This window comes from Lutimaribacter saemankumensis (assembly GCF_900100005.1).
Classification (GTDB): domain Bacteria; phylum Pseudomonadota; class Alphaproteobacteria; order Rhodobacterales; family Rhodobacteraceae; genus Lutimaribacter; species Lutimaribacter saemankumensis.
In genome coordinates this window covers 334734-784680 of the sequence record NZ_FNEB01000001.1, presented here as the reverse complement: position 1 = coordinate 784680, position 449947 = coordinate 334734, and the positions used below count along the sequence as shown (strand labels likewise).

The 449947-nt window shown below is 64.0% G+C and carries 448 protein-coding genes, 5 tRNA genes and 3 pseudogenes (2 of these 456 only partly in view); 258 read left to right on the top strand and 198 right to left on the bottom strand.

All coding sequences use genetic code 11. The annotated features are described in order from the left end of the window. Positions 1-1640, bottom strand: partial view of a glutamine--fructose-6-phosphate transaminase (isomerizing) gene (gene glmS, locus BLT50_RS03900; RefSeq protein ID WP_090026615.1) — the 5' portion only. The gene continues 184 nt to the left of window position 1, outside the view; only the first 1640 of its 1824 coding nucleotides appear in the window; it begins with the start codon at positions 1638-1640; the stop codon falls past the left edge of the window. Beyond that, on the bottom strand, positions 1640-2995 hold the full coding sequence (gene glmU / locus BLT50_RS03895; RefSeq protein WP_090026613.1) for a bifunctional UDP-N-acetylglucosamine diphosphorylase/glucosamine-1-phosphate N-acetyltransferase GlmU: 1356 nt from the start codon (positions 2993-2995) through the stop codon (positions 1640-1642). Before glmU ends, glmS begins: the two co-directional genes overlap by 1 nt. A gap of 132 nt (positions 2996-3127) precedes the next feature. Between glmU and BLT50_RS03890 the strand changes: the two genes are divergently transcribed. Further along, complete coding sequence (locus BLT50_RS03890; protein ID WP_090026610.1) at positions 3128-3793, top strand: HAD-IA family hydrolase; 666 nt, start codon at positions 3128-3130, stop codon at positions 3791-3793. Here the strand turns inward: BLT50_RS03890 and BLT50_RS03885 are convergent. Continuing rightward, complete coding sequence (locus BLT50_RS03885) at positions 3790-5091, bottom strand: MmgE/PrpD family protein (RefSeq protein ID WP_090027082.1); 1302 nt, start codon at positions 5089-5091, stop codon at positions 3790-3792. The genes BLT50_RS03890 and BLT50_RS03885 overlap by 4 nt on opposite strands. A 121-nt stretch (positions 5092-5212) precedes the next feature. Here BLT50_RS03885 and BLT50_RS03880 point away from each other — a divergent pair, with 121 nt between their 5' ends. From BLT50_RS03880 to BLT50_RS03865, 4 genes are all read left to right on the top strand, one after another. Next, positions 5213-6412 carry a DegT/DnrJ/EryC1/StrS family aminotransferase gene (locus BLT50_RS03880; RefSeq protein ID WP_090026607.1) on the top strand — a complete coding sequence of 400 codons (1200 nt, stop codon included), beginning with the start codon at positions 5213-5215 and terminating at the stop codon, positions 6410-6412. A 183-nt stretch (positions 6413-6595) separates the two neighbouring features. Then, positions 6596-7759, top strand: a complete 1164-nt coding sequence (locus BLT50_RS03875) for an isovaleryl-CoA dehydrogenase (protein ID WP_090026606.1) — start codon at positions 6596-6598, stop codon at positions 7757-7759. Positions 7760-7784: 25 nt separating this feature from the next. Next, a complete protein-coding gene (locus tag BLT50_RS03870; protein WP_090026604.1) occupies positions 7785-8087 on the top strand; it encodes a hypothetical protein in 303 nt (100 codons plus the stop codon). Next, on the top strand, positions 8081-9643 hold the full coding sequence (locus BLT50_RS03865) for an AMP-binding protein (RefSeq protein WP_090026602.1): 1563 nt from the start codon (positions 8081-8083) through the stop codon (positions 9641-9643). The genes BLT50_RS03870 and BLT50_RS03865 overlap by 7 nt, the downstream gene beginning before the upstream one ends. A 71-nt stretch (positions 9644-9714) precedes the next feature. Here BLT50_RS03865 and BLT50_RS03860 read toward each other — a convergent pair whose 3' ends face one another. Further along, complete coding sequence (locus tag BLT50_RS03860) at positions 9715-10302, bottom strand: OmpW/AlkL family protein (protein ID WP_090027080.1); 588 nt, start codon at positions 10300-10302, stop codon at positions 9715-9717. Positions 10303-10511: 209 nt separating this feature from the next. On the opposite strand from BLT50_RS03860, the gene BLT50_RS03855 reads away from it, so the two are divergent. From BLT50_RS03855 to BLT50_RS03680, 36 genes are all read left to right on the top strand, one after another. Then, a complete protein-coding gene (locus BLT50_RS03855) occupies positions 10512-12116 on the top strand; it encodes a carboxyl transferase domain-containing protein (RefSeq protein WP_090026600.1) in 1605 nt (534 codons plus the stop codon). Between the two features lie 256 nt (positions 12117-12372). After that, positions 12373-12747, top strand: coding sequence for an ASCH domain-containing protein (locus BLT50_RS19555; RefSeq protein ID WP_245723269.1), 375 nt, complete (start codon positions 12373-12375; stop codon positions 12745-12747). After that, the gene (locus tag BLT50_RS03845; protein WP_090026596.1) at positions 12744-13331 is read left to right on the top strand and encodes a thermonuclease family protein; all 588 of its coding nucleotides are present in this window, start codon (positions 12744-12746) and stop codon (positions 13329-13331) included. Before BLT50_RS19555 ends, BLT50_RS03845 begins: the two co-directional genes overlap by 4 nt. Next, positions 13324-15273: an ATP-binding protein gene (locus BLT50_RS03840; protein ID WP_090026594.1), complete on the top strand. Its 1950-nt coding sequence runs from the start codon at positions 13324-13326 to the stop codon at positions 15271-15273. The genes BLT50_RS03845 and BLT50_RS03840 overlap by 8 nt, the downstream gene beginning before the upstream one ends. After that, the gene (locus tag BLT50_RS03835) at positions 15270-15932 is read left to right on the top strand and encodes a glutathione S-transferase family protein (protein ID WP_090026592.1); all 663 of its coding nucleotides are present in this window, start codon (positions 15270-15272) and stop codon (positions 15930-15932) included. Before BLT50_RS03840 ends, BLT50_RS03835 begins: the two co-directional genes overlap by 4 nt. Further along, complete coding sequence (locus tag BLT50_RS03830; RefSeq protein WP_090026589.1) at positions 15929-16579, top strand: glutathione S-transferase family protein; 651 nt, start codon at positions 15929-15931, stop codon at positions 16577-16579. Before BLT50_RS03835 ends, BLT50_RS03830 begins: the two co-directional genes overlap by 4 nt. Next, on the top strand, positions 16572-17426 hold the full coding sequence (locus tag BLT50_RS03825; protein ID WP_090026587.1) for a hydroxymethylglutaryl-CoA lyase: 855 nt from the start codon (positions 16572-16574) through the stop codon (positions 17424-17426). The genes BLT50_RS03830 and BLT50_RS03825 overlap by 8 nt, the downstream gene beginning before the upstream one ends. Beyond that, complete coding sequence (locus BLT50_RS03820; protein ID WP_175491388.1) at positions 17423-17800, top strand: hypothetical protein; 378 nt, start codon at positions 17423-17425, stop codon at positions 17798-17800. The genes BLT50_RS03825 and BLT50_RS03820 overlap by 4 nt, the downstream gene beginning before the upstream one ends. A 19-nt stretch (positions 17801-17819) precedes the next feature. Next, positions 17820-18602, top strand: coding sequence for a crotonase/enoyl-CoA hydratase family protein (locus BLT50_RS03815; protein WP_090026585.1), 783 nt, complete (start codon positions 17820-17822; stop codon positions 18600-18602). A gap of 327 nt (positions 18603-18929) precedes the next feature. Continuing rightward, positions 18930-19295: an NADH-quinone oxidoreductase subunit A gene (locus BLT50_RS03810; RefSeq protein WP_090026583.1), complete on the top strand. Its 366-nt coding sequence runs from the start codon at positions 18930-18932 to the stop codon at positions 19293-19295. Continuing rightward, positions 19286-19903, top strand: coding sequence for a NuoB/complex I 20 kDa subunit family protein (locus BLT50_RS03805; protein WP_090026582.1), 618 nt, complete (start codon positions 19286-19288; stop codon positions 19901-19903). The genes BLT50_RS03810 and BLT50_RS03805 overlap by 10 nt, the downstream gene beginning before the upstream one ends. Then, complete coding sequence (locus BLT50_RS03800) at positions 19900-20511, top strand: NADH-quinone oxidoreductase subunit C (protein WP_090026580.1); 612 nt, start codon at positions 19900-19902, stop codon at positions 20509-20511. The genes BLT50_RS03805 and BLT50_RS03800 overlap by 4 nt, the downstream gene beginning before the upstream one ends. Further along, positions 20508-20888, top strand: coding sequence for a nuclear transport factor 2 family protein (locus tag BLT50_RS03795; RefSeq protein ID WP_090026578.1), 381 nt, complete (start codon positions 20508-20510; stop codon positions 20886-20888). Before BLT50_RS03800 ends, BLT50_RS03795 begins: the two co-directional genes overlap by 4 nt. A gap of 6 nt (positions 20889-20894) precedes the next feature. Further along, the gene (locus BLT50_RS03790; RefSeq protein ID WP_245723268.1) at positions 20895-21098 is read left to right on the top strand and encodes a hypothetical protein; all 204 of its coding nucleotides are present in this window, start codon (positions 20895-20897) and stop codon (positions 21096-21098) included. Next, on the top strand, positions 21098-22318 hold the full coding sequence (locus tag BLT50_RS03785) for an NADH-quinone oxidoreductase subunit D (RefSeq protein ID WP_090026575.1): 1221 nt from the start codon (positions 21098-21100) through the stop codon (positions 22316-22318). The genes BLT50_RS03790 and BLT50_RS03785 overlap by 1 nt, the downstream gene beginning before the upstream one ends. Continuing rightward, entirely contained in the window at positions 22318-22686 is a 369-nt protein-coding gene (locus BLT50_RS03780) for a hypothetical protein (RefSeq protein WP_090026573.1), read from the top strand. The genes BLT50_RS03785 and BLT50_RS03780 overlap by 1 nt, the downstream gene beginning before the upstream one ends. Next, on the top strand, positions 22683-22961 hold the full coding sequence (locus tag BLT50_RS03775) for a hypothetical protein (RefSeq protein ID WP_090026571.1): 279 nt from the start codon (positions 22683-22685) through the stop codon (positions 22959-22961). Before BLT50_RS03780 ends, BLT50_RS03775 begins: the two co-directional genes overlap by 4 nt. After that, complete coding sequence (locus tag BLT50_RS03770) at positions 22961-24142, top strand: NADH-quinone oxidoreductase subunit E (RefSeq protein WP_090027076.1); 1182 nt, start codon at positions 22961-22963, stop codon at positions 24140-24142. The genes BLT50_RS03775 and BLT50_RS03770 overlap by 1 nt, the downstream gene beginning before the upstream one ends. A gap of 32 nt (positions 24143-24174) precedes the next feature. Further along, the gene (locus BLT50_RS19215) at positions 24175-24873 is read left to right on the top strand and encodes an NADH-quinone oxidoreductase subunit E (RefSeq protein ID WP_175491387.1); all 699 of its coding nucleotides are present in this window, start codon (positions 24175-24177) and stop codon (positions 24871-24873) included. Between the two features lie 12 nt (positions 24874-24885). Then, positions 24886-25107 (top strand): DUF5337 domain-containing protein, encoded by a 222-nt coding sequence (locus tag BLT50_RS03760; protein WP_090026570.1) that lies wholly within the window; start codon positions 24886-24888, stop codon positions 25105-25107. Positions 25108-25111: 4 nt separating this feature from the next. Then, positions 25112-26410, top strand: coding sequence for an NADH-quinone oxidoreductase subunit NuoF (gene nuoF / locus BLT50_RS03755; RefSeq protein WP_090026568.1), 1299 nt, complete (start codon positions 25112-25114; stop codon positions 26408-26410). A gap of 14 nt (positions 26411-26424) precedes the next feature. After that, the gene (locus BLT50_RS03750) at positions 26425-26763 is read left to right on the top strand and encodes a hypothetical protein (protein ID WP_245723267.1); all 339 of its coding nucleotides are present in this window, start codon (positions 26425-26427) and stop codon (positions 26761-26763) included. A 108-nt stretch (positions 26764-26871) separates the two neighbouring features. Next, a complete protein-coding gene (locus tag BLT50_RS03745) occupies positions 26872-27273 on the top strand; it encodes a DUF5333 domain-containing protein (RefSeq protein WP_090026566.1) in 402 nt (133 codons plus the stop codon). A gap of 6 nt (positions 27274-27279) precedes the next feature. Then, on the top strand, positions 27280-29262 hold the full coding sequence (gene nuoG, locus BLT50_RS03740) for an NADH-quinone oxidoreductase subunit NuoG (RefSeq protein WP_090026564.1): 1983 nt from the start codon (positions 27280-27282) through the stop codon (positions 29260-29262). After that, entirely contained in the window at positions 29262-29672 is a 411-nt protein-coding gene (locus tag BLT50_RS03735) for a hypothetical protein (RefSeq protein ID WP_175491386.1), read from the top strand. Before nuoG ends, BLT50_RS03735 begins: the two co-directional genes overlap by 1 nt. Before the next feature lie 8 nt (positions 29673-29680). Then, positions 29681-30712, top strand: coding sequence for an NADH-quinone oxidoreductase subunit NuoH (gene nuoH / locus BLT50_RS03730; RefSeq protein ID WP_090026562.1), 1032 nt, complete (start codon positions 29681-29683; stop codon positions 30710-30712). 12 nt (positions 30713-30724) lie between these two features. Beyond that, positions 30725-31219, top strand: coding sequence for an NADH-quinone oxidoreductase subunit NuoI (gene nuoI, locus BLT50_RS03725; RefSeq protein ID WP_090026560.1), 495 nt, complete (start codon positions 30725-30727; stop codon positions 31217-31219). Further along, entirely contained in the window at positions 31216-31623 is a 408-nt protein-coding gene (locus BLT50_RS03720; RefSeq protein WP_090026558.1) for a carboxymuconolactone decarboxylase family protein, read from the top strand. Before nuoI ends, BLT50_RS03720 begins: the two co-directional genes overlap by 4 nt. Next, positions 31620-32228 (top strand): NADH-quinone oxidoreductase subunit J, encoded by a 609-nt coding sequence (locus BLT50_RS03715; protein ID WP_090026556.1) that lies wholly within the window; start codon positions 31620-31622, stop codon positions 32226-32228. The genes BLT50_RS03720 and BLT50_RS03715 overlap by 4 nt, the downstream gene beginning before the upstream one ends. A 72-nt stretch (positions 32229-32300) precedes the next feature. Next, a complete protein-coding gene (gene nuoK, locus BLT50_RS03710) occupies positions 32301-32606 on the top strand; it encodes an NADH-quinone oxidoreductase subunit NuoK (RefSeq protein WP_090026554.1) in 306 nt (101 codons plus the stop codon). A 6-nt stretch (positions 32607-32612) separates the two neighbouring features. Next, on the top strand, positions 32613-34733 hold the full coding sequence (gene nuoL, locus BLT50_RS03705; protein WP_090026552.1) for an NADH-quinone oxidoreductase subunit L: 2121 nt from the start codon (positions 32613-32615) through the stop codon (positions 34731-34733). Further along, on the top strand, positions 34733-36277 hold the full coding sequence (locus tag BLT50_RS03700; RefSeq protein ID WP_090026550.1) for an NADH-quinone oxidoreductase subunit M: 1545 nt from the start codon (positions 34733-34735) through the stop codon (positions 36275-36277). The genes nuoL and BLT50_RS03700 overlap by 1 nt, the downstream gene beginning before the upstream one ends. 12 nt (positions 36278-36289) lie before the next feature. Further along, positions 36290-37729, top strand: coding sequence for an NADH-quinone oxidoreductase subunit NuoN (gene nuoN, locus BLT50_RS03695; protein WP_090026548.1), 1440 nt, complete (start codon positions 36290-36292; stop codon positions 37727-37729). Positions 37730-37792: 63 nt separating this feature from the next. Continuing rightward, positions 37793-38566 (top strand): biotin--[acetyl-CoA-carboxylase] ligase, encoded by a 774-nt coding sequence (locus tag BLT50_RS03690; RefSeq protein WP_090026546.1) that lies wholly within the window; start codon positions 37793-37795, stop codon positions 38564-38566. Continuing rightward, on the top strand, positions 38550-39329 hold the full coding sequence (locus BLT50_RS03685; protein ID WP_090027070.1) for a type III pantothenate kinase: 780 nt from the start codon (positions 38550-38552) through the stop codon (positions 39327-39329). The genes BLT50_RS03690 and BLT50_RS03685 overlap by 17 nt, the downstream gene beginning before the upstream one ends. Next, on the top strand, positions 39326-40996 hold the full coding sequence (locus BLT50_RS03680) for a ribonuclease J (RefSeq protein WP_090026544.1): 1671 nt from the start codon (positions 39326-39328) through the stop codon (positions 40994-40996). Before BLT50_RS03685 ends, BLT50_RS03680 begins: the two co-directional genes overlap by 4 nt. Before the next feature lie 76 nt (positions 40997-41072). Here BLT50_RS03680 and BLT50_RS03675 read toward each other — a convergent pair whose 3' ends face one another. From BLT50_RS03675 to BLT50_RS03650, 6 genes are all read right to left on the bottom strand, one after another. Beyond that, the gene (locus tag BLT50_RS03675) at positions 41073-42518 is read right to left on the bottom strand and encodes a DEAD/DEAH box helicase (protein ID WP_090026542.1); all 1446 of its coding nucleotides are present in this window, start codon (positions 42516-42518) and stop codon (positions 41073-41075) included. Positions 42519-42729: 211 nt separating this feature from the next. Then, a complete protein-coding gene (locus tag BLT50_RS03670; RefSeq protein ID WP_342706690.1) occupies positions 42730-43668 on the bottom strand; it encodes a glycosyltransferase family 2 protein in 939 nt (312 codons plus the stop codon). Next, positions 43665-45419 (bottom strand): glycosyltransferase family 2 protein, encoded by a 1755-nt coding sequence (locus tag BLT50_RS03665; protein WP_090026540.1) that lies wholly within the window; start codon positions 45417-45419, stop codon positions 43665-43667. The genes BLT50_RS03670 and BLT50_RS03665 overlap by 4 nt, the downstream gene beginning before the upstream one ends. 44 nt (positions 45420-45463) lie before the next feature. Beyond that, entirely contained in the window at positions 45464-45955 is a 492-nt protein-coding gene (locus BLT50_RS03660) for a DUF6869 domain-containing protein (protein WP_090026537.1), read from the bottom strand. A 111-nt stretch (positions 45956-46066) separates the two neighbouring features. Further along, complete coding sequence (locus BLT50_RS03655; protein WP_090026536.1) at positions 46067-46675, bottom strand: hypothetical protein; 609 nt, start codon at positions 46673-46675, stop codon at positions 46067-46069. Between the two features lie 4 nt (positions 46676-46679). Next, positions 46680-48287 carry a peptide chain release factor 3 gene (locus tag BLT50_RS03650; protein ID WP_090026534.1) on the bottom strand — a complete coding sequence of 536 codons (1608 nt, stop codon included), beginning with the start codon at positions 48285-48287 and terminating at the stop codon, positions 46680-46682. Between the two features lie 134 nt (positions 48288-48421). Between BLT50_RS03650 and BLT50_RS03645 the strand changes: the two genes are divergently transcribed. Next, positions 48422-48673, top strand: a complete 252-nt coding sequence (locus BLT50_RS03645; protein ID WP_090026532.1) for a DUF7218 family protein — start codon at positions 48422-48424, stop codon at positions 48671-48673. Between the two features lie 4 nt (positions 48674-48677). On the opposite strand, the gene BLT50_RS03640 is transcribed toward BLT50_RS03645, so the two are convergent. Beyond that, positions 48678-49871, bottom strand: coding sequence for an FAD-binding domain-containing protein (locus tag BLT50_RS03640; RefSeq protein WP_090026530.1), 1194 nt, complete (start codon positions 49869-49871; stop codon positions 48678-48680). A gap of 174 nt (positions 49872-50045) precedes the next feature. Between BLT50_RS03640 and BLT50_RS03635 the strand changes: the two genes are divergently transcribed. Next, positions 50046-50675 (top strand): ATP-dependent Clp protease proteolytic subunit, encoded by a 630-nt coding sequence (locus BLT50_RS03635; RefSeq protein ID WP_090026528.1) that lies wholly within the window; start codon positions 50046-50048, stop codon positions 50673-50675. A 132-nt stretch (positions 50676-50807) separates the two neighbouring features. Beyond that, positions 50808-52073 carry an ATP-dependent Clp protease ATP-binding subunit ClpX gene (clpX, locus tag BLT50_RS03630; RefSeq protein WP_090026526.1) on the top strand — a complete coding sequence of 422 codons (1266 nt, stop codon included), beginning with the start codon at positions 50808-50810 and terminating at the stop codon, positions 52071-52073. A 63-nt stretch (positions 52074-52136) separates the two neighbouring features. Here the strand turns inward: clpX and BLT50_RS03625 are convergent, their stop codons facing one another. Further along, positions 52137-52586 (bottom strand): hypothetical protein, encoded by a 450-nt coding sequence (locus BLT50_RS03625; protein WP_090026524.1) that lies wholly within the window; start codon positions 52584-52586, stop codon positions 52137-52139. A gap of 187 nt (positions 52587-52773) precedes the next feature. On the opposite strand from BLT50_RS03625, the gene BLT50_RS03620 reads away from it, so the two are divergent. Genes BLT50_RS03620 through BLT50_RS03610 form a run of 3 tightly spaced genes read left to right on the top strand, consistent with a single transcriptional unit; the run spans position 52774 to position 53967 of the window. Next, the gene (locus tag BLT50_RS03620; RefSeq protein ID WP_090026522.1) at positions 52774-53157 is read left to right on the top strand and encodes an NADH:ubiquinone oxidoreductase subunit NDUFA12; all 384 of its coding nucleotides are present in this window, start codon (positions 52774-52776) and stop codon (positions 53155-53157) included. A gap of 4 nt (positions 53158-53161) precedes the next feature. After that, entirely contained in the window at positions 53162-53617 is a 456-nt protein-coding gene (gene mlaD, locus BLT50_RS03615; protein ID WP_090026520.1) for an outer membrane lipid asymmetry maintenance protein MlaD, read from the top strand. Further along, positions 53614-53967, top strand: a complete 354-nt coding sequence (locus tag BLT50_RS03610; protein WP_090026518.1) for a DUF2155 domain-containing protein — start codon at positions 53614-53616, stop codon at positions 53965-53967. Before mlaD ends, BLT50_RS03610 begins: the two co-directional genes overlap by 4 nt. On the opposite strand, the gene aat is transcribed toward BLT50_RS03610, so the two are convergent. The 4 genes from aat to BLT50_RS03590 form a co-directional block, all read right to left on the bottom strand. Then, positions 53931-54587, bottom strand: a complete 657-nt coding sequence (aat, locus tag BLT50_RS03605; protein ID WP_090026516.1) for a leucyl/phenylalanyl-tRNA--protein transferase — start codon at positions 54585-54587, stop codon at positions 53931-53933. The two genes, BLT50_RS03610 and aat, sit on opposite strands and share 37 nt — an antisense overlap. Positions 54588-54668: 81 nt before the next feature. Next, a complete protein-coding gene (gene accC, locus BLT50_RS03600) occupies positions 54669-56018 on the bottom strand; it encodes an acetyl-CoA carboxylase biotin carboxylase subunit (protein WP_090026514.1) in 1350 nt (449 codons plus the stop codon). Positions 56019-56028: 10 nt separating this feature from the next. Then, a complete protein-coding gene (accB, locus tag BLT50_RS03595) occupies positions 56029-56523 on the bottom strand; it encodes an acetyl-CoA carboxylase biotin carboxyl carrier protein (RefSeq protein WP_090026512.1) in 495 nt (164 codons plus the stop codon). Between the two features lie 168 nt (positions 56524-56691). Next, positions 56692-57234, bottom strand: a complete 543-nt coding sequence (locus BLT50_RS03590; RefSeq protein ID WP_175491385.1) for a LuxR C-terminal-related transcriptional regulator — start codon at positions 57232-57234, stop codon at positions 56692-56694. Positions 57235-57309: 75 nt separating this feature from the next. Between BLT50_RS03590 and BLT50_RS03585 the strand changes: the two genes are divergently transcribed. Further along, the gene (locus BLT50_RS03585) at positions 57310-58833 is read left to right on the top strand and encodes a class I adenylate-forming enzyme family protein (protein WP_090026510.1); all 1524 of its coding nucleotides are present in this window, start codon (positions 57310-57312) and stop codon (positions 58831-58833) included. After that, positions 58830-59633, top strand: coding sequence for a 3-hydroxybutyrate dehydrogenase (locus tag BLT50_RS03580; RefSeq protein WP_090026508.1), 804 nt, complete (start codon positions 58830-58832; stop codon positions 59631-59633). The genes BLT50_RS03585 and BLT50_RS03580 overlap by 4 nt, the downstream gene beginning before the upstream one ends. Before the next feature lie 12 nt (positions 59634-59645). On the opposite strand, the gene BLT50_RS03575 is transcribed toward BLT50_RS03580, so the two are convergent. The 7 genes from BLT50_RS03575 to BLT50_RS03545 form a co-directional block, all read right to left on the bottom strand. After that, positions 59646-60419 (bottom strand): lysophospholipid acyltransferase family protein, encoded by a 774-nt coding sequence (locus BLT50_RS03575; RefSeq protein ID WP_175491384.1) that lies wholly within the window; start codon positions 60417-60419, stop codon positions 59646-59648. A 180-nt stretch (positions 60420-60599) separates the two neighbouring features. Then, positions 60600-62549, bottom strand: a complete 1950-nt coding sequence (gene acs, locus BLT50_RS03570) for an acetate--CoA ligase (RefSeq protein ID WP_090026504.1) — start codon at positions 62547-62549, stop codon at positions 60600-60602. A gap of 93 nt (positions 62550-62642) precedes the next feature. Beyond that, positions 62643-63398 (bottom strand): ABC transporter ATP-binding protein, encoded by a 756-nt coding sequence (locus BLT50_RS03565; protein WP_090026502.1) that lies wholly within the window; start codon positions 63396-63398, stop codon positions 62643-62645. 12 nt (positions 63399-63410) lie between these two features. Beyond that, entirely contained in the window at positions 63411-64166 is a 756-nt protein-coding gene (locus tag BLT50_RS03560) for an ABC transporter ATP-binding protein (protein ID WP_090026499.1), read from the bottom strand. Between the two features lie 12 nt (positions 64167-64178). Next, the gene (locus tag BLT50_RS03555) at positions 64179-65381 is read right to left on the bottom strand and encodes a branched-chain amino acid ABC transporter permease (RefSeq protein WP_090026497.1); all 1203 of its coding nucleotides are present in this window, start codon (positions 65379-65381) and stop codon (positions 64179-64181) included. A gap of 4 nt (positions 65382-65385) precedes the next feature. Further along, positions 65386-66396: a branched-chain amino acid ABC transporter permease gene (locus BLT50_RS03550; RefSeq protein ID WP_090026494.1), complete on the bottom strand. Its 1011-nt coding sequence runs from the start codon at positions 66394-66396 to the stop codon at positions 65386-65388. 106 nt (positions 66397-66502) lie between these two features. Then, a complete protein-coding gene (locus BLT50_RS03545) occupies positions 66503-67849 on the bottom strand; it encodes a substrate-binding protein (RefSeq protein ID WP_090026492.1) in 1347 nt (448 codons plus the stop codon). A gap of 224 nt (positions 67850-68073) precedes the next feature. Here BLT50_RS03545 and BLT50_RS03540 point away from each other — a divergent pair, with 224 nt between their 5' ends. From BLT50_RS03540 to BLT50_RS03520, 5 genes are all read left to right on the top strand, one after another. Continuing rightward, positions 68074-69387 (top strand): XRE family transcriptional regulator, encoded by a 1314-nt coding sequence (locus tag BLT50_RS03540; RefSeq protein ID WP_090026490.1) that lies wholly within the window; start codon positions 68074-68076, stop codon positions 69385-69387. A gap of 72 nt (positions 69388-69459) precedes the next feature. After that, positions 69460-69828: a response regulator transcription factor gene (locus BLT50_RS03535; protein ID WP_090026488.1), complete on the top strand. Its 369-nt coding sequence runs from the start codon at positions 69460-69462 to the stop codon at positions 69826-69828. Next, positions 69825-70103, top strand: a complete 279-nt coding sequence (locus tag BLT50_RS03530) for a hypothetical protein (RefSeq protein ID WP_090026486.1) — start codon at positions 69825-69827, stop codon at positions 70101-70103. Before BLT50_RS03535 ends, BLT50_RS03530 begins: the two co-directional genes overlap by 4 nt. Further along, on the top strand, positions 70100-72787 hold the full coding sequence (locus tag BLT50_RS03525; RefSeq protein WP_090026484.1) for an ATP-binding protein: 2688 nt from the start codon (positions 70100-70102) through the stop codon (positions 72785-72787). Before BLT50_RS03530 ends, BLT50_RS03525 begins: the two co-directional genes overlap by 4 nt. Positions 72788-72808: 21 nt before the next feature. Next, on the top strand, positions 72809-73954 hold the full coding sequence (locus tag BLT50_RS03520; protein WP_139170464.1) for a FliM/FliN family flagellar motor C-terminal domain-containing protein: 1146 nt from the start codon (positions 72809-72811) through the stop codon (positions 73952-73954). A gap of 11 nt (positions 73955-73965) precedes the next feature. On the opposite strand, the gene BLT50_RS03515 is transcribed toward BLT50_RS03520, so the two are convergent. The 4 genes from BLT50_RS03515 to BLT50_RS03500 form a co-directional block, all read right to left on the bottom strand. Further along, entirely contained in the window at positions 73966-74400 is a 435-nt protein-coding gene (locus BLT50_RS03515; protein ID WP_090026480.1) for a protein tyrosine phosphatase family protein, read from the bottom strand. 9 nt (positions 74401-74409) lie between these two features. Then, positions 74410-74844 carry a YeeE/YedE family protein gene (locus tag BLT50_RS03510; protein ID WP_090026478.1) on the bottom strand — a complete coding sequence of 145 codons (435 nt, stop codon included), beginning with the start codon at positions 74842-74844 and terminating at the stop codon, positions 74410-74412. After that, positions 74844-75269 (bottom strand): YeeE/YedE family protein, encoded by a 426-nt coding sequence (locus tag BLT50_RS03505; RefSeq protein ID WP_090026476.1) that lies wholly within the window; start codon positions 75267-75269, stop codon positions 74844-74846. Before BLT50_RS03505 ends, BLT50_RS03510 begins: the two co-directional genes overlap by 1 nt. Positions 75270-75366: 97 nt before the next feature. Then, positions 75367-76230, bottom strand: a complete 864-nt coding sequence (locus BLT50_RS03500; RefSeq protein WP_090027064.1) for an MBL fold metallo-hydrolase — start codon at positions 76228-76230, stop codon at positions 75367-75369. 129 nt (positions 76231-76359) lie between these two features. Between BLT50_RS03500 and BLT50_RS03495 the strand changes: the two genes are divergently transcribed. The 3 genes from BLT50_RS03495 (at position 76360) to BLT50_RS03485 (ending at position 79148) form a co-directional block, all read left to right on the top strand. Further along, entirely contained in the window at positions 76360-76686 is a 327-nt protein-coding gene (locus BLT50_RS03495; protein ID WP_090026474.1) for a TraR/DksA family transcriptional regulator, read from the top strand. 13 nt (positions 76687-76699) lie between these two features. Further along, on the top strand, positions 76700-76933 hold the full coding sequence (locus tag BLT50_RS03490; protein WP_090026472.1) for a hypothetical protein: 234 nt from the start codon (positions 76700-76702) through the stop codon (positions 76931-76933). 139 nt (positions 76934-77072) lie between these two features. Further along, positions 77073-79148: a 3-hydroxyacyl-CoA dehydrogenase NAD-binding domain-containing protein gene (locus BLT50_RS03485; RefSeq protein ID WP_175491383.1), complete on the top strand. Its 2076-nt coding sequence runs from the start codon at positions 77073-77075 to the stop codon at positions 79146-79148. 19 nt (positions 79149-79167) lie between these two features. Here the strand turns inward: BLT50_RS03485 and BLT50_RS03480 are convergent, their stop codons facing one another. Further along, positions 79168-79383 (bottom strand): hypothetical protein, encoded by a 216-nt coding sequence (locus BLT50_RS03480; RefSeq protein ID WP_090027062.1) that lies wholly within the window; start codon positions 79381-79383, stop codon positions 79168-79170. 144 nt (positions 79384-79527) lie between these two features. Here BLT50_RS03480 and BLT50_RS03475 point away from each other — a divergent pair, with 144 nt between their 5' ends. Continuing rightward, the gene (locus BLT50_RS03475; RefSeq protein ID WP_090026468.1) at positions 79528-79797 is read left to right on the top strand and encodes a DUF2312 domain-containing protein; all 270 of its coding nucleotides are present in this window, start codon (positions 79528-79530) and stop codon (positions 79795-79797) included. A gap of 13 nt (positions 79798-79810) precedes the next feature. Here the strand turns inward: BLT50_RS03475 and BLT50_RS03470 are convergent, their stop codons facing one another. Continuing rightward, on the bottom strand, positions 79811-80686 hold the full coding sequence (locus BLT50_RS03470; RefSeq protein WP_090026466.1) for a hypothetical protein: 876 nt from the start codon (positions 80684-80686) through the stop codon (positions 79811-79813). Positions 80687-80772: 86 nt separating this feature from the next. On the opposite strand from BLT50_RS03470, the gene BLT50_RS03465 reads away from it, so the two are divergent. The 3 genes from BLT50_RS03465 (at position 80773) to BLT50_RS03455 (ending at position 83539) form a co-directional block, all read left to right on the top strand. Beyond that, positions 80773-82431: an ABC transporter permease gene (locus BLT50_RS03465; protein WP_090026464.1), complete on the top strand. Its 1659-nt coding sequence runs from the start codon at positions 80773-80775 to the stop codon at positions 82429-82431. A gap of 49 nt (positions 82432-82480) precedes the next feature. Then, positions 82481-82556, top strand: a tRNA-Thr gene (locus BLT50_RS03460). Between the two features lie 473 nt (positions 82557-83029). Continuing rightward, the gene (locus tag BLT50_RS03455; protein WP_090026462.1) at positions 83030-83539 is read left to right on the top strand and encodes a VPLPA-CTERM sorting domain-containing protein; all 510 of its coding nucleotides are present in this window, start codon (positions 83030-83032) and stop codon (positions 83537-83539) included. 131 nt (positions 83540-83670) lie between these two features. On the opposite strand, the gene BLT50_RS03450 is transcribed toward BLT50_RS03455, so the two are convergent. Further along, a complete protein-coding gene (locus BLT50_RS03450) occupies positions 83671-83856 on the bottom strand; it encodes a helix-turn-helix transcriptional regulator (protein WP_175491382.1) in 186 nt (61 codons plus the stop codon). 259 nt (positions 83857-84115) lie between these two features. On the opposite strand from BLT50_RS03450, the gene BLT50_RS18955 reads away from it, so the two are divergent. Then, positions 84116-84838, top strand: a complete 723-nt coding sequence (locus BLT50_RS18955) for a hypothetical protein (protein ID WP_139170463.1) — start codon at positions 84116-84118, stop codon at positions 84836-84838. A 269-nt stretch (positions 84839-85107) separates the two neighbouring features. On the opposite strand, the gene BLT50_RS03445 is transcribed toward BLT50_RS18955, so the two are convergent. The 4 genes from BLT50_RS03445 to BLT50_RS03425 form a co-directional block, all read right to left on the bottom strand. Further along, positions 85108-85659, bottom strand: coding sequence for a VPLPA-CTERM sorting domain-containing protein (locus tag BLT50_RS03445; protein WP_175491381.1), 552 nt, complete (start codon positions 85657-85659; stop codon positions 85108-85110). Between the two features lie 161 nt (positions 85660-85820). Further along, positions 85821-86216 carry a helix-turn-helix domain-containing protein gene (locus BLT50_RS03440; RefSeq protein ID WP_090026456.1) on the bottom strand — a complete coding sequence of 132 codons (396 nt, stop codon included), beginning with the start codon at positions 86214-86216 and terminating at the stop codon, positions 85821-85823. Positions 86217-86476: 260 nt separating this feature from the next. Continuing rightward, positions 86477-86761, bottom strand: coding sequence for a hypothetical protein (locus BLT50_RS03430; RefSeq protein ID WP_090026453.1), 285 nt, complete (start codon positions 86759-86761; stop codon positions 86477-86479). A gap of 109 nt (positions 86762-86870) precedes the next feature. Beyond that, entirely contained in the window at positions 86871-87041 is a 171-nt protein-coding gene (locus tag BLT50_RS03425; protein WP_090027060.1) for a helix-turn-helix transcriptional regulator, read from the bottom strand. 110 nt (positions 87042-87151) lie between these two features. Between BLT50_RS03425 and BLT50_RS03420 the strand changes: the two are divergent. Further along, positions 87152-87304: pseudogene (locus BLT50_RS03420) on the top strand (IS3 family transposase); the annotation flags it as partial. A 202-nt stretch (positions 87305-87506) separates the two neighbouring features. Here BLT50_RS03420 and BLT50_RS03415 read toward each other — a convergent pair. From BLT50_RS03415 to BLT50_RS03395, 5 genes are all read right to left on the bottom strand, one after another. Beyond that, positions 87507-88406 (bottom strand): peptidoglycan-binding domain-containing protein, encoded by a 900-nt coding sequence (locus tag BLT50_RS03415; protein ID WP_090026451.1) that lies wholly within the window; start codon positions 88404-88406, stop codon positions 87507-87509. Positions 88407-88541: 135 nt separating this feature from the next. Then, on the bottom strand, positions 88542-89384 hold the full coding sequence (locus tag BLT50_RS19210; protein ID WP_175491380.1) for a hypothetical protein: 843 nt from the start codon (positions 89382-89384) through the stop codon (positions 88542-88544). 257 nt (positions 89385-89641) lie between these two features. Beyond that, entirely contained in the window at positions 89642-90190 is a 549-nt protein-coding gene (locus BLT50_RS03405) for an amino acid synthesis family protein (RefSeq protein ID WP_090026449.1), read from the bottom strand. Next, positions 90187-91362, bottom strand: a complete 1176-nt coding sequence (locus tag BLT50_RS03400) for an MFS transporter (RefSeq protein WP_090026447.1) — start codon at positions 91360-91362, stop codon at positions 90187-90189. The genes BLT50_RS03405 and BLT50_RS03400 overlap by 4 nt, the downstream gene beginning before the upstream one ends. Next, on the bottom strand, positions 91362-91775 hold the full coding sequence (locus BLT50_RS03395) for a nuclear transport factor 2 family protein (RefSeq protein WP_090027058.1): 414 nt from the start codon (positions 91773-91775) through the stop codon (positions 91362-91364). The genes BLT50_RS03400 and BLT50_RS03395 overlap by 1 nt, the downstream gene beginning before the upstream one ends. A 186-nt stretch (positions 91776-91961) precedes the next feature. Between BLT50_RS03395 and BLT50_RS03390 the strand changes: the two genes are divergently transcribed. From BLT50_RS03390 to trhA, 5 genes are all read left to right on the top strand, one after another. Next, positions 91962-92768 (top strand): LuxR C-terminal-related transcriptional regulator, encoded by an 807-nt coding sequence (locus tag BLT50_RS03390; protein ID WP_090026445.1) that lies wholly within the window; start codon positions 91962-91964, stop codon positions 92766-92768. Between the two features lie 703 nt (positions 92769-93471). Further along, positions 93472-93678 (top strand): cold-shock protein, encoded by a 207-nt coding sequence (locus BLT50_RS03385; RefSeq protein ID WP_090026443.1) that lies wholly within the window; start codon positions 93472-93474, stop codon positions 93676-93678. Between the two features lie 112 nt (positions 93679-93790). Then, positions 93791-94063, top strand: coding sequence for a DUF982 domain-containing protein (locus tag BLT50_RS03380; RefSeq protein ID WP_090026441.1), 273 nt, complete (start codon positions 93791-93793; stop codon positions 94061-94063). Between the two features lie 33 nt (positions 94064-94096). After that, positions 94097-94324, top strand: coding sequence for a hypothetical protein (locus tag BLT50_RS03375; protein ID WP_090026439.1), 228 nt, complete (start codon positions 94097-94099; stop codon positions 94322-94324). A 6-nt stretch (positions 94325-94330) separates the two neighbouring features. Next, positions 94331-94999 carry a PAQR family membrane homeostasis protein TrhA gene (trhA, locus tag BLT50_RS03370; RefSeq protein WP_090026436.1) on the top strand — a complete coding sequence of 223 codons (669 nt, stop codon included), beginning with the start codon at positions 94331-94333 and terminating at the stop codon, positions 94997-94999. Between the two features lie 83 nt (positions 95000-95082). On the opposite strand, the gene BLT50_RS19680 is transcribed toward trhA, so the two are convergent. Further along, the gene (locus tag BLT50_RS19680; RefSeq protein ID WP_281241580.1) at positions 95083-95214 is read right to left on the bottom strand and encodes a hypothetical protein; all 132 of its coding nucleotides are present in this window, start codon (positions 95212-95214) and stop codon (positions 95083-95085) included. Positions 95215-95332: 118 nt separating this feature from the next. On the opposite strand from BLT50_RS19680, the gene BLT50_RS19765 reads away from it, so the two are divergent. Beyond that, positions 95333-95419 (top strand): VPLPA-CTERM sorting domain-containing protein, encoded by an 87-nt coding sequence (locus BLT50_RS19765; protein WP_425433934.1) that lies wholly within the window; start codon positions 95333-95335, stop codon positions 95417-95419. Positions 95420-95630: 211 nt separating this feature from the next. Next, positions 95631-96509: a hypothetical protein gene (locus BLT50_RS03360; protein WP_090026433.1), complete on the top strand. Its 879-nt coding sequence runs from the start codon at positions 95631-95633 to the stop codon at positions 96507-96509. 15 nt (positions 96510-96524) lie between these two features. Here the strand turns inward: BLT50_RS03360 and BLT50_RS03355 are convergent, their stop codons facing one another. Beyond that, complete coding sequence (locus BLT50_RS03355; protein WP_245723266.1) at positions 96525-97313, bottom strand: heparan-alpha-glucosaminide N-acetyltransferase; 789 nt, start codon at positions 97311-97313, stop codon at positions 96525-96527. Positions 97314-97525: 212 nt separating this feature from the next. Between BLT50_RS03355 and BLT50_RS03350 the strand changes: the two genes are divergently transcribed. From BLT50_RS03350 to BLT50_RS03325, 6 genes are all read left to right on the top strand, one after another. Continuing rightward, positions 97526-98950, top strand: a complete 1425-nt coding sequence (locus tag BLT50_RS03350) for a circularly permuted type 2 ATP-grasp protein (protein ID WP_090026431.1) — start codon at positions 97526-97528, stop codon at positions 98948-98950. 4 nt (positions 98951-98954) lie between these two features. Further along, positions 98955-99896, top strand: a complete 942-nt coding sequence (locus BLT50_RS03345; RefSeq protein ID WP_090026428.1) for an alpha-E domain-containing protein — start codon at positions 98955-98957, stop codon at positions 99894-99896. Between the two features lie 8 nt (positions 99897-99904). Continuing rightward, positions 99905-100705 (top strand): transglutaminase family protein, encoded by an 801-nt coding sequence (locus BLT50_RS03340; protein ID WP_090026426.1) that lies wholly within the window; start codon positions 99905-99907, stop codon positions 100703-100705. A gap of 18 nt (positions 100706-100723) precedes the next feature. Then, a complete protein-coding gene (locus BLT50_RS03335) occupies positions 100724-101461 on the top strand; it encodes a proteasome-type protease (RefSeq protein ID WP_175491379.1) in 738 nt (245 codons plus the stop codon). A gap of 71 nt (positions 101462-101532) precedes the next feature. Then, positions 101533-102951 carry a pyridoxal phosphate-dependent decarboxylase family protein gene (locus tag BLT50_RS03330; RefSeq protein ID WP_175491378.1) on the top strand — a complete coding sequence of 473 codons (1419 nt, stop codon included), beginning with the start codon at positions 101533-101535 and terminating at the stop codon, positions 102949-102951. 31 nt (positions 102952-102982) lie between these two features. Continuing rightward, on the top strand, positions 102983-103996 hold the full coding sequence (locus tag BLT50_RS03325) for an SDR family NAD(P)-dependent oxidoreductase (protein ID WP_090027054.1): 1014 nt from the start codon (positions 102983-102985) through the stop codon (positions 103994-103996). 300 nt (positions 103997-104296) lie between these two features. Here BLT50_RS03325 and BLT50_RS03320 read toward each other — a convergent pair whose 3' ends face one another. Continuing rightward, the gene (locus BLT50_RS03320; RefSeq protein WP_245723265.1) at positions 104297-104770 is read right to left on the bottom strand and encodes an Lrp/AsnC family transcriptional regulator; all 474 of its coding nucleotides are present in this window, start codon (positions 104768-104770) and stop codon (positions 104297-104299) included. Positions 104771-104896: 126 nt separating this feature from the next. Here BLT50_RS03320 and putA point away from each other — a divergent pair, with 126 nt between their 5' ends. The 4 genes from putA (at position 104897) to BLT50_RS03300 (ending at position 111653) form a co-directional block, all read left to right on the top strand. Beyond that, complete coding sequence (gene putA / locus BLT50_RS03315; RefSeq protein ID WP_090026420.1) at positions 104897-108397, top strand: bifunctional proline dehydrogenase/L-glutamate gamma-semialdehyde dehydrogenase PutA; 3501 nt, start codon at positions 104897-104899, stop codon at positions 108395-108397. 119 nt (positions 108398-108516) lie between these two features. After that, positions 108517-109533, top strand: coding sequence for a TRAP transporter substrate-binding protein DctP (dctP, locus tag BLT50_RS03310; protein ID WP_090026418.1), 1017 nt, complete (start codon positions 108517-108519; stop codon positions 109531-109533). A gap of 85 nt (positions 109534-109618) precedes the next feature. Continuing rightward, positions 109619-110248 (top strand): TRAP transporter small permease subunit, encoded by a 630-nt coding sequence (locus BLT50_RS03305; protein ID WP_090026416.1) that lies wholly within the window; start codon positions 109619-109621, stop codon positions 110246-110248. A gap of 4 nt (positions 110249-110252) precedes the next feature. Next, positions 110253-111653, top strand: a complete 1401-nt coding sequence (locus BLT50_RS03300) for a TRAP transporter large permease (protein ID WP_090026414.1) — start codon at positions 110253-110255, stop codon at positions 111651-111653. Between the two features lie 36 nt (positions 111654-111689). Here BLT50_RS03300 and BLT50_RS03295 read toward each other — a convergent pair whose 3' ends face one another. After that, complete coding sequence (locus BLT50_RS03295) at positions 111690-112736, bottom strand: ornithine cyclodeaminase (protein WP_090026413.1); 1047 nt, start codon at positions 112734-112736, stop codon at positions 111690-111692. Between the two features lie 13 nt (positions 112737-112749). Beyond that, positions 112750-113676, bottom strand: coding sequence for an arginase (gene rocF / locus BLT50_RS03290; protein WP_090026411.1), 927 nt, complete (start codon positions 113674-113676; stop codon positions 112750-112752). A 116-nt stretch (positions 113677-113792) separates the two neighbouring features. Here rocF and BLT50_RS03285 point away from each other — a divergent pair, with 116 nt between their 5' ends. After that, positions 113793-114221, top strand: coding sequence for an Lrp/AsnC family transcriptional regulator (locus tag BLT50_RS03285; protein ID WP_090026409.1), 429 nt, complete (start codon positions 113793-113795; stop codon positions 114219-114221). 3 nt (positions 114222-114224) lie between these two features. On the opposite strand, the gene BLT50_RS03280 is transcribed toward BLT50_RS03285, so the two are convergent. Next, positions 114225-115238 (bottom strand): Hint domain-containing protein, encoded by a 1014-nt coding sequence (locus tag BLT50_RS03280; RefSeq protein ID WP_090026407.1) that lies wholly within the window; start codon positions 115236-115238, stop codon positions 114225-114227. A gap of 164 nt (positions 115239-115402) precedes the next feature. Here BLT50_RS03280 and BLT50_RS03275 point away from each other — a divergent pair, with 164 nt between their 5' ends. The 6 genes from BLT50_RS03275 to BLT50_RS03250 all read left to right on the top strand — a co-directional run bounded on the left by BLT50_RS03275 (position 115403) and on the right by BLT50_RS03250 (position 120123). Next, positions 115403-116182: an SDR family oxidoreductase gene (locus BLT50_RS03275; RefSeq protein ID WP_090026404.1), complete on the top strand. Its 780-nt coding sequence runs from the start codon at positions 115403-115405 to the stop codon at positions 116180-116182. Positions 116183-116311: 129 nt separating this feature from the next. Further along, on the top strand, positions 116312-117430 hold the full coding sequence (locus BLT50_RS03270; protein ID WP_245723264.1) for an ABC transporter ATP-binding protein: 1119 nt from the start codon (positions 116312-116314) through the stop codon (positions 117428-117430). 214 nt (positions 117431-117644) lie between these two features. Beyond that, positions 117645-117869 carry a twin-arginine translocase TatA/TatE family subunit gene (locus tag BLT50_RS03265; RefSeq protein WP_090026400.1) on the top strand — a complete coding sequence of 75 codons (225 nt, stop codon included), beginning with the start codon at positions 117645-117647 and terminating at the stop codon, positions 117867-117869. A gap of 3 nt (positions 117870-117872) precedes the next feature. Next, positions 117873-118373, top strand: a complete 501-nt coding sequence (gene tatB, locus BLT50_RS03260; RefSeq protein WP_090026398.1) for a Sec-independent protein translocase protein TatB — start codon at positions 117873-117875, stop codon at positions 118371-118373. Further along, positions 118370-119281, top strand: a complete 912-nt coding sequence (tatC, locus tag BLT50_RS03255; protein WP_090026396.1) for a twin-arginine translocase subunit TatC — start codon at positions 118370-118372, stop codon at positions 119279-119281. The genes tatB and tatC overlap by 4 nt, the downstream gene beginning before the upstream one ends. After that, positions 119281-120123 (top strand): ATP-binding protein, encoded by an 843-nt coding sequence (locus tag BLT50_RS03250; protein ID WP_090026394.1) that lies wholly within the window; start codon positions 119281-119283, stop codon positions 120121-120123. Before tatC ends, BLT50_RS03250 begins: the two co-directional genes overlap by 1 nt. Positions 120124-120136: 13 nt before the next feature. Here the strand turns inward: BLT50_RS03250 and BLT50_RS03245 are convergent, their stop codons facing one another. The 22 genes from BLT50_RS03245 to BLT50_RS03140 form a co-directional block, all read right to left on the bottom strand. Beyond that, positions 120137-121351, bottom strand: a complete 1215-nt coding sequence (locus BLT50_RS03245) for a peptidoglycan DD-metalloendopeptidase family protein (protein ID WP_090026392.1) — start codon at positions 121349-121351, stop codon at positions 120137-120139. A 78-nt stretch (positions 121352-121429) separates the two neighbouring features. Beyond that, positions 121430-122083 carry a protein-L-isoaspartate(D-aspartate) O-methyltransferase gene (locus BLT50_RS03240; protein WP_090026390.1) on the bottom strand — a complete coding sequence of 218 codons (654 nt, stop codon included), beginning with the start codon at positions 122081-122083 and terminating at the stop codon, positions 121430-121432. Next, entirely contained in the window at positions 122080-122862 is a 783-nt protein-coding gene (gene surE, locus BLT50_RS03235) for a 5'/3'-nucleotidase SurE (protein WP_090026388.1), read from the bottom strand. The genes BLT50_RS03240 and surE overlap by 4 nt, the downstream gene beginning before the upstream one ends. A gap of 135 nt (positions 122863-122997) precedes the next feature. Then, on the bottom strand, positions 122998-123639 hold the full coding sequence (locus BLT50_RS03230) for an SDR family NAD(P)-dependent oxidoreductase (RefSeq protein ID WP_090026386.1): 642 nt from the start codon (positions 123637-123639) through the stop codon (positions 122998-123000). 51 nt (positions 123640-123690) lie between these two features. Next, positions 123691-123954 carry a hypothetical protein gene (locus BLT50_RS03225; protein ID WP_090026385.1) on the bottom strand — a complete coding sequence of 88 codons (264 nt, stop codon included), beginning with the start codon at positions 123952-123954 and terminating at the stop codon, positions 123691-123693. A gap of 120 nt (positions 123955-124074) precedes the next feature. Continuing rightward, positions 124075-125559, bottom strand: a complete 1485-nt coding sequence (gene purF / locus BLT50_RS03220) for an amidophosphoribosyltransferase (protein WP_090026383.1) — start codon at positions 125557-125559, stop codon at positions 124075-124077. Between the two features lie 123 nt (positions 125560-125682). Then, positions 125683-126249, bottom strand: a complete 567-nt coding sequence (locus BLT50_RS03215; RefSeq protein ID WP_090026381.1) for a CvpA family protein — start codon at positions 126247-126249, stop codon at positions 125683-125685. A 22-nt stretch (positions 126250-126271) separates the two neighbouring features. After that, the gene (gene radA, locus BLT50_RS03210) at positions 126272-127636 is read right to left on the bottom strand and encodes a DNA repair protein RadA (RefSeq protein ID WP_090026378.1); all 1365 of its coding nucleotides are present in this window, start codon (positions 127634-127636) and stop codon (positions 126272-126274) included. Positions 127637-127667: 31 nt separating this feature from the next. After that, complete coding sequence (locus BLT50_RS03205) at positions 127668-128123, bottom strand: paraquat-inducible protein A (protein WP_090026376.1); 456 nt, start codon at positions 128121-128123, stop codon at positions 127668-127670. 45 nt (positions 128124-128168) lie between these two features. Beyond that, positions 128169-128555: a hypothetical protein gene (locus tag BLT50_RS03200; RefSeq protein WP_090026374.1), complete on the bottom strand. Its 387-nt coding sequence runs from the start codon at positions 128553-128555 to the stop codon at positions 128169-128171. 12 nt (positions 128556-128567) lie between these two features. Continuing rightward, positions 128568-129314 (bottom strand): ABC transporter ATP-binding protein, encoded by a 747-nt coding sequence (locus BLT50_RS03195; protein ID WP_090026372.1) that lies wholly within the window; start codon positions 129312-129314, stop codon positions 128568-128570. A 43-nt stretch (positions 129315-129357) separates the two neighbouring features. Then, positions 129358-130083 carry an MlaE family ABC transporter permease gene (locus BLT50_RS03190; protein ID WP_425433933.1) on the bottom strand — a complete coding sequence of 242 codons (726 nt, stop codon included), beginning with the start codon at positions 130081-130083 and terminating at the stop codon, positions 129358-129360. A 56-nt stretch (positions 130084-130139) separates the two neighbouring features. Next, positions 130140-131177, bottom strand: a complete 1038-nt coding sequence (gene alr / locus BLT50_RS03185) for an alanine racemase (protein ID WP_090026368.1) — start codon at positions 131175-131177, stop codon at positions 130140-130142. A 52-nt stretch (positions 131178-131229) separates the two neighbouring features. Next, entirely contained in the window at positions 131230-132024 is a 795-nt protein-coding gene (locus tag BLT50_RS03180) for a DUF1194 domain-containing protein (protein WP_090026367.1), read from the bottom strand. Between the two features lie 56 nt (positions 132025-132080). After that, entirely contained in the window at positions 132081-133571 is a 1491-nt protein-coding gene (locus BLT50_RS03175; RefSeq protein ID WP_090026364.1) for a replicative DNA helicase, read from the bottom strand. A 182-nt stretch (positions 133572-133753) separates the two neighbouring features. Beyond that, a complete protein-coding gene (locus BLT50_RS03170) occupies positions 133754-134431 on the bottom strand; it encodes an orotate phosphoribosyltransferase (protein WP_090026362.1) in 678 nt (225 codons plus the stop codon). A 79-nt stretch (positions 134432-134510) separates the two neighbouring features. Further along, a complete protein-coding gene (pyrC, locus tag BLT50_RS03165) occupies positions 134511-135551 on the bottom strand; it encodes a dihydroorotase (RefSeq protein WP_090026360.1) in 1041 nt (346 codons plus the stop codon). A gap of 42 nt (positions 135552-135593) precedes the next feature. After that, entirely contained in the window at positions 135594-136574 is a 981-nt protein-coding gene (locus tag BLT50_RS03160) for a phosphoadenosine phosphosulfate reductase (protein ID WP_090026358.1), read from the bottom strand. Positions 136575-136689: 115 nt separating this feature from the next. Further along, complete coding sequence (locus tag BLT50_RS03155) at positions 136690-137733, bottom strand: glycosyltransferase family 2 protein (RefSeq protein WP_090026357.1); 1044 nt, start codon at positions 137731-137733, stop codon at positions 136690-136692. Between the two features lie 17 nt (positions 137734-137750). Further along, entirely contained in the window at positions 137751-140114 is a 2364-nt protein-coding gene (locus BLT50_RS03150; protein ID WP_090026355.1) for a glycosyltransferase family 2 protein, read from the bottom strand. Continuing rightward, positions 140114-140761: a sulfotransferase family protein gene (locus BLT50_RS03145; RefSeq protein WP_090026353.1), complete on the bottom strand. Its 648-nt coding sequence runs from the start codon at positions 140759-140761 to the stop codon at positions 140114-140116. The genes BLT50_RS03150 and BLT50_RS03145 overlap by 1 nt, the downstream gene beginning before the upstream one ends. After that, positions 140758-141789: a glycosyltransferase family 2 protein gene (locus BLT50_RS03140; RefSeq protein ID WP_090026351.1), complete on the bottom strand. Its 1032-nt coding sequence runs from the start codon at positions 141787-141789 to the stop codon at positions 140758-140760. Before BLT50_RS03140 ends, BLT50_RS03145 begins: the two co-directional genes overlap by 4 nt. Positions 141790-141997: 208 nt before the next feature. Between BLT50_RS03140 and BLT50_RS03135 the strand changes: the two genes are divergently transcribed. The 9 genes from BLT50_RS03135 (at position 141998) to BLT50_RS03095 (ending at position 151477) form a co-directional block, all read left to right on the top strand. Next, positions 141998-142906: an AAA family ATPase gene (locus tag BLT50_RS03135; RefSeq protein ID WP_090026349.1), complete on the top strand. Its 909-nt coding sequence runs from the start codon at positions 141998-142000 to the stop codon at positions 142904-142906. 59 nt (positions 142907-142965) lie between these two features. Continuing rightward, entirely contained in the window at positions 142966-144216 is a 1251-nt protein-coding gene (locus BLT50_RS03130) for a vWA domain-containing protein (RefSeq protein ID WP_090026347.1), read from the top strand. Positions 144217-144319: 103 nt separating this feature from the next. Beyond that, positions 144320-144871, top strand: a complete 552-nt coding sequence (locus tag BLT50_RS03125) for a YeeE/YedE thiosulfate transporter family protein (protein WP_090027050.1) — start codon at positions 144320-144322, stop codon at positions 144869-144871. A gap of 3 nt (positions 144872-144874) precedes the next feature. Continuing rightward, entirely contained in the window at positions 144875-145468 is a 594-nt protein-coding gene (locus BLT50_RS03120; RefSeq protein ID WP_090026345.1) for a YeeE/YedE thiosulfate transporter family protein, read from the top strand. Positions 145469-145567: 99 nt separating this feature from the next. Continuing rightward, positions 145568-146527 carry an XdhC family protein gene (locus tag BLT50_RS03115; protein WP_090026344.1) on the top strand — a complete coding sequence of 320 codons (960 nt, stop codon included), beginning with the start codon at positions 145568-145570 and terminating at the stop codon, positions 146525-146527. Next, positions 146524-147528 (top strand): molybdopterin-binding protein, encoded by a 1005-nt coding sequence (locus tag BLT50_RS03110; protein WP_090026342.1) that lies wholly within the window; start codon positions 146524-146526, stop codon positions 147526-147528. The genes BLT50_RS03115 and BLT50_RS03110 overlap by 4 nt, the downstream gene beginning before the upstream one ends. 120 nt (positions 147529-147648) lie before the next feature. After that, positions 147649-148134: a (2Fe-2S)-binding protein gene (locus BLT50_RS03105; RefSeq protein ID WP_090026340.1), complete on the top strand. Its 486-nt coding sequence runs from the start codon at positions 147649-147651 to the stop codon at positions 148132-148134. Positions 148135-148224: 90 nt separating this feature from the next. Beyond that, positions 148225-150588: a xanthine dehydrogenase family protein molybdopterin-binding subunit gene (locus tag BLT50_RS03100; RefSeq protein ID WP_090026338.1), complete on the top strand. Its 2364-nt coding sequence runs from the start codon at positions 148225-148227 to the stop codon at positions 150586-150588. A gap of 97 nt (positions 150589-150685) precedes the next feature. Next, positions 150686-151477 (top strand): FAD binding domain-containing protein, encoded by a 792-nt coding sequence (locus tag BLT50_RS03095; protein ID WP_090026336.1) that lies wholly within the window; start codon positions 150686-150688, stop codon positions 151475-151477. 77 nt (positions 151478-151554) lie between these two features. Here the strand turns inward: BLT50_RS03095 and BLT50_RS19735 are convergent, their stop codons facing one another. From BLT50_RS19735 to infC, 3 genes are read right to left on the bottom strand one after another with little or no spacing between them, the layout of a single operon-like run. Then, the gene (locus BLT50_RS19735) at positions 151555-151698 is read right to left on the bottom strand and encodes a hypothetical protein (RefSeq protein WP_342706688.1); all 144 of its coding nucleotides are present in this window, start codon (positions 151696-151698) and stop codon (positions 151555-151557) included. Positions 151699-151701: 3 nt separating this feature from the next. Beyond that, the gene (locus tag BLT50_RS03090) at positions 151702-152163 is read right to left on the bottom strand and encodes an SAM-dependent methyltransferase (protein ID WP_342706687.1); all 462 of its coding nucleotides are present in this window, start codon (positions 152161-152163) and stop codon (positions 151702-151704) included. Positions 152164-152211: 48 nt separating this feature from the next. Then, entirely contained in the window at positions 152212-152757 is a 546-nt protein-coding gene (infC, locus tag BLT50_RS03085; protein WP_090026334.1) for a translation initiation factor IF-3, read from the bottom strand. A gap of 198 nt (positions 152758-152955) precedes the next feature. Here infC and BLT50_RS03080 point away from each other — a divergent pair, with 198 nt between their 5' ends. Then, positions 152956-153735 carry a hypothetical protein gene (locus tag BLT50_RS03080; RefSeq protein WP_090026332.1) on the top strand — a complete coding sequence of 260 codons (780 nt, stop codon included), beginning with the start codon at positions 152956-152958 and terminating at the stop codon, positions 153733-153735. Positions 153736-153809: 74 nt separating this feature from the next. On the opposite strand, the gene BLT50_RS03075 is transcribed toward BLT50_RS03080, so the two are convergent. After that, a complete protein-coding gene (locus BLT50_RS03075; protein ID WP_090026330.1) occupies positions 153810-154637 on the bottom strand; it encodes a ferredoxin--NADP reductase in 828 nt (275 codons plus the stop codon). A 261-nt stretch (positions 154638-154898) separates the two neighbouring features. On the opposite strand from BLT50_RS03075, the gene BLT50_RS03070 reads away from it, so the two are divergent. The 8 genes from BLT50_RS03070 (at position 154899) to BLT50_RS03035 (ending at position 161293) form a co-directional block, all read left to right on the top strand. Next, entirely contained in the window at positions 154899-155360 is a 462-nt protein-coding gene (locus tag BLT50_RS03070) for an Lrp/AsnC family transcriptional regulator (RefSeq protein WP_090027048.1), read from the top strand. A gap of 77 nt (positions 155361-155437) precedes the next feature. Beyond that, complete coding sequence (locus BLT50_RS03065; RefSeq protein ID WP_090026328.1) at positions 155438-157159, top strand: sensor histidine kinase; 1722 nt, start codon at positions 155438-155440, stop codon at positions 157157-157159. Continuing rightward, positions 157156-158388, top strand: coding sequence for a sigma-54-dependent transcriptional regulator (locus BLT50_RS03060; protein WP_090026326.1), 1233 nt, complete (start codon positions 157156-157158; stop codon positions 158386-158388). Before BLT50_RS03065 ends, BLT50_RS03060 begins: the two co-directional genes overlap by 4 nt. Positions 158389-158556: 168 nt before the next feature. Further along, on the top strand, positions 158557-159174 hold the full coding sequence (gene ccmA / locus BLT50_RS03055) for a heme ABC exporter ATP-binding protein CcmA (RefSeq protein WP_090026324.1): 618 nt from the start codon (positions 158557-158559) through the stop codon (positions 159172-159174). Beyond that, positions 159171-159827, top strand: coding sequence for a heme exporter protein CcmB (ccmB, locus tag BLT50_RS03050; protein ID WP_090026322.1), 657 nt, complete (start codon positions 159171-159173; stop codon positions 159825-159827). The genes ccmA and ccmB overlap by 4 nt, the downstream gene beginning before the upstream one ends. A gap of 47 nt (positions 159828-159874) precedes the next feature. Beyond that, on the top strand, positions 159875-160606 hold the full coding sequence (locus BLT50_RS03045) for a heme ABC transporter permease (RefSeq protein WP_090026319.1): 732 nt from the start codon (positions 159875-159877) through the stop codon (positions 160604-160606). Beyond that, positions 160606-160761: a heme exporter protein CcmD gene (gene ccmD / locus BLT50_RS03040; RefSeq protein WP_090026317.1), complete on the top strand. Its 156-nt coding sequence runs from the start codon at positions 160606-160608 to the stop codon at positions 160759-160761. Before BLT50_RS03045 ends, ccmD begins: the two co-directional genes overlap by 1 nt. Next, entirely contained in the window at positions 160754-161293 is a 540-nt protein-coding gene (locus tag BLT50_RS03035; RefSeq protein WP_090026315.1) for a DsbE family thiol:disulfide interchange protein, read from the top strand. Before ccmD ends, BLT50_RS03035 begins: the two co-directional genes overlap by 8 nt. A gap of 79 nt (positions 161294-161372) precedes the next feature. Here BLT50_RS03035 and acnA read toward each other — a convergent pair whose 3' ends face one another. Then, the gene (gene acnA / locus BLT50_RS03030; protein ID WP_090027046.1) at positions 161373-164120 is read right to left on the bottom strand and encodes an aconitate hydratase AcnA; all 2748 of its coding nucleotides are present in this window, start codon (positions 164118-164120) and stop codon (positions 161373-161375) included. Positions 164121-164326: 206 nt separating this feature from the next. On the opposite strand from acnA, the gene BLT50_RS03025 reads away from it, so the two are divergent. After that, positions 164327-165028 carry a DUF1223 domain-containing protein gene (locus tag BLT50_RS03025; protein ID WP_090026314.1) on the top strand — a complete coding sequence of 234 codons (702 nt, stop codon included), beginning with the start codon at positions 164327-164329 and terminating at the stop codon, positions 165026-165028. 5 nt (positions 165029-165033) lie between these two features. On the opposite strand, the gene BLT50_RS03020 is transcribed toward BLT50_RS03025, so the two are convergent. From BLT50_RS03020 to BLT50_RS03000, 7 genes are all read right to left on the bottom strand, one after another. Continuing rightward, positions 165034-165909, bottom strand: coding sequence for a DMT family transporter (locus BLT50_RS03020; RefSeq protein WP_217629221.1), 876 nt, complete (start codon positions 165907-165909; stop codon positions 165034-165036). Between the two features lie 76 nt (positions 165910-165985). Beyond that, the gene (locus BLT50_RS19730; RefSeq protein ID WP_342706686.1) at positions 165986-166525 is read right to left on the bottom strand and encodes a FliG C-terminal domain-containing protein; all 540 of its coding nucleotides are present in this window, start codon (positions 166523-166525) and stop codon (positions 165986-165988) included. A gap of 8 nt (positions 166526-166533) precedes the next feature. Next, entirely contained in the window at positions 166534-167052 is a 519-nt protein-coding gene (locus BLT50_RS19725; RefSeq protein ID WP_342706685.1) for a hypothetical protein, read from the bottom strand. A 68-nt stretch (positions 167053-167120) separates the two neighbouring features. After that, positions 167121-167279 (bottom strand): carbohydrate-binding module family 14 protein, encoded by a 159-nt coding sequence (locus tag BLT50_RS18950; RefSeq protein ID WP_175491353.1) that lies wholly within the window; start codon positions 167277-167279, stop codon positions 167121-167123. 111 nt (positions 167280-167390) lie between these two features. After that, the gene (gene purB, locus BLT50_RS03010; protein WP_090026313.1) at positions 167391-168698 is read right to left on the bottom strand and encodes an adenylosuccinate lyase; all 1308 of its coding nucleotides are present in this window, start codon (positions 168696-168698) and stop codon (positions 167391-167393) included. A 100-nt stretch (positions 168699-168798) separates the two neighbouring features. Beyond that, positions 168799-170529 (bottom strand): type I secretion protein, encoded by a 1731-nt coding sequence (locus BLT50_RS03005; RefSeq protein WP_139170462.1) that lies wholly within the window; start codon positions 170527-170529, stop codon positions 168799-168801. A 181-nt stretch (positions 170530-170710) separates the two neighbouring features. Continuing rightward, entirely contained in the window at positions 170711-171922 is a 1212-nt protein-coding gene (locus BLT50_RS03000) for a bifunctional alpha/beta hydrolase/OsmC family protein (protein WP_090026309.1), read from the bottom strand. Between the two features lie 208 nt (positions 171923-172130). Between BLT50_RS03000 and BLT50_RS18945 the strand changes: the two genes are divergently transcribed. Continuing rightward, a complete protein-coding gene (locus BLT50_RS18945) occupies positions 172131-172391 on the top strand; it encodes a hypothetical protein (protein WP_139170461.1) in 261 nt (86 codons plus the stop codon). Here the strand turns inward: BLT50_RS18945 and dddP are convergent. Beyond that, complete coding sequence (gene dddP / locus BLT50_RS02995; RefSeq protein ID WP_090026308.1) at positions 172351-173691, bottom strand: dimethylsulfonioproprionate lyase DddP; 1341 nt, start codon at positions 173689-173691, stop codon at positions 172351-172353. The two genes, BLT50_RS18945 and dddP, sit on opposite strands and share 41 nt — an antisense overlap. Before the next feature lie 198 nt (positions 173692-173889). On the opposite strand from dddP, the gene BLT50_RS02990 reads away from it, so the two are divergent. Together BLT50_RS02990 and BLT50_RS02985 are read left to right on the top strand one after the other, a co-directional pair. Continuing rightward, the gene (locus BLT50_RS02990) at positions 173890-175107 is read left to right on the top strand and encodes a glycerophosphodiester phosphodiesterase family protein (protein WP_217629220.1); all 1218 of its coding nucleotides are present in this window, start codon (positions 173890-173892) and stop codon (positions 175105-175107) included. A gap of 72 nt (positions 175108-175179) precedes the next feature. Further along, on the top strand, positions 175180-175908 hold the full coding sequence (locus tag BLT50_RS02985; protein WP_090026306.1) for a heme-dependent oxidative N-demethylase family protein: 729 nt from the start codon (positions 175180-175182) through the stop codon (positions 175906-175908). Positions 175909-175955: 47 nt separating this feature from the next. Here BLT50_RS02985 and BLT50_RS02980 read toward each other — a convergent pair whose 3' ends face one another. The 3 genes from BLT50_RS02980 to BLT50_RS02970 form a co-directional block, all read right to left on the bottom strand. After that, positions 175956-176393, bottom strand: coding sequence for a glyoxalase superfamily protein (locus tag BLT50_RS02980; RefSeq protein WP_090026304.1), 438 nt, complete (start codon positions 176391-176393; stop codon positions 175956-175958). A gap of 188 nt (positions 176394-176581) precedes the next feature. Beyond that, the gene (locus BLT50_RS02975) at positions 176582-177373 is read right to left on the bottom strand and encodes a lytic murein transglycosylase (RefSeq protein ID WP_090026302.1); all 792 of its coding nucleotides are present in this window, start codon (positions 177371-177373) and stop codon (positions 176582-176584) included. A 94-nt stretch (positions 177374-177467) separates the two neighbouring features. After that, a complete protein-coding gene (locus BLT50_RS02970; protein WP_090026300.1) occupies positions 177468-178355 on the bottom strand; it encodes a hypothetical protein in 888 nt (295 codons plus the stop codon). 300 nt (positions 178356-178655) lie between these two features. Here BLT50_RS02970 and BLT50_RS02965 point away from each other — a divergent pair, with 300 nt between their 5' ends. Then, positions 178656-179273, top strand: a complete 618-nt coding sequence (locus tag BLT50_RS02965; RefSeq protein WP_090026298.1) for a LuxR C-terminal-related transcriptional regulator — start codon at positions 178656-178658, stop codon at positions 179271-179273. Positions 179274-179276: 3 nt separating this feature from the next. Here the strand turns inward: BLT50_RS02965 and BLT50_RS02960 are convergent, their stop codons facing one another. The 3 genes from BLT50_RS02960 to BLT50_RS02950 all read right to left on the bottom strand — a co-directional run bounded on the left by BLT50_RS02960 (position 179277) and on the right by BLT50_RS02950 (position 182333). Continuing rightward, the gene (locus BLT50_RS02960) at positions 179277-180353 is read right to left on the bottom strand and encodes a hypothetical protein (protein WP_139170460.1); all 1077 of its coding nucleotides are present in this window, start codon (positions 180351-180353) and stop codon (positions 179277-179279) included. Between the two features lie 177 nt (positions 180354-180530). Continuing rightward, entirely contained in the window at positions 180531-181934 is a 1404-nt protein-coding gene (gene glnA, locus BLT50_RS02955; protein ID WP_090026294.1) for a type I glutamate--ammonia ligase, read from the bottom strand. Positions 181935-181994: 60 nt separating this feature from the next. Next, positions 181995-182333: a P-II family nitrogen regulator gene (locus BLT50_RS02950; protein ID WP_090026292.1), complete on the bottom strand. Its 339-nt coding sequence runs from the start codon at positions 182331-182333 to the stop codon at positions 181995-181997. Between the two features lie 173 nt (positions 182334-182506). Between BLT50_RS02950 and BLT50_RS02945 the strand changes: the two genes are divergently transcribed. After that, positions 182507-184045 carry an NAD(P)H-hydrate dehydratase gene (locus BLT50_RS02945; RefSeq protein WP_090026290.1) on the top strand — a complete coding sequence of 513 codons (1539 nt, stop codon included), beginning with the start codon at positions 182507-182509 and terminating at the stop codon, positions 184043-184045. A 99-nt stretch (positions 184046-184144) separates the two neighbouring features. Here the strand turns inward: BLT50_RS02945 and BLT50_RS02940 are convergent, their stop codons facing one another. After that, positions 184145-184642: a Hint domain-containing protein gene (locus BLT50_RS02940; protein ID WP_090026288.1), complete on the bottom strand. Its 498-nt coding sequence runs from the start codon at positions 184640-184642 to the stop codon at positions 184145-184147. Between the two features lie 195 nt (positions 184643-184837). Between BLT50_RS02940 and BLT50_RS02935 the strand changes: the two genes are divergently transcribed. The 3 genes from BLT50_RS02935 (at position 184838) to BLT50_RS02925 (ending at position 187098) form a co-directional block, all read left to right on the top strand. Beyond that, positions 184838-184922: transfer RNA gene (locus BLT50_RS02935), tRNA-Leu, on the top strand. A 279-nt stretch (positions 184923-185201) separates the two neighbouring features. Then, on the top strand, positions 185202-186536 hold the full coding sequence (gene tig, locus BLT50_RS02930; RefSeq protein ID WP_090026285.1) for a trigger factor: 1335 nt from the start codon (positions 185202-185204) through the stop codon (positions 186534-186536). Positions 186537-186681: 145 nt separating this feature from the next. Continuing rightward, positions 186682-187098 carry a DUF1330 domain-containing protein gene (locus BLT50_RS02925; RefSeq protein ID WP_090026283.1) on the top strand — a complete coding sequence of 139 codons (417 nt, stop codon included), beginning with the start codon at positions 186682-186684 and terminating at the stop codon, positions 187096-187098. Between the two features lie 66 nt (positions 187099-187164). Here BLT50_RS02925 and rplI read toward each other — a convergent pair whose 3' ends face one another. The 3 genes from rplI to rpsF are packed head-to-tail and all read right to left on the bottom strand — an operon-like array spanning position 187165 to position 188410. Next, the gene (gene rplI, locus BLT50_RS02920; protein ID WP_090026281.1) at positions 187165-187788 is read right to left on the bottom strand and encodes a 50S ribosomal protein L9; all 624 of its coding nucleotides are present in this window, start codon (positions 187786-187788) and stop codon (positions 187165-187167) included. A 12-nt stretch (positions 187789-187800) separates the two neighbouring features. Then, positions 187801-188028: a 30S ribosomal protein S18 gene (gene rpsR, locus BLT50_RS02915; RefSeq protein WP_005852865.1), complete on the bottom strand. Its 228-nt coding sequence runs from the start codon at positions 188026-188028 to the stop codon at positions 187801-187803. 28 nt (positions 188029-188056) lie between these two features. Next, positions 188057-188410, bottom strand: coding sequence for a 30S ribosomal protein S6 (rpsF, locus tag BLT50_RS02910; protein WP_090026279.1), 354 nt, complete (start codon positions 188408-188410; stop codon positions 188057-188059). 258 nt (positions 188411-188668) lie between these two features. Between rpsF and BLT50_RS02905 the strand changes: the two genes are divergently transcribed. The 3 genes from BLT50_RS02905 to BLT50_RS02895 all read left to right on the top strand — a co-directional run bounded on the left by BLT50_RS02905 (position 188669) and on the right by BLT50_RS02895 (position 190467). Beyond that, positions 188669-189163 carry a hypothetical protein gene (locus BLT50_RS02905; RefSeq protein WP_139170459.1) on the top strand — a complete coding sequence of 165 codons (495 nt, stop codon included), beginning with the start codon at positions 188669-188671 and terminating at the stop codon, positions 189161-189163. 123 nt (positions 189164-189286) lie between these two features. Then, positions 189287-189868, top strand: a complete 582-nt coding sequence (locus BLT50_RS02900; RefSeq protein WP_090027040.1) for a YceI family protein — start codon at positions 189287-189289, stop codon at positions 189866-189868. 182 nt (positions 189869-190050) lie between these two features. Next, entirely contained in the window at positions 190051-190467 is a 417-nt protein-coding gene (locus BLT50_RS02895) for a VOC family protein (RefSeq protein ID WP_090026275.1), read from the top strand. Positions 190468-190485: 18 nt separating this feature from the next. On the opposite strand, the gene BLT50_RS02890 is transcribed toward BLT50_RS02895, so the two are convergent. After that, on the bottom strand, positions 190486-191898 hold the full coding sequence (locus BLT50_RS02890) for an amidase family protein (RefSeq protein WP_090026273.1): 1413 nt from the start codon (positions 191896-191898) through the stop codon (positions 190486-190488). Between the two features lie 57 nt (positions 191899-191955). Then, on the bottom strand, positions 191956-193155 hold the full coding sequence (locus BLT50_RS02885) for a cytochrome b/b6 domain-containing protein (protein WP_090026271.1): 1200 nt from the start codon (positions 193153-193155) through the stop codon (positions 191956-191958). Between the two features lie 158 nt (positions 193156-193313). Between BLT50_RS02885 and fabD the strand changes: the two genes are divergently transcribed. The 4 genes from fabD to BLT50_RS02865 all read left to right on the top strand — a co-directional run bounded on the left by fabD (position 193314) and on the right by BLT50_RS02865 (position 196634). After that, positions 193314-194255 carry an ACP S-malonyltransferase gene (fabD, locus tag BLT50_RS02880; RefSeq protein WP_090026270.1) on the top strand — a complete coding sequence of 314 codons (942 nt, stop codon included), beginning with the start codon at positions 193314-193316 and terminating at the stop codon, positions 194253-194255. Between the two features lie 76 nt (positions 194256-194331). After that, on the top strand, positions 194332-195069 hold the full coding sequence (fabG, locus tag BLT50_RS02875; RefSeq protein ID WP_090026268.1) for a 3-oxoacyl-[acyl-carrier-protein] reductase: 738 nt from the start codon (positions 194332-194334) through the stop codon (positions 195067-195069). Positions 195070-195461: 392 nt separating this feature from the next. After that, complete coding sequence (locus BLT50_RS02870; RefSeq protein WP_090026266.1) at positions 195462-195695, top strand: acyl carrier protein; 234 nt, start codon at positions 195462-195464, stop codon at positions 195693-195695. A gap of 192 nt (positions 195696-195887) precedes the next feature. After that, positions 195888-196634, top strand: a complete 747-nt coding sequence (locus BLT50_RS02865; protein WP_090026264.1) for a 1-(5-phosphoribosyl)-5-[(5-phosphoribosylamino)methylideneamino]imidazole-4-carboxamide isomerase — start codon at positions 195888-195890, stop codon at positions 196632-196634. Between the two features lie 3 nt (positions 196635-196637). Here BLT50_RS02865 and BLT50_RS02860 read toward each other — a convergent pair whose 3' ends face one another. Beyond that, the gene (locus tag BLT50_RS02860; RefSeq protein ID WP_090026262.1) at positions 196638-197810 is read right to left on the bottom strand and encodes a cation:proton antiporter; all 1173 of its coding nucleotides are present in this window, start codon (positions 197808-197810) and stop codon (positions 196638-196640) included. A gap of 158 nt (positions 197811-197968) precedes the next feature. Between BLT50_RS02860 and fabF the strand changes: the two genes are divergently transcribed. The 21 genes and pseudogenes from fabF to BLT50_RS19830 all read left to right on the top strand — a co-directional run bounded on the left by fabF (position 197969) and on the right by BLT50_RS19830 (position 216284). Then, positions 197969-199228: a beta-ketoacyl-ACP synthase II gene (fabF, locus tag BLT50_RS02855; protein WP_090026260.1), complete on the top strand. Its 1260-nt coding sequence runs from the start codon at positions 197969-197971 to the stop codon at positions 199226-199228. After that, entirely contained in the window at positions 199228-200391 is a 1164-nt protein-coding gene (gene mltG / locus BLT50_RS02850) for an endolytic transglycosylase MltG (protein ID WP_090026258.1), read from the top strand. Before fabF ends, mltG begins: the two co-directional genes overlap by 1 nt. Positions 200392-200420: 29 nt before the next feature. Beyond that, entirely contained in the window at positions 200421-201794 is a 1374-nt protein-coding gene (locus BLT50_RS02845; protein WP_090026256.1) for an SLC13 family permease, read from the top strand. 207 nt (positions 201795-202001) lie between these two features. Next, positions 202002-202352: a hypothetical protein gene (locus BLT50_RS02840; protein ID WP_090027038.1), complete on the top strand. Its 351-nt coding sequence runs from the start codon at positions 202002-202004 to the stop codon at positions 202350-202352. Further along, the gene (locus BLT50_RS02835; RefSeq protein ID WP_175491376.1) at positions 202252-203622 is read left to right on the top strand and encodes a DNA-packaging protein; all 1371 of its coding nucleotides are present in this window, start codon (positions 202252-202254) and stop codon (positions 203620-203622) included. The genes BLT50_RS02840 and BLT50_RS02835 overlap by 101 nt, the downstream gene beginning before the upstream one ends. Positions 203623-203705: 83 nt before the next feature. Further along, entirely contained in the window at positions 203706-204893 is a 1188-nt protein-coding gene (locus BLT50_RS02830; RefSeq protein ID WP_090026254.1) for a phage portal protein, read from the top strand. Further along, a complete protein-coding gene (locus tag BLT50_RS02825; RefSeq protein WP_090026252.1) occupies positions 204886-205113 on the top strand; it encodes a GTA head formation protein, RCAP_rcc01685 family in 228 nt (75 codons plus the stop codon). Before BLT50_RS02830 ends, BLT50_RS02825 begins: the two co-directional genes overlap by 8 nt. Then, entirely contained in the window at positions 205110-205682 is a 573-nt protein-coding gene (locus BLT50_RS02820) for an HK97 family phage prohead protease (RefSeq protein ID WP_245723262.1), read from the top strand. The genes BLT50_RS02825 and BLT50_RS02820 overlap by 4 nt, the downstream gene beginning before the upstream one ends. Positions 205683-205716: 34 nt before the next feature. Beyond that, on the top strand, positions 205717-206904 hold the full coding sequence (locus tag BLT50_RS02815; RefSeq protein ID WP_090026248.1) for a phage major capsid protein: 1188 nt from the start codon (positions 205717-205719) through the stop codon (positions 206902-206904). 147 nt (positions 206905-207051) lie between these two features. Beyond that, positions 207052-207651, top strand: a complete 600-nt coding sequence (locus BLT50_RS02810) for a head-tail connector protein (RefSeq protein ID WP_090026245.1) — start codon at positions 207052-207054, stop codon at positions 207649-207651. Further along, positions 207648-207989, top strand: a complete 342-nt coding sequence (locus BLT50_RS02805; protein ID WP_090026243.1) for a head-tail adaptor protein — start codon at positions 207648-207650, stop codon at positions 207987-207989. Before BLT50_RS02810 ends, BLT50_RS02805 begins: the two co-directional genes overlap by 4 nt. Continuing rightward, on the top strand, positions 207986-208396 hold the full coding sequence (locus tag BLT50_RS02800) for a DUF3168 domain-containing protein (protein WP_090026241.1): 411 nt from the start codon (positions 207986-207988) through the stop codon (positions 208394-208396). Before BLT50_RS02805 ends, BLT50_RS02800 begins: the two co-directional genes overlap by 4 nt. Positions 208397-208416: 20 nt before the next feature. Beyond that, positions 208417-208830, top strand: a complete 414-nt coding sequence (locus BLT50_RS02795; RefSeq protein ID WP_090026239.1) for a phage major tail protein, TP901-1 family — start codon at positions 208417-208419, stop codon at positions 208828-208830. Next, a complete protein-coding gene (locus BLT50_RS02790) occupies positions 208830-209156 on the top strand; it encodes a gene transfer agent family protein (protein WP_090026237.1) in 327 nt (108 codons plus the stop codon). Before BLT50_RS02795 ends, BLT50_RS02790 begins: the two co-directional genes overlap by 1 nt. Continuing rightward, positions 209153-209353: a rcc01693 family protein gene (locus BLT50_RS02785; protein ID WP_090026235.1), complete on the top strand. Its 201-nt coding sequence runs from the start codon at positions 209153-209155 to the stop codon at positions 209351-209353. The genes BLT50_RS02790 and BLT50_RS02785 overlap by 4 nt, the downstream gene beginning before the upstream one ends. Beyond that, entirely contained in the window at positions 209350-210012 is a 663-nt protein-coding gene (locus tag BLT50_RS02780; protein WP_090026233.1) for a phage tail tape measure protein, read from the top strand. The genes BLT50_RS02785 and BLT50_RS02780 overlap by 4 nt, the downstream gene beginning before the upstream one ends. A gap of 10 nt (positions 210013-210022) precedes the next feature. Further along, positions 210023-210655, top strand: a complete 633-nt coding sequence (locus BLT50_RS02775) for a DUF2460 domain-containing protein (RefSeq protein WP_090026231.1) — start codon at positions 210023-210025, stop codon at positions 210653-210655. 4 nt (positions 210656-210659) lie between these two features. Next, positions 210660-211538, top strand: coding sequence for a DUF2163 domain-containing protein (locus BLT50_RS02770; RefSeq protein WP_090026229.1), 879 nt, complete (start codon positions 210660-210662; stop codon positions 211536-211538). Then, entirely contained in the window at positions 211535-211969 is a 435-nt protein-coding gene (locus BLT50_RS02765; protein WP_090026227.1) for an NlpC/P60 family protein, read from the top strand. Before BLT50_RS02770 ends, BLT50_RS02765 begins: the two co-directional genes overlap by 4 nt. Positions 211970-211972: 3 nt before the next feature. Continuing rightward, positions 211973-215907: pseudogene (locus BLT50_RS02760) on the top strand (baseplate multidomain protein megatron). A 2-nt stretch (positions 215908-215909) separates the two neighbouring features. Then, positions 215910-216284 (top strand): DUF7742 family protein, encoded by a 375-nt coding sequence (locus BLT50_RS19830; RefSeq protein WP_483869204.1) that lies wholly within the window; start codon positions 215910-215912, stop codon positions 216282-216284. Here BLT50_RS19830 and BLT50_RS02750 read toward each other — a convergent pair. Next, positions 216188-216565: a TraR/DksA family transcriptional regulator gene (locus BLT50_RS02750; RefSeq protein WP_245723261.1), complete on the bottom strand. Its 378-nt coding sequence runs from the start codon at positions 216563-216565 to the stop codon at positions 216188-216190. The genes BLT50_RS19830 and BLT50_RS02750 overlap by 97 nt on opposite strands. A 45-nt stretch (positions 216566-216610) precedes the next feature. Here BLT50_RS02750 and cysE point away from each other — a divergent pair, with 45 nt between their 5' ends. Then, the gene (gene cysE, locus BLT50_RS02745; RefSeq protein WP_090026225.1) at positions 216611-217420 is read left to right on the top strand and encodes a serine O-acetyltransferase; all 810 of its coding nucleotides are present in this window, start codon (positions 216611-216613) and stop codon (positions 217418-217420) included. A 57-nt stretch (positions 217421-217477) separates the two neighbouring features. Then, entirely contained in the window at positions 217478-218680 is a 1203-nt protein-coding gene (locus BLT50_RS02740; RefSeq protein WP_090026223.1) for a permease, read from the top strand. 114 nt (positions 218681-218794) lie between these two features. On the opposite strand, the gene BLT50_RS02735 is transcribed toward BLT50_RS02740, so the two are convergent. From BLT50_RS02735 to BLT50_RS02720, 4 genes are all read right to left on the bottom strand, one after another. Continuing rightward, positions 218795-220126, bottom strand: coding sequence for a pyruvate dehydrogenase complex dihydrolipoamide acetyltransferase (locus tag BLT50_RS02735; protein ID WP_090026220.1), 1332 nt, complete (start codon positions 220124-220126; stop codon positions 218795-218797). Between the two features lie 12 nt (positions 220127-220138). Further along, positions 220139-221527 (bottom strand): pyruvate dehydrogenase complex E1 component subunit beta, encoded by a 1389-nt coding sequence (locus tag BLT50_RS02730; protein ID WP_090026218.1) that lies wholly within the window; start codon positions 221525-221527, stop codon positions 220139-220141. 18 nt (positions 221528-221545) lie between these two features. Further along, positions 221546-222556: a pyruvate dehydrogenase (acetyl-transferring) E1 component subunit alpha gene (gene pdhA / locus BLT50_RS02725; RefSeq protein WP_090026216.1), complete on the bottom strand. Its 1011-nt coding sequence runs from the start codon at positions 222554-222556 to the stop codon at positions 221546-221548. Positions 222557-222711: 155 nt separating this feature from the next. After that, positions 222712-223011, bottom strand: a complete 300-nt coding sequence (locus BLT50_RS02720; protein ID WP_090026214.1) for an FtsB family cell division protein — start codon at positions 223009-223011, stop codon at positions 222712-222714. A 192-nt stretch (positions 223012-223203) separates the two neighbouring features. On the opposite strand from BLT50_RS02720, the gene BLT50_RS02715 reads away from it, so the two are divergent. Further along, the gene (locus tag BLT50_RS02715) at positions 223204-224826 is read left to right on the top strand and encodes an acyl-CoA dehydrogenase family protein (RefSeq protein WP_090027032.1); all 1623 of its coding nucleotides are present in this window, start codon (positions 223204-223206) and stop codon (positions 224824-224826) included. Between the two features lie 181 nt (positions 224827-225007). On the opposite strand, the gene BLT50_RS02710 is transcribed toward BLT50_RS02715, so the two are convergent. Next, on the bottom strand, positions 225008-225262 hold the full coding sequence (locus BLT50_RS02710; protein WP_090026212.1) for an HP1242/YdcH family protein: 255 nt from the start codon (positions 225260-225262) through the stop codon (positions 225008-225010). A gap of 103 nt (positions 225263-225365) precedes the next feature. Here BLT50_RS02710 and BLT50_RS02705 point away from each other — a divergent pair, with 103 nt between their 5' ends. Further along, a complete protein-coding gene (locus BLT50_RS02705) occupies positions 225366-226316 on the top strand; it encodes a hydrogen peroxide-inducible genes activator (RefSeq protein ID WP_090026210.1) in 951 nt (316 codons plus the stop codon). 9 nt (positions 226317-226325) lie between these two features. Here the strand turns inward: BLT50_RS02705 and BLT50_RS02700 are convergent, their stop codons facing one another. Further along, positions 226326-227216, bottom strand: a complete 891-nt coding sequence (locus tag BLT50_RS02700) for a fructose bisphosphate aldolase (RefSeq protein ID WP_090027030.1) — start codon at positions 227214-227216, stop codon at positions 226326-226328. A gap of 93 nt (positions 227217-227309) precedes the next feature. Then, entirely contained in the window at positions 227310-228500 is a 1191-nt protein-coding gene (locus tag BLT50_RS02695) for a phosphoglycerate kinase (protein WP_090026208.1), read from the bottom strand. 129 nt (positions 228501-228629) lie between these two features. Between BLT50_RS02695 and BLT50_RS02690 the strand changes: the two genes are divergently transcribed. From BLT50_RS02690 to BLT50_RS02680, 3 genes are read left to right on the top strand one after another with little or no spacing between them, the layout of a single operon-like run. After that, positions 228630-229136: a peptidylprolyl isomerase gene (locus tag BLT50_RS02690; RefSeq protein ID WP_090026206.1), complete on the top strand. Its 507-nt coding sequence runs from the start codon at positions 228630-228632 to the stop codon at positions 229134-229136. Then, positions 229129-229674, top strand: a complete 546-nt coding sequence (locus BLT50_RS02685) for a peptidylprolyl isomerase (protein WP_090026203.1) — start codon at positions 229129-229131, stop codon at positions 229672-229674. The genes BLT50_RS02690 and BLT50_RS02685 overlap by 8 nt, the downstream gene beginning before the upstream one ends. Further along, positions 229671-230402: a DUF4336 domain-containing protein gene (locus tag BLT50_RS02680; RefSeq protein ID WP_090026201.1), complete on the top strand. Its 732-nt coding sequence runs from the start codon at positions 229671-229673 to the stop codon at positions 230400-230402. The genes BLT50_RS02685 and BLT50_RS02680 overlap by 4 nt, the downstream gene beginning before the upstream one ends. Positions 230403-230413: 11 nt before the next feature. Here the strand turns inward: BLT50_RS02680 and BLT50_RS02675 are convergent, their stop codons facing one another. After that, positions 230414-231586: a pyridoxal phosphate-dependent aminotransferase gene (locus BLT50_RS02675; protein ID WP_090027028.1), complete on the bottom strand. Its 1173-nt coding sequence runs from the start codon at positions 231584-231586 to the stop codon at positions 230414-230416. A gap of 221 nt (positions 231587-231807) precedes the next feature. Between BLT50_RS02675 and cysS the strand changes: the two genes are divergently transcribed. From cysS to BLT50_RS02655, 4 genes are all read left to right on the top strand, one after another. Beyond that, positions 231808-233205: a cysteine--tRNA ligase gene (cysS, locus tag BLT50_RS02670; RefSeq protein WP_090026199.1), complete on the top strand. Its 1398-nt coding sequence runs from the start codon at positions 231808-231810 to the stop codon at positions 233203-233205. Positions 233206-233275: 70 nt separating this feature from the next. Then, positions 233276-234892: a citramalate synthase gene (cimA, locus tag BLT50_RS02665; RefSeq protein ID WP_090026196.1), complete on the top strand. Its 1617-nt coding sequence runs from the start codon at positions 233276-233278 to the stop codon at positions 234890-234892. A 22-nt stretch (positions 234893-234914) separates the two neighbouring features. Next, positions 234915-235901, top strand: coding sequence for an alpha/beta hydrolase (locus BLT50_RS02660; protein WP_175491374.1), 987 nt, complete (start codon positions 234915-234917; stop codon positions 235899-235901). Beyond that, a complete protein-coding gene (locus BLT50_RS02655; RefSeq protein ID WP_245723260.1) occupies positions 235888-236670 on the top strand; it encodes a squalene/phytoene synthase family protein in 783 nt (260 codons plus the stop codon). Before BLT50_RS02660 ends, BLT50_RS02655 begins: the two co-directional genes overlap by 14 nt. Before the next feature lie 54 nt (positions 236671-236724). Here the strand turns inward: BLT50_RS02655 and BLT50_RS02650 are convergent, their stop codons facing one another. Next, entirely contained in the window at positions 236725-237378 is a 654-nt protein-coding gene (locus BLT50_RS02650; RefSeq protein WP_175491373.1) for an invasion associated locus B family protein, read from the bottom strand. A 465-nt stretch (positions 237379-237843) separates the two neighbouring features. On the opposite strand from BLT50_RS02650, the gene BLT50_RS02645 reads away from it, so the two are divergent. After that, the gene (locus tag BLT50_RS02645) at positions 237844-239397 is read left to right on the top strand and encodes a helicase HerA-like domain-containing protein (RefSeq protein WP_090027024.1); all 1554 of its coding nucleotides are present in this window, start codon (positions 237844-237846) and stop codon (positions 239395-239397) included. 102 nt (positions 239398-239499) lie between these two features. On the opposite strand, the gene BLT50_RS02640 is transcribed toward BLT50_RS02645, so the two are convergent. The 6 genes from BLT50_RS02640 to BLT50_RS02615 all read right to left on the bottom strand — a co-directional run bounded on the left by BLT50_RS02640 (position 239500) and on the right by BLT50_RS02615 (position 245127). Beyond that, positions 239500-240804, bottom strand: coding sequence for a branched-chain amino acid ABC transporter permease (locus tag BLT50_RS02640; RefSeq protein ID WP_090026190.1), 1305 nt, complete (start codon positions 240802-240804; stop codon positions 239500-239502). Beyond that, positions 240801-241811: a branched-chain amino acid ABC transporter permease gene (locus BLT50_RS02635; RefSeq protein WP_090026188.1), complete on the bottom strand. Its 1011-nt coding sequence runs from the start codon at positions 241809-241811 to the stop codon at positions 240801-240803. Before BLT50_RS02635 ends, BLT50_RS02640 begins: the two co-directional genes overlap by 4 nt. 4 nt (positions 241812-241815) lie before the next feature. Beyond that, positions 241816-242643, bottom strand: a complete 828-nt coding sequence (locus BLT50_RS02630; protein ID WP_090026186.1) for an ABC transporter ATP-binding protein — start codon at positions 242641-242643, stop codon at positions 241816-241818. Positions 242644-242737: 94 nt separating this feature from the next. Beyond that, entirely contained in the window at positions 242738-243529 is a 792-nt protein-coding gene (locus BLT50_RS02625; protein WP_090027023.1) for an ABC transporter ATP-binding protein, read from the bottom strand. 94 nt (positions 243530-243623) lie between these two features. Continuing rightward, positions 243624-244805, bottom strand: a complete 1182-nt coding sequence (locus BLT50_RS02620) for an ABC transporter substrate-binding protein (RefSeq protein WP_090026184.1) — start codon at positions 244803-244805, stop codon at positions 243624-243626. Between the two features lie 94 nt (positions 244806-244899). Beyond that, positions 244900-245127, bottom strand: coding sequence for a hypothetical protein (locus BLT50_RS02615; RefSeq protein ID WP_090026182.1), 228 nt, complete (start codon positions 245125-245127; stop codon positions 244900-244902). A 166-nt stretch (positions 245128-245293) separates the two neighbouring features. Between BLT50_RS02615 and BLT50_RS02610 the strand changes: the two genes are divergently transcribed. Next, a complete protein-coding gene (locus BLT50_RS02610; RefSeq protein ID WP_090026179.1) occupies positions 245294-246397 on the top strand; it encodes a PQQ-dependent sugar dehydrogenase in 1104 nt (367 codons plus the stop codon). Between the two features lie 34 nt (positions 246398-246431). On the opposite strand, the gene BLT50_RS02605 is transcribed toward BLT50_RS02610, so the two are convergent. Beyond that, positions 246432-247394 carry a GlxA family transcriptional regulator gene (locus BLT50_RS02605; protein WP_245723259.1) on the bottom strand — a complete coding sequence of 321 codons (963 nt, stop codon included), beginning with the start codon at positions 247392-247394 and terminating at the stop codon, positions 246432-246434. 209 nt (positions 247395-247603) lie between these two features. On the opposite strand from BLT50_RS02605, the gene BLT50_RS02600 reads away from it, so the two are divergent. Continuing rightward, positions 247604-248971, top strand: coding sequence for a class II 3-deoxy-7-phosphoheptulonate synthase (locus BLT50_RS02600; protein WP_090026175.1), 1368 nt, complete (start codon positions 247604-247606; stop codon positions 248969-248971). A gap of 59 nt (positions 248972-249030) precedes the next feature. Here BLT50_RS02600 and BLT50_RS02595 read toward each other — a convergent pair whose 3' ends face one another. Next, complete coding sequence (locus BLT50_RS02595) at positions 249031-249714, bottom strand: PAS domain-containing protein (protein ID WP_090026173.1); 684 nt, start codon at positions 249712-249714, stop codon at positions 249031-249033. Positions 249715-249939: 225 nt separating this feature from the next. Here BLT50_RS02595 and BLT50_RS02590 point away from each other — a divergent pair, with 225 nt between their 5' ends. The 11 genes from BLT50_RS02590 to phoB all read left to right on the top strand — a co-directional run bounded on the left by BLT50_RS02590 (position 249940) and on the right by phoB (position 260721). Continuing rightward, complete coding sequence (locus BLT50_RS02590) at positions 249940-250818, top strand: YicC/YloC family endoribonuclease (protein ID WP_090026171.1); 879 nt, start codon at positions 249940-249942, stop codon at positions 250816-250818. Between the two features lie 5 nt (positions 250819-250823). Continuing rightward, on the top strand, positions 250824-251468 hold the full coding sequence (gmk, locus tag BLT50_RS02585; protein ID WP_090026169.1) for a guanylate kinase: 645 nt from the start codon (positions 250824-250826) through the stop codon (positions 251466-251468). Position 251469: 1 nt separating this feature from the next. Beyond that, positions 251470-251991, top strand: coding sequence for a gamma carbonic anhydrase family protein (locus tag BLT50_RS02580; RefSeq protein WP_090026167.1), 522 nt, complete (start codon positions 251470-251472; stop codon positions 251989-251991). 127 nt (positions 251992-252118) lie between these two features. Further along, entirely contained in the window at positions 252119-253303 is a 1185-nt protein-coding gene (locus BLT50_RS02575) for a trans-sulfuration enzyme family protein (RefSeq protein WP_090026165.1), read from the top strand. After that, positions 253300-254337, top strand: a complete 1038-nt coding sequence (locus BLT50_RS02570) for a sensor histidine kinase (protein ID WP_090026163.1) — start codon at positions 253300-253302, stop codon at positions 254335-254337. Before BLT50_RS02575 ends, BLT50_RS02570 begins: the two co-directional genes overlap by 4 nt. A 198-nt stretch (positions 254338-254535) precedes the next feature. Further along, a complete protein-coding gene (locus tag BLT50_RS02565; RefSeq protein ID WP_090026161.1) occupies positions 254536-255573 on the top strand; it encodes a substrate-binding domain-containing protein in 1038 nt (345 codons plus the stop codon). 72 nt (positions 255574-255645) lie between these two features. Then, entirely contained in the window at positions 255646-257109 is a 1464-nt protein-coding gene (gene pstC / locus BLT50_RS02560; protein WP_090026158.1) for a phosphate ABC transporter permease subunit PstC, read from the top strand. Continuing rightward, positions 257106-258467, top strand: a complete 1362-nt coding sequence (pstA, locus tag BLT50_RS02555; RefSeq protein ID WP_090026156.1) for a phosphate ABC transporter permease PstA — start codon at positions 257106-257108, stop codon at positions 258465-258467. The genes pstC and pstA overlap by 4 nt, the downstream gene beginning before the upstream one ends. Before the next feature lie 18 nt (positions 258468-258485). Beyond that, positions 258486-259283, top strand: coding sequence for a phosphate ABC transporter ATP-binding protein PstB (pstB, locus tag BLT50_RS02550; RefSeq protein ID WP_090026154.1), 798 nt, complete (start codon positions 258486-258488; stop codon positions 259281-259283). Positions 259284-259296: 13 nt separating this feature from the next. After that, the gene (gene phoU, locus BLT50_RS02545; RefSeq protein ID WP_090026152.1) at positions 259297-260025 is read left to right on the top strand and encodes a phosphate signaling complex protein PhoU; all 729 of its coding nucleotides are present in this window, start codon (positions 259297-259299) and stop codon (positions 260023-260025) included. Between the two features lie 6 nt (positions 260026-260031). Further along, positions 260032-260721, top strand: a complete 690-nt coding sequence (gene phoB, locus BLT50_RS02540; RefSeq protein ID WP_090026150.1) for a phosphate regulon transcriptional regulator PhoB — start codon at positions 260032-260034, stop codon at positions 260719-260721. Between the two features lie 117 nt (positions 260722-260838). Here the strand turns inward: phoB and BLT50_RS02535 are convergent, their stop codons facing one another. Further along, complete coding sequence (locus tag BLT50_RS02535) at positions 260839-261750, bottom strand: LysR family transcriptional regulator (RefSeq protein WP_090027020.1); 912 nt, start codon at positions 261748-261750, stop codon at positions 260839-260841. A 104-nt stretch (positions 261751-261854) separates the two neighbouring features. Between BLT50_RS02535 and BLT50_RS02530 the strand changes: the two genes are divergently transcribed. The 3 genes from BLT50_RS02530 (at position 261855) to BLT50_RS02520 (ending at position 266650) form a co-directional block, all read left to right on the top strand. Next, positions 261855-263078, top strand: a complete 1224-nt coding sequence (locus BLT50_RS02530) for an acyl-CoA dehydrogenase (protein WP_175491372.1) — start codon at positions 261855-261857, stop codon at positions 263076-263078. Between the two features lie 126 nt (positions 263079-263204). Continuing rightward, positions 263205-265394: a dehydrogenase E1 component subunit alpha/beta gene (locus tag BLT50_RS02525; RefSeq protein WP_090026148.1), complete on the top strand. Its 2190-nt coding sequence runs from the start codon at positions 263205-263207 to the stop codon at positions 265392-265394. Continuing rightward, complete coding sequence (locus BLT50_RS02520; RefSeq protein ID WP_090026146.1) at positions 265391-266650, top strand: NAD(P)/FAD-dependent oxidoreductase; 1260 nt, start codon at positions 265391-265393, stop codon at positions 266648-266650. Before BLT50_RS02525 ends, BLT50_RS02520 begins: the two co-directional genes overlap by 4 nt. A 54-nt stretch (positions 266651-266704) precedes the next feature. Here BLT50_RS02520 and BLT50_RS02515 read toward each other — a convergent pair whose 3' ends face one another. From BLT50_RS02515 to BLT50_RS02500, 4 genes are all read right to left on the bottom strand, one after another. Beyond that, on the bottom strand, positions 266705-267883 hold the full coding sequence (locus BLT50_RS02515; RefSeq protein WP_090026144.1) for an ammonium transporter: 1179 nt from the start codon (positions 267881-267883) through the stop codon (positions 266705-266707). Positions 267884-268032: 149 nt separating this feature from the next. Further along, positions 268033-268518, bottom strand: coding sequence for a CinA family protein (locus tag BLT50_RS02510; RefSeq protein ID WP_090026142.1), 486 nt, complete (start codon positions 268516-268518; stop codon positions 268033-268035). Further along, positions 268515-269012, bottom strand: coding sequence for a phosphatidylglycerophosphatase A family protein (locus BLT50_RS02505; RefSeq protein ID WP_090026139.1), 498 nt, complete (start codon positions 269010-269012; stop codon positions 268515-268517). Before BLT50_RS02505 ends, BLT50_RS02510 begins: the two co-directional genes overlap by 4 nt. Further along, the gene (locus tag BLT50_RS02500) at positions 269009-270142 is read right to left on the bottom strand and encodes a bifunctional 2-C-methyl-D-erythritol 4-phosphate cytidylyltransferase/2-C-methyl-D-erythritol 2,4-cyclodiphosphate synthase (RefSeq protein ID WP_090026138.1); all 1134 of its coding nucleotides are present in this window, start codon (positions 270140-270142) and stop codon (positions 269009-269011) included. The genes BLT50_RS02505 and BLT50_RS02500 overlap by 4 nt, the downstream gene beginning before the upstream one ends. A 183-nt stretch (positions 270143-270325) precedes the next feature. Between BLT50_RS02500 and dusB the strand changes: the two genes are divergently transcribed. From dusB to ntrX, 5 genes are all read left to right on the top strand, one after another. Continuing rightward, positions 270326-271306, top strand: a complete 981-nt coding sequence (gene dusB / locus BLT50_RS02495; protein WP_090026136.1) for a tRNA dihydrouridine synthase DusB — start codon at positions 270326-270328, stop codon at positions 271304-271306. Then, positions 271303-272379 (top strand): two-component system sensor histidine kinase NtrB, encoded by a 1077-nt coding sequence (locus BLT50_RS02490; RefSeq protein WP_090027016.1) that lies wholly within the window; start codon positions 271303-271305, stop codon positions 272377-272379. The genes dusB and BLT50_RS02490 overlap by 4 nt, the downstream gene beginning before the upstream one ends. Then, positions 272379-273758, top strand: a complete 1380-nt coding sequence (locus BLT50_RS02485) for a response regulator (protein ID WP_090026134.1) — start codon at positions 272379-272381, stop codon at positions 273756-273758. The genes BLT50_RS02490 and BLT50_RS02485 overlap by 1 nt, the downstream gene beginning before the upstream one ends. Positions 273759-273935: 177 nt before the next feature. Beyond that, positions 273936-276116 carry a sensor histidine kinase NtrY-like gene (locus BLT50_RS02480; protein ID WP_245723285.1) on the top strand — a complete coding sequence of 727 codons (2181 nt, stop codon included), beginning with the start codon at positions 273936-273938 and terminating at the stop codon, positions 276114-276116. Positions 276117-276123: 7 nt separating this feature from the next. Further along, entirely contained in the window at positions 276124-277536 is a 1413-nt protein-coding gene (gene ntrX / locus BLT50_RS02475; protein WP_090026130.1) for a nitrogen assimilation response regulator NtrX, read from the top strand. Positions 277537-277547: 11 nt separating this feature from the next. On the opposite strand, the gene BLT50_RS02470 is transcribed toward ntrX, so the two are convergent. Beyond that, the gene (locus BLT50_RS02470) at positions 277548-278027 is read right to left on the bottom strand and encodes a hypothetical protein (protein WP_245723258.1); all 480 of its coding nucleotides are present in this window, start codon (positions 278025-278027) and stop codon (positions 277548-277550) included. Positions 278028-278143: 116 nt separating this feature from the next. Here BLT50_RS02470 and trkA point away from each other — a divergent pair, with 116 nt between their 5' ends. From trkA to BLT50_RS02440, 6 genes are all read left to right on the top strand, one after another. Next, positions 278144-279520, top strand: coding sequence for a Trk system potassium transporter TrkA (trkA, locus tag BLT50_RS02465; RefSeq protein WP_090026128.1), 1377 nt, complete (start codon positions 278144-278146; stop codon positions 279518-279520). A 3-nt stretch (positions 279521-279523) separates the two neighbouring features. Next, positions 279524-281035 (top strand): TrkH family potassium uptake protein, encoded by a 1512-nt coding sequence (locus BLT50_RS02460; protein ID WP_090026126.1) that lies wholly within the window; start codon positions 279524-279526, stop codon positions 281033-281035. A gap of 130 nt (positions 281036-281165) precedes the next feature. Beyond that, positions 281166-281405 (top strand): RNA chaperone Hfq, encoded by a 240-nt coding sequence (hfq, locus tag BLT50_RS02455; RefSeq protein WP_024812204.1) that lies wholly within the window; start codon positions 281166-281168, stop codon positions 281403-281405. After that, a complete protein-coding gene (hflX, locus tag BLT50_RS02450) occupies positions 281405-282679 on the top strand; it encodes a GTPase HflX (RefSeq protein ID WP_090026125.1) in 1275 nt (424 codons plus the stop codon). Before hfq ends, hflX begins: the two co-directional genes overlap by 1 nt. 23 nt (positions 282680-282702) lie before the next feature. Further along, a complete protein-coding gene (locus BLT50_RS02445; protein WP_090027012.1) occupies positions 282703-284115 on the top strand; it encodes an amidase in 1413 nt (470 codons plus the stop codon). 67 nt (positions 284116-284182) lie between these two features. Continuing rightward, positions 284183-284983 (top strand): DUF2189 domain-containing protein, encoded by an 801-nt coding sequence (locus tag BLT50_RS02440; RefSeq protein ID WP_090026123.1) that lies wholly within the window; start codon positions 284183-284185, stop codon positions 284981-284983. Positions 284984-284993: 10 nt separating this feature from the next. Here the strand turns inward: BLT50_RS02440 and BLT50_RS02435 are convergent, their stop codons facing one another. The 5 genes from BLT50_RS02435 to BLT50_RS19205 all read right to left on the bottom strand — a co-directional run bounded on the left by BLT50_RS02435 (position 284994) and on the right by BLT50_RS19205 (position 289525). Further along, positions 284994-285446 carry a YHS domain-containing (seleno)protein gene (locus BLT50_RS02435; protein ID WP_090026121.1) on the bottom strand — a complete coding sequence of 151 codons (453 nt, stop codon included), beginning with the start codon at positions 285444-285446 and terminating at the stop codon, positions 284994-284996. Between the two features lie 94 nt (positions 285447-285540). Beyond that, on the bottom strand, positions 285541-286830 hold the full coding sequence (locus BLT50_RS02430) for an HlyC/CorC family transporter (protein WP_245723257.1): 1290 nt from the start codon (positions 286828-286830) through the stop codon (positions 285541-285543). 91 nt (positions 286831-286921) lie between these two features. Then, positions 286922-287848, bottom strand: a complete 927-nt coding sequence (locus tag BLT50_RS02425; RefSeq protein ID WP_090026117.1) for a site-specific tyrosine recombinase XerD — start codon at positions 287846-287848, stop codon at positions 286922-286924. Between the two features lie 2 nt (positions 287849-287850). Beyond that, positions 287851-289386, bottom strand: a complete 1536-nt coding sequence (locus tag BLT50_RS02420) for a hypothetical protein (protein WP_090026115.1) — start codon at positions 289384-289386, stop codon at positions 287851-287853. Beyond that, the gene (locus BLT50_RS19205) at positions 289376-289525 is read right to left on the bottom strand and encodes a hypothetical protein (RefSeq protein WP_175491371.1); all 150 of its coding nucleotides are present in this window, start codon (positions 289523-289525) and stop codon (positions 289376-289378) included. The genes BLT50_RS02420 and BLT50_RS19205 overlap by 11 nt, the downstream gene beginning before the upstream one ends. 115 nt (positions 289526-289640) lie before the next feature. Between BLT50_RS19205 and BLT50_RS02410 the strand changes: the two genes are divergently transcribed. The 3 genes from BLT50_RS02410 to BLT50_RS02400 all read left to right on the top strand — a co-directional run bounded on the left by BLT50_RS02410 (position 289641) and on the right by BLT50_RS02400 (position 292707). Next, entirely contained in the window at positions 289641-290189 is a 549-nt protein-coding gene (locus BLT50_RS02410) for a shikimate kinase (RefSeq protein WP_090027010.1), read from the top strand. Next, a complete protein-coding gene (gene aroB, locus BLT50_RS02405) occupies positions 290186-291301 on the top strand; it encodes a 3-dehydroquinate synthase (RefSeq protein ID WP_090026111.1) in 1116 nt (371 codons plus the stop codon). The genes BLT50_RS02410 and aroB overlap by 4 nt, the downstream gene beginning before the upstream one ends. Before the next feature lie 86 nt (positions 291302-291387). Further along, on the top strand, positions 291388-292707 hold the full coding sequence (locus BLT50_RS02400) for a VPLPA-CTERM sorting domain-containing protein (RefSeq protein ID WP_090026109.1): 1320 nt from the start codon (positions 291388-291390) through the stop codon (positions 292705-292707). 48 nt (positions 292708-292755) lie between these two features. Here BLT50_RS02400 and tyrS read toward each other — a convergent pair whose 3' ends face one another. After that, complete coding sequence (gene tyrS / locus BLT50_RS02395; protein WP_090026107.1) at positions 292756-294009, bottom strand: tyrosine--tRNA ligase; 1254 nt, start codon at positions 294007-294009, stop codon at positions 292756-292758. Positions 294010-294072: 63 nt separating this feature from the next. Between tyrS and BLT50_RS02390 the strand changes: the two genes are divergently transcribed. Beyond that, positions 294073-295176, top strand: coding sequence for an anhydro-N-acetylmuramic acid kinase (locus BLT50_RS02390; RefSeq protein WP_090027009.1), 1104 nt, complete (start codon positions 294073-294075; stop codon positions 295174-295176). Here BLT50_RS02390 and BLT50_RS18940 read toward each other — a convergent pair. Further along, positions 295154-295342: a hypothetical protein gene (locus BLT50_RS18940; protein ID WP_139170457.1), complete on the bottom strand. Its 189-nt coding sequence runs from the start codon at positions 295340-295342 to the stop codon at positions 295154-295156. The genes BLT50_RS02390 and BLT50_RS18940 overlap by 23 nt on opposite strands. On the opposite strand from BLT50_RS18940, the gene zwf reads away from it, so the two are divergent. From zwf to pgi, 3 genes are read left to right on the top strand one after another with little or no spacing between them, the layout of a single operon-like run. Beyond that, positions 295326-296774, top strand: a complete 1449-nt coding sequence (zwf, locus tag BLT50_RS02385) for a glucose-6-phosphate dehydrogenase (RefSeq protein ID WP_090026105.1) — start codon at positions 295326-295328, stop codon at positions 296772-296774. The genes BLT50_RS18940 and zwf overlap by 17 nt on opposite strands. After that, positions 296771-297442: a 6-phosphogluconolactonase gene (gene pgl / locus BLT50_RS02380; RefSeq protein ID WP_090026103.1), complete on the top strand. Its 672-nt coding sequence runs from the start codon at positions 296771-296773 to the stop codon at positions 297440-297442. Before zwf ends, pgl begins: the two co-directional genes overlap by 4 nt. Beyond that, positions 297439-299043, top strand: a complete 1605-nt coding sequence (pgi, locus tag BLT50_RS02375; RefSeq protein WP_425433923.1) for a glucose-6-phosphate isomerase — start codon at positions 297439-297441, stop codon at positions 299041-299043. Before pgl ends, pgi begins: the two co-directional genes overlap by 4 nt. Before the next feature lie 138 nt (positions 299044-299181). On the opposite strand, the gene BLT50_RS02370 is transcribed toward pgi, so the two are convergent. Beyond that, positions 299182-299598 carry a cupin domain-containing protein gene (locus tag BLT50_RS02370; RefSeq protein WP_090026102.1) on the bottom strand — a complete coding sequence of 139 codons (417 nt, stop codon included), beginning with the start codon at positions 299596-299598 and terminating at the stop codon, positions 299182-299184. 184 nt (positions 299599-299782) lie between these two features. Here BLT50_RS02370 and BLT50_RS02365 point away from each other — a divergent pair, with 184 nt between their 5' ends. Next, the gene (locus tag BLT50_RS02365) at positions 299783-300061 is read left to right on the top strand and encodes a glycine zipper 2TM domain-containing protein (RefSeq protein ID WP_090026100.1); all 279 of its coding nucleotides are present in this window, start codon (positions 299783-299785) and stop codon (positions 300059-300061) included. Positions 300062-300099: 38 nt separating this feature from the next. Here the strand turns inward: BLT50_RS02365 and eno are convergent, their stop codons facing one another. From eno to BLT50_RS02350, 3 genes are all read right to left on the bottom strand, one after another. After that, complete coding sequence (eno, locus tag BLT50_RS02360; RefSeq protein ID WP_090026098.1) at positions 300100-301374, bottom strand: phosphopyruvate hydratase; 1275 nt, start codon at positions 301372-301374, stop codon at positions 300100-300102. An 87-nt stretch (positions 301375-301461) separates the two neighbouring features. Beyond that, positions 301462-302346, bottom strand: a complete 885-nt coding sequence (locus tag BLT50_RS02355) for a DMT family transporter (RefSeq protein ID WP_090026095.1) — start codon at positions 302344-302346, stop codon at positions 301462-301464. Between the two features lie 80 nt (positions 302347-302426). Continuing rightward, positions 302427-302837: a Fur family transcriptional regulator gene (locus BLT50_RS02350; RefSeq protein ID WP_090026093.1), complete on the bottom strand. Its 411-nt coding sequence runs from the start codon at positions 302835-302837 to the stop codon at positions 302427-302429. Positions 302838-303280: 443 nt separating this feature from the next. Between BLT50_RS02350 and BLT50_RS02345 the strand changes: the two genes are divergently transcribed. Beyond that, the gene (locus BLT50_RS02345; protein WP_090026091.1) at positions 303281-304558 is read left to right on the top strand and encodes a DEAD/DEAH box helicase; all 1278 of its coding nucleotides are present in this window, start codon (positions 303281-303283) and stop codon (positions 304556-304558) included. A 6-nt stretch (positions 304559-304564) separates the two neighbouring features. Here BLT50_RS02345 and trpE read toward each other — a convergent pair whose 3' ends face one another. The 6 genes from trpE to fabI all read right to left on the bottom strand — a co-directional run bounded on the left by trpE (position 304565) and on the right by fabI (position 311143). Next, positions 304565-306076, bottom strand: a complete 1512-nt coding sequence (trpE, locus tag BLT50_RS02340) for an anthranilate synthase component I (RefSeq protein ID WP_090026089.1) — start codon at positions 306074-306076, stop codon at positions 304565-304567. A gap of 24 nt (positions 306077-306100) precedes the next feature. Then, positions 306101-307942: a peptidyl-prolyl cis-trans isomerase gene (locus BLT50_RS02335; RefSeq protein ID WP_090026087.1), complete on the bottom strand. Its 1842-nt coding sequence runs from the start codon at positions 307940-307942 to the stop codon at positions 306101-306103. Between the two features lie 64 nt (positions 307943-308006). After that, positions 308007-309176 carry an aminotransferase gene (locus BLT50_RS02330; protein WP_090026085.1) on the bottom strand — a complete coding sequence of 390 codons (1170 nt, stop codon included), beginning with the start codon at positions 309174-309176 and terminating at the stop codon, positions 308007-308009. Positions 309177-309183: 7 nt separating this feature from the next. Beyond that, positions 309184-309690, bottom strand: a complete 507-nt coding sequence (gpt, locus tag BLT50_RS02325) for a xanthine phosphoribosyltransferase (RefSeq protein ID WP_090026083.1) — start codon at positions 309688-309690, stop codon at positions 309184-309186. Between the two features lie 11 nt (positions 309691-309701). Next, positions 309702-310313 carry a LysE family translocator gene (locus BLT50_RS02320; protein WP_175491370.1) on the bottom strand — a complete coding sequence of 204 codons (612 nt, stop codon included), beginning with the start codon at positions 310311-310313 and terminating at the stop codon, positions 309702-309704. Positions 310314-310318: 5 nt separating this feature from the next. Continuing rightward, complete coding sequence (gene fabI / locus BLT50_RS02315) at positions 310319-311143, bottom strand: enoyl-ACP reductase FabI (protein WP_090026079.1); 825 nt, start codon at positions 311141-311143, stop codon at positions 310319-310321. A gap of 170 nt (positions 311144-311313) precedes the next feature. Here fabI and pdxH point away from each other — a divergent pair, with 170 nt between their 5' ends. The 7 genes from pdxH to BLT50_RS02280 all read left to right on the top strand — a co-directional run bounded on the left by pdxH (position 311314) and on the right by BLT50_RS02280 (position 315125). After that, positions 311314-311919 carry a pyridoxamine 5'-phosphate oxidase gene (gene pdxH / locus BLT50_RS02310; RefSeq protein ID WP_090026077.1) on the top strand — a complete coding sequence of 202 codons (606 nt, stop codon included), beginning with the start codon at positions 311314-311316 and terminating at the stop codon, positions 311917-311919. Positions 311920-312070: 151 nt separating this feature from the next. After that, on the top strand, positions 312071-312580 hold the full coding sequence (locus tag BLT50_RS02305; RefSeq protein ID WP_425433922.1) for a cold-shock protein: 510 nt from the start codon (positions 312071-312073) through the stop codon (positions 312578-312580). Next, complete coding sequence (locus tag BLT50_RS02300) at positions 312580-313074, top strand: DUF192 domain-containing protein (RefSeq protein WP_090026075.1); 495 nt, start codon at positions 312580-312582, stop codon at positions 313072-313074. Before BLT50_RS02305 ends, BLT50_RS02300 begins: the two co-directional genes overlap by 1 nt. 45 nt (positions 313075-313119) lie before the next feature. Next, a tRNA-Pro gene (locus BLT50_RS02295) sits at positions 313120-313196 on the top strand. Between the two features lie 30 nt (positions 313197-313226). Then, entirely contained in the window at positions 313227-313973 is a 747-nt protein-coding gene (locus BLT50_RS02290; protein ID WP_245723256.1) for an energy-coupling factor ABC transporter ATP-binding protein, read from the top strand. Further along, complete coding sequence (locus tag BLT50_RS02285; RefSeq protein ID WP_090026071.1) at positions 313954-314553, top strand: energy-coupling factor transporter transmembrane component T family protein; 600 nt, start codon at positions 313954-313956, stop codon at positions 314551-314553. The genes BLT50_RS02290 and BLT50_RS02285 overlap by 20 nt, the downstream gene beginning before the upstream one ends. 32 nt (positions 314554-314585) lie before the next feature. Then, entirely contained in the window at positions 314586-315125 is a 540-nt protein-coding gene (locus tag BLT50_RS02280) for a biotin transporter BioY (RefSeq protein ID WP_090026069.1), read from the top strand. A gap of 6 nt (positions 315126-315131) precedes the next feature. Here the strand turns inward: BLT50_RS02280 and BLT50_RS02275 are convergent, their stop codons facing one another. Continuing rightward, the gene (locus BLT50_RS02275; RefSeq protein WP_090026066.1) at positions 315132-315368 is read right to left on the bottom strand and encodes a sulfurtransferase TusA family protein; all 237 of its coding nucleotides are present in this window, start codon (positions 315366-315368) and stop codon (positions 315132-315134) included. Positions 315369-315471: 103 nt separating this feature from the next. On the opposite strand from BLT50_RS02275, the gene BLT50_RS02270 reads away from it, so the two are divergent. The 3 genes from BLT50_RS02270 to BLT50_RS02260 all read left to right on the top strand — a co-directional run bounded on the left by BLT50_RS02270 (position 315472) and on the right by BLT50_RS02260 (position 318914). Next, complete coding sequence (locus tag BLT50_RS02270) at positions 315472-316221, top strand: cytochrome c biogenesis CcdA family protein (RefSeq protein WP_090027003.1); 750 nt, start codon at positions 315472-315474, stop codon at positions 316219-316221. A 72-nt stretch (positions 316222-316293) separates the two neighbouring features. Beyond that, positions 316294-317568, top strand: coding sequence for a hypothetical protein (locus BLT50_RS02265; protein ID WP_090026064.1), 1275 nt, complete (start codon positions 316294-316296; stop codon positions 317566-317568). Next, complete coding sequence (locus BLT50_RS02260) at positions 317565-318914, top strand: cytochrome P450 (RefSeq protein ID WP_090026062.1); 1350 nt, start codon at positions 317565-317567, stop codon at positions 318912-318914. Before BLT50_RS02265 ends, BLT50_RS02260 begins: the two co-directional genes overlap by 4 nt. Here BLT50_RS02260 and BLT50_RS02255 read toward each other — a convergent pair. After that, positions 318911-319546 carry a DUF1638 domain-containing protein gene (locus tag BLT50_RS02255; RefSeq protein WP_090026060.1) on the bottom strand — a complete coding sequence of 212 codons (636 nt, stop codon included), beginning with the start codon at positions 319544-319546 and terminating at the stop codon, positions 318911-318913. The two genes, BLT50_RS02260 and BLT50_RS02255, sit on opposite strands and share 4 nt — an antisense overlap. 116 nt (positions 319547-319662) lie before the next feature. Between BLT50_RS02255 and BLT50_RS02250 the strand changes: the two genes are divergently transcribed. Further along, entirely contained in the window at positions 319663-320127 is a 465-nt protein-coding gene (locus BLT50_RS02250) for a PaaI family thioesterase (RefSeq protein ID WP_090026058.1), read from the top strand. Positions 320128-320187: 60 nt separating this feature from the next. Here BLT50_RS02250 and BLT50_RS02245 read toward each other — a convergent pair whose 3' ends face one another. Further along, a complete protein-coding gene (locus BLT50_RS02245; RefSeq protein ID WP_090026056.1) occupies positions 320188-320895 on the bottom strand; it encodes a corrinoid protein in 708 nt (235 codons plus the stop codon). Positions 320896-321098: 203 nt separating this feature from the next. Here BLT50_RS02245 and BLT50_RS02240 point away from each other — a divergent pair, with 203 nt between their 5' ends. Next, positions 321099-322202, top strand: coding sequence for a PA0069 family radical SAM protein (locus BLT50_RS02240; RefSeq protein WP_090026054.1), 1104 nt, complete (start codon positions 321099-321101; stop codon positions 322200-322202). Between the two features lie 48 nt (positions 322203-322250). Here BLT50_RS02240 and bmt read toward each other — a convergent pair whose 3' ends face one another. Continuing rightward, positions 322251-323264 carry a betaine--homocysteine S-methyltransferase gene (gene bmt / locus BLT50_RS02235; RefSeq protein ID WP_090026052.1) on the bottom strand — a complete coding sequence of 338 codons (1014 nt, stop codon included), beginning with the start codon at positions 323262-323264 and terminating at the stop codon, positions 322251-322253. 135 nt (positions 323265-323399) lie between these two features. Beyond that, positions 323400-323714 (bottom strand): DUF1476 domain-containing protein, encoded by a 315-nt coding sequence (locus BLT50_RS02230; RefSeq protein ID WP_090026050.1) that lies wholly within the window; start codon positions 323712-323714, stop codon positions 323400-323402. A 156-nt stretch (positions 323715-323870) separates the two neighbouring features. Here BLT50_RS02230 and purC point away from each other — a divergent pair, with 156 nt between their 5' ends. The 6 genes from purC to BLT50_RS02200 all read left to right on the top strand — a co-directional run bounded on the left by purC (position 323871) and on the right by BLT50_RS02200 (position 331873). After that, the gene (gene purC, locus BLT50_RS02225; RefSeq protein WP_090026048.1) at positions 323871-324632 is read left to right on the top strand and encodes a phosphoribosylaminoimidazolesuccinocarboxamide synthase; all 762 of its coding nucleotides are present in this window, start codon (positions 323871-323873) and stop codon (positions 324630-324632) included. 58 nt (positions 324633-324690) lie between these two features. Continuing rightward, complete coding sequence (gene purS, locus BLT50_RS02220) at positions 324691-324921, top strand: phosphoribosylformylglycinamidine synthase subunit PurS (protein WP_090026046.1); 231 nt, start codon at positions 324691-324693, stop codon at positions 324919-324921. Continuing rightward, positions 324921-325589 carry a phosphoribosylformylglycinamidine synthase subunit PurQ gene (gene purQ, locus BLT50_RS02215; RefSeq protein WP_090026044.1) on the top strand — a complete coding sequence of 223 codons (669 nt, stop codon included), beginning with the start codon at positions 324921-324923 and terminating at the stop codon, positions 325587-325589. The genes purS and purQ overlap by 1 nt, the downstream gene beginning before the upstream one ends. Before the next feature lie 36 nt (positions 325590-325625). Further along, positions 325626-327392 (top strand): sensor histidine kinase, encoded by a 1767-nt coding sequence (locus BLT50_RS02210; protein ID WP_090026042.1) that lies wholly within the window; start codon positions 325626-325628, stop codon positions 327390-327392. Positions 327393-327395: 3 nt separating this feature from the next. Beyond that, positions 327396-328733 carry a sigma-54-dependent transcriptional regulator gene (locus BLT50_RS02205; protein ID WP_090026040.1) on the top strand — a complete coding sequence of 446 codons (1338 nt, stop codon included), beginning with the start codon at positions 327396-327398 and terminating at the stop codon, positions 328731-328733. Between the two features lie 428 nt (positions 328734-329161). Beyond that, positions 329162-331873, top strand: a complete 2712-nt coding sequence (locus BLT50_RS02200; RefSeq protein ID WP_090027002.1) for an Rne/Rng family ribonuclease — start codon at positions 329162-329164, stop codon at positions 331871-331873. A 60-nt stretch (positions 331874-331933) separates the two neighbouring features. Here BLT50_RS02200 and BLT50_RS02195 read toward each other — a convergent pair whose 3' ends face one another. Beyond that, positions 331934-332350, bottom strand: coding sequence for a hypothetical protein (locus tag BLT50_RS02195; protein ID WP_090026038.1), 417 nt, complete (start codon positions 332348-332350; stop codon positions 331934-331936). A 506-nt stretch (positions 332351-332856) separates the two neighbouring features. On the opposite strand from BLT50_RS02195, the gene BLT50_RS02190 reads away from it, so the two are divergent. The 7 genes from BLT50_RS02190 (at position 332857) to BLT50_RS02160 (ending at position 341004) form a co-directional block, all read left to right on the top strand. Next, positions 332857-336537 carry a vitamin B12-dependent ribonucleotide reductase gene (locus BLT50_RS02190; protein WP_090026036.1) on the top strand — a complete coding sequence of 1227 codons (3681 nt, stop codon included), beginning with the start codon at positions 332857-332859 and terminating at the stop codon, positions 336535-336537. Between the two features lie 166 nt (positions 336538-336703). Further along, on the top strand, positions 336704-338398 hold the full coding sequence (gene ade / locus BLT50_RS02185) for an adenine deaminase (protein ID WP_090026035.1): 1695 nt from the start codon (positions 336704-336706) through the stop codon (positions 338396-338398). A 96-nt stretch (positions 338399-338494) separates the two neighbouring features. After that, complete coding sequence (locus BLT50_RS02180; RefSeq protein WP_090026033.1) at positions 338495-339430, top strand: pirin family protein; 936 nt, start codon at positions 338495-338497, stop codon at positions 339428-339430. Between the two features lie 73 nt (positions 339431-339503). Continuing rightward, positions 339504-339580: transfer RNA gene (locus tag BLT50_RS02175), tRNA-Asp, on the top strand. 157 nt (positions 339581-339737) lie between these two features. Continuing rightward, positions 339738-339814 (top strand) — tRNA-Asp (locus tag BLT50_RS02170). A 26-nt stretch (positions 339815-339840) separates the two neighbouring features. Next, entirely contained in the window at positions 339841-340056 is a 216-nt protein-coding gene (locus tag BLT50_RS02165) for an RND transporter (RefSeq protein WP_090027000.1), read from the top strand. A 72-nt stretch (positions 340057-340128) separates the two neighbouring features. Beyond that, positions 340129-341004 (top strand): glycosyltransferase family 2 protein, encoded by an 876-nt coding sequence (locus tag BLT50_RS02160; RefSeq protein WP_090026031.1) that lies wholly within the window; start codon positions 340129-340131, stop codon positions 341002-341004. Positions 341005-341031: 27 nt separating this feature from the next. Here the strand turns inward: BLT50_RS02160 and BLT50_RS02155 are convergent, their stop codons facing one another. The 5 genes from BLT50_RS02155 to BLT50_RS02135 are packed head-to-tail and all read right to left on the bottom strand — an operon-like array spanning position 341032 to position 345928. Then, positions 341032-341898 carry an alpha/beta fold hydrolase gene (locus tag BLT50_RS02155; RefSeq protein WP_090026028.1) on the bottom strand — a complete coding sequence of 289 codons (867 nt, stop codon included), beginning with the start codon at positions 341896-341898 and terminating at the stop codon, positions 341032-341034. A gap of 53 nt (positions 341899-341951) precedes the next feature. Next, on the bottom strand, positions 341952-343244 hold the full coding sequence (locus BLT50_RS02150) for an ArgE/DapE family deacylase (protein ID WP_090026027.1): 1293 nt from the start codon (positions 343242-343244) through the stop codon (positions 341952-341954). 14 nt (positions 343245-343258) lie between these two features. Beyond that, the gene (locus tag BLT50_RS02145) at positions 343259-343912 is read right to left on the bottom strand and encodes a 3-oxoacid CoA-transferase subunit B (protein WP_245723255.1); all 654 of its coding nucleotides are present in this window, start codon (positions 343910-343912) and stop codon (positions 343259-343261) included. After that, positions 343899-344591 (bottom strand): CoA transferase subunit A, encoded by a 693-nt coding sequence (locus tag BLT50_RS02140; RefSeq protein WP_090026023.1) that lies wholly within the window; start codon positions 344589-344591, stop codon positions 343899-343901. The genes BLT50_RS02145 and BLT50_RS02140 overlap by 14 nt, the downstream gene beginning before the upstream one ends. After that, the gene (locus BLT50_RS02135) at positions 344588-345928 is read right to left on the bottom strand and encodes an aminotransferase family protein (RefSeq protein WP_090026021.1); all 1341 of its coding nucleotides are present in this window, start codon (positions 345926-345928) and stop codon (positions 344588-344590) included. Before BLT50_RS02135 ends, BLT50_RS02140 begins: the two co-directional genes overlap by 4 nt. A gap of 74 nt (positions 345929-346002) precedes the next feature. On the opposite strand from BLT50_RS02135, the gene BLT50_RS02130 reads away from it, so the two are divergent. Then, positions 346003-346986 (top strand): LysR family transcriptional regulator, encoded by a 984-nt coding sequence (locus tag BLT50_RS02130; RefSeq protein ID WP_090026019.1) that lies wholly within the window; start codon positions 346003-346005, stop codon positions 346984-346986. Positions 346987-347089: 103 nt separating this feature from the next. Here the strand turns inward: BLT50_RS02130 and BLT50_RS02125 are convergent, their stop codons facing one another. Further along, the gene (locus BLT50_RS02125) at positions 347090-348466 is read right to left on the bottom strand and encodes a M20/M25/M40 family metallo-hydrolase (RefSeq protein ID WP_090026016.1); all 1377 of its coding nucleotides are present in this window, start codon (positions 348464-348466) and stop codon (positions 347090-347092) included. Positions 348467-348588: 122 nt separating this feature from the next. On the opposite strand from BLT50_RS02125, the gene BLT50_RS02120 reads away from it, so the two are divergent. The 4 genes from BLT50_RS02120 to ispG all read left to right on the top strand — a co-directional run bounded on the left by BLT50_RS02120 (position 348589) and on the right by ispG (position 353242). Beyond that, entirely contained in the window at positions 348589-349311 is a 723-nt protein-coding gene (locus BLT50_RS02120) for a hypothetical protein (RefSeq protein ID WP_090026014.1), read from the top strand. Positions 349312-349475: 164 nt separating this feature from the next. After that, positions 349476-350705: a 5-aminolevulinate synthase gene (gene hemA / locus BLT50_RS02115; RefSeq protein WP_090026012.1), complete on the top strand. Its 1230-nt coding sequence runs from the start codon at positions 349476-349478 to the stop codon at positions 350703-350705. A 108-nt stretch (positions 350706-350813) separates the two neighbouring features. Then, positions 350814-352043, top strand: coding sequence for a helix-turn-helix domain-containing protein (locus BLT50_RS02110; protein WP_090026010.1), 1230 nt, complete (start codon positions 350814-350816; stop codon positions 352041-352043). A 71-nt stretch (positions 352044-352114) separates the two neighbouring features. Continuing rightward, positions 352115-353242, top strand: a complete 1128-nt coding sequence (gene ispG, locus BLT50_RS02105; RefSeq protein WP_090026009.1) for a flavodoxin-dependent (E)-4-hydroxy-3-methylbut-2-enyl-diphosphate synthase — start codon at positions 352115-352117, stop codon at positions 353240-353242. A gap of 1 nt (position 353243) precedes the next feature. Here the strand turns inward: ispG and BLT50_RS02100 are convergent, their stop codons facing one another. Genes BLT50_RS02100 through BLT50_RS02090 form a run of 3 tightly spaced genes read right to left on the bottom strand, consistent with a single transcriptional unit; the run spans position 353244 to position 355808 of the window. After that, positions 353244-353723, bottom strand: a complete 480-nt coding sequence (locus BLT50_RS02100; RefSeq protein ID WP_090026007.1) for a thioredoxin domain-containing protein — start codon at positions 353721-353723, stop codon at positions 353244-353246. Between the two features lie 4 nt (positions 353724-353727). Beyond that, complete coding sequence (locus tag BLT50_RS02095) at positions 353728-354477, bottom strand: DsbA family protein (protein WP_090026998.1); 750 nt, start codon at positions 354475-354477, stop codon at positions 353728-353730. A gap of 5 nt (positions 354478-354482) precedes the next feature. After that, positions 354483-355808 carry a M48 family metalloprotease gene (locus BLT50_RS02090; protein WP_090026005.1) on the bottom strand — a complete coding sequence of 442 codons (1326 nt, stop codon included), beginning with the start codon at positions 355806-355808 and terminating at the stop codon, positions 354483-354485. Positions 355809-355868: 60 nt separating this feature from the next. Between BLT50_RS02090 and BLT50_RS02085 the strand changes: the two genes are divergently transcribed. The 5 genes from BLT50_RS02085 to prfB all read left to right on the top strand — a co-directional run bounded on the left by BLT50_RS02085 (position 355869) and on the right by prfB (position 363019). Continuing rightward, a complete protein-coding gene (locus BLT50_RS02085; protein WP_090026003.1) occupies positions 355869-357020 on the top strand; it encodes a pyridoxal phosphate-dependent aminotransferase in 1152 nt (383 codons plus the stop codon). Continuing rightward, positions 357017-357889, top strand: coding sequence for an acyl-CoA thioester hydrolase/BAAT C-terminal domain-containing protein (locus BLT50_RS02080; protein ID WP_090026001.1), 873 nt, complete (start codon positions 357017-357019; stop codon positions 357887-357889). Before BLT50_RS02085 ends, BLT50_RS02080 begins: the two co-directional genes overlap by 4 nt. Before the next feature lie 71 nt (positions 357890-357960). Next, positions 357961-359178 carry an N-acetylmuramoyl-L-alanine amidase gene (locus BLT50_RS02075; protein ID WP_090025999.1) on the top strand — a complete coding sequence of 406 codons (1218 nt, stop codon included), beginning with the start codon at positions 357961-357963 and terminating at the stop codon, positions 359176-359178. Between the two features lie 97 nt (positions 359179-359275). Continuing rightward, positions 359276-361804 (top strand): penicillin-binding protein 1A, encoded by a 2529-nt coding sequence (locus tag BLT50_RS02070; RefSeq protein ID WP_090025997.1) that lies wholly within the window; start codon positions 359276-359278, stop codon positions 361802-361804. 90 nt (positions 361805-361894) lie between these two features. Further along, positions 361895-363019 (top strand): peptide chain release factor 2, encoded by a 1125-nt coding sequence (gene prfB / locus BLT50_RS02065; protein ID WP_090025995.1) that lies wholly within the window; start codon positions 361895-361897, stop codon positions 363017-363019. A gap of 196 nt (positions 363020-363215) precedes the next feature. Here prfB and BLT50_RS02060 read toward each other — a convergent pair whose 3' ends face one another. Beyond that, entirely contained in the window at positions 363216-365681 is a 2466-nt protein-coding gene (locus BLT50_RS02060; protein ID WP_090025993.1) for a penicillin acylase family protein, read from the bottom strand. Positions 365682-365766: 85 nt separating this feature from the next. Here BLT50_RS02060 and BLT50_RS02055 point away from each other — a divergent pair, with 85 nt between their 5' ends. Continuing rightward, positions 365767-366630 carry an NAD(P)-dependent oxidoreductase gene (locus BLT50_RS02055; RefSeq protein ID WP_090025991.1) on the top strand — a complete coding sequence of 288 codons (864 nt, stop codon included), beginning with the start codon at positions 365767-365769 and terminating at the stop codon, positions 366628-366630. 37 nt (positions 366631-366667) lie between these two features. Here BLT50_RS02055 and BLT50_RS02050 read toward each other — a convergent pair whose 3' ends face one another. The 5 genes from BLT50_RS02050 to BLT50_RS02030 form a co-directional block, all read right to left on the bottom strand. Then, a complete protein-coding gene (locus tag BLT50_RS02050) occupies positions 366668-367006 on the bottom strand; it encodes a DMT family transporter (RefSeq protein ID WP_090025989.1) in 339 nt (112 codons plus the stop codon). Between the two features lie 80 nt (positions 367007-367086). Beyond that, positions 367087-368301 carry an MFS transporter gene (locus tag BLT50_RS02045; protein WP_090025987.1) on the bottom strand — a complete coding sequence of 405 codons (1215 nt, stop codon included), beginning with the start codon at positions 368299-368301 and terminating at the stop codon, positions 367087-367089. 110 nt (positions 368302-368411) lie between these two features. Continuing rightward, positions 368412-368741 (bottom strand): potassium channel family protein, encoded by a 330-nt coding sequence (locus tag BLT50_RS02040; protein WP_090025985.1) that lies wholly within the window; start codon positions 368739-368741, stop codon positions 368412-368414. A 94-nt stretch (positions 368742-368835) separates the two neighbouring features. Next, a complete protein-coding gene (locus BLT50_RS02035) occupies positions 368836-369480 on the bottom strand; it encodes a DsbA family oxidoreductase (protein ID WP_090025982.1) in 645 nt (214 codons plus the stop codon). A gap of 64 nt (positions 369481-369544) precedes the next feature. After that, positions 369545-371056, bottom strand: coding sequence for a class I adenylate-forming enzyme family protein (locus BLT50_RS02030; protein WP_090026996.1), 1512 nt, complete (start codon positions 371054-371056; stop codon positions 369545-369547). A gap of 65 nt (positions 371057-371121) precedes the next feature. On the opposite strand from BLT50_RS02030, the gene BLT50_RS02025 reads away from it, so the two are divergent. Beyond that, positions 371122-371745: a helix-turn-helix domain-containing protein gene (locus BLT50_RS02025; RefSeq protein WP_090025980.1), complete on the top strand. Its 624-nt coding sequence runs from the start codon at positions 371122-371124 to the stop codon at positions 371743-371745. Positions 371746-371752: 7 nt separating this feature from the next. Here the strand turns inward: BLT50_RS02025 and BLT50_RS02020 are convergent, their stop codons facing one another. Together BLT50_RS02020 and BLT50_RS02015 are read right to left on the bottom strand one after the other, a co-directional pair. Next, on the bottom strand, positions 371753-371875 hold the full coding sequence (locus BLT50_RS02020; RefSeq protein ID WP_139170456.1) for an entericidin EcnA/B family protein: 123 nt from the start codon (positions 371873-371875) through the stop codon (positions 371753-371755). A gap of 24 nt (positions 371876-371899) precedes the next feature. Then, a complete protein-coding gene (locus BLT50_RS02015; RefSeq protein WP_090025976.1) occupies positions 371900-373714 on the bottom strand; it encodes an extracellular solute-binding protein in 1815 nt (604 codons plus the stop codon). Positions 373715-373987: 273 nt separating this feature from the next. On the opposite strand from BLT50_RS02015, the gene BLT50_RS02010 reads away from it, so the two are divergent. Further along, complete coding sequence (locus BLT50_RS02010; RefSeq protein WP_090026994.1) at positions 373988-374761, top strand: 3-hydroxybutyrate dehydrogenase; 774 nt, start codon at positions 373988-373990, stop codon at positions 374759-374761. 39 nt (positions 374762-374800) lie between these two features. On the opposite strand, the gene BLT50_RS02005 is transcribed toward BLT50_RS02010, so the two are convergent. Beyond that, entirely contained in the window at positions 374801-376444 is a 1644-nt protein-coding gene (locus BLT50_RS02005; RefSeq protein ID WP_090025974.1) for an NAD(P)-binding domain-containing protein, read from the bottom strand. Positions 376445-376584: 140 nt separating this feature from the next. On the opposite strand from BLT50_RS02005, the gene BLT50_RS02000 reads away from it, so the two are divergent. Further along, on the top strand, positions 376585-377625 hold the full coding sequence (locus BLT50_RS02000; protein ID WP_245723254.1) for a patatin-like phospholipase family protein: 1041 nt from the start codon (positions 376585-376587) through the stop codon (positions 377623-377625). A gap of 56 nt (positions 377626-377681) precedes the next feature. Here BLT50_RS02000 and BLT50_RS01995 read toward each other — a convergent pair whose 3' ends face one another. The 4 genes from BLT50_RS01995 to BLT50_RS01980 all read right to left on the bottom strand — a co-directional run bounded on the left by BLT50_RS01995 (position 377682) and on the right by BLT50_RS01980 (position 381190). Beyond that, the gene (locus BLT50_RS01995; protein ID WP_090025970.1) at positions 377682-378428 is read right to left on the bottom strand and encodes a DUF502 domain-containing protein; all 747 of its coding nucleotides are present in this window, start codon (positions 378426-378428) and stop codon (positions 377682-377684) included. Between the two features lie 81 nt (positions 378429-378509). After that, the gene (locus BLT50_RS01990; RefSeq protein WP_090025968.1) at positions 378510-379430 is read right to left on the bottom strand and encodes a pseudouridine-5'-phosphate glycosidase; all 921 of its coding nucleotides are present in this window, start codon (positions 379428-379430) and stop codon (positions 378510-378512) included. Continuing rightward, a complete protein-coding gene (locus BLT50_RS01985) occupies positions 379427-380323 on the bottom strand; it encodes a PfkB family carbohydrate kinase (RefSeq protein WP_090025966.1) in 897 nt (298 codons plus the stop codon). The genes BLT50_RS01990 and BLT50_RS01985 overlap by 4 nt, the downstream gene beginning before the upstream one ends. Positions 380324-380371: 48 nt before the next feature. Further along, positions 380372-381190, bottom strand: a complete 819-nt coding sequence (locus BLT50_RS01980; RefSeq protein ID WP_090025964.1) for a DUF4198 domain-containing protein — start codon at positions 381188-381190, stop codon at positions 380372-380374. Between BLT50_RS01980 and BLT50_RS01975 the strand changes: the two genes are divergently transcribed. From BLT50_RS01975 to tsf, 4 genes are all read left to right on the top strand, one after another. Next, positions 381189-382508, top strand: coding sequence for a HupE/UreJ family protein (locus BLT50_RS01975; RefSeq protein ID WP_342706684.1), 1320 nt, complete (start codon positions 381189-381191; stop codon positions 382506-382508). The two genes, BLT50_RS01980 and BLT50_RS01975, sit on opposite strands and share 2 nt — an antisense overlap. Positions 382509-382561: 53 nt before the next feature. Further along, on the top strand, positions 382562-383815 hold the full coding sequence (locus BLT50_RS01970) for a SulP family inorganic anion transporter (RefSeq protein ID WP_090025960.1): 1254 nt from the start codon (positions 382562-382564) through the stop codon (positions 383813-383815). A 170-nt stretch (positions 383816-383985) separates the two neighbouring features. Further along, positions 383986-384765, top strand: a complete 780-nt coding sequence (gene rpsB, locus BLT50_RS01965; RefSeq protein ID WP_090025958.1) for a 30S ribosomal protein S2 — start codon at positions 383986-383988, stop codon at positions 384763-384765. Between the two features lie 102 nt (positions 384766-384867). Beyond that, positions 384868-385743, top strand: coding sequence for a translation elongation factor Ts (tsf, locus tag BLT50_RS01960; protein WP_090025956.1), 876 nt, complete (start codon positions 384868-384870; stop codon positions 385741-385743). Between the two features lie 486 nt (positions 385744-386229). On the opposite strand, the gene BLT50_RS01955 is transcribed toward tsf, so the two are convergent. The 3 genes from BLT50_RS01955 to BLT50_RS01945 all read right to left on the bottom strand — a co-directional run bounded on the left by BLT50_RS01955 (position 386230) and on the right by BLT50_RS01945 (position 388896). Next, complete coding sequence (locus BLT50_RS01955; RefSeq protein ID WP_090025954.1) at positions 386230-386985, bottom strand: LuxR family transcriptional regulator; 756 nt, start codon at positions 386983-386985, stop codon at positions 386230-386232. Between the two features lie 154 nt (positions 386986-387139). Continuing rightward, positions 387140-388441, bottom strand: coding sequence for an MmgE/PrpD family protein (locus BLT50_RS01950; protein ID WP_090025952.1), 1302 nt, complete (start codon positions 388439-388441; stop codon positions 387140-387142). Beyond that, positions 388438-388896 (bottom strand): type II toxin-antitoxin system RatA family toxin, encoded by a 459-nt coding sequence (locus BLT50_RS01945; RefSeq protein WP_090025950.1) that lies wholly within the window; start codon positions 388894-388896, stop codon positions 388438-388440. Before BLT50_RS01945 ends, BLT50_RS01950 begins: the two co-directional genes overlap by 4 nt. A 69-nt stretch (positions 388897-388965) precedes the next feature. On the opposite strand from BLT50_RS01945, the gene hpt reads away from it, so the two are divergent. Then, complete coding sequence (hpt, locus tag BLT50_RS01940; protein ID WP_090025948.1) at positions 388966-389511, top strand: hypoxanthine phosphoribosyltransferase; 546 nt, start codon at positions 388966-388968, stop codon at positions 389509-389511. Here hpt and BLT50_RS01935 read toward each other — a convergent pair. Then, positions 389508-390410, bottom strand: a complete 903-nt coding sequence (locus BLT50_RS01935; RefSeq protein ID WP_090025946.1) for a tetratricopeptide repeat protein — start codon at positions 390408-390410, stop codon at positions 389508-389510. The genes hpt and BLT50_RS01935 overlap by 4 nt on opposite strands. 72 nt (positions 390411-390482) lie before the next feature. Between BLT50_RS01935 and BLT50_RS19200 the strand changes: the two genes are divergently transcribed. After that, positions 390483-390656, top strand: coding sequence for a hypothetical protein (locus BLT50_RS19200; protein WP_175491369.1), 174 nt, complete (start codon positions 390483-390485; stop codon positions 390654-390656). Here the strand turns inward: BLT50_RS19200 and BLT50_RS01930 are convergent. Continuing rightward, the gene (locus tag BLT50_RS01930; RefSeq protein ID WP_175491368.1) at positions 390653-391510 is read right to left on the bottom strand and encodes a LysR family transcriptional regulator; all 858 of its coding nucleotides are present in this window, start codon (positions 391508-391510) and stop codon (positions 390653-390655) included. The genes BLT50_RS19200 and BLT50_RS01930 overlap by 4 nt on opposite strands. A 93-nt stretch (positions 391511-391603) precedes the next feature. Here BLT50_RS01930 and BLT50_RS01925 point away from each other — a divergent pair, with 93 nt between their 5' ends. Continuing rightward, the gene (locus tag BLT50_RS01925) at positions 391604-392080 is read left to right on the top strand and encodes a c-type cytochrome (RefSeq protein WP_175491367.1); all 477 of its coding nucleotides are present in this window, start codon (positions 391604-391606) and stop codon (positions 392078-392080) included. An 8-nt stretch (positions 392081-392088) separates the two neighbouring features. Continuing rightward, positions 392089-392976: a cytochrome c gene (locus tag BLT50_RS01920; RefSeq protein WP_090025940.1), complete on the top strand. Its 888-nt coding sequence runs from the start codon at positions 392089-392091 to the stop codon at positions 392974-392976. Here the strand turns inward: BLT50_RS01920 and BLT50_RS01915 are convergent, their stop codons facing one another. Together BLT50_RS01915 and lipA are read right to left on the bottom strand one after the other, a co-directional pair. Beyond that, the gene (locus tag BLT50_RS01915) at positions 392977-394257 is read right to left on the bottom strand and encodes a tetratricopeptide repeat protein (RefSeq protein WP_090025938.1); all 1281 of its coding nucleotides are present in this window, start codon (positions 394255-394257) and stop codon (positions 392977-392979) included. It abuts the gene before it with no gap. Between the two features lie 53 nt (positions 394258-394310). Continuing rightward, complete coding sequence (lipA, locus tag BLT50_RS01910; protein ID WP_090025935.1) at positions 394311-395261, bottom strand: lipoyl synthase; 951 nt, start codon at positions 395259-395261, stop codon at positions 394311-394313. 265 nt (positions 395262-395526) lie between these two features. Between lipA and BLT50_RS01905 the strand changes: the two genes are divergently transcribed. Continuing rightward, positions 395527-396252 (top strand): VIT1/CCC1 transporter family protein, encoded by a 726-nt coding sequence (locus tag BLT50_RS01905; RefSeq protein ID WP_090025933.1) that lies wholly within the window; start codon positions 395527-395529, stop codon positions 396250-396252. Between the two features lie 30 nt (positions 396253-396282). Beyond that, a complete protein-coding gene (locus BLT50_RS01900) occupies positions 396283-396615 on the top strand; it encodes a TfoX/Sxy family DNA transformation protein (RefSeq protein ID WP_090025931.1) in 333 nt (110 codons plus the stop codon). Here BLT50_RS01900 and ndk read toward each other — a convergent pair. Both ndk and BLT50_RS01890 read right to left on the bottom strand, forming a co-directional pair. After that, complete coding sequence (ndk, locus tag BLT50_RS01895; RefSeq protein WP_090025929.1) at positions 396612-397034, bottom strand: nucleoside-diphosphate kinase; 423 nt, start codon at positions 397032-397034, stop codon at positions 396612-396614. The two genes, BLT50_RS01900 and ndk, sit on opposite strands and share 4 nt — an antisense overlap. Positions 397035-397140: 106 nt before the next feature. After that, the gene (locus BLT50_RS01890) at positions 397141-398325 is read right to left on the bottom strand and encodes a multidrug effflux MFS transporter (RefSeq protein ID WP_090025927.1); all 1185 of its coding nucleotides are present in this window, start codon (positions 398323-398325) and stop codon (positions 397141-397143) included. Between the two features lie 103 nt (positions 398326-398428). Here BLT50_RS01890 and BLT50_RS01885 point away from each other — a divergent pair, with 103 nt between their 5' ends. From BLT50_RS01885 to BLT50_RS01875, 3 genes are all read left to right on the top strand, one after another. Then, complete coding sequence (locus tag BLT50_RS01885) at positions 398429-400291, top strand: ABC-F family ATP-binding cassette domain-containing protein (protein ID WP_090025925.1); 1863 nt, start codon at positions 398429-398431, stop codon at positions 400289-400291. 38 nt (positions 400292-400329) lie between these two features. Further along, complete coding sequence (locus BLT50_RS01880) at positions 400330-400947, top strand: MarC family protein (RefSeq protein ID WP_090025923.1); 618 nt, start codon at positions 400330-400332, stop codon at positions 400945-400947. Positions 400948-401008: 61 nt separating this feature from the next. Then, a complete protein-coding gene (locus tag BLT50_RS01875; RefSeq protein ID WP_090025921.1) occupies positions 401009-401590 on the top strand; it encodes a retropepsin-like aspartic protease family protein in 582 nt (193 codons plus the stop codon). Positions 401591-401617: 27 nt separating this feature from the next. Here BLT50_RS01875 and BLT50_RS01870 read toward each other — a convergent pair whose 3' ends face one another. Together BLT50_RS01870 and BLT50_RS01865 are read right to left on the bottom strand one after the other, a co-directional pair. Beyond that, on the bottom strand, positions 401618-402079 hold the full coding sequence (locus BLT50_RS01870; protein WP_090025919.1) for a DNA polymerase III subunit chi: 462 nt from the start codon (positions 402077-402079) through the stop codon (positions 401618-401620). 7 nt (positions 402080-402086) lie between these two features. Further along, a complete protein-coding gene (locus BLT50_RS01865) occupies positions 402087-403559 on the bottom strand; it encodes a leucyl aminopeptidase (RefSeq protein ID WP_090025917.1) in 1473 nt (490 codons plus the stop codon). Between the two features lie 129 nt (positions 403560-403688). On the opposite strand from BLT50_RS01865, the gene lptF reads away from it, so the two are divergent. Genes lptF through rsmA form a run of 6 tightly spaced genes read left to right on the top strand, consistent with a single transcriptional unit; the run spans position 403689 to position 411067 of the window. Then, positions 403689-404816, top strand: a complete 1128-nt coding sequence (gene lptF, locus BLT50_RS01860; protein ID WP_090025915.1) for an LPS export ABC transporter permease LptF — start codon at positions 403689-403691, stop codon at positions 404814-404816. Beyond that, positions 404813-405907 carry an LPS export ABC transporter permease LptG gene (gene lptG, locus BLT50_RS01855; protein ID WP_090025913.1) on the top strand — a complete coding sequence of 365 codons (1095 nt, stop codon included), beginning with the start codon at positions 404813-404815 and terminating at the stop codon, positions 405905-405907. The genes lptF and lptG overlap by 4 nt, the downstream gene beginning before the upstream one ends. Next, a complete protein-coding gene (locus BLT50_RS01850) occupies positions 405907-408036 on the top strand; it encodes an LPS-assembly protein LptD (protein WP_090025911.1) in 2130 nt (709 codons plus the stop codon). The genes lptG and BLT50_RS01850 overlap by 1 nt, the downstream gene beginning before the upstream one ends. Positions 408037-408042: 6 nt before the next feature. Beyond that, the gene (locus BLT50_RS01845; RefSeq protein ID WP_090025909.1) at positions 408043-409269 is read left to right on the top strand and encodes a peptidylprolyl isomerase; all 1227 of its coding nucleotides are present in this window, start codon (positions 408043-408045) and stop codon (positions 409267-409269) included. Continuing rightward, the gene (pdxA, locus tag BLT50_RS01840) at positions 409266-410237 is read left to right on the top strand and encodes a 4-hydroxythreonine-4-phosphate dehydrogenase PdxA (protein ID WP_090025907.1); all 972 of its coding nucleotides are present in this window, start codon (positions 409266-409268) and stop codon (positions 410235-410237) included. Before BLT50_RS01845 ends, pdxA begins: the two co-directional genes overlap by 4 nt. After that, entirely contained in the window at positions 410234-411067 is an 834-nt protein-coding gene (gene rsmA / locus BLT50_RS01835) for a 16S rRNA (adenine(1518)-N(6)/adenine(1519)-N(6))-dimethyltransferase RsmA (protein WP_090025905.1), read from the top strand. Before pdxA ends, rsmA begins: the two co-directional genes overlap by 4 nt. A gap of 54 nt (positions 411068-411121) precedes the next feature. On the opposite strand, the gene BLT50_RS01830 is transcribed toward rsmA, so the two are convergent. The 6 genes from BLT50_RS01830 to BLT50_RS01805 all read right to left on the bottom strand — a co-directional run bounded on the left by BLT50_RS01830 (position 411122) and on the right by BLT50_RS01805 (position 416436). Then, positions 411122-411685: a DUF4167 domain-containing protein gene (locus BLT50_RS01830; protein WP_090025903.1), complete on the bottom strand. Its 564-nt coding sequence runs from the start codon at positions 411683-411685 to the stop codon at positions 411122-411124. 217 nt (positions 411686-411902) lie between these two features. Then, positions 411903-412757, bottom strand: a complete 855-nt coding sequence (prmC, locus tag BLT50_RS01825) for a peptide chain release factor N(5)-glutamine methyltransferase (protein ID WP_090025901.1) — start codon at positions 412755-412757, stop codon at positions 411903-411905. After that, complete coding sequence (gene prfA, locus BLT50_RS01820) at positions 412750-413802, bottom strand: peptide chain release factor 1 (RefSeq protein ID WP_090025899.1); 1053 nt, start codon at positions 413800-413802, stop codon at positions 412750-412752. Before prfA ends, prmC begins: the two co-directional genes overlap by 8 nt. A gap of 57 nt (positions 413803-413859) precedes the next feature. Next, a complete protein-coding gene (locus tag BLT50_RS01815) occupies positions 413860-414276 on the bottom strand; it encodes a DUF1499 domain-containing protein (RefSeq protein ID WP_342706683.1) in 417 nt (138 codons plus the stop codon). Positions 414277-414297: 21 nt separating this feature from the next. Continuing rightward, positions 414298-415266 (bottom strand): agmatinase, encoded by a 969-nt coding sequence (speB, locus tag BLT50_RS01810; protein ID WP_090025895.1) that lies wholly within the window; start codon positions 415264-415266, stop codon positions 414298-414300. Between the two features lie 3 nt (positions 415267-415269). Beyond that, on the bottom strand, positions 415270-416436 hold the full coding sequence (locus BLT50_RS01805) for a M20 aminoacylase family protein (RefSeq protein WP_090025894.1): 1167 nt from the start codon (positions 416434-416436) through the stop codon (positions 415270-415272). A gap of 63 nt (positions 416437-416499) precedes the next feature. Here BLT50_RS01805 and mazG point away from each other — a divergent pair, with 63 nt between their 5' ends. Both mazG and BLT50_RS01795 read left to right on the top strand, forming a co-directional pair. Then, positions 416500-417327: a nucleoside triphosphate pyrophosphohydrolase gene (gene mazG, locus BLT50_RS01800; RefSeq protein ID WP_090025892.1), complete on the top strand. Its 828-nt coding sequence runs from the start codon at positions 416500-416502 to the stop codon at positions 417325-417327. An 84-nt stretch (positions 417328-417411) separates the two neighbouring features. Then, positions 417412-418425 (top strand): Fe(3+) ABC transporter substrate-binding protein, encoded by a 1014-nt coding sequence (locus tag BLT50_RS01795; protein WP_090025890.1) that lies wholly within the window; start codon positions 417412-417414, stop codon positions 418423-418425. A gap of 169 nt (positions 418426-418594) precedes the next feature. On the opposite strand, the gene BLT50_RS01790 is transcribed toward BLT50_RS01795, so the two are convergent. After that, complete coding sequence (locus BLT50_RS01790) at positions 418595-419590, bottom strand: fatty acid desaturase (RefSeq protein WP_090025888.1); 996 nt, start codon at positions 419588-419590, stop codon at positions 418595-418597. A gap of 151 nt (positions 419591-419741) precedes the next feature. Here BLT50_RS01790 and BLT50_RS01785 point away from each other — a divergent pair, with 151 nt between their 5' ends. Next, on the top strand, positions 419742-420473 hold the full coding sequence (locus BLT50_RS01785) for a hypothetical protein (RefSeq protein WP_245723253.1): 732 nt from the start codon (positions 419742-419744) through the stop codon (positions 420471-420473). Here the strand turns inward: BLT50_RS01785 and der are convergent. The 3 genes from der to BLT50_RS01770 are packed head-to-tail and all read right to left on the bottom strand — an operon-like array spanning position 420470 to position 423999. Beyond that, positions 420470-421933, bottom strand: a complete 1464-nt coding sequence (gene der, locus BLT50_RS01780) for a ribosome biogenesis GTPase Der (protein WP_090025886.1) — start codon at positions 421931-421933, stop codon at positions 420470-420472. The genes BLT50_RS01785 and der overlap by 4 nt on opposite strands. 50 nt (positions 421934-421983) lie before the next feature. Beyond that, positions 421984-423291: a PQQ-like beta-propeller repeat protein gene (locus BLT50_RS01775; RefSeq protein WP_342706682.1), complete on the bottom strand. Its 1308-nt coding sequence runs from the start codon at positions 423289-423291 to the stop codon at positions 421984-421986. Between the two features lie 21 nt (positions 423292-423312). Continuing rightward, positions 423313-423999, bottom strand: coding sequence for a tetratricopeptide repeat protein (locus tag BLT50_RS01770; protein ID WP_090025882.1), 687 nt, complete (start codon positions 423997-423999; stop codon positions 423313-423315). Between the two features lie 234 nt (positions 424000-424233). Between BLT50_RS01770 and BLT50_RS01765 the strand changes: the two genes are divergently transcribed. Next, the gene (locus BLT50_RS01765) at positions 424234-425499 is read left to right on the top strand and encodes an efflux RND transporter periplasmic adaptor subunit (RefSeq protein ID WP_090025880.1); all 1266 of its coding nucleotides are present in this window, start codon (positions 424234-424236) and stop codon (positions 425497-425499) included. After that, positions 425496-429227, top strand: coding sequence for an efflux RND transporter permease subunit (locus BLT50_RS01760; RefSeq protein WP_090025878.1), 3732 nt, complete (start codon positions 425496-425498; stop codon positions 429225-429227). Before BLT50_RS01765 ends, BLT50_RS01760 begins: the two co-directional genes overlap by 4 nt. A 63-nt stretch (positions 429228-429290) precedes the next feature. Here BLT50_RS01760 and BLT50_RS01755 read toward each other — a convergent pair whose 3' ends face one another. The 3 genes from BLT50_RS01755 to BLT50_RS01745 form a co-directional block, all read right to left on the bottom strand. Next, positions 429291-431114, bottom strand: coding sequence for an ABCB family ABC transporter ATP-binding protein/permease (locus BLT50_RS01755; RefSeq protein WP_090025876.1), 1824 nt, complete (start codon positions 431112-431114; stop codon positions 429291-429293). 71 nt (positions 431115-431185) lie between these two features. Then, the gene (locus BLT50_RS01750; protein ID WP_090025874.1) at positions 431186-432250 is read right to left on the bottom strand and encodes a DUF2855 family protein; all 1065 of its coding nucleotides are present in this window, start codon (positions 432248-432250) and stop codon (positions 431186-431188) included. A gap of 64 nt (positions 432251-432314) precedes the next feature. Continuing rightward, entirely contained in the window at positions 432315-433544 is a 1230-nt protein-coding gene (locus BLT50_RS01745) for a LysM peptidoglycan-binding domain-containing protein (protein ID WP_090025872.1), read from the bottom strand. Between the two features lie 107 nt (positions 433545-433651). On the opposite strand from BLT50_RS01745, the gene BLT50_RS01740 reads away from it, so the two are divergent. Next, positions 433652-434206 carry an LOG family protein gene (locus tag BLT50_RS01740; RefSeq protein WP_090025871.1) on the top strand — a complete coding sequence of 185 codons (555 nt, stop codon included), beginning with the start codon at positions 433652-433654 and terminating at the stop codon, positions 434204-434206. On the opposite strand, the gene rarD is transcribed toward BLT50_RS01740, so the two are convergent. From rarD to BLT50_RS01705, 7 genes are all read right to left on the bottom strand, one after another. Beyond that, a complete protein-coding gene (rarD, locus tag BLT50_RS01735) occupies positions 434158-435069 on the bottom strand; it encodes an EamA family transporter RarD (RefSeq protein WP_090025868.1) in 912 nt (303 codons plus the stop codon). The two genes, BLT50_RS01740 and rarD, sit on opposite strands and share 49 nt — an antisense overlap. Before the next feature lie 65 nt (positions 435070-435134). Beyond that, on the bottom strand, positions 435135-435590 hold the full coding sequence (locus BLT50_RS01730; RefSeq protein WP_175491366.1) for an ester cyclase: 456 nt from the start codon (positions 435588-435590) through the stop codon (positions 435135-435137). A 169-nt stretch (positions 435591-435759) separates the two neighbouring features. Beyond that, a complete protein-coding gene (locus tag BLT50_RS01725; RefSeq protein ID WP_090025865.1) occupies positions 435760-436362 on the bottom strand; it encodes a superoxide dismutase in 603 nt (200 codons plus the stop codon). Between the two features lie 138 nt (positions 436363-436500). Then, on the bottom strand, positions 436501-437079 hold the full coding sequence (locus BLT50_RS01720) for a sarcosine oxidase subunit gamma (RefSeq protein ID WP_090025862.1): 579 nt from the start codon (positions 437077-437079) through the stop codon (positions 436501-436503). Further along, a complete protein-coding gene (locus BLT50_RS01715) occupies positions 437072-440089 on the bottom strand; it encodes a sarcosine oxidase subunit alpha family protein (RefSeq protein WP_090025860.1) in 3018 nt (1005 codons plus the stop codon). The genes BLT50_RS01720 and BLT50_RS01715 overlap by 8 nt, the downstream gene beginning before the upstream one ends. Continuing rightward, the gene (locus BLT50_RS01710) at positions 440086-440415 is read right to left on the bottom strand and encodes a sarcosine oxidase subunit delta (protein ID WP_090025859.1); all 330 of its coding nucleotides are present in this window, start codon (positions 440413-440415) and stop codon (positions 440086-440088) included. The genes BLT50_RS01715 and BLT50_RS01710 overlap by 4 nt, the downstream gene beginning before the upstream one ends. Positions 440416-440509: 94 nt before the next feature. Next, the gene (locus BLT50_RS01705; RefSeq protein WP_090025857.1) at positions 440510-441754 is read right to left on the bottom strand and encodes a sarcosine oxidase subunit beta family protein; all 1245 of its coding nucleotides are present in this window, start codon (positions 441752-441754) and stop codon (positions 440510-440512) included. Between the two features lie 183 nt (positions 441755-441937). Here BLT50_RS01705 and ccmI point away from each other — a divergent pair. From ccmI to BLT50_RS01690, 3 genes and pseudogenes are all read left to right on the top strand, one after another. Continuing rightward, a pseudogene (gene ccmI, locus BLT50_RS01700) lies at positions 441938-443155 on the top strand (c-type cytochrome biogenesis protein CcmI); the annotation flags it as partial. A 293-nt stretch (positions 443156-443448) separates the two neighbouring features. Then, a complete protein-coding gene (ruvX, locus tag BLT50_RS01695; RefSeq protein ID WP_090025853.1) occupies positions 443449-443925 on the top strand; it encodes a Holliday junction resolvase RuvX in 477 nt (158 codons plus the stop codon). Beyond that, the gene (locus BLT50_RS01690; protein ID WP_090025851.1) at positions 443922-444152 is read left to right on the top strand and encodes a DUF1289 domain-containing protein; all 231 of its coding nucleotides are present in this window, start codon (positions 443922-443924) and stop codon (positions 444150-444152) included. The genes ruvX and BLT50_RS01690 overlap by 4 nt, the downstream gene beginning before the upstream one ends. A 4-nt stretch (positions 444153-444156) precedes the next feature. Here BLT50_RS01690 and BLT50_RS01685 read toward each other — a convergent pair whose 3' ends face one another. The 3 genes from BLT50_RS01685 to dusA all read right to left on the bottom strand — a co-directional run bounded on the left by BLT50_RS01685 (position 444157) and on the right by dusA (position 446942). Beyond that, positions 444157-444936, bottom strand: a complete 780-nt coding sequence (locus BLT50_RS01685; protein WP_090025849.1) for a phytanoyl-CoA dioxygenase family protein — start codon at positions 444934-444936, stop codon at positions 444157-444159. A 3-nt stretch (positions 444937-444939) separates the two neighbouring features. Then, positions 444940-445758, bottom strand: a complete 819-nt coding sequence (locus BLT50_RS01680) for a sulfite exporter TauE/SafE family protein (protein WP_090025847.1) — start codon at positions 445756-445758, stop codon at positions 444940-444942. A gap of 179 nt (positions 445759-445937) precedes the next feature. Next, on the bottom strand, positions 445938-446942 hold the full coding sequence (gene dusA / locus BLT50_RS01675; protein ID WP_090026989.1) for a tRNA dihydrouridine(20/20a) synthase DusA: 1005 nt from the start codon (positions 446940-446942) through the stop codon (positions 445938-445940). Positions 446943-447191: 249 nt separating this feature from the next. On the opposite strand from dusA, the gene fba reads away from it, so the two are divergent. After that, the gene (gene fba, locus BLT50_RS01670) at positions 447192-448247 is read left to right on the top strand and encodes a class II fructose-bisphosphate aldolase (RefSeq protein ID WP_090025845.1); all 1056 of its coding nucleotides are present in this window, start codon (positions 447192-447194) and stop codon (positions 448245-448247) included. A gap of 43 nt (positions 448248-448290) precedes the next feature. Here fba and BLT50_RS01665 read toward each other — a convergent pair whose 3' ends face one another. Next, positions 448291-449328, bottom strand: a complete 1038-nt coding sequence (locus tag BLT50_RS01665; protein ID WP_090025843.1) for an extracellular solute-binding protein — start codon at positions 449326-449328, stop codon at positions 448291-448293. Between the two features lie 22 nt (positions 449329-449350). Then, positions 449351-449947: the 3' portion of an ABC transporter permease gene (locus tag BLT50_RS01660; RefSeq protein WP_090025842.1), read on the bottom strand. 213 nt of this gene lie beyond the right edge of the window; only the last 597 of its 810 coding nucleotides appear in the window; its start codon lies beyond the right edge, outside the window — the gene reads right to left on this strand; the stop codon is at positions 449351-449353.

Sequence of the window (449947 nt, the reverse complement as noted above, 5' to 3'; positions counted from 1 at the left end):
TCGTCGGTGATCAGCGTCACCTTTCCACCGCGGGCCATCACCTCCTGCATGTTCGAAACGGTCTTGTCGAAAAGCTTGTCCTTCGGGGCCATGACCACGACGGGCATCCGCTTGTCGATCAGGGCGATGGGGCCGTGTTTCAGTTCGCCCGATGCATAAGCTTCGGCATGTATATAGCTGATTTCCTTTAGTTTAAGGGCGCCTTCCATCGCAAGCGGATACATCAGGCCGCGCCCGAGGAACAGGATGTCGTCGGCCTCGGCCAGCTTGCGCGCGACCTTTTTCGCGCTGCGGTCCTGCGCCAGCGCATGATTGAGGATACCCGGCAACGAGCGCAGCGCGCTCAGCCGGTCGGTCAGCGCATCGGCATCCAGATGTCCGCGCTGCTGCGCCGCTTTCAGCGCCAGAAGGTAAAGCACCGTCAACTGGCAGGTGAAGGCCTTGGTCGATGCCACGCCGACTTCGACGCCGGCCAGGATCGGCAGGGCCGTGCCGCTTTCCCGTGCGATCGAGCTTTCCGGGACGTTCACGACCGACACGACATGCGCCGCCTTGTCCGCGCAATAGCGCAGCGCCGCCAGAGTGTCGGCCGTTTCGCCCGACTGGCTGACGAACAGCGCAACGGTGCCATCGGTCACGGGCGGTTCGCGATAGCGGAACTCGCTGGCGATATCGACCTCGACGGGCAGGCGGGCGATGCGTTCGAACCAGTATTTCGCGGTCACACAGGCATAGTAGGCGGTGCCGCAAGCGACCAGGACCAGCCGTTCCACACCCCGGAAATCCGGCAGGCTTTCGGGCACGTTGATGCCCGTGCCATCCGCGGTCAGATAGTGGTTCAGCGCCTCGCCGATCACATGGGGCTGTTCGGCGATTTCCTTGGCCATGAAATGCTTGTGGCCGCCCTTGTCGATGCGCGTGGCGTCCATGCGTATGGTCTTGACCGGACGGTTCGCAAGATTGCCGTGCTCGTCACGGATTTCCACGCCCGCGCGGGTGACGACGGCCCAGTCCCCTTCTTCGAGATAGGTGATGCGGTCGGTCAGCGGCGCCAGGGCGATGGCGTCCGAGCCTACATACATTTCACCCTTGCCGTGACCGATGGCCAGGGGGCTGCCTTTCCGCGCGGCGATCATCAGGTCGTCATGGCCGTCGAACAGAAACACCAGCGCGAAGGCGCCATCGAGGCGGGCAATCGTCTTGCGCGCCGCCGTGACGGGATCGTCGCCCTGATCCATGTACTGCGCGGCCAGCATCGCGATGGTTTCGGTATCCGTTTCGGTTTCCGGCTTGCGGCCGTGCGTGGCCGCTTCGGCCCGCAATTCGCGGAAGTTTTCGATGATGCCGTTATGCACGACGGCGACCGTTCCGGCGCGGTGGGGATGCGCATTGCCCACGGTCGGCGCGCCATGCGTGGCCCAGCGGGTGTGGCCGATACCGGCCTTGCCGGCCAGCGGTTCATGGACCAGCAGGTCACTGAGATTGACCAGCTTGCCCACTGCGCGGCGGCGGTCGAGCTTGCCTTCGTTCACCGTGGCGATGCCCGCGCTGTCATAGCCGCGGTATTCCAGGCGCCGCAGCGCCTCGACCAGGGTGGGGGCGACCTCGTGTGTGCCCAGGATGCCGACGATGCCGCACATTATGCCTCTCCCTTGTCGCGTTTGGCCTTCTTGGCCTTCAGGATTTCGAACAGCTTGCGCGCCATGCCGGGCTTGTTGGTTTGCTCGGCGCGGGCAAGGGCCAGGGCCTCGTCCTCGACATCGCGGGTGATGACCGAGCCCGAGGCCGTCATCGCGCCCGCGCCCACCTTGACGGGGGCCACAAGCATCGTGTTCGAGCCGATAAAGGCGCCCGCGCCGATTTCCGTGCGGTGCTTCATCACGCCGTCATAGTTGCAGGTGATCGTGCCCGCCCCGATATTGCTGCCCGCGCCGACATGCGCGTCGCCGATATAGGACAGGTGGTTTGCCTTGGCGCCTTCGTCGAGGATCGCGTTCTTGACCTCGACAAAATTGCCGACCCGAACGTCTTCGGCCAGTTCCGCACCGGGGCGCAGGCGTGCATAGGGGCCGACAACCGCGCCGCGGCTGACATGGCAACCTTCCAGATGGCTGAACGCGCGGATCGTGGCGCCGCTTTCCACGGTGACGCCGGGGCCGAAAAAGACGTGCGGCTCGACGATGCTGTCGCGGCCGATCACGGTGTCATGGGCGAAGAACACGGTTTCGGGGGCGGTCAGCGTGACGCCGTTTTCCAGCGCCTCGTCCCTGGCGCGGGCCTGAAAGGCGGCTTCGGCGCGGGCGAGCTCGGCGCGGCTGTTGATGCCCATGGTCTCGGATTCCGCGCAGGTGACGACCGTCGCGCCCAGCCCGCGGGCGCGGGCAAGGGCCACGATGTCCGTCAGGTAATATTCGCCGCTGGCATTGTCGTTGCCGATCTCGGAAACCAGGTCGAACAGTGCCTTGCAGTCGGCTGCGATAACGCCAGAATTGCAAAGGGTTATCGCGCGTTCCTTATCTGACGCGTCCTTGTATTCGACGATGCGTTCCAGCCTGTCTCCATCCATCACCAGCCGCCCGTAGCGACCGGGATCGGCCGCGTCGAACCCGAGCACGACGATATCGTGCTGCGCGCGCGCCTCTTGCATCGCCTCGAGCGTTTCGGGCCGGATAAAAGGCGTGTCGCCATAAAGCACGATCACGTCGCCGTCGAAATCGGCCAGTGCGTCACGCGCCATGTCGACGGCGTGGGCGGTGCCTTTCTGTTCTTCCTGCAGCACGATCCGCGCGGTTTCGTCCCAGGACCGCGCGGTTTTGCCCACCGCCTCCGCGCCGTGACCGGCCACGATGATCGTGTGCGCGGGGTCCAGTCCGGCGCCGGATTTCATCGCATGGATCAGAAGGGGGGCGCCGGCGACCGAATGCAGCACCTTGGGCAAGTCGGAATTCATGCGCGTCCCCATGCCTGCGGCAAGGACGATCAGGGCCGTGGTCATAATAAAACTCGTTCGTTATATCTTTGCGCCGTTATAAGGGCTTGCCGCCATGGCGCAAGCGGGGGCGGCATCACTTGAGATTGCCGATTGTGACAGGGATTCGCGGTTTTCCGCCAAAGAGCAGGGGGTGCCATGCGCACTGTGATATTCGATCTGGACGGGACGCTTGCGGATACCAGCGGCGATCTGATCGCCGCGGCGAACCATTGTTTCCGCGATATGGGCCTGGGAGATGTTCTGGATCCCGTTGGCGATATGCTAACGGCATTTCACGGCGGGCGCGCGATGCTGAAGCTGGGGTTGGAGCGTGTCGCGCACGAGGATGTCGCCGGGCAGATCGAACGCTTTTACCCTGTTCTGCTGGACGCCTACGGCGCGGCGATCGACGTGCACACGAAGCTCTATCCCGGCGCGATGGAGGCCGTGGATGCGCTTCGCGGTGCGGGTTACGCTGTCGGCATCTGCACCAACAAGCCCGAAGGTCTGGCCGAGGTGCTGTTGCAAAGGCTGGGTGTGCGGGATGCCTTTGCCTCGCTCATCGGGGCTGACACGCTGCCGGTACGCAAGCCCGACCCCGAGCCATTCCGCGAATCCGTGCGCCGTGCGGGCGGCGACCCGGCGCGCGCCTGCCTGATCGGGGACACCAATACCGACCGCGAAACTGCGCGCGCCGCGGGCGTTCCGGTTGTGCTGGTGACATTCGGCCCGGCCGGCACCGGTGTTGCCGATCTCGCGCCCGAGGCCCTGATCGGTCATTTCGACGAGTTGCCGGGCGTCGTGCGGCGGCTGATCGGCTAGATCGGCCGCGCCAGCAGCGTGCGGAGATCGTCGAGCGGGCGGGTTTCGAGCGTGTCGATGACATCCGCGATGGCCTGCGCGCGCGTCTGGCCCAGGGGGGCGGCGAGCGCGGTGAATTTCGCGTGCAGCTCGTCCGGGGTGGGCGGGGCGTCGTGATCCCAGCGCGGTTCGGTCCAGCCGCTTTGCAGCACCCGGCCGTCCACAAGGTGCAGCCGCACACGTGCCAGGCGCTTCAGCGGGAAGGGCCCGTTGGCATGGGCGCTTTCGACCATTTCCAGCCCTTCCGACAGGCGCAGGACGCGCGGATCGTCAAGCGCGGTGTCCATCAGCGCGGCGGGGGTCACATCGCCATGCACCATGGCCAGCGCGCAGGGGAAGGATGTCGAATACTGCGCCTCTTCCGTGGTGCGGGGACGGTTGGTGGCGAGGCGGACGGCTTCGTGGAAGGTTTCGACCTCGATGCGCGCCACGTCTTCCGGTGCAAGGCCGTGGGCACGGCGGAGCGACAGGATTGCCTCGACCGGGGCCTGCGCCCAGCGGCAGACCGGGTAGGGCTTGTAATATTGTTCCAGCATGTACCACCGCCGACCGAGGTCGCCCCAGACCTGCGGCGCTTCTTCGACGGTGATGGCCGGGGCGCCGGTAAACCCGCGCGCGGCCATCTGCACGGCCTGGACCGCGCACAGCGCGCCCCAGCCCGATCCGTCCTTGAGCATGGTTGGATGGTCGATCACGCGCATCATCTGGCTGCGGGGGCCGTGATATTCGGCGATCCCCAGCGCGTGCCGGGTCTGTCCGGGATCGAGTTTGCGCAGCCGTGCGCCGGCGGCGGCCCCGGTCACCGCGCCCCAACTGCCCGACGTGTGATAATCCGGCACGCTGCCATGTTGCGCGATGGCGGCGCGGGCGCCGAATTCATAACCCATCACGAGTGTTTGCAGGAAGTCGGCCCCGGTGCAGTCACCGTGCGCAAGGGCCAGCATCGCCGGCAGGAGCGGGCAGCCGATATGCCCCTTGGAGGGGTTGAACCCGTCATGCCCGTCCAGGCTGTCGATCACCATGCCCGCGGACAGTGCCGCACCGGCGGCCGTGCTGCCGCGCCCATCGAACAGGATCGGCATGGTGCCGGGCATGTCCTCGGCCGCGTGATCGCGGATGATGCCCGCGAGCCGCGTGGCGCTGCCCCCCACGGCGACGCCGATGAGGTCGCGCAGGGACAGTTTTGCCTGTGCGAGAACCGGCGCGGGGATGGCGGCGGCGTCGAGCGTGTGGATGAAGTCGATCGGATTTGTGGTCATGGCGGCCCCTTTCGGGATCAGCCTCGCCTGTTGCACAAAGGCCGAACCGGACATTCGCGACATGTGAAATGTCGCCCCGCGACATTGACGGGTGCGCGGGCTTGGCGCATCTGTTGTGCCCATGACAGAGATGTTCACCGGCAATTTCACCCAGCAGGAGCCGATCCCCGACGATGCGATCGAGGCGGCGGTGCGTGTCATGCGTTCGGGCCGACTGCATCGGTACAATGTCGCGGGCGACGACCCCGGCGAGGTGGCGCTGCTTGAGCAGGAATTCGCCGCGGCCATGGGCGTGAAATACTGCCTGGCCGTGGCCTCGGGCGGTTATGCGCTGGGCTGTGCGCTGCGGGCGCTGGGCGTCAAGCCGGGCGACAAGGTGCTGACCAACGCCTTTACGCTGGCGCCGGTGCCGGGGGCGATCGCCAGTGTCGGTGCCGTGCCGGTGTTCGTCGGCGTGACCGAGGCGCTGGTGATCGACCTTGACGATCTGGCGGCCAAGGCGGACGAGGCCGATGTCCTGATGCTGAGCCACATGCGCGGGCACCTTGCCGACATGGACCGGCTGATGGCGATCTGCGATGCGGCCGGCATCCGCGTGATCGAGGATTGCGCCCACACGATGGGGGCGCGCTGGCGCGGGCGGCTGTCGGGCACCGACGGTGTGATCGGCTGCTATTCCACGCAGACCTACAAGCACCTGAACTCGGGCGAAGGCGGGTTTCTTGTCACGGACGACGCCGAAGTGATGGCGCGGGCGGTCATGCTGTCGGGGTCTTACATGCTCTATGACCGCCACCTGGCCGCGCCGGCCCCCGACGTGTTCGACACGATCCGCTATGAAACGCCCAACGTGTCGGGGCGCATGGATCACCTGCGCGCGGCCATCCTGCGGCCGCAGCTGCGCCGCTTGTCCGAGCAGTGCGAGCGTTGGAACGAACGCTACCGCGCGGTCGAGGACGGGCTGCGCGGCACGCCGGGCCTGACGGTCGTGGAGCGGCCGGACGAGGAATACTACGTGGGCTCGTCGATCCAGTTCCTGCTGCTCGACTGGGCGGTCGAACCCGTGCAGGAGGTGATCCGCCGCTGCGCCGCGCGCGGGGTCGAGCTGAAGTGGTTCGGCGGGGCGGAGCCCGTCGGTTTCACCAGCCGCTACGATAGCTGGCGCTATGCGCCATCGCGCCCGATGCCGGCAAGCGACCGGGTGTTGCGCGGCATCATCGACATGCGCCTGCCGCTGACCTTCAGCGTCGAGGATTGCCGCCTGATCGCCCGCATCATCCGGGGCGAGGTCGGCGCAGTCTGGCAGGGCGTCGCGGGCTGAGACCGGTTTCGGATCGGCTACGCCGATCCGACCGGCTGGGGGCGCTGCCCCCAGACCCCCGGAGTATTTCCGGCAAGATGAAGATGCGGGCGGCGGACGCGCCGCGTTGCAGGCGCTTGACCCGACTCGGAGTTTCGTGTCATTTAATGAACAAGTGTTCAATAAACCCTTGGGAGGGGCCGCATGTTCCATGCAACGATGAATTTCGACCTGGGCGAGGATGTGAACGCGCTGCGCGAAACCGTGCACCGCTGGGCGCAGGAGCGGATCAAGCCGCTGGCGGCGCAGATCGACCAGACCAACGAGTTTCCCGCCGAGCTGTGGCGCGAGATGGGCGACATGGGCCTGCTGGGCATCACCGTGGACGAGGAATATGGCGGCGCGGGCATGTCGTACCTGGCGCACACGATCGCGGTCGAGGAAGTCGCGCGGGCCTCGGCCTCGGTCAGCCTGTCTTACGGGGCGCATTCCAACCTCTGCGTCAACCAGATCAAGCTGAACGGCAACGAAGAGCAGAAGAAGAAATACCTGCCCGGCCTGATCTCGGGCGAGCATGTCGGTGCGTTGGCGATGTCCGAGCCCTCGGCCGGGTCCGACGTGGTGTCGATGAAGCTGCGTGCCGACAAGCGCAACGGCTATTACGTGCTGAACGGATCGAAATACTGGATCACAAACGGCCCGGATGCCGACACGCTGGTGGTTTATGCCAAGACCGACCCGGAGGCTGGCGCCAAGGGCATGACCGCCTTCATCATCGAGAAGGGGTTCAAGGGCTTTTCGCAGGGGCCGCATTTCGACAAGATGGGCATGCGCGGATCGAACACCGGCGAGCTGATCTTCGAGGATTGCGAAGTGCCTTTCGAAAACGTGCTGGGCGAAGAGGGCCGGGGCGTCGCGGTGCTGATGTCGGGTCTGGATTACGAACGGGTGGTCCTGTCGGGTATCGGGACGGGCATCATGGCGGCCTGCATGGACGAGGTCATGCCCTACATGGTCGAGCGCAAGCAGTTCGGCCAGCCGATCGGGAATTTCCAGCTTATGCAGGGCAAGATCGCGGACATGTACACGGCGATGAATTCGGCCCGTGCCTATGTCTACGAGGTGGCGAAAAGCTGTGACCGGGGCGAGGTGACACGCCAGGACGCGGCGGCCTGCGTTTTGTACGCAAGCGAGGTCGCGATGACCGTTGCGCACCAGTCGGTGCAGGCCTTTGGTGGCGCGGGTTTCCTGAACGACAGCGTGGTGAGCCGGATTTTCCGCGATGCCAAGCTGATGGAGATCGGCGCGGGCACAAGCGAAATCCGCCGGATGCTGGTCGGACGCGAGCTGATGGCCGCGATGCAGTGATGGCACGCGGCGCGGCATTCCCGGCATGACGCCTGGCCTGCGCATATGGGCCCCCGTGGCCGCGCTGGTCGCGCTGGCCGCCCTGGTGGGCTATCTTCTGGGGGCGCGCAGTGCCGCGCCGGGCGAGACCGAGGTGATCGAGCGCATGGCCGCGCTTTACGCCGAGGAGGGCGGAAGGATCAGCGATTGCGCCGCGCGGCCGGCGGCGTCGGATGGGCTGTGGCTGGTGGTGCGCTGCGCCTGCGGCGGTGCCGTGCGGGAATATTTCGTGGACGTCTACGGCAGGCTTGCCCATCGCCGCGCCGAGGGAGTGTTGATGCAATGCTGACGCCTGCCAAAGACTACGAGACCCTGTGCGCGCGGTTCGAATGGGATCTGCCCGACCGTCTGAACATGGCCCACCAGGTCTGTGATGGCTGGGCCGTGCACGAACCCGGCCGGATCGCTCTGATCGATGTGACGGACGGGGTGCGGCGTGAGCTGAGTTATGGTGAACTCTGGCACCTTTCGCGCCGTGTGGAGAACGCGCTGATCGAACGTGGTGTTCTGCGGGGCGACCGCGTCGGCGTTTTGTTGAGCCAGTCGTTCCTGTGCGCTGCGGCGCATATTGCCGCGTGGCGGATCGGCGCGATCTCGGTGCCGCTGTTCAAGCTGTTCCGGCGTGACGCGCTGCAATCGCGGCTGGATGACAACGGCGCGGGCGTCGTCGTCACCGATGACGAGGGCGCTTCGATGCTGTCGGGCATGGGGGTGGCGGCCCTGCGGCAGGCCGATCTGCCGAATAGCACCCAGGCCAGTGGCGGTGTCGATACGACGCCCGACGACCCTGCCGTTCTGATCTATACCAGCGGCACGACGGGTGCGCCCAAGGGCGCGCTGCACGGGCACCGTGTGTTGACCGGCCATCTGCCGGGCGTCGAAATCAGTCACGATTTCCTGGGGCAGCCGGGCGATTGCCTCTGGACGCCGGCGGATTGGGCGTGGATCGGCGGGCTGTTCGACGTGCTGATGCCGGGGCTGGCGCTGGGCGTGCCGGTCGTGGCGGCCCGGATGGCGAAATTCACCCCGCGCGGCGCAGCGCGCATCGTCGAGCAGGCGGGCGTGCGCAACGTTTTCTTCCCGCCCACGGCGCTGCGCATGCTCAAGGCTGCCGATCAGGCGATACCGGGGCTGCGGTCGGTCGCGTCGGGTGGTGAGCCGCTGGGCGCCGAGATGCTGGATTGGGGGCGGCGCGCCTTCGGCGTGACGATCAATGAATTTTACGGTCAGACCGAATGCAACATGGTTGCCAGCTCTTGCGCGGCGCTGTTCGATCCGCACCCCGGCGCGATCGGGCGCGCGGTGCCCGGGCACCGCGTGGCCGTGATCGACGGGGACGGGGCCGAGACTGGCGGCGAGGGCGACATCGCCGTGCGCGCGGGCAGCCCCGCGATGCTTCTGGAATACTGGCGCAAGCCCGAAGCCACCCGCGAAAAGTTTCGCGGTCAGTGGATGTTGACCGGCGATCGTGGTGTCATCGAGGACGGGTTCATCCGTTTCGTCGGACGCGAGGACGACGTGATCACCAGCTCGGGCTATCGCATCGGTCCGGCCGAGATCGAGGATTGCCTGCTGACCCATCCGGCGGTCGCCACCGTGGGCGTCGTCGGCAAGCCCGACCCGATGCGCACCGAGATCGTCAAGGCCTATGTCGTGCTGAAGGACGGTGCGCAGGCCAGCGACGCATTGGCGGCCGAGCTGCAGGAATGGGTCAAGGAGCGGCTTGCAAGCTATTCCTACCCAAGGGAAATCGGGTTTCTGGATGCGCTTCCGATGACCGTCACGGGCAAGGTCATCCGCAAGGAACTGAAAGCCCGCGCCAACCGTGAGAGGGAAACCCCATGACGGGCGCGGGCTGCAGGTTCGCCGTTATGTGGCCGGGCGGCATGACACGCCCGGCACGACGGTATCGGATGTCAGAACTTCATGATGTAGGACACGCCCAGAACCACCGGGTTGATTTCGGCGGTGCCGATCTTGGTCCCCCCCGAGAACACGTCGGATTCGATCTGGATATAGCGGATATCGGCCCGGATCGCAGCGCTGTCGCTGATCGCGAAGTCGGCGCCCGCATGCAGCGCGAAGCCCCAGCTGTCATCGATGGAGATGCCGGTCGGTTCGTCCCAGAAGTGGGTGAAGTTCACACCTGCGCCGACGAAGGGCGTGACCTTGCCGCCCGTGGGGAAGTGGTAGTTGACCGAGATGGTCGGCGGAAGGTGCTTGGTCGTTCCGATGGACGAGCCTCCGACCACCAGCTCGTGTTCGAACGGGGTGGCCGCCAGGATTTCGAGGCCGATATTGTCGGCGATGAAGTATTCGAAGGTCAGCGTGGGGCGGACGTCTTCCTTGACGTCAAGCGCGCCACCCATGCCGTCAGCACCCGGCGGGTTCACCCAGCCGATGCCGAGGCCCAGGGTCATGTCGCCCTTGGATTGCGCATAGGCAGGCGCGCCGATGGCAAGCGCCATGGCAGCGGCGGAAGCGGCAAGCAATGTCTTCTTCATGGTCGTTCTCTCGTTGCTAACGTGTTGCGTGCGTTCGTCCTGAAATCCAGCGTGATCCGCTTTGTCCAACCCGGCAATGATCTGGATCAAAACCGAAAAATCATCGCGTCACCGTTTCGCAAAGGTCACCGCAGGGGGCTGGTGGCCCGTGGCCGAGCCGCGACCGCGCCCGGCGCGTTTCAACCTTTACTTCATCGGGTGGAAATCACATGAAACTGCATTCCCAAGCCATCCCGTCCTCGGACCAGTTCCAGACAAACCGCGCGGGCCATCTCGAAGCGCTGCGCGTGGTCGAAGAAGCGGCCGCGCTGGCCGCTGCCGGCGGCGGTCAGAAGGCGCGTGACCGCCATGTCAGCCGGGGCAAGATGCCGCCGCGCGAACGGGTGGCCAACCTTCTCGATCCGGGATCGCCGTTCCTGGAGATCGGGGCCACGGCGGCGCATGGCATGTATGACGGCGCTGCGCCATGTGCAGGCGTCATCGCCGGCATCGGGCGCGTGTCGGGACACGAATGCATGATCGTGTGCAACGACGCCACGGTGAAGGGTGGCACCTATTACCCGATGACCGTCAAGAAACACCTGCGCGCCCAGGAAATCGCGGAACAGAACCATCTGCCCTGCATCTACCTTGTGGATTCGGGCGGCGCCAACCTGCCGCAGCAGGACGAGGTGTTTCCCGACCGCGACCATTTCGGGCGGATATTCTTCAACCAGGCGAACATGTCGGCCAAGGGCATCCCGCAGATCGCAGTGGTGATGGGGTCGTGCACCGCGGGCGGGGCCTATGTGCCGGCGATGTCGGACGTGACGATCATCGTCAAGGAGCAGGGCACGATCTTTCTGGCCGGGCCGCCGCTGGTCAAGGCGGCGACGGGCGAAGTGGTCAGCGCCGAAGACCTGGGCGGCGGCGACGTGCATACCCGTCTTTCCGGCGTGGCCGACTACCTGGCCGAGGATGACGCTCACGCGCTCGCGCTGGCGCGCCGCGCGGTTTCGCACCTGAACCGCACGAAACCTGGCAGCGTGCAGTGGCAATCGCCCGAAGAGCCGGCCTATGACCCCGACGAGATTCTGGGCGTCGTTCCGTCAGATCTGCGCACGCCTTACGACATCCGCGAGGTGATCGCCCGCGTGGTGGACGGGTCGCGCTTCGACGAGTTCAAGCCGCGCTTTGGCGAAACTCTGGTTTGCGGCTTTGCCCATGTGAAGGGATGCCCGGTCGGGATCGTGGCCAACAATGGCGTGCTGTTTTCCGAATCCGCCGTGAAGGGCGCGCATTTCGTCGAACTGTGCAGCCAGCGCCGTATCCCGCTGGTTTTCCTGCAGAACATCACAGGCTTCATGGTCGGCCGCAAATACGAGAACGAAGGCATAGCGCGCCATGGCGCCAAGATGGTGACGGCGGTGGCCACCACGCAGGTGCCCAAGATCACCATGCTGGTGGGTGGCTCTTTCGGGGCGGGCAATTACGGCATGGCGGGCCGCGCCTACAGCCCGCGCTTTCTGTGGACATGGCCCAACAGCCGGATTTCCGTGATGGGCGGCGAACAGGCGGCGGGCGTGCTGGCCACGGTGAAACGCGACGGCATCGAACGCGCGGGCGGAACCTGGTCACCCGAGGAAGAGGCCGAGTTCAAGCGCCCCACGATCGAGATGTTCGAGGAACAGAGCCACCCGCTCTATGCCAGTGCGCGGCTTTGGGATGACGGCATCGTCGATCCGCGCAAGACGCGCGACGTGCTGGCGCTGTCCTTGTCCGCGTCGCTGTGCGCGCCGATTGGCGAGACGAAGTTCGGCGTGTTCCGGATGTAGGCGCGGTGAGGGCGAGTTGCACATATCAATACCGGTGGCTTGGGCTGCAACGCCTGATCCGGTCGAGCGCCTTCGGCGCGCAGGATGCGCACGTCCTCGGCCACGGGCCTCGTCGTGCGGTGCTTGGCCTGCGTCTGTGCCCCTGCCATTGGCCAGGCGGCGTGGGGATGGTTGGCCTGAGTATTTGGGGCAAGATGAAGGAATTGGCACTGTGAGCGGGGGGCTTTCACAGATACTTGCCCGCTACCCCGGGGCCGTGACCTTTCGCTATGGCGACAGTGCCCGTCTTAACGCCGACATCCTTGCCCTTGTGCGGGCCGGGCGAAAGACGATGACATGCGATGCCTTGCCCGCCTTCGAGGCGAGGGGCGAGACCTTGCCCGAAGAGGGGCGGATCGACATCGCGCTGGACTGGAGCGGGAAACCGGCGCTGGCCGTGCAAACGCTTAAGGTAGAGCATGTCCCGTTCGACCGGATGGACGAGGCGCGCGTTCCGCCGCAGGGCGAGTTTTCCGACCTCGCCGACTGGCGCGCGGGTTACGAGGCATATCTGCGCCGCGCGGGCCATTTCGCGCCGGATGTCACGATGGTGGTCGAAACCTTTCGGATGGTCGAGGATTTCGGGAAATGAGCCGGAGCAGCGACACCAGACGCAAAGTGACACGGTTCTATCGGGGCGCCCGGCGACACCCGAATTGGAATCTCGGTGATCCGCCGGGCGATCCGCGCCAGCGTGACCCGCGTTCCCGGCAGGGGCGTTTGGGATTGTCCGCGGCAGGTCTGGTCCTGGCTTTTTCGATACTTCCCAGTGTTGGCGATGCAATCAACGGATGGCGCACCGGAACCAATGGGTGCCGCATCCTGGTTGTGGTCGACGGGGACACCTTGCAGATCGCATGTCCCGGCCGCGGACGGCAGTCAGCGCGCATCATCGGTTTCGATACGCCGGAATTGAAAGCGCGCTGCGCTTCGGAATTCTTCAAGGCTATCGCTGCCAAGCAATATCTGCGCATGCAAATCTGGAGCGCGTCCGAAGTTTCGGCGGTCCGACAGGGAACGGACAGATACGATCGGGCACTTGTCCGACTTTTCGTGGACGGCGTGTCGGTTGCACCAGCCATGATTTCATCGGGCTTCGCACGACCGTATGAAGGCGGTCGAAGGTCGGGCTGGTGTGGCGCAACGCCAACAAAATATGGAGATATGGATGTTTGACACGATCCTGATTGCCAACCGGGGCGAGATCGCCTGTCGCGTGGCGCGCACGGCACGGGCGATGGGGGTGCGCGTGGTCGCGGTCTATTCCGACGCCGATGCGGCCGCGGCGCATGTGGCGGCGGCGGATGTCGCCGTGCATATCGGCGGCTCGGCGCCGGCTGACAGTTACCTGCGGGGCGATGCGATCATCGCTGCGGCGCAGGCGACCGGCGCGCAGGCCATTCATCCGGGATACGGGTTTCTGTCCGAGAACCCCGATTTCGTCGACGCGGTCGAGGCCGCGGGGCTGACATTCATCGGGCCTTCGGCAGATGCCATCCGCAAGATGGGCCTGAAGGACGCGGCCAAGGCCTTGATGGAAGAGGCGGGGGTTCCTGTCGTTCCCGGCTATCATGGTTCGAACCAGGATCCCGAGCATCTATCGGGTGCCGCCGATACCATCGGCTACCCGGTGCTGATCAAGGCCGTTGCCGGCGGTGGCGGCAAGGGCATGCGGCTGGTCGAGCGGCCGCAGGATTTCATGGACGCGCTGGAAAGCGCGAAGGGCGAGGCGCGCACCGCCTTTGGCAACGCGGATGTGCTGATCGAGAAATACATCCAGAAGCCGCGCCATATCGAGGTGCAGGTCTTTGGCGATGGCACCCGTGCGGTGCATCTGTTCGAACGCGACTGTTCGCTCCAGCGGCGGCATCAGAAGGTGATCGAAGAGGCGCCCGCGCCCGGCATGACGGCGGAAATGCGGGCCGCGATGGGCCAGGCCGCCGTGCGCGCCGCCGAGGCGATCGGCTACAACGGGGCCGGCACGGTCGAGTTCATCGTCGATGGCAGCCGGGGCCTGCGGCCCGACGGGTTCTGGTTCATGGAGATGAACACGCGCCTGCAGGTCGAACACCCGGTGACCGAGGCGATCACCGGCGTGGACCTGGTGGAATGGCAATTGCGCGTCGCGGCCGGAGAGTCTCTGCCCGCGCAGCAAGAGGATCTGACGATCGACGGTCATTCCTTCGAGGCGCGGCTTTATGCCGAGGATGTGCCCAAGGGCTTCCTGCCGGCCACCGGCACGCTGGCGCATCTGGAGTTTCCGCAGGGCGCGCGGTCGGACAGCGGCGTGCGTGCGGGCGATACGATCAGCCCGTTCTATGACCCGATGATCGCAAAGATCATCACCCACGGGCCCACCCGCGATGTGGCGCTGTCGCGGATGCGCGCGGCGCTGGCCGGGTGCCAGGTTGCGGGCACGGTGACCAATCTGGGGTTCCTGTCGGCGCTTTGTGCGCATCGCGGGTTTGCCGCGGGCGAGGTCGATACCGGGCTGATCGCGCGGGATCTGGATACGCTGGTGCAGGTGCCCGCGCCCCGTCCCGCCGATTGGGCCCAGGCTGCCATGGTCGCGTTGGGGCTGGGCGAGGACTTACCCGGAGATGCAGGTTTCAGCCTCTGGTCGCCGCTGGTGCGTAGCGTGGCCTTGCGGTTCGGAGATGATGAGCAGGTTGCGCGCGTGGCTCTGGCCGGGCCGGATGCCGCCACGGTACATGTCGCGGATGCGCAGGTCGCGGCGCGGCGCGTGGCCGGGGCTTGGACATTCGACGGGTTGCCGCCCGTACCGGCAATCCGCACGGGGGCGCTGGTCACGCTGTTCCGGGATGCGGGGCTGGGCTTTGACGTGATCGACCCGCTGGATCGGGCGGCGGCGGCCGGGGCGGGGGGCAACCTGATCGAAGCGCCGATGCCGGGCCTGGTCAAGGCGGTGTTTGCGAAAGCGGGCCAGCATGTGAGTGCCGGAGATCGTCTGGCGGTGCTGGAAGCGATGAAGATGGAGCATTCGCTGCTGGCCGCGCGCGATGGCGTGGTGGCCGAGGTTCTGGCCGAGGCCGGCGCACAGGTCGAAGCCGGTGCCGCGCTGATCCGGCTGGAGGACGAGGAGGACGCAGCGGCGTGACGGAGGCGGGCGATCTGACCCTGATCGGGTTTCGCGACAGCGTCTATACCTGGGCGGTGCGCTGGGCGCTGGCCGAGACAGGGCTGCCTGCCCGCAAGGAAGAGGCCAACCCGTTCGACCCTGAGGACGCGCCGGGCTTGCGCCTGCACCATCCGTTCGGCCTTGTGCCCGTGTTGCGGCACGGGGCGTTCGCCCTTTACGAAACGCCTGCAATCCTGCGTTATCTGGACCGGCTGCAGCGCGGGGCCGATCTGGTTCCGGCCTCTCCCAGGGCCGAGGCGCGGATGCTGCAGGTGATGTCGGTTGCAACGACGCAGGTATACTGGCCGCTTGTCCGGCAGGTGTTCTCCAACGGCTACTACCTGCCGCGCCTTGGGCAGGACGCCGATCAGGCCGCGTTTTCGTCCGGGCTGGCGCGGGCGCCGCTGGTTCTGGACGCGCTGGACCAGGTCGCGGACGAGGGGCTGGTCTTGACCGGGGAAGGGCTTACACTGGCAGACCTAATGCTTGCGCCGATGCTGGCCTATTTCAACGCAGTGCCCGAGGCCGCGCGCCTGACGGGCAAGCGCGGCGCATTGAGCGCATGGCTTGACCGGGTTACGGCCCGTCCCGCCTTTGTCGCGACGCGGCCGCCCTGTCTGACGGAGCCTACCCCATGATCACGCTGCACCATGTTCCGCAAAGCCGTTCGATGCGGGTGTTGTGGCTGTTGAACGAACTCGAAGTGGAGTTCGGCATCGCGCCGCATCCTCTGGACGGGTCGCTGCGCGATCCCGCCTTTTTGTCGCTGTCGCCTGCGGGCCGCGTGCCGGCGCTGGAAATCGAGGGCGAGCGCATGTTCGAGGCCACCGCGATCATGGAATACCTCTGCGAGAAGTTCCCCGAACGCGGGCTGGGTCGGGCGCCAACCGATCCCGACCGCATGGCCTGGCTGGTCTGGCTGCATTTCGCGGATACCGTGACGGGTTGCGTGGATGTTCTGCGGCGCGCCCACGCAGAGGGTGCGGCGGGCATGATGCGCGACGAGCTGGTCCGCTTGCGGCGCTGTTACGACGCGATAGAGGGGCGGCTTTCGACCCCGGTTGAGAACCGCGACTACTTGCTGACCAGCGGGTTTTCCGCCTGCGATATCGCGGTGGGGCAGGCCGTCTACATGGCGCGGCATTTCCTGGCGATCGAGGCGTGGCCGGAACTGACCGCCTGGTATGCGCGCATCACCGAACGCGACACGTTCGAAGCGGCCTTGCCCTCGCCGGATGCGGCAAGGATGTTCACGCAGGAATTTTACGAGGTGCCGAATGGCTGAATTCGTTGAGATATTCGAGGTCGGCCCGCGCGACGGGCTGCAGAACGAAAAGCGCCACATCCCGACGGCGGACAAGATCGCCCTGGTCGATTGTCTGAGCGCGGCGGGGTTCCGCCGGATCGAGGTGGCAAGTTTCGTCAGCCCGAAATGGGTGCCGCAGATGGCCGACAGCGCCGAAGTGCTGGCCAGGATCGCGCGGGCGGAGGGTGTGTCCTATGCAGCGCTGACGCCCAACATGAAGGGGTTGGAGCGCGCGATCGCGGCGCGCGCGGACGAGGTGGCGATATTCGGCGCCGCGTCGGAAGGGTTTTCCAAGGCCAATATCAACGCCACGATCGACGAAAGCCTTGCCCGTTTCGCACCTGTGGCCGAGGCGGCAAAGGCGGCGGGCCTGCCGGTGCGTGGCTATATCTCTTGCGTGACGGACTGCCCCTATGACGGGCCGACGCCGCCGCAGAAGGTGGCCGAGGTTGCGGCGAAGCTGGATGCGATGGGCTGTTACGAGATCAGCCTCGGGGACACGATCGGCCAGGGCACGCCCGACAGCATCGCCGCGATGCTGGACGCGGTTCTTTGCATGGTTCCGGCCGAAAGGCTGGCCGGGCATTACCACGACACGGCAGGGCGGGCGCTGGCCAATATCGAGGTGTCGCTGGAAAAGGGCCTGCGCGTGTTCGATGCCGCCGTGGGTGGCCTTGGGGGGTGTCCCTATGCGCCGGGCGCCGCGGGCAATGTCGCCACAGAAGGGGTCCATGACCGGCTTGTCGCGCTGGGTTACGACACCGGGCTGGACAGTGCCGTGCTGTTGCAGGGCGCCGCGATGGCGCGGGCGATGCGCGGGCAATGACGGTTCAGATCGCCCATCTTTACGCGTTGCTGTGCCTTGGCGTCGTGGGCTTTCAATTTGCGCTGATCGCCGGGGCGCCGCTTGGTCCATGGACGCAGGGCGGCCGCCACGAAGGGGCCTTGCCGGTGTCGGGCCGGTTGCTGGCGGCGCTGTCGGTGCCGGTCCTTGTCTTCATGGGGCTGGCCATCGTGTCGGCAGCCGGTTTCGCCGGCGGGTTCTGGCCACGCTGGACGGGATGGGTGGCGCTGGCTGTGAGCAGCGCCTCTTGCGTGTTGAACTGGATTACGCCCTCGGCGCGCGAACGCGCCGTCTGGGGGCCGGTGACCCTGATCATGGTGGCGCTGGCGGGATATGTCATGGCCGTCGGGCCGTAGGAAAACAGGAGATTTCGGGATGGAACAGTTGATCACGGTCGAACGCGATTCTCGCGGGGTCGCGCATCTGTGGATGGATCGCGCTGAAAAACACAACGCACTGTCCGGCGAGATGATCGCCCAGATGAAATCCGCGGTGGATGAACTGGCCGCCGATGGTTCGGTTCGGGTCGTCGTTCTGGGGGCGCGGGGCCGTACGTTCTGCGCGGGGGGTGATTTGGCCTGGATGCAGAAACAGATGTCCGCAACACCGAAAGAGCGCGGCGAGGAGGCCGGCAAACTGGCCTGGATGCTGCAGGCGCTGAACACGCTGCCCAAGCCGCTGATCGGCCGGGTGCAGGGCAATGCCTTTGGCGGCGGGCTGGGCATGGCCAGTGTTTGCGATGTCTGCATCGGAACGCCGGATGTGCAGATGGCGCTGACCGAAACGCGGCTTGGACTGATTCCCGCAACCATCGGCCCGTATGTCTGCGCCCGCATGGGCGAGGCCAAGGCGCGGCGCGTTTTCATGTCGGGGCGCCGGTTCGTCGCGGAAGAGGCGGTGGAACTGGGTTTGCTGGCGAGGGTCGTGCAGCCCGAGGATCTGGATTCGGCGATCGAAGCCGAAGTCGCGCCCTACCTGTCCTGTGCGCCGGGCGCCGTGGCGCGGGCCAAGGCGCTGCTGCGCCGGCTGGGCCCCGTGATCGACGAAGACACGATCCGGCACACGATCGACGAGCTGGTCGCCTGCTGGGAAGGGGACGAGGCCCCCGAAGGCATCGGCGCCTTCTTTGACAAGCGCAAGCCCGCCTGGGTCGGCTGACGGCCGGATCTTCCCGGCTGTGATTTTCTTCCTCTTCAGGCAAGGTTGCGGGCGCATGGCGCACCGTTCCCGTGGCCTGGCGACTCGCGTCTTGCTGCGCTGCCGCGAAGGCTGCGGAATTCAGGCGAAAAAAATTGTCGTAGGCGCGCTCGGGCGGTCAAGAACGTGCACGGTGTGCTGCTGAATACAAAGGTAAAAGCGCAATAGTTTCGTGTTTTTGAATGTGATCCGGCTTCGGTTGACCCGGCCAAGGGGCAGGAGTAAACCCCCCGTGATACTGTCGCCAGCAGTGAGCGCGCAGCGCGCGCGCCTGAAAGGAGCCGCTCCGTGGAAGAGATGCTGCGGGAATACCTTCCCATTCTCGTCTTCTTGGGCCTTGCAATTGCGATTGGCCTTGTCCTGATCCTTGCCGCCATCGTGCTGGCGGTGCGCAACCCCGATCCCGAAAAGGTCAGCGCCTATGAATGCGGATTCAACGCGTTCGACGATGCGCGGATGAAATTCGATGTGCGGTTCTACCTCGTGTCGATCCTGTTCATCATTTTCGACCTCGAAATCGCGATGCTGTTCCCCTGGGCGGTGGCGTTCAAGGATGTCAGCATGGTCGGTTTCTGGTCGATGATGGTCTTCCTCGGTGTGCTGACGATCGGCTTTGCATATGAGTGGAAGAAAGGGGCGCTGGAATGGGAGTGAGCGACGACAAGCCGCTTGTCACCAACGTACAGGGTGACGGCCAGCAGGGTGATCGCGTTAAATCCGGTCCGTCCGCCATGTCGCCCTATGGCGCATATGCGGCCGGCGGCGACAAGGACGTGGCCACGCAGGCGCTGAACCGCGAATTGCAGGACAAGGGCTTCCTGCTGACCGCGTCCGAGGATCTTATCAACTGGGCGCGCACCGGCAGTCTGCACTGGATGACTTTCGGTCTGGCCTGCTGCGCGGTCGAGATGATGCACACCTCGATGCCGCGCTATGACGCCGAGCGTTTCGGGATCGCGCCGCGCGCATCCCCGCGCCAGTCCGACGTGATGATCGTCGCGGGCACGTTGACCAACAAGATGGCCCCGGCGCTGCGCAAGGTCTATGACCAGATGCCCGAGCCACGTTACGTGATCTCGATGGGATCGTGTGCCAACGGCGGTGGGTATTACCATTACAGCTACAGCGTGGTGCGCGGCTGCGACCGCATCGTTCCGGTCGACATCTACGTGCCGGGCTGCCCGCCGACGGCCGAGGCGTTGCTTTATGGCATCCTGCAACTGGCCCGCAAAATCCGCCGCACGGGGACGATCGTACGATGACCGAGGCACTGACCGAACTCGCCACTCATATCGAGCTCAAGCGTCCTGACTGCGTTCTGGGCTGGAGCATCGACAATGACGAACTGACCGTCGAGGTCGCGCTGGCCAATATCGCGGGGCTTGTCGAGTTCCTGAAGAACGACCCGACCTGCAAATTCTCGACGCTGGTTGACATCACAGCGATCGACTGGCCCGAACGGCCCAAGCGGTTCGACGTGGTCTATCATTTCCTGTCGATGTACCAGAATCACCGCATCCGCCTGAAGGCGGCGCTGCGCGAGGATGAAATGGTGCCGTCGATCACCGCGGTCCATCCCAGCGCCAACTGGTTCGAGCGTGAAGTTTTCGACATGTTCGGCATCCTGTTTTCCGGCCACCCGGACCTGCGCCGTCTGCTGACGGATTACGGGTTCCGCGGGCATCCGCTGCGCAAGGATTTCCCGACCACCGGCTATACGGAGGTGCGGTATGACGAAACGCTCAAGCGCGTGGTCTATGAGCCGGTGAAGCTGGTTCAGGAATACCGCCAGTTCGACTTCATGAGCCCCTGGGAAGGGGCCGAATACATCCTGCCCGGTGACGAAAAGGGCGAGGAGGCCAAGGGATGACGCTGCCCGTTCAAGAGGTCGCCGCCCAGGCGCGCGCCTATTGCGAGGCGTTGCACCGCTCGGACGCGTCCGTGTTCGAGGCGATGTGCGACGAGGCGTTTCTGATGACCTTCGTCGCGCCCGACGGCACCTCGCGGGTGATCGACAAGGCGGCCTTTGTCGCGCGGGTCGCGGGGCGCGACCCGTTTGCGGGCGATCCGTCCTATCACATCGAAACCGTCGATGTGGCGGGGCCGGATATCGCGCATGTGAAACTGTGGGTGGATATGCCGCCGCGCAGGTATCTGGATTACCTCGGCTTCTTCCATGTGGGCGGGGAATGGAAACTGGTGACCAAGCTGTTCCGGACCGCAAGCGGCCCGGCACTGGAAGGGTAGGGCAAGATGATGGGCGGATATGGAATGGGCGGCGGCGGCCTTCTGGGCCTGTTGATCGTCGGGCTATTGATCATCGTGCCGTTCTGGCGGCTGTTGCCGCGCTTCGGCATTCCGAGCTGGGTTGCGATTTTGACCCTTTTCCCGCTTGTCGCGCTGATCCTGCTCTGGGTCATGGCCTTCAAGGACAAGATTGACGGAGGCACCGCATGATGGACGGCTCCAAAGGCTTCGACGACGCCCAGACGGGCGAACAGAAGATCCGCAATTTCAACATCAACTTCGGCCCGCAGCACCCTGCCGCGCATGGCGTTTTGCGCATGGTGATGGAGCTGGACGGCGAGATCGTGGAACGCTGCGATCCGCATATCGGGCTGCTGCACCGCGGCACCGAAAAGCTGATGGAAAGCCGGACCTATCTGCAGAACCTGCCATATTTCGACCGGCTGGATTACGTCGGTACGATGAACCAGGAACATGCCTGGGTTCTGGCCATCGAAAAGCTGACTGGGGTCGAGGTGCCGCGCCGCGCGTCGCTGATCCGGGTTCTGTATTGCGAAATCGGCCGCATCCTGAACCACCTGCTGAACGTCACGACGCAGGCGCTGGACGTGGGCGCGCTGACGCCGCCGCTCTGGGGGTTCGAAGAGCGCGAAAAGCTGATGATCTTTTACGAACGGGCCTGTGGTGCGCGTTTGCACGCGGCCTATTTCCGGCCCGGCGGCGTTCACCAGGATTTGCCGCCCGAGCTGATCGACGATATCGACGCCTGGGCGCAGGCGTTTCCGCAAGTGCTGGACGACATCTCGGAGTTGCTGACGGAGAACCGCATCTTCAAGCAGCGCAACGTGGATATCGGTGTCGTCACCGAGGAAGATATCCAGAATTTCGCATTCTCGGGCGTGATGGTGCGCGGGTCGGGGTTCGCCTGGGATCTGCGCCGCGCGCAGCCCTACGAGTGCTACGACGAGTTCGATTTCCAGATTCCCGTCGGCACCAATGGTGATTGCTACGACCGCTACCTTTGCCGCATGGAAGAGATGCGCCAGTCGACGCACATCATCCGGCAGGCCTGTGAAAAGCTGCGGATGCCGGAAAACCAGGGCGATATCCTGGCGCGCGGCAAGCTGACGCCGCCCAATCGCGGCGAGATGAAGCGCTCGATGGAGGCGCTGATCCATCACTTCAAGCTTTATACCGAGGGCTTCCACGTCCCCGAGGGCGAGATTTACGCAGCGGTCGAAGCGCCGAAGGGCGAGTTCGGCGTCTATCTGGTGGCCGACGGGACGAACAAACCCTACCGCGCCAAGATCCGGGCGCCGGGCTATCCGCATCTGCAGGCGATGGATCACCTGTGCCGTGGCCACCAGTTGGCCGATGCGTCGGCCATTCTCGGTTCCCTCGATATCGTGTTCGGGGAGATCGACCGGTAATGTCGCTGACGGGCATCGTCATAGCATTGTGCGCTGCGGGCGCGCTGGTGGTCGGTCGGCTTGCCGTGCTGTTCCTGCGCGACCCGGCGGCGGGCCTTGCCGACACGACCCACAGGGCCGAGCAACTGCCGCAGGTCATGGCGGATCGCTATGTCATGATGACGGCTCTTGCGCTGGCCGCCGCATGGTTCGGCCATCCCGGCGTTATTGCCGTCCTTTTCGCCTCGTTCGCTTACATGGGCTTTCATGACGCGGCGATCTATGCCCGCGCGGGCCATCCCGTCACCAAGCATGTAGCTGCCGGCATCGCCGCCGGTGCCGTCAGCGGCCTTGCCGCTTTTGCCCAGTTCAGGGGAGGGGCCGCATGACCCGTCATCCAATCGTTCTCGCGTCACTTGGTCTTTTGGCCGCCTGCGCCGTTCCCCCGCAAGGGGTGAGCACGCAGAACATCGCCGAATTCGACGCAGCGGTTGCGTCGATCGGCTGCCGCCTCGTGACCGAAGCCGATTACCTTCCCGTCGAGCTGCAAACGGGTCTGTCCCGTCAGCAGGTGCTCGACATCGCCAAATACAAGCTTGCCGCTGACCAGGCCGAAAGCCTGGAAAGTGGCGGGATCGTCCTGACCACCGGAGCATGTGCCTGATGTTGCGCCGTCTTTACCACGAACAGCCGGAAAGCTTTGCCTTTACGCCCGAAAACCAGAAATGGGCCGAGGCGCAGATCACCAAGTATCCCGAAGGCCGCCAGGCCAGCGCGATCATTCCGCTGCTGTGGCGCGCCCAGGAGCAGGAAGGCTGGCTGAGCCGCCCCGCAATCGAAGGCGTGGCAGACATGCTGGGCATGGCGCATATCCGTGCGCTCGAGGTGGCGACCTTCTATTTCATGTTCCAGTTGCAGCCCGTTGGCTCGGTCGCGCATATCCAGGTCTGTGGCACCACGTCCTGCATGATCTGCGGCGCCGAAGATCTGATCGCCGTCTGCCGTGAAAAGATCGCGGCGAACCCGCACGAGCTTTCCGAGGATGGCAAGCTGAGCTGGGAAGAGGTCGAATGCCTTGGCGCCTGCGCCAACGCACCGATGGCCCAGATCGGCAAGGACTACTACGAAGACCTGACGGCCGAGAAATTCGGCGAGATCATCGAGGAATTGCGCGCGGGCCGCGTTCCCGTTCCGGGGCCGCAAAACGGGCGCTACACATCCGAGCCGCTTTCGGGGCTTACCAGCCTCAAGGATTTCGACAGCGGCCACACGCAGTATAATGCCAGCGTGCAACGCGCGGTGGACCTTGGGGATACGGTCAAGCGGATCGACGGCACCGAAGTTCCGATCCTGACCCCGTGGTTGTCGTCCAAGCCCGGCAAGGCGCCGGCGAAGGGCGCCAAGGGCGTGGGCGCCGACAAGGCGGATCGCGCGAACGGACACACCGCCGACGAAACCGGCATTCAGAAACAACAGGCCCCGGCCAAGACCAAGGCCAAGCCGGCGGCCAAAGCCAAGGCTGCCTCCGCGCCCAAGCCGTCAACCGATGCGGGCGAGGGCAAGAAACCCGAAACCCTGGCCGCGGCGCGCGACGGTGGTGCCGACGATCTCAAGCAGATCAAGGGGATTGGACCAAAGCTCGAAGCGCTATTGAACAGCATGGGCTTTTTCCATTTCGACCAGATCGCGAACTGGACCGCCGACGAGATCGCCTGGGTCGATCAGAACCTCGAAGGGTTCAAGGGCCGCGTCAGCCGTGACAACTGGGTCGAGCAGGCCAAGACGCTGGCCGCTGGGGGCGAGACTGAATTCTCAAGCCGTGTTAAGAAGGGGGACGTCTACTAGGACGCGAACCTAAATGATCGGGGAGAGTTGAGATGAGTAACGGATCGAACAGTTTTGTTTGCCAGGTGGGATCCTGGGCGATGGCCGCAGCCGCGGCGGCGCTGACGCTGGTTTTGTTGATGCTGCTCGGCGGCTGGAATTTCTGGGCAGGTGTGTTGATCGCCGCGCTGGTGTTCCTGTTTCTCGGACTGGTGTTGGGCATGATCCTGTGCCGCCCGCTGGCCGGGCCGGTCGCGCCGGGCGCCGCCGGTCGCGCGCCGGGTGACATCGAACTGAGCGCACGGGCAAAGAAGGTGGCGAACGGTGGGGCGACGCCGGTTGCGACTGCTGCACCGACTGCTGCCGCTGAACCCGCGCCCACACCTGAACCCGCGCCGGCACCGCCACCCAAACCCGCGCCTGCTGCCGAAGCGGCACCAGCCGCCACCGAAGGCGAAGCGGAAGGCACCAAGCCCGAAACGCTGAGCGCGGCGCGCGGAGGCAAGGCCGACAACCTCAAGGAAATCAAGGGTGTCGGCCCGAAGCTTGAAAAGATGCTGAACGAGATGGGGTTCTACCATTTCGACCAGATTGCGAAATGGACGGCGGACGAGCTGGCCTGGGTCAACGCGAACCTGACCGGCTTCAAGGGCCGGGCAAGCCGCGACAACTGGATCGAGCAGGCCAAGATCCTGGCCGCGGGCGGCGAGACCGAGTTTTCGAAACGCGTCGAAGACGGCGACGTGTACTGACACAGGTGGGGAATGGCGGATCCGGAGCAATATCAGGCACGCAAGGGGCGGTTGACCGCCCTTGTCATAGCGGGCACTGGGGCGTTCTGGATCCTCGCCACCCTCATCGGAGCGGAAATGGGCTGGAGCAACCGCACGCGGGCGCTCTTCGACCTGATCGCGCTGGCCGGCTTCGTGCTGGCCATCGTGATGATCTATCAAATCTGGCGCGCGCGCCAAAACGACCAGAGGTAAGCGGATGCTGAAGGACGAAGACAGGATCTTTACCAATATCTACGGGATGCACGATCGCACACTGAAAGGTGCGATGGCCCGTGGTCATTGGGACGGGACCGGCGGCATCATCAAGAAAGGCCGCGACTGGATCATCGACGAGATGAAGGCCAGCGGCTTGCGTGGGCGCGGCGGGGCGGGTTTCCCGACCGGTCTGAAATGGTCGTTCATGCCCAAGGAAAGCGACGGGCGGCCGGCCTATCTGGTCGTCAACGCCGACGAATCCGAGCCGGGCACCTGCAAGGACCGCGAAATCATGCGCCACGATCCGCACACGCTGATCGAGGGTTGCCTGATCGCGTCTTTCGCGATGAACGCGCATACCTGCTACATCTACATCCGCGGGGAATACATCCGCGAGCGTGAGGCGCTGCAGGCCGCCATCGACGAGGCCTACGATGCCGGCCTTCTGGGCAAGAACGCCGCCGGATCGGGCTGGGATTTCGATCTTTTCCTGCATCACGGTGCGGGCGCCTATATCTGCGGTGAGGAAACCGCGCTGCTGGAAAGCCTTGAAGGCAAGAAGGGCATGCCCCGGATGAAGCCGCCATTCCCGGCGGGTGCGGGGCTTTATGGCTGCCCGACCACGGTGAACAACGTGGAATCCATCGCGGTCGTCCCGACGATCCTGCGCCGTGGCGCGTCGTGGTTCGCGGGCTTCGGGCGTCAGAACAACGCGGGCACAAAGCTGTTCGCGGTCTCCGGGCACGTCAATAACCCCTGCGTCGTCGAAGAGGCGATGTCGATCACCTTCGAAGAGCTGATCGAAAAGCATTGCGGCGGCATTCGCGGCGGCTGGGACAACCTCAAGGCCGTGATCCCGGGCGGTTCGTCCGTGCCTTGCGTGCGCGGCGAAAAGATGAAGGACGCGATCATGGACTTCGATTACCTGCGCGGTGAGCTGGGCTCGGGCCTGGGCACGGCAGCGGTGATCGTGATGGACAAGCAGACCGACATCATCAAGGCGATCTGGCGACTGTCGAAATTCTACAAGCACGAAAGCTGCGGTCAGTGCACGCCGTGCCGCGAAGGCACCGGCTGGATGATGCGCGTGATGGACCGCCTGGTGCGCGGAGAGGCCGAGGTCGAGGAAATCGACATGCTGTTCGACGTCACCAAGCAGGTCGAAGGTCATACGATCTGCGCCCTGGGCGATGCGGCCGCCTGGCCGATCCAGGGACTGATCCGCAATTTCCGCGACGAGATCGAGGACCGCATCAAGGCGCAGAAATCGGGCCGCGTCAGCGCGGTTGCGGCAGAGTGAAAGGGGCCGGGGGCATGACCATGCGCAACGTGATCCTTGCGATGCTGGCGGGGCTGAGCCTGACCGCCTGCGGTACGCTGTCGGACGACCGCCAGACCTTTGACGGTGTGGCGTTCCGGGCGAAACTGTCGGCCGAAAAGGAAGACAACCGCAATTTCACCGTCGAGGTGCGCGACCCCGTGCAATCGCTCGCCGGTGCGCGCGAGGCCGGCCGTTACGAGGCCGTGCAATACTGCATCGAGAGCTTTGGAAACTCCCGCATGACCTGGAGCCAGGGCCCCGATGTGGAAGATGCCGAACTGCAGATCGTCGACGATGTCCTGATCCTGAAAGGGCGCTGCGCGGGATGGTAAAAGCACTTTCATATCAATCTGTTGCCCTGGCTGATATTGCATATCATGCCGTTCAGGGCGCAGCTTTTCGCGGCGGCACGACCTGCCCGCCGGAAAAGGAGTATTGATATGAACCTGGTTCCCGTAATCGCCTTCTCGACCTCGATCATCACGACCTCGGCCGCGGCGCTGCCGCCTTTGCGTGACGTGCCGGAAATAGATGACAGCATGCTGTGGGTGGCGCTTGCCGTCGAGATCAGCGACCGCTGCGAAACCATCGAGCCGCGCACGTTCCGTGGGCTGACCTATCTGTGGCAGCTCAAATCCAGGGCGGCCGAACTGGGATATTCGGACGCCGATATCGAGGCCTATGCCGACAGCCGGACCGAGAAAGAGCGCATCCGCAACCGCGGTGAGGCCTATGTCCGCGCACGCGGGCTGAACCCGGAAATAGACCGCGACCTGTGCAAGCTGGGTCGCCGCGAAATCAAGAAAGGCAGCCAGATCGGCGCCTTGCTGAAAGCGAAGTGAAGAGCAATGACAGACCTCCGCAAGATCATCATCGACGGGCACGAAGTGGAAGTGGAAGGGGCCATGACCCTGATCCAGGCCTGCGAGGTCGCGGGCATCGAGGTGCCGCGGTTCTGCTATCATGAGCGGCTGTCGATCGCGGGCAACTGCCGCATGTGCCTGGTCGAGGTCGTGGGCGGCCCGCCCAAGCCGGCGGCCTCCTGCGCGATGCAGGTGCGCGACCTGCGCCCTGGACCCGAAGGCCAGCCGCCCGTCGTGAAAACCAACAGCCCGATGGTCAAGAAGGCCCGCGAAGGCGTGATGGAATTCCTGCTGATCAACCATCCGCTGGATTGCCCGATCTGCGACCAGGGTGGCGAATGCGACCTGCAGGACCAGGCCATGGCCTATGGCGTCGATTTCAGCCGGTACCGCGAGCCCAAGCGCGCGGTCGAGGATCTGGACCTTGGCCCGCTGGTCGAAACGCACATGACGCGCTGCATTTCCTGCACCCGTTGCGTGCGCTTTACCACCGAGGTGGCAGGCATCACCCAGATGGGCCAGACCGGACGGGGCGAGGATGCGGAAATCACCGCCTACCTGGGCGAAACGCTCGACAGCAACCTGCAGGGCAACATCATCGACCTGTGCCCGGTGGGGGCGCTGGTCAGCAAGCCCTACGCCTTTACCGCGCGTCCGTGGGAGCTGACCAAGACCGAAACCATCGACGTGATGGATGCGCTGGGTTCCAACATCCGGGTCGATACAAAGGGCCGCGAAGTCATGCGCATCCTGCCGCGCAACAATGACGGCGTGAACGAGGAATGGATTTCCGACAAGACGCGCTTTGTCTGGGACGGTCTGCGCCGCCAGCGGCTGGACAAGCCCTATGTGCGCGAGAACGGCAAGCTGCGCCCGGCAAGCTGGGCCGAGGCGCTGGGTATCGCCGCCGAGCGTATCCAGGGCGCAAGCAAGCTGGCCGGGATCGTGGGCGATCTTGCACCGGTCGAGGCGGCATTCTCTCTCAAGCAATTGATCGAAGGGCAGGGTGGCATCGTGGAATGCCGCACCGACGGCGCGAAACTGCCCGCGGGCAACCGCTCGGGCTATGTCGGCAACGTCGCGATCGAGGATATTGATACCGCGCGCCAGATCATCCTGGTCGGCACCAATCCGCGCGACGAAGCGCCGGTTCTGAACGCACGTATCCGCAAGGCCTGGATCCAGGGCGCCGAAGTGGTCGTCGTGGGCGAAGCGGTCGATCTGACCTTTGACGTGACGCATGTCGGCACCGACCGCGCGGCGCTGTCCAGGCTCAAGCCGCAGGACGATGCGATCGTCATCGTGGGCCAGGGCGCGCTGAACGAGGCCGATGGCGCCGCCGTGCTGGCCGCGGCTCAGTCGCTGACGGGCCGGGTGCTGGTTCTGCACACCGCCGCATCGCGCGTGGGGGCTATGGATGTGGACGCCACCAACGAACGCGGCATGGACGCCGTGAACGAGGCCGACGTGATCTATAACCTCGGCGCGGACGAGATCGAAATCGGTGAAGGCGCTTTTGTCATCTACCAGGGCAGCCATGGCGACCGCGGCGCGCATCGTGCCGACGTGATCCTGCCGGGTGCGGCCTATACCGAGGAACAGGGCCTGTTCGTGAACACCGAAGGCCGCCCGCAACTGGCGCTGCGCGCCGGGTTCGCGCCGGGCGAAGCCAAGGAAAACTGGGCGATCCTGCGCGCGCTCTCGGGCGAGATCGGGGCGACCCAGCCCTGGGACAGCCTTGCGCAACTGCGTCAGGCGCTGGTGGCCGCCGTGCCGCACCTGGCCCAGATCGACGAGGTGCCGGAAAACGATTGGCAGCCGCTGCCCGAGGGCAAGCTTGGCGATGCCGCGTTCCGCAACGCGATCAGGGATTTCTACCTGACGAACCCGATCGCGCGCGCCAGTGCGCTGATGGCGGAACTCAGCGCAAACGCCAAGGCGCGCAACATGGGGATGGCGGCCGAATAATGCGCGCAGCCGTCGTCATATCCCCCCTCGCCAGCGCGGTGCTGGCGGGTTGCGTGGTCTCGCAGACGCAGGGCGGCGCAGAGCATCTGGCCGCGCCGGACGGTGCGGTCTACGAGGGCGTGGATACACGGTTGCTGGACGGCGAGCTGGTGAATTTCGTCGTCGCGATGCGCGGGGCGCGCGGGCCGGACGACGTGACGGCCTATGCCGAGTGCGCGGCTGCGCAATACGCGCTGATCCGCGGCTACGGATTTGCGCGCCAGGTGCGCACGACAGTGGATGAGAAAAACGGGGCCTGGACGGGCGATGCGGTCTATACCATCTCGCCCGCGCTGCCCCGGGGTACGCGGACCATCGACGCCGAGGTGGTTGTCGCGGCCTGCAGGGAAAACGGAATACCGACGGTGTAGAGGACAAAATGGTCGAATTCTTTACCAACACCTACCTGGGCATGTTGCTCGTCATCGTCGCGCAGATCCTTCTTGTGATCGTGCCGCTGCTGGTGGCGCTGGCGTTCCTGATGTATGCCGACCGCAAGATCTGGGCGGCCGTGATGATGCGAAAGGGCCCCAACGTGGTGGGCGCCTTCGGCCTGCTGCAGAGCTTTGCGGATTTCATCAAGTATATCGTGAAAGAGGTCGTGTTCCCCGCGGGCGCGGACCGGGCGGTGTTCCTGCTGGCGCCGATGATTTCGCTGGTGATGGCCTTGATCGCCTGGGCGGTGATCCCGTTCAACGACGGCTGGGTGCTGTCGGATATCAACGTGGCGATCCTTTATGTTTTCGCGGTCTCCTCGCTCGAGGTGTACGGCGTTATCATGGGCGGCTGGGCGTCGAACTCGAAATACCCGTTCCTGGGGTCGCTTCGCTCGGCGGCGCAGATGATCTCGTACGAGGTGTCGATCGGCCTGATCATCATCGGGGTGATCATTTCGACCGGGTCGATGAACTTCGGCAACATCGTGCGCGCGCAGGACGGTGATCTGGGCCTGTTCAACTGGTACTGGCTGCCGCATTTCCCGATGCTGTTCCTGTTCTTCATCTCGGCGCTGGCCGAAACCAACCGCCCGCCCTTCGACCTGCCCGAGGCGGAGTCGGAACTGGTCGCGGGTTACCAGGTCGAATACAGCTCGACCCCGTTCCTGCTGTTCATGATCGGCGAACTGGTGGCGGTGGTGCTGATGTGCGCGCTGGTCAGCCTGCTGTTCTTCGGTGGTTGGCTGTCGCCCATTCCGGGCCTGCCCGACGGGATCTTCTGGATGATCCTCAAGATGCTGCTCGTCTTCTTCATGTTCTCGATGGTGAAGGCGATCACGCCCCGCTACCGCTATGACCAGCTGATGCGGCTGGGCTGGAAGGTCTTCCTTCCCATGAGCCTGTTCTGGGTGGTCTTCGTGGCCTTTGCGGCGAAATTCGAATGGTTCTGGGGCGCGTTCGCGCGCTGGAGCTGAGGGAGCTTGTAGATGACACAGATCGATTACAAACGTGCGGCCGGGTATTTCCTGCTGACCGACTTTCTCAAGGGCTTCAAGGTCGGGTTCAAATACTTCTTCGCGCCCAAGGTCACGATCAACTACCCGCACGAAAAGGGACCGTTGAGCCCGCGTTTCCGGGGGGAACACGCGCTGCGCCGTTATCCCAACGGCGAAGAGCGGTGCATCGCGTGCAAACTGTGCGAGGCGATCTGCCCCGCGCAGGCGATCACGATCGACGCCGAACCGCGCGAGGATGGCAGCCGCCGCACCACGCGGTATGACATCGACATGACGAAATGCATCTATTGCGGCTTCTGCCAGGAGGCCTGCCCGGTCGATGCGATCGTCGAGGGCCCGAATTTCGAATTCGCAACGGAAACCCGCGAAGAGCTGTTCTATGACAAGGCCAAGCTGCTGGAGAACGGCGAACGCTGGGAGGCCGAGATCGCCCGCAACCTCGAACTGGATGCGCCGTACCGATGAGCGATGCAAAAACCCCTTTCGAGCTGATGATGGCCCAGGCGCAGGAGATGGCGAAAGCCTTCAATCCCGCGCTTGAGACATTCAATCCGAAAGGGTTCGAAAAACTCTGGCCGACCATGCCCAAGGACATCATGGAGCTCTGGTTCGGCAAAGGCGTCAGCAAGGACGGGTTGGACGCCAAGACACGGCTGCTGCTGACGCTGGCCGGGCTGACCATGCAGGGCGCGCAGGCGGATACGCCGTTCCGCATGACGGTGCGCCACGCACGCGAAGCCGGGGCCACCAAGGATGAAATCGCCGAGACCATCGCACAGATGTCGATGTTCGCAGGCATACCCGCCATGACCCGCGCGATGGAACTTGCGCGCGAGGTGATGGACGAAGAAAAGGACGACGAGACATGACCATTGTCGCATTGGCATTCTACCTGTTCGCCATCTGCGCGATCGTCGGGGGGCTGTTCACCGTGATCAGCCGCAACCCGGTGCATTCGGTGCTTTGGCTGATCCTGGCCTTCCTGTCCTCGGCGGGGCTGTTCGTGCTGCTTGGCGCTGAATTCGTGGCGATGCTGCTGATCATCGTATACGTGGGCGCCGTGGCGGTTCTGTTCCTGTTCGTGGTGATGATGCTGGATGTGGATTTCGCGCAGCTCAAGGCCGAGATGGCGAAATACATGCCGCTGGCGCTGCTGATCGGACTGGTGTTCCTGATGCAGCTTGGCATTGCCTTCGGCGCCTGGGAAAGCGCCGCCGGGGCCGAGGCCGCGCGCGCAGCCCCCGCACCCGAAGGCATCGAGAATACCGCGGCCCTGGGTCTGCTTCTTTACGACAAGTATTTCCTGATCTTCCAACTTTCGGGGCTGATCCTTCTGGTGGCCATGATCGGAGCGATCGTGCTGACGCTGCGCCACCGCGCGGATGTCAAACGCCAGGACATCCTGGCGCAGATGTATCGCGACCCGGCCAAGGCCATGCAGTTGCGCGATGTGAAACCGGGGCAGGGCCTCTGACGACGAATTGAACCGGGCCGGGGCGCGGCCAGCGCCCGGGCACAGAACCGGACAGACGATGGGACGGACACAATGATCGGACTTGAACACTATCTCACGGTGGCGGCGACGCTGTTCGTCATCGGGATTTTCGGGCTCTTCCTGAACAGGAAGAACGTGATCATCCTGCTGATGAGCATCGAATTGATGCTGCTTTCGGTGAACATCAACCTTGTCGCCTTCTCCAGCTTCCTGGGCGACATGGTCGGGCAGGTCTTTACCCTTTTCGTTCTGACCGTGGCCGCGGCCGAAGCGGCGATCGGTCTTGCGATCCTTGTCTGTTTCTTCCGCAACCGCGGCACCATCGACGTCGAAGACGTCAACGTGATGAAAGGCTGACCGATCATGGCACAGATCATCCTATTCGCCCCCCTGATCGGGGCCCTGATCGCAGGCTTCGGCTGGCGCCTGATCGGCGAGACTGCGGCCCAATGGGTCACCACCGGGCTGCTGTTCGTCTCGTGCATCCTGTCGTGGATCGTGTTCCTGACGCTCGATGCCAGCGTCACGCAGCACATCCATATCCTGAATTTCATCCAGTCGGGCACACTGGATACCGCGTGGTCGATCCGCCTGGACCGGCTGACCGCCATCATGCTGATCGTGGTGACCAGCGTGTCGGCGCTCGTGCATCTTTATTCCTTCGGTTACATGGCGCATGACCATGCCTGGAAAGAGGACGAGAATTACAAGGCGCGGTTCTTTGCCTACCTGTCCTTCTTTACCTTCGCGATGCTGATGCTGGTGACGGCGGACAACCTGGTGCAGATGTTCTTTGGCTGGGAAGGCGTGGGTGTCGCGTCCTATCTGCTGATCGGTTTCTACTACAAGAAACCGTCGGCCAACGCGGCGGCGATCAAGGCCTTCGTGGTCAACCGGGTGGGCGATTTCGGCTTTGCCCTGGGGATTTTCGCGCTGTTCTTCCTGGTCGACTCGATCAACATGGACGACGTCTTTGCCGCCGCGCCGCAATTGGCGGAAACGCAGCTGTCGTTCCTGTGGACGGAATGGAACGCCGCCAACCTGATCGCGGTGCTGCTGTTCATCGGCGCGATGGGGAAATCGGCGCAGCTGATCCTGCACACATGGCTGCCGGACGCGATGGAAGGCCCGACGCCCGTGTCGGCGCTGATCCACGCCGCCACCATGGTGACGGCGGGTGTGTTCCTGGTCTGCCGGATGTCGCCCGTCTTCGAATATGCGCCCGAGGCAAAGACGTTCATCGTCTACCTTGGCGCGACCACGGCCTTTTTCGCGGCGACCGTGGGACTCGTGCAGAACGACATCAAGCGCGTGATCGCCTATTCGACCTGTAGCCAACTGGGTTACATGTTCGTGGCGGCGGGCGTGGGTGTCTATTCGGTCGCGATGTTCCACCTGCTGACGCACGCGTTCTTCAAGGCAATGCTGTTCCTCGGGGCCGGCTCGGTCATCCACGGGATGCATCATGAACAGGACATGCGGAACTATGGCGGCCTGCGCAAGAAGTTCCCGGTGACATTCTGGGCGATGCTGATCGGCACGCTGGCCATCACCGGTGTCGGCATCCCGCTGACCACCATCGGCTTTGCCGGGTTCCTGTCCAAGGACGCCGTGATCGAAAGCGCCTATGCCGGCACCAATGGCGGCTATGCGTTCTGGATGCTGGTCATTGCGGCGCTTTTCACCAGCTTTTACAGCTGGCGGCTGATGTTCATGACCTTCTGGGGCGAGCAGCGCGGCGACAAGCACACGCACGAGCACGCCCATGAAAGCCCCACCGTCATGCTGGTGCCGCTTGGCGTCCTGGCGATCGGTGCGATCTTTTCCGGGATGGTCTGGTACAACAGCTTCTTCGGTCACACCGACAGCGTCGGCAAGTTCTTCGGCGTGCCCTATGCCGAGGCCGGCGCCCATGGCGACGCGGCCCATGGCGAAGAGGCCGGCCACGGCGAAGAGGCCGCCGCACATGGCGAGGCCAAGGCCGAAACCAAGGCCGAGGGCGAGCATCACTATGTGCTGACCGGTGCGCCGGGCGAAGGCGCCATTCACGTGGCCGAGGGCAACACCGTGCTGGACGACGCCCACAAGGTGCCGAAATGGGTCAAGGTCAGCCCCTTCATAGCGATGATCCTGGGCCTGCTGACGGCCTATTGGTTCTACATCGTCAATCCCGAGATGCCGCGCCGCCTGGCCGAAACCCAGCGCCCGCTGTACCTGTTCCTGCTGAACAAGTGGTATTTCGACGAGATCTACGACTTCCTGTTCGTGCAGCCGGCCAAGAAACTGGGCACGCTGCTGTGGAAGCGCGGCGATGGTGACGTGATCGACGGCACGATCAACGGCGTGTCGATGGGTGTCATTCCGTTCTTCACCCGCCTCGCAGGGCGGGCGCAGTCCGGCTACATCTTTACCTATGCATTCTGGATGGTGATCGGCATCGCGGTGCTGGTGACCTGGATGTCGCTCACCGGGGGGGCGCAGTAATGGATAACCTTCTTTCCATCGTTACCTTCATCCCGGCAATCGCTGCGGCGATCCTGGCGATCTTCCTTCGGGGCGACGATCCCGCGGCACAGCGTAACGCCAAGTGGCTGGCGCTGATCGCGACCTCCGTCACCTTCCTGGTGTCGCTGTTCATCCTGGCGCAGTTCGACTCGGCGGACACCGGCTTCCAGTTCGTGGAAGAGCGGGAATGGCTGATGGGCCTGACCTACAAGATGGGCGTGGACGGTATCAGCGTGCTGTTCGTCATGCTGACCACCTTCATGATGCCGCTCGTCATTGCGGCCAGCTGGGAAGTTTCGACCCGCGTCAAGGAATACATGATCGCCTTCCTGTTGCTGGAAACGCTGATGCTGGGCGTATTCATGGCGCTGGATCTGGTGCTGTTCTACCTGTTCTTCGAGGCCGGTCTGATCCCGATGTTCCTGATCATCGGCATCTGGGGCGGCAAGAACCGCATCTATGCCAGCTTCAAGTTCTTCCTCTATACCTTCCTCGGCTCGGTGCTGATGCTGGTGGCGATGGTGGCGATGTATTCGGATGCCGGCACCACCGATATCCCGACCCTGATGCGCCACAGCTTCGGCTCGGAAAGCTTCAGCGTGCTGGGTATCCAGATCGTGGGCGGTATGCAGACGCTGCTGTTCCTGGCCTTCTTCGCCAGCTTCGCGGTCAAGATGCCGATGTGGCCGGTGCATACCTGGCTGCCGGACGCGCACGTCCAGGCGCCCACGGCGGGGTCGGTCGTTCTGGCGGCGATCCTGCTGAAGATGGGCGGATACGGCTTCCTGCGGTTCAGCCTGCCGATGTTCCCCGTGGGCGCAGAGGTGCTGACGCCGCTGGTCCTGTGGATGAGCGCGATCGCCATCGTCTATACCAGCCTTGTCGCGCTGGTGCAGGAGGACATGAAAAAGCTGATCGCCTACTCGTCGGTCGCCCATATGGGTTACGTGACGATGGGCATCTTCGCCGCCAACCAGCAGGGTATCGACGGTGCGATCTTCCAGATGCTCAGCCACGGCTTCATCTCGGGGGCGTTGTTCCTGTGCGTGGGCGTCATCTATGACCGGATGCACACGCGCGAGATCGACGCCTATGGCGGCCTGGTGAACCGGATGCCGGCCTATGCGCTGATCTTCATGTTCTTCACCATGGCGAATGTGGGCCTGCCGGGCACCAGCGGGTTCATCGGCGAATTCCTGACGCTGATGGGCATCTTCCAGGTCAACACCTGGGTGGCCGCGGTCGCCACCTCGGGCGTGATCCTGTCGGCGGCCTATGCTTTGTGGCTGTACCGCCGGGTCGTCTTTGGCGACCTGATCAAGGAAAGCCTGAGAACGATCAGCGACATGACCCGCCGGGAAAAGGCGATCTTTGCCCCGCTCGTGGTGATGACGCTGTGGCTGGGGGTCTATCCTAGCGTGGTGACCGACATCATCGGCCCCTCGGTCGAGGCGCTGATCCAGAACTATGACATGGCCCTGGCCGATGGCGCATCCGCCACCCAGGTCGCCCAAGCCGAATAAAGGACAGACGACATGATCCAGGCTGATCTGAACATTATCCTGCCGGAAATCGTCATCTCGGTCTACGCGATGGGCGCACTGGTCGGGGCGGTCTACACGGCAAAGGACCGTGTGGCCGGGCTGCTGACCTGGCTGACCGCTGGGCTGCTGACGCTGGTGGCCCTGTGGATCGCCTTTGTCGGCGGTGGCACGAACGTGGCCTTTGACGGGATGTTCCACGACGACGCGTTCTCGCGCTTTGCCAAGGTCACCATCCTGCTGAGCGCGGCGGTGGTCCTGGTGATGAGCCAGGATTACATGTCGCGGCGCGGGATGCTGCGGTTCGAATACCCGGTTCTGGTGGCGCTGGCATCGGTCGGCATGATGATGATGGTCAGCGCGGGCGATCTGATCGCGCTCTATATGGGGCTCGAACTGCAGTCGCTGGCGCTTTACGTGGTGGCCTCGCTGCGGCGGGACAGCATGAAATCGACCGAAGCGGGCCTGAAGTATTTTATCCTCGGCGCGCTCAGTTCGGGCCTTCTGCTTTATGGCGCCTCGCTGATCTACGGCTTTGCGGGCACGACGCTGTTCTCGGGCATCATCGACGCCGCGGGCGAGGGGCAGACGCCGCTTGGCCTGCTGTTCGGCCTGGTGTTCATGATCGCGGGCCTGGCGTTCAAGGTGTCGGCAGTGCCGTTCCACATGTGGACGCCGGATGTCTACGAAGGCTCGCCCACACCGGTCACGGCGTTTTTCGCTACCGCCCCCAAGGTGGCGGCGATGGGCCTGTTCGCCCGTGTGATGCATGACGCCTTCGGCGGTGTCTCCGGTGACTGGGGGCAGATCGTGTCGATGCTGGCTGTGTTGTCGATGTTCCTCGGTGCTATTGCGGCGATCGGCCAAACCAACATCAAGCGGCTGATGGCGTTCTCGTCCATCGCGCATATGGGCTATGCGCTGATCGGTCTTGCCGCCGGCACCGCGATGGGTGTCGAGGCGATGCTGATCTACATGGCGATCTACGTCACGATGAATATCGGCACCTTCGCCTTTATCCTGTCGATGGAGAAGGACGGGCAGCCGGTGACCGAGATTTCGGCGCTTAACATGTATGCCAAGCGTGAACCCGGCCGCGCGCTGGCGATGCTGGTCCTGTTGTTCAGCCTTGCGGGCGTTCCGCCGATGCTGGGCTTTTTCGCCAAGCTGGGTGTGTGGCGCGCAGCACTGGATGCCGACATGGTGTGGCTGGTCGTGGCGTCTGCCGTGGCCTCGGCAATCGGTGCGTTCTACTATCTGCGCATCGTTTATTACATGTATTTCGGCGAAGAGGGCGAGACCCTGGAAACCGGGCGCGCGCCCGTTCTGTGGGTCTGCCTGATGGGGTCGGCCGCGATCATGGTGTTGGGCATCGTGAACCTGTTCGGCATCGAAGGCGCGGCGGCCGCCGCGGCGGCGACGCTTGTCAACTAAGTGGGCCTTATATCCCACGCAGCGGCGCCCATCGGGCGCCGTTCGCATTTGCGCGCTGCGGCCATGAGCTGGCCCACAGGATACGGCCGGCGCGTGCTGGCCGAAGTGGACAGCACCAATGCCGAAGCGGCCCGCCTGGCCCCGACGCTGCAGGGCCCGGAATGGATACTCGCCTTGCGACAGACGCAAGGGCGCGGACGGCGCGGCCGGGCCTGGACGGACCCGCAGGGAAACTTTGCGGGCACTCTGGTTCTGCGCCCGGACGGGCCGCCCGATCAGGTCGCGCTTTTGTCGTTCGTGGCGGCGCTTTCACTATTCGATGCATGTGTCGCGGTGACGGGCCGGCCCGAAGTCTTTGCCTTGAAATGGCCGAACGACGTGTTGCTGAACGGCGGAAAGCTGGCGGGCATTCTGCTGGAAAGCACCGGCAGCGCGGGGGGCGTCACGTATCTGGCCATCGGGATCGGCGTCAACCTGCAGGACGCGCCGGGCGCGGCCGGGATCGAACCTGGCGCGCTGCGCCCCGTGTCGCTGCTGGCCGAAACCGGAGCACGGGTGACACCCGAAGAGTTCCTTGACGTTCTGGCCGAGGCGTTTGCCGCCTGGAAACACCGCTTTGACACCTACGGCTTTGCGCCGATCCGCGAGGCGTGGCTTGCGCGCGCGGCGCGATTGGGGCAGGAGATCACTGCCCGGACCCAGCGTCAGACCCTGACAGGCCGGTTCGAAACGGTCGATGAACGGGGCAACCTGGTTCTGGCGGCGGAAACGGGCAGGGTCGCGATACCTGCGGCGGACATATTCTTTGATGGGGGCGCGGATGCTTCTGGCAATTGATTGCGGTAATACCAACACCGTCTTTTCGATATGGGACGGCAAGTCCTTTCTGTGCACCTTGCGCACCTCGACGCATCACGCGCGCACGGCGGATGCCTATTTCACCTGGTTCACGACGCTCATCAATCACTACGGGATCGAGCCGAACATAACAGACGTGGTGATCGCCTCGACCGTGCCGCGCGTCGTGTGGAACCTGCGCGTCTTTGCCGACCGGTTCTTTGGTGTGCGACCGCTGGTGGTGGGCAAACCCGAATGCCTGCTGCCACAAACGCCGCGCGTCGATCCGGGCACGCAGGTCGGGCCGGATCGCCTTGCCAACGCGGTGGCCGCGTTCGACCGGCACGGCGGTGACGTCGTCGTGGTGGATTTCGGAACGGCCACCAATTTCGACGTCGTGGCCGAGGATGGCGCCTATGTCGGGGGGGTGATCGCGCCTGGCGTGAACCTCAGCCTCGAGGCGCTGCACATGGGCGCGGCGGCGCTGCCGCATGTCGACATCACCCAGCCCGAGCGCGTGATCGGCACAAACACGGTCGCGTGTATTCAATCCGGCGTCTTTTGGGGCTATACCGGCCTGATCGAAGGGATCACCGCGCGGATCAAGGCCGAATACGGCCGCCCGATGAAGGTGATCGGCACGGGCGGACTTGCGCCGCTCTTCGCGCAGGCCGAAGACCTGTTCGACTCGATCGAAGACGATCTGACCATGCACGGATTGACCGTGATCCATGCCTACAACAAGGAAAACGGCAGCATATGAGCAGCAAGAAACTGATTTACCTTCCCCTTGGCGGCGCCGGGGAAGTGGGGATGAATTGTTACGTTTACGGCTATGGCGCCGAAGATCAGGAACGGCTGATCGTCGTCGATCTTGGCGTCACCTTTCCCGATATGGACAGCACGCCCGGCGTTGACCTGATCCTGCCCGATATTCAGTGGCTCGAAGAGCGGCGCGACCGGATCGAGGCGATTTTCATCACCCACGCGCACGAAGATCACGTCGGTGCGGTCGGGCATCTTTTCGAACGGCTGGGCGCGCCGGTCTATGCGCGCGCCTTTACCGCGCATATCGCACGCGGAAAGCTGGCCGAGTACGGGTTGTCAGACAAGACCGTCAAAACCGTGTCCGCATGGCCGGAAACCGTCAATGCCGGGCCGTTCACGGTCGGCTTTCTGCCGGTATCGCACTCGATCCCCGAAACCAGTGCGCTGGTGATCGACACGCCGGATGGCCGGGTGGTGCATACCGGGGACTTCAAGCTCGACCCGACCCCGATCGTGGGCGAGCCATGGAACCCGGATGCCTGGGCCGAGGTGGCCAAGCCTGGGGTCAAGGCGTTGATCTGCGATTCCACCAACGTGTTCTCGCCCGATCCGGGGCGGTCGGAATCCGATATCGCCGACAACCTCGAGGCGCTGATTTCCGAGGCGCAGGGGATGGTGGTTGCCACCACCTTTGCAAGCAACGTGGCGCGGCTGAAAACGCTGGCCGATGCCGGGCATCGGGCCGGGCGGTCGATCTGCCTGATGGGACGCGCCATGCGCCGCATGATCGAGGCCTCTGTCACCACCGGCGTGCTGGCCGATTTCCCAACGGTCGTCAGCCCGGAAGAGGCGGCGCAGATCCCGCGCGAAAACGTCATGCTGCTGGTCACCGGCAGCCAGGGCGAACGCCGCGCCGCAAGCGCGCAGCTTGCGCAAGGCAAGTATAACGGGATGCGTTTGAAAGAGGGCGACCTGTTCCTGTTCTCGTCCAAGACGATCCCGGGCAACGAACGCGGCGTGATCCGCATCATCAACCAGTTTTCGGAAATGGGTGTCGATGTGATCGACGACCAGGGCGGGCGCTATCACGTTTCAGGCCACGCCAACCGCCCCGACCTTACAACGATGCACAAGCTGATGAAGCCCCAGATCGTCGTGCCCATGCATGGTGAACACCGGCATCTTCGGGAACATGCGCGGCTTGCGCAAACGAACGGCGCGCAGTCCATCGTGGCTGTCAACGGCACGATGGTGTCGCTGTCGGGCAATGCGCCGCAAATCGCGGGTTACGTCGAAACGGGCCGGACTTATCTGGACGGCTCGGTTCAGATCGGCGCACTGGACGGCATCGTCCGCGACCGTATCCGCATGGCGCTGAACGGCCATGTGGTCGTGTCGGTCGTTCTGGACGAAAACGACGAACCGCTGGGCGAACCCTGGTGCGAACTGAAAGGTTTGCCCGAAATCGGCCGCTCGAACGCACCTCTTGTGGACGTGCTGGAATCCGACCTCGATCAGTTTGTCGGGCGCGCGGGTGACAAGACGCGCGGCGATGACGACAAGCTGGAAGAGGGGATCAAGCGCATCGTGCGCAAGACCTGTCTCGACGAGATCGGCAAGAAGGCCGAGGTGACGGTCATCATCAGCCGGCTCGAGGCCTGAACGCGGCCATCGGTTCGCCCCCTGAACACAAAAGGCGGCCAGATCGGCCGCCTTTTTCATGTCTGCCTTGGCCGTATCAGCCGGTGCGACGTTCGTCGAAGCTCAGCGCGATGAAGCTGGGCAGGTGGTCGCCCATGCCGACGACCTTGTCGTCGCGCCCGCGCCCGCCGCGGCTGCGGTCGGATTTCGGCTTGTCGTCCTTGCGCTCGGGCTTTTGCGGTGCGGGCTGTGCCTGCTGTTCCTTTTCGGCGGGCTTTTCAGCCTTGGCTTCGGGCTGGTCGCGGTCGGGTTTCTTCGACCGGCTGCGCGCGCTGCGCGGCTTGCCTTCGTCCTTGCCTTTTTCATCGTCGTCCGCCTTGGCGGCGGGCTTGTCTCCAAGCGGGTTGTCGATCCGCGGGATTTCCTGCTGCACCAACCGTTCGATCGCGTCGAAGGCCTTTTCGTCGCGCGGCGTGCAGATCATCAGGGTCGTGCCCTTCTTGCCGGCGCGGCCGGTGCGGCCGATGCGGTGCACGTAATCCTCGGCATGGCCGGGAACGTCGAAGTTGAACACATGGCTCACATCAGGAATGTCGAGTCCGCGTGCCGCCACGTCCGAGGCCACGAGGAAGCGCAGGCTGCCATCGCGGAACCCGTCCAATGTGCGCATCCGCTGGCTCTGATCCAGGTCGCCATGGATCGGGGCCGCGTCATAGCCGTATTTCTTGAGCGATTTGGCGACGATATCGACATCCGTCTTGCGGTTGCAGAAAATGATCGCGTTCTTGCACTTTTCGCCTTCGGCATCGATCAGCGCGCGCAGCAGATTGCGTTTTTCGGTGCCTTCGCGGTCGCGGCGCGAGCCTTTGAACATCACCACGCCCTGCTTGATGTTCTCGCTGGTGGTGGCCTGGCGGGCGACTTCGATACGTTCGGGCGCCGACAGGAAGGTGTTGGTGATCCGCTCGATTTCGGGCGCCATCGTGGCGCTGAAGAAAAGCGTCTGGCGCGTGAACGGCGTCAGGCTGAAAATGCGTTCGATATCGGGGATGAACCCCATGTCGAGCATACGGTCGGCTTCGTCCACCACCATGATCTGAACGCCGGTCAGCAACAGCTTGCCGCGTTCGAAATGATCGAGCAGCCGGCCGGGCGTCGCGATCAGCACGTCGACACCGCGGTCGATCAGCTGTTCCTGCTCCTTGAAGCTGACGCCGCCGATCAGCAGCGCCTTGGTAAGCTTCATGTACTTGGTGTAGGTGTCGAAATTCTCGGCCACCTGCGCGGCCAGTTCGCGTGTGGGGCACAGCACCAGGCTGCGCGGCATCCGTGCCCGTGCGCGGCCCTTGGCCAGCAGCGTGATCATCGGCAGCGTGAAGCTTGCGGTCTTGCCTGTGCCGGTCTGGGCGATACCCAGAACGTCGCGGCCCTGCAGGGCTGGCGGAATGGCGCCTTCCTGAATGGGCGTGGGCGTTTCATAGCCCGCATCTTCGATGGCTTTGAGAACTTTCGGGTCGAGATTGAGGTCGGAAAACTTCGTCATGTGTATCCGTTGTTTACGGACACGTCTTGGCCCGCAGCGTCTGGTTCGGGTCAGGCCCGTATGGCCCCGCGGCTATTCGCGTAATGATCCCGTTGCGCGCACTTAGCGCAAAGGGCTGTGAGGGTCAATGCAAGGGCATGGTGAAACGCGCAGAGCGGGCGCCATAGACCGGAAATCCGCCTTGCGGTGGCGGATTGTTTCCTATCTGGCGTCAAAAATCCGGGAAATGCTGCTTGCGTTTCTCTTCAAGCTTCAACTCATGGCTGTGCAGCAAGCCATGAGTCTGCAACTTCTCCAGGGTTTCGGGCGCGGCGGTGCAGACCTGGTCGTAAAAGCGCCGGATCTCGTCCTCTCCGCCCTCGGCCATCAGCGCCTTGAAAAACTCGTGCATGGTCAGCGCGCCTTTCTGGCCGGGTTTCAGCTCGGCGCGGTAGGAGCCTTTCTCCAGCCTGTAATCCAGCGCCCGGCGAAATGACTCCCAACTTTCGGCATGCATGTGCAACAGGGCGGTGTCGGCCAGCGTCACCTCGCCGGGGTTCATGTCGTCACCGACCCAGATGTTGTGAATCTGGACCTTCAGGCCCTCCACCCCGGTGCGATAGATCATTTTCCCGGCCACATGGCTGAGGAAACCGCCATTCAGATGCGCGCCGTAATCTGGCCAGATCTCGGCGGTCTGGCGGTCTCGGGTCGCGCGGTCGGGGTTGCAGGCCTTGAAATGGGTGACGGGGCCGGGGCCTGCCAGCGCTTCGGCGGGGCGCACCCGTGCGCCCATGCAGGTGTCGGGCAGGGCGGCAAGTTGGCTGGCAAGCGGGCGCGCGGGCCACAGGAATTCGTCGACGTCGATATGGGCGAGCCAGTCAACTTGCCCCGTCGCACGGGCATAGGCATGGCGGGCATTTTCGAATTGCCGGGATTGGTGTTTCACCCGGCGCTTCATCCCCAGTTTCCGCCAATAGGCGTCATCCGTCAGGATAGGTCGGCATTTCGGGTGCCCCTTTAGCGCCTCGAACGCGGCGCGATTGTCGTCATCTAGGTAGAAGAACAGCCGATGCGCACCGATGTCCAGATGATGCGCGGCAAAGTTCAGCACGTCGCGCGCCGGCGCCTTGATGGTCGACACGATCCCCCATTTCGCCGTGTCCATCATGCGCCCTCCGGCACAGCGCCGAATTGGCGTGTCACGGCGGCATCGAGGTTCAGCGGCTGTTCGATCAGCATCCCATGGTCGCGCAGTTTGCCCACCAATTCGGGGCTGGCGGTGCAGACCTCGTCGAAAAAGGCGCGCAATCCAGGCTCTCCTTCGGTTTCAAGCAGGAAATCCAGCACGTCGCGCAGTCTGAATGCCTCTTTGTCGGCCTTGCGATACGATCCGCGCGTCATCCGAAATTCGAGGTGCGCGCGAAAACTTTTCCAGTCCGGCGCATGGGCATGACCCAAGAGCAGCCGGTCGTCGCGCAGGCGGTTGGCCACCGGCGCACCGTCATGGCTGAGTGCATGAAGACCGATGCGCAGGCCCGGAATACCGGTGCGCGTGATCAGCTTGCCTTCGAGATGGCTGACGAAACCGCCGCGCAGATGTGGGCCGAACGTTGGGTAAAGGGTGCCGAGCACCGATTTGTCCTGACCGGCCATACGCGGGGTTGTCTTGAACATCTCCGGGGCGCTTCCGGCCAGCAATTCGACCGGTGGCATCAACAGTGCGGCCTGATCGGCAGGCGCGCCAGCCAGAATATCGGGCAGGGCGGATTGCGGCAGCATGAACTCGTCGATGTCGATATGCGCCAGCCAGTCTAGGTCCGTATCGTTGTAACACTGGGTCGCCACCCAGGCCTGCCGCATCTGGTGGGCTTTCATGCGCGGTTTTTTCTGCGCCGACCACCAGGCGTCATCACATGCGATCACCTGAACGGCGGGGTTGCGCGACAGGAAGGCGGCGGTTTCGGCATCCGGCGTATCGAGGAACAGCGTGACCCGCGCGGCGCCGAGGTCGAGATGATGGGCGGCAAACCGTGCGATACGCGGCAGGGGCGCATTTGTCAGGGTGACCGTGCCCCACCGGATCGACGCCGCGTCGGTTTTGACCGCGCTTGCAGGCACGGGGGCGTCGACCGCGTCCGCCATCATGCCGGGTTTACGCTTGTGCACGCCATCCGCGGCCAGTTGCTTTGCGCGCCGTGCCCGCATGATGCGCAGGCGGCGGAATATTCCGGCCGGATCGTTGATCAGCTTGTTCAGCAGGTCATGCGCCAGCGGGGCGATCACCGGATCTTCGGAGGCATCCTGCCAAAGTCGGCCCAGCAGGTTCACGTCCAGCCCGCCGCCGGCGATGGAATACGGGTCCATCTCGAGCGGCAGGCGCTTGTGCGACTTTTTTCGGATCGCGTGGGGCTGGTCGGGTTTCGACCCGGAATAGAGGCGCTCCGTTTCATACAGCTTCATCATGCCGAAAAGGACGGTCAGCGATTGGCCGACGCGCCGTTGCGCATCGGTCATGCCGTGATCGCCGAATGTCGTGATGGCCGAGACAAGCCAGCGGGCATCGAGCCGCGCCAGAAGGAAATCGGCCTCTTCCGCCCAGAGCCGTTGGAACAGGGCCGCGCAATGGGGGGGCTGGCCGCGGCGGCGCAGGTTGGCAATCAGCAATCCATGCAGGCGCAATAGTTCAGGTAGAGAGTCAAATTCTTTCGACAAGTCCCGGAATTTGCGGGCATATGTTGTGCGTGACCCTGCCACTTCGGGCGCGCGCGCATCGACGCGGGTGGTTTTCAGCGGCGCGAAATCCACGTCCAGGGGTGGAAGCGCTTCGTCCGGGCCATAGACCAGCGGATCGCGACGGCCCTCCATCTGTTCGAGGATCGCCGGAAAGCCTCCGGGATAGGTTGGTTCGGGGTCGCTCATGGCGCGAAGATGGCCTGTGCCCTTGGATTGCGCAAGATGGCCTGTCAGGCCGGTGGAAGAGGGTCGCCCGCATCGAGATCCGGCCCGTCGGCGCGCGCGGCCTCGATCCGGGCCCAGACAAACGGGTTGGCATCGCGCTGCCAGACGCCGGACAGGGCAAATCGAAAGCGGGCGGACCCTGCGGCCTCCTGTTCGATCGCGGCGATCAGGTCGGGGCCGTGCTGCACGATCAGATCCTCGAGCGGGCCGGCCGCGACCAGCGCGATATCGTCGGGCGTGGCGCATATGCGGATCAGGTCGCGGACAAGTTCGAAAGCGATGTCGGGGTGTGTTTCGCACAGTGCATCGCTCAGCGCATAGGTCCATGCATCCGGGTGGTCGCGCAGCGCCTCTTCCGATGGGTCGTCGTCTGCGGTGTCGCGCAGATAGCCTAGCAACCTTTGCGCCAGGCGGTCCAGCGGTAGGTCTCCTGGCGGAAGGCTGTCGGCATCCACGGACAGGGCCTTGGCCACAAGATCGCGGGAAAGCATGGTCATTCGGGCATCCTTTGACTGCGTCCTGGCAGAATGGCGCGCGCGCCGCCGCCGCGCAACCGGTCAAACCCATGGGGACGAACGGAAAAAGCCCCCGTTTCGCCTTTGAAGCGGTCAGCCGGCACTGTGATGCAGGATCGGGCGAAAGCCCGCACCGAGGACCGCCACGATCGGCTTGGGTGTCAGAACCTCGACCATGCCCCGCGGTGTTTGCCGCGGGCTGCCATAGCCCGAGGGGGCATAGGGGCGGACCGCATCGGGCGTGACAAGATGCGGCACGTCATCCAGCATCATGAACGTGCCGGGCGGCAAGCTGCCGGCGGGGGCGGTTTGGCGGATTTGGTTTCTCGTGCGGGTCACGCGGTGGCGGTGCAGATGGCGGTCGATCGCCGCGGCGTTGGCGACGGGGCCGTGCACCGCTTCCCAAACCGCGCGGAATCGCAGGTAAACCGCGCGGCGGCACTCGGCGCATGGACGATGGCCGGCAGCAAGGGCGACCGCCTCGTCCAGAAAGAAAAGTTCGGTATATGCGCCCGGCTTCATCACCGGCCGGCGCCGTCCCTTGAAATCCAGCACGCAGCACACCCAATTCTGGTGCCGCCAGCGCGCTGTCCCGAGTTGGCGGTCGTCGTCATGCAGGATGCCGCGATTGCCCATGAAAAACCCGCGCGCCGGGTTTGCGACGATCTCGCCTGTGGGCAGGACGCGGTTCTGCAGGGGCATGGCCCTAGACCATCATTTCCTTGGTCGCCGACAGTTTCACGTCCGGGTAATCGCGTTCGATCCGGTCGATATCCCATTGCAGGCGGGTCAGGTACACGATGTCGCCGTCATGATCGTGGGCGATGTGCTGCTTGTTGGCGGCGGTGAACTTGTCGACCGCGTCCCTGGGGCCGGTGACCCAGCGTGCACTGGTGAATTGCGAGGATTCGAACCGGACGGGCAGGCCGTATTCCAGCTCGATCCGGCTGGCCAGAACCTCGAATTGCAGCGCGCCGACGACCCCCACGATAAAGCCCGAACCGAACGAGGGCTTGAACACCTTGGCGGCGCCTTCCTCGGCGAATTGCATGAGCGCCTTTTCAAGATGCTTGGCCTTCATCGGATCGCCCGCGCGGCAGGTTTGCAGCAGTTCCGGCGCGAAGGACGGGATGCCGGTGACGCGAAGGGCCTCGCCCTCGGTCAGGGTGTCGCCGATGCGAAGCTGACCGTGGTTCGGAATGCCGATGATGTCGCCGGCCCAGCCTTCCTCGGCCAGTTCGCGGTCGGAGGCCAGGAACATCACCGGGTTCGACACGGTCATCGGTTTCTTGCTGCGCACATGGGTCAGTTTCATTCCGCGCTTGAAATGCCCCGAGGCCAGCCGGACAAAGGCCACGCGGTCGCGGTGCTTGGGGTCCATGTTGGCCTGCACCTTGAAGACAAAGCCCGAAACCTTTGTTTCATCAGGGGAAATCTGGCGCGGTTCTGCCGATTGCGGCTGCGGCTCGGGGCCGTATTCGGCAATCCCGTCCATCAGTTCCTTGACCCCGAACGAGTTGATGGCCGAGCCGAACCAGATCGGCGTCATGTGCCCTTCGAGCACCGATTGCGGATCGAGCGCGGGCAGCAATTCGCGCGCCATTTCGACCTCTTCGCGCAGCTTTTCCAACAGGTGCGCGGGGACGTGTTCGGCCAGCGTGGGATCGTCCAACCCGTCGATCTGGATGGATTCCGCCACCTTGTTGCGGTCGGCGCGGTCCATCAGTTCCAGCCGGTCATGCAGCATGTCGTAGCAGCCCAGGAAATCGCGCCCCATGCCGATGGGCCAGCTTGCCGGGGTCACGTCGATGGCCAGCATTTCCTGGATTTCGTCGATGATTTCGAACGTGTCGCGGCTTTCGCGGTCCATCTTGTTGCAGAAGGTCAGGATCGGCAGGTCGCGCAGGCGGCAGACCTCGAACAGTTTCTGCGTCTGGCTTTCCACGCCCTTGGCGCCGTCGATCACCATGATCGCCGCGTCCACCGCCGTAAGGGTGCGATAGGTGTCTTCGCTGAAATCCGAGTGGCCGGGCGTGTCCACAAGATTGAATCGGAACGTCTTGAAATCGAACGACATTGCCGAGGCGGAGACCGAAATCCCGCGGTCCTGTTCCATCTTCATGAAGTCCGAGCGCGTGCGTCGCGCCTCGCCCTTGGCGCGGACCTGTCCGGCCATCTGGATCGCGCCACCGTAAAGCAGGAACTTTTCCGTCAAGGTCGTCTTGCCCGCATCCGGGTGCGAGATGATCGCAAAGGTGCGGCGCCGCGCGATTTCGGGCGGCAGGTCGGGGCGGTTTGAAGCGGCGTCAAGCATGTGCGCGCATATAGAGCCGCATCACCCGGCGTGCAATGACTCTTGGCAGGGTCGGGGCCACGCGCATGGACGGCTGTAGCCTTCGGACTAGTGTCATGAAGTGATCGCACCGAAACCGGAAAGGAGCGAGAGCCATGCCAAATCCCAGCATCAAGGACGAAGACACCTACGAGGCATTGCGCGACAAGGGCTATTCCAAGGAAAAATCCGCGCGTATCGCGAATGCGCAGGCATCCAGGGATCAGCACCCGTCAAGAAAGGGCGGCAAGGCCGCGCCTTACGAAGAGTGGACGAAAGACGCGCTCTATCGGCGCGCGCAGGAGCTGGATGTCGACGGCCGCAGCGACCTGACAAAGGACGAGTTGATCGCCGCCCTGCGCGGCTGACGCCCTAGCGCGCGGGGAGGTTCAAGGCGGCCAGCAGATCGGGGATGTGTTCCTTGAACCGGAAAAATCCATGCGTGGCGTGGGGCCATGCCCTGGCGTCGAAATCGCGCAGACAGCGCAAAAGGGGGCGGTCTGCCTGAACGGCACCCAGCATTTCCGAAACCGGGCCGACAGGGGCATAGGGCGTCACGACCTGTTCCGTGCCCGCCTCTTCGACCCAGGCGCGCAGGTCGGTGGCGTCCTCGATCACGCTCACCGCGCCCAGTCTTTCACCCCATCGCGCCTGCACGTCCTGCAGCGCCTGCGCGGCGAAAGCATGGACATTTTCGGACACTGCCAGCGGGCTGCGCTGCGCCGTGGCGCGCACCAGCGCCGTTGCGACGGGGCGCAGGCCGCGATCGAACAGGAAACCGGGGCTCAGATCGTCCTCGTGCAGGATCAGCGCGCTCGGGCGCGCCATGTCGGGCGTATCGCCCGTCGGCGCGGGCAGGGGCGGCGGGTTGGGCGGGCCGTCAAGCGCAGGGGCATCCGGTGCAAGGCCCTGTGGGCGGAACCGCTGCCCGGTGAATTTGGCGATGTTCGACTGCCGCGCGAGGTATGTCTTGCCCCTGGTCTGCAAGCCCTCGACCCAGCGCCAGGACAGCGTGTTCGACGCCGGATCGCCGTCCAGTAGGTGGCGCAGGAAGAAATCGGCGCCCAGTTGCCATGGCAGGCGCAGGGTGAAAACCCAGATCGACGCGAACCACATGCGCGCGTGGTTGTGCAGATAGCCGGTTTGCGCCAGTTCGCGTGCCCAGGCATCGAAGGCGTCAATGCCCGTCTGACCCAGGCAGGCCTGTTCCCAGGTGCGGCGCAAGCCGGTTTCCGATTGCACGCGGTCCCAGGCGCGCAGGACACCCGCGCGGTAATCCAGCCAGACGGACGGGCGCATTTCCAGCCAGCCCTTCCAATAGGTGCGCCAGAACACCTCGGCCACGAACTTGTCGGCCGCACGGGGGGAATGGCGGCCCAGCACCGCTGCCAGAACCTCGGGTTCGGTCAGCAGGCGATGGCGGATGTAGGGTGACAGCGTAGACACGTTTTCGTGTTTGCCCGCCCCGTGGTCATAGTTGCGCAGCCGGGCATAATCGGCCCCGGCGCGCGGAACGAAAGCGTTGAGTTTTTCAAGCGCGGCTGTGCGTGTCGCGGGAAAATCCATCTGTCCGCCCTGTTGCAACGTTACGGAAGCGGACAGCTAGGACGTGCCGGCCGGGCGACAAGCGCGGATGCAATCTGGTCCGCGCCCCCTTGCAGCCCCTTGGGCGCAACACTAAGACTCCGTTAGGAAGTGAAAGCTAATCATCAGCGACAAACCTTAAGCAGGCGGGCGGAAATGAAAGATCCTCTAGACATTTACATGAACACTCTGGTGCCCATGGTGGTCGAGCAGACGAGCCGGGGCGAGCGCGCCTATGACATCTTTTCGCGCCTCCTGAAGGAACGCATCATTTTCGTGAACGGCCCGGTTCATGACGGCATGTCGTCGCTGATCGTGGCGCAGTTGCTGCACCTTGAGGCGGAAAACCCGTCCAAGGAAATCTCGATGTACATCAACAGCCCGGGCGGCGTGGTGACCTCGGGGCTGTCGATCTATGACACGATGCAGTACATCAAGCCCAAGGTCAGCACGCTGGTGATCGGGCAGGCGGCGTCGATGGGGTCGCTGCTGCTGACGGCGGGCGAAAAGGGCATGCGGTTCAGCCTGCCCAACAGCCGGATCATGGTGCACCAGCCCTCGGGCGGCTACCAGGGCCAGGCGACCGACATCATGATCCACGCCGAGGAAACGCTGAAGCTGAAGCGCCGGCTGAACGAGATCTACGTGAAACACACCGGTCAGGATCTGGAAACGGTCGAGGCCGCGCTGGAGCGCGACAATTTCATGAGCCCCGAAGACGCCAAGGCATGGGGCCTGATCGACGAGATCGTCGCAAGCCGCAACACCGGCGAAGACGACAAGTAACACAGGTGCCGCACCCCGCCGGTGCGGTATAAATTTCGCATTGTCGGCGCTGGGCGGCTGTTCTAGGCTTGTCCCAGCGCAAGACACCGGCTTTGGCCGGCTCACTGCACGACGAGGCCCGAAAGGTACGACATGGCGACGAATTCCGGCGGCGACAGCAAGAACACCCTCTATTGCAGCTTTTGCGGCAAGAGCCAGCATGAAGTGCGCAAGCTGATCGCAGGCCCTACGGTGTTCATCTGCGACGAATGCGTCGAACTCTGCATGGACATCATCCGCGAGGAAACCAAGAGCGCGGGGCTGAAATCCACGGACGGCGTGCCGACGCCCAAGGACATCTGCGACGTGCTGGACGATTACGTGATCGGCCAGGCGATGGCCAAGCGCGTTCTGTCCGTCGCGGTTCACAACCACTACAAGCGTTTGAACCACGCCGCGAAATCCAGCGATATCGAGCTGGCGAAATCCAACATCCTGCTGATCGGTCCGACCGGTTGCGGCAAGACGCTGCTGGCGCAGACGCTGGCGCGCATCCTCGATGTGCCGTTCACCATGGCCGATGCCACCACGCTGACCGAAGCGGGCTATGTCGGCGAGGATGTCGAAAACATCATCCTCAAGCTGCTGCAGGCGTCCGAATACAACGTGGAACGCGCGCAGCGCGGCATCGTCTATATCGACGAGGTCGACAAGATCACGCGCAAGTCGGAAAACCCGTCGATCACCCGTGACGTTTCGGGCGAGGGTGTGCAGCAGGCGCTGCTGAAGCTGATGGAAGGCACGGTTGCCAGCGTTCCGCCGCAAGGTGGCCGCAAGCATCCGCAACAGGAATTCCTGCAGGTCGACACGACGAACATCCTGTTCATCTGTGGCGGTGCCTTCGCGGGCCTTGACCGGATCATCGCGCAGCGCGGCAAGGGCAGCGCCATGGGCTTTGGCGCCGATGTGAAAGACCCCGATGCGCGCCGGGTTGGGGAGCTTTTTGCCGAGCTCGAACCCGAAGACCTGCTGAAATTCGGTCTGATCCCCGAATTCGTCGGCCGTCTGCCGGTGATCGCGACCCTGGAAGACCTGGATGAGGATGCGCTTGTCACCATCCTGACCGAGCCCAAGAACGCACTGGTCAAGCAGTACCAGCGCCTGTTCGAGCTGGAAGACGTGCAGCTTACCTTTACCGACGACGCGCTGACCGCGATCGCCAAGCGCGCGATCCAGCGCAAGACAGGGGCGCGGGGCCTGCGGTCGATCCTGGAAGACATCCTTCTGGACACGATGTTCGAGCTTCCCAGCCTTTCGGATGTGCAGGAAGTCGTGGTGAACGAAGAGGCGGTGACCTCGGACGCCAAGCCCTTGCTGATCTACTCGGACAAGAAAAAGGAAGGCGCGAACGCGGGGTAAGACCGCCGCCATCGCCAAACAAGAGGGGCCGTCAGGCCCCTTTTTCGTATCCGTGATGGGGGATCAGAAATCGTTGGTGCGTATCTTGTCCTCGATATCCTTGATCATGGCGTCCATCCCGATGTCTTCGATGCCGAGTTGGCCCCTCTCGTCCTTTTGCCGCATCTTCAGGGCATCGAGGCTGTGACCCACGCGGGGGTCGGGGCCGGTGTGGATGCCCGCCGCTTGCAGAGCCATGTCGCGCTGGGATTTGTAGGCATCCCGTCGGGTGGTGGCAGGTTCTTCGCTTTCCCGGGTCGGGACCGGCACGAATTTGGCGCCCTTGCTGCCGGTGACCGACGCGGGCAAGCCGGACGTTCCGCCACCGAATCCGGCCATCAGGCTTTGTGCCTTCGACGGTTCGAACCATGCCTTGTCGACCCCGAAGTCCTGAAGTGCGCCGCTTTTCGCGGCGATCCCGCAAAGTCCAGCACCCGTTGCGCCGACCACGGCGATTGCCAACCTGAAACTCATTACGCGTCCTTTCGCATCATCAACGCCACACAATCGGATGCAGCGCGCCCTGCGTGACATTTGGATCAGGCGTAATTGGGGCGGCGCAGGGGAAAAGCCTTGTCGGCCAGGGCGCGCAACCCCGGTTTCGCACTGGACGTTGCAGCCCGAATGCGCCATATCAGGGGCGATATTTTCGGAGGCACCCATGGGCATCACCACCTTTATCAAGCGCATCTTCACTTGGTGGAACGGCCAAACCCTTGGCACGCAACTCTACACGTGGCGCAAGGGTGTGAAAGTCGGCGAAGACGAGCAGGGCAACATCTTTTACCGCTCGCGCGACGGCAAGCGCCGCTGGGTGATCTTCAACGGCGAGGTCGAGGCGAGCCGCATCAGCCCCGATTGGCACGGCTGGCTGCACCACACCTTCGACGAGGCGCCCAGTGAACGCCCCCTGCAGCACAAGCCATGGGAAAAACCGCATCAGGAAAACCTGACGGGCACACCGCTGGCCTATGCGCCGGCAGGGTCGATCCGGCGCGCGCAACCGGCCGAACGTCGCGATTACGAGGCCTGGAGCCCGGAATAAGACCATGTCGCATTCCTCCACCGAAATCCTGGTCGGCGGCGCGGTTCTGGCGGCCGCCATCGGCTTTGTGGTCTATACGGGGCAGACGACCGGGTTTGCCACCTCGACCGCGGGCTACCCGCTGTCGGCGTCCTTCCGGTCCATCGAAGGTGTCAATGTAGGGACCGACGTGCGCCTGGCCGGGGTCAAGATCGGCACCGTGACCGACATTGCGCTGAACCCGCAGACATTCCGGGCGGACACGACTTTTTCGGTCGCGAACGGGATCGAAATCCCCGACGACAGCGCGGTGATCGTGTCGTCCGAAGGGCTGCTTGGCGGGAATTTCGTGGAAATCATGCCGGGTGGCTCTCCGTTCAACCTGGAGCCCGGATCCGAGATCGAGGATACGCAAAGCTCGGTCAGCCTCGTGTCGCTGCTGCTCAAATTCGTATCGGGCAACGGGGGCGAAGGCCAATGAGGGGGCTGCTGCTGGCCGGTTTGCTGCTGGCGGCAAGCACAGGCTGGGCCGAAGCGGTAAGTCGGGGCAATGGCGCGATCCTGCGCGTGCTAGACAAGCTGACAGGCGAGTTGCGCGATGTTGAGCTGCCCAATGGCGGCGCGGCGTCGATGGGGCGTTTGCAGCTTGAACTGGGGGAATGCCGCTATCCCGAGGGCAACCCTTCGGGTGATGCCTATGCGTTCGTAACCGTGCGGGACACCGATGGCGAACCGGTCTTTTCGGGCTGGATGATCGCGTCGTCCCCTGCGCTGAACGCGCTTGACCATCCGCGCTATGACGTTTGGGTCATCCGGTGCAATACGCTGTGACCGTCGCCTGACAGGTCGTGGCCGTTGAAATCGGCATCCCCCTCCAACGCTTCGGCCAGCCGCGCGCGGTATTCGGCGCGCGGGATTTCCACGCCGCCGAGCGACGCCAGATGCGGTGTCAGGAATTGCGTGTCGAACAGGGTGAAGCCGCAGCGCCGCAGGTGATCGACCAGCCAGGCCAGCGCGATCTTCGAGGCGTCGCGCCGGCGCGAAAACATGCTTTCCCCAAAGAACGCGCGTCCCAGCGTGACGCCGTAAACACCGCCGATCAGATATGTCCCGCTTTCATCCCAAACTTCGAGCGAATGGGCACGGTTCAGATCGAACAGCGACATGTAAAGCGTACGGATACGTTCGGAAATCCAGGTTTCCTCGCGGTCGGCGCATCCGTCCACGACGCCCGCAAAGTCGCGGTCGATGCTGACGCGGTAGTCGCCGCGCCTTATGGCGCGGGCCAGGCTGCGCGAAATGTGGAACCCGTCCAGCGGAATGACCCCGCGCCGTCGCGGATCGACCCAGAACAGGTCCGGGTCGCTGCGCGTTTCGGCCATCGGAAATACCCCCGCCGCATAGGCGTGGAGCAAAAGGTCAGGGCTGATGTCGGGGTCATCGCGCGGCATGAGCCCGAGTCTGCCTGAACGCACCCGGAATGGCGAGGGGGATCGCGTCCGGGTCGATCCCTGGATGACCCGGACGGCAAATCATGCCTGCAAATTCGCCTCGAGCCAGCGTTCCAGCCAGTGGATATTGTAATTTCCACTGAGAATGTCGGCTTCTTGCAGCAGCGCGTGGAACAGCGGCACGGTGGTGTCGACGCCGTCCACGATCAATTCGCCCAATGCACGGTTGAGACGCGACAACGCCTCGGGGCGGTCGCGGCCATGCACGATCAGCTTGCCGATCAGGCTGTCGTAGTAGGGTGGGATCCGGTAGCCGTCATAGAGTGCCGAATCCATACGCACGCCCAAGCCGCCGGGGGCATGGTATTGCGTGATCGTTCCGGGACAGGGGGCGAAGTTCGGCAGCTTTTCGGCGTTGATCCGTACCTCGATTGCGTGGCCGTTGATCTGCAGATCGTCCTGGGTAAAGGACATCGGCAGCCCTTCGGCGACGCGGATCTGTTCGCGCACGAGGTCGACACCGAAAATCGCCTCGGTCACGGGGTGTTCGACCTGAAGGCGCGTGTTCATTTCGATGAAGTAGAACTCGCCGTCTTCGTAGAGGAATTCGATCGTGCCGGCGCCGCGATAGCCCATTTCGGCAATCGCGTTGGCGCAGATGCCGCCGATGCGCGCGCGTTCCTCGGCGCTGATGGCGGGGCCGGGGGCTTCTTCAAAGACTTTCTGGTGACGCCGTTGCAGAGAACAGTCGCGTTCGCCCAGATGCACCCCGCCGCCCTTGCCGTCGCCGAATACCTGGATTTCGATATGGCGCGGCTTTTGCAGGTATTTCTCGATATAGACCTCGTCATTGCCGAAAGCGGCCTTGGCCTCCGAGCGCGCGGTCTGGAAGGCGCGTTCCATCTCGGCCTCGTTGCGGGCGACCTTCATGCCGCGCCCGCCGCCACCGGCGGTCGCCTTGATGATCACCGGGTATCCGAAATCGGCGCCGATCTTTTTCGCGGCGGCCACATCGGGCACACCGCCTTCGGAGCCGGGCACTACAGGGATGCCCAGTTTCTTGGCGGTGTCCTTGGCGGTGATCTTGTCGCCCATGATGCGGATATGTTCGGCCGACGGCCCTATGAAGGTGATGCCGTGATCTTCGACGATCTGGACGAAATTGGCATTCTCGCTGAGAAAGCCGTAACCGGGATGGATCGCCTGCGCGCCCGTCACCTCGCAGGCCGAGATGATCGCCGGGATCGACAGATAGCTTTCGGTGCCCGAGGGCGGGCCGATGCAGACCGATTCGTCGGCCATGCGGACGTGCATCGCGTCGGTATCGGCCGTGGAATGCACGGCGACCGACTGGATGCCCATCTCACGGCAGGCGCGGATGACGCGGAGCGCGATCTCGCCGCGGTTGGCGATCAGGATCTTGTCGAACATGATCGCGGCCTCACTCGATGATCATCAGGGGCGCGCCATATTCCACCGCGCCGCCATCTTCGACCAGGATGCGCTTGACGGTGCCGCCGCGGGGGGCGGGGATATGGTTCATGGTCTTCATGGCCTCGATGATCAGCAGCGTGTCGCCTTCGGCCACCTTGTCGCCCACGCTGACGAATGACGGCGCGCCGGGCTCGGGCTGCAGGTAGACCGTGCCGACCATGGGCGAGGTCACGGCGCCAGGGTGGCTGGCGGGGTCCGCTTCGGCGGCTGGTGCTGCGGCGGGGGCTGCGGCTGCCGGGGCCGCTGGTGCGGCCACCGGGGCGGGCGCGGCGGCTGCGACCTGCGTCACCACTTGTGCGCCACCGCGGCTGACGCGGACATTCAGGCTGTCGTTCTCGCCGTATTCGCGCATCACCTCAAGCTCGTTGAGATCGTTTTCGCGCAGCAGTTCCGCCAGTGCCTGGATGAAAGTCACGTCGGCATCATGGGTCTTTTTGTTCATCGGTGTCCTCGCCGGTTCTGTCCGTCGGGCGCATCGTGATGGCCCGGCCTCTGGCCGCCGCTTATAGGGGATAGCTGACCCGACGAAAAGCGGCGGTTTCGGCTGAATTTGGGGGTTTTGGCCCCGGATTGCGAGGGGAAAAGCACGCGATCCGCGGCTTTTCGCGCCTCAGAGCGGCATGCCCGAAAGTTTCGCAACGAGTTCGGCCAGTTTTCTTGCGTGAAATTTCTCGAGCAATCGCGCGCGGTAGACTTCGACCGTGCGATAGCTCAGCCCGAGATCGCGGCCGATCTCTTTCGACGTCATGCCGCGGCAGGTCAGGATCGCCACTTCGCGTTCGCGCTGCGTGAGTTCGACAAGCGGGCGTTCGTCGGACAGATCGGCGAATGACCATATCCCGCGCCGGAATGGATCGTCGGGCGTCAGGCTTTGCCCGCGGACCCGGCACCAGAAAAGCTGCCCGTCCTGCCGCCGCATCACGCGTTCATCCGCATAGCGCCCGGTTTCGCGCATCACCGACAGCCCGCGCGCGCCGATGCGTTTGTAATCCTCGGGACTGGGGTAAAGATCGGCCACGGGCGTGTCGGTGTAATCGCCGGGCGCACCGCCGAACGCCTCGGCGAACAGGGCGTTGCAGCGCCGGATGATCCGGTTTTCCAGCAGGCACAGCCCGACCGGTGCGTTTTCGAAAACTGTCTCGGCGATATCCATGCCCGTATTTCTACCAATTGATTGCGGTGGGCTGCGATGGTTTTCTGAACCCGGACGAGGGAGGGAGCAAGCCCAATGAATATCGGTTTGTGGCTGCAACGCAGTGCGATCCGCTGGCCCGGACGGCCTGCGCTGTATCTCGGGACCGACCTGGTGGAAAATTATGCCGGGTTCGACGCCGCCGCGCGTGCGGTCGCGGGATGGCTGAGGGCGCAGGGCATCGCGCCCGGCGACCGGGTCGCGATCTTCATGAAGAACGTTCCCGACTATCTGATCGTGCAATATGGCATCTGGTATGCCGGCGCGGTGGTCGTGCCCATCAACGCCAAGCTGCACGGGCGCGAGGCCGCCTGGATCATCGAAAACAGCGGTGCGCGTATCGCCTTTGCCACGTCGGCCCTGGCGGAGGCCCTGTCCGAGGCTGATGCCCCGGCGCGGGTTATCGACACCGGGTCGGACATGTTCGCCCGCGCGCGCGCCCACATCCCGATCGATGGGGTGACGGAACGTGCCGCCGACGATCTGTGCTGGTTGTTCTACACATCCGGCACCACCGGCCGGCCCAAGGGCGTGATGATCACCAACCGGATGCTGATCAACATGGCGCTGGATTATCAGGTGGATGTGGATCGCGTCTCGGCCGAGGACACGGCGCTTTATGCCGCGCCGCTGTCGCACGGGGCAGGGATCTACAACCTGATGCATGTGCAGATGGGCGCGCGGCATGTCTGCCCTGTCTCGGGCGGGTTCGAACCGGGCGAGATTTTCGACCTCGCGCGGTATTTCGAGAGGGTGCACATGTTTGCCGCGCCGACGATGATCAAGCGGATGACGCTTGCCGCGCAGGAGATGGGCGAAACGGGCAAGGGCCTGCGCACCATCGTCTATGGCGGCGGGCCGATGTACGTGGCCGATATCGTCGAGGCCGTGGACCTGTTCGGCCCGATTTTCGTGCAGATCTACGGGCAGGGCGAATGCCCGATGGCGATCACCGCGCTGTCGCGCGAAGAGGTGGCGGATCGCGATCATCCGCGTTGGCGCGAACGGCTGGCCTCGGTCGGGCGGGCGCAGGCGTCGGTCATGGTGCGGATCGGCGATGCCGAGGGCCGCGAGGTGCCGCGCGGCACGCCCGGTGAAATCATGGCGCGCGGCGACACCGTCATGCCTGGCTACTGGCAGAACCCCGAGGCGACCGCCAAGACGCTGGTCGGCGGCTGGCTGAAGACCGGCGATGTCGGGTTCATGGACGAGGACGGCTATGTCACCATGCAGGACCGTTCCAAGGACATGATCATCTCGGGCGGCACGAATATCTATCCGCGCGAGGTCGAAGAGGCGCTGCTGACGCACCCGTCCGTGCAGGAGGTCGCCGTCGTCGGCCGGCCCGACCCGGAATGGGGCGAAGAGGTGGTCGCCTTCGTGGTTTGTACGCCTGGGCAACCGCTGACCGAGGCCGAGTTGGACGCGCATTGCCTTGCACAAATCGCACGTTTCAAGCGGCCAAAATCGTATTATTCGCTGTCAGAATTGCCAAAAAACAACTATGGCAAGGTTTTGAAGACAGAATTGCGCAAACGTCTGGAGGAGGGTGTGGCATGACGAATCTGAGTGGAAAAACGGCCCTTGTGACGGGCTCGGTGCAGGGGATCGGACTGGCGATTGCCGAGGCTCTGGCCGGGGCGGGCGCGCGCATCGCGGTGCATGGGCTGGCGGGCGACAGCCAGATCGACGAGGTCTGCACCCATCTGCGCGAAAAGGGCGCGCCGCAGGCCGAGTTCTTTCACGGCGACCTGCGCAATCCTGACCAGGTGGACGAGCTGATGCAGGCCGTCGCTGCGTGGGGCAGGGCGGATATCCTGGTGAACAATGCCGGTATCCAGAAAACGGCCGCATTAAAGGATGTGGGCCGGGACACCTGGGATGCGATCCTGGCGGTGAACCTGACGGCGGCGTTTCACACGATGCAGGCGGCAATGCCGTTGATGGCCGAACGCGGTTATGGCCGGGTGATCAACATCGCCAGCGTGCATGGGCTGGTCGCGTCGAGAGAAAAGGCGCCTTACGTGGCGGCCAAGCACGGGCTGGTGGGGCTGTCCAAGGTGGCGGCGCTGGAATATGCCGATGCGGGCAGCAAGCAGGCGGGCGGCGTGACGGTTAATTGCATCTGTCCGGGCTGGACGGAAACCGCGATCATCGAGCCGCAGGTCGCAGCGCGTGCCAAGGCCCATGGCGGGGATCGCGATGCCGGTATCGCCGATCTGCTGGCCGAAAAGCAGCCCAGCCGGCGCACCAGCGACCCGTCCGAAATCGGCGCGCTGGCGCTGTGGCTGTGCAGCCCGGTTGCCCACAATGTGACGGGTGTGTCCATTCCTGTGGATGGCGGCTGGACCGCGCAGTAACCAAAGCCGGGCTTAGCTGCCGTCGAAAACCGCCATCATCGCCGCGCGCAGCCGTTCGACATCCTGATCCACCGTGGCGGCGGGATCGCAGTGAAAGGGCGGCAGCACATCTATCCTGATCGTGCCGCTTTTGGGGAATACCTTGCCCCGTGGCAGCAGGGCGTCGGAATCGTGGATCACGATTGGACGGATCGTCCGCCCCGTTTCGCGCGCGACCATCACGGCGCCTGCCTTGAACGCGCCAAGCGATTGCGTGGCCGTGCGCGTGCCTTCGGGAAACAGCACGACGGATTGACGGTCGGGCATGTCCCGCACGGCGCGTGAAAGGGTTTCCATGGCCAGCTTTCCGCTTTTCCGGTCGATCTCGACCAGTCCGGCGCCCTTGAACCCGGTCCGCAGCAGCGGGGCGTCGCACAGTTCCTTCTTGGCGGCAAAGGTGAACCATTTGTTGTCGGGGACGACATCCATCAGGGCAAAGCCATCGAGATGGCTGCGGTGATTGATCACGATGATGCTGCCGGTATCCGTGCCAAGGGTCTGGCGATCTTGGTCCGACATCTCGGCGCGTATGCCGAGCAGCCACAGCAACCTGGAACAGGCCCGCTTCACCAAACGCCAGTACCACCCGCGAAACCCGCGGCGATGCACGCATAGCAGCGGCACGAAAGCGATGAACAGGAAATAGAACGGGCCAAAAAACACGAGGATCGCGCGTTTGACCAACCGGATCGGAGCCGGGTCGATGGCCACGGCATTCGATCCGCGGCGGTTATCTGGTTTTTCCATCGAAGCCTGGCAGGAATTGTCGACCCGCGGTCGCGTGAGGCCGTGGCCGCGGTGGCGGCACAACCGGCTGCCCGGGATGGGCGGCTGCGCTTCCATCGGGCATTTGTGCCGGAACCGCAATAAGAAAAGCCCCCGCCGGAAACGTATCCGGCGGGGGCCTTTAGTGCGTCAAGAATGGGGTCAGCCCCGGTTCATGCGGTTCTCGATCAGCTCGTCCACCACGCCGGGGTCGGCGAGGGTCGAGGTGTCGCCCAGGCTGCCGTAATCGTTCTCGGCGATCTTGCGCAGGATGCGGCGCATGATCTTGCCCGAACGGGTCTTTGGCAGACCGGGGGACCATTGGATCAGGTCGGGCTTGGCGATCGGGCCGATTTCCTGGCGCACCCAGTCGGACAGCTCCTTGCGCAGCTCTTCGGTCGGGGTTTCCCCGGACATCAGCGTGACATAGGCGTAGATGCCCTGGCCCTTGATGTCGTGCGGATAGCCCACCACGGCGGCTTCGGCGACCTTGGAATGGGCGACCAGCGCGCTTTCGACCTCGGCGGTGCCCATGCGGTGGCCCGACACGTTGATCACGTCGTCGACGCGGCCGGTGATCCAGTAATAGCCGTCGGCATCGCGGCGGCAGCCGTCGCCCGAGAAGTAATAGCCCTTGTATTGCTGGAAATAGGTCGCCTGGAACCGGTCGTGATCGCCCCAGACGGTGCGCATCTGCCCCGGCCAGCTGTCCTTGATGCACAGCACGCCTTCGGCCTCGGTCGTGGTGATTTCCTTGCCGCTTTCGGTTTCCAGGATGACCGGCTGCACGCCAAAGAAGGGCAGGGTGGCCGATCCCGGCTTGGCCGCGGTCGCGCCGGGCAGCGGGGTGATCAGGTGGCCACCGGTTTCTGTCTGCCACCAGGTGTCGACGATGGGGCAGTTGCCCTTGCCGACGACGTCGTTGTACCAGTTCCACGCCTCGGGGTTGATCGGCTCGCCCACGGTGCCCAGCAGCTTGAGATCGCTGAGGTCGTATCTTTCGACGAACTCGTTTCCCTGGCCCATCAGCGCGCGGATGGCGGTGGGGGCGGTGTAGAACTGGTTGACCTTGTGCTTTTCGCACACCGCCCAGAACCGGCCGGCATCGGGATAGGTCGGAACGCCCTCGAACATCAGCGTGGTCGCGCCGTTGGCGAGCGGGCCGTAGATGATGTAGCTGTGTCCGGTCACCCAACCCACATCAGCCGTGCACCAGAAGATGTCACCGTCGTGGTAATCGAACGTGTACTGGTGCGTCATCGCGGCATAGACGAGGTAGCCGCCCGACGTATGCACCACGCCCTTGGGCTGACCGGTGGATCCCGAGGTGTAGAGGATGAACAGCGGATCTTCGGCGCTCATTTCCTCGGGCGGGCAATCGGCGCTGACTTTTTCGGCCTCTTCGTGCCACCAGAAATCCAGGTCGCGGCGCCATGCGATCTGATCGCCCGTGCGTTGGACGACCAGGCATTTCACGTCCGTGGTGTCATGCAGAAGCGCCTGGTTCACGTTGTCCTTGAGCTTGGTGCGGCGGCCGCCGCGCGGGGCGGTGTCGGCGGTGATCACCAGCTTGGCGTCGCAGCCGTTCACTCGGGCGCCCAGGGCGTCGGGCGAGAAGCCCGCAAAGACGATCGAATGGATCGCGCCAATGCGCGCGCAGGCCAGCATGGCATAGGCGGCCTCGGGGATCATTGGCAGGTAGATGACGACGCGGTCGCCCTTGCCGATGCCGAGGTTCTTGAGCACGTTCGCCATCTTCGAGACTTCGGCGTGCAGTTCCTTGTAGGTGATGTGCTGCGCGTCGTCGCCCGGCTCGTCCGGTTCCCAGATGATCGCGGTCTGATCGCCGCGCGTGGCCAGGTGGCGGTCGATGCAGTTGGCCGCGACGTTCAGCGTGCCGTCCTCGAACCATTTGATCGAAACGTCACCGAAATTGTAGTTCACGTCCTTCACGCGGGTGAACGGCTTGATCCAGTCGATGCGCTTGCCGTGCTCGGCCCAGAAGGCTTCGGGATCGTCGATCGATGCCTTGTACATCTCGGCGTATCTGGCCGCGTCCACATGGGCATTCGCCGCGAATTCCGGGGCGGGGGGATAGGTCTTGTCAGACATGGTTCGTCCTTCTGTCCCTTGGTCTTTCCTGATTTTCGATTATGGGCCCGCCCGACACAAGCCTTGCGGCCGGGGGCGGGCAGGCCCTGGCCGTCAGATGGCCAGGTATTCCGCGCGCAGTTCCTCGTTTTCGAGGACTTCGGCGGCGGCTCCGTCGAACACGACCGACCCGGTGTCGAGAATGACCGAACGGTCGGCCAGCTCAAGCGCGCGAACGGCGTTCTGTTCGACGATCACCGTGGTGATGCCCTGTTCCTTGATCAGGCGCAGCGTCTTTTCGATCTCGTCCACGATCACGGGTGCCAGACCTTCGTAGGGTTCGTCAAGCAGCAGCACCTTGATGTCGCGGGCCAGCGCCCGCGCAATGGCCAGCATCTGCTGTTCGCCGCCCGAAAGGGTGACGCCTTCCTGCTTGCGGCGTTCGCCCAGGCGGGGGAACAGCTCGTACAGGCGTTCGATCGACCAGCCGATCGGTGGGGCGATCTGGGCGAGCTGCAGGTTTTCCTCGACCGTGAGGCCGGGGATGATGCGGCGATCCTCGGGCACCAGCCCGATGCCAAGCTGCGATGCCTGGTGGCTGTTCTTGAGGTGCAGCGGCTGGTGATCCAGCCAGACCTCGCCATGGCTGATCTGCGGGTCGTCCAGCCGGGCAATGGCGCGCAGGGTCGATGTCTTGCCTGCGCCGTTCCGGCCCAGAAGGGCCAGGATTTCGCCCTCGTGCACGTTGAAGCTGACGCCCTGCACGATGTAGCTTTCGCCATAATAGGCGTGGATGTCCCAGACCGAAAGGTAGGCGGGGGCGGTTTCGGCCAGGTTCTTGCCCTTCGAAAAATCGGGTTTGACGTTCATGTCCGGCCCTCCTTACGCGGTTTCGCCTAGATACGCTTCGCGCACCTTGGGGTTGCCCTTGATGTTCTCGGGCGCATCTTCGACCAGCGGCGTGCCCTGCGCCAGGACGGTGATCCGGTCGGCCAGGCTGAACACCACATGCATGTCATGTTCGATGATGCACATGGTGATGTCGCGCTTTTCCTTGATCTCCTTGAGAAGATCGATGGTGTTGTTGGTGTCGGCGCGCGCCATGCCGGCGGTCGGTTCGTCCAAAAGCAGCAGCTTCGGTTCCTGCACCAGGCACATCGCCATTTCCAGGCGGCGCTTGTCGCCCCGGCTGAGGCTGGCGGAGTGCATGTTCCGCTTGTCGGCCATGTTGAGGTCTTCCAGCATGAGCAGCGCTTTTTCCATGATCTGCTTTTCGTTCTGCACGCCCTCGATCGCGTGCATGCGGAACGCCCCGTCGCGCTTGGCAAAGCAGGGGATCATGACGTTTTCCAGCACGCTCAGGTCGCCGAAGATCTCGGGCGTCTGGAACACGCGGGAAATGCCCATCTGGTTGATTTCGAACGGCTTGCGCCCCAGCACCGACTGTCCGTTGAACATGACCGATCCGGTGTCGGGGATCAGCTTGCCCACCAGGCAGTTGAGCAGCGTGGACTTGCCCGCGCCGTTCGGGCCGATGATGGCGTGCACCGTGTTTTCCGCCACGCTGAGGTTCACATCCCCCAGCGCCTGCAGACCGCCGAAGCGCTTGTTGACGCCCTTGACTTCAAGGATACCCATTGGTCCCTCTCCTTATTCTGCAGGTTGCTTGGCTTTGGACTTGTCGTCCTTGGTCGCCTTCTTGCGGCTGAAAAGCCGCATGATGCGCTGTCCGCCTTCGACAAGGCCGCCGGGCAGGAAGATCACGACCAGCATGAACAGGATGCCCAGGGTCAGGTGCCAGCCCTTGCCGATGAAGGGATGGATGATCGCCACGGTCAGGTCTTCGATCCCGTCCGGCATCCAGGCGAACCAGCCATGCAGGACGTTGTCGTTGATCTTCGAAAAGATGTTCTCGAAGTACTTGATCATGCCGGCGCCCAGAACGGGGCCGATCAGCGTGCCGGCGCCACCGAGGATCGTCATCAGAACGACCTCGCCGCTTGCGGTCCACTGCATCCGCTCGGCGCCCGCCAGCGGGTCCATCGACGCCATCAGGCCACCGGCCAGGCCGGCATACATGCCCGAGATCACGAAGGCCGCCAATGTGTAGGGGCGCGAGTTCAGGCCGGTATAGTTCAGGCGGTTCTGGTTCGATTTGATCGCCCGCAGCATCATGCCGAAGGGCGAGCGGAAAATGCGGATCGCGAGGTAGAAGGCGACGAGCATCACGATCGCGCAGACATAGTAGCCTGCCGAGAATGTGAAGCTCCACGGGCCGATCACGAGATCGGTGGCCGAGCGCATTTCAAGCCCGAACAGGTTCGTCACCGGGATCGAGCCGTCAGCGGTGGCCGAGGTGCCCAGTATGCGCGGATCTTCCAGTGTCAGCTGAAGGCCGGTTTCGCCGTTGGTGATCGGCGTCAGAACCGAGTAGGCGAGTGCGAACGACATCTGCGCGAAGGCCAGCGTCAGGATCGAAAAGTAGATACCCGAGCGCCGCAGGCTGACATAGCCGATGACCAGAGCAAAGAGCCCGGCGATGACAACCGACAGGACGATGGCCGGGATGATGTTCATGCTGAGCAGCTTGAACATCCACACCGCCGAGTACGATCCCACACCCAGGAAGGCCGCGTGGCCGAAGGACAGATAACCGGTCAGGCCGAACAGGATGTTGAACCCGATCGCGAAGATCCCGAAGATCACGAAGCGCTGCATCAGGTCCGGGTAGCCCGCGTTGAACTGCGCAAGGCCGCTGTCGGTGGGGAACGGGTTCAGGATGAATGGGGCCAGCAGCGTCAGCAGCGCGACCACCAGAAGAAGAGTGGTGTCTTTTTTGTCGAGTCCGAACATGGGCTCAGTCCTCCATCACGCCTGCACGTCCCATCAGACCGCGCGGACGGGTCAGAAGGATGATGATGGCGACAAGGTAGATGATGATCTGGTTGATGCCGGGGATCGTGGTCGTTGCCCAGGTGGTCGAGGCAAAGCTTTCCAGGATACCGAGAACGAAACCGGCAAGCACGGCGCCGGGCAGCGAGCCCATGCCGCCCACAACCACCACGACGAAGCTGAGGACAAGGAAATCCATCCCCATGTGGTAGTTGGGCGCATTGATCGGCCCGTACATCACGCCGGCGAGGCCCGCAACGGCGGCCGCCAGCCCGAACATGATGGTAAAGCGCCTGTCGATGTCGATGCCCAGCAGCCCCACGGTTTCACGGTCGGCCATGCCGGCGCGAACGACCATCCCGAAGGTGGTGAACTGAAGGAATGCGAAGACACCGCCGATGATCAGCGCGGCAAAGCAGAAATACACGATCCGCCAGACCGGATAGACGACGCCGTCCATCAGCGTGGCCACGCCGGACAGAAGCTCGGGGGCCGGGGTCTGGATCGGGTTGGCGCCGAAATTGGCCTTGATGATCTCCTGCAGGACGATGGCAAGGCCGAAGGTCACGAGGATCTGGTCGGCATGGGGACGCTTGTAGAAATGCTTGATCAGGCCGCGTTCCATGACAAAGCCGATGACCAGCATGATCGGGATGGCGAAGAGGATCGCAAGCGGCACCGACCAGTCGATGATGGTGGCGCCGACATCGGGGCCGAACCAGCTTTCGACATAGGGTGTCTTGACCTTCAGCGGCTGGCCGAGAAAGTCGGTCTTGTCGGGGTCGATCGTCTCGAAGCTGAGATTCAGCAGGCGCTGCAGCGTGACCGCGCAGAAAGCGCCGATCATGAACAGGGCGCCATGGGCGAAATTCACCACGCCGAGCGTGCCGAAAATAAGTGTCAGACCCAGCGCGATAAGCGCATAGGCCGAGCCCTTGTCGAGCCCGTTCAGGATTTGCAGGATGATTGCGTCCATTGTCCCACCCTTAAGCCTGGGAGTGTGGATAAAGCCCAAGGCCCCGCAGGGCCGTCAGTGAGCTGTGCGAAAAGGGTGGGCGTTTCCGCCCACCCTTGTCTGGCGATCAGGCGCCGGGGTTGCAGGAGCCCAGAGCGCCGCCTGCGAACATCGGGTGATCGGGTGCGTATTCGACCTGCGCGCGGGGCGTGATCTGGACAACTTCCAGAAGGTCGAATTCCGAGGTCGGGTTTTCCTTGCCCTTCACGACCAGCACGTCCTTGAAGCACTGGTGGTCCTCGGCGCGGTAGAGCGTCGGGCCGTTGCCCAGACCGTCGAACTCGTAGCCTTCGAGGGCTTCGACGACGGCGCAGGGGTTGAACGAACCGGCACGCTGCACGGCATCCGCATAAAGCAGCGTCTGCACGTAGCAGGTATGCGCGGCCTGGCTCGGCGGGAAGCCATACTTGGTGCCGAACGACTTGACGAACGCCTTGGAGCCTTCGTCCTGCAGCGACCAGTGCCAGTTGGTCGAACCGACGATGCCCTTGATGTTCTCGCCGGCACCGCGTGCCATCAGGCGCGAGAAGAGCGGAACGACGATTTCGAAGTTCTTGCCGTTCACCTGCTTGTTGCGCAGGCCGAACTGAACCGCGTTGGTCAGCGAGTTGACCATGTTGCCGCCGTAGTGGTTCAGAACCAGCACGTCTGCGCCCGAGTTCAGAACCGGCGCGATGTAGGACGAGAAGTCCGTCGCGGCCAGCGGGGTCAGCACGTTTTCAACGGTTTCCCAGCCCAGCGCCTCGGTGGCGGCTGCGATGGATTCCTGCTGCGTCCAGCCCCAGGTGTAGTCGGCGGTCAGGTGATAGGCCTTGCGGTCATCGCCATAGAGCTCTTTCAGCACCGGCGCGAGTGCCGCGCCCGACATGTAGCCGTTGAAGAAGTGGCGGAAGCCGTTTGCCTTCTTGTCCTTGCCGGTCGTGTCGTTCGAGTGCGTCAGGCCGGCCATGAAGATCACGCCCGCCTCCTGGCAGAGGCCCTGAACGGCGATTGCCACACCGGAGGACGAACCGCCGGTGATCATGATGGCGCCGTCCTTTTCGATCATCGACTTGGCCGATGCGCGGGCTGCGTCCGACTTGGTCTGGGTGTCGCCGGTGACGTATTCCACCTTCTTGCCCAGGATGCCGGTCCCGTCGAGCGCCTTCGAGCTGAAGGTGCCCATCATGCCGCCGTCGCCGCCACCGTTCAGGTGTTCGACAGCCAGTTCATAGGCGCGCAGTTCGTCGGCGCCCTCGTCGGCATAAGGTCCGGTCTGGGGCACGTTGAAGCCCAGCGTGACCGAGCCGCCGGTCGGTTCGTTGGTAAATGCGCTGGCGGACGATGCGGTAAAGATCGTCGGCAGTGCGACACCGGCACCGACGCCGACACCGCTCTTGAGAACGCCACGACGCGTCAGATTGGTTTTGGACATGTAATCCTCCCGTTTCGTGAAAAGCGGGGGGCCTCCTCAAGCGTCCCCGCAGGCACAATTGTGCAAATGGATTATCGGGTCAGACAAGAAAACTTCGCAACAACTGCTTTTGAAGAAAGAATTTTTTTGTAAAGAATTGCACAATGCCATAGTATGCATTGTAAAGAAATTATTCCGCAGCGCAGAAAAGCGTTGATTTGTCACAAAAATGAGAGGTGCCGATCATGCCCCAGGGTCAGTTGACGGGCACGCGCATCCGCGAGCGTCGTGTGCGGCAGGGGATGCGGCAGGCCGATCTGGCCGCGCAGGTCGGAATTTCGGCCTCGTATCTCAATCTGATCGAGCACAACAAGCGCAGAATCGGCGGCAAGCTTCTGGTTGCCATCGCGCACGAGCTTTCGGTCGAGCCCGCGCAACTGACCGAAGGGGCCGAGGCGGCGCTGATCGCGACCCTGCGCGAGGCGCGGGCCGCCCATTCCGGCGCCGGCGCCGAGCAGGAGCGCGCCGAGGAATTCGCCGGGCGTTTCCCGGGTTGGGCCGAGGTTCTGGCGCGCAGCCAGAGGCGGGCCGCGTCGCTGGAGCGGACGGTCGAGACGCTCACCGACCGGCTGACGCATGACCCGCATCTCGCGGCGGCGCTGCACGAGGTGTTGTCCACGGTGACGGCGATCCGCTCGACCGCGGCGATCCTTGCCGACACCCGCGAGATCGAGCCCGAATGGCGCGACCGGTTCCAGCGCAACATCAACGAGGATGCCGCGCGGCTGGCGGAAAGTGCGCAGTCGCTTGTCACCTACCTGGACCGCGCGGGCGAAGCCGACGGAGGAGAGGCGGCCGCCCCGCAGGAAGAGCTGGACGCCTTTCTTGCGCAGATCGGGTGGCATGTGCCCGAGCTTGAAGACGGGCAGGCCGATGTCGAGGCGCTGATCGCAGGGGCGGAGACTTTGAAATCCGCGCCGGCGCGAGCGTTGGCGCGGGCGTGGCTCGAACGTTACGCCGACGAGGCGGCGCAGCTTCCGGCGCGTGACCTGATGCGCTGGTGCGAGGACAACGCCCCCGATCCGGGCCGGGTCGCGCGGGAATTCGGGGTCAGCGTACCGGTGGCCATGCGCCGGATTGCCAGCCTGGCGGCAGACGGACCCGCCGGGCGCATCGGGATGGTCAGTTGCGATGCCTCGGGCACGCTGATCTTCCGAAAGCCGGTGGATGGTTTCGCGGTTCCGCGGTTCGGGGCCGCCTGTCCGCTGTGGCCGCTTTTCGCGGCGTTGAGCCAGCCGATGACGCCCATCCGGCAGGTCGTGCAGCAGGCAGCGCGTGATGGTGGGCGGTTCCTTTGCTATGCGCTGGCATTGCCGCAGGGGGCACCTGATTTCGACGCGCTGCCCGTCCTCGAGGCGCATATGCTGATCATCCCGTTGGAGGGCGGGTCCGAGGCGCAGGCGGCGCCTGCGCGCGAGGTTGGGGTAGGTTGCCGGATCTGCCCGCGCATCTCGTGCGATGCCCGCCGAGAGCCTTCGATCCTTGCGGATGGGTTTTGACTTGGGGGCGCGCATCGCGTTTAACTGCGGGAAAACAAGTCGCTCAATGCGCATTAGGGAGGGAACGATGGCATGGGCAAACATGTCCTTGTGATCGAGGATGAACCGAACATCATCGAGGCGATCAGCTTTATCCTCAGCCGTGACGGCTGGACGGTGGATACACATTCCAACGGGCATGACGCGGTCGATGTGGTTCTGTCGAAGACGCCGGACCTGGTGATCCTGGACGTGATGCTGCCGGGGCGGTCGGGATATGACATCCTGACCGATCTGCGCGAACGGCCGGAAACCGCGGGCTTGCCCGTACTCATGCTGACCGCGCGCGGTCAGAACAAGGATCGCGAAATGGCCGAGCGGTTGGGGGCCAGCCGGTTCATGACCAAGCCGTTTTCCAACGCCGATGTGCTGGAGGCGTTGCGCGAACTGGTGCCGGCATGAACGAAAAGCCCGTACCGCTGTTTCTGGAGCGGCGCAGCTATCGCCAGCGCCGCCTGATGGATGCGGCGCGGTTGCTGCCTTTGCTGGCGGCGGTGCTTTGGGGTGTCCCGCTGCTGTGGCCGCGCGGTGGCACGGAAGGCGCGGTGTCGATGTCGACGGCGATCCTTTACCTGTTCGGCGTCTGGGTCGTCCTGGCGGTCCTGGCGTTTCTGATTTCACGCAAGCTTGCCGATGACGGCGAAGGTGCGCCCGGCGATGGAGAGGGCGGACAGTGACGGCGACGCTGAACCTGCTGGTCGTCGTGTGCCTCGGTTATGTCGCGTTTCTGTTCCTCGTGGCGTTCGCCGCCGAGCGGGCGGCCTTGCGGGGGCGTGGCGGGTGGTTGCGTTCGCCCATCGTCTATACCTTGTCGCTGTCGATCTATTGCACGGCCTGGACATTCTACGGGGCGGTCGGATACGCCGCGCGGTCGGGGTTGGAGTTCCTCACGATTTATCTCGGCCCGACGATCGTGATGGTCGGATGGTGGTGGGGGCTGCGCAAGCTTGTCCGCATCGGCCGCACCCAGCGCGTGACGTCGGTGGCCGACCTGATTTCGTCACGCTACGGGAAATCCACGTTGCTGGCGGTTTTCGTCACGCTGATCGCCGTGATCGGCACCACACCTTATATCGCGCTGCAGCTGCAGTCGGTGACAGCGTCCTTCGCCAGCATCGCACAGGCCGACCCCAACGCCGCGCCGCTGGAAGATACACGGCAGATCGCGCTTTCGGTGGCTGTGGGCCTTGCCCTGTTCACCATCCTTTTCGGAACGCGGAACCTGGATGCGAACGAACGCCACCACGGCGTGGTGATGGCGATCGCGGTCGAGGCGGTGGTCAAGCTGTTCGCGCTCATGGCGGTCGGGGTTTTCGTGGTATGGGGGCTTGGCGGCGGCGTCGGCGCGACGCTGGCCCGGATCGATGCCAGCGCGCTGGATCACTGGCAGGTGGACGGCACGCGATGGGCGGGGCTGACGTTCCTTTCGGCGGCGGCCTTTCTGACGCTGCCGCGCATGTTCCAGGTGCTGGTGGTGGAAAACGACGACGAACAGCACCTGCGCACGGCAAGCTGGGCCTTTCCGGTCTATCTGCTTCTGATCAGCCTTTTCGTGGTGCCGATTGCGGTGGTCGGGCTGGAAATCATGCCCGCGGGCGCCAATCCCGACCAGTTTGTCCTGACCGTGCCGCTGGCGCAAGGGCAGGATACGCTGGCGATGCTGAGTTTCCTTGGCGGTTTTTCCAGCGCCACGTCAATGGTGATCGTGGCCGCGATCGCGCTGGCGACCATGGTGTCGAACCACATCGTCATGCCGATCTGGCTGAACCTGACAGGCGGCGGGGCTGTCATGTCGGGCGATGTGCGCAACGTGGTGATCATGGCGCGGCGCGTGTCGATCGCGGGGGTTCTGGGGCTTGGCTATGTCTATTACCAGATGTCGGGCGGCGGCGCTGCGCTTGCGGCGATCGGCCTTGTGTCCTTTGCCGGTGTGGCGCAGTTCCTGCCGGCGCTGATGGGCGGGATATTCTGGCGCGGTGCGACGCGGGTTGGCGCGTTGGTGGGGCTGAGCCTGGGCTTCGTCCTTTGGGTGTGGTGCCTGCTGTTGCCGAGTTTCGGTGCGGGCGTCGTGATCCCCGAGGCGGTGATGGCGCAGGGGCCACTAGGCATCGGCTGGCTGCGCCCGCAGGCGCTGTTCGGAATCGAGGGGATCGACCCGCTGGTGCATGCGATCTTTTGGTCGATGCTGTTCAACACCGGCGGGTTCATCGTGGCCTCGCTGCTGAGTTTTCCCACGCCGCTGGAGCGGCTGCAGGGGGCGCAGTTCGTCAACGTGTTCCAGCATTCTGCGCGTCCGCAGAACTGGGCCGGCGGCACCGCCCAGAGCGAAGACCTGATGGTGATGGCGCAACGTATCCTAGGGCCCGGCGAGGCGCAGGCCCTGTTCCAGGACGAGGCGCAGCGCCAGGGCCTTGTCGGCTACCTTCCCGAACCGACGCCGGATTTCCTGGCCTTGCTGGAACGCGAAATGTCGGGTTCGGTCGGGGCGGCGACGGCCCATGCGATGGTGGGGCAGATCATGGGCGCGGCGACCGTGTCGGTCGAAGACCTGCTGGCCGTGGCCGACGAGACCGCGCAGATGATGGAATATTCCAGCCAGCTTGAAACCAAGTCCGAAGAACTGGCCCGCACGGCCAGGCAATTGCGCGCGGCCAACGAAAAGCTGACGCAGATTTCGGTTCAGAAGGACGCGTTCCTGTCGCAGATCAGCCATGAGTTGCGGACGCCGATGACATCGATCCGTGCCTTTTCCGAGATCCTGCGCGACGGTGGCGCGCTCGACCCGGAGGCTCAGGCCAAATACGCGGGCATCATCCATGACGAGGCGATCCGGCTGACGCGGCTTCTCGACGATCTGCTGGATCTCAGCGTGCTGGAGAACGGGCAGGTGAACCTGAACATCCGAACCGGCGTGCTGGCCGAGGTCATCGACCATGCGGTCGCGGCTACCGGGGTCGAGCATGGACCGCTCAAGCTTCATCGGCGGCGCGCGAATGAAGAGGTCATGCTTGAGACCGACATGGACCGGCTGGCGCAGGTCTTCATCAACCTGATCGCGAACGCGCAGAAATATTGCGACGCCGAGGCGCCGGAGCTTACGATTGCCGTCGGGTCGCGGGACGGGCAGTTGCTGGTCGATTTCATCGACAACGGGTCGGGTATTCCGCGGCAGGCACAATCTGTCGTGTTCGAAAAGTTCAGCCGCGTGAGCGACCAGAAAGCCGGGGGTGCGGGACTGGGTCTTGCCATCTGCCGCGAAATCATGGCGCGGCTCGACGGGACGATCTCGTACCTGCCGGGGCAGAGCGGCGCGGCCTTCCGGGTCACGCTGCCGCTTGCGCAGCGCCTTGCCGCGCAGTGACCGATCAATGAATTGGTAACCTTGCCACCGCTAAGGTGGCGCGACATCCGGTTCACGGTGGCGGAGGCGATGGAGCAGCCAGTTCGACAAACGGCTCTGCGCCGCAAGGCGCATGCGGCGCGTAACGCACACCACGCGCGCGCGATGTCGGCCGAACGCGCCATGCGGCTGGCATTGGAACGTTGTGCAAGCGGCGATCTGGGGTTCATGCTGTCGGTCGCCGGGGTCGAAACCGGTACCGAGATGGCCGAGGCGCTGGCCGCTGCCTTGCCCGACCCGGCGCTGATCCTCTTGCTGGACGGGCCTGACGGCGTGCCTGGCGCCATGATCCTGGACATGCAGATGACCGCCGCACTGATCGAGGCGCAGACGATCGGCCATGTTTCGGCGCGGCCAGCCACGGCGCGCAAACCCACCCGCACCGATGCCGCGATCGCCGTTCCGCTGGTTGACGGTGTGCTGTCGCGACTTGTTGCGCTTTTGCAGGATGCCGGCGCGTGGGCCACGGGGTTCGGGTTCGGCGCGATGATCGAGGACGGGCGCGCCCTGTCCCTAGCGCTGGGGACCGGTGGGTACCGGGTGTTTCGTGTCGGGTGCGACCTTGGCCCCGACCGGGCAGGGGAGGTGGTTCTTGCCTTGCCCGATCCGCCGGTGCCCGAGGACGTGACCGACGGGCCCGATGATGCCGCACCCGACCGGGCGGGGCGTCCGTTGCGTGACAGCCTGCTGGTGGCGCCGGCGCGGTTGGACGCGGTCTTGTGCCGGGTATCGCTGCCGCTGTCGCAACTGCGTGCGCTGCGGGAAGGAGAGGTCTTGCACCTGCCGGCTGGTGTTTTGTCGGACACCCGGCTGGAATCGGTGACCGGCCGCGAAGTCGCCCGGGCGACACTCGGCCAGATCCGCGGGCAGCGCGCCCTCAGGCTGCACGGGGGCATGTCGTCGAGGGCAGGGGCGGCAGACCGGGACAGCTCCGTGAGCCCATCAGTTGATGACGCGCCCGTTGCTCCGCCAGTGTCAGCGCCAGCGCAGGTCGACCGCGTCGATCCCGGCGCAGGCCTGCCCGACCTGTCCGAGTTCGACCTGCCGGACGATCAGGATGCGCCCCTGGCCGTCACAGGTACGCCGCTGGCAATAGGGAATGGGGGGGCAGATCCGGGCGGCGGCTGACGCCTGCCGGACTAGCCGTTCTGTTGCGCGCCGAACGCCTCGAGCGTGGGGCGCAGCTGGTCAAGCTGATACCCGGCCTGGCGCGTCGCGGCCAGAATGTCGTCGACATCCATCCGCCCGGCCTGGCCCAGCGACCATATGACCGAACACCGCGTCCCGCTGGCGCAATAGGCCAGCACCGGGCCGTCCGCGTCCTCGATCATCTGCCGCTGGCGCGCGATATTCTCGGGTGTCATCGTCTGATGCGTCAGTTCCAGGACGTGAAACGCCAGGCCTGCGGCCTCGGCCGCCTTCCGCATCTCATCCGCCTGCAGGGCAGGCGGATTCTCGATGTCGGGCCGGTTGCAGATCACCGTGGTGTAGCCCGCCGCCTTGATCGCGGGCAGATCACCCGGTTCGATTTGCGGCGCAACGGCGTAGCGGGGGGAAAGCGGTCGTATATCCATGCGTGCGATTTACGCCGTGGCGGGCTGCCTGTCCAGCATCCTGCGCACGGCCGGTGTCACGGCCATGCCAGCCAGCATCGCCAGGAAGAACACCCAATGCCCCACCCCGCCATAGCTGAGCGAGGCGACCGAAGGCCCGGGGCACAACCCGGCCAGCCCCCAGCCAAAACCGAACATGACCGACCCCAGGATCAGGTTGCGGTCGATGCGCTGCGGCGGCGCGGGTGGAAAGCTGCCGCCCAGGGCTGGGGTGCTGCGGCGATTGCGCAGAATCCAGGCGATTGCCATCGGGATCATGGCGCCGCCCATGACGAAGGCCAGTGTGGGATCCCAGTCGCCGAACACGTCGAGCCAGCCCTGCACCTTGGACGTGTCGGTCATGCCGGAAATGAACAGACCCGCACCGAACAGGCCGCCTGCGAAGAATGCGAAAAGGTTGCGCATCAGATCACCCCCAGAAGATGACGGAACAGGATCACGCCGATGCCACCGGCCATGATATACGCGATCGTCGCGACAAAGCCCCGCAGGCTCAGCCGCGACATCCCGCAGACCCCGTGCCCCGAGGTGCAGCCATTGGCGATGCGGGTGCCGACGCCCACCAGAAGGCCCGCGGCGATCAGCACCGCCCAATTGTCGGTCACATGGGTGTCGATGCTGCTGTAGACGGGGTAAATCACGATCGGAAGGAGGAACACCCCTGCCAGAAAGGCGATGCGTTCCCATTTCGTGTCGCGGCCCGAGCCGTCAACCAGCCCGCCGATGATGCCGCTGGCGCCCATGATCCGGCCATTGGCCAGCAGATACACGGCGCCTCCGGTGCCGATCAGCAACCCGCCGATCAGCCCCCAAATCCAGTCTTGTTCCATTTTGCGTTTCCTGTTGGTCCTGTAATGGTTCGTGTGGCCGGCATGCCGGCGTGTTCGCGCACGCGTCGTCCAATGCCGGCCACACGGGTGGCCCCGGTCAGAGCTTGTTGACCGGAACCTTCAGAAAGACATCGCCCTTTTCGTCGGCCGGCGGCATCTGGCCGGCGCGCATGTTCACCTGCAGCGACGGGATGATCAGCTTGGGCATGGCAAGCGTCGCATCGCGCGCGTCGCGCATCTCGACGAATTGCTCTTTCGATTTGCCTGCGCCGACATGGATGTTGCGGGCCTTCTGTTCGCCCACGGTGGTTTCCCATGCATACTCGTCGCGGCCCGGCGCCTTGTAGTCGTGGCCGACGAAGATGCGGGTGTCGTCGGGCAGCGTCAGGATTTTCTGGACCGAGTCGAACAGGGTTTCCGACGATCCGCCCGGGAAATCGCAGCGCGCGGTTCCGAAATCGGGCATGAACAGCGTGTCACCGACAAAGGCGGCATCGCCGATCACGTAGGTCAGGCAGGCGGGCGTGTGGCCCGGCGTGTGCAGGACGTCGCCGCGCAGTTGCCCGATGTGAAAGCTGTCGCCCTCGACGAACAGCTTGTCGAACTGGCTGCCGTCGCGCTGGAATTCGGTGCCTTCGTTGAACACCTTGCCGAACGTGTCCTGCACGATCTTGATGCGGTCGCCGATGCCGATCTTGCCGCCGACCTGCTCCTGGATGTAGGGCGCGGCGCTCAGATGGTCGGCGTGAACATGGGTTTCCAGCAGCCATTCCACCGTCAGGTCGTTGTCCTTGACGAACTTGACGACGGCATCGGCCGACTTTGTATCGGTGCGGCCCGACGAGTAGTCGAAATCCAGAACGCTGTCGATCACGGCACAGCTGCTGCCGGCGGGATCCTTCACCACATAGGAAATCGTGTTCGTGGCGTCGTCGAAAAAGGCGGTGACTTCGGGTTTCATGCTGGTGTCCTCCATTTCCGCAAACATATACGATTAGGCGAATATGTTTCAAGGGTTCTGGTTGACTTGTATCAAGGCATTGCGCCGCAGTGCATGCAATCATCATCTTGAACAAAAGGAGACACGCGCATGACCACGATAGACGACCGCCGCAAGGCCCTGTTGAATCGTCTGGCCGAGCTGGACAGCCGGCTGCACACGATCGAGGCCGAGCTGGACACCGAACATTCCAAGGACTGGGAAGAGGCTGCGGTCGAACATGAGGGCGACGAGGTGCTTGAGCATCTCGGGCAGGCTGGCCAGGACGAGATTCGCCGTATCCGCGCCGCCCTGCAAAGGATTCGCGATGGCGAATATGGCTATTGCGCGAAGTGCGGCGCCGAGATCGCGGCAGAGCGGCTTGACGTCTTGCCGGACACGCCGCTGTGCCGGGACTGCGCCGCCAGCGTCGGGTGAGGCGCGAAAGCAGATGGAGAAGCAGATCATGGTTAAGGATCCAAGGCTGGTGCCTATGATCGAAGAGTTGGAGCAGGCCGCGATGGCCTGCGCCCCGGAAGCCCGTGAAGAGGTGCGCAAGCGCCTGCATGACATGATCGCGCAGCTGCAGGCCGAAGGGCATCAAGTGCCGCAGCGCCTTCACGATATCGACGAGATGCTGACCGATGCCAGCGTCGAGGACCAGTTCGACAATATCCCCCTTTGAACAGTCCTGCCGCTTTCAGGTCGGGGGCTAGAAATTGTGGCGCGCCCTTTTGCATCATCTAGGGCTTGCGTTTGCCCCAGTGATTTCGGCAAAGTAACGCCAAGTCGGGGCAAGCGGGCGCGACCCGCGGGAGGTGCGTGTGGGACAGTCATCCGGGACGGTTCAAATCGACCGCAGGGGCGATATAGCCGTTGTTTCCCTCGACAACCCGCCCGCAAACCTGCTGAGCGCGCCGCTTCGGGCCGCATTGCTGGATGCGCTTGACGGGATTGCCGCCGATGACAGCCTGCACGGCGCCGTGATTTGCGGCAAGGGCGGGCTGTTTTCTCATGGTCTCGACCTCAAGGAGTTGGACGCGCCTTTCCAGGCCCCGACCCCGCGCGACCTGGCGGACAGGCTTGAGATGTTGGGCAAGCCCGTTGTGGCCGCCCTGATGGGGATGGCCACAGGGGCCGGGCTGGAACTGGCGCTGGCGGCAACAGCGCGCGTGGCGCATCCGGGCACACGCATCGCGATGGCCGATCTCGGGCTGGGACTGCCGCCCGGGGCAGGTGGCACGCAGCGCCTGCCACGCCTGATCGGCGCGAAAGCGGCGCTTGCCCTGGTCCTGTCGGCGCGCCCGGTTGCAGCGTCGGAAATCCCCGCTCTTTTCGATGATGCCGCCGCGACCGACCCCGTTGCCGCTGCCGTAGCTCTGGCGAAGGATCTTTCGGAAACGCCTCGTCCGCCGACCCGTGCGCGCCGCGACGGGTTCGGTGATCCGGCCGGCTACCAGGCCGAGATTTCGCGCCGCCGCAAGGAGGTGACCGCCAGCCCGGTGCCGGCAACCCGTGACGTGGTGGCTGCGGTCGAGGCGGCGCTGCTCTTGCCGTTCGAAGCCGGGCTTGCGCTGGAAGAGCAGGTGTTCGGCGATGCCGTTGTGTCGTCACAGTCGCGCGCGCTGCGCCATGTGACCCGCGCAGAGCGCCGGGCCGTCAACATGCCGGAAACCCAACCGGGGGCCGCCCGCCGTGTCGAAACGGTGGGCGTCGTCGGTGGCGGACCGACGGCCTGCGGCATCGCCAGCGTTTGCCTGGCCGCCGGCTTGCCGGTGATCCAGTTCGAACGCACCGATGACGCACTGGCCAAGACCCGCGAACGGATGACACGGGGAAGCGACGGCGCCCCCGTCAATCTTGCCGGTTGGCAGGGAACGACGTCGCTCGGTGATCTGTCGCAGGCCGACCTGATCGTCGAGGCGGTCGCCGACTTGTTGCACACCAAGGAACAGGTTTTCGCAGCACTGTCCGAAGTGGCCTCCGATGACGCCATCCTGGCCACCCAATCGGGGCTCTTGCCGATCGATCCCATAGCTGCGGCCGCGGCGCGTCCCGATCATGTGCTGGGGCTGCATTTCCATGCGCCGGTGGGTGCGTCGCGCCTGATCGAGGTTATCCCCGGCAAGCAGACGGATCCAAAGGCCGTGGCGACCGTCGCCGCGCTTGTGCGGGGCAAGCTGGGCCGGATTGCGGTGCGGGCGGGAACCGGTGGCGGCACGCTGCCCGAACGCATCAACGCGGCCGCGCGCGATGCCGGGCTTTCGATGCTTGGTATGGGCGTCCCGATCGAACGCATCGACCGGGTGATGGCGGAATGGGGGGTGCCGCAGGGGATCTTCCGGCAGATCGACATGATCGGCTGCGACATTGTTCTGACGCGCGGACGCCTGTTGGCACGGGCAGCCGGGTTTCCGACGGCGCATCTCGATGCCCTTGTGCGTCTGGTCGAGGCGGGGCGCAAGGGGCGTGCGTCAGGGCAGGGTTTCTATTTATGGGACGGGGCCGGGCACGCCCATGCCGACGACATGCTGGGCGAGATGCTGTTCGGGGCCGGGGCTGACAGGATGGCCATGTCCGAGGATGAAATCCGCCTGCGCGTGATCTCGGCCATGGCGAACGAAGGTGCGCGGATGCTGCGCGCCGGCTTTGCGCTGCGCCCGTCCGATATCGACGTGGCCTGCGTGCTGGGCACGCAGTTTCCGCGCTGGCGTGGTGGCCCTATGAAGGCGGCCGATCAGCTTGGCCTTTTCGACGTCCAGCGCGCGCTGACGCGGTTCGCGGTCGACTGGCCCGAGCTATACAGCCCAGATCCGGCTTTCGCGGCGCTTGTCAAGAATGGCGAAGACTTCGATGCGCTGAACAAGGTGGGCAAGAACCGCCGGCCAATCCCGGGCTAGGCGTTCGTCAACCGGCGCGTCAGCCCAGAGAGATCCCCAGGATCACCATCATGAGGCCCAGAACCGACAGCATCAGTGCGCCCATGTTCAACGGCACGACCTTTTGAACGACGGCGCGCAGCTCTTCGTCCGGCAGGCCGGATCTCTTCGCACGTGCCACACGCAGGATGCACCAGACCAGTCCGGCCAGCCCCAGAAGCGACACCACCGCCCCGATCCAGACAAGGATTTCCATCGCGTCATGTATCCTGTTTCGTTCCGTCTGCGCGCGGGTTAGCGCATTGCGCGCGGCGGCGCAACGCATCCGCCCTTGCGGGGGGCAGGGGCGGGCGCTAGGAAAGGGCCCCGGACATCCAGCAACGAGCAGGACAAAGACGCGATGATCGACGAGAATGACAAACAGGGCGATGCCACCTACCGCGTGACGGCCGATGAGCTGCGCCAGTTCATCGAACGCTTCGAGCGGCTGGAGATGGAGAAAAAGGACATCGCCGACCAGCAAAAGGAAGTCATGGCCGAAGCGAAGGCGCGCGGCTACGACACCAAGGTGATGCGCAAGGTCATCGCCCTGCGCAAGCGCGAACCGGACGACATCGCCGAAGAGGAAGCGGTGCTGGAGATGTACAAAAGCGCGCTGGGAATGGGCTGAGGGCCCCCGGCGTTCAGGGCGCCATAAGATTGACGCCCTGGATGCGTCCGATCTCGAACACGTCGTCGTCGTAGATATCGGACAGTTCGTTGACAAGGTCTTCCGTCCAGCCGGGCAGGTCCAGTTCTTCCTCGATTTCCTCTTCGATCGCGAACTTGTCGAGAAACGCCGCGATGACCCGGCGTTTCTGGATCTCGTTCATGTTCGGATACTTCTTGAGGTACTCGCGAAACCGCTTCATGCCGACCTTGGTCATGATGTCAGACAGCAGATCGAAGCCGCCGACGATCTTCTGATTGTGTTCGAGTGCCGCCATTTCACGGATGATCTGAGCCCAGATCAGGGGCGTATCCTCGTTGCACCAAACGGTGATCTGCAACCCCGGAACATGCTCGCGTATGCGTCGGACCAGTTCGGACCACCGCAGGTCGCGCGGATCGGCGCCCGCCATGAAATCCTCAAAGCTCATATCCGGCGAATTGGCATAGACCGCGGGCAGGAAACTGGCCGGGTTGCGGATGGCCAGGAACAGCTCAACCTCGTCGCGTTCGAAGATCCGGCACAGCTGCGCCAGCTTCAATTCGGCCCGGGGGTAGAACACCCTTTTCGATACGGCCAGTTTCGGAACGGAAAAGAAGTTCTCGTTGGAAAGCAAAAGCCGCTCGGGGTAGTCCTCTTCCAGGATTGCGTCCAGCAGCACCATCCGCGCATCCGGCGCCAGGTTGCCGGTGGACATCGCATTGATGGTATCGCGCAATAGCCGTCGATAGCGTGACGGACCGGGGACCGAGATACCGCGTTTGCGAAAATCGTCGCGGTTGCGCAAAAGGCATTTGATCAGCCGGTCATCGTCTGTGTTATGTGCGCCTGCATGTAGGACAACCTGCATGGGGTTTCCGGTTCTTATGGTCGTGACAGGGGCGCAATATACGCTCTTTTCTGGACAGTTAAACCGGTTTCGGGCAAGGGAATGGCATGACCGATACAGCCATCAATCCAACGCGCGCGCGACGCATTCTGCCGGGCGGCGGTGTCTGGTCCGCCGGGGCCGTTCTGATCGCGGCCGTCGTTCTGGCGCCAATCCTGTCGGTTCTTGTCATCGCGTTGACGCCCAAGGAAAACATCTGGCCGCACCTGATCTCGACGACCCTGCCCAGATATCTCGGCAACACGGCCGTGCTGATGCTGTCGGTCGGCATCCTGTCGGGGATGGTGGGCACCGGGGCCGCGTGGCTGATCACGCGGTACCGGTTCTTCTTGTCGCGCTGGCTGGAATGGTTGCTTTTGCTGCCGCTGGCGATCCCGGCCTATGTCGGGGCCTATGCGCTGGTCGATCTGCTGGAATACGCAGGGCCCGTGCAGACTGGGTTGCGCCAGGTGATGGGCTGGCAGAACGCGCGCGATTACTGGTTTCCCGAAATCCGGTCGATGGGCGCAGCCATCGTGGTGCTGACGGCGGCGCTTTACCCTTATGTCTATCTTTTGACCCGCGCGGCGTTCCGCGAACAATCGGGCGCCAGCGAAGAGGTCGCCATGAGCCTCGGGGCAGGACCGCTGGGCCGCTTTCTGCGCGTCGGCCTGCCGTTGGCGCGCCCGGCCATCGCCGCAGGCATGGCCATCGTGATGATGGAAACCGTGAACGATTTCGGCACGGTCGATTACTTTGCCGTGCAGACGCTGACCACCGGCATTTTCAGCGTCTGGCTGGAAAGCAACAATGCCGGAGGCGCGGCGCAGATCGCCAGCGTCGTGCTGGTTCTGGTGATCCTTCTTGTGACGCTCGAGAAGTTCAGCCGCCGCAGGCTGCGGTTCTTCAACATGTCCGGCCGCCACCGCCCGGTGCCGCGCCACCGGCTGACGGGGCTTGCCGGTACGCTGGCCTTTGCCGCGTGTTTCCTGCCTTTCGCGCTGGGCTTCGTTCTTCCGGCTTCGGTCATTACCTCGCACGCGCTGGGCAATGCCGACCGCTGGGCCGATCCCGAGCTTCTGCGCGCGCTCTGGAACACGCTCAGCGTCGGGGGTACGGCGGCTGTAGTGACTGTGCTGGCAGGTGTCTTCATGGTCTACGGCGTGCGGCTGTCGGGGCGCAACCTGCCAAGGCTGCTCTTGCCGCTGACGACGATCGGTTACGCCGCGCCCGGCGCCGTGCTGGGGGTCGGAATCCTGATCCCTCTGGCCAGCGTCGATCACGTTCTGGCCGATGGGGTCGAAGCGGCGACCGGCATAGATATCGGGCTGGTCCTGACCGGGTCGGCCTTTGCGCTTGTGCTGGCCTACGGGGTGCGGTTCTTCGCGATCGCGCAGGGCGCGGCGGATGCGGCGATGGGGCGCGTGTCGCCCAGCCTGCCGATGGCCGCCAGGTCGCTGGGGCGCACGCAGGGGCAGGTGCTGGGGCAGGTCTATTACCCGCTGATCCGCGCGTCTGTCGGTTCGGCGCTGCTGCTCGTGTTTGTGGATTGCGTCAAGGAGTTGCCTGCCACGCTGCTGCTGCGGCCTTTCAACTTCGACACCCTGGCCACGCGGGTGCATGACCAGGCCAGCCTCGAGAACCTCGGAGATGCCGCCCCGGCGGCCGTGCTGGTGATCCTCGTGGGGCTGGCTGCGGTGGGCCTGCTGGCACGGGCAAATCGCTGATCTTTCCCTCTTGCGCGGGCGCCCCGGTTTTCGTATTCCCGCCCGCAGTGCCCCTATAGCTCAGCTGGTAGAGCAACTGATTTGTAATCAGTAGGTCCGCGGTTCGAGTCCGTGTGGGGGCACCAGTTAATTCTTTAAATATTTGAATTAATTGAGCTATTTTATTTTATCCAAATCCAGTCCCCCCTGTCGTCCCCCTTTAATCTTTCGCAAGGCTTGGACTGACATAGGAATACTTTGCACGATGCAGACTGACTTTGGGGAGCAAAGTCCCAGTCTTATGGCTGCTCCAAAGCAGGCGAAATTCTGTGAGTTCTCTTCTGTTCAGCCCTTTGCGGCTCGTTGCTTATCTAGTGTTTCATCGTTTTGACTGTTGCCACAAAGCCCGCGCTCCAAGCTTGTTTCTAAAATTTGAACATTTGCGCTCCGAAAAGCGAAACAATGCCCGCTTTGGGGGGGGGGATTGTTTTGCTTATTCGGATAACTTTCTAGGGAAATGCATAATTCCCTGTGGAGGCTGAGAAATTTCTTTGGGAGGAATAAAAGGTAGGGTACCGTTGTTGATGCATAAGAAAAAATCTAGGGGGAAAATTACACCATGAAACTGAAAGCTCTTGCTGCAGCCGCGGCGCTCTTGGTGAGCGCGCCAGTTCATGCAGCGACAATCAACCATGTAATCTCCATGGGCACAACAGGTTCACCGAACCCAGCAGTCTTGGACATAACTCTTGATACCGATCTGCTTGCTACAGGTTCTGGCCAAAGCGCAGGATTGACAATCAACAGCATCAATTTCGCGGTTGATGGTTCGGTTCTTTACGAAAATCCCTTTGGCGTGAACACTATTCTTCTCTATGGGTCGATAGGTGGTGTTGCTGCGTCTTTTGGCACCAATGATTTCTACGTTCGCTTGGAGAACTTCGCCACTACATTCGCGACCGCTTGGGGCCCATCGATAGTTCAGGGGTCGTTTATCGATGATGGTTCGGCCAGTGTAACCTCTAGAGATATTAGCGGTGTTGTTCCATTGCCTGCAGGTGTAATATTCCTTGCGACTGGTATTGGTGCCTTAGGGTTGACTCGTCGGCGTAAGTCAAAGTTGACCTAGATCGACCTCTTAATACTATTCGAGTTGGGCGAGCTCATGCTCGCCCGATTTATTTGTGCGATTTAATGGCACGTCAATTTCAGAACTGTAACGTTGGGCTAACACATAATCCGCAGGCTTCCGCGCGCGTACTAGTCCGAAAATTCCCCACCTAAAACAGCAGCCATTTTTCCCGTTGCGTAGCCTTTCGAGTCCAGCACAGCGCGCATTTCCCAATAGCTGACTGCTTTTCTGTCGATGCCTGCGCGTTGGGCCAATTCTCTTTGGCTCCAGCCCAAGGCAATACGCGCCTGTTTCAAGTCGTTTCCTGTCTGCATCCTGCTGCTCCTATAAAACTGTCTGCTCTGAAACTCGAGCGTACACATAGACTTGCTGGTAATTCATTGGTTCAAAAATTGCTGAATTTTGACCGGATAGACCGGATTTGTTACTCTTCAACCTGAACCAGGGGGTAAAATATGAGGAATTCAAAATTTCATTTGCTGGCGTTGGCTTGTCTTTTTTTTTAACGTAGAACAGGCAAGCGCAGTTACTATCGACCTTTTTCACGGAAGCCCTACCACCATTCCCTTTATCGTGGGGCCGGGGGAAACTGCGACTCGATCCTTTGATGACCCGTCGGCGCTTGGTGGGCAGAGGGACGCGAAAATCGACGCAATCGACGGTATCGCTGAAGCGGATTTCGTGGATAATTCTCTTTCGCTAACTACCTTGCTGAAAGCCGGGTATCCCAGCCGCATGCAAAGCATAAGTACATGGACCTATGACCTGGACAACGGGCTGAATGGTGTACAGGGAGACTTGGGGGTGGACCTGACAGATGGCGGCATTTCAGATCGTTTCATTCTTCGTGGTGAAATGCTGTTCGGACAACGTCTCACGGACAATCCGTTCGTAAGGGACGTACCGTTTACTTTTGTTGCAAGAGCCTATGAAACAAATCCCTTAGAAGCGCTTTCAGGCGCTTCGAGCATTGATATTCCGCCAGTTTTGCAAAGCAATGACCCGACCCAGCCATTTACGCTTGAAGTCGCTTTCGCGGACTTGGTGGGTGGGGTAAATGTTGACCTGACCGACACTTCGGCGGTGCAGGCTACCTTTAGTTTCGCCGCTTCCAACTCTAGTTTTCGCATTTACGAATTTTGCACGGGCAACGCTTCCGGCTGTGTCGACTCCAAGTATCTTCCGCCTTCTGCGACTGTGCCGCTCCCGGCATCGTTTGTGTTTCTTGGTAGTGTGCTATTCGGAATTGGTTTCGTAGGCCGAAGAAAGTCGAGACAAACCGTACCCCATGGCTAAATGTATATATGGCACAACTATTGTGACGCCTTGCGGCGCTAATATGGCACAATTTTTGGGACGGTTTCGTCGTTCTGGGTTTCGCGCGGCGGGTCGAAAACACAATTATTGTGACGGTCAGGCACAATTTTTGTGACGGGCTTTTTTGTTCGATCCAGGTGCGGAATGCGAGGTTAGGCTGAACACCGTTACGGTTAAGCATTTTGCACGGCAGAAAAAACGGGGGCGCATTTGAGCACCCCCGTCCACTGATTTCTTTTAGGACTGTTTTAGGCCGCTTTGCGTTTGCGCCGTGCGATAAAGCCCAAACCGCCAAAGCATGTGATTAGAAGCGGCAGTGCTGCCGGGACTGGAACCGCCGCCAGCGACGCCGCGACGAAATTCGCTTTGGTGCCCGTTCCGACCAAGTTTGACCACAACAAGCTGCCTTCGCCCAAGTATGTTGTGGAAAATCCGCTGAAGGAGATGCTCTCTCCAACCGACGGAGCCCAGCCGGGCTCGGTAACATTTGCGCCAAACCCCAAAGTCGGGCCATTGTGGGCGCCGCCTGAAGACGTCGCAAGCCAGCCACTCGGGACCGAAGTGAAGAATGTGGCGCCTTCGGAGAAAGGAGATGCAGTGCTATTTGCATCACCGATAATAAACCAATCAAAGGTGTCACCAAGGTTCAAAGAACCGTCGTTGTTATCTGCGGTCAGCAAAAAGTTGTAAGCGTATCCGGCACCTTGTGCTTCAACGCTATATTCAAGATGCAGCGGCGTTGCATTCGCGCCTACTGGCGCAATCAACAAGGCGGCTGCTACCAAGCTCTTTAATTTCATTACTTTCTCCCTAGTCGAATAAAAAAACCCTACCATTCGGTCGAAATATTGCAACGCCTCCATTCGAACCAAACTGTTTTGATGCCTGTAATGCGGGTTTCGGCCAGGCCGCGTGTTCGCAAATTGCTTTAGTAAAAGCTTCACCGGTTGAATACAGAATTTTACTGGTTGGTCCTTTCCGTCCAGGTGCGGAACGCATGGTCTGCCTTTACGCCGTCGCAGGTCGGCATTTCGCAGAGCGCCCATTGCGCGGCCTTGCCGTAGCCTTCTGACCCCAGATGCGCGCCCTTGGTCATGCGGATAAAGCCGCGTTGTTCAAGCTCGCGGAAATATCCGCCTACCGTATTCTTATGCACGTTTATCGCCTCTGCGGCATCGCGGTGGCTTAGGTATATCTTGCCGTTGTTCGTGCCGTTGAAGCGGCGTTTCAGCTCGATGTAGAGCGCGCGAGGGCCGGGGGTGAGTGTGGCCCAAGCTTCGGTTTGCTGAAGCCACTCCTGGAGCTGGACATGACGCCCAGCTCCTTTCTTTTGATGCTTGTAGCGCTTAAGGCTCATTTGCGTCCCTTGTCGCCAAGCAGGGATAGCCACAGGCGAAAGGCGACCTTTGCATCGCCACAGCCGCCCAGAGACAGCCAAGCCGCCTGTGTGGCCCTCTCAGCGCTGCTACGGACGTATACCGTCCACTTGCCGCCCTCACGGTTTATCCGCGTTTCCTTAGTCGCCATGAGCGCCCCCATAGATAAGCTCTGCCAGCAGTCTCGCGCGTGTCTCAGAAAACCCGAATGCACGGCGCAGATAGGCGATACGTGCCTGCTTCATCCTTCACCCCCTTCAGCCAATGCACGGGCCGATCTGGGGAAGCGCAGGGCGGCTTTGTCGGAGCCTGGGGCCAGCGAATAATAGGCCACATGGTCAGGCCCTCGGTATTCCGTGACGATGGGCCAGCCAAACTCATGGCGCAGGCGGTGGATGATTGCCCCCAATCGCCAGCCGCGAACCTCGCGGATTTCGGTTTTGTGTGAGATTGCGCGGCCTTCCAGCAGCGCCTTGCAGGTCCAGTAGACCTGGGTGGCACCAGAGTACCATTTTTGTCGTGTCATAAGTCACCTTTCATTGAAGTTGAAAGGCGCTGGGCGTATAGTCGCGGAGTTCTTTCCAGGAACACGACTACCCCCAGCGCCACGGTTTCCCGATGGTCGGGGGTAGTTCTCATTCAGCCAACGCTTCGAGCGCGGCATCTATGTCGGATTCCTTCCAGTACACGCGAGAGCCAAACTTAATCGGTTGTGGCAGTCGACCGAGTTCCAGGTCTCGATAGAGCGAACTGCGGCTTCTGCCGCCAAGTTTCTCTTGCAGATCGCGGAAAGTTATATAGCGCATGGGGCACCTCATTGTTTCAAGGTGCCTCCCATTATTCACACAAATCGAACCTTGTGAGCCTCCCCAACTGAACTGGTCCACCACTATGTTTAGGAAACGGAGGACCGAGAATGGCAAACAGGCGACCCAAGCCCGAAGAGATTGTCTCGAAGTTACGACAGGTTGAGGTGCTGATGGGACAGGGCATGTCCCGTCTCGACGCGATCCGACAGATCGGCGTTGTTGAACAGACGTACTATCGCTGGCGCAAGCAGTATACCGGAAGCATAGATTCGACCTTCATGGCCCAGAACGGCCATTGATTTTGTCACAGCAAACATCGGCTTCGATCCCAAGACGCCCCCTCAACGGGACGAGGGGCAGGTCCATTTCTTGATCGTCAGCTACACGGCACCACGGTCGTGCCAAACACTGTTAATCCGGCAAATCAGGGTTTTTCTGCTCGAGCTGAATTGAGTTTTCAGCTTACCGATATTCATCTTTGCAGACTTTTATTCCCAGAACCCCAATGCGACGACAAACCCGCACGCGCGTTTTTCGTTCCTCGGCACCCGGATTTGTGGATTGGTACGCGTCATACTTGGCTTGGCTTTGAGCATTCAAAGCCAACAACTGAATCGCGTTCAGGTGCCCGCTGACCGGGAACCCCTTGTCTTCTTGCCAAGAAGTAATCGCGTTGCGACTGTTTTTTCCGAAAACGCCGTCGACACCCCCCGGATCAAAGTCCAACAGCTTCAGACGGCGCTGGATCTCGACACGGGCGGATCTATCGAGAGAGAGCGCATCTTCAGACGCCTGGCTCGCGGTGCTATGCACGACCCGTTTGGCCACTTGGACAGACGGTTTTTGTTCAGGCTCGGCTTTAGACAAGTCTTTCACGGAGTCGATGCCGGTGTCTGCGATCGTGGCTCTGAAAGTGCCTCGTGTTCCGCCTACGGTAAAAGGCGCACAGTTTTCCAGCGCGAGCAGACCACCCAGATAAAGGCGTCGAACATCGGGCGTCTTGTCTGGATCGTCGGTAAGCTGCGGGATGCCCACAAGTTCGCCCTGTTCATCAAGGGTGAATGCGAGTGTCACTTCGGTGTCTGGAGAAACCTTTTCGGGGTAGTCAAAGCACTCTCCAAGCGCCGTTTTCAGCTTTCCTTCGATTTCGGAAACACCGGTAGGTTCAAGGTCTTCAGGGCTTTTACCATCGCCCGGCGACTTGGTTACTGTCCGGCTATTACCGGTATCGGGCACAGTTTCAGCCTTGGCAGCGGTTGGACCGGAACCCCACGCCCCCCACGAAAGCACTAAGACTGCAGCAGCCAGCACGGCCAAGGCGGATAGTAGAACCGCAGAAAGAAATTTTCCTTGTCGAAGCACCTAAGCCGTTCCCGTAGCGTCTTTACCGCTTCATTCCGAAAGTGGGTTTTTCCCGGAAGAAATATCAGTCGGCGAATTTCAATGCGCACCGTTCATGATTTTCTCGCTTTGCAAGAGCTCTTCACCGAGATTGAGTTATTTGCCGGCCAGTTGACCATGGAACGCACTAAGCGCCTCTTCGGACAGGCTGCCAAGGCCAAGTGCTGCGCTCATGTCATCGACAGCGGTTTCTGCTTCTGCAACCGCTTCTTCCGCTGCCACTGCTGCCTCTTCGGCCTCGGCCATCGCGGCTTCTGCATCCGCCAACTCTGCTTGAGCTTCTGCAAGGCTCGCCTCTGCTTCGGCTGCGGCGGTTTCGTCTGCGGCAGTATCGACGGCCTCTTGCGCCTCTGCTACGGCCGCCTCGGCTTCGCTTATGGATGCCTGGGCCGCCGAGATAGCGGTATTGGCCTCCTCCTGGGCAATTTGTGCTTCTGACAAGCTGCTCAGAGAGTCGCTATACTGGGCAATCTGGCCAACCATACTGTTGGGCGCCGCATTTGCGAAGGCTGTTGCACTGGCATTCACGGCATTGAGCCCTTTCATCCCAGACGCGATGGATCCTTTCCCCGGGTTTGCAGAATTGTGGCCCTTCGCGTTTGACTTGCCTTTTGCATTCGCGCTTTTGCCTTTCATAGACTGGCTTGAAGACCCTTTCGCGTGGCCATTTGCGTTGCCCAGCCCATGTCCGCCGCCGTGTTGACCGCTGTGCCCGACCCCATGGCCCCCGCCTTTGCCGCCACCATGACCGCCAGCATTGCCTCCAGCGTTGCTAGCGCCATTGCCGCCGCCGTTGCCACCTCCGTTGCCGCCGCCGTTGCCGCCACCGCCACCGTTGCCCTTGGCAGAAATTTCCGTCGCAATCATCGACAAACTTGCCGCAAAACTCAGGGTCAATACTGCAAAGGCAATTGTTGATGCTTTCAGAAGGTTGGTCATGTCTCTGGTTCCGCGACTGTTCCAAGGCTTAAGAAAACTAGTTAACAACGGAGGCCAAATTGTGGCGATGCCGCTCTAACCCGCCAAGCGGGCTTACAAGCTGACCAGCCGGCTACAATGCATCGAACGGCAGTTTTGTCCCGCAAAGCAGTCGGTGGACGGGATCACAGCGAACGGCGGCACAGTGCCCACTTCGACCATTGCTGCGACTTATTTAAACGACCGCTATGCGGTACCTGTGCGAAGGATTTGAATGGTTAGGATTGGGTTGGGCCTTTTCCAACTCTTGGATTTGCACGGGTTCCGTCTGAGAGACCAATGCACAGCACGATTTCGTCTGCCCGCGGTGCATCCGGCACGCAAAGCGTCATCGTGTCGATATGATCAAACGACCAAGGCTCGTCCTTATGCCCAAGCGGCAAGTCAATGCACCCGCCCAAAGGGCCGACCTTGTGATTTGACGGCATCAGGGCCTTGCCGCCACCGATGGCTGCTCGCACGGGTTTGCCAAGGGCGGGATGAAGTACAGCGGCACCATGCTCCATCGCGCCGGACGATCCGATGAGAGCCGCCTTGCCGTAGCAAACAGGTGCCTCACTCAGCATGTTCACAAGCTCGTCTGCCAAGGATTGACCAAGTTCCGCACTTAACTCGAACAGCTGCGACAGGTCTTCTTGGTCAACTCCGGCAAAAGGGTTTCTCAAGACGGCCGCGACCGCGACGCGGGTGATCGGATCACTTGACCTGCCCATTTCATCGGCGGTGATATTCTCCCGGAAGAAAACTGTTTTGCGAACATCCGTCATCCGACTTTCCTTTCCACACCTGCGAGAGGCGTTCTTTTGAAATATTGAAACGCGAGGCCTAGCGGGACGACCGCGGTAAACAGGACGATGGCTAGCCATATCGGCCCCTGCGCGCTGCCCGTCGCATCCAGGATTGCACCAGCGGCCGGGGGCGTGACCAGCATGATCGTGTAGTAGACGGTAAAGAAGATGCCCATCCCGAAGGCGCGCACCTGTGGCCGCATGGCTTGTCCCGCCATTGCCATGATGACGCCCGCCGGTGCCATGCCGATCAGACCGAACAGCACGCTCGCGCCCAGCCCGGCCCCTTGGACGCCAAGCAGCATGAGAGAAACGACCGCGCCTGCCATACAAATGGTCAATACTACATTTCGTCCGCCGAAGCGGTCTACAACCTGCCCGCACGCGGCACCTGACAGGATCATCAACCAACTCCCGATGCTGACGATGCTTGCGGCGGCGATGGCGGATTGGCCAAGGTCTTCGAGAACCTTCGGACCAAACGATAGATAGGTGACGTAGGCGGCGTTGAACACACCCCACGCGGCAGCGGCACAAAGAACCAATCGCCATTCTTGACCTGTTAGTACAGCGCCCGAGCCACCTTTTTCTGGCGGTAGATCATGTGGCGATCTGTAGTACAGAAACACCCCGAGCGCGGCGAGCAGACAGTAAACAGAGGCCACCTGAAACGGAACCTGCCAACCGAAAGCCTGCGCAAGCCACGCGTGGCCGACCTGACCCATGGCGATTCCGAATGGCCAAGACATGACAAGGATGCTCATGGCGGTCGCGATTTCACGCCCTTCGAACCAATCCGCGACCATTTTCGTGAAATAGAGCGTGGTAAACAGAAAGCCTGCGCCGGCAAATATGCGACCCAGCCCAATAGCCCAGCTTTCTGTTGCGAAGGACGATACGGCCCCACCCAATGCCAGTGCGCCCAAACCGATCACCACCATGATGCGATCCGAAACATATCGGCCCCAATACCCGGCCGGTATGGCCAGAAACAGTCCGGGGGCCATGAAGAGACCGATCAGGAAACCGATCCCCGCGTAATCAAGCCCGAAGGCGACGATCAAATCATCGCCCACGGAGGCCACTGTCTGAAACTGAAACCCAAGTCCGATGCGGGCCAGAAACAGAAGTGCCAGTATACGCCAGCGCATTACGCCCAGCCCAGCCCGCGCAGGGCGTGCACATCATTCCAGATCTTGGTCATGTGGCTGATCTTGTCACCGTCGAAGTGCATGACATAAGCGTAGTCGGAAACGACTGATCTGCCCGTGGGCGGCACTGGCCCGCCTTCGCCGGTCTGTGTCCCGTGGAATTCGGCCGCCGCCACTGCCGTGCCATGCGTTTCGTCAAAGGCAAACGCCTTAAGCACATAGCGCCCATCGGGCACAGGCGTCAGCAGGCCTTTCATCCATTCGGCATAGTCTGCGAGGGTATTGGTGTCAGCAAGCGCATCTGCCTGACAGGAAAAAGTCGCGCCATCTTGGCAGAAAGCTTTGCACCCATCCCATCCCTTGCCGGTTTCGCAGGCTTCGAAAAAGGCTTTTGCGGCTTCAAAACGTGACATCGGAAGGTCCTCCATGCTGATGATATGCGGATTATCTTAGGTCAGGGACCGACACGCCGGGTATCGTGCAGATGCTGTAAAATGTGCATCATTCATGCAGTATCTGCGGTACAGCACTTGCAGGATTGCGTATCGCTCCGACCGTGCCCACACTGAAACCACATCATTTCCAGCGAGGCGTTATTCGTGTCAGAGCAAGTCGAACTTAGCCCACGGGAATTGGAGATCGCGCATGCCTATGCCAGTGGCGCGACCTATCAGACGATCGCCGACACCTTGTGCATTGCCCCGTCCACGGTGCGCACGCATCTGGCGACGATCTATCGAAAGCTAGAGGTGTCTTCGAAACAGGAACTGGCAACGCACCTTAGCGGAGGGTCTTCGCAACCTCGCGACCAGTCCGAAATGACAGCTGTGATGTCAGAACTGGCGCTGAGCCTCGAAGAAGCGATCAGCCGCGAAAAAGCCCTGAGCGAGGTATTGCGGATTATCAGCGCGGCGAAAGGCGACCTGGACGCCGTGATGCCCCTGATTCTGGCTTATGCGTTAGAGCTTTGCGACGCCGAGTACGGAATCCTCTTCGAATACGGGCAGAACAGGAAATTTCACGCGACATTCACGCTGGGGATACCGTCAAACTTCAAGACATGGTTCGACGATCAGGGCTGGTTCACCGTCAGCCCTCAGACAGGGCTTGGCCGCATGGATGCTCAACGCGAGGTGATAAATATCTTCGACGTCAAATCTGAGAGCATTTACAAAACCGACGATCCCTTGCGCTATGCCACCGCCGAATTGGGCGGGGCACGATCCTTTGTCGCCATCCCGATGATGGCCGCAGACGAATTGGTCGGGGCTTTCGCGCTTTACCGGCAAACGGTCCGTCCCTTTTCAGATGACGCCACCCGGCTCGCACAGATGTTCGCCGCCCAAAGCGTAATCGCCCTGGAAAACGCGCGAATGATCAGGGCCATGCATGAGGCTCGCGCGTGATCCAGAAATCCCCGCGGAGAATTGCTCAGCAGCCGTGCACGACAGATCGCAGTAGATCCGAACGCGAGGCGAAAGTTGCCGTAGGAGCGATTGCAGCGAAAGCTCACTTCGTCCCGCAATGCATCCTTTAAGCTGGGCTGCAGTGAACGTCCGCGAAGTGCCCGAGGCGTGCATGCTGAACGCCTTTTGAAGATCGGCTTTCGGAATTGAGTTGCATGGCGATCAAGTTCAGTGAATTTGACCTGCTTTCGGTGATCTGACAAAATAGAGAAGTCATTGGCCGAAACTCAGCCAATGGCAGATCCGTCCCGCAAAGCCGTCGTTCAGTCGGGCAGCGGTGTAAGGCCGCTTGAGCCCAAAGTTGTGCTCCAAGCAACCCAATCATTTGCTCCTGATTGATCTGCCCGGGACTGCTCCAGGAAAACGCCCCCACACTGCGCTGTGTCGGGAGCAATGAACCAGCCCGAACTTACGGCAAGAACAAAAGGGCTGCGGCAAGAAAACGCGTGAGGGCCGACGGCGGTTCATCTCGAGAAGAATAAAACCAACAGCACTTGTAAGTGTTACGGCGCTAACTTACCTCTAGTAGTGCAAAGCATCTTCTTTCGACCTTCTGTCTCCTAACGGCCTCAGTTGATCTTTTGACGACACTGGGCCGGGCCGCTGCATTCTGTGGGCGGCAAGAATATATGGAGACTACACGATGGCTAATGGCACCGTGAAATGGTTCAACCAAACTAAAGGCTTCGGCTTCATTGCTCCGGAAAATGGAAAGAAAGACGTCTTCGTTCATATTTCCACGCTCGAACGGGCTGGGATTGATCGTCTGGACGACGGTCAAGCCGTGACGTTCGATGTCGAGAGTGGCCGCGATGGACGTGAGGCCGCGAGTAATCTCGCTCTGGCATAATTCTTCGCTACCAAGGCATTGTGACGGGGGCAGCCACTCGGCAGCGCCCGTCTTCTTAAGCAGCCCCGATGCATTTCGCAGGGGTATGCGAACTATGATTTGAAAGAAGTCCATGATAGAAATTTACTGGGGAAGCCCCCTGACACTGGTTATCTCTGAAGATGGCGATACCAAGAAATTCACAACGATTGAGCAGGCGTATTACTGGTTGAACAAGAAATGGCCAGTGACGGATAAAGCTCGGGACCGCGCAATCGAACTTATCGATGCGGCGATGAACTGTTTGGCTCCCGTCAGTGCCGCCCGCCTGGCTTTCGTCTCTGCTGCGCGAACCGCTGGGTTCATACCAGACTACGACCTCGTAGAAGTATCGCCCGGAGTTTAACCCTGACCATCCGTTCTTTCAGGAGGCCTAACGATGTCGAAATTGTCCAAGTCTGAGCCGTTTAACCCCGGAAAACCCCGCGCGGAAACTGCGATGGAAAAAACGACGCGCGCGGCCAATGAGATCTTAAACGAAGAGAAGGCGCAGCGTGAACGCAAGACAGAGCACTTGCGTAAGGCGCGACTAGAACGCGAAGCTGGAAAATCGCTCGAGGTCGATGCAACCGCCTCCAAGGCCATTCCGAACAAGTCAGAAAACTAGGGCATTATGAAGTCTTTTGCGCATATCCGTCCTGCATATGACCGAGCTGAACGGATAAGCGACGGAATCGTGCACATTGTCGGCATCACCTTTGCGCTCGTAGCGGTCCCAGGCTTGGTAACGGCAACTGTCTCAATTCACTCTGAGCCGACCATTCTGGCAGGTGTTTCAGTGTACGGGATTACGTTGGTTCTGATGTTAACCTTTTCCGCTCTTCACAACATGATCGAGAGCGAAAAATGGTCGGAACTTTTTCGACGCCTTGATCACTCTGGAATCTACGTGAAAATCGCGGGTACCTATACGCCGTTCTTGTTGATGTCCGGAGTTCAAACGACAGGTTTGCTGGTCGGCCTATGGTCATCCGCAGCCCTTGGGTCACTCTTGAAGATGTACAACCCTCATCGCTTTAGGTGGTTCGGGCTTGCTCTTTACTTGATGATGGGTTGGGCCGTCGTATGGGCTGGCCAATCACTCTTGGCCGAGGTTGCGGAACCTGTTCTGTTTCTGATCATTGCAGGCGGTCTTGTTTATACCGTTGGCGTAGTCTTTTTCCTTCTCGATTGGCTCCCATATCACAACACGATCTGGCATGTATGCGTGTTGATTGGGAGTATCCTCTTCTTCGCCGCTGTTGCCGTACACATCGCGGATGCGCCGCGCATTATCAGTTAAATCCGGCATTCAATACTCATTAATAGACTCTCAAAGTATCAGCCTCTTTATCCGCGCGGCAGTCATTCAAACGAATTTGTGACTCAGTTCCGCAGCAAACGGCCACGCTGGATGCACAGCGCAGCTATCCCAACATCAACGATGGCGACGCAACCACCACTTTCTTTCTGTTCACGCTGGCCAATTTCGGTGCGGGCGACTTTACCGTGACGCATGATGACGGCTTTGCCATCTTCGACGATGGTGTGCGTATCGGCGGACGCCTTGGCCCTGTCGGTGAAACCGCGACACTGGTGTCCGCTTTTTCAACGGTGGTGAACTTTCGCTGCTTTGGTGCCGGTTCCGGCCTCGCCGCCGCTGTTGCTGGGTGCGCTTGGCGGCGCAGGTTTCCTGGCGCGCCGTCGCAAGAAAGCGGCCTGATCCGCTTTGGATGTCGGGCTGACGCCCTCTGCCGCATCCGCGCGACATAGATGACTTGTCTTTGAAAATGCCCGTCCGGTCCTGGGCGGGCATTTTGCCTTCTGGGCGTAGCTGCCTTGTCCCCCAGGCAAGGAAATGTCTGGCAAATCTGCGGCCTATCCTTTAACGCATCGGCCCGTTGATGGGCTTGATCTGACTACGGGGGGCACGGATGGCAGACGCTCAGGTCGCGTTCGTACTTTACGGCGACTACTATCACCCGATTTTCGTGAAAAGCCTGGTGTCGCAGATCCGCTCGAAAACCGCGCTCGATCTAGACTTCGTTTGCCTGACCGACCGGCTCGATCGTGATCTGGGGGCGGATGTCCGTCTGGTCGTGCATCCGGGTCTGGCCCAAGGCCTGGACATGGAACGCCTGCGCGAAGGCTGCAAATTCAAGCTGGGTCTGTTCCATCCCGACGTTCTGTCACCGGATCTGCCGACCTTCTTTTTCGATCTCGACACGATGATCACCGGCGATATCGCCGAGCTTCTGGCTATCTACGAAAAGAACCCCGGGATTTACCTGCTGCCGTTTCACATGGTCCAAGTCTGGAAATACCCGTGGATCGAAAGAACCTTCCGAAAGGGCAAGTACTTTTACGGCACGTCCAGCATGATGCTGTTCAAGCCGCGCGACTTTTACGGCATCTACGAGGATTTCCAGAGATATTACGACATTGTCTCGGAAAACCGCCGCCCGCTGACGCCAGGGGAAAGCCGGGCATGGAGTACGGACGAACAATTCATCTGCTGGTCGGCACAGGGGCGCACAAGGGGTTTTTCTCTGCGTAAGTTCGCGCGGTTCCGGCGCGGTTTCTCGGCGCCTTACTGGCCGTGGCTGGCGCGGTTGAAAACCCGGTTGGGGCTTAACCCTTATCGCAGCAGGGCGCTGATCGGGTTGACCTTCGACGGTGCACCGTTCAAGCCCAGCTTGCTGGCCAATTGCAAGCCGGGCGATCTGCTGCAAGAGCGCAAGCATTTCGTCTACTGGGATTTCCCCGACTACCAGGAACACTGGAAGGCGCTCGTTTCGGCTGGCGCTGGCTAAGCCCGTTGGGCCACGTCAGGCAGGCGCGACAAGCATCCACGCCTGCAAGAGCCCGATCAGAATGGGTTGGTGCACGAGGTAGACGGCCAGGCTGTGCCGTCCGGGCCAGGCAGCCAAGCGCACGAGGCGGTTTTCGTCGCTGGCGACAGAGGCGAGTGTTTCCCAGATACCGGCGTACTGTCCGATCCGCCCAAGCGCCATGCCGATCAGGAAAGGCGCGATCCAGGGGAATACCGGCTCGAAATCCATTGCGGGCTGGATTTGTTGCGACAGACCCAGCGACAGCGGCCAGTCGATGGACCATCCCCTTGCGTCGAATATGCCCGGCAGGGCGAAGGCTGCGACCGCCGCCGCAAGCGTCACGACAGCCGGAGCGCGCAGAAACGCCAGCCCGATCACGCTGGCTGCGGCGATGGAATGCAGGATGCCGAAATAGACGTAGAAGTCGGGCTGCGCGAGATAGGTCGCCGCCGTAACCAGCAGCGCGGCGGCCACAACGCGGATCAGGCGTTTCAGGTAGGCGCGCGGTCGGAAACGGGAACCGTGCGCCAGGTACAGCGACAGCCCGGCGAGGCCCAGGAAACTGCCGGCGACGAGTTTAGAAAACAAAGGCCAGCCTGCACTGCGCGCGGTGTCGGCGGGCAGAAAGCCGAACATCGCCAGATCGAATACAAGGTGGAACAGGATCATGCCCAGCAAGGCGGCGGTGCGTGCGATGTCGACGATCGCGATGCGGCGCGCCGATGCGTCCCGGGGCATCGATTTGGTCTGGCTGAATGTCACGCGTGTCTCCGGCTGTTTCAACAGGTTAGGGCCGGCAGGCCGGCGCGGCAAGCCGGCCCTATGCGGCAGTTAGGTTTTGACCTGATCGTCCATCTGCGCAAAGCTGGGCCTGAATTTTGTGCGATATGTCGGCTTTTTGTGCGGTTTTTTGGTCGGCCGTCCGGTTTCTGTCACTTCGGTGTGGCCCTGGTCATCTGCCGATGTTCTGATGGAGGCACATTCAGGATCATGCAATGACGGATACGCAGATTTTCGACGAGATGTGGGGCAGCGACGACAGCCTTCGTGCGCCTTATCAGAAATTCCATGACTGGTTCAGCGCCGAAGACGCGGCACGCCTGCGGGCCAAGCAACGCGAGGCGGAAAAGCTGTTCCGCCTCACCGGTATCACCTTCAACGTTTACGGACGGTCAGAGGCCGAAGAGCGGCTGATCCCGTTCGACATCATTCCCCGCATCATTTCGGGTGCTGAATGGCTGCGCCTGAGCCGGGGCATCGAACAGCGTGTGCGCGCGCTCAACGCCTTTCTGGCCGATATCTACGGCGGGCAGGAAATCATCAAGGCTGGCCGCCTGCCGGCCGAGATGATCGCCAGGAACGAGGCGTTCCTGCCGCATATGATCGGTGTCGCACCTCCGGGCGACGTTTACACGCATATCGTCGGGATCGACCTTGTGCGCACCGGACCGGGCGAGTTCTACGTTCTCGAAGACAACGCGCGCACGCCATCGGGCGTCAGCTACATGCTGGAAAACCGCGAAACCATGCTGCAGATGTTCCCCGAACTCTTCAGCCAGAACCGCGTTCAGCCGGTCCAGACCTATCCGGCCGACCTGCACAGGTCGCTGGGCGCCTGCGCGCCGGCGGCAACGACGGGCGACCCGGTTGTCGCGGTGCTGACGCCGGGCATCTACAACTCGGCCTATTTCGAACATGCCTTCCTTGCCGACCAGATGGGTGTCGAACTGGTCGAGGGGCACGACCTGCGCATCGTGGACGGACGCGTCGCCATGCGCACCACGCGCGGCTACAAGCCGATCGACGTGCTCTACCGCCGGGTGGATGACGATTTCCTCGATCCGCTGAACTTCAACCCCGACAGCCAGCTTGGGGTGGCGGGGATCATGGATGTCTACCGTGCGGGCGGCATCACCATCGCCAACGCGCCCGGCACCGGCATCGCGGACGACAAGGCGATCTACAGCTACATGCCCGAGATCGTCGAGTTCTACACCGGCGAACGCCCGCTTCTGGAAAACGTGCCGACCTGGCGCTGTTCCGAGCCCGAGGCGCTGGCCTATGTGCTCGACAACCTGTCCGATCTCGTGGTCAAGGAGGTGCACGGCTCGGGCGGTTACGGGATGCTGATCGGCCCGACCGCGACCAAGAAGGATCTGGCCGAGTTCCGCAAGAAACTGAAGGCCCGCCCCGGCAATTATATTGCCCAACCGACGCTGAGCCTGTCGACGGTGCCGATCTTTTCGCGCGCAGGCCTGACGCCGCGCCATGTGGACCTGCGGCCTTTCGTGCTGGTCAGCCCCGAAGGCATCCGCGTGACCCCCGGCGGGTTGACGCGTGTGGCGCTGAAGAAGGGGTCTTTGGTGGTGAACTCGTCCCAGGGCGGCGGCACCAAGGACACCTGGGTTCTGGAGGAGTAGGCACATGCTGGGCAAGACGGCGAATGGCCTGTTCTGGATGTATCGCTACCTCGAACGCGCCGAGAACACCGCGCGCCTGATCGAGGCGGGTCAAAGGATCGCGCTGACGCGCCTGGGCGACAGCGATGCGGAGTGGCGCTCGGTTCTGGAATCGGCGGCGGTTTTGCCGGGCTATCTGGAGCAGCATGACGAGCTGACCAAGGATGCCGCGATCGACTATCTGCTGCGGTCGCGCGACAACGCGTCCTCGGTGATGTCCTGCATCGCGCAGGCGCGGCAGAACGCGCGGCTGGTGCGCACGGCCATCACCGGCGAGGTGTGGGAAGCCACCAATGCCGCCTACATGACCGCGCGCGATGTGCTGGCGCGCAAGGTGTCGGAACGCGATCTTCCGGCCGCGCTGGGCACGATCCGACAGCATACCGCTCTGGTGCGTGGCATGACCCATGGCACGATGCTGCGCAACGAGATCTACGATTTCGCCCGTATCGGCACCTTCCTGGAACGTGCGGACAACACGGCGCGCATCCTGGACGTGAAATACTACGTGCTTTTGCCTTCGGCCCGCGCGGTTGGGACGTCGCTGGACAATGTGCAGTGGGAAACGATCCTGCGCTCGGTCTCGGCGCGTGGCGGGTTCCGCATGGAATACGGCGGCCGCGCCGGCCCGCGCGAGATCACGCAATTCCTGATCCTCGACAAGCGGATGCCGCGCAGCCTGGCGTTTTGCGTGTCCAAGCTCAAGGACAACCTGCGCTACCTCGGGGCGGGGGACAACGGCACTGCGCCATCGCTGCAAAAGGTCAATCACATCGAACGGATGTACCTGTCGCATGATGTCGAGGCGATTTTCGATTTCGGCCTGCACGACTTCATCCAGAAGATGCTGGACCTCATGGCCGATCTGTCACGCCAGATCGAGATCGATTACAGGTTCTACGAATAGGGCGGCCGATGCGACTGAAGATACAACATGAAACCCGCTACCGTTTTGACGCACCGGTATCCTATGGCCTGCAGCAGTTGCGCAAGACGCCGAAAACCAGCCACCAGCAATGGGTGCTGGCCTGGGAAACCCAGGTCACCGGCGGCATCAAGGAACTGAGCTTTGACGATTACCACCACAACGTGACCGAGCTGATCAGCTTTGAGCGTGGCGTGACCGAGCTGGTCGTGACCAGCCGCGGCGAGGTCGAAATAAACGACACCCACGGCGTCGTCGGCCGCCATCGCGGCCCGGCGCCGCTCTGGCTGTACCAGCGCGAAACCGACCGCACCAAGGCGCGCACCGGTGTGCGCGGGCTTGTGCGCCAGGTCGAGGGGGACGGGGATCTGGAGCAGATGCACAGCCTTCTTGCCGTGATCCGTGACGCCGTCGCCTACGAGGTGGGCGTGTCCCATCCCGACTGGACGGCCGAGGACGCGATCGAGGAAGGGCGCGGCGTCTGCCAGGATCACACGCATATCTTCATCGCCTGCGCGCGCGAGATGGGCCTGCCGGCGCGCTATGTCTCGGGCTACCTGATGCTGGAAGACCGCGTGGCGCAGGACGCCATGCATGCCTGGGCCGAAGTCCATATCGAGGCGTTAGGCTGGGTCGGGTTCGACGTGTCCAACGGCATTTCGCCCGATACGCGCTATGTCCGGGTCGCGACGGGGCTGGACTATTCCGACGCCGCGCCCGTATCTGGAACCCGGATCGGCGGAAACGCCGAGTCGCTCGATGTGCGCATCGAGGTGCAGGCGCAGCAGTAGGACACAGGCAGGCGGAAGATGACATATTGCGTTGGGATGATGCTCGACCGTGGGCTTGTCTTCATGTCCGATACCCGCACCAATGCCGGGCTGGACAACATCTCGACCTTCCGCAAGATGACCATCTGGGAAGAGCCGGGCGAACGCCTGATCACGCTGATGGCGGCGGGCAACCTGGCGACCACGCAGGCGGTCGTCAGCCTGCTGGACGAACGCAGCAAATCGCCGGCCGACCGCCAACCTTCGCTGATGGCTGCGCCGTCGATGTTCCAGGCGGCGGGCATGGTGGCCGATACCCTGCGCGAGGTCATCGCCAACCACGCCGAAACCGGCCAGCGCGCCGACAGCACGTTCAATGCCACGCTGATCCTGGGCGGTCAGATCAAGGGCGGCCCGCCACGCCTGTTCCTGATCTATCCCGAAGGCAATTTCATCGAGGCCGGGACCGACACGCCGTTTTTCCAGATCGGCGAAACCAAATACGGCCGGCCGATCCTTGTGCGGGCCTATGACCCTGAAATGCGTTTCGAGGATGCGATGAAGCTGCTGCTCGTCAGCTTCGATTCCACGCTCAAGGCCAATCTGACCGTGGGCGCACCGTTCGATTTCCATCTGTATGAAACCGACAGTTTCAAAACCGGACCGCGCGGGCGGATCGAACTGGAAGACCCGTATTTCCGGTCGATTTCGCAAGGGTGGGGCGACGCGCTGAAAGAGGCGCTCGACAGTCTCCCGGCGTTCTCTTTCGACGGCTGATCCCTGACGCTTGACCTGGAAAGTCTTGGCAAGCTCCGGGCGAAGCCTATGGTGCCGACAGGAGGATTGCCATGACCGACGGTCTCGACCCCGAAGATCCCGCCGCGTTCCGCCGCGCGGCCCATGCCCTGCTGGATGCCTGTCTCGACCGCCTGGAAGGCGCGCGCGATTATCCGTGGCAGTCCGTACCCGAGGCGGTGAAAGCCGGCTACCGGCTGGACGGCGGGGGGCAGGGCGAAACGACTCTGGCCCAAAGACTGGCCGCAGACGTGTTGCCCCATGGCACCGGAAACACCCATCCGCGCTTCTTCGGCTGGGTGCATGGAACCGGGCTGGCCTCGGGGCTGATGTCGGAAATGGTGGCCGCCACGATGAACGCCAATCTTGGCGGGCGTGACCACGGGGCGATCTATGTCGAACGCGCGGTGATCGACTGGTCGCGCGGGGTGTTCGGGTTTCCCGAAACGGCCAGCGGCGTGCTGGTCACCGGCACCAGCCAGGCCACCGTGATTGCGCTGGCGGCGGCGCGAGTGCGGGCCCTGGGGCAGCAGGTGCGCAAGACCGGGCAGGGCGCGGCGCGTCTGACTGCCTATGCCGGCGCGGGCGTGCACAATGCCACGAAGAAGGCGCTCGAACTGTTGGGGATCGGATCGGACAACCTGCGTGCCATTCCCGAAACCGACGCGGGCATGGATACCGGAGCCCTGCACGCCGCCATCGCCGCCGACCGCGCGGCAGGCGCGATGCCCTTTGCCGTGATCGGCACGGCCGGATCGGTCGACCTGGGACGGTTCGACGATCTGAACGCCCTGGCCGATATAGCGCGGGACGAGGGGCTTTGGCTGCATGTGGACGGGGCCTTTGGCGCCTGGGTGCGCATCGCGGGTGCGCCCTGGAGCGGTCTTGTCACGGGGATCGACCGGGCGGATTCGCTGGCATGCGATTTTCACAAGTGGATGTACGTGCCCTACGATTGCGGGCTTGTCCTGATCCGGGACGAGGCAGCGCATCGTGCGGCCTTCGCGGCCCGGCCGTCCTATCTGGAAGGGCAGGACAGGGGGCTGGCCGGGGGCGATCCGTGGTATTGCGATTACGGTGTCGACTTGTCGCGCGGCAACCGCGCGCTCAAGGTCTGGTCGGCGCTGGTGGCCTACGGCCCAGAAAGGCTGGGCGCGGCCATCGCCGACAATTGCGCGCGCGCCGCGCAGATGGGCGACCTGGTTGCGGCGGACCCGCATATGCGGCTCATGGCGCCGGTGGTTTCGAACCTGTGCGTCTTTACCGCCGATACCCGCTTGCCGGCAGATGGGCAAAGCGCATTGAACACGGCGATCGCGCAGGATCTGCAATTGTCCGGTGACGCGGTGTTTTCCACGGTGACGATCGACGGGATCACCGCGCTGCGGGCAGCCATCACCAACCACCGCACGCGGCCCGAAGACGTGGTGCAGGCGATCACCGCCGTTGCCCATGCCCGCGATGCCGGGTAACTCTGCGGGCAAGCAGGAAAAAGGCAGCTTCATGCGCAAGGCGTTCATCACCGGGACTTCGGGTTTCATCGGCTATCATCTGGCGCAACTCTTGCTCGACGAAGGCTGGCAGGTCGCGGGCTATGACGGGATGACGGATTACTACGACGTCACCCTGAAAGAGCGTCGCGAGGCCATGCTGCTGCAATCGCCGAATTTTTCCACCACGCGGGCGATGCTGGAGGATACGGCTGCGCTCGATGCGGCGGTGGATGCGTTCGCACCCGACGTCATCGTGCATCTCGCAGCCCAGGCCGGTGTGCGCTACAGCCTCGAAGCGCCACGCGCCTATGTCGATGCCAATGTGGTCGGCACCTTCAACGTGATGGAAGCCGCACGCCGGCACAGCGTCGATCACCTTCTCATGGCCTCGACCTCGTCGGTCTATGGGGCCAACACGGACATGCCCTATGCGGAAACCGACAAGGCCGATACCCAGCTGACGATCTATGCCGCCACCAAAAAGGCGACCGAGGCGATGGGGCACGCCTATGCGCATCTGTGGAACCTGCCGACGACGATGTTCCGGTTTTTCACCGTCTACGGGCCATGGGGGCGCCCCGACATGGCCAATTTCAAGTTTGTCGATGCGATCCTGAACGACCGGCCGATCGACATCTACAATCACGGCGAGATGTATCGCGACTTCACCTATATCTCGGACCTAGTCCGCGCGATCCGCTTGCTGATCGACGCGGTGCCCGAGCGCCCGGTCTCTCCCGATGATATTGCCGAAGGCGACAGCCTGTCGCCGGTCGCGCCTTACCGGATCGTCAATATCGGCAATTCCGAAAAGGTGAAGTTGCTCGATTTCGTCGCGGCCATCGAAGATGCCATCGGCCGCCCGGCAAAGCGCAACCTGATGGACATGCAATTGGGCGATGTGCCCGCCACTTGGGCGGATGCGACGCTGCTGCAAACGCTGACAGGCTATCGCCCTGAAACGGATGTGCGCGACGGCATCGCGCAATTCGTGACCTGGTACCGCGACTACTACGGCAAGTGACCCGCCGGCGCGCGCTTTGCGCGCACATTCCCGATATGCGCTCGGGCCGCGCAGGCCCTGGGGCTCTGCCCCAGACCCCGGGATATTTTCCGAAAGAGAAAGACACGGTTTCTTAATCTTTCGGTGGTGTCCTGCCTGCGCGGAACAGGCGGGGACGCCGATGACCGTGAAAGGGAAAGCACTCAGGCTTTTCGCGAGGGGGGCTTCGGCCCCCCTTGTTTTCTCTTTCTGCAAATATCCCGGGGGTTTGGGGGCGGAGCCCCCAATCGGGTGTCGCGACGCAGTCGCGGCACAAACCCTTTACAGCCCGCTTTCCTTGACCGCTTGCATGGACACATGGGTCGATGTCGCGCCGACATGAGGCAGGGCCGAGATCACTTCGCCCAGTACCTGGCGATAACTTTGGATATCGGCGGTGCGCACCTTGATCAGGTAGTCGAAACTGCCCGCGATCATGTGGCACTCCTCGATCTCGGGCACCTTCATGACCGCCGCGTTGAAAGCGGACAACGCCTTTTCCGTCGTGTCGGTCAGCTTGACCTCGGCAAAGGCAACATGGTCCAGCCCCAGCTTGGCGGGGTTCAGCATCGCCCGATAGCCCAGAACATAGCCATGCTCTTGCAGTTTCCTGACCCGCACCTGCGCGGGGCTTTTCGACAGCCCGACCTGACGGGCGAGATCGGCGATCGAAATCCGCCCGTCGGCCGAGAGTATGCGCAGAATCCTGTGGTCGATGCGGTCCAGTTGATCGGTTTCGATCCTAATAGGCATCATTTGTCCTTCCGTGAAGTTCCATAAAAAGGCTATCCGCCTGTCTTGGCGCAATCAACAGGACAAAAAGCTGCGATTTTCGCGGTAACATCGGACGAAGAATACGTTCCGGCTGAAAGGAGCCTGCCCATGTCCCGCCTCACGTCCCTGCGCCAGTCCATTCGCGCGGCGCATCATGCAAGCGAAGACGATGTGCTGACCGCCCTGCAAGAAGGCAGCCCGGTGGATCAGGCGACGCGCCAGGCCGCGCATACCCGCGCCGTCCGCCTGGTCGAAGGCATTCGCGGGGCCGGCCGTCCGGGGCTGATGGAGGTCTTTCTGTCCGAATACGGTCTGTCGACCAAGGAAGGTGTCGCGCTGATGTGCCTGGCCGAGGCGTTGCTGCGCGTCCCCGACCGCGAAACCATCGATGACCTGATCGAGGACAAGATCGCGCCGTCCGAATGGGGCACGCATCTGGGGCGGTCCTCGTCGTCGCTGGTCAACGCCTCGACCTGGGCGCTGATGCTGACCGGCAAGGTGCTGCGCGAGGACGAGGAACCCGGCATCGCCAGCGTCCTGCACGGCGCGGTCAAGAGGTTGGGTGAGCCGGTGATCCGGTCGGCCGTGGCGCGCGCGATGAAAGAGTTGGGGCACCAGTTCGTCCTGGGCCGCGATATCGGCGAGGCGGTCAAGCGCGGGGCCGATCGCGCGCGGCAGGGATACAGCTTTTCCTACGACATGCTGGGAGAAGCGGCGCTGACCGCGCGGGACGCGGCCAAGTATCACGCGGCCTATGCCGACGCGATCACGCGGCTGGCGGCGCAATGCAAATCCGGCGACATTCGCGACAATCCCGGCATCTCGATCAAGCTTTCGGCGCTGCATCCCCGCTACGAGGTCGGTCAGCGCGACCGTGTGATGGACGAGCTGGTCTCATCCACGCTGGAGCTGGCGCTGATGGCCCGGCAGGCGGGGATGGGGCTGAACATCGACGCGGAAGAGGCCGACAGGCTCGATCTGTCGCTGGACGTGATCGAGGCGGTTCTGCGTGACCCGCGCCTTGCCGGGTGGGATGGCTTCGGCGTGGTGGTTCAAGCCTACGGCAAGCGTGCGGCCCCGGTTCTGGACTGGCTGCATGCGCTGGCGTCCGAGCTGGAACGCAAGCTGATGGTGCGGCTGGTCAAGGGCGCCTATTGGGATACCGAGGTCAAGCGCGCCCAGGTCGAGGGGCTGGACGGGTTTCCCGTTTTCACCCGCAAGCCCGCCACGGACGTGTCCTACCTGTGCTGTGCGCAAAAACTGCTGGGGATGACCGACCGCATCTATCCGCAATTCGCCACGCACAATGCGCATACCGTTGCCGCCATCCTGGAAATGGCGGGCGACAAGGGCGCCTTCGAATTCCAGCGCCTGCACGGCATGGGCGAGGCGCTGCACGATCTGGTGTTGAAAGAGTCCGGCACCCGATGCCGCATCTACGCGCCGGTCGGCGCGCATCGCGACCTGCTGGCCTATCTGGTGCGGCGGCTGCTCGAAAACGGCGCGAATTCCAGCTTCGTCAACCAGATCGTCGATGAAGACGTGCCGCCGTCGCAGGTGGCCGCCGATCCTTTCGCGGCGCTCGCGGTTACTGAAAAATCGGCAGCGGTGCGCGATCCGGCCGATTTGTTCCGTCCCGAGCGGCCCAATTCGCGCGGCTTCGATCTGCATGAAACGCATGACCTGGAGCTTATCGAACAGGCGCGGATGCCCCATCGGGATACGCGATGGCAGGCAGGTCCGCTGATCGCGGGCGATGTCGTGGGCGGCGAGCCGCACGAGGTGCGCAATCCTGCCCGGCCCGAGGATGTTGTGGGCCAGGTCACGTTGTGTTCCGACGCCGATGTGGAAACGGCCCTTGCCGCGGCGCGGCCCTGGGGCGCGGATGCCGGGGAACGTGCGAAGGTTCTGAACCGTGTGGCCGATCTGTACGAAGAGAATTTCGGCGAGATTTTCGCCGTTGTCGCGCGCGAGGCGGGAAAGACGCCGAAGGATGCGGTGGCCGAGTTGCGCGAGGCGGTGGATTTTCTGCGCTACTACGCAGCGCGGGGGCAGGAGCTGTCGCAGGGGCCGCGCGGCGTTTTCACCTGCATCAGCCCGTGGAACTTTCCGCTGGCCATCTTCACCGGCCAGATCGCGGCGGCGCTTGCTGCCGGGAACGCGGTGCTGGCCAAGCCGGCCGAAGCCACGATGCTGACCGCGCATGTGGCGGTGGAACTGATGCACAAGGCCGGCGTGCCGCGTGATGCGATCCAGCTTTTGCCGGGTCATGGCGCGACGGTGGGCGCGCGCTTGACCGGCGATGCGCGCGTGAACGGCGTGTGCTTTACCGGCTCGACCGCGACGGCGCAGCGGATCAACAGGGTGATGGCCGAAAACGTCGCGCCCGATGCGCCGCTGATCGCCGAAACCGGGGGGCTGAACGCGATGATCGTGGACAGTACCGCGCTGCCGGAACAGGCGGTGCGCGATATCGTGGCCTCGGCGTTTCAGTCGGCCGGGCAGCGTTGCTCGGCGTTGCGCTGTCTTTACGTGCAGGAGGATATCGCAAAGCCGTTCCTCGACATGCTGTTTGGCGCGATGGATGAATTGCGGCTGGGCGATCCCTGGGATCACAGCACCGATGTTGGCCCGGTGATCGACGAACGCGCGCAAGCGGACTTTGCGGCCTATATCGACGCCGCCGAAGCCGAGGGGCGGTTGCTGAAACGGATCGATGCGCCGCATCAGGGGCATTTCATCGGGCCGGCCGCGATTCGCGTGTCGGGCATTGCCGGTCTCGAACGTGAGATTTTCGGCCCCGTGCTGCACATCGCCACGTTCCGCGCACAGGATATCGACCGGGTCGTGGATGCGGTGAACGCAAGCGGCTATGGCCTGACATTCGGTCTGCACACCCGCATCGACGGGCGGGTCGAACAGATCACCAGCCGGCTGCGCGTGGGCAACGCCTATGTGAACCGCAACCAGATCGGGGCGATCGTGGGCAGCCAGCCCTTTGGCGGCGAGGGGCTGTCAGGCACCGGGCCAAAGGCGGGCGGGCCGAACTACGTGCCGCGCTTTGCCGCCGAAACGCTGCCGAATGGCGATGTCGTGCCGGGCGGCGCGGTCGATCTGGCACAGGTGCAGGCGCGGCTCGATACGCTGGCAAAGCTGGAGCTGCCGCGCATGAGTGTCACGGACCTTCCCGGACCCACGGGGGAATCGAACCGCCTGTCGATCTATGGCCGCGGCACGGTGCTGTGCCTGGGGCCCACGGCGGCCGATGCCGCCGAGCAGCTGCGCAGTGCGCGCGATGCCGGATGTCAGGCCCTGGCCGTGGCGCCCGGTGTGCCGCCCGCGCAAGGCATCGACGGCTTTCTGCCGCGCACGGCGCTGGGAACGTTGCAGGGGATCGCCCTTGTCGCGCTGTGGTCGGGCGCCGATGACCTGCGCGCCGCACGGCAGGCCTTGGCGGGCCGCGATGGTGCGCTGATCGGGCTGGCCGCTGGCCGCGATCTTGCCCCGCGTTGCCGGCTGGAGCGTCACATCTGCATCGACACCACCGCGGCGGGAGGCAATGCCGCTTTGCTAGCAGCCGAGGCCGAGGCGCATCGCGCGGCTTCGTAACCGCGCAAAGGGCGCTCGATTGGTCATCTTTTCTGACCAGACCCCTTGGCATGTCTGGCCCTGTGGGCTAGCTTCCCGGCAATGGTTCGGCAAACGAACCGTCATCCAGGGAGTGAGACATGCAGAAAATCCTGTCGAAGGTCGCAGTGGCGGCCATTGCAACCGCATTTGCAACCGAGGCCATGGCGACCGAATGGAACGTGTCCGTCTGGGGCAAGCGCCGCGCCTTCACCGAGCACATCGAAAAGCTGGCCGAGCTGGTTTCGGAAAAGACCGGCGGCGAATTCACAATGAATGTCAGCTATGGCGGCCTGTCCAACAACCGCGAAAACCTTGACGGTATTTCGATCGGCGCGTTCGAGATGGCGCAGTTCTGCGCGGGCTACCACCCCGACAAGAACCGCGCGATCACCGTGCTGGAACTGCCGTTCCTGGGCGTCAGCGACCTGAAGGAAGAAGTGGCCGTCAGCCACGCGGTCTATGCGCATCCGGCGGTCGAAAAGGAAATGGCGCAGTGGAACGCCAAGATGCTGATGACCAGCCCGATGCCGCAGTACAACCTCGTCGGCACCGGCGAGCCGCGCGACGAGCTGAGCGAATTCGAAGGCATGCGCGTCCGCGCCACCGGCGGTCTGGGCGAAGCGTTCCGCGCCGTGGGCGGCGTGCCCACCTCGGTGACCTCGTCCGAAGCCTACCAGGCGATGGAATCGGGCGTTGTCGACACCGTGGCCTTTGCCCAGCACGCGCACCTGTCTTTCGGCACCATCAACCAGGCAACCTGGTGGACGGCGAACCTGAACCCCGGCACGGTGAACTGCCCGGTCGTGGTGAACATCGACGCCTATAACGCGCTCAGCGACGAGCACCGCAAGGTGCTGGATGAATCCGTGTCCGAGGCGATCGACTACTACCTTGAAAACTACGCCAAGCTGCTCAAGCGGTGGGATGACGTTCTGGCTGAAAAGAACGTGCAGAAAGTCATGATCTCGGACGAGGAACTGGCGAACTTCCGCGAAGTGGCCGGCAAGCCCATCCATGAAAAGTGGATTGCCGACATGTCGGCGCAGGGTATGCCCGCGCAGGAACTGTACGATCTCGTCTTCAAGACGCTCGAAGAGCATCGCGCCTCGAACTGAGGCCGCTGAAACGCCTGGGCCGCGCCGGGGATGACCCGGCGCGGCTTATTCGCATTTCTTACAAAAACAAGTCGGGGGGCAGGGTATGGCTGGTGCAGCACCCGTGTTGGAAGACGGCAGTCTTCTAAGTCGTCTTGATCGTGGCCTGTTGCGGCTGGAAAGGTTCTTCGCCCTGCTTGCAGGGTTGGCGGTTCTTTCGCTGATGTTCCTGGCCGTCCGGTCTGTCGGCGGGCGGGTTTTGTTCAACGCGCCGCTTTCAGGCTATGTCGACTGGATCATGCAGCTGATGCCGCTGATCGCGATCCTTGCGGTGTCCTTTGCGCAGCGCGATGGCACGCATATCCGCATGGACCTGCTGGTCGCGCGGCTCGGGGGCAGGGCGCTTTGGCTGTTCGAGCTGATCTCGGTCCTGTTGATCCTGTTCCTGATGATCTTTCTTCTGTGGGGCAGCTGGGCGCATTTCGTGCGCAGCTTCGATTTCGCGGCCCCGCTCTGGAGCCGCGATTCAACGATCGATATCGGCCTGCCGATCTGGCCGGCCAAACTGATCGTTCCGGTGGCGTTCTTCGTGCTGTGCCTGCGCCTGTGCGTGCAGGCCATCGGATACGGGCGCGCGATGGTGCTGGGGCTGGATAGCCCCGTTGCGGTGCCGCTGGTGCAGGACGCGGCCGCGCAGGCCGCGGCCGAGGCCGAAACCCTCAGCGAGAAAGGGTAAGCGCATGGAACCTATCGATATCGGCCTATGGGTGTCGGGTGGGATGCTCGTGCTTGTGTTGCTGGGCATGCGCGTGGCGTTCGCCGCGGCGCTGGCGGGCCTTGTGGGGCTGTTCCTGGTCTTCTGGTCGAAACGCGGCTTCGACCCCGAACAACTGGGCTGGGCGATCACGGTCGCGGCGAAAACGGCGGGGCAGGTGCCCCATTCCAAGGTGGCCAGCCACGAGCTGAGCCTGATCCCGACCTTCATCCTGATCGGCTACCTTGCCTATTACGCGGGCCTGACGCGGGCTTTGTTCGAGGCGGCCAAGCGCTGGATCGCCTGGGTGCCGGGCGGGCTGGCGGTGTCCACCGTGTTCGCAACGGCCGGTTTCGCCGCCGTGTCGGGCGCGTCGGTCGCAACGGCGGCTGTCTTTGCGCGCATCGGCATCCCCGAGATGCTGAAGATCGGCTATAACAAGCAATTCGCCGCGGGCGTCGTGGCGGCGGGCGGCACGCTTGCCTCGCTCATCCCGCCCTCGGCGATCCTCGTGATCTACGCGATCATCGTCGAACAGGATGTGGGCAAGCTGCTGCTTGCGGGTTTTGTGCCCGGCGCGTTCTCGGCGGTGATCTATGCGCTGCTGATCATCGGCATCGCGGTGATCTTCAAATCCGTGGGCCCGCCGGTGCGCGGGTTCACCTGGCGTGAACGCTTTGCCTCGTTGCCCGCGGCGATGCCGATCCTTTTCGTCGTCGTGATCATCATCTTCTTCGTCTACAACCCGTTCGGCGAGAAAGCATGGGGCACACCGACCGAGGGCGGCGCGCTGGGGGCCTTCATCGTCTTCCTGATGGCATTAGGCCGGGGCATGCGCTGGACCGAGCTTAAATCGGCACTGGTCGAAACCGCCAAGCTGACGGTCATGATCTTCACGATCATCTGGGGCGTCCTGATCTATGTGCGTTTCCTGGGCTTTGCCGAACTGCCGGATGCCTTTGCCACCTGGATCACTTCGCTGCATTTCTCGCCCTGGGTGATCCTGGTCTGCATCCTGCTGGCCTATGCCGTGCTCGGCATGTTCATGGATGCGATTGGGATGCTGCTGCTGACCTTGCCGGTGGTCTACCCGGCGGTCATGGCGCTGAACGGGGGTGAGTTCGTGTCGGCGGCAGACAGCGCCTTTGGCATGTCCGGCCCGATGTGCGCGATCTGGTTCGGCATCCTGGTGGTGAAGATGGCCGAGTTCTGCCTGATCACGCCCCCCATCGGCCTGAATTGCTTTGTCGTGGCCGGCGTGCGCGACGATCTGAGTGTGCAGGACGTGTTCAAGGGCGTCATGCCGTTCTTCCTCGCCGATGCGGTGACCATCGCGCTGCTGGTGATGTTCCCGGCCATCGTCTTGTGGCTGCCGTCACTGGCCTGATGCTTGACGGGCGGGCCAAGGCGGCCCGCCCGAACCTTACACCTTGGCGCGTTGCACCATGCCGAACAGGTCGCGCGGATCATCGGGATCGGCCAGCATGTCGAGCGGTTCGAACATGTCCGTGCCCTTGATACGGTCGCGGATGTAACGCAGGGCGCTGAAATCCTCGATTGCGAACCCCACACTGTCGAACAGGGTGATGGCGCGCGCGTCGCGCCGCCCTTTTGCCTGCCCGGTGATGACCTGCCAAAGCTCGGTCACCGGGTGATCGGCCGGCATTTGCTGTATCTCGCCCTCGATCCGCGTCTGTTCGGGGTATTCCACGAAGATGTCCGAGCGTTTCAGGATCGCGGGCGCCAGTTCGGTCTTGCCGGGGCAGTCCCCGCCGATTGCGTTGATATGCACCCCGCTGCCGACCATGTTGTCGGTCAGGATAGTGGCGTATTGCTTGTCGGCGGTGCAGGTGGTGATGATCTGCGCGCCCTCTATCGCCTCTTCGGGGCTGGTGCAGGGCACCACCGACAGCGCGGTTTTCGCCAGGTTCCGCGCGGTTTTCGCCGTGGCGGCAGGGTCGGTGTCGTAAAGCCGGACGGTCTCGACCCCACAAAGCGCGTGGAAGGCGAGGCACTGGAACTCGGACTGCGCGCCGTTGCCGATCATCGCCATGACCCGCGCGTCCCGCGGCGCCAGATAGCGCGCGGCCAGCGCCGACATTGCGGCGGTGCGCATCGCCGTGAGGATCGTCATTTCGGTCAGCAGCACCGGGTAGCCGGTGTGCACATCCGCCAGCAGGCCGAAGGCGGTCACGGTCTGCAGCCCCTCGCGGGTGTTCTTGGGGTGGCCGTTGACGTATTTGAAGCCATAAGCCTCGCCATCCGAGGTGGGCATCAGCTCGATCACGCCAACATCCGAATGGCTGGCGACGCGGGGCGTCTTGTCGAACAATTCCCAGCGCTTGAAGTCTTCTTCGATATAGCCGGCAAGCTCGCGCAGCATCGGTTCGATCCCGATGTGGTGGATGAGGCGCATCATGTTGTCGACCGAAACGAAGGGCACGAGCGCCTTGTGCGAAGGTTGTGTCATCTGGGGCGTTTCCTTATCCGAAGGCGCGGGTGGGGCGGTCGAACACGCGGCGGCCCATGGCGCTGGCGCATAGATCGACCATCAACTGCGCGGTGCGGCCGCGCTCATCCAGGAAGGGGTTCAGCTCGACAAGATCCATCGAGGTGACAAGCCCGCTGTCATGCAGCATTTCGCAGACAAGGTGCCCTTCGCGCACGGTTGCGCCGCCAGGCACCGTGGTGCCCACGGCAGGGGCCACGGCAGGGTCGAGGAAATCCACATCCAGCGAGACATGCAGCGCTCCGCCGGATGCCGCCACGCGGTCGAGGAACGCCTGCAACGGTCGTGCGATGCCGGTTTCGTCGATCTCGCGCATGTCGTGGCGGGCGACATCCGAGCTTTGCAGCGCGTCCTTTTCGGCACCATCGACCGAGCGAAGCCCGACGATGCACACGTTTTCCTGCGGGACCGTCGCGGTCAGTTCGGGAAAGCCGGAAAAACCGGGCCGGCCCGTGACATAGGCCAGCGGCGTGCCGTGCAGGTTGCCGCTTTCGGTGGTGTCGACGGTGTGAAAATCGGCGTGGGCATCGAGCCACAGAACGAATTGCGGACGCCCGGTGCGCGCGGCATGGGCGGTGACACCGGCAACCGACCCCAGCGACAACGCGTGGTCCCCGCCAAGGAATATCGGGACGCCGTGATCCATCGCGTCCTCGGCCTCTGCCATCAGGGCGCGGGTCCAGCCGATACATTCGTGCAGGCGATAGGGATGGGCAGCGGCGTCGTCGGCGGCGTGGGCTGCGGGGGCCAGGTTGCCGCGGTCGGTCACGCTGTGCCCGAGCGAGGCCAGCGCCTCGGCCAAGCCGGCGGTGCGGTAGGCATCGGGGCCCATCAGGCAGCCCCGCCGACGCTTGCCGCAATCCATCGGCGCGCCGATCAGGATACAGTTTTGCTGGGTCAATTCGGATACTCCTGTTCGCTTTGATCACGGTATGGTGCCGTTTCGGGGTGGAGTTAAGCGGCCGAATTGCCCATAAAGGATGCAAACTGGTCAAAACGACAGGATTAGGTTCCAAAATGGACGATTTGGATCACGCCCTGATCCGTGCCTTGCGGCAGGATGCCCGGGCGCCGCTTTCCTCGCTTTCGGCCTTGCTGGGGGTGTCGCGGGCCACGGTGCGCGCGCGCATCGAAAAGCTGCGCGGTTCCGGCGACATCGTCGGCTTTACCGTGTTGCTCAAAGGGGATGTCGCGCGCGATCCGGTGCGCGGACTGATGATGCTGGGCATCGAGGGGCGCGGCGCAGACCGCATCAAGCGGCAATTGTCCGGTCTGCCCGAGGTTCAGGCGATCCATGCCACCAACGGTCGCTGGGATCTGATCGTCGAGTTGGGCACCGATACGCTGGCGCAGCTTGACCGGATCCTCGACACGATCCGCCGGTTCGACGGCGTGTCGACCAGCGAAACCAGCCTGCTTTTGTCGACGATGAAATCGGGCGGCTAACCCCTATCGGGTCGAGGCGCGCCGCAGGATTTCGGCGGCATCGGGTCGGTCAAGCAGCGATTCCTGCACTTCGTAGGCGAGATGCGCCTTTTGACCGTGTGTGTTCAGGCTGGAAGACAGCGTTTCCGCCAGTTCCGCCGGCAGGGCAGGCCGCGTGCGCGGATCGACCAGCAGCGTTTCGGCGGCGATCCCTTCGGCATAGATGATCTGGTGGCTGTCGAAGAGCAGCTGGAAATAATCCACGAACCCGCCATCCTGGCGGTAGACGCTGGTGCCGTTGACCAGATGCCGGGCACGCACCAGCAATTCCGAGCGTCCCGCGCCCAGGGCATCGGAGCGCTGATAGATGAACAGGCGGTGTTCCGGGCTGACGATCAGGTCATGTTCGTTGTGCAGGGTGCCGGCCGTGATCACGATCGGCGCGTATTCCCCGACTGCGCGCACCGTGCTCTGGCCGATCCAGCGGATTTCCTGAGGGCCTTCGTCGCGGGTCAGGACGCGGTCGCCCAGTTGCAGATCCTCGATCCTTTTCTGCGCGCCGTCGGCCATGGTGATATGGGTGCCGCGGGTGAAGGACACGCAGGCCAGTTCGGCCAGTTTGGCGCGTGTGTTGTCGCGGTCGATGGTCACCAGCGCATAATCCGTCTTGGGCTGCATGGCGGCCAGCGGAAGGCCGTAGACCTCAACCACGCCGCTGGTGTCGTCCACTTCGACGAGGACAAGCATTTCGGTGGTCTGCCCGTCGGGTGACATGAAGGTCAGGCAACTGTCGAGATGCAGGACCGCGCCGATCTTTCCGACCGTGGTGTCGCGGGCAATGATCAACGTGCCGTCGGCGTGGGGCTGAACGCTGAGCCGGGCCATCCTGACCTGCGGGCTGAGCATGTAGACATCGCTATGGACCAGCTCGTCCGCGAAGGACAGCGGATCGCCCATATTCGCGCCGTTCACCACGTTCAGCGCGTCGGACCGGTAGACCGGCAGGGAAAACGTGGCGTTGGTCGGTTCGGTTGTCATACTGGCATTCTTGTCACTTCGGCCCGGTCCGGCCTGTGCAGGACCGACCTAGGATACGAATGTGGCGGGGGTCGGTCAACGAATGGGTGTTTTACTGGCAAACCGGGCCGGATTGCTCTAGCTCTTTGGCTGCAAACGCGAATTTTCGAACAGGGAGCGACAGAATGGATCTGGGGATCAAAGGCAAACGCGCGCTGGTCTGTGCCAGCAGCAAGGGGCTGGGCCGTGGCTGCGCCGAGGCGCTGGCGGCAGAGGGTGTGAACCTCGTGATGAACGCCCGCAGCGACGGGCCGTTGCAGGAAACTGCGCAGGCGATCCGCGATGCCTATGGCGTCGAGGTGACGGCGGTGGCCGCCGACATCACCAGCGAAGAGGGGCGTGGCAAGGTTCTTGAAGCGGCGGGACAGGTGGATATCCTTGTCACCAATGCGGGCGGTCCGCCGCCGGGCCTGTGGAAGGATTGGGACCGCGAGGATTTCATCAAGGCGCTCGATGCCAACATGCTGACGCCGATCGCGCTGATGAAGGCGATGCTGCCCGGCATGATGGAGCAGGGTTGGGGCCGTGTGGTCAACATCACCTCGCAGTCGGTCAAGGGGCCGATCGCTGTGCTGGGCCTGTCGAACTCGGCCCGCGCGGGGCTGACCGGCTATGTCGCGGGCACCGCACGCCAGGTTGCGGAAAAAGGTGTTGCGATCAACAACCTGCTGCCCGGCATTCACGCAACCGACAGGGCGATTTCGCTGGATACCGGCGTGTCCAAGGCACAGAGCATCACGATGGACGAGGCGCGCAAGCAGCGCGAGGCGACGATCCCTGCGCGGCGCTATGGCACGATCGAGGAATTCGGCGCGGCCTGTGCATTCCTGTGCTCGCAATATTCGGGCTTTATCATCGGGCAGAACATCCTGCTGGATGGCGGTGCCACGAACGTCACGATCTGATCCGGCAGGCCGGGGCGAAAGCCCCGGACATCCCGCCGCGTGCGCGGCGGGCTTGCCCCCGGGCGAACGAGTTGCTAGGCAAATCCCGAGCAATTTTATCAGCCAAGCCCGCCGCCGATGAAGCACGACATGCCCCAGCCCGGACCGGAAAGGACACAGGTGAACCAGACCGTTCCCCGACTGGAGATCCGCAATCTCTCGCGCGCCTTCGGTGGGCAGGTGGTGGTGGATCATGTGTCCCTGAAGGTGATGCCGGGGCAGGTGACCTGCCTGCTGGGGCCATCGGGCTGCGGCAAATCGACGACGCTGCGGATGATCGCCGGGGTCGAGATGCAGGATTCGGGCGAGATCTTCGTCGATGGCCAACTGATCTGCGACACCGTTTTCCGGGTGCCGCCGGAACGGCGCCATATCGGCCTGATGTTCCAGGATTTCGCGCTTTTTCCGCATCTGAGCGTGGGCGACAACGTGGCGTTCGGCCTGAAGGGCCCGGCGGACCGCAAGCGCGCGCGCGTTGAGGAGCTGCTGGACAAGGTCGGGCTGCGTCGGTTCATCGACGAATATCCCTATCAGTTGTCCGGGGGCGAACAGCAGCGGGTCGCGTTGGCGCGGGCCTTGGCGCCCAAGCCGCGCATCATGCTGATGGACGAGCCGTTTTCGGGCCTCGACAACCGGTTGCGCGACGATATCCGCGACGAAACGCTCGAAGTGCTCAAGGCCGAGGATGCGGCGGTTCTGCTGGTGACGCATGAGCCCGAAGAGGCGATGCGCATGGCCGACGAGATCGCGCTGATGCGCAACGGAAAGATCGTGCAGCAGGGTGCGCCCTATAACGTCTACAACGCCCCGGTCGATCGTCAGGCGGTTGCATTCTTCAGCGATATCAACGTGATCCGGGGCAAAGTTCAGGGCGCTTTGACCGATACGCCCTTTGGCCAGTTCCTTGCGCCTGGCGTGCCTGACGGTGCCGAGGTGGATATCGTGATCCGCCCGCAGCACATCAAGCTGGACCTGGACCGGGGCGGGCGCGGGCCCAACCCGACAGTTCAGGACGGCGTCGCCGCCCGGGGCGAGGTGGTGCGCGCGCGCTTCATGGGGGCCGAAAGCCTGGTCGAGATCCGCATGGATTACGACGGTTCGGTCCTCAAGGCGACGGTGCCCAACGTGTTCCTGCCCAGCTTGGGAAAGCCTCTGTGGCTAATGATCCGGCGGGACCGCTGTTTCGTGTTCCCGGCCGCGGGGGCGTAGCCGCGAATCGTGTGGCGCGGCGCTGCGCAAGCGGGGCGCCAGTCCCGCTGCACATGCGTCGTTTGAACGGCAAAGGCCCGCCAATGCGGACATTGCCGATCAAATTCCGCCCGTTGCGGCGCTTTGGTCCTTCCATGTGCCGGGCTTCACCATTAGATACGGAAAATGATTTTCGAAGGGTCCGTGCACGGACCCCCACCAAGGGAGAGATCACATGCTCAACAATATCGGCCTTCCCGGCCTTCTTCTGATCGCCGTCGTCGTGCTGGTGCTGTTCGGCCGTGGCAAGATCAGCTCGCTCATGGGTGAGGTCGGCAAGGGCATCACCTCGTTCAAGAAGGGCGTCGCCGAAGGCACCAAAGAGCTTGAGACGAACGACGACGAGGCAGCGACAGCCGCCAAGGACGTGACGCCGGAAAGCGACAAGGACAAGGCCTGATCCATGTTCGACCTTGGCTGGACCGAGCTGCTGCTGATCGGCATCGTGGCCCTTATCGTGGTGGGCCCGAAAGACCTGCCGGGTCTGTTCCGGTCGGTGGGCCGCTTTATCGGCAAGGCCAAGGGCATGGCGCGGGAATTCAGCCGCGCGATGGAAGAGGCGGCGGATGATTCCGGGATGCGCGACATCACCAAGACCATCCGCAGTGCGACCAACCCGGTCGGCACCGCGATGGACGGCGTCAAGGATGCCGCCAAGTCGTTGACCGACATCGATCCGAAAAGCGAGACCGGCAAGCTGTCGGCCGAGCGCATGGAAGCCAAGAAAAAGATCGAGGCCGCCGCCGCGCGCAAGGCGGCCGAGCGGATGCAGCGCGAGGCGCAAGAGGCCATGGACAAGGCCGAAGCGGCCGAAGCCGCGCTGAAACAGGACAGCCCCGAGCCCAAGCCGCAGCCCAAGGCTGACGTGGCGGCCGAGGCTGATACGCCCAAGGACAGCGCATGAGCGACACTGACGAGATCGACGACAGCTCGGCCCCGCTGATCGAGCATCTGGCCGAGCTGCGTACGCGGCTCATCCATTCGGTCATCGCCTTCCTGATCGGCATGGTGATCTGTTTCACCATCGCGACGCCGATCTTCAATTTCCTCACCGATCCGTTGTGCCAGGTTCTGGCCAGCCGCGGGCAGGATTGCGATCTGATCTTTATCAGCCCGCAGGAAGGTTTCTTCGTCGCGATCAAGATCTCGCTTCTGGGCGGCTTCATGCTGGCCTTTCCCTATATCGCGAACCAGATGTGGCGGTTCGTGGCGCCGGGGCTCTACAAGTCCGAGAAAGGTGCGTTCCTGCCCTTCCTGGTGGCGTCGCCCTTCATGTTCTTTCTGGGCGCGGCCTTTGCATTCTACGTGGTAACGCCGCTTGCCTATGACTTTTTCCTGGGCTTCCAGCAGTTCGGGCAGGGCGGCGAGGCCGTGGTGGGCGAAGAAGTGCGCCAGGGTCTGTCCGTCGTGTTCCAGGGTTCGGCGCAGGAATATCTCAACCTGACGATCAAGTTCATCGTGGCCTTCGGGCTGTGTTTCCAGCTGCCCGTCCTGCTGACGCTGATGGGCAAGGCCGGGCTGGTCAGTGCGCGCGGGCTGAAGGATGTGCGGAAATACGCAGTCGTCGGCATCCTGATCCTTGCCGCGCTGGTGACGCCGCCGGATGTCATCACGCAGGTGATCCTGTTCACCGTGGTCTACGGGCTTTACGAGGTGTCCATTTTCCTTGTTGGCCGGGTCGAGCGTGAACGCGAAGAAAAGCTCAAGGAAGAGGGGCTTTGGTTCGAGGATGACGAGGCAGAGTTCGACGACCCCCTGATGAAGGAATTCGATGAGGGTGACGACGATCCCGGCATGGTGAACAAGGACTGATGGACGACCAGACCCTGAAACGGATCGCCGAGGCGCTGGAACGGATCGCGCCGGCCCCGATGGCCGCCCCGGATTTCGATGCGGCGGACGCCTTTGTCTGGCACGTGACGCCCGACCGTCTGGTGCCTGTGCCACGGGTCAACCGGGTGGCGATCGAGCTGCTTGTGGGGATCAACCGCTCGCGCGACACGCTTTTGGAAAACACCCGCCAGTTCGCGCGTGGCCTGCCGGCCAACAACGCGCTGTTGTGGGGTGCGCGCGGCATGGGCAAATCCAGCCTGGTGAAGGCCGCGCATGCCGCCGTGCTGGCCGAGGGGCTGGCGCTGAAGATCGTCGAATTGCAGCGCGAGGATCTGCCAAGCGTCGGGCGGCTGCTGAATATACTGCGCGATGCGCCGCAGCACCGGTTCGTGCTGTTTTGCGACGACCTGTCGTTCAGCCATGACGACCAGCATTACAAGTCGCTCAAGGCGGTTCTTGATGGCGGGATCGAGGGGCGGCCGGACAACGTGATCTTCTACGCCACGTCGAACCGCCGCCACCTGATGCCGCGCGACATGATCGAGAACGAACGCTCGAGCGCGATCAACCCGTCCGAGGCGGTCGAGGAAAAGGTATCTCTGTCGGACCGGTTCGGTCTTTGGCTGGGCTTTCACCCCTGTGATCAGGATGAATACCTGTCCATGATCCGCGGCTATTGCGATGCGCACGGGGTCGAAATCGACGACGACACCCTGCGCGCAGAAGCGATCGAATGGCAAGCCACGCGCGGTGGCCGGTCGGGCCGGGTGGCCTGGCAGTTCTTCACCGATCTGGCGGGGCGCAAGGGCGTCGCGCTCTGACGCGCGTTGCGCGTCAGTTCAGGTAAGGTGTCGGATCGACGCTTTCGAACCCTTTGCGCACTTCGAAATGCACGTAGTTGGCGTTGCCGCCGCGGATCTTGCCGATGGATTGGCCGCGGCTGACGCTGTCGCCTTTCCTGACCTGGATACCTTCGATGTTCGCGTAGACGGTCAGCAGGTTGTCGTCGTGTTTCACCACGACGATCGGCACCTGGTCGGCATCCGATGTGATCGCCGCGACCGTGCCCGAGGCGGCGGCCTTGACCGGTGTGCCGGCGGCGGCCTGGATGTCGATGCCTTCGTTCTTGCCCTTGGCATAATCGCGGATGATCTTGCCCTGCACGGGATAGCCCATACGCGCGTTCGAGGAACTGGACTGCGTTCGCCCCAGGTTGGGGGCCGGCGTTGCGGCCGGTGCAGGGGTCGCGGCCGGGGTGGTGTCCTGTGGCAGCGGTTGCGTGGCCGATGGCGGCGTCGGCGTCGGGCTGCCGGTGCCCGGCTGCGTGGTGGTCACAACGGCCGGCGCGGCAGCGGCCGAGGCGGTGGCCGGAGCCGCCGTATCCGGTACCGGGATCAGCAGATACTGGCCTTCGCGCACGGCAAAATCGCGGCCCAGCCCGTTCCATTCGGCAAGCGAGCGGACGGACACGTTGTAAAGCCGCGCGATGGAATAGGCCGTTTCGCCACGCTTGACCTTGTGGCGCACCGGTTCGACCCCGGTTTGCGTCTGGGGCAACGTGCTGGATTGCACGGCATCCGGCTGCGCGCGGTCGATGGCGTTGCCGGCCAGCGTGGTGATGTCCACCTGCGAGGGCGGCTGGATCGGGCCCATGCCGGTGGCGCCTGTCGCCGGAGAAGGCTCGGCCACGCGGTTCGGCAGGGCGATCACTTCGCCGTCGCGCAGGCGGTCATCGACCTGCAGCCCGTTGTAGCGCGCCAATGCGGCGGGATCGGTGCCGATCCGGTTGGCCACGTCAATCACCGTGTCGCCGCGTTCGGCGATGGCGACCTGGTAGCCGGGATAGGAAATGATTCCGCGGTTGTCCGGCGCGGGGCGGTCGGCAACGGCCTGTTGGGCGGCCTCGGTCGTCGACATGGCGTTGCCGAAATTGCCGCGCAGGTCATAATCGAGTGGCTGCTGGCATGCTGCCACCAGCACGGTTGCAGCCGTGGCTAGTACCCAGCGGGGCAGGCGGGGCGGACGAAGGGCGGTGTTTTCGGCGGTCATCTCGATCTATTCCTCATTATCCGTGCCCCTTGTTCGCCGGGGCTTTGGTTCACTCGTGCGCGCGCATCCTGGCGCCTGTCATTCCTCGCGTCCGAGCCCTTCGACAAGGGGCACGAAACGCACCGGGCGCAGTTCGTCATAATCGAACCCGTCCTCGTTCCGGGTAACGCGGATCAGGCTTTGCACCGTGTCTGACTGACCCACCGGCAGAACCATGATACCCCCGATCTTGAGCTGGGCCAAGAGCGGCCCTGGGGGGTCTTCTGCGGCGGCGGTCACGAGGATGCGATCGAACGGTGCCTGGTCGGGCAACCCGAACGAACCATCGGCCGTCACCGCGGTGATATTCACCAGGCCCATTTCGTCGAAGATGGCCTGCGCCTCGCGGACAAGGCGGCGGTAGCGGTCGACGGTGTAGACGCGGCGCGCCAGTTGGCTGAGGATTGCGGCCTGATACCCCGAGCCGGTCCCGACCTCGAGAACCTTGTCACGCGGCTGCACGTTCAGCGCCTGCGTCATCAGGCCCACGACCGAGGGCTGGCTGATCGTCTGGCCGCATGCGATCGGCAGGGGCATGTCCTCGTAGGTGCGGTCGGCAAAGATGCCCCGCACGAAGGGCGCGCGGTCCACCCGCTCCATCGCGGTCAGCACACGCGCATCCGTCACCCCGCGCGAGCGGAGCGCGAACAGGAACTGCATCTTGCGTTCCGCGGTGTCGCCGTCGTCGCTCATAGCGCGTCTTTCAAGGCCTCAAGCGTGCTGTGGCAGGTCAGGTCGGCCCGCATCGGCGTGACCGAGATATAGCCGTCAAGGTTGACCGCCGCGTCCGAGCCGGGTTCGGTCTGGATATGCTGGTCGCCGCCCTTGATCCAGACAAAGCGCCGCCCCGAGGGCGACAGGTGCGGTTCGACCGTGAAGGGCGCGTTGCGGCGATAGCCCTGCCGCGCCACAACGGTGCCGCGAACATCGTCGGCGGATACAGGCGGGAAGTTGATGTTGAAGAACAGCCGGTAGTCGTCTTCGTCCTGCGGCATGGCCTTCAGCAGCTTGCGGATAAGTGCGGGCCCATGCACGCCGGCCGCTTCGAACGGGTTGTCGGCAGTGAAATTCTGCGGGCCGAGGTATTGCGACAGCGCCATTGCGGGGATGCCCTGCAAGGCGGCCTCCATCGCGCCGCCCAGAGTGCCCGAATAGAGCGCGTTCTGCGCCGAGTTGTTGCCGCGGTTGACGCCCGACAGCACGAGGTCGGGCCGTGCATCGGCCATCACGTCATGGATGCCGGCCAGCACGCAGTCGGCCGGGCTGCCTTCGGCCGCAAAGCGCCGGTCGCCCATTTTCGCCATCAGCGTCGGGTGGGTGTAGCTGATGCAATGACCCACGCCCGATTGTTCGAACGCCGGAGCGACCACCCAGACTTCGCCCCCGGGGCCGGCCAGGTCGGCGGCGATTTCTTCCATGACCCGCAGGCCGGGCGCGTTGATGCCGTCGTCATTGGTGATGAGGATGCGCATGTTCTGCCCCTGTCTTGCCCTGCCTTGTCCTTAGAGGAGCGCCGCGCGCGGGGCAAGCACCGGCAATGCCAGGGGGCGTTGCCCCCTCTTGGCCTGCGGCCAATTCACCCCCGAGTATTTGGGGCAAGATGAAGATCAGGGCAGTTCCGAAAGCAGGCGCGCGGCCACATCCATCGGCTTGGCCAGCGCATCGCGGTTTTCGCCGGGGAAGAAGCGTGCGCGCGTGGCGGTCGGCATCGGATCGGGCGTCACAACATGCACGCGCGGCCCGGTCTTTACGGTTTCGGCGGCCCAGCTGCGCGCCAGCGCCGTCTGCGCGGCCTTGGTCGCACCATAGGCGCCAAAGAACTTTTCGCCGGCGCGCGGATCGTCGAAGAACAGCGCCGTGCCGGATTCACCGAGCAGGGGGGCGATGAAGGGGATCAGAACACCGGTAGCCGTGACATTGATATCCACCGATTTCTGCCAGTCCTTCTGGTCGATGAAAAAGGCCGGGCTGAGCGGTGCGGCATGGACCGCGCAATGCGCCCAGATGTCGATCCCGCCCCAGCGGTCGAAGATCGAGCGGCAGAGCTGCGCCATCGCGTCCTTGTTGGTGACGTCCATCGGCGCGAGCGTGGCGCTGCCGCCGCGGGCCTGGATGCGGTCATCCAGTTCTTCCAATGCGCCGGTGGTGCGGGCCACGGCCACGATGTGATGGGTTTCGCAAAGCGTTTCCGCCAGCGCGGCGCCCAGCCCGCGCGATGCCCCGGTGATGAGTGCGATCTTGTCAGTCATGGCGGTGCTTTGCGCCTTTTCCCCCGGCAGGTCAAGGCGGTGCGATACGCTCTATTCGCCGGGAATAGTCAGCGTCACCGATTGTCCGCGCCGTATCGCGTGCAGCAGGCCCGGTGCGATGGCGGTGATCTGCATTCCTGCCAGCCGGTCGCCGCTGGCCACCCGTTCGATCCTGCCCGAGGGCAGGCGCAAGAGCGCCCTTGCATCCGTGTCCGGGCCGAAGGTGCCGATCAGCACCGGGTCGTGCCCCTGTGGGGGGATTTGTTGCGTGGCGAGCGCCGCCACGTTGTCGGGCGTTGCCTCGGGGGTAGCCATGTCTGAAGGGTCCGTTTCCTGATCTGTCGGACCGGGCAGATAGGCAAATGCTGCGACTGCGAAAAGGGGCGATTTCGCCCCTGCGCGCTTTGCCGCCGATGCCCTTGCGTCAGGTGCGGGTCACTCGGCCGCCTTGAGCTGGAAACCCTTTTCCAGCATATCCGTCGGCGCGACCGGGTAGTCCCCCGAAAAACACGCGTCGCAGTATTGCGGGCAGGATGCGTCGCGGCCTTTCACTTCACCCACGGCGCGGTAGAGGCCGTCGAGCGAGATGAATTTCAGGCTGTCCACCGCAAGGTGTTCGCGCATTTCTTCCTCGCTCATGGTGGCGGCGAGCAGTTTTTCGCGCTGCGGCGTGTCGACGCCATAGAAACAGGGCCATGCGGTGGGCGGGCTGGCGATGCGGAAATGCACCTCGGCGGCGCCGGCATCAAGGATCATTTCCTTGATCTTGCGGCTGGTCGTGCCGCGCACGACGCTGTCATCCACCAGGATCACGCGCTTGCCTTCGATCAGGGCGCGGTTGACGTTCAGTTTCAGGCGCACACCCATGTTGCGGATCTGTTCGGTCGGTTCGATGAAGGTCCGGCCCATATACTGGTTGCGGATGATCCCCATGCCGTAGGGGATACCGCTTTCGTGGGCAAAGCCTATGGCCGCGGGCGTCCCGCTGTCGGGCACCGGGCACACGAGGTCGGCATCGACCGGGGCCTCGCGGGCGAGTTCCACGCCGATCTGGCGGCGGGTTTCATAGACCGAGCGGCCGCCGATGATCGAATCGGGGCGCGAGAAATAGACATGCTCGAAGATGCAGAACCTCGGTTTCGCGGGCACGAAGGGGTGCAGGCTTTTGAGTTCGCCGTCTTCGATCACCACCATCTCGCCGGGTTCGACATCGCGCAAATAGTCCGCGCCGATGATGTCGAGCGCGCAGGTTTCCGACGACAGAACCCAACCTTCGTCGCCGATCCTGCCGATCACGAGCGGGCGCACGCCCAGCGGGTCACGCACGCCGATCAGTTTCGTCCGGGTCATGGCGACGACGGAAAACGCGCCTTCGACGCGGCGCAGCGCGTCCATCATGCGTTCCGGCACCTTGCGCTGCAAAGAGCGCGCCATCAGGTGGATGATGCATTCGCTGTCCGACGACGACTGAAAGATCGAGCCGCGCTCGATCAGTTCGCGGCGCAGCGCGTCGGCATTGGTGATGTTGCCGTTATGCGCGATCGCCGCGCCACCCATGCTGAACTCGCCGAAAAATGGCTGCACGTCGCGGATCTGCGTGGCGCCCTTGGACCCGGCGGTGGAATAGCGCACATGCCCGATCGCCAGCGCGCCGGGCAGGGTTTCCATCAGCGATTGCTTGGTGAAGTTGTCGCGCACATAGCCGAACCGACGTGCCGAGTTGAAGCCGCTTGCGGGATCGTAGCTGACGATGCCGCCGGCCTCTTGTCCGCGGTGCTGCAGAGCGTGCAGCCCGAGTGCCACGAAATTGGCGGCGTCGGTGACGCCCGTGACGCCGAAGACGCCACATTCCTCATGCAGCTTGTCATCACCTGCGTCCTCGGACCAGGCGTCGAAATCGAAGGGATGGGCGGGGGGCATATGCTTGGACAAGGGCAGCTCCGAATCCGTGTGGCCTGCTTACGCGCCACTCTTAAGGATTTGCGACGCGACTGTCACGGAACTATCACATACTGGCCGTGCAGCCGCGGCTATACGCCCCGGTTATTCGGTCGCCGGGGCTTCGCATACGCCGACAAGCTGTTCGTACTGGGCGGTGATCCAACCCAGGGCAGCTTCGGGGTTCTGGCTTTCGATGCTTTCGGTCATGCGGCTGAAGACGCGGGCGGAGCGCGAGTCGTCGATCATCGCGACCTCCTGGCTGGTGATCACGGTGTCGTAGACGAAATAGGCCACCGCAACCAAGAGGATGCCGCGCAGCACACCGAAGAGAAATCCGACCCCCTGGTCGATCCCGCCAAGCGCCGAACGTTGCACCACCGAGGAAAACAGCGGCGTGAACAGCGATGCGATGACCAGAGCCACGGCAAAAACGGCAGCGAAGGCCGCGATGATCGACAATTCGCAACTGTCCGAGAGCATCGAGCCGACAACCGGGACTTCCTTGACCAGCGGCTGGACCTGTGGGGCGAATATGAACGCGATGATGCCTGCGACGATCCAGCCCGCGATGGCCAGAGCCTCGCGGACGAAGCCGCGCGCATAGGCCAGCAGGGCCGACACGATGATGACCAGCGCAACGACGCCGTCGATAATGGTAAAGCCTTCCATGCTTCTCCCCGCCTGCCAGACGCTACACTGCGCCGAACAACTCACCCACGAAACTGGCCAGATCCTTCATTTGCGTCAGGGCCAGACCACCATTACCGGTCAGCTTGCCACCCGCCGGAACGATTGCGGTGTTGAAACCAAGTTTTCGGGCTTCTTTCAACCTGTTTTCGGCCTGACCGACCGGACGCAGCGCGCCGGACAGGCTGATTTCGCCGAAAACCACCGTTTCCGCGGGCAGGCTGGCATCTTCGCGCGCAGATAGTAGCGCGGCGGCCACGGCCAGGTCGGCGGCCGGTTCCGTCACCTTCAGGCCGCCCGCAACGTTGAGGTACACGTCGAGCCCCGCAAAGGGGATGCCGCACCGCGCTTCGAGCACCGCCAGGATCATCGCCAACCGCCCGCCATCCCAGCCCACGACCGTGCGGCGCGGTTGGGAATGCGGTGTTGGCGCGACCAGGGCCTGGAACTCCACCAGCAGGGGGCGGGTGCCTTCGATCCCGGCAAAAACCACCGAGCCGGGGCTGGGTTCGCCCCGTTCCGACAGGAACAACGCCGAAGGGTTGGGTACTTCGGCCAGGCCGCCGCCGGTCATTTCGAAGACACCGATTTCGTCCGCGGGGCCAAAGCGGTTCTTGACGCTGCGCAGGATTCGGAACTGGTGGCCGCGCTCGCCTTCGAAATACAGCACCGTGTCGACCATGTGCTCGACCACGCGGGGGCCGGCGATCTGGCCTTCTTTCGTGACATGTCCGACAAGCACGACGCTGACGCCGCGCCGCTTGGCGAATGTCGTCAGCTCATGCGCGGCCGCACGGACCTGAGACACGCTGCCGGGCGCGCTATCGACGTTGTCGGCCCACATGGTCTGTATCGAGTCGATGATGACAAGTTGCGGCTTTTCCGCTTCGAGCGTGGTCAGGATGTCGCGCAGGTTGGTTTCGGCGGCGAGTTGCACGGGGGCCTGCTCCAACCCGAGGCGCTGCGCGCGCATGCGGACCTGGGCGCTGGCTTCCTCGCCGCTGACATAGAGCGTCTTGAGCCCCGCCTGCGCGAAGCGCGCCGCGGCCTGCAGCAGCAAGGTGGATTTGCCGATGCCCGGATCGCCACCGACAAGGATCGCGCTGGCGGGCACCAGCCCGCCGCCCAGCACGCGGTCCAGCTCGTCCATGCCCGATTGCGTGCGCGGGGGCGGGGTTTCCTCGGTCGCGAGATCGGTGAGGGCCACCGCCCGCCCGCGCGACGCGCCGAGCGACTTGGACGCCGGTCCGGCAGAAAGCGGCGCCTCTTCGACGATGGTATTCCATTCGCCGCAGGCGTCGCAACGGCCCGACCACTTGGAATGGGACGCGCCACAAGCGGTGCAGGTGAAGCTGGGTGTTTTTGCCATGACAGTTTAGTGCCGCAAGCCGTGCAGGGCGTCAAACGTCAATTGCGGGCGCTCCGCGGGGCCTTGTCAGCATCCCGATCGCCAGGGACGCCAGGATGCAGGCGGTGAACAGGTACAGCCCCCAGGCGGTTTCGATGCGCCCGACGCCGATGCCCTTGGCCAGCGTGATATAAAGCGCGATCAGAAAAATGTCGGCCATCGCCAGTTTGCCGAGCACGCCCAGCACGGGCATCACCCGGCTGTCCAGCAACCCGAACTGCACCAGGGCAAGGCCCAGCGTTTTCAGATACGGCGCAAAAAGCGCAAAGAACGTGACGAGCAGGGCCAGGATCACATCGCTTTGCCACAGCGATTGAAGCCCGGAAATCACGCTGATTTCCGAAAGGCGGAACAGCGGCAGCAACCCGGCGCGCATGAGCGGCGCAAACCAAGCGACCGGGAAAAGTACGAGAAGGGCCAGGTTGGCCAGGCGAAGGGCGTTCTGCATCGGATATGCCTAGCCCGGAGCGCAGGGTAGCGCCAGCCCCTTGGGTTACCTGGTCAGAACCCACATCCCGACCAATGCCCCAAGCAGAAGGATGTGCAGCGCGTCGATCCAGCGCCAGCGCGTTCCGGGCAGGGTGGCCGAGACAAGCATCGGTGCGCTGGCCAGCAGCGGAAGCGCGGCGCCGCCCCCCAGATCGCCCAGCTGTATGGCCAGGCGCATCGCCTGTCCGCCCTGCATGCCCGCCAGTGACGGGCCAAGTTGGGCCACGGCGCCAAGCACGGCCAGCGCCAGCGCTAGCGCGCCAGCCCACCGCGCGGCGGAGCGTGCCGACAGCACACGCACCAGCGCCAGAACCGCGAGAACGGGCAGATAGATGAATTCCTTGAGCAGGATGAAGTTCACCAGAAGTGGATCGGGCTGAAAGGCGTTCATGGTGTCTGTGTGCTACCTTACCGCTTCGATCGGCCCCTCCGCGCGGCCGTGGATGAACTGGTCGAGGTAGGGATCGCCGCTTTTGTCGAGCTGCGACACCGGACCCGTCCACTTGATCACCCCATCATGCAGCATGGCGATATTGTCGGCAATCGCGCGCACCGAAGTCATGTCATGGGTGATCGTCATGGCGGTGGCGCCCATCTCGGTCACGATTTCGCGGATCAGGTCGTTGATGACGCCGGCCATGATCGGGTCGAGCCCGGTGGTCGGTTCGTCGAAAAAGATGATCTCGGGCTCGGCGGCGATGGCGCGGGCCAGCCCCACGCGTTTCTGCATGCCGCCGGACAGCTCGGCCGGGAACTTGTCGGCGACGTCGGGTTTCAGGCCGACCCGGCGCAGTTTTTCGATTGCGATCTCGCGCGCCTGATCTTTGGGCTTTTTCAAGCTGCCGCGCAGCAGGCGGAACGCGACGTTCTGCCAGACGGGCAGCGAATCGAACAGCGCGCCGCCCTGGAACAGCATCCCGAAACGGGCCAGAAACGCGTCGCGGTCGGCCTTGGTCACGTCCTGACCGTCCAGCGTGATGGTGCCGGTGTCATGTTTGACAAGGCCCAGGATGCATTTCAGCAGCACGGATTTTCCGGTGCCCGAGCCACCGATGATCACCATCGAGGTGCCGCTGTCGATCGTCAGGTCGACGCCGCGCAGCACCTGGTTGGTGCCGAATGTCTTGTGCACGCCGGACAGGGTGATCATGCGACGGCCCCATTGGTCGGTTGCGATATGTGGCGCGTGCGGGTCATACCGAGAAAAACAGCCCCGTCAGCAGGAAGTTGGCCGCCAGGATCAGGATCGCCGCCGCCTGGACCGAGCTTTTGGTGGCCCCACCCACGCCCATCGCGCCGCGGCCCGAATTCATGCCGTAAAAGCAGCCCATCGTGGTGGCGATCCCGCCGAACACCGCGCCCTTGACCAGCGACGAGATGATATCGAGCGGCTCAAGGAAATCGACCGTGTTCTTGAGATAGGCGGCTGCATTGAAGTTCAGGTTGTTCACGGCAACCGCATAGCCGCCGAACACGCCGATCACGTCGCCGATGCCCACCAGGGCCGGGACCACGATCAGCCCGGCCAGCACCCGCGGCACGGTCAGGTATTTCATCGGATGGGTCGACAGCGTCACCAGCGCGTCGATCTGCTCGGTGACCTTCATGGTCGCGATCTCGGCCGCGATCGAGGATGTCACGCGCGCCGCGATCATCAGGCCCACCAGCACCGGGCCAAGTTCGCGCACCATGCCGATGGCCACGATCTGCGGCACCACCGCTTCGGCGTTGAAGCGCGCGCCGCCAGCATAGATCTGCAGCGCCAGCGCGCCACCTGTGAAGATCGCCGTCAGGCCGACGACCGGCAGCGACAGCCATCCGATCTGGAACAACGCGGCCAGGAATTCCCGCGCATAGAAGGGCGGGCGCACCATGTGCGACAGCGCGTCGAACGCAAACAGCGCCACGCGCCCGATCATCGCCAGCGCCGCCAGCGTGGCGTGGCCCAGGGCGCCCAGCGGTTTGGTCAGCGCGCTCATGTGCTGTGATAGCGCCGCCTGTAGCGGCTGCCCAGCGATGTCAGGATTTCATAGCCGATCGTGCCGGCCGCATCGGCCAGCGTATCGACCGAGTTGTGGTGGCCGAGCAATTCGACCGCCCTTGGATCGGAGTCGAGGTCCGACACGTCGACTCCGATCAGGTCCATCGAGATGCGCCCGACGATCGGGCAGGGTGTGTCGCCCACCCAGACGCTGGTTTTCGGGCCCATCGCGCGGATGATCCCGTCGGCATATCCGGCGGCGATCGTGGCGATGCGGGCGGGGGACGGCGCCGTCCAGGTGTTGCCATAGCCCACGGTTTCACCGGCCTCCACGTCGCGGACCTGGATCACGGGCACGCTGACATGGGCTGCGGGCTGTGCGTCGGTGAAAGGCGCGCCGCCATAGAGGCCCACACCGGGGCGCGTGATGTCGAAGTGGTAATCAGGCCCCAGCAGAATGCCACCTGTCGCGGCAAGCGACCTGGGAACATCAAGACCATCCGTCATCTCTTTGAAAATACGCAATTGTTGTGCGTTCATCGGATGATCCGGCTCGTCCGCGCAGGCCAGGTGCGACATGACCAGGGTCATGTTCTGCTGGGTGGCGATGTCGCGTAGCGCGATCCATTCCGCCGGCTCCATGCCAAGACGGTTCATGCCACTGTCCAGCTGGATGCCGAACGGATGGCCCGGCAGCGCCTCGAGGTGGCGCAGCATCTGGTCCAGCGAATTGATCATCGGCGTCAGCGACAGGTCGTGGATCATGTCGGTGTCGCCGGGCATGTGGCCGGAAAACACGTTGATTTCGGGGCCGGGGCCAAGCGCCTCGCGCAGGGCGGCGCCTTCTTCCGCGACTGCCACAAAGAACCGGCGGGCGCCTTCGCGGGCAAGGCGGCGGGCAACCTTGCCAGCCCCGCATCCATAGCCGTCGGCCTTGACGACGGCGGCGGTTTCACACGAGGTCAGGGCGTCCAGCGCGCGCCAGTTGGCGGCGATGGCATCGAGGTCGATGGTCAGGGTCGCGGCTGTCATGAGGCGGTTTTGGCAGACGGGCAGGCGGGGTCAAGCAAAAAGCGGGCCGGGTTCAGGGCTCCATGAAGATATGCATGTTGCGTTGCCAGATTTCCTCGCCGATCAGGCAATTGAAGCTGGGCCTCTGGCGCATCTGTGCGGGGATTACACGCGGCGGCAAACCCGAGATTTCCAGCACCAGCTTGCGGCGCACCGCATCGCCGAAATCCTCCCATCGTGTCACCGGGATCAGGAATGCACCGGGGCCGCCGATCACGCAGGCCTCGTAGTAAAGGTCGAGATCCTCGATGCCCCAGCGCGAACTCAGGCCGTCGGTCGTCATCAGCGGAAGGCCGTTGATCGTGATGCCCTGCGCCAGCACCGCATCGCGGCTTTCGTCCACCGCGCTGCCCTGGTTGTTGGGCCCGTCGCCGGAAATGTCGATCACACGGCGCAAGCCCTGGAATTCATTTTTTTCAATGGCTTGCGCGCCATACCTCAGCGCACCCGAGATCGAGGTGCGGCGCATCCCGCCGCCTGATTGCGTAAGGATCTGGCCCGCGATCCATTCGGCATCTTCGGGGCCTTCCAGCAGCGTCCAGGGCACGACGACACGCTGGCTTCCGCTGCCCGCCCATTCGACATAGGTGATCGCGATCCGCCCCAACAGCCCGCCGCGCACCGCGCCCAGAACCACGTCGGATGTGAGTGCGGCGGCGTATCCCTGGCGCTGGATTTCCAGTTCTGCCGGGGTCATCGAGCGCGAAACGTCGACGGCCAGAACGAGCTCTACATCCACCTCGACAGGTGTCTGGGCTGGCAGGGCTGTGGCCAGGCAGGTCAGGCAAGCGGCGATCAGGTTACGCATACCCGCATTGCGCCACATCGGGCGGGGGGCTGTCCACTCACATCTGCGCGGGTAGATCAGAAGCTGTCGCCGCCATCGCCCTGCTGCCAGGGCTTCACGAGGTTGCCGAAGCGGGTGAACTGCGACTCAAACGCCAACTCGACTGTGCCGATCGGGCCGTGACGCTGCTTGCCGATGATGACCTCGGCCTTGCCGTGAAGGCGCGCCATCTTGTCCTGCCACTGTCCCATTTCCTCGAGCTTTTCGTCGGAGGGTTTTTCGCGTTCGACGTAATATTCCTCGCGGAACACGAACATCACGACGTCGGCGTCCTGTTCGATCGACCCCGATTCACGCAGGTCCGACAATTGCGGGCGCTTGTCGTCGCGGGATTCGACCTGACGGCTGAGCTGCGACAGCGCAACCACCGGGATGTTCAGCTCTTTTGCGATGGCTTTCAGGCCCATGGAAATCTCGCCGATTTCCTGCACCCGGTTGTCCGAGGTGCCGCGCACAAGCTGAAGGTAGTCGACGATCAGCAGGTCCAGCCCGTGGGTGCGTTTCAGACGCCGCGCGCGGGCGGCAAGCTGTGCGATCGGGATCGCGGCGGTGTCGTCGATGAACAGCGGACAGGCTTCGAGATCCTTGGCGGCCTGCACGAAGCGGCGGAACTCGGTTTCGTCCATGTCGCCCTGACGGATCTTGTGGGACGAGATCTCCGAGGCTTCGGCCAGAACACGGGCGGCCAGCTGTTCGGCGCTCATTTCAAGGCTGAAGAAACCGACAACGCCGCCATCGACAGCGCCTTCGTTGCCATCTGGCAGGGTGCCCTTGCGATAGGCCTTGGCCACGTTGAAGGCGATGTTCGTCGCAAGCGAGGTTTTGCCCATCGACGGTCGGCCTGCAAGGATCAGAAGGTCGGACTTGTGCAGCCCGCCCAGTTTCTTGTCGAGATCGATCAGCCCGGTGGAAATCCCCGCCAGCCCGCCATCGCGCTGGTAAGCGGCGTTGGCCACGTTCACGGCGTCGGTGACCGCACGCAGGAACGATTGGAACCCGGTTTCCGTCTGGCCCTGTTCGGACAGTGTATAAAGCGCCTGCTCGGCTTCGACGATCTGTTCCTTGGGGTCGGTTTCGGTTTCGACCTTGCGCGCCTTGGCGGTGATTTCCTGGCCCAGTCGGATCAGTTCGCGCCGCACCGCCAGATCATAGATCATCTGCGCGTAGTCGCGCACCGCGTAGGCCGAAATCGCAGCCCCCGCCAGCCGGGCCAGGTAGGCCGGGCCGCCCAGCTCCTTGAGCCCCTCGTCATCTTCGAAAAACGCCTTCAGCGTGACGGGGCTGGCCAGGTTGTTCTTGGCGATGCGCCCGGCGGCAACCTCGTAAATGCGGGCATGGACCGGGTCGTAGAAATGCTTGGCCGAGATGATCGAGGCCACCCGGTCGTAGACATCGTTATTGGTCAGGATCGCGCCCAGCAGTTGCTGCTCGGCCTCGATCGAGTGGGGCATCGTTTCGGCGTCCTGGACCTCGGCCCCGGTCGGATTGAAAGTCGTGATCTCGTTCATGGTCGTCCCCTGTCCCGGAACGATGTCATAGAAACACAGGCGATTCCCGGCAACTTGTATGTTTTTGTGGATAAGCTGTGGGTAGCTTGATCCACACCCGATATTGCGCCGTTGCCTGACCTTTCGTCAACATCTTGCGGCGGCGGCCCCGGCACGCGGCAAGGGCCTGCCGACCGGTTTGATCAGTTCATGCGTGCTTTTTGCCACTCGCGCGGGGCGCGCAGGAAGGATTCGACCTCGGCCAGCGTCTCTTCGGAGAAAGCGCCCTGCTCCTTTGCCTCTGCCAGCACGTCCCACCAGGTGCACAGGTAGTGGAGGCTGACGCCGTGATCGCCCAGCGTCTTTTCCGTTTGCGGGAAGATGCCATAGTAAAAGATCACCGCCGTATGCGCGCAATCCGCGCCGGTGTCGCGGATCGCATCGACGAAGGACAGCTTCGATCCGCCGTCGGTCGTCAGATCCTCGACCAGCAGCACGCGCTGGCCTTCGGTCATTTCACCTTCGATCCGGGCGTTCCTGCCATAGCCCTTGGGCTTTTTGCGCACATAGGTCATGGGCAGGGCCATGCGCTCGGCCACCATGGCGGCAAAGGGTATGCCCGCCGTTTCGCCGCCCGCGATGTTGTCGAACGCCTCGAACCCGGCTTCGCGCATGATCGTCACGGTCAGGAAATCCATCAGCGTCGACCGGATGCGCGGATAGGAAATCAGCTTGCGGCAGTCGATATAGCTGGGCGAGGGCAGGCCGGACGCAAGGGTGTAGGGTTCTTCGGTGTTGAAGTTCACCGCGCCGATTTCCAGCAGCATGCGCGCGGTCAGGCGGGCGATTTCCTCGCGTGTGGGATAGGAAGTGGGGATCATGGCCAATGTCCTTTCAAATCGGGGGCGTGTCCGGGCCTGGCGGCCCGTCCGCGAATAGGGCCGCCAGGCCCGTTGAGCGTCAGGCGGAAACGCTCCAATGCAGGGCAAAGCCGGGGTCGAAAACCGTGACCTCGCCCTCGCCGGTGATGATCTTTGCCGGATAATTCACCGCGTCGCCGCGCGTCAAAGTGATCGTGCCCTCGTTCACGGGCAGGCCGTAAAAGGCCGGGCCGTGGCGTGACGTGAACCCTTCCAGGCTGTCGAGCGCGTTCTCTTCCTCGAACACCTGCGCCAGAATCGACAGGGTGTTCGTCGCGGTGAAGCAACCCGCGCAGCCACAGGCGGTTTCCTTGTTGGCATCCGTATGCGGGGCGCTGTCGGTGCCGAGGAAAAACCGCGCGTCCCCGCTGGTTGCGGCGGCGCGCAGGGCAAGGCGGTGTTCCTCGCGCTTGGCGACGGGGAGGCAGTAGTAATGCGGCTTGATCCCGCCAACCAGGATGTGGTTGCGGTTGATCACCAGGTGATGCGTGGTGATCGTCGCGCCCAGGTCGGTATCGTTCGCCTTGACATAGTCGACCCCATCGCGCGTCGTGATGTGCTCCATCACCACCCGCAGTCCGGGCGTTGTACGGCGGATCGGGTCGAGCACGCGGTCGATGAACACGGCCTCGCGGTCGAAGATGTCGATATCGTTGTCGGTCACTTCACCATGCACACAGAGCGGCAGGCCGATCTCGGCCATTTTTTCCAGCACAGGGCGGACACGGTTGAAATCCCGGACGCCGCTGGCCGAATTGGTCGTGGCGCCCGCCGGGTAAAGCTTGACCGCCTTGACCAGACCGCTTTGCGCGGCGGCTGCCACGTCTTCGGGGTCGGTGTCTTCGGTCAGGTAAAGCGTCATCAGCGGCTCGAACGCCATGCCCGCGGGCAGGGCGGCCAGGATGCGGTCGCGGTAGGCGGCGGCCTGCGCCCCGGTGACGACGGGCGGCACCAGGTTGGGCATGATGATCGCGCGGGCGAAATGGCGCGCGGTTTCTGGCAGAACGGCCCGCAGCATCGCGCCATCGCGCAGATGCAGGTGCCAGTCGTCGGGGCGGGCGATGGTCAGCGTCTGGGTCATGCGCCCGCGATTAGCGCATCGCGCGCGCCTGCGCCAGTGCCGTTAACCGTCCTTGCGCGAGGGCGGCAATTTGACCTTGCCTTCGGCTTCGGCCTTTTCCAGTGCCTCCAGCCTGCGGCGGAAGCGCGGAACATTCATTCGGCTGGTCACGTTGCGACACAGCATCGCGGCCAGGTAGGGCCTGTCGCGGGCATCGAGCGTGCCCAGAAGGTTGCGCAGATAGCCGCCATAGTCGCGCCGCGCGCGGTGCATGTCGGCAAAACTGTGGGTGGTCAGCGTATCTTGGGCCACCTTTTCCAACAGCGGGGCGAGGATGCCCATCTTTTGCAGGTCGCCCTGCAAGGCCGCGCCAAAGAACCGCATCCTGTGTTTCGCGACATTCGAGCGTGTGAAAAGGGCGGCATGCATGGAATCGAGCGTTTCGGCAGGGTCGTAAATGACGTGGGCACTGTGCGCGGCATCCAGCATGTCCGGCGCATAGCCGTAGCGGTTGGTGAAATCCGTACGCCGCATGTCGGTGAAGCGGTCGTCCCATTCGGTGACCCGCGGGTCGAGCGTCGCCTGCGGTTGCAGCACCACGACGCGCGCGCCGGGCGCGGCCACCGAGAATGCTGCGGCGGCATAACCCGCCGGGCCGGCGCCGTAAAAGATCACGGTTTCGAATTCCTCGAAGAACCCGTCATCGACCAGCCTGTCGAAATAGCCGTAGACATGCCTGTCGCGGAACCATGTGTCGCCGTCCGAAAACAGGCCCAGGTGCGACCAGCCGTATTCCAGCACGAAATCCCAGCCAAGCGGCCGGCCCCCATCTGGATTGGCCTGGGCGCCCTGCATCGTTTCAAACGTGACCAGCAGCGTGTCGCCCTGTTCGACAAGAGCGCCAAAATGGCGATGCCCGCAGGATTGGAAATGCCCGTGTTCGTCCGCGATGGCCGCCACCTTGCGAATCCACGCGACTTTCTTCAGCCCGTCCAGGCTGTCTTCTAGGCACTCTTCCAGGCTGCGCTGGGCGTCGTCCTGCATACCACTCGTCCTCAAGTTCCGCCGCGCCCGTTGAAATCGGGCGCAGGTCATTCTTTGAGCGGCAAGCTAGGCGGAGTTTGCGGCAGGATTTGGGAGAAAGCGTGTGAATTTCGGGCTATGAGTCCTCGCCCGTGCGGGCGCGGTTGGCGTGCTGGATCATGAAGCGCGCCGCATTGACAGGCACCGGGCGGCTAGGCGGCGTCATCAGCAGACGCCCGAAGAGCGCGCGATAGGGCTCGTGCAGCATCAGCTCCTGGAACCGGGCCTTGCGCCAGGCCACCGCCGCATCGTGCAGGGCAGCAAGTTCGGGGTCGGATTTCAGGGCCACCAATTCACCCGAGCTGTCGAACGACAGGATCGAACGGTCCTCGTCGGTGCAAAAGTTCCGTTCGACCCAGTAGTCGACATCCAGCATGTGGTCGGAATGCACCGCGCGGCCGCGGTCTGCCTTGACCACAAAGCTTTCCATCGCGCCAAGCGGGTAATGATTTAGCTGCGCCAGGGCGTAATTCGAGCGGCCGTAGTTGGAGAATATCCGCGTCGTCTTGAACTTGTCGTCCAGTTCGCGCCCTTCGCCGTCGAACCAGCGCGCCTGCGCCAGGCGGTCGTCGTCCGGTTTGCGCGGGCGGTGAACACCCAGTTTCCCATACGTGCCGTCATTGCGGTAAAGCGTCTTGAACATCGCCGAGCGCCAGGGCCAGTGCATGACCACCGGCGCCGCACGGGTGAACTGGCGGGTGACGGGCGTATCTTCGAAATGCACGACATCGGCGTTTCCGAACAGCCGCCAGGTGAGCGTGATCGCCGTGGCGTCAGGCAGCGCCGCCAGCAGCGCGGGCAGGGTGCGGTCACCGGTGTGGATGTTGACGAACTCGTCCACGTCCAGCGGCAGGATCCAGTCGGCACGCTGCACGATGGGCAGTTTCTCGGCGGCTTTCAGCGCGGTGAACTGGATGCCGCCCTTGTCATAGGGGCCATCGTTGCGCTTGTGGGTGACGATGCCCATTGCATCCAGCCGGTCGAGCATCGCATCCGTGCCATCCTGGCAATCGTTCGAAAAGATCAGGAAGTCGGTAAATCCAACCGCACGGTGATGGGCCAGCCATTCCAGAAGAAAGGCGCCTTCGTTTCGGACGGTAAGAACTGCGAGAAAATTCAAACGCCTACGCGCCTTTCCTAACTTTCCATATCCAGCGCCAGGGCATAGGCCACGCGCTCCATCCCGTTCAGCCGAACCTGCAGGGCCTGCTGGTAAAGCTCTTCGAACTCGGGCATCGCGTGCAGTTCCTGCGCCTTGGCACGGTGCCATTCAAGGCCCTTTGCGTGCCATTTCGCAAGCGTCTTGTCCTGCATCAGCCGGTCGTATTCCGCGCGCAGGCGGGGAATGTTGCGCTGGATCGTCACGTCACGCGCATCGCCCCAGTCCATCCGAATCCAGTAGTTCAGCCCGATCGAGCGGTCCACATGCAGAGCACGCCCGCGCTGACGCTTGATCAGAAAGGATTCGGCCGAGCGGAGCGCATAATGATTGAGCTGCAACAGGTCGTAACCAATGGATTTTTTCGAATTGCGCCAGCCGTTCTTGGCGACTTCGCGGGTCATGTCCTGACCCGATCCGTTGACCCATTTCACCTTGGCCGCGAAATCGTCTGACAGCTTGTTCGGGCGGTGGCAGCTGATCTTGGAATAGGCGCCGATGTTGCGGAACATCGTCTTGAAGCCCCAGACGGTATGCGGCTTGGGGCAGTATTTCGGGGCGCAGGTGTCGAATTGGGCGATCACGAGGTCATCGCTCAGGTCGCGCACGCCGTTATGGCCGAAAAGCCGCCATGTCATCGCGACATTGGTGGCATCGGGCACGGCGGCCAGGAAATCGTCCAGCGTGCCGTTGCCGCAGCGGATGTTGATGAATTCGTCCACGTCGATATGGATGATCCATTCGGCGTTCTGGATGACATCTTCCTTAAGGGCCTGATCCAGCGCGTGCTGCTGGGGGGAGTTGCCCTTCCAGTTGTCGTTGTTGCGGTGATGGACGATGCCCATCGCATCCAGCCGGTCGAGGATCTCCGCCGTGCTGTCGCTGCAATCATTGGTGTAGATCAGGAAATTGTCGATCCCGATCGCCCGGTGATAGGCCACCCATTCGACGATGTAGGGGGCCTCGTTCTTCATGCAGCCGACGATCACGTTACCGGTCGATCCTTTCGGCAGGTCGCGCGGCGGCATGGGCGCGTAGGGGGGCAGAGGCTGTTCTTCGTTCAGGCGGCCCAGCTTGTTGTGCGGGCGGAACGAGCTGTCCTTGAGCTTGTGAAAATTCTGCACCGCAAGCGGCGGCATGATCGCCTTTGCCGCTTGGCTCAACCCGTCCTCGGGTTCGGCGGGCGGCGCGGCGTTGCCGTTCACCTGTTCAAGGTCGGCGATCTTGGTTTTCTTTTCTTCGCGCGTGGCCTTGTCGATCCGCCACCTGAAGGCCAGCAGGTATTGCGAGGCGCGATAGCCGTTGCCGGGATCGGCCTCGGACCAGCCGCCGGGGCGCGCGCGGTCGCGTTTCAGGCTTTCGGGCGTCAACGCCGGATGCGCCTTGAGAAGCGCCTTGTTCTGCGCCTCGAAGGTCTTGGATATTTCGGCCAGTTCGCCGGGATGGATCGGATCGCCGTCAATCGCTATTTCGCCGTGAAACTTGCGCCAAAGCTGCCGGGGCAGCACGCGGTCGGTCCGGGCAAGCAGCCGCAGGATCAGGTCATTCAACTGCCGCGACCGCGCCAGCGACGCCGCCGAGGGCTGCGCGTCGGGGCTGCCGGGCTGCGCCTTGCCCAGGGTTTCTTCGATCCCGAACATCTCGCGCAGTTCCTCGGTCGCTTCGGCACCATAAAACCGCGCCTCGTCATAGGGGCGCAATGTGACGGAACCGTTGCCGAAAACGCTTTCCCAGTGGCTGACAAGCCGTTGATAATCCAACCAGAACGCCGGGCACTGCACTTCGAGGAACTGGCCCTTGTCCGGTTCGATCACATGCCCGTCCAGCAGCGCGTCGTCCCACCAGTCTTTGCTGCCGGCCATTTCGAATTCCAGGTCGAGCGACGCCCTACGCCCTTCCAGCACCTGCTGCGCATAGTGGCGGGCCAGTGCGCGGCCCTGTTCGTCGACATGGGCGATGATGCGGATATCGTCGGACAACGGGGAAAGCAGTGCGTGCAGCCGCTCCAGCTCGGACCGCCGGGCCAATGATGGGCCAAGCTGCGATGCCGACAGGATCAGCGCCTTGGGATCGGCCGCCGCCACATCGCGGGCCAGACCAGCAGCAAGCTGATCGTAGAGCGCCTGTTGCTTTTCCGGGGTGATGTAGCCCCGGTTAAAGCGCAGCGTGTCGATATGGTCGGGGTCTGTTACGGCCATGAACAGCCGGGTGTGGTTCTTGCCGCCTGCGGCGCGCGGAAAGAGATACCCCTTTTGCGCAAGCTGTTCGCGTTTGTCGGCCAGCACGTCCTGAAGACGCGCGGCCCCCATGGCCGCAAGGCCGATATGCAGGTAGATGCGCATCAGGCGTTTTCCGTCCGTTCGGTCTTTGATGCCTTGTTGGCGTTGCGGCGGCCCCACCATTTCAGGGCGATGCCGAGATGCCCGCTGATCAGGTCGGCCGCGCCCGGATCGGCAATATCAAAGCGCAGATAGGCCTCGTCGCCTTCGAAAAGCCGGTCCAGATGGGCATAATGCGCCTCGATCCAGCGTATGCGCTCGTCCGTGGTGACGCCGAAGCCCGCAGGCAGGCCGGGGATGTGGCCGCGGGGCAGCCGTTCGGTGCCAAGGTTCGACCAGCGCAGCATGCTGTCCGACATGGCGCGCGGATCGCGCCAGCTGGCCACGAAGCGCGCGCCGGGGTGGCATCTGCGGATCGCGTCGATCAACCCCCAATCCATCTGCGGCCAAATGGAAAGATCGCCCCGCAAGACATTGATTTCCGTGAAGCAATCGAAATTTTCCATCCGGGCCAACGGGTCGCCCTGATGGAAATACCCCTCATACATCAACTGGCCCACGAATTGCCGGCGCAATGTCTCGTCGCGGGTCTGGTGCGGGCGGATCCGGTAATCGGCGGTCTTCAAGCCCGACACTTTCAGGGCATGACCCAGCGTCGTCGTGCCGGATTTCGGCAGGCCAAGGTTTATGACGCGCAGACGGTCGCTCATGACGCCAGCCCCAGTTCGATCAGAAGCGCCTCTTCGTCCGGGGGCAGCTTGCTCGCCGCCTTAAGCTGGTCGCGCATCTGGCGATAGGGTTTCTGCGTCAGCAGCTCGTCGCGCTTGGCGAGATGGAGCGCCACCGCCTCGTGATGCAATGCAGCGATTTCGGGATCTGATTTCAGCTCTTTCAGCGCTTTTTCCAACGCCGGCAGGTAACGCTGGATCGATGTGTCCAGATAGGCGGGGTCGTTGCGCTCGCGCCAATAGGTGTCGTCGAAAGCCCGGTTTTCGCGGTTCACGTCGCCGCGGTCGTTCTTGACAAGGTAGCTGTCGAGCGAACGCAAGGCATAGTGGTTGAGCGTCGCGAAATCGCGCGCGCCCGCCGCCGGAAACTTGCGGATGCGGCGCGGGTTGGCGGCCACAAGAAATTTGTGCGGCACCTTGCGCCCGGACCCGTCCGTCCACATCGGGCGCTTGCGCGGGGCCAGCGTTTTCTTGAAGAACGGCCGGTGCGCGCCGAAATACTGCAGCGGAAAATCCTTCCGCACCAGTGACTTGACCTCGATCGCGGATTGCCCGCACCACAGGTCGGGATTGTGGCTGCGGGTAAATTGCCCGATCACCGGACGGTCTTCGAACGCCTCGATATCGTCATTGGCGAAGAACTGGAACGTCACGCTGATCGCCTGCGGGTCGCCGCAGGCGTCGATCAAGGCGGGGATCGTGTGGTCGCCGGCATGGATGTTCAGGAATTCATCGACATCGGCAACCCAGACCCAGTCGGCGTCCTGCACGATCGGCTGCCTGGCGGCGTCTTTCAGCGCCTCCATCTGGTAATTGCGCCCCTCGGCGGGGTTGGGCAGGTGCTGCACGATCCCGCGCGCGGCCAGCGCATCCAGCATCCGGTCGGTCGCGTCGGTGCAGTCGTTGGAATAGAAAAGGTGGTCCGTGACCCCGATCAGCCGATTGAACGCAATCCATTCCAGCAGGAACGGGCCCTCGTTCTTTACACAGGTGACGGCGGCAATCCGCATCACGCCCGCCCCCCGGCTGTCATGTCCGATGTCATCACTCGTCTACGCCTCGTCGGCCGGTCGGGTTGGTCCCGCTTGGCCTGAAATTTGTTGCCAAAATCATGACAGGTCACGGGATTGACGTCAATCTTGGCGCCCGGCTGCGGCATTGCGGGTGTTGACCTGTTGCGCCGCAAATGCACTTCTCTTGCTGGCAGGGAGGACGACAATGAAAGATTTGCCATCGATCGACGCTGTGCAAGAGGCGCTGGCCGGGCAGGATTACGTTTGCGGGCGGGCGCTTGCCACCGTCGTGTTCCTGTCGCTGCGGCTCGGGCGGCCGCTGTTCCTGGAGGGCGAGGCCGGCACCGGCAAGACCGAGATCGCCAAGGCCATCGCATCCGCCCTCGGGCGCCGCCTGATCCGGCTGCAATGCTACGAGGGGCTGGATGCCTCTTCGGCCGTGTATGAATGGAATTTCGCCGAGCAGATGATCGCCATCCGCACCGCCGAAGCCGCAGGCGGGGCCGATCGCGATGCGCTCAAGACCGAACTTTTCACCCAGGACTACCTGATCGAACGGCCGCTCTTGCAGGCGATGCGCCCGCAGGATGGCGGCGCGCCCGTCCTGCTGATCGACGAGATCGACCGCACAGACGAGCCGTTCGAGGCTTTCCTGCTCGAGGCGCTGTCCGATTTCCAGGTCACGATCCCCGAGCTTGGCACCGTCAAGGCGCCCGAGCCGCCCATCGTGATCCTGACCTCCAACCGTACCCGCGAGGTGCATGACGCGCTGAAGCGCCGGTGCCTCTATCACTGGGTCGATTATCCCAGCTTCGAGCGCGAGATCGAAATCCTGCAGGCCCGCGCACCCGAAGCGGCCGAGGCGCTCAGCCGCGAGGTGGTGGCCTTTGTCCAGCAATTGCGCACCGAGGATCTGTTCAAGAAACCGGGCGTCGCCGAAACAATCGACTGGGCCAAGTGCCTCCTGGCGCTCGACGTGATCGATCTGTCGCCCGAGGTCATCGCCGACACGTTGGGCGCGATCCTGAAATACCAGGACGACATCGCCCGCCTGCAGGGTTCCGAGGCGAAACGCATCCTCGACGAGGCCCGCGCCAGCATGGAACCGGCCTGATGTTTTCTCTTTCAGCAAATATCCCGGGGGTCCGGGGGCAGCGCCCCCGGTTCTGACCTATGCCAGAATACCCCGCGCTCGAACTGCCCGAAAACCCGAAGCTGACCCATAACATCACCCATTTCGCCCGCGCGCTGCGCAAGGCGGGGTTGCCGATCGGGCCGGGACGGGTGATCGACGCGATCCGCGCGGTCGAGGCGGCGGGCTTTACCGAAAAGCGCGATTTCTACTGGGTGCTTCATGCCTGTTTCGTTTCGCGTCCCGAACAGGCGCGGGTGTTTTCGCAGATCTTCCGGCTCTACTGGCGCGATCCGCGCTACGTGGAGCACATGATGTCGATGATGCTGCCCGCCGTGCGCGGTGTGCAGGAAGAGCGCGCCGCGCAGGCGGCCGAAAAGCGCGCGGCCGAGGCGCTGCTCGACGGGGCCAACCGCGAGGTCGAACAGCCCGAGGCAGGCGAAGAGGAAACCCAGATCGAAATCGACGCCTCGATGACGATCAGCCGCGAAGAACGCCTCAAGACGCTCGATTTCGAACAGATGAGCACCGCCGAGGTGGCCGAGGCCAAGCGCATGATCGCACGGCTGAAATTGCCGGTGCAGCCGTTGCGGTCCCGCCGGACGCGGGCCAGCCTTTCGGGCCATGCGCTCGACTGGCGCAGGACGTTGCGCGCCAGTCTGCGGCAGGGCGGCGAGATGCGCGATCTCAGCCTCAAGGCGCATCGCACGCGCTGGCCCAATCTTGTGGTGCTTTGCGATATTTCCGGCTCGATGAGCCAGTACAGCCGGATGGTCCTGCATTTCCTTCATGCCGTCGCCAACGAAAAGGGCGCGGGATGGGCCAAGGTCCATGCCTTCACCTTCGGGACGCGGCTGACCAACATCACCCGGCATCTGGCCACGCGGGATGTCGATCAGGCGCTGGCCGCCGCCGGGGCCGAGGCGCAGGACTGGGAGGGCGGCACCCGTATCGCCGCCTGCCTGCATGCCTTCAACCGCGACTGGTCGCGCCGCGTCATGGGGCAGGGCGCGGTCGTGTTGCTGATCACTGATGGGCTGGATCGCGACACCGACCACGATCTTGCCCGCGAAATGGAGCGGCTGCACCTGTCGTCGCGCCGTCTGATCTGGCTCAATCCGCTGTTGCGATGGGATGGGTTTGCCCCCAAAGCCGAGGGCATCCGCGCGATGCTGCCGCATGTCGATGCCTTCCGTGCCGGCCACAACATTCAAAGCCTCGAAGAACTGGGCAGGGCGATTTCCGCCTCCCGCGACAGCGGCGACAAGGACCGCCTGATGGCGATGCTCTGACAGGGCGGGCCCCGCCGCGGCTGATTTGATCCATCTCAAATCAGGAATGTGTTTCCGCTGATATATTCCACCAATAGAATGTATCGCAATGGAAGGGAAACACATGCCACTCAACTGGAAAACGGGCGGGGTTCTGCTGGGCCTTGTCTTCTTCTTGGCGGTGCTGCTGGTCAAGCCGATCGGCGTCAGCACCCAGTTCGTGATCCTCGACGGGATCGTCGCGGATGTGGTGAATTCGGAATTCATCACCAAAACCGAAGAGGGCTATACCTCGACCAATGCCTACATGGCGAAATCCGGCGGCAAATACGCCAAAAGCGCTGCAAACCCGCTGAATTACAGCTTTGTCTTCGTGCTGGCGATGATGCTGGGTGCGTTTCTTTCGGCCAGGACGCGTGGCGGTATCGGCGCCTCGGAGCGTCAGAGCCCGGCGATCTGGCGGGCGAATTTCGGTGATGCCCCGATGAAACGCTATGCCGTCGCCTTTCTCGGCGGGTTCGTCGTGCTTTACGGCGCGCGCCTCGCGGGGGGCTGCACCTCGGGGCACATGATGTCCGGCATGATGCAGACTGCTCTGTCGGGCTATATCTTTGCCGCCGGTGCCTTCGCCGCCGCGGTTCCCGTGGCCATGATGATGTACAAGAAGGAGGCCTGATCCATGACCTCGATCATTCTCGCAATCGTAATCGGCGCCGCCTTCGGCGCGGTGCTTGACCGGATCGGCGCGACCGACCCCAACTGGATCGGCAAGATGCTGGCGCTCAAGCACCTGCACCTGATGAAGACGATCCTGCTGGCCATCGGTACCGGATCGGTCCTGATGTTCGCGGGGCAGATGGCGGGCATCGTCGATGTGGGCCACATGAGCGTCAAGGCGGCCTATGTCGGCGTGTTCATCGGCGGTCTGCTGCTGGGGGCCGGGTGGGCCGCGTCGGGCTATTGCCCCGGCACCGGCGTGTGCGCCGCGGCATCCGGGCGCAAGGACGCGCTCTTTTTCATCGCCGGCGGCCTTCTGGGCGCGGCGGCCTACATGGCGACCTACCCGATGTGGAAAGCCAGCGGCCTGCTGAACGACATTGCCGGCGGCAAGGTCACGCTGGGCACGGTGCCGGGGTCGAAATTCGACGGTATCTGGGCGATGCAGGGCGATATCCTGGGGATCGTTCTGGGCCTTGGATTCATCGCCGTGGCGTTCGTCCTGCCCGAGCGTCTGAGCGGCGAAGGCCGCATGGCGGACATGCCGGCCGAATAAAGCCGGAACCACTCACGCGAAACACGCGGCCATCCCCTTGGGGTGGCCGCTTTTTTCTGGCAACATCACATCGTGAGCCGGAGCAGGGAGGACCGCTTGATGGATCGCATACCGGAAATCGCGCTGGATTGGCATCGTGCCGGCAAGGGGGCCGCGCTCTGCACCGTGGTGCAGACCTGGGGCAGCGCGCCGCGCCGGGTCGGCAGTCAGCTTGTCGTTTCAGGCCTGGGCGAAATCCAGGGCAGCGTGTCGGGCGGCTGTGTCGAAGGCGCGGTGATCGTCGAGGCACTCGAAGCGCTGGATGACGGCAAGCACCGGCTGCTGGAATTCGGGGTCAGCGACGACGATGCCTTTGCCGTTGGACTGGCCTGTGGCGGCACCATCCGCGTGCTGGTCGAGCCGGTGGGCAGTGTCCTGCCCGAAGACGTGCTGGCCGAATTGGTCGAGGCGCGCGCCAATCGCCAGGCCGTTGCGGTCGAGGCCGATCTGGAGGAGGGCGCCCGCCGGATCGTGCATGACGGCTATGCCGAACGTTTCCGCATGGACCGGTCCGGCTTTGAAGAGGACGAGAGGGTTTTCGTCACCATACACAACCCGCCTTTGCGCATGCTGATCGTGGGTGCGGTGCATATCGCGCAGGCGCTGGTGCCCATCGCGCGGGTCGCGGGGTATGACCCGGTGCTGATCGACCCGCGCGAAACCTTCGGCTCGCAAGAGCGGTTCCCCGGCGAAACCATCGTCAACGAATGGCCCGACGAGGGCGTGCGTGCCTTCGGGCTCGATGCGCGCACCGCATTGGTGCTGCTGACGCACGATCCCAAGCTGGACGATCCGGCACTGACCGAGGCGCTGCGCTCGGACGTTTTCTATATCGGGGCGTTGGGCTCGACCCGGACCCATGCCAAGCGCGTCGAGCGGCTGACCGAAGCCGGGTTTGCCGAGGCCGAAATCGCGCGGATTCACGGTCCCGTCGGTCTTGATATCGGCGCAGCCAATCCCGGCGAGATCGCCGTGTCGATCATGGCCGAGATTACACAGGTGCTGAGGCGCGGCGCATGAGATTTGGCCCGGTCGAACTGGATCACGCGCAAGGCGCGGTGCTGGCCCATTCGCTGAAGCTGCCGGGCGGCAAGCTCGCCAAGGGCCGGGTACTGACGCACGACGATGTCGCGCGGCTGCGGACGGCCGGGATCGGCAAGGTGATCGTGGCGCGGCTCGATCCCGGCGACGTGCCCGAGGATGACGCCGCCCGCGCGCTGGCCGAAGCGCTGGTGCCCGATCCGGCGGCGCAGGGGTTGCGCCTGTCGGGTGCGGGTGCGGGGCGTGTCAACCTGATCGCGGGCGGGCCGGGTCTGTTGCGGGTGGACGCCGCGGCGGTGAATGCGATCAACACGGTCGACCCGATGATCACGCTGGCCACGTTGCCGCCGTTGCGGCGCGTGATCGAGGGCGCGATGGTCGGCACGGTCAAGATCATTTCCTACGCGGTGCCGAAGGGGCAACTGGATCAGGCATGCGACGCTGCGCGCTCGGCCCTTTCGCTGATCCCGCCGGTAATCGAAACGGCCACGCTGATCGAAACCCGCGTCGGCACCGGCACCATGCCCGACAAGGGCCGCCGCGCAACCGCCGACCGGCTGGCCCGCCTGGGCGCGCGCCTGACCCCGCGCGTGATCGTGGACCACGACGAACACGCGCTGTCGGCCGCGGTTTCGGCAGCCGAAGGGCAGGCGGTATTGATCCTGACGGGCTCGGCCACATCGGATGTGGCGGACGTGGCGCCATCGGCCGTGCGGCGGGCGGGCGGCGCGGTCACGCGGTTTGGCATGCCCGTCGATCCGGGCAACCTGCTGTTCATCGGGCAAATGGGCGATGGCCGTCCGGTCATCGGCCTGCCCGGATGCGCGCGCAGCCCGGCGCTCAACGGTGCCGACTGGGTGTTGGAGCGCGTTTTGTGCGGGTTGGCCGTCAGCGATGCGGACATCGCGGCCATGGGTGTGGGTGGGCTTCTCAAGGAAATGCCCACGCGCCCGCGCCCGCGCCGCGCGACAGGCACCTGAGTCCGCGCTTTGCGGGCGTTTGCCGCAAAAACCGTCAATCCGAAATTTCCTGTTCTCAACCGCAGGACAGCATGATTAACTCGACCCAACCGACAACATAGAGATTTGGGAGGATCCTCAATGACCAAGGTCACCATGACGGTGAATGGCAAAGCCGCGTCCGGCGATGTCGAAGGCCGCACCCTGCTGGTGCAGTTCCTGCGGGAAAACCTTCGGCTAACGGGCACCCATGTGGGCTGCGACACCAGCCAGTGCGGGGCTTGCGTGGTGCATGTGAACGGCAAGGCAGTAAAGGCCTGCACGATGCTGGCCGCCGAAGCGGACGGCGCCGAAGTCGTCACGATCGAAGGCATGGCAGGCGCGGATGGATCGCTGAACACGATCCAGCAGGCGTTCCAGGACCATCACGGGCTTCAGTGCGGTTTCTGCACACCGGGTATGGTGATGTCGGCTGCCGCTTTGCTGTCCGAGAATCCCAAGCCCACCGAAACCGAGGTGCGCGAATACCTCGAGGGCAATATCTGCCGCTGCACCGGCTATCACAATATTGTCAAGGCGATCATGGCGGCGTCCGGTCAGGATGTCGGTGTCATCGCGGCAGAATAACATGCGCGCGCTCATCGGCCCTGCGGGGCCTTTTCGCGAAAAGGGCCGCAAGGCCCGGTGAGCGCCTGGTATTTCAGGGAGGATAATAACATGCCGAAAGATCATGGCATCGGCGCCAGCCCGAAGCGGCGCGAAGACGTACGGTTCCTGACCGGGGCCGGAAACTATACCGACGACATCAACATCTACGGCCAGGCCTATGTGCATTTCCTGCGCTCGGACGTGGCGCATGGAAAGATCAACAGCGTGGACACATCGGCGGCCGAAGGCATGCCGGGTGTCGTGCGCATCTTTACCGGCGCCGATTTCGAAGGCGTGGGCGGTCTGCCCTGCGGTTGGCAGGTGACCGACCGCCACGGCGAGCCGATGCAGGAACCGGCACATCCCGTGCTGGCGCAGGGCAAGGTGCGGCATGTGGGCGACCCGATCGCCGCAGTCGTCGCCGACACGCCCGAACAGGCCCGCGACGCCGCCGAGGCGATCGAGGTCGATATCGAGGAACTGCCGGCCGTCGTCGACATGAAGGCGGCACTGCAGGACGGTGCGCCCAAGGTGCATGACGATCTCAAGAACAACCTCTGCTACGATTGGGGCTTTGTCGAAGAGAACAAGGCCGCCGTCGAAGAGGCGTTCGGCAAGGCCGCGCATGTGACCACGCTGGAGCTGGTGAACAACCGGCTTATCGCCAACCCGATGGAACCGCGCGTGGCGGTGGGCGACTACAGCCGCGCAACCGACGAATCGACGCTTTATACCACCAGCCAGAACCCGCATGTGATCCGGCTGCTGATGGGCGCATTCGTGCTGGGCATCCCCGAGCACAAGCTGCGCGTGGTCGCCCCCGATGTGGGCGGCGGTTTCGGCACCAAGATCTTCCACTATGCCGAAGAGGCGTTCTGCACCTTCGCGGCGCGTCAACTGGCGCGTCCGGTCAAGTGGACGGCCAGCCGCTCGGAGGCGTTCATGTCTGACGCGCATGGCCGCGACCACGTCACCAAGATCGAACTGGCGCTCGATGCGGACAACAACTTTACCGCCCTGCGCACCGAGACTTACGCCAACATGGGTGCGTATCTGTCGACCTTCGCGCCGTCGGTGCCGACATGGCTGCATGGCACGCTGATGGCCGGCAACTACAAGACGCCGCTGATCTACGTGAACGTGAAGGCGGTCTTCACCAACACCGTGCCGGTCGATGCCTATCGCGGCGCCGGGCGGCCCGAGGCGACGTATCAGCTTGAGCGCGTGATCGACAAGGCAGCGCGTGAACTTGGCGTCGACCCCGTGGAGCTGCGCCGGCAGAACTTCGTCACCGAATTCCCCTATGCCACTCCGGTGGCGGTGGAATACGACACTGGCGACTACAACGCCACGATGGACAAGCTGCTTGAGATGATCGACCGCGAAGGCTTTGACGCGCGGGCCGAAGAATCGAAAAAGCGCGGAAAGCTGCGCGGTCTTGGCGTCAACTGCTACATCGAGGCCTGCGGCATCGCGCCGTCGAACCTCGTGGGGCAGCTGGGCGCGCGGGCGGGCCTTTACGAAAGCGCCACGGTGCGCGTGAACGCCACCGGCTCGATCAGCGTGATGACGGGCAGCCACAGCCACGGGCAGGGGCATGAAACCGCCTTCCCGCAGGTCATCGCCGAGATGCTGGGCATCGATGAATCGATGGTCGATATCGTGCATGGCGACACCGCCAACACGCCGATGGGCATGGGCACCTATGGCTCGCGTTCCTTGGCCGTCGGTGGCTCGGCCATGGTGCGGGCGACCGAAAAGATCATCAACAAGGCCAAGAAGATCGCAGCCCACCTGCTGGAGGCGTCCGAGGCGGATATCGAACTGAAGGACGGCGCCTTCAGCGTCGCGGGCACCGACAAGTCGGTTGCCTGGGGGGATGTGACGCTGGCCGCGTATGTGCCGCATAACTACCCCCTGGAAGAGATCGAACCGGGGCTTGAGGAAACGGCGTTCTACGACCCGTCCAACTTCACCTACCCGGCCGGCGCCTATGCCTGCGAGGTCGAGCTTGACCCCGATACCGGTCGCGTCACGATCGAACGGTTCGCGGCGGCGGACGATTTCGGCAACGTGGTGAACCCGATGATCGTCACCGGGCAGGTCCATGGCGGTTTGGCGCAGGGAATCGGCCAGGCGCTTCTGGAAGGGGCGGCCTATGACGAAAACGGCCAGCTTCTGACCGGTTCGTACATGGACTACGCGATGCCGCGTGCCGAGGACGTGCCGTTCTTCCAGGTCGATCACTCGTGCCAGACGCCCTGCACACACAACCCGCTGGGCGTGAAGGGCTGTGGCGAGGCAGGGGCCATCGGCTCGCCCCCCGCCGTGGTCAATGCGGTGGTCGACGCGCTGCAGCGCGCCGGCAAGGACGTGACCCATATCGATATGCCCCTGTCGCCGTCGCGCGTCTGGGCGGCGATGAACGGCTGATCTGAGACCGGGACCGGGGGCCAGCCCCCGGACCCCCGGAGTATTTTGAGCAAGATGAAGGCGGGACGATCCGCCCTTGCAGAAAGGAACGACAGGAATGTACGCATTCGATTTCGAGAAACCCGGCAGCATTGCCGACGCGGTGGCGGCCCTCAAGGACGAGGACGCACAGGCGCTGGGCGGCGGTCAGACGCTTATCCCGACGCTCAAACAGCGCCTTGCGATGCCGTCGAAACTGGTCAGCCTGACCGGCATCTCCGAGATGCAGGGCGTGTGCAAGGCCGACGATGGCGCGGTCTGCATCGGCGGTGCGACGCCGCATGCGGTGGTCGCGGCGGAAGCGGCGGGCGATTATCCGGCGCTGGCCGAACTTGCCGCGCATATCGGCGACCCGGCAGTGCGCAACCGTGGCACGATCGGCGGCAGCCTTGCCAATAACGACCCGGCGGCGTGCTACCCGGCGGCGGCGCTGGGATCGGGCGCGACCATCGTCACCAACGCACGCGAGATCGCGGCCGACGATTATTTCCAGGGCATGTTCACCACCGCGCTGGACGAGGGCGAGATCGTCACCGAGGTGCGGTTCCCCGTGCCCGAAAAGGCCGCCTACATGAAGTTCGAGCAGCCTGCCTCGCGCTTTGCGTTGGTCGGTGTGTTCGTTGCGAAATATGCAGACGGTGTGCGCGTGGCGGTGACGGGTGCGTCGGAAAGCGGCGTCTTCCGCTGGTCCGAGGCCGAGGCGGCATTGTCGTCGAACTTCTCGGCCGGGGCGCTCGACGGGTTGAGCGTACCTGCGGACGGCATGATTTCGGACCTGCACGGCTCGGGCGCGTATCGCGCGCATCTCGTCGCCGTCATGACCCGACGCGCGGTCGATGCCGCCGGCTGACCGGCGACAGCCTGGAACAGCGTGGAAGGCCCCGGATCGTTCCGGGGCCTTTTCGTTGTGGCGTATGATGCGAATAATCAGCCGGGCTTGCGCGCGATGAAATCGATCAGCGCCGACATGCCGGAATGGCCGCGCCCCTCCTGAACCTCGCGGTCATAGGCGCGCAGTTCCAGCACCTCCCAGCCAGGGAAAAGCCCGCGCAACACCACTTCGGTGTACATGTTTTAGGCAAAGGGTAGCCCGCCGGTGCCATATTCCAGCTGGCGTGGCGTGTAGCCATGCAGCATGATCAGCCCGCCCTGCTTTACGCTGCGCTTCATTCCATCGAAAAGCCGGCGGCGGTCGTCCGGCCCGACGAACTGGATAAAGATCCCGACGACGATGTCGTATGTGTCGGGCCAGTCATGGGCCAGAACGTCTGTCTGACGGAAGTCGACCGTCACGCCGCGCGACGAGGCCAGTTTTCGTGCCTTGGCGATGGCTGAGGGGGCAAATTCGAGCGCGGTCACGTCCATCCCGCATTGCGCCATGAACACCGAATTGCGCCCTTCGACATCGGCAACGGAAAGCGCGGTCTTGCCCTGTGAAAGACAGGATTGGTGGTCGCGCAGGGACTGTGCGGGTTCCGTGCCGAACACATAGTCTGGCGTCTTGAACCGCTCTTCCCACATGCTGCAGTCTTGCAACGAAAACGCCCCGCCGAAAGGGCGGGGCGTATAGGGCTTACTTGGGCGTTATTTCGTCACCGGGCCGATCATCATGATCATCTGCCGGCCTTCCATCTTCGGCATGTTTTCGATCTTGCCGATTTCCTTGACGTCCTCGGCCACGCGTTCCAGCAATTCCCGGCCCAGGTTCTGGTGGGCCATTTCGCGGCCGCGGAACCGCAAGGTGACTTTCACCTTGTCGCCGTTTTCAAGGAACCGCACCACGTTGCGCATCTTGACGTCATAGTCATGGGTGTCGGTGTTGGGGCGGAACTTCACCTCCTTCACCTCGATCACCTTCTGCTTCTTGCGCGCCTCGGATTCCCGCTTTTGCTGTTCGTACTTGAACTTGCCGTAATCCATGATCTTGCACACGGGCGGCGTGGCGTTGGGTGAAATCTCGACAAGGTCGAGCCCGGCCTCTTCGGCAAGTTCCATGCCACGGGCGGGGGTGACAACGCCGACATTTTCGCCTTCTGCGCCGATAAGGCGGATTTCGGGGGCCCGGATCCGGTCGTTGACGCGGGGGCCGGTGTCGCGGGTGGGCGGCGCGTTATGGGGTCTGCGGGCTATGGTGACGATCCTTTCGGTTGTTCATACGGCTTTTTCGAAACCGGAAAGTAGCTGTGGCCGAGGTTCTCTGCAAGCGGCAATCGGCTGATATGAGCCGATTTCGCAGGGTTTCCCCTTGCAGCTTTCGGTTGCCGACGACATCTGTCACCCGTGTAACGAGCAAGGCGAGGAACCGCCTTTGTAAACGGGAGAAGTGATATGAAAAACGTGACCTGGATCGTGTTGGCGGCCATCGTCGCGGTGGCCGGCTATCTCTATGTCACCGGCCAGACGGCTGAAGAAGCGGTCGGAACTGCAGAGGAAACCGCCTCGGAGGCAGCCGAAGCCACTGAAGAAGCCGCCGAAAACGCCGCGGCCGCAACCGAGGAAGCCGCCGAAGAAACGGCCGAGTCGGCCAGCGAGAGCGCGCAGGACGCGGTGGATACGGTGACATCAGCCGCCGAAGAGGCGGCCTCAGCCGCGCAGGATACTGCCGAAACAGCGGCCGAGGCGGCCAGCGATGCCGCCCAGTCGGCCGTCGAAACCGCAACCGAGGCCGTCGAAAGCGCCAAAGAGGCCGCGGAAGAGGCGATGGACTCTGCCGCCGGTGCGGCCGGGTCCATGGCCGATAACGCGGAAAGCGCAGCCAGCGATGCTGCCGAGGCCGCAAAGGACACCGCCGAGGCGACCGTCGATGCCGCCACCGGCGCGGTCGATACGGCCACCGAAACGACCGGTGATACGACCGATATGTCCGAGCAGTCGGGCACCGGGACCGAAACCGCCGCAGACACCGCAGCGAACACCGCCGCGACCAATCCAGACGAACTGCTGACGGTCGACGGCTTCGACATGGACAAGGTGGCGGAGCTGATCGACAACTCGTCGATCAACGACATGCAGAAGGGCTTGCTCAAGTCCGGCCTCGAGAAAGCGCAGGAAAATCCCGACGCGCTCAAGGCTCTGCTCGATCAGGTGCGCGAGGCGCTGGGACTCTGATCGGCCGCCAGGAATGACAAAGGGGCCGTCCGGCATTGCCCGGGCGGCCCCTTTTCGTCCGAAATCGAAAACTCTCAGTCGAGAAACGCCTTTTCCACCACGTAATGTGCGGGTTTGGAATTCGCGCCTTCCTCCAGCCCGTAATCTTCGAGCATGTCCTTGATTTCCAGGTTGAAGGCCAGGTTCCCGCACACCATCGCGCGGTCGGTTTCAGGGTTCAGCGGCGCCACGCCCAGATCCTTGAACACCTCGCCCGAGCGCATCAGGTCGGTGATCCGGCCCATCTTGGGGCTCTCTTCGCGGGTGGTCGTGGGGTAATAGCGCAGCTTGTCGGCAAAACCTTCGCCGATCAGTTCGGCCAGCAATTCGTCTTGCCGGATACTGTCGATCAGCTCCTTGCCGTATTGCAGTTCGCCCACTTCGCGGCAGGTATGGGTGATGATGACCTCGTCGTAGTCGGTATAGGTCTGCGGATCGCGCAGCAAAGACGCAAAGGGCGCAAAGCCCGTGCCGGTGGCAAAGAACCAGATCCGCTTGCCGGGCAGCAGCGCGTCGTGCACCAGCGTGCCCACCGGCTTGGGCCGCAGGATGATCTGGTCGCCGGGCTGGATGTGCTGCAGTTTCGAGGTCAGCGGACCGTCCTGCACCTTGATCGAGTAGAACTCCAATTCCTCGTCCCACGAGGGCGAGGCGATCGAATAGGCCCGCAGCAGCGGCTTGCGGTTGTCGCCCATCAGCCCGATCATCACGAACTCGCCAGACCGGAACCGCAGCGATGCAGGGCGTGTGCAGCGGAAACTGAAAAGGCGGTCGGTCCAGTGCCGGACGTCCGTTACGGTCTGGGCGTCGGGCAGGGTCGGTGTCTTGGCGGCGGGGGCTGCGGCGTCGGTCACGTTGGGTATCCCGTTTCGATAACAATTCCGGCGGTGCTAAACCGGTATCCCGGACATAGCTTTGATCCATATCAGATTAAACCCGGATATAGCATGCCACGGCAATCCTGAAAATGTTTGTGTGCAAACATTAATTGATATGCGCTTCGCCCTTGTTCGGAATTCTCTATCGGGAATATGTTTCATGTTTCGGGTGACACTGCCTGAAACATGGAATATCTGCGTTGTGATCTTGCATCAGGAAGAACAAAGTTTTTCAGGGGCGGCGAAATGAGTCAGAAGATAGATGCCTTGGACAAGCGTATCCTGCGCGAGTTGCAGCAGGATGCCGGTCAATCCCTCGACGAGATCGCCAAGCGCGTCGGTTCGTCCAAGACGCCAGTTTGGAACCGGATTCGCAAAATGCGCGAGGCCGGGGTCATGGGGCCGCAGACAGTGATCCTCGACCCTGAAAAGCTGGGTTTCGACGCCTGTTTCTTTGTTCTCATCCGCACGTCCGAACATGACGCGGAATGGCAGACGGCGTTCTTGCACGCATTGCTGAACCGTCCCGAAGTGATGGAGGCGCACCGCCTGGCGGGGGATATCGACTATATCCTCAAGGTGCGGGTCGCCAACGCGCGGGCATATGATGCGTTCTACCAGGCGCTGATCTCCGAGGTGAAAGTGCATAACGTGACCGCCTTGCTGTCGATGGAAGAGATCAAGTCGACGACCGCACTGCCAATCTGATCCATTGCCACGGTGGCGCCGTGCGGCCCTTGCATCCGCTCTGGTCAAGGAAAGCCGGGCAGGGGTAAAGATGGGTCATGACACGCCGTTTCCTTCCTACCCTGGCCGCATTGACGGTGTTCCTTGCCGCGGTTGCCGCGCTGACGGTGGGGGTGTGGTCCTATGGATACCGGCAAGCGCTGGATCAGCTGGCACAGCGGGGCGAGGCCGACTTGACGCTGGCCGCCGACCGGCTGACCGGTCAGTTGCAACTGTATCAGCAGATGGCGGTCCTGATGTCCGATCATCCGGGTCTCGATGCGCGCGCGCCGCGCGACCTGTTGCTTGAGGCCGCCGACAAGACCGCCGCGCTGGACGTGATGCTGGTGGACGGGCAGGGCCGGGTTGTCAGCGCCGCCAATGGCACGGATTCGCCCGACCTGTCCCGCCGCGCCTTTTTCCGCCGTGCAATGCAGGGCGCATTGGGCGAAGAACACGGGCTGAACCCGATGACCGGGCAACGCGCCTATTACTTTGCCGCGCCGCGTTTCGATGCAGCGGGACGCACCGCGGGGGCGTTGGTGGTTGTCGCGAATATTGACCGGGTCGAGGCCGAATGGCGCGGCGCGCGCCCTGCGGTTTTCTTTACCGACCGCACCGGGCAGGTGTTCATCACCAACCGGTCCGAGCTGTTGTTCTGGCGGCAGGGATCGGCGGGGCTGCGGCCGCCAGGCGGCGAAGAGACCGAGTTTGCGACCCGTACTGTCGGCCGGCACACGGTCTGGATCGAAAACTGGTCGCCCTATGTGCCATCGCGCGCGCTGCACCTGTCGCGTGACCTGCCGGTGATAGGCATGACGGCGCAGGCGCTGATCGACGTGGGGCCAGCGCGCCGTCTTGCCGGGCTGCAGGCGGCCTCGCTGGCGGCGATGCTTCTGGCCTTTGGCGCGATTCTGTTCTGGCTTATCGGCCGGCGGCGGGTTCTGGCGGTGGCCAATCAGCGGCTTGAAAGCCGCGTTGCCGAACGCACCGCCGAATTGAGCACCGCGAACGAACAACTGCGCCGCGAGGTGGCCGAGCGTCTTGCCGCCGAGCAGGCGTTGAAGAAGGCGCAGGACGATCTTGTGCAGGCGGGCAAGCTGTCCGCCCTGGGCCAGATGAGCGCGGGCATCAGCCACGAACTGAACCAGCCGCTGATGGCGATCCAGCAATATGCCGAAAACGGCGCGCAATTCCTGCAGCGCGGCAAACCCGGGGTGGCCAGCGAAAACCTGGGCCGCATCAGCGAAATGGCCGCGCGCATGGCGCGGATCATCCGCAACCTGCGCGCCTTTGCGCGCAACGAAAGCGAACCGATGGGGCGGGTGGACATCGTCGCCGTGATCGACAGCGCGCTCGATCTCAGCGCGGCGCGTCTGCGTCAGGATGGCATCGTCGTCGGTTGGGCGCGCCCGCCCGCGCCCGTGCTGGTGCGCGGCGGCGAGGTGCGGCTGGGGCAGGTGATCGTGAACCTGATTGGCAACGCGGCCGACGCCATGGCCGACAGTGATGACAAAAGGCTGAGTATCTCGGTCCTGCCCGGTGCGCCGGTCTGCGTGCGCATCGCAGATACCGGCCCCGGCATAGAAGAGCCGGACCGGATCTTCGACCCGTTCTACACGACCAAGGCGGTCGGGGCGGCGCAGGGCATGGGGCTGGGGCTGTCGATCTCTTACGGGCTTGTCCAAAGCTTTGGCGGCAACATCCGCGGCGCGAACGGCCCGGACGGCGCCATCTTTACGGTCGAGCTTGACCCATGGGCCGAGGAGCGGGTGGCATGACGCGGCGGGTTCTGGTTGTCGATGACGATGCCGCGGTGCGCTCGGCCCTGGCGCAAACGCTTGAACTGGCCGATCTGTCGCCGATCACGGCAGGCTCTTTCATCGAGGCAAAGGATCATATCAGCGCCGGTTTCGAGGGGGTTGTCCTGTCGGATATCCGCATGCCCGGCCGCGATGGGTTTCACCTGCTGGGACATAGTCAATCCGTCGATGCGGAATTGCCGGTCATCCTGCTGACCGGTGAGGGCGATATCCCGATGGCGGTGCGCGCGATGGGGCAGGGGGCGTTCGGATTTCTGGAAAAACCCTGCCCGCCGGCCGAGCTGGTTTCGGTGATCGAACGGGCGCTGCAGACGCGCGCGCTGGTGCTGGAAAACCGCCGCCTCAAGGCGCAGCTCGAGGCGGGCGATGCCGCGGCACGCATGCTGTTCGGCAATTCGGCGCAAGCCGACGCGCTGCGCGCGCGCGTCCGCATCGTCGCGCAGGCCGGCGCCGAGGTGCTGGTCAGCGGCCCGCCGGGATCGGGCATATCGAAGGTCGCCGAAGTGGTGCACCTGTGTTCGGCCCACGCCAAGGGCCCGTTCGTGAAACGCGCGGCTGCCGCCCTCGACCCGGCCGGGTTCGAGGACGCCTGCGCCGAGGCCGCGGGCGGTGCGTTGTTCCTGGACGAGGTGGGAAACCTGCCCCCTGACACCCAGTTCGCCGCGTTCGACCGGATCGAGGCCGGGGTGCCGGCCCGCGTCATTGCGGGAACCAGCGCCGACTTGTCCGAGGCCGTGGCGAACGGCGCCTTCATGGCGGATCTTTTCTACCGGCTCGACGTGATGCGGGTGCGCATACCGTCACTGGCCGAACGGCCAGAGGATATCCCGGTGCTGTTCCGCCACTATGTCGCGCAAGCCAGCGAACAGGCGGGGTTGAGCCCACCCGAAATCACCGCGGATGTGATCGCCCGCCTGATGGCACAGGACTGGCCCGGAAACGCGCGCGCGCTGATGAGCGCGGCGATGCGCTTTGCGCTCGGGCTGGGCAGCGAGGAGGAGGCACGCGACACCGGGCTGGGTCTGGCCGAGCAGATGGCACAGGTGGAACGGTCGCTTCTGATCGAGGCGCTGCGCCGCACGGGCGGGCGGGCAGCGGTGGCCGCCGAGAGGCTCAAGCTGCCGCGCAAGACGTTCTACGACAAGCTGGCGCGCTACGGGCTGAAGCCCGAGGACTTTCGGCAGTAGGGCGGTATCGCGCGTGCGCGCGATGCAGGTTTTGCGCCGCCCGTTCCGGGCGTCGCCGGGCGAGGGGCGCTGCCCCTCGCGCTCCCCGGGATATTTGGGGAAAGAGAAAGCAGGGGCTGCGCGCCCTTGTCCCTTTTCGCCGTCGCGGGGATGGGGTAATCGGGCTGAATGGAACTGACTGTGACAGACCTGGCCGTCGCGCGCGGCGGAGTGCCCGTCCTGGAAGGGGTGTCCTTTACCCTTTCGGGTGGCGAGGCGCTGGTTCTGCGCGGCCCGAACGGGATCGGCAAGACGACGCTATTACGCACGGTGGCGGGCTTGCAGCCGCCGCTGGCCGGGCATGTCGGGCTGGACCGCGAGGCGATGGCCTATGCCGGGCATGCCGACGGGATCAAGGCGACGCTGAGCGTGCGCGAGAACCTGACATTCTGGGCCGATGTCTTTGCCACGGATCGCGTGGGGGAGGCGCTGGCCGCGTTCGAGCTCGAGCCGTTGGCGGACCGGTTCGCCGGCAACCTGTCGGCGGGGCAGAAACGGCGGCTTGGACTGGCGCGCATGGTGGTGACCGGGCGCCCGGTCTGGGTGCTGGATGAACCCACCGTGTCGTTGGACGTGGATGCGGTCGCGATGTTTGCGCGGGCGGTGCGCGCGCATCTGGGCGGGGGCGGCATGGCGCTGCTGGCCACGCATATCGACCTGGGGCTGGACGAGGCGCGGGTCTTGAACCTGGCGCCGTTCCGGGCGCGCGCACCCGAACCCGACGATTTCGACGGGGCGTTCCTGTGATAGCCCTGCTGATCCGCGACATGAAACTGGGCACACGCGCCGGGGGCGGCTTTGGCCTGGGCCTTGCGTTTTTCCTGATCGTCGTGGTGCTTGTGCCGTTCGGCGTCGGCCCCGAAACCGGGCGGCTGTCGCTGATTGCGCCGGGCATCCTGTGGCTGGGCGCGCTTCTGGCCTGCCTTTTGTCGCTCGACCGGATTTTCGCGCTGGACTGGGAGGATGGCAGCCTCGATCTGCTGGCGACCTCGCCCCTGCCGATGGAGGCGGCGGTCAGCGTCAAGGCGCTGGCCCATTGGCTGACCACCGGCCTGCCGCTGGTTCTGGCCGCACCTGTCCTGGGCGTCCTGCTCAGCCTTCCGGCGGCCGGTTATGCGCCGCTGGTTCTGTCGCTGCTGCTGGGCACGCCGGCCCTGAGCGTGATCGGAACCTTCGGCGCGGCGCTGACGGTGGGGTTGAAACGGGGCGGTCTGCTGCTGAGCCTGCTGGTTCTGCCGCTTTACGTTCCGACGCTGATTTTCGGGGCCGAAGTCGCACGGCGCGGGGCCGAGGGGATGGACAACACCACGCCGATGCTGATGCTGGCGGGGATCACCTGCGGCACCATCGCGCTTTTGCCTTTCGCCTCGGCTGCTGTACTGAGAGTGAACCTGCGCTGACGGAGATGTGACTTGCGTGGGCACGACCTGCGCTTAGAGGAGGGACGATGGCGTCGATCTGGCAATACGCGAACCCCAAGAAGTTCATTGATACCACGGACAGGTTCCTGCCGTGGCTTTCCGCGCTGGCGCTGATCTGCCTTGTCGTGGGGCTGGTCTGGGGCTTCTTCTTCACCCCCGAGGATTACCGGCAGGGCTCGACCGTCAAGATCATCTACCTGCATGTGCCCTCGGCGCTGATGGCGATCAACGCCTGGCTGATGATGCTGGTCGCCTCGCTGATCTGGATCGTGCGGCGCCACCACGTCAGCGCGCTGGCGGCGCGGGCGGCGGCGCCCATCGGGGCCATGATGACGGTGATCGCGCTGGTGACCGGGGCGATCTGGGGGCAGCCGATGTGGGGCACATGGTGGGCCTGGGATCCAAGGCTGACCTCGTTCCTGATCCTGTTCCTGTTCTACCTGGGCTACATGGCGCTTTGGGCCGCGATCGAAAATGACGACACGGCGGCCGACCTGACGAGCGTGCTGTGCCTTGTCGGTTCCGTCTTTGCGCTGCTCAGCCGGTATGCGGTGAATTTCTGGAACCAGGGTCTGCATCAGGGCGCGTCGCTCAGCCTCGACAAGGAAGAGAACGTGGCCGACGTGTTCTATCATCCGCTGCTGGTCAGCATCGCGGGCTTCGTTCTGCTGTTCATCGCGCTGGTGTTCCTGCGCACGCAAACCGAAATCCGCGCGCGCCGGATGCGCGCGCTCTTGGCACGCGAAAGGCTGCAATGATGCCCGAGCTTGGAAAATACGCAGATGCGGTCCTGTCGTCCTATGGCATTTCGATCGCGCTGTTGCTGGTGCTTGTGATCGCGTCGGTGCATCGCGCGCGCCGCGTGCGCCGCGAACTGGACGAGGTCGAACAGAGGATCCGGCGCAATGGCTAAGGTCAAGCCCATGATGGTCGCGCCGCCGCTGATTTTCGCGGCACTGGCTGCAATGTTCTACGTCGGCATGAGCCGCGAAAACCCCGACGAACTGCCGACTGCGCTGGCAGGCAAGGCGGCCCCGGCGGTGGTGGTCACGACGCTTGGCGACAAGACGACGTTTGCCGACGCCGATCTGCGCACGGGCGAGGTGACGCTGGTCAATTACTGGGCCAGTTGGTGCGCCCCCTGCCGGGTCGAGCATCCGAACCTTGAAAAACTGGCGGCGCAGGGCCTGACGATCTATGGCGTCAACTACAAGGACAAGCCGGAGAACGCGCTGAAATTCCTGAACGAACTGGGCGACCCCTATGCTGCGATCGGCGCGGATACCGAGGGGCGGATGGCGCTCGATTGGGGCGTTTATGGCGTGCCGGAAACCTACGTGATCGACGGCAACGGGGTGATCGTGGTACGCCATGCCGGCCCGGTGACCCAGCGCGTGATCGACAACACGCTGATGCCCGCCATCGAGAAAGCCCGCGGCAACTAAGGCGTTTGCATCCCAGGTCGGGAAACGGAAAAAGGGCGCCCCGAAAGGCGCCCTTTTGCATGTCTGCGATGTGACGGGATCAGGCGGATTTGGCCAGGTTGCGCAGCACGAAGTGCAGCACACCGCCGTTTTCCACGTATTCCTTTTCCACCGCGGTATCGATCCGGCATTTCAGCGTGATCTCGCGGGTCTTGCCATCGGCATAGGTGATCTCGCACGGGACTTCGGCCAGCGGCGTGACGTTGTCCAGCCCCTTGATGGTGACGGTTTCGTCGCCCTTCAGGCCCAGCGACGTGCGGTTGTCGCCGCCGGTGAACTCGAACGGGATCACACCCATGCCCACCAGGTTCGAGCGGTGGATACGCTCGAAATTCTCGGCGATCACGGCCTTGACGCCGAGCAGGTTGGTGCCCTTGGCCGCCCAGTCGCGGCTGGAGCCGGCGCCGTATTGTTCGCCGCCGAACACCACCAGCGGGGTGCCCTGGTCCTGATAGGCCATCGACGCGTCGAAGATCGTCGTCTGCTGCCCGTCCGGCCCCTTGGTAAAGCCGCCTTCGACACCGTCCAGCATCTCGTTCTTGATGCGGATGTTGGCAAAGGTGCCGCGCATCATGACTTCGTGGTTGCCACGGCGCGACCCGTACGAGTTGAACTCGCGCACGGGCACCTGGTGTTCGGTCAGGTATTTGCCTGCGGGCGTGTCGGCCTTGAAGCTGCCCGCGGGGCTGATGTGGTCGGTGGTGACCATGTCGCCCAGGACGGCCAGGATACGCGCGCCTTCGATATTCTGGATCGTGCCGGCATCCTTGCCCATGCCACGGAAATACGGCGGGTTCTGGATGTAGGTCGAGCTTGCCGGCCAGTCATAGGTCTCGCCCTCGGAGGTTTCGACCGCCTGCCATTTCTCGTCGCCCTTGAACACGTCGGCATATTTCGACTGGAACGCCTCGCGCGTGACGGTCTTTTCGACCAGCTCGGCGATTTCCTTTTGCGTTGGCCAGATGTCCTTGAGGTAGACGGGGTTGCCGTCCTTGTCCTCGCCCAGCGGCTGGCTGGTCAGGTCGATGTTCATGTCGCCGGCAAGCGCATAGGCCACGACCAGCGGCGGCGAGGCCAGGTAGTTTGCGCGCACGTCCGGGCTGATCCGGCCTTCGAAGTTGCGGTTGCCCGACAGGACCGAGCAGGCCACGATGTCGCCTTCTGCGATCGCTTCGGAAATTTCGGGCTGGATCGGGCCCGAGTTGCCGATGCAGGTCGTGCAGCCATAGCCCACCAGGTTGAAGCCCACGGCATCGAGGTCTTCCTGAAGGCCGGCGGCCTCGAGGTATTCGCTCACCACCTGGCTGCCCGGCGCCAGCGAGGTCTTGACCCAGGGCTTGCGGTTCAGGCCAAGCGCGCGCGCCTTGCGGGCGACAAGCCCCGCGCCGATCATCACATAGGGGTTCGAGGTGTTGGTGCACGAGGTGATCGATGCGATCACGACCGAGCCGTCCTTGATCTCGTAGTCCTCGCCCTTGACGGGGTGCGACTTGCGCGGATCGACCAGCGCGTCGGGGGCAGGGCCTTCGGCGGCCATCGCATTGGCGGCCTGGCCTTCGTCCTCGCCGCGGTATTCGGCCACGACCTTGAAGAAGCTGTCGGCCGCGTGCGTCAGCGGCGTGTGATCCTGCGGGCGCTTGGGGCCGGAAACGGCCGGCACGACGTCGCCCATGTCCAGTTCCAGCGTGTCGGTATAGACCGGATCGTAATCCGGGCCGCGCCAGAAACCGTTTTCCTTGGCGTAGGCTTCGACAAGGGCGATGCGTGTCTCATCGCGGCCGGTCTGGCTGAGATAGCGCAGGGTTTCGTCATCGACCGGGAAGAAGCCGCAGGTGGCGCCGTATTCGGGCGCCATGTTGGCGATCGTGGCACGGTCGGCCAGCGGCAGGTGATCCAGGCCGGGGCCGTAGAATTCCACGAACTTGCCCACGACGCCCTTGTCGCGCAGCATCTTGACGACCTTCAACACCAGGTCGGTGGCGGTGGTGCCCTCGACCATCGCGCCGGTCAGCTTGAAGCCCACGACCTCGGGGATCAGCATCGACACAGGCTGGCCCAGCATCGCGGCCTCGGCCTCGATGCCGCCAACGCCCCAGCCCAGAACCGCCAGGCCGTTGACCATGGTGGTGTGGCTGTCGGTGCCCACCAGCGTGTCGGGATAAGCCACGGTGTCGCCGTTCTGATCCTCGTCGGTCCAGACCGTCTGCGCCAGGTATTCCAGGTTCACCTGGTGGCAGATGCCGGTGCCCGGCGGCACCACGCGGAAATTGTTGAACGCGCCCTGGCCCCATTTCAGGAACTGGTACCGCTCCATGTTGCGTTCGTATTCGCGGTCCACGTTCATCTGGAACGCGCGCGGGTTGCCGAATTCGTCGATCATGACCGAGTGGTCGATCACCAGGTCGACGGGGTTCAGCGGGTTGATCTTTTGCGCATCGCCGCCAAGCGCCTTGATGCCGTCGCGCATCGCGGCCAGGTCCACCACGGCCGGAACGCCGGTGAAATCCTGCATCAGCACGCGGGCCGGGCGATAGGCGATTTCGCGCGGGTTCTTGCCGCCCTGCTTGGCCCATTCGGCGAATGCCTTGATGTCGTCGGTGGTGACGGTCTTGCCATCCTCGAAGCGCAGCATGTTTTCCAGCACCACCTTCAGCGCGGCGGGCAGCTTGGAAAAGTCACCCAGGCCCGCGGCCTCGGCTGCGGGGATCGAGTAGTAGGCGACGGTCTGTCCGCCGGCGCTCAGCGTCTTGCGGGTCTTGGCGGTGTCCTGTCCGACTGTGATGGGCATATGGGCCTCCGTGCTTGCGGGGATGACATGTTTGCGATGCTTCTGCCGCATCCCCGGCATCCGTTCAAGGGGGGTGTGACGAAAATGTATACCATTGCACACAATTTTTCCAGATCGCCTTCACCGGCCTCTCGCAAAGGCTTGATTGGTTATTTCAGTCCTGCTTGCCTAATGTCGGCAGCGACACGAAAGACAAAGGACCGAAAATGCGAAACCTGACCGCCTGGATCGTGGCCACTCTGCTTGCCTGGGGCGTCCCGGCCCATGCACAGTCGCAGCCTGTCGTGGTCGAGCTTTTCACCTCGCAGGGGTGTTCGTCCTGTCCGCCCGCCGACAAGTTCATGCACGAGCTTGCCGCGCGCGACGACGTGATCGCCCTGGCGCTGCACGTGGATTACTGGGACTACATCGGCTGGAAGGACAAGTTCGCCAGCCCGCGCAACACCGCCCGCCAAAAGGCCTATGCCGTGGCGGCAGGCCGGCGCAGCGTCTACACCCCGCAAATGATCATCGACGGGGGCGACCATGTTGTCGGCAACCACCCGATGGACGTCGCCGAACTGGTGCGCGCCCATTCCGAACGCCCGCGTTCCGTTTCGCTCAGCGTCACGCGGTTGGGCAACGACCGCATGCGTATCGAACTGGCGCCGCGGGGCGCTGTCAGCGGCCCGATGATGGTGCATCTCGTGCGCTACCGCCCCGAGGAAACCGTGGACATCACGCGCGGCGAAAACGCGGGCAAGCGTATCAGCTATGCCAATATCGTCAGCGAATGGACGGTTCTGGGCGAATGGGACGGCGCCGCGCCATTGCGGATCGAGGCGGATATCCCGGGCAAGATGCCGACCGTCGTGCTGGTCCAGAAAAAAGGGCCCGGCCTGATCGAGGCGGCGGCGCGCCTGCGCTGACTGCGTTACCGGGGTCTGGCAGATTTGCCGAATGTCTCGCGGTGCCAGACGTAAAGGCCGGCAACCACGATGATCGCCGCCCCCAGGATGGTCCAGATATCGGGGAACTCGCCAAAGAACAGCACACCCCAGACCGTCGCAAATATCAGCCCGGCATAGGCAAAGGGGGCCAGCATGCTGGCCTCGCCCAGCCCAAGCGCCTTGATCAGGCATAGCTGCGACAGCGTGCCGAACACCGCGATCATTCCCATCAGAACCCAGCCTTTCAGGCCGGGATCCTGCCAGTAGAACGGCACCACGGCGGTAAAGATCACCGCGCCGAACAGCGCGGTATACAGCAGCGAGGTCCAGGGGTTCTCGTTGCGGCCGACAAAGCGGGTGGTGATGTTGTAGGCCGAATAGCTGAGTGCCGCCATCAGCGGCAGGATGGCGTAGGGCGAAAACACCGCGCTGCCCGGCCGGATGATGATCAGCGCCCCAACCAGCGAGGCCGCGATCCCCAGCGCCCGTCGCAGCCCGATCCGTTCATTCAGGAAAATCGCGGCGCCCAACGTGATGAGCACGGGGTTGATATCCATGATCGCCGTCGCCTCGGCCAGGCCGATATTGGCCACCCCGAAGAAGAAAAAGGTCGTCCCGAACATCAGAAAGATCGAACGCGCCAGTTGCAGCCAGGGATATTGCGTGCGCGCGATGGTATTGAGCCGCGGGGCCACGAGGATCAGGACCATGCTGGCCTGTCCGGCATAGCGCGCCCAGATGGCGGGCACCGGCCCGGTCACCTGCGCCAGTTCCTTGGCGGTGGCGTCCATCGCCGAGAAAAAGAAGATCGCGGTGATCATCAGGGCGATGGCCTGCCCGGTCTGGCCGAGGCGGATCATCGCGACACCGTAACGGAAAGCGCGCTCATGCGCCTGCTTTAGGACCGGGCGCGCCCGGTGTCCAGCGCTGCGGCGATCAGTTGTCTTCGGGGTCTTCGGGGACGCGCAGCACGATTTCGCCGGCATCTTCAAGCAATCGGATCGCGGCAATCACGGCATTCTGCGCCTCTTCGCCGGGTTTTTCCTTGATGGCGGCAAGCTCGGCCATTTCTTCGCGCAGACCTTCGGCCATGCGTTTGGAAATGTTGCCCAGCAAGTGGTCCACGACGGTTTGCCCCGCGGCGCCGCTATCCGCCGCAAAGCGCAGGGCGACGACCAGCGTGGGCTGGTCGACCTCGCGCAGGATGCGGGGGATATCTGCCGGGGCGATCCGGGCCGGGATGTCGGCAAAGGTGAAGATCGATTTGCGAACCTGCTCGGCAAAGGCGCTGTCCTGCTCTTCCAGGCCCTCCAGCAGCGCGTCGCGCGTTGTCGAAGGCGACAGGTTCAGGATCGCACCCAAGCGCTTGTCCGAGGTGTCGGTAAAGGCCCGCGCCGGCACGTCGTCCAGTTGCGCTGCCAGCGACAAGCCGATGCGGTACACTGCGTCGGGGGTGATCGCGTCGGTTCGTGACACGGCATAGGTCAGGTGCCGGCCTGTTCGCCGGGCAGGGCGCCCAGAAGCGTCGCCGCCTTGGGTGTGTCGAGCTTTGACAGAACGACCGCCGCGATTTCCGTGGATTCGCGCCCGACGATTTCAAGCAGGGCCTCCACATCCAGCGCACGCAATCTGTCCCACGGATCGCCCAGTTGCCGCACCCCGGCCTCGCGCCGCAGCCTTGCGGCGGTCTGGGCGCTGATCTTGCCGTCGAGTTCGTTCAGCGCGCCAAGCAGACCGCGCGGAAAGCTCAGCCCGATATCTTCGAGTTCCTGGGCGAATTCGGCGACGACCTGCGCCAGCGTCGTGCGGTCGACCAGCCGCATCTGTCCGATCTGCTGGGTCAGCGCGGCTTGCAGGTCTTCGGGCATGTCGGACAAGGAAAGTGGCGCGCCTTCGTGCAGAAGGAAACGCACCACGATGGCCGCTTTCTGGCGGCGGGTCAGGTGCTGCGCTTGCGGTTCGGGCGCGCGCACCGGTCTGGTGATGGGCGTCAGTTGGGTCATGCCTGTCCTTACTGGCGGATGAGGCCAGATAACCGCTCAGGCGTAAATAAACCCTTTCGCCCTACCGATCAGCTATTGATCTGCGCGACGCAGGCCTGGCTGCCGGCATCCCAGACGGTGCCTTCGGCGCAGGACATGGCCTGATGGGTCTTGTCGGCGCACATGGCCGATGCCAGGGCCGGCAACGTGATCAGGGCCAGCGCGGCGATTGTGGTCTTGATCTTCATGAGTTCTCTCCTGTTGGCGTTTGCAACGGGAAAGAGAGTAGCACGGCCCGGCCCTAGGTCAAAACGCCGAATGCGCCCGCATCGTCACCTGAGAGGCGGGCGCACGTTAATTCAGCATTCGCCGAAGACCCGGGTAAAGATCGTGTCCACATGCTTGGTGTGATAGCCGAGGTCGAATTTCTCTTCGATTTCTTCGGGGCTCAGCGCCGCGGTCACTTCGGGATCGCCCAGCAGCTCGGTCTTGAAGTCCTTGCCTTCTTCCCAGACCTTCATCGCGTTGCGCTGCACCAGCCGATAGGCGTCTTCGCGGCTGACCCCGGCCTGCGTCAGGGCCAGCAACACCCGCTGGCTCATCACCAGGCCGCGGAACTTGTTCATGTTGGCCAGCATGTTGTCGGGATAGATCACCAGCTTGTCCACCACCTGCGCAAGGCGGTTCAGGGCGAAATCCAGCGTCACGGTGGTGTCCGGGCCGATGCCGCGCTCGACCGAGCTGTGCGAGATGTCGCGCTCGTGCCAGAGCGCCACGTTCTCCATCGCCGGGATGACCGACATGCGCACCAGCCGGGCAAGGCCGGTCAGGTTTTCGGTCAGAACCGGGTTGCGCTTGTGCGGCATGGCCGAGCTGCCTTTCTGACCCTTGGAAAAGAACTCTTCCGCTTCCAGCACCTCGGTGCGCTGCATGTGGCGCACCTCGATCGCGATATTCTCGATCGACGAAGCGATCACGCCCAGCGTGGCAAAGAACATCGCGTGGCGGTCGCGCGGGATCACCTGGGTGCTGATCGGCTCGGGCTTGAGGCCCATCATCGAACAGACATGCGCCTCGACCTGCGGGTCGATATTGGCGAAGGTTCCCACCGCGCCCGAAATCGCACCGGTGGCGATTTCCTCGCGCGCCAGTTGCAGGCGCAGGCGGTTGCGGTCCATCTCGGCGTAGAAGCGGGCGAATGTCAGGCCCATGGTCGTGGGTTCCGCGTGGATGCCGTGGCTGCGGCCGATGCGGACGGTCATCTTGTGCTCGAACGCGCGGCGCTTCAGGGCGTCCAGCAGGTTGTCCATGTCGACCAGCAGGATGTCGGCGGCGCGTGTCAGCTGGATGTTGAACGTGGTGTCCAGAACGTCCGAGCTGGTCATGCCCTGGTGCACGAAACGCGCCTCGTCGCTGCCCACATGTTCGGCCAGGTGGGTCAGGAACGCGATCACGTCATGCTTGGTCACGGCCTCGATCTCGTCGATACGGGCCACGTCGAATTCCACGTCCTTGGCTTTCCAGACGGCTTCGGCGTTTTCCTTGGGGATCACGCCCAGTTCGGCCATCGCGTCGCAGGCATGGGCCTCGATCTCGTACCAGATGCGGAACTTCGTTGCGGGTTCCCAGATGGCGGTCATGTCGGGACGGGAATAGCGGGGGATCATGGCGGCAGCCTTTTTCGTTGCTCGTTGCGTGCGCCCGCGTCTTAACGCCGGTGCCGGGCCGGGGCAAGGCGGCAGGTCGGGCCTGCGCGCAATGACGCGGTCAAATGCCGAGCAGAATGAACGGAAAAAGCCCCAGGTTGCTCAGGAACTCGACCAGCGGGTTGGCGTCGTCGTCGTCCTGGTCGGCCGCTTCGCGCTCCTGTGCGGCGGCGATGGCTTCGATCGTCGGGGTATCGCCATCGGTCAGGGGCAGGGATTCGGGGTCTGCAATCGCGGCATCCTCCGCCGGGGCAGGGACCGCTTGTGTGTCATCCTGCAGCCAGGCGGAAAGATCGCCGGAAAATGCGACGCCTTTCAACGTGACCTGCATGATTTCCCGCGCGCCCAGCGCCAACCGAAAGGTGCCGTCCGCGAAAACCTCGTCCGCGGGTACGACCGTGTGCTCGGGCGTGGCGTTCGCGCTGCCCGGTGCGTCGCCTGACGCCACACCCAGCTTTTCCACCTCGATCGTGTCGAAGCCGGTGAACAGTGCGCTGGCGTCGAATTCGGTTACGTGGCTGCCTTCGTTCTCGGTCGAAAAGACGTAGAACGCCATCCGGTCACCACCTGCGAAGGCGTGAATGTCCGCGTGTTCGGTCGCCAGCTCGGTTTCGCGGCCCTCGGCGCCGTCCAGCACGACCGGGCGCAGGCCGGGGAGGGTTTCGTTCAGCATGCTGAAGAACACCCCGGCGGTCTTTTCCTGCGGATCGTCCTCGTCGCCTGCAAGGCTGGCCGGCGAGCGCTGCTGCACGGGGTAGACATAGGCGCTGTCGGCATCGACCGAGGACATCGCTTCGAGCACGTCCATCATCTCGCGCGATTGCACCAGTCCGAAATCCTCGTCCTCGTCGCGGTCGCGGTTGCGCACGTTCCATTCGGTGACATGGATTTCAAGGTCGGGGTGAACTTCGCCCCAGGTGCTGTCCAGCGTGTTCAGTGCAAAGTACCGGCTTGCGGTGGCGTCCTCGCCGCGCGAATAGACATGCGCCACGACGCCGTCGATGGCGTCCTTCTCGGCATCCGTATCGAATTCGCGCATCACGAGGTGGTTCGAAAGGTGCGGCCACGCGACCTCGCCGTTGGCATAGATGAAATCGCCTTGGGCCTTAAGGTCGTAATCCGCCATGAACTGCGCCAGTTGGTCCTCGGCGGGGCCGTCATACAGCCCGTCGAGGCTGCCATGACCGTAATTCATGCCCATCTGCACCAGGATGTCGGTGTCCTGGAACCGGGTTTCGTATTCGGGATGTGTGGTGATCTCGTCATGAATGATGGTGGCCATCTCACTGGCGACACGGCCATATTCGACCGAGCTCATCTCGCCGCTGTCCCAGTATTCGTTGCCGATCTCGAATCCCTTGATCTCCGGGCGGCCATATACCCCGTCCAGCGTGTCGCGGATGAAGCCGCGCAGAGTATCCTCGTCAATTTCGGCGAACCGGTCGCCGTTGCCGTCGCTCGTTTCGCTCAGCGCGGTGCGCGTCGGCAGAACGATCAGGGCGGCGCGGCCCGTTGCCTCGGCGAATTCCATGAACTCGGAAAACGGCAAAAGCCCGATCATCGCGTCCGCCGAATAGTGCTGTGCGCTGGTGCGGTCGGGATCGGACAGGTCGAAATAGCGTTCGGTCAGCGACCCGCCGGGATAGCGGATCGTTTCGATGCCCAGCCTGTCGACCGCCTCGTCATATGTCCCGTCCTCGCCCAGACCGTCACGATGCGCCAGGATGTTGCCGCCGAAATGCGCGGCGCTGAAAGCCTGCTCATGTGTTGCGGTTGCCAGCAAGGAAACCATCGGGGCGCTCCGGTCAGCGGGGCGCCCCCACCCGGGTTAAACCTTAAGCTGCACCAGTTCGATACGCTATACGGCGGCGGCCGGGCAAAGGGTGAGAGGTTCGGCGCAGTTGGAGATGACCATGCCCATTCGGATAGGACCGGGCGAAAACCGCGCGGTTTCAGCCATCTGTCGCGCGGTTTCAGGCCAGTTCGGTCTGAACCTTTGCGCTGCGTTCCAACGTGCGATGCACCGGGCAGCGGTCCGCGATTTCCAGCAGCCGCGCCCGCTGCGCTTCGTCCAGATCACCTTCGAGCGTGATCCGCCGGGTGAACAGGTCGACCTTGTCGGTGCCGCGTGTCGCGGCATCCTGTGCGTGCACCTTGTCGTGGCTCACATCGACGGAGACATGCACCAATGGCCAGCCCTTGCGTCTTGCATACATGCGGATCGTCATCGACGTGCAAGCCCCGAGCCCCGCCGCAAGGAACCCGTAGGGCGACATGCCGCGGTTGGTGCCGCCATAGGCCGCAGGCTCATCGGCCAGCGCGTGGTGATGCGGACCGTCCTGCACATCCTGGAGAAAGCCCTTGGGGTCGGCCTCGGACACGCGCACGATGCCTTCGGGCGCGCCGGGTGGCGGGGCGGGCGGCTTGAGGTCCAGGTACCGGCCCGCCCAGGCGGCGATCACCTCGGCTGCGTATTCGGCGTCGGCGGGGTTCGTGATCAGATGGTCGGCCGCGTCCAGCGTGACAAAGCTTTTGGGATGCTTCTTGGCCGCAAAGATCTGCGTCGCGTTGTCGATGCCAACAACGCTGTCGCGCGGCGCGTGCATCACCAGCAGGGCGGCCTTCATGCCCGCCAGCGCATCGTCGAGTTTCGCGGTCGATACGTCCTGCACGAAATCCTCGCCGATGGTGAAGGGGCGGCCGCCCAGATCGACCCGCGCCTGACCATGCCGCCGGATTTCGGGCAGCGCGTCATCAAGATGCCGGAGCACGTGGCCGGGATCATGCGGTGCCCCCAGGGTCGCAACCGCGCGGATACCGGGGATGGCACCGGCCGCCCGGATCACCGCGGCACCGCCCAGGCTGTGACCGATCAGCAGCGTCGGCGCCATACCCCGCCCGGCCAGGTAATCCGCCGCCTTTTCGATGTCCTTCACGTTGGACAGGAACGACGTGTTGGCGAATTCCCCACCGCTATGGCCCAGCCCGGTGAAGTCGAACCGAAGCACCGCGATTCCCATCGCTGCAAGACGCGCACTGATCCGGCGCGCGGCTGGAATGTCCTTGCCGCAGGTAAAGCAATGCGCAAACACCGCGGTGGCAAGGTGCGGGCCGTCGGGCAGGTCCAGCCGGGCCGCAAGAGTCTGGCCGTCATGGCCGGGAAAGCCGATCCGTTCACTGGGCATGATGGTCCTTTCATTCTGCGCGCATACCGAAGGGTGTGCCGTCAGCCGACGTGGCGCAACCCATGTGACAGCGGCGTCACGCCTTGGTGAAAGGCGGTCAAGTTTCGTGAAAATCCGGGTGTGGTCTCGATCAAGGCGGGTATCGGGGGGGCTGCCACCGTGACTCCAACGCGCATTTCCACTGCCTGTCCCCGAAAGGATAGGCGCCATGTCGCCAACCGACCAGCACATTCCGACCGGCTTTCAGCCCGTTGCCCGGCACGATCCGCTGGCGCCGCAACCTAGCGCAGGAAAAATGGCCGGTCAGACGCTGGCCTGCGCAAAAGTGACAAAGGTGCAAAGGGCCGCGTTGGACGCGGTGATACGCGAGGACGTTCTGCCGGGATTGCTGAACAGGATGCGCGCGGCCGATCTGCCCGGCGAGCGCGTCAGTTCCCCATCAGCGCCGCATCGAACGGATATTTCGTAAGGTTCTCGAACCCGGTTTCGGTGATCAGCACCTGGTCTTCCAGCTTGATCGAGAAATCGCCGCCGACCTCGCCGACCAGCGCCTCGACGCAGAGCACCATGCCCGGTTCCAGCGCATAGTCGAAACTGCCGGGCACCGCATGATCGGGATAGGCCACAAGGGGCCATTCATCGCACAGTCCCACGCCATGCATCAGGCAGCCGTATTTCTGCGCCTGGTATTTTTCGCGCAGAACATGGGTGTTGGCCGATAGTTCGGGGATGGTGACGCCCGGACGCAGCATCTGCATGTTGGTCATGATGTGTTCGTGGGCGTGTTGCATCGCCTCGATCATGTCGGGGCGCGGGGGGCGGTCGCCGATCCACCAGGTGCGGCTGATATCGGTGCAGATGCCGTAGCTGCCCACAAGATCGGTGTCGAAGGCGACGATTTCGTTGTTCTGCACGATGCGGGCCCCGCATTCCTGGAACCATGGGTTCGTCCGGGGCCCCGATGTCAGCAGGCGGGTTTCGATCCATTCGCCACCGCGGCGGATGTTTTCGGCGTGCAGCACGGCCCAGATGTCATCCTCGCTGACGGTGCCGCCGGGCACGTTTCCGCGCGCGAATTTCTCCATTTCGGCGCAGGCCACCTCGCAGGCATGGACAGAACAGCGCATCGCCCGGATCTCGTCCGGGCCTTTGACGGAGCGCGCCTTTTCGGTGACTTCCTCGCCTTCCATCACCTCGAAGCCCTGCGCCTCGAGCGCGCGCAGCCCGTGCAGCATGATCTTGTCCACGGCCAGCCGCTTGTTGCCGGGGGCGTGTTCGGCCAGCAGGGCGCGCACCTCATTGGAAAAGACGTCGGCGGCCACGTCCACCTTGTCGCCGCGATCGAAATAGAACAGGTCCGCGCCCGAACGCGCCTCGCGCACGAGCGGGTTGAATTCGCTCAGGAAGGGCGAGTTCTTGTAGTCCCAGATCACCATGTAGCCATCGGCGCACAGCAGCACCGCACGGAACGGGTTGTGGGTGTTCCAAAGCTGCATGTTGGTGCTGTCGGTGGCGTAGCGGATGTTGAGCGGGTCGAACATCAACAGGCCCGCATAGCCGCGCTCGACCACGTGGCGCGTCAGCCTGTCCCATCGGTAACGGCGCATTTCCTGCAGGTCGGGCAGTTCCAGCCCCGCGGCCGCCCATTCGGCGAAGGCCAGCCGCGTCGGCCCGATTTCCACCCGGTTCGCATCGTTGGGCGTGTTGTCGCCCAGCCGTGCGCCGCGGGTCGGGTCGATCTTGCGGGTGTCGCTGTAATGTAGGTTCATGCCCGGTCCTCCACTGTCGGTCAGGGTGGGCGCGACGCAGGCGTGCGTCTTATCCTTTTGCGACCTGCCGAATGGTCGCTTTCTGTCCTGTCGTGGAACTGTTGCGGAACCTTCACGGCGCTGTTGCGGCCCCGTCACCGGGTTGTTGCCTGCGCTTGGGCAGGCTTGCGCCATCCGAATCCAAGCTGGAGAATTCCGATGACGATGAAACCGTTCCTGGCCCTGTGCCTCGCATCGACCGCGCTGGCAGGTGCCGCGCATGCCGATGGCGTATCCTACGGGCCGCGCCCGTTCTACCTGATCGAGCGGATGGAAGATGGTCCGCTCAAGGACAAGCTTGCCTCCTGCACCGAACAGGCGCCCGCACGGTCGAGCTTTTCGGTCGGGCACCGCGGTGCGCCGCTGCAATTCCCCGAACACACGGTGGAATCGAACATGGCCGCCGCGCGCATGGGAGCGGGCATCCTGGAATGCGACGTGACCTTTACCAAGGACAAGCAACTGGTTTGCCGCCACGCGCAGAACGACCTGCACACCACGACCAACATCCTTGCGACCGATCTTGGTGCGAAATGCACGCAAGTTTTCGTGCCCGCCAATGGCGACACGCGCGCGCAGGCGGAATGCCGCACCTCGGACATCACGCTGGCCGAGTTCCGCACCCTGACCGGCAAGATGGACGCGGCGAACGCCAGCGCCACGACGGTTGCCGAGTATCTCGACGGCACGGCAGGCTGGCGCACGGATCTTTATTCCGTGCAGAAGGGCACGCTGATGACACATGCGGAATCGATCGCGCTGTTCGACAGCCTTGGCGCAGATTTCACGCCCGAGCTGAAGGCCCCCAGTGTCGAGATGCCCTTTGACGGCTTTTCCTATCAGGATTACGCCCAGAAGATGATCGACGAATACAAGGCCGCGGGCATCGCGCCCGACCGCGTCTGGCCGCAATCCTTCGACCTGGAGATCGTGAAATACTGGGTCGATAACGAGCCCGAGTTCGGCAAGCAGGCCGTCTACCTGATGGACGAGTACGACACCGAAGGCTATTCGCCGATGGACCCGGCGACCTGGCCCAACACGATGGAAGAGCTCAAGGCGATGGGCGTCAACTACATCGCGCCGCCGATGTGGATGCTGCTGACGCTGGACGAAGCCGACAACATGGTCGCCTCGGAACTGGCGCTGGCCGCGCAGGAGGCGGGCCTTGGCATCATCACCTGGACGCTGGAACGGTCGGGCCCGCTGACCACCGGCGGCGGCTGGTATTTCCAGTCGGTCAAGGACGCAACCGATACCGATGGCGATTACTTCACCATTCTGCATGCCCTGCGCGAAGAGGCGGGCGTGGTCGGCGTCTTCAGCGACTGGCCGGCAACGGTGACATTTTACGCCAATTGCATGGGGATCGACTGATCCCGGCATGGGTGGGCGCGCTTTGTGCGCTCACCCGCTTTTCCTTTCCGATTGCCGGCGCTAAGGAAAGGCATGATCCTTCAGAAACGCCTTCCCTACGATATCGGTCCAAAGGCCCTGCCGGGCATCGCGCCGCTCGATCCGGCCGACTGGATACTGGTGGACGACGCCTTTGCCGCCCAGATGGCCGAACGCGGGCGGCTGCTGGCCGAGCGCCGCGCCGATGTCGTGGCGCTGGATGACAGCGCGCGGCCCGCCGCCCGAGAGTTGCTGGACGAGGTTCTGACGGCGCTCGGGGCGCGCGACGACTATGCCGTATCGGCTGACAGTGTGCGCCGGCCCGACAATGTGACCGTCGCGCTGGATCGCGACGATCCGCTGGGAACGCTGGGCCATCTTGTGCAGCAGGATTTCTGCATCCTAGAAAAACGCGGCGACGAACATGTGATGACGGGCGCGGTTCTGTGCTTTCCGGCAAGCTGGACGCTTGAGGAAAAGTTCATGCGCCCGCTGATCGGTATTCATATTCCGGTCGAGGTCTATGACGACAACATCGCGAAACGCGTGCAGCGCCTGTTCGACGGTATCCGGCCCGGTCGGCCCTTGTGGCGGTTCAATGCCCTGAACTATGCCGATCCCGCATTGCACCAGCCGCGCGGCGAAAACGACCGCCGCCCGGAACGGCACGGACAGGACGCGGCCTATCTGCGCAGCGAACGCCAGAGCCTTTGGCGGTTGCCGAAATCGGATGCGGTCGTGTTCGGGATTCACACATTCGTCCTGAAACGCGACGGGCTCTGATCACGAGGCACCGCCACCCGGTTGGCCCGGATGGCGGCGCTTAGGCATCAGGCGGCGCGCAGCACCACATGCGGCTGGCCGTCCGATGTGCGCTCGGCGGTGACGCCCTGCCCATTGACGGCACAGCGCACTTGCTTGCGGAAGTTGCTGAACCGGGTCGAGGCCGCGACGTCCACCGCCTCGTCGAAGACCAGCACAAGCTGCCAGAACCCGCCAGATGCCTCGGTCGCGGATTTGATCCGGCCTGCGAAGGCGTGGCCGAGATACCGCCCCGTCACGCGTTGCCCCACCTGCCAGCGGGGCGTGACCACGGTTTCGGGCGCAGCGGCGCTCAGCGTGTTCCAGTCGCGATAGCCCCATTGCCGGGCAATCGTTTCAAGCGCGGCGGAATGGCTGATCGCTGTGCCGCTGTCGGCCATGGTGGCGCGCAATCGCCTGGCCTGGTCTTTCAGTGCCGCCCTGGGCGGAAGCATGTCATGGGTCATTTCCCATCTCCCACAGGTCGTATGACGGTGAACGGGGTCCGCGATTGCCGTCCTGTCGCGACCTCTGGTCGAGAAGGGACAGTGGGGTAGTTTGCAGGGCTTCACCATGGCCAATGGCCCGCGAACGGCCGGAGCCTGCGTCCGGTGGTGTAGATGGGGGAGCGTTGGGCCCCTGTCAAGCCCCGCATCTAACGGTCGATCTGCGCGCCCATGATCGACAGTGATTCCTGATAGACCGAAGCCGCATTCCATTCCTTCAGAACGGTATAATTATGCGTGCCCTTGCCATAGGGCTGGCCCGGCCGCCAACCTTTCTGGCGCAGATAATGCGCGGTCGAGGCCAGCGCATCGGATTGATCGTAGAAATCCACGCGCCCGTCGCCGTTGGCATCGACCCCGTATGTCATCGCGTTGCCCGGCAGGAATTGCGTATGGCCCAACTCGCCATGCTTGGCGCCCTTAGTGTCCGGCGTGATCGAGCCTCGGTCGACAAGCTTCAGCGCGCCGATGGCGTGCGGGATGAAGAACTCGGACCGGCGGCAATCGAAAGCCAGCGTGACGATGGCCGAAACCACCGGGCTGTCGCCCATGAAGCGTCCGAAACCGGTTTCCATCCCGTGAATGGCGATGATCACGCCGGCGGGCACGCCGAAACGCTGTTCGAGGGCCGCATAGAACGCCGCATCGCGCGTCTTGCGCTGGCGGCCCTGATTCACGATCGTCGCGGCCCCCCGGATCTGCATGAATTTTTCCAGGCTGTAGCGAAAGCTTTTCTGGTTGCGGTCGGCGGCAATCGTTCCCGTGGAATAGCGCGCGCCCGCCAGTGCCTGAAGCCCGCGCTGCCCGACGCCGGCACGCTGGGCGGTGCGTGCGAAATCGGCTTTCCAGGCATCGAAACCGGCCGATGTGTTGCCACAGGGCGCTGCGGAAACGGGGACTGCAAGGATTAGAAAGCAAAAGGAAAAAACGAAACGGATCACGGGAAATTCCTTTTTCGCACCTTAAAAAAGAGTTTGGCGTTACCCAAGGTAACGCCAAACCCCCGCTGCATAAAGCTCGGATCGTCAGTCGGGTTCAAGATGCCCCCAGAACGCTTGCCATCGTCTCCGAGCTTTGTGTGATCGTTGTCGCCCCGGTCAGCCCCATAAGCAGCGAGGCGGCAAGGCGCAGGCCGCCGGCGGCCATGCTTTCGGTTTCCATGCGCAGTGCCTCGATTTCCTCGGGCGTGGCGTCGCGGCGCAGGTCGGCGATCTTGTACATTTCATAGTCCTGAACATGTGCGTCCTGCTGCGGCCGGTCGATATCCATCGCCACGATGCGGTCCGCCTCGGTCACTTCGGGGACGCGCGCCGTGATGCGGGCGGCTTCGTCCTGGCTCAGGCGGCGGGCCTCGGCGGGACGTTCCACCGACACGCGGCGGGGTGCGACCTTCATCGAGGGCAGCGGATCCGCGGGGCGCTCGGCGGCGCGAACGACCTTGCGCGCTTCGTCGGCGGTCAGGCGGGTCGCTGCGGGGCGGCCACGGCGGGCCACGCGGCGCGGCGTCACCTTCGTCGACAGCTTGGCCACCGGTTCCAGTGCGGCGCGGAAGCGGGCGGCGGGGATGCGCACCCCGGTATCCAGCCATTCGACCTCGGCCACGGGCAGGGCATCCAGGACATGGCGCAGGATGCGGGTCATGCGGATCTGCTGGGCGCGGTTTTCACCGAAGCTGCCGGTTTCGCTGCCGATGCTGAGGGCAAGCTGCTGTTCGCCTTCGCCGTGGTGCCAGCCGGCCCGCAGGGTCAGCGTGGCGGTTTCGATCGTCACGCCGTCCAGCATGTCGGTCTGGGTCGCGATCACCGCGTCGTCGCTTTCGTTCAGCGCGGATTTCAGAATTTCGGCCAACACATCAACGCTTACACAGTCGTCACCGGCAAAAACAAGGCTGGTCGAGATCGTCTGGGTCTGGAAGTCGAACATTGGCTTATCCTCTCTCAGGTTCGGTGTTCGTCGTTGGAACCAAATACGCGTTTGAATTGTGCAACGACTGTGGCAGCCAAACCCGCCAAAACGCGGGGCAGAGGGATAGGTTCGCCATGTTCTGGCCGTATTCTTACCCTGATCGCTATCCTTTTGGACGCAATTGCGAACGAACGGGTGCCAAACTGTTCAACCGGTCATGGAATCGTCTCCGAATTCTCACGATTCCGAACCCGCGTTGCCATGAACCGCGCGGCCCCGTAGTTTCGTCCCCAGCAAGGGGTGCAACTGGGGCATGACATGAACGAGGAGGCGATCGAGCGCAGCTATCGTGACGGCGATTTCGGCGAACTTGCCTATCTGCATGCGCCGGTTGGACTTGTCGTGACGGAAAATCGGGTGATCCGCGACTGCAACCTGATGTTCGCGCGCATGTTCGGCTATGACCGTGGCGCGCTGCGCGATCAGTTGTTCGCGATTCTGTATCCCAGCCAGGAGGAATTCGTGAATATCCGCAATCGCGGCATCAAGGATCTGCGCGAAACCAATGCCTATTGGGACGAACGGGTGATGATGCGCAGTTCCGGCGCGTTGTTCTGGTGCCGTGTGCGGGGGCACTCGTTTACCCCCGACGAACCGCTGACGCGCGCCGTGTGGTCGTTCGCGGACCTGTCGGAAACGCGTCCCTACCAGCCGCTGACCCGGCGTGAACGCGAGGTGATGTCGCTGTTGGGCGAGGGTAAGACCAGCAAGGAGATCGCCCGCGTGCTTGACCTGAGCTTTCGCACGGTCGAGGTGCATCGCGGCCGACTGATGCGCAAGTTCGGGGTCAAGAACACCGCCGGGCTGGTGCAGGCGCTTGGCGGGCTTGGCGGCGCCCACATGGTGCCGCATGGCGACGGGGCGCCGCGCGGCTGAACATCAGTTGCTTTTCGGCAGCCCCGTTGCGCCCAGCGACGACCGGATCAGGTCGCTCTGACCTTCCATCCAGTTCGCGGCCACATGGCTGAATGTCAGATAGAGCACCAGCGCCGCGATCACCGTCAGCCCGTTCGGGCTGAGCGCCAATCGCATCGCGCGGGACATCATGCTTGGCGGCAACTCGCGCGGGGCGCTTGCCTTCATGGCGTCGGGCGCCATGTCGCTGAGCGACAGCGGACGTGCCTGGGCGATGCCGGCGTCGGGCCAGTCCCCGAGGCCCACGATAATACGGCCGTTCGGCGCGCCCTCGTCTGGTGCGCCGTGACGCACGAAAACGCCGCCATGGCCAAGATCATCGAACTGCGACCCGTCTTCGAGCGCGCGAATGTTGCCGGCATGGTCACGCAACAGCCGGGCAAGCAGCGCCAGGCCCTCGCGCAGGGGCAGGGGCGAGGGCGCGAGCACCAGCAGCTTGTCGCAGAACCGCTCCGACCCGAGCGCGACGATGCCCAGAGGCGGCAGCACGCCCGAGATCACCGGGACGTCCGGCGCGGCAATCGGGATCGGGTGCAGGCACAGCGTCAGCGGCACGGTCATGTCGCGCGATGCTTCGATCTCGGAGCGGTCGAACAGCATCGCCGATGCGGGCAGGCAGGCCGCCGATGCGTCGGATATGTCGAAGAGGGTCACGATCGCGCGGTGCAGAACGACAAAGCGCAAGTGCCAGGGCAGGGGTTCTGCGCCTTCGGGCGTGAAAACGGCGATATCCGCGTGGCTGGCATGGGCACGCGCGCGTCGCGCAAGATCCGTCGCCTTGACGGCCAGGATCGGCGCGCCAAGCGCCTCATCCAGGGTTTCGGACGGGCAGGGCGACGAAACGCGGCGCAGCGCCACGCCGACGCGCGGCCCCGCAAATCGCAACCCGCCATCGTCGGCTTGCCCGTCGCTGTGCAACTCGATGCCAAAGCGCGCCAGTTCGGCGTTCAACGTGCCCAGAAACGCCGTTGCGTCGGGCAAGGCGGTATCGGGGCCATACAGGATCTGGGCGACCAGATGCGCATGCGTTTGGGTTTCCATGGACGGACTCGCTTTGCCTCGTTTTGCCGCATCCTTGCGCCAAAGCGCGGCAAGGTGATGGCATGGACAAAGCTTTTTGGTGAAACTGTGCGCCTTGCGCAGGGCGCGGAAAGCCGGCCCGGACAAAGAAAAGGCGCCCCGAAAGGCGCCTTTTGCAGTGTTGATCCGATGAGCGGATCAGCAGCTGTAGTACATCTGGAATTCGACCGGGTGCGGCGTGTGCTCGAACAGTTCGATCTCTTCCATCTTCAGCTCGATATAGCCGTCGATCTGGTCCTTGGTGAACACGTCCCCTGCCAGCAGGTAGTCGTGATCGGCCTTCAGCTCTTCGACGGCTTCGCGCAGGCTGCCACAGACGGTGGGGATGCCTTCCAGCTCTTCGGCGGGCAGATCGTAGAGGTTCTTGTCCATCGCTTCGCCCGGATCGATCTTGTTCTTGATCCCGTCCAGGCCGGCCATCAGCAGAGCTGCGAAGCACAGGTAGGGGTTTGCCGACGGATCGGGGAAGCGTGCCTCGACGCGCTTGGCCTTGGGGCTTTCGGTCCACGGAATACGCACGCAGCCCGAACGGTTGCGGGCCGAATAGGCGCGCAGAACGGGGGCTTCGAAGCCCGGGATCAGGCGCTTGTAGCTGTTGGTCGACGGGTTGGTGAAGGCATTGAGCGACTTGGCGTGCTTCAGGATGCCGCCGATGTAGTACAGCGCTTCCTGGCTCAGGTCGGCATACTTGTCACCGGCAAAGAGCGGCTTGCCGTCTTTCCAGATCGACATGTTGCAGTGCATCCCGGTGCCGTTGTCGCCGTAGATCGGCTTGGGCATGAAGGTGGCCGACTTGCCATAGGCCTGCGCCACGTTGTGGATGACGTACTTGTATTTCTGTAGTTCGTCCGCCTGCTTGGTCAGGCTGCCGAAGATCAGGCCAAGCTCGTGCTGGCACGACGCCACCTCGTGGTGGTGCTTGTCGACCTTCATGCCCATCCGCTTCATCGTGGACAGCATTTCCGAGCGGATGTCCTGGCCGTCGTCGATCGGGTTCACGGGGAAATAGCCGCCCTTGACGCCCGGACGGTGGCCGGTGTTGCCCATTTCGTATTCGGTATCGGTGTTCCACGCCGCATCCAGCGCGTCGACCTCGTAGGACACCTTGTTCATCTTGTTCGAGAACCGCACGTCGTCGAACAGGAAGAATTCGGCCTCGGGGCCCCAGAACGAGGTGTCGCCGATGCCCGACGACTTCAGGTAGGCTTCGGCCTTCTGAGCGGTGCCGCGCGGGTCGCGCTCATAGGCTTCGCCGGTGTCGGGTTCGACGACCGAGCAATGGATGCACAGGGTCTTTTCGGCGTAGAACGGATCGAGATAGGCGCTGTCCACGTCGGGCATCAGCTTCATGTCCGAGGCTTCGATCGACTTCCAGCCCGCGATGGACGAACCGTCGAACATGAAACCTTCTTCGAGGAAATCCTCGTCGACCTGGTCAGCCATCACCGTCACGTGCTGCAGCTTGCCGCGCGGGTCGGTGAAGCGGATGTCGACATATTCGACGTCCTCTTCCTTGATCATGGTGAGAACAGCGTTGCTCATACCGTTTTTTCCCTTTCTGTCAGGTTATGGGTTCCACCGCGGTTTCGCGCGGTTTGTGGATTACAGCGCGTCCGAGCCGGTTTCGCCGGTACGGATGCGGATGGCTTGTTCGACGGGGCTGACGAAAATCTTCCCGTCGCCGATCTTGTCGGTCTTGGCCGCGTCGATGATCGCCTCGATCGCGGCATCGACGAGGTCATCGTCCAGCACGACTTCGATTTTCACCTTGGGCAGGAAATCGACAACGTATTCGGCGCCACGATACAGTTCCGTGTGACCCTTCTGGCGGCCAAAGCCCTTGACCTCGATCACGCTCAGGCCCTGAATGCCGGCATCCTGCAGCGCTTCTTTCACCTCGTCCAATTTGAACGGTTTGATGATCGCTTCGATCTTTTTCATCGCGGCCTCCTCGCCCCTCGTGTCTCAGGAACCGGACAGATCACTTCCCGCGGGGGGCCACAATTGGATAAGGTCGCGGGCAGGGGATGCGTAACCATTGGGCAGATGTATTGCCTAAAAATTGATCACAGCGCCCAAGGATCGGGCGGAATTGAATCGCAGGGTGCAGGGCAATGACCGAATTGCTGACCGCAGCACAGATGCGCGCCATGGAAAAGGCCGCCATCGAGTCGGGGCAGGTGACAGGGCTGGAGCTGATGGAGCGCGCCGGGCGCGGCGTGATCGATGCGGTGTTCGCGGAATGGCCGGACCTGGCAAGGGCGCCCTGTCGCGCGCTGGTGCTGTGCGGGCCGGGAAACAATGGTGGCGACGGTTTCGTGGTGGCGCGGCTGTTGAAGGAATGGGGCTGGGAAATCGACGTTTTCCTTTATGGCGACCCGGCGAAGCTGCCGCCCGATGCAAAGGCAAATCATGACCGGTGGCAGGCGATGGGTGCGATTGCCGCCATGTCCGCGGTTCCATCGAATGACGCGCGGCATGACCTGCTGATCGATGCCGTGTTCGGCACCGGGTTGACCCGTCCGTTGCCCGCCGACGTAAGAAATGCGTTCCAGCATGTTTTCCGGTCGCAAGCCGGTATCCGCTTTGTCGGTGTCGATAGCGCTTCGGGCATTTGCATGGATTCGGGAAAACCCCTTGGGGATCGTGCGGACAACCCGTTCCAGCGATCCCTGATCGTTCAGTTTCACCGGGGAAAACTGGGGCAGTACCTGTTTCCCGAAGCGGGCGCGGCGTCGCGCGTCCGTATCGCGGATATCGGCCTTTCTGGCGGGATCGGCGCCCAAGGCGTCAAACTTGTCACCGAGCGCTGCGCCCATGCCCTGGGCAAACCGCAGGCGCATAAATATGCCCATGGCCATGCCTTCGTTCTATCCGGCGGCGCGGGTCATACCGGCGCGGCGCGGCTGGCGGCGCGCGGGGCGCTTCGCATCGGGGCGGGACTGGTGACGCTGGGCGTGCCAGGATCGGCACAGACGGAGGTGGCCGGGCAGGTGACCGCAATCATGCTGAAACGGGCCGACGGCCCCGAAGAGCTGGCCGCGGTGTTGGAGGACGGTCGCATCAATGCGCTCTGCCTCGGGCCGGGCCTGGGGATCGAGCGGGCGCGGGGCCTTGTTCGTATGGCGTGCGGCGGGGTGGAACCCCGCCCTACGGTGCTTGATGCCGATGCGCTGACCTGTTTCAGCGATGCGCCGGATGAATTCTTCGCGATGCTTCATGAAGACTGCGTGCTGACGCCCCATGCCGGGGAATTCGCGCGGCTGTTTCCCGATATCGCCGAACGGCTGAACGCAGCTGCCGAAACGGGGCCCGCCTATTCCAAGGTCGACGCCACACGCGATGCCGCTGCGCGGGCGGGTTGTGTGGTGTTGTTCAAGGGGCCGGACACGGTGATCGCCGCGCCGGATGGACGGTGTTCGATCAGCCTTGCGGCGTATGACCGTGCCGCGCCGTGGCTGGCCACCGCCGGGTCGGGCGACGTTCTGGCCGGGTTCATCACGGGGCTGCTGGCGCGCGGGGTCGATCCGATGCAGGCAGCCGAAACCGCGGCCTGGCTGCACGTGGAATCCGCGCTGAGCTTCGGACCGGGCCTGATTGCCGAAGATATTCCCGAGGAACTGCCGAGGGTCTTTCGCGCCCTTGGTCTGTGAAACCGGAGAACGGGGGCAAAGGCGGCACGGTCAAAGGAAAACCCCCGGCCGCCTGTTCGGCTGCCGGGGGCATCTGTACCTGTCACGAAGGGACGCGTATCAGGCCGCGCGTTCCAATTCTTCGGCGGTGATGTGGCTTACGACTTCGAGCCCGTCTGCATAGATCGTCTGCGCGCGGTCAAGCTCGATCTCGTAGAGCGTGACGGTGACGTCCTTTTGCAGGCGGACGAATTCGTTGTCGACCAGTGTGCGGGCGGGAATAAGCGCCTGTTTGCGGCCTGTCAGCGCCTCGGCGCGCCAGTCGCGGATCAGGATGCGCTGATCGGCGGGCAGCGACACGTCCCGGTCGGGCCGCGTATGCCCCAGCGATCCGGCCATGACCGCGATCATGTCGCAGGTGACCTCTTTCTTGCGGATATCGCGGATGACGGCCATGCCGGCCTCGCGCGTGATGATGCGATCGCCGGGCGCAAGGGCGTCGACGGGCATTTCACCTTGAAGCGTCATGACAATGCTGCCTGCAACCAGACCAGTGGATTCAACTTCGCGTGCAAGGCGCGCAACAACGCCTTCACGCCCAACCGTTTGCGGTTTCATGGGCTTAATCCTGCTACCTTACTGCCTCGTTTTTTCCATCACATTAAGGCAGGAATGTGCCCTTGTCGCGGTCTTTCTGGGGATCGGCCCGGTGTTTTTCGCGACAATTTTTTCCACTCGCATCGGCTGCGCCGGTTTGCTATGAGAGCGCGGCGCGCGGCCCTGAGCCTTTGAAACAAGGCCGCTGCGCATCGTGCGGGTGTGGCGAAATTGGTAGACGCACCAGATTTAGGTTCTGGCGCCGCAAGGCGTGGGGGTTCAAGTCCCTCCACCCGCACCAACGTCGTTTTCGCGCAGCGGAAACGACGCCCGGCAGGCGTGTTTCCCGGAAACGCGCCGAGAGGGGCGAAATCCACAAATGAGCGCAGCGGAAACGACGCCCGGCAGGCGTGTTTCCCGGAAACGCGCCGAGGGGGACGTTTCCATTCGGCGAACAAGGTCAAAATGGCGTCCCGGCGGCACAGATTCAGGGTTGATCCCCCCAACGGCGCGGCCTAGTAAGGCGCAAATTTCTTCAGGCCGCCATCCGGGCGGCCTGTCAGCTTATGCGAGGACAACAATGCAAGTCACCGAAACCCTGAATGACGGCCTCAAGCGCGGGTACGAAATCATCGTCACCGCAGCGGAACTCGACGCGAAGGTGAACGAAAAGCTGGTCGAGGCGCAGCCCGAGATCGAGATGAAGGGCTTTCGCAAGGGCAAGGTGCCGATGGCGCTGCTGAAAAAGCAGTTCGGCCAGCGCCTGCTGGGCGAGGCCATGCAGGAAGCCGTCGACGGCGCGATGTCCGAGCATTTCGAACAGACGGGCGACCGTCCCGCGCTGCAGCCGGCCGTTGAAATGGTCGATGGCGAGAACTGGAAAGAAGGCGATGACGTCAAGGTCACCATGACCTATGAGGCGCTGCCCGAAATCCCCGAGCCCGACCTGGGCAAGATCAAGCTGGAGCGGATGGTCGTCAAACCCGACGACGCGGCCGTGACCGAAGCGCTGGAAAGCCTGGCCGAGAACGTGCAGGATTTCGAAAGCCGCAAGAAGGGGTCCAAGGCCAAGGATGGCGACCAGGTCGTGATCGATTTCGTCGGCAAGGTCGACGGCGAGGCGTTCGAAGGCGGCGCAGCCGAGGATTACCCGCTGGTGTTGGGCTCGGGCTCGTTCATCCCCGGCTTCGAAGAGCAGCTTGTCGGCGTCAAGACCGGTGAGGAAAAGAATGTCGAGGTGACTTTCCCCGAGGATTACGGCGCAGAGAACCTCAAGGGCAAGGCGGCCGTGTTCGAATGCACCGTCAAGGACGTGAAGGCGCCCAAGGCCGCCGAGATCGACGACGAGCTGGCCAAGAAATACGGCGCCGAGGATCTGGACGCTCTCAAGGCGCAGATTTCCGAACGGCTCGAGGCGGAATATGCCGGTGCCGCACGCGCGGTGATCAAGCGCGCCCTGCTGGACAAGCTGGACGATGCCGTCAAGTTCGACCTGCCGCCGAGCCTGGTCGAAGCCGAGGCCAAGCAGATCGCCCACCAGTTGTGGCACGAGGAAAACCCCGAAGTGCACGATCACAACCACGGTGAGGTCGAGCCGACCGACGAGCATAACCGCCTGGCCGAGCGCCGCGTGCGCCTTGGCCTTCTGCTGGCCGAGATCGGCCGCAAGAACGAGATCGAAGTCACCGACGCCGAGATGACGCAGGCCATCATGAACCAGGCCCGCCAGTATCCCGGTCAGGAACGTCAGTTCTTTGAATTCATCCAGCAGAACCAGCAGATGCAGCAGCAACTGCGTGCGCCGATCTTCGAGGACAAGGTCGTCGATCATGTGCTGGAACAGACCGAGGTGGCCGAGAAAGAGGTGTCCAAGGACGATCTTCAAAAGGCCATCGAGGCGCTGGACGAAGAATAACGAAATCGGGAAACGCGCGTTTCCCAGTGACGGGGCCGCCCTGCCAGGCGGCCCCTTTTCATTTGCGTCGCGGCGTCAGTATTGACGCGTTGCCGGCCACTTCGCAGGCTGCGGCGGCAAGCTTTCACCGGAACAGGGAGGGGACATGTCGCACACTGCATTCACATCCGAAGGATTCAGGGAATTTCGTGACAACGACCGTCCGGGTCCGATCCACATGCTCAATCTCGTGAAGTTGCGCGCGCGCGCGGAATACGAGGACGGGCGCAGCGCAACCGGGCGCGAGGCCTATGCCGCCTATGGCCGCGAAAGCGCGCCTGTGTTCGAAAGGCTGGGCGGGCGGATCGTCTGGCGTGGCGCGATGGAGCAGATGCTGATCGGCCCGCAGGACGAAGCCTGGGATCTGTGTTTCATCGCGGAATATCCCAGCGTTCAGGCGTTTATCGAGATGATCAAGGATCCGCAGTATCGCAAGGCGATGGAACACCGGCAGGCCGGCGTCGCGGACAGCCGCCTTGTGCGCATGTCGCCGATCACCTCGGGCGGGAATTTCGCGGAATAGGCAGGGCCCAAAGAAAAACGCCGCGCGGATGGCGCGGCGTTTCCCGGTGTCTGGTGGGCGAAGGGATCAGTCTTCGTCTTCGTCCGACGCGTCGGCGGCTTCCGCAACCGGTGCGAGGTCTTCGTCGTCCGAAGCGGCCGAGCCGATGTCTTCGAACAGTTCCGCGATCTCGTATTCCGCGGCGGCCTCTTCTTCGGCGGCGGCGTCCTGGATCGACTTGCCCGATGCCTGCAGTTCGGCCTCTTCGGGCGAACGCGCGACGTTCAGGGTCATGGTGACCATCACCTCGGGGTGCAGGTGCACCTCGACTTCGTGCAGGCCCAGTTCCTTGATGGGCGTGCGGATGATGACCTGCTTGCGGTCGATCGAGAAGCCTTCGTCGGTGGCGACGCCGGCCGCGTCACGGGTGGTGACGGAGCCATACAGGTTGCCGCCGTCGGATGCCTGGCGAATCACGACGAATTGCTGGCCGTCCAGCTTTTCGCCGAGCGCTTCGGCTTCCTTGCGGGTTTCCAGGTTGCGGGCTTCAAGCTGCGCTTTCTGCGATTCGAACGACTTGATGTTCTCTTCCGAGGCGACAAGCGCCTTCTTCTGCAGCAGCAGGTAGTTGCGGGCAAAGCCGGGCTTGACGTCGACGACGTCGCCCATCTGGCCCAGCTTGGCCACGCGTTCCAGCAGGATAACTTGCATGTCAGTCTCTCCTTACTTCACGGCGTAGGGCAGAAGGGCGAGGAAGCGCGCGCGCTTGATCGCACGGGCCAGTTCACGCTGCTTCTTTGCGGACACGGCGGTGATGCGGCTGGGAACGATCTTGCCACGCTCCGAGATGTAGCGCTGCAGCAGGCGGGTGTCCTTGTAATCGATCGCGGGTGCGTTGTCGCCCGAGAAGGGGCACACCTTGCGACGACGGAAAAACGGTTTAGCGGCCATGGGTTATGTCCTTTTCTTCAGGCTGTGATCAACGGCGCTCGCGGCGTTCGCCACGATCGTCTTTCTTCTGCATCTGGACCGACGGGCCTTCTTCGTGCTCTTCGACCTTGATGGTCAGCACGCGCATCACGTCGTCATGCAGCCGCATCAGGCGTTCCATTTCCTGCACGGCCGGCGCGGGTGCGTCGGTCTTGAGGAAGGCATAGTGGCCCTTGCGGTTCTTGTTGATCTTGTAGGCCATCGTCTTGACGCCCCAGTACTCGCTGTCGACGATCTTGCCGCCGTTGTCGCTCAGTACGGTGCCGAAATGTTCGATGAGGCCCTCGGCCTGCGCGTTGGACAGATCCTGACGCGCGATGAAGACATGCTCGTAAAGCGGCATGTGCACTCCTGTCATGTTCAAGCGCATTTCATAGGAGGGCCATCTGACCTTTCCGCGACCCCCCACGAGAGACTGCGCAGTTCCGTGTTACCTGCGGAAAGGATGTGGGCGGATACACCGGATCGCGACGTGGTGCAAGCGAAACGGGGCCGGGGGCGCAGCTTCGCGGCATTTCCGCGCGAGTGCCGCATTCCTGCCCCTTTCTGGCATCACATTGCTGTCATGGCCCGAAAAATGCCGAACCCGGAGGACGCTGTCATGGTTGCACTGCCTGATCAAATCGAAAAACGCCTGCCCACGGCACAAATCCAGACCACTGGCGGTCTGTGCCCGATGGTCAGCGGCGCGATGCGGTTCGGCGGTGCGGTGCTGGTTCTGGCCTCGGTCGGAATCTGGTTCGTTCCGGTCGTGTCCGGCGACGGCATGATGGTGCTGATGAAGCTGCTGGTCTCCGTGTTCTTTGCCTGTATCGGCGTCGTTCTGCTGGAATGGGGCCGCAACGCGGCAACCGACGAAATCCACCTCGATACCAACGCGCGCCAGCTGACCCATATCCGCCGCCAGTGCGACGGCATCCCGCGCGTGCGTGCCCGGTTCGATTTCGACGAGCTGTCCGACATCCGCCTGCGCGACGGAATGCTTACGGTGATCGGTAATTCGGGCGCGGTCCTGGTGCAGCTGCCGGTCGAAAGGGTCGAGAACCTGGAAACGATCCGAAACGGCCTGGAAAAGAGCCTGGCCAAGTCCGCCTGATTACTTCCGCGCATCCTTTAACAGGAGATGTGAGTTTCTGTGGAATTGCCCCTTCGTCAGTCAGGGGCAATTTGTGGGTCACGTTTTGACACATGCCGTCGCATGACCACGAAAGGACTGACAATGACCCGTTTTCTGACCGCCGCCGCAATTGCCGGTGCGCTGCTGACAGCCCCCGCTGCCTGGGCCGCCCCTGAAAAGTATGTTCTGGATTCAAGCCACAGCCAGGTGCTGTTTTCCTATGACCACCTTGGTTATTCCACGACCTGGGGCATGTTCTCGGGTTTCGAGGGCGAGATCATGTTCGATCAGGACAGCCCCGCCAATTCGACCGTGACCGTGTCTTTCCCGGTGCGCAGCATGTTCACGGGCTGGGAAGGCCGCTTTGAACATTTCATGTCGGCCGATTTCTTCGGCGCGGACGAAGATGAAATGGTCAGCTTCACCTCGACCGCGATCGAAGTGACGGGCGACAACACGGCCATGATCACCGGCGACCTGACGCTGAACGGTGTGACGAAATCGGTGGTGCTGGATGCCGAGATGACACAGGCCGGCACCCACCCGATGGCAAACAAGCCCTGGGCCGGTTTCAACGCGACCACGACGCTCAAGCGCAGCGATTTCGACCTGGGCATGTTCGCCCCCGCCGTCAGCGACGAAGTCGAGGTTCAGATCTCGATCGAGGCGATGAAGGCCGAATAAGCCTTGGTTCGTATCGATTGAAGGGGCCGCGCGGAACACATCCGCGCGGCCCTTTCTCTTTCTTGCCGCGGTTTTCGTTTCCGGCATCGCCGATCCATGTTAGGCCGGTCCCATCCGGCGATGGTGTCCAGAACCGGGTCGTACCGTACCTGTACCCGGATCAGAGGAAAGCGCCGGAAACGATGATCGCCTATGTCACATTCGGTGCCGACGACATCGCGGCCGCAAAACGGTTCTACTCCGCTTTCTTGCCGGCACTCGGCTACGGTCTGACCGAAGGGCCCGAGGGGCTGAGTTACGTCCTGCCGGTGGATCCGGGACAAACGCCTGTATCACCCGATTTCTATGTGAAGCCGACCTTCGATGGCCGCCCGGCTTCGTCCGGTAACGGCACGATGGTCGCGTTCGAGGCCCACAGCCAGGCCGAGGTCCGCGCCCTGCATGCCGCCGGGCTTGCCGCCGGCGGCACGGATGAAGGCGCGCCGGGGTTTCGCGCGGCATACGGGCCGCATTTCTATGTCGGCTACCTGCGCGATCCACAGGGCAACAAGGTCGCCCTGTTTTCCAGCGATCCGAACGAACCCTCGCGCGACGGGTAGGCCGCGCCCGGCAGACACTTAGTCCATCTTCGCCCAGAGCCGGCCAAGCAGCGTGCCGGCGCGATCCTCGATCGCCTGTGCCGCCGCCAGCGCCGTGTCCTCGCGGAACCGGGTGGCGGTCAGTTGCACACCGACAGGATGCCCGTCGAGCGTGTCGACCGGGACCAGCGCCGAAGGCAGGCCGAGGTAGTTCATGATGCCCAGGTAACGCGCGCCGTCCTGCATCAGGCGGCGCACGGCGTCGGCGTCGTCCAGGTCGCCGCGCGGGCCTGGTGTGCGCTGCACCATCAGCGGCGTCAGGATCACCGGATAGTCCTCCAGCACCGACAGCCATTGCCGCAGATGGGTCAGCCGCTGCGCCTGCGCCAGCATGTAGGATTTCAGGTCGAGCGGGTTTGAAAACGCCTTGTAGGCGTCCATCACGCGGTTGAAATCTTCTGATCCGGCAGCGCGCATGGCGTCTTCGGACAGGGTGCACATTTCGGCGAACAGAAGATCCGTCCAGGCCTGCCAGCATCCCTTGACGTCGGGCAGGTCCACCTCGTCCACCTCATAGCCGGCGGCGCGCAGGTGGTCGGCCGCTTGTGCATAGATGTCCAGGATGCCTGTATCGGCGTGCATGTCGTCATAGACCTTGCCCATGGCCACGCGCTTGGGCTGCGGCGCGCCGGTCATCGGCATCGGCACATGCAGCGGGTCGCGCGCGTCGCGGGCCGCCATCACGCTCAGCCCAAGCACGGTGTCAGCCACGTCACGGCAGATCGGACCCTGCGTCGAGAATAGCTGCGCGACAAACGGGCGTTCCCCGGCCAGCGACGGGTTGAACGCCGGGATGCGCCCCTGCGTCGGGCGGATCGTGGCAACACCGCAGCAATAGGCGGGCCAGCGCAGGCTGCCGCCGATATCGTTGCCATGCGCCAGCGTGCCGATCCCCGCTGCCACCGCCGAGGCCGCGCCCCCGGACGAGCCGCCGCAGGTGATGGCATCGTCCCAGGGGTTCAGCGTCAGGCCATGCACCGGGTTGTCTGTAAAGGCGCGCATGGAAAATTCGGGCGTGTTGGTCTGGCCCAGGATCACGGCGCCTGCATTGCGCAGGTTGCGGGTGACGGGCGCATCGTCCGGGGCGATCAGTCCGGTGTTGGCGGGCACGCCGTTGATATTGGGCGTTCCTTCGACATCGACATTCTGCTTGACGGTGATCGGCACACCATGCAGCGGGCCGTGAATGTCGCCGGACTTGAGCGCGGCATCGGCAGCGCGGGCGGTGTCCAGCGCGTTGTCGCGCATGTCCAGCACCACGGCGTTGAGCGCCGGGTTCACCGCGTCCATCCGCGCAAGATGCGCCTCGGTCGCTTCGACCGAGGTCAGCCGGCCCTCGCGGATTGCTGCTGCGGTTTGCGTGGCGCTCAGTTGCCAGATCGGTTTGTCCATCTTGTCCCCCTGCGGTTTTGCCACAGTAGGGACAAGGCGGACGGGACTGGCAAGCCCTTATTCGGCGCGCCGTGCGGTCAGGCCGACCGAGACTTCGACGGCAAAGCCAAGCTGGCCGGGGTCGGTCATCTGCGCACCGATGCCGAAATCGCGCCGGTCCAATGTCAGGCCCCCGGTCATGGTGGCGGTGCCATCCGCGATCTCCAGATCGAAGGGCAGGGTGACGGGCACGCTCTGATCCTTGATGGTCAGCGTCCCGGTGGCGGCATAGGCGCGCGCGCCACCTTCGGACCGCGCGATTTCGGCGTTGAACCGCGCGCTTTCATGCGTGGCGGCATCGAAATAATCCGGGCCGAGCGCCTGATCGGTGACGGAACCCAGCGTCAGCGACCCAATCGCGATTGTGACGGTGACATCGCCGGTGCCGGTTTCCGGGTCGAAGGCGATATCGGCCTGCCATTGTCCGAACTGCCCCTGCACGGCGCTGCCGAATTGCTGAACGGTGATTGCCAGTTCGCCGCCCTGCACCTGCCATTCACCCGCACCCTGCGCCATGGCGGCGGGCTGTGGTGCTTCTGCCGCGGTGCCGGCGACGCCCCAGCCAATGATGCCGACCCAGACCGCAGCCGCCAGGGCGGCGGGCATTGCGTGGCCCGGCTGCACGGCGCTTGGCGCGGCTTCGGCCCGGCCCGGCAGCATCCGCCGCAGCGTGTCGTCGCGGTCGATGAAGTGGTGTTTCAGCGCACCCGCCACGTGCAGGAGGATGGCCCCGATCAGGATCTTGGTCGACAGCCAGTGTACGCTTCCCGCCGCTTCGGCCCAGGCCGCGCTTTGCGGAACGAAGGGCAGGGTTTGCCCGAACGGCCACCAGATCGGGGCAAACCCGGTCTGTGCGGCGTGATGCACCCAGCCCGACAGCGGCACGATCACCAGCGCACCGTAAAGTGCCCAGTGGATCATCGCGGCCAGGAATGCCTCGCCCTTTTTTGCTCCGTTCGGCAGGCCGGGTTTGGGCTGCACGACGGCCCAGAGAATGCGCAGCAGGGCCGTTACGAAGGCCGCGACGCCAATCGTCTTGTGCAGGGAAAACAACGTTGCCACCTGCGCGAGCGCGGCGCTGTCGCCCTGGGTGATCCCGTGGGCCATGTCCTCGGCGATAAGGCCAAGCGGGATGGCCGTCAGGATCAGCAAGGCGGTCAGCCAGTGAAAGGTCTTGGCAACGCTGCCAAATCGGGTCGCGGTGTTGCGGGTGCTCATGCGGGCGTCCTCTGGATTTCCTGCACATCACATAGGGGGAAGGGCGGGAGGCACCATGCGCCGGATCGCACACCGCCCGTGCATGGATGCGCGGGCCCCGTTGCGCCCGCGCGGCCTGCGCGCTATTCCGGGCCAAACGCGACAAGGAGGGGCACGCGATGAGCCGCGCATTCGTATTTCCCGGGCAAGGCGCCCAGACCATAGGCATGGGCCGCGACCTGGCTGACGCCTATCCGCAGGCCCGTGCCGTCTTTGACGAGGTGGATGCCGCGCTGGGCGAAAAGCTGTCGGCGCTGATCTGGGAGGGGGAGCAGGACGTGCTGACGCTGACGCAGAATGCGCAGCCCGCGCTGATGGCGACCTCGATGGCGGCGATGCGCGCGCTCGAGGCCGAGGGGGTCGACGTCACGGCGGCGGCCTTCGTGGCGGGGCACAGCCTTGGCGAATATTCCGCGCTGGCCGCAGCCGGCGCATTGAGCGTGGGCGATGCGGCGCGTCTGCTGCGCACACGCGGGCTGGCCATGCAAGAGGCCGTTCCGGTGGGCGTGGGCGCGATGGCGGCGCTGCTGGGCCTCGATTTCGACGCGGCCCGCGCCGTGGCCGAAGAGGCCGCGCAGGGCGAGATCTGCCAGGCGGCCAACGATAATGACCCCGGGCAGGTCGTGGTGTCGGGGCACAAGGCCGCGGTCGAACGCGCGGTCGAGATTGCCAAGACGCGCGGCGCGAAACGCGCGGTGATGCTGCCCGTGAGCGCGCCCTTCCATTGCGAGATGATGGCGCCCGCGGCCGAAAAGATGGCCGAGGCATTGGCCGGTGTCGAGATCGCCGCGCCCCGCGTGCCTGTCGTGGCCAACGTGTTGGCCGAGGCGGTCGACGATCCCGCGCGCATCCGCGAATTGCTGGTGCAGCAGGTGACGGGCGCCGTGCGCTGGCGCGAAAGCGTGCAGTGGATGGATGGGCAGGGCGTGACCGAAATCTGGGAAATCGGTGCGGGCAAGGCGCTGTCGGGCATGGTGCGCCGCATCGCGCGCCATATCGAGTGCCGCGCCGTCGGCACACCCGAAGATGTGAAGGCGGCCGCTGAAAGTGCCACGGCCTGAGACACGAGCGGCGGCGCCTGCCGCCGCATCAGCGCGCCGATCGGCGCGCACCCCGGACACTTGAAAGGACAGGAACATGTTTGATCTGACAGGAAAATGCGCGCTGGTCACCGGCGCATCGGGCGGTATCGGCGGTGCCATCGCCAAGGCGCTGCATGGCGCGGGCGCGACCGTGGGCCTTTCGGGCACGCGCGAGGCCCCGCTGGAGGAGCTGGCCGCCGAACTGGGCGAGCGTGCGCATGTGCTGCCCTGCAACCTGTCCGACCCCGAAGCGGTCGAGGCGCTGCCCAAGCAGGCGATCGAGGCGATGGGAGCGGTCGATATTCTGGTCAACAACGCCGGGATCACCCGCGACCAGATCTTCATGCGGATGTCGGACGAGGAATGGCAGTCGGTGATCGACGTGAACCTGACCGCCGCGATGCGGCTTTGCCGGGGTGTCATGCGCCCGATGATGAAGGCGCGTTGGGGGCGGATCGTGAATATCAGCTCGATCGTGGGGGCCACGGGCAACCCCGGGCAGGTCAACTATGCCGCCGCAAAGGCCGGCATGGTGGGCATGACGAAATCCATCGCCTACGAGGTCGCCAGCCGCGGCATCACGGCGAATGCGGTCGCACCGGGTTTCATCGCAACCGCGATGACCGACAAGCTGACCGACGACCAGAAGGGCAAGATCAACGCGCAGATTCCCGCCGCCCGCATGGGCACGCCCGAGGAAATCGCGGCCGCGGTCCTGTATCTCGCCAGCCCAGAAGCCGGCTATGTCACGGGTGCGACACTGCATGTGAACGGCGGAATGGCGATGCTTTGATATGTCAGGGCGGGACATTGATTCCCCGCCCGTGGCATGGCGGCGGTTTCGTCTCCGGGCGTCAGCGGGTTCCGCGCCGGGAATGTTGTGCCGGGCGAGCGGGTTGAAAACGTCCGTGTTATCAGTTGCTTGAGGGGGGTCATGCTGCAGCGGCAGCGAGTTTTCCCCCTTGCATCCGCCGGATTTCATCGCCATTTCTGTGGCCGTGTGAAAGCGTTTGCCTTGAGTGCGGCATGTGCTATAGGCCACGCAGTCGAACCGGGGGGTATGCCTGCGGTTCTCCCCAAGCGGGGTTTTGATAACCGTCCGGGACAACCGGGCACAGGATTGCCACCCCGCAGGGCGAGGGCAGAAACGGGCGCTGACGCCCAAGAAGTTGTGAGGACTGGACCATGAGCGATATCGCAGATCGCGTGAAGAAAATCGTTGTCGAGCATCTGGGTGTGGAAGAAGACAAGGTGACCGAGAACGCCTCGTTCATCGACGACCTGGGCGCGGACAGCCTGGACACCGTGGAACTGGTGATGGCGTTCGAAGAGGAATTCGGCATCGAAATCCCCGATGACGCGGCCGAAACCATCCAGACCTTCGGCGATGCTGTGAAGTTCATCAACGACGCGTCGTAAGAATTTCTCCACATTCGTGTGGATGGGGCCCCTGCCGGATCGGCAGGGGCCTTTTTCGTGCCGGACCGGGCACGCATGACGTGAATCGCGCCGATCGTGCCGTTCTGTGCCAAGTTTGCGATGGCGTCTTTGCGCTAATGTGTGGCTTGCGGATGTGACCTGGCATCCTGGGCCACAGCGGAGGCGACGGCGATGATCATCTACCCCACTCTCGAAGTGATGAACGGCAAATGCGTGTCGCTGACGCGCGGGCGTCTGGAAGAACCCGTGATCTGGCATCGCGACCCTGTCGCGGTGGCGCGCGAATTCGCGTCAGCGGGTGCATCGTGGATGCATGTGACGGATCTGGACGCTTTGGCGGGCAATGGTGAAAACGACGCGCTGATCGAGAGCATCATCCGTGCGGCGGGCATCCCCGTGCAGTTAGGCGGCGGGTTCCGGTCGCGGGATCGGGTGGCCCAGTGGATCGACCGGGGCGCAGGGCGTGTCGTGGTGGGGACCATGGCAGCCTATGACCCCGACCTGCTGCGCTCACTGGCCAAGTATTACCCTGACCAGATCGTGCTGGCGCTGGACATCTTCCGCGGCAAGGTCATGACCCACGGCTGGCGTGAAGAAAGCGCGTTTTCGCCGGTATCTTTCCTGGACGCGTTCGCCGACAGTCCGCTGGCCGGGATCATCGTCACGGACATCGACTCCGATATCGAGGATGGCGACGGGTCCGTGGGTCTGATCGCCGGGTTGGCCGCGCAGACGCGGCACCCGGTCATTGCGCGCGGTACGGTGTCCAGCGTCGACGACGTGGCGCTGTTGAAATACGTCCCCAATATCGCGGGTACGCTGATCGGGCGGTCGCTTTTTTCCAAGGATGTGAACTTGGCCGAAGCGCTTGCCGTTGCGCAGCCCGAGGCGGGTGAAGTGCAGGCGGAATTCATCTGACGATCAGTCGTCCGGCCCGCTGCGGCGGATCGCCCAGAGCGTAGCGGGTGGGCCGACGAGTTCGAACAGCACTGTCACACCTATGGTGAGCGCCATGATGGTTTCGCCCCATTGCGGGAGTTCCTGCGCGGCGATCAGCGCGGTGCCGACCGCGACACCCGCCTGCGGCAGGAGTGCGGGGCCGAAAAGCGGGCGCTCGTCCCGTGGCGTTTGTCCGATCGCGCCGCCGATCCAGCCGCCCGCCACGCGGGCGGCGATCCGCAGGACGGCATAGGCGATACCGATCAGCCCGAGTGCCAGCAGCGCAGAAAGCTCGAGCGCGGCACCTGCGAGAACGAAAAACAGCACCAGGAACGGCCAGCGGGCGTGTTCGATTTCATGAAACGCCCGGTCGTGGTGGCTGGCGGTGTTGACCAGCACCATCCCGGCGGTCATGCCCGCGATCAGAAAGCTGAGATCCAGCGCCAGAGCGATGCCCGACAGAAGAAAGACGAGTGCAAGCGCCTCGATCAGCAGCGGTTCGCCCTTTTCGATCCGTCCCGTGAGCCATGCACCGGGCAGCCCGACCGCGAGGCCCAGCAGGACCGAACCGAGGATGTCGCGCGCGAGATCGAACAGGACGGATGTGCCGGTGGTTGCCCCTTCGATCTGTTGAACGCCCAGCAGGACGAACGAAAACGCGACCAGCCCCCACGCGTCGTCGATGGCGACGATGCCGTTGAGCGTGCGTGTGAAGCGCGTGTCGCGGCCCGACTGGGTGATCACGTCCTGTGTGGCGGCCGGATCGGTCGCCGTTGCGATGGCGGCGAGGATCAGCGCCAGCCCCAGCGGCACGCCAATCGCCCACAGGCCCAGCGACACAAGCACCAGGGTCGCCACGACCACCGAAACCGACACCGCAAGGATGGCGCGCCCTCGGCTGCGCAGCGTTTCGAAGGACAGCGACGAGCCGAGCAGGAACGCCACCATCGTCAGTGCCGTGGTGGACAGGAAGTTCTGCAGCGCCTCACCGGGGCGCGGGAGCAGGTCGAGCCCCGCGCCGCCCAGCACCACGCCGAACAGCAAAAGCAGGCTGACGCGCGGGATCGCCGTGCGCCTTGCGACGCTGTCGGCCACCAGCCCGAGGGCGAAAATGCCCCCGAGCATCAGGAAAACCGGCGCCAGTTCCTCGGCCATGGTTGTGTCGTGTCCCTATCTTCCCTTTATTGCACCAGATACCGGCGTGGCGGGACGGTCAAGCCGGCAGGTGTGTGCCGCCCGGTCGCGCTGCCCTCTTGCCCCCATCGGGCGGGTCGGGGTATGAGCGGGCAAAGAGGATAGAGGGGGCAGACTTCATGCGTCGCGTTGTCGTTACCGGGCTTGGCCTTGTCACGCCCTTGGCCTGCGGGGTCGAGGATACCTGGAGCCGTCTTCTGGACGGGCAATCGGGCGCGGGCCCGATCACGCGTTTCAACCCCGAGAGGGTACAGACGAAATACGCCTGCGAGGTTCCGCTGGGCGATGGCAGCGACGGCACGTTCAATGCCGACGACTGGATGGAGCCGAAAGAGCGCCGCAAGGTGGACGATTTCATCCTTTACGGGATCGCAGCGGCCGAGCAGGCGGTGCGCGATGCCAACTGGATGCCCGAGGACGAGGAAGGGCAACTGCGCACGGGCGTCATGATCGGTTCCGGCATCGGCGGGTTGCAGTCGATCGAGCAGACCACGCTCATGATGGCCGAAAAGGGTCCGCGGCGTGTGTCGCCGTTCTTTATTCCCGGCGCGCTGATCAACCTGATTTCCGGGCAGGTCAGCATCAAGTACGGCTTCAAGGGCCCGAACCACGCGGTGGTGACCGCCTGCTCGACCGGGGCGCATGCCATCGGCGATGCGGCGCGGCTGATCCAGTGGGGCGATGCGGACGTGATGGTTGCGGGCGGTGCCGAGGCGGCGATCTGCGAGATCGGTATCGCCGGGTTTAACGCCTGCAAGGCGCTGAGCACCAAGCGCGAGGACGATCCGAAGGCCGCAAGCCGCCCCTATGACGCAGACCGCGACGGTTTTGTCATGGGCGAGGGCGCGGGCATCGTCGTTCTCGAGGAATACGAGCACGCAAAGGCGCGCGGCGCGAAGATCTATGCCGAGGTTCTGGGCTATGGCCTGTCGGGCGATGCCTATCACATCACTGCGCCGGCCGAGGATGGCGATGGCGGATACCGGTCGATGAAGGCCGCGCTGGAACGTGCGGGCCTGCAGCCGTCGGATATCGATTACATCAATGCGCATGGCACCAGCACAATGGCCGATGTCATCGAACTGGCGGCCGTGGAGCGCCTGCTGGGCAATGCGGCCAACAAGGCGACGATGTCCTCGACGAAGTCGGCCTGCGGGCATCTTCTGGGGGCGGCCGGCGCGATCGAGGCCATATTCTCGATCCTGGCGATCCGTGACCAGGTCGCCCCGCCGACGATCAACCTGGACAACCCGGCGGTGGAAACATCGCTGGACCTGGCGCCCAACCAGAAGCGCGAGCGTGAAATCAACGTGGCGCTGTCCAACAGCTTCGGCTTTGGCGGCACCAATGCGAGCCTGATCGTCGGAAAGGTCGTTTGATGTGGCGGGCTGTCGCCTCGAACGGGTTGACCATGCTGATCGTCCTGCTGTTCCTGATGGCGGGCGTCATCCTGTGGGGGCAGCGTGAATACACGGCCGAGGGGCCGCTGGACCAGGCCATCTGCGTTCAGGTGCCTTCGGGCAGCACGATGTCGCGGATCAGCCGGAACCTTGCCGAACAGGGGGCGATCACCAGCGACACAATCTTTCGCCTGGGTGCGGATTATTCCGACAAGACACAGGATCTGAAGGCCGGCAGTTTCCTGGTGCCGGAAGGCGCCAGCATGGCCGATATCGTGGATATCATCACCCGCGGCGGGGCATCGACCTGCGGCACCGAGGTGGTGTACCGGATCGGCGTGACGCGAGCGCAGGTGCAGGTACGTGAACTGGACCCAGCCACCAACCGCTATGTCGAGAAAGCAGAGTTCGTTCCCGGCGAGGACGAGGCACCGGAGGCCTTTGCGCAGGTGCGCGAAAAGGCCGACACGCGCTATCGCATCGCTCTGGCCGAAGGCGTGACAAGCTGGCAGGTCGTCGAAGAGCTGAAACAGGTCGACGTGCTGGAAGGCGAGGTTTCCGAGATCCCGCCCGAGGGCATGCTGGCGCCCGACAGCTACGAGGTGCGGGTGGGAGACAACCGGGCCGACGTTATCGCCGAGATGCAGGCGCGCCAGGAGGCGATCCTGACCGCCGCGTGGCAATCGCGGGCGGACGGGCTGCCGCTTGCCAGCCCGCAGGAGGCCCTGATCCTGGCCTCGATCATCGAAAAGGAAACCGGCACGCCAGAAGAGCGCGGCGTGGTGGCGAGCGTCTTTACCAACCGTCTTGAAGCGGGAATGCCGCTGCAGACCGACCCGACGGTGATCTATGGCATCACGCAGGGGCGCGGGGTTCTGGGCCGCGGGCTGCGGCGCAGCGAGTTGCGCGCCGAGACCCCCTGGAACACCTACGTGATCCGCGGACTGCCGCCGACGCCGATCGCCAATCCGGGCCGCGCCAGCATTGAGGCGGCGGTGAATCCGGACAATACGGACTTCATCTATTTCGTGGCCAAGACGCTGGATCCGGCGGATGGCCACAATTTTGCGGTGACGCTGGACGAGCACAACGAAAACGTGGCGGCCTATCGCCGGCTTGAGGCGGAGCGCGCCAACGACTGACCATCCGGCGGAGGCCGGGGGGAGGGGCGATGAAACCGGTTCATTTCATCGGTCTGGCCCTTTTGCTGGGGCCGCTTTTCCTGCCCGTGCCCGAGGGGATGGGCCCGGCTGCGTGGCGGGTCACGGGGCTGGCAGCGCTCATGGCGTTGTGGTGGCTGACCGAGGCCGTTCCGCTGGCTGTGACGGCGCTGCTGCCGCTGGCGCTGGCGCCGCTCTTGGGGACCGGGGCTGTCGCGGATGTTGCGGGCCCTTATGCCAACCCGTTGATTTTCCTGTTCCTGGGCGGGTTCCTTCTGGCGCTTGCCATCGAGAAATGGGGGCTGCATCACCGTGTGGCGCAAGCCCTTTTGCAGCGGGCGGGGACAGATCCGGCGCGGGTTCTGGCCGCGCTGATGGGGGCGACGGCCTTTCTGAGCCTCTGGATCAGCAACACCGCCTCGGCGATGGTGATGGCGCCGATTGCTGCCGGGCTGGCCGCGCAGGCCCGCGAGCCGCGCACGGGCATCGCGCTGATGCTGGGGGTGGCCTTTGGCGCGACGATCGGCGGGATGGGATCGCTGATCGGCACACCGCCAAACGCCTTGTTCGCGGCGCATATGGCCGCTGTTCATGGTGTCGAGATCGGGTTCGCGGAATGGGCCATCGTCGGCCTTCCGGTGTCTTTGAGCCTTCTGGTGCTTGCGTGGCTGCTGCTGTGCCAGCTGTCGCCCGGCGTGGGCAGAACGCCCCTTGCGCTGGAGTTGCCGGGCACGGCCGTCAGGCTGGATGCCGGGGCGCGGCGGGTTGCGGTGATCGCAGTCGTGACGGCAAGCGCGTGGATCCTGCGCCCGGTCCTGGCCGGGGTGCCGGGACTGGCGGCACTGAGCGATGCGGGCATCGCCATGCTGGCTGGTATCGTGCTGTTCCTTGTGCCTTCGGGGCAGGGTGGTGCGCTGATGGCGTGGCGGGACGTGCGTGACCTGCGCTGGGACGTGCTGATCCTGTTCGGTGGCGGGCTGGCCCTGGCGCAACTGATGCAGGACAGCGGGCTGTCGGACTGGATCGGGGCGCAGAGCGCGGTTCTGGCGGGATGGCCCTTGCCCATGGTCGTGGCCGGGTTTGCGGCGATCATTGTCTATCTTGGGGAACTGGCAAGCAACACCGCGATGGCGGCGCTGTTCCTGCCCGTGGCCGGCGCGGCTGCGGCGTCGATGGGGGTCGATCCGGTGGTGGTGCTGTTGCCTGTGGCGCTGGCCGCGTCTGTCGGGTTCATGCTGCCTGTGGCAACCCCGCCCAACGCCATCGTTTTCGGACAGGCGGGGGTGACCCGCATGGCGATGCTGCGGGCCGGCGCGGTGCTGGACGTTCTGGGGCTGATCGTGGCTGTGGGCTTTGGCCTGGTGCTGGGCGGGCTTATCGGGTGATGCCTTTCCGGGTTAATAAAGTGTAATGAAATCGGACGGTTGAGTGCCGATCCTCAGGCGGAAAACCTTGACATCAGCGCACGGTTTATCGTATAGGTTGTGACATGCTGGAAGAGGTGGGCAAGCGGCCCCGGGGTGAACCCGGGCGCCGCTTTTTTCGTCTCGCTCGTGCGGAGGGAACACGCATGGGGCAAAGCGAGCAAGTACATGAAAGCAGAACTGTCTGACATGACCGAAGGCTCTCTGAGCCGGGCCATTCGGGTCGTGGAAGAGCAACTGCTCGGGATGACCACCGAGCTACTGGAACTTCAGCAAAGGGTGCGCGCGGGCGAGGTTGAGGCGTTGAAAGACAGCGCCCGGCTGACTGCGGAAATCCGGCACTGGCTGAAGATGGCACTGGATACGGAGCAAAGATGTGAAGAGCGCCGCAAGGAACAGCAGGGCATCGTCAACGACTATGCCATCGATTTCGACAGGGCACGAACTGAGATCGGGTGCCGCCTGGCTCGCCTCCGCGCCCGAGGATGTCCAGCAAGAGTTCCTGGAAAGCCTCGATGACGAGATGGTGCTGGCGTTGCCGCACCTGTTCGAATTCTGGGCGCTGCCACACCAGTTGCCGCCGGATGGGGATTGGCGGACCTGGGTGATCCTGGGCGGACGCGGTGCGGGCAAGACCCGTGCGGGCGCGGAATGGGTGCGCGGCCTGGTCGAAGGGGCGATGCCGCTCGATCCGGGGCGGTGCGCACGGGTGGCGATCGTGGGCGAGACGCTGGACCAGGCCCGCGAGGTGATGGTGTTCGGGGACAGCGGCATCCTGGCATGTGCCCCGCCCGACCGCAAACCTGTCTGGCACGGGGGGCGGCGGATGCTGACATGGCCGAACGGCGCGACGGCGCAGGTGTTTTCCGCACACGAACCGGAAGCGTTGCGGGGGCCGCAATTCGATGCGGCCTGGGTGGACGAACTGGCCAAGTGGAAGCGCGGGCAGGAGGCCTGGGACATGCTGCAGTTCGCGTTGCGGCTGGGGGACCGCCCGCAGGTTTGCGTGACGACGACGCCGCGCAATGTCGGCGTGCTGAAGGATCTGCTTGAGCGCGAAAGCACGGTGCAGACCCATGCCGCGACCGAGGCAAACGCGGCGAACCTGGGCGAGAGCTTCATGGTCGAGATGCGCGCGCGCTATGCCGGTACGCGGCTGGGCCGCCAGGAGCTGGAGGGCATTCTGATGGAGGATGCCGAGGGGGCGTTGTGGTCGCGGGCGACGCTCGATGCGGCGCGGGTGCGCGAGGTGCCCGAACTGGACCGGATCGTCGTGGCGGTGGACCCGCCTGTCACCGGTCATTCGCGGTCGGACGAATGCGGCATCGTCGTCGCCGGTGTGCGCAGCCAGGGCGGGCCGCAGCACTGGCAGGCCTGCGTTCTGGAGGATGCGAGCGTCAGCGCCGCGAGTCCCGATGCCTGGGCGCGCGCAGCGATTGCGGCAAAGGAACGGTGGCGCGCGGATCGCATTGTCGTCGAGGTAAACCAGGGCGGTGACATGGTCGAAGCCGTGTTGCGGCAGGTCGATCCCCTTGTCCCGCTGAGCAAGGTGCGCGCCTCGGTCAACAAGCAGGCGCGGGCCGAGCCGGTCGCCGCGCTTTACGAGCAGCGCCGGGTCAACCACCTGCGCGGTTTCGGCGTTCTGGAGGACCAGATGTGCGCGATGACCACCTTGGGATTCGAGGGCACGGGCAGCCCCGACAGGCTGGATGCGCTGGTCTGGGCGATGACCGATCTGATGATCGAACCGGCGCGAAAGTGGCGGCATCCGCAGGTGCGCGCGCTCTAGTTCACTTTTCTTAAACCTTTGACGCGAGGTTGGGTTCAACGACGCGATGGCCCGGCGGCCCGCGAGGATAAGGAGCAAGACGCATGAAGCTGGATTTCTTTCGACGCAGCGCCGGGGTGGATGCCGCGCCCGAGCGCAAGGCAAGCGCCACGGGCCGTGTCATGGCATTTGGCAGCGCCGGGCGTGTGGCCTGGAGCCCGCGTGACACCGCCAGCCTGACGCGCACGGGCTATGCGGCGAACCCGGTGGTGCATCGCTGCGTCAAGATGATCGCAGAGGCCGCGGCGGCCCTGCCGCTGGTGCTGCAGGACAGCGCGCAGCGCTATGACAGCCATCCCGTGCTGCGTCTGGTGCAGCGGCCCAACCCCGCGCAGGGCAAGGCCGAGCTGTTCGAGGCGCTTTTCGGCCATCTGCTGCTGTCGGGCGACGGTTATCTGGAGGCCGTCGCGGGCGCGGACGCGGTGCCGGGAGAGCTGCATGTGCTGCGTTCGGACCGGATGCAGGTGGTGCCCGGGTCGGATGGATGGCCGGTGGCTTATGAATATGCGGTGGGCGGGCGCAGGCACCGGTTCGACGCGACGGCGGAAGTGGCGCCGATCTGCCATATCCGGGCGTTTCATCCACAGGATGATCATTATGGTTTGTCGCCCCTGCAGGCGGCGGCGCAGGCGTTGGACGTGCACAATGCGGCCAGCCGCTGGTCGAAGGCGTTGCTGGACAATGCGGCGCGGCCATCGGGCGCGATTGTCTATACCGGTGCGGATGGCGCGGGCGGGCTGAGCGCGGATCAGTATGACCGGCTGGTGTCCGAGATGGAGACCCATCACCAGGGCGCGCGCAACGCGGGCCGGCCGATGCTGCTGGAAGGCGGGCTGGACTGGAAGCCGATGGGGTTCAGCCCCTCGGACATGGAATTCCAGAAAACCAAGGAAAGCGCCGCGCGTGAGATCGCGCTGGCCTTTGGCGTGCCGCCGATGCTGCTGGGCATTCCGGGCGATGCGACCTTTGCCAACTACCAGGAGGCCAACCGCGCCTTTTACCGCCTGACCGTTCTGCCGCTGGCCACGCGCGTGACGGCGCAGGTGTCGGACTGGCTGTCGCGGTTCGCGGGGGAGGTGCTGGAGTTGAGGCCCGATCTCGACCAGGTGCCGGCGCTGGCGGCCGAGCGGTCCGAGGTGTGGCGGCGCGTGACCGAGGCGGCGTTCTTGTCGGACGCCGAAAAGCGCAGCCTGCTGGGGCTGCCGGCGCAAAGCGAGCCTGCCGATGGATGACCGGCGTTACGGGTTCGAGGCGTTCGACTGCGCGCCGGCGCTGCGGCTCGAGGCGCATGAGCGTGTGAGCACGTTGCAGATCGAGGGGCTTCAGCAGCGGGCGCTGCGGCTGGAAGCGACGATCGAAAAGCTGGAGCGGCGGCTGTGGCTGGCGGTCTACGGGATCGTGGGGATCATTCTGGCGCAGGCGGTGCAGTCGCTGCTGGCCGTGGCGCCATGAGCGGGAAAGGGAACGAGATGGAAAGCGGATTGGAAACCAAGTTCTGTCGCCTGGGCGAGGATATCGTCTTGCGCGACGGTGCGGTGATCGAAGGGTATGCCAGCCTGTTCGGCGCGAGCGATCAGGGCGGCGACGTGGTGCAGGCGGGGGCCTATGCGGCCAGCCTGGCCCGCCTGGCCGCCGAGGGCCGCCAGGTCAAGATGCTGTGGCAGCACGATCCGTCGCAGCCGATCGGGGTCTGGGACGAGGTGCGCGAGGATGAGCGGGGCCTGTTCGTGAAGGGCCGTATCCTCGACACCGTGGAAAAAGGCCGTGAGGCGGCGGCGCTTGTTGCGGCGGGCGCGATCGACGGGTTGTCGATCGGGTACCGCACGAGGCGCGCGGTGAAGAACGACAAGGGCCAGCGGCTTTTGACGGAACTGGAGCTTTGGGAAGTGTCGCTGGTGACCTTTCCGATGCAGCCCAGTGCGCGGGTGGGACGGAAGGGCGAGACGCCCGATGCCGATGCCGCCTGGCGCGAATTGGCGGCGGCATTCGACGCGGCCCGCCTTGAGATGGCGCGGGGCTGACCCCGGGCCGGGACCACGACTGAAGGAAATGCTGATGAGCACGACCGAGACCAAGTCTCGGACCGGGGATGGTGTGTCTCCGGTCGTTGAGGCGACCACCGCGATTGCGGGGTTCACAAGTGAATTCAAGGGGTTTCGTGATGAAATCCATCAACGGCTTCAACAACAGGAAGAGCGACTGACCATGCTGGATCGTAAGACTGCCACCCAAACCGCCAAGCGCCCCGCGCTGGCCACCGGCGCCGAGATCGAGGCGCCCCATCAAAAGGCGTTCGACGCCTATCTGCGCACCGGCGACGACGACGCGCTGCGGGGTATCGCGCTGGAAGGCAAGGCGATGAACACCGCCGTTGCCGCCGATGGCGGATACCTGGTGGACCCGAAAACCGCCGATAGCGTACGCAACGTGTTGCAGGGTGCGGCGTCGATCAGGGCGGTGGCCAATGTCGTCGAGGTCGAGGCCACGAGCTATGACGTGTTGGTTGATCACGGCGATGTCGGACATGGGTGGAACGCGGAAACCGGATCGGTTTCGGAAACCGGAACGCCGCAGATCGACCGGATCACCATCCCCTTGCACGAACTGTCGGCACTGCCCAAGGCCTCGCAGCGGTTGCTGGATGACGCGGCGTTCGATCTCGAAGGTTGGCTGGCCAGCCGTATCGCGGACAAGTTCGCCCGCGCCGAGGCGGCGGCCTTTGTCGGCGGCGACGGCATCGACAAACCGACCGGCTTCCTGACCCATCCGCATGTCGGCAATGCCAGCTGGAGCTGGGGCAACCTGGGATATGTCGCGACCGGCGTCGATGGCGCGTTCGGCGGGGCCGATGCGATTGTCGACCTGGTTTATGCCCTGGGCGCGCAGTATCGCGCCAATGCGGCTTTTGTCATGAACTCGAAAACCGCGGGCGCGGTGCGCAAGCTGAAGGACAATGACGGGCGGTTCCTGTGGTCCGACGGGCTGGCGGCGGGCGAACCGGCGCGGCTGCTGGGCTATCCGGTGCTGATCGCCGAGGACATGCCGGATATCGGCAGCGATGCCACAGCGATCGCGTTCGGCGATTTCGGCGCGGGCTACACCGTGGCGGAACGGCCCGATCTGCGCGTTCTGCGCGATCCGTTCTCGGCCAAGCCGCATGTTCTGTTCTACGCGACCAAGCGCGTTGGCGGGGACGTGAGCGACTTTGCCGCGATCAAGCTGCTGAAATTCTCGGTCGCGTAAGCGCCGGGAATCGGGGGCGGGCAAATCGGGCCCGTCCCCGGGGCGCGTGCCGTGTGCAACGGTGTTGTCTGGCTGCTCCCTCCGTTCGAGCAACGCTGACGGCGCGCGCCTGACCCCAGGGTGGGGGCGAGGATTGGAGATAGGTCCATGATGTTGATGGAAGAGACCGAGGTCGCGCAGGCGGCCCTGCCGCTTGCGGCGTTCAGGGCGCATCTGCGTCAGGGCACCGGGTTTGCCGAGGACGGGCTGCAGGACGTGGTTCTGGAGAGTTTCCTGCGGGCCGCCGTGTCGGCGATCGAGGCGCGGACGGGGAAAATCCTGCTGAAGCGCGATTTCCGGCTGACGCTGGCGTCTTGGCGCGATGCGACGGGGCAGGCGATGCCTGTGGCGCCGGTCGATGCGGTGACGGGGGTGGCCGTGCTGGATCGCGACGGCGTCGAAAGGGTTGTGGACCCCGCGCTTTACCGGTTGGAGCGCGACAGTCAGCGCCCGCGGCTTGTGCCTGTCGCGGCGCTGTTGCCGGTCGTTCCGCAGGGCGGCTCTGTCGTGATCGCGTTCCAGGCGGGGATGGGGGCGAATTTCGATGCCCTGCCTGCCGATATGCGCCAGGCGGTCATGCTGCTGGCGGCGCATTACTACGAGTATCGCGACGAGACCGGATTGAGCGCGGGTTGCATGCCTTTCGGCGTCACCAGCCTGATCGAGCGTTATCGCACCGTGCGTATGCTGGGCGGGGGCGCGGCATGAGCGGCCCGGTGCATCTGACCCGCCAACTGGTGCTGGAAACGCCGAGCGAACTGCCCGACGGCGCGGGTGGCGTGGTGCGGGGCTGGGATGTTCTGGGCACGCTCTGGGCCGACGTGATCGCGCGCACGGGCCGTGAACGGGACGGTGACGGGATACCCGTTTCGCTGACCGGGTATCGCATCACGGTGCGCGCGGCGCCTGTGGGCAGCACGATGCGCCCCAGGCCCGAACAGAGGTTTCGGGAGGGCGCAAGGCTGTTTCGCATAACGGCGGTGGCCGAGCGTGATCCGCGCGGGCGGTTTCTGACCTGCTTTGCCGAAGAGGAGGTGGTGGCATGAGCTATGGCATGGCGGCTGCCCTGCAGGAGGCGGTGTTTCAGCGGTTGACCGGCGACGCGGCGGTGACCGCGCTGGCCGGCAGCGCAATCTATGACGTGGTGCCGAGCGGCAGCCTGCCTGCGCTTTACGTAACGCTGGGGCAGGAAGAGGTGCGCGACGCCTCGGACAAGACGGGTGGCGGGGCGCGGCACGATTTCACGGTGTCGGTGGTGAGCGACGGCAGCGGGTTTCTTGCGGCCAAGACCATCGCTGCGGCGGTCAGCGATGCGCTGGTGGATGCTGATCTGAGCCTGTCACGCGGCCGGTTGGTCGCGCTGGATTTCCTGCGCGCGCGGGCGAGCCGCGAAGGCACCGGGCAGTTGCGCCGGATCGAGTTGCGGTTCCGCGCGCGTATCGAAGACGACTAATCCCAACCTTGGAGAGAGACATGGGTGCACAGAATGGCAAGGACCTGCTGATCAAGGTCGACCTGACCGGTGACAAGCAGTTCAGCACGATCGCGGGGCTGCGCGCCACGCGGATCAGTTTCAACGCAGAAAGCGTGGATGTGACGAGCCTGGAAAGCCAGGGCGGCTGGCGTGAATTGCTGGCGGGCGCGGGGGTCAAGACGGCCTCGATCAGCGGCTCGGGGGTGTTTCGCGATGCCGATACCGACGAACGCGCGCGGCAGATCTTTTTCGACGGAGAGATCCCGGATTTCCAGGTGGTGATCCCCGATTTCGGGATCGTGGAAGGCCCATTCCAGGTGACGGCGCTGGAATATGCGGGCAGCCACAACGGAGAGGCGACATACGAGATGGCGATGGCCTCGGCCGGGGTGCTGTCGTTTACGGTGCTGTGATGGTCAACCGCTGGCGGGGAGAGGTGGCGCTGGTTCTGGATGGCGAGACCGTCGTGATGAGGCTGACGCTTGGGGCGCTGGCCGAGCTGGAAGACGTGCTGGGCGAGGACAGCCTGGTGGCGCTGGTCGAGCGGTTCGAGGCGGGGCGGTTTTCGTCGCGCGACGTTCTGGCCCTGCTGTTGGCCGGGCTGCGTGGCGGCGGCTGGCCTGGCGATGCAGGCCAACTGGCGCGGGCCGAGATCGCGGGTGGGCCGATGGCCGGTGCGCGGGCCGCGGCAGAGTTGCTGGCGCGAGCCTTTGCCATACCGGACGAGGCGCGCACATGAACCGGTTCGACTGGGCGGGAATGATGCGGGCCGGGATGACCGGCCTGCGGCTGACGCCCGACCGGTTCTGGGCGCTGACGCCGGCAGAGCTGATGCTGATGCTGGGGCAGGGCGCGGGTGCCCCGCCGATGGCCCGCGCCCGGTTGGAAGAGATGCTGGCCGCCTTTCCCGACGATGCAGAAAGGACTGAGAGATGACCGACTACGAAGGGTTCGACCGGCTGGAAAGCCAGATCGACACGTTGGAAGCGGCGATGGACGGCGCCAGCGGAATGGCCGCCGGGTTCGAGGCCGAGTTGAGCCGCATGCGCGCGACCTTTGCCGCGGCGGGTCAGGACGTGCGCACGCTGGAGCGCGGGTTGAGCACCGGATTGCGGCGGGCCTTTGATGGGGTGCTGCTGGACGGGATGAAGCTGTCGGATGCGCTGAAAACGGTGGCGCAATCCATGATCAACACCGCCTATTCCGCTGCCGTGAAGCCCGTGACCGACCATGTGGGCGGGTTGCTGGCGCAGGGGGTCGGCTCGTTGATGGATGGGCTTTTACCCTTTGCCGATGGGGCGGGTTTTGCGCAGGGCCGCGTGATGCCCTTTGCCAAGGGCGGCGTGGTGAGCGGCCCCAGCTATTTCGCGATGCGTGGCGCGACCGGCTTGATGGGCGAAGCGGGACCAGAGGCAATCATGCCGCTGTCGCGCGGGCCGGATGGCAGCCTTGGCGTCCGCGCGCAGGGCGGTGCGGGAACGGTGAACGTGGTGATGAACATCCATACCCCCAACGCCGAGGGGTTCCGCCGCAGCCAGAGCCAGATCGCCGGGCAGGTCAGCCGCGCGCTGTCGCGCGCACAGCGCAACCGCTGAGGAGACGACAATGGAATTTCACGAGATACGGTTTCCCGCCAATCTGAGTTTCGGCTCGGTCGGTGGACCGGAGCGGCGCACCGACGTCGTGACCTTGGCCAACGGGTTCGAGGAACGCAACAGCCCCTGGGCGCATTCGCGGCGGCGGTACGATGCCGGGGTCGGATTGCGATCGCTCGACGATGTGGAAACGCTGATCGCGTTTTTCGAAGCGCGGCACGGCCAGCTTTACGCCTTTCGGTGGAAGGACTGGTCGGACTTCAAATCCTGCCGCCCGTCGGTCGCGCCGGGTTTCATGGATCAGGTGATCGCCATGGGGGACGGGGAAACCGCGGCTTTCACGCTGAAAAAGGAATACCGGTCGGGCGAACAATCCTACCTGCGGCCGATAACCAAGCCCGTTGCGGGCACCGTTCGCGTGGGCATCGAAGGGGACGAGCAGCAGGAAGGCATCCATTGGGAGCTGGATGCGACGCGGGGCATGATCACCTTCGGCCATCCGCCGAACGAAGGGATGGAGATCACGGCGGGGTTCGAATTCGACGTGCCGGTCAGGTTCGATACCGACCGGATACAGACCAGCGTCGCGAGTTTCCGGGCTGGCGATGTGCCGAGCGTTCCGGTCGTGGAAGTGAGGGTGTGACGCGATGAATGCCGAGTTTCTCGAACATGTACGCAGCGGGCTGACCACCCTGGCCAGCGCCTGGGCCATCACGCTTACGGATGGCCGCGTTCTGGGTTTTACCGATCACGACTGCCCGATGGAGTTCGACGGCATCGTCTTTGCCGCCGATAGCGGCCTGTCGGCCACCGCGTTGCAGCAGACGACGGGCCTGGCGGTGGATAACGCGGAGGCGTTGGGCGCGTTGAGCGATGCCCGCATCCGAGAGGCGGATATCGAGGCCGGGCGCTATGACGGTGCGGACCTGCGGGCCTGGATCGTGAACTGGGCAGACCCGGCGCAGCGGCATTTGCGCTTTCGCGGAAGCATCGGTGAAATCCGGCGCGCGGGCGGGGCGTTCCGGGCCGAGCTGCGCGGGTTGACCGAGGCGCTCAATCGCCCGATCGGGCGGGTGTTCCAGAAGCCCTGCACTGCGGTTCTGGGGGATCGGGCGTGCGGTTTCGATCTGGCGCGTCCGGGGTTTGCGGTCGAGGTCGCGTTGCGCGGTGTCGATGACGACGGAACGCTGCTGTTCGACAGTATGGCCGGCTACGCGCCCGGGTGGTTCCGTCGCGGCGCGCTGGAAATCCTGGATGGGGCTGCAGCCGGCTTGAAAGCGCAGATCAAGCGCGATGAGACTGTGAACGACCGCCGCGTAATCGCGCCCTGGGTGGCTCTGCGTGCGCCGTTGGCCGAAGGCGACGTGGTGCGCCTTACCGCGGGATGCGACAAGCGGTTCGAAACCTGCCGTTTCAAGTTCGACAATGCGCTGAACTTCCAGGGATTTCCCGATTTACCTGCCGAAGACTGGCTTATGGCAGTTCCGGCGCGATCCGGCGATCTGGGCGGGGGTAGCCGGCGATGAGCTCTGTTGTCGTGGAGGCCGCGCGCGGCTGGATCGGAACCCCTTACCTGCATCAGGCAAGTTGCAAGGGCGTGGGGACGGACTGCCTGGGCTTATTGCGCGGTGTCTGGCGAGAAGTCATCGGGCCCGAGCCGATGCCCGTACCGCCCTATACGCGCGACTGGTCGGAAACCCAGCGCGACGAGACCCTGTGGCGGGTGGCCCGCCGCCTGTTGCAGCCCGTCTATTTGCAGGATGCCCGTTCGGGGGACGTGCTGCTGTTTCGGATGCGCGCGGGCGCGGTGGCCAAGCATCTGGGTATCGCCGCCGAGGTGGGCGCGCGGGCGAGCTTCATTCACGCCTATTCCGGTCATGGGGTCGTTGAAAGCCCGCTGAGCCCCCCATGGGCGCGCCGCATCGTAGCGCGGTTCCGGTTCAAACAGGAGACTTGAAAGATGGCGACGATAGTTCTGTCTGCAGCCGGGGCCGCAATTGGCGGATCGGTCGGGGGGTCATTCCTTGGCCTGTCATCGGTGGTGATCGGCCGCTTTGCGGGTGCGAGCCTTGGCCGTGTGATCGATCAGCGCCTGATGGGGCAGGGATCGGACGCGGTCGAGCATCACCAGGGCCGCACCGAAAGGTTTCGGATCACCTCGGCGGGTGAAGGGGTGCCGGTTGCACAGGTGTATGGCCGGATGCGCGTGGGCGGGCACGTGATCTGGGCGAGCGCATTTCAGGAGCATGTCACGCAAACCTCGACCGGAGGCGGTGGCGGCAAGGGAGCGCCGGCCCGGCCGCAGGCGCGGTCGACGACCTACAGCTACAGCTACTCTGTCAGTCTGGCGATTGCGCTGTGCGAGGGTCAGATCGGCGGCGTTCTGCGGGTCTGGGCGGACGGGGTGGAAATGGCGCCAGAAGATCTGAACATGCGCGTCTACAACGGTTCGCGCGATCAGATGCCTGACCCGACGATCGCGGCGCTTGAAGGGGCGGGCGCGGTACCGGCCTACAGGGGGACGGCCTATGTCGTCATGGATGCCTTGCCGCTGGAGCAATTCGGCAACCGGGTGCCGCAGTTCAGTTTCGAAGTCCTCAGGCCCGAGGAAGTGAAAGGCATCGACCGCGACCCTGCGCAGAACGTGCGGGCCGTTGCCCTGATGCCCGGCACAGGTGAATACGCGCTTGCGACATCGCGGGTGGTGGCAAAATACGGGCCGGGCCAAAGCCGCAGCCTGAACGTGAACACGCCCTCGGGCCAGACCGACATGGAGACATCGCTGGACGCGCTGGAGGCAGAGCTGCCGTCCTGCGAGGCAGTGTCGCTGATCGTGAGCTGGTTCGGCGACGACCTGCGCGCGCAGGCGTGCCGTTTGCGGCCCAAGGTCGAACAAGGCGAATTCGACGGGGCGGACATGCCTTGGACCGTGTCTGGCCTGACGCGGCGGGATGCCGGTCTGGTGCCGGACGAACACGGGCGGGTCGTCTATGGCGGTACACCGGCGGATGAGGCTGTCACCGAGGCGATCCGGGGGCTGACGACCAGGGGTAAACAGGTGATGTTCTATCCGTTCATCCTGATGGAGCAGCTGGATGGCAACGGGCTGGTCGATCCCTGGACGGGGGGGAGCATCAGCCGCGCCTGCCCTGGCGTGGGCGGATCACCGGATCGGTTGCGCCCGGCCGTGCCGGTTCCCCTGATGAAACGGTGGCTGCAGAGATCGAGGTTTCGCAATTCGTGGGAACGGTCCGTGCGTCGGATTTTACGGTGGCAAATGGCGTCGTGACGTATTCGGGCCCGGATGAATGGAGCTATAGCCGGTTCATCCTGCATTATGCGGCGCTTTGTGCGGCGGCAGGTGGGGTCGATGCGTTCTGTATCGGATCGGAAATGCGGGGTCTGACGCAACTGCGCGGTGATACGGATCGCTTTCCGTTTGTTTCCGCTTTGCGCGGGCTTGCGTCCGAGGCGCGAGCCTTGTTGGGGTCTGGCGTAAGGATCGGTTACGCGGCCGACTGGTCGGAATATTTCGGCTATCAGCCAGACGACGGCAGCGGGGACAGGTATTTTCATCTCGACCCACTATGGGCCGATCCCGAGATCGATTTCATCGGGATCGACAATTACATGCCGCTATCGGATTGGCGTGACGAAACCGGGCATGCCGATGCCGGATGGGGCAGCATCTACAACCTCGATTATCTCAAGGCGAATGTCGCGGGCGGAGAAGGGTACGACTGGTTCTATCATTCGCCCGAGGCGCGCGATGCGCAAATTCGCACACCGATCACTGACGATGAACATGGAGAACCGTGGATCTGGCGGTACAAGGATATACGGGGCTGGTGGTCGAACCATCACCATGAGCGCATAGGGGGTGTGAGGCAAGAGACACCGACAGGTTGGCAGCCACGCTCGAAACCCATCGTCTTTACCGAGCTGGGCTGTGCGGCGATCGACAAGGGCACGAACCAACCCAACAAGTTTCTCGATCCGAAATCGTCGGAATCGGCATATCCGCATTACTCGAACGGGATGCGGGACGAGCTGAATCAGATGCAATATCTGCGTGCGACCTATGCACATTGGCTGGACCCGCAAAACAACCCGGTTTCCGAGGTTTATGGCGGCCTGATGGTGGACATGTCGCGGGCTTTTGTCTGGGCCTGGGACGCGCGGCCCTATCCGTTCTTTCCCGGAAATCGCGACCTCTGGGCCGATGGTGAGAATTATGTGCGCGGGCATTGGATCAGCGGGCGGATGGCGGGGCGTTCGCTGGCTTCGATCTTCGATGAGGTCTGCGCGCGCGCGGGTCTGCATGAGGTGGATACGTCGGAACTGTATGGGTTTGTCCGAGGGTATACCGTTTCGGAGGTCGATACCGCGCGGGGTATCCTTCAGCCCTTGATGCTGGCCTATGGTGTCGATGCGCTGGAGCGGGACGGCAAGCTGGTGTTCCGAATGCGGGGGGCTGCGCCGGAAACTCGGTTAAGGCCAGAGAACACGGTCGAAACCGACGAGATCGATGGCCGGGTGGAGATCACACGGGCGGCAGAGGCGGAAATGGCGGGGCGTCTGCGTTTGCGGTTCGTCGAGACCGATGCCGATTATGGGGTGGCGGCAGAAGAGGCGGTGCTGCCCGATGAGGCGACGCATGCGGTTTCGACCTCGGATATTTCGATGGCATTGACCCGTCGCGAGGGGCGCCAGGTGCTGGAGCGCTGGCTGGCCGAAGCGCGCGTGGCGCGCGATACGTTGCGGGTGGCCTTGCCGCCATCGCTGCAGAACCTCGGCGCCGGGGACGTGCTGGAGGTTGAGGCCGGCAAGTTCAGGATCGATCGTGTCGAGCAGGGACCGTTCCAGATGATCGAAGCGGTCCGCATGGAGCGCGCGGTCTATGCGCCGGCCGAGTTGGACGAGAGCATCGCGCGGATGGCGCCGTTCGTCGCCCCGGCACCAGCAGAGGTGGAGTTCATGGATCTGCCGCTGATCCAGGGGGATGAGCAGCCGCACAGCCCGCATGTTGCAGCGACGGCCATCCCGTGGCCAGGCAGCGTGGCGGTTTATGGCAGTGCGACGGGGGCTGATTTTTCGCTCAACACCATTTTGGCGGCACAAGCCACGATGGGCACGCTTGCGACCCCCTTGCAGGCCGGGCCGGTTGGGCGGATGCATTGGGCGGGCGATGTCGATGTGCGGCTTGTGTCCGGCGAATTGCAGAGCATTTCGATGGCGGCTCTGCTTTCAGGCGGGAATCTGGCGGCGGTTGGGAACGGCACGCCCGAGGGTTGGGAGATCATCCAGTTCCAACAGGCTGAAATCGTCGATTCCGGGCTTTACCGCTTGCGCGGCTTGTTGCGCGGCCAGCTTGGAAGCGATGCGGTGATGGCCCCGATCTGGCCGGTTGGTGCGCGGTTCGTGTTGCTGGACAGTGCGCCAAGGCAGCTTGAACTGCCGTCCGTTGCGCGTGGCGTTACGCGGCACTACCGCGTCGGTCCGGCAAAGCAACCGGTGGACGATCCGTCCTTTACCCCGTTCGAGCTTGCGTTCAGCGGTGTCGGTTTGCGTCCTTACGCCCCGGCACATCTTAGGGCCAAGCGTGCACCGGATGGTGCGCTGGGCGTGTCGTGGATCAGGCGCACCCGCATCAATGGTGATAGCTGGGATGGCGTCGATGTACCGGTGGGGGAAGAGAGCGAGGCCTATCTGCTGCGCGTGCTTCAGGGCGGGGCGGTTCTGCAGGAGCGGGTTCTGAGCGATCCGTTCTGGCAGTACGATCCTGGCGACGAGTTGGCGGATACCGGTGGTGATCCTTACGAAATCGCGGTGGCCCAGATTTCGGCCGAGGTGGGGCCGGGCTATTTCGCGCGCCATGCGGTTTGGCCTGTGTGATCATGCGGCGGGTCTTGCATGGCGACGTCGTTGCCGCGGCGCGGATGCTTTTGACGCTTTCCCGCAAGGATCGCGAGGCGGCGTTCGTAAGGCTGGTCGAGCGGGCCCATGCCGCGGATCTCTACCGCCGCAGGGAGGGCCGTGCGCATCCGCATTGGGGCGACGGCACGCTGCGTTCGGCAGTTTTGCCGACCGACCTGCCACCCGAACCACCTTTGAGCAACGGCGCCTACCTGGATTGCCTGCTGGCGGTTCTGAGCGGGCTTTCGCGGCGCGCGGGCTATCCGCGCGCGCAGGAAATGCATTTCGGGGTGGCGGGGTCGAGTTCCAGCCGCTTTGCGGCGATCTCTTCCCCGCAATCGGTGCAAAAGCCATAGTCGCCTTCCTCGAGGCGCGTGAGGGCAAGGCGCAGGCGCTGGGCCTCATTCGTGCGGCGATTCTGGTTGGCCTTGGCCATCGACTGGTTCAACAGCGCGTCCTGCCGGGACAGACGACCGACCGACTGTTGATCAAGCTGAACGGTTTCCTGACCCTGTTTGCCAAGGGCATCGGCGCTTTCGATCTCGTCCAGACGCGCCCTAAGCAATGTGCGAAACTGATTCTGCGCCGTTTCATCCATGATCGCGATCCCCTTCATCACGGGTTTGCGTTTTCGCATGGGCAGCCTATCTGCTATAGTCACGCCAAGCAAAGGAGCGTCGACATGGCTGAAACGCGCAAGAGACTGGCCGAAATCGATCCGGTCTGGTCGCAAATTCGCGACGAATCGGAACAGGCCGTAAAGGATGAGCCGCTGCTTGGCGGATTGATCCATTCCTCGGTTCTGCATCACGAGTCGCTGGAATGTGCGCTTGCCTATCGCTGCGCCTTGAAGCTGGCTTCGGGTGAAATGTCCGAACAGTTGATCCGCGAGATTTGCGACGCGGCCTATCGGGATTCGCCGGGTTTGGCGCAGGATGCCCGCGCCGACATCGCGGCGGTCTACGATCGCGACCCGGCCTGCCACCGGTTCCTGCAGCCGCTCTTGTTCTTCAAGGGGTTCCAGGCGCTGCAGGCCTATCGCATCGCGCATTGGCTGTGGAAAACGGGCCGGCGTGACATGGCTTATTTCTTTCAGATGCGCACATCCGAGATTTTCGGTGTCGACATCCACCCGGCGGCCCGTATGGGGCGGGGCATCATGATCGACCATGCCCATTCCATCGTCATCGGTGAAACCGCCGTGGTTGGCGACAATGTCTCGATGCTGCATTCCGTGACCCTGGGCGGGACCGGCAAGGAAGAGGAAGACCGCCATCCGAAGATCGGCGATGGCGTTCTGATCGGGGCCGGGGCCAAGGTGCTGGGCAATATCCAGATCGGGCATTGTTCGCGGATTGCGGCGGGTTCGGTCGTGCTGCATGACGTGCCGCCCAAATCCACCGTCGCCGGCGTTCCGGCCAAGGTCGTCGGCGAGGCGGGCTGTGCGCAGCCTTCGGTCACGATGAACCAGATCCTGCGCGACGCGCTTTGATAACAGACACGAACCAGCCGCCCCCGGGCTGAGCGCGGGGAACAGGAAGGGGGAGCTATGGCATTTCTGTCCTTGTGGGCAGAGGCCGCACTGACATCTGCCGGTTTTTTCTGGATGGCGTTCTGGGCGTTTGGCCTAGGCTATGTCATCAGTGCGGCGATTCAATTGTTCGTCGGGCGGGCGCAGATGCGGCGCGCGATGGGCGAACGTGAGGGGCGCGCCGTCGCGCTGGCGACGTTTTTCGGCTTCATATCATCATCTTGCAGCTTTTCGGCGCTGGCGACGACGCGGGCGTTGTTCGCAAAGGGGGCGGGCTTTGTGCCGTCGCTGGCGTTTCTGCTGGCATCGACCAATCTGGTGATCGAACTGGGGATCGTCATTTCGGTGTTTTTAAGCTGGCAATTCGTTGTGGCCGAATATGTCGGCGGGATCGTCCTGATCCTGCTTATGTGGGGGCTGGTCCGTCTGAGCTTTCCGCGACGACTGGTCGATGACGTGCGCGCCCGTCTGGAGGCGGGCGAAGAGGCGCAAACGCTTGGGATATCGGCCCTGTTCGGATCGTTCGCGGCATGGGGGCGCCTGGCGCAGGCCTATCTTGGCGAGTGGCGCATGGTCTGGAAGGACGTGACCGTGGGCTTTGCGACGGCGGGAATCATCGCAGCCTTCGTGCCGCCGGCGTTTTTCACCTGGCTGTTCCCCGGTACGGGGGCTGACGAGCTGGGCCTTTGGCAGGTTGTCAGCCATGCGCTGATTGGCCCCGTTGCGGCGTTTTTCACCTTTATCGGGTCGATGGGGAATATCCCGCTGGCCGGGCTGCTGTTCGCCAACGGTGTCAGCATGGCCGGTATCATGGCATTCATCTTTTCCGATCTCGTGGTGTTCCCGGTGATCCGGGTGCATGCGCAATATTACGGCTGGCGCATGGCCGGGTATATCGCGGCGGTTTTCCTGGTGGCGCTGGTTGTGGCGGCTTTGATCATGCATGTCGGGTTCACGGCCCTGGGGCTGGTCCCGGAGGCCCAGGGGACCGGGCTGATCGCGCCTGGGGAGCGGTTCGCCATCGACTATACTTTTTGGCTGAACCTGTTCTTCGGTGCCGTGACATGTGGTTTCGGCTGGATTGCATGGCGCACCAACAAGGGCGGCGGCCACCATCACGACCACAGCCACGGCGGGGCGCTGGACCGTGTGCTTTTCTGGCTGGCGCTGCTGGCCTGGGGGTGGCTGATCGGGGGGCTGATGCTGAACCTGATCGTCTGAACGGCCGCAACCTTGCCCTGGCGCGATGGGTCAGGACCGCCCTGTAAGTAACTGACAGAAAACAAAACCGCCCCGCAGTACCCTGCGAGGCGGCTTTTGGATCATGTCGTTCGATCAGGCCAGCATTGCCATCGGGTTTTCCAGGTTGTCGACGATCTGCTGCAGCAGTTCCGCCCCGAGCGCGCCGTCGATTACGCGGTGATCGACGCTGAGCGTGACGCTCATCGCCGTTGCAACGGCCAGTTCACCGTCCTTGCCGACGACGGGTTTCTTCACGCCCGCACCAACCGCCAGGATCGCCCCGTGCGGCGGGTTGATCACGGCATCGAAATTGTCGATGCCGAACATGCCCAGGTTCGAGATCGCAAAACTGCCGCCCTGGTATTCATGCGGGGCCAGCTTGCGGTCGCGGGCGCGGGTGGCGAGGTCTTTCATCGCCGAAGACAGCGCAGACAGCGTCTTGGTTTCGGCGTCCTGAATGACCGGCGTGAACAACCCGCCTTCGATCGCCACGGCCACGGCCACGTCAGATGCCTTCATCTGGAGCACACGGTCGCCCGCCCAGACCGCGTTGGCGGCGGGGACGGCTTGCAGCGCCAGCGCGCAGGCCTTGATGATGAAGTCGTTGACGCTGAGCTTGACCCCGCGATGTTCCAGTTGTGCGTTCAGCTCGGAACGGAACTTCAGCAGCGCATCCAGGCGGATGTCGCGCCGCAGGTAGAAATGCGGAATGGTCTGCTTGGCCTCGGTCAGGCGCGCGGCAATGGTGCGGCGCATCCCGTCGAGCTTGATTTCCTCGTAGTCGCGGCCCTCGTACATCTTCAGCACGGTTTCGGTCGCGAGGCCGGCAGGCGCCGCAGCCGGGGCAGGGGCGCTGCCCGATGCCGCCGGGGCCGCATCGCCGCGCGCGGACGCCTGCGCGGCGCGGGCGCCCGGCGTGGCGTTTTCTACATCTGCCTTCACGATCCGGCCACGCGGGCCGCTGCCCGCAATCTGGCTTAGGTCGAGACCCTTGTCGGCCGCGATGCGGCGTGCAAGCGGAGAGGCAAATATGCGTTCGCCATCGCCGGATTTCGGCGCGGGCGGGGCACTGGCGGCCTCGGGGGCCGCAGCGGGCTTTTCATCGCTGTCGCCTTCCGCGGGCGCTGCCTTGGCTTCGGGTTTGGCGGCACCGGCATCGCCGGCGATGTCATCGGCGCTTTCGCCTTCTTCCAGCAGGACGGCGATGGCGGTGTTGACCTTTACGTTCTCGGTGCCTTCGGGCACGAGGATCTTGCCGATGGTGCCTTCGTCCACCGCCTCGAATTCCATCGTGGCCTTGTCGGTCTCGATCTCGGCCAGCAGGTCACCGGCGCTGACGGTGTCGCCTTCCTTGACCAGCCATTTCGCCAGTGTGCCTTCCTCCATCGTGGGGGACAGGGCGGGCATCAGGATTTCCGTGGGCATCGCGCGTCCTCCTTAGCGGTAGGTGACTTGGTTGACCGCCGCGATCACCTCGTCGACCGAGGTCAGGGCGTGGCGTTCGAGGTTGGCGGCATAGGGCATCGGCACGTCCTTGCCCGTCACGTTCACCACCGGCGCGTCGAGGTAGTCGAACGCGCGCTGCATGATGACCGCGCCGATATGGTTGCCGATCGACCCCACGGGCCAGCCTTCTTCGATGGTGACGCAGCGGTTGGTCTTCATCACGCTGGCCAGTACGGTGTCGTAGTCGATCGGGCGCAGCGTGCGCAGGTCGATCACCTCGGCCTCGACGCCGTCTGCGGCCAGTTTCTCGGCTGCCTCAAGCGCATAGGTCATGCCAATGCCAAAGCTGACAAGGGTCACATCGCTGCCTTCGCGCCAGATACGGGCCTTGCCGAAGGGGATGGTGAAATCGTCCAGCACCGGCACGTCGAAGGACTTGCCGTAGAGGATCTCGTTTTCCAGGAACACGACCGGGTTCGGGTCGCGGATCGCCGATTTAAGCAGGCCCTTCGCGTCCGAGGCCGAATAGGGCATCACCACCCTTAGACCGGGGATCTGCGCGTACCATGCGGCGTAATCCTGGCTGTGCTGGGCGGCGACGCGCGCCGCTGCGCCGTTGGGGCCGCGGAACACGATCGGGCTGCCCATCTGACCGCCGGACATATAGAGCGTCTTGGCCGCCGAGTTGATGATCTGGTCGATGGCCTGCATCGCGAAGTTCCATGTCATGAACTCGACGATCGGGCGCAAACCGCCCCAGGACGCGCCGACGCCGACCCCGGCAAAGCCGTGTTCGGTGATGGGCGTGTCGATCACCCGCTTGCCGCCGAATTCGTCCAGCAGACCCTGCGTTATCTTGTAGGCGCCCTGGTATTCGGCCACTTCCTCACCCATGACGAAAACAGTGTCGTCGCGGCGCATTTCCTCGGCCATGGCATCGCGCAGCGCCTCGCGCACGGTCTGTTTCTTGAGTTCCGTGCCTTCGGGCCAGTCAGGGCTGCGGTCGGGCTGGGGCGCATCGGCGGTGGAGTCGTCGCGCGGGGCGCTTTTCGCCGCGGCGGGCGCGGGTGCCGCTTCGTCTGCGGTCGCGGACGACGCCGCGGGTGCAGATGGCGCTTCGATATCGTCGGCGCTTTCGCCTTCGTCCAGCAGCATGGCGATGGCAGTGTTGACCTTCACGCCCTCGGTGCCTTCTTCGATCAGGATCTTGCCAATGGTGCCTTCATCGACCGCTTCGAACTCCATCGTGGCCTTGTCGGTTTCGATCTCGGCCAGGATGTCGCCGGCTTTGACTTCGTCGCCTTCCTTGACCAGCCACTTGGCCAATGTGCCTTCTTCCATCGTGGGCGAGAGGGCGGGCATCAGGATTTCAGTTGCCATTGTCTTTGTCTCCTCCCGTCACGCGTTCTGCGGCGCCACGTCGGCGTAAATGTCCGTCCACAACTCATCGAGCGCGGGTTCGGGGCTTTCCTTTGCGAAATCGGCGCTTTCGTTCACGATGGCCTTGATCTCCTTGTCGATCGCTTTCAGGTCATCCTCGGTCGCATGGTTGCCCTGCAGCAGCAGGTCGCGCACATGTTCGATGGCGTCCTTTTCCTCGCGGATCTTCTGCACCTCTTCGCGGGTGCGGTATTTTGCGGGGTCCGACATGGAATGGCCGCGATAGCGGTAGGTCTTGATTTCCAGGATGTAGGGGCCCTTGCCCGCGCGGCAGTGTTTCACCGCCTTGGCGCCCGCGTCGCGCACCGCCAGAACGTCCATGCCGTCGACGGCCTCGCCGGGGATGCCGAACGCCTCGCCTCGGGTGTGGATATCAGGGGTCGAGGTCGACCGCTTCTGCGAAGTGCCCATGGCGTATTGGTTGTTCTCGATCACGAACACCACCGGAAGATCCCAGAGCGCGGCCATGTTGAAGGTTTCGTAGACCTGCCCCTGGTTCGCGGCGCCGTCACCGAAATAGGTGAATGTCACGCGGTCGTTGCCCAGGTACTTGTCGGCGAAGGCAAGACCCGCCCCAAGCGGGACGTTGGCGCCCACGATGCCGTGGCCGCCATAGAAATGCTTCTCTTTCGAGAACATGTGCATCGAGCCGCCCTTGCCCTTGGAATAGCCGCCCTCGCGGCCGGTCAATTCGGCCATGACGCCCTTTGCGTCCATCCCGCAGGCCAGCATGTGACCGTGGTCGCGGTAGGTGGTGATGCGCTTGTCGCCTTCTTCGGCCACGGCTTCGAGTCCGACGACAACCGCTTCCTGACCGATATAGAGGTGGCAGAAACCGCCGATCAGCCCCATGCCGTAAAGCTGACCGGCCTTTTCTTCGAATCGGCGGATCAACAGCATGTCGCGGTAGAACTTTTTCAGCTCATCCGCCGAAACATTCGGTTTTGCTTGGGTTTTTCGTGCAGCCATGCTGCGCCTCCCTTGGCGATTGGCGATAGTTTAGCGTTAAACTATTCATATCGCATCGCGCCGCTCTTGGCGAGAAAGAATTTCCTGCGTGGGGATTGCGGGCATTCTTCGAAGGTGAAGGGGTGGGGGGACCGGCGCGTCCGGCGCCTTGGCCGTCAGCGAATGACGATTTCGTCCGAACGCAGAAGGCCCAGCACATCGCGCGCCTGCTGGTCGAGAAGATCAAGATCCAGGTAGTCGTCGGACAGGCGATGGGTGAGGTTTTCCATCCGCGTGACCTGCGCTTCGAGGCGGTCCAGCTCGGTCTGGAGGTTTGCGCTTTCGGCTTGGATTTCAGCGCGGCGGAACAAGCCGTAATCGCCCTGCACGGCTGCAAAGGTAAAGTAAGCGCCCATCGAGAACGCCACGACAAAGAATGCCAGGATGCCGATTGCCGGGGTTTTGCGCCGCGTCATGGTGTTGCCGTCACTGCCTTGTGCTGCGCCTCTTTCGGGCGCGTTTCATGCACAATGGCATAAGTGATTCGCGCTGTGAATCCCCCTTCTTTCAAAAGCGTGAAGTTTTTTGGCCGTTTGCCGCTGATACGCCGCGTAAGGCTGGTGGCGCGCCGGCGGTTTTGCCATCCTTTCCGCAAGGAGGACCAAACCATGCCCAACACCACGGCCCCGCATAGCGCGCTTTCGACACATGAGGTCATGAACCAGCCGGTGCCACGCGGAGACCGCGATCTGTGGCATGGCGATCAGGCGCTGCGGGCGGCTGCGCAATGGTCCGGCGCCGATGCCGAAGCGCTGGCGCGCGCCGGGGCGGCCTTCGGATCGGCCGAGGCGTGGGAACACGCTGAGAACGCCCGCCGCGATGCGCCGCGGCTGAAGTTGTTCGACCGGTCGGGGCGCCGCCGTGACGAGGTCGAGTTTCATCCGGGCTATCACGCGATCATGCAGATGGGGATGGAGCATGGCTATGCCGCCCATGCCTGGGAAGGTCACGCCGGCGGGCACGCAACACATGCGGCGCTGGTCTATTTCATGGCGCAGGTCGAGCCGGGCATTTCCTGCCCGCTGACCATGACCTATGCCGCTGTGCCCGCGTTAAGTGCGAATCCAGCGCTTGCCGAGACCTGGGTGCCCAAGCTGACGGCGCGGGCCTACGATCCGGCGATCGCGCCGGTGGCGGGCAAGCGTGCGGCGACGATGGGCATGGCGATGACCGAAAAGCAGGGCGGTTCGGACGTGCGCGCCAATTCGACCATCGCCACGCCCGAGGGCGATCATTACCGGCTGCGGGGGCACAAGTGGTTCTGTTCCGCGCCGATGTGCGACGGGTTCCTGACCCTGGCGCAGGCCCCTGGCGGGCTGACCTGTTTCCTGGTGCCGCGCTGGCTGGACGAGGGGCGCAACACGATGCACCTGATGCGCCTGAAGGACAAGTTGGGCAATCGGGCGAATGCCTCGTCCGAGATCGAGTATCACGATGCCATCGCCTTTCGCCTGGGCGACGAAGGGCAGGGCGTCAAGACGATCATCGAAATGGTGCATCACACCCGGCTCGATACCGCGATGGCGCCGGCAGGGCTGATGCGCGCGGCGCTGTCCGAGGCCCATTGGTGGGTGTCGGGGCGCGCGGCCTTTCAGCGCCGGCTGATCGACCAGCCGCTGATGCGCAGCGTCCTGGCCGACCTGACGCTGGAGGCCGAGGCCGCGCTTGCGCTCGGCTTCGGGGCGGCGCGCGCCTTTGACGGGCAGGCCGAGGCGGATCGCGCCTTTGCCCGCATATCCGTGGCGCTGGCCAAGTTCATTTCCAACAAGCGCGCCCCGATGATGATCGTCGAGGCGATGGAATGCCTTGGCGGCATGGGCTACATCGAGGAAACGCCGATGCCGATGCTCTATCGCGAAGCGCCGCTGAATGGCATCTGGGAAGGGTCGGGCAACGTGATCTGCCTCGACATCCTGCGTACGCTGGTCAAGGAGCCGCTGGCCGCCGAGGCGCTGATGGCGCGGCTGCAATCGAACCTTGGGCGCGATGCGCGCTATGACGCCGCGCTGAAGGCCCACCAGGACCGTTGGCCCGCACTGCCGCCCGAGGCCGAGGCGCGGTGGTTTGCGGAAAGCGCGGCCAACCTGTTGGCCGCGGCTTTCCTGCTGGAGCTGGAAAACACCCCCGTTGCCGAGGGGTTCATCGCCACGCGGCTGGACGGGCAACGTGGCCATGTGCCGGGCGCGGTATCGGGCATAGATATCGACGGAATCCTTGCGCGGCTGGCCTGACTGCCCGTAACCGGCGTTCAGGCCCTGCCGCCGTCGATCACCCGCAGGCGCGGCGGCAGTCGCGTGATCCGCTTGTCCGGTTCGGCGCGGCCGTTCGGCGCATCCTCGGTCAGAGCTTCGAACAATTCGTCGATGTCGCGGCTCTGGAACAGCGCCGCCGCGCGGGCGTAATCGTCCGGCCTTATCCCGTTGCGCCCTTTTGCCTTGCGGCGACGTGACCCGCCAGCGGCCGGAGCGTGCGCAGCACACCTTCGTAGCGGGCAAGCTGATCGCGGATCAGCAGCTTGCGCGCCTTGAGGTGGCGCAGCCGCAAAGTGTCGGGGGCGGGGCGCCCTTCTTCGGCGGCGATTTCGCCTTCAAGCTTGGATTTGCGGTTTTTCAGGGCGTTGACCCGTGCCGAAACCGATGCCACGCGCTCAAGAACCTTGGTTTTCATCGCGACCTCCCTAATCGTTGGCGACTTGCAAGGTTGATATGGGCAGGCGGAATGCAAATATTCAGCCAAAGCTTCATCTTTTATCCATAGGATTTTCCTATAAATGACGCTGCAAGCCGACCTGCCTTCGATGCGCCAGTTGCGGTATTTTGTGGCGCTGGCCGATAGCGGCCAGTATCGGCGCGCGGCGGAAAAGATCGGGATCAGCCAGCCATCGCTCAGCCTGCAAATCTCGGCGTTGGAGGAGGTGTTGCGCCTGCGCCTTGTCGAACGGCGGCGCGGCGGCATCATCCTGACGCCCGGCGGGCGTGAAGTGTTGCGGCACGCGCGCGAAATCCTGTCGCGCACCGAGGATATGACCAGCCTGGCGCGGTCGCTGCAATCGGGTATGTTGGGTACGCTGCGGCTGGGGTCGACCCCGACGATCGGGCCTTACATGCTGCCGGGCGTGGTCAAATACCTGCACGAGGCGCATCCCGATCTGAAACTGGCGGCCCGCGACGGTCCGCCCCGCGATGTAGTCGAGGATTTGCTGGCCGGTCGGCATGACGTGATCGTCACGCAATTGCCGTTGGCGGCGGCCGATCTCAGCGTGCGAAGGCTTTATCGCGAACCGCTGCTGCTGGCGGTCGCGGCCGACCACCCGTTGGCCGCGAAGGCAAAACTCGATCATGCGGATCTGTCGGGCGTCGATCTGCTGGCGTTGGACCCGTCCTTTGCCTTGCATGGCCAGGTTGCGGCGCTGTGCCGGGACACCGGCGCGCGGATGCGCGGCGAATACGAGGGCACGAGCCTCGATGCCCTGCGGCAGATGGTGGCGATGAATATGGGTGCGACGCTTTTGCCGGCGCTTTATGCCCGGTCCGAGTTGTCGCATAGCGATGGTGACGTGGTCGTCGTGCCGTTCAGGGCCGGGCTTTACCGCACGGTTGGGGCGGCGTGGCGGCGCAGCCTTGGACGGCCGCGCCTGATCGAGCAGTTCCTTGCCGCGGCCGATCACGTCGTGGCATCGGCCTACAAGGGCCGTGTCCTGCAGGACCGCGGCGCAGGATAATGCCGGGTATCAGCCCGCGACCGATGCGTCGTAGATGCCGTCGATGGCTGCCGCGATAGTGGCGTTGAATTCCTCGTCGGACTGCTGCGCGCTCAGACCCTCGGTCAGGGCGCGGCTGAAGCTGGCAATCATGCCGGTGTTCTGGGCCAGGCGGGCGTTGGCCTCGTCGCGGCTATAGCCGCCCGACAGCGCGACGACACGCATCACGCGCGGATGCTCGACCAGCGGTTTGTATAGGTTCGGCTGTTCGGGCAGGGTCAGTTTCAGCATCACCTGCGCGTCCTCGGGCAGCGCATCCAGATAGGCGCCAATATCGTTCAGAAGGATATCTTCGGCCTCGGCCTTGTCCGCGATCGAGATCGTCACCTCGGGTTCGATGATCGGCACCAGCCCATGCGCCAGGATCTGGCGGCCTATGTCGAATTGCTGTGCCACCACGGCGCGGATTCCGGGGGCCGATGCCGCGTTGATGACCGAGCGCATCTTGGTGCCGAAAATGCCGGCCGCAACCGCCCGCGTCAGCAGCGCGTCGAGATCGGGCATCGGTTTCATCAGTTGTACGCCGTCGCGTTCGTCGTCGAGCCCCTTGTCAACTTTCAGAAACGGCACGACACCCCGCTTTTCCCACATGAATTGCGGTGTGGGCATGCCGTCCATGTCGCGGTCCATGGTCATTTCGAACAGGATCGCGCCGATCACCTTGTCGCCGGTAAAGGCGGGCGCCTTGGCGATGCGGGTGCGCATTTCGTGGACGAGATCGAACATCTGTTCGTCACCGTCATAGGCATCTTCGGACACGCCATAAAGCCGCAGCGCCTTGGGCGTCGATCCGCCCGACTGGTCCAGTGCCGCGATAAAGCCCTGACCTTTGCGAATTTGCTCTGCCTGTGCCGCGTTCATGGTCATATGTCCCTATTCTTCTTCAAATTTATGCCCGCATGTGAATACGCCAGCGGTGCGGGTGATGCAAATATGCTTGATGTTTTACGGTACTCAGGCCGCCTGTTCCAGCGCGGCGACGCCGGGCAGCAGCTTGCCCTCCATCCACTCCAGGAATGCGCCGCCGGCGGTCGAGATATAGGTGAAGTCATCCGCCGCGCCGGCCTTGTTCAACGCAGCGACCGTATCGCCGCCGCCGGCCACCGATACCAGCGCGCCCTCGGCGCTCAGCTCGGCGGCGCGCTTCGCAGCGGCGTTGGTGGCCGTGTCGAAGGGCGCGATTTCGAAGGCGCCCAGCGGGCCGTTCCAGATCAGCGTCTTCGCGGCCTCCAGCGCGGTGATGATCCGTGCCACCGATTTCGGTCCGGCATCCAGGATCATCGCGTCCTCGGGGCAATCCGTGGCCGGGACGGTTTCGTTCTCGGCGCCTTCCGCGAATTCGCGGGCGACCACGACGTCGATGGGCAGGATGATCTCGCAGCCGGTGGCCTGCGCCTTGGCCATGATCTCGGATGCGGTGCCTGTCATGTCATGTTCGCACAGCGACTTGCCCACGCCGATGCCCTGCGCGGCCAGAAAGGTGTTGGCCATGCCGCCGCCGATCACCAGGCTGTCGACCTTTTCCACGAGGTTGCCCAGCAATTCCAGCTTGGTCGATACCTTGGCCCCGCCGACCACGGCCATCACGGGCCGGGCCGGGTGCCCGAGCGCGGCTTCGAGCGCCTCGAGCTCGGCCTGCATCAGGCGGCCCGCGCAGGACGGCAGCAGCCGCGCCAGTCCCTCGGTCGAGGCATGGGCGCGGTGCGCGGCGGAAAACGCGTCGTTGCAGTAGACATCGCCCAGTTTCGCCAGCCGGGCGGCGAATTCGGGGTCGTTGGCCTCTTCGCCGGGATGGAAGCGGATGTTTTCCAGCAGCAGCACATCGGCGGCACGCGCCTCTTCGGTCAGGTTCTCGGCGGCATCGAGCGTTTCGATGAAACGCACCTTGCGGCCGAGCTTCTGCTCAAGCACCGGCACGCAGACCCGCAGGGTCATGTCCAGCACGACCTTGCCCTTGGGACGGCCGAAATGCGCGATCAGCATCGGGTGGCCGCCCTTGGCCAGGATGTCGCGCACCGTGGGTACGATGCGTTCTATGCGGGTGGCGTCGGTGACGCGGCCATTTTCCACCGGTACGTTGATATCGACGCGCACGAGCACGCGCTTGCCCGCCAGATCCATGTCATCCAGTGTCTTCCAGGCCATGATCGCAATCCCTCGTACCGGTTGTTTGCGGGTTCTCATGGCGTGATGCCGCGCAGCCGTCAACCTCTGCGCTTGGCTTTCCCGGCGCGCGCGCCTAGGTTTGCGCAAACATCTGAAAAGGAGCGCCATATGGCCGAGATCAAGGACCCCGAAAACACCATCCTGATGGAATTGAAGGGTGGTACCGTCACCATCGAATTGCTGCCCGACGTGGCACCGAAGCACTGCGAGCGCATGAAGGAACTGGCGCGTTCGGGCCAGTATGACAACGTGGCCTTTCACCGGGTGATCGACGGGTTCATGGCGCAGACGGGCGACGTGGCCCATGCCAACATGGAAAACGGCTGGAACCCGGCGCGCGCGGGGACCGGCGGGTCGGACCTGCCGGACCTGCCGGCCGAGTTTTCCAAACTGCCGCACGATCGCGGCACACTGGGCGCGGCACGCTCGGCCAACCCGAATTCGGCCAACAGCCAGTTCTTCATCAACTTCAAGGACAACCATTTCCTGAACGGCCAATACACCGTCTATGGCCGCGTTATTGCAGGGATGGAACATGTCGATGCGATCACCCGCGGCGAGCCGCCGGCAAGCCCCGACCGCATGATCTCGGTCAAGGTGGCCGCCGATGCGTAAACTTGCATTCGCGCTGGCGCTGCTGGCGACGCCCGCCGCCGCGACGGGCATCGAAATCGAGGTCGAGGGCGAGGCAAACGGCACCATCGTCATCGACCTGCTGGAGGACGTGGCGCCGGCCCATGCCGAAAGGATTGCGGCACTGGCCGCCGAGGGCGCGTATGACGGGGTGGTGTTTCACCGCGTGATCGACGGTTTCATGGCGCAGACCGGCGACGTGAAGTTCGGCAGGATCGGTGAAGACATGCGCATGGCCGGAATGGGCGGGTCGGGCAAGCCCGACCTCAAGGCCGAATTCTCGGACGTGCCGTTCGATCGCGGGGTGGTGGGCATGGCCCGGTCGCAAGACCCCGACAGCGCCAACAGCCAGTTCTTCATCATGTTCGACGAAGGCTATTTCCTGAACGGTCAATATACGGTCGTCGGCCGCGTGACCGAAGGGATGGACGTGGTGGACGCCATCAAGCGCGGCAAGGGCCGCAACGGCGCTGTGATCGGCCAGCCCGACGTGATGAAAAAGGTCACCGTCACCGAATGAGCGACCCGACCTATCCGCCGCTCGATGAGCCCAAGCCCGTGGCGCGGGACATCTGGGTGGTGGATGGGCCGATCATCCGCTTTTACAAGATGCCGTTTTCCACCCGCGCCACCATCGTGCGTCTGGAGAACGGCGATATCTGGCTGCATTCGCCCACCCGTTGGTCGCGTGACTTGCAGCAGAAGATCGAGGCGCTCGGCCCGATCCGCCATCTGATCGCTCCGAACTGGATCCATTACGCCTATGTCGCCGACTGGCAGGCGGCGTTGCCGGATGCGCATGTCTGGGCGGCGCCTGGCGTGGCCGGGCGCGCGGCCTCGCACGGGGTGGATATCCGCATCGACCATGACCTGACGCAGGACGCGCCGCCAGAGTGGGCCGGGCAGATCGACCAGATGATCGTAGAGGGCAGTCGGCTCCATCGCGAGGTGGTGTTCTTTCACCGCGCGTCCGACACGCTGATCCTGACCGACCTGATCGAGAATTTCGAACCCGCGAAGCTGCCCTGGTGGTTTCGGCCGCTGGCATGGCTGGGTGGGGTCAGCGAACCGGGGGCGATGCCGCGCGACATGCGCGCCAGCTTTGCCGGGCACACGGACCAGTTGCGCGCACAGGTCCAGCGCATGATCGACTGGGCGCCGACGCGCGTGATCCTGGCCCATGGGCGCTGGTATCGCGAGGGCGGCACCGACGAGTTGCACCGCGCCTTTTCCTGGCTTCTCGACTGACCGGCCGGGCGCTATCGCGCCAGGTCGCCTGCCATGTCGACCAGCGTCTGGAACGCCTCGGCAAAGCGCGCGTCCTCGACCGTCAGCGCGACGCGGATATGACCCGCCGGCGCGCGGCCGAAACTTTCGCCGGGCATCACCGCGATCTTGTGGGTGTCGAGCAGCTTTTCGGCGAACTCGATCCCGCTCAGGCCCGTGGCGCGGATATCCAGCATCATGTACATCGCGCCCTGCGGCGGCAGCGCGCGGATCGCGTTCTGCCGGCCCAGAACGTCCAGCGCGATGGCCCGTCTGCGGGCAAAGGGGGCGGCGATCTCACGTTCCAGCCCGGCACCTTCGTTCAGGGCGAAAAGGGCGGCATCCTGGATGAAACCGGGCACGCCATAGGTGGTGTGGATGGCAAGGTTGGCGAGATAGCGGATCGCCGGCGCGGGCCCGACCAGCCAGCCGATGCGGCTGCCCGTCATGGCATGGCTTTTCGACATCGAGCCGACGACGAGCGTGCGGTCGGCCATGCCGGGCAGGGCGCGCGGGCTGACATGGGCGCCGTCCCAGACCTGGGTGTCGTAGACCTCGTCGGAAATGAGCCACAGGTCGTGGTCCAGGCAGACCTGCGCGATCCCGTCGAGCGTTGCGCGCGAATAGACCGCGCCGGTCGGATTGTTGGGTGTGTTGACCAGCAGGCTTTTCGCGCCCGGTGCGGCCGCGGCCAGATCGGCGGCGCGGGGCTGGAACGCGTCCTCGGCATGGGCGGCCACGGCAACGGGCCTTGCGCCCACGCCGCGGATGGTGCCGGGGTAGGTGGCGTAATAGGGGTCGATGAACAGGGCGCGGTCGCCCTCGTCGCAAACGGCGTGATGCGCGGCGAACAGCGCCGATTGCCCGCCGGGGGTGATCAGCACGTTGGCGCGGGTCGTTTCGACGCCGGTGCGCGCCTGCACGCGGGCGGCCACCGCATCGCGCAATTCGTCGGTGCCCGCCATCATCGCGTAACCGGTGTGACCGCCGCGGGCCGCGCGATCCATCGCGGCCAGGATCGACGGATCGGTGCGGATGTCATGTTCGCCAATCGTCAGTTCGACAACCGGTTCGCCCGCATCCACCATCGCGCGCGCCTTGAAGAACAAGTCCCAGCCGTCGCCCTCGGCGCCGACCATTCCTGTGATCCTGCTCGACAGTTTCATGGCACGGCCCCTTTCGGTTTGATCAAATTCCGTGCCGACCATGGCCGCGTCGATTCCGCTTGGCAAGGGCCGGGCAGGGGCGTAATGTCACGTCCCATGAACGGCACCTGCATCATCTGCATCTGCATTACCTGCTGAGATATCTCGGCGGGCCGTTCCTTCTTTCCCTTGCGCATCGAAGTTGCTAAGCCCGCCGCGGACGCCCGCGTGTGAGGACAGACATGACCGAAATCCGGCTCTACAACACGAAAACCCGCCAGAAAGAGCGGTTCCAGCCGATCGACCCCGACAATGTGCGCATGTATGTCTGCGGGCCAACGGTCTATGACCGCGCGCATCTGGGCAATGCACGCCCGGTGATCGTGTTCGACGTGCTCTACCGCCTGTTGCGCCATGTATATGGGCCGGATCACGTCACCTACGTGCGCAATTTCACCGACGTGGACGACAAGATCAACGCCACCGCGCTGGCCCGGAAAGAGGCTGGCGCCAAGGGAACGCTGGAAGAGCTGATCGCCGAACGGACCGAGGAAACCATTGCCTGGTATCACGCTGACATGTGCGAGCTCCGCACCCTGCGGCCCGACCGCGAGCCGCGCGCGACGCAATGGATCGGCGCGATGATCGCCATGATCGAAGATCTGATCGCAAAGGGCCACGCCTATGCCGCCGAGGGCCATGTGCTGTTCTCGGTCGACAGCTACCGCGACTACGGCAAGCTGTCGGGCCGGTCGGTCGATGACATGATCGCCGGCGCGCGGGTCGAGGTCGCGCCCTACAAGCGCAACCCGATGGATTTCGTGCTGTGGAAACCGTCTTCGGACGACCTGCCGGGCTGGGACAGCCCCTGGGGCCGGGGGCGTCCGGGCTGGCATATCGAATGCTCGGCCATGGCCTATGAGCTGCTGGGCGAGACGTTCGACATCCACGGCGGCGGGATCGACCTGCAGTTCCCGCACCACGAGAACGAGATCGCGCAAAGCTGCTGCGCCCATCCCGAGGGCGGGTTCGCGCGGTTCTGGTTGCATAACGAGATGCTGCAGGTCGAGGGCAAGAAGATGTCCAAGAGCCTGGGCAACTTCTTTACCGTGCGCGACCTGCTGGACCAGGGCGTGCCGGGCGAGGTGATCCGCTTCGTCATGCTGTCCACGCATTACCGCAAACCGATGGACTGGACCGAGAAGAAGCGGGAAGAGGCGGAACGGACGCTGCGGAAGTGGTATGCACAGGCCGCCACCGCGATCGGTAACGGCGCACCCTATCAAGGCGTCGTCGCGGCGCTTTCGGATGATCTGAACACCGCGCAGGCCATCGCGGAATTGCACCAGCTTTCACTGGCCGATGACGCGACAACCCTTCGTCACAGTCTGCAGTTTCTCGGGTTCATGGGCGGTGATGTGCCGGATTGGGCCTCGGTTCCCGCGGCGGACCTCGCGGCGCTCGCCGAAAGGTTGGCGTCGGCGCGGGCCGACGCGATGGCGACCAAGGATTTCGGCCAGGTCGACGCGATGAAATCCGCGCTTCTGGCCGCGGGTGTTGAGGTGCGCATGTCCAAGGATGGGGTCGATCTGGTGCCCGGCCCGGATTTCGACCCGGCCAAGCTGGAGGGGCTGCTGTGATGGTTTCCCTTGCTGATCAGAGGGCCGCAAGCGCCCCGGGCTTTGACCTCTCCAACCCGGAGGTTCAGGCATGACCCGCGATCGCCTCTACATCTACGACACCACGCTGCGCGACGGGCAGCAGACGCAGGGTGTGCAGTTCTCGACCGCCGAAAAGATCAAGATCGCGGCCTCGCTGGATGCCTTGGGGGTCGATTACATCGAAGGCGGCTGGCCCGGTGCGAACCCCACCGACAGCGCGTTTTTCGATGCCCGGCCCGACACGCGCGCGCGGTTCACCGCCTTCGGCATGACCAAGCGCGCGGGCCGGTCGGCGGAAAACGACGATGTGCTGGCCGCCGTGCTGAACGCGGGCACGCCCGCCGTCTGCCTTGTCGGCAAGACGCATGATTTTCACGTCACCACTGCGCTTGGCATCACGCTGGAGGAAAACCTCGAAAGCATCCGCGCCAGCGTCGCGCATGTGGTGGGCCAGGGGCGCGAGGCGCTGTTCGACGCCGAGCATTTCTTTGACGGCTGGAAGGCCAACCCGGACTATGCGCTGGATTGCCTCAATTCCGCGCTGACGTCCGGTGCGCGCTGGATCGTGCTGTGCGACACCAACGGCGGCACGCTGCCCGACGAGGTGGGCCGCATCACCGCCGATGTGATCGCCGCCGGCATCCCCGGCGACCGGCTGGGCATCCATTGCCACAACGACACCGAAAACGCGGTTGCCTGTTCGCTGGCGGCGGTCGATGCGGGTGCGCGGCAGATCCAGGGCACGCTGAATGGTCTGGGCGAACGCTGCGGCAATGCCAACCTGACCACGCTGATCCCGACGCTGCTGCTCAAGGAACCCTATGCCAGCCGCTATGACACCGGCATCACGCCCGAGGCTCTGCAGGGCCTGACACGGATCAGCCGGCAGCTTGACGACATCCTGAACCGCGTGCCGCTGCGCCAGGCGCCCTATGTCGGCGCCAGCGCCTTTGCGCACAAGGCCGGGCTGCATGCCAGTGCGATCCTGAAAGATCCCAGCACCTACGAACATATCGACCCCGCCCTTGTGGGCAACGCGCGCATCGTGCCGATGTCGAACCAGGCGGGCCAGTCGAACCTGCGCCGCCGCCTGTCCGAGGCCGGGATCGAGGTGCCAAAGGACAGCCCCGCGCTGGCCCGCATCCTCGATATCGTCAAGGACCGCGAAGCGCAGGGATACACCTATGACAGCGCGCAGGCGTCATTCGAGTTGCTGGCGCGGGGCGAGCTGGGGCAGTTGCCCGAGTATTTCGAGGTCAAGCGCTACAAGGTCACGGTCGAGCGGCGCAAGAACAAGTACAACCGCATGGTCAGCCTGTCCGAAGCGGTCGTGGTGGTGAAGGTCGACGGCGAAAAGAAACTGTCGGTCAGTGAATCGCTGGACGAGGCGGGCAGCGACCGCGGCCCGGTTAACGCACTGGCGCGCGCGCTTGCCAAGGATCTGGGGCGCTATTCCGACCTGATCGCGGATATGCGGCTTGTCGATTTCAAGGTGCGTATCACCCAAGGCGGCACCGACGCCGTGACGCGCGTGATCATCGACAGCGAAGACAGCGCCGGTCGGCGCTGGTCGACGGTTGGCGTCAGCCCCAACATCGTCGATGCATCCTTTGACGCCCTGCTGGACGCGATCGTCTGGAAGCTGTTGCGCGAAACCGGGGCCTAGGCCATGCGGGCAGGGGATCGCGATGCTGGGTAAGGTGCTGATCTTTGTCGCGGTATCCTGTGCGGTCTATCTTGCGATTGCCCTGGGACTGATCGTGTCACAGCGCCCGGGTGCCCTGCCGCAGGGCAAGTCCCTCGATTTTGGCAAGCTGATCGCCGGCCGCACGGCGTCATCGGGCGAGGCCGGGCTGCGCCGGGGCACTGTCACCACCCCCGACTGCTACGCGCATCCCATCACCTATGCGGGCGAGGGCGATGCCACCAAGCCGCTGGTCATCCTCGTGCATGGGTCCGGGTGGCACGGTGCGCAGTTCGACCGGCTGGCCTGGTCGCTGAGCGACGTTGCCGAGTTGCGCGCCGTCACGCTGCGCGGCCATGGCGCGGACCCGGAACGCCGCGGCGACGTGGGGTATATCGGCCAGTTAGAGGATGATCTTGCGCACATCATCGGCGATGCCGCCGGCCGCAAGGTGGTGCTGTTGGGGCATTCCTCGGGTGGCGGGCTGGTGGTGCGGTTTGCCGGCGGACCGCATGGCGCGAAGATCGACGCCGCGATCCTGCTGGCGCCGTTTCTGCAATACGACGCGCCCGTGACACGGCCCAATTCCGGTGGCTGGGCGCATCCGCTGACGCGCCGCGTCATCGGCCTTTCGATGCTGAACGCAGTGGGGATTCATGCGCTGGATCACCTGACGGTGATCCAGTTCGCGATGCCGCGCACGGTTCTGGACGGCCCGCTTGGGCACACCGCGACCACAGCCTATAGCTGGCGGCTCAACCAATCCTACGCGCCCCGGCGCGATTATCTTGCCGACGTCGCGTCCTTGCCGCCATTCCTGCTGATCGCCGGCCAAGCGGACGAAAGCTTTGTCGCCGAAGGGTACGAGCCGCTGATGTCTGGCGCGACCGCGAAGGGGCGCTACCATGTGCTGCCGGGTGCGGGGCATCTGGACGTGGTGGACGATCCGCGCACCGAAACGCTGATACGGGACTTTCTTGGTGATCTCTGACGACCTCAACGCTTGTGCGGGCCTTGTCGAACGGGGCGATATGGAACGGTTCATGGCCGCCATGGCGGCCCCGCCGGCCGCGCGCGACGTGCTGTTCCCGTTATATGCCTTCAATGTCGAGGTAAGCCGCGCGCCCTGGGTTACGCAAGAGCCGATGATCGCCGAAATGCGCCTGCAATGGTGGCGCGATGCGCTGGACGAGATCGCGCGCGGCGACACGCCCCGCCGGCACGAGGTCGTCAGCCCTCTGTCGGCGATCCTGGACGATCCTGCCTGCGCCGTTCTGGACCGGCTGGTTCTTGCGCGGCGCTGGGATATCTACCGCGATCCGTTCGAGGATGCCGCCGCGTTCGACACGTTCCTGGACGATACCGCGGGCGGGCTGATGTGGGTCGCGGCGCGCGCCCTTGGCGCACCGGACGCAGCCGAACAGACCGTTCGCGATATCGGTTTTGCGCATGGTCTTGTCGCCTGGTTCCGCGCGATCCCCGCGCTCGAGGCGGCGGGCCGGGTGCCGCTGGTGGATGGCCGCCCCGAGGCGGTGGCCGGGCTTGCGCGCCGCGCCCTTGACCGCTTGGGTCAGGCGCGCAAGACGCAGACCGCCTTGCCGCGCGCGTCCCGCGCAGCGCTGTTGCCGGCATGGAAATCCGCGCCGATCCTGCGCGCTGTGGCGAAAGATCCGGCGCGTGTTTCTGCGGGGGCGATGGATCTGTCCGAGGCAGGATCGCGGCTGCGGCTGATCCTTGCGGCTGGGCGCGGGCGGATATGAAAAGGCCCGGATGCTGCGGCATCCGGGCCTGTCGTGCGGGTATCGCCGATAGGATCAGTTGGCGGCGGTGACCGTCGCCATGTCGAATGCAGCGGTAAAGCCCTTGAGCGACATGTCCAGCTCCAGCGGTTTGTCCGGTGTGACAAAGGGCGTCAGGCTGACGGTAGCCTTTGCGCCGCGCTTGAACGCGCTGATGTCTTCGGCAGTAAAGCCGATGCGCGCGTAACACCCCAGCGGGTCGCAAACGGCGAAGGGATACCGTTTGGCCTGTCCGCCATCCACACGGATCGTCAACTGCGCGGTCAGCAGCGTTTCCAGAGGCACGGCAACCAGGGCGCCGGCAACAGCGCGCTGGCCTTCGGGAAGCTTGAAGATCCGCACGTTCGAAACGGTGTTGCCATTCGCATCTGCCAGCGACTGGAACAATTGACATGGCTCTTCCTGGCCTTCGGGAACGCGGATGCATTCCATCGCCCAGTCATCGACCATCTCGCGCAGGTAGGGCGTGCCGGGCGCGTTCGGATCCTGGATGTTCTCGCCCATCTGAAGTTCGCCGCCCTGCTGCGCCGCTTCGGCCCCGACGACGGATTGCGGGTTCTCTTCGGATTGCGCGGCGTCACCTTCCTGCGTGCCGGTCTGCTGTGCGATTGCGGCAAGCGGCGTGGAAAGAAGCGCGATAATGGAAAGCGTGGAAAGCAGTCTGGGCATGGTATCCCCGTTTTTCGTGTCACAAATCGTTGGGCGCGGCTTAGCATGACGCGCGGGGCTTGTCAGGCGCGAAATCGCCGCAAGCCCAAGTGTGCGTGCGAAATTCCGCCAAGGCGCAGGGCGAACCGTCCACATGAAAAAAGAGGCCCGAAAGGCCTCTTTTTCCTTGTTTTTCACTCCCCGTCGGACTGGCCGACTTAGTCATTGATCGGACGCTAGGATGTTTCCCCCGTCCGGTCAACAGCCAATAGATCACAATTTGCGCAGCGGCCGGCCGACAACCGCCGGCACATGTCGCAGATGCTGAAAAAAGCCGCATCCCGAAGGATGCGGCCAGTCTGACAGGGAGGAAGTCGGCCCGCGCCGAAAGTGGACATGTGGCAACGGGCGCAATTCACTCTGGCATGGTGGGGTTAAGATTGTATGGTCGGGTCCGAACGGTTGTGGTCGAAAGGGGCTGGTCGCGTGGAAAACGGTATTTTCATTGGTGGCGGTGGCGAGAATTACGGCGAAAAGCAGTATCTCGCGCTGGGATATGCAAACCGTCACGGGCTTGTGGCCGGGGCGACGGGGACGGGCAAGACCGTCACGCTGCAGATCCTGGCGGAAGGGTTTTCCGCGGCGGGCGTTCCGGTGATCCTGTCGGACGTGAAGGGCGATCTTTCAGGGCTTGCCGTGGCGGGCGATCCGGCCGGCAAGCTGCATGCGCCCTTCATGGAGCGCAACGCCAAGATCGGGTTCGACGATTTCACCTATGACCGGTTTCCCGTCACGTTCTGGGATCTGTTCGGTGAGCAGGGCCACCCGATCCGCACGACGGTGGCCGATATGGGGCCGCTCCTGCTGTCGCGTCTGCTGGAACTGTCAGAGGCGCAGGAGGGTATCCTGAACATCGCCTTCCGCCTGGCCGACGAGCAGGGCATGCCGCTTCTCGATCTCGAAGACCTGCAGGCGCTGCTGGTCTGGGTGGGCGAGAACCGCGAGGATCTGTCGCTGCGCTATGGCAATATCTCCGTCCAGTCGGTCGGCGCGATCCAGCGCAGGTTGCTGGTGCTGGAAAACCAGGGCGGGGCGGATTTCTTTGGCGAACCCGCGTTGGAACTGGCCGACCTGATGCGCACCGATGCCGACGGGCGGGGCATGATCAACATCCTTGCCGCCGACCGGCTGATGGGCAGCCCGCGCCTTTATGCGACGTTCCTTCTGTGGCTTCTGTCCGAGCTGTTCGAGGAACTTCCCGAAGTGGGCGATCCCGACAAGCCCAAGCTGGTCTTCTTCTTCGACGAGGCGCATCTGCTGTTCGACGACGCGCCCAAGGCGCTGGTCGACAAGGTCGAACAGGTCGCGCGTCTGATCCGGTCCAAGGGGGTGGGCGTGTATTTCATTACCCAGAACCCCGCGGACGTGCCCGAGGATATCCTCGGCCAGTTGGGCAACCGCGTGCAGCATGCGCTGCGCGCCTTCACGGCCAAGGACCGCAAGGAATTGCGCATGGCCGCCGAAACCTATCGCGACAACCCGCGCTTCGACACCGAAGAGGCGATCATGCAGGTCGGCGTAGGCGAGGCCGTCACCTCGATGCTGCAGAAAAAAGGCGTGCCCGGCATGGTCGAACGCACGCTGATCCGCCCACCAGCATCCCGCCTCGGGCCGCTCTCCGGGCCGGAACGCCGGGCTGTCATCGACGCCAGCACGCTCAAAGGCAAGTATGAAACGCGGGTGGACCGGGATTCGGCCGCCGAAATCCTCGCGCGCCGCGCAGAAGAGGCCGCCCGCGCCGCGGCTGAAGCCGAAGCCGCCGAAGAAGAGGCCGAGGACGTCACCCTGCGAGAGTTCAACGCCGGCCGCCGTTATACCGCCGACCGGGTCGGGCGGTCCTCCAGCCGCTCGACGCGCAGCAACAGCCGGGGCGACACGCTGGGCGAGGCGCTCGGCAAGGCGCTGGTCAAGGAATTGCGCGGCACCACGGGCCGCCGGATCGTGCGCGGCATCCTGGGCGGGCTGTTCAAGTCGCGCTGATCGCCAGCTCGGGCGCAACGGACGCCCGCCTGACAGCGGATGGAAAAGAAAAGGGCGGGCGCCTCGCGGCCCCGCCCTTTGTTCGTCCTGTCCTTGGGGCGTCTACTTTTCGGGCAGCAGGCCCCGTGGGCTGAACCGCAGCACCAGCAGAAGGATCAGACCCATGGTGAACAGCCGCATATGCGCGGCGCCTTCCAGCATGTGGTCGCGCAGCCAGTAGCCTTCGGACATCCCGCTTGTCAGGGTCTGCATCAGCCACAGGCCGATCGGTTCGACCTGCACCCACAGGAACCAGATCAGGAACCCGCCCAACACGGCCCCAAGGTTGTTGCCCGACCCGCCGACGATCACCATCACCCATACAAGGAAGGTAAAGCGCAGCGGCTGATAGCTGGTCGGCACAAGTTGCCCGTCCAGCGTGGTCATCATCGCGCCCGCGATGCCGCAGATGGCCGAGCCGAGCACAAAGATCTGCAGGTGACGGGCCGTCACGTCCTTGCCCATCGCCTCGGCCGCAACCTCGTTGTCGCGGATGGCGCGCATCATCCGGCCCCAGGGGCTGTGCAGCGCGCGCTGCGCCAGGATCAGTAGAACGATCAGAACCACCGCGAAAAGCGCCGAGTAGGCCAGCTTTACATAAAGCGTCGAGGCCGTGACCGGATCGACGCCAAGGTTGATGGCCCGTTCGACAAAGGCGGGATCGTTCTGCAGGTCGATCTCGTATGGCACGGGGCGGGGCAGGCCGATCACGTTCTTGACGCCCCGGCTCAGCCAGTCCTCGTTCTTCAGGACCGCGATCACGATCTCGGCAATGCCCAGCGTGGCAATCGCCAAGTAGTCGCTTCGCAGACCCAGCGCCGTCTTGCCGATGATCCATGCCGCGCCGGCTGCCAGCAGACCGCCAATGGGCCAGGCGATCAGCACCGGCAGGCCGAGCCCGCCAAGATAGCCGCTGACGGACGGGTTCACGGCCTCGATGGCTTCGACACCACCGTCAAAGACCGTGCGGAAGACGAAAAAGCCCACCAGCAGGACACCGATCAGCGTGATGTTCCTGATCTTGCCCGGCGCCATGGCCTTGTAGGTCAGGATCGTGCCGACGATGGTGGCTGCGCCCAGCAAAAGGCCCAATAGCACCCGTATGCCGCCCGCGGCCCAGGCTTCGTTGGTTGGGGGCATCGCCACGATGACGGCGGCCAGGCCGCCAAGTGCGACAAAGCCCATGATCCCGACGTTGAAAAGCCCGGCAAAGCCCCATTGCAGGTTCACACCCAGCGCCATGACCGCACTGATCAGTCCCAGGTTCAGGATCAGCAACGCCGAGTTCCAGCTTTGAACAAAGCCGGTCCCGATGATCAGCACCGCCACAAGGGCGAATAGCCCGATTGTCTTGACCTTGTCGCTCATACCGCTTTCCCCTTGAAGAGACCGGTGGGTTTGAACAGCAGAACGATCAGCAGGATCGCAAAGCTGACGGCGAATTTGTAGTCCGTGCTCAGCAACTGCACGAGGCCCGACGGTTCGAGCGATTCAGGCAGCATGTAGCCCAGCACCTTTTTCCAGGCGTAAGTCACGAAGACCTCGGAAAAGGCGATCACGAAACCGCCCGCGATCGCACCCAGAGGGCTGCCCAGCCCGCCGACGATGGCGCTGGCGAAAATCGGCAGCAGAAGTTGGAAATAGGTGAATGGCTTGAAGCTCTTGTCCAGGCCGTAAAGAACCCCTGCTATGGTCGCCAGCGCGGCCACGATCAGCCAGGTCACCAGCACGACGCGTTCGGGGTTGATGCCCGACAGCAGCGCCAGATCCTCGTTGTCGGAATAGGCGCGCATGGATTTGCCCGTGCGCGTGCGGTTTAGGAACCAGAACAACAGGGCCACGACGATCACGGCCGTGACCACGGTGATGCCCTGCGTCGATTTCAGCGCCAGACCTTCCTGCAGGCCGGTCATCTCGCGGAATTCTCGGGCGGTGATAATGAACCGTTCGCCATCCGCAAATCGCTGTTCATCGGGCCCGATGATGAAGCGCACGATGCCGTTGAAGATGAACATCACGCCAAGCGAGGCCATCACCAGGATGATCGGCTTTGCCTTTACCTCGCGGTAGAACTTGTAAACCACGCGGTCGGTTGCCAGCACCGCAAGCACACAGGCCGCAATGCCGAATGGCAGGGCCAGAAGGGCCGTCGGCAACGGGCCGAAACTGACTCCGGCGGATTGCAGGGCCCATGTGAACAGGATGGTCGCCATGGTTCCGAACGCCATTGTGTCGCCATGGGCAAAGTTGGAAAAGCGCAGGATGCCGTAGATCAGCGTGACCCCAAGCGCCCCCAGCGCCAGCTGGCTGCCATAGGCAATTGCGGGGATCAGCACGAAATTGGACAGCGCCACGATTGCGTTGAGAATATCCATCACCTCAGCCCCCCAAGAAGGATTTGCGCACTTCGGGATCGGCCAGCAGCTCTTTGCCGGTGCCCGTATAGGCGTTCGCGCCCTGCACCAGAACGTATCCCTTGTCCGCGATGGCCAGCGCCTGGCGGGCGTTCTGTTCGACCATCAGGATCGGCAGTCCGGTGCGGCTGACCTCGATGATGCGGTCGAACAATTCGTCCATCACGATGGGGCTGACGCCTGCCGTCGGTTCGTCCAGCATCAATACCTTGGGCTTGGTCATCAGCGCGCGGCCCACGGCAACCTGCTGACGCTGCCCGCCCGACAATTCGCCCGCCGCCTGGCGGCGCTTGTCGCGCAGGATCGGAAACAGCTCATAGACCTGTTCCATCGTGTCGCGGATGTCGTCGCGGCGGATGAAGGCGCCCATTTCCAGGTTCTCTTCGACCGTCATCGAGGTGAAGATGTTGTTGGTCTGCGGCACGAAGCCCATGCCCTTTTGCACCCGGTCCTGGGGGCTGAGCGCGGTGATGTCCTCACCATCCAGCAGAACCCGGCCCTGGCGCACGTCCAGCATCCCGAAAACGGCCTTCATCGCGGTCGATTTGCCCGCGCCGTTCGGCCCGACGATCACCGCGATCTCGCCCGCGTTCACCGCGATGGTGCAATCGTGCAGGATGTCGGGGCCCTTGCCATAGCCGCCGGTCATCGCCTCGCCGATCAGAAAGGGCGTGTCGCCGTCGACCGGTGTGGCCTTGCCCCCCTTGCGCGTCGGCGTCGAGCCAACCCCGTGGGTCTTGGTGATCGAGCGGTCCTTGTTGCCGCGATCGTTCTGGTACGGGTTGTCACCCATTGCCGTCCCCCGTCTTCTTGTTGCCGGAATTTTCTTGCGGGTGCGGGGTTGCCCCGCCATGCTGGGGCGGGCGTGCCTGCGGCACGCGCCCCGTTTACGCCCCGGTTTCTTCCAGCTTGTCCTTGTTTTTCAGCCCCGTGCCCAGGTAGGCCTCGATCACGTGCTCGTTTGCCTTGATCTCGGCCAGCGTACCTTCGGCCAGAACCTTGCCTTCGGCCATGCAGATCACCGGATCGCAAAGCTTTTCGATGAAATCCATGTCGTGTTCGATCACGACGAATGTATATCCGCGCTCCTTGTTGAGCTGGATGATCGCATCCCCGATCGTGTTCAGAAGCGTCCGGTTCACGCCGGCGCCGACCTCGTCCAGGAAAACGATCTTGGCATCGACCATCATCGTACGGCCCAGTTCCAGAAGCTTTTTCTGCCCGCCCGACACCTGGCCCGCCTTGTGATCGGCCAGGTGGCTGATGGTCAGGAATTCAAGAACCTCGTCGGCCTTGGCGCGCAAGGCGCGTTCTTCGTCAGCGATGCGCTTGCGGCCGAACCAGGTGTCCCACAGCCGTTCGCCCGACTGGTTGCCCGGCACCATCATCAGGTTTTCCCGGCAGCTCATCGAATGGAATTCGTGCGCGATCTGGAAGGTGCGCAGCAGGCCCTTGTGGAACAGCTCGTGCGGGGGCAGGCCGGTGATGTCCTCGCCCTGCATGGTTATGCGGCCCGATGTCGGCGGCAGAACGCCGGCGATCACGTTGAAAAGGGTGGTCTTGCCTGCGCCGTTCGGCCCGATCAGCCCGGTGATCGACCCTTCGGCGATTTCAAGCGACGCGCCATCGACGGCATGAAACCCGCCGAAATGCTTGTGCACGTCCTCGACGACGATCATCTGTCCCATATGTCCCCCGGGATAATCGTGCGATTGCGGATGCAGAATGCCGCGCCCCGGTCTGGCCGGGGCGCGGCGTCGCGTATTTGCCGATTTAGCGGTATTCGACGGTTACGAACTTGCCGTCCTTGATTTCCACAACGCGGTAGCTGCCGGCGGCTTCGCCCGGGCCGATCAGCTCGACGCCGGTGGCGCCGACCAGGTCGACATCCCCGCCATTGGCCAGGATTTCCAGTGCCTTGCCCAGCTCACCGGGGTTGATCTTTTCGCCCGGAGCGTTGGCGACCATTTCCACCTTGTCCTTGTAGACGTTGGGATCGGTCGAACCGGCGGCCTGCATGGCCAGCATGATCAGAGCTGCCGCGTCATAACCTTCGGCGGTATAGGGCGACTGGCTGTCGAACTTGTCGGCACCCATGTCCTGGAAGATCTTGGTGCCGTCGCTGTTGGAGCCCGGAGCCTGACCCTTGGAGCCTTCGATCTCGGTGCCGAACGCATCCGACAGCGACTGGCCGACCATGCCGTCAGGCAGGTGGAAACGATCGAACGCGCCAGTGTCGAGTGCCGAGCGGATGATGCCCGCGCCACCCTGGTCAAGATAACCCGCGACAACCAGCACTTCGCCGCCGGCGGCTGCCAGTGAGGCGACTTCGGCCGAATAGTCTGCCTTGCCGTCTTCGTGTGCGGCCGAGATCGTCACTTCGCCACCTTTGTCGGTGTAGGCGGCGGCGAACGCATCTGCCAGACCCTTGCCGTAGTCGTTGTTGGTATAGGTCACGGCAACCGATTTCACGCCGTCATCCAGCAGGATGTTGGCCATGACTTCGCCCTGGCGCGCATCCGACGGAGCGGTGCGGAAGAACAGGCCGTTGTCTTCGGCGGTGGTCAGCGCGGGGCTGGTGGCCGAGGGCGAGATCATCACGATGCCGTTCGGCACGGCCACGTTGGCCAGGATCGCACCGGTCACACCCGAACAGGTGCCGCCCACGATGCCTTTGACGCCATCGGCGGTGATCGCACGTTCGGCGGCTGCGGTGCCGGCCGATGCGTCGATGCAGGTCGAGTCGCCGCGGACCGGAACGACGGTCATGCCGTTCATGAACTTGCCGCTCGCGTTCACCTCTTCGATCGCCATTTCCATTGCCGAGGCCATCGGGCCGACCAGCGATTCCGTCGGGCCGGTAAAGCCCTGCAGGATGCCGATCTTGACCTCTTCGGCGGCAGCGCCCGACGCCATCAGCGCCACGGCTGCGGTCGCGGTCAGAAATTTCTTCATTGGTTTACTCCCTTGGTTGGTTTGGCCCTACTGTAACGCGGCCATGCTGAACGGACAGGGTGGCCGTTATCCCGGCGCCTTCCGTTTCATTTGCTCAGATTTTGTAACCCTTGTTCCGTTTGACCGGATAGTCGTCGCCCCGGCGTGCGGCTCGCACCGGCACCGGAATAGGGCGCGGCGCTGGCGACAGAAGGGAACGAAGCGACCGCGCCGATTGGCGCATGAGGTCACCCGGTGACGGAATACCGGTCCGGTCGGACTGCGCTGCGCCGGCCCGCAATGTGCCAAGCGCGGCGGTCACCGCCAGAATCAGTGTTTTCATTCCTCGACTCCCCGTTGGAACTTAGGTCCGTTTCGGAGCCTATTCCGACAAATTTGAAAAGAAAAGGCGTTTCGGTAATCCTGCCGCAACGCAAACGCACCGGGGTTGTCCCGGGCCTGCGGCATTCCATCTTAATATGAAACTCGCAGTCTGTCGGAGGAGTTGCATGTTTCGTGCCGCGCTTGTCGCCCTGTCTATTTGTCTTGCCGTGCCCGCCTGGGCCGAGCGTCTCGACAGTCGCGGCGGGCCGATCCAGGCCGATCTGGTGGCCGATGGGTTTTTTGCCCCCTGGTCGCTCGGGTTCCTGCCAGATGGCGGTGTGCTCGTGACCGAACGCGGCGGAACGCTGTGGCATTTGCGGGCCGATGGCAGCAGGGACGAAGTGGCCGGCTTGCCTGGCGATCTGGTCGAAATCGGGCAGGGCGGTTTGCTGGACGTGCTGATCCCGCGCGATTTCGCGACCACGCTCGAGGTTCTGTTCTCGCACGCCGCCCGCCAGCCGGGCGGTGCGGGCACGGCGATCAGCGCAGGCACGCTCAGCGCCGACGGGACGCGTTTGCAGGACGTTCGGCGCCTGTTCGAAATGGCGCCGGGCAGTTCGGGTGGGCGGCATTTCGGCGGGCGGCTGGTCGAAGGGCCCGATGGACGGATCTTCCTGTCGATCGGGGATCGCGGCGACCGGCCTTCGGCGCAGGATGTCGGGCGTCACAATGGCAGCATCATCCGCATCAACCGCGACGGCAGCGTGCCCGCCGACAATCCGTTGGTCGGCCGTGACGGCGCACGGCCGGAAATCTGGACATGGGGGCACCGCAACCCGCAGGGCATGGCGCTCGATGGACGGGGCCGTCTGTGGACCAATGCCCACGGCGCGCGCGGGGGCGACGAGGTGAACCTGATACGCAAGGGGCGCAATTATGGCTGGCCGGTGATCTCCTACGGCCGGCACTATTCCGGCGCAAAGATCGGCGAAGGCACCGCCAAGCCTGGTATGGAGCAGCCGGAATTCTACTGGGATCCGTCGATCGCGCCTTCGGGGATGGTGATCTATTCGGGCAAGCTCTGGCCGGATTGGAAAGGGGATTTCCTGGTCGGCTCGCTCAAGTTCGACATGATCAGCCGCCTGTCCGGTTCACCCCTGCGCGAAATCGAGCGGATCGAGGGCAACGCGACGCTGCGCGTCCGCGACCTGCGCGAGGCGCCCGACGGATCGATCTGGATGATCTCGGAAGCCAACGGTGCGATCTACCGCCTGACGCCGGCGCGCTGAAACCGCGCGCTTTCGACGCCAAACCGCGCGGGTTTCAGATCGACAGACGCGCGCCCTGGCTTCCGCGTTCGCGGTAGGGGGTGGTGTTGTAATGCGCCCGGTAGCATTTCGAGAAATGAGAGGGCGAGGCAAAGCCGCACGCCAACGCCACGTTGATCACGCTCATGTCGGTCTGCATCAGCAGGTTGCGGGCCTTCTGCAGCCGCAATTCCATGTAATAGCGCTTGGGGCTGCGGTTGAGGTAGCGCCGGAAAAGCCGTTCCAACTGCCGGGTCGACATGCCGACCTCTTTTGCCAGGATCGAGGGGCTGATCGGCTCCTCGATATTCTGTTCCATCTTCTGGATCACCTGGCTCAGCTTGGGGTGGCGTACGCCGATACGCGTGGGAACACTCAGGCGCTGGGTGTCCTGGTCGGTGCGGATCGAGGAATAGATCTGCTGGTCGGCCACCAGATTGGCGATTTCCTCACCATGATCGTCGGCCACCAGCTTCAGCATAAGGTCGATCGAGGACGTCCCGCCGGCGGTCGTCATCCGGTTGCCATCGATCACAAAGACCGACTTGGTCAGCGTGACCTCGTCGAACTCCTCAGCGAAGCTGTCCTGGTTTTCCCAGTGGATCGTCGCGCGCTTGCCATCCAGAAGCCCGGCCCGCGCCAGCGTGTAGGCCGCGGTGCACAGCCCGCCCAGGCGCAGGCCCTTGCGTGCCTCGCGGCGCAGCCAGCTGAGCATGCGTTTTGTCGTCGCTTTTTGTACGTTGATGCCGCCACAAACCAGAACGGTGTCGTCGCGCGACAGTTCGATCAGGTCGTCGTCCAGCTTGAATTCCGTGCCTGCCGAACAGCTTGCGGTTTCGCCACCTTCGCCGATCAGTTTCCATTCATAGGCCTGCTGCCCGATCATGCGATTGGCGATGCGCAGGCATTCCAGCGCCGATGCAAAGCTGAGCAAGGTGAAGTTATCCAGCAAAACAAAGACGAAACGCCGTTTTGTCACGGGCGTTGGCACGGTGTTTTGCGGTGGCGTTTTGGCAGACATTTTCTTCCCGCGCGCGAATGTTGTCGGGCAGTTAGCCCGCTTTGGCAGACAGGATCAAGGGGCAGGGGACGGAATCGTCAGGTGGCGTCGTGATTCTTATATGGTCACCGGCCCGTGGCTTTTGTATAGAGGCCACTCACGCAGAACTTGCATACCGGAGAAGTCAGATGAGCGAGTGGCAAAAGACCGATTGGCGCAAGAAGCCGCGGGTTCAGATGCCCGATTACACGGATCAGGAGGCGCTGGAAACCGTCGAGGCCCAGTTGTCGAAGTATCCGCCGCTCGTTTTCGCGGGCGAGGCGCGCAAGCTCAAGCGGGCGTTGGGCGAAGCGGCACAGGGCAAGGCATTTCTGCTGCAGGGCGGCGATTGTGCCGAAGCATTCGATCAGTTCAGCGCGAACGCGATCCGCGACACGTTCAAGGTGATGCTGCAGATGGCGATGGTGCTGACCTATGGCGCCAAGGTTCCCGTGGTCAAGGTGGGCCGCATGGCGGGCCAGTTCGCCAAGCCGCGTTCGGCGCCGACCGAAGTGGTCGATGGCGTGGAACTGCCAAGCTATCGCGGTGACATCATCAACGAGCTTGATTTCACGCCCGAGGCCCGTATCCCCGACCCGCGCAAGATGCTGCAGGCCTACACGCAGGCGGCGGCCACGCTGAACCTGTTGCGCGCGTTCTCGACGGGTGGCTATGCCGACGTGCATCAGGTGCACCAGTGGACGCTGGGCTTTACCGAGGGCGAAAAGGCCGAGAAATACCGCGACATGGCCAACCGCATCAGCGACACGCTCGATTTCATGACGGCTGCGGGTATCACGTCCGATCAGAACCATGCGCTGCAGACGGTGGATTTCTACACCAGCCACGAGGCGCTGCTGCTGGAATACGAAGAGGCGCTGACGCGGCTCGATTCCACCAGCGGCAAGTGGCTGGCCGGGTCTGGCCACATGGTCTGGATCGGCGACCGCACGCGCCAGCCCGACGGTGCGCATGTGGAATTCTGCCGGGGTGTGCTGAACCCGATCGGTTTGAAGTGCGGCCCGAGCATGACCGCCGAAGACCTCAAGGTGCTGATGGCCAAGCTGAACCCGGACAACGAAAACGGCCGGCTGACGCTGATCGCACGGTTCGGTGCCGGCAACGTGGCCGAGCATCTGCCGCGACTGGTCGACACCGTGCGCAAGGAAGGCGCCAACGTGCTTTGGGTCTGCGACCCGATGCACGGCAACACGATCAAATCGGCCACCGGGTTCAAGACCCGTCCGTTCGACGCGGTCCTGCGCGAAGTGCAGGAATTCTTTGCCGTGCACCGGTCCGAAGGCACGATCCCCGGTGGCGTGCATTTCGAAATGACCGGCCAGGACGTGACCGAATGCACGGGCGGCGTCCGCGCCGTCACCGAAGAGAACCTGTCGGACCGCTATCACACCGCATGCGACCCGCGCCTGAACGCCAGCCAGTCGCTGGAACTTGCGTTCCTCGTGGCCGAAGAACTGTCGTCCCTGCGCGATGCAAGGGCCGTTGCCGCGGGCTGATCCGGCGGGCAATTCGAGCATGACAGGGGCGCCGCCACGGCGCCCCTTTTCGTTTTACTTCAGTCGCTTGTGACAAGGCGCAGATGTGCCTTGTCATGAGGCGGGCGTCGAAACGGGACGACCGGTTCGGCAAGGCCGCGGGCAGGTTGACTTGCAAGCTCAGCGGGCTGCGCGAACGCAGGGCGGATGTCCGTTGCGTCGATTGCGAAACGGCGCGGGCAGCGCCCGATCGCGCCATCGCTGACAAGGCACCCAAGGGCGCGGTTGACGGCACCGTCGTCGCCGCGCAAAGGCAGCAAGAGCGCGTGTGCCCGCAGGGCCGGCTTGCCAAGGCCGGTTTCGCCGGAAAGACGCAGGCGCAGGATGGCGGGGGTGTCGAACATTGCCGCAATGGAATTGGACAAACCCCTACGCGATGCGGGCAGAAACAACGACGAGAGTGGCATGCCTCGCATCTCCATTCCCATGAGGTCCGACAGATGTGACCCCGCCACACGCAATCGCGCCTCACCCTGGGCGATCCTTTCCGCGATGAAGGCATATTCCAGCGCCGTTTCGATCCCGCGCGGGTCGATTTGCGCCCGTTTCGGCGGAACGCCCGCGTGGCACAGCGCGTTCCAGTATGCTTCGACCTGGGACAGGCGCGGCGTCATTCCGGCATCGGTGTTCGGACGCGCCTTGTGCAGCGATGTCACCCGTGCGGTGGCAGGGTTTCGATATGCGGTATCAGGGGTGTCGGTCATCTTGAGCCTCCAGCGCCCCGTGGCGCGGTTAATCTTTGCTAAACGTAGGGCAACCGAGGTTACCGGACTGTAAACCTAAGCGATTTGAACCGATTTGCGCCATAATTCGGAGGGTTTGGTTAACCCTCGCACGGCCGGGCGGCAGGCGTTACGCTTGCCCCCGGGCGGCATTGCGCGTAGGCAACGGCTGCATTCCATGACGGGAGATCGCAGGTGATCAGATCCATGACCGCCTTCGCCGCAGCCAAGGGCGGCACATCGCAACACAGCTGGGCGTGGGAACTGCGCAGCGTGAACGCCAAGGGGCTCGATATCCGGGCGCGGATGCCCGACTGGATCGAAGGGCTCGAGGCGGCGCTGCGTGCGCGGCTGGGCAAGGCACTGGCGCGCGGGTCCGTCACGCTGAACCTGCGGGTCACGCGCGAAGAAGGTGAAGCCGGGCAATCCGTCAACGAGGCGGCGCTGGGGGCGGTCCTGTCGGCGCTGGCGCGGGTCGAAGCGCGCGCAAAGCACGAGGGCCTGTCGCTCAGCCCGACATCGGCGGCCGACATCCTGGGCCTGCGTGGCGTTCTGGAAACCTCGGCGCCCGAAGACGAGGCGGCCGGGTTGAAAGCCGCGCTGATGAAGGATTTCGAACCCGTGCTGGAGGCGTTCCTGCAGATGCGGGCCAGCGAAGGCGCGGCTTTGGCTGCAATACTGGGTGGGCAGCTCGATGAAATCGCGCGTCTGACCGCTGCGGCCACGCAGGCCGCCGAGGCGCGCCGCGGCGACATGGCCGAGGCGCTGCAGGCGTCGCTTGCGCGGGTGATGGGCGTGGCCGAGGATGCCGACCCGCAGCGCATCGCGCAGGAACTGGCGCTGATCGCGGTCAAATCGGACATCACCGAAGAGCTGGACCGCCTGCGTGCCCATGTGGACGCCGCGCGCGAATTGCTGGACACGGACGGGCCTGTGGGGCGCAAGCTGGATTTCCTGATGCAGGAGTTCAATCGCGAGGCGAATACGCTCTGCTCGAAGTCGCAGAATACCGAGTTGACGCGGATCGGGCTGGACCTGAAAACGGTGATCGACCAGATGCGCGAGCAGGTCCAGAACGTGGAGTGAAGCCGATGACGACACCGAGGCGCGGCCTACTGATCATCCTTTCGTCACCTTCGGGTGCGGGCAAATCCACCCTGTCGCGGCGCCTGCTGGAGTGGGATCCGAGCCTGAGTTTCTCGGTTTCGGCCACCACGCGCACCCCGCGCCCCGGCGAGGCGGATGGCACCGATTATCATTTCCTGAGCGAAGAGGAGTTCAAGCGCCAGGTCGCGCAGGACGGGATGCTGGAACACGCCCATGTGTTCGGCAATTTCTACGGCAGCCCGCGGGCGCCCGTCGAAGAGGCGATCAATTCCGGGCGTGACGTGTTGTTCGATATCGACTGGCAGGGCGCGCAGCAGATCGTCAATTCGGCCCTCGGGCCTCACACGCTGTCGATCTTCATCCTGCCGCCCTCGATCGCGGAGCTGCGCCGCCGCCTGATCAGCCGGGGGCAGGACACGCCCGAGGTGATCGCAAAGCGGATGCAAAAAAGCTGGGACGAGATCAGCCATTGGGGGTCGTATGACTATGTGCTGGTCAATGACGACCTGGAGCGCACATTCGCCGATCTGCAGACCATCGTCACCGCCACCCGGCTGAAACGGTTGCAGCAGCCGGGCCTGGTGGAACATGTGCGCAAGCTGCAGCAGGAATTTCAGGAGGTGGAATGACATGACGATCTATGCGCTTGACGGGGTGAGCCCCGAAATCGCCGAGGATACCTGGGTCGCGGCGGATGCGAACGTGATCGGCCGTGTCGTGCTGGAGCCGGGCGCAAGCGTCTGGTTCGGCGCCACGTTGCGCGGCGACAACGAGGAAATCCGCATCGGGGCCGGCACGAACGTGCAGGAAAACACGGTGATGCACACCGACATGGGCTTTCCGCTGCTGATCGGCGCCGGCTGCACGATCGGCCACAAGGCGATGCTGCACGGCTGCACGATCGGAGAAAACAGCCTGATCGGCATGGGGGCCACCGTGCTGAACGGGGCGAAGATCGGCCGCAATTGCCTGATCGGCGCGGGCGCGCTGGTCACTGAGGGCAAGGAAATCCCGGACAACAGCCTGGTGATGGGCAGCCCCGGCAAGGTCGTGCGCGAGCTGGACGGCAAGGCCGAAGCGATGCTGCGGGCCTCGGCTGTGCATTACCAGGATAACATGCGCCGGTTCCGCGCGGGCCTGAAACCTGTCTGATTGAATCGTGCGCGCTGGCGCGCGCGCAGGATTTGCACGGGAGTTTCCTTGCGGAAAACCCGTGCGGCCGCCTCCGGCGGGAGTATTTTCGGCAAGATGAAGTGAGTGGCGCAGAAAGGAAACGCGCATGTCCAAGGACCATAAAACCCTGATCCGCCCCGAGGGGCTTCCCGGTAGCGCAAGCTGGCCGGTGGTGACGCCGATCATGCCGTCGGTGGTCTATGCCTCGGAGACGCCCGATGCGCTGGATGCGCAATACGAGGGCCGCGTCGAGGGGTACACCTATGCCCGCGAAGGCCATCCCAACGCCGAGGTTCTGGCGCGCCGGATCGACGCGCTGGAGGGCGAGGACGGCGGGTTGGTGCTGGGCTCGGGCATGGCGGCTGTGACGGCTGTTATGCTGGGCATCCTCAAGGCCGGGGATCACGTCGTGGGCGGGGATCAGCTTTATGGACGGTCGCTGCGGCTGATGACGCAGGACTTGCCGCGGATGGGCATCACGACCACGCTTGCCGATCCCTGCGATGCCGCGGCCATCGCGGCGGCGATCCGGCCGGAAACGCGGATGATCCTGGTCGAGGTGGTTTCGAACCCCACGCTGCGTGTCGCCGACATGGAGGGGATCGCCCGGGTCGCGCGCGAGAAGGGCGTTTTGCTGGTGGTCGACAACACGTTCACCACGCCGCGCGCCTACCGGCCGTTCGATCACGGCGCGGATATCGTGATCCATTCGGTGACCAAGCTGCTTGCCGGGCATTCGGACGTGACGCTGGGATATGCAGTGGCGCGCGATGCGGGGCTGCAAAAGGCGATCTACGACTTCGCGGTGACAACGGGCATGACACCCAGCCCGTTCGATTGCTGGCTGGCCGAGCGCGGGCTTGCGACGTTCGACCTGCGGTTCGACCGCGCCGAGCAGAACGCCGCGCGGCTGGCCGATCACCTTGGCACGCTGGCCGGGGTCAAGCGGGTGCTTTACCCGATGCGCGGAGATCATCCTGACGCGGCGCGCGCCCGCGCGGTGCTGGGCAACCGGGGCTGCAACATGCTGTCGTTCGAACTGCATGGCGGGCGTGAGGCGGCCAATGCCTTTGCCGCCGCTGCCGAGGGCATCGCCTTTGCGCCCACGCTGGGGGATGTGGGCACCACGCTGTCGCATCCGGCGTCAAGCTCGCACCGGGCGCTGACGCCCGAGGCGCGCGCCGCCATCGGCATCAGCGAGGGCTTTTTCCGCGTGTCCGTGGGCCTCGAGGACAGCGATGCGCTGGCCGATGTGTTCAGCCGTGCGGTCGCGGCGGCCGAAACCGCATGAGCGATGCCGCCCAGATTGTCGCGGCGGTGCCGCATGCGGCGTTGCTGGTGTCGGGCGATGACCGCATCCTTGCCGCCAATGCGCTGAGCGCGCCGCTTTTCGGCGAGACATTGACGGGCCGGCACCTGATCACCGTGGTGCGCCAGCCGTCCGTTCTGGACGCGATCGAGAACTGCCGCCGGGCGCGCGCCGCGCAGGAAACCCGGTATCTGACCAATGACGGGCAGCAGGACGTGACCTACAAGGTCAGCTGCGCCTTTTTGGATATCGCCGGGCTGACCGGGGTGCTTGCCGTATTCGAGGATGTGACCCATCTCGAACAGGCCGGGCAGATGCGGCGGGATTTCGTCGCCAATGTCAGTCATGAGCTGCGCACGCCGCTGACCGCGCTTTTGGGCTTCATCGAAACGCTTCAGGGGCCTGCGCGTGACGACGCGGGCGCGCGTGAGCGGTTCCTTGGCATCATGGCGCGCGAGGCCGACCGGATGAACCGGCTGGTGCGCGACCTGCTGTCGCTGTCGCATGTCGAGGCTCAGGAGCGGATGCGCCCCGATGACAGGGTGGACGTCGCAGAAATCGTGCGCTCGACCCGCCGATCGCTGGCACATATGGCCGAAAAGAACGCGATCACCTTTGACGAAGACCTGCCCGAAGGGCCGGTGATGGTGCCGGGGGATGCCGACCAGTTGCGCCAGGTTCTGACCAACCTGATCGAGAATGCGATCAAGTATGGCGGTCATGGCGCGCGGGTCGGCTTGCGGCTGGACGGGCCGTCCGAGGGGCTTGGCCTGCGGGGGCCGGCCGTGCGCGTGACGGTATCGGATAGCGGGCCGGGGATCGATCCGCTTCATATTCCGCGCCTGACCGAGCGGTTCTACCGTGTGGACAGCCACCGCTCGCGCGAGATGGGCGGGACGGGGCTGGGCCTCGCTATCGTGAAGCATATCGTGAATCGCCACCGCGGACGGCTTCGAATCGAGAGCGAACCGGGGCAGGGCAGCCGGTTTTCGGTCATATTGCCGGTCGCCAGCTGAGCTGCCGTATCGCCAACGGTTCAAAAGCGGGAAAAAACAATGCCTTTGAATCAGTTGGTTAGTGTTAGTTCTTGCCAAGGCCTCCCGCTGTCATAAAACTGTTACGCAACTGTCACAAAAGGTCAGCACGCCAAGCGTAGCACGGCCCGCAAGATCATCGTGGGGATGATCGGGAAAACCCCAGACAGGAGCTTATCCATGACCCTGAAACTGACCGCCTCCGCACTGGCCATCGCCGCCGTGTCGGCCTCGGCCGCCTATGCACGCGACAATGTCCAGGTTGCCGGTTCTTCGACCGTGCTGCCCTATGCCTCGATCGTGGCAGAAGCCTTCGGTGAAAACTTCGACTTCCCGACACCAGTCGTGGAATCGGGCGGCTCGTCGGCTGGCCTCAAGCGTTTCTGCGAGGGCGTGGGCGAAAACACCATCGACATCGCCAACGCATCGCGCGCCATCCGTGAAAAGGAAATCAAGGCCTGCGCGGAAAGCGGTGTGACCGACATCATCGAAGTGCGCATCGGCTATGACGGGATCGTGTTCGCCAGCCAGCTGAACGGCCCGGCCTTTACCGCGTTCGAGCCCGCCGACCTCTACAACGCCCTGGCGCCGAAGGTGCTGAAGGACGGTGCGCTGGTCGACAACCCCTACAACACCTGGGCCGAGTTCAACGCCGACCTTCCCGACGTGGAAATCGCCGCATTCATCCCCGGCACCAAGCACGGCACGCGTGAAGTGTTCGAAGAAAAGGTCCTGGCGGTCGGCTGTGAAGTCACCGGTGCCTTCCAGGCCATGATCGACGCCGGCATGTCCGAAGACGACGCCGAAGACGCCTGCATCGCAGTACGCACCGATGGCAAGTCGGTCGACATCGACGGCGACTATACCGAAACGCTTGCGCGGATCGACTCGAACGCAAATGGCGTGGGCGTGTTCGGCCTGGCATTCTATGAAAACAACACCGACAAGCTGAAAGTGGCGACGATGTCGGATGTTGCGCCTTCGACGGAAAGCATCGCTTCGGGTGAATACCCTGTGTCGCGCCCGCTGTTCTTCTACATCAAGAAGGCTCATATCGGCGTGATCCCCGGCCTGAAGGAATATGCGGAATTCTTCGTTTCCGACGAAATCGCCGGCCCCGATGGCCCGCTGGCCGAATACGGCCTGGTGTCCGACCCCGAACTGGCCGACACCCAGGCCGTCGTGGCTGACGAAAAGACCATGGGCGGCAGCATGTAAGCCGCTGTTGCAGGGCGGCGTTCCGCCGCCCTGCGCTTCCTTTTTGGTTATTTCCCCTCAATCGGAGCCCACATGCCCGTTTTCTGGCTTGCCCTCATCGTCCTTGCGCTGGCTGCAATTGGCTACGTGACCGGACGCGCGCGCGCCCTTTCATCGGGCGGTGGCAATATCCGCAACCTTCATTCGCTGCCGGCCTATTATGGCTGGCATGTTGCGCTGATGGTGCTGGTTCCGGCCTTTGCGATCATGGTGGTGTGGCTTCTGGTGCAACCGGTCATGGTGAACGGCTCGGTTTCGGGCGGGTTGCCGGAAGGCGCTGTTGCCGAGGACACGACGCTGGATCTGGTGATGAGCGACGTCCGCCGCGTGGCCGAAGGTCTGGATGCGGCCGTGGCGTCGGGCGGCATGACCCCGGAAGAGGCGCAATCGTCGACCATCGATCTTGACGGGTTGCGCGACCGGCTGGGCGCGGTTGGCGTTGCGCTCGGGTCCGAAGTCAGCCCGGAGATCCTGAACGCCGCCCAGTCCTATCGCGGTTTGACGGCGACCGGGCGTTTCTGGATGACCCTTGTCGTCCTGCTGGCGGCCATCGGCGGGTTCGTTTTCGCCATGCGCCGCACGCGCGCCGATTTCCGGGCCCGCAACGTGGTGGAGTCGGGTATCCGGGCGCTTCTTCTCGGGGCGGCGTCGATTGCGATCCTGACGACGATCGGCATCGTGCTGAGCCTTGTTTTCAATACCATCGAGTTCTTTCGTCTTTACCCGGCAGCGGACTTCTTTTTCGGGCTGACCTGGTCGCCGAGTTTCGGCGGCGGATCGGAGCTGGGCATCCTGCCGCTTTTGTGGGGCACGTTCTACATTTCGCTGATCGCACTGGCGGTGGCCGTCCCCATCGGGCTGTTCGCAGCGATTTACCTGTCGGAATATGCCGGGCCCAAGGTGCGGGCCGTCGCAAAGCCGCTGCTCGAGGTGCTAGCCGGGATCCCGACCATCGTCTACGGCCTGTTCGCGTTGCTGACCGTCGGTCCGCTGTTGCTGGGTATCTTCGGGGACGAGGGGCTTGGCTGGATGCAGGCGGGCACGGCGGTCATGACCGCAGGCGTGGTGATGGGGATCATGCTGATCCCGTTCGTGTCTTCGCTGTCCGACGACATCATCAACGCGGTGCCGCAGGCGATGCGCGACGGGTCTTACGGGCTGGGCGCGACCAGATCGGAAACCATCCGCCAGGTGGTTCTGCCCGCGGCACTGCCGGGGATCGTGGGCGCGATCTTGCTGGCCGCCAGCCGTGCCATCGGCGAAACCATGATCGTGGTTCTGGGGGCAGGGGCCGCCGCGCGGCTGAGCCTGAACCCCTTTGACGCCATGACCACCGTCACCGCCAAGATCGTGAGCCAGCTGACCGGCGATGCCGATTTCGCCAGCCCCGAAGCGCTGGTGGCCTTCGCGCTGGGGATGACGCTGTTCATCGTGACGCTGGGGCTGAACGTCCTGGCGCTCTACATCGTGCGCAAATACCGGGAGCAGTACGAATGACCGACGCAGCCAACACGCCGGCCCCGTCCGACATGACGCCTGCAAAGGGCAGCCTTCACGTCCTGGACGCGCGCACCAAAAAGCGCAACGCCGCCGAGGCGCGGTTCAGGATCTACGGCCTTTCGGCCGTGGTGATCGGGCTTGTGTTCCTGGTGGTGCTGCTGACGACCATCTTGTCCAACGGTGTGGGCGCGTTCCAGCAAACCTTCATTTCCGCGCAGGTCTATCTGGACCCCGCAAAGCTCGACAAGAAGGGCGAGCGTGACATCGAGGACATCAAGAAGGTGTCGACCTTCGGCTACACGCCGCTGATCCAGCAGGCCCTCTTTGACAAGGTGCAGGAACTGGGCGTCGAGACGCCGCTCGACAGTGCCAAGGACATGAAGGCGCTGATCTCGGCCTCGGCCGCCGCCATCGTGCGCGACGAAGTGATCGCCAACCCCGACCTGATCGGCCAGACGGTCGAGTTCCGGCTGCTCGCGGCAAGCCGCGTTGACGGCTATCTGAAAGGCCGCGTGACCCGCGAAGCGGTGGCGCGGGATAAGAACATCGACGCCGAACATCTGGATCTTGTCGATGCGCTGCGCGAGGCGGGGGTGATCGCCAAGGGCTTCAACCTGAGCTTCATCACGGGGGCCGACGCATCCGAAAGCCGCCCGGAACAGGCGGGGCTGGGCGTATCGATGCTGGGGTCGTTCTTCATGATGCTGGTGGTTCTGGCGCTGTCGCTGCCGATTGGCGTCGCGGCCTCGATCTACCTTGAAGAATTCGCCCCCAAGAACCGCCTGACCGACATCATCGAGGTGAACATTTCCAACCTCGCGGCGGTGCCTTCCATCGTGTTCGGTATCCTGGGCCTTGCGGTGTTCATCCAGTTCATGCACCTGCCGCAATCCGCGCCGCTGGTGGGCGGGCTCGTGCTGACGCTGATGACGCTGCCCACGATCATCATCTCGACGCGCGCCTCTCTCAAGGCGGTGCCGCCCTCGATCCGCGACGCGGCGCTGGGTGTGGGTGCATCGAAGATGCAGTCGGTCTTTCATCATGTGCTGCCGCTGGCGATGCCCGGCATCCTGACCGGCACCATCATCGGGTTGGCGCAGGCGCTCGGGGAAACCGCGCCGCTGCTGCTGATCGGCATGGTGGGCTACATCGCCACCAACTATCCCGACGGGCTGGCCGGCGGTTTCGTTGATCCGAACTCGGCCATGCCAGCGCAAATCTACGAATGGGCCAAGCGCGCCGATCCCGCCTATTACGAGCGGGCGTGGGGCGGCATCATCATCCTGCTGGTGTTCCTGATGACCATGAACATCATCGCCATCCTTCTGCGCCGCCGTTTCGAGCGTCGGTGGTAAGAGACAAGGGAAATCGCTATGTACGACGCAGTCAACACGGAGCAGAGCGTGCAGCAGACAGAGACCAAGATTTCGGCCCGCAACGTGCAGGTCTATTACGGCGACACCCATGCGATCAAGGATGTCGACGTGGATATCGCCGACAAGACAGTGACCGCCTTCATCGGGCCGTCGGGCTGCGGCAAGTCGACGTTCCTGCGCTGCCTGAACCGGATGAACGACACCATCGACATCTGCCGGGTCGAGGGCCGGATCGAGCTGGACGGCGAAGACATCTATGACCCCAAGGTCGACCCGGTGCAGCTACGCGCCAAGGTGGGCATGGTGTTCCAGAAACCCAACCCGTTTCCCAAGTCGATCTACGACAACATCGCCTACGGTCCCCGGATTCACGGCATGGCCCGCAACAAGGCCGAGCTGGACGAGATCGTCGAGCGCGCCCTGCGCCGCGGTGCGATCTGGGACGAGGTCAAGGACCGTCTGGACGCCCCCGGCACGGGGCTGTCGGGCGGTCAGCAGCAGCGGCTTTGCATCGCGCGGGCCGTCGCGACCGAACCCGAGGTTCTGTTGATGGACGAACCCTGTTCGGCGCTCGACCCGATCGCGACTGCGCAGGTCGAGGAACTGATCGACGAGCTTCGGCAGAACTATTCCGTGGTGATCGTCACCCACTCGATGCAGCAGGCCGCACGCGTCAGCCAGAAAACCGCCTTCTTCCACCTGGGCAACCTGGTGGAGTTCGGCGACACCAGCCAGATCTTCACCAACCCCGAAGATCCCCGCACCGAAAGCTACATCACCGGCCGGATCGGCTGAGGGAGAAACGAAGATGCACGACAGCAAGGAACATATCGTTTCGGCCTTCGACCGCGACCTGGAGGCGATCCAGGCCAAGATCCTGAAGATGGGCGGACTGGTCGAAGAGGCGATCCTGGAGGCGGCCCGGTCGCTCGAGGAACGCGACGAGGAACTGGCCGACAAGGTCCGCAAGGGCGACCGCGCCATCGACGGGCTGGAAGAGATGATCAACGAGGACGCCGCCCGCGTCATCGCGTTGCGGGCCCCCACCGCGATCGACCTGCGCGTGGTGCTGAGCGTGATGAAGATCTCGGGCAACCTCGAACGGATCGGCGACTATGCCAAGAACATGGCCAAGCGCACCGGGGTGCTGGTGCAGATGCCGCCGATCAACGGGGCGCATTCGGCGCTGCGGCGGATGGCGCGCGAGGTGCAGCTGATGCTGAAGGATGCGCTGGACGCCTATATCCAGCGCGATGCCGAACTGGCGCAGGACGTGATCAACCGCGATGCCGATGTCGACCAGATGTACAACGCGCTGTTCCGCGAATTCCTGACCTTCATGATGGAAGATCCGCGCAACATCACCGCCTGCATGCATCTGCATTTCATCGCCAAGAACACCGAACGGATGGGCGACCACGTGACCGCCATCGCAGAGCAGACGGTGTACCTGGTGACCGGCGAGATGCCCGAGGAAAACCGCCCCAAGGTGGATTCCATGCTGGACGGTTTTGACGAGACCGAGGACGAGGGATAACCTGCCATGGCAGCCGACCAGCCCACCGTCCTGCTTGTCGAGGACGAGCCCGCGCAGCGCGAAGTGCTGGCCTATAACCTCGAGGCCGAAGGGTTCCGCGTCACCAGCGCCGACAATGGCGAGGACGCGCTGATCCTCGTGGACGAAGAGCAGCCGGATATCATCGTGCTGGACTGGATGATGCCGAACCTGTCGGGGATCGAGGTATGCCGGCGGCTGAAGCTGCGCCCCGAAACCCGTGCGGTGCCGATCATCATGCTGTCGGCGCGCTCCGAAGAGGTCGACCGCGTGCGCGGCCTTGAAACCGGGGCGGATGATTACGTGGTCAAACCCTATTCGGTGGTCGAACTGATGGCGCGGGTGCGCGCGCAACTGCGCCGCACGCGTCCGGCGGCGGCGGGGCTGCGGCTGGAATACGAGGATATCGTCCTGGATTCCGAAACTCACCGGGTGACGCGTGGGGGCGAGGCGTTGAAGCTGGGGCCGACCGAGTTCCGCCTGCTGTCGACCTTCATGGAGAAGCCCGGCCGCGTCTGGAGCCGCGAACAGTTGCTGGACCGGGTCTGGGGGCGCGACATCTATGTCGACACCCGCACCGTGGACGTGCATATCGGCCGGCTGCGCAAGGCGCTGACACGCCATGGCGGCACCGATCCCCTTCGCACTGTGCGCGGCGCGGGATACGCGCTGGGATAGGCCGTTTCGGATCGGCGATGCCGATCCGACCGGGCAGGGGGCGCTGCCCCCTCTTGGGCCGTTGGCCCAATTCACCCCCGGGATATTTCGGGAAAGAGAAAACAGCGGCGTTGCGCGTCAGCGTGGCAGCGAGTCGCCGTCTTCTGCCTGGGTGGCCATCCAGTCGCGGAAGGCGATCAGTGCCGGGCTGGCGGCGCGCGCCTTCGGCCAGACAAGGTGATAGGCGCCCGCGCTTTCCACCGCGCCGCCCCAGGCCGGGATCAGGCGGCCCGTGGCGAGATCCTGTTCCGCAAGGTAGTCGGGCAGGAGCGCGACGCCCAAGCCGTGCAGCGCGGCCTGGGTGATGGTGTTGAACTGGTCATAGACCATGCCCGACTGCCCGCGAGCGGCAATGCCGTGATGCGCGAGCCATTCGGCCCAGGCATCCGGGCGCGTCTGTATGTGCAGAAGCGGCAGCGAGAGGATGTCCTGCGCGGCCGCAAGTTCGCTGCCGGACAGCAATTCGGGGGCGCAGACCGCGATCACGCTTTCGGTGCGCAGGCGCAGCGCGTGGCAGTCCGCTGGCGGCGTTTCCCCGAAAAAGATCGCTGCGTCATAAGGTTCCGCGTCGAAGTTCACGCCACGCAGGCAGGTGGACAGGTTCACCGTCACCTCGGGGTGGCGGCGGGTGAATTCGGGCAGGCGGGGCACGAGCCATCGCATCCCGAAGGTCGGCAGGATCGCAAGGCTGACGCTGCCCGCGCCCTGGGGCGTGGCATGCAGGCGCAGGCCGGCCTGTGTGATCTGCTGCAGGGCGGCGCGCACCTCGGCCACGTAGTCGCTGGCGGCGGCGGTCAGGTGCATCCGGCGACCGCTGCGCCGGATCAATTGCACGCCAAGCTGATCCTCGAGTCCCTGCAATTGCCGGCTGACGGCGCTTTGGGTCAGGTTCAGTTCGGCCGCGGCTGCCGTGGCGCTGCCAAGCCGGTCGAGCGCCTCGAGCGCGCGGAGCGCGGCGAGCGAGGGCAGGTAGCGGCGCGGCGCAAGCATGTATTCCAAAACCTCATCTAATGATGCGGAAAACGCGATATTCATGACGGTTCACGCATGGTATTACAAGAAAAATGCATAAAGCACGCGAATAGGAGATCGACATGCTGGATGACAAACCCGCCCTGCGCGCCAAGGATATGCCCGATCTGGGCCGCTTCGACTGGGAAGACCCCTTCCGTCTGGACGATCAGCTGACCGAAGACGAGCGCATGGTGCGCGACAGCGCGCGCGCCTATTGCGCCGAGAAACTGCAGCCGCGTGTGCTGGATGCGTTCCAGGACGAAAAGACCGATCCGGCGATCTTTGCCGAGATGGGTGAGATGGGCCTGCTGGGTACAACCGTGCCCGAGGAATATGGCGGCATCGGCGCTGGTTACGTTACCTATGGTCTTGTCGCCCGCGAGGTCGAGCGCGTGGATTCGGGCTATCGCTCGATGATGTCGGTGCAGTCGAGCCTGGTGATGTACCCGATCTATGCCTATGGCTCGGAAGAGCAGCGCAAGAAATACCTGCCCAAGCTGGCGAGCGGCGAATGGATCGGCTGTTTTGGCCTGACCGAACCCGATGCCGGGTCGGACCCCGCAGGCATGAAGACCCGTGCGGTCAAGACTGATGGCGGTTATGTGCTGACCGGTTCCAAGATGTGGATTTCGAACAGCCCGATCGCGGATGTGTTCGTGGTCTGGGCCAAGTCCGAGGCGCATGGCGGCAAGATCCGCGGCTTTGTCCTGGAAAAGGGCATGAAGGGCCTGAGCGCGCCGAAGATCGAAAAGAAGATGAGCCTGCGCGCCTCGATCACCGGCGAGATCGTGATGGACGGTGTCGAAGTGGGCGAAGACGCGCTGCTGCCGCATATCGAGGGGCTGAAAGGCCCGTTCGGCTGTCTGAACCGGGCGCGCTATGGGATCAGCTGGGGCGTGATGGGCGCGGCGGAATTCTGCTGGCACGCCGCGCGCCAGTACGGTCTTGACCGCCACCAGTTCAAGCGCCCGCTGGCGCAGACCCAGCTTTACCAGAAAAAGCTGGCGGACATGCAGACCGAGATCGCCCTGGGCCTTCAGGCCAGCTTGCGTGTCGGCCGCCTGATGGACGAGGCCAACGCCGCGCCCGAGATGATTTCCATCGTCAAGCGCAACAATTGCGGCAAGGCGCTGGATATCGCGCGGATGGCGCGCGACATGCATGGCGGCAACGGCATCAGCCTGGAGTTCGGCGTGATCCGTCACGCGGTGAACCTGGAAACGGTGAACACCTACGAAGGCACCCACGACGTGCATGCCCTGATCCTGGGCCGTGCGCAGACCGGGCTGCAGGCGTTCTTCTGATCCGCGGATCATGACGTGTCAGGGCCGTCCCGTTCAGGGGCGGCCTTTTTCGTTTCAAAGACCGGTGGAACGGCGGCGCGAAGGCGCGTATCACGGGGACCGGGACCACAGGGAAAGAGGCAAGCGATGGATCCGGCGACGCGTGTGCACGAGGCGTTTCTGCGCAGGGTGAAGGACGGCGACCTGCCCGATGTGACGGGACGCGCCGCCGATGCGGGGCTTGGCGCGGACGACCTGCTGGCGCTTTTCCGGGCGCAGGTCACCAGCCGGCAGCTCGACCGCGTCGCGCGGGTGCTGCAATCCAAGGGCCAGGGGTTCTACACGATCGGATCGTCGGGCCACGAAGGCAACGCCGCCATCGCCCATGCCCTGCGGGTAAGCGATCCGGCCTTTCTGCATTACCGCGATGCCGCGTTCCAGATCGCGCGCGCGGGCCAGGTGCCGGGGCAGACGCCGCTATGGGACATGCTGCTCAGCTTTACTGCCTCGTCCGACGATCCGACCAGCGGCGGGCGTCACAAGGTGCTGGGGTCGAAGGCGCTCAATATTCCTCCGCAGACCTCGACCATCGCCAGTCACCTGCCAAAGGCGGTGGGTGCGGCCTTTGCCATCGGGATGAGCCGCCGCATGCCGCCCGAAGTGGCGGAATGGCCGGCGGATTCGGTGGTGATGTGTTCGTTTGGGGATGCGTCGCTCAACCATTCCACGGCGCAGGGGGCGTTGAACACGGCGGGCTGGACGACCTACCAGGGCACGCCGTTGCCGCTGCTGTTCGTGTGCGAGGATAACGGCATCGGCATCTCGGTCAAAACGCCGAAAGGCTGGGTGGCGGATAGCCTGAAATCGCGTGCGGGGGTGGCATATTTCACCTGCGACGGGCTGGATATCGTCGACACCTACCGCACCGCGAAAGATGCCGCCGACTGGGTGCGCAAGCGGCGGAGGCCGGCGGTGCTGCACATGACCTGCGTGCGGCTGTACGGCCATGCCGGCGCGGATGTCGAAGCCAGTTACCGCCCCAAGGACGAGATCGCCGGGCAAGAGGCCAACGATCCGCTGATCCACAGCGCCGCGCGGCTGATCGCCGAGGGCGTGGCGGACGCGCAGGGGGTGCTGGATATCTACACGGGTATCTGGGCGGAAACCGAGGCATTGGCCGAAATGGCGGTGTCGCGGCCAAAGCTTGGGGATGCGGCGCAGGTGGCGGCCTCGCTCATCCCGCCGAAACGCGACGTGCCGCGCCTGAACGGGCCTGATCCGGCACTGCGGGCCGAGATGTTCGGCGCGGCGGATATGCGGGCGCTGGACGATCCGCAGCCGATGAACAAGCTTTTGAACCTCGGGCTGGCAGACCTGATGCTGGAAACCCCGTCGCTTGTGATGGCGGGCGAGGATGTGGGCAAAAAGGGCGGCGTTTACGGCATCACAAAGGGGCTGCAGGCGCGGTTCGGGCCGGGGCGGGTGATCGACACGCTGCTGGACGAGCAATCGATCCTGGGCCTTTCCATCGGCATGGCACAGCAGGGGTTCATCCCGATGCCGGAAATCCAGTTCCTGGCCTATCTGCACAATGCCGAGGACCAGTTGCGCGGCGAGGCCGCGACATTGCCGTTTTTCAGCAATGGCCAATATGCCAACCCGATGGTGCTGCGGATCGCGGGGCTTGGCTATCAGCGCGGGTTCGGCGGGCATTTCCACAACGACAATTCGCTGGCGGTTCTGCGCGACATCCCGGGCATCGTGATCGGCTGCCCCAGCACCGGGGCGGACGCCGTTGCGATGCACCGCGCCGCCGTTCGCATGGCGCGCGAGGACGGGCGCGTCGTGGTGATGGTGGAGCCCATCGCGCTCTATCCGATGCGCGACCTGCTGGCCGAGGGCGATGGCGGCTGGCTGACGCACTATCCCGATCAGGGGATCGAGATCGCGCCCGGCGATCTGGGCATTCATGGCGATGGTGCGGACCTGGCCATCGTGACCTATGGCAATGGACACTACCTGTCGCGCCAGGCGCAGGCGCGGCTGGCGGATCAAGGCGTGAACGCGCGGGTGATCGACCTGCGCTGGCTGGCGCCGCTCGATCCGGCGGCGATCATGGCGGCGGTCGAAGGCTGCGCGCGCGTGCTGATCGTGGATGAATGCCGTCGCAGCGGCAGCCAGTCCGAGGCGCTGATGGCGCTGATGCTGGAGCATGGCCGCCCGGATGCCCGCCGGGTCACCGCCGAAGATTGCTTTATCGCCACGGGTCCGGCCTATGCCGCGACGCTGCCTTCGGCAGATGGAATCCTGGCCGCCGCGAAGGAGATTTGCGCATGACCGGCAACCTTTGGGAGGCAAGCTGCACCGAAACCGTCGAGCCGGCCGCCTTGTCGGGCGATCACGGGGCCGACCTCGTGGTGATCGGCGGCGGGTTCACCGGCTGCTCCGCCGCGCTTGAGGCCGCGCAGGCCGGCGCCAGCGTTATCGTGCTCGAGGCCGAGCGCGTGGGTCATGGCGGGTCGGGGCGCAATGTCGGTTTGGTGAACGCGGGGTTATGGCTGCCGCCGGACGAGGTGGAACAGGCCATGGGGCAGGGGCCGGGTGAGCGGCTCAACGCTGCGCTGGCGGCAGGGCCCGGCGAGGTGTTCGAGCTGATCGAACGGTACGGCATCGCCTGCGAGGCGGTGCAGGCGGGCACGTTGCATTGTGCCCATGCCCCGAAAGGGTTTGCCGATCTGCGCGAAAGGCACCGCCAGCAGGCGGCCCGCAATGCGCCCGTGACCCTGCTTGATCCAGAGACCGCGCGGGGCCGGCTGGGCAGCGCGGGCATCCACGGTGCCTTGCACGACGCGCGCGCGGGAACGGTGCAGCCGATGGGCTATGTCCGTGGCCTGGCGCGTGCGGCGGCCGGGCTGGGCGCCCGGATCGTCGAAGGGGCGCCGGTGTCGACCATCCGGCGCGAAGGAACCGGCTGGCAGGTCGATTTCGCGGGCGGTCGTGTTCGGGCAGGCGCATTACTGATGGCGACGAACGCCTATCACCGCGAGACGAAAGGGGCTGACCTGCCGCCGATGACGCCGGTGCATTTCTTCCAGATGGCCACCGTTCCGCTGTCGTCGAATATCGCCGGCTCGATCCTGCCGCAGGGCGAAGGGGCCTGGGACACTGGACTTGTGATGACATCCTATCGCAAGGACGCCGCGGGGCGGATGATCCTTGGCGCGATGGGCAAGCCCGACGCGGTGGGGCTGCACAAGGCTTGGGCGGAGCGGGCGCTTGCGCGGCTGTTTCCGCAGGCCGCCGGGGCCAGCCTTGCGTATTTCTGGTCGGGCCGGATCGGGATGAGCGATGACAAGATCCCGAAAATCCTGCGTATCGGACCGGGTGGTCTGGCGGTCTTTGGCTATTCGGGGCGGGGTATCGCACCGGGCACGGTTCTGGGCCGCGCCGCGGCGCGCGCGCTGCTGTCGGGCGATGAAAGCGGCCTGCCGCTGGCCCCGGTCGATCGCCATGACGAAAGCTGGACGGCGCTGCGGGGGCTCTATTACGAAACCGGCGCGCGGTTGCTGCACGGGCTGGGTGCGCGGTTCTGACATGGAAAAGGCCCGCCGGGTTGCGGCGGGCCCTTGTGCCGGATGTGCGGCAGTTCACGAGCTGTGGTCGTAGGCGCGTTCGCCATGCACCGAGATATCGAGCCCGTTATGCTCGGTTTCCACATCCACGCGCAGCGGGGTAACGAGGCTGACCAGCTTGGCCAGAACCACGGTAACGACCAGCGTATAGGCCCCGACGATGGCAAGGCTGCCCAACTGCGCGGCCCAACTACCCGCACCGAACGCTGCGATCATGATCGTACCGAAGATGCCCCCGACGCCATGCACGGCAAAGACATCCAGTGTATCGTCGATCTTCAGCCGTTCGCGGATCATCACCACCGCTTCCTGGCACAGGATGCCTGCCACTGCGCCGATGATCAGCGCCTCGACCGGGCCAACAAAGCCGCTGGCCGGCGTGATTGAGGCAAGGCCCGCGATCGTGCCCGTTACCATGCCCACAAGCGACGCCTTTCCGAACTTGATCCGTTCCCACAAAGCCCAGGTCAGCGAGGCCGTCGCGGCCGAAATATGCGTAACGGTCAGCGCCATCGCCGCGCCGCCATCCGCGGCAAGCTGGCTGCCGCCGTTGAAGCCGAACCAGCCGACCCACAGCATCGCCGCCCCGATCATCACATAACCGGGGTTGTGCGGCGGTGTGGTCGCATTCTTGCGTGCGCCCAGCATCACGGCCAGCACCAGGGCAGCGAGGCCCGCGGTTTCATGGACGACGATGCCGCCTGCGAAGTCGCGTACACCGGTTTCACCGAAAATGCCGCCATCTGCCAGGAACCCGCCGCCCCAGATCCAATGGGTGACCGGCGCGTAGCACAGCAGCATCCAAAGGCCAGAAAACAGCAGGACGAAGCCGAACCCGATCCGCTCTACATAGGCGCCGACGATCAGGGCCGGCGTGATGATCGCGAATGTCATCTGGAAGGCGAAGAACAGCACCTCGGGCAGGCTGCCCGACAGCGTGCCGGCATCGATCCCGCCCAGGAACATCTTGCCCAGGCCGCCCCAATAGGCGCCGCCGTCGCCAAAGGCGATCGAATAGCCCAGGGCAAACCACAGCACGCTCATAAGGCAGGCGATGGCGTAGCAGTGCATGAAGACGCTCAGCACGTTGCGGGCGCGCACAAGCCCGCCATAGAACAGGGCAAGCCCCGGCAATGTCATGAATAGGACCAGCGCCGTGGCGACGATGATCCAGGCTGTATCGGCTGCGTTCATTGATTTCCCCTTCCCGTGCGATTTTTCGCTTTGGCGGGGATGAAGCGCACCAAGTTCGCCAAGGAAAGCGGCAAAACCCGATATGGGTGCGCAATTATCGTGCAATAATCGCAACGCCTAAAAAATAGGCTGAAAAGTCATGCCTTGGATTATTTTTCGGGCGCTTGTTGTGCGGCCTGAAAGAGCAGGTTCAGCGCGTGGTCGCGGGCGGATTTCCGCACTTCGGCGCGGCCGAGTGCGCCGAATTCGACCGTTTCGGTCACGGTCAGTTCACCTTCGATGGCAAGGCCGAAACAGACACGGCCCTCGGGCTTGTGGTCCGATCCGCCGGGCCCCGCAATGCCGGTGATGGCGACGGCCACTTGTGCGTTCGACCGCCACAGCGCGCCTTCGGCCATTTCGCGCGCGACCTCTTCGCTGACGGCGCCGTGGGCGGCCAGCGTGGCGCGCTCGACGCCCAGCATCTGCTCTTTGGCATCGTTGGTGTAGGTCACGAACCCGCGTTCGAACACGTCCGAGGATCCGGGGATGTCCGTGATCGCGGCGCTGACCATGCCGCCGGTGCAGGATTCGGCCGTGGCGATCATCCAGCCGCGCGCCCTGTAGGCCGCAAGTATGTCGGCGGGCAGGCTCACATCAGCAATCCGTGGCTCAGCCCGGCGGCGATCATCGTGGCGACGCCCGCGAAGACACCGGCCCACAGATCGTCCAGCATCACGCCGGTGGCATCGTGCCGGCGGTCGGCGCGGCCGACCAGCCAGGGCTTCCAGATGTCGAACAGGCGGAAAAAGACAAACGCGGCGAGCCAGCCCGGGTAAGGGAAATTCCAGCTGTCCAGCCCCATCAGCCAGAACCCGAAGGACGGGAACAGAAGCGCAACCCACTGGCCGGCCACCTCGTCGATGACGATTTCCGACGGATCCTGGCCGGGTTTCTCGAACAGTTCGACCTCGCAGGCCCAGACCCCCCAGCCGATTGCCGCAAGCGTCGCGGCCGCCAAAAGCGGGAAGTGCCCGATGCCGTGGATCAGCAGCCCCAGCGCCACCGCCACGGCCGAGCCCCATGTGCCGGGGGCGGGGCGCAGCAGACCGGCCCCGAAAAAGATGGAAACGGCGCGTGACAGCTTCATGATTTCACCAGTGTTGCAGTTGCGATTGCGGCGATGCCTTCCTCGCGGCCGGTAAAGCCTAACCGCTCGGACGTGGTGGCCTTGACCGAGATTCGGCCTGCCTCGATCCCGGTGATGTCGGACAGCGCGGCCTGCATGGCAACGGCATGCGGGCCGATCTTGGGGCGTTCGCAGACCAGCGTGCAGTCGATATTGGAAATCGCAAAACCCTGCTCTTGTGCCATGGCGACCGCGTGGCGCAGGAAGATGTGGCTTTCCGCGCCTTTCCATTGCGGATCGCTGGGCGGGAAGTGCCGGCCGATATCGCCCATCGCCAATGCGCCGTAAATCGCGTCGGTGATCGCGTGCATGCCGACATCCGCGTCCGAATGGCCCTCAAGCGCCTGGTCATGGGGCACATGCACGCCGCACAGAACCACATGGTCGCCGGGCCCGAAGCGGTGCACGTCATAGCCGTTTCCAAGCCGGATATCGGGGGCTGTCATCTGTCGTCCTTTCAGTATCGCCGCGGCGCGGGCGAAATCGCGCGGTTGCGTGATCTTGATATTGTCCTCGGAGCCTTGGGTGATCGCAACCGCAAGACCCGCCGCGCGGGCGACTTCGACATCGTCGGCGGCACCGCCCGGATGCGCGCGATGCGCGGCAAGGATCGCGTCGAACCGAAAGCCCTGCGGCGTCTGCGCGCGGAACAGGCCGTCGCGCGGTTCGGTTCCGGTGACATGCGCGTCACCCCGCCAGAGCGCGTCGGTAACCGCAAGGCCGGGCGCCGCGCCGTCCGAGTGGTCGAGGGCATCGAGAACCGCATCGATGACCGCTGTATCGACGCAGGCGCGGGCGACGTCATGGATCAGCACCCTGTCGATGTCATGCGCGGTCAGCGCTTCGAGGCCGGCCCGGACCGAGGCATCGCGCGTCGCGCCACCGGCAACCCAGTCCACCCCCGCGGGCACATGCGCCGCATCGTCAGGGTGAATGACCAGCAATACGCGATCGATGCCGCTGTGGTTTTCAAAGGCCGCGAGGGTCCACTCGGCCACGCTGTGCCCTGCCACGATCTGCCACTGCTTGGGCAGGTCGCCCCCGGCACGGGTGCCGCGTCCGGCGGCGACGATCAGGGCTGCGGTTCTCATCTCGGGCACTCCTTGCGTCTTTGAATAGGCGCTTGACGACTGGAGGGCAATCGGACAGATCGACCGGTAGGCTGTGCTTAAAAAATAGGCGAACACGCCTGATGGTGTTAAAAAGAGCCCCGGTTTTATTGTGATATCCCGGTCCCTGCTATAGCTAGATGAAAGTGCACAAGGTTTAGGCACATGGTTCTGACCCTCGACGATCGAAAGATAAATCCGCCGGTTTTGCTGGCGCCGCTTGCGGGAATCACGGATTTGCCGTTCCGCGAACTCGTGTCCTCGTTCGGCGCGGGGCTGGTCGTGAGCGAGATGGTCGCCAGCCAGGAAATGGTCGAGGCCAAGCCAGGCGTGCGCGACCGGGCCGAGCTTGGATTCGGGGTGGAAAACACCTCGGTGCAGCTTGCCGGGCGCGATCCGCGCTGGATGGCCGAAGCGGCGCGCATGGTCGCCGCGAACGGCGCGCGGGTGATCGACATCAACATGGGCTGCCCCGCGAAAAAGGTGGTCGGCGGCATGTCTGGTTCGGCCCTGATGCGCGACCTGGATCATGCGTTGCGCCTGATCGAGGCCGTTGCGGGGGCGGTCGACGTGCCGGTGACGCTGAAAACCCGGCTGGGCTGGGATGACGACAGCCTGAATGCGCCGGATCTTGCCCGCCGCGCAGAGGGCGCCGGGGTGCGCATGGTCGTCATTCACGGGCGCACGCGCTGTCAATTCTACAAGGGGCGCGCGGATTGGGCGCGAATCCGCGCGGTGAAAGAGGCCGTATCGATCCCGGTCGTGGCCAATGGCGATATCACCGATGCGGCGACCGCGCGTGAGGCGCTGGCACAATCGGGGGCCGATGGCGTCATGGTCGGACGCGGGGCGCAGGGGCGGCCCTGGATGCTGGCGCAAATAGCCCATGAGCTGGGCCAGGGCGCGGCACCTCAGGTGCCAACAGGCTGCAAGCTTATTGACATGATAACAAGGCATTACGAGTCGATGTTGACGTTCTATGGGCATGACCTGGGTTTGCGCGTCGCGCGCAAGCACCTGGGGTGGTACATGGATGACCTTGGAACATCCGCAGACCTGCGCCGCCGCATCCTGACAAGCCGCGACCCGTCCGAGGTGATCCGCATGCTGCCGGATGCCGATCAGACCGAAAGGTGCGCGGCATGATGAGCGACAGCGCACTTTGGAGTTCGTTGCCCGTGCCGGCGCTGCTGGTCGACGTCGATGATCTGATCGCCGACATCAACCCGGCGGCCGAGGGGTTCCTCAATACCTCGGCGAAATCCGCGCGCGGTCAGCCGGTCTGGGACAGGCTGGCGGTCGATGCGCCGCTGGAAGAGGCATTCGCACGGGCCCGTGTCGAAGGCACGCCGCTTTTCGTGAATGACGTCGATGTCGGGACAGGGGACCGCCCGCCGCTGCAATGCAACCTTCAGATCGCGCCGTTGCAGGGCCATCCGGGACATATGCTGTTCCTGATTGCGCCGCGGGAATTGGCCGGGCGCATGACCCAGAGCCATTCGGTGAAATCCGCGGCGAAATCGGCCATCGGCATGGCCGAGATGCTGGCGCACGAGATCAAGAACCCGCTGGCGGGAATCACTGGCGCGGCGCAGCTGATCAGCATGAACCTCGGGCCGGAAGACCTTGAATTAACGGATCTTATCGTCAACGAAACCCGGCGTATCGTGAAGCTGCTGGAACAAGTCGAGCAATTCGGCAACCTGTCCGCGCCGCATCGCAAACCGGTCAACCTGCACGACGTGCTGGACCGCGCGCGCCGTTCGGCGCAGTTGGGTTTCGGCGCTCATATGAAGATCGTCGAACAATATGACCCGTCGCTTCCGCTGGCACATGCCGACCCGGACCAGTTGCTGCAGGTGGTCCTGAACCTTCTGAAGAACGCGTCAGAGGCCGCGGGCAAGGATGGTGGCACGATCACGCTGCGCACCTTCTTCGAGCACTCGTTCCGCCTGCGGCGCAGCGACGGGACGGGACATTCGCTGCCGCTGCAGATCGAGGTGATCGATGACGGCCCCGGCCTGCCCGAAGATATCAGGGGCGACATTTTCGATCCTTTCGTTTCGGGCCGTGAAAACGGCACCGGGCTGGGACTTGCGTTGGTAAGCAAGATCATCAGCGACCATGACGGATGGATTTCGGTGAATTCCGTGCCCGGGCGCACGGTGTTCCGCATTTCGCTGCCACGCGCGCCAATGGATGAAAAGGAGACCGAGTAATGGACGGAACCGTTCTTGTTGCCGATGACGATCGTACGATCCGAACGGTCCTGACACAGGCTCTGACACGGGCGGGCTGCAAGGTGCACGCCACGTCGTCGCTGACCACGCTGATGCGCTGGGTGGGCGAGGGCAAGGGCGACGTGGTGATATCGGACGTGATGATGCCGGATGGTAACGGTCTGGAAATGCTGCCGAAAATCGCGCAGGATCGTCCGGGCCTGCCGGTGATCGTGATATCTGCGCAGAACACGATCATGACGGCGATCCAGGCGGCCGAGGCCGAAGCTTACGATTACCTGCCCAAGCCGTTCGACCTGCCGGACCTGATGAAGCGCACGGCCCGCGCGCTTGAGGCGCGCCGCCGCGTGGCGCCTGCTCGCACGACCGAAGACCCGGCCGAGCTGGAACGCCCCGAAGATCTGCCGCTTGTCGGGCGTACGCCTGCGATGCAGACGCTCTACCGTCTGGTCGCGCGGGTGATGAACACCGATCTGCCGGTGCTGATCACCGGCGAATCCGGGACGGGCAAGTCGCTGATCGCGCGGGCGATCCACGATTTTTCCGACCGCCGCACGCTGCCGTTCGTGACGGTGACGGCCTCCGACCTGTCCGATCTCGAAGGGCCGGCGCGCGTGCTGGCGCGGGTCAAGGGCGGCACGCTGCTGTTCGATGAATTGGGCGATCTGGACATGGATGCGCAGGCGCGCATCGTGCGGATGATGGACACCCCCGGCGATCATGTGCCGCGTTTCATGGCGACCAGTCAGGGCAATCTGAACGCGGCGATGGAGAATGGCCGCATGCGTCAGGATCTGTTCTACCGCATCGGCGGTGCAACGATCGACGTGCCGGCCTTGCGCGAACGGGTCGATGACATTCCTCTGCTTGCAGAGCATTTCCTGATGCGTGCCGAGCGCGACACCGGCGTTTCGCGGCGATTGTCCGCCGACGCGCTGGAACTTATGCGGGCCTATAGCTGGCCGGGCAATGTGCGGCAGTTGGAGAACGCGATCCGCCGCCTTGTCCTGACCAGCCGCGCCGATGAAATCAGCCGAACCGAGGTCGAGGGCGTGCTGGGAAGCCAGCCCGAAGTCGAACCCGTTCTGGGGGGTGTGGGAGAGGCGGACAACCTGTCGGCCAGCATCGGCCGGCATCTTCGCCGGTATTTCGATCTGCACGGGAACATGCTGCCTCCGCCCGGGCTCTATGGTCGCATCCTGCGAGAGATGGAGACGCCTCTGATCGAAATCGCGCTCGAGGCGACAGGCGGTAACCAGGCAAAATGCGCCGATCTTCTGGGGATCAACCGCAATACGTTGCGCAAGAAGATCACCGATCTGGATATTTCCGTGACACGCCGTCGCAAATTGATGTAAAACCGCAACATCTGCGTGGCATTCGGGCCGCAGGGCCGATATATGCCACAACATATCGCGGTTTCGCTCCTACGGGGCGCATCTTTTCGGGGGGTGTGCGTGACCACAAGGGCACGGCACAGAGGTTTCGGCTGGGACAGGCTGGTGCGCCTGCGGCGTCAGCGACGTGTGCAGACGATGCTGACGTTGGGGCTGGTGCTGCTGGGGCCGGTTCTCGCCCTTGCCACGTTTACCGTTCTCGGGCCGCTGGATCGTGGCGCGTCGTCGCTGTCGCTGCGCCTCGTTCTGATGGCCGATCTCGTCTATGTGCTGCTGCTGGCTGCGCTGGTGCTGCAGCGCGTCGTGGCGCTGGTCGCGGCGCGGCGGGCGCATTCCGAAGGCTCGCGCCTGCATTTGCGGCTGACAGGGGTGTTCGCGCTGATGGCGCTGCTGCCCACGGTGACGGTCGCGGTCTTCGCCATGCTGACGATCAATGTCGGGCTTGAGACATGGTTTTCCGAACGCGTCCGGCAGGTGGTGGGGGCGTCGCTCGCCGCGGCGCAATCCTATGACGAGGAAGAGCGCAAAGACCTGAACGACGACGCGCTTTTGCTGGCGCGGTTCATCACCCAGCGCCAGCGCGCAACGGGGTTCACCTCGGACGGGGATCTGCGCGTCGTGTTGAGCGAGGGGCAAAGCCTGATTCAGCGGGGCCTGAAAGAGGCTTACGTGATCGACGGCAAGGGTGGATTGCAGGCGCGCGGACAGCGGTCCTATCTGTTCGACTATGAACAACCCACGCCGCAGATGTTTGCGCAGGCGCGCCAGGACGGCATCCTGCTTATCCCGGATTGGCCGATCAACGAATTTCGCGCGCTCGTGCCGCTGCGCGGGTTCGCCGACCGGTTCCTTTACATCAGCCGGACGGTGGATGGCGATCTGCTGGCGCTGCTGGATGAGACCCAGGAAACCGCGCGGTTCTATCAGCAGCAGGAAAGCGAACGGGGCCGGCGGCTTTTCGATTTTGCGGTTCTGTATCTCGGATTTGCGGTTCTGCTTATCCTTGCCGCGGTCTGGCTGGGCCTTTGGTTCGCAGAACGGTTGAGCCGCCCCGTGGGCCGCCTGACGGGCGCGGCGCAGCGCGTGGGCGAGGGCGACCTGGATGTCCAGGTCATCGAGGAAGAAGGCGATGACGAAATCGCCATGCTGGGCCGGTATTTCAACCAGATGACCCGGCAGCTCAAGGGTCAGCGCGATACGCTGCTCGACAATACCAAGGCGATCGAGCGGCGGCGGCGGCTGTTCGACTCGGTGCTCAGCTCGGTCACGTCGGGCGTGGTCGGGGTCGATGCGAAGGGGCGCGTGACCTTCGTCAACCGTTCGGCCGAACGCCTGCTGGACTGGCAGGAGGATCAGCAATCGCTGGCGCTGGCGGTTGCCGTGCCGGAATTCGGACCGCTGTTCGACAAGGTGAAAAGCGGTCAGGCCGAAACGGCGCAGGAAGAGATCAAGGTCAGCCGCGGCGGACGGCTTGAAAACCTGCTTGTGCGGGTGTCGACCCGGCGCAATGCCGATGGCAAACGCGAGGGGTTCGTGGTGGCGTTCGACGACGTGACGAACCTCGTTGCCGCGCAGCGCATGGCGGCCTGGGGCGATGTCGCGCGGCGGATCGCGCACGAGATCAAGAACCCGCTGACCCCGATCCAGTTGTCGGCCGAGCGCATCAAGCGCAAGTTCGGCCGCCAGCTGGAGCCGGAACAGGCCGAAAGTCTGGATCAGCTGACCGAGGTGATCGTGCGCCAGACCAACGACCTGCGCCGTATCGTCGATGAGTTTTCGAAATTCGCGCGCATGCCCGAACCCGACCGCAAACCCGAAAGCGTGACCGCGATCCTGCGGGATGCGGTGCTGTTGCAGCAGGCCGGGCAACCCGACGTGGTGATTTCCGACGACCTGCCCAAGGACGCGCTGATGGCCGAGCTTGACGCCACCATGATCGGCCAGGCGCTGACCAACCTGATAAAGAACGCCGGCGAAGCGACCCAGAGCCTGCGCGAAAAAGGGGCACCCGAAGATTACCGGCCGGAAATCCGCGTCACCGCAGTTAAGGATGACGGTCACGCCGAAATCCGCATCATGGATAATGGCATCGGACTGCCCGAAGACAGGGCGCGCCTGTTCGAGCCTTATGTCACCACCCGCGAAGAGGGCACGGGCCTTGGCCTGCCCATCGTCAAGAAAATCATAGAAGAGCACGGCGGGACACTCGCCCTGGAAGATGCGCCGCCATTCCACGACGGCGCGCATCAGGGGGCGATGGCGGTCATTTGCCTTCCGCTGACGCCGGCGGCGCTTGCCGCGGCGCAAGACAACAAGTGAGGACGTTATGAGCGATATTCTGATTGTCGATGATGAGCGCGACATCCGCGAGCTGATCTCGGATATCCTGGAGGACGAGGGCTATACCACGCGGCTAGCAGGCAATTCCGACGACGCGATGAAAGAGATCAACGCCGAACCGCCGGCGCTTTTGATCCTCGATATATGGCTCAAGGACAGCCGGATGGACGGGATCGACATCCTCAAGACCGTCAAGCGTGACAATCCCGATGTTCCGATCATCATCATCTCGGGGCATGGCAACATCGAAATCGCCGTCGCCGCGATCAAGCAGGGTGCCTATGACTTCATCGAAAAGCCGTTCAATATCGACCAGCTTCTGGTGGTGATCCGGCGCGCGATGGAAACCAGCCGTCTGCGGCGCGAGAATACGGCGCTCAAGCGCAAGGATACCGGCGCGGCCGAAATGGTCGGCAGTTCGCAGGCCTTCCGTGCGCTGATCAGCCAGTTGGACAAGGTGACGAAATCCAACGGCCGCGTTATGCTGACCGGCCCGGCCGGGGCGGGCAAGGAGGTTGCGGCCCGCTATGTCCACGCCAATTCCAACCGGGCGTCCGGCCCGTTCGTGACGGTCGGCTGCGCCAGCATCGACGCCGAGCGCATGGAAGAGGTGCTGTTCGGGCGCGAAACGCCCGATCGCGGGATCGAGCCGGGCCTGCTGGAGCAGGCACATGGCGGTGTCGTCTATTTCGACGAGGTGGCCGACATGCCGCTTGGCACGCAATCCAAGATCCTGCGCGTGCTGGTCGACCAGCAATTCACCCGCGTGGGCGGGTCCGACAAGGTGCGGGTCGACATGCGGGTGATTTCGTCGACCAACCGCAACCTGGAAAACGAGATCGCGGCCGGCAATTTCCGGCAGGAGCTGTATCATCGGCTGAACGTCGTGCCGATCGAGGTGCCCAGCCTCGAAGAGCGCCGCGAAGACATCCCCGAACTGGCCCGCCATTTCATCGAGAATTTCCACCAGACCCAGGGCCTGCCGCTGCGCGAACTGAGCGAGGACGCGGTGGCGCTGATGCAGACGATGATCTGGCCTGGCAACGTGCGCCAGTTGAAGAACCTGATCGAGCGGGTGCTGATCCTCGGTGACGGCACCGGCGAGATCGACGCGCGCGAATTGCCCAGCGAAGAGGAAAAAGGGGCCGAGGACGGTCGGGTCGTGATTTCCGGCACGCTGGCCACAATGCCCCTGCGCGAAGCCCGCGAGGCGTTCGAGCGCGAATACCTGCTGACCCAGATCAACCGTTTCGGGGGCAATATCAGCCGCACCGCCAATTTCGTCGGAATGGAGCGCAGCGCGCTGCACCGCAAACTGAAAAGCCTGAATGTCGTGACGACGAACAAGGCCGGTGCGCGCGTGGCCCAGATCAGCGACGAGGAAGAGGTCGAGGGCTGATTGCCGGGCGGTTACTGCGCCGGCGTCACGATCTGCCAGGTGCCGTCGCGATTGCGGATCACGCAGGAGTTTTCCGCAAGGCGGGGCAAGACCGTGGTGCGTCCGGGCGGGGCTGCCTGCCGCACACCGTCCGAGCATACCGGAAGGCTGACCGGCGTGTAGCCGTCCTGGCGCATGCAGCGCGCAACGACCTGGTCGCGCAGCGAGTCGTTGGCGTCATAGACGATCACCTCGCCGCCGATGCGTTCATAGAACACGCGGCAGTTCTTGCCGGATGAATCGCAGATCCGCCTTGGCACGATGCTGACAGGGGTGCGCCGCACCTGGGTGCTGACGGGGACGTCCTTTGCAGCTTCGACGCGGCAGGACAGCAACCGATCCTCTGCCGCGGCGACCGTTGCGCCGGGCTTGTACCAGATATTCATGGGTGCGCAGGCCGCGACAAGGATCGCGGTCACGGCGAATGCGGCGTGGGTGGCGCGGACGGGCATCGTGTGTCTCCGGTTTGCGCATCCAGTCTGCCCAATGCGGGCGGTCATGACAATTCAATTGACCCCAAGGGACGCATCTGCCATCCAAATCCCTCGAGACATGGGAACGAATACCTATGAAAGTCATCATCTGCGGGGCAGGGCAGGTCGGCTGGCAGATCGCGCGGCACCTCTCGGGCGAACGCAACGACGTGACGGTTGTCGACAGCAATGCCGATCTTGTGCGCCGGGCCACCGACGCTTTGGACGTGCAGGGGATTGCCGGGTTCGCAAGCTATCCTGACGTGCTGGATCGTGCGGGTGCGCGCGATGCCGACATGGTGATCGCCGCCACCCATTCCGACGAGGTCAACATGGTCACCTGCCAGGTGGCGCATTCGGTCTTTTCGGTTCCGCGAAAGATCGCGCGCCTGCGGGCGCAATCCTACCTGACGGCGATCTATTCCGATCTCTACCGCCGCGATCACATGCCGATCGACGTGGTGATCAGCCCCGAACGCGAGGTGGCCGAGGCCGCGCTGCAACGCCTGGGATCGCCTTCGGCGTTCGACACCGAAGTGTTCCACGACGGCAAGGCGCAGTTGCTGGGCATCACGATCGAACATGATTGCCCTGTGGTGAATACGCCTCTGCGGCAGTTGACCGACCTGTTTTCGACGCTCCGCGCCATCGTCGTGGGTGTGCGCCGCGAGGGCACGCTTTTCGCCCCTGAACCCAATGACCAGCTTTTCGTGGGCGACGATTGCTATGTCGTGGCCGTAAACGAGGACGTGCCGCGCACGTTGGAGATTTTCGGCAAGTCCCTGAAAAAGCAGGAGCGCGTCGTGCTGGTGGGCGGCGGAAACGTCGGCCTGGCCGTGGCCACCCGCCTGGAAGAGCGCGCCGAACGCGTCCGCGTCAAGGTGATCGAGAAAAGCCGCGCGGTGGCCGAACGCGCCGCCGACCGGCTGGAACGCACCATCGTGCTGAACGGCGACGGGCTGGACAGCGCGCTGCTGAAAGAGGCCAATATCGACCGTGCGGATGCTGTCCTGTGCGTGACCGACGACGACAAGACGAACATGCTGGCGGCTGTGCGCGCAAAGGCCGAAGGCTGCCCGATGGCGATCGTTCTGGTCAACGATCCGACGATGGTTCCGCTGATGTCGCCGCTGGGTATCGACGCCTATATCAACCCGCGCGCGACGACGGTCAGCTCCATCCTGCGCCACATCCGGCATGGCCGCGTGCGCGGGGTTTACTCCATCGGCGATGCCGAGGCCGAGGTGATCGAAGCCGAGGTGCTTTCGACATCGCCCATTGCGGGGCGCAAGATCGGCGAGATCGAGTTCCCCGAAGGCGTGCTTATCGGCATGGTCCAGAAGGGCTCTAAGCTGGTGAAGCCGACCGGAAGCCTTCGCATCGACGAAGGCGATGTCATCACGATCTTTTCCATGGCCAGCGACGTGCCCGAGGTCGAGCGGCTGTTGCAGGTCTCGATCGACTTCTTCTGACGCATGCGGGCGCGGATCGCACAACAACCCTTGTTCCTGCTGATGATGGGGATCAGCGGGCTTGCGATGTATGTGCCGTCCCTGCATGCCCTTGCGCTGGATACCGAAGACGAGGCGCGTGCGTTTTTCTATTCGGGCACGCTGCTTCTGATCCTGACGGTGCTGATTGCCGTGGCGCGCGGCAGCCGGAGTCACCGGCGCGACGAGATGATGAACCTGCTTGCGTTGCTTTCGGGGTTCATCGTGCTGCCGGCGATGCTTGCCGTGCCCTTTCACGAGGCGCTGCGCACGACCAGTTTTCTCAATGCCTATGTCGAGATGGTTTCGAGCCTGACCACAACCGGCGCGTCGCTGTTCTCGCCCGAGCGGCTGTCGCCCAGCCTGCATCTGTGGCGTGCGCTGGTGGGCTGGATGGGCGGCCTGCTGATGTGGGTCGCCGCCGCGGCGATCCTGGCCCCGCTCAGCCTGGGCGGGTTCGAAGTGACGGCCAGCGGCGAACCGGGCCAGGCCGAAGCCGGCGGCCCGATGGGGCAGGCCGATCCGCAGCGCCGCATCCTGCGCGTGGCGTGGCACCTTACGCCGATCTATGCCGGGCTGACGCTGGCCTTGTGGATCATGCTGCTGGTGGGTGGCGACCGGCCGCTGGTCGCGATCAGCCACGCCATGTCGGTCATGGCGACAAGCGGGATTTCCCCGGTCGGCGGCATCGAGGGGTCAAGCTCGGGTCTGGGCGGCGAGATCGTGATGGCGCTTTTCATGCTGTTCGCCTTGTCGCGGGTCACGTTTTCTGGCGACACGCTGGTGGGCGCCAAGGTCAGCGTGCTGCGCGATTCCGAATTTCGCCTTGGGCTGGTGCTGGTCGCCGTTCTGCCGCTGGTGCTGTTCCTGCGTCACTGGAGCGGGGCGTACGAGTTCGACGAGGTGCAGGATTTCGCGCAGGCGCTGCGGGCGCTCTGGGGTGGCGTGTTCACCATCCTGTCGGTGTTGACCACGACGGGGTTCGAAAGTGCCGACTGGGCCGCGGCGCAGGACTGGTCGGGCTTGCAGACTCCGGGATTGATTTTTCTCGGGATCGCCATGATCGGTGGCGGGGTCGCGACCACCGCGGGCGGGGTCAAGCTGCTGCGGGTCTGGGCGCTCTACCTGCAGGGCTTGCGCGAGATGGAACGCCTTGTGCATCCGTCGTCGGTGGGACGTGCGGGCGCGGGCAGCCGCCGGTTGCGCCGTCAGGGGGCATACATTGCATGGATTTTTTTCATGCTTTTCGCCATTTCGGTCACGGTGTTCACGCTGGTGCTGGCATGGATCGTGGGCGATCTGGAACAGGCGCTGGTTCTGACCATCGCCGCGCTCAGCACCACCGGCCCGCTTGTCACGCTTGCGGCGGACACGCCGATTGCGCTGGCTGACATGGCGATATCGGCCAAGCTGGTATTTTGCGCGGGCATGGTTCTGGGCCGGCTCGAGACGCTTGCGATCATCGCGCTTGTCACCAGCGATCTCTTGCGCCGGTGACGCGAGGCTTGACGCGCGCACCCAAAGGTTTGATTTTGGGGCTGGAAACTCGGCTTACGGCAGGACATACTCGATCCCGAACTGGGGGAGGATGCCGGTCCGCGGCATGCGCAAGAACAAAGGTTACTTCATGGCTTCCGACAAACAGAATCTTCAGGACGCATTCCTTAATCACACGCGGAAGACCAAGATCCCGGTGACGATCTTTTTGATCAACGGCGTCAAATTGCAGGGCGTTATCACGTGGTTCGACAATTTCTGCGTGCTTCTGCGTCGCGACGGTCAAAGCCAGCTTGTCTACAAGCACGCGATCTCGACGATCATGCCCTCGCAGCCGATCAACCTCTATGATGGTGACGACTCCAATTGATGGAGCATGATCAGGAGCCGACCCGTGCATGGGTGCTCCATCCCGATATAAAATCCGACCGCGACAGGCGCCCGGCCCGTTTCGCGCTGGAAGAGGCCGTTTCGCTGGCCGCGGCCATGCCCGGACTTGTGGTTGCCGGATCGGAAATCGTGCCCCTGCAGCGCCCGCAGGCCGGGCCGTTGTTCGGCAAGGGCAAGATCGAAGAGCTGAAAGACCGGTTCAAGGCCAACGAGATCGAGCTGGTTCTGGTCGACGGCCCGGTGTCCCCGATCCAGCAGCGCAACCTTGAAAAGGCCTGGGGCGTCAAGCTGCTGGACCGGACGGGCCTGATCCTCGAGATTTTCAGCGACCGCGCTGCCACCCGCGAGGGTGTGCTGCAGGTCGAGATGGCCGCGCTGTCCTATCAGCGCACGCGGCTGGTCCGTGCCTGGACGCACCTGGAACGCCAGCGTGGCGGTCTGGGATTTGTCGGCGGTCCGGGTGAAACCCAGATCGAGGCCGACCGCCGCGCCATCGACGAACAGCTGGTGCGCCTGCGCCGTCAACTGGACAAGGTGGTCAAGACGCGCGACCTGCACCGCAAGGCGCGCGCCAAGGTGCCGTATCCCATCGTGGCATTGGTGGGCTATACCAACGCGGGCAAATCGACGCTGTTCAACCGCCTGACCGGGGCCGAAGTGATGGCGAAGGACATGTTGTTCGCCACGCTCGACCCGACGATGCGCGCGGTCAAGCTGCCCGGCGGCGGACCCGAAGTGATCCTGTCGGACACCGTGGGGTTCATCAGCGACCTGCCCACCGAACTTGTGGCCGCTTTCCGCGCCACGCTGGAAGAGGTGCTGGCGGCCGACCTGATCGTGCATGTGCGTGACATCAGCCACCCCGAAACCGAGGCGCAGGCGCAGGATGTCGAAGAGATCATGGCCTCGCTCGGCGTGGACAAGGCTGTGCCCCTGATCGAGCTGTGGAACAAGATCGACCGCCTTCCGCCCGCCGAGGCCGAGGCGATGCGCACAGCAGCCGAGCGCAAGGAAGGCGTGTTCGCCATATCCGCGCTTACCGGCGCGGGGTTGGAGCCGTTCCTGGCAGAGGTCGCCCGTCAACTGGCCTCGGAACGCCACGAAACGCGCTTGCACCTGTCCTTTGCCGATGGGCGCAAGCGCGCGTGGCTGCACGAACAGGGTGTTGTCGAAAGCGAAGAGCAGGGCGAGGACGGGTTCGATCTGCTTGTGCGCTGGACGGACCGGCAGGAACACCGATTCCGCGAAATGTGATGCAAGGCAAGGGAGGGCCGCGCATGGAACTGACCGAAAAAACCGCGCTCGAATTGTCGGGCATGCTGGAACGGCGCGAAATCAGCGCGGTCGAGTTGATGCAGGCCACGCTCGACCGGATCGCCGCCGTGAATCCGGCGGTGAATGCGGTCGTATCGCTGGGGGCGCCGGACGCGCTGCTGGATGCGGCGCGCGCGGCCGATGACAGCCCGCGCAAGGGCTGGCTGCACGGCATTCCCATCGCCGTCAAGGATCTGGCGAACGTGGCGGGCTTTCGCACGTCGTTCGGCTCGCCCGCGATGCCCGATACACCCGCCAAGTCGGACGACCTGATGGTCGCGCGGATGCGCGCGGCCGGTGCGGTGTTCATCGGCAAGACGAACACGCCCGAATTCGGCCTGGGCAGCCATACGTTCAATCCGGTGCACGGCACCACGCGGAACCCTTATTCGGCCGACCGCAGCGCGGGCGGGTCGTCAGGCGGTGCGGCGGCGGCGCTGGCCACGCGGATGCTGTCGGTTGCGGACGGGTCGGACATGATGGGCAGTTTGCGCAACCCGGCGGGCTGGAACAATGTCTATGGCATGCGCCCCAGTTGGGGCCGTGTGCCGGGCGAGCCGCTGGGCGAGATGTTCCTGCATCCGCTGGCCACCAGCGGCCCGATGGCGCGGAACCCGCGCGATCTGGCTGCGCTGCTCGAGGTGCAGGCCGGCCCCGATCCGCGCCAACCCTTCGGTTTGCCCAAGGAAAATTTCCTTGATGCGATCTCCGCTGGAATCAAGGGACGCCGCATCGGTTGGCTTGGCGACTGGGGCGGCGCCTACGAGATGGAGCCGGGGATACTGGACCTGTCCGAAGCGGCCCTGCGCATGTTCGAGGAACTGGGGGCGATCGTCGAACCCGTGGCCCCGCCGATCGAGGCGGCGCAGATCTGGGACAGCTGGCTGGGCCTGCGCGCATTCGCCAATGCCGGGCGGCTCGATCCGCTGTACCAGAACCCCGAGACGCGCGCGCGGCTGAAACCGGATGCAATCTGGGAAATCGAAACCGGGCGCGCGCTGGCAGCCACCGAGATACAGCGCCTGTCGCTGATCCGGTCCGAATGGTATCGCCGCGCGGCCGCGCTGTTCGACAGCTACGACGCACTGGTTCTGCCTTCTGCGCAGGTCTGGCCGTTCCCGGCAGATTGGGAACGCCCGCACCGCATCAACGATACCGGGATGGACACCTATCACCGCTGGATGGAGGTGGTGGTGCCGGTCAGCCTGATCGGTCTGCCCTGCGTGAACCTGCCGGCAGGCTTCGGCGCGAACGGCCTGCCGGGCGGTGTGCAGCTTTTCGGGCGGCACGGGGACGATCTGGGGCTGCTGCAACTGGCGCAAGCCTATCACGAGGCCACCGACTGGCCGGGAAATCACCCGCCGAAATTGTCCTGACGCTTGATTTGGGCGGCGTTTCCCGCTCACATATCCCCAAAACCGCATAAATGGCCGGGGGGAGATCATGGGACAGGAGCCGCAACTTGGCGTGCCGCAGCTCGGGCAGGTGACATTCGCCATGCTGGCCGAGGCGCTCAGGCGGGGTTGGCGCGACCTGAAACGCGCGCCCGGGTTCGGCTTCATCTTTGCGCTGGTCTATGTGCTGGTGGGGCTTGTCTTTGCTCTGATCACCTGGGCCACCGGGAAAAGCTATTGGCTGGTATTCGCCGCGGTCGGGTTTCCGCTGGTCGGACCGTTTGCCGCCGTCGGACTTTACGAGGTCAGCCGCAGGCTGGCCCGCGGCCGGGCGCTGGACCTTTATCAGATCTTCGGCGTGATCGCGACGCAGTCCAAGCGGCAATTGCCGTCGATCTGCGCGATCGTGCTGTTCATGTTCCTGTTCTGGTTCTTCATCGCGCACATGATCTTTGCCCTGTTCATGGGGTTTTCGACCATGACCAACGTGTCCAGTTCCTATGAGGTCTACCTGACCACCGAAGGGCTGGCGATGCTGGGTGTCGGCACGGTGGTGGGCGCGCTGTTTGCGCTGCTGCTTTACATGATCACAGTGATTTCGCTGCCGCTTCTTCTGGACCGCGAGGTGGATTTCGTCACCGCGATGATCACCAGTTTCCAGACCGTTCTGGCCAACCCTGTTCCGATGCTGGCCTGGGGGGCGTTCATCGCCGTTACCACCTTCGTCGCGATGGTGCCGTGGTTCCTCGGGCTGTTCATCGTGCTGCCGCTTTTCGGGCACGCGACATGGCATCTCTATGATCAGATCGTTGCGGCGGGAGGCGAAGAAAGCGCGCTGCAACCGGCCTGAAGGCTTGCCGTCACTCGATAATGCCGGGCCAGTTGGTTTCCGCCTTCGAGATGTTTCCGGGAATGTCCTTTTCCCATTTCCCGCGCACGCCCCTTGAATAGTTCAGGTAGAGCCTGCCATCCACGATCGTCCAGGCGTCGGCCACGGTGGGCGCGGCATAGCCGCTGGCAGCGCGATAGGCGCAATAGCCGCCGAATTGTGGGGCGTAGCGGTCCGGGTCGGCTGCAAAAACGGCCTTGTTTTCGGCACTGGCAAAGCGCCAGGTCGCCCCGTTCCAGTCAAGGCTGTGTTCGGCGCGGCCCTTGGCGGGGGCGCCGTCGCGGAAATAGCTGACCGGATCGGTCCCCCCGAGCGCCAAGCCGTCTTTCTGAAAGATGCGCGGCGTCTCGGCGCGGGCGGGCAACGCGGCGATCACGGGAAGCAGGGCAAGCGAGGTCAGGACAAGGCGGCGGGTAGGGGCCATGGGGCGTCTCCGGGTCAATTGCTCCGCCCATGCTCGTTCAAGCAAGGCCATGCTGGCAACTGCCGAAACGCGAACGTGACCGCCCGTGACACCGTCAGAGCGGGCGGATTTTCAGCTTTGTGATCCGGTTGCCGTCACGGCCCGTCACCTCGAAGCGGAACCCGTGGAAGGAAAACACCTGGCCCACTTCGGGGATCATCTGGGCCTCGTGGATGACAAGCCCGGCCACGGTGTTCGCCTCGTCGTCGGGCAGCGACCAGTCGGTCGCGCGGTTGAGGTCGCGGATGGTCATGGCCCCTTCGACAAGGAACTGGTTGTCCTTGGATCTCTGGATCGGGTGATCGGCGTCGGGGTCGAACTCGTCGGTGATTTCGCCCACGATTTCCTCAAGGATGTCTTCGAGCGTGATCAGACCTTCGAGGCTGCCATATTCATCGACCACCAGCGCGAAATGCGTCCGGCGGCGCAGGAACTGGCGCATCTGGTCGTCCAGCGTCGTGGTGTCGGGCACGAAGTACGGCGCCATTGCCACGTCGAGAATGTTGAAATCCGCCAACCCCTTGGCCGAGGCATCCGGCCCGAACATCAGCTTGTGCATGGCGCGCAGCAAATCCTTGGCATGCACGACACCCACGATGTTGTCGGGGTCGTCCTTGAAGACGGGCAGCCGTGTGTGCGAACTTTCGAGACACTGGCGCAGCAGCTCTTCGGGGTCGGTATCTGCGTCGATCATCTCGATGTTCGAGCGGTGGAGCATGATTTCCTCGACCGCGCGTTCGCCTAGGTCCAGCGCGCCCAGGATGCGGTCGCGGTCTTCCTTTTCCACCACGCCTTCGGAATGGCCCAGATACAAGGCGCCGGCGATTTCCTCGCGCACGGCAAGGATCTGGCTGTCGGGATCGGTGCGCACGCCGAACACGCGCAGAACGCCGCGCACGAACCAGCGCACGGCCGACACGACCGGGGCAAACACGGTCACGACGAACTGGATCGGCCGCGACACCAGGCTGGCGGCAGCCTCGGCGTTGGTGATGGCGTAGGTTTTCGGCAGAACCTCGGCGAAGATCAGCACCAGAAGCGTCATCACCAACGTGGCCAGCGCCACGCCGGATTCGCCAAAGACCCTTGTGAACAGGGCGGTCGCCAGCGACGCGGCCAGGATATTCACCAGGTTGTTGCCCAACAGGACCGAGCCGATAAGGCGCTCGTTGTCCTCGGTGATCTGCAGCGCGCGTTCGGCCCCGCGCGATCCCTTGTCGGCCTGTGCGCGCAGCTTGCCCCGGCTGGCGGCAGTCAGCGCGGTTTCGGAGCCGGAAAAGAAACCGGACAGGACAAGCAGAAACAGGATCGCGCCGGCGGTGATCCAGAAAGCGGCGTCAAGCATTGGGGCGGTGGCCTCGGGGGTCATTTGGGTTCTGTTCTGTGAAAGATAGATGACTTATGGGGACTGCCGCCATTTGGATCAAGGGGTTGGCTCAGTCGCGCGCCAATGGGTGGTGATCCAGCACCAGGTCGCGCAGGCGCTCTTCCAGAACATGGGTGTAGATTTCCGTGGTCGCCACGTCGGCATGGCCCAGCAGCGTCTGGATCGCGCGCAGGTCGGCACCGTTGGCCAGAAGGTGCGTGGCAAAGGCATGCCGCAAGGTGTGCGGCGTCACCTTGCCGGGGCTGACGCCCGACGCCACGGCAAGCTCTTTTATCAGCATGTAGAACCGATGCCGTGTCAGGTGGCCCAGCTTGCCGCGCGACGGGAACAGGAAACGCGACGGTGCCGCGCCCTTTTCGCGGGCGCGCTCTTCGGTTTCGTCGCGCAGGGCCAGCCAGTCTGCCAGCGCCTCACGCGCCGGTGGCGACAGCGGAACCAGCCGTTCCTTGCCGCCTTTCCCCATGACCAGCAACATGCGCGGATCGCCCCTTGCGGCGGAAACGGGCAGGGATACCAGCTCGGTCACCCGCATGCCGGTGGCATAGAGCAGCTCCATCAGGCAGGTGTTGCGCACCCTTTCCTCGGTGCTGCGGCCCACGCTGCGCGCGGACTGGAGCAGGCGGTCGACCTCTTCCTCGCTCAGGGTCTTTGGCAGCCGCTTGTCGCGGCCTGGCCCCGAGATCTGGATCGCCGGATTGTCGCCCCGCCAGCCTTCTTCAAAGGCAAAGCGGTAAAGCTGCTTGATCGCCGAAAGCCGCCGCGCGCGGGTCGATTTCGCAAGGCCCTGCGCGTCGCAATGCAACAGATAGCTTTCCACGTCCTCGCGCCGCGCGCCGTCAAAACCCTTGCCTTTGCCGGCCAACCAGTCGGCAAAATCACGCAGGTCGCGCCCATAGGCCAGTTGCGTGTTCGTTGCGGCCCCCTGTTCGGCGGCGGCCGCTTCGAGAAAGGCGGAAATCCACTGGTGATCGTTCATGCTCAGCCCCGCGTTCCCAATAGCAGTAACTGAAGCGAGGCGCGTCGCGCCGTGTCCTCTAGCCCCATGGCGCGGAACGCCGACAACGCCTTTTCAAGCGCTGCAACATCGCCGGTGTTGCCATGCTCGTACAGCGCGATGGCCGACAGGATCGCCTCTCCCAGGCGGCCTGTGTCGATCAGATCTGCGATTTCACGCGGGGGCGTTGCGCTTTCGAAGGCACGGGAAATGGCCACGCGCAACGCGTCGTTGCCGGGGGCCGGAGGCGCGCCACGCGCAACGCCGGTCGCAAAGGCGCGCGCCGGTATAGCGCTGCCGCGCGTCATCGCGGCGTTTTCATAGGCCGGGCCCAGCAAGGCTACGTCGTAAGCCAGCGCCGCGGCGGTGCCGGTCAGCGGCAGCCGCATCAGTTCGGCCCCGTAAAGTTCGGCAAACGGCACTTCGAGCCGGGCCGCCCGCATCGCCCGCCACGCGCCCGGCAGCGCGCGCGCAACCGCGCCGGGATCGCCGGTCCGCATCGCGGTGTCAAAGCGCTGGATCGCCTCGACACGGTCCCAGATACCGCCCGAGGCCGCTGGCAACCGCTCGGAATAGATGCCGAGCAGCCGGTTCACCGGCAGCGCGCCGGTGCGCGCCAGCCGTTCCGCGGCAACCAGCTCGGCCTTCCAGCCGACCGTGCTGCGCAAGTCCCCCATGGCAAAGGCGCGGGGCAGGGTGTTGGTGGGCAGCGGTTCGCCCACCGCCTCGTAGAGCCGGAACAGCAGCGGGCTGGGGCGCACGGGCGGCAGCGGCAGCGGTTCGCCTTCGAACATCTCGGGGTCAAGGAATTGCGCCAGCAACCGGTCCTCGAGGTCGGAAATGAATCCCAGGGCCCGCGCGGTATCGAGCGTCAGGGCCGCAGCCGACCAGTCTCCCCCACGCGCGGTGCAGAACACCCGCGCGGCATAGCTGGGGCTGAGATGCGGGCTGTCGCGCAAGGCGCGGCAGGCCTTGTCCTCGTCGCCCGTCAGCAGCGTTGCGTCGAACCAGCGCGCGAACAGGGCAGGCGTCCCGGCACCCGCGCGTTCAAGCAGCGCCTGCGCCGGCTCGACCGCGCCCAGTTCCATCAAGGCGTCGATCCGCGCCTGCAGGAACGGTGCGTCCGTTCCGCTGTCGGCGGGGGCGTCGGCCTCGGCCAGCAGCAACGTGTAGAGCAGCGATTGCATCGCCGGAAGGCGCGTGACGTTGCGCGCCATCAACAGCGTTCTCAATTCGGCGGCGCGGCTTTGCTGCCAAAGACTGCGCGGCAAGCCGGTGATCGACGAGGGCAACAATCCGACCGCATCGGCCTGCACCTCGCCCAACGGCGTCACGCTGACAGCCGGGATCGTGGCGCTGTCGGTCACGGGCGATTCCCCAGGAATGCCGGTTGGCGGCATGACGCGCGTTACGGGCAGGGCGGTTGGCGTGCTCAGCCAGTCGATCGCCGAAAGCGGCGCTTCCTGGGCGGAGGCGGCAAAGGGAAGGCACAGCAGGGCAAATGCCAGCCTAGTCCGCATTCAGTATCACCCGTTCACGCACCTCTTCCTGCGGGGGCGAGAAATCCGCCCCCAGAAACGGCCCGATATAGGCATAGGCCACCAACGCGATGGCCCCCAGAACGATCAGAATGAGAAGGTATTTGATTAGTCGCCCCATGTCGCCTGCCTGTTCGTCTTTGTTTTCACAAGATATAACTGGCATTTCGACAAAGATCACGTCATTCAGTCGTGAATTGGGAAAAACGGCGTCGAGACGCCGATGCGGGCAAGTGATGGGCTGGCAACTGAAAAAGACGGTCGTCATGGTCGGGATGATGGGTGCGGGCAAGACGGCCGTGGGCCGGGCGCTTGCCGCGCGGCTTGCCGTGCCGTTCCTCGATTCGGATGCCGAGATCGAGGCCGCCGCCAACATGACCATCCCCGAAATCTTTTCACGCGACGGCGAGGCGTTCTTTCGCACCAAGGAATCGCAGGTGATCGAACGCCTGCTGGAATCGGAACGCTGCATCCTGTCCACGGGCGGTGGCGCCTTCATGGCCGAGGGCAACCGCGCGATGATCAGCGAAAAGGGCGTGGCCGTCTGGCTGGATGCCGGGCTTGACCTGTTGTGGCAGCGGGTCCGACACAAGACCACGCGCCCGCTGTTGCGCACCCCCAATCCCAAGGCAACGCTGACCGATCTCTACCAGGCCCGTGTTCCGGTCTATGCGCTGGCCGATCTGCGGGTCGACGTTTCGCCAAAATTCTCGATCGAAGATACCGTCGACCGCGTGATCGAGGTTCTGAAAACCCGCCCCGACGTTCTGGAAGAGGCCGCGTGATGGAAACCGTGCATGTAGGTCTGGAAGGCCGCGAATACGACATTCACATCGGGCCTGGCCTTTTGGCACAGGCCGGCGCGCTGATCGGCCCGCTGCTGGCGCGACCGCGTGTCGCCGTCGTGACCGATGAAACGGTCGCCGCGCTCCATCTCGACGCGTTGCGCGCCGGGCTGTCCGCCGCCGGCATCGACATGGTTTCGCTTGCGCTGCCGCCGGGTGAGGGCACCAAGAGTTGGCCGCAGTTCGAGCGCACGGTCGAATGGCTGCTGGAACAAAAGGTCGAACGCCGCGACATGGTCGTGGCCTTCGGCGGCGGCGTTATCGGCGATCTTGTGGGCTTTGCCGCGTCGGTTTTGCGGCGCGGTGTGCGGTTCGTGCAGATACCCACCACATTGCTGGCGCAGGTCGACAGCTCGGTCGGGGGAAAGACTGGGATCAATGCACCACAGGGCAAGAACCTGATCGGCGCCTTCCATCAGCCAAGCCTTGTGCTGGCCGATACCGAGGTTCTGGGCACTCTGACGGAACGGGACTACCTGGCCGGCTACGGTGAGGTGGTCAAATACGGGCTTTTGGGGGATTCGGAATTCTTTCAATGGCTTGAGGGCAATGGCTCACGCGCGTCGGCGGGTGACATGACGGCCCGCATCGCGGCGGTCAAACGCTCGGTCCAGATGAAGGCCGATATCGTCGAACGCGACGAAACCGAACAAGGGGATCGCGCGCTGCTGAACCTCGGCCACACGTTCTGCCATGCGCTCGAATCCGCGACGGGGTATTCCGGCCGCCTCCTTCACGGCGAGGGCGTTGCCATCGGCTGCGCGCTGGCGTTCGAACTTTCGGCGCGGCTGGGCCTGTGCAGCCAGGAAGATCCCAGCCGTGTACGTGCCCATCTGCGCGACATGAACATGAAGGTTGATCTGTCTGATATCGAAGGGGAACTTCCCGATGCAGACGGTCTGCTTTCGCTCATGGCGCAAGACAAGAAGGTGATCGACGGCAAGCTTCGTTTCATTCTCGTGCACGGCATCGGCGATGCCTTCGTCACCTCCGACGTGCCGCCCGATGTGGTCCGCCAGGTGCTGTCCGACGCTTTGGCGTCACGCGGGTGATACGCGCATTGCGGGCAGGCGGCTGTCACGCATGTGTCATGCGATCTGGCTAGCCTCTCAGGGTGAATTAACCTTGGGGGATTTCCATGAAAAGACTTCTGCTTTTGACCGCCGCGTTCGGGTTTGCCCACGCGGTCGGTCCGGCGTTTGCCGATTGCGCACCTGACAGCATCGCTTCGGGCGAAACGGCGACTTGCACGGGCGTCGACAATGACGGGTTTTCCGATGGCTCGTCGGACATCACCGTGAATGTCCAGGCCGGTGCAACCGTCAATTCCGTGCCGGGCGATGACGCCATCGACATCGACGACGACGACACGGTTCTGAACAATTCCGGCACGCTCAATGCCGATGACGACGGTGTGCAGGGCGGTGACGGCTTTACCCTTGTCAACAACGGCACGATCAACGCAGGCGATGACGGTGTGAACGTCGAAGGACGCAGCAATGTCAACTTGATCAACAACGGCACGATCAACAGTGTCGACCGTGGCGTTCACATGGATGACGATGCCGGCGGCGGGCTGAACAACGTTCTGGTGAACACGGGCAGCATCGTTTCCACGACCGGCGAAGGTGTCGAAGGCGGCGATTTCAACACCGTCACCAATGCCGCCGGTGCTTTGATCCAGGGCTATGACGATGCGCTGCAGGTTGGACAGAATGCGACCATCACCAACCATGGGACGATCCGGTCGAACGGGATTCCCGGCGATCCGCAGGACGGTATCGACATCGACAGCGGCTCGATCGTCAACGGTGCGACGGGCCGTATCCTTTCGGATCTCGACGCCGCGATCGATTTTGACGAAAGCGCCATCGCGTCCACCATCGACAACGCGGGCGAAATTGCGGGCGAAACTGGCATCATGGTCGAAACCGATCCGGCCGAGGCCAATACCGCAGCGCAGATTGTCATAAACCGCACCGGTGCCACGATCGAAGGGCGCGCCGGGATTGCGCTGCTGTTGGGGGCGGGCATGGATAGCCTGACAAACGAGGCGGGCGGCACCATCCTGGGATCGGCGCTGTTTGGCGACGACGATGACAAGATGACCTTGCTTGGCGACTATAGCGGCCGTTTCGGCGGCTCTGGCGCGGTGTTCGACGGCGGGACCGGTACCGATGCCGTGACGTTCGTGGATTACGCCTTTTCCCAGATTGCGGGGGTGTCCCTGATCACCGACGGGTTCGCCCTGTCGCTGGACAACGGCAACGGCATGTTCGACATCGCGTTGACCGGTTGGGAAAGCTTCATTTTTTCAGGCGGCGATACGCGCGCGGCCGCCGATCTGCGTGGCCTTGCATCGGCGGCGGTACCGTTGCCCGCAGGGCTGGTGCTGTTGCTGTCGGGGATCGGCGGGCTGGCCGCCCTTCGCCGGCGGCGCGGCACCCAAGCTGCCTGAGGGCTGGCGAAAAACGATCGGGCAGGCGCCAGGCCTGCCCGTTTCCATTCAGACGTCCAGTTTGACCAGCGCGTGACGTTTCTTGCCCGCGCTCAGCTTGATCGGGCTGGACAGCGCGGCGGCGTCGATCATCAGACCGGCATCGGTCAGCGGTGCATCGTCCAGCCGCGCGCCGTTTTCCGCGATCAGACGCTTGGCGTCCTTGCCGGATTTCGCCAGACCCGATTTCACGAAAAGCTGCACGATGGAAACACCGTCGCCAAGATCAGCCGCGGACAGCGTCACCGTGGGCAGATCGTCACCCACGCCACCACGCTCGAACACCTCGCGCGCGGTCGCTTCGGCCGCGGCGGCCGCCTCGGCACCATGGCACAGGGCCGTGACGGCATTGGCCAGCACGATCTTGGCGGCGTTGATTTCGGACCCGCCAAGCGCGCCGAGCCGTTCGCATTCCCCGATATCCATCTCGGTATAAAGTTTGAGGAACCGCCCCACATCCGCGTCTGTGGTGTTGCGCCAGAACTGCCAGAATTCGTAAGGCGAACGCATGTCGGCATTCAGCCACACCGCGCCGTCTGCCGTCTTGCCCATCTTCTTGCCGTCTGACGTGGTCAGCAGGGGCGAGGTCAGTCCGTAAACTTCGTGATCCAGCACGCGGCGGGTCAGGTCGATGCCGTTGACGATATTCCCCCACTGGTCCGATCCGCCCATCTGCAACAGGCAGCCATAGCGGCGGTTCAGCTCCAGGAAGTCATAGGCCTGCAAAATCATGTAGTTGAATTCGAGGAAGGACAGAGATTGTTCCCGATCCAGACGTGACTTCACGGATTCAAAGGACAGCATCCGGTTGACGCTGAAGTGCCGGCCGATATCGCGCAGGAAATCCAGATAGTTCAGGTCGTCCAGCCATTCGTCGTTGTTAAGCATGAGCGCGCCGGTGGGGCTGTCGTCATAGCGCACGTATTTGGCAAAGACCTGCTTGATCCCGGCGATGTTGTCGTCGATCTGGGCGGGCGTCAGCAGCGGGCGTTCGTCGGCGCGAAAGCTGGGATCGCCCACCTTCGTCGTGCCGCCGCCCATCAGCGTGATCGGCTTGTGCCCGGTCTTTTGCAGCCAGCGCAGCATCATGATCTGGATCAGGCTACCCACATGCAGCGACTTGGCCGTGGCGTCGAACCCGATATAGCCCGGCACCACCCCCTTGCTCAGCGCCTCGTCGAGGCCCTGGTAATCGGTGCAGTCGGCCAGAAAGCCGCGCTCGATCATGACACGCATGAAATCCGACTTGGGGTGATAGGTCATCTGTCTTGTTCCCATAAGAATTGCGCGGCATGTATAGGCATCGAATTGGCAAAGGAAAAGGCCATGTTGAAAGGGCAGGTCGTGCGGGCGCTCGGGGCGATGTCGGGAACGTCGCTCGACGGGGTGGATGCGGCCGCGGTCGAGACCGACGGGGTAACGATTTCGGGCTTTGGCGAAAGCGCCTACCGTCCCTATTCGCGCGACGAACAGGCGGTGCTGCGCGCGGCGCTTGGCCGCTGGCCTGGCCAGGATGGGGTCGCGCCCGCCGCAAGGCTGGTCGAGGACGCGCATGCGCAGCTTTTGTCGGAATTCGACGGCATCGACCTGATCGGCTTTCACGGGCAGACCCTGGCGCACGATCCTGCGGGCGGGCGCACACATCAGGCGGGCGATGGCGCACGACTGGCCGGGCTGCTGGGCCGGCCCGTGGTCTGGGACTTTCGCAGCGCCGATATGCGGCTTGGCGGGCAGGGCGCGCCGCTGGCGCCGTTTTTCCACTTCGCCTGCGCAAAGTTCATCGGCGCCGACGCGCCTTTGGCGTTTCTGAACCTCGGCGGTGTCGGCAACCTGACCTGGATCGACCCCGCGCGGCCTGCGCCCGAGGCCGAAGGCGCGCTGCTTGCCTTCGACACAGGTCCGGCGAATGCGCCGCTCAACGACCTGATGATGGAACGGCGTGGCCTGCCGTTCGACGAGGGCGGCGCGCTGGCCGCACAGGGCAAGGTGGTCGATGGCGCGCTCGAGCTGTTCCTTGACGAAGGTTACTTTCTCAAGATGCCGCCCAAGTCGCTGGACCGGGACGATTTTTCGCTCATGCTCGATCTGGTGCGGGAACTGGACGATGCCAATGCGGCCGCCACGATGACGGCCATGGCGGCGGCTGCGGTGATGCAGGGGATGCAGTTCTGCCCGGCACCGCCCGAACGCCTGCTGGTCACCGGGGGCGGGCGCCACAATCCGGTGCTGATGGAAATGCTTGCCGTCGGGCTGGATTGCCCGGTCCAGCCGGTCGAGGCTGTCGGGTTGGATGGTGACATGCTCGAGGCGCAGGCATTTGCCTATCTCGCCGTGCGGGTGGCGCGCGGGCTGCCCACGTCCTGCCCGTCAACCACCGGCGTGCGCGCGGCCGTGGGCGGGGGTGAGATCAGCGGCAGGATCGGTTCGTGACGCTGTATCTGCCCGCAACAGTCCAGGGTCGTCCCAGCGCCGCGCTGTAAAGAACGACAACCGGGCCGTCGCAAAGCCCTGCCAGTTCTTCCTTGGGATTGTGCCCAAGTATCGGCGTGTTACTCTGCATCGCAGCAGAGAGGTTCATCATGGTTTCCAGAGTCATCCCCGTCGATCCCTTTGACCTGGTGGTGATCGGCGGTACGGGCGATCTGGCGCGGCGTAAGATTCTGCCCGCGCTCTACCGGCGTTTCTGCGCGGGCCAGATTCCCGACGATGCACAGATCATCGGCGCCGCGCGCTCCGAGATGGACGACGCCGGGTATCGCGATTTCGTCGGCGCGGCCCTGGATGAGTTCGCCGGGGCGGCCGGCTGTGACGACCGGGCCCGATTCTTGTCGATCATCGGCTATGTCACGCTCGATGCGCGCGGCGATGGCGGCTGGGCCGCGTTGGCCGGCCGGTTGGAGCCGGGTCGGGTACAGGCGTTTTATTTCTCGGTCGGACCGTCGCTTTTCATGACGATCGCAGAGCGCCTTCAGGCGCATGGCATGGCCGGGCCCGATACGCGCATCGTGGTGGAAAAACCCTTTGGCCGCGATCTGGCTTCGGCCCGGGCGCTGAATGCCGATCTCGCCAAGTATTTCGACGAGGGACAGATTTACCGCATCGACCATTACCTCGGTAAGGAAACCGTGCAGAACCTGATGGCGATCCGCTTTGGCAACATGCTGTTCGAGCCGCTCTGGAACAGCCAGTATGTCGACCACATCCAGATCACCGTTGCCGAAACCGTGGGCGTCGAGGGGCGGGGCGAATATTACGAGCGCGCCGGTGCCATGCGCGACATGGTTCAGAACCACCTGATGCAGCTTTTGTGCCTGATCGCGATGGAGCCGCCGTCGAAATTCGATCCCGACGCCGTTCGGGACGAAAAGCTCAAGGTTATCCGCGCGCTCGATCCGGTGACGCCCGACGATGTCGTGCGCGGCCAATACCTCGCCGATGGCGACAGGCCGGGATTTCGCGAACATGTGGGAAATGCGGAATCCACCACCGAAAGTTTCATCGCGCTGAAGGTGCGGATCAGCAACTGGCGGTGGGCGGGTACGCCGATCTACCTGCGCACGGGCAAACGCCTGCGCGCGCGGACCTCGGAAATCGACGTCGTGTTCAAGGACACGCCGCATTCCATTTTCGGCCCCGAAGCGGGCCGGCACCGCAATATCCTGACCATCCGGTTGCAACCCAACGAAGGGATCGACCTCGGCGTCACGATCAAGGAACCCGGGCCGGGGGGAATGCGGCTGGTTGACGTGCCGCTCGACATGACGTTCGCGCAGGCGCTGGGGCCGGACGCCAAGGATGTCCCCGACGCCTACGAGCGCCTGATCATGGACGTGATCCGGGGCAACCAGACCCTGTTCATGCGCGGCGACGAGGTCGAAGCGGCCTGGGCCTGGACGGACCCGATCATTGCCGGCTGGGAGGAGGCGGGCAAGGATCCCATCCCCTATGACACCGGCAGTGCAGGCCCCGAAGAGGCATTGGCCCTGATGCATCGCGATGGCCGCCGCTGGAGGGAGATACGGGTATGAAGCTGCTCGAATACGCCGACCCGGACATGCTGGCGATCGACCTTGCCAACAAGCTGGCGGGGGAACTGGCCGCCGCGCTGATGCACGAGGATCGCGCCACCCTGATCGTGCCCGGCGGCAGCACGCCCGGTCCGGTCTTTGACGATCTCTGTGCCGCCGATCTCGATTGGTCGCGCGTGGACGTGTTGTTGTCGGATGAACGCTGGGTGCCGCAGGACGATCCTGCATCGAACGCGGGGCTTGTGCGCAGTCGTCTGCTTGTCGACCGGGCAGCCGCCGCGCGGTTCCTTCCCTTTCATGTCGAAGGCGAGACACCCGAAAACGCGCTGACGGCGCTGCAAGACCGGGTCGAGGCGCATCTGCCCGCGGCTGTCGCTCTTTTGGGTATGGGCGATGACATGCATACGGCAAGCCTGTTTCCCCGCGCCGACAACCTGCGTCTTGCGCTCGACCCGCACGCGCCCGCGCTTGTCGAGATGCGCGCACCGGGGTTGGAGCATACCCGCGTCAGCCTGAGCGCGCGGGCGCTTGCCTCTTCGTTGTCGCTGCACGTGGTGATAACCGGGCCGGACAAGCGCGCGGCGCTGGAACGCGCGCTGAACCTGCCGCCCCAGGAGGCACCGATCGCGGCGGTGCTGGACGACGCGGTGGTTCATTGGGCGGAGTGATGACGATGTGGGACGAGCTTCATGCCTTGCAGTCCGGGGTGGCCGACCGCCGCATTCAGACGTTGTTCGACGATCCCGCGCGGTTCTACGCGTTTTCCGCGCGGTTCGACGGGATGCTGCTGGATTATTCCAAGACGAATATCGACGATGCGATCCGGGCCGCACTGATCGCGCTGGCCGAAGCCGCGGGTTTGCCCGAGGCCCGCGCGGCGATGTTCGGCGGTGAGAGGATCAACCGAACTGAGGGCCGCGCGGTTTTGCACACGGCGCTCAGGGCGCCTGCAGGATCGGTGATCGAGATCGGCGGCGAAAACGTCATGCCGGAGGTCGAGGAAACCCGCGCGCGCATGGCCCGGTTCGCCACGACCCTGCGCAGCGGCGCCTTCAAGGCACAGGGCGGACGGGTCACCGACGTGGTGAATATCGGCATCGGCGGGTCCGACCTGGGGCCGGCGATGGCTGTCGCCGCGCTCGCGCCCTATCACGACGGGCCGCGCTGCCATTTCGTATCGAACGTGGACGGTGCGCATATCCATGACACGCTGGCCGGGCTGAACCCGGAAACGACCGTGGTGATCGTGGCCTCGAAAACCTTCGCTACGGTCGAGACCATGACCAACGCCGCCACCGCGCGGGATTGGATGGCGGCCAGCGTGGCCGATCCCGGTGCGCAATTCGTGGCGCTGTCTTCGGCGGAGGACCGCGCGGCCGAATTCGGCATCGCGCCTGAACGGGTCTTCGGTTTCGCCGACTGGGTGGGTGGGCGCTATTCGGTCTGGGGGCCCATCGGTCTGAGCCTGATGATCGCCATCGGACCGGACGAATTTTCCGCTTTCCTTGACGGCGCGGCCGCGATGGACGCGCATTTCCGTGATGCGCCGCCGGAGGAAAACCTGCCGGTCCTGCTGGCGCTGACCGGGATTTGGCATCGCCAGATCTGCGGCTATCCCAGCCGCGCGGTGCTGCCCTATGACCAGCGGCTTGCGCTGTTGCCGGCCTATCTTCAGCAGTTGGAAATGGAAAGCAACGGCAAGCGCGTGGCGATGGACGGTGCCGACCTGACGCGCCCGTCCGGGCCCATCGTCTGGGGCGCGCCCGGCACCAACGGGCAGCATGCGTTTTATCAATTGCTGCACCAGGGCACCGATATCGTCCCTTGCGAATTCATGATCGCCGCCGAAGGGCATGAACCTTCGCTTGCCCATCATCATGCATTGCTGGTGGCCAATTGCCTGGCGCAATCCGAGGCGTTGATGAAGGGCCGCCCGCTGGAGTCGGCCCGCGCGATCATGGCGGCGAAGGGTGTGCATGGGGACGAGGCCGAGATCCAGGCGCGGCACCGGGTGTTTCCGGGCAACCGCCCGTCCACAACCCTGGCCTATGACAGGCTGACCCCGCGGCGTCTGGGCCAGATCATCGCACTGTACGAGCACAGGGTGTTCGTCGAAGGGGTGATCCTGGGCATAAATTCCTTCGATCAGTGGGGGGTGGAGCTGGGCAAGGAACTGGCGACGGCGCTGGGGCCGGTCCTGTCGGGCGACGAAGACGCGGAAGGCAAGGACGGCTCGACCGCCGGATTGGTAACATTCCTGCGTCGCTGACGATGCGGAAGGACATCGCGCGTGCCGCGCGATGGCAGGATTTGCGCCGCGTCCTTCGGCCGCGACGCGGTTTGGGGGCGCTGCCCCCCTTGGGCCTGCGGCCCAATTCCCCCCGGGATATTTCCTGAAAGAGAAAACCTAGACGATGTCGAAGCCGGGCGGGGCGAGGGTGAAGCCGTCGAAGCTGAAGCCCGGGCTGACAGTGCACCCCACCAGCGTCCAGTCGCCGGTGCTGCGTGCGGCCTGCCAGTGATGGGCGGGGACGATCACCTGCGGGGCTTCGCCCCTGTCGAGGCCGGGGCCGAGCGTGACGTCCCGGCGTGGGCCGCTGTCGGTCGGTGAAAGCGACAGGATCAGAGGTGCGCCGGCGTAGTGATGCCAGATCTCGGTCGCGTCGACCTTGTGCCAGTGGCTGCGTTCACCGGCCTTGAGCAGGAAGTAGATGCAGGTGCCGGAGGGACGGCCAGGCCCGTCATCGACCCATGTCTGGCGGTAGTGACCGCCCTCGGGATGTGGTGCGAGGCGCAACTGCGCGATGATGTCGTCTGCGGTCATCCCGGCAGTCTATGCCGGCAGGCAGGACGGGCCAAGAGGCCGTTATCGGCAAGACAGTGCCGAGCGGGATGCAGCAATCGGCAAGGTTCGGCGCATATAGGCGTTTGCGTGTTTTCCGGCTGTTCGCCGGTCGAGAAGACAAAAAGGATGGCCGCCGGACGTTACAACAAGAAAGGATGTTGCAATGAATGTTATCAAGATTTCCGTGACTTGTCTGGCCTTGTTCAGCCTGACGGCCTGTCAGAACCTGACCTCGGATCAGCGCACTGTGGTGGGCGTCGCGGGCGGTGCTGCCGCCGGTTTGATCGCCGCGGATATCCTGGAGGCCGATAACGACTGGCGCCTGATCGCGGGGCTCGCCGGGGCGGCCGCCGGTACGCTGGTGGCGCAGAACCGGCAGACTGGCAACTGCGCCTATGCACGGGGCGACGGCACGTATTACACCGCGCCTTGCCCGAATTGATGAGATGACGGCGGGGCCGCGATGGCCCCGCCGGTTCTTTACTTGAGGATCGCGCGGCCCGCGTATTGCGCGGTTTCGCCCAGCAGTTCCTCGATCCGGATCAATTGGTTGTACTTCGCCAACCGGTCCGAGCGCGCCAAGCTGCCCGTCTTGATCTGTCCGCAATTCGTGGCGACGGCGAGGTCGGCGATGGTGGCGTCCTCGGTTTCGCCCGAACGGTGCGACATGACATTGGTCATGCCGGCGCGGTGTGCCATATCGACGGCGCGCAGGGTTTCGGTCAGGCTGCCGATCTGGTTGACCTTGACGAGCATCGAGTTGGCACAGCCCTTTTCGATGCCCATGGCCAGCCGTTCGGGGTTGGTGACGAACAGATCGTCGCCCACAAGCTGCACCTTGCCGCCCAGCGTGTCGGTCAGCAGTTTCCAGCCGTCCCAGTCGTCTTCGGCGCAGCCGTCCTCGATCGAGATGATCGGGTAATCGGCGCAGAGCGCCTGCAGGTAGGCCACGTTTTCCTCGGAAGTCAGGGTTTTCCCTTCACCGGCAAGGACATACTTTCCGTCCTTGAAGTATTCGGTCGAGGCGCAGTCCAGTGCAAGATGGATGTCGTCGCCGGGCTTGTAGCCGGCTTTCTCGATCGATTTGAGGATGAAATCCAGCGCGTCGCGGGTCGAGTTCAGCGCGGGAGCGAAGCCGCCCTCGTCACCCACACCGGTTGCAAGTCCGGCGGCCGACAGTTCCTTTTTCAGGGTGTGAAACACCTCGGCGCCCATGCGGACGGCATCACGGATATTGCCCGCGCTGACCGGCATGATCATGAATTCCTGGATGTCGATCGGGTTGTCGGCATGTTCGCCACCGTTGATGATGTTCATCATCGGAACCGGCAGGACACGCGCCGACGTTCCGCCGATATAGCGGTAGAGCGGTTGTGCGGTGAAATCGGCGGCGGCCTTGGCCACGGCCAGCGACACGCCCAGGATGGCGTTCGCGCCCAGGCGGCCCTTGTTCGGCGTGCCGTCGAGTTCGATCAGGCCTTCGTCGATGGCGACCTGTTCCGTGGCGTCGAGGCCCAGCAGCGCCTCGGCGATCTCGCCGTTGACGGCGGCGCAGGCCTCGAGCACGCCCTTGCCCATGTAGCGCCCCTTGTCTCCGTCGCGGCGTTCGACCGCCTCGTAGGCGCCGGTCGAGGCGCCCGAGGGCACGGCTGCACGGCCCATGGTGCCGTCTTCGAGGATCACGTCCACCTCGACCGTGGGGTTGCCGCGGCTGTCGAGGATTTCGCGGGCGTGGATGTCGATAATCGTGCTCATTGGGTCGGTCCCTTACGCTAATGGCGAATTTGGCCCGCTTGTAAGGCGGGGCGGGCGCAAGGGAAAGGGGCGGGGGCGATGATAACGCTAGCGGGCGGCGCGGCGGGCGCGCCGATGCAGGCGGGCCTCGCGCAGCAGGGTGTAAAGCCCGCTGCCGACGATCAGGGCGGCGCCCGTCAGGGTCAGGCTGTCGGGGCGTTCACCGAACACGGTCACGCCGATGATGATGGCGAAGATCAGCCGCGAATAGCGGAACGGCGTGACGACCGCGACCTCGCCCAGGCGCATGGCGGCGACGATCGAATAATAGCCGACGATGCCCAGGACGAGCGCGCCCGCGAACTGGCCCCATTGCGCGGGCAGCGGTGTGGTCAGGCTGTGGCCCTGGACCAGCAGCAGGACAAGGCCGGTGGGCACCAGCAGCCCGAAGGCATAGGCCGAAAGCTGCATGGCCCCGATCTCGCGCGGGACGGCGCGGGTGGCGAGGTCGCGGATCGCGAGGCCGATCACGCCCTGAACCGCGAAAAGCGAGGCCGGTTCGAAGCCTTCAAGCCCGGGCCGGATGATCAGAAGGACACCGGCAAAGCCCACGAGGATCGCGCTCCAACGGCGCCAGCCCACGGCTTCCTGCATGAAGACCGCAGCGCCCAGTGTTACCGCGAGCGGCGTGGCCTGCAGGATCGCCGAGGCCGAGGAAAGCGGCGTCAGGGCGATAGCGGTGACAAAACCCATCGTGCCGATCACCTCGCCGAGGTTGCGCAGCAGGACGGGGCGGGTCAGCAGGACCGGGGAAAACAACCGCGCGCCACGGCGCGAGGCCAGCAACCCGAAGACCAGCGCGCCGCCGGCGCCCAGCATCATCAGGATCTGCCCGGTCGAGATGTCTACCGACAGGCGTTTGATGAACATGTCCTCGATGGCAAAAGCGGCCATCGCGGCCACCATCATGGCGGCGCCGCGCAGGTTTTCCATGGGTCGTCCTGTTCGCAGACCGGGGCGAAATTGCCCACATGACCCGGCTTAGACCCCGGCCGGGGCCGGGGCAAGGGGGCTTATTTCTTGATCGGCACGCCGTAGAGTTCGAGCCTGTGATCCTTGAGCCGATATCCAAGGCGCTCGGCGATCTTTTCCTGCAGGCGCTCGATCTCGGGGTCGCAGAATTCGATGACTTCGCCGGTGTTCATGTCGATCAGGTGGTCGTGGTGGTCACGTTCGGCGTCTTCGTAGCGGGCGCGCCCGTCGCGGAATTCGTGGCGGTCGAGAATGCCGGATTCTTCGAACAGTTTGACAGTGCGGTAGACCGTGGCGATCGAGATGCGCGAATCGCGCGCGGCGGCGCGGGCGTGCAGTTCCTCGACATCGGGGTGGTCGTCTGCCTCTTGCAGGATGGCGGCGATGGTGCGGCGCTGATCGGTCAGTCGCAGGCCCGCGGATTCGCATCTGTCGATGATGGTGTCGGACATCGCACACTCCGGCAGTCGGTTCGGTGGCGGGGGTTTAGCGAATGGCGGGCCGTGAATCCACCCCCGTTCGGCAGCGGCACGGGCACGATCCGACCGTATGCGCGCGGTTTGGCTCCGCGTTTTTCGGTGCGTGCCGCATGTTCTTGGGCTGCTTCCGGTGGGGATATTTGCGGCAAGAGGAAAGGAAATCATTGACTTTCTGCGCTGCAGCGCCCATTTCCGCCTCATCATCGTCCTTGCCGCGTGAGCAAGCCGGCGCCCAGAAGGGGCGCGATAGGGCGATGCGACAGAGTTTCCCAAGATCACGCGTGGGGATCGGTGCCGGGACGGCCGGGCGCACATGCGGTGCGCGTCGCTGAGATCCGGGCACGAACCACGATGGGCGCAAGGATGCGTCCCATGGCGTACGGGCCCGAGGGCGGCGTGCGCGCAAGGACTGATATATGACCGATACTTTTCAAGACCTGGGTTTGCCCGCGCATCTTCTGCGCGCGCTGGATGCGCAGGCAATCACCACACCGACGCCGATCCAGAGCCAGGCCATCCCGCATGCCATGAACGGGCGCGACGTGATGGGGCTGGCGCAGACCGGCACCGGCAAGACAAACGCCTTTGGCCTGCCGCTGGTGGCGCAGATGCTGGAGATGCGCGGCAAACCCGCCCCGCACACCGTGCGGGGGCTGGTGCTGGCGCCGACGCGCGAGCTGGCCAAGCAGATCCAGGACCAGCTTGCGCTGCTGATAAAGGGCACGCCGCTGAAGGTGGCCCTGGTCGTCGGCGGGGCCAGTCTGAACGCGCAGGCAAACCGCCTGGCGCGCGGCACCGATATCCTGGTGGCCACACCGGGGCGGTTGCTCGACCTGCTGGACCGCCGCGCATTGACGCTGTCCGAGGCGCGGTTCCTTGTGCTGGACGAAGCGGACCAGATGCTGGACATGGGCTTTATTCACGCGCTGCGCAAAATCGCGAGCCTTCTGCCCGAAGAGCGTCAGACCATGCTGTTTTCGGCCACGATGCCCAAGCAGATGGAAGAGATCGCCCAGAGCTACCTGGTCAAACCGGCGCGGGTGCAGGTCAACCCGCCGGGCAAACCCGCCGACAAGATCGAGCAGGAGGTCCATTTCATCGCAAAGGGTGAAAAGCTGGGCCTGCTGAAGGAACTGCTGGACAGCCACCGCGACGACCTTGCGCTGGTTTTCGGCCGCACAAAGCACGGCATGGAAAAGCTTGCCCGGATGCTTGAAAAAGCCGGGTTCTCCGTGGCCGCCATTCACGGCAACAAGAGCCAGGGCCAGCGTCAGCGCGCGCTGGAGGCATTCAAGGAAGGGCGTGTGCGGGTGCTGGTGGCGACGGATGTCGCGGCACGGGGGCTCGACATTCCCGAGGTGCGCCATGTCTACAACTACGAACTGCCGAACGTGCCCGACAACTATGTCCACCGGATCGGCCGCACCGCGCGGGCTGGCCGCGACGGCCGCGCGATCGCGTTCTGTTCGCCCGAGGAAATGGGCGAGTTGAAGGATATCCAGAAGGTGATGAAGCGCGAGATCCCGGTGGCCTCGGGCACGCCGTGGGAAAAGATCGCGCCGCCGCAGGGGCAAGGGCAGGGGCCGAAACCGCAGGGTGGCCGTGGCAAGGGCAAGCCGGGTGGTGCGCGTCGCGCCCAGCAGCGCCGCCGCAGCCGTGCGGGTCAGGGCCGCAGCAAGGGGCAGGCGGCATAAGCCGCCTTACCCGTTTCCGTTCCCCGTGAACCTGTGCGCATCCGCCGCCGCGCGGCGGATCGCATTCGATTTGTGGACGGTTTCCATGTATTCGGCATGCGGGTCGCTGTCATAGACGACGCCGCCGCCGGCCTGGATATACAGCGTCTTGTCCTTGACGATGGCGGTGCGCAGCGCGATGCACATGTCCATGTCGCCGCCCGCGCTGAAATAGCCGACGCCGCCGCCATAGACGCCACGCTTTTCCGGCTCCAGCTCGTCGATGATCTCCATCGCGCGGACCTTGGGTGCGCCTGACACGGTGCCTGCGGGCATGCCGGCAAAGAACGCGTCCAGCGCGTCGCGTCCCTCGGCCAGTTCGCCAACCACGTTCGACACGATATGCATGACGTGGCTGTAGCGCTCGATGATGAATTTCTCGGTCGGGCGCACGGTGCCGATCTTTGCCACGCGGCCGACGTCGTTTCGGCCCAGATCCAGCAGCATCAGGTGTTCTGCCAGTTCCTTCTGGTCGGCCAGCAGGTCGGCTTCGAGTGCGCGGTCCTCTTCGGGGGTAGCGCCGCGGGGGCGGGTGCCGGCAATGGGCCGGATCGTGACCTCCTGCCCGAAGACGCGCACCAGGATTTCGGGGCTGGCGCCGATCACCTGGAAGCCGCCAAAATTGAAGTAGAACATGAAGGGCGACGGGTTGGTGCGCCGCAGCGAACGATAGAGCGTGAAGGGCGGCAGTGGAAATTCCTGCGCCCAACGCTGGCTCGGCACCACCTGAAAGATATCGCCCGCGCGGATGTATTCCTTGGCGCGTTCGACGGCCTGCATGTAGCCTTCTTTGCTGAAATTCGACGTGGGCGGAGCGACGTCGCGGGCCTCGCCCATTTCGCGCGTGGCCTGCGGCAGGGCGCGTTCCAGGTCGCGCAGCGCGTCCATCACGCGCTCGGCGGCCTGGGCATAGGCCGCCCGCGCAGACTGGCCATCGCTGACCCAGGCGGGGCTGACCACCGTCACCTCGCCCTTGACCCCGTCCAGCACCGCCACGACCGTGGGGCGCATCATCACCGCATCGGGAAGGGCCAGCGGGTCGGGGTTTACGTCGGGCAGGTGCTCGACCAGGCGGATCATGTCGTAGCCCAGATAGCCGAACAGCCCCGCCGCGGCCTGCGGCAGGTCTTCGGGCATGTCGATGCGGCTTTCGGCGATCAGGGCGCGCAGGTTGTCCAGCGGGTCGCCCTGCTGATCCTCGAAGGCGTCAGGGTCGAACCTTGCGTGGCGGTTCAGCCGGCTTTGGTCGCCCTGGCATTGCCAGATCAGGTCAGGCTTCATGCCGATGATCGAATAGCGCCCGCGCACTTCGCCGCCGGTGACCGATTCCAGCATGAAGGCGTCCTTGGCCGCGCCGGACAGCTTGAGCATGAGCGAAACCGGCGTATCCAGATCGGCTGCCAGCCGGGCATAGACAAGCTGGTTCTGGCCCGCCTCGTAGGCGCGGGCAAAGGTGTCGTAACTCGGGGTCAGGTCCACTGCGCCGGTATCCTTGGCGTTGGGTTACTGGAAATTGGCATGCACCGCGTTCAGTGCTGCCTGGTCGATCTGGACGCCCGCACGCATCTGGATGTCTGTGGCGTAGGCCTGGAAGATGTCCTGCGCCAGCCCTTGCTGCGCCTGTTCGGTCAATTGCTGACGCAGGGCCGCCACTTCGGGCGTATCCATGTCGGGCGGCAGGATGTCGTCCATGCGCACGACGAAAACCGCACCCAGCCCGTCGACCGCGCGAATGTCGCCACGCTCCATGCTGAACACCTGGTCGAGGAAGTTCGCGGGCGTGCCCATGATGAACTCTCCGCGGGTGATCTCGGTTTCTTCGGTCACGTCGAACCCGAGCGCGGACATCTCCAGCCCCTCGGACAGGCGCGGGATCATTGCCTCGGCCTGGGCGCGCAGGCGCTTGTCGGTTTCCTGTGCCTGCCAGCCGGCTACGACCTCGTCGCGGACCTCGTCGAAGGGGCGCACCTGCGGCTCGACCGTGCCGTCAAGCCGGAGCGCGAAGATGCCGCCGTCTTCAAGCGTGGCGACCTGCGGGAAATCGTCTGCCGTCACGGTCTGTGCAGCCTGGCGGAAGCTTTCGTAGTTGGCCGGGCCCTGGCCGCTTTCGCGGTACCAGTCCATTTGCTTGACCTCCATGCCGGCTTCGCTTTCCAGCTCTTCCAGAGTGGCGCCACCGGCCAGAAGCCCGTCGATTTCGGTCATGCGGCCTTCGATCAGACGGCGCGCGCGGTCCAGTGCGATTTCGTCGCGCAGTTCCTGCTCCACATCTTCGAAGGCGGTCTGATGCGCTTCGAGTTTGCCGTTCACGCGGTAGAGCGCCGGGCCGATCGGGCTGTCGAACGGGCCGACCACCGCGCCGACATCCGCCGAGAACACCGCGTCCGTGCCATCGGGAATGTCACCGCGCGCGGCATCGCCCATATCCACGTCGGAAAGCGACAGGCCGCGTTCGGCGACCAGCGCATCGAAATCGACCTCGCCAGACGCGATCCGCGCCTTGGCGGCCTCGGCGGCGCCGGCATCGGCAAAGCCCAACCGTTCGACAAGGCGGCGTTCGGGCGTGTTGTATTCGTCGGCGCGCTTTTCATACTCGGTGCGAAGCTGATCCTCGGGCACGTCGATCTGGTCGACGACCATTTCGGGGCTGAGCCAGGCATAGGTGATGCGCTTCATCTCGGGCGTGGTGAACGCGGGCAGGTTTTCCTCGTAATAGGCGGTCAGCTCGGCCTCGGTCGGCTCGGGCAGCGGCGTTTCGAGATCGCCCGAAGTCAGCCGGATATAGGAAAAATTCCGGCGCTCGGCCACGAAGGTCAGGATCGTGTCGGCATAGGTGTCGGGCATCTGCATGCCGCGGACGATTGCCCCCTGCAGCAGCGTGCGGGCGGTTTCCTTGCGCAGTTGCTGTTCGAAACGGGCCTCGGTCAGGCCGGCGCGGTCCAGCGCGAACTTGTATGCCTCGCGGTCGAAGCTGCCACCGGGGCCCTGGAAGGCGGGAATTTCGGTGATCTGCCGGGCCAGGTTGTCGTCGCCGATGGACAGGCCAAGCTGTGCGGCCTCGTTGTCGAGCGCGGCCGAATTCACGAGCCGGCCCAGAACGATGCGGTCGACGCCTGCGGCCTGCGCTTCGGCAAAGGCGAGCGGGCTGCCGGTCTGTGCCTCGATCGCGTTGATTTCCTGTTGGAGCGCGCGGGCATAATCGTCGATCGCGATGTCCTCGTCGCCGACCGATCCGACCGGGCTGACGCCGCCGGACAGGTTGGTGATGCCAAAGCCGCCAAGGCCCAGGATCAGAAGTGCCAGAAGAATCCAGACCGCTGTCTTGGAAATGCTGCTGCCTGCCATGTCGCTCCCTCGGTGCAAGTTTTGCCCTGTCTACGCTGCGCTGCAGTCCCGTGCAAGCGGGGGCTTAGGCGGTGAAACCGGCAAGCCGGTCGTAAAGCCGTGCAATACCTTCGCGGTCGACATTGGCAAAGGCGATGCGCATCTGCCGGGCGCCGCCTGCATCGCCCTCGGGCATGAACATGGTGCCGGGCAGTGCCAGCACACCCGCCTCCTGAACGAGGCGCTGCGCCAGACGGTCCGAGGCGATGTCGAACGGGTGCTGGAAATACGCGAAATAGGCGCCCACACCCATCAGGTGCCAGCCACGCTCCATAAGCTGCGGCAGGCCCTCTTCGATGGCGGCGCGGCGGTCGAGGATTTCTGCCCGTTCGCCGGCCAGCCACTGGCCAAGGTTGCGCATCCCCCAAAGTGCGGCGCGCTGGCCCAGTTGGGGGGCGCAGATCGCCACGGTATCGAGGAATTTCTCGGCCTGTGCCAGCCGGTCGGGATGGGCGATCATCGCGCCCACGCGGTGCCCGGTCAGGCGGTAGGATTTCGAAAAGGAATAGAGCTGGATCAGCGTGTCGGACCAGTCCGGGTCGGTGAACAGGTCATGCGGCGCGCCCGAGCGGCTGTGGAAATCGCGGTATGTTTCGTCCACGATCAGTGCCAGCCCGTGACGCCGCGCAAGGCTTGCGAAACCGGCGACCAGGTCGGCGGGGTATTCCACGCCGCCGGGGTTGTTCGGGGTCACCAGCACGATGGCGCGGGTGCGCGGGGTGATCAGCGTCGCGGCGTGGTCGGGATCGGGCAGCAATTCGGCGTCGCAGGGCAGGGGCACCGCGGTGACGCCGGCCATGTCGAGCCACATCTTGTGATTGAAGTACCACGGGACGGGCAGGATCACCTCGTCGCCCTCGCCGGTCAGTGTGGCGATCGCGGCGCAGAATGCCTGGTTGCAGCCCGCGGTGATGGCGACGTTTTCCATGCCGATCCGCCCGCCATAGGCCGCGCCGAACTGCTGTGCCAGCTCGGCCCGAAGATCGGGCAGGCCCAGCACGGGGCCGTAAAGATGCGTTGTCGGGTCTTCCTGAACCAGGCGCGCCATTTCATCGCGCAGGCCCGCAGGCGGCGGATCGACCGGTGCGGCCTGGCTGACATTGATCAGCGGGCGGTCTGGTGGAAACTCGGCCGCCTCCAGCCAGCGGCGGGCCTCCATCACGGGCGGGGCAAAGGTGTTGGCGGTGCGGGTCATGCGCGCATCAGTCCTTGCCGCGATATGGCTCGACATATTGCAGGGCCATGTCCCATGGGAAAAAGATCCAGGTGTCCTGGCTGACCTCGGTAATGAAGGTATCGACCTGCGCGCGGCCCTTGGGCTTGGCATAGACGGTGGCGAAATGCGCCTTGGGATACATCTGGCGCACCAGTTCCAGCGTCTTGCCGCTGTCCACGAGGTCATCGACCACCAGGATGCCTTCGCCGTCGGGGCCCATCATCTCGGCGTTGGGCGCCTTGAGAACCTGCGCCTCGCCCTGGGCCTGATGGTGGTAGGACTTGACGCTGATCGTGTCGACCGTGCGGATGTCCAGTTCGCGCGCGACGATCATCGCGGGCGCCATGCCGCCGCGGGTGATCGCCACCAGCCCGCGCCATTGACCGGCATCGGGGCCCTGACCGTCCAGCCGCCAGGCCAGCGCCCGGCTGTCACGGTGTATCTGGTCCCAGCTGACGTGAAAGCCTTTTTCATGCGGCAGGCGGTCGGTCATGGCGGTCTCCTTTAGCGTGAGAAGAGAAGGCGCAGCCCAAGCGCCCCGAGAACGACCGCTGCAACGCGGTCGATGGCAGGTTTCATCCGCAGATAGCCCGCGCGGGCCGGGCCGGACGACAAGGCGAATGCAAAGAGCGTGTAGACCACCCATTCCACGGCCAGGTGATTGAGCACGATCAGCCCCTTTGCGGCAAGCGACATGTCGGGCGGAAAGATCACCACCAGGACAGAGGCGGCAAAAAGCACCGATTTCGGGTTGCCCACATTCACCAGAAAGCCGGTGCCGAACGCGCGGCGAAGGCGCGGCGCGTCCTGCGCCGGGGCCGCCACGGGCCGGCGCGCATCGCGCCACATGCCCCAGGCGATATACAGAAGGTACAGCGCGCCGCCGGTCTTGAGGATCATATAGGCCCACGGAAAAAGCGCGAACACGACGTCCAGGCCCAGCAGGCCCATGCCGGTCCAGATCGCGGCCATGGTGCCCAGCCCCATGCCGGTCGCGATGCCCGCAAGCCGCCCCGATGCCAGGGTGGTTTTCAGCGCCAGAAGCAGCGCCGGGCCGGGAGAGGCCATAGAGGCCAGAAGCACCAGGTTGAATGCGATCAGGTGCGACCACTCCATCGCGGTCAGCCGTCCTTGCGGCCGGTCACGGCATCGATGTCGGGTGCGTCCACGGCCTTCATTCCGACCACATGATAGCCCGCGTCGACATGGAGGTTTTCACCGGTCACGCCGCTGCCCAGGTCGGACAGCAGGTAAAGCGCCGATTTGCCCACATCGTCGATCGTGACGTTGCGGCGCAGGGGCGAGTTCAGCTCGTTCCATTTCAGGATATAGCGGAAATCGCCGATGCCGCTTGCGGCCAGGGTCTTGATCGGGCCCGCGCTGATGGCGTTGACGCGGATGCCGTCCTTGCCCAGATCCTCGGCCAGGTATTTCACAGACGCCTCGAGCGCGGCCTTGGCGACGCCCATCACGTTGTAATGCGGCATCACCTGTTCGGCGCCGTAATAGGTCAGCGTCATGGCGCTGCCGCCTTCGGACATCAGCTTTTCGGCGCGCTGCATGACGGCGGTGAAGCTGTAGCAGCTGATGTCCATCGTCATCAGGAAATTGTCGCGGCTGGTGTCGACATAGCGGCCGCGCAGTTCGTTCTTGTCGGAAAATCCGATGGCGTGAACGATGAAATCCAGGCGTCCCCAGGTCTTTTCGATCTCGGAAAAGGCGGCGTCGATCGACGCGGGATCGGATACGTCGCAATCGATCAGCGTTTGCACGCCCAGTTGGTCGGCCAGTGGCGCCACACGTTTGCGGAACGCATCGCCCATGTAGGTAAAGGCCATTTCCGCGCCCGCATCCGCGCAAGCCTTGGCGATGCCCCATGCGATCGACTTGTCATTTGCGAGGCCCATGATAAGGCCGCGCTTGCCGGCCATGAGGTTGTTTGACATTTCCGCTACCTTACCCAGATCCGTGGTGTTGCCAGTGTCCTTTAGGCGATGGTTTGCGCTGCATCAAGGCCGCTTGACCTTGGGGAAGACATAGGTCGTCATGGAATCGTGACGCTGGCAGGACCGTCTATGCCGATCGAAACGCACCAAGGAAAAGAAAGAAGCACACAATGACAGACCGTACCGGTATATTCGCCGGGGACTGCCCCTTCGAGATCGCCCGCCGCTGGCTGGCCGAGGCCGAGGAGACCGAAATCAACGATCCGAACGCCATCGCGCTGTCGACCGTCGATGCCGATGGATTGCCCAACGCGCGCATGGTCCTGCTCAAGGAGATCGAGGACGATGCTTTCGTTTTCTATACGAATTACGAAAGCGCGAAGGCCCGGGAAATCGACCAGGCCGGCAAGGCGGCCTTCGTGATGCACTGGAAATCGCTGCGCCGGCAGTTACGTGTGCGCGGCACCGTCACGCGTGAGGACGGGCCGCAGGCGGACGCCTATTTCAACTCGCGCTCGCTCAAAAGCCGTCTGGGGGCATGGGCGTCGCAGCAGTCGCGCCCGCTGGCGTCGCGCGCGTCGCTGATGGCCGAGGTCGCCAAGATGACGGCGCGTCACGGAACGCATCCACCCAGACCATCCTTTTGGGGGGGTTACAGAATCAATCCGGTTCAGATCGAATTTTGGGCAGACGGGGCATTCCGTTTGCACGATCGCTTCATGTGGCGCAGGATAGAAGCTGGGGAACCATGGGAAATTACCCGGCTGAACCCGTGAATTTCATGTTGCGCGAAATGCAAATGCCCGATAAAAAACACTAATTTTCCCTTGAACCATCCATGCATCTGAAGCATGACTGGAAGGGCTTGGGGTAAGGCAGATCTTGTGGGTGGCCAATTTGACCAACGAAGCTAACAGCACCCGCAGAGTGAATGGACAGGTTAAGTGGTTCGACCCTGTAAAGGGTTTTGGTTTTGTAATAGCCGATGAAGGCGGGCCGGACATTCTGCTTCATGCAAACGTCCTGAGAAACTTCGGACAAAGCTCGGTTGCCGACGGCGCCCGGGTCGAGATCGATGTTCAGGAAACGCCGCGTGGCGTGCAGGCGACAGAAGTGCTGTCGATCGAACCCCCGGAAGGTACCGGTGTGGGCACGCTTGCGGATTTCGAGGAAATCGACCCGGCGACCATCGCGGCAGCGCCGCTTGAACCCGCGCGGGTGAAATGGTTCGACAAGGGAAAGGGTTTCGGGTTCGGGAACGTGTTCGGCCGCGCCGAAGACGTGTTCATCCACATCGAAGTCCTGCGCAGGTCGGGCCTGGCGGACCTGCAGCCCGGCGAGGCCGTCTGCCTGCGCGTGATCGAAGGCAAGCGCGGCCGCATGGCCACCGAGGTGCTGGCCTGGGAAGCCGCTCTCAAGAAATCCCCGGAGGATTGATGCGATCATTGTGGCGCGGTCTTGTTTTCTCGGTTTTTTCGGTTCTGTTCACGGTTGTCGCCACATCGCATCTACAAGCCGAAACCCCGGCCTGTTCGCGCGGCAGCGTCTTGCTGCGCGGTGACTGGGGGCAGGCGCGGTTTTCCGTCGATCTGGCCGAAACGGCGCAGGACCGCGCGCGGGGGCTGATGTTCGTCGAAAGCATGCCGTCCAGCCATGGCATGCTTTTCGTCTATCCGCGGCCCGGGCGGGTGGCGTTCTGGATGAAGAACACTCTGATCCCGCTCGACATGATCTTTCTCGATGCCACGGGCACCGTGCGCAACATCCACCACAACGCCATTCCCGGCGATCTCACCCCGATTCCGGGCGGCGAGGGCATCCTTGCCGTGCTGGAAATCAATGGCGGGCTTGCCAGATCCCTGGGGCTGACCGTCGGCAGCCAGATGCGCCATCCGGCCTTTGCGGCGGATCTTGCCGCCTGGCCCTGCTAAAGGGGTTTTCAAACGCGAACGCGCAGGGTAATGGGGCGCATGGATCGGGACGTGGCGCAGTCTGGTAGCGCACCTGTTTTGGGTACAGGGGGTCGTGAGTTCGAATCTCGCCGTCCCGACCATACACACCCTGGCACTGGCGGCCTTGGGGCATGACCCGGACGAAAGCGGTTCAGACCATGGGCATTCCCGGTATCGAGATTAACGGCGTTGCGCTGTCACATGGCGGCACACGCGTTTTCGATGGCCTGACGCTCGACCTGCGCGAAGACCGCGTGGCCGTCATCGGGCGCAACGGCGCCGGCAAGACCCAGCTCGCACGGCTGATTTCAGGCTTGGGCGCCCCGGATGCGGGCACCGTGCGGGTGCACGGGGTCGACGTGGCGCACGACCGCAAGGCGGCGCTGTCGACCGTCGGCATCCTGTTTCAGAACCCCGATCACCAGATCATCTTTCCGACCGTCGAAGAAGAGCTTTCCTTCGGGTTGCGCAACCAGGGTCACGACGCGGCCGCGGCGACCCGCTCCGTTGCGTCGATCCTGTCGCGGTTCGGTCGCTCGGACTGGGCCGCGCGCCCGGTGATCGAGCTCAGCCAGGGACAGCGTCACCTGGTCTGCCTGATGGCGGTCCTGCTGATGGCGCCGCGGGTAATCGTGCTGGACGAACCCTTTGCCGGGCTCGACATGGCGACCGCGCTCAGGCTGTCGCGCTACCTCGATGCACTGGATCAGCAACTGGTGCATATCACCCACGATCTGGATGCAATTGCGGGATACGACCGGGCGATCTGGCTGGATGCGGGCGCGGTGCGGGCCGATGGCGCGCCGGATCAGGTGGTTGCCGCCTATCGTGCGGAAATGGCGGCGCTCGGGGGCAGCGATGCTTTCACTGACCTCTGACACCGGCACGCCGTGGCACAAGGCGCCCGCCGGGGCCAAGCTGCTTGCGCTGCTTGTAATCAGCGTGCTGGCGTTCTGGCTGTCCACCCCGGCGCAGGCGCTGGCGTTTCTCGGCCTTGTCACGGCGCTCTACCTGCCGGGCGGGGCGGCGTTCCTGCGCCAGGGCGCACGGCTTCTGAAACCGGTTTTGCCCTTTGTCGTGATCATCCTGGCCTGGCACTGGTTTACCGGGGCGGTGGCGGCGGGGATCGTGATCGTCGCCCGGCTGGTGGCGCTGGTCGCGCTGGCCAATCTCGTGACGATGACGACGCGGCTGCAGGACATGCTCGACCGGGTGGATGACGCCCTTGCGCTGCTGCGTCTGCCTGTCCGCTGGCGGCGGAGGCTGGCGCTGTCGGTGGCGCTGGTCATCCGGTTCACGCCGGTTCTGGTTCAGAAAGGCACGGCGCTGGGGCAGGCGTGGCGGGCGCGGTCCGTCCGCAGACCCGGCTGGCGGCTGGTGCTGCCCTTTGCGCTGGTCGCGCTAGACGATGCCGAACGCGTGGCCGAGGCCTTGCGCGCCCGTTCCGGTGACCTGTAAGAGGGGCGCCAATGCGAACGGAAGGACACGGAATGGAACGCAACATCACCCTGATCGCCCTTTTCGCGGCGCTGATCGCCGCGCTTGGCCTGGTGCCGAAATTCGACCTCGCCAGCGGTGTGCCGATCACCGCCCAAAGCATGGGGGTCATGCTGGCCGGCACCATCCTCGGGGCGCGGCGCGGTGCGCTGGCGGTGCTGCTGGTTCTGTTCCTGGTGGCGCTTGGCCTGCCGCTGCTGGCGGGCGGGCGCGGGGGCCTGGGCGTTTTCGCCGGGCCGACCGTCGGCTTCCTGATCGGCTGGCCGGTCGCGGCCTTCGTCACCGGCTGGCTGGCGGGTGCGTGGCGTGGCGGGGCGCCGGTGCTGATGACGGCCATCGCCGCCTTCATCGGCGGGGTCATCGTTCTCTATGCCTTTGGCATCGTGGGCTTTTCGCTGATCGCCGGCAAGACGCTGCTGGAATCGACTGCGATCATGTGGGTGTTCGTGCCGGGTGACATCGTCAAGGCGGTGCTGACCGGGTTCATCACCGAAGGTGTGCTGCGGGCGCGCCCCGGACTGGCCCGCGGCTGACGCCGCTCAGCCGGGTCCGCGGCGGATCAGGTGACGCTGGTGATCGCCGGCGTCTTCCAGCAAAAGGTGCTCGTGTCCGGCCTCGCCGCAGAAATGCGGAAGGTCGATGCGCGCCATGTCGTCATCGGCCAGAACCTCGACGACCGCGCCCGGCGCAATGCCCAGCAACGCCTTGCGCGCACGCAGGACGGGCAGGGGGCAGATCAGCCCGCGTGCGTCGATCTGAAGGACGGGTTCGGTCATGCGTGCGGCTTAACGCGGGGATCACGCGCTGTCCACGCGCATGTGACCTTGCGTCCCGTTCTAGGGGCGTGACGCCGCGCCGATGGCGGGCTATGCAAAGACCATGTTCGGAATCGAGATCATAGACGCGGCCCTGTTGCCGGCGATGTTCGTGGCGCTTTTCGCGGGGCTGATCTCGTTCCTGTCGCCCTGCGTGCTGCCCATCGTGCCGCCCTACCTTGCATATATGAGCGGGGTGTCCCTGAACGACCTCAACCGCGAAGACGCAAAGGCCAGTGCGCTGACCCCGGCGTTCTTTTTCGTCCTCGGGCTGTCGACGGTGTTCCTGCTGCTCGGGTTCGCCGCCAGCGCGGTGGGCACGCTGTTCCTGCAATACCAAGGCTGGTTCAACACCATCGCGGGCGTGATCGTGATGATCTTTGGCGCGCATTTTGTGGGCGTCTACCGGATCGGGTTCCTTGACCGCGAAGCGCGTCTGGACGCGGGCGACCGCGGCGGCAGCGCGTTCGGCGCCTATGTTCTGGGGCTGGCCTTTGCCTTTGGCTGGACGCCCTGCATCGGCCCGCAGCTCGGCGCGATCCTGTCGCTTGCCGCGTCCGAGGCATCGGTTGCACGCGGCACGCTGCTGCTGGCGGTCTATGCGGCGGGGCTTGGCATCCCGTTCCTGCTGGTCGCGGCTTTCCTGCCGCGCATGCAGGGCGTGATGGGCTGGATGAAACGGCACATGGAACAGATCGAGCGGGTGATGGGCCTGCTGCTCTGGACGATCGGCCTGCTGATGCTGACCGGCGGGTTCTCGGCCTTTTCCTACTGGCTGCTGGAAACCTTCCCGGCGCTTGCCGCGCTTGGCTGATCCGCACCGGGCCGCGATACTGCCTTACGCTGGACCGATTCCGCCGCTATCGTGCGGAAAAACAGGTTTGGCATGAGTGGTTCCGATTTCAACAACGTGCGGCGCCGCCGGGTGTTCTATATCCCCGGCTACGATCCGATTCATCCCCGGCGCTATCGCGAACTTTACCGCAAGGAAGGCGCCGAGCAGGCGGCGATTTCGGGCTATGCGCTGACGTTGAGCCCGGGAAAGGGCGACACCGGGCGCTATGGCTGGCATGTACAGGCGGCCATTGACGGAACCTCTGTCGAAACCGATGTCGAGGTGCTGGTCTGGTCCGACATCGTGCGCGGCAGCATGTCGAACACGATCCCCGCGACCTATCTGCAACTGCTGCGAACGGCCTGGGCCTATATCGGGTCCGGTGCGCTGTGGCGGCTGATGCAACTGCGCAAGGGGCCGCTGATTGCGGCGCTCTACCCTATCGTGATGCTTCTGGTGCAACTGTTTGTGGCGATCCTGTTGGGGCATATTGCCGGTCGCGCCCTGATATGGCTGTCGACCGCGATACCGCTCCGTGGCGACGGGGGCAGCGTTCTGGCTGCCCGCGCGGTTGTCGAAAGCCTTTGCTACTGGGGCGCTCTGATCGTGGTGGCGCCGCTTGTCCTGCGGTGGTTCAAGGCCCGCGACAACCGGCTTTTCGCCTATTACCTGATGCATGACTACGCCTATTCCGCGCAGTTCCGGGGCGCCAATCCGCCCGAGCTTGAGGCGCGGATGGCCGAATTCGCCGACGCCATCGCCGCCGCGCTGACCGGGGACGTGGACGAGGTTCTGGTCGTCGGCCATTCGTCCGGCGCGCATCTGGGTGTGTCGATCCTGGCCGATCTGATCCGCGACCGCCGGCTGCCCGCAAACGGCCCGGCGCTGTCCTTTCTCAGCCTTGGGCATGTCGTGCCGATGGTGTCGTTCCTGCCCGATGCGTGGCGGCTCAGGCGTGATCTGGCGTTTCTGGCGGCCTCGGACCGGCTGACCTGGGTGGATGTCACGGCACCGGGCGATGGCTGCGCCTTTGCGCTGTGCGACCCGGTCGCGGTGACGGGCGTGGCCCCGCCGGACAAGCGCTGGCCGCTGGTGTTTTCCGCGTCTTTCACCCAGACGCTCAGCCCCGAACGCTGGGCGGCGCTGAAACGGCGCTATTTCCGGCTTCATTTCCAGTATCTCTGCGCCTTCGACAGGCCCAAGGATTACGACTATTTCCAGATCACCGCCGGGCCGGTCACCCTGGGCGCGCGTTATCACGAACGGCCGGCCTCGATCAGCCGGATGGAAAGGGCGGTGTCGAAATACCGTTCGGTCAGCCCATGATCCCGCCCAAGCCCCCATCCCGGCCCGAAAAGGTGTCGCTGCTGCACCATGCGCGGCTGTTCCGGCGTGACATCCTGTCGGCGCAGCCGGCCAAGCTCTATCGCGCATGGATGGCCGAGTTCCGCACGCCGTTCTTCCGGTCCTACCTGGTGAACCAGCCGGAGCTGGTCCGCCGCGTGCTGAAAGAGCGGCCCGACGATTTCCCGAAATCCGACCGCATCGGCGAAGGGCTGCGCCCGCTTCTTGGCAATTCGGTGTTCCTGACCAATGGCGATGTCTGGAAACGCCAACGCCGGATCATCGACCCGGCCTTTGAAGGCGGGCGGCTGAAAGACACCTATGCCGCGATGTGGGCAGCGTCAGATGCCTGCGTGACCCGCCTGCGCGCCCGGTCGGGCGGCACGGTCGAGATCGAAGAGGTCATGAGCCACGCCGCCGCCGACGTGATCTTTCGCACGCTGTTTTCCATCCCGATCGAGCATGAAACCGCCGCGCGCGTGTTTCACGAATTCCGCGACTACCAGCGCAGCCAGCCGATCCTGAACCTTGCGGCCTTCGTGCCGCTGCCGCGCTGGATGCCCCGGTTCTTTCGCCGCCGCACACGGGCCGCGGCCCGGTCGATTCGCACGCTCATCGCCCAACTGACCGATGCGCGGATGCACGAGATCGCGGCCGGCCGCGCGCCCGACGACCTGGCGACCAAGATCATGACGACGCGCGATCCGCAGACCGGCGACCGTTTCGACACCGCTGAAATGGTCGATCAGGTGGCGATCTTTTTCCTGGCGGGCCATGAAACCAGCGCTTCGGCGCTTGCCTGGGCGCTGTATCTGCTGGCGCTTTATCCCGACTGGCAGGACAAGGTCGCGGCCGAGGCGTCGGCGCTGAAAACCGGCGATTTCTCCGAGGTCGGCCAGTTGCGAGTCAGCCGCGACGTGTTCCGCGAAACCCTGCGTCTTTACCCGCCGGTGCCGATGATGGTTCGAGAAACCCGATGCCCCGAGACAATGCGCGACCGCACGGCCCCCCAGGGCAGCCAGATCGTGATCAGCCCCTGGCACCTGCACCGCCACGAACGGCTTTGGGACCGGCCCGACGATTTCGACCCTGCGCGCTGGCATACCGAAAACGGCAAGGCCTGCGCGCGCGATGCCTATATTCCGTTTTCGGCGGGGCCGCGGGTCTGCACCGGTGCGGGGTTCGCCATGGTCGAGGGGCCGCTGTTGCTGTCACGGCTTTGCGCGGCCTTCCGGTTCGAGCCGGTCGCAGGCAAGGTGCCCACGCCCGTGGCCCATCTGACGGTGCGGGCGCGCAACGGCATCCACCTGCGCGTCACGCCACGCTAAACGCGCGACAGCGCCGTTTCGAGATCGCCATAGCCGGTAAACCGTCGCTCGAACGCCAGGCCAAGCCGGTCGGCGCAGGCGCGCGCCTTTTCGGTCAGGGCAGGGTCGTCCGTCTGCGCCTGGTAGACCAGTTTCTCGTAATGGCCGAAATACATGTCGCGCAGGTCCGGGTGCCGGTCCAGCCCGAGGGGTTTCCACACGAAGGCATCGAACTGCCGGACCAGGAAATCGGTTAGGTAGAAGGCCGTGATCTCTTCGTCGCCATGCGCGGCAAAGCGGGCGTTTCCTTCGAAAAAACTGTAGCAATGCGGGCCTTCGATCATCGCGATGCCCAGCCGGTCGCAGGCGGCCTGCAACTGCCCGCCGGTGCCGCAATCGGCATAGACGACGAATACGTCGTCATAGGCCGGGCCGCGCTTTTCTACCGCGTCCACAACGGCCTTGGTGATCTTTTCGGGGTGGTTGTGCAGGATCGCGGGCAGGCAATGCAGGTCGAGGTGATCCCAGCCATTCGCCCTTTGCAGGGCCAGGATTTCGCGCGCGAGCGCCCCGCAGGCGATCAGCAGAACCCGCCCACGGCCCGTGGGGGCCATGCCGGTCTCCGTAAGCGTGCGATCATCGGGTGCGTCCATCCCACCGGTCCTTGCGCGATCTTTCGGAACAGTCTGACGCGGCGTTCCGCGCGCATCCTGCCTGAAACCGACATAGGCTGCACCGGAAAGGGCATCAATCACAAAGGCCGCATCGCATGACAGACAGCAGCAGTTTCGCACCCCGCGCCGCGGATTTCGAAACCCGCGTTCGTGACAGTTTCGGCCGCCAGGCGATGATGCGCACGCTTGGGGCGACACTTGAGGGTGTCACGCCTGGTCATGTTGAAATTACAATGCCTTACGGGCCCGACTTCACGCAGCAGCACGGGTTTCTTCACGGTGGCACCGTCGCCACCGTCCTGGACAGCGCCTGCGGCTATGCCGGGTTTTCGTTGATGGACGAAGACAGCGCCGTGCTGACCGTGGAATTCAAGATCAATTTCCTGGCCCCGGCACAGGGCGCACGGTTTCGCTTCGTTGCCGATGTTGTCAAACCCGGCCGCACCATCGTGCTGACGCAGGGCGCGGCCCATGCCATCGGTGAAAACGGCGTCGAGAAACAGATCGCGGCGATGACCTGCACCCTTATGGCCGTGCGCGACCGCGGGATCAGCGGGTGAATGAAAAAGGCCCCGGTTCTGAACCGGGGCCTTTCCGCATGACCGGACCGTAAGGCCGGATCAGGCCGTCGCAACGCCCTGATTGTGCTTGCGCGCGACGAACTGCTTGGCGGTTTCGACCGCAACGGCGGCATCGCGGCAATAGGCGTCGGCGCCGATGGCCTTGCCGAATTCCTCGTTCAGGGGGGCGCCGCCGACCAGCACGACGTAATCGTCGCGGATACCCTGTTCCACCATCGTGTCGATCACGACCTTCATGTAGGGCATGGTGGTCGTCAGCAGGGCGGACATGCCCAGGATGTCGGGCTTATGCTCTTCCAGCGCCTCGAGATAGTTTTCGACCGGGTTGTTGATCCCGAGATCGACAACCTCGAACCCGGCGCCTTCCATCATCATGCTGACAAGGTTCTTGCCGATGTCGTGGATGTCGCCCTTGACGGTGCCGATCACCATGGACCCCATGCGCGGCGCGCCGGTTTCGGCCAGAAGCGGCTTGAGGATGGCCATGCCGCCCTTCATCGCGTTGGCGGCCAGAAGCACTTCGGGAACGAAAAGGATACCGTCGCGGAAATCGTTGCCCACGATGGTCATGCCGCCCACCAGCGCCTCGGTCAGCACGCGGTAGGGGGCCCAGCCACGCTCGAGCAGGATGTTCACACCTTCTTCGATCTCTTCCTTCAGACCGTCGTAGAGGTCGTCGAACATCTGCTGGACAAGTTCCTCGTCATCGAGTTCCGAGAGGATGATGTCGTCTTCTTCTTCCGACATGGGGTGTTCCTTTGTGGCCGCGCGCGCGGGGTTGGAAGTTATGCGCACGTTTCGTCATTTTGTCGCATTTGGACTGTCTGAATAGCGACATAAGCGCCTTCGGTTCCGACTTGTAGCCGCAAAACGCATGCCGAATTCGGAAAAATTCTCAGGATCATCTCGCGAGAATTGCAAAAGTTCTTTTTTTGTTCCAGTGTTGCGGCATGCCAAACGATGCACGCCCCCTGATCCCTGCCGATTTGCGACGCGCCCGTGGCGCTGGCCGCAACATGTCCGGCCGGTTCGAACCGTTCGAAAGGATCGAAACCGGCACCGGCTGGGAAGGTGACGGCTGGGACATTCCCGAACCGCAAAAGGGCTGGCGCACCGAAGTTTCGCTGGAACGCCCCCGCAGCGCGATCACGCGCAACAGCTCGCCCGACGTTCCGTTCGACCGCTCGATCAACCCTTATCGCGGTTGCGAACACGGCTGCATCTATTGTTTTGCCCGGCCAAGCCACGGCTATCTTGGCCTGTCGCCGGGGCTGGATTTCGAAACCCGGCTGGTGGCGCGGCCCGATATCTGGCGTGTGCTGGATCAGGAATTGCGCCGCCCGTCCTATACGGTTGCGCCGATGGCGATCGGCACAAATACCGACCCTTACCAACCTATTGAATCAACGTTCAAAGCGATGCGCAAGGTGTTGGAAGTATTGCAGGACTTCCGGCACCCTGTTGGCATCGTCACCAAGGGGACGATGGTGGCGCGGGATCTCGATATCCTCGGTCCGATGGCGGCGGCGGGTCTGGCGCATGTGGGGGTGACCATCACGACGCTCGACCCCGACCTGTCCCGCCGGATGGAGCCGCGCGTGCCTTTGCCGGCACGCCGCCTGGCGCTGATAAATGAATTGTCGCAGGCGGGTGTGCCCGTGCGCGTGATGATCAGCCCGGTCATTCCGGGCCTCACCGATCACGAGATCGAGCCGATCCTCGATGCGGCGCACAAGGCGGGCGCGCGGGCGGCAAGCTGGCTGATGCTGCGCCTGCCGCACGAGGTGGCCCCGCTGGTCAAGGACTGGCTGTGGGAACACGCGCCCGGCCGGGCGGAAAAGGTGATGCGGCGCCTGCGCGAGATGCATGGCGGCAAGGAATACGATTCGCGCTTCGGCCACCGGATGCGGGGGCAGGGGGTGCATGCCCGGATGATCGCCCGCCGGTTCGAGATCGCGGCGCGCAGGCTGGGGCTGGATGGCGGGTTGCCGCCGCTCGATTGCGCGCAATTCCGTGTCCCCCTGGGGACACAGGATCAGCCAAGCCTGTTCTGAGCGACAAGGACCGCGCGGTTCAAACGCAAAACCGCGCGGTTTGCGGCCTCAGCCGCGCCGGCGGCCGCGCCGCTGGCGTTTGGGGCCGTCATCTTCGCCGGTGCCGTCGGCTGCCGAGGAAAACCCGCCCAGTTTTTCGGCGATCTCGTCCAGCGTCGGGCGCGGACCGCGTGGCCGGGTGCTGAGCGCCTCGTGCATCTTGGCAAGGTGGTCGGGCATGGTGCCGCAGCATCCGCCGATGATCGTCGCGCCGCAATCGCGCGCCATCACGGCGTATTCGGCCATCAGTTCGGGCGTGCCGTCATAATGAATATGGCCGTCATGGTATTTGGGGATGCCGGCGTTGCCCTTGGCGATGATCGGCCGCTCGGTCCCCTGCGCGGCAAAGCCTAGGACCGTACGCAGCAGATCGGACGCGCCGACGCCGCAATTGGCGCCGAAGGCGATCGGCGGGTTGGGCAGGGCTTCGACCATGTCGACCATGTCGGCGCTGGTGACGCCCATCATGGTGCGCCCGGCGGTGTCAAAGCTCATGGTGCCGCACCATGGCATGCCGGCCAGCGCAAAGGCCTCGGCCGCGGCGCGGTATTCCTCGGGGGCGGAGATGGTTTCGAGCCACAGCACGTCGGCGCCGCCCTCTTTCAGCCCCTCGGCCTGTTCGTGAAAGATCTCGACCGCGACTTCGTGGGTCAGCGGGCCCATGGGGGCGAAAATCTCGCCCGTCGGTCCGACCGATCCGGCCACGACGACGGTCCGGCCCGACGCGTCCGCAACGTCGCGGCCCAGCTCGGCGCTGATGCGAGACAATTCGCGCGCGCGGTCGGCGGCATCGTGCAGCTTGAGGCGGCTGGCATTGCCCCCGAAAGAGTTGGTCAGGAAAATGTCGCTGCCGGCATCCACCGCGGATTTGTAGAGTTTCCTGATCCGGTCGGGATGTTCGATGTTCCACAGTTCCGGCGCGTCGCCGGAGCTGAGCCCCATGTTGAACAGGTTCGTGCCGGTGGCGCCGTCGGCCATCAGCCAGTCGCGGGTTTCAAGCAGACGCGAAAGGGCGTTCGTCATGGGAATGCTCCTGCAGGTTTTCTGCGGACCGGGATTTCAGGTCGTGGGAAATGGCGCAAGCGCAAAACACTCATCACACACATGAGGCGCCTGCATGAAAGGCGCGGTCCCTGGGGCGGGACCGCGCGGGGCACGTTAGTGCTCTTCGACGATCTGACCCTTGGCCTTGGCCAGCATCTCGACCATCTTGGCGCGGATTTCCTCGGCGGTGGTCTTGTCGCCCAGATCGCCCAGAACCTTGCGCACCACGTCCTCGTGGCCGGCCTCTTCGAAATCGGCCTTTACGACCTCTTTGGCATAGGCGTCGGCATCGTCGCCCGACTTGCCCAGTTTTTCGGCCGCCCAAAGACCCAGCAGCTTGTTCGCGCGCGCCTGCGCCTTGAACTTCATTTCTTCATCATGGGCGAATTTGTTTTCGAACGCGTTTTCGCGATCATCGAAGGTCGTCATGGAACGCTATCCCTTGTCTGACAGTAAGGTTGGCCCTGATATGCCCGCAAGGGCGGCTTGACGCAAGGGGCGGCTGCACCTTGCGAGCGTGGCCCCCATCAACTAAAGGGAAGCCAAGGCGCCGGGACTCAGCCCCGCGCGAGCGACGGAGTGGCCATGGCACGGCGCAAGAAGATTTACGAAGGCAAGGCGAAAACCCTGTATGAAGGGCCCGAACCGGGCACCATCGTGCAGTATTTCAAGGATGACGCCACCGCGTTCAACGCCGAAAAGCGCGCGACCATCGAAGGTAAGGGCGTGCTTAACAACATGCTGAGCGAGTACTTCATGCTTGGCCTGACGAATATCGGCATCCCCAACCACTTCATCAAACGGCTGAACATGCGCGAGCAGCTTGTCCGCGCCTGCGAGATCGTGCCGCTGGAAGTGATCGTGCGCAACTATGCCGCGGGGTCGATGGCCAAGCGTCTGGGGATCGAGGAAGGCATGCAACTGCCGCGTCCGGTGGTGGAATACTGCCTCAAGGACGACAAGCTGGGCGACCCGCTGGTGACCGAGGAACATATCGCCGCGTTCGGCTGGGCCAGCCAGCAGGACATGGACGACATCCTGAGCCTTGCACTGCGCGTCAACGACTTCCTGTCGGGCGTGATGTACGGCGTCGGCATCCGGCTGGTCGATTTCAAGATCGAGATCGGCCGCGTCTATGACGGCGACTACCAGCGCCTGATCGTGGCGGACGAGATCAGCCCCGACAGCTGCCGGCTGTGGGACATCGAAACCGGCCAGAAGCTGGACAAGGACGTGTTCCGCCGTGACCTGGGCAGCCTGACGGATGCCTATACCGAGGTCGCGCGGCGCCTGGGCGTTATGCCCAAGGCGAACGTGTCCGCAAGCAAGCCGACGCTCATCAACTGAGCGCAAGTCAAACCGGGGCAGGGGCTGCGTGCCCGCCCGAGATCTACCGGAGGACGCCATGAAGGCACGGGTCACGGTCATGTTGAAGAACGGGGTTCTGGATCCGCAGGGCGAGGCGGTGCGCCACGCGCTGGGATCGCTTGGGTTCGATGGCGTCGAAGGCGTGCGCCAGGGCAAGGTGATCGAACTGGATCTCGCCCCCGGCACGACCGAGGACACCGTCGTCCAGATGTGCGAAAAGCTGCTGGCGAACACGGTGATCGAAAGCTACAGCGTGGAGATGGGCTGATGCGCGCGGCGGTTCTGGTCTTTCCCGGCTCCAACTGCGACCGCGATCTTGCGGTGGCCTTTGAAAAGGCGGGCGCCAGGGTCAGCATGGTCTGGCACAAGGACACGGGCCTGCCCGAGGGCGTCGATATCGTCGCCGTGCCGGGCGGTTTTTCCTACGGCGACTACCTGCGCTGTGGGGCGATCGCGGCCAATTCCCCGATTTGCGGTGCACTGAAAAAGCATGTGGAGCGGGGCGGCTTTGCCTTGGGTATCTGCAACGGTTTCCAGGTTCTGACGGAAACGCGGTTGTTGCCCGGCGCGCTGCGCCGCAATGCCAACCTGAAATACATCTGCAAGCTCGTCGGGCTGCGCGTCGAAACCGCCGACAGCGCGTTCACCGCGGGGTATGAGCAGGGCCAGGAAATCACCATCCCGATCGCCCATCACGACGGCAACTATTATGCGGATGACGAGACACTCAGGGCGCTGAACGATCAGGACCGGGTGGCGTTCCGCTATGTCGAGAACCCCAACGGGTCGGTCGAGTCAATTGCGGGTGTGCTGTCGGAAAACCGCCGGGTGCTGGGGATGATGCCCCATCCCGAGCGCATGGCCGAGCCGTCGCATGGCGGCACCGACGGGCAGGCGATGTTCCGCGCATTGATGGATCAACTGGCCACCGCCTGACTTGAGCGGTCCGCGCGCGCGGCGTAACGTCAGACCATGGCACAGCTTCCGGCAAAAGTGATTTCGGGCGGACGCACCATCGGGTGGCGAACGCGCGTTGCCCTGATGGGGCTGCTGGTGCTTGCCGTCATTACGGTCGTGACGACAAACGTGTTGCTGACCGACCGCTTTACCGAAAACACGCGCAACCGCGCAGAACTGCGCCTGGCGCTCTATTCGGGGAACCTGCTGTCCGAGCTTCGACGCAACGCGATCGTGCCGCAATTGCTTGCGCGTGACCCGTCGCTGATCGGCGCGCTGAGTTCGGCGGATTACTCGTCATCGACGCAGCGCCTGATCTCGTTCGTCGAGGAAATCGGCGCGGCCTCTCTGATGCTGCTGGATCGTGATGGGCGCGCGGTCGCGGCGACGGACCGCAACAGGCTGGGCAGTCAGCACCGCTCCGATCCCTATTTCGTCAATGCGATCCGCGCCAGCGGGACGGTTTTCACCGTGATGCAACGCGAAAGCGGGGCGTATGTGTTCGCCTATTCGCGCCGGATCGAGGAACGCGGCGACGTTCTGGGCGTGATCCTGGTTGAGGTGGACCTGGCCAAGTTCGAACGCGCCTGGGCCGGTATTTCGGATGCGGTGGTCGTGTCGGACAGTTCGGGTTCGATCATCCTGGCGACCGAACCGCGCTGGCGCGGGCGGACCGAGGAAGAGGCGCTTGCGACGGAACCCGCGCGCAGCGCGATCCAGCGGGCGATCCAGGCGACCGCCGACTGGACCACGCTGCCGGCGGATGCCTATGTGCAGGGCGAGGCGGTGATGCGGATGCAGACCCGCATCCCGTTCCGCGGCTGGACCATGACCAGTTTCACGACCTATGCCAGCGTGCGCGAAAAGGTGAACGGCTTCCTGGCGTTGGAGATCATGGGATTCGCCATCCTTCTGGCGCTCGCCTTCTACTTCCTGAGCCGCAAGAACGCGCTGCGCATGGCGCTGTTCCAGCGTGAATCGGCAGACCTTCGCGCATTGAACGCGCGCCTGCAGCGGGAAATCGCCGAGCGTGAACGCGTGCAAAAGAACCTTGCCGTGGCCGAACAGACGCTTGCGCAAAGCTCGAAACTGGCGGCCCTTGGCGAGATGTCGGCCGCCGTCAGTCACGAGCTGAACCAGCCGCTGGCGGCGATGAAAACCTATCTGGCGGGTGCGCGGCTTCTGCTGCGCCGAAACCGCCCCGAAGAGGCGCTTTCGTCGTTCCAGCGCATCGACGATCTGATCGAACGGATGGGCGCTATCACCAAGCAGCTGAAATCCTACGCGCGCAAGGGCAGCGAGGAGTTTGCGCCTGTAAACATGGGCGATGCGCTGGCCTCGGCCCTGTCGATGATGGAGCCGCAGCTCAAGCGCAGGCAGATCAAGATCAGCCGCGCGATCCCGTCGGAAGCGGTGATGGTGATGGGTGACAGGGTGCGGATCGAACAGGTCATGATCAACCTCTTGCGCAACGCCATCGACGCCACCGGAAGTGTGGACGCGCCCGAGATCGACATCATCCTGGCCGCCGGGGAAACGGCCACCCTGACGGTGCGCGACAACGGCGTGGGCATCGACGATCTCGATAAGCTGTTCGAGCCTTTCTACACCACGAAGACCGCCGGTGACGGTGTCGGGCTGGGGCTTGCGATTTCCTCGGGGATCGTGAACGACCTTGGCGGACGTCTGACCGCACGCAATGCCGAAGGCGGGGGGGCTGTATTCGAGGTGCAGCTTCCTATCTTGAGTGACGAAGACGCCGATATCGAGGCCGCGGAGTAAACAATGTCGAAAGCCATGAAGATTGCCATCGTCGACGATGAACAGGATATGCGCCAGTCGATCAGCCAATGGTTGGCTCTGTCCGGCTATGACACCGAGACATTCGCCAGCGCGGAAGACGCGCTCAAGGTGCTGGGGCCGGATTATCCTGGCATCGTGATCTCGGATATCCGCATGCCGGGCATGGACGGGATGCAGTTCCTGAAAAAGCTGATGGGCAGCGACAGCGCGCTTCCGGTGATCATGATCACCGGGCATGGCGACGTGCCGATGGCGGTCGAGGCGATGCGCGTCGGGGCCTACGATTTCCTTGAAAAGCCGTTCAACCCGGATCGGATGACGGAACTGGCCAAGAAGGCGGCCAATGTGCGCCGGCTGACGCTGGACAACCGGGCGCTGCGCCGCGAGTTGTCGGATGGCGGGCAGATCATGAAAAAGCTGATCGGCCAGAGCCCGGTCATGGAACGGCTGCGCGAGGACATCCTGGACCTGGGACAGGCCGACGGCCATGTGCTGATCGACGGCGAAACCGGAACCGGCAAGACGCTTGTCGCGCATGCTCTGCATGCCGTGGGTGCGCGCGCGGGCAAGAAATTCGTTCTGATATCCTGTTCCGCCTATGAGGAAGACGCGCTGTCCAAGCGGCTTTTCGGGCCGATGCAGCCCGAGGACAGCCAGTTGCCCGCGATCGAAGAGGCGCGTGGCGGCACCCTGGTGCTGGAGGATATCGAGGCGCTGTCGGATGCGCTGCAGGCCCGTCTGTTGAGCGTGATGAACGATCAGGGCACGCCCGCGGAAACCCGGATCGTCGCGATTTCGAACCTGCAGCAGCAGGACAAGACGCTGGAGGACGTGCTGCGCCCCGACTTGTTCTACAGGTTGGCCGCGCTGCGTATCACCGTGCCGCCGCTGCGCCAGCGCGGCGAGGATATTTTGACGCTGTTCACGCGCCTGACCGAGCAGTTTTCGGAGGAATACGGTTGCGATGCCCCGCAAGTCAGCGCGCAGGAGGCCGCGCAGCTTTTGCAGGCGCCTTGGCCTGGCAACGTGCGGCAGTTGATCAACGTCGCCGAACGCGCTGTTTTGCAAGCGCGGCGCGGGCAGGGCACCATCGCATCGCTGCTGATGGCCGACCATGACGAGATGCAGCCCGTGATGACGACCGAGGGCAAGCCGCTCAAAGAATATGTCGAGGCGTTCGAGCGGATGCTGATCGACAACACGATGCGCCGTCACAAGGGCTCGATCCAGGCGGTGATGGACGAGCTGTGCCTGCCGCGCCGGACCCTGAACGAGAAGATGGCGAAATACGGATTGCAGCGGTCGGACTACCTGAGTTGAGAGCAACTGCCGATGCGGTCGCACTTTGCGATTGTAATTGGTAACTATCCTCCTCTATGAATGAGGAACGGCCCGCTGGTGCGACGGTGCACCATGAGGACCGGATGGATTTTCCGAAAGGGCATCGTGGAGAAAGACCCGACCCTTCCCGGACCGTGGAATATGGCCCTCCAGAAACGAGGCCATTGTGAACAGCCCGCGGGCGCGAGCAGAGATCTGACAAGCGCCGGGCCTTTTGAATGGGCGCCCGGATGCCGGGCGTCGGAGACGAAACGCGATGCTTGGCGCATGTGACAGTAGACGGATGACAGCGGCCCCAGCGGCCGGGCTGTCCCGCAACGGCACAAGCCTCGCCTCAAATAATGGACATGACGGATTGGCCGGCGCACCGCATGGTGCGGCCGGCGCACGTCATGCATACGGATTACATGGCAAAGAAGATGCTTATCGATGCCACCCACGCGGAAGAAACCCGCGTCGTGGTGGTGGACGGCAACAAGGTCGAAGAGTTCGACTTTGAATCGGAAAACAAGCGGCAGCTCGCCGGCAACATCTATCTGGCAAAGGTAACGCGGGTCGAACCCTCGCTTCAGGCGGCCTTTGTCGATTACGGCGGGAACCGTCACGGGTTCCTGGCCTTTTCGGAAATTCACCCCGACTACTACCAGATCCCCGTCGCCGACCGCGAGGCGCTGATGGAGGAAGAGCGCGCCTATGCCGAGGCGATGCGCGCCCGCGACGAGGACGAGGACAAGCCCAAGTCGCGTCGCAGGTCTCGGTCGTCCAGCAAGGCGGCGCGCTCCGATTCCGACGATGCGGTGGCCACCAAGGAACTGCCGGGCAATGGTGACATCGCCGGCATGGAAACCATCGACTTCGAAGGCGACGACCTGCCCGAAGAGGGCGCGTCGCCGATGGACACGGTCAGCGAAACCCCGGTCGAAGAGCCGATGGGCGACGATATGCCCGATGGCGCGGCCGAGGCCGTGATGGAAACCGAGACCGATTTCATCGCGGAAACCGTTGTGGATGAACCGGCCGACGAGGAAGACGACGAAGCCACCAGCGCCGCGGAAAAGGATCTGACGATCGAATCCGTGGCCGATGACGACGATGTCGAAGACATCCGCCCGCCGCGCAAACCGCGCCCGCGCCGTTACAAGATCCAGGAAGTCGTCAAGGTGCGCCAGATCATGCTGGTGCAGGTCGTCAAGGAAGAGCGCGGCAACAAGGGCGCTGCGCTGACCACCTATCTGTCGCTGGCCGGCCGCTATTGCGTTCTGATGCCCAACACCGCGCGTGGCGGCGGGATCAGCCGCAAGATCACCAATGCGGCCGACCGCAAGAAGCTCAAGGAAATCGCGACCGAGATCGACGTGCCGCAGGGCGCGGGCCTGATCATCCGCACCGCGGGCGCAAAGCGCACCAAGTCCGAGATCAAGCGCGACTACGAATACCTGCAACGCCTGTGGGAACAGATCCGCGAACTGACGCTGCAATCCATCGCGCCGGCCAAGATCTATGAAGAAGGCGACCTGATCAAACGTTCGATCCGCGATCTTTACAGCCGCGATATCGACGAGGTGCTGGTGGAAGGCGAGCGCGGGTACCGCATCGCCAAGGACTTCATGAAGATGATCATGCCGTCCCACGCCAAGAACGTGAAACATTACGCCGACGCGTTGCCCCTTTTCGCGCGCTACCAGGTGGAAAGCTACCTGTCGTCGATGTTCAACCCGACGGTTCAGCTGCGGTCGGGCGGCTACATCGTGATCGGGGTGACCGAAGCGCTGGTGGCGATCGATGTGAACTCGGGCCGGGCCACCAAGGAAGGCTCGATCGAGGAAACGGCGCTGAAGACCAACCTCGAAGCTGCCGAGGAAGTGGCCCGCCAATTGCGCCTGCGCGACCTGGCCGGGCTGATCGTGATCGATTTCATCGACATGGAAGAGCGCAAGAACAACGCCGCAGTCGAAAAGCGGCTGAAGGACCGGTTGAAAACCGACCGTGCGCGCATCCAGGTGGGACGCATCTCGGGCTTTGGCCTGCTGGAGATGAGCCGTCAGCGCCTGCGTCCCGGCATGATCGAGGCGACGACACAAGCCTGCCCTCATTGCCACGGCACGGGTCTGATCCGGTCGGACGACAACCTGGCCTTGTCGATCCTGCGCCAGATCGAAGAGGAAGGCACACGCCGCCGGTCGCGCGAGGTTCTGGTCAAGGCGCCGGTGAGCATCGCCAACTACCTCATGAATCAAAAGCGGGACCATGTCGCCCAGATCGAGGGCCGTTACGGCATGGCCGTGCGGATCGAGGGCGATCCGATGCTGATCAGCCCGGATTTCAGCCTTGAGAAATTCAAGACGGCGACGCGGATCGTGTCGGAAGTCGTGGCGCCGGTGGTGTCGGTCGATGCCTCGCTGATGGAAGATATCGACGAGGATACGGTCGAGGAAGAAACCGAAGAGGTCCGCGAGGTTTCGGAGGACGAACAAAAGCCCAAGAAACGCCGCCGCCGCCGCCGGTCGCGCCGGTCGAAATCGTCGCAGCGCGACGATCAGGAAAACGGTGCGGAAGCGGGTGCAGCGGAGGATCAGTCCGCCAAGGCCGAACCAGCGCAAGCCGCCGAGGCACCGGATGCGTCCGAGGCCGTGACGGAACCGCCTGCCGAAAAGGTGGAGGAACCTGCAGCCAAGGAAGAGCCGAAAGCCGCGAAGCCGAAATCGACCCGGTCGACCAAGGCGGCTAAGGCGGAAAAGGACGAGGCAGCGGCCGAGGAAAAGCCCAAGCCCAAGACGACACGCAGCCGCAAGAAGCCCGAGGCTGATGACGCCGACAAGGCCGAGGAAAAGCCGAAGGCCGCGCCCGCCAAAAAGGCCACCACAACGCGCAGCCGGTCGACCGCGAAAAAGACCGAAGCGCCCGCAGCCGAAGATGCGGCTGCCGAGGCCCCCAAGAAAGCGGCCGAAAAGCCCGCCAAGGCCCCGAAAGAGGCCGCGGCGAAAGCTGCGCCGGAACCGCAGCCCGAGCCTGAGCAGGAACCGGCCATGGCCGAGGCCGCGCCGCAGACCGGCACGGACAAACCCGAAGAAGACGCGTCGAAACCCAAGCGGCGCGGATGGTGGTCGTTGGGCCGATAAGGCCGCTGACCCGAATTCAGAAAGCTTCGAATGGCCCCGTGGGAAACCACGGGGCCTTTGTCATTCTGCCAGCGGCGTGCCGCCCATGCGGGTCAGCAGACCGCGCATTTTGCGCGCGACCTGCGCGTCCGGGTAGATGACATAGACCTCGCCCCCGCCTAGTTGCGGCACCGCGACATAGGCCGTTGCCTCGACGATGGTCGCGCCTTCGGTCTGGTCGGTGCGGAAACGAATGACGCTTTCGGGCAGCGCGTCGATGGTGCCGTTGTAGCGCAGGATCGCCCCGGCGGCGCCTTCGGGGGGCAGCAGGCGGCGGCATTCGATCGTGCCGTCGCTTGGGCGCAGGACGCGTTCGCCAGGGCCCGAGCAGGCAAGCGGAACCGCCGCGAATAGCTGTGACGGCGGTTGTGCGAATTGCATGCGCACCGACGGCTCCAGCGGCGGCGCGCAGGCGGCGAGCAGGGCCAGACCTGCCATCAGAAAGAATCGCCTTACCCGCAATATGTGGTGTCCTGTGCTGTTCGTGTCGCCAAATTGTTGATTGGCGCGGTCCGGTCTGTTGCATTTTTGTGCAGGGGGTGCGGCGAGGCGCCCAAGCTGAGGCAACGGGGCAAAAGTGACGGATAACAAACGTGGATACAACGGTTTTCGCGGCTTATCCCTGCGTTGCCCACAGGGTGTTCCACAGGGTGCGGTTAACCAATGAATCACCTCGTTTGGCAGAGATGCTTGCGTCAACGATTTTTTTGACGGGGAGAGTCTAAAAAATCCGTTGACCCTTTGGGCGAAATTACGCCACCTTGTGCGGGCCTTCGGCGGGGGACACAACATGTAGTGTCAGGCGGGGCGAGGACAGTGAGAACTCAAGCAAGCCGGGATATCACCCGGCGCCGTCGCGCAGCATGCGTTTGCGCGCTCACGTCCCGTCTGTGCCGCCTTCCGAGAGGCAGGGTTAACACGGCTGAATTGATGGGGCAGATCCTATGAAGATCGAAAGAAACTTCACACAGGCAGGACAGGACGCTTACGCAGAACTGAATTTCGTCACCACGACGTCGGAAATCCGCAATCCCGACGGGACGGTGGTTTTCAAACTGGACGAGGTCGAAATTCCCGACAGCTGGAGCCAGGTGGCCTCGGACGTGATCGCGCAGAAATATTTCCGCAAGGCGGGGGTTCCTGCCAAGCTGAAGAAGGTCAAGGAAAAGGACGTCCCTGAGTTCCTGTGGCGTTCGGTCCCGGCCGATGACAACACCGAATTCGGCGGAGAAACCTCGTCCAAGCAGGTGTTCGACCGTCTGGCGGGCGCCTGGGCCTACTGGGGCTGGAAGGGCGGCTATTTCTCGACCGAGGAAGACGCACGCGCCTATTTCGACGAGATGCGCTATATGCTGGCCACCCAGCGCGCCGCACCGAACAGCCCGCAGTGGTTCAACACCGGCCTGCACTGGGCCTATGGCATCGACGGTCCCAGCCAGGGCCACTATTATGTCGATTACAAGACCGGCAAGCTGACCAAGTCGTCCAGCGCCTATGAACACCCGCAGCCTCATGCCTGCTTTATCCAGTCGGTCGCCGACGACCTGGTGGGCGATGGCGGCATCATGGACCTCTGGGTGCGCGAGGCGCGCCTGTTCAAATACGGCTCGGGCACCGGCACCAACTTTTCCAGCCTGCGCGCCGAGGGCGAAAAGCTGTCGGGCGGCGGCAAGTCGTCGGGTCTGATGGGTTTCCTGAAGATCGGTGACCGCGCGGCCGGCGCGATCAAGTCGGGCGGCACCACGCGCCGCGCGGCAAAGATGGTGATCTGTGACGTCGATCACCCCGACATCGAGGAATTCGTCAACTGGAAGGTCAAGGAAGAGCAGAAAGTCGCCAGCATCGTCGCAGGCTCGAAAATGCACGAGCAGAAGCTGAACGACATCTTCGCCGCCATCCGCCAGTGGGACGGCAGCACCGAGGACGCGGTCGACCCGGCCAAGAACGAGGCGCTGAAATCGGCGATCCGCGGGGCCAAGAAATCGGCGATCCCCGAAACCTACGTCAAGCGCGTGCTGGATTACGCCAAGCAGGGCTATGACAGCATCGAATTCCCGACCTACAACACCGATTGGGACAGCGAAGCTTACGCCAGCGTGTCGGGCCAGAACTCGAACAACTCGGTCCGCGTGACCGACGCGTTCCTGCAGGCGGTCGAGGACGATGCAGATTGGGAACTGCTGCGCCGCACCGACGGGGGCGTGTCGAAAACCGTGAAGGCCCGCAAGCTGTGGGAAGACATCGGTCACGCCGCCTGGGCCTGCGCCGATCCCGGCATCCAGTATCACGACACGGTCAACGCCTGGCACACCTGCCCCGAAGACGGGCAGATCCGCGGCTCGAACCCGTGCTCGGAATACATGTTCCTCGATGACACGGCGTGCAACCTGGCCTCGATGAACCTGCTGACCTTTTACAAGAACGGCGAGTTCCAGGTCGAAGACTACATGCACGCGATCCGTCTCTGGACGCTGACGCTGGAAATCTCGGTGATGATGGCGCAGTTCCCGTCCAAGGAAATCGCGCAATTGTCCTATGATTTCCGCACGCTGGGCCTGGGCTATGCCAATATCGGCGGGCTGCTGATGAACATGGGCCTTGGCTATGACAGCGACGAGGGTCGGGCGCTGACCGGTGCGTTGACCGCGATCATGACCGGCGTGTCCTATGCCACCTCGGCCGAGGTCGCGGGCGAGCTGGGCGCGTTCTCGGGCTACGAGCGCAACGCCAAGCACATGCTGCGCGTGATCCGCAACCACCGCAACGCCGCTTATGGCGCAACGGATGGATACGACGATCTGGCGACCAAGCCGGTGCCGCTGGATCATGCCAACTGCCCCGATGCGCGTCTGGTCGAGCTGGCCATGTCGTCCTGGGACGAGGCGCTACGCCTGGGCGAGCAGCACGGCTATCGCAACGCACAGGCCACGGTGATCGCGCCCACGGGCACGATCGGGCTGGTGATGGATTGCGACACCACCGGGATCGAACCCGATTTCGCGCTGGTGAAGTTCAAGAAGCTGGCCGGCGGCGGCTATTTCAAGATCATCAACCGCTCGGTTCCCGCAGCGCTTGAAAACCTGGGCTATGGCTCGGCCGAGATCGAGGAAATCATCGCCTATGCCGTGGGTCATGGCAGCCTGGGCCAGGCGCCCGCGATCAACCACAGCTCACTCGTCGGCCACGGCTTTGGCCCCAACGAGATCGACAAGGTGGAAAACGCGCTGGCCACGGCCTTCGACATCCGGTTCGTGTTCAACCAGTGGACCCTGGGCGAAGAGTTCTGCACCAACGTGCTGGGCATTCCGGCCGAAAAGCTGAACGACCCGACCTTTGACATGCTGCGCCACCTGGGCTTTTCCCGGGCGGATATCGAGGCCGCGAACGACCATGTCTGCGGGACGATGACGCTGGAAGGTGCGCCGCATCTGCGCGAAGAGCATTACCACATCTTCGATTGCGCCAACCCCTGCGGCAAGAAGGGCAAGCGCTACCTGTCGGTCAACAGCCATATCGACATGATGGCCGCGGCACAGTCGTTCATCTCGGGCGCGATCTCGAAGACGATCAACATGCCCAACGACGCCACGATCGAAGACTGCCAGAAAGCGTATGAGCGCAGCTGGCAGATGGGCATCAAGGCGAACGCGCTCTATCGCGACGGCTCGAAGCTCAGCCAGCCGCTGGCCGCCGCCCTGGTCGAGGATGACGACGAGGCCGCCGAGATCCTGGAAACCGGCTCGGCGCAGGAAAAGGCAGCCGTTCTGGCCGAAAAGATCGTCGAAAAGGTCGTCGTCAAGGAAATCGTGCGCAGCCACCGCGAAAAGATGCCCGAGCGCCGCAAGGGTTATACCCAGAAGGCGGTTGTCGGTGGTCACAAGGTGTATCTGCGCACGGGCGAATACGAGGACGGCAGCCTTGGCGAGATCTTCATCGACATGCACAAGGAAGGCGCCGGCTTCCGTGCGATGATGAACAACTTCGCCATCGCGGTGTCGGTTGGCCTGCAATACGGTGTGCCGCTGGAAGAGTTCGTGGATGCGTTCACCTTCACCAAGTTCGAACCCGCGGGCATCGTCCAGGGCAACGACTCGATCAAGAACGCGACCTCGATCCTCGATTACATCTTCCGCGAACTGGCGGTCAGCTATCTCGACCGCACCGACCTGGCCCATGTGAAGCCCGAAGGCGCGTCCTTCGACGATCTGGGCCGCGGCGAGGAAGAGGGCGTGTCGAACGTCAAGGAGCTCAGCGACAGTGCCGCGTCGCGGTCGCTGGAGGTGCTCAAGCAGATCAGCTCGACCGGCTACCTGCGCAAGCGTCTGCCCCAGGAACTGGTGGTTCTGAATGGCGGGCAGGGTCTTGCCACGGGAACCGACCCGGTGGCCGCACTGAATACGCTGGTGCCGGAGACCGCATCGGGCGGGACGACCGCGACAATGACGGCGGCCTCGACCACGACCACCACGGTGGCAAGCGGGTCGGTATCGCTGGACGCGCGCACCAAGGCCAAGATGCAGGGCTACGAGGGCGAAGCCTGCGGCGATTGCGGCAACTACACGCTGGTGCGCAACGGCACCTGCATGAAGTGCAACACCTGCGGCGCAACGAGCGGGTGTAGCTAAACGAGACACGGGGCGGGTGCGCTCGCCCCGCGTGGATCAGGCCGCAGGCAGAAAAATTCCGAGCGGTTAACAGACAGAGCCTGATCGACGAAACTCCGGGGGCGCGGTTGCGCCCCCTTTTTCTTTGCGCGGGCGGGGGCTAGGCTTGCCCAAAAGGGGGGGGCAGATGGCCGATCTGGAAACACGTATCGCGCAGGCGCGTGGCGACACACCCGCCGATCTGGTGCTGCGCGGCGGGCGCGTTCTGGACCTTGTGACAGGCGATCTGCTGGATGGCGATGTCGCGATCTGCGGCGACCGGATCGTCGGCACCTGCGCCGAGTACGAGGGGCAGGAGGTGCTGGATGTCAGCGGTTTGATCCTTGTCCCCGGTTTCATCGACACGCATCTGCATATCGAATCCTCGCTTGTGACCCCGTTCGAATTCGACCGCTGCGTGCTGCCGCGCGGGGTGACGACGGCGATCTGCGACCCGCACGAAATCGCCAACGTGATCGGCGCCGACGGTATCCGTTATTTCCAGCAGGCCAGCGAACACACGCTGATGGATATCAAGGTGCAGCTTTCGTCCTGCGTGCCTTCCAGCCACATGGAAACCGCCGGTGCGCGGCTGACGGCTGATGATCTGCGGCCGCTGATGGGCCATCCATCCGGGTTGGGATTGGCGGAATTCATGAATTATCCCGGTGTATTGGCGGGTGATCCTGATGTGATCGAAAAGCTGATGCTGTTCGAAGGCGGGCATATCGACGGGCATTGCCCGCTATTGTCTGGCCGCGACCTGAATGCCTATGTCGCCGCCGGCATCCGCACCGAGCACGAGGCGACCAGCGCCGGAGAGGCGCGCGAAAAGCTGCAAAAAGGCATGCGGGTTCTGATCCGCGAAGGCTCGGTCTCCAAGGATCTGCACGCGCTGCAACCGCTGCTGACCGAACGCACCGCCGCCTATATGTGCCTGTGCACGGATGACAGGAACCCGCTCGACATCGCGGAGCATGGCCATCTGGATTACATGATCCGCGAACTGATCCGCCTGGGCACACCGCCGCTGGCCGCCTACCGCGCGGCCAGCCTGTCGGCGGCCGAGGCATTCGGTCTGAAGGACCGGGGGCTGATCGCGCCGGGGTTGCGGGCCGATATCGTGGCGCTGGACAGTCTGGAAGCGTGCCACGCTCAGCACGTGATCTGTGGCGGGCAAATTATTGATGACAATGCGTTTTCCGCGCGTTCGACCATCCCGCCGGTGGGGCGTGGGTCGGTTCATGCGCCGGTTGTCGCGGCGCAGCATTTCCGTGCCCGCGCCAACAAGGCCGAGACGGATGTCATCGGCATCCGCGAAGGCCAGATCCTGACCGACCACCTGCACGAGGTGATCCCGGTCGTTGACGGCGACAAGCCGCCCGATCCCGCGCGCGACCTGGCCCGTATCGCGGTGATCGAACGGCACGGAAAGAACGGCAACATCGCCACCGGTTTCGTGCGCGGCTTCGGGATGACGGCCGGTGCGATCGCCTCGACCGTGTGCCACGATCATCACAACATCGCCTGCGTGGGCGTGGACTACACCGATATGGCGTTGGCGGCCAATCGTCTGGGGGAAATCGAGGGCGGTTTCGTCGTGGTGCGCGCAGGCCGTGTCCTGGCAGAGCTGGCGCTGCCGGTGGCCGGGTTGATGAGCCTCGAGCCGTTCGAAGCCGTGCACACCCGCCTTGAGGTTTTGCGCAGCGCTGCCAGGTCGCTGGGTGTGACCTTGGAAGAACCATTCCTGCAGCTGGCTTTCCTTGCGCTGCCCGTGATCCCGGCGCTGAAAATCACGGATCGGGGCATGGTGGATGTGACGCGGTTCGAACTGATCGCTTAACTGTGCATCGGCGCGCAGGTGTGGCGCGTTGGCCGCTGTTTTGTGCAAACTTGTTCTGGCCTAGCTTGTGTATGATCTTACACAGGAGGACATGCCATGAGCTGGAACCCCGCGCTCGACCCCGATTGCCCAACCGGCGATGCCGTGGATGCCATCGACACCGTCATCGTGCCGCGTGCGCGCGATCTTGGCGATTTCGAGGTGCGCCGTGCCTTGCCTGCGCCCCGGCGGCAGATGGTCGGGCCATTCATATTCTTCGATCAGATGGGGCCGGCCGAATTCGTGACGGGGCAGGGGATCGACATCCGCCCGCACCCGCATATCGGGTTGGCGACGGTGACCTATCTCTACAAGGGGAAGTTCCATCATCGCGACTCGCTGGGGACCGATCAGTGGATCGAACCGGGCGCGGTGAACCTGATGACCGCCGGGCATGGCGTGACCCATTCCGAACGGGTGGACGGTGACATGCTCAAGGCGCCCTATGATCTTTTCGGTATCCAGACCTGGATCGCGCTGCCCGAAGAGAAAGAGGACATGCCCGCCGATTTCGTCCATGCGCCAAAGGATGCGCTGCCGCTGATGCGCGGCGAGGGCAAGGAGGTGCGGTTGATCCTCGGCCATGCCTGGGGTGAGCGTGCGCCGGTCGAAACCCCGTCCGAGATGTTCTATGCCGATGCCGTTCTGGAACCCGGTGCGCAAATTCCGTTGCCCGACGATCACGAAGACCGTGGTGTCTATGTCGTGGGCGGCATGGTCAGCGTGGCAGGGCAGGACTTCGAAGCCGGGCAGATGATGGTGTTCCGCCCAGGCGACCGGGTATCGCTGCGTGCGGGCGGGCAGGGCGCGCGGGTGCTGTTGCTGGGCGGTGCGACGTTGAACGGGCCGCGCCATATCTGGTGGAATTTCGTGGCCTCGTCGAAAGAGAGGATCGAAGCCGCGAAAGAAGCCTGGCGGGCCGGCGACTGGGAGCATGGCCGCTTTCAACTCCCGCCGACAGACCGGGACGAATTCATCCCCTTGCCGGAGTGAGAAAAAAGTTTGCCGCCCCTTGCATTCGCAGCTTGACGGGGGGCGGTGGGCCGCGTAAATCGGCCCGCACAGCGCGGTTGTAGCTCAGTTGGTTAGAGTACCGGCCTGTCACGCCGGGGGTCGCGGGTTCGAGCCCCGTCAACCGCGCCACTTTCCCTCCTTCGATAACGTGAAACGCCCCTTTGCGGGGCAAAACCGCGCGGTTTTGCGACGGAACCGCGCGATTTCCGGCAGGCGTGTATCATATGCCTGATGGGGACATTTCTGCATTGACGCCCCCGCGCGCATCGCCTATCCCACCCCTCACGCGGTTGTAGCTCAGTTGGTTAGAGTACCGGCCTGTCACGCCGGGGGTCGCGGGTTCGAGCCCCGTCAACCGCGCCACTTTCCCCATACTGCGAAGGATGGTCATGAAAGCTTTGGACAACATATCCTGGCTTGCCGTGATCGTGCTTTGCGTCCTTCTGGGTGGCGCACCTTTCACGCCCGAGCCGCATCTTGTCGAAAAGCTGCGCATGTTGATGCAGGGCACGCTTGTCCGCCCGATCGATATTTTCGATCTGGTCATGCACGGCGCGCCGTTCCTGCTGTTGCTTGCAAAGATCGCACGGTCCGTCACCCGTTGATTTTAGGGGATTCTCGTTGCCCGCGCCGCGCGCTATGGTGCGCGTCGACGAGGCAGTAACGAGAGCAGGCAGATGCAGTCCAGGGTGGCGGTCATCACCACGGTGCGCGATGACGATTTTTTCCTGAAGAAATGGGTCGATTACTACGGCGGGTTCTTCGGGCGCGATGCGCTTTACGTCATCAACCATGGCAACCAGGAGCAGGTCCGGCGGATTGCCGAGGGCTGCAACCTGTTTCCGATCCCCGACACCGACACGCAGAATTTCAACATCCGCCGCTGGCGCACCCAGAACGGCCTGCTGAGTGCGCTGCGGCAATGGTATGCCCATGTGATCGTCTGCGACGTGGACGAGTTCATCGTGGTCGACCCCGAAACCGGCCATGACCTTGGGTCGTGGCTTTTGAACGTCGCGAAACCGGGCAGGGTGCGTACGGCGCTGGGGATGGAGATCCTGCACCTGCGCGACCGTGAAAGCGAGAGCATCGAGGCATCCATTCTCGGGCCGCGGCGGCATGCGCAGTTGAACCCTTGGTATTCCAAGCCGTGCGTCATCTCGCGCGCGGCCAAGCTGTCGCGTGGCGGGCATTACGCGACCTGGGACAAGCTGGACGCGCCGGATTTTCTGTATCTCTTCCACATGAAATACTGCGATTTCGATCTTTATGTCGACATGCTCGACCGGCGCCGCGACATGGTGAAGGCGGCCGGCCTGACCGAGATGAAGGAAAAGCGCACCAAGGCCGTCTGGTTCGAGGACGAGCGCGACGACGCCGCGGTATTCGCCCCCTTCGCGGAACGTGAGGTGGACGAAAGCTGGGATTTCAGCGCCTATCGCAAGCACATGCAGGACACATGGGCGCCGCGAAACAACGCGCTTTTTCATTTCAAGCGCAAGGATTCACCCAAGCTGTTCAAGCTGCCCGAGCGGTTTTCAGGCATCGTGTGACGGCGCGGTATGCGCGGATGCGTGGCTTTAGCCGTCCAGGAATCCGTTCAGGGCGGCCAGTGTGGCGTCGGGGTTGGCATCGATGAAGAAATGCCCGCCCGGCACCGCCTGTGCCCGCATGTCGGCCAAACGGTCGGCCCAGGTGGCGGGCACGTCATAGGCCCGTGCCATCGGCCCGTCCGCACCGTACAGGACCAGCGCGGGGCAGGTGACCTGCCGCCCCAGATCGGCGCGGTCCAGCGCAAGGTCATGGTCGATGGCGGCGCGGTAGTCGTTGCACATGCCCCGGATGGTGTCGGGATCGCGCCAGGCCGCGCGATAGGCGGCCAACTGGTCGGGGGCGAAGCCCGACAGCCCGTCATCGCCCCAGCCGCCAAGGCAGGAGGCATAGTAGAAATCCGGGTCATGCCCGATCAGCGTTTCGGGCAGCGGTGCAGGCTGCGCCAGGAAGAACCAGTGGTAATAGCCCCGCGCCACGGGCGTGGTCAGCTCGTCCAGCAAAAGCTGCGTGGGAACGATGTCCATCAGCACGAGGCTGGCGATTGCATCGGGGTGATCCAGCGCCATGCGGTGCGACGTGCGGGCGCCCCGGTCATGGCCGACAAGGTCGAACCGGTCGAATCCCAGATGCGCCATCAGCGCGATCATGTCGGCGCCCATTTCGCGAAAGCTGTAGTTTTCCACGCCATGCGGCTTCGACGACGCGCCATAGCCGCGCAGATCGGCACAGATCACGGTGCGCGTCCTTGCCAGTTCGGGCGCGACCTGCGCCCACATGGCGTGTGTCTGCGGAAAGCCGTGCAAAAGCAGAACCGGCGGGCCTTCACCGCCTTTGACATAGGCGATGGTCTGGCCGTTCACGGCGGCGGTGGATTTTTCGAAACCTTCTAACATGGGCGCCCCTCCTGCGATCAGACACTAGGGTGTTCCTTGCATACGGGAAAGCCCTAGGCCTCGACCACGCCGCACCAGTCGGCGATGAACAATGCGGTGGTCTGCGTGACCCGGCGGACCGAGTCCAGATCGACCCGTTCGTTGAAGCCGTGGATCGCCTCGGCCTTGGGGCCATAGACCAGCGCGGGCGTATCGGCATAGAGGCCGAAGAACCGCGCATCGGTGGTGGCGGTGATCGCCATCTTTTCAAGCGCGGTGCCGGTGACATGGGTGTGCGCGCCTTCAAGCGCGCCGATCGCCTGCGTTGCGGTCACGCTTTTGTCTTCGCTCAGCGCGTAACCTTCGGCGGCGAAGCCGTGATAGACCACTTCGGGCGAGTTGTTGCGAAGAAAGGCGTTTGTTTGTGCAGCCTCTTGCAGGGTTGCTTCGATCTCGTCGCGCAGGGCCTCGATGTCCTGCCCCGGATAAAGCCCCATGCGCACGTCGAACACGCACCACGCGGGCACGGACGAGGCCCAGTCGCCGCCTTCGATCTTGCCCACGTTCAGGTTCAACGGGTGGTGGATATGGGCGTAATCGGGGTGTTTGCAGTCATCGGCGTTCCAGCGGTCTTCCAATTCGTGCAGGGCTGCGATCAGCGGAATGGCGGCGTCGATCGCGTTGGCGCCCGACCCGGCATAGGCCACATGCGTCGGCAGACCCTTGAGATGCACCTGGAACCACAAGACGCCGACCTGCGCGGTCACAAGCCCCTCGGCGAAGGGTTCGGGGATCAGTGCGGCGTCCGCACGGTAGCCCCGTTGCAGGCAGGCCAGCGCGCCGTTGCCGGTGCATTCCTCCTCGACCACGGACTGGAAAAAGATGTCGGCCGCGGGTTTCAGCCCCGCGCGCGACAGCGCGTCGAGGGCAAAGAGGTTCGAAGCCAGCCCCGCCTTCATGTCGCCCGCGCCGCGGCCATACATCCAGCCGTCGTCGATGCGCGGCTCGAAAGGCGGGGTGTCCCACATGTCCAGGGGGCCGACCGGCACCACGTCGATATGGCCGTTCAGGATCAACGAGCGGCCTTTGCGCTGCTCGGCGCGCTGCGTGCCGACCACGTTCACGGCGTCGTCGTAATCGCCGATCACCGGGGAAAAGCCGGGCATGTCGCGGATGTCGTCCACGTCGATCTGCCAGCGGTCGACCTCCATCCCGCGGTCGTGCAACGCGCTTGCCATGAAATCCTGCGCGCTTTGTTCGTTGCCCCGGGTTGACGGGTGCGCGGTGAGTTCCGACAGGAACGCCACCTCGTCGTCGAACACGGCGTCGACGGCGTTCATGATGCGGGTCGAAAGCTGCTGGTCCATGCGGGCCCCCGTTTTCAGAAAGTTGGAATGGCGCCGCTTGGGATATGCAGCGGCGCACCGGTGGCTTGTTTCACATCTTCGATAGTGACACCTTGGGCCAGTTCGCGCAGGGCGAACCCGGCCGGCGTCACGTCGATCACGGCCATGTCGGTAAAGATGCGGTCGACGCAGCCCGCCGCGGTCAGCGGCAGGGTGCAGCGCGTCAGAAGCTTGGGGTTGCCCGCGCGGTCGGTATGGGTGGTCAGAACGGCAACGCGGCGCGCCTTTTGCGCCAGTTCCATGCCGCCGCCCGCACCGGGCGAGAACTTGCCTGGGATCTTCCAGTTGGCCAGGTCGCCGTTCTCGGCCACCTCGAATGCGCCCAGCATCGTCAGGTCCAGACGCCCCGAGCGCACCAGCGCAAAGCTGGTGGCGCTGTCGAAGAAGGCGCTGCCGGGAATGGTCGAGACATAGGCCCCGCCGGCGTCGATCAGGTTCCGGTCGGCGCGGTCGTGGGGCAGGGTGGGTCCGATCCCGGTCAGCCCGTTTTCGGTGTGCAGGCAAACCGGAAAGTCACCGGGCAGGTGGTTGACCACCTGCGTGGGCAGCCCGATGCCGAGGTTCACGGTCATGCCCGGCGCGATGTCGCGGGCGGCGCGGGCGATCATGCGGGATTTAGCGTCGGACAACGGCGTATTCCTCGGACAGGTTCGGCACGTGCACCACGTGATCCACAAACGGGCCGGGGGTGTGCACGTCTTCGGGGGCGATGGTGCCCAAAGTCACGATTTCCTCGGCTTCGACGATGACGGTATCGGCGGCCATGGCCATCAGCGGGCTGAAATTGCGCGCGGTCGCGGCAAAGCGCAGGTTGCCGAACGTATCGGCCTGCGCGGCGTGCAGCAGCGCCACGTCGGCGCGCAAAGCGGTTTCGATCATCGCGACTTCGCCGCCGATTTCGACCCTTTGCTTGCCCCGGCCCATCTCGGTGTCGATGCCGATATCCGTGACAAACCCCTTGAGCCCCGCGCCGCCGGCGCGGATGCGTTCGGCCAGCATGCCCTGGGCGCAGAATTCGACCTCGATCGTGCCTTCGTTCATCATGCGGATCGCGTTGGCGTTCAGGCCGAGATGCGTGGTGATCAGGCGGCGCACGCAGCCCGCCACCAGCAGGTGATCGACGCCCATGCCGGTTTCGTTGGCGTCGTTCTTGATGATCGTCAGATCACGTTTGTTCTGCCTCACAAGTTCCTGAATCATAAGGAAAGGCGTTCCGGGAACGCCGAATCCCCCCAGCATGATCGTGGCGCCATCGGGAATGGCGGCGATGGCGCCTTCTATCGCGCCTGTCTTGTCGGGCAACCTCATGCGGCGGACCTGTCCAGCCCGGCCTCGGCCGCGAAATCGTCGAGCGCTGCGGTCAGCATCTCCATGATCTCGTCCACCTGGGCCTGTGTGGTGATCATTGGCGGGCACACCAGGAAATGATCGCCTGAAAGCCCGCCGCGCGTGCGGCGCGAATAGATGATAAGGCCCTTGTCATAGGCGATATCGACCAGGCGGGAATGGGCGTTCAGACCTGGCGGCAGCGGTTCCTTGGTGACGCGGTCTGCCATCAACTCGAACGCCAGCAGCAGGCCCTTGCCCCGCACATCGCCGATGAAGGGATAGCGGTTCATCAGCGCATTCAGGCGCGATTCCAGGTACTTGCCGACCGTGGCTGCGTTGTCGATCAGACCCGCACGGTGGATTTCGTCGATCACCGCCGCACCTGCCGCACAGGCCAGCGGGTTGCCGGCATAGGTGTGGCCATGGGCAAAACCGCCCGCGTCCAGAACGGTTTCGACGATATCGTCGCGGGCGATCATCGCGCCCAGCGGCACGTAGCCCCCGCCGAACCCCTTGGAGATCGAGATCAGGTCGGGTGCGGTGCCCCAGTGGTCTGCGCCCCAGAACTTTCCGGTGCGGCCGCCGCCGGACATTACCTCGTCGTGGATCAAGAGAACGCCGTAAGTGTCACAAATTTCACGGATTCTCTGCATGTAGCCTGCCGGCGGAACAAGCGCGCCGGTCGACGCTCCGCCCACCGGTTCGACGATAAAGGCAAGCACCGTGTCGGGGCCTTCGTCCACGATCTTCTGCTCCAGCATGTCGGCATAGTGGTGGCCGGTCGCCGGGTCGTCGGCGTCGAGCCCGTCCAGATAGGCGCGCGGCGCCGGTATTTTCGGCATGCGCTGCATCATCGGGTCGAAAGGCGAGGACAGCGCCGAATAGCCCGTGACGGCCAGTGCGCCGAGGGTCGAGCCATGATAGGACGGCATGCGCGAGATCACCTTGAACCGCTGGGCCTGCCCCTTGGCCAGTGCGTATTGGCGGGCCAGTTTCAGCGTGCTTTCCACCGCCTCGGACCCGCCCGACACGAAAAACACCCGGTTCATGCCGTCCGGGCAAAGTGCCGCGGTCTTTTCGGCCAGGATTTCCGAGGCGTCGGTCTGGAAATGGAGCCTGTAGCCGAAGGTCGACTTGTCCATCTGGTCGCGCATCGCCTGCAGGACGGCGAGGTTTGAATGGCCGATATTGCTGACCATCGCGCCGCTCGACCCGTCGATATAGCGTTTGCCCGACTTGTCCCACATGTAGATGCCCTCTGCGCGGTCAAGCGCGGGGCGCGGCAGGCGGGATTGGTAGAAAAGTTTGCTGGCCATTTGGGTGATCCGGTGAAAGTGAACCTGCTAAAACCCTTGCACGGCGCGCGCTTTCGTTCAAATTGATAAGTGCAATGGATCACATTAATTCAAACAATGCCAAGGCGCCGGCAGAACGCTTCGCCGCGACGCTGGACTGGAACCTGCTGCGCAGCTTCGTGGTGATCGTCGAGGCCGGCAGCATCACGGCTGCGGCGGAACGTCTGCTGCGCGGGCAGCCTGCGGTCAGCCTTGCGCTCAAGCGGCTCGAAGATGCGGTGGGCGCGCGGCTGATCGAGCGAGGGCGCGGTGTGTTCGAGCTGACGGCGGCGGGGCGCGCGCTCTACGAGGAATGCGCCGATCTGTTCGGCGGCATTGCCCGCTTGCCCGATGTCACGCGCGCGGCCGAGGCCGAGATATCGGGCCAGGTCGCCATTCATCTGGCCAGCCATGTGGTCACGCCGCTGCTGGACGATCTGTTGTCGTCCATGCACCGCGACCATCCCAGGGTCCGGTTCCGCATCCGCACCGACACCAGCGCCGGGGTGGCGCGGTCGGTGCAGGACCGCAGCGCAAGCTTCGGCATCTGTCTTGTGAACCGGCAGAACCCGGATCTGGATTACGCGGTGCTCTATCGCGAGTTCTTCGGTTTCTATTGCGGCCCCGCGCATCCGCTTTTCGGCCGCAAGGGGCTGACGCTCGACGATCTGCGCGGCCGCGAGGCGGTGGCCTTTGAAACCGACGACCTGAACGACGCGCTGCGCCCGGTGGCGCTGCTGCGCCGCCAAAGCGCGCTCGACCAGGTCGTGGTGGGCCGGTCGAGCCAGCTGGAAGAGGTACGGCGCATGATCCTGTGCGGGCTGGGGATTGGTGCCTTGCCCGTCCATGTCGTGCACGAGGACGTGTCGGCCGGCAGGTTGTGGCGCCTGCCGCCCTATGACGATCCGCCCGCGGTGGACATCTTCCTGGTCACCAACCCGCGCAAACGCCTGAACCGCGCCGAAGCGGTGATGCTGGATCACTTGCGGGCCAGGATCGAAACGCTGCCGCTTGCAGCGCGGACCTATCCGGCCGGCTGAACGCCTGCTGCTTCATCTTGCCCGAAATACTCCGGGGGTGTGGGGGCAGCGCCCCCATCATGGCGTCGCGTGCCCCGCCCGCGGCGCAACCCCTGTTCCGGCCCTATGCCAGTTTGCCCAGCATGCGCGCCCAGCTGCGGATGCCCTTGTGAAAGCAGGCGATGTCGTATTTTTCGTTCGGCGAATGGATGTTGTCGTCGTCGCGGGCGAACCCGGTCAGCAACGCGTCCATCCCCAGGATCGTCTTGAAATGCCCTGCGATCGGGATCGACCCGCCGCAGCCGATGAACGCGGCCTCTTGGCCCCATTCTTCGGTCAGGGCGTCGCGCGTCTGCTCGAAAAGCGGGTGATCCGTGACCATGCGCGACCCGCCCGCGCCGCCCGACAGCTTGAACTCGGCGGTGCAATCGGCGGGCAGTTGCGCGGTGATCCAGTCGCGGAAATTCTTTCGGATCGCCACCGGATCCTGATCTCCGACAAGCCGGAAGCTGACCTTTGCATGGGCTTCGGCGGGCAGGACCGTCTTGAAGCCTGCGCCGGTATAGCCACCCCAGATGCCGTTGATTTCCGCCGTCGGGCGCGACCAGATCATTTCGAGCGGGGTACGGTCCTGTTCGCCGGCGGGCACGGACAGGCCTACGTCGCCCAGGAATTGCGCGTGGTCGAAACCCAGCGCGTCCCATTGCGCGGCGATGTCCGGGTCGATATCGGGCACGCCATCGTAGAAATGCGGGATCGTCACGCGGCCCTGATCGTCATGCATCCCGCCCAGGATGCGGGTCAGCACGCGGATCGGGTTCATCGCGATACCGCCATACATCCCCGAATGGAGGTCGCGGGTGGCGGCATGAATGGTGACCTCTTCGGCCACCAGCCCGCGCAGCATGGTCATGATCGCCGGGGTTTTCGACTGGAACAGCCCGGTGTCGCAGATCAGCGCCAGATCGGCGCGCAATTCATCGGCGTTTTCTTCCAGGAACGGCACGAGAGAGGGCGAGGATGATTCCTCTTCCCCTTCGAACAGGATCGTCAGGCGACAGGGCAGGGCGCCGTTGACCTCTTTCCAGGCGCGGCAAGCTTCGACAAAGGTCATCAGCTGGCCCTTGTCGTCGGATGCGCCGCGCGCGCGAATGGTTTTTCCGTGCGGTCCATCCACCACTTCGGGGTCGAACGGATCGCTGTCCCACAGGTTCAGGGGATCGACCGGCTGCACGTCGTAATGGCCGTAGAACAGGATGTGCGGTGCATCCGCCGGCCCGTCCATATGCCCGACAACCATCGGGTGACCCGGGGTCGGCCGGACGCTGGCGTCGATGCCAATGGACTGCAAATCCGCCACCAGCCATTCGGCGGCGCGCTGGCAATCCCCGGCAAAGGCCGGATCGGTCGAAATCGACTTGATCCGCAGCAAGTCCTGCAGGCGCGCGATGGCGTTAGGCAGGTCTGCGTCGATCCGGTCGAGTGTCTTTTCGAGACTCATTTTCTGCTCCTGTCGCTGTTTCGGGCCGAGCCTATCGGGCGGCGCGCGGGTGTCCAGCGGGTTTGTCTTTGATCCGTATGCGCCCTTTGGTAGTATGCTACCATTTAAAGGAGATTTTTGTCATGATTACCCTCAAGGGCATTTTCCCTTCGGCAATTGCTTTGTCGCTTTGCCTCGCTTCGCCGTCCCAAGCTGCAACACTGAACCCAGGCGGGCTGATTTTCCCCACCGGCACGACCTCCGCGGCCGATCCCGACCCGGCCGGTTCCATCGTGCAGGACGATCTGGAATCCTTTGGCGCAATCGTTCCGTCGGGGTTGTTTTATTATGCGCTTGGCAATGTGCAGGACCGGGTTGTCAGATCCGCGACGACCGGCGATCTGGTATTCAACCTGCGGCTTCGGGATATGACGAGCACCTACAAGGCCGACAGCATCCGCATCACCGGCATAGAGCTTGGCAATTTCGCGGCCTATGGGCTGTTCGATACCGATGTCGATTTCCGGCTCGACGGCGATGGCGACAAAGGGCTCTTGTCGGCCAGCCGGTCCGGCGATGGCGACCGGTTGAGTTTCGTGTTCGACCCGATCTTTATCTCGGGGCTGTTCCAGGTGCCGTCGGAAGAAAGTCTGTTCGTTTCGATCAAGACCGATGCCACGCATTGGGTCAACGAGGGGCGGCTTACGATTTTTGGCGTCGATAACGAAACCGGCGAAAGGTTCCAGACCTCCATCGGCGGAATCGCGATCCCGACAATCGCCGCGATCCCCTTGCCGGCACCTGCGGGTTTGCTGTTTTTTGGCATGGTCTCTCTGGTTTTTTTGCGCCGGCGCGGCCGGCGTTGAAGCCGAAAGGACTGCCGCGCCCGGATTAAGGGCGCGGTTTGACCGAAGTCAAAGATGTATCCCCGTGTCATTTTGTAACCTGTTGCGGACACGCGAACGGGGCTATATCCGTTCTAATTCCAAAACCGCCATATGAGCGACCGACCACCGGAAGGGAGAGCCCGTTGGATTACGAAGCCCAGCTGGATCAGGCAATCAACCGTCTGCATGAAGAAGGCCGCTATCGCACCTTCATCGATATAGAGCGTGAAAAAGGGAATTTCCCGCACGCGACCTGGCACCGGCCGGACGGCGAAAAACAGCCTGTCACGATCTGGTGTGGCAACGATTACCTGGGCATGGGGCAGAACCCCGTCGTGCTGGCCGCCATGCACGAGGCGCTGGACGCCACCGGTGCCGGATCGGGCGGCACGCGCAACATTTCGGGGACGACCGTCTTTCACAAGCGGCTGGAGGCCGAGTTGGCGGACTTGCACGGCAAGGAAGCGGCGCTTTTGTTCACAAGCGCCTATATCGCCAATGACGCGACGCTTTCGACGCTGCCCAAGCTGTTTCCGGGGCTCATCATCTATTCCGACGAGTTGAACCACGCTTCGATGATCGAAGGCGTACGCCGCAATGGCGGGGCAAAGCGGGTGTTCCGTCACAACGACGTCGCGCATCTGCGCGAATTGCTGGCCGCGGACGACCCTGCCGCGCCCAAGCTGATCGCCTTTGAATCGGTGTATTCGATGGATGGCGATTTCGGTCCGATCGAGGAAATCTGCGACCTGGCAGACGAATTTGGCGCGCTGACCTATATCGACGAGGTGCATGCCGTGGGCATGTATGGCCTGCGCGGCGGTGGCGTGACCGAGCGCGATCGCCTTGCGCATCGCATCGACATCATCAACGGCACCCTGGCCAAGGCCTATGGCGTCATGGGCGGGTATATCGCCGCCAGCGAAAAGATGTGCGACGCGATCCGGTCTTATGCGCCGGGTTTCATCTTTACCACCTCGCTGCCGCCGGCGGTCGCGGCCGGTGCGGCCGCTTCGGTTGCCTATCTGAAGACCGCCGAGGGCCGCGCCTTGCGCGAAAAGCACCAGGAACAGGCGGGCGTTCTGAAGCTGCGTCTGAAAGGGCTGGGGCTGCCGATCATCGACCATGGATCGCACATCGTGCCCGTGATCGTGGGTGACCCCGTTCATACCAAGAAGCTGAGCGACATGCTGCTTGATCAGTTCGGAATCTACGTTCAGCCGATCAACTTTCCGACCGTTCCCCGCGGGACCGAAAGGCTGCGCTTTACGCCTTCGCCGGTGCACGGCCCGGATGAAATCGACAAGCTGGTTCACGCCATGGACGAGCTTTGGTCGCATTGTGCGCTGAATCGTGCCGAATTGAGTGCGTGAGCAACCCCAAGGTGCAAACGTCCTTGTATCGTGGTAACTTGCGAGTAACAAAGACGCGACTCGAATCGGGGATGAGTTCGGTCGAAGTCGGTAGAGTGGGGCAGATGCATGATCGGGCGCAAATCCCAGCGCAGTGAAAAAGTGCAAGCCGGCGAGCCCAAGGGGTTCGACGACTACGACCTGCGTCTTGGCGATGTGATGCGCGGCGAACGCGCCACGATGGGCAAGTCCCTTCTGGACGTTCAGCGTGAATTGCGCATCAAGGCGGCGTATATCGCCGCGATCGAAAATTGCGACCCTTCCGCATTCGATACGCCCGGCTTCATCGCGGGCTACGTGCGTTCCTACGCGCGGTATCTGAACATGGACCCGGACCGTGCCTTCGCGCAGTTTTGCGCCGAGAGCGGGTTTTCCACGGCGCACGGCATGTCGGCCGCGGCCAGTTCGGTGCGCAAGATCGACACGCCCAAGCAGTTGCCGCCCGAGCGTGATCCCTTTGCGTCGCCGTCGACGCCGTTCGTTCCGGCGGGCGAGGCGTTTTTCAGCCGCATCGAACCGGGCGCCATCGGATCGGTGCTGGTCCTTCTGCTTTTGATCGGGTCGATCGGCTTTGGCGGTTGGACCGTATTCAACCAGGTGCAGCAGGTGCAGGTCGTTCCGGTCGAGAACACGCCGGATGTTCTGTCCGATCTCGATCCGCTGCAAAGCGCACGTGCATCCACATCCGCGGACACCAACGATCCTGTCGCCCCGGCGCCCGAGGCCCTGGACCGGTTGTACCGCCCCCAGGCGCTGGACGTGCCGGTTCTGGTGGCGCGGGATGCGCCGATTTCGACGCTCGATCCCAGCACCGTCGGCGTTTTCGCAGCGCCCGAAGGGCCGGACCTGCCACAGGTCGACCGGTCGACCGCCATTGCGCAGGCCCTGGCCGAGGCACAGGACGGCGAAGCGCTGGCATCGCCCTTGCCGCAAGTCGTCGAAAAGCTTGGCCCCGGCGTGACCATCGTTGCGGCCCGGCCTTCGTGGGTGCGGGTGCGCGCGGCGGATGGATCGACCGTGTTCGAAGCGATCCTCGAGGCCGGGGACACCTACACGGTCGCCCAGACCGAAGAGCCGCACACGATCCGTGTGGGCGAAAGCGGCGCGATCTATTTCGCAGTCGATGGCCAGACCTATGGCCCCGCTGGCCCGCGCGGCTCCGTGACATCCGGTCTGGCCCTGTCGGCCGCCAATCTGCTAGACACCTACCAGGTTGCCGATATCGAAGCGGATGGCGATTTGGCCCGTGTCGTGGCCGAATTGCAGGGCCTTCCCGCCGCGTCCCCGACCGTCGACTGACGGATTCCACGTTGCACGAACGCCCTGTGCGGCCTAAGTCCTGTATAAGACCCGCGCAGGAGGCCTGACACATGTCGCTGAACGAAATCCGCCCGTGGCGCAACATCTATCGCCGGAACAGCCGCCAGATCATGGTGGGCAACGTGCCCGTGGGGGGCGATGCGCCGATCAGCGTGCAGACGATGACCAACACCGTGACGACGGATGTCAAAGGCACGATAGATCAGGTCGTGCGCGCGGCCGAGGCGGGCGCGGACATCGTGCGTGTTTCGGTTCCCGATCAGGACAGCAGCCGCGCGCTGAAAGAGATCGTGCGCGAAAGCCCGGTGCCGATCGTGGCGGATATTCATTTCCACTACAAACGCGGGATCGAAGCGGCCGAGGCCGGCGCGGCCTGTTTGCGCATCAATCCCGGCAATATCGGTGACGAAAGCCGTGTGCGAGAGGTGATCAAGGCGGCGCGGGATCATAATTGTTCCATCCGCATCGGGGTGAACGCGGGCAGCCTGGAAAAGCACCTGCTGGAAAAATATGGCGAGCCGACGCCGGATGCGATGGTCGAATCCGGGCTCGATCATATCAAGGTGTTGCAGGACAACGATTTTCACGAATTCAAGATCAGCTGCAAGGCCTCGGACGTGTTCATGGCTGCCGCCGCCTACCAGGCGCTGGCCGAGGCGACCGACGCGCCCATACACCTCGGGATCACCGAAGCGGGCGGGCTGATGTCCGGCACGATCAAATCGGCCATAGGTCTGGGCAACCTCTTGTGGATGGGGATCGGCGACACGATCCGCGTCAGCCTGTCGGCGGACCCGGTCGAAGAGGTCAAGGTCGGCTATGAGATTCTGAAATCGCTTGGCCTGCGCCATCGCGGCGTGAACATCATTTCCTGCCCAAGCTGTGCTCGGCAGGGGTTTGACGTGATCCGCACGGTCGAAATCCTTGAAAAGCGCCTCGAACATATCAAGACACCGATGAGCCTGTCGATCATCGGGTGCGTGGTGAACGGTCCGGGCGAGGCGCTGATGACCGATGTCGGTTTTACCGGCGGCGGGGCCGGAAGCGGCATGGTCTATCTGGCGGGCAAAGCCAGCCACAAGCTGTTGAACGAGCAGATGATCGACCACATCGTCGAGCAGGTCGAGAAGAAGGCCGCCGAAATCGACGCGCAGACCGCGGCAGAGGCCGCTGAGTGACCTATTTCTGCAGGTAGCGTTTCAGCACGATGGGTGGAACATGTCCGCGCACCATCTTGTCGGGAAAGACGTATGACGGCACGGCGTCCAGCTCTAACGCCTGTGCGATATCAGCGTGCTCGGACATGTTCAGCACATTGAAAACCATTCCATAGACTTCGGTTACGTCCCGAATCTCATCCAGGGCGCGGTCGCAGTCCGGGCAATTCCCGTCGATGAAGATCGCGACCGCCGCGCCATCCGCGAAAAGCGTTCCGGCGTATCGCTCGATCAGCCCCAGATCGCGGTCAACCGCGGCCGAATAGGGCGAGGGCCCGGCAAGCGCACGGGCCACGATATCGGGCTCGGACAGCAGCAGGGCGCGGATTTCGGCCCGCATGGCCGCGCGTTCCTGTTCGCTCAGGGCGGTGAAGTCGGTATCGGCCAAAGCCGCGCCGCCCGCGCCCAGTAGGGCGCAGGCAAATGCGATGATGGGGCGCATGGGGTCAGTTCGCGCGGATCTGGTCGACGATCTGCATCATGCCCTGCAACGGAACGTAGCCGCGCAGCAACTGATCCTCGAACACGAAGGTGGGCGTGCCGTTGATCTGCAGGCGCCCCGCAAGTTCGCGGTTCTTCTGGATGATGGCGTCGATTTCCGGGTCGTCCATGCGGGCCAGAATCGGCTCGGGGTCGATACCCAGACCTTCGGCCAGACGAGTCAGCGACCCGCGGCCGACATTGCCGTTGAAGGTGATCAGCGCGTCGTGCATCTGCTTGTAGGCATCATCGCCCGCGACCATCTTGGTCGCGATGGCAAAGCGCGACGAGATCAGGCTTTCTTCGCCGAGGATCGGAAATTCCTTGAGGATGAACTTGATATTGCCGTCGGTATCGACCAGCTGCGCCACTTCGTCATGGGCCTTGCGGCAATAGCCGCAGCGGTAGTCGACGAATTCCACGAGCGTCACATCCCCGTTGACGTTGCCGCCGACCCAGGAATAGCCGTCGTTGAAAATGTCTTCGGCATTGATCTTTACAAGATCGACATCCGCCTGCGCCTGCTGTTCGGCCTGCCGCTGTTCCAGCACGCCCACGGCTTCCATGATGATTTCCGGGTTTTCCAGAAGGTAGGCACGGATTTCGGCCCGGAAGGCGGCACGCTCATCCTCTGACATTTCGGTCAGGTCAAAGGCGCCGGCCGGTGCGGCAAGGGCCGCGATTGACAGGCTGGCGGCGGCGAGGGTGCGTTTCATATGGGTCATCTCCGTTGTCTGAGCGCGGACTCTGCCGCAGAAATCACATCTTGGGCCCGAAGGCCAGCACGAGAACCGCGCGGAACCAGTCCTTCGGCGCGCTTGGCATGAACCAGCGCATCGTCGAAGCGGCCCAGCAAGGCATAGCGTTCCGCCGTGACGACCGACGCCAGACCGGGGTCGCCGGTCTTGGCATAGGCCACGGCCAGGTCGCGCAGGATCGACGCGTCGCGAAAATCGCGGGCGCGGGCCTGTTCCAGCACGCTGCGCGCCGCGCTTGCATTGCCCGCGGCCAGCAGAGCCCGGCCGTAGCCGCCCATGACCAGCGCATTTCCGGGCGCAAGGTCGGTGGCGCGCTTGTAGGCGGCGACCGCGGCATTGGCCTGCCGGCTTTCCAGCAGGATCTGCCCGCGCAACTCATGCACGAACGGATCGCCCGGCCGCAGGGCGGCGAGCCTGTCGATCGCGGCCATGGCGCGGCGCGTGTCGGGTTTGCGGTGATAGGCGATCGCCTCGCGCATCAGGCGGATATCCTCGGTCGGGGAGTCTGCGACGCGCCGCAGCGTCCACGCGGGCGCGCGGGTAAAGGCCGACAGCTTGCCGGTCGCGCGGGCGAACCAGTAGGCCGCATCCTGCGGGGGCGTGGCGGTCTTGGCTGCATCGGCCAGGGCGCTGACCGCGCGCAACCTGTCACGCGACAGCGGGTGTGTGCGCGCGTAAGGATCTTGCCGGGTTTCCGACAGCAATTCCTGTCCGCGAAAGATGTTCAGCACGTCGATGAACGCCTTGGGATCGACGCCGGCGCGCATCATGTAGCGCAGCCCCGAGGCGTCGGCGCTGCTTTCCTCGGCGCGGGTATGGGACATGAAGACGCGGTTGGCCGATCCTGCAACGCCCAGCGCCAGGCCGCTTGCCGTGCGCCCGTCCGCCCCCGAGGCCGCCGCCGCCAGCGCCAGAGCGATGCCAAGGCCCGAGATCGAGCTGGCGGCTTGCGCGCTTTGCAGCCGCCGCGCGATATGGCCGTTCTGGATATGCGCGGCTTCGTGCGCGATCACCGCCTGGACCTGTGCGGGGCTGTCCAGTTTCAGCAGCATGCCGGAATGGATGAAGATATGGCGATTGTCGACGATGAAGGCGTTCAGGCTGGAATCGTCGATCACCATGATGCGCACCTGGCCGGGCGACAGGCCGGCGGCGTTCAGCACCGGGCGCGCCAGTTCGCCCAGCGCGTGTTCGATATCCGGGTCGCGGATCAGGCCGCGTGCCTGGGCGGGCAGGGCCAGTGTCACGGTCAGAGCCGTGGCAACCGCAATTCGCCAGATGTAAGACATTGACCCTCGTCCGGTTTCGCTGTGAATTGGCCCCTCGCGGCAAAGCATAGGAAGGAAGACATGCGGAACTCAACCCGTGGCGAGGTCGATCCCTTTATTGTGATGGACGTGATGGAGGCAGCCCGCGCCGCCGAGGACGCCGGGCGTCACATCATCCACATGGAAGTGGGCCAACCGGGCACGCCAGCCCCCGCCGCGGCGCGTGATGCGCTGGCGCGTGCAATGCAAAGCGAGCCATTGGGATACACCGTGGCACTGGGGCTGCCGGCGCTGCGGCAGCGCATCGCGCGGCTTTACGGCGAATGGTATGGCGTCGATCTCGACCCGGCCCGCGTGGTCGTCACGCCGGGTTCGTCGGGTGGCTTCATCCTGGCCTTTACAACGCTCTTCGATGCCGGTGACCGTGTGGGTATCGGGGCGCCCGGCTATCCCAGCTACCGCCAGATCCTAAGGGCTCTGGATCTGACGCCGGTCATGATCGAAACCTCGGCGGAAAACAGGCTTCAGCCCGTTGCCGCGGATCTCGAAGGGCTGGATCTTCAGGGGCTTATGGTCGCAAGCCCCGCCAACCCCAGCGGGACGATGCTTGACCGCTCGGCGCTGGCCGCGCTGATGGAGGGCGCGCAGGCGCAGGGGGCGGCCTTTATCAGCGACGAAATCTATCACGGCATCGAATACGAGGCGAAGGCCGTCACCGCGCTGGAAATCAGCGACGAGGCTTACGTCATCAATTCGTTTTCCAAGTATTTCAGCATGACGGGCTGGCGTGTGGGCTGGATGGTCGTGCCGCCCGATCACGTGCGCCGGGTCGAACGCCTGGCGCAGAACCTGTTCATCTGCCCGCCGCATGCCAGCCAGGTGGCCGCGCTGGCCGCTATGGACGCCACGGACGAGCTGGAGGCGAACATGGCGGTCTACCGCCGGAACCGTCAGTTGATGCTGGACGGGTTGCCGCGCGCCGGTTTCGACAGGATCGCGCCGCCGGACGGGGCGTTCTATGTCTATGCCGATGTCAGCCACCTGACCGATGACAGCCGTGCCTTCTGTACGGAAATCCTGGAAAAGGCCGGGGTCGCAGTGACGCCGGGGCTGGATTTCGATCCCGCGCGCGGGCACGGCACGCTGCGGTTTTCCTATGCGCGCAGCACGGCGGATATCGAAGAAGGGCTGGCGCGCCTCGAACGCTTCATGAAAGAGACCGGCCGGCTGTGAGACGGATCATCGCCCTTTTGATCATGTCGATCATCCTGATGGTGGCGGCGCTTATCTGGCGCTTGGGTCCGGCCCCTGCGGCGATCGCACCCGAGCTTGACCTGCGGGCGAACCGGTCACCCGTGGTGCTGCTTCTGGGCGGGTCCGAAGGCGGGCGCTTTGCCGCGTCCCATCCAATGGTGCAGGAATTGCGCGACGCGGGGTTTCATGTTGCGCGCGTGGCTTATTTCGGTGCGCCGGGCACTCCGGCCAAGCTCGACCGGATCGCGCTCGATCCGTTCGATGCGCTGGTGGCCAAGCTTTCGGCACGGCCGGACGTATTCGAACAGTGCGTTTTCATCGCCGGGGCGTCCAAAGGGGCAGAGCTTGCGCTTTTGCTGGCGTCCGGGAATGACGCGGTCGGCGCGGTTTCTGCCGTGGCGCCCGCGCATGTCGTCTTTCAGTCGCCGCGTGTCACGCCGATCCGGCAAAGCTCGTGGCGGCGGGGCCGAGCGCCGGTGGCGTTTGTGCCGTTCCCGCTGGACCTTTCGACGGTGCGCGGTGTGCTGAGCGGGAACCACTTTGCCGAAATGTATCTCCGGGCGTTGGAGAACGAAGAGGCGGTCCGACTGGCCACGATTCCCGTTGAGCGGATCGCGGGTCCGGTGCAGCTGATTGGCGCAGCACAGGATGAAGTCTGGCCCTCGGCGATGATGGCGCAGGCGGCCGCCGCACGTCTGGAGGAACAGGGATTTCCGCATGACATCCGTGTCCAGATCGTCGATGGCGGCCACTACCTGCTGGAACGCGCCGATATTCGAGGTTCGGTGATCGAATTCCTGATCGGCGCCGCCCAACGCGCCGGGTGCCTGCCGCCGGTGATGCGTTAGGCGCTTTCTTGCGGTGCGCTTAGCTGTTAGTTTGAGGAAAAGGCCGGGCAGACACCGGCCAGGGGCGATGTATGAGCAGGCTGTTTTCGATTATCCTATTCGTTCTGTGGGGCACATGGGCGGTCGCCGCGGATTTCAGCGCGCTGGCGCGCGTGGTGCCAGATGACAGTGGCGTCGTCGACCGGCGTGGCGGGGCCGAATTGACCCTGTCGATCAGCCAGGGGGTGCCCTGGCGGGTCTACACGCTGACAGACCCGGCACGGCTGGTTCTCGATTTCCGCGAGGTTCTTTGGGAAGGGCTGGAACGCAGTCGCTTTGACCAGGCGGACAAGGTGCAGGACGTACGGTTCGGCGGGTTCCGGCCAGGCTGGTCGCGCATGGTGCTGGATCTTGCCTCTCCGCTGGCGGTTTCGCGGGCCGAGATGAAGGTGACGCCCGACACCGGCGTGGCACGGCTGCTGGTTTCGCTGGACGATGTATCGGCCGATGCGTTTGCCGCGGTCTCCGGGTCGCCGCACGATCCGCGTTGGGATTTGCCGGAGCGCAGCACCTTCGATATCGCGCCTGCGCGTCCGATGGGCGAGGGACCGATTGTCGTGGTGCTCGATCCCGGTCATGGCGGGATAGATCCTGGCGCCGAACATGACGGGCTGACCGAGAAGGATCTCATGCTGACTTTCGCGCGCGAACTGCGCGACATCCTGCGCCGGACAGGTGGGTTCGAAGTGATCCTCACGCGGGAGGATGACAGTTTCGTGTCGCTGGAACGGCGCGTCGCCATTGCCCATGAAAAACGTGCCCATGTTTTCCTGTCGCTGCATGCCGACGCGCTGGCGCAGGGGCAGGCGCATGGTGCGACCGTGCACGTCCTGGACGATGAGGCCAGCGATGCCGCCACCCGCTTGCTGGCCGAGCGCCACGACCGTGACGACCTGCTTTCGGGCGTCGACCTGGACGGTCAGGATGACGTGGTGGCCGGTGTTCTGATGGACCTCGCCCGCCAGGAGACGAAACCGCGCACCGAACGCCTGGCCGAGGCGCTGGTCAAAGGGCTGATGGCCGCTGGCGGGCCCGTGAACCGGCGGCCGATCCGGCGCGGAGCGTTTTCCGTGCTCAAGGCCGCCGATATTCCGTCGGTTCTGATCGAGGTCGGGTTCCTGTCCAGCCCGCGGGACGCGGAAAACCTGCGCGACCCGGAGTGGCGCCAGGCGATGGCGCAGGGCATGCGCGATGCGCTGCGGGCCTGGGCCGACGACGATATCGCGCGCAATGCGCTGCGCAGGCAGTGACCCGGCGGGCAAGGTTTTGCCCATGCCCCACGCCAAGTTGTTTTGACCGCGACCGGTCGCGCGCGTATAGAGGCCGCAGACTGCAAGGGAAACGCTTTTGATACGGTTCGTTCTGTCCTTTTTCGGCGCGATCTTCACGCTGATCACGCTTGGCCTGTTCATGGTCGCGCTGAGCATCGGCGCGATCTTCTGGATGTATGGCCGCGATCTGCCGAGCCACGAAAGCCTTGCGCAATACACGCCGCCCACGATCAGCCGGATCTATTCGGCCCAGGGGCGGCTGATCGACGAATTCGCGCAGGAACGGCGTCTGTTCACGCCCGCCGACGAGATACCCGATCTTGTCAAACAGGCGTTCATCAGTGCCGAGGACAAGAATTTCTACACCCACAAGGGTTACGACGCGCGCGGCATCGCCAGTGCGGCGATCGACGCCGTTCGTTCGCGCGGACAGGATATCCGCGGTGCATCGACGATCACGCAGCAGGTCATGAAGAACTTTCTGCTGGGTGGCGAGCGCCGCGCCGAACGCAAGATCAAGGAAATCATCCTTGCGACCCGCCTGGAAGAAACCTTGTCCAAGGACAAGATCCTGGAACTGTATCTCAACGAGATCTTCCTGGGGCAGAATTCCTATGGGGTGACGGCGGCGGCGCAGACCTATTTCAACAAGACGCTGAGCCAGCTTGCCCCGCACGAGGCCGCGACGCTGGCCTCGATGCCCAAGGCGCCGTCCGATTATCACCCAGTCCGGCAGAAAGACCGCCTTCTGGCGCGGCGCAATTTCGTTCTGAAGGAAATGTTCGAAAACGGGTACCTGACCGAAGAACAGTACCTGAGCGAACGCGACATGCCGCTGCGCTCGGTGCAGAATGGCGATTTCGACAGTTTCAAGTCGGCGCTGCCGCCGCGCGACTATTTCACCGATGAAATTCGCCGCCAATTGTCGGATACCTTCGGCGAGGACGAGTTCTTTTCCGGCGGCATGACCGTGCGCGCCACGATCGACCCCGAGATGCAGAAGGTGGCAGCAAAGTCGCTGCGCCGCCAGCTTGAAGAATATGACCGCGGGGCCGGCATCTGGCGCGGCACCGAGGTGACCATCCCCGAAGACCAGTTGGGCAGCGAAGAGGCCTGGCGCGCGGCTTTGGCCTCGGCTGAGGTGCCGCGCGACATCGAACTGGACGGAACTTGGTATCCCGCGGTCGTTCTGGCGGTCGAAGATCAGCAATTGCGCATCGGTGTCGAAGGCGTCGACGAGACCGACGCCGAGCCTTTTGTTGTCCCGCGCAAGGATATCGCGTGGATGCGCGGCGATTTCTTCGACAATTTCAAGGTCGGCGATGTGGTTCTGGTGCGCCGGATGACCAGCGGCGACGATGGCGCCGGCGATTTCATCCGCTGGAGCCTGCGGCAGGTGCCCGAGGTGCAGGGCGGGTTCATGGCGATGGACGTCAATACCGGCCGCGTGATCGCGATGCAGGGCGGGTTTTCGTACCAGCATTCGGTGTTCAACCGGGCCACGCAGGCCCAGCGCCAGCCGGGGTCGTCGTTCAAGCCGTTTGTCTATGCATCGGCGCTGGACAGTGGCTACACGCCCGCAACCATCATCATCGACGCCCCGATCGAAATCGACACGCCCCAGGGCCTGTGGCGGCCCAAGAACGCGTCGAACACCTATTACGGCCCGACGCCGCTGCGCACCGGCATCGAACGGTCGCGGAACCTGATGACCATCCGCCTCGCGCAAGAGGTGGGCATGGACGTCGTGGCCGACTACGCCGAGAAATTCGGCGTTTACGACAATATGGGCCGGTTCCTGGCGAATTCGCTGGGGTCCGAGGAAACGACGCTGTTCAAGATGGTCGCCGCCTACGCGATGTTCGCCAATGGCGGGGAGCGTGTGGAACCGACGCTGGTCGACCGTATCCAGGACCGTTACGGCAACACCGTCTACCGCCATGACAAGCGGGATTGCATCGACTGCAACGATCCCACGATCCCGCCCAGCCAGAGCCCCAGCATCCTGTCGAACCGGGAGCGGGTGATGAATGCGGTCACGGCCTACCAGTTGACCTCGATGATGACAGGCGTCGTGCAGCGCGGGACCGCGTCTGGCACGGTAAACCTGCCGGTTCCCGTCGCGGGCAAGACCGGCACCACCAACGATGCCAAGGACGTGTGGTTCATCGGGTTCACCAACTCGGTCGTCGCGGGCTGCTATATCGGGTATGACCAACCGCGCAGCATGGGGCGGGGCGCGTCCGGCGGCGGGTTCTGCGGCCCGGTGTTCCAGCGGTTCATGACGCAGGCAATCGAGAAGTATGGCGGCGGCCGCTTCCGCATCCCCGACGAATGCATGTTCATCAAGATCGACCGCTTTACCGGCGCCCGGCTGAGCGATGACGCGACGGGCGACAATGTAGTGGCCGAATGTTTCCGCGAAGGCGAAGAGCCGTTGTTCGGGATTACCTTTGACGGCGGTTTCGCCATGGGGGCGAACCTGCCGCTTGTCGAAGAGGTCGGTAGCGCCACCGGCCGCGAAGTGACCACATCGACGGGCAAGAAGGCCGTCGTCGGTCCGAAAGCGAATTTCGGGACACTTAGCTCGGGCGGGCTGTACTGACGCCAGTGCCCGCCCCGCGTTCTCGCCGCTTGCCCCTTGGCAGGCGGTGGTCTATCACCCCGGTCTGAAACACCAAATCAGGACAATGCGATGCGCGCAGAGGCCCAGAATACCGTTGCCGAGATCGAAAAATCGCTGGAGCTGTTGCGCCAGCGGATGGATTGGGACACGGCCCAGCACCGGCTGGAGGAATTCAATGCGCGCGTCGAGGATCCCAATCTGTGGGACGATCCGGCCGCCGCGCAAAAGCTGATGCGCGACCGCCAGGTGCTGGTCGATTCCATCGACACCTACGAGTCCATCCGGCAGGAAATGTCGGACAATGTCGAACTGATCGAACTGGGCGAGATGGAAGGCGATGAAGAGGTCGTGTCAGAGGCCGAAACCGCGCTGAAGTCACTGGCGCAAAAGGCGGCGGCCAAGGAACTCGAGGCGCTGCTGAACGGCGAGGCGGATGGCAATGACGCCTTCCTTGAAATCAATGCCGGGGCCGGGGGCACGGAGGCCTGCGACTGGGCGCAGATGCTGGCGCGGATGTATGTCCGCTGGGCCGAGCGGCGCGGTTTCACCGTCGATCAGCAGGACATGAGCCCCGGCACCGAGGCCGGGATCAAATCGGTCGTCTACCAGATCAAGGGCCAGAACGCCTATGGCTGGCTGAAATCCGAATCCGGTGTGCATCGCCTTGTGCGTATTTCACCCTTCGGCAAGGGCACGCGCGAAACCTCGTTTGCCTCGGTCTGGGTCTATCCTGTCGTCGACGACAATATCGAGATCGAAGTGAACCCGGCCGATATCCGTATCGACACCTACCGTTCGTCCGGTGCGGGCGGTCAGCACGTCAACACCACCGACTCGGCGGTGCGGATTACCCACATTCCGACGGGGATCGTGGTGACGAGTTCGGAGAAATCCCAGCACCAGAACCGCGACATCGCCATGAAGGCGCTGAAATCGCGGCTCTACCAGTTGGAACTGGAAAAGCGCACGGCGTCGATCCAGGAGGCGCACGAAGCCAAGGGCGAGGCGGGCTGGGGTAACCAGATCCGGTCCTACGTGCTGCAGCCCTACCAGATGGTCAAGGATCTGCGCACAAGCCACGAAACCAGCGATACGCAGGGTGTGCTCGATGGCGACCTGGATGAATTCATGGCCGCGACACTGGCAATGAATGTCGCCGGGAAATCCCGCGCCGAGGCGCAGGGCGAGGACTGATCCGAGCCCGACACGCCATGCGCGTCCAGATCGCGTTCGCCAAAAAAAAGAATCAGCCCGCCGCACTATCAAGCGCGGCAGGCTGGAAATTCTCAAATCACACTCTCACGAATGACGACACTGTCGTTAAGGTATGTGTCAATTTCATGGCGGCATTCGGGTGATAATTTGATGCGGTTCCCGCCTTGCGGGATGGCTAGCGCGGTTCCAGGCGGGTCACGCCGACGGCTGCGGCCCGGGCCAGGTTCAGGTCCAGGGACATCGGGATGTATTCGCCACGCCGCCACAGTTCGCCCATGTCGTCGTAGTAGCGCGACAGCGGATGGCCGGACTGGCCCGTCGCGATGATGAAGACCGAACTGTCGGGGTCTGTGAAGTCGTAGACGCCGCGATACCCGGCGGCATGCACGTTTTCGAACGGGGCCGGACCGCTGCCGCGTGTCAGGCCACGTTGCAGCGTGTTGTCGCCGCCCGAGGTGGATTGGCGGATATTGACCACCCAGCGCAACAGCGGAACCTGGCCAAGCGTCGGATGCTGGTGCGTGGCCTGGTGCGCATCGCCCCACCTAAGCGATTCCAGCGCGGTGCCATAGTTTTCCTCAAGCCAGATGATCGCGTCATCCAGCGCAAGCCGTGCCATGTCGGTGCAGCTTTCGCGCGGCGCGCTCTGGATCACGTCGCACCAGACCCCTGCGCCATCCACGTTGCGAAAGACGCGCTCGATGAACAGCGGCTCGATATGGGTGAAGTCCTGCGCAAGCGGGCCCAGCTCATCCCGGATCAGCCGGTCCTGCAGCGCGCGAACCCATGCGGAATAGATCAGCGGTTCGGGCAGGTGTTCGTTCATTTCGCCCGTCCAGTTCGCCAGCAGGGCCAGCGCATCCTGGCGCTGGCGCTCGGGCGTACCTTCGGGCGCGGCCACTCCGGTGAACCACAGATCGGCGCCGATAAGCGGCAGCAAGGTGCGCGCTGTCGGCGACACGGTATCGAGCTGCGCCTCGATGAAGCTGTCGCGGGTGTGCACCTGGCGCGATTGCATCAGGCGCGTCCAGCGCTGCACCCGCTGCGTGTCGCCCCAGTGAAACGACATGTGGAGCGGAAAGGGCCGGTCCACGATCTTGTTGTTGGTCGTCCCGACAATTCCGCCAGGGGGCGAGATGAATTCCGGGTTGGAGGAATAGGGGCTGATCCCTTTCCAGCGGTTGCGGTCCAGCCATCCGGGCGCGGGCAGGCGCCCCTGGCTTTGGTGTTCGGCGTCGCGGCGCGGGGCGGCGCCTATCGTTTTCATGGCGATCTGCACGCCATCGACGGCGACCAGGTTCAGCGACGGCGCGACATGGGGTTCGGCCGCGGCGATGGCGTCCTGCACGGTCTTGGCCTGCATCAGGCGCAGCCAGGCCGCGATCGACCGATCCTCGGGCGACAGCCCTGTCCAGGCCAGCGCCGCGACATGACCCTGCGGGGTGATCGTCGAAAGGTCGAACTCCGAGCCGGGCAGCACGGGGCCGTTCTGCGTCCAGCGCAGGGTCAGCGTAACCGGCATTTCATCCTTGATCCGCAGGATCGAGCGGCGGGTTTCGAACGTGGCGAACCCGTCGGGTGTCTCGTATTGCTCGGGGTCGTCAGGGTTCAGCTTTTCGAAAAACACGTCCTGATCGTCCATGTAGGAGGCAGCGATCCCCCAGCCGAGGTCTTCGCTGCGGCCTGACATGACGACGGGTATGCCCGGAATCGTCGCGCCGATCACCCCGCCCGAGGCCAGTTCCAGCCGGGCGAGATACCAGATGGCGGGGGCGGTCAGCGGCAGATGCGGGTCGTTGGCCATCAGCGTCCCGCCCGAGGCCGAGCGTTTGGGGGCAGCCGCCCAGGCGTTCGAGGCGCCGGACAGGCCCGCGCGGGCGACAGGCCATAGCGGGTCATCGTTATGGCGGGTGGCCCCTGCGATCCGTGGCATCGGCGCGTCGTATAGCGCGGCATAATCGGGCAGGGCGGCCACGCCGCTGCCGGGCGCTTCGGGCAGGATGTCGGCGACCCGCGCGGTATCGGGCAACAGCAGCGACACCCGTGCGCGCCGGACCTCGGCCTGCAGGTGATCGGTGACCTGCAGGGCCATAAGCTTGACCAGCGCGATGGAATCGGCCGGCTGCCAGGGGGCGACGGCGGGGTTGAACAGGAACATTTCCGGCGCGCCACGGCCTAGGGCCCGTTCGTTGATTTCGGCGAGGCGGGCATTCACGCCATCGGCATAAGCGCGCAGGACCGCCATAGTCGCGGCATCCTGTACCTCGACCGAGGCTTGGGCGGCACCGTAGATATCCAGCCGCCGCATCAGCATGTCGGTTTCCACGGTGCGGGTGCCGAAGACCTCGCTCAGGCGGCCCTGGGCGGTGCGCCGCAGCACAACCATCTGCCACAGCCTGTCCTGGGCATGGGCATAGCCAAGGCCAAAGAACACGTCGGCATCGCTGTTGCCCAGTATGTGCGGGACGTTGGCGTTGTCGCGAACGATTTCGACCGGCGCGGACAGTCCCGTTACATCGTGCGTGGCGTCATAATCGGGCAGGGACCGGGCGGCGAGGTAATAGGTCACGAACAGCGCCAGAAGCGTCAGCACGATCAGCCCGCCCGTGATCCGCAGGAGCCATTGGAAAACCTGCACCATTGCCCTCTGTCCAGTTCATCCTTGCCTTTGCCCCGTTCCCTAGACACAAACCAAGGCGAACACAAACACTAGAAGGAGGGGTATGATGGCCAAGGTGACGTTTCTGGGGCTCGGGGTGATGGGATATCCGATGGCGGGCCACCTCGCGAAAGCGGGGCACGAGGTCTGCGTCTACAACCGGACGCCAGCAAAGGCGGAAAAGTGGGTGGCGGAGCACGGCGGCAGCAGCGCCGCGACCCCGCGCGAGGCCGCCGAGGGCGCGGAATTCGTGATGGCATGCGTCGGTAATGACGACGACCTGCGCAGCGTGGTGCTGGGCGATGACGGCGCGCTGGCCGGCATGGCCGAAGGCACGGTTTTCGTCGATCACACCACGGTGTCGGCCAAGGTCACGGCAGAGCTTTACGAGGCGGCCAAAGGGCAGGGCGTGGGTTTCGTCGATGCGCCGGTCTCCGGCGGACAGGCGGGGGCCGAGAACGGCGTGCTGTCGATCATGTGCGGCGGCGATGAAGGCCATTATGACCGTGCCGAGCCGGTGATGCAGGCCTATGGTCGGTCGATCAAACGCCTGGGTGAAAGCGGCGCGGGGCAGCTGACCAAGATGGTCAACCAGATCTGCATCGCGGGGCTTGTGCAGGGCCTGTCCGAGGGCTTGGCCTTTGCGCAAAAGGCCGGGCTCGACGGCAAGGCCGTGGTCGAGGTGATCAAAGGCGGCGCGGCGGGAAGCTGGCAAATGGAAAACCGCCACGAAACCATGCTGGACGATTTCTTTGAATACGGGTTCGCGGTGGACTGGATGCGCAAGGATCTGGGTATCTGCCTGTCCACCGGCAACGAACTGGGCGCGGCATTGCCGGTAACGGCCTTGGTCGATCAGTTCTACAAGGATGTGCAGAACATGGGCGGTGGGCGCTGGGATACCTCGTCGCTGATCAAGCGGCTGCGCTGAGGCAAGAATGGGGGCCGGGCGAACAGCCCGGCCTTTGCTAGTGCGGGGTCGCGTTCGAAAACAGATGGATGACCACGATCCCGCCCAGGATCATCGCCATGCCGGTTACCGCCGGCCAGTCGAGCGCCTGCCGGAATACCAGGTAGCCGATCAAGGCAATGAACACGATGCCCAGGCCGGACCAGATCGCATAGACGATCCCCACCGGCAGCACCTTGAGCGTGACCGAAAGCAGGTAGAAGCTGATCCCGTAGGCGACGACCACCAGGACCGAGGGCCAGAGCCGTGTGAATTGCTGGCTGGCCTGCAACGCCGATGTGCCGACGGTTTCGGCCAGGATGGCAAGGGCCAGGATCAGGTAGACATGGGTTGGCATGGGCTCTCCTTCGGGCGGGGTGTGCCTGTCTTAACGCGCCCGATCGCCGGGGTCACGCGCGATGCGTTGCCCGCGTGCGCTCAGACCGGGCCGAGGCGTCTTTCGGCCCGGCGCATGACGATCATCACGCCAAAGGCGCCTGCACATACCGTGCCCACGCCAAGGGTCAGCGGCAGGACGGTTCCGTCGAACCCGAGCCCGATCGGTACCGCCAGCAGCGCGCCTGCAAGCGTGGAAACCGATCCGATCACGCTCGCGGCCATCCCGGCGACATGGCCCATCGGCTCCATCGCGATGGCATTCAAATTGCCGATGGTCAGCCCGGTCTGGAAAAAGACGCTGGCCTGCCAGGCGATGAACAGGCCGAAGACCACCGATTGCGGAAGCGGCGACACCGAGATTGCCGTCATGCTCAGCGACAGGATGACCTGAACGCCGAAGGCCGCGGTGGCCAGTCGGCGCATGCCAAGCCGCATCACGAGCGCCGCGTTGAGGAACGAGGCGCTGGCCGCGATCAAAGACACCAGCGCGAACCAGTAGGGAAAGCTGTCGGAGGCGTCGAAGACGTGGTCATAAACCGGCTGAACAAGGCTGATCATCAGGAACAGCATCGCATAACACAGCGCTTGAGCCAGAAGGGCCAGGCTGACCGTCGGATGCCGGGCCATCTCGACCAGGGCGGCAAGCATCAGCGACAAGCGCATCGGCCGCCGGTTCTCGACCGGGAGGGATTCGGGTTGGCGCAGGGCCAGCCACAGGGCCGAGATCACGGCAAACACGATGAAGGCCACGAAAATCGCCCGCCACCCTGCGGCTGCGGCGATCCACGCACCGATCAGCGGCGACACCGCGGGCACCAAAGTAAAGGTCATCATGATGAAGGACAGGATGCGCGCCATCTGCCGTCCGCTGTAAAGGTCGCGGACGATGGCCATCGCCACGACCCGCGGTCCCGATGCGCCGATGCCCTGCAGAACCCGCGCCGCCAGCAGGAATTCCAGCGTCTGCGCGCGCCATGCCAGAACCGAGGCCGCGATATACAGCGCCGCGCCCGAAAGCAGAACGACCCTTCGGCCCAGCGCGTCGGACAACGGCCCGACAAAGAATGTGGCGATCCCCATCCCGATGACAAAGCTGGTGACGATCATCTGAACGTGGTTCGGCGCGTCTGGCGTCAACTCGCGCGCGATCTGCGGCAAGGCCGGCAACATCGCGTCTATGGAAAACGCGATGGTGGCAAAGAGCATCGCCATGAGGGCGATGAATTCGGTTCGGGACAAAGCGTTCGCGCGCATAATCAAGCAGTCACATCACAAGAGTGTGCTCGAAAGAACACCGATCTACCTTTGGTAGCAACCCTTGGCGGGTCTTTGCGGCGGTTGACGTAGCGGAAACCACCAGGGGTTCAGCCGGCCTGATCCTCGTCGGTGGCGGCGCGTTGCTTTTCACGCTCCGCCCGTCTTTTTCTAAGACGGTTGGAAATCGTGATGTTGGAAAAATGCTGGATCGCTGCGGCGAAAATTCCCAAACCGGCAAAGATCAGGACGGTGGTTGCGATCTTTCCAAGTGGCGTGACCGGCACCAGATTGCCATACCCGACGGTCGATAGGGTGACGACCGTGAAGAAATAGGAATCCAGCCAGCTCCAGCCTTCGACGAGGTGAAAGAACACCGTGCCCATTGCCACAACGGTGACGAGCGCGCCGATAATGACCTTTGCGGCTTCGGTGTTCATGGGGCCCTCCGGCTTTCCTTATGCCCGATCCATTCGCAAACCTGGCGACAAAGGTCCAGCATCGGCAAGTCCTGCGGGCGTTTTGACGCGTGGTTCAGTCGCCCTGTTGAACCTGTTCGCTGATCTCGTCCATCACCTTGAGCCACAGTTCGGTCGGTTGTGCCCCCGGCACGGCGTGCTGGCGGTTGACGATAAAAGTCGGAACCGAGTTGATGCCCATTTCGCGGGCGGCAGCATCGCGGTCGCGAATGTTCTGAACATCCGCGTCCGAGGCAAGCAGGCGCTGGATCACGCCTGCATCCATCTCGGCGCTGTCGGCGATATCGGCCAGAACCTCGTGGTCGCCGATGTCGCGGCCTTCGATGAAATAGGCCCGGAACAGCGCGCTGACGACAAAGGTCTGCCGCCCCTCGATCCCCGCCCAATGGATCAGGCGATGTGCATCGAGCGTGTTCGGCGTGCGCTGGATCGCTTCGAAATCGATCTTGAGTCCGGCTTGTTCGGCATGTTCGACCACGGGCATATACGCGCGTACGGCGCCGTCTTTCCCGCCGAACTTGGCCTCGAGATAGGCGCGCCTGTCCATCCCCTCGCGCGGCATGTCGGGATTGAGCTGGAAGGGATGCCACTCGATCGTGAAGGGATGATCCGGGCGCTGTTCCAGCGCACGGTCCAGCCGCGTCTTGCCGATATAGCACCACGGGCAGATCGGATCCGAGAATATGTCGAGCTTGATCATTCAGGGCCTCTTTCGCGTCCTGTCTGGGTATCAGGCGTGTGCCGGGAAGAAAAGCGCAGGCGCATCAGGCCAGCGGTTTCAGGGCCTTGCGCTGCAGTTTTCCGTTCGGGTTCGTCGGCAGGCTGTCGAGGCGCCGGAAGATGCGGGGCTGCTTGTAGCGGGCAAGCCGTTCTTCGCACCAGGCGCGCAGGTCTTCTTCGGGGATGTCGGCCGGCCCGGTGTAGAAGGCGGCGATCAGGCGCACGTCCTCTTTCACCTCGATATCCGTGGCGCCGGCCTCGGTGATGCCGGGATGGGCCAGCAGGGCCGCCTCGACCTCCAGCGGTGATACGCGGTAGCCGCCTGCGTTCATCATGTCGTCGTCGCGCCCGTGATAGGCGATCTGGCCATCCTTCTCCATATGGCCCTGGTCCCCGGTCAGGAACCATCCGTTGCGTATCCGGGACGCCGTTTCCGCCTCGGCGCCGAGATAGCCCAGCATCAGGCCCGGATCGGTCGTCGCGACGGCAATCGTACCGGCCGCGCCCATTTCGACGGGCTGGCCTTGCTCGTTCACGATCGCGACGCGGCGGCCCTGCTGCGGCTGGCCCAGCATGCCAGGGCGAGACGGGTGCGCGGGGCTGCCGGAAATGAAGGTCGAACATTCCGACATGCCGTAGGCTTCGTAGATTCGGGTGCCGGTGGCGTCGTTCCAGTGCTTGCGGATGCTGTCGGACAGCTTCTCTCCCGCCGCCAGACCGTGGCGCAGGCGGGGCAGGGCGATCTGGTCGTGATGGTTCAGGATCTTCCTGTAGACGCCCGGCGCGGCGGCAAAGATCGTGGCGTCATGCCGTTTCAGCAGCAAAGGCAGGGCTTCGGGGCCGACGCCCTTGGCCGGAATCAGCGCGGTGGCGCCGACGCTCCACGGGTCCATCAGGCCGGTGCCCAGGGTGAAGGTCCAGTTGAAAGCGCCCGCATGAAGCAGCCGGTCGTCCTGTCCCAGGCCATACCAGCCGTCATGCATCATCCGCCTTGCCCAGATCGCGCGGTGCGCGTGACAAACCGCGCGGGGCAGCCCCGACGTGCCCGAGGTGTAGACGATATAGGCCAGCCTGTCGGGATCGCCCATGGCGTAGTCGCAGGGCGGCAGGGTGCGCATCTGTTCCAGCGCGTCGGTGCCGATGACCGGCACGCCGGGATCGTCCGGGCAAGGCACGCCCGCATCGCGCAGGATGCCCGCAGGTTTCAGCCCGGCGATCATCTTTTTGATTTCGGGGGCGGTCAGCTGGCTAGAGGTGGGCACCGGGATCAGCCCGACGGCGATCGCGCCCAGATACGCGATGGGAAATTCCACCGTATTGCCCAGCCGCATCAGCAGGATGTCGCCCGGTGCGAACCCGGCCTGCAACAGCCCGGTGCCGGTGCCGCGCACGGCCGCCGCAAGCTTGGCATAGCTCCAGCGGTCGGCCCCGCTGGGCGACAACACCGCCAGCGCGATCTTGTCGGGCAGGTCATCGGCATGGGCCAGCACATGGGCGGCCATGTTGAACGGGTTGGGGCAGGGCGCGGGCGCGCCATTGTCGAATATGGACAGCATGGCCATTGGGTTAGGCCCGCGCGCGCGCAGTTGCAAGGCCCGTGGTGGCCGCTTATAGCAGCGCCATGACCGAAAGAGATCCCAAGGCCCTGATCCGCATCGCGCGGGCAACCGGCGAGGACGAGGCGGCAGAGCCGCTCGACCTTGGCAGCCGGGTACGCGAATTGCGCAAGGCGCGCGACTGGACACTGGAACAGGCCGCCGCGCGGGCGGGATTGGCGCGCTCGACGCTGTCCAAGATCGAGAACGGCCAGATGTCACCCACCTACGAGGCGTTGAAGAAGCTGGCCACGGGACTTGCGATTTCGGTGCCGCAGCTTTTCACTCCGCCGCAGCGCGACCAGATCAACGGGCGCATGGTGGTGACGAAATCCGATGACGGGTCCGCGCATGCCACCGCCACCTACGAGCACGAGTTGCTGGCCGAAAGCCTGACCAAGAAGAAGATGCTGCCCTACCGCGCGCGGGTGCGGGCGCGGTCGATGGATGAATTCGACGGATGGGTGCGCCACGATGGCGAAGAGTTCCTGTATGTCCTTACCGGCGTGATCCGCCTGTATACCGAGTTTTACGAACCCGTCGAAATGCGCCGGGGCGACAGCGCCTATTACGACGCTGCGATGGGTCACAACGTGATCTCGGTCAGCCAGGAAGACGCGACGATCCTGTGGGTCACGTCGCTGGTCTGACGCCGCCTCAGAACCAGGTTTGCACGGTGCGCGCGGCGCCGGAAATATCCTGACCGACACCGTCAATCGTGGCGCAGCCGGCCAACAGGGCCACGGTTGCCACAAGCGCCATTTGCCTTGCGATTTTCATCTCTGCTCTGCCTTCGTTCGCCTGTTATTCTTCGGACCACCAGACATCGGGCATCCAGCCGATCCTGTCGCCATATATCGGCGTATTTTCGGGAAATTTCAAGTTTCCGGCATGGGCCACGCGGTCGGTCAACGTGGTCCAGATCGGAATGACGAACCGGCCCGCCATCAGCACCCGATCCAGCGCACGGGCGGCGGCGGTGAAATCCGCGGGGCTTTCGGCGGTCAGCAGCGCGTCGATCATCGCGTCGAGCGCCGGGCTTTGGACGCCCATCAGGTTGCGGGTGCCGTCCCGGTCCGCGCCGTCCGAGCCCCAGTATAGACGCTGTTCGGTGCCGGGGCTGAGCGACAGGTCACGCCGGAACGGCATGATATAGAAATCGGTCGCGGCCTCGCGTTCGGTGAACTGGGCATTGTCGATGCTGCGGATCGTCAGCGAAATCCCCAACCGCTCAAGCGACTGGGTATAGATCTGCAAGACCGATTCCATGCGCTTGTCGCCCTGGCGCAGAACCGCCTCGATCTGGAAAGCGGCGCCTTCTGCATTGCGCAGGATGCCGTCCTGCACTGTCCAGCCGGCCTGTTCCAGCAGATCGACCGCCCGCCGCAGGTCACGCCGATTGCGCGGCGACGCATCGCCTTCGGGCAGGGCATAGCCGTCGAGCGCACCCGGTGGCAGCGCATCGGCAAAGGGGGCCAGAAGATCGCGGACGCGCCCCTCGGCCGGGCCGGGCCGCATGGCAAGATCGGAATTGGCGAAATACGAGGTGATGCGCGGCTGGCGGCCGCCGGTCACGGTGCCGTTGATATAGGGAAAGTTGAAGGCAAGGATCAGCGCCTCGCGCACCCGCCAGTCGGCCAGTTGCGGGCGGCGCGTGTTCATGACGAATCCTGTCATCCCGGTCGGGCGTTCGTGGCGAATTTCCGACAGGACGACCTTGCCCGACTGCACGGCGGGAAAATCATACTGCGTGGCCCATTTCTCGGCGTTCGATTCCCGGTAGAAATTCAGAACACCGGCCTTGAACGCTTCGAACATCACGTTCTCGTCGCCGAAAAACTCGATCCGTATCTCGTCGAGGTTCGCGGTGCCGCGTCGGATCGGCAGATCGGCGCCCCAGTAATCGGGATCGCGGGTCAGCGTGACGAACCGGCCCGGTTCGAAATCGGTGACGACGTAGGGCGCGGTTCCGATGGGAATGTCGTCGATCGTGCCGTCGGTGAAATCGCGGCCCGCCCATTGCGCCTTTTTCAGGATCGGCCGGAGTCCGGCGATCAAGGCCAGCTCGCGGTTGTTGCCATCGAATGTCAGGCGCACGCTGCGCGGGCCGGTCTGTTCGATCCTGTCGACCTGCGTCCAGAAGCCCAGGTAACGGGGATGCCCCACCGTGCCCAAGGTCTCGTACGACCAGATCACATCCTCGACCGTGACGGGGTTGCCATCCGAGAATCGGGCCTCGGGGCGGAGCGTGAATTCCACCCAGGACCGGTCATCGGCGATCTCGACCGATTCGGCCAAAAGGCCGTACAAAGCGAAGGGTTCGTCCCAATTTCGCGCCATCAGCGATTCATAGGCATAAAAACGCAACTGCCACGGTACCGTGCCCTTGCGCAGGAAAGGGTTGAGCGAATCGAACCCGCCGGTATTGCCCTCGATCAGGCGCCCGCCCTTGGGGGCATCCGGGTTCGCATAGGGCAAAGACACAAAATCGGGTGGTAGCTGGGGTGCGCCATACATAGCGATGCCATGGGCGGGTTCCGCGATTCCCGTTGCGGCCTGCAAAACAAAGGCTGCGGCGATAACGGCGGCCCGGGATTTACGGAAAAATATAGACCGCATTTCTGCAACAATCCTGCTCTGCCCTTGTTTTCTTGGCGGTGACCGTAGCCGTGGATTCATTGCTTTTCAAACTTTTAGCTTGGAGTCGCGCAGCGGATTGCTTATAAAGAGAGCACTGCTCGATAGGTTTCTTGCCTGTATGAAACCTGCCTCAATAACTGAACGCCGGCCTTGTGCCGGCGTTTTTTTTTTACGCGGTCGTGATCCGTGTATCGGTTCCTTTTGCAGGTGCAGAATGCCAGGATGGCGCCGAATCCAGACAAGGAGCCATTCATGAGCTTTGCAGGAAAGACTGCCATCATCACCGGATCGAACTCGGGTATCGGGCTGGGGGTCGCGCGTGAACTTGCGCGCGCCGGCGCGAATATCGTGCTGAACTCCTTCACCGACACCAAGGAAGATCACAAGCTGGCGGAAGATCTGGCCGCTGAATTCGATGTGGAGGCGCGCTACATACAGGCCGACATGTCCAAACCCGATGAATGCCGCGCGCTGATCGAAAAGGCGGGCGCCTGCGATATCCTGGTCAACAACGCGGGCATCCAGCATGTCAGCCCGATCGAGGATTTCCCCACCGCGAAGTGGGACGCGATCATCGCGATCAACATGTCGTCGGCCTTTCACTGCACCGCTGCCGCACTGCCGATGATGCGCAAGGCAGGGTGGGGCCGGATCGTGAATATCGCGTCGGCCCACGGCCTGACCGCGTCGCCCTACAAATCGGCCTATGTCGCGGCCAAGCACGGGGTTGTCGGCCTGACCAAGGTCACCGCGCTGGAAACCGCGCAGGAGGACATCACCTGCAACGCCATTTGCCCCGGCTACGTCAAGACGCCGCTGGTCGAGGCGCAGATCCCCGACACCGCCGAGAAATACGGCATGACCGAGGAAGAGGCCGTCCAGAAGGTCATCCTGGAACGGCAGCCGTCCAAGGAATTCGCCACGGTCGAACAGATCGGCGGAACGGCGGTGTTCCTGTGTTCGTCGGCAGCAGACCAGATTACCGGCACCACGATCAGCGTGGATGGCGGCTGGACCGCGCTGTGACAGGGGCGGGGCGCGACCGCCAGGCCGCGCCCGCCGGTCTTATTGCGCGGGGATCGCTTCGGGCGTTTGCGTGAATAGGCCCGCGCGCCGGAAGAACGCGTCGATCTGCCGTTTCGCCACCTCGTTGCCGGACAGGGTCTGCCCGGCATCGACATAGGTCATGCGCTGCACTGTGCCGGCGCCCTTGTCCTTGGCTTCGGGCGCGCGCCAGTCGCTGTCCAGGTGATCTGACAGATGCGCCTGGACCAGAACCTCGCCATCGCGGACAAGCCGCAGCACGGGATGGATGAAGGGATCGGCCTCGTCCCCGTCGGTGGTGTGGGCGCGCTTCACATGCATCGGGTTGGGGCCGAAATTGCCGAATTCCAGCGTCACGCGCAGAACCGTGCGGCCCTTGAACTCGTCGGCCCGGTCCGCCCAGTGCATCGGCACGTCGATGTAATGCGCGCCGGCGTCCGGGCCATCGAGCACGACCACATCGCCCAGGAAGGACGGCTGCAGGAACATGCCGGACGCCGTGCTGATCCGGTCGATCAGCGTGGCTGTCAACGATTCCTGCGCAAGCGGGGCGGTGCTGTGGGGGTAGGGTGCCCCGGTGACGCGGTTCGCCACGAACTCGGACAGGCATTTCACGTTGTGACGGAACCCGTGCACAAAGCCGGACATGGTTTTCTTGAAATCCCGGCATTGCATGATCGTGCCTGCGAAAAACAGGCCCGGTGCGGCCTCGCTTTCCCATTGCTCGGTCATGGCCGGGAACTTGCCCATGTGCCGCATCTCGGGGCGGATCGCGGGGTCGAGAATGCTGTCGTCGAACCGGAATCCGGTGCAGGCGATGACATGGTCGTAATGCAGGACGATCTCGTGACCTTCGGCCGCGGTCATGGCGACATGAACCGTCAGCCCGTCACCTTCCTTCACGATCTTCGTCACGGCCCCGTCGACCACGGCGTTTTGCGATTTGAGCTGATAGGTATCGAGGAAATTGTTGTTCACCGCGCGCAGATTGCCCACGAAATGCGTGTTCCAGGCGAACTTGACCGGGTTGGGGCTGATGACGTGGATGGCCTGCGCCTCTTCGACCAGGGAATCCGCTGTTTCGAACGCCGAATTTCCCTTGCCAAGGATCGCCACGCGCTTGTCGCGGAACCGTTCGGGCGTGGTGTCGAAATCGTAATATTGCTCGGCCAGGTCGATACCTTCGATATCGGCATCCCACGGGCGCGACACGCCGGTCGCCACGATCACCGTGCGGGCATGATGTGTCGTGCCGTCGTCGGTTTCGACAGCGAAGAGATCGCCCTCTTTGGCGATGCGTTCGACTTTGACGCCGCATGTTATGCGGTCGGCAAAACGGTCCGCGAACGCGTCGAGGTAGCCGACGTAATCGTCTGCATTGGGGAAATAGCGCCGGCTGACATCCGTGAAAAGCTGGCCTTCATCGTTCAGGAGGCTGTTCCAGTCAAACCGCAGTTTCGTGTCGGGCGAGGACAGACCGGTATTCACCTTGTTGATCGAAATCAGCATCCTGTGGCGGGGGAACTGGCGAAAGAACTGTCCGACCTTGCCGCGTTCGAGGATGTGAAAGCCGATGCCCTTTTTCTCGAGGAAATAGGCCGCCTGCAGTCCGGCAGGGCCGGCGCCGACGATCAGGCAATCGGTGATGGTCTTTGGTGTTTGCATGGATATTCCTCAGAGTCAGGTTAGATTTGATGCAAGGCACCTCTGACGATAAACAGCCAGTGCGCGTATGGAAACATAAAATGCGCGCAAAAGGCGTGCGTGCAGGCGCAAACGAGAAAAACCATCGAGGAGAAGACAGCTTGGCCAAGCCCATTCGCATTAACCTTGCGCTGCAAGGGGGCGGCGCGCATGGCGCCTTTACCTGGGGTGTGCTCGACCGCCTGCTGGATGACGAAGACATAGAAATCGCAGGGATTTCAGGCACATCGGCCGGCGCGATGAACGGGGCTGCGTTCAAATCCGGCTGGCTTGAAGGCGGGCGCGACGGGGCGCGCGCGAACCTCGACTGGCTCTGGCAGCAGCTTGGAGCCCTGCAGGAGACACCGATGACCGCGTGGTTGCTGGCCTTTGCACCGTCCACGGCCTTTCTGGGGCGCGCGATGGAATATTCGGTGGGATCTGCGCTGGCGGATGCGGCGGCGCGGTTTTCATCGCCCTATGCGCTGGGGCCGTTCTATGACAATCCGCTGCGCACGGTGGCCGAACGCTTTCATTATGACGCCGTATGTGCCGCCGACGGGCCCCGTCTTTTTATTGGCGCAACAAGCGTGCATTCGGGCAAGATACGCATTTTCACCGGCGACGATATCACGCCCGATGCGATCCTGGCCTCGGCCTGCCTGCCCACGCTGTTCCAGGCGGTCGAAATCGAGAACCCGGACACCGGCAAGACCGAAGCGTTCTGGGATGGCGGATACACCGGCAATCCGGCGCTGTTCCCGCTTTTCGACCCGGATCTTCCCGACGATATCCTGATCGTCAGCATCAACCCGCTGGAACGAAGCGAAGTGCCGATCACCCCGCAGCAGATACACAACCGCATCAACGAGATCAGCTTTAACAGTTCACTTCTGCGCGAATTGCGGGCGATCGGTTTCGTCAAACGCCTGCTTGCCGCGGGCAACATCAAACCCGGCAGCATGAAGGACGTTCTCGTTCACATGATCGCCGATGACGCCTTGATGACCGAATTGTCCGTTGCGACCAAGCTATCGCCCGGACCAGTCTTGCTCGGCCGTCTGAAATCTGCGGGCAGGGCGGCAGCCGATGCGTTTCTGGCCGCGCACAAATCCGATCTTGGGAAGCGCGCAACGCTCAACCTTCAGGCGATGTATGACTAGGTGAATGCCGCATTTTCTGCGAAAACGTATTTATGGCAATGGCTTAAGGCGCGAAGTTACGGCTTTTTGGGTGGTTTGGTCGGATCTTTGGGATTCGGATAGACAAGCCCGGCCGAGATCACCAGCTTGGCCGCGTCCTCGACAGACATCTCGAGTTCGACGACATCCTCTTCGGGAAAGAACAGCAGGAAACCGGATGTCGGGTTGGGCGTGGTCGGGACGAAGACCGACAGCAGCCCGCCGGCCGTTTCCGCGCGTCCGGCGATTTCGCCCTTGGCGGTGGTCGAAATGAACCCGATCGCCCAGATGCCCTTGCGTGGATACTGGATCAGGCAGGCCTTTTCAAAGCTGCTTTCGGACTGCGCGAACACGGTTTCCGCAAGCTGCTTGACCCCGTTATAGACCGAGCGCACCACCGGCATCCGGTCCACCAGCCCTTCGCCCCAGCGGATCAGCGAACGCCCGATGAACCCCTTGGCCAGCCAGCCGACAACGATGGTGAACAGAAGAAAGATGACCACGCCCACGCCGCGGATATGGAGCTGGGTGTCGTCGCCGATCCAGCTTGCATAACGCTCGGCGCCGATCAACGCGCGCAACACGACGTCAGGCTGATATGCCTCGGGGATGAAGGGCAGGACAAAACTGTCGACCCATCCGATGACCGTCCAGATCAGCCAGATCGTCAGGCCGACAGGTGCGATGACCACAAGGCCGGTCAGGAAAGACGACCGCAGCCGCGCGAACAGACCGGGCTTGCGCGGCGGTTCGGGATGGTCGTTGAATTCGAATGGGGTGTTCATTTGTGGCCTACATGGCTCGGCTGAGCCTTTATGTCATTTAGGCGTTAAACCGCCCGGCCACAATATCCGGCATCGTGGGCGTCAGGCCGATAACGCCGGTGTTGCCAGTTCGCGCGCAATTTCAGCACCCAGCCTCGCGTTGTTCAACACCAGAGCGATGTTGGAAGTAAGCGACCTTCCGTCGGTAAGTTCGAAAATCCGTTGCAGCAGAAAGGGCGTCACCCCTTTGCCGGATATGCCCTGCGCCTCGGCTTCGGCCTGTGCCTGAGCGATGATCGGGGCAAGGGTTTCGGCGGGGATTTCATCCCCGGCCTTGATCGGGTTCGCGACCAGCTGACCGCCGTCCAGCCCGAGATCGCCACGCAGGCGGTGCGCGGCGGCGATTTCGGCCGGGCTTTCGGCGCGCAAGGGGGCTGTCAATCCAGAGGAACGCGACCAGAACGCCGGAAAGTCGTCCTGACGATAGGCAAAGACGGGAACGCCCAGCGTTTCCAGGACCTCCAGTGTCTTGGGCAGGTCGAGAATCGCTTTCGCCCCGGCCGCGACCACCGTCACGGGCGTGCGGGCCAGCTCGTGCAGATCGGCGGATATGTCGAAACTGTCTTCGGCACCTTTGTGCACACCGCCGATGCCGCCGGTGGCGAACACGTCGATCCCGGCCAGATGCGCGCCGATCATCGTGCCGGCCACGGTCGTGGCCCCGGTGCGGCCCTGCGCCATGCAGGCCGCGATGTCGGCCCGGCTGAGTTTCGCGACGCCCTGCGCCCGTGCCAGCGCTTCAAGCTGCTCGGCAGTCAGCCCGGCGTAGAGAACCCCGTCGATCACCGCGATCGTCGCCGGCACCGCACCACCGGACCGCACGGTTTCTTCGACCAACCGCGCGGTTTCCAGGTTCTGCGGCCAGGGCATCCCGTGGGTGATGATCGTGCTTTCCAGCGCGACCACGGGGCGGCCATCTGCCAGCGCGTCGGCGACTTCGGGTGACAGGGTGGGGCGGATCATAGGCTGGTATCTCCTGATACGTACTGGGCCGCAACTTCCAACGCGCGCGACAGAGCCGCGGCGCGGTCCGCGCCTTCGCGCTCGGCGGCGATATGGGCGGCCATGAAGGTGTCGCCGGCACCGGTGACACGGGTGACCAGCACTTCGGGCGGTTGCCGGCTGAGCGTGGGCGCGTCTGCCACGGCCTCGGCGGCGGGTTTTCCGCCATCGGTCACAAGGACGCGCTTGGCCCCACGCGCCACCAGCGTTTCCGCCGCGGCCTGGCTGTCGTCGAAACTGCGTTGGGCCAACAGACCCGCCTCTTCGAGGTTGACGTAAAGCACCGCACGGGGATGGGTCAGGAACGGCATGAGCCGTTCCGCCTTTCCCGGAGAGGCGGGCGCAACCCTCAGATCGGCCTGTGCAAGGGCAGGGTCCGTCGCGATGCGCTCCAGCAGGAACTGGGTCAGGTTTCCGTCAAGCGCGACGACACCGCCGAATGGCGTTTCCGCCGTGCCGAGCCTGCCATCAAGCAACGGGCGCAGGATCTTGTCGCCCGCAGCTTCGAGCGAGTGGGCATCGGCGATGGCCGCGATCAGGCCATTCGCGCCTTCGACGGCCATGTAGCGGTCGGTCGGCAGGTCATCCGAGCGATAGAGATACCCCGTTTCGAGGTTGAGCGCGGCACAGGCGGCGACAAGTTCGTCGCCCTCCGCATCGCGCCCGACGGCGGACAGCAGGGCCGGGCGCAACCCGAACCGCGCCAGTGCCATCGCGATGTTGAGAGCGACACCACCCGGAAGCCGCGTGATCCGTCCGGGCACGTCCGATCCGGCGCGCATCACGCTGGCCGAGCGGCCGATCACGTCCCACAGCACGGAACCGATGCACAGAATATCGGGGCGGTTGGTCATGCCTCCTTGATGCACGTGGCGCGCACGGGCGGCAAGGGGGATCGCGCGTCAGCCGGGGATGCGGAACGTCATCGCCGCCCAGAGCGATTCCCAAACGGCGCCCTTGTCCTTTGCGAGATCGGGCGCGGGTTCGCGCATCCCGACGGAATCCAGCAGGTATTCATGGCCGGGCTTCACAGGGATCGTCGCCTGGCCGTTATCGTCTGTCCGAAGCGTGGAAATGGCCACAGCGCCTGTGGGCGCGCGTTCGAACACCTCGATCTGCGCATCGCGGCGCGGTTCTCCCCGATAGTTGACCTGCACCGGAAGTCCCTGGTCCATCGGATCGGTATAGGGGTTGGCGAGCGCCACGAACTCGATCTCCAATCCGAACGCCCGGTCCTGACCCTTCGCCTGGCCTGCGCCGATCAATGCCTTGCTGTAGCGGCTATACACCTCTTTGAACCCGGTCTGCGGCAGGGCGCGGGCGGCATGGGATTCAAGCGTTCCGTCCAGGTCCTTGTGCTTTGCGAAATCCGTGAACTTCTCCCATTCACTGTAGGTCAGGGTGCTGGGCGCACTTTCGTAGACAAGAACGATCAGGCCGTCACCCGCGGTTTCGATGCGGGCGGCCGGGATGTCGCCAGAGCGCCCTTCGACAGGCGTGACCGACCCGTTCTGCAGCCGGTCGAAGCGCAAGATACGCTTGTCGAACCAAGCGAGATCGATCCCTTCGAATCCTTGGCCGTTGCGCAGGTTGACCACGACAGGTGCATCTGACGAAACTTGATATTCCGACGGAGCGATCCATAACTCATGCGAAGCGGCGGGGAGCGCGAGCGCAAAAAGAACGAAGGGAACGAGAGGTATGGCGCGAAGAGTTTTCATGATGGCGAAAGTGGCGCGGTGGCTGGTTCTGTCAAGCGTCCTGATGCTTTTGGCGCTTCCTGCCCGCGCACACGAGGTGCAGCCGACGATTGGCGATCTTTCGGTGTCAGAGGGGGTGGTGACGCTTGGCCTGCGTCTGAATGCCGAGGCTTTCGTGGCCGGTATCGACCTTGACGGCCTGGAAGACACCAATGAAGCAGACAATGCGAGCGACTATGACGCGTTGCGGGCGCTGCCCGCCGAGCAAATGGCCGACAGGTTGCGCGCGGCCTGGCCCGGGATTGCCGCAGATATCACCTTGCGCGCAGGTCAGCAGCCGATTCCGCTGGCATTGCAGTCGGTCGACGTGGGCGATCCCGGCAATGTCGACCTGCCGCGCCCGTCGCAGGTGGTGCTGACAGGCGAGCTGCCTGCCGGCGCGCAATCCGTGACCTTGCAATGGGGGCAGGGCAACGGGGCGCTGATCCTGCGCCAGCAAGGGGTGGACGAGCCGTTCACGGGGTATCTGTCGGGCGGCGAAACCAGCCCGGATATTCCGTTGGCGGGGCAGGGCCCGCCGAAAGCCGGCATTGCCGTCTTTGCCGAATACATCCCCGTGGGTTTCGATCACATCCTTCCCAAGGGGCTGGATCATATCCTTTTCGTGTTGGGGCTGTTCTTTCTGTCCACGCATCTTAAGCCGCTGATCTGGCAGGTATCGGCGTTTACCCTCGCACACACCGTCACGCTGGCGCTGGGGGCGCTTGGGTGGGTCAATGTGCCCGCGTCCATCGTCGAGCCGCTGATCGCAGCCTCGATCGTCTATGTCGCGGTCGAAAACATCTTTGCGCATGGTCTGAACCCGTGGCGGCCAGCGGTGATTTTCGTCTTTGGCCTGCTGCACGGGTTGGGGTTTGCCAGCGTTCTGGGCGAGTTCGGCTTGCCCGAGGGGCAGTTCATCCCGGCGCTGATAGGGTTCAATGTCGGGGTCGAGTTCGGGCAGTTGACGGTGATCGCAATCGCTTTCCTGATTGTCGCGCTGGCGCAGCGCGTCGACCGGGGCGAGGCCGACCTGCGTCCGGCCCAAATCGGATATGGCATTGCGATGCTGGCATTCGTCGCACTCAGCTTTGCACTCGATGGGCCTGGCTTCGTCGATTACATGGGGGCCGGAGCGCCGGTATTCCTATGGCCGCTTGCGGCGCTGTGCCTGGCTTGCGTTCTGGCCGTGACCTTTGTCGACCAGTTGGAAAGCTATCGACGCTTCGTGGCGATCCCGGCCTCGGTGGCAATTGCCGGGGTCGGGGCGTTCTGGTTCGTCGAGCGGGTGTTCCTGTAAGCGCGACATTGCTGCGGCTTGCGCTGGATACGGCGCGGGTCTAACGATCTGGCATGAAGCCGCAAATCCTGTCGACATTGCCGGGTTATGGTGGCCGGGCGCTGGTATCGGACCTGGCGGCCGGGTTTACCGTCGCCATGGTCGCGATCCCGCTGTCGATCGCGATTGCCATCGCGTCGGGCGGAACGCCGGCGCAGGGTCTGGTGACGGCCGTTGTCGCGGGTTTCCTGATATCGGCGCTTGGCGGAAGCCGGGTCCAGATCGGCGGGCCGACCGGCGCCTTCATCGTCGTGGTGCATGGTGTGATCGCGGCGCACGGCTATGACGGGCTGTTGCTGGCCACGGCCATGGCGGGCGTCATCCTGCTGGCGGCGGCGCTGTTACGGGCGGGGCGGTTGATCGCCTATGTGCCGGAGCCGGTGATCAACGGGTTCACCATCGGGATCGCGGTGATCATCGCGACAAGCCAGTTGAAGGACGCGCTGGGGATGAGCCTGGCGGAGGTTCCGGCCGAATTCCTGCCGAAGCTGGCCGCCCTGTGGGAGGCGCGCGATACGCTCGGCCCCGAAGCGCTGGCCATCGCCGCGCTGACCGGCGGTCTGATCGTGGCGTTGCGCCGGCTTGCGCCGTCCTTTCCCGGCCTGATCGTGGCGGTTGGCCTTGGATCGGGGGTGGCGCTGCTGCTGGATTGGCCGGTTGAGACCATCGCCGACCGGTTCGGCGCGCTGCCTGCCGGACTGCCGGTTCCCCATTTCGAAGTGCCGGCACTGTCGAAGGTGGTCGAGATGTTGCCCTCGGCGGTTCTGATCGCATTCCTGGCCGCCATCGAGTCGCTGCTGTCCGCGATGGTCGCAGACCGCATGATCCGCGACAGCCACCGGCCCAATGCCGAACTGATGGCGCAGGGTGCGGCGAATATCGGATCGGCCCTGTTCGGCGGATTGCCTGCGACGGGCGCCATCGCGCGCACCGCCACGAATGTCAGGGCAGGGGGGCGCACACCGGTGGCCGGGATGGTTCATGCGCTCGTGGTGCTGGCAATCCTCAGCTTTGCCGCGCCGCTGGCCGGCATGCTGGCGATGCCTGCGCTGGCGGCTTTGCTGATCCTGACGGCCTGGAACATGTCCGAGCCCCACCTGTGGCGCGGCTATCTGGCCTTGCCCCGGTCCGAACTGCTGTTGCTGCTGGTCACGCTTGTGCTGACCGTGCTGGCCGATCTTGCCGTTGCCATCGCCGTTGGCGTGGCGCTGGGGCTGCTTTTGCGCGGTGCGACGCGGGTCAGATCGCGCAGGATTCGCCATCGCTAGGCTTTTTGCGCGCTTGCAGGGTTGCGCATCGGGAAATCGGCCTGTATACGCGCGCCACTTAATCCCGCAGGCGGGGTCGGGCCCTTGGGGGAGACATCCCCATACGGTCCACCGGTTGGCGCATCCGCGCTATCACCCCCGCCAAGGCGCAAACCGGAAAGGAAAAAGACATGGCTCTTCCCGAGTTCTCCATGCGTCAGCTGTTGGAAGCTGGCGTTCACTTCGGCCACCAGACGCAGCGTTGGAACCCCAAGATGGGCGAGTTCATCTATGGCGCGCGCAATGGCATCCACATTGTCGACCTGACGCAGACCGTCCCGATGCTGGACGCGGCGCTGAACGCGATCCGCGAAACCGTCGCCAAGGGTGGCCGCGTGCTGTTCGTCGGCACCAAGCGCCAGGCAGCCGGCCCGATCGCCGACGCCGCCGAGAAATGCGCGCAGTACTACATGAACCACCGCTGGCTGGGCGGCACCCTGACCAACTGGCAGACCGTTTCGCAGTCGATCAACCGCCTCAAGCAGATCGACGAGCAGATGGAAGCCGGAGCAGAAGGCCTCACCAAGAAAGAGCGCCTGAACATGGAGCGCGACCAGCAGAAGCTGCAGGCATCGCTTGGCGGCATCCGTGAAATGGGCGGCGTGCCGGACATGCTGTTCGTCATCGACGTCAAGAAAGAAGCACTGGCTGTTGCCGAAGCCAACAAGCTGGGCATCCCCGTCGTGGCCGTCGTCGACACCAACTGCAGCCCCGCCGGCGTCGATTACATCATCCCCGGCAACGATGACGCGGCCCGTGCCATCGCGCTTTATTGCGATCTGGCCGCCCGCGCCGCTCTGGACGGCATGCAGGCGCAGCTGGGTGCCGCAGGCGTCGACCTGGGCGCTCTCGAAGCCGCACCGGTCGAAGAAGCCGCTGCCGAAGCCGGCGAAGAAGCGGCCGAGGCCTGATTTTTCGCATCGGCGTGCCACGGCGCGTCGTGAAACCGACAAGGGACGCGTGGCACAACCTGCGCGTCCCGAAACCTTAATGAGATATTGGGAGATCCCGAGATGGCGATCACTGCTGCACTGGTGAAAGAACTGCGCGACAAGACGGGCGCAGGCATGATGGACGCCAAGAAGGCGCTGACCGAAACCGATGGCGACATGGAAGCCGCCGTTGACTGGCTGCGCACCAAGGGCCTGGCGAAAGCCGCGAAGAAATCGGGCCGCACCGCGGCCGAGGGCCTTGTCGCCGTCAAGGTCGAAGGTGGCAAGGGCGTTGCCGTCGAGGTGAACGCAGAAACCGACTTTGTCGCCAAGAACGCCGAATTCCAGGGCATGGTCGCCAAGATCGCCGAAGCCGCGATGGGCGCCGACGATGTCGAAGCGCTGAAATCCGCGGATATCGGTGGCAAGTCTGTGGCGGACACCATCACCGACAAGATCGCGACGATCGGTGAAAACATGTCGCTGCGCCGTATGGCCAAGATCGAAGGCGAAACCGTTGTGTCCTACATCCACAACGCCGCCGGAGAAGGCATGGGCAAGATCGGCGTGCTGGTTGCAATGACCGGCGGCGACGAAGCCTTTGGCAAGCAGGTCGCCATGCACATCGCGGCCGTGAACCCGGCGTCGCTGTCGCCCGAAGACCTGGACCCGTCCGTCGTCGAGAAAGAGCGCCAGGTCCAGATCGACATCGCGCGCGAATCCGGCAAGCCCGAGCAGGTCATCGAAAAGATGATCGAAGGCCGCATGAAGAAGTTCCTGAGCGAAGTGACGCTGCTTGGCCAGAACTTCGTCGTGAACCCTGACCTGACCGTCGAAGCCGCCGCCAAGGAAGCCGGCGCGACGATCACCGGTTTCGTCCGCCTGGAAGTGGGCGAGGGGATCGAGGTGGAAAAAGAAGACTTCGCCGCCGAGGTCGCCAAGGCTGCGCAGGGCTGATACCGCCTAACGCATTCGCGAGAAAAGAAAACGGCGTCGCCCGAAAGGGCGGCGCCGTTTCCCGTACCGAACGGCACGAAGCCGTTTTTTTACTGGTACCACACTTAGATCGAACAAACCCGGATACCCGGAACCATTTAAAAAATTACTAGTAAATACTAATACATAAGCGCCCGTAATTCAGGCGCGGTCACTCATTAATCCGACACGGTGCCATCCCCTTGCGGGAATGGCACCGGCCGAAATACCGCCGGACCCCGAGACATTGGGGATGAGAGGGCCCAACGCTATCCGAACAACGCATCGAACATAGATACGCCTTCGGAGGTGCGGGCCGGAGAGCCTTGTAATCGCAAGGATCCGGCCCGACAGTTCCAATGGCTTAACGCCACCACTCACGGAACATGGTCAGACTGTCGCTTTACCTCGCGTCATGGAAGTAGGGGATTCCCTACCTCAGCGAGTTTCACAGTTTTTTCACGGGCTTCAGGGCTCAAGCACGAACATCTGGTTCTGGAATGCAGCCTTGAGAACGGCTTGGGCCGTGGTTTCGACATTCAGCGCTTCGCGCGCCAGTCGCAGGTGTTTTTCAACCGTGGCAGGAGTCAGCCCCAGAAGCGTGGCGATATCCTGGGTCGTCTTGCCGTCGCCGACCCACTCCAGCACCTCGCGCTGGCGCTTGGTCAGGCCACGTGCGGCGCCGTAGTAGGGCAGGGTCATGATCTTGAGATGCACGATGTTGTTCATGACCGTTATGTCGGTGCCGTGCTCTTCCCAGATGGCGTCCACATCGTCCTGGACCATGTCGGGACGTGCGGTCAGAGCGATGGCGCCCTTGGACCGGGGTGAGATGGACCGGAAACTGATCGAGTATCCGGCATGCACCTTGTGCGAGAGGTTGAAGATGACGACATCGCGCTCTTCGGGGGTCAGGCTGTTCTTGGCGATGCGTTCAGCCATCGCACGCCAACTACAGCTTCCTTCGTTCTCGAGCGCCCATTTCGTCATCGGTGCGTGCTTGTAAAGTCCGCCGCCAATGAACCCTTCGGTGTAGCTGTCGGGATGGTTGGTCAGGATCACGAAGTCATCCGGATCGCCCAGCGAACTGCCAAAGCGATAGCGCGTGAAGCCGTAAAGAAGTCTGTCGAAGCCATAGCTTGCCATGCGGTTGGTGTGCAGGCTCCACAGCTCTTCGATGGACGTGGCCGTTGTAAGGGCATCAAGATAGCGGCTGCTGATCATGAAAGTTCCGCTTGTTGAACAAGTTACGGGGCAGGAAAACTGTCGGAAGAGATTAATACCGATGCCGATGGTTTGTCGAGCAACGCGGTCAGAGGCTCATTCGGTGTGATCTAATATTTACATAATACTGATTATGCGACTAATGGATTGAGGTTTAGCCGGGCTGAATGCTCGCGCCTATCGCGTCCGGCTCTGCTCCTTTTTCGATGATATCCCAGATACTTGCAGCCAGTTCTGCACCAAGCAGACTGTCGGCCTTGGCGCGCAGGCGTTCCTCGCGCGCGGTCAGGCTTATTGGTGCGTCCAGATCGTGTTCCGCCTCTACCTCGGCGTCCGTCAATGAAATGCGAACGCGCGCCTGTGTTTCGCTCAGGCTGTCATCCGAAACTACTTCGACCTTGCGGCGCAGCGCGCGCAATGCGTCGCCGGCGCAAACTTCGGCCGAATAGCTATCCAGGCGCGCGGTGTCGTGGCCGAGGATCTGCATCGGCAGCACGGTTGCATAGCTGAACTTGGCGCCCAGTCCGGTATCGGGTGCAGGCTGGTTGCACACGCTCATCCAGCGCGGATGCGTGTGCACGGTGATCCGTACGATCTGTTCCGGTGTCAGAGGCAACAGGCTGTGCTGGGCTTCCAACGCAGCATGAAGGCCGTGGCAGCAGGCATGAAACTTGTGGCTGACGTTATTGAAAAGCCATTCCTTGCCAATGCCTTGCGTGGCAGCCTTAACGCTTTCGCCGGCATGTGTCGGGCCAAACCCCTGCGCAGACTCAAGCGCCTCGGGGTTTGCCACGAACCCACGCGCCACCAACTGTGCGGCTTCGACGCCATTGGCGGCGGCCAGTCCGGCGTTATAGGGCTTTCCCATTGTGCCGAACTGCGACTTCAGGCCGCTTGCGCGGGTGGCCAGCAAGCCCAGGACCATGGCCATGTCCCCTGCCCCCAGACCCATCAGGCGCGCCGCGGCCAGGCCTGCGCCAAAGGCGCCTGCGGTCGCGGTCTGGTGAAAGCCTGTCTGGTAATGATTGCGGCCCAGCCAGACGCCGACGCGGATCGACGCTTCGATCCCTATGAGCGCGGCGTGGCGGAACGCCTCGCCGCTGGCGCCCAGATTTTGGGCAACGGCCAGTGCCGCAGGAAGGACAGCGACTGATGGATGGCCGATATGTGCGAAATGCGTATCGTCATAGTCCAGCGCGTGGCTGGTCGTGCCATTGCTCAGCGCCGCGGCGCGGGCAGGCAATTTGCGCCCCGTGCCGAAGACGGCGGCCTGTTCGGCGCCGCCCTCGGAAAGCACCATGTCACGGGTTATGCGGGAAACCGGTTCGTCAGCGCCTGCGCGCCCCACCGCGATCCAGTCGAGCAGCGACAGTTGCAACATGCGGGCCGCATCGTATGGTACGTCTTCGACTTTCGTATTTGCTGCAAAATCAGCGAGTTCCGATGTGATGTTCATGTTTTATCTGCCCCGTGCAGGGTTTGTGCACGCGCTTCGAACGCGCGCACGATCCGCTGCATTGCCTCGTAAAAGAACATGCTCGCCGCGCCTTGCAGCAGCTTGTTGCGAAATTCGAAATCGACGAAGAAAGACACATCAACGCCGCCTTCCACGTCTTTGAATTCCCAATTGGATTTCATGTATTTGAAAGGCCCGTCAAGATATTCTGTGTCGATCTTTTTCTGGTCCGGCCACAGAACGACACGGCTGCCGAAACGTTCACGGAACACCTTGAACGAGATCACCAGGTCCGCCTCCATCACCTCGCTGCCGTCAGGCCGGGGCGTGACGCTTCGTACGCGCGCCGCGGCACACCAGGGCAGGAATTGGGGATAGGCCGCCACATCGGCGACAAGGTCGTACATCTGCTGCGCGGTGTAAGGCAGCGTGCGTGTCTCGGCGTGGGTGGGCATGGTGCCTCTTTTTGTCGTGACAGTGGGGCCTCATTTCGTATTCTGCGCCACAAAAAGCAAGGGGGACAGATGCCTACGCGTCCTTATGTCATCGACGAAATGATCTCGGCCAAGCAGATCGCGGCGCGGATCGAAGAGCTTTCGCGCGAGATCGCGCATGAGTTTTCGGATACCGACAAGCTGGTGGTTGTCGGTCTGTTGCGCGGGTCGTTCGTCTTCATCGCGGATCTCGTGCGGGAACTTGACCTTGCCGTCGAGGTCGATTTTCTCGAGGCGTCCAGCTATGGGAACGCGATGGAGTCGAGCCGCGAGGTCAAGATCCTCAAGGATCTGCGCGGCGCGATCGAGGGGCGCGATGTGCTGGTGGTCGAGGATATCGTTGATACCGGGCACACGCTGTTTCACGTCATCGGCCTGCTCAAGGCGCGCAAGCCGCGCAAGCTGCGCACCATTGCGCTGCTCGACAAACCTTCGCGCCGCGAGGCGCCGATCAAGGCGGACTGGACCGGGTTCGAAATCCCCGACGAATTCGTCGTGGGTTACGGTATCGACTTTGCGCAACGCAACCGCAACCTGCCCTTTATCGGCAAGGTGCGCTTTACCGACGACGGTTAGAACCTCGCAGCAAGGCGGGCACCCTCTGTGCGTTCCTGCGCCGTCAAGCCCTCGGCCAAGGCGCCACAGCGCGTTTCATAAGGTTCCCGCAAGTTCGGCGCCGCGTTGCGGCTGCCCCAAAGGCAATAGGCATAGGCCAGGGCCGGATCGGTCCAGTAACCGTCGGTTTGCTGCATGAACAGCGCCAGGTTTACCGCTGCGCTGGCCTCGCCCAGGTTCACCGCCTCCTGGTAAAGCGTGAAGGCGGCGGCCGGGTCGGGCGGGCCGCCCTGCCCCAGTTCGTACATCACCGCCAGTTGCGCCATGGCCGGGCCGTGACCCATCTGCGCGCCTCGGCCATAGGCCGCGCGCGCCTTTGCCAGATCCTGCGCCACGCCTTCGCCGCGTGCGTAAAGATCGCCCAGGGCCATCGCCGCTTGCGGTTCGCCCAGCTCAAGCGCGGTGATCAGCAGTGCTGCTCCCGCCGCGGGGTTGGCCGGGGCACCGATACCCTCCAGCAACATCCGCGCGCGGGTCAGAAAGGCGCGTGGCTCGCCTTGCGCCATCGCGCGTTCCAGCCAGGTCACGGCTGCCACGGGATCGGCAGGCATCCCCGTGCGGCCATCCAGCGCCATCAGCGCCAGCGCAAGCTGTGCGGTGGCGTTGTCCTGCTCGGCTGCCCGCGTAAACCAGTCGCGCGCAAGCCTTGGGCTGATATCCTTGCCCTGCCCCGTGTCATAAGCGGTGCCCAGCAGAACCTGCGCCTCGGGGTCGCCGGCGCGGGCCGCGGGTTCGATCACCTTCAGCGCTTCGGCATGGTTCCCGCGGGCATACGCATCGGCCGCGCGGGCAATGGCGTCTTCCTCGGACAGGACGGGTGTGGCGGTTAACAGGATCAGGACGGTAAACAGGGCACGCATGGTTGATCTCGCCTTGGCTCGGGGCGAGACTACAGCAATCGACCGCCCCGGCAAGAAGGAGCCCGTGTGCCGATGATGATCCGTTTGCTGCGCATGGCCCGATGGGTGCGTCACCCGCCCAGCAAGGCGCGTGTCAGGCTGGTTTTCTGGGTTCTTGCGGTGTGTCTTGCGCTGGCCGCAACGGAACGCTTTGTGGGCTGGCCTGAGGCGCTGACGCCAAGCAAGCCCTGGGGGCTGCGGAACTAGCCCCCCGACAGGGCCGTGTCGTGTGCCTGGATGCGCCGGACAAGACGGCTGGCGACCATCCGTATACGCGGGCTGTCGGCAAGGTCGGCATGGGACGCGACCCACAGGGGAACGGTCATCCCGGGAAAACGACCGTCGAGACGGGTCAGACGGGGATCGGCATCACCCAGAATGCAGGGCAGGATCGCGTGTCCGACCCCTTCGCCCGCCATGTCCCGCAAGGTGACAAAGCTGTTTGCCGAGGCAGCGGTTTCGTCATGTGCGACATGCGCGGCCATCCATTCTGCTGGCACGGCACGGGACAAATGCCCCGACAATCCCAGCCAGAGATCCGGCGCATCGGGCGTGGCATATTCTGCAAACGCCATGTGCGCGGCGATGCTGCCGGTCATGTCATCGCTCAGGCGTACGGAAGGACGAACGGCGATGTCGGCCTGCATCCGGGCAAAGTCGTCATGGGCATTGCTGTTGCGTATTTCGAGTCTCAAACCCTCGGACTTGGCCATGATGCGCGCGGCGACCTGTGGCAGGATCGTGGTGCACAGCGTGTCGGTGGCGGAAATCCGCACGGTGCCCAGGAACGGTGTGCGGCTGCCCGCCATCAGCCGGGCGACGTTCTCCATCGCGCTTGCCGCGTCGCGCGCGGCGTCGATGACGCGCGCCCTGTCGGCCAGCACGGCGTAACCTTGTGGCGTCCGGTCGAAAACCGGCCCGCCATGGGCGGCTTCGAACGCATGGACATGGCGCAGGACGGTTGCGTGATTGACGCCCAACTGCCGTGCAGCGGCTGACAGAGATCCGGTTTCGGCCACCGCCAGGACGTAGCGCAGATCATCCCAGTTCGCGTTGTGCAAGAATCGACACCCCTTTTGCAGTATTGTCATATTCTTTTGAAAATCCTCACAGGTATACTAGTTTTGAGAAACAACCTAACGGGGAGAATGACGATGAATAAGGGTTTTGCATTTCTTGCCGGCGGACTTGTCGCCCTGGCGATGGCAGGCACGGCAATCGGCGGTTCGCATGAGGACAAGGCCGCCGGGGCAGCGCAAAGCGCGCGCGAGGCGCAGATGGGCCTTTATGCGTTCAACCTCGGGCTACTGGGTGACATGGCGAAGGGCACGGTTCCCTATGATGCCGCCGCCGCACAGGCTGCGGCCAGCAATCTGGCCGCGTTGACGGCGCTCGATCAGTCGCGGCTCTGGCCGGAAGGATCGGACGAGATGAGCATCGAGACCCGCGCCAAGGCCGAAATCTGGGACAACATGGATGATTTCATGACCAAGGGTGACGACCTGATGAAGGCGGCCGCCGCCATGGCAGACGTCGCGGGCAACGGGCTCGAGGCCGTCCAGGGTCAGATCGGTGCCGTTGGTGGTGCGTGCGGCGCCTGCCACAAGGCCTATCGCGCCCCTGAAAACTGATCCGCGTCATGCGCTTTCTGCGCTGGATTATTCTGCTTGGTGTTCTTGGTGCGCTTGCCGCTTGGATGGTGAGCGCGCCACGCCCCCTGCCTGATGATGCGCTCGCCGGTTTGACGGGCGATGCCGCGCGCGGCAAGGCGGTGTTCGACGCCGGGGGCTGTGCATCCTGCCACGCGGCCGAAGGCGCCGAAGGGTCGGCCCGGCTGGTTCTGTCGGGCGGCCGGGCGTTCGCGTCGCCCTTTGGCACATTCCACGCGCCCAATATCTCGTCCGACCCACAGGCCGGCATCGGGGGATGGAGCGCGCGGGATCTGGCCAACGCGATGATGCGTGGGGTTTCACCCGAAGGCGCGCACTACTATCCCGCATTCCCCTACACGTCCTACACCCGCGCCACGACGCAGGATGTGGTGGACCTGCATGCCTATCTGGCCACCCTGCCCGCCGATGCGACACCCAACCGGCTGCATGACCTGGGCTTTCCGTTCAATATCCGGCGCACGCTGGGCTTTTGGAAATGGCTTTACCTGGACGATTCCTGGATCGTCGACGGGGATCTGACCGCGCAGGAAGAGCGCGGCCGCTACCTGGCCGAGGCTTTGGGACATTGTGGCGAGTGCCATACGCCGCGCGGGCCGCTGGGCGGGCTCGACACTGCGAATTGGCTGGCCGGCGCCCCCAACCCGTCCGGGCGCGGCACGATTCCGAATATCACGCCCGGTGGGTTGGACTGGTCGGCCGTCGATATCGCCGCCTATCTGGAAACGGGGTTCACGCCCGAATACGACAGCGCGGGCGGGCATATGGCCGAGGTTGTCCAGAACTTTGCCCAGTTGACGGATGCGGACCGGCAGGCCGTGGCTGCGTATCTTAAAAGGGTTGCCGCGCGCCCCTGATCACGCGGCCAATCCCGCCACCGCGCCACGGCTGTCTGTCAATGGCCGCCGCGTCGCCAACAGGCGCCGGGCCTCGTCGGGTTTGCCTTGCCGGATCAGCGCGTGCAACAGGGTGTAGTCCAGCAGGTCACGCTGCGCCCGGCTGCCGCCCAGCCGTTCATGCTGTGCCATGACCGGAAGCAACGCCGCCTCGGCCCCGGACCAATCCTGCCGGGCGATGGCGCGGAACGCGGTGGCGCAGGGTGCGACCTGATCCGCCGCCGGCCCCCTGGCGTTTTCCAGGATACGCATCAGCGGTTCGTCCTGCCCGGCCATCGCATGGGCAAGCGCCGCATGGATATCGGCAAACCCCAGCGCCGGTTCGGGAAAGGCGCGCGCGGCATAGTCCGACAGCCGCGCCCAACGATCCGGCGCCACCGCCTGCCCCGCCAGTTCGGCCCGCCAATAGAGCGAGGCGAGATCGGTCAGGATGTTCAGCGGCGGGCTTTGCGAAGCGTCGGGCGACAGGTCGTGATCGGCGATCTGCCACATGCGGTCGATATCCCCGACGGCCAGCGACCAAAGCGCCACATGCCAGGAATTGTGACAATGCATCATGCCCGCGCGGTCGTACCCCGCCAGCCAGTCCGACAGGTAATCACGGCCCGCGGCGGTCTGGCCGGTTTCATAGAACAGATGCGCGCGGATATGCGCCCCATGCGCCGAACGCGGCCGCTGCGCCAATGCCGCATCTATTGCGCGTTCAGCCGGGGCCAGTTGGCCCGCCTCCATCTGCGCAAATGCGAGTTGGGCCAGAAACCAGCCGTCCTGCCCGTAGGCGGGCGCCAGCATTTCCGCCAGCGCCAGATGCTCGGCCTCGCGGCCGGGTTGACCGGAAAACCCGATCAGGGAAAAAACGCCAAGGCAGGTCTGCGCGACAAGCGCGTCGCGCGGATACTCCAGCAGGTGCGCACGGACAGCGGCATAGCCTTCGCGCGGGCGGCCATTGATGAGATGGTCGAAAATGTCGATCTGCGCCCGTGCCTGACCCGACAGATCGCGGCCGTTCCCGACCGCCTGCGCCATTAGCGCCCGCGCGTCGGTCATTCGCGCGAAAACCTGCGCGTTGCGGGCCTTGAGCATATAGGCCTGTGCGAAGTCCGGGTCTGCCGAAATCGCGCGGTCCAGCGCTTCGTCCACGCCGGGCAGCGCGTCGAGATAGGCCACCAATGCCTCGCAATAGGCGTCACGCGCGGTGGCGCTGGCAGTATGCAGCGGGTTTCCGTAAGGATCGGTTGGCATCGGCGAAGCTCCGGCAAGGCGTGCCGCAGCTTAGCCCAACACCAGTGATCGGCCTATACCTGGCCCAGTTTCTTCAGACGGTTTTCCCGCAGCCGGGCGAAATCGTCGCCCGCATGGTAGGACGAGCGCGTCAGCGGTGTGGCCGAAACCATCAGGAACCCCTTGCCATAGGCCGCTTTTTCGTAGGCCGCGAATTCCTCGGGCGTGACGAAACGGTCAACGGCGTGGTGTTTCGGCGTGGGCTGCAGGTACTGGCCGATGGTCAGGAAATCGATATCGGCGGCGCGCATGTCGTCCATCACCTGGTGGACGGCCTGCTTGTCCTCGCCCAGGCCCACCATGATGCCCGACTTGGTGAACATCGCCGGGTCCATTTCCTTGACCCGCTGCAACAGACGCAGCGAATGGAAATACCGCGCGCCGGGCCGGACCTCGGGGTAGAGGCCGGGCACGGTTTCCAGGTTATGGTTGAACACGTCCGGTTTCGCCGCAACCACGGTTTCCAGCGCGCCGGGCGCGGCCTTGAGGAAATCGGGCGTCAGGATTTCGATCGTGGTGTCGGGCGAGCGGTGGCGGATCGCGCGGATCGTCTGGGCGAAATGTTCGGCCCCGCCATCTTCGAGGTCGTCGCGGTCGACGCTTGTGATGACGACATGGTTCAAACCCAGCTTCTGCACGGCGTCGGCCACGCGGCCCGGTTCGAACACGTCCAGAGACTCCGGCCGCCCCGTCGCGATGTTGCAGAAGGTGCATCCACGCGTGCAGATGTCGCCCATGATCATCATCGTGGCGTGGCCCTGGCTCCAGCATTCGCCGGCATTGGGGCATCCGGCCTCTTCGCAGACGGTGACCAGCTTGTGCTCGCGCATGATCTGGTGCGTTTTGCGGTACCCGTCCGAGGTCGGCGCCTTGACCCGAATCCAGTCGGGCTTGCGGGGTTGGGCGTTGTCCGGGCGGTGTGCCTTTTCAGGGTGGCGTTGTTCTGGGATTTTCAGGTCGCGCAATGGATCGGTCCTGTGATTGGCGTGTTGGCGCGACTATAGGTGTTCCGCGCGGCTATGGCCAGAGATCGCCGATGCGGTGAAACGCAGGATTTTCCCCGCGAATTTCCCATGATGCCATGCCAATCTTCGGTTGTGGCAGGGTGGGTGCGTTACGAGGAACGCTTCGGGTTCGTGCGATAATCAGTTCCCTGCCCGTGGCCTGTTTCCGTTGCGCCGCGCGCAGGGCCGTCTATGGTTCCGCCAATTCAGGCAGCCGGAGACCCGGATGGATTGGCAAGCACACCGCCGCGACGCGCATCAGCTGGGGCGCACCCAGGAATTTCTCAAGCAGATCGTATATGGCGGCAATGACGGAATCGTGACCACTTTCGCCATCGTTGCGGGGTTTGCGGGGGCCGCAGCGGACGGCGTGGCGCAGATCGGCGGATTGGCGGTTTTGGTCTTCGGGCTGGCGAATCTCTTTGCCGACGGTGTCAGCATGGGCCTGGGCGAATTTCTGTCGGCGCGAAGCCAGGCCGATCTGTACCGCGCACGCCGCGCCAACGAACTGCGCGGGATAAAATCCGATCCTGAACAGGAACGCCTGGAGATGGTCGACATCCTGCGGCAGCGCGGGCTCGATCCCGACGAGGCGGAAACGACGTCCCGCGTTCTGGCCCGTCACCCGGAATTCATGGCCGACATGATGATGACCTACGAATTCGGCATGTCGAATCCTGACGTGGAAAACCCCGTGATCAACGGGATGTTCACCTTTGGCAGTTTCCTGGTGTTCGGGGGCATTCCGCTTGTGCCCTATTTCCTGTTCGACGCCACGCAGAGTACCTTCGTGCTGTCGGTGTTGGCCACGCTCAGCGCATTGACGGCGCTTGGCTTGCTACGCTGGAACGCAACCGGGGAACGGCTTGCCCGCTGCGTGGGCGAAACGGTGATCGTCGGCACCGTCTGTGCACTCGTCGCCTTTGTGGTCGGTTGGATCGTCGGTGGCTGACAGATGCGCAGATCGCGATAGAGTGACTGCATGAGCGCACCTGTTTCCTCGATCCGCAACCTTGGCCCCGCCTTCGAGGCGCAATGCGCCCGTGCGGGTATCCATTCCGCCGAAGAGCTGCGCGCCCTTGGCCCGGACGAGGCCTATGGCCGGATGCTGGCGGCAGGTGTACGGCCGCATTTCATCGGCTATTATGTGCTGGTCATGGCGCTGCAGGGCCGCCCCTGGAACGATTGCAAGGGCGACGAGAAAAAGGCCCTGCGCGCACGGTTCGATGCCCTGAAGGCCAGCCGGCACGACAAGGGCCGCGCCCGGCTGGACGCGGCCCTTGCGGAAATCGGGGTGATCGAACGGCGGCGTTAGCCGACCAGTTCCAGACCCGAGAAGAAGTAGGCGATTTCGACCTTGGCAGTGTCTTCGCCGTCCGAACCGTGGACCGAGTTTTCACCGATCGACAGCGCGAATTCCTTGCGGATGGTGCCTTCGGCGGCTTCTTCGGGGTTGGTGGCGCCCATCACTTCGCGGTTTTTCGCGATGGCGTCTTCGCCTTCCAGAACCTGCACGACGATCGGGCCGGAGGCCATGAATTCGCACAGTTCGTCATAGAAGGGGCGTTCCTTGTGCACTTCGTAGAACACGCCGGCCTGTGCCTTGGTCAGATGAATGCGCTTTTGCGCGATGATACGCAGGCCGGCGGCCTCGATCTTGGCGTTGATCGCGCCGGTCAGGTTGCGCTTGGTGGCGTCGGGCTTGATGATGCTAAACGTGCGCTGAATGGCCATGTCGGTTTTCCGTCCTGTTTTCGTATGCGCGCGGCCCCATGCCGCGGGCTGTATGGATCGAGGCGCGCTCTAGCATGGCTTTGGTGGCTTGAAAAGCCGCGATTGGTCAGGCTGTGCGGGCTTCGAGCCGGTAGGCATATTGCGCCGAGAACAGCGCCAGTGCCGAAACGGCGACCAGAAGCGACAGCAGCGCCAGCGCGCCCCCTGCCCCGCCCACGACGAGCCCCGACACGGCGGTCAGCGCGGCACCGCCCGCAAGTGTCAGCGCACCCGACAGCCCCGATGCGCTGCCGGCCAGATGCGGGGCGACCGACATGACGCTGGCATTCACGCCGGGAATGGTCAGCCCGTTGCCCAGCCCGATGAACAGAACGCAGCCGAACATGAAAAGCGGGTGATTTGCGCCCAGCGAAAACAGCACAACCCCAAGCGCCGGCCCGATCAGAGCAAGCCAACGCCCCGCCAGCACGATCCGCGACAGCGGCACCCGGCCCGACAGGCGCCCCGTCAGGTAGTTGCCCAGCATGAAGCCTGCCGAGATGCTGCCCATGCCCACGCCGACCCAGGCGGGCGACAGGCCGAATTGCGCCTCGGCCACCTGAGGGGCACCGCCCAGAAAGGCGTAAAAGCCGCCCACCGAAAACACCAGGCTGCCACAATGCGCCCAGAACAGCGGCACGCCCAGCAATTCGGGATAGCTGCGGAAATGGCGTGCAAAGCCTGCCCCAAGATGCGGGTTGGTTTCCGGCAGGTCGACCCAGGTCAGCGCGAACATCGCCAGTCCGATCAGAACGAAGGCCGCGAAATTCGCGCGCCAGCCGAACAGCTCATCCAGAACACCGCCCAGCACCGGACCCATGAGCGGGGCCAGCGCCATCGCTGTGCCGATCAGGCCCAGCAGACGCGCGGCCTCGGCCTGGGGCGCGATGTCGCGCACCACGGCGCGGCTGATGACCATTGCGCAGACCACCGCGCTTTGCAGCAGGCGAAAGCCCAGAAACACCCAGATATCCTGCGCCAGGTAGCATCCGACCGATGCGGCCACGAAGATGGCCAGCCCCGCCAAAAGGACCGGCCTGCGCCCGTACAGATCCGACAGCGGCCCCATGATCACCTGCAACACCGCCGACACCGCGAGGTAGCCGCCGATGGAAAGCGACACCAAAGCATAGTCTGCCTCGAACTCGGCCGCGATCCGGCTGAGCGAGGGCAGAAAGAGATTCAACGACAGCACGCTGATCGAAGTCAGCAGAACCAGCGTCAGCAGGCTGGGTTTCTTGGGAAGGGTCATGAGAAATCATGTCTTGTTGCGCGCTTATGGCTACGCCCGCTTGCCGCGCTGTGCAAGGCCGAGACCTCTGGCAGCGGCGCACACCCTCTGTTACAGGGCCATCATGTTGAAGATCTCGGATATCTCCTATTCGGTCGAAGGGCGCCCCCTGTTCGACGGCGCAAGCGCCGTCATCCCCGATGGCCACAAGGTTGGCCTTGTTGGCCGCAATGGGGCTGGTAAGACCACGCTGTTCCGCCTGATACGTGGCGAGCTTGCGCTTGAAGGCGGCGATATCTCGCTGCCATCGGGCGCGCGCGTCGGTGGCGTGGCGCAAGAGGTGCCGGGAAACGAGGTGTCGCTGCTCGATACCGTTCTCGCCGCCGATACCGAACGCGCGGCGCTCATGGCCGAGGCGGACACTGCCACGGACCCCGCCCGCATCGCGGATATCCAAACGCGTCTCGCCGATATCGACGCGTGGTCGGCCGAAGGCCGGGCGAGTTCGATCCTGCGGGGGTTGGGCTTCGACGCCGAGGAACAGCTTATGCCCTGTTCGGCTTTTTCGGGCGGCTGGCGGATGCGCGTCGCGCTGGCGGGGGTGCTGTTCGCACAGCCCGATCTGCTGCTGTTGGACGAGCCGACGAACTATCTCGACCTCGAAGGCGCGCTGTGGCTGGAAAGCTACCTGCACAAATATCCGCACACGGTCATCATCATCAGCCATGACAGGGGCCTTTTGAACCGGGCGGTCGGAGCGATCCTGCATCTCGAAGATCGCAAACTGACCTACTATTCCGGCCCCTACGACCAGTTCGCCCGCCAGCGCGCCGAACAGCGCGCCGTGCAGGCCGCGATGGCGAAAAAGCAAGAGGCCCGCCGCGCCCATCTGCAAAGTTTCGTGGACAGGTTCCGCTACAAGGCGAGCAAGGCCAAGCAGGCGCAGGCGCGTCTGAAGATGATCGAAAAGATGGATTTCATCGCCGCCCCCGAAGAGGCCGCTCGGCGGGTTTTTACCTTTCCCGAACCCGAAGAGCTTTCGCCGCCGATCCTGGCAACCGAGGGCGTCAGCGTGGGCTATGACGGCAAGCCGGTGCTGCGCAATCTGAACCTGCGCATCGACCAGGACGACCGGATCGCGCTGCTTGGCAAGAACGGTCAGGGCAAATCGACGCTCGCCAAGCTGCTGTCGGACCGTCTGACCCCGATGGAGGGCCGGATCACCCGGTCGTCCAAACTGCGCATCGGGTTTTTCGCCCAGCACCAGGTGGACGAGTTGCATCTGGACGAAACGCCGGTCCAGCACCTGCGCCGCGTTCTGCCGGATCAGGCACCGGCGCAACTGCGCGCCAGGCTGGCCGGATTCGGGCTGATGGCCGATCAGGCGGAAACCGAGGTCGGCCGCCTGTCGGGCGGACAAAAGGCGCGGCTGTCGCTGCTGCTGGCGACGCTCGATGCGCCACATCTTCTGATCTTGGACGAACCGACCAACCATCTCGATATCGAAAGCCGCGAGGCGCTGGTCGAGGCGTTGAACACCTATACCGGCGCGGTGATCCTGATCAGTCACGACATGCACCTTCTCAGCCTGGTGGCTGACCGGCTGTGGCTGGTCAAGGACGGGGCGGTCACGCCTTACCAGGACGATCTCGAAAGTTACCGCAAGATGCTCCTGGCGGTCGATACGCCAGCGAAATCGCAGAAGGCCAAGGAAAGCCCCAAGCCCAAACGCGCCAGCCGCGACGAAATCCTGGCCCTGCGCGCCGAACTGCGCAAATGCGAAGAGCGCGTAACCAAGATCGAAGAGATGCGCGAGAAACTGTCGGCCAAGCTGGCAGACCCTTCGCTTTACGAAGACGCCAAGGCCGGCGAGCTTGAGGTCTGGAACCGCAAATACGCCGAGATAATGGACGGGCTTGCGCGCGCCGAAACCCTGTGGGAGGCGGCACAGGAAAAACTGGACGCGGCCGAGACCCAGGGCGCCTGACGCTTGCGCCGGCACCCTGCATCTGCAAAGGCTCACCCATGGATACCGCGTTTTTCATCACCGCCTTTGTCACGCTCTTCGTGATCATCGACCCGATCGGCCTGACGCCGCTTTTCGTGGCGCTGACGCAGGGCATGACCGCACAGGCGCGCCGGGCCATCGGGTTGCGGGCCTGCGTTACGGCGGCGTTCATCCTGTGCCTGTTCGCGGCGTTCGGCGAGGCGGTGCTGGGGTTCGTGGGTATCTCCATGCCCGCGTTCCGCATTGCGGGCGGCGTCTTGCTGTTCCTGACCGCGCTCGACATGTTGTTCGAACGCCGCACCAAGCGCCGCGAGGATCAGGCCGACGAAGAGGACGGTCCCGACCCATCGGTGTTCCCGCTTGCGATTCCGCTGATCGCGGGGCCTGGTGCCATCGCCTCGGTCATCCTGCTGGCGGGTCAATCGCCGGGCTGGCAGGGATTGGTTGCCACGCTGGCCGTGATGGTGGCGGTATTGCTGATCGTGCTGCTGCTGTTCCTCTCGGCGGGATTGCTGGAGCGCGCGCTTGGCAAGACGGGGATCAATGTCGTCACGCGCCTGCTGGGGATGTTGCTGGCCGCGCTGTCGGTCCAGTTCGTTCTGGACGGGCTGCGCGCCTTTGGTTTTGCCAGCTAGGCGCAGGTTGCTGCCCCCTGCCCGCGTGCCTATATCGGAAAGGCGCGCCAAGGGGTCTGACATGAACGACATCGAAATCGGAAACCTGCTGTATCTCGTCGTGCTGGGCACGGCGATCACCTTTTGGTTCGTCGTTCAGAACCGCAACAATCTTGGCCGCACGATGCAGCACGCCGTTGTCTGGGGGCTGCTGTTTCTGGGGGTGATCGCGGCGGTCGGCATGTGGGGCGATATCCGAAACACGGTGATGCCGCGCCAGACCGTTCTCGCCTCGGAAGGCCGGATCGAACTGCCGCGCGCGCCTGACGGGCACTACTACGTCACCGCCGAGGTCAACGGTCAGCCCATCCGCTTCGTCGTTGACACGGGCGCGACCGAAATCGTTCTCAGCCGCGAGGATGCGGAAACCGCCGGTATCGCGATGGACGACCTTATCTTTTCAGGCCGCGCCTACAGCGCCAACGGCCCCGTGGCCACTGCGCCCGTAAGGCTTGACCGGCTGGCGATCGGCGCGATCGAGGACGATGGCGTGCGGGCCTTCGTCAATGACGGGCAGATGGACATTTCCCTTCTCGGGATGAGCTATCTCAACCGCTATGCCCGTATCGAAATCACCGACGGCGCGCTGGTTCTGACACGATAGGGGTTGGCAGGCGGGCGCGGTTTCCGCTCAGCCCTTTTCCGCCTTCTTTTCCCAGCGGCCGGATTCTTCCGACCAGTATTGCGCGGCGCAGCCAGCATCGGTCAGCGTTTTCCACTGGCCACGCGCCACCGAAACGGCACTGTCGTCCTGCCCGTCGAACAGGATGCATACGCGGTCCAGCGACTGCACTTCCTGTGGCGACACATCGGCCCCGTCGACGGCCATCAGGCATGCGGGATCGTTGGGCGCCTCGGCGGCACAGGTCAGAAGAACCGGTTGCAGCGCGTCATGCGCGCCGCCCGACAAACCGTGCGGCAGAAACTGGTCCTCTGTCCCCAGCCACAATTTCTGGTCCAGCCAATCCATCCGCGCGGGATCGTTTCCACGCACCACGACCCGCCACCCGTTGGCCAGAGAGCGCTCCAGCAGCATCTGCAACGCGCGTTCCAGCGGGCTGCGTGTCAGGTGGTAGAAAAATGCCGCCCCCAACGCGCCCCTAGCCTTCCATCGTGTCTTCGATCAGACGGTTCAGCGCCATGACGCCCCAACCCGTTGCACCCTTGGGCGCATATGCGGTGTCGGATTTCACATGCGCGACGCCCGCGATGTCGAGGTGAATCCACGGCGTGTCGTCCTTGACGAAGCGCTGCAGGAACTGCGCGGCGGTGATCGACCCGGCCGGACGCCCGCCCACGTTCTTCATGTCCGCGATGGGGCTTTTGAGCATGTCGTCATACGCCTTGCCCAGCGGCATGCGCCAGGCGCCCTCGCCCTCGGCCGCCGCGGCCTTGAGAAACTGATCGGCCAGCGTGTCGTTGTTCGAGAACACGGCCGCGTTTTCATGCCCGAGCGCTATGATGCACGCACCCGTCAGCGTGGCCAGGTCGATCATGCCCACGGGCTTGAACCGGTCCTGCGCGTACCACATCACATCGGCCAGAACGAGCCGGCCTTCGGCGTCGGTGTTGATCACCTCGATCGTGTCGCCCTTCATGGATTTCACGATGTCGCCGGGGCGCGTGGCATTGCCCGAGGGCATGTTTTCGACCAGCCCCACCAGCCCCACGACATTGGCCTTGGCCTTGCGCAGCGCGATGGCGCGCATCACGCCCGCGACAACGCCCGCGCCGCCCATGTCCATGGTCATGTCTTCCATGCCTGCGGCGGGTTTCAGGCTGATGCCGCCGGTGTCGAACACGACGCCCTTGCCGACAAGCGCCAGCGGCGCCTCGCCTTTCTTGCCGCCGTCCCAGCGCATCACCACCAGCTTGGAAGGGCTGTCGCTGCCTTGTCCGACCGACAGCAGGCTGCCCATGCCCAGCTTTTCCATGTCCTTTTCTTCCAGAACCTCGACCTTCAGGCCAAGTTTTTCCATTTCGGTCAGACGCTTGGCGAATTCCGTCGTGGTCAGGATGTTGGCAGGTTCGCTCACGAGATCGCGGGTAAAGAAGACGCCTTTGGCCACCGCCAGCAAAGGCGCGGCTGCGGTTTTCGCTTCGTCGGGCCTGGTGACCATCAACACGGCTTCGGCCGTGCCCTTGTCGTCTTCCGATGTCCGGTGATCGGCGAAATCATACGCACGCAACGCAAGACCGAGCGCAAGATGCTCGATCCGTGTCGTGCCGCCCATCAAAGCCAAAAGAGCCTTGCCGCCCTGGACCTTGGCCAGTTCCACACCGGCACGCCGCGCTTCGTCTACCGATGGGCGCCGCGGGAGGCACAGGACATCCAGCGCCTCGGCGGCCAGACCCACCGGCATCACCAGCGTCGTCACATCGCCCGCCTTGGCCTTGCCCCAACGTGCCGAGTCGGCAAGCCGGGCAACGGCGCCCTTGGTCAGGCGATTGACCCGGCGCGCGGCCGGGTCAAGCTTGCCGTCCGGGGTAACAATGATGGCAACCCGCCCCTCATGCGCCGCGATGGCGTCCAGATCGGTTTCGGCGAAACGGATGGTTTGCGGCGTGGTCATCGTGGCTCCCTTTCGTGCTTGGTTGGTCCGAGTCCTAGCGCGGCCCCGCCGGGTTGGCCAGATAGCAGTTTGCCCCCGCCGGTGGTTCCTGTAACAAAAGGGGAGTTCATCCAAGCCTCGGGGGGGCTGGTGTCGAGATTCGACCGTTATGTTCTGTCGCAGCTCCTGGTGCTGTTCGGGTTTTTCGCCCTCGTCCTGGTGTCGATCTACTGGATCAACCAGGCGGTGCGGCTGTTCGACCGCCTGATCGGTGACGGGCAATCGGCTTTCGTGTTCCTGGAATTCACCGTGCTGTCGCTGGCCAACGTGATCCGCATGGTTCTGCCGATGGCGGTGTTCGCGGCCACGGTCTATGTCACCAACCGCCTGAGCAACGAAAGCGAACTGGTCGTCATGCAGGCCACCGGTTTCAGCCCCTGGCGGCTAGCACGCCCGGTTGTCGTCTTCGGGATCGGAACGGGGCTGATGATGGCGGCGCTGACGCATTACCTAGTGCCATCGAGCTTGGCGCAACTCCAATTGCGCGAGGCCGAAGTCGCGCGCAACGTCACGGCGCGTCTGCTGACCGAGGGCACCTTTCTGCATCCCACGGACGGTGTCACTTTCTACATCCGCGAAATCGACCCCGACGGAACCCTGCGCGACGTTTTCCTGTCCGACCGCCGCGCGCCCGACCGGGCCATCACGTACACCGCCGCGCGTGCCTATCTGGTCAATGACGACGCCGGGTCGCGCATGGTGATGCTGGACGGTCTTGCACAGAACTTTTCGCTTTCCGAGAACCGCCTGTCGACCACGCATTTCACCGATTACAATTTCGATATCAGCGCCGCGGTGGAAAAGACCGTTGCCCCGGCGCTGCGTGTGCGCGACATTCCAACCATGCAGTTTCTCAGGAATTTCGATGGCATCATAGCCGAGCAGAAATTCAAACCCGGACATGTGGTCGAAGAGCTCCACAGCCGCATGTCGCAGTCGTTTCTGTGCGTCGTCGCGGCGCTTGTCGGGTTTTCCTCATTGTTGATAGGTGGTTATTCGCGCTTCGGTGTCTGGCGTCAGATCCTGGGTGCGCTGGTCCTGCTGGTGATGGTCAAGTTCATCGAGGGGCTGGTGACCGATCCCGTGCAGAAAGATCCGTCGCTCTGGCCGCTTACCTATCTGCCGATCGTCTTCGGGCTTGCAGCCTCAATGGCGATCCTGTGGTATGTCGGGCGGCCCCGGCGGCCGCGCCGGCGCCTGGTGGAGGTCGGCGCATGATTCTCCACGCCTATTTCGCCCGGAAATTCGCGATGATCTTTGCAGGCGTTTTCGGCGTTTTCATCCTGCTGCTGTTCCTGATCGACATGGTTGAGCAATTGCGGAGGTTCGGGGATACCGTCACCTTTGCCGAGGTGCTGGGCCTGACATTGCTGAACGTGCCGCAGGGGCTCTACGGCATTCTTCCGCTGATCATGATTCTTGCCACTGTGGCGATGTTTCTGGGGCTTGCGCGCTCGAGCGAACTGGTGGTGACGCAATCGGCCGGCCGGTCGTCCCTGCGCGCGCTGCTTTCGCCGCTGGTCGTGACCATATTGATCGGCGGGATCACGCTTGCGATGTTCAACCCGATCGTCGCGGCGACGACAAAGCGGTTCGAGGAACTGCAGGAAAGGTATCGCAGTGACGGACAAGAGGTGTTTTCGATATCCGCCGAGGGCCTTTGGCTGCGGCAGGGCGGCGAAACCGGGCAAACCGTGATCCGGGCGGCCCGCGCCAACCCGGATGGCACCGTTCTTTACGACGTCACGCTTTTCTCGCACGCGCCCGATGGGGAGCCGGTGCAAAGGATCGAGGCGCGTTCCGCCCGCTTGGTCGCCGGTGCCTGGGAATTGTCCGATGCTAAGGTCTGGCCGCTCGAACGTGGGATCAACCCCGAAGGCGAAGCCACGCGGCATGCAACGTACCGCGTGCCATCGTCGCTGACCGTGGAACGCATCCGCGACAGCTTCGGCGATCCCTCGGTGATATCGATCTGGGATTTGCCCGCGTATATGGCGCAACTGGAAGAGGCCGGGTTTTCGGCCCGCCGACATGCCGTCTGGTTCCAGATGGAACTGGCCCGCCCGCTGTTCCTTGTGGCGATGCTGTTGGTCGGCGCGGCGTTCACCATGCGGCATGTCCGGTTCCGCAACACCGGGCTTGCGGTGCTGGCGGCGATCATTCTCGGGTTCTCGCTGTACTACGTCAGGAACTTTGCGCAAATACTTGGTGAAAATGGACAAATACCGATTCTCATGGCCGCTTGGTCGCCGCCGGTGGCCTCTGTCCTGCTGGGTCTGGGCGTGCTGCTGATCATGGAGGACGGTTGATGCGCCTTTCCCTGATCATCGTGGTTCTTGTGGGGCTTCTTTCATGGGGCATGCCTGCGCTTGCGCAGGATGCCTCTCGCGATGCGCCTGCCGTGCTTGTGGCCGACCGGGTCGAAATAACGGACGACGACAAGCTGATCGCCGACGGCAATGTCGAGGCGCTTTATGGGGAAAGCCGGCTCAAGGCCGAAAGGATCATTTATGATGGCAAGACCGATCAGTTGATCCTGGACGGTCCGATCATGCTGATCGAAGGGCCCGACGCGATTATCCTGGCCGATGCAGGATCGCTGGACGCAGACATGCGAAACGGGCTGCTGCGCGGCGCGCGGCTGATCCTGTCGCGCCGGGTGCAATTGGCGTCACCGAGGATCGACCGCGTCGGCGGACGCTACACCCAGCTTTACAAGGTCGCGGCAACGTCCTGCCGGGTCTGCAACTCGGACACGCCGCCGATCTGGCAGATCCGTGCCCGCCGTGCCGTCCATGACCAGCAGGAAAAACAGATCTATTTCGAGAACGCGCAGTTGCGGGTACTCAACGTGCCAATCCTCTGGCTGCCCCGGCTACGGTTGCCCGACCCGTCGCTGGCCCGGTCGACCGGGTTTCTGATCCCGTCGCTCAGCCAGTCTTCGAAGTTGGGCACCGGGCTGCGCATCCCCTATTTCATCCGCATCGGCGATCACCGCGACCTGACGCTGACGCCGTTTATCGCGGGCAACACGCGGACGCTTGAATACCGGTACCGGCAGGCGTTCCGAAACGGCGACCTGTCGATCGAAGGCGCCCTGTCGCGCGACGAACTGATCGACGGAACCCGCGGATATCTGTTCGCGCGCGCAGCCTTCGATGTCGCCCGCGGGTTCAAGCTGCGCTTCAATGTCGAGGCAGTGACCGACCGCGGCTACCTGTCGGTCTACGACTACACCTCCAAGGACCGCCTGGCGAGCGCGGTCTCGCTCAGCCGGGCGCAGCGCGATGAATATATCGATGTCAGTCTGACCGGGTATCAGACGCTGCGGGCAACTGAAAACAACTCGCAAATCCCCACGATCGTCGGTGAACTGGTGTATGAAAAACGGCTGTTTCCCAAGGCAGTCGGCGGTGAATTGCGGATGTCCTACGGGGCCTTCGGGTTCCGGCGCTACTCCGATCTTGATGTTCTCGGACGCGACGGCGCGCGGGCCGAGGCGGATATCGCGTGGCTGCGCAGCTGGACCTTGCCCGCCGGTATCCGCGCCAGCCTGGAAACCGGTGTGGCCGTCGACACGTTTCGCATTCGCCAGGACAGCAATTATTCGGGCACGGAAAGCGAAGTCACCCCGCGCGCAGGGCTGACGCTGCGGTGGCCGCTGATCAAGACGGAAAAGGGCGGCGCCACACAAATCCTGGAACCCGTCGCAATGATCGGATGGGTCGGAGGCGCCAGCCCGGACGTTCCCAACGACCAAAGCACCGCGGTCGAATTCGACGAAGGCAACCTGCTGTCTCTGTCGCGGTTTCCCGCGTCGGACCGCCGCGAACGCGGGCTGAGCCTGGCCTATGGTGCCAGCTGGACACGCGAAGATCCTGATGGTTGGTCCGCGCGCCTGACCTTGGGTCATATCGTGCGCGACGAAGATCAGCCGGATTTCACCAGCACCTCGGGTCTCGACGGGTTGAATTCGAACCTGCTGGTCGCCGGGCAGTTCCGCACCGCTTCGGGGCTTTCGCTGATCGGCCGGGCCTTGGTCGATACCGGGCTGACGATCAGCAAGGCCGAAGCGCGCGCCGCCTGGATCACGCCCAAGATGGGCCTTGGCGCATCCTACATCTGGCTCGAGGACGATCCCGAGGAATTCCGCACCGACTCCGTGTCGGAATGGTCCATTGATGGCAGCTACCGGATTTCCCGGCACTGGACGGGCACCGCCAATTGGCGTTACGACATAAACGCAAGAAGATCGACCGAAGCGGGGCTGGGCATGCAATACCGGAACGAATGCGTCGATGTGAACCTTTCGCTCTCGCGCCGGTTCACCTCTTCCTCTATCGTTGATCCATCCACCGATATCGGTATTACCGTCGGGCTTCGGGGGTTTTCTGCCCAGGGCTTCAACAACAGTTACACGCGAACCTGCAGGAACTAGAACGACATGAAACGACAGATACGCCGGATCGCATTCGCCCTGATCGCCGCATCGGTTCCGCTTGCCGGCATTGGGACAGCGCAGGCACAGAACCTGTTTGCGCCGGTCATAACCGTGAACGATCAGGTCATCACAAGTTACGAGCTTGAACAGCGCGCCGAAATGCTGCGGCTCTTCCGCGCGCCGGGCAATCCTGCCGAACTGGCGCGGACCCAGCTTATCGAAGAGCGTCTCAAGGCCGAGGCCGCCGAGGAGGCCGGGATCGAGGTCACGCAAGAAGGCATCGACGCCGGGATGGAAGAGTTCGCAGCGCGCACCAACCTGACCACCGAACAGTTCATGCAGGCGCTGCAATCCGGCGGCGTGAGCCCGGAGACCTTTCGTGATTTCGTACGCAACGGCGTTTTGTGGCGTGAACTCGTGCGCACGCGGTTCGCCAACCGCGCTGAAATTTCCGAGGCCGAGGTCGACCGCGCCCTGAACGCGCTGTCCAGCGGGTCGTCGGTGCGGGTTCTTTTGTCGGAAATCATCATGCCCGCCCCGCCCGAAGAGATGCAGGCCGTGATGGCCCGTGCCGAACGCATCAGCCAGATCACCACCCTGCCCGCCTTTGCCGCCGAAGCGCGACAGTATTCGGCCTCCGGCAGCAGCGGCCGTGGCGGACGCATGGGGTGGATGCCGATTACCCAGTTGCCGCCGCAGTTGCGGCCAATCATCCTGTCGCTTGCGCCGGGTGAGGTGACCGATCCGCTGCCTCTGGAAAATGCCATCGCGCTGTTCCAGCTTCGCGCAATCGAGGAAACCGATGTGCAGGCGCCGGAATACGCGGCCATCGAATACGCCGCCTATTACATCGAAGGCGGACGCAGCGATGCCGCATTGGCGCGTGCCGCCAAGATCAAGGCCGAGGTCGACACATGCGATGATCTGTATGGTGTTGCCAAGGGCCAGCCGCCCGAGGTTCTGGAACGCGGCGCAAAGCAGCCCGGTGAAATTCCCGCCGACATTGCGGTCGAGCTGGCAAAGCTCGATCCGGGCGAAGTTTCGACCGCGCTGACCCGCGCAAACGGCCAGACCCTCGTGTTCCTGATGCTGTGCGGGCGCACCCCGCAACTGGCCGAGGACCAGGACCGCGAAACCATCCGGGTGCAATTGCGCGCGCAGCGCCTGCAATCCCTGGCCGAAGGCTACCTGGCCCAACTCCAGGCCGATGCGCGCATCATCGAGCAATGACAGCGCCAATCGCGCTGACCTGCGGTGAGCCCGCGGGCATCGGCCCTGAAATCGCGGCCCGCGCCTGGGAACGGCTGAACACTGAACTGGCGTTCTTTTGGATCGGTGACCCCCGTCATTTGCCGAAGGGCACGGTTTTTTGCGAAATCGCAACGCCGTCCGAGGCGGGTCGCGTCATGGCCGATGCCCTGCCCGTCCTGCGCCATGACTTTGCAGGCGATGCGGTTCCCGGAACGCCGGACCCCGCAAATGCCCAAGGTGTGATCGACGTGATCGCCCGCGCCGTGGATCTTGCGCAATCCGGCGAGACCAGCGCGGTCTGCACCGCGCCGATCAACAAGAAGGCGCTCAAGGATGGGGCCGGGTTCGCCTATCCGGGCCATACCGAATACCTTGCGGCGCTTGGCGGGGATGCAGATGTCGTGATGATGCTGGCCTGCCCGCAATTGCGCGTGGTGCCTGCGACGATCCACATCCCGCTGCGCGAGGTGCCCACCGCGCTGACGGCTGACGGGCTGGAAAAGGTGATCCGCATCACGCATGACGGCCTGCAGCGCGATTTCGGCATTGCAGCGCCGCGCATCGCGGTGGCCGGGCTGAACCCCCATGCCGGCGAAGGCGGCGCCATGGGCACCGAAGAGATCGACTGGATCGCCCCGCTGCTCGATCGTCTGCATGCCGAAGGCCTGGCCATCTCGGGGCCGCTGCCTGCCGACACGATGTTTCACGCCACGGCCAGGGCGCGATATGACGTGGCCGTCGCGATGTATCACGACCAGGCGCTGATACCGATCAAGACGCTGGATTTCGCAGGCGGTGTCAACGTGACGCTGGGGTTGCCATTCGTGCGGACCTCGCCGGATCATGGCACGGCCTTCGACATCGCGGGGCAAGGCGTTGCCGATCCGTCCTCTCTGATCGCGGCGCTGCGCATGGCGGCCGAGATGGCACAGGCGCGCGCGGCATGAGCGGCATCGACACCCTGCCCCCGCTGCGCGAGGTGATCGCTGCCCACGGGCTTTCCGCGAAAAAGTCGCTGGGTCAGAACTTTCTTCTGGACCTCAACCTGACGGCCAAGATTGCGCGGCAGGCGGGCGACCTGACCCAGGCAGACGTGCTCGAGATCGGCCCAGGCCCGGGCGGGCTGACGCGCGGCCTGCTTGCGCAAGGCGCGCGCAGGGTGCTGGCCATCGAAAAGGACGCCCGCTGCCTGCCCGCGCTGGAAGAGATTTCCGCCGCCTATCCGGGCCGCCTGACGGTCATCAACGGGGACGCGCTGGATATCGACCCGTTGGCGCATCTGACGCCACCGATCCGCATCGTGGCCAACCTGCCCTACAACGTGGGCACCGAATTGCTGGTGCGCTGGCTCACCCCGAAAGAGTGGCCGCCATTCTGGGACAGCCTGACGCTCATGTTCCAGCGCGAGGTGGCCGAGCGGATCGTCGCTCAGCCCGGATCGAAGGCCTATGGCCGTCTTGCTATCCTGGCGCAATGGCGCTGCGAGGCGCATATCGCCATGTCGCTGCCACCGGGGGCGTTCACCCCGCCGCCCAAGGTCAGTTCCGCCGTCGTGCATCTGACGGCGCTGCCCGCGCCGCGGTTCCCTGCAGACCCGCAGAAACTGGAACGAGTCGTCGCCCGCGCCTTCAACCAGCGCCGCAAGATGCTGCGTGCCGCGCTCAAGGGGTTTGCCCCGGATATCGAGGACAAGCTGATCGCTGCGGGCATTCAGCCCACCGACCGGGCCGAAACCGTCGATCTTGAACGGTTCTGCGCACTGGCGCGTCTGGTCTGAACGAAAAACGCCGCCCGGTGCAGGCGGCGTTTTCCAATTCCATGCAGGCGGGGGTTATTCCGCCGCGCTGTCCGTGGCCGGCGCCTGGTGCGCGCCGTCGTCGGTCTCACCGGTTTCGGCCGCGTCCTTTTTGGGAGCGCGGGGCTTGCGCGGGCGCTTGGGCTTTTCCGACTTGCTTTCCGGCGTTTCGACAAGACCGCTGTCCTGCTCGTCATCACCGGCGTTGTTGTTTTCGGTGTATTCGCTCTCGTCGCTGCGGGGCTGACCCGCTTCGGCGGATTCGCGTTCCTGACGCTGGGCGCGTTCGCGATCCCGTTCCGCCTGGCGTTCACGGTTCTGGCGCTCCTGCTCTTCGCGGCGGGCGTCCTGTTCCTTTTGCGCGGCGCTCAGCATACGCAGGTAATGTTCTGCATGCTGCTGAAAGTTTTCCGCCGCGACGCGGTCGTTGCCCAGTTGGGCATCACGCGCCAGCTGGTTGTACTTCTCGATGATTTGCTGTGGCGTACCGCGCACCTTGCCCTCGGGGCCCGAGCTGTCGAACACGCGGTTCACGATGTTTCCGACCGAGCGGTTGTTACGGTTGCCCTTAGACCGCGAGCGGGATTTAGATGATCTCATGCTTTAGATTTCCAGCCTTCGTCCGATGCGATTGCCACCAGTGGTGCGCCCTATGCGCCTGACCATTCGAAAGTGGCAGAGTTTTCTGGCTTGGTGCCGAGCGGGACCGCCCTAAGGCATCCACCGCGCTGACACGAAATGAGTAATCACTGTTTGGTGGGTCTGGCAAGAGGGCATGGCGGAAAAATGCTGAAAAACGGCAGATTTGTTGCCAATTTCATACCGCTGACAGCCATTGTCCCTGAACGACGCGGTCGCGGCCGTCCAGATCGGGCAGTACCGCGACCTTTGAAAATCCCGCATCTGCAAACAGGTCCGATACGGGTTTCCCCTGTTGCCAGCCGATTTCCACCATCAGCCATCCACCGGGCTGCAGATGCGCGGGTGCCCCGATGCAGATGGCGCGATAGGCCGTCAGCCCGTCGCCCTCGTCTGTCAGGGCCATGCGCGGCTCATGGGTCAGTTCGGGCGCAAGCGCGCCCATTTCGCCAAATGCGATGTAGGGCGGATTCGATACGATCAGATCGAAACGCCCGTCGACCTGCGAGACCCAGTCGCTTTGACGAAACTCGACCCGCTCGGCCAAGGCAAGCGACCGGGCGTTTTCCCGCGCCACCGACAGCGCGGCTTCGGACAGGTCCGTGCCCAGTCCGGTCGCCGCGGGGCGCTCTGCAAGCAGGCTCAGCAGGATCGCCCCGGAGCCCGTGCCAAGATCGAGAACCCGAAGGAAAGGCACCTGCAACGCCGCCTCGACCAGCGTTTCGGTTTCGGGCCGAGGATCAAGGACATCCCGTGTCACCTTGAAATCCCGACCGAAGAAGGCGCGCAGGCCCGTCAGGTGCGACACCGGTTCGCGGGCCAGCCGACGGGCGATCAACCGTTCGAAGTCTTCGATGTGGCGCGGATCGGCTTCGTCCGTTTCGACCAGCAGCAAGCGCGATTGCGAAATCCCCAGCACATGCGCCATCAGCATCCGCGCGTCCCGCTGCCCGCCCGCGATCCCGGCCTCGTCCAGCTTGCGCGCTGCATCGCGCAGTAACGCGCCGATCGTGGCGCGGCCAGACTCAGCCATCGCTCATCTCGGCCAGCAGCGCCGCCTGATGATCCGCGATCAGTGCGTCGATCACCTCGTCCAGATCGCCCTGCATCACCTGGTCGAGCTTGTAGAGCGTCAGCCCGATCCGGTGGTCGGTCATGCGCCCCTGCGGGAAATTGTAGGTTCGGATGCGTTCGCTGCGGTCACCCGACCCGACCTGCGCCTTTCGGTCGGCGGCCCGTTCCTGCGCCGCGCGCTGGCGTTCCATGTCGAACAGGCGCGATTTCAGAACCTGCATGGCAATGGCGCGGTTCTGGTGCTGGGACTTTTCCGAACTCGTCACCACGATCCCGGTCGGAATATGGGTGATCCGCACCGCCGAATCCGTGGTGTTCACATGCTGCCCGCCTGCCCCGCTGGCTCGCATCGTGTCGATGCGGATATCGGCGGGGTCGATATGGATGTCCACATCCTCGGCCTCGGGCAGAACGGCGACCGTGGCGGCCGATGTGTGAATGCGCCCACCGCTTTCGGTCGTGGGCACGCGCTGAACGCGATGCACGCCCGATTCGAACTTGAGCCGGGCAAAGACACCCTCGCCCTTGACCAAAGCCACGACCTCCTTGATGCCGCCCAGCTCGGTCTCCTGCAGTTCGACGATCTGGAACGACCATCCCCGCGATTCCGCGTAGCGCTGGTACATCCGCAGCAGATCGCCCGCAAAAAGCGCGGCCTCGTCCCCGCCCGTGCCGGGGCGAATCTCGATCATCGCCGGGCGCGCGTCGGCTGCGTCCTTGGGCAATAGTGCCAGTTGCAGCGCATGTTCCAGTTCAGGAAGCCGTGCCCGCAGATCGGGCAGTTCCTCTTCGGCAAGGGCCCGCATTTCAGGGTCGTCCAGCATCGCCTCGGCCTCGGCGATGTCCTCCTGCAGGCGTGTGAAGGCGGTGATTTCCTCGACCACGGGGCGCAGTTCGGCATATTCACGGCCAAGCGCCGCGATATCCCCGCCCCCTTCGGCCATGCGGGCCTCGAGATACTGGAAACGCTGGGTGATCTGTTGCAGGCGGTCTTGCGAAATCATGGGATTGCTCTTTCCCATCTGCGCGCGCGGGTCAAGGGTGCGGATGGGCGCGCGCGTTCAGTCCTGGCGCAGGCGCGACAGCCAGTCTTGGACACGCGCACGGTTCACGCCCATGTCCGATTGCCCGAAACGCAACCGCGCATGGATCAAAAGGTCATCGGCCTTTGCCTCTATCGTCGTGTAATCGGGAAAACCCCACAGCTTAGACCGTGTGACATAGGTGACGCGCCCGTCACCGACCGTTCCGGCCAATACGGACGTGCGCGGTGTCGCCCGGATGATGTCGTCAAGCTGTCCGATATCGCCTGCGCGGCCCTTCAGTACACGGATCACGCCGCCTGGCATGTCGCGGTCTTCGGCGGCGGTGATTGGAACATGCCAGCGCGCCGGATCGCTGGGCGCCATCCGCACCCAGCCCGCGAACCCCGCAACGGTGACGACAACCGCCAGTAAAAGCCAAAAGCTCCAGATCATGCGCATCCCCGCTTTTCCCGGTTACGTTCCGCCGCGCCGTGTCCAGCCCCAAAGGCTGATCAGTTCCATCGCGACATGGGCCCCCGCGATTGCGGTGGCGCCCGTCGTGTCGAAGGGCGGCGATACCTCGACCACGTCCCCGCCCAGCAAGTCAATTCCGCGGATGCCCCGCAGGATCGCCGCCGCCTGCGCACTGCTGAGCCCGCCCCAGACCGGCGTGCCCGTGCCGGGCGCAAAGGCCGGGTCGAGGCAATCGATGTCAAAGGTGACATAGGTCGGATGATCGCCCAGAACCGCGCGGATTTCGTCGCAAACCGCGCGGTTTCCGGCCTCGTGCACGCGCGGCGCGTCGATGATATGAAAGCCCATCGTGTCGGGATTGTCCGTGCGTATCCCCACCTGAACCGAGCGCGCCGGATCGACGATCCCAAGCTTGACGGCCTTGTACATGAAGGTGCCGTGGTCGATCCGGTCCATGTTGTCATCGACCCAGGTATCGGTATGGGCGTCGAATTGCAGCACCGAAAGCGGCCCGAACTTCTCGGCGTAAGCCTTTAGAATCGCAAGGGTTATCGAATGATCGCCGCCCAGGGTGACTGACGCCGCGCCGGCCTGCAGGATGCCCGCGATATGTGCCTGCAGCGCTGCCGGAAAGGCTGGAACGTCCGCGTAATCAAAGGCCAGATCGCCATAATCCGCGATGGCGAACTCGCTCAGCGGATCGTAGCCCCACCCGTAAGGGGCGTCCGGCGATTGCAGCGCGCTCGCCTCGCGGATCTCTCGCGGCCCGAACCGCGTTCCGGGCCGGTTCGTCACCGCCTGGTCGAAGGGCACGCCGGTGATGGCCAGGTCGACTCCCGTCAGATCCTTGGTATAGCGGCGGCGCAGGAACGAGGTTGCCCCGCCAAAGGTGTTCTCAAAGCTCAACCCGCGTAAATCTTGCCGTGTAAACGCCTGATCTACCTGCTTTTTCGCGTCTTCCAGTGACATGGGTCACCCCTGCGCCGGTTGTGCGCGCTCGACCAGCCGCGCAAAGAACGAGGCACCGACCGGCGCCACCGCGTCGTTGAAATTGTAACCCGCCTGATGAAGCCCGGCGCCTTCGCCCTGCCCAAGGAAAAGGAACGCGCCGGGTCGGGCCTGCAGCATGTACGAGAAATCCTCGGCCCCCATTTCACGCGTCACATCATCCTCGACATTGTCGCTTCCCACGACTTCGCGCGCGATCTCGGCGGCGAACGCGGCCTTGTCGGCGTCGTTCACGGTGGCGGGATACCAGACCTGGTAATCCAGTTCGGCGGCCACGTCATAGGCGGCAGCCGTCCCTTCGACGATCTGCGCCATGCGGCGCTGCACCATCTTTTGCACCTCCGGGTCGAACGTGCGCACGGTCCCGCCGATATAGGCCGTTTCCGGCACGATGTTTTCCGCGCTGCCCGCATGTATCTGCGTGACCGAGATCACGAGATCGTCCAGCGCATAGTGATTGCGGCTGCTGATCGTCTGGATACCCTGCGCAATGGCCAGGGCGGCCACCACCGGATCGCGGGTTTCATGCGGCATCGCGCCATGCCCGCCCAGGCCCCGGATATGGATGTTGAACGTGTCGACCGCCGCCAGCAACGGGCCGGGCGCCGTCATGAAGCAGCCCTCGAGCACGCCGGGCGTGTTGTGGATGCCGTACACCTGCGCGATGTCGAACCGGTCCATGATGCCCTCGTCCACCATCACGCCGCCGCCGCCGCCATCTTCCTCGGCGGGTTGAAAGATCAGCGCGACACGGCCCGCGAAATTGCGGGTCTCGGCGAGGTAACGGGCTGCGCCCAGCAGCATCGTCGTATGGCCGTCATGACCGCAGGCATGCATCCGCCCCGGCACGGTCGAGGCATAGGGCAGCCCGGTTTCCTCGGCGATGGGCAGCGCGTCCATATCCGCGCGCAACCCGATTGTCGGCCCCGGCGCGCAGCCTTCGATGATCGCGACGACCCCGGTCTTGGCGATGCCTGTATGAATATCGGAAATCCCGAATTCCTTGAGCCGCTCGACCACGAAAGCCGCGGTTTCATGGCACTCGAACCCCAGTTCGGGATGCGCGTGGAGGTGCTGGCGCCATTGTGCCATGTCCTCGGCATAGGCGGCGATGCGGTTGATGACAGGCATGGGTGGACTCCGGCCGGATGGTTTCGCACTGTCGCACCAAACCGCAATAACGAGAGCACCGCAATGCCCGATGACGCCCTGATCCACGACCCGAATGGCGGGATGCCGCGCCTGCTCGAGATCATGCGCCGGCTGCGCGATCCCGATTCCGGCTGCCCCTGGGACATCGAACAGACCTTTGCCACCATAGCGCCCTACACAATCGAAGAGGCCTACGAGGTCGCCGACGCGATCGAACGGCAGGCCTGGGACGAGCTGAAGGGCGAGCTGGGCGATCTGCTGTTCCAGTCGGTCTTTCATGCCCAGATGGCCGCCGAGGCCGGGCTTTTCACCTTCGACGAGGTCGCCGACACCATGTCGGACAAGATGGTCGCGCGGCATCCGCATGTGTTCGGCGACGAAAGCCGCGACAAATCCGCAGAGCAGCAGACCCGCGACTGGGAGGCGATCAAGGCCGCCGAACGCGCCGCCAGGGCGCAGACCGGCGTGCTGGACGGTGTCGCGGTCGGCCTGCCCGCCCTGCTACGCGCCTACAAGCTGCAAAAACGTGCCGCGCGCGTCGGGTTCGACTGGCCCCAGACTGAACATGTGCTGGACAAGATCGTCGAAGAGGCCCGCGAACTGGAAGAAGCGCGCGATGAACTGGGCCCCGACCAGATCGAAGAGGAAATGGGCGATCTGCTGTTTGTCATGGCCAACCTCGCCCGGCATCTCGGCGTCGAGCCCGAGGCCGCGCTGCGCCGGGCCAACGCGAAATTCACCCGCCGTTTCGCCCGCATCGAGGCGCTCCTGGCCGAGCGCGGCAAGACACCGGACCAGTCGGACCTGGCGGAAATGGATGCGCTTTGGAACCAGGCCAAGGCCGAGGACAAGGCGCGGCAAAATAACTGAGCAGAAAAATCGGGTATTGTTCCGACTAAATTAGTCAGGTAAATGCGGGTGCAGAGACAACCGCGAACCAGGACAGGAGTCACCATGTTTGCACCGTTCCGCACAATCGCCATCACCGCGCTGGCCGGGGCGATCGCCGCGCCCGCCATCGCAGAAGAGGTCAATCTCTATTCCTACCGTCAGCCCGAGCTGCTCAAGCCGCTGACGGATGCCTTCACCGAAGAAACCGGAATCCGGGTGAATGTCGCGCATCTCGATAAGGGCATGGTCGAACGCCTGCAGGCCGAAGGCGACCGTTCGCCCGCCGATCTCGTTTTTACCGTCGACATCTCGCGCCTTGCCGCCGTGGTCGAAGCGGGGCTGACCCAGCCGGTGGAAAGCGAAACGCTTCTTGCGAACGTACCCGACGCCTATCACGATCCCGACGGGCATTGGTGGGGCCTGACGACCCGCGCGCGTGTCGTCTATGCCAGCAAGGACCGTGTCGCCGATGGCGAGGTCACGACCTACGAAGACCTGGCAGATCCCAAGTGGCAAGGCCGCATCTGCACCCGGTCGGGCACGCATCCCTATAATGTCGCTCTGGTTTCGGCGATGATCCATCACCATGGCGAAGACTACACCAAGACCTGGCTGGAAGGCGTCAAATCGAACCTCGCGCGAAAGCCGCAAGGCAATGACCGCGCGCAGGTCAAGGCGATCTGGGCCGGCGAATGCGATATCAGCCTGGGCAACACCTATTACATGGGCGCGATGCTGCAGGACGACGAACAAAAGGAATGGGCCGATTCTGTCCGGCTGATCTTTCCCGTCTTCGAAAACGGCGGCGCGCATGTGAACATCTCGGGTGTGGCGATGACCAAGGCCGCCCCCAACCGCGAAAACGCCCTCAAGATGATGGAATTCCTGACTTCGCCCAAGGCGCAGAAAATCTATGCCCAGGCGAATTTCGAGTATCCGATCGCGCCGGGCACCGAAGCCGATGCATTGGTGAAAAGCTGGGGCAGTTTCACCGCGGATGACACCAACCTGATGGATCTGGCCAAGCTGCGTCCCGATGCGCTCAAGCTGATCGAAACGGTCGATTTCGACGGCTGATCGCTACACATAATGAATCAGAAAGACCCCGCAAGCCACTGGCCTGCGGGGTTTTTTCGTGTTTTCTCTTTCCTGAAATATCCCGGGGGAGCGCGAGGGGGCTGGCCCCCTCGTTTCCGAGGCCCGATAGGGGCCGAGATACAGCTTGCGGCGCAGCCGCGCCTTTGGGTCAGGCGGTGGCCACCCGTTCGTCGGTGCGGGACGGAAACGGCACAAGGCGCCCTGCCTCTTCGTCCCACAGCTTCAGCCGGAACGACGCCAGCGCTTCGGCCCAGCCGATGCGGCGCATCGGGGCGATGGCATCCATCGCGAAATGGCATTTGCGCAGGCGGTAGCTGGGAATGCGCGGGTTGAAATGGTGGATGTCGTGATAGGCGATATTGCCCGTGCCGATATCCCACCAATGGCCGAGGTTCAGGCAGGACGACCCCTGCAGCGCGGCGACCTGCGGGTTCAGGTCGGGCCGCCTGTCCCAATGCGTGTCCTCGAAATTGTGTTGCAGGTAGACGAGGAACACCCCGATCACCCCCGCCAGCACCGCCGAGGCCAGCAGCACCGACAGCCCGGCCCATCCCCCTGCCAGCCAGACCAGCGCGAACCACGCCAGCACCAGCACATTATGCGCCGCAACGCCCAGGACGCCGACATCCTGCGTGTTGCGCGGCCAGCGGTAGCGGATGAAATACGTGTAAAGCCCCCCCAGTCCCAGCATCAGCACCGGGTTGCGGTAGACGCGATAGATCAACCGTTCGACGCGCCCGGCGCGCTGCCATTCCGCAAGGGTCATGGTGTAGACCTCGCCGTCTTCGCGGTGGTCGAGGTTTCCGACATGCGCATGGTGCAGGTTGTGATTGTGCCGCATCACCGCGTAGGGCGTCAGCGTAAAGACCGACAGCCCGTAGCCCGCCCAGTCGTTCCATTGCCGTTTCGAAAACAGCGACGCGTGGCCACAATCGTGCTGGAGCACGTAAAGACGCACCGAGGCAAAGCCCAAGACCACGACGAATGGCGCGGCCAAAATCCAATGCACCGAAGCCAGCGCCCATGTTCCAAGGCCCAGTGCGGCAAAATAGACCGCGAAGGTGCCGAAATAGCTGAGCGCGGCGATCCTGTCGTCTTTTTCGGTGTACTCATGCGTAAAGGCGCGGATGCGTCTGATATCCATTTTGTGCCTCGATTCCCAAGGAACGCCGGTAAAATTCCACCCGGCACGAGATAAAATACACATATGACAGGATATTGACCGGAATGGCCTTCGATCAAGTCCCTGTGTCGGTGCCCTTTTCATTGCGGTGAAAAACACCAATCTTACTGGCATGGATGGTACGAAACCCATAACCGATACGCGCCGCATGGCGGCAGTGCTGCAGCTCTGCGCGGCCGTGTTCTTTGCCGCATCGCCGCTTGTCGTGGGCGGGTTCAGCGGCTTTGCGCCGGATCAGTTCCCGATTCCGCAAGTGGATGTGCCGGTGCAGCCGGCGGGATATGCGTTTTCGATCTGGGGGCTGATCTATCTCTGGCTTGTCGCCGGAGCCGCGTTCGGTCTTGTCAGGCGGTCGGACAGCGGCGGCTGGGCACGGATGCGCTGGCCGCTGACCGGCTCGCTGGTGATCGGCGCGGCGTGGATACCGGCGGCGCAGGCCTCGGTTCCCGTGGCGACGGTGATGATCTGGGCGATGTGGGTGCTGGCCGTCTGGGCGCTGATCGTGGCTGGGCGCGAAGATCGCTGGTGGCAGCGCGCGCCCGTTGCGCTTTATGCCGGCTGGCTGACCGCAGCTTCCTGCGTCGCGCTCGGCCTGGTCCTTGGAGGCTATGGCTGGATGGGTGAGCAAGCGGCAGCCGCGCTGATGATCGCGCTGGCCCTGATCCTTGCGCTGGCGGTTCAATGGCTGCGCCGGGACGAGCCGCTTTATGCGGTCGCGGTCATCTGGGCGCTGGTCGGGGTAATGGTCGCCAACCTGGATCCGCTGAACGCACCGATCCTGACGATTGCCGGCCCCGGCGCGGCAGTTCTGGCATGGGTCGCCGCGCGCGGGCTGCGCGCCTAGCCCTTTTTCTTTTTCAGGTGCTTGGTCAGCGCCCCCGCGTTCTTTTCGCGACGCCCCTTGTAGGGGTTCCTGTCGCCCTGCCCCCGCATGTAAAGGCGGATCGGCGTGCCGGGCATGTCGAACGATTCTCGCAGGCCATTGACCAGGTAGCGGGTATAGCTGTCAGGCATCTTGTCGGGATGGCTGCTCATCACGACGAACCCGGGTGGCCGGGTCTTGGCCTGCGTCATGTATCGCAGTTTGATCCGGCGGCCTTGCGGTGCGGGCGGCGGATGCGCCTCGACCATGCCGGTCAGCCAGCGATTGAGCTGGGCCGTGGGCACGCGCGTGTTCCAGACGGTGTAGGCGCGTTCCACCGCCTCGCGAAGGCGGTCGAGCCCGCGGCCCGTCTTGGCCGATACCGTCACCAGCGGCGCGCCGCGCAACTGCGGCAGCAGGCGGGCGAATGCCTCTTTCAGGTCGCGCAGCTTTTGCTGCTTTTCGTCCTCGACATCCCACTTGTTCACCGCCACCACGACGGCGCGGCCCTCGCGTTCGGCCAGATCGGCGATGCGCAGATCCTGCTGTTCGAACGGGATTGCCGCATCCAGCAGCACGATCACCACCTCGGCGAACTTGACCGCGCGCAGCCCGTCGGCGACGGACAGCTTTTCGACCTTGTCCTGAACGCGGGCCTTCTTGCGCATGCCGGCCGTGTCCCAGATCCGCACCGGCAGCCCGTCCCAATCGACCTGAAGCGAAATCGCATCCCGCGTGATGCCGGCCTCGGGGCCGGTCAGCAGGCGATCTTCGCCCAGCAACTTGTTGATCAGGGTGGATTTTCCCGCATTTGGGCGGCCCACCACCGCGATCTGCATCGGTTTTTCGGGGGTCGGCCAGCGCAGGTCGGCGATACCTTCCTCGGCCTCTTCCTCACTCAGGGTCACATCGGTGTCGGGGGCGGTTTCCTCGGCCTGCTCTTCGAATTCCTCGGCCAGCGGCATGAGTTCCGCCAGCAGGTCGCCCATCCCCTCGCCATGTTCGGCCGACATCCGCAGCGGTTCGCCCAGGCCCAGGCTGTAGGCCTCGATCACACCGGCATCCGCCGCGCGCCCTTCGGCCTTGTTCGCCGCCAGGATGACGTGCTTGGCGCGCTTGCGCAGGATTTCCGCGAAAATCTGGTCCGTGGGCGTGATCCCGGTGCGGGCGTCGATCATGAACAGGCAGACATCGGCCATGTCCACCGCGCGTTCCGTCAGGCGGCGCATCCGGCCCTGAAGGCTGTCGTCTGTCGCATCTTCAAGGCCCGCGGTATCGATCACGGTAAAGCGCAGGTCGCCCAGACGGGCGGCGCCTTCGCGCAGGTCGCGCGTGACGCCCGGCTGGTCATCGACCAGCGCCAGGCGTTTGCCTACCAGACGGTTGAACAGCGTGGACTTGCCCACGTTCGGGCGGCCCACGATGGCGAGTGTGAAACTCATGATCTTGTCGCTCCAGCGATGTCAGGCCGCCGCGATACAGGATTTGCCCGTCAACGGAAAGCGTGGAGTTGCCCGCGCGTGCCTACGATGTAAAGCGTGCGGTTCACCACGACAGGCGCTGTCGTCGCCCCGCCCGGGATCTCGGTTTCGTAGACCAGATCGCCCGACGCGGGATCGAAAAAGCGCAGCGCGCCGTCATTCGATGCCACGACCACGCGGCCGCCGGCCACAACGGGGCCGTAATGGGCAAAGATTTCGACCTGGCGCTTGGGCCGGTTGCGGGTGAAGTTCGGGAGTTCCTTTTTCCACACCAGCGCGCCGTCCTCGGCGTTGAGGCGGACAAGCTCGTTTCGGTCATTGACCAGGAAGACCGAGTTTCCGGCAACCCAGACGCCGCCCATGGCGCCCTCGTCGGCGGTCCAGATGCGGTCGCCGTTGCCGGCGTTCAGGCGCACGGTGCGGCCGGAATGGGTGCCGACATAGATGCTGTCGCCCACGATCATCGGATCGCCGGTGATGTCGGTGACCTTGGTCGAGGCCCGGAACCGGCGCTGGCCGGAAATCGTGGCGTTCCACATGCGTAGCCCGCCCTGACGGAAGGTCGCCTGCAAATCGCCCGCGCCAAAGGCGAAGACGACGAACTGGTCGGTCAGGGCCGGCGCGGCGCCGCCCAGCACGTTCGCGACGTCAGGCGCCCCGCCAAGCTGCCAGCGGATGCGGCCATTGTCCTTTTCGATGCCCCAGGCGGTGTCGTCGCCCGACACGAGGTAAACAAGATCGCCCGCCACGGTGGGCGTGCCGGAGCCGGTCGAATCCAGCTTTTGCTGCCAGACGATCGCACCGGTTTCGGCATCGAGCGCCGTCATCAGGCCAAAGCCGGAAGAAACGTAGACCCGGTCACCTTCATAGGCGATCCCGCCGCCGGTCGCCTGCCCTTCGCTTTCGCGTGCGGGCAGCAGGTTCGTGGCCCACAGGCGCGACCCGTCCGTGCCATGCGCCATGACCTGCGCACCGGAATCGAGCGTGAAGATGCGCCCGCCCGCAACCACTGGGTTGGCGGTAATGCGCGCGCGGCGGGTGTCGCCCGCGCCGATATTGGCGCTCCAGACGCGCACGGGCGCGGTGCCGAGCGCAGGATGGTCCGTGCGGAAGCCGGGCGAACCGGGGGCTTGCGCCCATTCGGTGTTCGCGACCTGTGCAGGCAGAGATAGTGCAACATCCGCCGGGGCTGCGGCGGTGATCTCGTCGGCGCGCAAATCCTCGCGCGGGCCGGGCAGGATCACATCTTTTTCGGCGCAGGCCGACAGGAGCAGCGCCCCCGCGATCCCTGTCATCCACCCGGTCTTAAATCTTGCCATCATCCCGTCCTGGTGCTGCTTTTACTGGTCCAGCGGCGTTTCCGCCAAGGAAGAGGCGATTTGCGGCACCTCGCCCCCCAGCGACACAATCAACTGAGAAGCGCGCCGGCGCAAGCCCGTGGTCGCCTCGGCATCCTGCACGATGCGGCCAAGCCGGTCGAGCGCGGCATCCTGCGCGCCTGTGCCGATGTCGATCAGCGCGATCTGTTCTTCGGATAGCAGACGCAGAATTCCGCCCGCTTGCGCGAAGGATTCGAACTGGCGGCGGCGTTCTTCGGCAGGCAGGTCGGTTTGCAGAACAAGTGCGCGGAAGCCTGCAAGACGGCGATAAATCTCGGGCACATCCCCGTTCGCCGCGACCTGCTGCAGCGCCTCGACCGCGGCGGCGGTGTCACCGGCTGCGGACAATTCACCCGCGCGGGCCAGCGCGATCAGCATGTCCTGCCCTGCCCCCTCTGTCGGTATATCGCCAAGCGCGGCGGCGCGTGACAACGCGCTGTCGCTTTCCAGCGCAGAAATCATGCGGTCGCCAAGCGCCTCGGCGGCTGCGCGGTCCTGCGCCTTGCGCCATTCGTTCCAGCCTGCACCGCCGACGATCAGCAGAACGGCCAGGATACCGATCCAGCCATAGCGGCGGAACAAGGCAAACAGCTTGTCCCGGCGGACTTCTTCGGTAACTTCCTCGATAAAACTGTCGGTTTCGCTCACGCCCGTGCCCCGTCTTGCTTTCCTCCCTCTTATCCGCTCGCCAAGGCCCTGCCAAGGCCCCGATCCTTTTCGCGCTTTCGTGTTGCAGGGTTTCTTGCCTAGTTGGGCGGAAAAGATTAATCTGAACCGATCAGTTTAGAGTATTCCCGTCGAGCACGTCCCGTCGAGATTGCAAAACAACCACGGGGCTGTAAGTAAACGGTCAAGTTGCGATATGCAGGCAAAGGATCCCTGATGCGCCCGATTCCCATCCTCACTGCCATTCTGGTGACAGCGACCCTTTATCTTCTGGTGATGGAGCGCGACGCGCTTTTCGCCTTCGCCACCAGCGGCGAGGTTCCGTCTGCCGAGGAACTGGCGGACCCCGGATCGCCGGCGACGGCAGAGGACGCGCCGGTTGCCGCAGCCGAAACGATGCAGGGCGAAAAGGCGGTCAAGGTCGTCGCGATCCGCTCGACGGCCCAAACGATCGACAGCGCAGTGATCCTGCGTGGTGAGACACGGGCCGCGCGGCAAGTGGAAATGCGCGCCGAAACCTCCGGGCAGATCGTGTCCGAGCCGCTGCGCAAAGGCGCGTTCGTCGATCAGGGTCAGACTTTGTGCCGCATCGATCCCGGCACACGCGAGGCCGCGCTTGCCGAAGCGCAGGCGCGGTTGGCCGAGGCCCGCGCCCGCGCGCCCGAGGCCCGCGCCCGCCTGACCCAGGCCGAAGCCCAACTGCGCGAGGCGCAATTGAACAAGACTGCCGCCGAAAAGCTGTCGCAGGACGGCTTCGCGTCGGATACGCGGGTTGCTGCAACCGAGGCCGCCGTCAGCAGCGCCGAGGCGGCTGTCGAATCCGCCCGCGCCGGGCTTGAAGCTGTCAAATCCGGTGTGCAATCGGCCGAAGCCGCGATTGCGGCGGCACAGCGTGAAATCGAACGTCTGACCATCAGCGCGCCCTTCGCGGGCCTGCTGGAAAGCGACACCGCCGAACTGGGCAGCCTTCTGCAGCCCGGCGCCTTGTGCGGAACGGTGATCCAGCTCGATCCGATCAAGGTGGCGGGCTACATCCCGGAAACCGAAATCGGCCGGGTCGAGGTCGGGGCGCTGGCGGGCGCGCGCCTGTCCGACGGGCACGAGTTGCGCGGCCGGGTGACATTCCTGTCGCGGTCTGCCGATCCGACGACGCGCACGTTTCTTGTCGAAATCGAAATGCCCAACCGCGACCTGGAAATCCGTGACGGTCAGACCGCCGAGATCATGATCCAGGCGGACGGCGCCAATGCGCATCTCTTGCCGCAATCGGCACTGACCCTGAACGATGACGGCGCGCTTGGCGTCCGGGTTGTCGGGGCGGAAAACCGCGTCGAGTTCGCGCCGCTGACGCTGATCCGCGACACCGCCGAAGGCGTCTGGGTGACCGGCCTGCCCGAAGAGGCGCAGGTGATCGTGGTCGGGCAGGAATACGTGCGCGCGGGCGTCCTTGTCGATCCGACATTCCGGGAGGCAGGCGAATGACCGGTATCGTCGACTGGGCCGCATCCCGCGTGCGGATGGTTCTGGCTTTTATCGCGCTCAGCCTTCTGGCGGGCGGGTTCGCCTATACCGGCCTGCCCAAGGAGGGTGAGCCGGATATCGAAATCCCCGCGCTTTTCGTGTCGGTCCCCTTCCCCGGCATTTCGGCCGAGGATTCCGAAAGCCTGCTGGTCAAGACGATGGAAACCGAGCTGTCGGATCTCGACGGGCTCAAGGAAATGACCTCGACCGCCGCCGAAGGTTATGCCGGCGTGGCGCTCGAGTTTGAATTCGGCTGGGACAAGACCAAGATCATGGCCGATGTCCGCGAAGCGATGAACACCGCCGAGGGGCAGTTTCCCGACGGGTTCGAGAAATATTCGATCAACGAGATCAACTTCAGCGAATTCCCGATCATCATCGTCAACCTGACCGGCGATGTGCCCGAGCGCACGATGGCGCGTGTTGCGAAAGACCTGCAGGAACGGGTCGAAGCGATCGACGCCGTGCTTGAGGCCGGGATCGCCGGCAATCGCGACGAGATGGTCGAGGTCGTGATCGATCCCCTGCGGCTCGAGGCGTATAACGTTACGGCCGGCGAATTGATCAACGTGGTGCAGAACAACAACCTGCTGGTGCCCGCGGGCGAGGTGGAAACCGCCCAGGGCGCGTTCAGCGTGAAGATCCCCAGCAGCTTCGACGAGCCGCGCGACATCTATTCGCTGCCGGTCAAGACGAATGGCGACCGCGTCGTCACGCTGGGCGATCTGGCCGAAATCCGCCTGACCTTCGAGGATCGCACCGGCACCGCGCGGTTCAACGGCGAACCGACCGTCGCCCTGCAGGTGGTCAAGCGCAAGGGGTTCAACCTGATCGACACCGCAGACGAGGTTCAGCGCGTCGTGAACGAGGCTTACGCCAACTTCCCCGAAGATTTGCGCGCCACCGTGCATGTCGGCACCTCCAACGACCAGAGCCGGATCGTCGCGTCGATGGTCGGCCAGCTTGAAGGATCGGTCCTGACGGCAATTGCGCTGGTGATGATCGTCGTGCTGGCCAGCCTTGGCAGCCGCGCCGCGCTGCTGGTCGGTTTTGCCATTCCGACATCCTTCCTGCTGTGCTTTGTGCTGCTGGCCGTCATGGGCATCACGATTTCCAACATCGTGATGTTCGGCCTGATCCTTGCCGTTGGCATGCTGGTCGATGGTGCGATCGTGGTGGTGGAATACGCCGACAAGCGCATTTCTGAAGGCGTGGGCCCGATGCACGCCTATGTCGAGGCCGCCAAGCGCATGTTCTGGCCGATCATCAGTTCGACCGCCACGACGCTGTGCGCGTTCCTGCCGATGCTGTTCTGGCCGGGTGTGCCGGGAGAGTTCATGGGCATGCTGCCCGTAACGCTGATCTTCGTGCTGTGCGCATCGCTGATCGTGGCGCTGGTCTACCTGCCTGTCATGGGCGGGGTGACGGGCCGTATCAGCCGGAATTTCAACCGCGCGTCCGACTGGCTGCGCGCCCATAGCCCCTGGGCGGTGCGTGCTGCGCTCGTGCCGGTCGCGCTTTATGCGATGTTCCTGGGCGCGATGCAGGTGATCAACCCCGATTACCTGTTCGGGGCCTTTGGCGGGCAAAACCCAATGACGGGGCCGATGGCCGCGTTTCCCGGCATCGTCCTGTTCCTGATCGCGGCCTTCTGCGCGTCGATCACGCTGGGGGCCGCGCGTGTCGAATGGCGGCGCAAGGCGATCCGGTCGGGGCCGCGGCGCACCGCTTTCGGCTGGCTGATCAAGGTCATCGCCGGCAATCCGGTCATGCCGCTTGTGACCATCGCGGCGGTGATCGGTTTCGTCGTCGGCGTGTTCATGTATTTCGGCGAGAACAGCAACGGGGTCGAGTTCTTCACCGATTCCGAACCCGAGCAGGCCATCGTCTATGTCCGCGCGCGCGGGAACCTGAGCCTCGAGGAAAAGGACGACCTGGTGGCGCAGGTCGAAAAGATCGTCCTGGCGCATCCCGGCATCCTGAACGCCTTTGCCTTTGCGGGCGACGGCGGGTTGAACAACAACACCGGCGGGGCGCAGCCGCCGCTCGACACGATCGGGCAGGTGCAGCTTGAAACCATCCCCTGGGAAGATCGCGCGGCCTATGCCGCCTCCCATCCCGAAGAGGTGACGCTTGCGCAGCTCGATGGCGACGTGATCATTTCCGATCTGACCGCAAAGCTGGAACAGATCTCCGGCATAAGGATCGAGATCCTGGCCCAGGCCCGTGGGCCCGCATCCGCCAAGCCGGTGCATCTGCGCATCAAGGGCGACGACTGGGACAAGCTGATCGAGGCCACGCAATCCGCGCGCGCGCGGTTTGACGAAACGCCGGGCCTGACCCTGATCGAAGACACCCTGCCCCTTCCCGGCATCGACTGGCAGATCGACGTGGATGTAGAAAAGGCCGGCCGTTACGGCGCGGACGTGGCGACTGTCGGCGCGATGGTGCAGCTGGTCACGCGCGGGCTGCTGCTCGATACGATGCGCGTGGACAGCTCGGACGAGGAAATCGAGATCCGCGTGCGCCTGCCCGAAACCGACCGGGTGCTGTCGACGCTCGACACGCTCAAGGTGCGCACGCAGGACGGGCTTGTGCCGCTGGCGAATTTCATCACCCGCCAGCCCGTGCCCAAACTGGCCGAGATCAAGCGCGTGGACGGCAAACGCTATTTCGACGTAAAGGCCGGGGTCGCCGGTGATCTGTTCAAGTTCGTGAACGACAGCCGCGTGACCGTCGGCTATGGCCGCGCAGATGCCGACGGGTCGCTGACGGTCAAGGACTCCAGCTATGCGATAACCGACCTGACCGAGGTCGACAGCGAAGACGCCCTGCGCGACATGACGGGGTCGCTGACGGCCGAACCCGTCACCGCAAACGAACGGATCACGCTGCTGACCGGGTGGCTGGACAGCGGCGCGCTGCCTTCGGGCATCGATTACGAATGGACCGGCGACCAGGAGGACCAGGCCGAAAGCCAGGAATTCCTGCAATCGGCCTTTGCCGCCGCGCTGGGGCTGATGTTCATCATCCTGCTGGCGCAGTTCAACAGCTTCTACAACGCCGTTCTGGTGCTGATCGCCGTGGTGCTGTCCACCACGGGCGTGCTGATCGGCATGCTGGTCATGGATCAGCCGTTTTCGATCATCATGACCGGCACGGGGATCGTGGCTTTGGCGGGGATCGTGGTGAACAACAACATTGTCCTGATCGACACCTACCAGGATTACAGCCGCTACATGCCCCGGATCGAGGCGATCATCCGCACCGCCGAGGATCGCATCCGCCCGGTGTTCCTGACCACGGTCACCACGATGGCCGGCCTTGCGCCGATGATGCTGGGGCTCAGCCTCGACTTCATCAATGGCGGCTACTCGATCGACAGCCCCACCGCGCTGTGGTGGAAGCAGCTGGCAACGGCCGTTGTCTTCGGGCTGGGGATTGCCACGGTTCTGACGCTGGTGTTCACCCCGTCGCTGCTGGCGCTTCGGGTCTGGTTCTCGACCTATATGCGTGCGTTGGGGCGGATGCTGGCGATGCTGACAAAGGGCCGGTCCAGCCGCGCCGCGCAGGATTGGGCGCTGCGCCGGGCCGCGCGCCGGATCAAGGCGCCGGAAATCGTCTGGGACGAAGACGAAGTGCCCACCGTCACCTCGCGCCCGGTGCCGCCGCTCAAAGCTGCAGAATGATGCGCGCGCGCTCGGCGCTGCGCTTCTCGCGGTGAGCGCAGCTAAGAGCGCCCGGCCCTAGGGTCAAGCGGCTTCGTCCTGTTCCGCCGCCTGGCGTTGCCACAGGCTCCAGTAGCGGCCCTTGCGCTCCAGCAGGTCGGCATGGGTGCCTTCCTCGGCGATGCGGCCATCTTCCAGCACGATGATGCGGTCGGCATCCGCGATCGTCGACAGGCGGTGCGCGATGGTCAGCACCGTGCGCCCCTCGCCCGCACGGCGCAGCGCGCCCTGGATTTCGCGTTCGGTTTCTGTATCCAGCGCCGAGGTCGCCTCGTCCAGCAGCAGGATCGGCGGGTTTTTCAGCAGCGTACGCGCGATACCCACGCGCTGTTTCTCTCCGCCCGACAGCTTCAGCCCGCGTTCGCCCACAGCCGTGTCGTATCCCTGTGGAAGGCCCAGGATAAAATCGTGTATCTGCGCTGCGCGGGCCGCTGCGATCACCTCGTCCTCGGTCGCGCCATCCCTGCCATAGGCGATGTTGTAGCGGATCGTGTCGTTGAACAGGACCGTGTCCTGGGGCACGACGCCGATCGCGTCATGAAGGCTGTCCTGGGTCACGTCGCGCAAATCCTGACCGTCGATCTTCAGCGCGCCGCCCTGCACGTCGTAGAACCTGAACAGCAACCGCCCGATCGTCGACTTGCCCGACCCAGACGGGCCGACGATGGCAACGGTCTGTCCGGGCGCCACGTCAAGCGATACGCCTTTCAGGATCGGCCGCTCGGGGTCATAGCCGAATTCCACACGGTCCAGCGTGACGCGACCGCCGGTGATTTTTAGATCGGGTGCGCCGGGTTTGTCGGAAATCTCGGCCGGTTGTTCCAGCAGGTCGAACATCTCGCCCATGTCGACCAGGCTCTGTCGGATTTCGCGATAGACAGTGCCCAGGAAGTTGAGCGGCATGGTGATCTGGATCATATAGGCGTTGACCATAACGAAATCGCCCACCGTCAGCGCCCCGCTCTGCACACCCATCGCGGCCATGACCATCACGATCACAAGCCCGCCGGTGATCAGGAAGCTTTGCCCGAAATTCAGGAATGACAGCGAATAGGATGTCATCACGGCTGCCCGTTCGTAGCCTTCCATCGCCTTGTCGTATCGCGCGGCCTCGCGCGCCTCGGCGCCGAAATATTTGACCGTTTCGAAGTTGAGCAGGCTGTCTATGGCCTTTTGGTTGGCGTCGGTGTCCTGGTCGTTCATTTCGCGGCGCAGTTTCACGCGCCACTCGGTCACCTTGAAGGTGAACCAGACATAGATCGCGATGGTGACAACGACCGTGGCCAGGTACCACGCGTCGAACAGGAAAAAGAAGATCCCCGCCACCAGCAGAAGTTCCAGCACCAGCGGCCCGACGCTGAACAGCATGAACCGCAACAGGAAATCGACGCCCTTGACCCCGCGTTCGATGATCCGGCTCAGGCCGCCGGTCTTGCGCGTGATGTGATAGCGCATTGACAGGCGGTGAATATGGGTGAAGGTTTCCAGCGCCAGTTGCCTCAGCGCGCGCTGGCCGACGGCCGCGAACACCGCGTCGCGCAATTGCTGGAACCCGTTTGTGAAAAGCCGCGCCATGCCATAGGCCACGGTCAGCCCCACCGCGCCAAGCGCCAGCATCGGGACGCCCTCGCCCGACAGCATATTCACCGCGTCGCGATAGAGCATCGGCGTGTAGACCGCGATCAGCTTTGACGCCAGAAGCGCGACCATAGCCAACACCACCCGCCTTTTGACCCATGGCTGGTCCTCGGGCCAGAGGTAGGGCGCGACCTTGCGGATCGTCCGCCAGCCGGATCGCTGCTCGGCGCGCTGCAATTCGTCTTCGCTTGCGGTGTGAAATCTGCTCATGACCGTCCCGGTATGTTCTCCTGCTTCCGGTGATATGGGGCTTTTGCCCGAATGACCAGCCAGAGCCGGGGTCAGGGACGCACGACATGCCCGTCGCGCGGGCTGGTGCGCCCTGCGGCCAGATCGGCCCAGAGCGCAGGCGCGCTGTCCATCCCGTCATGGGTCACGATGTCCAGCCATGTATCCGCATCTGCCGCTATACGCTTCCAGGCGGCGGTGATCTGGGCTTCGATCCTGCCGGGGCCCCATTCCTCGCGCCGCTTGGCGACCTGCGAGGGCGCGAAAAAGAATTGCGGTTTCGGTCCGGGCAGATCCTGCGGCGGGGCGAATTTGTCCCAATGGCTGGTGCCGACGGCGGCGGAATGGCGCAACGCATCGCCCAGATGCGTGTGCAGGCGGGCCTTTACTTCGGCATTGCCAGCCATGTCGACATAGACCGAAGGCACCCGTTCGAGTGTGGCGATCTCGTCATAGTCCAAAACGCTGTCGCAGGCGCCCAGACCTTCGACAAAGGCGCGGTTGCCCGCGCTTGTCAGGCCGACGATGCGATAGGGGCGGTCTTTCGGCTCGGTAAGGAACTTGCACAAACCCAGCCCGGTTTTCGACGACGCGCTGCCCACGATGATCTGTTCTGCGCCGAACCAGTCATTGTCCATCAGCCAGTCGAACAGCAGGTAGGATGTGGCCAGCAATGGCTGCAAAAGAGCGCGCAGATGATCCTCGTGCCGGGGGGTGCCGCGAACGACGCTGTAGGTGTTGTAGACAGCGGCCAGTTCCGCCCGGTGCGCGGCGCGGTCCAGGAACACGCCCTCTGCAACCTTCTCGGGGGCCAGGATTGCGGATTCCGCCATCGGGAAATACCCGTATAGCCGCGTGCCTTCGGGCAGGTCGTCGCACAGGCTTTCGCTGACCACGCCGGTTCCCCAGACCGGCACGATGCCCTGCCCCTCGACACCGCTGGGAAAGAAGGCCCAGTATTTCAGGACATCGCCCGTCGCGGCATAGGTCACGTTGTTGACGGTCAGTGCAAAGCTTTCCAACCGCACACGCGCCGCACCGGGACCAAGCGGATCGTTTGGTGCCTCGGTCACCCTGGCGCGGGTAATGTCCGACTGGTCGACAAGAACGGTTTTCATGCGGGCCTCCCTTTTGTCGGCAGTATGCGACCGGGCGATCCGCTGTCACAGGGGTGACTGCGCGTCACTCTTGCGGCAGGTCGAACACCTGGCCGGGATAGATCAGGTCGGGGTCGCGGATGCGGTCGCGGTTGGCCTCGAACACCTTGAGGAACGCCGTCCCTTCGCCATAGCGGTCGCGCGCGATGGCCCAAAGGGTGTTGCCGGGCTGTACGGTGATCGCCCGGACGCTGCCCTGCTCCGATGCGCCCGCCGCGGCCAGTGCCTTGGCGTCTTCGCGCTTGAACGGGGTTTCGACCCGGCTGACGACATCGCCCTCGGCGCTGACCTGATCGACACGCAAGGTATAGACGCCGGAATCCACTTCTGGCAGGTCCGTGCGCCAGCTGCCATCCGGCGCGATCCGCGATGTGGTTACCGGGGCATTGTCCAGGTAAACCCGCACGAAACCTTCGCCCGGGCTGCGACCGGCAAGTTCGACATCGCCGGACTCGGAATAGGTGATGGCGTCGATTGCGACCGATGACATGACCTCGGGCGACGCCGCGTCCGCATTGGCCGAGGGCTGCAAGACCCGCACGCCCTGCGCGTCCGAAATCAGGACAGCCGGCGCCGTGGGCTGTGCGTCGTCGGGATCGACCTGGGCGGTCTGCTCGGCCGGTTGCTCTTGCGTGGCGGGGGCTTGTGCAACGGGCGGTTGAGCGGTGGGCTGCTGCGGTGCCGAACTGGCGACGACGGGTTCGGATGCAGCGGCGGTCGGCGCGATGATCACCTCCTCGTCCGAGTCCACGTTGCCACCATCCACTGCCACACGGAGCCGCATCATGCGCGGGGTGTCGGATGGCGGCAGATCGATCAGCGCGGCAAAGCTGCCATCGGCGCCGGCGGTCGCTTCACCGACGACCTCGCCTTCGAGAAGCAACTCGACCCTGCCACCCGGCGTTGCCGTGCCCGCCACCTGCGCAAAGCCATCCGACTCGACCCTGACAAGGGCAAAACGCGGCGGTTCCGGTGTCGCGGCCTGCGCGGTGTCCTGCGGGGCGGCAGGTTCTGCGCTGTCCGTCTGAGTGGCCGTGGCCGGCGTGTCCTGATCCGGCGTGACGGTCGGCGCGGGCGCCGCTTGCGTGGTCGTGGAGTCTGACTGGCTCGATTTCGGCGCGGTCGCGACGGAAAGCGGTTCAAGCGGTTCCGACATGCTGTTCCAGATCAGGAACCCGATCGCCGCGACGACCGCCGCAGCGACACCCCCGGCCAAAACTGCCCCCGGCCCGGAGAGGTTTGCGAATTTGCTCATGTCCCGCCTTTTGCGACATTCCCCCTACACCGCGCGCGAACGCGGTTGAGCGACCTTAGCAACACAGCTATCACGGGTCAAAACCGCATTGCCGCAGGAGCACATCAATGACGACCCAACCTTCTGTCTGTGTCTTTTGTGGATCACGCGCCGGCGCCAGCCCGGCTTATGCCGAGGCGGCCGAGGCATTGGGTTACGCCCTGGCGGATAATGGCTGGCGGCTGGTCTACGGCGCGGGCGATGTCGGGCTTATGGGGCTTGTCGCGCGGGCGGCGCAATATGCCGGCGGGCAGACCTTCGGCGTGATCCCGGTTCATCTGATGCAGGCCGAGGTCGGCAAGCGCGACCTGAGCCAGTTCATCGTGACCGAGAACATGCACGAACGAAAGAAGGTCATGTTCATGAACTCGGACGCGATCGTCGTGTTGCCCGGTGGCGCGGGGTCACTCGACGAGTTCTTCGAGGTGTTAACCTGGCGCCAGCTCGGGCTTCATGCCAAGCCGATCTTCCTGCTGGATACCGACGGGTTCTGGCAGCCCCTGGTCGGGTTGATCGACCACGTCATCGAACAAGGCTTTGCCGAAGCGTCGCTCAAGGATTTCATCCGCGTGGTTCAGGATGTTCCCACGCTCAGCGCGGCCCTGCGCGCCGCCCTGTCCTGACGCCAGGTCACCAGCGTATAAAGCGCCAGCGCAATCCAGATCAGGACAAAGGCAATCGCGTGCCACTGGCCGAACGCTTCGCCGAAGATCGCGACGGCCACGAGGAATTGCAGCGTCGGGTTCAGGTACTGCACCAATCCGATCGTGCCCAGCCGCACCCGTTTCGTGGTATAGGAAAACAGGATCAGCGGCGCGCCCGTCATCACGCCCGACACCATGAGCAGCACGCTGTCGCCCAGGTCGCGTCCATAGGCGCCGCCACCGGGTGTCGCATGGGCCAGGATCAGCACCGCCGCGGCAATCGGCGCCAGCATCATCACTTCGCCCGTGACGGATACCACGGGGCCGACATCCAGCCGTTTCTTGATAACACCATAGAGTCCGAAACTGCCCGACAGGATCAGGGCGATCCAGGGCGCGACTCCCAGACCAAATGTCAGTACCAGAACCGCGAGAACCGCCAGCGCCACGGCCACCCCTTGCGCACGGGTCAGCCGTTCGGAAAAGAAGACGCGCCCCAGGGCGACGGCGACCAGCGGGAAAAGGTAGTATCCCAGACTTGCCTCGGTCACGCGGCCGATCTGGATCGACAGGATGAAGACGAACCAGTTCAGCGAGATCATGAGCGCCGCGAACCCGACGATCAGCCGCGACCGCCACGATCCCAACGCCGCGCGCAACTGCGGCAGGCGGCCCTGCCCGGCCAGCACCAACGTGAAAAACAGGGCGGACCACAACGTCCGGTGGGCCAGAATCTCGATCGGCGGGATATGTTCCAGCAGCTTGTAATAGAGCGGCGACAGCCCCCATACGGTGCAGGCCACCACCATTGCCGTAATGCCGCGTGCGGCTTCGCTTGTCATGCCTGTACCCCGGAACTGCCCCTTGGCATGGGCATAGCAATCCTTGCCGGGACAGGCCAGTGGGCTCAGTGGGCGTGGCGCGTGTTGCGCGGGCTCAGCTTCATGTCATGTCCCAGAAGGCACATGTCGCGTGTCCGCGGCGGAAGGCGGCCAGCCTGTTCGAACAGCGTCAGAAGATCCAGGAAATTGCGGCCTTCGCTTATACGGTCACCATCGTACCGGGCCATCAGAAAGGCCGACACCCCGACGGCTCGGTTACGCGTCGCATCCCGCGCCTCGACCCGGAAAGACAGCGCCACGCGTTGCCCCTGTTCGATACCCGCCACCTCGCCGATCCGAATGTTGATGAATTGCCGCGTGATCATCCGATGAAAGGCGGCGAACTCCGTGGGGCCCATCATCTCGAGATCTTCGAGGCCATAGATTCTGGCATCGGGCGTGAACATGCTGTGCAACGCGTTCTCATCCGCGTTTTCCCACACATTGCGCAACAAAGCTTCGGTTCGTGCGACCAAAGACACCGTCCCCTCCCCAACGTCAAAAGAGAACACCCAAGACGCTTGCGACCCTGTCCGCACCGGGGCGCGCGCAACCATTCACAACAACATTCCCGTCAGAGAATAGTTCTGTCCACGAAAAAGGAAAAACCCGCCCTCTTGGACGGGTTCTCCCAACAGGTTTTTGACCGGATCACGCCATGCGCGATGCGACGTTTTCCCAGTTCACCAGATTGTCCAGGAAGTTGGTCAGGTAGGCCGGGCGCTTGTTGCGGAAATCGATGTAGTAGGAATGTTCCCACACGTCGCAGCCCAACAGCGCGGTCTGGCCAAAGCACAGCGGGTTGACGCCGTTCTCGGTCTTGGTGACCTTCAGGCTACCGTCGGATTCCTGCACCAGCCAGGCCCAGCCCGAACCGAACTGACCCGCGCCAGCAGCGGCAAATTCTTCCTTGAACTTGTCGACCGAGCCGAAGTTTTCGGTCAGCGCCTTTTCCAGCGCGCCGGGCATCTTCTTTTCGCCCGGACCCATCATTTCCCAGAACTGGGCGTGGTTCCAATGCTGGCTGGCATTGTTGAAGATGCCGTTCTGCGCGACTGCGCCAGGCTGGTAGGTGCCCTTGACGATCTCTTCAATCGACTTGCCTTCCCACTCGGTGCCGGCGATCAGCTTGTTGCCGTTGTCGACATAGGCCTTGTGGTGCAGGTCGTGGTGATATTCCAGCGTTTCCTTGGACATGCCCAGGTCGGCCAGTGCGTCATGGGCATAGGGAAGATCGGGAAGTTCGAAAGACATGAGTTTTACCCCCTCGTTTTGAATTGCCGTTGGGGGATAAGTGGGCTGCGGCGCGGGCGCCGTCAACCCCACAACATACACTCGGGATGTGCATTCATGCAGCCCGCCCCGGATCAGGGTCGGGCCGCAACAAATTGATCAGGCGTCGAAAAACGCGACTTCGCTTCCGTTTGCGGCCGCTGCCGACAAAAGATCGAAGACATATGCGCCGACAGAACGGAAACAGATCACCCGCGCCTCGCCCTCGCTTTCCAGCCAGATCGCGGCGGCAACCTGCGCCATACGTGTGCGGCGCATTTCACCGGTTCCGAACCGCGCAGGATGGAGATCGACCGGCACCAGCTTGGCCAGAACTTCGCGAACGCGGGCCGCATCGCCCGTCACGCGAAAGAAGGCGCGCGCGTCCGATACCGTTTCCGCCAGGTGATGCGTTCCCGCCAACGCCTTGCGCAACTCTGCCTCGGCTGCGCGTGCTTCGGCATAGGGCAGCAGGATCAGCCATTCGTCGGGCGACATCCATGCCACGGCACGGTCGCCGTTGGCGGAAATCCCGCGCACGGGCGGCAGGTCGGCGCCGATCACGACCTTCACGGCCTGTTTCAGCTTGGCGTTCGACGCATCGCTCCGCAGCGTGATCATGCCTTGCGGACCGCAATCCTCGACCCGGACGATTCCGCTGAAAACCGCATTTTTCACTGCGCTGACAGGCTCAGACATTCTGCTTCTCCCCGTCCTTGTCAAAGAACACCGGATCGACGATCCGGGCCTTGTAGGTCTTGCCATCGGTTCCGGGGAACTCGATCACCTCGCCCATGCGGTCGGGCCCGTTCAGCACCAGCCCCATGGCGATGCCACGCCCCAGCGTCGGCGAATGATAGGTCGAGGTCACGCGCCCCTGAACGTTGCGCTGGCCGTTCGCGTTCTTGCCATCGGCCACCGCATAGGCACCGTCAGGCAGCTTCGAGCCGTCCACCGTTTCCAGGCCCACCAGTTTCCAGCGGCGCGGATCGGTCATGTGGCTGCGTTCCTGCGCGCGCTTGCCGATGTAGTCCTCTTTCTTCTTCGAAATCGCCCAGTCGAGGCCCAGATCCTGCGGGATCACCGTACCGTCGGTTTCATCCCCGATCATGATAAAGCCCTTTTCGGCCCGCATCACGTGCAGCGCCTCGGTGCCATAGGGCATGACGTTGAATTCGGCCCCGGACTCCAGCAGCTTGTCCCACAGCGCACGGGCATGGCCCGCGTCTACCGCGATTTCATAAGACAACTCGCCCGAGAACGAGATTCGATAGACACGGCAGGCAATCCCGCCAAGCTCGCCATCCGCCCACGCCATGAAAGGCAGCGTGTCTTTCGACACGTCCATGCCGCCCAGCTTTTCCAGGACTTTGCGCGCATCCGGGCCGACAACGGCGATCTGGCCGTATTGTTCTGTCACGTTGGCGACATAAACCTGCCAGTCCCACCATTCGGTCTGCAGCCACTCTTCCATATGGGCGTGGATACGGTCGGCCCCGCCTGTCGTCGTGTGGCACAGGAAGGTGTCGTCGTGGATCCGCGCGACCACGCCGTCATCCATCAGAAAGCCGTTCTCGCTGCACATCAGGCCATAGCGGCAGCGCCCCGGCTTCAGCGTGCTCATCATGTTGGTGTAGAGCATGTCGAGGAATTTCCCCGCGTCCGGCCCCTTGACGATCAGCTTGCCAAGCGTCGAGGCATCGAGCATCCCCAGCGACCCGCGCGTCTGGTTGATCTCGCGCGCAACAGCCTGCGCATGGGATTCTTCCCCGCGCGGATAGCAATAGGGCCGCCGCCAGTGGCCCACCGGCTCGAAATAGGCGCCCTGCCCTTCGTGCCAGTCCTGCAACGGCGTGCGGCGGATCGGCTGGAACACCTTGCCACGCGCCTCACCCGCAATCGCGCCCATCGAAATCGGCGTATACGGCGGGCGGAAGGTCGTGGTCCCGGTTTGCGGGATCGGCTGGCCCAACGCATCCGACAGGATCGCCAGGCCGTTGATGTTGCTCAGCTTGCCCTGGTCGGTCGCCATGCCCAGCGTGGTATAGCGCTTGGCGTGTTCGACGGATTCGAACCCTTCGCGCGCGGCAAGCTGGACGTCGCTGACCTTGACGTCGTTCTGGAAATCCAGCCACGCCTTCATCCGCAGCTTGATGTCGGCGCCCTGCGGCATCAGCCAGACCGGTTCGATCGGCGCCTCATCAGGCGTCGACGCCTGCGGCGCCTCGGCCTTTTTCGGCTTGGCGCCCACGGCCTTGGCCGCCGCCACGCCGGCCGCTGCCGCATCCGCCAGAACCTCGGCCAGGCCCATATACCCGTTCGCGGTGCCCGCTGGGATCACGAACGCCTCGCCCGCTGCGCCCGTGGGTGCCAGATCGGCATTGGGGCGGAACATCGCCTGCGCGTCGTCCCAAGTCAGCTTGCCCCCGCAATGCGACCACAGATGCACCACCGGCGACCAGCCACCCGACATGGCGACAGCATCGCACTTGATTTCCTCCAGCACGGCGCCTTCGCCGGCCTGCGCGCAGATCGCCACGCCCTCGACGCGTTTCGCGCCCTTGACCTTGGCGATGGCCTTGCCGGTTTCCACGCGGATTCCCAGCGCGCGCGCCTCGTCGGCCAGCGCACCGCCGCCACCGGCGCGGGCGTCGATGATCGCCGGCACTTCGAGCCCAAGCCCCTTGAGCGTGATCGCCGTGCGATAGGCATCGTCGTTGTTGGTCACGACGACCGTGCGGTCACCGATGGACACGCCGTAGTTCACGGCGTAGTCGCGCACGGCGCTGGCCAGCATCACGCCGGGGATATCGTTGCCCGCAAAGGACAGCGGCCGTTCGATTGCGCCCGTGGCTGTCACCACCTGCTTGCAACGCAGACGCCACAACCGGTGGCGCGGCCCGGCCGGCCCCGGCGCGTGATCGCTGATGCGCTCATAGGCCAGCACATAGCCGTGATCGTAAACGCCCGCCCCCATGCAGCGGTCGCGAAGCACAACGTTCTTCATGCCGCGCAGCTCGGCCAGGGCGGCATCCACGAACTCGGCCGCGGGCTTGCCATCGACGGTGCCGCCATCGACGGGCGCCCGCCCGCCCCAATGGGCGGTCTGCTCGATCAGCAGAACCTGCGCGCCTGCACGGCCTGCCGTCAGCGCAGCCTGCAGACCCGCGACGCCGCCGCCGATGACCAAAACGTCCACGAAGGCGTAGAAATGTTCATAGGTGTCTTCGTCGCGCACATGCGGCTCGGGCGCGCGGCCAAGGCCCGCCGACTGCCGGATGAAGGGTTCGTAAACGTGCTTCCAGAAGGCGCGCGGATACATGAACATCTTGTAGTAGAACCCCGCCGGCAGGAACCGGCTGAAATAGGTGTTCACTGCGCCCACGTCGAATTCCAGGCTGGGCCAGTGGTTCTGGCTGGTGGCGGTCAGCCCATCGAACAGCTCGGTCGTGGTGGCCCGCTGGTTCGGCTCCAGCCGGTTGCCGCTGCCGAGATTGACCAGCGCGTTGGGTTCTTCCGCACCGCTGGCGACCATGCCGCGCGGACGGTGATACTTGAAGCTGCGGCCAACCATCATCTGCCCCTGGGCCAGCAGGGCCGAGGCGAGCGTGTCGCCCTCGTGCCCGGTCAGGTGCTGACCGTTGAAGGTGAAATTGACCTTCCGGGCGCGGTTCAGGAACCGGCCGCCCTGTGCAAGACGCGTGCTCATGCGAATTCTCTCCACGTCCAGCCCGGCCGCCTGGCCGAGATCTTGTCCTTGATGTCCTGTGGCGGTTCGGTGGTCTGCGCCGAGTACGTGCCGAACACTTCGAGCGTGTTGGTGTCGCGCGCCGCGTGGAACCACTTGCCGCAGCCATTGGCATGCCGCCAGCGTTCAAAATGAACGCCCTTGGGGTTTTCGCGCATGAACAGGTAGCCTTCGAAATCGTCATCGGACGATCCCGGGCCGAACCGTTTCAGATGCGCCTCGCCGCCGGGGGCAAGCTCGGTTTCGTCGGCATGCAGGCCGCAATAGGGGCATTCGAGGATCAGCATTGCGCGCTCTCCTTGACCGGATGCCGGGGGCGCTGCCCCCGGACCCCCGGGATATTTGCAGAAAGAGAAAACAACCGGGTGCGAGGTTCAGTCATCAGTGCGCCACCCCTGCGGCCACGCTTTCGTCGATGAACTTGCCTTCGCGGAAGCGGAACATCGAGAACTCGTCGCAAAGCGGGCTGCTGCCCTTGGCCATAAGCTCGGCAAAACCCCAGCCCGAGCCGGGGATCGCCTTGAACCCGCCAGTGCCCCAGCCGCAGTTGATGAAGCAGTTTTCCAGCGGCGTTTTCGACAGGATGGGCGAGCGGTCGCCGGTCATGTCGACGATGCCGCCCCATTGCCGCAGCATCTTCAGCCGCGAGATCATCGGGAAGGTCTCGATCAGTGCGCGCACGGTTTCCTCGATATGGTGGAAACTGCCGCGCTGGGTGTAGTTGTTGTAGCCGTCGGCCCCGCCGCCGATCACCATTTCGCCCTTGTCCGATTGCGACATGTAGCCGTGCACCGTGTTGGCCATCACCACCACGTCCATGCAGGGTTTTATCGGCTCGGACACCAGCGCCTGCAGCGCCACGGATTCGATGGGCAGACGGAAGCCCGCCATTTCGGCCAGAACACCCGAATGGCCCGCCACGACGATGCCCAGCTTGTCGCAATCGATCGCGCCGCGATTGGTGTCGACACCGACCACGCGGCCGCCCTCCTGACGAACGCCGGTGACTTCGCATTTCTGGATCACGTCCATGCCCATGTCCGAGCATGCCCGCGCATAGCCCCAGGCCACCGCATCGTGGCGCGCGGTGCCGCCGCGCGGTTGCCAAAGCGCCCCCAGAACCGGATAGCGCGGTCCGTCGATATTGATGATCGGCACCAGCTTTTTCACTTCGTCAGGCTTGATAAACCGCGTCTCTACCCCCTGCAGGGCGTTCGCATGTGCCGTGCGCAGGTAGCCGCGCACCTCGTGTTCGGTCTGGGCCAGCATCATCACGCCGCGCGGGCTGAACATGATGTTGTAGTTCAGATCCTGGCTCAGGTCTTCGTACAGGCTGCGGGACTTTTCGTAGATCGCCGCCGAGGGATCCTGCAGATAGTTCGATCGGATGATAGTCGTGTTCCGGCCCGTGTTGCCGCCGCCGAGCCAACCCTTTTCCAGGATCGCCACGTTGCGGATGCCGAAATTCTTGCCGAGGTAATAGGCCGTGGCCAGGCCGTGCCCGCCCGCCCCGATGATGATGACATCATACTTCTTCTTTGGTTCGGGGCTTTTCCAGGCCCGTTCCCACCCGGTGTGATAGCGCGCAGCCTCACGCGCGACGGCAAAGACGGAATATCTTTTCATGCGGGCCCCATTCTCGCGGCGAACGAATCCATGACGGATTGCTTGCGTGTTTACTTACCCTTCAGGCGGTTTTGCCCACGTTTCGAAACGTCACAATACGGCGTGGTTGCGACATGCGTCAGTTTACCCCTTTTTTGCCCGCCCCCGCACCTATACATGAATGGCCAATCTAAGGGAGGCGAGATGCTGTTCTGGATCATCATCGGTGTGCTGGCCGTGGCAGTTGCCGCGCTGTTGGCGGTGGCGCTTGTCCGGGGGCGGCGCGATGCCGAACACCCCGCCGCCTATGACCTTCGCGTCTATCGCGACCAGTTGAAAGAGGTCGACCGCGACCTTGCCCGTGGCGTGATCGGGGCAGACGACGCAGAACGCATCCGCGCAGAGATTTCGCGCCGCATCCTTGCCGCCGACGCGCAATTGCACGAGGCCCGCGACAGCGGCGACCAGCCCGCGGGCGTGTCGCGCGCCGTGGCGGGCGGCACCGCGGCCGTTCTGGTGGCTGGCGCGATCGGCATCTACTGGCAACTCGGGGCGCCGGGCTATGGTGATCTCGGGCTCAAGGACAGGATCGAAACCGCCCGCGAATTCCGTGAGAACCGCCCCAGCCAGGAACAGGCCGAGGCACAGGTGGCCCTGCCCGACCTGCCGCAAACCCCGTCCGAGCAATATATCGAACTGGTCAAGCGCCTGCGCGAGGCCGTGGCCCAACGTCCGGGCGACCTGCAGGGCCAGACCCTGCTGGCCCGCAACGAGGCGGCGCTCGGCAATTTCAAGGCCGCCTACGAGGCGCAGCAAGCGGTGCTGTCGATCAAGGGGGCCGAGGCGACCGCTTCGGATTATGCCGATTACGCCGACATGATGATCCTTGCCGCCGGCGGTTATGTCTCGCCGCAGGCCGAAACCGCGCTGCGCGCAGCCTTGGCGCGCGATCCGGGCAATGGCACCGCACGCTATTACATGGGGTTGATGGCCGCGCAGACCGGCCGCCCCGACCAGGCGTTCCGCGTCTGGGACGCACTGCTCAAGGAAGGGCCGTCCGACGCGCCCTGGGTGGCGCCCATTCGCGGCCAGATCGAAGAGATGGCCGCCCGCGCCGGGGTGAACTATACCCTGCCCGCGATGGACAGCCTACCCGGCCCCACCGCCGCAGACATGGCCAACGCCGCCAACATGACGCCTGCCGAACGCCAGGAAATGGTGCGCGGAATGGTCGACCGGCTGATGAACCGGCTTGCGACCCAGGGCGGTTCGGCCGAGGAATGGGCCCGCCTGATCGTGGCGCTTGGCCAGTTGGGCGACACTGCCCGCGCCACGGCCATCTTCAACGAGGCGCAACAGGTGTTTGCCGAACGGCCGCAAATGCTGGCCACCGTGCGCGCCGCTGCTGCCCAGGCAGGGCTGACCGGCGCCGCCACCCTGCCCGGCCCCACCGCCGAAGACATGGAAAACGCAGCCGAAATGGCCCCTGACGACCGCCAGGACATGATCCGCAATATGGTCGCGCGCCTGGCCGAGCGTCTGAACGCCGATGGCGGCAGCCCGCAGGAATGGGCCCGCCTGATCAGCTCTTACGGGGTGCTGGGCGATGCCGAAGGCGCGAAAATCGCCTATCAGACCGCACGCGCCGCGTTCGAGGACGATCAGGCCGCGCTTGGCCTGATCGACGACGCGGCCCGCGCCGCAGGCCTGTCGGAATGATCTTCGACGATATCGACGGTTTCGCGGGCGCATTGGCGCCTATGCAGGCGGTGGCTGGCCTCGATCTTGGGGAACGCACCATCGGGGTGGCCGTGTCCGATACTTTCCTGTCGGTAGCGACCCCGCTGGAAACCATCCGCCGCAAGAAGTTCGGGCTGGATGCTGAAAAGCTTCTGGCCATCGTGGCCGCGCGCAATATCGGCGGGCTGATCCTGGGGTTGCCGCGCAACATGGACGGCACCGAGGGGCCGCGCTGCCAGTCGACACGCGCATTCGCGCGAAACCTGGCGCGGCTCACGGACCTTCCCATCACCTTCTGGGACGAGCGTCTTTCGACCGTAGCCGCCGAAAAAGCCCTGCTCGAGGCGGATACGACACGAAAACGTCGCGCCGAGGTTATAGATCACGTGGCCGCGTCTTATATCCTGCAAGGGGCGCTCGACCGCCTGCGACATCTGAGGGCAGAGCTGTGAAAGACGACATCTGGCAAAGAAAAGAGATCGAGTCGCCCTGCGTGAAGATCTGCGTCGTGCACCCCGAGGAACGCATCTGCACCGGCTGCTACCGCACGATCGACGAAATCACCCGCTGGTCGAAAATGGCGCCCGAGGAGCGGCAAACCATCATGGCAGAGCTTCCCGAACGCGCGCCGCGCCTGGCCAAGCGGCGCGGTGGACGCGCGGCACGGCTGAAACGCTGATCGCTCAGTCCGCGCGCAGCCAGTCTCCGATCCGCGGCAATTCCGGTCGGAAATAGGCGATCATGCGCCCTTCTGCATGTTCGTCGGCCGCGTTCCAGGGTGCGACCCCGTGCAGCGCCATCCGGTGCAGCAGATAGGCCTCGCCCGGTTGGGCGGGCAGTTCCAGCCGCTCGCATGTCTCGAACACTTCGGCACGCGCCGTTTGATACACATCCGTCACGTCGATATCGGGCCATTGTTCGGGCGGCACACCATCGAACGCCTGCACAAAGGCACGCCGCATGACATGGTGGCTGCCCGGCCAGACCACCAGCGGCGCGGCGCCCTCGGGTACGGGGTTGAGGGGCAGCCCCAGAATCCAGGCATGGGGTTCCTTCAGCATCCGCCGCCGTTGCGGGCCGGTCGCCAGTAACCCGTCCACATGCGCGGCATCGCGCCTCTGGCGATAGCGGAACGCGCCTGCGCTTTCGCCCCCGCGCGGACGCGGATAGCCCGGCCATATCACCGACACCTGCGCAGGATGCATGGGCAGCGGTCCGAACAGGCTGTCTGCGAAATCGCGGGCCACACCCGTCAAGGGCGTTGCGTCCAGCGTTCCCGACGCGTCGTTCGGCAAGGCATCCACACCGACGAACCATGTCCCTTCGCAGACCAGCCCGTTGGCGCGCTGCGCCGGATCTTCGACCGCCTCGCGCGCGCGGCGCAAAGCGGCGGAAAGCCAATCACGCAGCGCCGCGTCGGCGTCGAACGCCACCCAGCCGTCGCGCGTGTAATTCCCCCGCATGGATCAGTAACCGAGCGCCTTACGCAGCATGTTGAGCGCAACAAGCGTCAGGAACACCGCGAAGATGCGCCGCAACCGGGCGCCATCCATGCCGTGGGCCAGCTTGACCCCGATGGGTGTCGTCAGCAGCGTCATGGTGATCACGACCAGAAAGGCGGGGCCGTTCACCGCACCCAGCGTCAGCGGCGGCGCGTCCTCGACCGACAGGAACAGGAAGCCCACCACCGCCGGAACCGCGATGATCACGCCGAACCCGGCGGCCGTGGCGACCGCGCGATGAATCGGCGTGTTGTAAAGGCTCATCAACGGCACGCCGAAACTGCCGCCACCAATCCCCATCAGCGCAGACAGGAAACCCACCATCGGCGAAACGATTGCACGGGCCAGCCCCTTTGGCATCTCAGACCCCAGCCGCCAACTGGACTTTCCCAGGCCCAGATAGGCGCCGATCACCAGCCCGAGCCCGCCGAAGATGCCCTGCAGCACGACCGAGCGCAAAGAAGCCGCGACCAGCACACCGACAAGCGCGCCGATTGCGATCCCCGGTCCCCAGCCGCGCAGTATGCCCCAATCGACGGCCCCGCGCTTGTTGTGGGTCAGGACGGACCGAACGGATGTTACGACAATCGTCGCCAGCGATGTGGCAAGGCAGACCTGCATAAGCTGTGGCCCGTCATAGCCGAGCGTCTTGAACGCATAGAAATAGGCGGGCACCAGCACGATCCCGCCGCCGACGCCCAAAAGGCCCGCAAGCACTCCGGCAAACCCGCCGATCACAACGAGCAACAAAAGCATTTCCAGCAACAGCATGGTGTCAGGCATCAGAAAGTCCCCTCGTTCGCGCGCGCTTGGCCTACACCGCCGCGCCGCCGAAGGCCAGAGCGTCCGGTCCGATCCGAGATGATGGTTGTGGCTTTCCCGCAAACGGAACGAAACCGCGCGGTTGCGGTCCGAAACTGCGCGGTTTCTGCATATTTATCCGGCGCCTGCGTAGACCTGGCTCAGGCCGCCTGAGCGGTCTCCACGGCCAGAAGCGCGCGCTCGACCACCTCGAGCCCCGCACCGTCCGCTGTCGCGTTTTCCGACAACACGCGCCGCCATTGCCGCGCGCCGGGCCGCCCGTGAAACAGCCCCAGCATGTGCCGGGTAATCTGGTGGAGGCGTCCGCCCTCCCGCAGGTGCGTCTCGATATAGGGCATCATCGTCGCGACGATATCGGATGGACCTTGTGCTGCGGATGCTGCACCGAATACACTGGCATCGGCCTGCGCAAGCATGTCCCAAGGGCGGTGATAAGCCGCGCGCCCGACCATCACGCCATCAAGCCCGCTTTCCAGAAAATGCACTGCGTCTTCAATGCTTTCCACGCCGCCATTGATCGAAATATGAAGGTTCGGGAACAGCATCTTCATCCGCTGGACAAGATCGTAGTCGAGCGGCGGAATATCGCGGTTCTCCTTTGGTGACAGGCCCTGAAGCCATGCCTTGCGGGCGTGGATCGTCACCCGTTCGCAGCCTGCCGCCACGATCTGCGACAGGAATTCGGGCAGCACCTCTTCGGGGTCCTGGTCATCCACGCCGATGCGGCATTTGACCGTCACGTCGATATCGACCGCATCGCGCATCGCGCGCACGCAATCGGCCACCAGCGCCGGGCTTTTCATCAAGATCGCGCCGAAGGTGCCCGATTGCACCCGGTCGCTCGGACAGCCGCAATTGAGGTTGATTTCATCATACCCACGCTCAGCCCCCAACTTTGCCGCAACCGCCAGCTCACGAGGCTCGGAACCGCCAAGCTGCAGCGCGACGGGGTGTTCCTCGTCGTTGAAATCCAGCAGGTGCAGGGCATTCCCCCGCACCAGTGCGGGCGCCGTCACCATCTCGGTATAGAGCAGGGCCTGACCGCTGATCAGACGGTGGAAGAACCGGCAATGCCGGTCGGTCCAGTCCATCATGGGGGCGACGGACAGGCGGGCGGCGTCTGATATGCGGGCACTTTTCAGCATGCGGTGCAGATAGCCCATGCAACCGCCTTGTTCCAGTGCCCAATCCAGCGCGGTTTCACGTCGCAACCCGGTATCGACGTCACCAAACCGCTTGCACAAACCGCTGCTGATCTGACACGACAGGATATGGCATCGCCCGTCACGGGCGTCGTCCAATAACGTACCGATGCCTTCTCCGCCGGAGGGGCGTTTCTGGAATGGCCGGGGGCGGACGCTCTCCGGCGTGGCCAAGCCGCCTGAGAGGTTCACATGGCACTTATCACCCTTCGTCAATTGCTCGATCACGCGGCTGAACATGGCTATGGCGTGCCGGCGTTCAACATCAACAACATGGAACAGGGGCTTGCGATCATGAAGGCGGCCGCGAAATGCGACTCGCCCGTGATCATGCAGGCCAGCCGTGGCGCGCGGTCCTATGCAGGCGACATCATGCTGCGCCACATGATCCAGGCGCTTGCCGAGATGTATCCGCATATCCCGCTTTGCATGCATCAGGACCACGGCAACAACGAACAGACCTGCCTGTCGGCGATCCGGCACGGGTTCACCAGCGTGATGATGGACGGATCGCTCGAGGCGGACATGAAAACGCCGGCCTCGTACGACTACAATGTCGACATCACCGACCGCGTCAGCCGCATGGCGCATTGGGTCGGCGCCTCGGTCGAGGGGGAGCTTGGCGTCCTTGGTTCGCTCGAAACCGGAGAAGCCGGCGAAGAGGACGGATCGGGTGCAGAAGGCAAGCTGACGGCCGAACAATTGCTGACCGATCCCGATCAGGCAAAGGATTTCGTGGCAAAGACACAGGTCGATGCGCTGGCCATCGCCTGCGGCACCAGCCACGGCGCTTACAAGTTCAGCCGCAAGCCGACGGGCGACATTCTGGCGATCAGCCAGATCGAAGCGATTCACGCCAAGATCCCCAACGTGCATCTGGTGATGCATGGGTCGTCGTCGGTTCCGCAATACCTACAGGATCTGATCAACGAATACGGTGGCGAGATGCCCCAGACCTATGGCGTGCCGGTAGAAGAGATCGAGCGCGGCATCAAGTCTGGCGTGCGCAAGGTCAATATCGACACCGACAACCGCATGGCGATCACCGGGCAGTTCCGCAAGGTGGCTATGGAGAAAAAGACCGAGTTCGACCCGCGCAAGTTCATGATCCCGGCGATGGAAGAGATGGAAAAGCTGTGCCTCGACCGGTTCGAGCGGTTCGGGACGGCCGGCAACGCGTCAAAGATCTCCCCGCTTGACCTGGACGAGATGGCCAAACGCTATGCCGACGGGTCTTTGAAGGTCTGAAAACGCGGGCGGCGCCAAAACACCATGGCGCCGCCCTGCCCCGTCATTTCTTGAGGTTGGTCCAGATCTGGTCATAGACCTCTTGCGTGGCCTGATCGCAGACCTCGATGAAGACGCCCGCACCCGCATCCGCCGGCGGGTTCGATTCCGGCTGGGTGGCCAGCGTCGGATCGAGGTACGGCTCGACCCCCGACACACCCGCGTTGTAGCGCGCATAGTTGGTTACGGCGGCGATATTTTCAGGCTCGAGCAGGAAATCCATGAACTTGATCGCGTTGTCGCGGTTCGGCGCGTCCTTGAGCAGCACGACGTTGTCCATCCACACGATGTAGCCCTGCTTGGGGAAGGCGTATTCGATATTGGCGCCCTCGGCGCGGGCCTTGGCGGCGAACCCGTCATAGATCTGGCCAACTGCCGCGTCACCCGACACCAGCACTTCTTTTGCTGTGTCCGAGTTGAACGACGCCCAATGCGCCTTGGCGTCCTGCAGCATGGCGTTCAGAGCCTTGAGCTGTTCACGGTCTTGGCTGCATTGCGGGATGCCCATATGCAGCGCCGCCATCGCCAGAACCTCGCCCTGGCTGTCGAGCATGTTGATCTTGCCCGACAGTTCGGCGGGCGGGTTGAACAGGATGTCGGTGGTGCCGATATCGCCCTTGTAGGCATCGCGATTGACCGCGAACGAGGTCGAACCCCACTGATACGGGATCGAATGCGCGCGGCCCGGATCAAACGACGGATCGGCCCATTCGGGCTGGATGTTGCCCTTGTTGGCAAGCTCGCCTTCGGCGATGGTGTCCAGCAGGCCCTCGCCGGCCATGATCTTGACCATGTAGTCGCCGGGCACCGCAACGTCGTAGGTGCCGATGGCCCCGGCCTTAAGGGCAGCCAGAAGCGCCTCGTTGCTGTCATAGGTGTCCATGACGATTTCGACATCATTCTCGGCGGCGAACTTGTCCAGCAGCTCCTGCGGGATGTATTCGAACCAGTGATAGATCACCAGCTTGCCTTCGGCCATGACGGCGCCCGCGGTCAGTCCAAGCGCCGCGGCCAGCGCCGTTGTGTGCAGCAGTTTCTTCATGATCTTCTCTCCGTCTGTTGGGTTATTTGGTGTTGTCCCTGCGGCTGATCAGCCAGGACAGGGCGACCATCACCACCGACACGCCCAGAAGCATGGTGGATATGGCCATGATATTGGGCTTTATGCCCTGTTTCACCGCGCCGAAGATCGCCGTGGGCAGGGTTTCCACGCCCGCGCCCTTGACGAAATTGGTGATGATGAAATCGTCCAGCGATACGATGAACGCGAGGATGAACCCCGAGATGATGCCGGGCATCATCAGCGGCAAAAGCACCCGGGTGAATGCCTGGCGCCGCGTGGCATAGAGATCCTGCGCGGCCTGTTCGTAACTGGCCTCGATCCCCTGCATCCGGGCCGAAATCGGCAGGTAGGCAAAGGGAATGCAGAACGCGATATGCGCCAGCAGGATCGTCAGCAGGCCGCGATCGAACCCGATGGCGTTGAAAAAGATCAGCGTCGCCACGGCGGTCACGATTTCCGGCACCATCAAGGGCAACGAAATCAGCCCGAAGGACCACGTGCGCAGGCGGAACCGCCCGCCGCGAATGATCGCCGTCGCCGCAAGCGTGGCGATCGTGGTGGCGACGCTTGCCGCGATCAGCGCGATCACGAAGGAATT

Excerpts from the sequence above, each read along its gene's own strand:
- BLT50_RS03790 (WP_245723268.1), top strand. The coding sequence starts at position 20,895 with ATGATGGGCGGATATGGAATGGGCGGCGGCGGCCTTCTGGGCCTGTTG.
- BLT50_RS02120 (WP_090026014.1), top strand. The coding sequence starts at position 348,589 with ATGATTACCCTCAAGGGCATTTTCCCTTCGGCAATTGCTTTGTCGCTT.
- pgl (WP_090026103.1), top strand. The coding sequence starts at position 296,771 with ATGAAGCTGCTCGAATACGCCGACCCGGACATGCTGGCGATCGACCTT.
- BLT50_RS19830 (WP_483869204.1), top strand. The coding sequence starts at position 215,910 with ATGCGGCGGGTCTTGCATGGCGACGTCGTTGCCGCGGCGCGGATGCTT.
- BLT50_RS03545 (WP_090026492.1), bottom strand. The coding sequence starts at position 67,849 with ATGTCCAAAACCAATCTGACGCGTCGTGGCGTTCTCAAGAGCGGTGTC.
- BLT50_RS03440 (WP_090026456.1), bottom strand. The coding sequence starts at position 86,216 with ATGAGCCTTAAGCGCTACAAGCATCAAAAGAAAGGAGCTGGGCGTCAT.
- BLT50_RS01900 (WP_090025931.1), top strand. The coding sequence starts at position 396,283 with ATGAGCGCACCTGTTTCCTCGATCCGCAACCTTGGCCCCGCCTTCGAG.
- BLT50_RS02615 (WP_090026182.1), bottom strand. The coding sequence starts at position 245,127 with ATGAAAACACTGATTCTGGCGGTGACCGCCGCGCTTGGCACATTGCGG.
- BLT50_RS03620 (WP_090026522.1), top strand. The coding sequence starts at position 52,774 with ATGGGCATCACCACCTTTATCAAGCGCATCTTCACTTGGTGGAACGGC.
- clpX (WP_090026526.1), top strand. The coding sequence starts at position 50,808 with ATGGCGACGAATTCCGGCGGCGACAGCAAGAACACCCTCTATTGCAGC.
- radA (WP_090026378.1), bottom strand. The coding sequence starts at position 127,636 with ATGGCAAAAACACCCAGCTTCACCTGCACCGCTTGTGGCGCGTCCCAT.
- BLT50_RS03780 (WP_090026573.1), top strand. The coding sequence starts at position 22,318 with ATGTCGCTGACGGGCATCGTCATAGCATTGTGCGCTGCGGGCGCGCTG.
- nuoG (WP_090026564.1), top strand. The coding sequence starts at position 27,280 with ATGACAGACCTCCGCAAGATCATCATCGACGGGCACGAAGTGGAAGTG.
- BLT50_RS02660 (WP_175491374.1), top strand. The coding sequence starts at position 234,915 with ATGCTGGGTAAGGTGCTGATCTTTGTCGCGGTATCCTGTGCGGTCTAT.
- BLT50_RS03230 (WP_090026386.1), bottom strand. The coding sequence starts at position 123,639 with ATGACTGACAAGATCGCACTCATCACCGGGGCATCGCGCGGGCTGGGC.
- BLT50_RS03480 (WP_090027062.1), bottom strand. The coding sequence starts at position 79,383 with ATGGAAATCCTTGTCTGGATCGGGGCGGTGGTGTCGCTTCTGGGGCTG.
- BLT50_RS03005 (WP_139170462.1), bottom strand. The coding sequence starts at position 170,529 with ATGGTTTCCTTGCTGGCAACCGCAACACATGAGCAGGCTTTCAGCGCC.
- BLT50_RS01885 (WP_090025925.1), top strand. The coding sequence starts at position 398,429 with ATGTTGAAGATCTCGGATATCTCCTATTCGGTCGAAGGGCGCCCCCTG.
- BLT50_RS03065 (WP_090026328.1), top strand. The coding sequence starts at position 155,438 with ATGACACGCCGTTTCCTTCCTACCCTGGCCGCATTGACGGTGTTCCTT.
- phoB (WP_090026150.1), top strand. The coding sequence starts at position 260,032 with ATGGCAGCCGACCAGCCCACCGTCCTGCTTGTCGAGGACGAGCCCGCG.
- BLT50_RS03385 (WP_090026443.1), top strand. The coding sequence starts at position 93,472 with ATGGCTAATGGCACCGTGAAATGGTTCAACCAAACTAAAGGCTTCGGC.
- BLT50_RS02005 (WP_090025974.1), bottom strand. The coding sequence starts at position 376,444 with ATGCAAACACCAAAGACCATCACCGATTGCCTGATCGTCGGCGCCGGC.
- rpsR (WP_005852865.1), bottom strand. The coding sequence starts at position 188,028 with ATGGCCGCTAAACCGTTTTTCCGTCGTCGCAAGGTGTGCCCCTTCTCG.
- BLT50_RS02705 (WP_090026210.1), top strand. The coding sequence starts at position 225,366 with ATGACGCTGCAAGCCGACCTGCCTTCGATGCGCCAGTTGCGGTATTTT.
- BLT50_RS02765 (WP_090026227.1), top strand. The coding sequence starts at position 211,535 with ATGAGCTCTGTTGTCGTGGAGGCCGCGCGCGGCTGGATCGGAACCCCT.
- BLT50_RS02055 (WP_090025991.1), top strand. The coding sequence starts at position 365,767 with ATGGCCAAGGTGACGTTTCTGGGGCTCGGGGTGATGGGATATCCGATG.
- BLT50_RS03590 (WP_175491385.1), bottom strand. The coding sequence starts at position 57,234 with ATGGATATCGCCGAGACAGTTTTCGAAAACGCACCGGTCGGGCTGTGC.
- BLT50_RS03500 (WP_090027064.1), bottom strand. The coding sequence starts at position 76,230 with ATGAAACCCGAAGTCACCGCCTTTTTCGACGACGCCACGAACACGATT.
- hpt (WP_090025948.1), top strand. The coding sequence starts at position 388,966 with ATGCCTACGCGTCCTTATGTCATCGACGAAATGATCTCGGCCAAGCAG.
- BLT50_RS02010 (WP_090026994.1), top strand. The coding sequence starts at position 373,988 with ATGAGCTTTGCAGGAAAGACTGCCATCATCACCGGATCGAACTCGGGT.
- BLT50_RS03180 (WP_090026367.1), bottom strand. The coding sequence starts at position 132,024 with ATGCGTAACCTGATCGCCGCTTGCCTGACCTGCCTGGCCACAGCCCTG.
- BLT50_RS02435 (WP_090026121.1), bottom strand. The coding sequence starts at position 285,446 with ATGGCCCCTACCCGCCGCCTTGTCCTGACCTCGCTTGCCCTGCTTCCC.
- BLT50_RS03820 (WP_175491388.1), top strand. The coding sequence starts at position 17,423 with ATGACGGTTCAGATCGCCCATCTTTACGCGTTGCTGTGCCTTGGCGTC.
- speB (WP_090025895.1), bottom strand. The coding sequence starts at position 415,266 with ATGTCACTGGAAGACGCGAAAAAGCAGGTAGATCAGGCGTTTACACGG.
- pstA (WP_090026156.1), top strand. The coding sequence starts at position 257,106 with ATGACCGACGCAGCCAACACGCCGGCCCCGTCCGACATGACGCCTGCA.
- BLT50_RS03250 (WP_090026394.1), top strand. The coding sequence starts at position 119,281 with ATGGACGACCAGACCCTGAAACGGATCGCCGAGGCGCTGGAACGGATC.
- BLT50_RS03345 (WP_090026428.1), top strand. The coding sequence starts at position 98,955 with ATGCTGGGCAAGACGGCGAATGGCCTGTTCTGGATGTATCGCTACCTC.
- accB (WP_090026512.1), bottom strand. The coding sequence starts at position 56,523 with ATGAACAAAAAGACCCATGATGCCGACGTGACTTTCATCCAGGCACTG.
- BLT50_RS02575 (WP_090026165.1), top strand. The coding sequence starts at position 252,119 with ATGTCCAAGGACCATAAAACCCTGATCCGCCCCGAGGGGCTTCCCGGT.
- BLT50_RS03610 (WP_090026518.1), top strand. The coding sequence starts at position 53,614 with ATGAGGGGGCTGCTGCTGGCCGGTTTGCTGCTGGCGGCAAGCACAGGC.
- BLT50_RS02785 (WP_090026235.1), top strand. The coding sequence starts at position 209,153 with ATGAACCGGTTCGACTGGGCGGGAATGATGCGGGCCGGGATGACCGGC.
- BLT50_RS01755 (WP_090025876.1), bottom strand. The coding sequence starts at position 431,114 with ATGAGCAGATTTCACACCGCAAGCGAAGACGAATTGCAGCGCGCCGAG.
- BLT50_RS02050 (WP_090025989.1), bottom strand. The coding sequence starts at position 367,006 with ATGCCAACCCATGTCTACCTGATCCTGGCCCTTGCCATCCTGGCCGAA.
- BLT50_RS03225 (WP_090026385.1), bottom strand. The coding sequence starts at position 123,954 with ATGGCTACCCCCGAGGCAACGCCCGACAACGTGGCGGCGCTCGCCACG.
- BLT50_RS02090 (WP_090026005.1), bottom strand. The coding sequence starts at position 355,808 with ATGTCTTACATCTGGCGAATTGCGGTTGCCACGGCTCTGACCGTGACA.
- BLT50_RS02960 (WP_139170460.1), bottom strand. The coding sequence starts at position 180,353 with ATGGAAACCCAAACGCATGCGCATCTGGTCGCCCAGATCCTGTATGGC.
- cimA (WP_090026196.1), top strand. The coding sequence starts at position 233,276 with ATGACCCGCGATCGCCTCTACATCTACGACACCACGCTGCGCGACGGG.
- BLT50_RS19205 (WP_175491371.1), bottom strand. The coding sequence starts at position 289,525 with ATGGGGCGACTAATCAAATACCTTCTCATTCTGATCGTTCTGGGGGCC.
- BLT50_RS03395 (WP_090027058.1), bottom strand. The coding sequence starts at position 91,775 with ATGTCACGTTTTGAAGCCGCAAAAGCCTTTTTCGAAGCCTGCGAAACC.
- BLT50_RS03800 (WP_090026580.1), top strand. The coding sequence starts at position 19,900 with ATGACCGAGGCACTGACCGAACTCGCCACTCATATCGAGCTCAAGCGT.
- BLT50_RS03205 (WP_090026376.1), bottom strand. The coding sequence starts at position 128,123 with ATGCAGAACGCCCTTCGCCTGGCCAACCTGGCCCTTCTCGTACTTTTC.
- BLT50_RS01795 (WP_090025890.1), top strand. The coding sequence starts at position 417,412 with ATGTTTGCACCGTTCCGCACAATCGCCATCACCGCGCTGGCCGGGGCG.
- BLT50_RS02030 (WP_090026996.1), bottom strand. The coding sequence starts at position 371,056 with ATGCTGTCCATATTCGACAATGGCGCGCCCGCGCCCTGCCCCAACCCG.
- BLT50_RS03150 (WP_090026355.1), bottom strand. The coding sequence starts at position 140,114 with ATGCGCATCTACCTGCATATCGGCCTTGCGGCCATGGGGGCCGCGCGT.
- BLT50_RS01725 (WP_090025865.1), bottom strand. The coding sequence starts at position 436,362 with ATGTCTTTCGAACTTCCCGATCTTCCCTATGCCCATGACGCACTGGCC.
- nuoH (WP_090026562.1), top strand. The coding sequence starts at position 29,681 with ATGGTCGAATTCTTTACCAACACCTACCTGGGCATGTTGCTCGTCATC.
- BLT50_RS19215 (WP_175491387.1), top strand. The coding sequence starts at position 24,175 with ATGAGTAACGGATCGAACAGTTTTGTTTGCCAGGTGGGATCCTGGGCG.
- BLT50_RS18940 (WP_139170457.1), bottom strand. The coding sequence starts at position 295,342 with ATGACTCTGGAAACCATGATGAACCTCTCTGCTGCGATGCAGAGTAAC.
- fabF (WP_090026260.1), top strand. The coding sequence starts at position 197,969 with ATGCGTCGCGTTGTCGTTACCGGGCTTGGCCTTGTCACGCCCTTGGCC.
- prmC (WP_090025901.1), bottom strand. The coding sequence starts at position 412,757 with ATGGCTGAGTCTGGCCGCGCCACGATCGGCGCGTTACTGCGCGATGCA.
- hfq (WP_024812204.1), top strand. The coding sequence starts at position 281,166 with ATGGCTTCCGACAAACAGAATCTTCAGGACGCATTCCTTAATCACACG.
- BLT50_RS03830 (WP_090026589.1), top strand. The coding sequence starts at position 15,929 with ATGATCACGCTGCACCATGTTCCGCAAAGCCGTTCGATGCGGGTGTTG.
- BLT50_RS03070 (WP_090027048.1), top strand. The coding sequence starts at position 154,899 with ATGAGTCAGAAGATAGATGCCTTGGACAAGCGTATCCTGCGCGAGTTG.
- BLT50_RS02085 (WP_090026003.1), top strand. The coding sequence starts at position 355,869 with ATGCGGAACTCAACCCGTGGCGAGGTCGATCCCTTTATTGTGATGGAC.
- BLT50_RS03815 (WP_090026585.1), top strand. The coding sequence starts at position 17,820 with ATGGAACAGTTGATCACGGTCGAACGCGATTCTCGCGGGGTCGCGCAT.
- BLT50_RS02925 (WP_090026283.1), top strand. The coding sequence starts at position 186,682 with ATGTCGCACACTGCATTCACATCCGAAGGATTCAGGGAATTTCGTGAC.
- BLT50_RS01875 (WP_090025921.1), top strand. The coding sequence starts at position 401,009 with ATGAACGACATCGAAATCGGAAACCTGCTGTATCTCGTCGTGCTGGGC.
- BLT50_RS03455 (WP_090026462.1), top strand. The coding sequence starts at position 83,030 with ATGAAACTGAAAGCTCTTGCTGCAGCCGCGGCGCTCTTGGTGAGCGCG.
- BLT50_RS02160 (WP_090026031.1), top strand. The coding sequence starts at position 340,129 with ATGCAGTCCAGGGTGGCGGTCATCACCACGGTGCGCGATGACGATTTT.
- BLT50_RS03870 (WP_090026604.1), top strand. The coding sequence starts at position 7,785 with ATGACGCCTGGCCTGCGCATATGGGCCCCCGTGGCCGCGCTGGTCGCG.
- BLT50_RS03735 (WP_175491386.1), top strand. The coding sequence starts at position 29,262 with ATGCGCGCAGCCGTCGTCATATCCCCCCTCGCCAGCGCGGTGCTGGCG.
- BLT50_RS02250 (WP_090026058.1), top strand. The coding sequence starts at position 319,663 with ATGACAGACAGCAGCAGTTTCGCACCCCGCGCCGCGGATTTCGAAACC.
- BLT50_RS03475 (WP_090026468.1), top strand. The coding sequence starts at position 79,528 with ATGATCGACGAGAATGACAAACAGGGCGATGCCACCTACCGCGTGACG.
- purC (WP_090026048.1), top strand. The coding sequence starts at position 323,871 with ATGGCACGGCGCAAGAAGATTTACGAAGGCAAGGCGAAAACCCTGTAT.
- BLT50_RS02280 (WP_090026069.1), top strand. The coding sequence starts at position 314,586 with ATGGAACGCAACATCACCCTGATCGCCCTTTTCGCGGCGCTGATCGCC.
- gmk (WP_090026169.1), top strand. The coding sequence starts at position 250,824 with ATGACGACACCGAGGCGCGGCCTACTGATCATCCTTTCGTCACCTTCG.
- BLT50_RS02990 (WP_217629220.1), top strand. The coding sequence starts at position 173,890 with ATGACGATGAAACCGTTCCTGGCCCTGTGCCTCGCATCGACCGCGCTG.
- BLT50_RS03300 (WP_090026414.1), top strand. The coding sequence starts at position 110,253 with ATGGAACCTATCGATATCGGCCTATGGGTGTCGGGTGGGATGCTCGTG.
- BLT50_RS02425 (WP_090026117.1), bottom strand. The coding sequence starts at position 287,848 with ATGAACGATCACCAGTGGATTTCCGCCTTTCTCGAAGCGGCCGCCGCC.
- fabI (WP_090026079.1), bottom strand. The coding sequence starts at position 311,143 with ATGTCAAACAACCTCATGGCCGGCAAGCGCGGCCTTATCATGGGCCTC.
- BLT50_RS02240 (WP_090026054.1), top strand. The coding sequence starts at position 321,099 with ATGCCAAACGATGCACGCCCCCTGATCCCTGCCGATTTGCGACGCGCC.
- BLT50_RS02790 (WP_090026237.1), top strand. The coding sequence starts at position 208,830 with ATGGTCAACCGCTGGCGGGGAGAGGTGGCGCTGGTTCTGGATGGCGAG.
- BLT50_RS03880 (WP_090026607.1), top strand. The coding sequence starts at position 5,213 with ATGACAGAGATGTTCACCGGCAATTTCACCCAGCAGGAGCCGATCCCC.
- phoU (WP_090026152.1), top strand. The coding sequence starts at position 259,297 with ATGCACGACAGCAAGGAACATATCGTTTCGGCCTTCGACCGCGACCTG.
- purS (WP_090026046.1), top strand. The coding sequence starts at position 324,691 with ATGAAGGCACGGGTCACGGTCATGTTGAAGAACGGGGTTCTGGATCCG.
- BLT50_RS01905 (WP_090025933.1), top strand. The coding sequence starts at position 395,527 with ATGGATTGGCAAGCACACCGCCGCGACGCGCATCAGCTGGGGCGCACC.
- BLT50_RS03470 (WP_090026466.1), bottom strand. The coding sequence starts at position 80,686 with ATGCAGGTTGTCCTACATGCAGGCGCACATAACACAGACGATGACCGG.
- BLT50_RS03110 (WP_090026342.1), top strand. The coding sequence starts at position 146,524 with ATGAGATTTGGCCCGGTCGAACTGGATCACGCGCAAGGCGCGGTGCTG.
- BLT50_RS02180 (WP_090026033.1), top strand. The coding sequence starts at position 338,495 with ATGAGCTGGAACCCCGCGCTCGACCCCGATTGCCCAACCGGCGATGCC.
- BLT50_RS03330 (WP_175491378.1), top strand. The coding sequence starts at position 101,533 with ATGACCGACGGTCTCGACCCCGAAGATCCCGCCGCGTTCCGCCGCGCG.
- BLT50_RS02060 (WP_090025993.1), bottom strand. The coding sequence starts at position 365,681 with ATGGTGCAGGTTTTCCAATGGCTCCTGCGGATCACGGGCGGGCTGATC.
- BLT50_RS02410 (WP_090027010.1), top strand. The coding sequence starts at position 289,641 with ATGGGCTGGCAACTGAAAAAGACGGTCGTCATGGTCGGGATGATGGGT.
- BLT50_RS03635 (WP_090026528.1), top strand. The coding sequence starts at position 50,046 with ATGAAAGATCCTCTAGACATTTACATGAACACTCTGGTGCCCATGGTG.
- BLT50_RS03025 (WP_090026314.1), top strand. The coding sequence starts at position 164,327 with ATGCGAAACCTGACCGCCTGGATCGTGGCCACTCTGCTTGCCTGGGGC.
- tig (WP_090026285.1), top strand. The coding sequence starts at position 185,202 with ATGCAAGTCACCGAAACCCTGAATGACGGCCTCAAGCGCGGGTACGAA.
- BLT50_RS01720 (WP_090025862.1), bottom strand. The coding sequence starts at position 437,079 with ATGTCTGAGCCTGTCAGCGCAGTGAAAAATGCGGTTTTCAGCGGAATC.
- BLT50_RS03325 (WP_090027054.1), top strand. The coding sequence starts at position 102,983 with ATGCGCAAGGCGTTCATCACCGGGACTTCGGGTTTCATCGGCTATCAT.
- BLT50_RS02345 (WP_090026091.1), top strand. The coding sequence starts at position 303,281 with ATGACCGATACTTTTCAAGACCTGGGTTTGCCCGCGCATCTTCTGCGC.
- tsf (WP_090025956.1), top strand. The coding sequence starts at position 384,868 with ATGGCGATCACTGCTGCACTGGTGAAAGAACTGCGCGACAAGACGGGC.
- BLT50_RS02270 (WP_090027003.1), top strand. The coding sequence starts at position 315,472 with ATGTTCGGAATCGAGATCATAGACGCGGCCCTGTTGCCGGCGATGTTC.
- surE (WP_090026388.1), bottom strand. The coding sequence starts at position 122,862 with ATGCGCATCCTCATCACCAATGACGACGGCATCAACGCGCCCGGCCTG.
- BLT50_RS03060 (WP_090026326.1), top strand. The coding sequence starts at position 157,156 with ATGACGCGGCGGGTTCTGGTTGTCGATGACGATGCCGCGGTGCGCTCG.
- BLT50_RS03305 (WP_090026416.1), top strand. The coding sequence starts at position 109,619 with ATGGCTGGTGCAGCACCCGTGTTGGAAGACGGCAGTCTTCTAAGTCGT.
- BLT50_RS02690 (WP_090026206.1), top strand. The coding sequence starts at position 228,630 with ATGGCCGAGATCAAGGACCCCGAAAACACCATCCTGATGGAATTGAAG.
- BLT50_RS03840 (WP_090026594.1), top strand. The coding sequence starts at position 13,324 with ATGTTTGACACGATCCTGATTGCCAACCGGGGCGAGATCGCCTGTCGC.
- BLT50_RS01925 (WP_175491367.1), top strand. The coding sequence starts at position 391,604 with ATGAATAAGGGTTTTGCATTTCTTGCCGGCGGACTTGTCGCCCTGGCG.
- BLT50_RS02640 (WP_090026190.1), bottom strand. The coding sequence starts at position 240,804 with ATGAGCGACAAGGTCAAGACAATCGGGCTATTCGCCCTTGTGGCGGTG.
- pdxA (WP_090025907.1), top strand. The coding sequence starts at position 409,266 with ATGACAGCGCCAATCGCGCTGACCTGCGGTGAGCCCGCGGGCATCGGC.
- fabG (WP_090026268.1), top strand. The coding sequence starts at position 194,332 with ATGTTTGATCTGACAGGAAAATGCGCGCTGGTCACCGGCGCATCGGGC.
- BLT50_RS18950 (WP_175491353.1), bottom strand. The coding sequence starts at position 167,279 with ATGAAGATCAAGACCACAATCGCCGCGCTGGCCCTGATCACGTTGCCG.
- BLT50_RS03660 (WP_090026537.1), bottom strand. The coding sequence starts at position 45,955 with ATGACCATGCTTTCCCGCGATCTTGTGGCCAAGGCCCTGTCCGTGGAT.
- dddP (WP_090026308.1), bottom strand. The coding sequence starts at position 173,691 with ATGAACCTACATTACAGCGACACCCGCAAGATCGACCCGACCCGCGGC.
- BLT50_RS01665 (WP_090025843.1), bottom strand. The coding sequence starts at position 449,328 with ATGAAGAAACTGCTGCACACAACGGCGCTGGCCGCGGCGCTTGGACTG.
- dusA (WP_090026989.1), bottom strand. The coding sequence starts at position 446,942 with ATGCTGAAAAGTGCCCGCATATCAGACGCCGCCCGCCTGTCCGTCGCC.
- BLT50_RS02440 (WP_090026123.1), top strand. The coding sequence starts at position 284,183 with ATGGGACAGGAGCCGCAACTTGGCGTGCCGCAGCTCGGGCAGGTGACA.
- BLT50_RS01760 (WP_090025878.1), top strand. The coding sequence starts at position 425,496 with ATGACCGGTATCGTCGACTGGGCCGCATCCCGCGTGCGGATGGTTCTG.
- BLT50_RS03675 (WP_090026542.1), bottom strand. The coding sequence starts at position 42,518 with ATGACGAAGTTTTCCGACCTCAATCTCGACCCGAAAGTTCTCAAAGCC.
- prfA (WP_090025899.1), bottom strand. The coding sequence starts at position 413,802 with ATGATTTCGCAAGACCGCCTGCAACAGATCACCCAGCGTTTCCAGTAT.
- BLT50_RS02330 (WP_090026085.1), bottom strand. The coding sequence starts at position 309,176 with ATGACCCGCACCGCCAACACCTTTGCCCCGCCCGTGATGGAGGCCCGC.
- eno (WP_090026098.1), bottom strand. The coding sequence starts at position 301,374 with ATGAGCACGATTATCGACATCCACGCCCGCGAAATCCTCGACAGCCGC.
- BLT50_RS02035 (WP_090025982.1), bottom strand. The coding sequence starts at position 369,480 with ATGATCAAGCTCGACATATTCTCGGATCCGATCTGCCCGTGGTGCTAT.
- BLT50_RS03320 (WP_245723265.1), bottom strand. The coding sequence starts at position 104,770 with ATGATGCCTATTAGGATCGAAACCGATCAACTGGACCGCATCGACCAC.
- BLT50_RS03095 (WP_090026336.1), top strand. The coding sequence starts at position 150,686 with ATGTACGCATTCGATTTCGAGAAACCCGGCAGCATTGCCGACGCGGTG.
- BLT50_RS03785 (WP_090026575.1), top strand. The coding sequence starts at position 21,098 with ATGGACGGCTCCAAAGGCTTCGACGACGCCCAGACGGGCGAACAGAAG.
- BLT50_RS02650 (WP_175491373.1), bottom strand. The coding sequence starts at position 237,378 with ATGCCCAGACTGCTTTCCACGCTTTCCATTATCGCGCTTCTTTCCACG.
- BLT50_RS02150 (WP_090026027.1), bottom strand. The coding sequence starts at position 343,244 with ATGGACCAGCAGCTTTCGACCCGCATCATGAACGCCGTCGACGCCGTG.
- BLT50_RS02980 (WP_090026304.1), bottom strand. The coding sequence starts at position 176,393 with ATGACCCATGACATGCTTCCGCCCAGGGCGGCACTGAAAGACCAGGCC.
- lptG (WP_090025913.1), top strand. The coding sequence starts at position 404,813 with ATGATTCTCCACGCCTATTTCGCCCGGAAATTCGCGATGATCTTTGCA.
- BLT50_RS02400 (WP_090026109.1), top strand. The coding sequence starts at position 291,388 with ATGAAAAGACTTCTGCTTTTGACCGCCGCGTTCGGGTTTGCCCACGCG.
- BLT50_RS03690 (WP_090026546.1), top strand. The coding sequence starts at position 37,793 with ATGAGCTGGCCCACAGGATACGGCCGGCGCGTGCTGGCCGAAGTGGAC.
- pstB (WP_090026154.1), top strand. The coding sequence starts at position 258,486 with ATGTACGACGCAGTCAACACGGAGCAGAGCGTGCAGCAGACAGAGACC.
- BLT50_RS02335 (WP_090026087.1), bottom strand. The coding sequence starts at position 307,942 with ATGGCAGGCAGCAGCATTTCCAAGACAGCGGTCTGGATTCTTCTGGCA.
- BLT50_RS03215 (WP_090026381.1), bottom strand. The coding sequence starts at position 126,249 with ATGGAAGGCTTTACCATTATCGACGGCGTCGTTGCGCTGGTCATCATC.
- BLT50_RS03750 (WP_245723267.1), top strand. The coding sequence starts at position 26,425 with ATGACCATGCGCAACGTGATCCTTGCGATGCTGGCGGGGCTGAGCCTG.
- BLT50_RS02885 (WP_090026271.1), bottom strand. The coding sequence starts at position 193,155 with ATGAGCACCCGCAACACCGCGACCCGATTTGGCAGCGTTGCCAAGACC.
- BLT50_RS02800 (WP_090026241.1), top strand. The coding sequence starts at position 207,986 with ATGAGCTATGGCATGGCGGCTGCCCTGCAGGAGGCGGTGTTTCAGCGG.
- BLT50_RS03845 (WP_090026596.1), top strand. The coding sequence starts at position 12,744 with ATGAGCCGGAGCAGCGACACCAGACGCAAAGTGACACGGTTCTATCGG.
- BLT50_RS02865 (WP_090026264.1), top strand. The coding sequence starts at position 195,888 with ATGATCATCTACCCCACTCTCGAAGTGATGAACGGCAAATGCGTGTCG.
- BLT50_RS03515 (WP_090026480.1), bottom strand. The coding sequence starts at position 74,400 with ATGGATATACGACCGCTTTCCCCCCGCTACGCCGTTGCGCCGCAAATC.
- BLT50_RS03890 (WP_090026610.1), top strand. The coding sequence starts at position 3,128 with ATGCGCACTGTGATATTCGATCTGGACGGGACGCTTGCGGATACCAGC.
- purF (WP_090026383.1), bottom strand. The coding sequence starts at position 125,559 with ATGCCCCCCGCCCATCCCTTCGATTTCGACGCCTGGTCCGAGGACGCA.
- BLT50_RS03560 (WP_090026499.1), bottom strand. The coding sequence starts at position 64,166 with ATGGGTATCCTTGAAGTCAAGGGCGTCAACAAGCGCTTCGGCGGTCTG.
- BLT50_RS02860 (WP_090026262.1), bottom strand. The coding sequence starts at position 197,810 with ATGGCCGAGGAACTGGCGCCGGTTTTCCTGATGCTCGGGGGCATTTTC.
- BLT50_RS03295 (WP_090026413.1), bottom strand. The coding sequence starts at position 112,736 with ATGACACAACCTTCGCACAAGGCGCTCGTGCCCTTCGTTTCGGTCGAC.
- BLT50_RS03405 (WP_090026449.1), bottom strand. The coding sequence starts at position 90,190 with ATGACGGATGTTCGCAAAACAGTTTTCTTCCGGGAGAATATCACCGCC.
- BLT50_RS01880 (WP_090025923.1), top strand. The coding sequence starts at position 400,330 with ATGGATACCGCGTTTTTCATCACCGCCTTTGTCACGCTCTTCGTGATC.
- rarD (WP_090025868.1), bottom strand. The coding sequence starts at position 435,069 with ATGACAAGCGAAGCCGCACGCGGCATTACGGCAATGGTGGTGGCCTGC.
- BLT50_RS03035 (WP_090026315.1), top strand. The coding sequence starts at position 160,754 with ATGGCTAAGGTCAAGCCCATGATGGTCGCGCCGCCGCTGATTTTCGCG.
- BLT50_RS02515 (WP_090026144.1), bottom strand. The coding sequence starts at position 267,883 with ATGAACGCAGCCGATACAGCCTGGATCATCGTCGCCACGGCGCTGGTC.
- BLT50_RS01945 (WP_090025950.1), bottom strand. The coding sequence starts at position 388,896 with ATGCCCACCCACGCCGAGACACGCACGCTGCCTTACACCGCGCAGCAG.
- hflX (WP_090026125.1), top strand. The coding sequence starts at position 281,405 with ATGGAGCATGATCAGGAGCCGACCCGTGCATGGGTGCTCCATCCCGAT.
- BLT50_RS01980 (WP_090025964.1), bottom strand. The coding sequence starts at position 381,190 with ATGAAAACTCTTCGCGCCATACCTCTCGTTCCCTTCGTTCTTTTTGCG.
- BLT50_RS03450 (WP_175491382.1), bottom strand. The coding sequence starts at position 83,856 with ATGCAGACAGGAAACGACTTGAAACAGGCGCGTATTGCCTTGGGCTGG.
- BLT50_RS02775 (WP_090026231.1), top strand. The coding sequence starts at position 210,023 with ATGGAATTTCACGAGATACGGTTTCCCGCCAATCTGAGTTTCGGCTCG.
- BLT50_RS03550 (WP_090026494.1), bottom strand. The coding sequence starts at position 66,396 with ATGGACGCAATCATCCTGCAAATCCTGAACGGGCTCGACAAGGGCTCG.
- BLT50_RS03375 (WP_090026439.1), top strand. The coding sequence starts at position 94,097 with ATGTCGAAATTGTCCAAGTCTGAGCCGTTTAACCCCGGAAAACCCCGC.
- BLT50_RS03270 (WP_245723264.1), top strand. The coding sequence starts at position 116,312 with ATGCCCCAGCCCGGACCGGAAAGGACACAGGTGAACCAGACCGTTCCC.
- BLT50_RS02680 (WP_090026201.1), top strand. The coding sequence starts at position 229,671 with ATGAGCGACCCGACCTATCCGCCGCTCGATGAGCCCAAGCCCGTGGCG.
- BLT50_RS03770 (WP_090027076.1), top strand. The coding sequence starts at position 22,961 with ATGTTGCGCCGTCTTTACCACGAACAGCCGGAAAGCTTTGCCTTTACG.
- pstC (WP_090026158.1), top strand. The coding sequence starts at position 255,646 with ATGCCCGTTTTCTGGCTTGCCCTCATCGTCCTTGCGCTGGCTGCAATT.
- BLT50_RS02275 (WP_090026066.1), bottom strand. The coding sequence starts at position 315,368 with ATGACCGAACCCGTCCTTCAGATCGACGCACGCGGGCTGATCTGCCCC.
- mltG (WP_090026258.1), top strand. The coding sequence starts at position 199,228 with ATGTGGCGGGCTGTCGCCTCGAACGGGTTGACCATGCTGATCGTCCTG.
- BLT50_RS02285 (WP_090026071.1), top strand. The coding sequence starts at position 313,954 with ATGCTTTCACTGACCTCTGACACCGGCACGCCGTGGCACAAGGCGCCC.
- BLT50_RS03080 (WP_090026332.1), top strand. The coding sequence starts at position 152,956 with ATGAAAAACGTGACCTGGATCGTGTTGGCGGCCATCGTCGCGGTGGCC.
- BLT50_RS02355 (WP_090026095.1), bottom strand. The coding sequence starts at position 302,346 with ATGGAAAACCTGCGCGGCGCCGCCATGATGGTGGCCGCGATGGCCGCT.
- BLT50_RS03555 (WP_090026497.1), bottom strand. The coding sequence starts at position 65,381 with ATGTTCGGACTCGACAAAAAAGACACCACTCTTCTTCTGGTGGTCGCG.
- BLT50_RS02045 (WP_090025987.1), bottom strand. The coding sequence starts at position 368,301 with ATGCGCGCGAACGCTTTGTCCCGAACCGAATTCATCGCCCTCATGGCG.
- BLT50_RS02265 (WP_090026064.1), top strand. The coding sequence starts at position 316,294 with ATGAGTGGTTCCGATTTCAACAACGTGCGGCGCCGCCGGGTGTTCTAT.
- BLT50_RS02985 (WP_090026306.1), top strand. The coding sequence starts at position 175,180 with ATGATCCTTCAGAAACGCCTTCCCTACGATATCGGTCCAAAGGCCCTG.
- BLT50_RS03535 (WP_090026488.1), top strand. The coding sequence starts at position 69,460 with ATGGGCAAACATGTCCTTGTGATCGAGGATGAACCGAACATCATCGAG.
- BLT50_RS03720 (WP_090026558.1), top strand. The coding sequence starts at position 31,216 with ATGAGCGATGCAAAAACCCCTTTCGAGCTGATGATGGCCCAGGCGCAG.
- BLT50_RS02195 (WP_090026038.1), bottom strand. The coding sequence starts at position 332,350 with ATGGCAGGTCTGGCCCTGCTCGCCGCCTGCGCGCCGCCGCTGGAGCCG.
- BLT50_RS03745 (WP_090026566.1), top strand. The coding sequence starts at position 26,872 with ATGAACCTGGTTCCCGTAATCGCCTTCTCGACCTCGATCATCACGACC.
- cysS (WP_090026199.1), top strand. The coding sequence starts at position 231,808 with ATGACCGAAATCCGGCTCTACAACACGAAAACCCGCCAGAAAGAGCGG.
- BLT50_RS01750 (WP_090025874.1), bottom strand. The coding sequence starts at position 432,250 with ATGAAAACCGTTCTTGTCGACCAGTCGGACATTACCCGCGCCAGGGTG.
- BLT50_RS03860 (WP_090027080.1), bottom strand. The coding sequence starts at position 10,302 with ATGAAGAAGACATTGCTTGCCGCTTCCGCCGCTGCCATGGCGCTTGCC.
- BLT50_RS03775 (WP_090026571.1), top strand. The coding sequence starts at position 22,683 with ATGACCCGTCATCCAATCGTTCTCGCGTCACTTGGTCTTTTGGCCGCC.
- BLT50_RS01705 (WP_090025857.1), bottom strand. The coding sequence starts at position 441,754 with ATGAAAAGATATTCCGTCTTTGCCGTCGCGCGTGAGGCTGCGCGCTAT.
- BLT50_RS03115 (WP_090026344.1), top strand. The coding sequence starts at position 145,568 with ATGGATCGCATACCGGAAATCGCGCTGGATTGGCATCGTGCCGGCAAG.
- BLT50_RS03640 (WP_090026530.1), bottom strand. The coding sequence starts at position 49,871 with ATGGATTTTCCCGCGACACGCACAGCCGCGCTTGAAAAACTCAACGCT.
- BLT50_RS03105 (WP_090026340.1), top strand. The coding sequence starts at position 147,649 with ATGACCAAGGTCACCATGACGGTGAATGGCAAAGCCGCGTCCGGCGAT.
- BLT50_RS03135 (WP_090026349.1), top strand. The coding sequence starts at position 141,998 with ATGAAAGATTTGCCATCGATCGACGCTGTGCAAGAGGCGCTGGCCGGG.
- BLT50_RS03655 (WP_090026536.1), bottom strand. The coding sequence starts at position 46,675 with ATGCCCCTGCAGAACCGCGTCCTGCCCACAGGCGAGATCGTCGCAAAC.
- BLT50_RS01745 (WP_090025872.1), bottom strand. The coding sequence starts at position 433,544 with ATGAGCAAATTCGCAAACCTCTCCGGGCCGGGGGCAGTTTTGGCCGGG.
- BLT50_RS02900 (WP_090027040.1), top strand. The coding sequence starts at position 189,287 with ATGACCCGTTTTCTGACCGCCGCCGCAATTGCCGGTGCGCTGCTGACA.
- BLT50_RS03240 (WP_090026390.1), bottom strand. The coding sequence starts at position 122,083 with ATGAGCGACGACGGCGACACCGCGGAACGCAAGATGCAGTTCCTGTTC.
- nuoN (WP_090026548.1), top strand. The coding sequence starts at position 36,290 with ATGATCCAGGCTGATCTGAACATTATCCTGCCGGAAATCGTCATCTCG.
- BLT50_RS02485 (WP_090026134.1), top strand. The coding sequence starts at position 272,379 with ATGGACGGAACCGTTCTTGTTGCCGATGACGATCGTACGATCCGAACG.
- BLT50_RS03145 (WP_090026353.1), bottom strand. The coding sequence starts at position 140,761 with ATGAGCGACCGTCTGCGCGTCATAAACCTTGGCCTGCCGAAATCCGGC.
- ndk (WP_090025929.1), bottom strand. The coding sequence starts at position 397,034 with ATGGCCATTCAGCGCACGTTTAGCATCATCAAGCCCGACGCCACCAAG.
- BLT50_RS03160 (WP_090026358.1), bottom strand. The coding sequence starts at position 136,574 with ATGCAGGACGACGCCCAGCGCAGCCTGGAAGAGTGCCTAGAAGACAGC.
- nuoK (WP_090026554.1), top strand. The coding sequence starts at position 32,301 with ATGATCGGACTTGAACACTATCTCACGGTGGCGGCGACGCTGTTCGTC.
- BLT50_RS02815 (WP_090026248.1), top strand. The coding sequence starts at position 205,717 with ATGAGCACGACCGAGACCAAGTCTCGGACCGGGGATGGTGTGTCTCCG.
- BLT50_RS02125 (WP_090026016.1), bottom strand. The coding sequence starts at position 348,466 with ATGAGTCTCGAAAAGACACTCGACCGGATCGACGCAGACCTGCCTAAC.
- BLT50_RS02095 (WP_090026998.1), bottom strand. The coding sequence starts at position 354,477 with ATGAAACGCACCCTCGCCGCCGCCAGCCTGTCAATCGCGGCCCTTGCC.
- BLT50_RS02835 (WP_175491376.1), top strand. The coding sequence starts at position 202,252 with ATGCCATCGATTTCGACAGGGCACGAACTGAGATCGGGTGCCGCCTGG.
- BLT50_RS03275 (WP_090026404.1), top strand. The coding sequence starts at position 115,403 with ATGGATCTGGGGATCAAAGGCAAACGCGCGCTGGTCTGTGCCAGCAGC.
- BLT50_RS02420 (WP_090026115.1), bottom strand. The coding sequence starts at position 289,386 with ATGCGGACTAGGCTGGCATTTGCCCTGCTGTGCCTTCCCTTTGCCGCC.
- BLT50_RS02445 (WP_090027012.1), top strand. The coding sequence starts at position 282,703 with ATGGAACTGACCGAAAAAACCGCGCTCGAATTGTCGGGCATGCTGGAA.
- BLT50_RS03200 (WP_090026374.1), bottom strand. The coding sequence starts at position 128,555 with ATGAACGCCTTTCAGCCCGATCCACTTCTGGTGAACTTCATCCTGCTC.
- BLT50_RS02895 (WP_090026275.1), top strand. The coding sequence starts at position 190,051 with ATGATCGCCTATGTCACATTCGGTGCCGACGACATCGCGGCCGCAAAA.
- BLT50_RS02825 (WP_090026252.1), top strand. The coding sequence starts at position 204,886 with ATGGATGACCGGCGTTACGGGTTCGAGGCGTTCGACTGCGCGCCGGCG.
- BLT50_RS03285 (WP_090026409.1), top strand. The coding sequence starts at position 113,793 with ATGGACGATTTGGATCACGCCCTGATCCGTGCCTTGCGGCAGGATGCC.
- BLT50_RS02830 (WP_090026254.1), top strand. The coding sequence starts at position 203,706 with ATGAAGCTGGATTTCTTTCGACGCAGCGCCGGGGTGGATGCCGCGCCC.
- ccmD (WP_090026317.1), top strand. The coding sequence starts at position 160,606 with ATGCCCGAGCTTGGAAAATACGCAGATGCGGTCCTGTCGTCCTATGGC.
- BLT50_RS02075 (WP_090025999.1), top strand. The coding sequence starts at position 357,961 with ATGAGCAGGCTGTTTTCGATTATCCTATTCGTTCTGTGGGGCACATGG.
- BLT50_RS03670 (WP_342706690.1), bottom strand. The coding sequence starts at position 43,668 with ATGATGGACACGGCGAAATGGGGGATCGTGTCGACCATCAAGGCGCCG.
- BLT50_RS02040 (WP_090025985.1), bottom strand. The coding sequence starts at position 368,741 with ATGAACACCGAAGCCGCAAAGGTCATTATCGGCGCGCTCGTCACCGTT.
- BLT50_RS02610 (WP_090026179.1), top strand. The coding sequence starts at position 245,294 with ATGTTTCGTGCCGCGCTTGTCGCCCTGTCTATTTGTCTTGCCGTGCCC.
- BLT50_RS03505 (WP_090026476.1), bottom strand. The coding sequence starts at position 75,269 with ATGGAACAAGACTGGATTTGGGGGCTGATCGGCGGGTTGCTGATCGGC.
- rsmA (WP_090025905.1), top strand. The coding sequence starts at position 410,234 with ATGAGCGGCATCGACACCCTGCCCCCGCTGCGCGAGGTGATCGCTGCC.
- BLT50_RS03245 (WP_090026392.1), bottom strand. The coding sequence starts at position 121,351 with ATGACCGCCGAAAACACCGCCCTTCGTCCGCCCCGCCTGCCCCGCTGG.
- BLT50_RS03190 (WP_425433933.1), bottom strand. The coding sequence starts at position 130,083 with ATGATCGGGCGCGTGGCGCTGTTTGCGTTCGACGCGCTGTCGCACATG.
- BLT50_RS02735 (WP_090026220.1), bottom strand. The coding sequence starts at position 220,126 with ATGCCCACGGAAATCCTGATGCCCGCCCTGTCCCCCACGATGGAGGAA.
- BLT50_RS01815 (WP_342706683.1), bottom strand. The coding sequence starts at position 414,276 with ATGATCTGGAGCTTTTGGCTTTTACTGGCGGTTGTCGTCACCGTTGCG.
- dusB (WP_090026136.1), top strand. The coding sequence starts at position 270,326 with ATGGTTCTGACCCTCGACGATCGAAAGATAAATCCGCCGGTTTTGCTG.
- BLT50_RS02965 (WP_090026298.1), top strand. The coding sequence starts at position 178,656 with ATGAACGAGGAGGCGATCGAGCGCAGCTATCGTGACGGCGATTTCGGC.
- BLT50_RS01715 (WP_090025860.1), bottom strand. The coding sequence starts at position 440,089 with ATGAGCACGCGTCTTGCACAGGGCGGCCGGTTCCTGAACCGCGCCCGG.
- BLT50_RS02210 (WP_090026042.1), top strand. The coding sequence starts at position 325,626 with ATGGCACAGCTTCCGGCAAAAGTGATTTCGGGCGGACGCACCATCGGG.
- BLT50_RS03125 (WP_090027050.1), top strand. The coding sequence starts at position 144,320 with ATGCCACTCAACTGGAAAACGGGCGGGGTTCTGCTGGGCCTTGTCTTC.
- gpt (WP_090026083.1), bottom strand. The coding sequence starts at position 309,690 with ATGACCGACCGCCTGCCGCATGAAAAAGGCTTTCACGTCAGCTGGGAC.
- BLT50_RS03645 (WP_090026532.1), top strand. The coding sequence starts at position 48,422 with ATGCCAAATCCCAGCATCAAGGACGAAGACACCTACGAGGCATTGCGC.
- pdhA (WP_090026216.1), bottom strand. The coding sequence starts at position 222,556 with ATGGCTGCACGAAAAACCCAAGCAAAACCGAATGTTTCGGCGGATGAG.
- rplI (WP_090026281.1), bottom strand. The coding sequence starts at position 187,788 with ATGCAAGTTATCCTGCTGGAACGCGTGGCCAAGCTGGGCCAGATGGGC.
- mlaD (WP_090026520.1), top strand. The coding sequence starts at position 53,162 with ATGTCGCATTCCTCCACCGAAATCCTGGTCGGCGGCGCGGTTCTGGCG.
- BLT50_RS02390 (WP_090027009.1), top strand. The coding sequence starts at position 294,073 with ATGTTGAAAGGGCAGGTCGTGCGGGCGCTCGGGGCGATGTCGGGAACG.
- BLT50_RS02320 (WP_175491370.1), bottom strand. The coding sequence starts at position 310,313 with ATGGAGTGGTCGCACCTGATCGCATTCAACCTGGTGCTTCTGGCCTCT.
- mazG (WP_090025892.1), top strand. The coding sequence starts at position 416,500 with ATGCCCGATGACGCCCTGATCCACGACCCGAATGGCGGGATGCCGCGC.
- BLT50_RS03565 (WP_090026502.1), bottom strand. The coding sequence starts at position 63,398 with ATGAACGTCAAACCCGATTTTTCGAAGGGCAAGAACCTGGCCGAAACC.
- BLT50_RS03715 (WP_090026556.1), top strand. The coding sequence starts at position 31,620 with ATGACCATTGTCGCATTGGCATTCTACCTGTTCGCCATCTGCGCGATC.
- BLT50_RS02520 (WP_090026146.1), top strand. The coding sequence starts at position 265,391 with ATGACCGGCAACCTTTGGGAGGCAAGCTGCACCGAAACCGTCGAGCCG.
- BLT50_RS03540 (WP_090026490.1), top strand. The coding sequence starts at position 68,074 with ATGCCCCAGGGTCAGTTGACGGGCACGCGCATCCGCGAGCGTCGTGTG.
- rpsB (WP_090025958.1), top strand. The coding sequence starts at position 383,986 with ATGGCTCTTCCCGAGTTCTCCATGCGTCAGCTGTTGGAAGCTGGCGTT.
- BLT50_RS03265 (WP_090026400.1), top strand. The coding sequence starts at position 117,645 with ATGCTCAACAATATCGGCCTTCCCGGCCTTCTTCTGATCGCCGTCGTC.
- BLT50_RS02600 (WP_090026175.1), top strand. The coding sequence starts at position 247,604 with ATGAGCGAGTGGCAAAAGACCGATTGGCGCAAGAAGCCGCGGGTTCAG.
- BLT50_RS02580 (WP_090026167.1), top strand. The coding sequence starts at position 251,470 with ATGACGATCTATGCGCTTGACGGGGTGAGCCCCGAAATCGCCGAGGAT.
- BLT50_RS03685 (WP_090027070.1), top strand. The coding sequence starts at position 38,550 with ATGCTTCTGGCAATTGATTGCGGTAATACCAACACCGTCTTTTCGATA.
- BLT50_RS02625 (WP_090027023.1), bottom strand. The coding sequence starts at position 243,529 with ATGATCGTCGTCGAGGACGTGCACAAGCATTTCGGCGGGTTTCATGCC.
- BLT50_RS03400 (WP_090026447.1), bottom strand. The coding sequence starts at position 91,362 with ATGCGCTGGCGTATACTGGCACTTCTGTTTCTGGCCCGCATCGGACTT.
- BLT50_RS01830 (WP_090025903.1), bottom strand. The coding sequence starts at position 411,685 with ATGAGATCATCTAAATCCCGCTCGCGGTCTAAGGGCAACCGTAACAAC.
- BLT50_RS02525 (WP_090026148.1), top strand. The coding sequence starts at position 263,205 with ATGGATCCGGCGACGCGTGTGCACGAGGCGTTTCTGCGCAGGGTGAAG.
- BLT50_RS02535 (WP_090027020.1), bottom strand. The coding sequence starts at position 261,750 with ATGCTTGCGCCGCGCCGCTACCTGCCCTCGCTCGCCGCGCTCCGCGCG.
- BLT50_RS03350 (WP_090026431.1), top strand. The coding sequence starts at position 97,526 with ATGACGGATACGCAGATTTTCGACGAGATGTGGGGCAGCGACGACAGC.
- BLT50_RS03020 (WP_217629221.1), bottom strand. The coding sequence starts at position 165,909 with ATGATCCGCCTCGGCCAGACCGGGCAGGCCATCGCCCTGATGATCACC.
- BLT50_RS02750 (WP_245723261.1), bottom strand. The coding sequence starts at position 216,565 with ATGCGAAAACGCAAACCCGTGATGAAGGGGATCGCGATCATGGATGAA.
- BLT50_RS02020 (WP_139170456.1), bottom strand. The coding sequence starts at position 371,875 with ATGAAAATCGCAAGGCAAATGGCGCTTGTGGCAACCGTGGCCCTGTTG.
- aat (WP_090026516.1), bottom strand. The coding sequence starts at position 54,587 with ATGCCGCGCGATGACCCCGACATCAGCCCTGACCTTTTGCTCCACGCC.
- BLT50_RS03465 (WP_090026464.1), top strand. The coding sequence starts at position 80,773 with ATGACCGATACAGCCATCAATCCAACGCGCGCGCGACGCATTCTGCCG.
- BLT50_RS03130 (WP_090026347.1), top strand. The coding sequence starts at position 142,966 with ATGCCAGAATACCCCGCGCTCGAACTGCCCGAAAACCCGAAGCTGACC.
- BLT50_RS03855 (WP_090026600.1), top strand. The coding sequence starts at position 10,512 with ATGAAACTGCATTCCCAAGCCATCCCGTCCTCGGACCAGTTCCAGACA.
- purB (WP_090026313.1), bottom strand. The coding sequence starts at position 168,698 with ATGATCCCCCGCTATTCCCGTCCCGACATGACCGCCATCTGGGAACCC.
- BLT50_RS02590 (WP_090026171.1), top strand. The coding sequence starts at position 249,940 with ATGACCGCCTTCGCCGCAGCCAAGGGCGGCACATCGCAACACAGCTGG.
- BLT50_RS03170 (WP_090026362.1), bottom strand. The coding sequence starts at position 134,431 with ATGATCCCCACTTCCTATCCCACACGCGAGGAAATCGCCCGCCTGACC.
- BLT50_RS02770 (WP_090026229.1), top strand. The coding sequence starts at position 210,660 with ATGAATGCCGAGTTTCTCGAACATGTACGCAGCGGGCTGACCACCCTG.
- BLT50_RS02530 (WP_175491372.1), top strand. The coding sequence starts at position 261,855 with ATGCTGGATGACAAACCCGCCCTGCGCGCCAAGGATATGCCCGATCTG.
- BLT50_RS01890 (WP_090025927.1), bottom strand. The coding sequence starts at position 398,325 with ATGACCCTTCCCAAGAAACCCAGCCTGCTGACGCTGGTTCTGCTGACT.
- BLT50_RS03885 (WP_090027082.1), bottom strand. The coding sequence starts at position 5,091 with ATGACCACAAATCCGATCGACTTCATCCACACGCTCGACGCCGCCGCC.
- BLT50_RS03195 (WP_090026372.1), bottom strand. The coding sequence starts at position 129,314 with ATGATCACCCTGTCCGGCGTGCACAAGACATTCGGCACCAACCAGGTG.
- BLT50_RS03825 (WP_090026587.1), top strand. The coding sequence starts at position 16,572 with ATGGCTGAATTCGTTGAGATATTCGAGGTCGGCCCGCGCGACGGGCTG.
- acs (WP_090026504.1), bottom strand. The coding sequence starts at position 62,549 with ATGTCTGACAAGACCTATCCCCCCGCCCCGGAATTCGCGGCGAATGCC.
- BLT50_RS03805 (WP_090026582.1), top strand. The coding sequence starts at position 19,286 with ATGGGAGTGAGCGACGACAAGCCGCTTGTCACCAACGTACAGGGTGAC.
- BLT50_RS03580 (WP_090026508.1), top strand. The coding sequence starts at position 58,830 with ATGACGAATCTGAGTGGAAAAACGGCCCTTGTGACGGGCTCGGTGCAG.
- BLT50_RS02505 (WP_090026139.1), bottom strand. The coding sequence starts at position 269,012 with ATGAAGCTGTCACGCGCCGTTTCCATCTTTTTCGGGGCCGGTCTGCTG.
- BLT50_RS02205 (WP_090026040.1), top strand. The coding sequence starts at position 327,396 with ATGTCGAAAGCCATGAAGATTGCCATCGTCGACGATGAACAGGATATG.
- tatC (WP_090026396.1), top strand. The coding sequence starts at position 118,370 with ATGAGCGACACTGACGAGATCGACGACAGCTCGGCCCCGCTGATCGAG.
- BLT50_RS02290 (WP_245723256.1), top strand. The coding sequence starts at position 313,227 with ATGACCCGGACGAAAGCGGTTCAGACCATGGGCATTCCCGGTATCGAG.
- BLT50_RS02905 (WP_139170459.1), top strand. The coding sequence starts at position 188,669 with ATGGTTGCACTGCCTGATCAAATCGAAAAACGCCTGCCCACGGCACAA.
- BLT50_RS02260 (WP_090026062.1), top strand. The coding sequence starts at position 317,565 with ATGATCCCGCCCAAGCCCCCATCCCGGCCCGAAAAGGTGTCGCTGCTG.
- BLT50_RS01790 (WP_090025888.1), bottom strand. The coding sequence starts at position 419,590 with ATGGATATCAGACGCATCCGCGCCTTTACGCATGAGTACACCGAAAAA.
- BLT50_RS19210 (WP_175491380.1), bottom strand. The coding sequence starts at position 89,384 with ATGACCAACCTTCTGAAAGCATCAACAATTGCCTTTGCAGTATTGACC.
- BLT50_RS01850 (WP_090025911.1), top strand. The coding sequence starts at position 405,907 with ATGCGCCTTTCCCTGATCATCGTGGTTCTTGTGGGGCTTCTTTCATGG.
- der (WP_090025886.1), bottom strand. The coding sequence starts at position 421,933 with ATGAGTTTCACACTCGCCATCGTGGGCCGCCCGAACGTGGGCAAGTCC.
- BLT50_RS03680 (WP_090026544.1), top strand. The coding sequence starts at position 39,326 with ATGAGCAGCAAGAAACTGATTTACCTTCCCCTTGGCGGCGCCGGGGAA.
- BLT50_RS01935 (WP_090025946.1), bottom strand. The coding sequence starts at position 390,410 with ATGCGTGCCCTGTTTACCGTCCTGATCCTGTTAACCGCCACACCCGTC.
- BLT50_RS02950 (WP_090026292.1), bottom strand. The coding sequence starts at position 182,333 with ATGAAAAAGATCGAAGCGATCATCAAACCGTTCAAATTGGACGAGGTG.
- nuoL (WP_090026552.1), top strand. The coding sequence starts at position 32,613 with ATGGCACAGATCATCCTATTCGCCCCCCTGATCGGGGCCCTGATCGCA.
- BLT50_RS03700 (WP_090026550.1), top strand. The coding sequence starts at position 34,733 with ATGGATAACCTTCTTTCCATCGTTACCTTCATCCCGGCAATCGCTGCG.
- BLT50_RS03120 (WP_090026345.1), top strand. The coding sequence starts at position 144,875 with ATGACCTCGATCATTCTCGCAATCGTAATCGGCGCCGCCTTCGGCGCG.
- tyrS (WP_090026107.1), bottom strand. The coding sequence starts at position 294,009 with ATGACCTATCACCCCAAGTCGGATTTCATGCGTGTCATGATCGAGCGC.
- BLT50_RS03380 (WP_090026441.1), top strand. The coding sequence starts at position 93,791 with ATGATAGAAATTTACTGGGGAAGCCCCCTGACACTGGTTATCTCTGAA.
- acnA (WP_090027046.1), bottom strand. The coding sequence starts at position 164,120 with ATGCCCATCACAGTCGGACAGGACACCGCCAAGACCCGCAAGACGCTG.
- BLT50_RS01970 (WP_090025960.1), top strand. The coding sequence starts at position 382,562 with ATGAAGCCGCAAATCCTGTCGACATTGCCGGGTTATGGTGGCCGGGCG.
- BLT50_RS03625 (WP_090026524.1), bottom strand. The coding sequence starts at position 52,586 with ATGAGTTTCAGGTTGGCAATCGCCGTGGTCGGCGCAACGGGTGCTGGA.
- BLT50_RS02940 (WP_090026288.1), bottom strand. The coding sequence starts at position 184,642 with ATGAAACCGCAAACGGTTGGGCGTGAAGGCGTTGTTGCGCGCCTTGCA.
- BLT50_RS03795 (WP_090026578.1), top strand. The coding sequence starts at position 20,508 with ATGACGCTGCCCGTTCAAGAGGTCGCCGCCCAGGCGCGCGCCTATTGC.
- BLT50_RS03875 (WP_090026606.1), top strand. The coding sequence starts at position 6,596 with ATGTTCCATGCAACGATGAATTTCGACCTGGGCGAGGATGTGAACGCG.
- BLT50_RS02845 (WP_090026256.1), top strand. The coding sequence starts at position 200,421 with ATGAAACCGGTTCATTTCATCGGTCTGGCCCTTTTGCTGGGGCCGCTT.
- BLT50_RS02890 (WP_090026273.1), bottom strand. The coding sequence starts at position 191,898 with ATGGACAAACCGATCTGGCAACTGAGCGCCACGCAAACCGCAGCAGCA.
- BLT50_RS01955 (WP_090025954.1), bottom strand. The coding sequence starts at position 386,985 with ATGATCAGCAGCCGCTATCTTGATGCCCTTACAACGGCCACGTCCATC.
- rpsF (WP_090026279.1), bottom strand. The coding sequence starts at position 188,410 with ATGCCGCTTTACGAGCATGTCTTCATCGCGCGTCAGGATCTGTCCAAC.
- BLT50_RS02135 (WP_090026021.1), bottom strand. The coding sequence starts at position 345,928 with ATGGCCAGCAAACTTTTCTACCAATCCCGCCTGCCGCGCCCCGCGCTT.
- BLT50_RS19200 (WP_175491369.1), top strand. The coding sequence starts at position 390,483 with ATGATGATCCGTTTGCTGCGCATGGCCCGATGGGTGCGTCACCCGCCC.
- BLT50_RS02810 (WP_090026245.1), top strand. The coding sequence starts at position 207,052 with ATGATGTTGATGGAAGAGACCGAGGTCGCGCAGGCGGCCCTGCCGCTT.
- BLT50_RS02230 (WP_090026050.1), bottom strand. The coding sequence starts at position 323,714 with ATGACGACCTTCGATGATCGCGAAAACGCGTTCGAAAACAAATTCGCC.
- zwf (WP_090026105.1), top strand. The coding sequence starts at position 295,326 with ATGGTTTCCAGAGTCATCCCCGTCGATCCCTTTGACCTGGTGGTGATC.
- bmt (WP_090026052.1), bottom strand. The coding sequence starts at position 323,264 with ATGACGAACGCCCTTTCGCGTCTGCTTGAAACCCGCGACTGGCTGATG.
- BLT50_RS03495 (WP_090026474.1), top strand. The coding sequence starts at position 76,360 with ATGACCACGATAGACGACCGCCGCAAGGCCCTGTTGAATCGTCTGGCC.
- nuoI (WP_090026560.1), top strand. The coding sequence starts at position 30,725 with ATGACACAGATCGATTACAAACGTGCGGCCGGGTATTTCCTGCTGACC.
- BLT50_RS01920 (WP_090025940.1), top strand. The coding sequence starts at position 392,089 with ATGCGCTTTCTGCGCTGGATTATTCTGCTTGGTGTTCTTGGTGCGCTT.
- BLT50_RS19725 (WP_342706685.1), bottom strand. The coding sequence starts at position 167,052 with ATGACCCAACTGACGCCCATCACCAGACCGGTGCGCGCGCCCGAACCG.
- ade (WP_090026035.1), top strand. The coding sequence starts at position 336,704 with ATGGCCGATCTGGAAACACGTATCGCGCAGGCGCGTGGCGACACACCC.
- fabD (WP_090026270.1), top strand. The coding sequence starts at position 193,314 with ATGAGCCGCGCATTCGTATTTCCCGGGCAAGGCGCCCAGACCATAGGC.
- BLT50_RS03650 (WP_090026534.1), bottom strand. The coding sequence starts at position 48,287 with ATGCTTGACGCCGCTTCAAACCGCCCCGACCTGCCGCCCGAAATCGCG.
- BLT50_RS02710 (WP_090026212.1), bottom strand. The coding sequence starts at position 225,262 with ATGAAAACCAAGGTTCTTGAGCGCGTGGCATCGGTTTCGGCACGGGTC.
- BLT50_RS03585 (WP_090026510.1), top strand. The coding sequence starts at position 57,310 with ATGAATATCGGTTTGTGGCTGCAACGCAGTGCGATCCGCTGGCCCGGA.
- BLT50_RS02490 (WP_090027016.1), top strand. The coding sequence starts at position 271,303 with ATGATGAGCGACAGCGCACTTTGGAGTTCGTTGCCCGTGCCGGCGCTG.
- BLT50_RS02245 (WP_090026056.1), bottom strand. The coding sequence starts at position 320,895 with ATGTCGGAAGAAGAAGACGACATCATCCTCTCGGAACTCGATGACGAG.
- glnA (WP_090026294.1), bottom strand. The coding sequence starts at position 181,934 with ATGAGCAACGCTGTTCTCACCATGATCAAGGAAGAGGACGTCGAATAT.
- BLT50_RS01685 (WP_090025849.1), bottom strand. The coding sequence starts at position 444,936 with ATGCGGGGGAATTACACGCGCGACGGCTGGGTGGCGTTCGACGCCGAC.
- trhA (WP_090026436.1), top strand. The coding sequence starts at position 94,331 with ATGAAGTCTTTTGCGCATATCCGTCCTGCATATGACCGAGCTGAACGG.
- accC (WP_090026514.1), bottom strand. The coding sequence starts at position 56,018 with ATGTTCGACAAGATCCTGATCGCCAACCGCGGCGAGATCGCGCTCCGC.
- BLT50_RS18945 (WP_139170461.1), top strand. The coding sequence starts at position 172,131 with ATGTCGCCAACCGACCAGCACATTCCGACCGGCTTTCAGCCCGTTGCC.
- BLT50_RS03430 (WP_090026453.1), bottom strand. The coding sequence starts at position 86,761 with ATGACACGACAAAAATGGTACTCTGGTGCCACCCAGGTCTACTGGACC.
- BLT50_RS02300 (WP_090026075.1), top strand. The coding sequence starts at position 312,580 with ATGCGATCATTGTGGCGCGGTCTTGTTTTCTCGGTTTTTTCGGTTCTG.
- BLT50_RS02675 (WP_090027028.1), bottom strand. The coding sequence starts at position 231,586 with ATGAAACTGTCGAGCAGGATCACAGGAATGGTCGGCGCCGAGGGCGAC.
- BLT50_RS03000 (WP_090026309.1), bottom strand. The coding sequence starts at position 171,922 with ATGCCCAGTGAACGGATCGGCTTTCCCGGCCATGACGGCCAGACTCTT.
- BLT50_RS02700 (WP_090027030.1), bottom strand. The coding sequence starts at position 227,216 with ATGAACGCGGCACAGGCAGAGCAAATTCGCAAAGGTCAGGGCTTTATC.
- prfB (WP_090025995.1), top strand. The coding sequence starts at position 361,895 with ATGCGCGCAGAGGCCCAGAATACCGTTGCCGAGATCGAAAAATCGCTG.
- BLT50_RS03530 (WP_090026486.1), top strand. The coding sequence starts at position 69,825 with ATGAACGAAAAGCCCGTACCGCTGTTTCTGGAGCGGCGCAGCTATCGC.
- putA (WP_090026420.1), top strand. The coding sequence starts at position 104,897 with ATGTCCCGCCTCACGTCCCTGCGCCAGTCCATTCGCGCGGCGCATCAT.
- BLT50_RS03865 (WP_090026602.1), top strand. The coding sequence starts at position 8,081 with ATGCTGACGCCTGCCAAAGACTACGAGACCCTGTGCGCGCGGTTCGAA.
- BLT50_RS02780 (WP_090026233.1), top strand. The coding sequence starts at position 209,350 with ATGACCGACTACGAAGGGTTCGACCGGCTGGAAAGCCAGATCGACACG.
- BLT50_RS02110 (WP_090026010.1), top strand. The coding sequence starts at position 350,814 with ATGATCGGGCGCAAATCCCAGCGCAGTGAAAAAGTGCAAGCCGGCGAG.
- BLT50_RS01740 (WP_090025871.1), top strand. The coding sequence starts at position 433,652 with ATGACGACCCAACCTTCTGTCTGTGTCTTTTGTGGATCACGCGCCGGC.
- ruvX (WP_090025853.1), top strand. The coding sequence starts at position 443,449 with ATGATCTTCGACGATATCGACGGTTTCGCGGGCGCATTGGCGCCTATG.
- BLT50_RS19735 (WP_342706688.1), bottom strand. The coding sequence starts at position 151,698 with ATGTACACCGAAGTGGTGTTGCGCGGGCTTTTCCCTGGCTGGGAGGTG.
- cysE (WP_090026225.1), top strand. The coding sequence starts at position 216,611 with ATGGCTGAAACGCGCAAGAGACTGGCCGAAATCGATCCGGTCTGGTCG.
- glmU (WP_090026613.1), bottom strand. The coding sequence starts at position 2,995 with ATGACCACGGCCCTGATCGTCCTTGCCGCAGGCATGGGGACGCGCATG.
- BLT50_RS02715 (WP_090027032.1), top strand. The coding sequence starts at position 223,204 with ATGCCCAACACCACGGCCCCGCATAGCGCGCTTTCGACACATGAGGTC.
- BLT50_RS03280 (WP_090026407.1), bottom strand. The coding sequence starts at position 115,238 with ATGACAACCGAACCGACCAACGCCACGTTTTCCCTGCCGGTCTACCGG.
- BLT50_RS02730 (WP_090026218.1), bottom strand. The coding sequence starts at position 221,527 with ATGGCAACTGAAATCCTGATGCCCGCCCTCTCGCCCACGATGGAAGAA.
- BLT50_RS01805 (WP_090025894.1), bottom strand. The coding sequence starts at position 416,436 with ATGCCTGTCATCAACCGCATCGCCGCCTATGCCGAGGACATGGCACAA.
- BLT50_RS02480 (WP_245723285.1), top strand. The coding sequence starts at position 273,936 with ATGCTGACGTTGGGGCTGGTGCTGCTGGGGCCGGTTCTCGCCCTTGCC.
- fba (WP_090025845.1), top strand. The coding sequence starts at position 447,192 with ATGGCACTTATCACCCTTCGTCAATTGCTCGATCACGCGGCTGAACAT.
- BLT50_RS02695 (WP_090026208.1), bottom strand. The coding sequence starts at position 228,500 with ATGGCCTGGAAGACACTGGATGACATGGATCTGGCGGGCAAGCGCGTG.
- BLT50_RS03760 (WP_090026570.1), top strand. The coding sequence starts at position 24,886 with ATGGCGGATCCGGAGCAATATCAGGCACGCAAGGGGCGGTTGACCGCC.
- BLT50_RS01710 (WP_090025859.1), bottom strand. The coding sequence starts at position 440,415 with ATGCTGATCCTCGAATGCCCCTATTGCGGCCTGCATGCCGACGAAACC.
- BLT50_RS01785 (WP_245723253.1), top strand. The coding sequence starts at position 419,742 with ATGGATGGTACGAAACCCATAACCGATACGCGCCGCATGGCGGCAGTG.
- BLT50_RS02430 (WP_245723257.1), bottom strand. The coding sequence starts at position 286,830 with ATGCTTGACGCCGCTTTCTGGATCACCGCCGGCGCGATCCTGTTTCTG.
- BLT50_RS02805 (WP_090026243.1), top strand. The coding sequence starts at position 207,648 with ATGAGCGGCCCGGTGCATCTGACCCGCCAACTGGTGCTGGAAACGCCG.
- BLT50_RS01915 (WP_090025938.1), bottom strand. The coding sequence starts at position 394,257 with ATGCCAACCGATCCTTACGGAAACCCGCTGCATACTGCCAGCGCCACC.
- BLT50_RS02130 (WP_090026019.1), top strand. The coding sequence starts at position 346,003 with ATGGATCACATTAATTCAAACAATGCCAAGGCGCCGGCAGAACGCTTC.
- BLT50_RS02945 (WP_090026290.1), top strand. The coding sequence starts at position 182,507 with ATGACCGAATTGCTGACCGCAGCACAGATGCGCGCCATGGAAAAGGCC.
- BLT50_RS02350 (WP_090026093.1), bottom strand. The coding sequence starts at position 302,837 with ATGTCCGACACCATCATCGACAGATGCGAATCCGCGGGCCTGCGACTG.
- BLT50_RS02630 (WP_090026186.1), bottom strand. The coding sequence starts at position 242,643 with ATGGGTGACAACCCGTACCAGAACGATCGCGGCAACAAGGACCGCTCG.
- BLT50_RS02140 (WP_090026023.1), bottom strand. The coding sequence starts at position 344,591 with ATGAGGTTGCCCGACAAGACAGGCGCGATAGAAGGCGCCATCGCCGCC.
- BLT50_RS02570 (WP_090026163.1), top strand. The coding sequence starts at position 253,300 with ATGAGCGATGCCGCCCAGATTGTCGCGGCGGTGCCGCATGCGGCGTTG.
- BLT50_RS01845 (WP_090025909.1), top strand. The coding sequence starts at position 408,043 with ATGAAACGACAGATACGCCGGATCGCATTCGCCCTGATCGCCGCATCG.
- BLT50_RS02565 (WP_090026161.1), top strand. The coding sequence starts at position 254,536 with ATGACCCTGAAACTGACCGCCTCCGCACTGGCCATCGCCGCCGTGTCG.
- BLT50_RS02460 (WP_090026126.1), top strand. The coding sequence starts at position 279,524 with ATGCGGGCGCGGATCGCACAACAACCCTTGTTCCTGCTGATGATGGGG.
- BLT50_RS02025 (WP_090025980.1), top strand. The coding sequence starts at position 371,122 with ATGACCGAAAGAGATCCCAAGGCCCTGATCCGCATCGCGCGGGCAACC.
- BLT50_RS03340 (WP_090026426.1), top strand. The coding sequence starts at position 99,905 with ATGCGACTGAAGATACAACATGAAACCCGCTACCGTTTTGACGCACCG.
- BLT50_RS01950 (WP_090025952.1), bottom strand. The coding sequence starts at position 388,441 with ATGAACATCACATCGGAACTCGCTGATTTTGCAGCAAATACGAAAGTC.
- BLT50_RS03665 (WP_090026540.1), bottom strand. The coding sequence starts at position 45,419 with ATGAGCGACCCCGAACCAACCTATCCCGGAGGCTTTCCGGCGATCCTC.
- ccmA (WP_090026324.1), top strand. The coding sequence starts at position 158,557 with ATGGAACTGACTGTGACAGACCTGGCCGTCGCGCGCGGCGGAGTGCCC.
- BLT50_RS02970 (WP_090026300.1), bottom strand. The coding sequence starts at position 178,355 with ATGTTCGACTTCCAGACCCAGACGATCTCGACCAGCCTTGTTTTTGCC.
- BLT50_RS01990 (WP_090025968.1), bottom strand. The coding sequence starts at position 379,430 with ATGATCCGCCCCACCCTGTCACCCGAAGTCGCCGACGCGCTGGCAGAT.
- ntrX (WP_090026130.1), top strand. The coding sequence starts at position 276,124 with ATGAGCGATATTCTGATTGTCGATGATGAGCGCGACATCCGCGAGCTG.
- BLT50_RS02200 (WP_090027002.1), top strand. The coding sequence starts at position 329,162 with ATGGCAAAGAAGATGCTTATCGATGCCACCCACGCGGAAGAAACCCGC.
- BLT50_RS02100 (WP_090026007.1), bottom strand. The coding sequence starts at position 353,723 with ATGCGCCCCATCATCGCATTTGCCTGCGCCCTACTGGGCGCGGGCGGC.
- BLT50_RS02820 (WP_245723262.1), top strand. The coding sequence starts at position 205,110 with ATGAGCGGGAAAGGGAACGAGATGGAAAGCGGATTGGAAACCAAGTTC.
- BLT50_RS01985 (WP_090025966.1), bottom strand. The coding sequence starts at position 380,323 with ATGACCAACCGCCCCGATATTCTGTGCATCGGTTCCGTGCTGTGGGAC.
- BLT50_RS02795 (WP_090026239.1), top strand. The coding sequence starts at position 208,417 with ATGGGTGCACAGAATGGCAAGGACCTGCTGATCAAGGTCGACCTGACC.
- purQ (WP_090026044.1), top strand. The coding sequence starts at position 324,921 with ATGCGCGCGGCGGTTCTGGTCTTTCCCGGCTCCAACTGCGACCGCGAT.
- BLT50_RS02635 (WP_090026188.1), bottom strand. The coding sequence starts at position 241,811 with ATGGATATTCTCAACGCAATCGTGGCGCTGTCCAATTTCGTGCTGATC.
- BLT50_RS03175 (WP_090026364.1), bottom strand. The coding sequence starts at position 133,571 with ATGAACGAGATCACGACTTTCAATCCGACCGGGGCCGAGGTCCAGGAC.
- BLT50_RS01765 (WP_090025880.1), top strand. The coding sequence starts at position 424,234 with ATGCGCCCGATTCCCATCCTCACTGCCATTCTGGTGACAGCGACCCTT.
- pdxH (WP_090026077.1), top strand. The coding sequence starts at position 311,314 with ATGACAGACCGTACCGGTATATTCGCCGGGGACTGCCCCTTCGAGATC.
- BLT50_RS02470 (WP_245723258.1), bottom strand. The coding sequence starts at position 278,027 with ATGCCCGTCCGCGCCACCCACGCCGCATTCGCCGTGACCGCGATCCTT.
- BLT50_RS03445 (WP_175491381.1), bottom strand. The coding sequence starts at position 85,659 with ATGAAATTAAAGAGCTTGGTAGCAGCCGCCTTGTTGATTGCGCCAGTA.
- BLT50_RS19680 (WP_281241580.1), bottom strand. The coding sequence starts at position 95,214 with ATGCGTCACGGTAAAGTCGCCCGCACCGAAATTGGCCAGCGTGAACAG.
- BLT50_RS03360 (WP_090026433.1), top strand. The coding sequence starts at position 95,631 with ATGGCAGACGCTCAGGTCGCGTTCGTACTTTACGGCGACTACTATCAC.
- BLT50_RS02015 (WP_090025976.1), bottom strand. The coding sequence starts at position 373,714 with ATGCGGTCTATATTTTTCCGTAAATCCCGGGCCGCCGTTATCGCCGCA.
- BLT50_RS03510 (WP_090026478.1), bottom strand. The coding sequence starts at position 74,844 with ATGCGCAACCTTTTCGCATTCTTCGCAGGCGGCCTGTTCGGTGCGGGT.
- BLT50_RS03575 (WP_175491384.1), bottom strand. The coding sequence starts at position 60,419 with ATGGAAAAACCAGATAACCGCCGCGGATCGAATGCCGTGGCCATCGAC.
- BLT50_RS02370 (WP_090026102.1), bottom strand. The coding sequence starts at position 299,598 with ATGACCGCAGACGACATCATCGCGCAGTTGCGCCTCGCACCACATCCC.
- alr (WP_090026368.1), bottom strand. The coding sequence starts at position 131,177 with ATGACAGCCGCGACCCTGACCATCGACCTCGATGCCATCGCCGCCAAC.
- BLT50_RS03140 (WP_090026351.1), bottom strand. The coding sequence starts at position 141,789 with ATGCGGATTGCCGCCGTCACCTGTGTAAAGAACGAGGGCCCGTTCCTG.
- BLT50_RS01680 (WP_090025847.1), bottom strand. The coding sequence starts at position 445,758 with ATGCCTGACACCATGCTGTTGCTGGAAATGCTTTTGTTGCTCGTTGTG.
- BLT50_RS03425 (WP_090027060.1), bottom strand. The coding sequence starts at position 87,041 with ATGCGCTATATAACTTTCCGCGATCTGCAAGAGAAACTTGGCGGCAGA.
- BLT50_RS02720 (WP_090026214.1), bottom strand. The coding sequence starts at position 223,011 with ATGACGCGGCGCAAAACCCCGGCAATCGGCATCCTGGCATTCTTTGTC.
- BLT50_RS02190 (WP_090026036.1), top strand. The coding sequence starts at position 332,857 with ATGAAGATCGAAAGAAACTTCACACAGGCAGGACAGGACGCTTACGCA.
- nuoF (WP_090026568.1), top strand. The coding sequence starts at position 25,112 with ATGCTGAAGGACGAAGACAGGATCTTTACCAATATCTACGGGATGCAC.
- dctP (WP_090026418.1), top strand. The coding sequence starts at position 108,517 with ATGCAGAAAATCCTGTCGAAGGTCGCAGTGGCGGCCATTGCAACCGCA.
- BLT50_RS02500 (WP_090026138.1), bottom strand. The coding sequence starts at position 270,142 with ATGAGAACCGCAGCCCTGATCGTCGCCGCCGGACGCGGCACCCGTGCC.
- ispG (WP_090026009.1), top strand. The coding sequence starts at position 352,115 with ATGTCGCTGAACGAAATCCGCCCGTGGCGCAACATCTATCGCCGGAAC.
- BLT50_RS02595 (WP_090026173.1), bottom strand. The coding sequence starts at position 249,714 with ATGACCGACACCCCTGATACCGCATATCGAAACCCTGCCACCGCACGG.
- BLT50_RS02365 (WP_090026100.1), top strand. The coding sequence starts at position 299,783 with ATGAATGTTATCAAGATTTCCGTGACTTGTCTGGCCTTGTTCAGCCTG.
- BLT50_RS01995 (WP_090025970.1), bottom strand. The coding sequence starts at position 378,428 with ATGAACACCCCATTCGAATTCAACGACCATCCCGAACCGCCGCGCAAG.
- BLT50_RS01975 (WP_342706684.1), top strand. The coding sequence starts at position 381,189 with ATGATGGCGAAAGTGGCGCGGTGGCTGGTTCTGTCAAGCGTCCTGATG.
- BLT50_RS02165 (WP_090027000.1), top strand. The coding sequence starts at position 339,841 with ATGAAAGCTTTGGACAACATATCCTGGCTTGCCGTGATCGTGCTTTGC.
- BLT50_RS02155 (WP_090026028.1), bottom strand. The coding sequence starts at position 341,898 with ATGTTAGAAGGTTTCGAAAAATCCACCGCCGCCGTGAACGGCCAGACC.
- BLT50_RS02870 (WP_090026266.1), top strand. The coding sequence starts at position 195,462 with ATGAGCGATATCGCAGATCGCGTGAAGAAAATCGTTGTCGAGCATCTG.
- BLT50_RS02255 (WP_090026060.1), bottom strand. The coding sequence starts at position 319,546 with ATGGACGCACCCGATGATCGCACGCTTACGGAGACCGGCATGGCCCCC.
- tatB (WP_090026398.1), top strand. The coding sequence starts at position 117,873 with ATGTTCGACCTTGGCTGGACCGAGCTGCTGCTGATCGGCATCGTGGCC.
- BLT50_RS01775 (WP_342706682.1), bottom strand. The coding sequence starts at position 423,291 with ATGGCAAGATTTAAGACCGGGTGGATGACAGGGATCGCGGGGGCGCTG.
- BLT50_RS02620 (WP_090026184.1), bottom strand. The coding sequence starts at position 244,805 with ATGAAGAAATTTCTGACCGCGACCGCAGCCGTGGCGCTGATGGCGTCG.
- trkA (WP_090026128.1), top strand. The coding sequence starts at position 278,144 with ATGAAAGTCATCATCTGCGGGGCAGGGCAGGTCGGCTGGCAGATCGCG.
- BLT50_RS02840 (WP_090027038.1), top strand. The coding sequence starts at position 202,002 with ATGAAAGCAGAACTGTCTGACATGACCGAAGGCTCTCTGAGCCGGGCC.
- BLT50_RS02740 (WP_090026223.1), top strand. The coding sequence starts at position 217,478 with ATGGCATTTCTGTCCTTGTGGGCAGAGGCCGCACTGACATCTGCCGGT.
- BLT50_RS03045 (WP_090026319.1), top strand. The coding sequence starts at position 159,875 with ATGGCGTCGATCTGGCAATACGCGAACCCCAAGAAGTTCATTGATACC.
- pyrC (WP_090026360.1), bottom strand. The coding sequence starts at position 135,551 with ATGACCCAGACGCTGACCATCGCCCGCCCCGACGACTGGCACCTGCAT.
- BLT50_RS02685 (WP_090026203.1), top strand. The coding sequence starts at position 229,129 with ATGCGTAAACTTGCATTCGCGCTGGCGCTGCTGGCGACGCCCGCCGCC.
- BLT50_RS03335 (WP_175491379.1), top strand. The coding sequence starts at position 100,724 with ATGACATATTGCGTTGGGATGATGCTCGACCGTGGGCTTGTCTTCATG.
- BLT50_RS03490 (WP_090026472.1), top strand. The coding sequence starts at position 76,700 with ATGGAGAAGCAGATCATGGTTAAGGATCCAAGGCTGGTGCCTATGATC.
- BLT50_RS01865 (WP_090025917.1), bottom strand. The coding sequence starts at position 403,559 with ATGACCACGCCGCAAACCATCCGTTTCGCCGAAACCGATCTGGACGCC.
- BLT50_RS03100 (WP_090026338.1), top strand. The coding sequence starts at position 148,225 with ATGCCGAAAGATCATGGCATCGGCGCCAGCCCGAAGCGGCGCGAAGAC.